Annotated in this window: 435 protein-coding genes, 2 tRNA genes, 9 pseudogenes and 1 riboswitch (2 of these 447 cut by a window edge); of the genes and pseudogenes, 270 read left to right on the plus strand and 176 right to left on the minus strand. The window is 70.0% G+C overall.

The window, feature by feature from the left end; all coding sequences use genetic code 11:
* Positions 1–355: the 5' portion of a TetR/AcrR family transcriptional regulator gene (locus ACYVF7_RS03590; protein ID WP_460334784.1), read on the minus strand. Its footprint begins 266 nt before the window's first position; the window shows 355 of its 621 coding nt (coding positions 1–355); it begins with the start codon at positions 353–355; the stop codon falls past the left edge of the window.
* A 61-nt stretch (positions 356–416) separates the two neighbouring features.
* Here ACYVF7_RS03590 and ACYVF7_RS03595 point away from each other — a divergent pair, with 61 nt between their 5' ends.
* Positions 417–1,904, plus strand: a complete 1,488-nt coding sequence (locus ACYVF7_RS03595; protein ID WP_460334787.1) for an FAD-dependent monooxygenase — start codon at positions 417–419, stop codon at positions 1,902–1,904.
* Positions 1,905–2,577: 673 nt separating this feature from the next.
* Here the strand turns inward: ACYVF7_RS03595 and ACYVF7_RS03600 are convergent.
* Positions 2,578–3,543 carry an acyl-ACP desaturase gene (locus tag ACYVF7_RS03600; protein ID WP_460334791.1) on the minus strand — a complete coding sequence of 322 codons (966 nt, stop codon included), beginning with the start codon at positions 3,541–3,543 and terminating at the stop codon, positions 2,578–2,580.
* A 193-nt stretch (positions 3,544–3,736) separates the two neighbouring features.
* Complete coding sequence (locus ACYVF7_RS03605; RefSeq protein WP_460334794.1) at positions 3,737–4,117, minus strand: STAS domain-containing protein; 381 nt, start codon at positions 4,115–4,117, stop codon at positions 3,737–3,739.
* 478 nt (positions 4,118–4,595) lie between these two features.
* Here ACYVF7_RS03605 and ACYVF7_RS03610 point away from each other — a divergent pair, with 478 nt between their 5' ends.
* A complete protein-coding gene (locus tag ACYVF7_RS03610; RefSeq protein ID WP_460334797.1) occupies positions 4,596–4,820 on the plus strand; it encodes a hypothetical protein in 225 nt (74 codons plus the stop codon).
* A gap of 109 nt (positions 4,821–4,929) precedes the next feature.
* Here ACYVF7_RS03610 and ACYVF7_RS03615 read toward each other — a convergent pair whose 3' ends face one another.
* The gene (locus ACYVF7_RS03615) at positions 4,930–5,646 is read right to left on the minus strand and encodes a hypothetical protein (protein WP_460334800.1); all 717 of its coding nucleotides are present in this window, start codon (positions 5,644–5,646) and stop codon (positions 4,930–4,932) included.
* Between the two features lie 142 nt (positions 5,647–5,788).
* On the opposite strand from ACYVF7_RS03615, the gene ACYVF7_RS03620 reads away from it, so the two are divergent.
* Positions 5,789–7,450 (plus strand): ABC-F family ATP-binding cassette domain-containing protein, encoded by a 1,662-nt coding sequence (locus ACYVF7_RS03620; protein WP_460334803.1) that lies wholly within the window; start codon positions 5,789–5,791, stop codon positions 7,448–7,450.
* A gap of 65 nt (positions 7,451–7,515) precedes the next feature.
* On the opposite strand, the gene ACYVF7_RS03625 is transcribed toward ACYVF7_RS03620, so the two are convergent.
* Positions 7,516–8,859, minus strand: a complete 1,344-nt coding sequence (locus tag ACYVF7_RS03625) for a UDP-N-acetylmuramoyl-tripeptide--D-alanyl-D-alanine ligase (protein ID WP_460334806.1) — start codon at positions 8,857–8,859, stop codon at positions 7,516–7,518.
* A gap of 430 nt (positions 8,860–9,289) precedes the next feature.
* On the opposite strand from ACYVF7_RS03625, the gene vanH reads away from it, so the two are divergent.
* From vanH to ACYVF7_RS03660, 7 genes and pseudogenes are all read left to right on the plus strand, one after another.
* Positions 9,290–10,252: a D-lactate dehydrogenase VanH gene (gene vanH / locus ACYVF7_RS03630; RefSeq protein WP_460357776.1), complete on the plus strand. Its 963-nt coding sequence runs from the start codon at positions 9,290–9,292 to the stop codon at positions 10,250–10,252.
* A complete protein-coding gene (vanA-Sc, locus tag ACYVF7_RS03635) occupies positions 10,245–11,285 on the plus strand; it encodes a D-alanine--(R)-lactate ligase VanA-Sc (RefSeq protein WP_460334809.1) in 1,041 nt (346 codons plus the stop codon). Before vanH ends, vanA-Sc begins: the two co-directional genes overlap by 8 nt.
* Positions 11,282–11,890, plus strand: a complete 609-nt coding sequence (gene vanX, locus ACYVF7_RS03640; protein ID WP_460334811.1) for a D-Ala-D-Ala dipeptidase VanX — start codon at positions 11,282–11,284, stop codon at positions 11,888–11,890. The genes vanA-Sc and vanX overlap by 4 nt, the downstream gene beginning before the upstream one ends.
* 61 nt (positions 11,891–11,951) lie before the next feature.
* Positions 11,952–12,245 carry a glycosyltransferase gene (locus ACYVF7_RS03645; protein ID WP_460334814.1) on the plus strand — a complete coding sequence of 98 codons (294 nt, stop codon included), beginning with the start codon at positions 11,952–11,954 and terminating at the stop codon, positions 12,243–12,245.
* Between the two features lie 229 nt (positions 12,246–12,474).
* Positions 12,475–14,457 (plus strand): hypothetical protein, encoded by a 1,983-nt coding sequence (locus ACYVF7_RS03650; protein ID WP_460334817.1) that lies wholly within the window; start codon positions 12,475–12,477, stop codon positions 14,455–14,457.
* Positions 14,458–14,619: 162 nt separating this feature from the next.
* A pseudogene (locus tag ACYVF7_RS03655) lies at positions 14,620–14,802 on the plus strand (MarR family transcriptional regulator); the annotation flags it as partial.
* A 94-nt stretch (positions 14,803–14,896) separates the two neighbouring features.
* Positions 14,897–15,829 (plus strand): ROK family protein, encoded by a 933-nt coding sequence (locus tag ACYVF7_RS03660; protein ID WP_460334820.1) that lies wholly within the window; start codon positions 14,897–14,899, stop codon positions 15,827–15,829.
* Here the strand turns inward: ACYVF7_RS03660 and ACYVF7_RS03665 are convergent.
* The 13 genes from ACYVF7_RS03665 to ACYVF7_RS03725 form a co-directional block, all read right to left on the minus strand.
* On the minus strand, positions 15,802–15,963 hold the full coding sequence (locus ACYVF7_RS03665; protein WP_460334823.1) for a hypothetical protein: 162 nt from the start codon (positions 15,961–15,963) through the stop codon (positions 15,802–15,804). The genes ACYVF7_RS03660 and ACYVF7_RS03665 overlap by 28 nt on opposite strands.
* Positions 15,944–17,116: an ROK family protein gene (locus ACYVF7_RS03670; RefSeq protein WP_460334826.1), complete on the minus strand. Its 1,173-nt coding sequence runs from the start codon at positions 17,114–17,116 to the stop codon at positions 15,944–15,946. Before ACYVF7_RS03670 ends, ACYVF7_RS03665 begins: the two co-directional genes overlap by 20 nt.
* Complete coding sequence (locus ACYVF7_RS03675; protein ID WP_460334829.1) at positions 17,100–18,050, minus strand: sugar kinase; 951 nt, start codon at positions 18,048–18,050, stop codon at positions 17,100–17,102. The genes ACYVF7_RS03670 and ACYVF7_RS03675 overlap by 17 nt, the downstream gene beginning before the upstream one ends.
* Positions 18,047–20,116, minus strand: coding sequence for an ABC transporter ATP-binding protein (locus ACYVF7_RS03680; protein ID WP_460334831.1), 2,070 nt, complete (start codon positions 20,114–20,116; stop codon positions 18,047–18,049). Before ACYVF7_RS03680 ends, ACYVF7_RS03675 begins: the two co-directional genes overlap by 4 nt.
* Complete coding sequence (locus ACYVF7_RS03685; RefSeq protein WP_460334834.1) at positions 20,113–20,865, minus strand: SDR family NAD(P)-dependent oxidoreductase; 753 nt, start codon at positions 20,863–20,865, stop codon at positions 20,113–20,115. Before ACYVF7_RS03685 ends, ACYVF7_RS03680 begins: the two co-directional genes overlap by 4 nt.
* Before the next feature lie 25 nt (positions 20,866–20,890).
* Positions 20,891–21,775, minus strand: a complete 885-nt coding sequence (locus tag ACYVF7_RS03690) for an SMP-30/gluconolactonase/LRE family protein (protein WP_460334837.1) — start codon at positions 21,773–21,775, stop codon at positions 20,891–20,893.
* Entirely contained in the window at positions 21,772–22,635 is an 864-nt protein-coding gene (locus ACYVF7_RS03695; protein ID WP_460334840.1) for an ABC transporter permease, read from the minus strand. The genes ACYVF7_RS03690 and ACYVF7_RS03695 overlap by 4 nt, the downstream gene beginning before the upstream one ends.
* An 8-nt stretch (positions 22,636–22,643) precedes the next feature.
* Positions 22,644–23,591: an ABC transporter permease gene (locus ACYVF7_RS03700; RefSeq protein WP_460334844.1), complete on the minus strand. Its 948-nt coding sequence runs from the start codon at positions 23,589–23,591 to the stop codon at positions 22,644–22,646.
* A 9-nt stretch (positions 23,592–23,600) separates the two neighbouring features.
* Positions 23,601–25,172: an ABC transporter substrate-binding protein gene (locus ACYVF7_RS03705; protein WP_460334847.1), complete on the minus strand. Its 1,572-nt coding sequence runs from the start codon at positions 25,170–25,172 to the stop codon at positions 23,601–23,603.
* Positions 25,173–25,183: 11 nt separating this feature from the next.
* Entirely contained in the window at positions 25,184–26,287 is a 1,104-nt protein-coding gene (locus tag ACYVF7_RS03710; protein ID WP_460357778.1) for a mandelate racemase/muconate lactonizing enzyme family protein, read from the minus strand.
* Between the two features lie 271 nt (positions 26,288–26,558).
* The gene (locus tag ACYVF7_RS03715; protein ID WP_460334850.1) at positions 26,559–27,827 is read right to left on the minus strand and encodes an MFS transporter; all 1,269 of its coding nucleotides are present in this window, start codon (positions 27,825–27,827) and stop codon (positions 26,559–26,561) included.
* 427 nt (positions 27,828–28,254) lie between these two features.
* On the minus strand, positions 28,255–28,515 hold the full coding sequence (locus tag ACYVF7_RS03720; RefSeq protein WP_460334852.1) for a hypothetical protein: 261 nt from the start codon (positions 28,513–28,515) through the stop codon (positions 28,255–28,257).
* Positions 28,467–28,832, minus strand: a complete 366-nt coding sequence (locus tag ACYVF7_RS03725; protein WP_460334855.1) for a YybH family protein — start codon at positions 28,830–28,832, stop codon at positions 28,467–28,469. The genes ACYVF7_RS03720 and ACYVF7_RS03725 overlap by 49 nt, the downstream gene beginning before the upstream one ends.
* Positions 28,833–28,910: 78 nt before the next feature.
* On the opposite strand from ACYVF7_RS03725, the gene ACYVF7_RS03730 reads away from it, so the two are divergent.
* The 5 genes from ACYVF7_RS03730 to ACYVF7_RS03750 all read left to right on the plus strand — a co-directional run bounded on the left by ACYVF7_RS03730 (position 28,911) and on the right by ACYVF7_RS03750 (position 33,022).
* Positions 28,911–29,525, plus strand: coding sequence for a TetR/AcrR family transcriptional regulator (locus ACYVF7_RS03730; RefSeq protein WP_460334858.1), 615 nt, complete (start codon positions 28,911–28,913; stop codon positions 29,523–29,525).
* A 691-nt stretch (positions 29,526–30,216) separates the two neighbouring features.
* Positions 30,217–30,930 carry an SDR family NAD(P)-dependent oxidoreductase gene (locus ACYVF7_RS03735; RefSeq protein ID WP_460334861.1) on the plus strand — a complete coding sequence of 238 codons (714 nt, stop codon included), beginning with the start codon at positions 30,217–30,219 and terminating at the stop codon, positions 30,928–30,930.
* A 112-nt stretch (positions 30,931–31,042) separates the two neighbouring features.
* On the plus strand, positions 31,043–31,603 hold the full coding sequence (locus ACYVF7_RS03740; RefSeq protein WP_460334863.1) for an NADPH-dependent FMN reductase: 561 nt from the start codon (positions 31,043–31,045) through the stop codon (positions 31,601–31,603).
* Positions 31,604–31,734: 131 nt separating this feature from the next.
* A complete protein-coding gene (locus ACYVF7_RS03745; protein WP_460334866.1) occupies positions 31,735–32,148 on the plus strand; it encodes a VOC family protein in 414 nt (137 codons plus the stop codon).
* A gap of 19 nt (positions 32,149–32,167) precedes the next feature.
* Complete coding sequence (locus ACYVF7_RS03750) at positions 32,168–33,022, plus strand: oxidoreductase (RefSeq protein WP_460334869.1); 855 nt, start codon at positions 32,168–32,170, stop codon at positions 33,020–33,022.
* Between the two features lie 164 nt (positions 33,023–33,186).
* On the opposite strand, the gene ACYVF7_RS03755 is transcribed toward ACYVF7_RS03750, so the two are convergent.
* The gene (locus ACYVF7_RS03755; protein ID WP_460334872.1) at positions 33,187–33,798 is read right to left on the minus strand and encodes a TetR/AcrR family transcriptional regulator; all 612 of its coding nucleotides are present in this window, start codon (positions 33,796–33,798) and stop codon (positions 33,187–33,189) included.
* Between the two features lie 152 nt (positions 33,799–33,950).
* On the opposite strand from ACYVF7_RS03755, the gene ACYVF7_RS03760 reads away from it, so the two are divergent.
* Entirely contained in the window at positions 33,951–34,523 is a 573-nt protein-coding gene (locus tag ACYVF7_RS03760; RefSeq protein ID WP_460334874.1) for an ester cyclase, read from the plus strand.
* Positions 34,524–34,587: 64 nt separating this feature from the next.
* On the opposite strand, the gene ACYVF7_RS03765 is transcribed toward ACYVF7_RS03760, so the two are convergent.
* Together ACYVF7_RS03765 and ACYVF7_RS03770 are read right to left on the minus strand one after the other, a co-directional pair.
* On the minus strand, positions 34,588–34,788 hold the full coding sequence (locus tag ACYVF7_RS03765; RefSeq protein WP_460334877.1) for a hypothetical protein: 201 nt from the start codon (positions 34,786–34,788) through the stop codon (positions 34,588–34,590).
* Positions 34,785–35,474, minus strand: coding sequence for a class I SAM-dependent methyltransferase (locus ACYVF7_RS03770; protein ID WP_460334880.1), 690 nt, complete (start codon positions 35,472–35,474; stop codon positions 34,785–34,787). The genes ACYVF7_RS03765 and ACYVF7_RS03770 overlap by 4 nt, the downstream gene beginning before the upstream one ends.
* Before the next feature lie 86 nt (positions 35,475–35,560).
* Between ACYVF7_RS03770 and ACYVF7_RS03775 the strand changes: the two genes are divergently transcribed.
* A complete protein-coding gene (locus ACYVF7_RS03775; protein WP_460334883.1) occupies positions 35,561–36,196 on the plus strand; it encodes a TetR/AcrR family transcriptional regulator in 636 nt (211 codons plus the stop codon).
* A gap of 221 nt (positions 36,197–36,417) precedes the next feature.
* Here ACYVF7_RS03775 and ACYVF7_RS03780 read toward each other — a convergent pair whose 3' ends face one another.
* Together ACYVF7_RS03780 and ACYVF7_RS03785 are read right to left on the minus strand one after the other, a co-directional pair.
* Positions 36,418–36,837, minus strand: a complete 420-nt coding sequence (locus tag ACYVF7_RS03780; RefSeq protein ID WP_460334885.1) for a hypothetical protein — start codon at positions 36,835–36,837, stop codon at positions 36,418–36,420.
* Between the two features lie 485 nt (positions 36,838–37,322).
* Positions 37,323–39,194 (minus strand): CocE/NonD family hydrolase, encoded by a 1,872-nt coding sequence (locus tag ACYVF7_RS03785; RefSeq protein ID WP_460334888.1) that lies wholly within the window; start codon positions 39,192–39,194, stop codon positions 37,323–37,325.
* A gap of 103 nt (positions 39,195–39,297) precedes the next feature.
* Here ACYVF7_RS03785 and ACYVF7_RS03790 point away from each other — a divergent pair, with 103 nt between their 5' ends.
* Positions 39,298–39,939 carry a TetR/AcrR family transcriptional regulator gene (locus ACYVF7_RS03790; protein WP_460334891.1) on the plus strand — a complete coding sequence of 214 codons (642 nt, stop codon included), beginning with the start codon at positions 39,298–39,300 and terminating at the stop codon, positions 39,937–39,939.
* A 191-nt stretch (positions 39,940–40,130) separates the two neighbouring features.
* The gene (locus ACYVF7_RS03795; protein WP_460334894.1) at positions 40,131–41,420 is read left to right on the plus strand and encodes a serine/threonine-protein kinase; all 1,290 of its coding nucleotides are present in this window, start codon (positions 40,131–40,133) and stop codon (positions 41,418–41,420) included.
* Here the strand turns inward: ACYVF7_RS03795 and ACYVF7_RS03800 are convergent.
* The 5 genes from ACYVF7_RS03800 to ACYVF7_RS03820 all read right to left on the minus strand — a co-directional run bounded on the left by ACYVF7_RS03800 (position 41,397) and on the right by ACYVF7_RS03820 (position 45,827).
* Positions 41,397–42,065 carry a nucleoside/nucleotide kinase family protein gene (locus ACYVF7_RS03800; RefSeq protein ID WP_460334897.1) on the minus strand — a complete coding sequence of 223 codons (669 nt, stop codon included), beginning with the start codon at positions 42,063–42,065 and terminating at the stop codon, positions 41,397–41,399. The genes ACYVF7_RS03795 and ACYVF7_RS03800 overlap by 24 nt on opposite strands.
* Positions 42,062–42,946, minus strand: a complete 885-nt coding sequence (locus ACYVF7_RS03805) for a sugar phosphate isomerase/epimerase family protein (RefSeq protein WP_460334900.1) — start codon at positions 42,944–42,946, stop codon at positions 42,062–42,064. Before ACYVF7_RS03805 ends, ACYVF7_RS03800 begins: the two co-directional genes overlap by 4 nt.
* A 37-nt stretch (positions 42,947–42,983) precedes the next feature.
* Positions 42,984–43,760, minus strand: coding sequence for an ATP-binding cassette domain-containing protein (locus tag ACYVF7_RS03810; protein WP_460334903.1), 777 nt, complete (start codon positions 43,758–43,760; stop codon positions 42,984–42,986).
* On the minus strand, positions 43,757–44,731 hold the full coding sequence (locus ACYVF7_RS03815; protein WP_460334906.1) for an ABC transporter permease: 975 nt from the start codon (positions 44,729–44,731) through the stop codon (positions 43,757–43,759). The genes ACYVF7_RS03810 and ACYVF7_RS03815 overlap by 4 nt, the downstream gene beginning before the upstream one ends.
* A gap of 67 nt (positions 44,732–44,798) precedes the next feature.
* Positions 44,799–45,827, minus strand: coding sequence for a sugar ABC transporter substrate-binding protein (locus ACYVF7_RS03820; protein WP_460334909.1), 1,029 nt, complete (start codon positions 45,825–45,827; stop codon positions 44,799–44,801).
* 382 nt (positions 45,828–46,209) lie between these two features.
* Between ACYVF7_RS03820 and ACYVF7_RS03825 the strand changes: the two genes are divergently transcribed.
* From ACYVF7_RS03825 to ACYVF7_RS03855, 7 genes and pseudogenes are all read left to right on the plus strand, one after another.
* Entirely contained in the window at positions 46,210–47,163 is a 954-nt protein-coding gene (locus ACYVF7_RS03825) for an ROK family protein (RefSeq protein ID WP_460334912.1), read from the plus strand.
* A gap of 194 nt (positions 47,164–47,357) precedes the next feature.
* A pseudogene (locus ACYVF7_RS03830) lies at positions 47,358–47,549 on the plus strand (DUF2637 domain-containing protein); the annotation flags it as partial.
* Between the two features lie 92 nt (positions 47,550–47,641).
* Positions 47,642–47,764, plus strand: coding sequence for a hypothetical protein (locus ACYVF7_RS03835; RefSeq protein ID WP_460358619.1), 123 nt, complete (start codon positions 47,642–47,644; stop codon positions 47,762–47,764).
* Positions 47,765–47,809: 45 nt separating this feature from the next.
* Positions 47,810–47,932 carry a hypothetical protein gene (locus ACYVF7_RS03840; RefSeq protein ID WP_460334915.1) on the plus strand — a complete coding sequence of 41 codons (123 nt, stop codon included), beginning with the start codon at positions 47,810–47,812 and terminating at the stop codon, positions 47,930–47,932.
* A 343-nt stretch (positions 47,933–48,275) separates the two neighbouring features.
* On the plus strand, positions 48,276–49,505 hold the full coding sequence (locus tag ACYVF7_RS03845) for an NAD(P)/FAD-dependent oxidoreductase (protein WP_460334918.1): 1,230 nt from the start codon (positions 48,276–48,278) through the stop codon (positions 49,503–49,505).
* Between the two features lie 15 nt (positions 49,506–49,520).
* Entirely contained in the window at positions 49,521–50,477 is a 957-nt protein-coding gene (locus ACYVF7_RS03850; protein WP_460334921.1) for a sigma-70 family RNA polymerase sigma factor, read from the plus strand.
* A 523-nt stretch (positions 50,478–51,000) separates the two neighbouring features.
* Positions 51,001–52,353 carry a hypothetical protein gene (locus tag ACYVF7_RS03855; RefSeq protein WP_460334924.1) on the plus strand — a complete coding sequence of 451 codons (1,353 nt, stop codon included), beginning with the start codon at positions 51,001–51,003 and terminating at the stop codon, positions 52,351–52,353.
* Between the two features lie 25 nt (positions 52,354–52,378).
* Here the strand turns inward: ACYVF7_RS03855 and ACYVF7_RS03860 are convergent, their stop codons facing one another.
* From ACYVF7_RS03860 to ACYVF7_RS03885, 6 genes are all read right to left on the minus strand, one after another.
* Entirely contained in the window at positions 52,379–53,362 is a 984-nt protein-coding gene (locus ACYVF7_RS03860) for an NAD-dependent epimerase/dehydratase family protein (RefSeq protein WP_460334927.1), read from the minus strand.
* Positions 53,363–53,553: 191 nt separating this feature from the next.
* Complete coding sequence (locus tag ACYVF7_RS03865) at positions 53,554–55,395, minus strand: glycoside hydrolase family 15 protein (protein WP_460334929.1); 1,842 nt, start codon at positions 55,393–55,395, stop codon at positions 53,554–53,556.
* Between the two features lie 12 nt (positions 55,396–55,407).
* On the minus strand, positions 55,408–56,037 hold the full coding sequence (locus tag ACYVF7_RS03870) for a hypothetical protein (RefSeq protein ID WP_460334932.1): 630 nt from the start codon (positions 56,035–56,037) through the stop codon (positions 55,408–55,410).
* Entirely contained in the window at positions 56,034–57,146 is a 1,113-nt protein-coding gene (locus ACYVF7_RS03875; RefSeq protein WP_460334935.1) for a molybdopterin-dependent oxidoreductase, read from the minus strand. The genes ACYVF7_RS03870 and ACYVF7_RS03875 overlap by 4 nt, the downstream gene beginning before the upstream one ends.
* A 327-nt stretch (positions 57,147–57,473) precedes the next feature.
* Entirely contained in the window at positions 57,474–58,148 is a 675-nt protein-coding gene (locus tag ACYVF7_RS03880; RefSeq protein WP_460334938.1) for a TIGR04282 family arsenosugar biosynthesis glycosyltransferase, read from the minus strand.
* Positions 58,145–58,795, minus strand: a complete 651-nt coding sequence (locus ACYVF7_RS03885) for a glycosyltransferase family 2 protein (protein WP_460334940.1) — start codon at positions 58,793–58,795, stop codon at positions 58,145–58,147. Before ACYVF7_RS03885 ends, ACYVF7_RS03880 begins: the two co-directional genes overlap by 4 nt.
* Before the next feature lie 28 nt (positions 58,796–58,823).
* Between ACYVF7_RS03885 and ACYVF7_RS03890 the strand changes: the two genes are divergently transcribed.
* The gene (locus ACYVF7_RS03890; RefSeq protein ID WP_460334943.1) at positions 58,824–58,973 is read left to right on the plus strand and encodes a hypothetical protein; all 150 of its coding nucleotides are present in this window, start codon (positions 58,824–58,826) and stop codon (positions 58,971–58,973) included.
* 278 nt (positions 58,974–59,251) lie between these two features.
* On the opposite strand, the gene ACYVF7_RS03895 is transcribed toward ACYVF7_RS03890, so the two are convergent.
* Entirely contained in the window at positions 59,252–60,253 is a 1,002-nt protein-coding gene (locus tag ACYVF7_RS03895; protein ID WP_460334946.1) for a winged helix-turn-helix domain-containing protein, read from the minus strand.
* Positions 60,254–60,311: 58 nt separating this feature from the next.
* On the opposite strand from ACYVF7_RS03895, the gene ACYVF7_RS03900 reads away from it, so the two are divergent.
* A complete protein-coding gene (locus ACYVF7_RS03900) occupies positions 60,312–61,505 on the plus strand; it encodes an MFS transporter (protein ID WP_460334949.1) in 1,194 nt (397 codons plus the stop codon).
* A 210-nt stretch (positions 61,506–61,715) separates the two neighbouring features.
* Here the strand turns inward: ACYVF7_RS03900 and ACYVF7_RS03905 are convergent, their stop codons facing one another.
* Positions 61,716–63,509 (minus strand): chloride channel protein, encoded by a 1,794-nt coding sequence (locus ACYVF7_RS03905; protein WP_460334952.1) that lies wholly within the window; start codon positions 63,507–63,509, stop codon positions 61,716–61,718.
* A gap of 64 nt (positions 63,510–63,573) precedes the next feature.
* Here ACYVF7_RS03905 and ACYVF7_RS03910 point away from each other — a divergent pair, with 64 nt between their 5' ends.
* From ACYVF7_RS03910 to ACYVF7_RS03970, 13 genes are all read left to right on the plus strand, one after another.
* A complete protein-coding gene (locus ACYVF7_RS03910; RefSeq protein WP_460334955.1) occupies positions 63,574–64,095 on the plus strand; it encodes a MarR family winged helix-turn-helix transcriptional regulator in 522 nt (173 codons plus the stop codon).
* Positions 64,096–64,158: 63 nt separating this feature from the next.
* Positions 64,159–64,836 carry a hypothetical protein gene (locus ACYVF7_RS03915; RefSeq protein WP_460334958.1) on the plus strand — a complete coding sequence of 226 codons (678 nt, stop codon included), beginning with the start codon at positions 64,159–64,161 and terminating at the stop codon, positions 64,834–64,836.
* Positions 64,837–64,984: 148 nt separating this feature from the next.
* On the plus strand, positions 64,985–65,680 hold the full coding sequence (locus ACYVF7_RS03920) for an SCO family protein (protein ID WP_460334960.1): 696 nt from the start codon (positions 64,985–64,987) through the stop codon (positions 65,678–65,680).
* A gap of 47 nt (positions 65,681–65,727) precedes the next feature.
* The gene (locus ACYVF7_RS03925) at positions 65,728–66,159 is read left to right on the plus strand and encodes a copper chaperone PCu(A)C (protein WP_460357780.1); all 432 of its coding nucleotides are present in this window, start codon (positions 65,728–65,730) and stop codon (positions 66,157–66,159) included.
* Between the two features lie 37 nt (positions 66,160–66,196).
* On the plus strand, positions 66,197–67,423 hold the full coding sequence (locus ACYVF7_RS03930) for a Dyp-type peroxidase (protein ID WP_460334963.1): 1,227 nt from the start codon (positions 66,197–66,199) through the stop codon (positions 67,421–67,423).
* Entirely contained in the window at positions 67,420–68,484 is a 1,065-nt protein-coding gene (locus ACYVF7_RS03935; protein WP_460334966.1) for a cytochrome c oxidase assembly protein, read from the plus strand. The genes ACYVF7_RS03930 and ACYVF7_RS03935 overlap by 4 nt, the downstream gene beginning before the upstream one ends.
* 191 nt (positions 68,485–68,675) lie before the next feature.
* A complete protein-coding gene (locus tag ACYVF7_RS03940) occupies positions 68,676–69,320 on the plus strand; it encodes a TetR/AcrR family transcriptional regulator (RefSeq protein ID WP_460334968.1) in 645 nt (214 codons plus the stop codon).
* The gene (locus ACYVF7_RS03945; protein ID WP_460334971.1) at positions 69,317–69,964 is read left to right on the plus strand and encodes an ABC transporter ATP-binding protein; all 648 of its coding nucleotides are present in this window, start codon (positions 69,317–69,319) and stop codon (positions 69,962–69,964) included. Before ACYVF7_RS03940 ends, ACYVF7_RS03945 begins: the two co-directional genes overlap by 4 nt.
* A complete protein-coding gene (locus ACYVF7_RS03950) occupies positions 69,951–70,772 on the plus strand; it encodes a hypothetical protein (protein WP_460334974.1) in 822 nt (273 codons plus the stop codon). Before ACYVF7_RS03945 ends, ACYVF7_RS03950 begins: the two co-directional genes overlap by 14 nt.
* Before the next feature lie 268 nt (positions 70,773–71,040).
* Positions 71,041–74,007 carry an ATP-binding protein gene (locus ACYVF7_RS03955; RefSeq protein ID WP_460357781.1) on the plus strand — a complete coding sequence of 989 codons (2,967 nt, stop codon included), beginning with the start codon at positions 71,041–71,043 and terminating at the stop codon, positions 74,005–74,007.
* A 127-nt stretch (positions 74,008–74,134) separates the two neighbouring features.
* Positions 74,135–74,785 carry a YHS domain protein gene (locus ACYVF7_RS03960; RefSeq protein ID WP_460334977.1) on the plus strand — a complete coding sequence of 217 codons (651 nt, stop codon included), beginning with the start codon at positions 74,135–74,137 and terminating at the stop codon, positions 74,783–74,785.
* Positions 74,782–75,615 carry a class I SAM-dependent methyltransferase gene (locus tag ACYVF7_RS03965; RefSeq protein WP_460334980.1) on the plus strand — a complete coding sequence of 278 codons (834 nt, stop codon included), beginning with the start codon at positions 74,782–74,784 and terminating at the stop codon, positions 75,613–75,615. The genes ACYVF7_RS03960 and ACYVF7_RS03965 overlap by 4 nt, the downstream gene beginning before the upstream one ends.
* Before the next feature lie 379 nt (positions 75,616–75,994).
* Complete coding sequence (locus tag ACYVF7_RS03970; protein WP_460334983.1) at positions 75,995–76,207, plus strand: hypothetical protein; 213 nt, start codon at positions 75,995–75,997, stop codon at positions 76,205–76,207.
* A 311-nt stretch (positions 76,208–76,518) separates the two neighbouring features.
* Here ACYVF7_RS03970 and ACYVF7_RS03975 read toward each other — a convergent pair whose 3' ends face one another.
* Positions 76,519–76,830: a hypothetical protein gene (locus ACYVF7_RS03975; RefSeq protein ID WP_460334986.1), complete on the minus strand. Its 312-nt coding sequence runs from the start codon at positions 76,828–76,830 to the stop codon at positions 76,519–76,521.
* 124 nt (positions 76,831–76,954) lie between these two features.
* On the opposite strand from ACYVF7_RS03975, the gene ACYVF7_RS03980 reads away from it, so the two are divergent.
* The 3 genes from ACYVF7_RS03980 to ACYVF7_RS03990 are packed head-to-tail and all read left to right on the plus strand — an operon-like array spanning position 76,955 to position 80,311.
* Positions 76,955–77,545, plus strand: a complete 591-nt coding sequence (locus ACYVF7_RS03980; protein WP_460334989.1) for a Chromate resistance protein ChrB — start codon at positions 76,955–76,957, stop codon at positions 77,543–77,545.
* Between the two features lie 28 nt (positions 77,546–77,573).
* Complete coding sequence (locus ACYVF7_RS03985; RefSeq protein ID WP_460334991.1) at positions 77,574–77,774, plus strand: hypothetical protein; 201 nt, start codon at positions 77,574–77,576, stop codon at positions 77,772–77,774.
* Positions 77,771–80,311 (plus strand): cation-translocating P-type ATPase, encoded by a 2,541-nt coding sequence (locus tag ACYVF7_RS03990; protein WP_460334994.1) that lies wholly within the window; start codon positions 77,771–77,773, stop codon positions 80,309–80,311. Before ACYVF7_RS03985 ends, ACYVF7_RS03990 begins: the two co-directional genes overlap by 4 nt.
* A gap of 402 nt (positions 80,312–80,713) precedes the next feature.
* Here the strand turns inward: ACYVF7_RS03990 and ACYVF7_RS03995 are convergent, their stop codons facing one another.
* Complete coding sequence (locus ACYVF7_RS03995; RefSeq protein ID WP_460334997.1) at positions 80,714–81,235, minus strand: hypothetical protein; 522 nt, start codon at positions 81,233–81,235, stop codon at positions 80,714–80,716.
* A 242-nt stretch (positions 81,236–81,477) separates the two neighbouring features.
* Between ACYVF7_RS03995 and ACYVF7_RS04000 the strand changes: the two genes are divergently transcribed.
* Together ACYVF7_RS04000 and ACYVF7_RS04005 are read left to right on the plus strand one after the other, a co-directional pair.
* Positions 81,478–82,224 carry a recombinase family protein gene (locus ACYVF7_RS04000; protein ID WP_460335000.1) on the plus strand — a complete coding sequence of 249 codons (747 nt, stop codon included), beginning with the start codon at positions 81,478–81,480 and terminating at the stop codon, positions 82,222–82,224.
* 243 nt (positions 82,225–82,467) lie between these two features.
* Positions 82,468–83,157 (plus strand): DUF2637 domain-containing protein, encoded by a 690-nt coding sequence (locus ACYVF7_RS04005; protein ID WP_460335003.1) that lies wholly within the window; start codon positions 82,468–82,470, stop codon positions 83,155–83,157.
* 250 nt (positions 83,158–83,407) lie between these two features.
* Here the strand turns inward: ACYVF7_RS04005 and ACYVF7_RS04010 are convergent, their stop codons facing one another.
* From ACYVF7_RS04010 to ACYVF7_RS04020, 3 genes are all read right to left on the minus strand, one after another.
* Complete coding sequence (locus tag ACYVF7_RS04010; protein ID WP_460335006.1) at positions 83,408–84,532, minus strand: N(5)-(carboxyethyl)ornithine synthase; 1,125 nt, start codon at positions 84,530–84,532, stop codon at positions 83,408–83,410.
* Between the two features lie 29 nt (positions 84,533–84,561).
* Positions 84,562–84,882: a hypothetical protein gene (locus tag ACYVF7_RS04015; protein WP_460335009.1), complete on the minus strand. Its 321-nt coding sequence runs from the start codon at positions 84,880–84,882 to the stop codon at positions 84,562–84,564.
* Between the two features lie 151 nt (positions 84,883–85,033).
* Entirely contained in the window at positions 85,034–85,681 is a 648-nt protein-coding gene (locus tag ACYVF7_RS04020; RefSeq protein ID WP_460335012.1) for a DUF5994 family protein, read from the minus strand.
* 512 nt (positions 85,682–86,193) lie between these two features.
* Here ACYVF7_RS04020 and ACYVF7_RS04025 point away from each other — a divergent pair.
* The 5 genes from ACYVF7_RS04025 to ACYVF7_RS04045 all read left to right on the plus strand — a co-directional run bounded on the left by ACYVF7_RS04025 (position 86,194) and on the right by ACYVF7_RS04045 (position 89,820).
* The gene (locus tag ACYVF7_RS04025) at positions 86,194–87,291 is read left to right on the plus strand and encodes a ferredoxin reductase (RefSeq protein WP_460335014.1); all 1,098 of its coding nucleotides are present in this window, start codon (positions 86,194–86,196) and stop codon (positions 87,289–87,291) included.
* A gap of 13 nt (positions 87,292–87,304) precedes the next feature.
* Positions 87,305–88,420: a fatty acid desaturase family protein gene (locus ACYVF7_RS04030; RefSeq protein ID WP_460335017.1), complete on the plus strand. Its 1,116-nt coding sequence runs from the start codon at positions 87,305–87,307 to the stop codon at positions 88,418–88,420.
* Positions 88,421–88,668: 248 nt separating this feature from the next.
* Entirely contained in the window at positions 88,669–88,929 is a 261-nt protein-coding gene (locus ACYVF7_RS04035; protein ID WP_460335020.1) for a hypothetical protein, read from the plus strand.
* 343 nt (positions 88,930–89,272) lie between these two features.
* The gene (locus ACYVF7_RS04040) at positions 89,273–89,401 is read left to right on the plus strand and encodes a hypothetical protein (RefSeq protein WP_460335023.1); all 129 of its coding nucleotides are present in this window, start codon (positions 89,273–89,275) and stop codon (positions 89,399–89,401) included.
* Entirely contained in the window at positions 89,398–89,820 is a 423-nt protein-coding gene (locus ACYVF7_RS04045; protein WP_460335026.1) for a copper chaperone PCu(A)C, read from the plus strand. The genes ACYVF7_RS04040 and ACYVF7_RS04045 overlap by 4 nt, the downstream gene beginning before the upstream one ends.
* Before the next feature lies 1 nt (position 89,821).
* Here the strand turns inward: ACYVF7_RS04045 and ACYVF7_RS04050 are convergent, their stop codons facing one another.
* Entirely contained in the window at positions 89,822–90,055 is a 234-nt protein-coding gene (locus ACYVF7_RS04050) for a hypothetical protein (protein ID WP_460335028.1), read from the minus strand.
* A gap of 139 nt (positions 90,056–90,194) precedes the next feature.
* Entirely contained in the window at positions 90,195–90,398 is a 204-nt protein-coding gene (locus ACYVF7_RS04055) for a cold-shock protein (RefSeq protein WP_460335031.1), read from the minus strand.
* 1,269 nt (positions 90,399–91,667) lie between these two features.
* Here ACYVF7_RS04055 and ACYVF7_RS04060 point away from each other — a divergent pair.
* Together ACYVF7_RS04060 and ACYVF7_RS04065 are read left to right on the plus strand one after the other, a co-directional pair.
* Positions 91,668–92,042, plus strand: coding sequence for an STAS domain-containing protein (locus ACYVF7_RS04060; RefSeq protein ID WP_460335034.1), 375 nt, complete (start codon positions 91,668–91,670; stop codon positions 92,040–92,042).
* Between the two features lie 186 nt (positions 92,043–92,228).
* Positions 92,229–93,188, plus strand: a complete 960-nt coding sequence (locus tag ACYVF7_RS04065; RefSeq protein WP_460335037.1) for an acyl-ACP desaturase — start codon at positions 92,229–92,231, stop codon at positions 93,186–93,188.
* A 3-nt stretch (positions 93,189–93,191) separates the two neighbouring features.
* Here ACYVF7_RS04065 and ACYVF7_RS04070 read toward each other — a convergent pair whose 3' ends face one another.
* The 4 genes from ACYVF7_RS04070 to ACYVF7_RS04085 all read right to left on the minus strand — a co-directional run bounded on the left by ACYVF7_RS04070 (position 93,192) and on the right by ACYVF7_RS04085 (position 96,303).
* The gene (locus tag ACYVF7_RS04070) at positions 93,192–93,503 is read right to left on the minus strand and encodes a hypothetical protein (RefSeq protein WP_460335040.1); all 312 of its coding nucleotides are present in this window, start codon (positions 93,501–93,503) and stop codon (positions 93,192–93,194) included.
* A 591-nt stretch (positions 93,504–94,094) separates the two neighbouring features.
* Positions 94,095–94,349, minus strand: a complete 255-nt coding sequence (locus tag ACYVF7_RS04075) for a hypothetical protein (RefSeq protein WP_460335042.1) — start codon at positions 94,347–94,349, stop codon at positions 94,095–94,097.
* Between the two features lie 89 nt (positions 94,350–94,438).
* Complete coding sequence (locus ACYVF7_RS04080; RefSeq protein ID WP_460335044.1) at positions 94,439–94,819, minus strand: STAS domain-containing protein; 381 nt, start codon at positions 94,817–94,819, stop codon at positions 94,439–94,441.
* Positions 94,820–95,232: 413 nt separating this feature from the next.
* Positions 95,233–96,303 (minus strand): fatty acid desaturase family protein, encoded by a 1,071-nt coding sequence (locus ACYVF7_RS04085; RefSeq protein ID WP_460335047.1) that lies wholly within the window; start codon positions 96,301–96,303, stop codon positions 95,233–95,235.
* A gap of 22 nt (positions 96,304–96,325) precedes the next feature.
* Between ACYVF7_RS04085 and ACYVF7_RS04090 the strand changes: the two genes are divergently transcribed.
* Both ACYVF7_RS04090 and ACYVF7_RS04095 read left to right on the plus strand, forming a co-directional pair.
* Positions 96,326–96,484: a hypothetical protein gene (locus tag ACYVF7_RS04090; RefSeq protein WP_460335050.1), complete on the plus strand. Its 159-nt coding sequence runs from the start codon at positions 96,326–96,328 to the stop codon at positions 96,482–96,484.
* A 232-nt stretch (positions 96,485–96,716) separates the two neighbouring features.
* Positions 96,717–96,920: a cold-shock protein gene (locus ACYVF7_RS04095; RefSeq protein WP_460335053.1), complete on the plus strand. Its 204-nt coding sequence runs from the start codon at positions 96,717–96,719 to the stop codon at positions 96,918–96,920.
* A 358-nt stretch (positions 96,921–97,278) separates the two neighbouring features.
* Here ACYVF7_RS04095 and ACYVF7_RS04100 read toward each other — a convergent pair whose 3' ends face one another.
* Both ACYVF7_RS04100 and ACYVF7_RS04105 read right to left on the minus strand, forming a co-directional pair.
* Positions 97,279–98,283, minus strand: coding sequence for an NADP-dependent oxidoreductase (locus ACYVF7_RS04100; protein ID WP_460335056.1), 1,005 nt, complete (start codon positions 98,281–98,283; stop codon positions 97,279–97,281).
* A 495-nt stretch (positions 98,284–98,778) separates the two neighbouring features.
* Positions 98,779–99,381, minus strand: coding sequence for a TetR/AcrR family transcriptional regulator (locus tag ACYVF7_RS04105; RefSeq protein ID WP_460335059.1), 603 nt, complete (start codon positions 99,379–99,381; stop codon positions 98,779–98,781).
* Between the two features lie 336 nt (positions 99,382–99,717).
* On the opposite strand from ACYVF7_RS04105, the gene ACYVF7_RS04110 reads away from it, so the two are divergent.
* A complete protein-coding gene (locus ACYVF7_RS04110) occupies positions 99,718–100,698 on the plus strand; it encodes an alpha/beta fold hydrolase (protein WP_460335062.1) in 981 nt (326 codons plus the stop codon).
* 261 nt (positions 100,699–100,959) lie between these two features.
* Entirely contained in the window at positions 100,960–101,937 is a 978-nt protein-coding gene (locus tag ACYVF7_RS04115; protein ID WP_460335065.1) for an alpha/beta fold hydrolase, read from the plus strand.
* A 50-nt stretch (positions 101,938–101,987) separates the two neighbouring features.
* Here ACYVF7_RS04115 and ACYVF7_RS04120 read toward each other — a convergent pair whose 3' ends face one another.
* The gene (locus tag ACYVF7_RS04120) at positions 101,988–102,557 is read right to left on the minus strand and encodes a TetR/AcrR family transcriptional regulator (protein ID WP_460335068.1); all 570 of its coding nucleotides are present in this window, start codon (positions 102,555–102,557) and stop codon (positions 101,988–101,990) included.
* A 312-nt stretch (positions 102,558–102,869) separates the two neighbouring features.
* On the opposite strand from ACYVF7_RS04120, the gene ACYVF7_RS04125 reads away from it, so the two are divergent.
* Complete coding sequence (locus tag ACYVF7_RS04125) at positions 102,870–103,370, plus strand: PaaI family thioesterase (protein ID WP_460335071.1); 501 nt, start codon at positions 102,870–102,872, stop codon at positions 103,368–103,370.
* Between the two features lie 48 nt (positions 103,371–103,418).
* Here ACYVF7_RS04125 and ACYVF7_RS04130 read toward each other — a convergent pair whose 3' ends face one another.
* The 6 genes from ACYVF7_RS04130 to ACYVF7_RS04155 all read right to left on the minus strand — a co-directional run bounded on the left by ACYVF7_RS04130 (position 103,419) and on the right by ACYVF7_RS04155 (position 112,812).
* Positions 103,419–105,308, minus strand: a complete 1,890-nt coding sequence (locus ACYVF7_RS04130; protein ID WP_460335074.1) for a propionyl-CoA synthetase — start codon at positions 105,306–105,308, stop codon at positions 103,419–103,421.
* A 91-nt stretch (positions 105,309–105,399) separates the two neighbouring features.
* Positions 105,400–106,311 carry an alpha/beta hydrolase gene (locus ACYVF7_RS04135; protein ID WP_460335077.1) on the minus strand — a complete coding sequence of 304 codons (912 nt, stop codon included), beginning with the start codon at positions 106,309–106,311 and terminating at the stop codon, positions 105,400–105,402.
* Positions 106,312–106,375: 64 nt separating this feature from the next.
* Positions 106,376–107,836, minus strand: a complete 1,461-nt coding sequence (locus ACYVF7_RS04140; RefSeq protein WP_460335079.1) for a DHA2 family efflux MFS transporter permease subunit — start codon at positions 107,834–107,836, stop codon at positions 106,376–106,378.
* A 127-nt stretch (positions 107,837–107,963) separates the two neighbouring features.
* Positions 107,964–108,848, minus strand: a complete 885-nt coding sequence (locus ACYVF7_RS04145) for an SDR family oxidoreductase (RefSeq protein WP_460335082.1) — start codon at positions 108,846–108,848, stop codon at positions 107,964–107,966.
* A 139-nt stretch (positions 108,849–108,987) separates the two neighbouring features.
* Positions 108,988–109,935 carry an NADP-dependent oxidoreductase gene (locus tag ACYVF7_RS04150; RefSeq protein WP_460335085.1) on the minus strand — a complete coding sequence of 316 codons (948 nt, stop codon included), beginning with the start codon at positions 109,933–109,935 and terminating at the stop codon, positions 108,988–108,990.
* Positions 109,936–110,475: 540 nt separating this feature from the next.
* Complete coding sequence (locus ACYVF7_RS04155) at positions 110,476–112,812, minus strand: ATP-binding protein (RefSeq protein ID WP_460335088.1); 2,337 nt, start codon at positions 112,810–112,812, stop codon at positions 110,476–110,478.
* A 638-nt stretch (positions 112,813–113,450) separates the two neighbouring features.
* Between ACYVF7_RS04155 and ACYVF7_RS04160 the strand changes: the two genes are divergently transcribed.
* Complete coding sequence (locus ACYVF7_RS04160) at positions 113,451–114,902, plus strand: recombinase family protein (protein ID WP_460335091.1); 1,452 nt, start codon at positions 113,451–113,453, stop codon at positions 114,900–114,902.
* A gap of 126 nt (positions 114,903–115,028) precedes the next feature.
* Here the strand turns inward: ACYVF7_RS04160 and ACYVF7_RS04165 are convergent.
* A tRNA-Leu gene (locus ACYVF7_RS04165) sits at positions 115,029–115,114 on the minus strand.
* A 222-nt stretch (positions 115,115–115,336) separates the two neighbouring features.
* On the opposite strand from ACYVF7_RS04165, the gene ACYVF7_RS04170 reads away from it, so the two are divergent.
* Positions 115,337–116,644: a M20/M25/M40 family metallo-hydrolase gene (locus tag ACYVF7_RS04170; RefSeq protein ID WP_460335094.1), complete on the plus strand. Its 1,308-nt coding sequence runs from the start codon at positions 115,337–115,339 to the stop codon at positions 116,642–116,644.
* Positions 116,645–117,693: 1,049 nt separating this feature from the next.
* Positions 117,694–119,505: a chaplin family protein gene (locus ACYVF7_RS04175; RefSeq protein WP_460335097.1), complete on the plus strand. Its 1,812-nt coding sequence runs from the start codon at positions 117,694–117,696 to the stop codon at positions 119,503–119,505.
* A 404-nt stretch (positions 119,506–119,909) separates the two neighbouring features.
* Here the strand turns inward: ACYVF7_RS04175 and ACYVF7_RS04180 are convergent, their stop codons facing one another.
* Positions 119,910–120,095, minus strand: coding sequence for a DUF5703 family protein (locus ACYVF7_RS04180; RefSeq protein ID WP_345428742.1), 186 nt, complete (start codon positions 120,093–120,095; stop codon positions 119,910–119,912).
* Between the two features lie 147 nt (positions 120,096–120,242).
* Here ACYVF7_RS04180 and topA point away from each other — a divergent pair, with 147 nt between their 5' ends.
* The 5 genes and pseudogenes from topA to ACYVF7_RS04205 all read left to right on the plus strand — a co-directional run bounded on the left by topA (position 120,243) and on the right by ACYVF7_RS04205 (position 128,356).
* The gene (gene topA / locus ACYVF7_RS04185) at positions 120,243–122,876 is read left to right on the plus strand and encodes a type I DNA topoisomerase (protein ID WP_460335100.1); all 2,634 of its coding nucleotides are present in this window, start codon (positions 120,243–120,245) and stop codon (positions 122,874–122,876) included.
* A gap of 26 nt (positions 122,877–122,902) precedes the next feature.
* Positions 122,903–123,835: pseudogene (locus tag ACYVF7_RS04190) on the plus strand (MFS transporter); the annotation flags it as partial.
* Between the two features lie 73 nt (positions 123,836–123,908).
* Positions 123,909–124,922 (plus strand): dTMP kinase, encoded by a 1,014-nt coding sequence (gene tmk, locus ACYVF7_RS04195; protein ID WP_460335103.1) that lies wholly within the window; start codon positions 123,909–123,911, stop codon positions 124,920–124,922.
* A 400-nt stretch (positions 124,923–125,322) separates the two neighbouring features.
* Positions 125,323–126,477 carry a DNA polymerase III subunit delta' gene (locus ACYVF7_RS04200; protein WP_460335106.1) on the plus strand — a complete coding sequence of 385 codons (1,155 nt, stop codon included), beginning with the start codon at positions 125,323–125,325 and terminating at the stop codon, positions 126,475–126,477.
* Between the two features lie 130 nt (positions 126,478–126,607).
* Positions 126,608–128,356, plus strand: a complete 1,749-nt coding sequence (locus tag ACYVF7_RS04205; RefSeq protein ID WP_460335109.1) for a S8 family peptidase — start codon at positions 126,608–126,610, stop codon at positions 128,354–128,356.
* A 51-nt stretch (positions 128,357–128,407) separates the two neighbouring features.
* Here the strand turns inward: ACYVF7_RS04205 and ACYVF7_RS04210 are convergent, their stop codons facing one another.
* A complete protein-coding gene (locus tag ACYVF7_RS04210; protein ID WP_460335112.1) occupies positions 128,408–129,148 on the minus strand; it encodes a glucose 1-dehydrogenase in 741 nt (246 codons plus the stop codon).
* Positions 129,149–129,225: 77 nt separating this feature from the next.
* Here ACYVF7_RS04210 and ACYVF7_RS04215 point away from each other — a divergent pair, with 77 nt between their 5' ends.
* From ACYVF7_RS04215 to ACYVF7_RS04225, 3 genes are read left to right on the plus strand one after another with little or no spacing between them, the layout of a single operon-like run.
* Positions 129,226–129,810: a TetR/AcrR family transcriptional regulator gene (locus ACYVF7_RS04215; RefSeq protein WP_460335115.1), complete on the plus strand. Its 585-nt coding sequence runs from the start codon at positions 129,226–129,228 to the stop codon at positions 129,808–129,810.
* Positions 129,811–129,869: 59 nt separating this feature from the next.
* Positions 129,870–130,349 (plus strand): low molecular weight protein-tyrosine-phosphatase, encoded by a 480-nt coding sequence (locus ACYVF7_RS04220; RefSeq protein WP_460335118.1) that lies wholly within the window; start codon positions 129,870–129,872, stop codon positions 130,347–130,349.
* 2 nt (positions 130,350–130,351) lie between these two features.
* Complete coding sequence (locus tag ACYVF7_RS04225; RefSeq protein WP_460335121.1) at positions 130,352–131,275, plus strand: fructosamine kinase family protein; 924 nt, start codon at positions 130,352–130,354, stop codon at positions 131,273–131,275.
* 4 nt (positions 131,276–131,279) lie between these two features.
* On the opposite strand, the gene ACYVF7_RS04230 is transcribed toward ACYVF7_RS04225, so the two are convergent.
* Positions 131,280–134,027, minus strand: coding sequence for a lectin (locus tag ACYVF7_RS04230; RefSeq protein ID WP_460335124.1), 2,748 nt, complete (start codon positions 134,025–134,027; stop codon positions 131,280–131,282).
* A gap of 179 nt (positions 134,028–134,206) precedes the next feature.
* Here ACYVF7_RS04230 and ACYVF7_RS04235 point away from each other — a divergent pair, with 179 nt between their 5' ends.
* The 3 genes from ACYVF7_RS04235 (at position 134,207) to ACYVF7_RS04245 (ending at position 136,765) form a co-directional block, all read left to right on the plus strand.
* Positions 134,207–135,040 carry a PSP1 domain-containing protein gene (locus ACYVF7_RS04235; RefSeq protein ID WP_460335127.1) on the plus strand — a complete coding sequence of 278 codons (834 nt, stop codon included), beginning with the start codon at positions 134,207–134,209 and terminating at the stop codon, positions 135,038–135,040.
* Positions 135,041–135,124: 84 nt separating this feature from the next.
* Positions 135,125–136,630: an alpha/beta hydrolase gene (locus ACYVF7_RS04240; RefSeq protein ID WP_460335130.1), complete on the plus strand. Its 1,506-nt coding sequence runs from the start codon at positions 135,125–135,127 to the stop codon at positions 136,628–136,630.
* Positions 136,631–136,692: 62 nt separating this feature from the next.
* A tRNA-Thr gene (locus ACYVF7_RS04245) sits at positions 136,693–136,765 on the plus strand.
* Between the two features lie 68 nt (positions 136,766–136,833).
* Here ACYVF7_RS04245 and ACYVF7_RS04250 read toward each other — a convergent pair.
* On the minus strand, positions 136,834–137,124 hold the full coding sequence (locus ACYVF7_RS04250; RefSeq protein ID WP_460335133.1) for a tyrosine-type recombinase/integrase: 291 nt from the start codon (positions 137,122–137,124) through the stop codon (positions 136,834–136,836).
* Positions 137,125–137,373: 249 nt separating this feature from the next.
* On the opposite strand from ACYVF7_RS04250, the gene ACYVF7_RS04255 reads away from it, so the two are divergent.
* The 5 genes from ACYVF7_RS04255 to ACYVF7_RS04275 all read left to right on the plus strand — a co-directional run bounded on the left by ACYVF7_RS04255 (position 137,374) and on the right by ACYVF7_RS04275 (position 144,686).
* Positions 137,374–138,681, plus strand: coding sequence for a serine/threonine-protein kinase (locus tag ACYVF7_RS04255; protein ID WP_460335136.1), 1,308 nt, complete (start codon positions 137,374–137,376; stop codon positions 138,679–138,681).
* A 331-nt stretch (positions 138,682–139,012) separates the two neighbouring features.
* Positions 139,013–140,659, plus strand: a complete 1,647-nt coding sequence (locus ACYVF7_RS04260) for a cellulase family glycosylhydrolase (RefSeq protein WP_460335139.1) — start codon at positions 139,013–139,015, stop codon at positions 140,657–140,659.
* A 177-nt stretch (positions 140,660–140,836) separates the two neighbouring features.
* Positions 140,837–141,385, plus strand: coding sequence for an SUKH-4 family immunity protein (locus ACYVF7_RS04265; protein ID WP_460335142.1), 549 nt, complete (start codon positions 140,837–140,839; stop codon positions 141,383–141,385).
* A gap of 426 nt (positions 141,386–141,811) precedes the next feature.
* Positions 141,812–142,234: a barstar family protein gene (locus ACYVF7_RS04270; RefSeq protein WP_460335145.1), complete on the plus strand. Its 423-nt coding sequence runs from the start codon at positions 141,812–141,814 to the stop codon at positions 142,232–142,234.
* A 742-nt stretch (positions 142,235–142,976) separates the two neighbouring features.
* Positions 142,977–144,686 carry an RICIN domain-containing protein gene (locus tag ACYVF7_RS04275; RefSeq protein WP_460335148.1) on the plus strand — a complete coding sequence of 570 codons (1,710 nt, stop codon included), beginning with the start codon at positions 142,977–142,979 and terminating at the stop codon, positions 144,684–144,686.
* Positions 144,687–144,759: 73 nt separating this feature from the next.
* Here the strand turns inward: ACYVF7_RS04275 and ACYVF7_RS04280 are convergent.
* Positions 144,760–145,640: pseudogene (locus ACYVF7_RS04280) on the minus strand (fructosamine kinase family protein).
* Between the two features lie 911 nt (positions 145,641–146,551).
* On the minus strand, positions 146,552–148,123 hold the full coding sequence (locus tag ACYVF7_RS04285) for a pentapeptide repeat-containing protein (protein ID WP_460335150.1): 1,572 nt from the start codon (positions 148,121–148,123) through the stop codon (positions 146,552–146,554).
* Positions 148,124–148,595: 472 nt separating this feature from the next.
* On the opposite strand from ACYVF7_RS04285, the gene ACYVF7_RS04290 reads away from it, so the two are divergent.
* From ACYVF7_RS04290 to ACYVF7_RS04305, 4 genes are all read left to right on the plus strand, one after another.
* Positions 148,596–149,030 (plus strand): DUF6196 family protein, encoded by a 435-nt coding sequence (locus ACYVF7_RS04290; RefSeq protein WP_460335153.1) that lies wholly within the window; start codon positions 148,596–148,598, stop codon positions 149,028–149,030.
* A gap of 294 nt (positions 149,031–149,324) precedes the next feature.
* Positions 149,325–149,537: a hypothetical protein gene (locus tag ACYVF7_RS04295; RefSeq protein ID WP_460335156.1), complete on the plus strand. Its 213-nt coding sequence runs from the start codon at positions 149,325–149,327 to the stop codon at positions 149,535–149,537.
* Between the two features lie 578 nt (positions 149,538–150,115).
* Positions 150,116–151,432 (plus strand): ferredoxin reductase family protein, encoded by a 1,317-nt coding sequence (locus ACYVF7_RS04300; RefSeq protein ID WP_460335159.1) that lies wholly within the window; start codon positions 150,116–150,118, stop codon positions 151,430–151,432.
* Positions 151,433–151,461: 29 nt separating this feature from the next.
* Positions 151,462–151,941, plus strand: coding sequence for an FMN-binding protein (locus tag ACYVF7_RS04305; RefSeq protein ID WP_460335162.1), 480 nt, complete (start codon positions 151,462–151,464; stop codon positions 151,939–151,941).
* Positions 151,942–152,244: 303 nt separating this feature from the next.
* On the opposite strand, the gene ACYVF7_RS04310 is transcribed toward ACYVF7_RS04305, so the two are convergent.
* Positions 152,245–152,670: a hypothetical protein gene (locus ACYVF7_RS04310; protein WP_460335165.1), complete on the minus strand. Its 426-nt coding sequence runs from the start codon at positions 152,668–152,670 to the stop codon at positions 152,245–152,247.
* A gap of 962 nt (positions 152,671–153,632) precedes the next feature.
* Between ACYVF7_RS04310 and ACYVF7_RS04315 the strand changes: the two genes are divergently transcribed.
* Together ACYVF7_RS04315 and ACYVF7_RS04320 are read left to right on the plus strand one after the other, a co-directional pair.
* Complete coding sequence (locus ACYVF7_RS04315; protein WP_460335168.1) at positions 153,633–153,788, plus strand: hypothetical protein; 156 nt, start codon at positions 153,633–153,635, stop codon at positions 153,786–153,788.
* Between the two features lie 676 nt (positions 153,789–154,464).
* On the plus strand, positions 154,465–156,690 hold the full coding sequence (locus ACYVF7_RS04320) for a DUF4132 domain-containing protein (protein ID WP_460335170.1): 2,226 nt from the start codon (positions 154,465–154,467) through the stop codon (positions 156,688–156,690).
* Positions 156,691–157,070: 380 nt separating this feature from the next.
* Here ACYVF7_RS04320 and ACYVF7_RS04325 read toward each other — a convergent pair whose 3' ends face one another.
* Positions 157,071–157,610 (minus strand): helix-turn-helix domain-containing protein, encoded by a 540-nt coding sequence (locus ACYVF7_RS04325; RefSeq protein ID WP_460335173.1) that lies wholly within the window; start codon positions 157,608–157,610, stop codon positions 157,071–157,073.
* Between the two features lie 63 nt (positions 157,611–157,673).
* On the opposite strand from ACYVF7_RS04325, the gene ACYVF7_RS04330 reads away from it, so the two are divergent.
* Positions 157,674–159,002, plus strand: coding sequence for an erythromycin esterase family protein (locus tag ACYVF7_RS04330; RefSeq protein WP_460335176.1), 1,329 nt, complete (start codon positions 157,674–157,676; stop codon positions 159,000–159,002).
* 265 nt (positions 159,003–159,267) lie between these two features.
* Here the strand turns inward: ACYVF7_RS04330 and ACYVF7_RS04335 are convergent, their stop codons facing one another.
* Positions 159,268–159,447: a hypothetical protein gene (locus ACYVF7_RS04335; RefSeq protein WP_460335179.1), complete on the minus strand. Its 180-nt coding sequence runs from the start codon at positions 159,445–159,447 to the stop codon at positions 159,268–159,270.
* Between the two features lie 72 nt (positions 159,448–159,519).
* Between ACYVF7_RS04335 and ACYVF7_RS04340 the strand changes: the two genes are divergently transcribed.
* Positions 159,520–160,998 carry a hypothetical protein gene (locus ACYVF7_RS04340; protein ID WP_460335182.1) on the plus strand — a complete coding sequence of 493 codons (1,479 nt, stop codon included), beginning with the start codon at positions 159,520–159,522 and terminating at the stop codon, positions 160,996–160,998.
* 113 nt (positions 160,999–161,111) lie between these two features.
* Here the strand turns inward: ACYVF7_RS04340 and ACYVF7_RS04345 are convergent, their stop codons facing one another.
* A complete protein-coding gene (locus ACYVF7_RS04345; protein ID WP_460357783.1) occupies positions 161,112–161,345 on the minus strand; it encodes a response regulator transcription factor in 234 nt (77 codons plus the stop codon).
* Complete coding sequence (locus tag ACYVF7_RS04350) at positions 161,291–163,756, minus strand: ATP-binding protein (RefSeq protein WP_460335185.1); 2,466 nt, start codon at positions 163,754–163,756, stop codon at positions 161,291–161,293. The genes ACYVF7_RS04345 and ACYVF7_RS04350 overlap by 55 nt, the downstream gene beginning before the upstream one ends.
* 140 nt (positions 163,757–163,896) lie before the next feature.
* Here ACYVF7_RS04350 and ACYVF7_RS04355 point away from each other — a divergent pair, with 140 nt between their 5' ends.
* A complete protein-coding gene (locus ACYVF7_RS04355) occupies positions 163,897–165,384 on the plus strand; it encodes a tectonin domain-containing protein (protein WP_460335188.1) in 1,488 nt (495 codons plus the stop codon).
* Between the two features lie 226 nt (positions 165,385–165,610).
* Here the strand turns inward: ACYVF7_RS04355 and ACYVF7_RS04360 are convergent, their stop codons facing one another.
* Positions 165,611–166,039, minus strand: a complete 429-nt coding sequence (locus ACYVF7_RS04360) for an MmcQ/YjbR family DNA-binding protein (RefSeq protein ID WP_460335190.1) — start codon at positions 166,037–166,039, stop codon at positions 165,611–165,613.
* A 301-nt stretch (positions 166,040–166,340) separates the two neighbouring features.
* On the opposite strand from ACYVF7_RS04360, the gene ACYVF7_RS04365 reads away from it, so the two are divergent.
* The 3 genes from ACYVF7_RS04365 to ACYVF7_RS04375 are packed head-to-tail and all read left to right on the plus strand — an operon-like array spanning position 166,341 to position 168,045.
* A complete protein-coding gene (locus ACYVF7_RS04365) occupies positions 166,341–166,703 on the plus strand; it encodes a hypothetical protein (protein WP_460335193.1) in 363 nt (120 codons plus the stop codon).
* Positions 166,646–167,611 (plus strand): barstar family protein, encoded by a 966-nt coding sequence (locus tag ACYVF7_RS04370; RefSeq protein ID WP_460335196.1) that lies wholly within the window; start codon positions 166,646–166,648, stop codon positions 167,609–167,611. Before ACYVF7_RS04365 ends, ACYVF7_RS04370 begins: the two co-directional genes overlap by 58 nt.
* Positions 167,612–167,646: 35 nt before the next feature.
* On the plus strand, positions 167,647–168,045 hold the full coding sequence (locus ACYVF7_RS04375) for a hypothetical protein (protein ID WP_460335199.1): 399 nt from the start codon (positions 167,647–167,649) through the stop codon (positions 168,043–168,045).
* Between the two features lie 89 nt (positions 168,046–168,134).
* Here ACYVF7_RS04375 and ACYVF7_RS04380 read toward each other — a convergent pair whose 3' ends face one another.
* Positions 168,135–168,437 carry a DUF1905 domain-containing protein gene (locus ACYVF7_RS04380; RefSeq protein ID WP_460335201.1) on the minus strand — a complete coding sequence of 101 codons (303 nt, stop codon included), beginning with the start codon at positions 168,435–168,437 and terminating at the stop codon, positions 168,135–168,137.
* Positions 168,438–168,593: 156 nt separating this feature from the next.
* Here ACYVF7_RS04380 and ACYVF7_RS04385 point away from each other — a divergent pair, with 156 nt between their 5' ends.
* Positions 168,594–169,112 (plus strand): HAD domain-containing protein, encoded by a 519-nt coding sequence (locus tag ACYVF7_RS04385; RefSeq protein WP_460335204.1) that lies wholly within the window; start codon positions 168,594–168,596, stop codon positions 169,110–169,112.
* A 65-nt stretch (positions 169,113–169,177) separates the two neighbouring features.
* On the opposite strand, the gene ACYVF7_RS04390 is transcribed toward ACYVF7_RS04385, so the two are convergent.
* Positions 169,178–169,654 carry a P-loop NTPase family protein gene (locus ACYVF7_RS04390; RefSeq protein WP_460335207.1) on the minus strand — a complete coding sequence of 159 codons (477 nt, stop codon included), beginning with the start codon at positions 169,652–169,654 and terminating at the stop codon, positions 169,178–169,180.
* A gap of 228 nt (positions 169,655–169,882) precedes the next feature.
* Between ACYVF7_RS04390 and ACYVF7_RS04395 the strand changes: the two genes are divergently transcribed.
* Positions 169,883–170,866: a LacI family DNA-binding transcriptional regulator gene (locus ACYVF7_RS04395; protein WP_460335211.1), complete on the plus strand. Its 984-nt coding sequence runs from the start codon at positions 169,883–169,885 to the stop codon at positions 170,864–170,866.
* Between the two features lie 75 nt (positions 170,867–170,941).
* Positions 170,942–172,351: a GntP family permease gene (locus tag ACYVF7_RS04400; RefSeq protein WP_460335214.1), complete on the plus strand. Its 1,410-nt coding sequence runs from the start codon at positions 170,942–170,944 to the stop codon at positions 172,349–172,351.
* Positions 172,352–172,461: 110 nt separating this feature from the next.
* On the opposite strand, the gene ACYVF7_RS04405 is transcribed toward ACYVF7_RS04400, so the two are convergent.
* The 7 genes from ACYVF7_RS04405 to ACYVF7_RS04435 all read right to left on the minus strand — a co-directional run bounded on the left by ACYVF7_RS04405 (position 172,462) and on the right by ACYVF7_RS04435 (position 182,094).
* Entirely contained in the window at positions 172,462–173,427 is a 966-nt protein-coding gene (locus tag ACYVF7_RS04405; protein WP_460335217.1) for a C40 family peptidase, read from the minus strand.
* 64 nt (positions 173,428–173,491) lie between these two features.
* Positions 173,492–173,630, minus strand: a riboswitch (cyclic di-AMP (ydaO/yuaA leader).
* Positions 173,631–174,216: 586 nt separating this feature from the next.
* A complete protein-coding gene (locus ACYVF7_RS04410; protein WP_460335220.1) occupies positions 174,217–177,048 on the minus strand; it encodes an FtsX-like permease family protein in 2,832 nt (943 codons plus the stop codon).
* Entirely contained in the window at positions 177,045–179,723 is a 2,679-nt protein-coding gene (locus tag ACYVF7_RS04415) for a permease (RefSeq protein ID WP_460335222.1), read from the minus strand. The genes ACYVF7_RS04410 and ACYVF7_RS04415 overlap by 4 nt, the downstream gene beginning before the upstream one ends.
* Positions 179,671–180,324 (minus strand): hypothetical protein, encoded by a 654-nt coding sequence (locus ACYVF7_RS04420; RefSeq protein ID WP_460335225.1) that lies wholly within the window; start codon positions 180,322–180,324, stop codon positions 179,671–179,673. The genes ACYVF7_RS04415 and ACYVF7_RS04420 overlap by 53 nt, the downstream gene beginning before the upstream one ends.
* A 16-nt stretch (positions 180,325–180,340) precedes the next feature.
* The gene (locus tag ACYVF7_RS04425) at positions 180,341–180,880 is read right to left on the minus strand and encodes an ABC transporter ATP-binding protein (protein ID WP_460357785.1); all 540 of its coding nucleotides are present in this window, start codon (positions 180,878–180,880) and stop codon (positions 180,341–180,343) included.
* On the minus strand, positions 180,849–181,091 hold the full coding sequence (locus ACYVF7_RS04430; protein ID WP_460335228.1) for an ATP-binding cassette domain-containing protein: 243 nt from the start codon (positions 181,089–181,091) through the stop codon (positions 180,849–180,851). The genes ACYVF7_RS04425 and ACYVF7_RS04430 overlap by 32 nt, the downstream gene beginning before the upstream one ends.
* Before the next feature lie 70 nt (positions 181,092–181,161).
* Positions 181,162–182,094, minus strand: a complete 933-nt coding sequence (locus ACYVF7_RS04435; RefSeq protein ID WP_460335231.1) for an ABC transporter ATP-binding protein — start codon at positions 182,092–182,094, stop codon at positions 181,162–181,164.
* Between the two features lie 97 nt (positions 182,095–182,191).
* On the opposite strand from ACYVF7_RS04435, the gene ACYVF7_RS04440 reads away from it, so the two are divergent.
* Complete coding sequence (locus tag ACYVF7_RS04440) at positions 182,192–182,371, plus strand: hypothetical protein (protein ID WP_460335234.1); 180 nt, start codon at positions 182,192–182,194, stop codon at positions 182,369–182,371.
* A gap of 331 nt (positions 182,372–182,702) precedes the next feature.
* On the opposite strand, the gene ACYVF7_RS04445 is transcribed toward ACYVF7_RS04440, so the two are convergent.
* Positions 182,703–183,041, minus strand: a complete 339-nt coding sequence (locus tag ACYVF7_RS04445) for a YchJ family protein (RefSeq protein ID WP_460335237.1) — start codon at positions 183,039–183,041, stop codon at positions 182,703–182,705.
* 176 nt (positions 183,042–183,217) lie between these two features.
* Here ACYVF7_RS04445 and cpt point away from each other — a divergent pair, with 176 nt between their 5' ends.
* Positions 183,218–183,751: a chloramphenicol phosphotransferase CPT gene (gene cpt / locus ACYVF7_RS04450; RefSeq protein WP_460335240.1), complete on the plus strand. Its 534-nt coding sequence runs from the start codon at positions 183,218–183,220 to the stop codon at positions 183,749–183,751.
* Between the two features lie 94 nt (positions 183,752–183,845).
* Here cpt and ACYVF7_RS04455 read toward each other — a convergent pair whose 3' ends face one another.
* Positions 183,846–184,940 carry a helix-turn-helix transcriptional regulator gene (locus tag ACYVF7_RS04455; RefSeq protein WP_460335243.1) on the minus strand — a complete coding sequence of 365 codons (1,095 nt, stop codon included), beginning with the start codon at positions 184,938–184,940 and terminating at the stop codon, positions 183,846–183,848.
* Positions 184,941–185,003: 63 nt separating this feature from the next.
* Between ACYVF7_RS04455 and ACYVF7_RS04460 the strand changes: the two genes are divergently transcribed.
* From ACYVF7_RS04460 to ACYVF7_RS04495, 8 genes are all read left to right on the plus strand, one after another.
* Positions 185,004–185,738, plus strand: coding sequence for an alpha/beta fold hydrolase (locus ACYVF7_RS04460; RefSeq protein ID WP_460335246.1), 735 nt, complete (start codon positions 185,004–185,006; stop codon positions 185,736–185,738).
* 229 nt (positions 185,739–185,967) lie between these two features.
* On the plus strand, positions 185,968–187,107 hold the full coding sequence (locus ACYVF7_RS04465; protein WP_460335249.1) for a sensor histidine kinase: 1,140 nt from the start codon (positions 185,968–185,970) through the stop codon (positions 187,105–187,107).
* Positions 187,104–187,775, plus strand: coding sequence for a response regulator (locus ACYVF7_RS04470; RefSeq protein WP_460335251.1), 672 nt, complete (start codon positions 187,104–187,106; stop codon positions 187,773–187,775). Before ACYVF7_RS04465 ends, ACYVF7_RS04470 begins: the two co-directional genes overlap by 4 nt.
* Before the next feature lie 110 nt (positions 187,776–187,885).
* Complete coding sequence (locus tag ACYVF7_RS04475) at positions 187,886–188,773, plus strand: DUF2306 domain-containing protein (protein WP_460335253.1); 888 nt, start codon at positions 187,886–187,888, stop codon at positions 188,771–188,773.
* A gap of 90 nt (positions 188,774–188,863) precedes the next feature.
* A complete protein-coding gene (locus tag ACYVF7_RS04480; RefSeq protein ID WP_460335256.1) occupies positions 188,864–189,841 on the plus strand; it encodes an NAD(P)-dependent alcohol dehydrogenase in 978 nt (325 codons plus the stop codon).
* A 187-nt stretch (positions 189,842–190,028) separates the two neighbouring features.
* Positions 190,029–190,712, plus strand: a complete 684-nt coding sequence (locus tag ACYVF7_RS04485; protein WP_460335259.1) for a RibD family protein — start codon at positions 190,029–190,031, stop codon at positions 190,710–190,712.
* 9 nt (positions 190,713–190,721) lie between these two features.
* Positions 190,722–191,213, plus strand: a complete 492-nt coding sequence (locus ACYVF7_RS04490; protein WP_460357787.1) for a cytidine/deoxycytidylate deaminase family protein — start codon at positions 190,722–190,724, stop codon at positions 191,211–191,213.
* Between the two features lie 54 nt (positions 191,214–191,267).
* Positions 191,268–191,555, plus strand: a complete 288-nt coding sequence (locus ACYVF7_RS04495) for a YiaA/YiaB family inner membrane protein (RefSeq protein WP_460335262.1) — start codon at positions 191,268–191,270, stop codon at positions 191,553–191,555.
* 11 nt (positions 191,556–191,566) lie between these two features.
* Here the strand turns inward: ACYVF7_RS04495 and ACYVF7_RS04500 are convergent, their stop codons facing one another.
* From ACYVF7_RS04500 to ACYVF7_RS04540, 9 genes are all read right to left on the minus strand, one after another.
* The gene (locus ACYVF7_RS04500) at positions 191,567–192,400 is read right to left on the minus strand and encodes an alpha/beta fold hydrolase (protein ID WP_460335265.1); all 834 of its coding nucleotides are present in this window, start codon (positions 192,398–192,400) and stop codon (positions 191,567–191,569) included.
* 128 nt (positions 192,401–192,528) lie between these two features.
* Complete coding sequence (locus tag ACYVF7_RS04505; protein ID WP_460335268.1) at positions 192,529–193,416, minus strand: hypothetical protein; 888 nt, start codon at positions 193,414–193,416, stop codon at positions 192,529–192,531.
* On the minus strand, positions 193,413–193,958 hold the full coding sequence (locus ACYVF7_RS04510) for an RNA polymerase sigma factor (protein ID WP_460335271.1): 546 nt from the start codon (positions 193,956–193,958) through the stop codon (positions 193,413–193,415). Before ACYVF7_RS04510 ends, ACYVF7_RS04505 begins: the two co-directional genes overlap by 4 nt.
* A 68-nt stretch (positions 193,959–194,026) precedes the next feature.
* Entirely contained in the window at positions 194,027–195,286 is a 1,260-nt protein-coding gene (locus tag ACYVF7_RS04515) for an RNA polymerase sigma factor (RefSeq protein ID WP_460335274.1), read from the minus strand.
* On the minus strand, positions 195,283–195,600 hold the full coding sequence (locus ACYVF7_RS04520; RefSeq protein ID WP_460335277.1) for a YciI family protein: 318 nt from the start codon (positions 195,598–195,600) through the stop codon (positions 195,283–195,285). Before ACYVF7_RS04520 ends, ACYVF7_RS04515 begins: the two co-directional genes overlap by 4 nt.
* A gap of 8 nt (positions 195,601–195,608) precedes the next feature.
* Entirely contained in the window at positions 195,609–195,764 is a 156-nt protein-coding gene (locus tag ACYVF7_RS04525) for a hypothetical protein (protein ID WP_460335280.1), read from the minus strand.
* 139 nt (positions 195,765–195,903) lie between these two features.
* Positions 195,904–197,829 carry a phosphatase PAP2 family protein gene (locus ACYVF7_RS04530; protein WP_460335283.1) on the minus strand — a complete coding sequence of 642 codons (1,926 nt, stop codon included), beginning with the start codon at positions 197,827–197,829 and terminating at the stop codon, positions 195,904–195,906.
* 221 nt (positions 197,830–198,050) lie between these two features.
* The gene (locus ACYVF7_RS04535) at positions 198,051–198,473 is read right to left on the minus strand and encodes a GNAT family N-acetyltransferase (protein WP_460335286.1); all 423 of its coding nucleotides are present in this window, start codon (positions 198,471–198,473) and stop codon (positions 198,051–198,053) included.
* 172 nt (positions 198,474–198,645) lie between these two features.
* Positions 198,646–200,748, minus strand: a complete 2,103-nt coding sequence (locus ACYVF7_RS04540) for a M6 family metalloprotease domain-containing protein (protein WP_460335289.1) — start codon at positions 200,746–200,748, stop codon at positions 198,646–198,648.
* 178 nt (positions 200,749–200,926) lie between these two features.
* On the opposite strand from ACYVF7_RS04540, the gene ACYVF7_RS04545 reads away from it, so the two are divergent.
* Together ACYVF7_RS04545 and ACYVF7_RS04550 are read left to right on the plus strand one after the other, a co-directional pair.
* Complete coding sequence (locus ACYVF7_RS04545) at positions 200,927–201,280, plus strand: winged helix-turn-helix transcriptional regulator (protein ID WP_460335292.1); 354 nt, start codon at positions 200,927–200,929, stop codon at positions 201,278–201,280.
* 68 nt (positions 201,281–201,348) lie between these two features.
* Entirely contained in the window at positions 201,349–202,014 is a 666-nt protein-coding gene (locus ACYVF7_RS04550) for an NADPH-dependent F420 reductase (protein WP_460335295.1), read from the plus strand.
* On the opposite strand, the gene ACYVF7_RS04555 is transcribed toward ACYVF7_RS04550, so the two are convergent.
* From ACYVF7_RS04555 to ACYVF7_RS04590, 8 genes are all read right to left on the minus strand, one after another.
* Positions 202,001–202,264: an MSMEG_6728 family protein gene (locus tag ACYVF7_RS04555; protein WP_460335298.1), complete on the minus strand. Its 264-nt coding sequence runs from the start codon at positions 202,262–202,264 to the stop codon at positions 202,001–202,003. The two genes, ACYVF7_RS04550 and ACYVF7_RS04555, sit on opposite strands and share 14 nt — an antisense overlap.
* 113 nt (positions 202,265–202,377) lie before the next feature.
* Complete coding sequence (locus tag ACYVF7_RS04560) at positions 202,378–203,358, minus strand: trypsin-like serine peptidase (protein ID WP_460335301.1); 981 nt, start codon at positions 203,356–203,358, stop codon at positions 202,378–202,380.
* A gap of 182 nt (positions 203,359–203,540) precedes the next feature.
* On the minus strand, positions 203,541–204,017 hold the full coding sequence (locus ACYVF7_RS04565; protein ID WP_460335304.1) for an HAD domain-containing protein: 477 nt from the start codon (positions 204,015–204,017) through the stop codon (positions 203,541–203,543).
* A gap of 157 nt (positions 204,018–204,174) precedes the next feature.
* Complete coding sequence (locus ACYVF7_RS04570; protein WP_460335307.1) at positions 204,175–204,978, minus strand: GH25 family lysozyme; 804 nt, start codon at positions 204,976–204,978, stop codon at positions 204,175–204,177.
* A gap of 175 nt (positions 204,979–205,153) precedes the next feature.
* The gene (locus ACYVF7_RS04575; RefSeq protein WP_460335309.1) at positions 205,154–206,815 is read right to left on the minus strand and encodes an alpha/beta hydrolase; all 1,662 of its coding nucleotides are present in this window, start codon (positions 206,813–206,815) and stop codon (positions 205,154–205,156) included.
* Between the two features lie 508 nt (positions 206,816–207,323).
* Positions 207,324–207,470, minus strand: a complete 147-nt coding sequence (locus ACYVF7_RS04580) for a hypothetical protein (protein WP_345428885.1) — start codon at positions 207,468–207,470, stop codon at positions 207,324–207,326.
* Positions 207,471–207,725: 255 nt separating this feature from the next.
* Complete coding sequence (locus ACYVF7_RS04585; protein WP_460335312.1) at positions 207,726–208,514, minus strand: aminotransferase class IV family protein; 789 nt, start codon at positions 208,512–208,514, stop codon at positions 207,726–207,728.
* 2 nt (positions 208,515–208,516) lie between these two features.
* Positions 208,517–208,657, minus strand: a complete 141-nt coding sequence (locus ACYVF7_RS04590; protein WP_460335315.1) for a hypothetical protein — start codon at positions 208,655–208,657, stop codon at positions 208,517–208,519.
* A gap of 53 nt (positions 208,658–208,710) precedes the next feature.
* Here ACYVF7_RS04590 and ACYVF7_RS04595 point away from each other — a divergent pair, with 53 nt between their 5' ends.
* Complete coding sequence (locus tag ACYVF7_RS04595) at positions 208,711–209,631, plus strand: hypothetical protein (RefSeq protein ID WP_460335318.1); 921 nt, start codon at positions 208,711–208,713, stop codon at positions 209,629–209,631.
* Between the two features lie 50 nt (positions 209,632–209,681).
* The gene (locus tag ACYVF7_RS04600) at positions 209,682–210,740 is read left to right on the plus strand and encodes a quinone-dependent dihydroorotate dehydrogenase (protein WP_460335321.1); all 1,059 of its coding nucleotides are present in this window, start codon (positions 209,682–209,684) and stop codon (positions 210,738–210,740) included.
* Between the two features lie 8 nt (positions 210,741–210,748).
* Here ACYVF7_RS04600 and ACYVF7_RS04605 read toward each other — a convergent pair whose 3' ends face one another.
* From ACYVF7_RS04605 to ACYVF7_RS04615, 3 genes are all read right to left on the minus strand, one after another.
* Complete coding sequence (locus tag ACYVF7_RS04605) at positions 210,749–211,132, minus strand: ACT domain-containing protein (RefSeq protein ID WP_460335324.1); 384 nt, start codon at positions 211,130–211,132, stop codon at positions 210,749–210,751.
* 206 nt (positions 211,133–211,338) lie between these two features.
* The gene (locus ACYVF7_RS04610; protein ID WP_460335327.1) at positions 211,339–213,837 is read right to left on the minus strand and encodes a VIT domain-containing protein; all 2,499 of its coding nucleotides are present in this window, start codon (positions 213,835–213,837) and stop codon (positions 211,339–211,341) included.
* Positions 213,834–214,778: a helix-turn-helix domain-containing protein gene (locus ACYVF7_RS04615; RefSeq protein ID WP_460335330.1), complete on the minus strand. Its 945-nt coding sequence runs from the start codon at positions 214,776–214,778 to the stop codon at positions 213,834–213,836. The genes ACYVF7_RS04610 and ACYVF7_RS04615 overlap by 4 nt, the downstream gene beginning before the upstream one ends.
* 138 nt (positions 214,779–214,916) lie before the next feature.
* Here ACYVF7_RS04615 and ACYVF7_RS04620 point away from each other — a divergent pair, with 138 nt between their 5' ends.
* From ACYVF7_RS04620 to ACYVF7_RS04640, 5 genes are all read left to right on the plus strand, one after another.
* Positions 214,917–215,645: a nuclease-related domain-containing protein gene (locus ACYVF7_RS04620; protein ID WP_460335333.1), complete on the plus strand. Its 729-nt coding sequence runs from the start codon at positions 214,917–214,919 to the stop codon at positions 215,643–215,645.
* A gap of 78 nt (positions 215,646–215,723) precedes the next feature.
* The gene (locus ACYVF7_RS04625; RefSeq protein ID WP_460335336.1) at positions 215,724–216,785 is read left to right on the plus strand and encodes a saccharopine dehydrogenase NADP-binding domain-containing protein; all 1,062 of its coding nucleotides are present in this window, start codon (positions 215,724–215,726) and stop codon (positions 216,783–216,785) included.
* A 207-nt stretch (positions 216,786–216,992) separates the two neighbouring features.
* Positions 216,993–218,240, plus strand: coding sequence for an RNA polymerase sigma factor (locus ACYVF7_RS04630; protein ID WP_460335339.1), 1,248 nt, complete (start codon positions 216,993–216,995; stop codon positions 218,238–218,240).
* Positions 218,241–218,790: 550 nt separating this feature from the next.
* On the plus strand, positions 218,791–219,501 hold the full coding sequence (locus tag ACYVF7_RS04635) for a hypothetical protein (RefSeq protein ID WP_460335342.1): 711 nt from the start codon (positions 218,791–218,793) through the stop codon (positions 219,499–219,501).
* 127 nt (positions 219,502–219,628) lie between these two features.
* Positions 219,629–220,939 carry a coiled-coil domain-containing protein gene (locus ACYVF7_RS04640; protein WP_460335345.1) on the plus strand — a complete coding sequence of 437 codons (1,311 nt, stop codon included), beginning with the start codon at positions 219,629–219,631 and terminating at the stop codon, positions 220,937–220,939.
* Here ACYVF7_RS04640 and ACYVF7_RS04645 read toward each other — a convergent pair.
* Positions 220,933–221,421: an inorganic diphosphatase gene (locus ACYVF7_RS04645; protein ID WP_460335348.1), complete on the minus strand. Its 489-nt coding sequence runs from the start codon at positions 221,419–221,421 to the stop codon at positions 220,933–220,935. The two genes, ACYVF7_RS04640 and ACYVF7_RS04645, sit on opposite strands and share 7 nt — an antisense overlap.
* Positions 221,422–221,527: 106 nt before the next feature.
* Here ACYVF7_RS04645 and dacB point away from each other — a divergent pair, with 106 nt between their 5' ends.
* Both dacB and ACYVF7_RS04655 read left to right on the plus strand, forming a co-directional pair.
* Positions 221,528–222,907 carry a D-alanyl-D-alanine carboxypeptidase/D-alanyl-D-alanine endopeptidase gene (gene dacB / locus ACYVF7_RS04650; RefSeq protein WP_460335351.1) on the plus strand — a complete coding sequence of 460 codons (1,380 nt, stop codon included), beginning with the start codon at positions 221,528–221,530 and terminating at the stop codon, positions 222,905–222,907.
* 197 nt (positions 222,908–223,104) lie between these two features.
* Positions 223,105–224,214: a zinc-dependent metalloprotease gene (locus ACYVF7_RS04655; protein ID WP_460357789.1), complete on the plus strand. Its 1,110-nt coding sequence runs from the start codon at positions 223,105–223,107 to the stop codon at positions 224,212–224,214.
* A 107-nt stretch (positions 224,215–224,321) separates the two neighbouring features.
* On the opposite strand, the gene ACYVF7_RS04660 is transcribed toward ACYVF7_RS04655, so the two are convergent.
* Entirely contained in the window at positions 224,322–224,879 is a 558-nt protein-coding gene (locus tag ACYVF7_RS04660; RefSeq protein WP_460335354.1) for a GNAT family N-acetyltransferase, read from the minus strand.
* Positions 224,880–224,949: 70 nt separating this feature from the next.
* On the opposite strand from ACYVF7_RS04660, the gene tilS reads away from it, so the two are divergent.
* The 11 genes from tilS to ACYVF7_RS04715 all read left to right on the plus strand — a co-directional run bounded on the left by tilS (position 224,950) and on the right by ACYVF7_RS04715 (position 234,688).
* Positions 224,950–226,146, plus strand: coding sequence for a tRNA lysidine(34) synthetase TilS (gene tilS, locus ACYVF7_RS04665; RefSeq protein ID WP_460335357.1), 1,197 nt, complete (start codon positions 224,950–224,952; stop codon positions 226,144–226,146).
* Between the two features lie 37 nt (positions 226,147–226,183).
* A complete protein-coding gene (hpt, locus tag ACYVF7_RS04670) occupies positions 226,184–226,756 on the plus strand; it encodes a hypoxanthine phosphoribosyltransferase (RefSeq protein WP_460335360.1) in 573 nt (190 codons plus the stop codon).
* A 193-nt stretch (positions 226,757–226,949) separates the two neighbouring features.
* The gene (gene ftsH / locus ACYVF7_RS04675; RefSeq protein ID WP_460335363.1) at positions 226,950–228,962 is read left to right on the plus strand and encodes an ATP-dependent zinc metalloprotease FtsH; all 2,013 of its coding nucleotides are present in this window, start codon (positions 226,950–226,952) and stop codon (positions 228,960–228,962) included.
* Positions 228,959–229,555 (plus strand): GTP cyclohydrolase I FolE, encoded by a 597-nt coding sequence (gene folE / locus ACYVF7_RS04680; protein ID WP_460335366.1) that lies wholly within the window; start codon positions 228,959–228,961, stop codon positions 229,553–229,555. Before ftsH ends, folE begins: the two co-directional genes overlap by 4 nt.
* 147 nt (positions 229,556–229,702) lie before the next feature.
* A complete protein-coding gene (locus ACYVF7_RS04685) occupies positions 229,703–231,463 on the plus strand; it encodes a phosphatidylglycerol lysyltransferase domain-containing protein (protein WP_460335369.1) in 1,761 nt (586 codons plus the stop codon).
* A 42-nt stretch (positions 231,464–231,505) separates the two neighbouring features.
* Positions 231,506–232,357 (plus strand): dihydropteroate synthase, encoded by an 852-nt coding sequence (folP, locus tag ACYVF7_RS04690; RefSeq protein ID WP_460335372.1) that lies wholly within the window; start codon positions 231,506–231,508, stop codon positions 232,355–232,357.
* Positions 232,354–232,788, plus strand: a complete 435-nt coding sequence (locus tag ACYVF7_RS04695) for a nuclear transport factor 2 family protein (protein WP_460335375.1) — start codon at positions 232,354–232,356, stop codon at positions 232,786–232,788. The genes folP and ACYVF7_RS04695 overlap by 4 nt, the downstream gene beginning before the upstream one ends.
* Before the next feature lie 145 nt (positions 232,789–232,933).
* Entirely contained in the window at positions 232,934–233,299 is a 366-nt protein-coding gene (gene folB / locus ACYVF7_RS04700) for a dihydroneopterin aldolase (RefSeq protein ID WP_460335378.1), read from the plus strand.
* Positions 233,296–233,817 (plus strand): 2-amino-4-hydroxy-6-hydroxymethyldihydropteridine diphosphokinase, encoded by a 522-nt coding sequence (gene folK, locus ACYVF7_RS04705; RefSeq protein ID WP_460335381.1) that lies wholly within the window; start codon positions 233,296–233,298, stop codon positions 233,815–233,817. The genes folB and folK overlap by 4 nt, the downstream gene beginning before the upstream one ends.
* Positions 233,814–234,287, plus strand: coding sequence for a DUF3180 domain-containing protein (locus ACYVF7_RS04710; RefSeq protein ID WP_460335384.1), 474 nt, complete (start codon positions 233,814–233,816; stop codon positions 234,285–234,287). The genes folK and ACYVF7_RS04710 overlap by 4 nt, the downstream gene beginning before the upstream one ends.
* Before the next feature lie 59 nt (positions 234,288–234,346).
* The gene (locus tag ACYVF7_RS04715; RefSeq protein ID WP_460335387.1) at positions 234,347–234,688 is read left to right on the plus strand and encodes an MmcQ/YjbR family DNA-binding protein; all 342 of its coding nucleotides are present in this window, start codon (positions 234,347–234,349) and stop codon (positions 234,686–234,688) included.
* Here ACYVF7_RS04715 and ACYVF7_RS04720 read toward each other — a convergent pair.
* Entirely contained in the window at positions 234,685–235,146 is a 462-nt protein-coding gene (locus tag ACYVF7_RS04720) for a MarR family winged helix-turn-helix transcriptional regulator (protein ID WP_460335390.1), read from the minus strand. The two genes, ACYVF7_RS04715 and ACYVF7_RS04720, sit on opposite strands and share 4 nt — an antisense overlap.
* 105 nt (positions 235,147–235,251) lie before the next feature.
* Between ACYVF7_RS04720 and ACYVF7_RS04725 the strand changes: the two genes are divergently transcribed.
* From ACYVF7_RS04725 to ACYVF7_RS04745, 5 genes are all read left to right on the plus strand, one after another.
* Complete coding sequence (locus tag ACYVF7_RS04725) at positions 235,252–235,539, plus strand: antibiotic biosynthesis monooxygenase (protein ID WP_460335393.1); 288 nt, start codon at positions 235,252–235,254, stop codon at positions 235,537–235,539.
* A gap of 104 nt (positions 235,540–235,643) precedes the next feature.
* Positions 235,644–236,114, plus strand: coding sequence for a MarR family winged helix-turn-helix transcriptional regulator (locus ACYVF7_RS04730; RefSeq protein WP_460335396.1), 471 nt, complete (start codon positions 235,644–235,646; stop codon positions 236,112–236,114).
* Between the two features lies 1 nt (position 236,115).
* The gene (locus tag ACYVF7_RS04735; RefSeq protein ID WP_460335399.1) at positions 236,116–236,970 is read left to right on the plus strand and encodes a haloalkane dehalogenase; all 855 of its coding nucleotides are present in this window, start codon (positions 236,116–236,118) and stop codon (positions 236,968–236,970) included.
* Positions 236,971–237,060: 90 nt separating this feature from the next.
* A complete protein-coding gene (locus tag ACYVF7_RS04740; protein ID WP_460335402.1) occupies positions 237,061–237,657 on the plus strand; it encodes a helix-turn-helix transcriptional regulator in 597 nt (198 codons plus the stop codon).
* The gene (locus ACYVF7_RS04745) at positions 237,654–238,625 is read left to right on the plus strand and encodes a hypothetical protein (protein ID WP_460335405.1); all 972 of its coding nucleotides are present in this window, start codon (positions 237,654–237,656) and stop codon (positions 238,623–238,625) included. The genes ACYVF7_RS04740 and ACYVF7_RS04745 overlap by 4 nt, the downstream gene beginning before the upstream one ends.
* On the opposite strand, the gene ACYVF7_RS04750 is transcribed toward ACYVF7_RS04745, so the two are convergent.
* Positions 238,603–239,265 (minus strand): TetR/AcrR family transcriptional regulator, encoded by a 663-nt coding sequence (locus tag ACYVF7_RS04750; RefSeq protein ID WP_460335408.1) that lies wholly within the window; start codon positions 239,263–239,265, stop codon positions 238,603–238,605. The genes ACYVF7_RS04745 and ACYVF7_RS04750 overlap by 23 nt on opposite strands.
* 84 nt (positions 239,266–239,349) lie before the next feature.
* On the opposite strand from ACYVF7_RS04750, the gene ACYVF7_RS04755 reads away from it, so the two are divergent.
* The 4 genes from ACYVF7_RS04755 (at position 239,350) to ACYVF7_RS04770 (ending at position 243,215) form a co-directional block, all read left to right on the plus strand.
* Positions 239,350–240,780 carry an MDR family MFS transporter gene (locus ACYVF7_RS04755; protein WP_460335410.1) on the plus strand — a complete coding sequence of 477 codons (1,431 nt, stop codon included), beginning with the start codon at positions 239,350–239,352 and terminating at the stop codon, positions 240,778–240,780.
* Between the two features lie 76 nt (positions 240,781–240,856).
* On the plus strand, positions 240,857–241,483 hold the full coding sequence (locus ACYVF7_RS04760; protein ID WP_460335413.1) for a DedA family protein: 627 nt from the start codon (positions 240,857–240,859) through the stop codon (positions 241,481–241,483).
* Complete coding sequence (locus ACYVF7_RS04765; RefSeq protein ID WP_460335415.1) at positions 241,480–242,580, plus strand: sensor histidine kinase; 1,101 nt, start codon at positions 241,480–241,482, stop codon at positions 242,578–242,580. The genes ACYVF7_RS04760 and ACYVF7_RS04765 overlap by 4 nt, the downstream gene beginning before the upstream one ends.
* Positions 242,571–243,215 (plus strand): response regulator transcription factor, encoded by a 645-nt coding sequence (locus ACYVF7_RS04770; RefSeq protein WP_460335417.1) that lies wholly within the window; start codon positions 242,571–242,573, stop codon positions 243,213–243,215. The genes ACYVF7_RS04765 and ACYVF7_RS04770 overlap by 10 nt, the downstream gene beginning before the upstream one ends.
* Positions 243,216–243,263: 48 nt before the next feature.
* Here the strand turns inward: ACYVF7_RS04770 and ACYVF7_RS04775 are convergent, their stop codons facing one another.
* Complete coding sequence (locus ACYVF7_RS04775; protein ID WP_460335420.1) at positions 243,264–244,436, minus strand: serine hydrolase domain-containing protein; 1,173 nt, start codon at positions 244,434–244,436, stop codon at positions 243,264–243,266.
* Between the two features lie 197 nt (positions 244,437–244,633).
* On the opposite strand from ACYVF7_RS04775, the gene ACYVF7_RS04780 reads away from it, so the two are divergent.
* Together ACYVF7_RS04780 and ACYVF7_RS04785 are read left to right on the plus strand one after the other, a co-directional pair.
* The gene (locus tag ACYVF7_RS04780) at positions 244,634–245,257 is read left to right on the plus strand and encodes a TetR/AcrR family transcriptional regulator (RefSeq protein WP_460335423.1); all 624 of its coding nucleotides are present in this window, start codon (positions 244,634–244,636) and stop codon (positions 245,255–245,257) included.
* A gap of 8 nt (positions 245,258–245,265) precedes the next feature.
* Positions 245,266–245,853, plus strand: coding sequence for an SRPBCC family protein (locus ACYVF7_RS04785; protein ID WP_460335426.1), 588 nt, complete (start codon positions 245,266–245,268; stop codon positions 245,851–245,853).
* A gap of 13 nt (positions 245,854–245,866) precedes the next feature.
* On the opposite strand, the gene ACYVF7_RS04790 is transcribed toward ACYVF7_RS04785, so the two are convergent.
* On the minus strand, positions 245,867–246,364 hold the full coding sequence (locus ACYVF7_RS04790) for an ATP-binding protein (protein ID WP_460335429.1): 498 nt from the start codon (positions 246,362–246,364) through the stop codon (positions 245,867–245,869).
* A gap of 166 nt (positions 246,365–246,530) precedes the next feature.
* On the opposite strand from ACYVF7_RS04790, the gene ACYVF7_RS04795 reads away from it, so the two are divergent.
* A complete protein-coding gene (locus ACYVF7_RS04795) occupies positions 246,531–247,373 on the plus strand; it encodes a helix-turn-helix domain-containing protein (RefSeq protein WP_460335432.1) in 843 nt (280 codons plus the stop codon).
* Between the two features lie 6 nt (positions 247,374–247,379).
* Entirely contained in the window at positions 247,380–247,475 is a 96-nt protein-coding gene (locus tag ACYVF7_RS04800; protein ID WP_460335435.1) for a DUF397 domain-containing protein, read from the plus strand.
* Positions 247,476–247,534: 59 nt separating this feature from the next.
* Here the strand turns inward: ACYVF7_RS04800 and ACYVF7_RS04805 are convergent, their stop codons facing one another.
* The 3 genes from ACYVF7_RS04805 to ACYVF7_RS04815 form a co-directional block, all read right to left on the minus strand.
* Complete coding sequence (locus tag ACYVF7_RS04805) at positions 247,535–248,095, minus strand: TetR family transcriptional regulator (RefSeq protein ID WP_460335438.1); 561 nt, start codon at positions 248,093–248,095, stop codon at positions 247,535–247,537.
* Between the two features lie 61 nt (positions 248,096–248,156).
* Positions 248,157–248,771, minus strand: coding sequence for an MBL fold metallo-hydrolase (locus ACYVF7_RS04810; protein WP_460335441.1), 615 nt, complete (start codon positions 248,769–248,771; stop codon positions 248,157–248,159).
* Positions 248,772–248,809: 38 nt separating this feature from the next.
* Complete coding sequence (locus ACYVF7_RS04815) at positions 248,810–249,109, minus strand: hypothetical protein (protein ID WP_460335444.1); 300 nt, start codon at positions 249,107–249,109, stop codon at positions 248,810–248,812.
* Positions 249,110–249,268: 159 nt separating this feature from the next.
* Here ACYVF7_RS04815 and ACYVF7_RS04820 point away from each other — a divergent pair, with 159 nt between their 5' ends.
* A complete protein-coding gene (locus tag ACYVF7_RS04820; protein WP_460335447.1) occupies positions 249,269–250,198 on the plus strand; it encodes an SDR family oxidoreductase in 930 nt (309 codons plus the stop codon).
* Between the two features lie 209 nt (positions 250,199–250,407).
* A complete protein-coding gene (locus ACYVF7_RS04825; protein ID WP_460335450.1) occupies positions 250,408–251,709 on the plus strand; it encodes a serine/threonine-protein kinase in 1,302 nt (433 codons plus the stop codon).
* Between the two features lie 20 nt (positions 251,710–251,729).
* Here ACYVF7_RS04825 and ACYVF7_RS04830 read toward each other — a convergent pair whose 3' ends face one another.
* Positions 251,730–252,608 (minus strand): LysR family transcriptional regulator, encoded by an 879-nt coding sequence (locus ACYVF7_RS04830; protein WP_460335453.1) that lies wholly within the window; start codon positions 252,606–252,608, stop codon positions 251,730–251,732.
* Between the two features lie 124 nt (positions 252,609–252,732).
* Here ACYVF7_RS04830 and ACYVF7_RS04835 point away from each other — a divergent pair, with 124 nt between their 5' ends.
* The gene (locus tag ACYVF7_RS04835; RefSeq protein ID WP_460335456.1) at positions 252,733–253,134 is read left to right on the plus strand and encodes a carboxymuconolactone decarboxylase family protein; all 402 of its coding nucleotides are present in this window, start codon (positions 252,733–252,735) and stop codon (positions 253,132–253,134) included.
* Between the two features lie 3 nt (positions 253,135–253,137).
* Here ACYVF7_RS04835 and ACYVF7_RS04840 read toward each other — a convergent pair whose 3' ends face one another.
* Positions 253,138–254,019 (minus strand): LysR family transcriptional regulator, encoded by an 882-nt coding sequence (locus ACYVF7_RS04840; protein WP_460335459.1) that lies wholly within the window; start codon positions 254,017–254,019, stop codon positions 253,138–253,140.
* A gap of 112 nt (positions 254,020–254,131) precedes the next feature.
* Here ACYVF7_RS04840 and ACYVF7_RS04845 point away from each other — a divergent pair, with 112 nt between their 5' ends.
* Positions 254,132–255,553, plus strand: a complete 1,422-nt coding sequence (locus tag ACYVF7_RS04845; RefSeq protein WP_460335462.1) for an MFS transporter — start codon at positions 254,132–254,134, stop codon at positions 255,551–255,553.
* A 92-nt stretch (positions 255,554–255,645) separates the two neighbouring features.
* On the plus strand, positions 255,646–257,133 hold the full coding sequence (locus ACYVF7_RS04850) for a hypothetical protein (protein ID WP_460335464.1): 1,488 nt from the start codon (positions 255,646–255,648) through the stop codon (positions 257,131–257,133).
* A gap of 74 nt (positions 257,134–257,207) precedes the next feature.
* Here ACYVF7_RS04850 and ACYVF7_RS04855 read toward each other — a convergent pair whose 3' ends face one another.
* Positions 257,208–258,071 carry a lysostaphin resistance A-like protein gene (locus ACYVF7_RS04855; RefSeq protein WP_460335467.1) on the minus strand — a complete coding sequence of 288 codons (864 nt, stop codon included), beginning with the start codon at positions 258,069–258,071 and terminating at the stop codon, positions 257,208–257,210.
* 123 nt (positions 258,072–258,194) lie between these two features.
* Positions 258,195–259,457, minus strand: coding sequence for an efflux RND transporter periplasmic adaptor subunit (locus ACYVF7_RS04860; protein WP_460335470.1), 1,263 nt, complete (start codon positions 259,455–259,457; stop codon positions 258,195–258,197).
* A 179-nt stretch (positions 259,458–259,636) separates the two neighbouring features.
* On the opposite strand from ACYVF7_RS04860, the gene ACYVF7_RS04865 reads away from it, so the two are divergent.
* The 7 genes from ACYVF7_RS04865 (at position 259,637) to ACYVF7_RS04895 (ending at position 265,031) form a co-directional block, all read left to right on the plus strand.
* The gene (locus ACYVF7_RS04865; protein ID WP_460335473.1) at positions 259,637–260,845 is read left to right on the plus strand and encodes an efflux RND transporter periplasmic adaptor subunit; all 1,209 of its coding nucleotides are present in this window, start codon (positions 259,637–259,639) and stop codon (positions 260,843–260,845) included.
* The gene (locus tag ACYVF7_RS04870) at positions 260,842–261,585 is read left to right on the plus strand and encodes an ABC transporter ATP-binding protein (protein WP_460335476.1); all 744 of its coding nucleotides are present in this window, start codon (positions 260,842–260,844) and stop codon (positions 261,583–261,585) included. Before ACYVF7_RS04865 ends, ACYVF7_RS04870 begins: the two co-directional genes overlap by 4 nt.
* Positions 261,582–262,844: an ABC transporter permease gene (locus tag ACYVF7_RS04875; RefSeq protein WP_460335479.1), complete on the plus strand. Its 1,263-nt coding sequence runs from the start codon at positions 261,582–261,584 to the stop codon at positions 262,842–262,844. Before ACYVF7_RS04870 ends, ACYVF7_RS04875 begins: the two co-directional genes overlap by 4 nt.
* A gap of 16 nt (positions 262,845–262,860) precedes the next feature.
* Positions 262,861–263,637, plus strand: a complete 777-nt coding sequence (locus ACYVF7_RS04880; protein ID WP_460335482.1) for a hypothetical protein — start codon at positions 262,861–262,863, stop codon at positions 263,635–263,637.
* Positions 263,638–263,672: 35 nt separating this feature from the next.
* Positions 263,673–264,119 carry a hypothetical protein gene (locus tag ACYVF7_RS04885; RefSeq protein ID WP_460335485.1) on the plus strand — a complete coding sequence of 149 codons (447 nt, stop codon included), beginning with the start codon at positions 263,673–263,675 and terminating at the stop codon, positions 264,117–264,119.
* A 223-nt stretch (positions 264,120–264,342) separates the two neighbouring features.
* Positions 264,343–264,717, plus strand: a complete 375-nt coding sequence (locus tag ACYVF7_RS04890) for a type II toxin-antitoxin system RelE/ParE family toxin (RefSeq protein WP_460335488.1) — start codon at positions 264,343–264,345, stop codon at positions 264,715–264,717.
* A gap of 86 nt (positions 264,718–264,803) precedes the next feature.
* Positions 264,804–265,031 (plus strand): helix-turn-helix domain-containing protein, encoded by a 228-nt coding sequence (locus tag ACYVF7_RS04895; protein WP_460335491.1) that lies wholly within the window; start codon positions 264,804–264,806, stop codon positions 265,029–265,031.
* Positions 265,032–265,074: 43 nt separating this feature from the next.
* Here the strand turns inward: ACYVF7_RS04895 and ACYVF7_RS04900 are convergent, their stop codons facing one another.
* Both ACYVF7_RS04900 and ACYVF7_RS04905 read right to left on the minus strand, forming a co-directional pair.
* Positions 265,075–266,529: a serine/threonine-protein kinase gene (locus ACYVF7_RS04900; RefSeq protein WP_460335494.1), complete on the minus strand. Its 1,455-nt coding sequence runs from the start codon at positions 266,527–266,529 to the stop codon at positions 265,075–265,077.
* Positions 266,530–266,647: 118 nt separating this feature from the next.
* A complete protein-coding gene (locus ACYVF7_RS04905) occupies positions 266,648–268,528 on the minus strand; it encodes an N-6 DNA methylase (RefSeq protein ID WP_460335497.1) in 1,881 nt (626 codons plus the stop codon).
* A gap of 170 nt (positions 268,529–268,698) precedes the next feature.
* On the opposite strand from ACYVF7_RS04905, the gene ACYVF7_RS04910 reads away from it, so the two are divergent.
* Entirely contained in the window at positions 268,699–269,184 is a 486-nt protein-coding gene (locus tag ACYVF7_RS04910) for a DUF4352 domain-containing protein (RefSeq protein ID WP_460335500.1), read from the plus strand.
* Positions 269,185–269,199: 15 nt separating this feature from the next.
* Here the strand turns inward: ACYVF7_RS04910 and ACYVF7_RS04915 are convergent, their stop codons facing one another.
* Positions 269,200–270,351 (minus strand): NADH-quinone oxidoreductase subunit D, encoded by a 1,152-nt coding sequence (locus ACYVF7_RS04915; protein ID WP_460335503.1) that lies wholly within the window; start codon positions 270,349–270,351, stop codon positions 269,200–269,202.
* A gap of 174 nt (positions 270,352–270,525) precedes the next feature.
* On the opposite strand from ACYVF7_RS04915, the gene ACYVF7_RS04920 reads away from it, so the two are divergent.
* The 3 genes from ACYVF7_RS04920 to ACYVF7_RS04930 all read left to right on the plus strand — a co-directional run bounded on the left by ACYVF7_RS04920 (position 270,526) and on the right by ACYVF7_RS04930 (position 273,822).
* Positions 270,526–271,191: a PH domain-containing protein gene (locus tag ACYVF7_RS04920; RefSeq protein WP_460335506.1), complete on the plus strand. Its 666-nt coding sequence runs from the start codon at positions 270,526–270,528 to the stop codon at positions 271,189–271,191.
* Positions 271,188–272,636, plus strand: coding sequence for a PH domain-containing protein (locus ACYVF7_RS04925; RefSeq protein ID WP_460335509.1), 1,449 nt, complete (start codon positions 271,188–271,190; stop codon positions 272,634–272,636). The genes ACYVF7_RS04920 and ACYVF7_RS04925 overlap by 4 nt, the downstream gene beginning before the upstream one ends.
* A 253-nt stretch (positions 272,637–272,889) precedes the next feature.
* The gene (locus ACYVF7_RS04930) at positions 272,890–273,822 is read left to right on the plus strand and encodes a cytochrome P450 (protein WP_460335512.1); all 933 of its coding nucleotides are present in this window, start codon (positions 272,890–272,892) and stop codon (positions 273,820–273,822) included.
* Positions 273,823–273,841: 19 nt separating this feature from the next.
* Here the strand turns inward: ACYVF7_RS04930 and ACYVF7_RS04935 are convergent, their stop codons facing one another.
* Positions 273,842–274,849 (minus strand): SAM-dependent methyltransferase, encoded by a 1,008-nt coding sequence (locus ACYVF7_RS04935; RefSeq protein ID WP_460335514.1) that lies wholly within the window; start codon positions 274,847–274,849, stop codon positions 273,842–273,844.
* A gap of 90 nt (positions 274,850–274,939) precedes the next feature.
* Here ACYVF7_RS04935 and ACYVF7_RS04940 point away from each other — a divergent pair, with 90 nt between their 5' ends.
* The 9 genes from ACYVF7_RS04940 to panD all read left to right on the plus strand — a co-directional run bounded on the left by ACYVF7_RS04940 (position 274,940) and on the right by panD (position 284,768).
* Positions 274,940–276,148 (plus strand): sensor histidine kinase, encoded by a 1,209-nt coding sequence (locus tag ACYVF7_RS04940; protein ID WP_460335517.1) that lies wholly within the window; start codon positions 274,940–274,942, stop codon positions 276,146–276,148.
* The gene (locus ACYVF7_RS04945; RefSeq protein ID WP_460335519.1) at positions 276,145–276,828 is read left to right on the plus strand and encodes a response regulator; all 684 of its coding nucleotides are present in this window, start codon (positions 276,145–276,147) and stop codon (positions 276,826–276,828) included. Before ACYVF7_RS04940 ends, ACYVF7_RS04945 begins: the two co-directional genes overlap by 4 nt.
* Before the next feature lie 140 nt (positions 276,829–276,968).
* Complete coding sequence (locus ACYVF7_RS04950; RefSeq protein ID WP_460357791.1) at positions 276,969–277,733, plus strand: ABC transporter ATP-binding protein; 765 nt, start codon at positions 276,969–276,971, stop codon at positions 277,731–277,733.
* A 1-nt stretch (position 277,734) separates the two neighbouring features.
* Positions 277,735–280,245, plus strand: coding sequence for an ABC transporter permease (locus ACYVF7_RS04955; protein ID WP_460335522.1), 2,511 nt, complete (start codon positions 277,735–277,737; stop codon positions 280,243–280,245).
* A 164-nt stretch (positions 280,246–280,409) separates the two neighbouring features.
* Positions 280,410–280,721, plus strand: coding sequence for a chaplin (locus ACYVF7_RS04960; RefSeq protein ID WP_460335526.1), 312 nt, complete (start codon positions 280,410–280,412; stop codon positions 280,719–280,721).
* 181 nt (positions 280,722–280,902) lie between these two features.
* Positions 280,903–281,820 carry a Rossmann-like and DUF2520 domain-containing protein gene (locus tag ACYVF7_RS04965; protein ID WP_460335529.1) on the plus strand — a complete coding sequence of 306 codons (918 nt, stop codon included), beginning with the start codon at positions 280,903–280,905 and terminating at the stop codon, positions 281,818–281,820.
* Positions 281,817–282,680 carry a pantoate--beta-alanine ligase gene (panC, locus tag ACYVF7_RS04970; RefSeq protein WP_460335532.1) on the plus strand — a complete coding sequence of 288 codons (864 nt, stop codon included), beginning with the start codon at positions 281,817–281,819 and terminating at the stop codon, positions 282,678–282,680. The genes ACYVF7_RS04965 and panC overlap by 4 nt, the downstream gene beginning before the upstream one ends.
* 126 nt (positions 282,681–282,806) lie before the next feature.
* Complete coding sequence (locus ACYVF7_RS04975) at positions 282,807–284,282, plus strand: MFS transporter (RefSeq protein WP_460335535.1); 1,476 nt, start codon at positions 282,807–282,809, stop codon at positions 284,280–284,282.
* A gap of 60 nt (positions 284,283–284,342) precedes the next feature.
* On the plus strand, positions 284,343–284,768 hold the full coding sequence (gene panD / locus ACYVF7_RS04980; RefSeq protein ID WP_460335538.1) for an aspartate 1-decarboxylase: 426 nt from the start codon (positions 284,343–284,345) through the stop codon (positions 284,766–284,768).
* Between the two features lie 104 nt (positions 284,769–284,872).
* Here the strand turns inward: panD and ACYVF7_RS04985 are convergent, their stop codons facing one another.
* Positions 284,873–285,790 carry a nuclear transport factor 2 family protein gene (locus ACYVF7_RS04985; RefSeq protein ID WP_460335541.1) on the minus strand — a complete coding sequence of 306 codons (918 nt, stop codon included), beginning with the start codon at positions 285,788–285,790 and terminating at the stop codon, positions 284,873–284,875.
* Positions 285,791–285,879: 89 nt separating this feature from the next.
* Here ACYVF7_RS04985 and ACYVF7_RS04990 point away from each other — a divergent pair, with 89 nt between their 5' ends.
* Positions 285,880–286,476: a TetR/AcrR family transcriptional regulator gene (locus ACYVF7_RS04990; protein ID WP_460335544.1), complete on the plus strand. Its 597-nt coding sequence runs from the start codon at positions 285,880–285,882 to the stop codon at positions 286,474–286,476.
* A 19-nt stretch (positions 286,477–286,495) separates the two neighbouring features.
* Here the strand turns inward: ACYVF7_RS04990 and ACYVF7_RS04995 are convergent, their stop codons facing one another.
* The 4 genes from ACYVF7_RS04995 to ACYVF7_RS05010 form a co-directional block, all read right to left on the minus strand.
* Positions 286,496–286,720: a hypothetical protein gene (locus tag ACYVF7_RS04995; RefSeq protein ID WP_460335547.1), complete on the minus strand. Its 225-nt coding sequence runs from the start codon at positions 286,718–286,720 to the stop codon at positions 286,496–286,498.
* A 69-nt stretch (positions 286,721–286,789) separates the two neighbouring features.
* Positions 286,790–287,941: a serine hydrolase domain-containing protein gene (locus ACYVF7_RS05000; RefSeq protein ID WP_460335550.1), complete on the minus strand. Its 1,152-nt coding sequence runs from the start codon at positions 287,939–287,941 to the stop codon at positions 286,790–286,792.
* Between the two features lie 10 nt (positions 287,942–287,951).
* Positions 287,952–289,466, minus strand: coding sequence for an alpha/beta hydrolase (locus ACYVF7_RS05005; RefSeq protein WP_460335553.1), 1,515 nt, complete (start codon positions 289,464–289,466; stop codon positions 287,952–287,954).
* Positions 289,457–289,999, minus strand: coding sequence for a hypothetical protein (locus ACYVF7_RS05010; protein ID WP_460335556.1), 543 nt, complete (start codon positions 289,997–289,999; stop codon positions 289,457–289,459). Before ACYVF7_RS05010 ends, ACYVF7_RS05005 begins: the two co-directional genes overlap by 10 nt.
* Between ACYVF7_RS05010 and ACYVF7_RS05015 the strand changes: the two genes are divergently transcribed.
* Positions 289,980–290,963, plus strand: coding sequence for a sensor histidine kinase (locus ACYVF7_RS05015; RefSeq protein WP_460335559.1), 984 nt, complete (start codon positions 289,980–289,982; stop codon positions 290,961–290,963). The genes ACYVF7_RS05010 and ACYVF7_RS05015 overlap by 20 nt on opposite strands.
* 231 nt (positions 290,964–291,194) lie before the next feature.
* On the opposite strand, the gene ACYVF7_RS05020 is transcribed toward ACYVF7_RS05015, so the two are convergent.
* Complete coding sequence (locus tag ACYVF7_RS05020) at positions 291,195–291,842, minus strand: response regulator (protein ID WP_460335562.1); 648 nt, start codon at positions 291,840–291,842, stop codon at positions 291,195–291,197.
* 109 nt (positions 291,843–291,951) lie between these two features.
* Between ACYVF7_RS05020 and ACYVF7_RS05025 the strand changes: the two are divergent.
* The 4 genes and pseudogenes from ACYVF7_RS05025 (at position 291,952) to ACYVF7_RS05040 (ending at position 297,509) form a co-directional block, all read left to right on the plus strand.
* Positions 291,952–294,476 (plus strand): annotated as a pseudogene (locus tag ACYVF7_RS05025) (L-aspartate oxidase).
* Positions 294,476–295,267, plus strand: coding sequence for a type III pantothenate kinase (locus ACYVF7_RS05030; RefSeq protein WP_460335564.1), 792 nt, complete (start codon positions 294,476–294,478; stop codon positions 295,265–295,267). The pseudogene ACYVF7_RS05025 and the gene ACYVF7_RS05030 overlap by 1 nt, the downstream one beginning before the upstream one ends.
* A gap of 85 nt (positions 295,268–295,352) precedes the next feature.
* Positions 295,353–296,840 carry a bifunctional lysylphosphatidylglycerol synthetase/lysine--tRNA ligase LysX gene (gene lysX / locus ACYVF7_RS05035; RefSeq protein ID WP_460335567.1) on the plus strand — a complete coding sequence of 496 codons (1,488 nt, stop codon included), beginning with the start codon at positions 295,353–295,355 and terminating at the stop codon, positions 296,838–296,840.
* A 210-nt stretch (positions 296,841–297,050) separates the two neighbouring features.
* A complete protein-coding gene (locus tag ACYVF7_RS05040) occupies positions 297,051–297,509 on the plus strand; it encodes a DoxX family protein (RefSeq protein WP_460335570.1) in 459 nt (152 codons plus the stop codon).
* Positions 297,510–297,528: 19 nt separating this feature from the next.
* Here the strand turns inward: ACYVF7_RS05040 and ACYVF7_RS05045 are convergent, their stop codons facing one another.
* Positions 297,529–298,098 carry a GNAT family N-acetyltransferase gene (locus ACYVF7_RS05045; protein WP_460335573.1) on the minus strand — a complete coding sequence of 190 codons (570 nt, stop codon included), beginning with the start codon at positions 298,096–298,098 and terminating at the stop codon, positions 297,529–297,531.
* 8 nt (positions 298,099–298,106) lie between these two features.
* Complete coding sequence (locus ACYVF7_RS05050) at positions 298,107–298,706, minus strand: DUF1266 domain-containing protein (RefSeq protein WP_460335576.1); 600 nt, start codon at positions 298,704–298,706, stop codon at positions 298,107–298,109.
* Between the two features lie 122 nt (positions 298,707–298,828).
* Between ACYVF7_RS05050 and ACYVF7_RS05055 the strand changes: the two genes are divergently transcribed.
* Positions 298,829–299,530 carry a hypothetical protein gene (locus tag ACYVF7_RS05055; protein WP_460335578.1) on the plus strand — a complete coding sequence of 234 codons (702 nt, stop codon included), beginning with the start codon at positions 298,829–298,831 and terminating at the stop codon, positions 299,528–299,530.
* Between the two features lie 74 nt (positions 299,531–299,604).
* Here the strand turns inward: ACYVF7_RS05055 and ACYVF7_RS05060 are convergent, their stop codons facing one another.
* Genes ACYVF7_RS05060 through ACYVF7_RS05080 form a run of 5 tightly spaced genes read right to left on the minus strand, consistent with a single transcriptional unit; the run spans position 299,605 to position 301,639 of the window.
* Positions 299,605–300,450, minus strand: a complete 846-nt coding sequence (locus tag ACYVF7_RS05060; RefSeq protein WP_460335581.1) for a helix-turn-helix domain-containing protein — start codon at positions 300,448–300,450, stop codon at positions 299,605–299,607.
* Positions 300,451–300,507: 57 nt separating this feature from the next.
* The gene (locus tag ACYVF7_RS05065) at positions 300,508–300,705 is read right to left on the minus strand and encodes a DUF397 domain-containing protein (RefSeq protein WP_460335584.1); all 198 of its coding nucleotides are present in this window, start codon (positions 300,703–300,705) and stop codon (positions 300,508–300,510) included.
* Entirely contained in the window at positions 300,696–300,788 is a 93-nt protein-coding gene (locus tag ACYVF7_RS05070) for a DUF397 domain-containing protein (RefSeq protein WP_460335587.1), read from the minus strand. The genes ACYVF7_RS05065 and ACYVF7_RS05070 overlap by 10 nt, the downstream gene beginning before the upstream one ends.
* A 1-nt stretch (position 300,789) precedes the next feature.
* Positions 300,790–301,380, minus strand: coding sequence for a DUF5753 domain-containing protein (locus ACYVF7_RS05075; protein ID WP_460335590.1), 591 nt, complete (start codon positions 301,378–301,380; stop codon positions 300,790–300,792).
* Entirely contained in the window at positions 301,346–301,639 is a 294-nt protein-coding gene (locus ACYVF7_RS05080; protein ID WP_460335593.1) for a helix-turn-helix transcriptional regulator, read from the minus strand. The genes ACYVF7_RS05075 and ACYVF7_RS05080 overlap by 35 nt, the downstream gene beginning before the upstream one ends.
* Positions 301,640–301,708: 69 nt before the next feature.
* On the opposite strand from ACYVF7_RS05080, the gene ACYVF7_RS05085 reads away from it, so the two are divergent.
* Positions 301,709–301,915 carry a hypothetical protein gene (locus ACYVF7_RS05085; RefSeq protein WP_460335596.1) on the plus strand — a complete coding sequence of 69 codons (207 nt, stop codon included), beginning with the start codon at positions 301,709–301,711 and terminating at the stop codon, positions 301,913–301,915.
* A gap of 46 nt (positions 301,916–301,961) precedes the next feature.
* On the opposite strand, the gene ACYVF7_RS05090 is transcribed toward ACYVF7_RS05085, so the two are convergent.
* A complete protein-coding gene (locus tag ACYVF7_RS05090) occupies positions 301,962–302,432 on the minus strand; it encodes a GNAT family N-acetyltransferase (RefSeq protein WP_460335599.1) in 471 nt (156 codons plus the stop codon).
* Positions 302,433–302,450: 18 nt separating this feature from the next.
* On the minus strand, positions 302,451–304,394 hold the full coding sequence (locus ACYVF7_RS05095; RefSeq protein WP_460335603.1) for a tetratricopeptide repeat protein: 1,944 nt from the start codon (positions 304,392–304,394) through the stop codon (positions 302,451–302,453).
* 365 nt (positions 304,395–304,759) lie between these two features.
* Here ACYVF7_RS05095 and ACYVF7_RS05100 point away from each other — a divergent pair, with 365 nt between their 5' ends.
* From ACYVF7_RS05100 to ACYVF7_RS05115, 4 genes are all read left to right on the plus strand, one after another.
* On the plus strand, positions 304,760–305,890 hold the full coding sequence (locus tag ACYVF7_RS05100) for a tetratricopeptide repeat protein (protein WP_460335605.1): 1,131 nt from the start codon (positions 304,760–304,762) through the stop codon (positions 305,888–305,890).
* 44 nt (positions 305,891–305,934) lie between these two features.
* The gene (locus ACYVF7_RS05105; protein ID WP_460335607.1) at positions 305,935–307,161 is read left to right on the plus strand and encodes an MFS transporter; all 1,227 of its coding nucleotides are present in this window, start codon (positions 305,935–305,937) and stop codon (positions 307,159–307,161) included.
* Between the two features lie 220 nt (positions 307,162–307,381).
* Positions 307,382–308,302, plus strand: a complete 921-nt coding sequence (rsgA, locus tag ACYVF7_RS05110; RefSeq protein ID WP_460335610.1) for a GTPase RsgA — start codon at positions 307,382–307,384, stop codon at positions 308,300–308,302.
* Between the two features lie 302 nt (positions 308,303–308,604).
* The gene (locus tag ACYVF7_RS05115) at positions 308,605–309,171 is read left to right on the plus strand and encodes a hypothetical protein (RefSeq protein WP_460335613.1); all 567 of its coding nucleotides are present in this window, start codon (positions 308,605–308,607) and stop codon (positions 309,169–309,171) included.
* Positions 309,172–309,337: 166 nt separating this feature from the next.
* Here the strand turns inward: ACYVF7_RS05115 and ACYVF7_RS05120 are convergent, their stop codons facing one another.
* Together ACYVF7_RS05120 and ACYVF7_RS05125 are read right to left on the minus strand one after the other, a co-directional pair.
* Positions 309,338–309,529: a DUF5999 family protein gene (locus tag ACYVF7_RS05120; RefSeq protein ID WP_460357792.1), complete on the minus strand. Its 192-nt coding sequence runs from the start codon at positions 309,527–309,529 to the stop codon at positions 309,338–309,340.
* 150 nt (positions 309,530–309,679) lie between these two features.
* Entirely contained in the window at positions 309,680–310,447 is a 768-nt protein-coding gene (locus tag ACYVF7_RS05125) for an IclR family transcriptional regulator (RefSeq protein ID WP_460335616.1), read from the minus strand.
* Between the two features lie 159 nt (positions 310,448–310,606).
* Between ACYVF7_RS05125 and ACYVF7_RS05130 the strand changes: the two genes are divergently transcribed.
* Positions 310,607–311,827 carry an ABC transporter ATP-binding protein gene (locus tag ACYVF7_RS05130; protein WP_460335619.1) on the plus strand — a complete coding sequence of 407 codons (1,221 nt, stop codon included), beginning with the start codon at positions 310,607–310,609 and terminating at the stop codon, positions 311,825–311,827.
* A 94-nt stretch (positions 311,828–311,921) separates the two neighbouring features.
* On the opposite strand, the gene ACYVF7_RS05135 is transcribed toward ACYVF7_RS05130, so the two are convergent.
* From ACYVF7_RS05135 to ACYVF7_RS05145, 3 genes are all read right to left on the minus strand, one after another.
* A complete protein-coding gene (locus tag ACYVF7_RS05135; protein WP_460335622.1) occupies positions 311,922–312,950 on the minus strand; it encodes a hypothetical protein in 1,029 nt (342 codons plus the stop codon).
* A complete protein-coding gene (locus tag ACYVF7_RS05140) occupies positions 312,947–313,288 on the minus strand; it encodes a PadR family transcriptional regulator (RefSeq protein ID WP_460335625.1) in 342 nt (113 codons plus the stop codon). Before ACYVF7_RS05140 ends, ACYVF7_RS05135 begins: the two co-directional genes overlap by 4 nt.
* A gap of 86 nt (positions 313,289–313,374) precedes the next feature.
* Positions 313,375–314,379 carry a LacI family DNA-binding transcriptional regulator gene (locus ACYVF7_RS05145; RefSeq protein ID WP_460335628.1) on the minus strand — a complete coding sequence of 335 codons (1,005 nt, stop codon included), beginning with the start codon at positions 314,377–314,379 and terminating at the stop codon, positions 313,375–313,377.
* 470 nt (positions 314,380–314,849) lie between these two features.
* Here ACYVF7_RS05145 and ACYVF7_RS05150 point away from each other — a divergent pair, with 470 nt between their 5' ends.
* The 4 genes from ACYVF7_RS05150 to ACYVF7_RS05165 are packed head-to-tail and all read left to right on the plus strand — an operon-like array spanning position 314,850 to position 316,809.
* Complete coding sequence (locus ACYVF7_RS05150; protein WP_345429029.1) at positions 314,850–315,080, plus strand: helix-turn-helix domain-containing protein; 231 nt, start codon at positions 314,850–314,852, stop codon at positions 315,078–315,080.
* Positions 315,081–315,125: 45 nt separating this feature from the next.
* The gene (locus tag ACYVF7_RS05155) at positions 315,126–315,641 is read left to right on the plus strand and encodes an amino-acid N-acetyltransferase (RefSeq protein WP_460335631.1); all 516 of its coding nucleotides are present in this window, start codon (positions 315,126–315,128) and stop codon (positions 315,639–315,641) included.
* On the plus strand, positions 315,638–316,222 hold the full coding sequence (locus ACYVF7_RS05160; protein ID WP_460335633.1) for an RDD family protein: 585 nt from the start codon (positions 315,638–315,640) through the stop codon (positions 316,220–316,222). Before ACYVF7_RS05155 ends, ACYVF7_RS05160 begins: the two co-directional genes overlap by 4 nt.
* Positions 316,219–316,809 (plus strand): RDD family protein, encoded by a 591-nt coding sequence (locus tag ACYVF7_RS05165; RefSeq protein ID WP_460335636.1) that lies wholly within the window; start codon positions 316,219–316,221, stop codon positions 316,807–316,809. The genes ACYVF7_RS05160 and ACYVF7_RS05165 overlap by 4 nt, the downstream gene beginning before the upstream one ends.
* Here ACYVF7_RS05165 and ACYVF7_RS05170 read toward each other — a convergent pair.
* Complete coding sequence (locus tag ACYVF7_RS05170; RefSeq protein ID WP_460357794.1) at positions 316,795–320,088, minus strand: UvrD-helicase domain-containing protein; 3,294 nt, start codon at positions 320,086–320,088, stop codon at positions 316,795–316,797. The two genes, ACYVF7_RS05165 and ACYVF7_RS05170, sit on opposite strands and share 15 nt — an antisense overlap.
* A gap of 524 nt (positions 320,089–320,612) precedes the next feature.
* On the opposite strand from ACYVF7_RS05170, the gene ACYVF7_RS05175 reads away from it, so the two are divergent.
* The 4 genes from ACYVF7_RS05175 to ACYVF7_RS05190 all read left to right on the plus strand — a co-directional run bounded on the left by ACYVF7_RS05175 (position 320,613) and on the right by ACYVF7_RS05190 (position 324,981).
* Positions 320,613–320,756 carry a hypothetical protein gene (locus ACYVF7_RS05175; protein WP_460335638.1) on the plus strand — a complete coding sequence of 48 codons (144 nt, stop codon included), beginning with the start codon at positions 320,613–320,615 and terminating at the stop codon, positions 320,754–320,756.
* Between the two features lie 146 nt (positions 320,757–320,902).
* Positions 320,903–321,223, plus strand: coding sequence for a histone-like nucleoid-structuring protein Lsr2 (locus ACYVF7_RS05180; RefSeq protein ID WP_252779361.1), 321 nt, complete (start codon positions 320,903–320,905; stop codon positions 321,221–321,223).
* A 243-nt stretch (positions 321,224–321,466) separates the two neighbouring features.
* Positions 321,467–323,974, plus strand: a complete 2,508-nt coding sequence (locus tag ACYVF7_RS05185) for an ATP-dependent Clp protease ATP-binding subunit (RefSeq protein WP_460335642.1) — start codon at positions 321,467–321,469, stop codon at positions 323,972–323,974.
* Positions 323,975–324,192: 218 nt separating this feature from the next.
* Entirely contained in the window at positions 324,193–324,981 is a 789-nt protein-coding gene (locus ACYVF7_RS05190; RefSeq protein WP_460335645.1) for an SAM-dependent methyltransferase, read from the plus strand.
* Between the two features lie 179 nt (positions 324,982–325,160).
* Here the strand turns inward: ACYVF7_RS05190 and ACYVF7_RS05195 are convergent, their stop codons facing one another.
* Complete coding sequence (locus ACYVF7_RS05195; RefSeq protein ID WP_460335648.1) at positions 325,161–325,865, minus strand: PadR family transcriptional regulator; 705 nt, start codon at positions 325,863–325,865, stop codon at positions 325,161–325,163.
* 76 nt (positions 325,866–325,941) lie between these two features.
* Here ACYVF7_RS05195 and ACYVF7_RS05200 point away from each other — a divergent pair, with 76 nt between their 5' ends.
* Both ACYVF7_RS05200 and ACYVF7_RS05205 read left to right on the plus strand, forming a co-directional pair.
* Positions 325,942–326,820 (plus strand): SDR family NAD(P)-dependent oxidoreductase, encoded by an 879-nt coding sequence (locus ACYVF7_RS05200; protein WP_460335651.1) that lies wholly within the window; start codon positions 325,942–325,944, stop codon positions 326,818–326,820.
* Between the two features lie 29 nt (positions 326,821–326,849).
* Complete coding sequence (locus tag ACYVF7_RS05205) at positions 326,850–327,689, plus strand: SDR family NAD(P)-dependent oxidoreductase (protein WP_460335654.1); 840 nt, start codon at positions 326,850–326,852, stop codon at positions 327,687–327,689.
* 56 nt (positions 327,690–327,745) lie between these two features.
* Here ACYVF7_RS05205 and ACYVF7_RS05210 read toward each other — a convergent pair whose 3' ends face one another.
* Positions 327,746–328,273, minus strand: coding sequence for a DinB family protein (locus ACYVF7_RS05210; RefSeq protein WP_460335657.1), 528 nt, complete (start codon positions 328,271–328,273; stop codon positions 327,746–327,748).
* A 19-nt stretch (positions 328,274–328,292) separates the two neighbouring features.
* Positions 328,293–329,168 carry an HhH-GPD family protein gene (locus ACYVF7_RS05215; RefSeq protein WP_460335660.1) on the minus strand — a complete coding sequence of 292 codons (876 nt, stop codon included), beginning with the start codon at positions 329,166–329,168 and terminating at the stop codon, positions 328,293–328,295.
* A gap of 65 nt (positions 329,169–329,233) precedes the next feature.
* Between ACYVF7_RS05215 and ACYVF7_RS05220 the strand changes: the two genes are divergently transcribed.
* A complete protein-coding gene (locus ACYVF7_RS05220) occupies positions 329,234–329,893 on the plus strand; it encodes a hypothetical protein (RefSeq protein ID WP_460335662.1) in 660 nt (219 codons plus the stop codon).
* Between the two features lie 4 nt (positions 329,894–329,897).
* On the opposite strand, the gene ACYVF7_RS05225 is transcribed toward ACYVF7_RS05220, so the two are convergent.
* Positions 329,898–330,461 carry a TetR/AcrR family transcriptional regulator gene (locus tag ACYVF7_RS05225; protein ID WP_460335665.1) on the minus strand — a complete coding sequence of 188 codons (564 nt, stop codon included), beginning with the start codon at positions 330,459–330,461 and terminating at the stop codon, positions 329,898–329,900.
* A gap of 94 nt (positions 330,462–330,555) precedes the next feature.
* On the opposite strand from ACYVF7_RS05225, the gene ACYVF7_RS05230 reads away from it, so the two are divergent.
* Positions 330,556–331,401 (plus strand): SDR family NAD(P)-dependent oxidoreductase, encoded by an 846-nt coding sequence (locus tag ACYVF7_RS05230; RefSeq protein WP_460335668.1) that lies wholly within the window; start codon positions 330,556–330,558, stop codon positions 331,399–331,401.
* 3 nt (positions 331,402–331,404) lie between these two features.
* Here the strand turns inward: ACYVF7_RS05230 and ACYVF7_RS05235 are convergent, their stop codons facing one another.
* Entirely contained in the window at positions 331,405–332,547 is a 1,143-nt protein-coding gene (locus ACYVF7_RS05235) for a serine hydrolase domain-containing protein (protein ID WP_460335671.1), read from the minus strand.
* A gap of 72 nt (positions 332,548–332,619) precedes the next feature.
* On the opposite strand from ACYVF7_RS05235, the gene ACYVF7_RS05240 reads away from it, so the two are divergent.
* The gene (locus ACYVF7_RS05240) at positions 332,620–333,273 is read left to right on the plus strand and encodes a TetR/AcrR family transcriptional regulator (protein ID WP_460335674.1); all 654 of its coding nucleotides are present in this window, start codon (positions 332,620–332,622) and stop codon (positions 333,271–333,273) included.
* 30 nt (positions 333,274–333,303) lie between these two features.
* On the opposite strand, the gene disA is transcribed toward ACYVF7_RS05240, so the two are convergent.
* Complete coding sequence (gene disA, locus ACYVF7_RS05245) at positions 333,304–334,383, minus strand: DNA integrity scanning diadenylate cyclase DisA (RefSeq protein ID WP_460335677.1); 1,080 nt, start codon at positions 334,381–334,383, stop codon at positions 333,304–333,306.
* Between the two features lie 93 nt (positions 334,384–334,476).
* Positions 334,477–335,877 (minus strand): DNA repair protein RadA, encoded by a 1,401-nt coding sequence (gene radA / locus ACYVF7_RS05250; RefSeq protein WP_460335680.1) that lies wholly within the window; start codon positions 335,875–335,877, stop codon positions 334,477–334,479.
* A 148-nt stretch (positions 335,878–336,025) separates the two neighbouring features.
* Here radA and ACYVF7_RS05255 point away from each other — a divergent pair, with 148 nt between their 5' ends.
* Positions 336,026–336,874 carry an SGNH/GDSL hydrolase family protein gene (locus tag ACYVF7_RS05255; RefSeq protein WP_460335683.1) on the plus strand — a complete coding sequence of 283 codons (849 nt, stop codon included), beginning with the start codon at positions 336,026–336,028 and terminating at the stop codon, positions 336,872–336,874.
* Between the two features lie 11 nt (positions 336,875–336,885).
* Here the strand turns inward: ACYVF7_RS05255 and ACYVF7_RS05260 are convergent, their stop codons facing one another.
* Positions 336,886–337,473 (minus strand): class I SAM-dependent methyltransferase, encoded by a 588-nt coding sequence (locus ACYVF7_RS05260; protein ID WP_460357796.1) that lies wholly within the window; start codon positions 337,471–337,473, stop codon positions 336,886–336,888.
* Between the two features lie 170 nt (positions 337,474–337,643).
* Between ACYVF7_RS05260 and ACYVF7_RS05265 the strand changes: the two genes are divergently transcribed.
* The 5 genes from ACYVF7_RS05265 to ACYVF7_RS05285 all read left to right on the plus strand — a co-directional run bounded on the left by ACYVF7_RS05265 (position 337,644) and on the right by ACYVF7_RS05285 (position 341,638).
* A complete protein-coding gene (locus tag ACYVF7_RS05265) occupies positions 337,644–338,501 on the plus strand; it encodes a sugar phosphate isomerase/epimerase family protein (protein ID WP_460335686.1) in 858 nt (285 codons plus the stop codon).
* Between the two features lie 19 nt (positions 338,502–338,520).
* Positions 338,521–339,105 (plus strand): TetR/AcrR family transcriptional regulator, encoded by a 585-nt coding sequence (locus tag ACYVF7_RS05270; protein ID WP_460335689.1) that lies wholly within the window; start codon positions 338,521–338,523, stop codon positions 339,103–339,105.
* Between the two features lie 57 nt (positions 339,106–339,162).
* Positions 339,163–339,885, plus strand: coding sequence for an ABC transporter ATP-binding protein (locus ACYVF7_RS05275; RefSeq protein WP_460335692.1), 723 nt, complete (start codon positions 339,163–339,165; stop codon positions 339,883–339,885).
* Positions 339,882–340,616 carry an ABC transporter permease gene (locus tag ACYVF7_RS05280; protein ID WP_460335695.1) on the plus strand — a complete coding sequence of 245 codons (735 nt, stop codon included), beginning with the start codon at positions 339,882–339,884 and terminating at the stop codon, positions 340,614–340,616. The genes ACYVF7_RS05275 and ACYVF7_RS05280 overlap by 4 nt, the downstream gene beginning before the upstream one ends.
* A gap of 95 nt (positions 340,617–340,711) precedes the next feature.
* Positions 340,712–341,638: a proline dehydrogenase family protein gene (locus tag ACYVF7_RS05285; protein ID WP_460335698.1), complete on the plus strand. Its 927-nt coding sequence runs from the start codon at positions 340,712–340,714 to the stop codon at positions 341,636–341,638.
* Positions 341,639–341,792: 154 nt separating this feature from the next.
* On the opposite strand, the gene ACYVF7_RS05290 is transcribed toward ACYVF7_RS05285, so the two are convergent.
* A complete protein-coding gene (locus tag ACYVF7_RS05290; protein WP_460335701.1) occupies positions 341,793–345,086 on the minus strand; it encodes a S8 family peptidase in 3,294 nt (1,097 codons plus the stop codon).
* Positions 345,087–345,242: 156 nt separating this feature from the next.
* Complete coding sequence (locus ACYVF7_RS05295; RefSeq protein WP_460335703.1) at positions 345,243–348,560, minus strand: S8 family serine peptidase; 3,318 nt, start codon at positions 348,558–348,560, stop codon at positions 345,243–345,245.
* 180 nt (positions 348,561–348,740) lie between these two features.
* Here ACYVF7_RS05295 and proC point away from each other — a divergent pair, with 180 nt between their 5' ends.
* Together proC and ACYVF7_RS05305 are read left to right on the plus strand one after the other, a co-directional pair.
* A complete protein-coding gene (proC, locus tag ACYVF7_RS05300) occupies positions 348,741–349,535 on the plus strand; it encodes a pyrroline-5-carboxylate reductase (RefSeq protein ID WP_460335706.1) in 795 nt (264 codons plus the stop codon).
* A 67-nt stretch (positions 349,536–349,602) separates the two neighbouring features.
* A complete protein-coding gene (locus ACYVF7_RS05305) occupies positions 349,603–350,001 on the plus strand; it encodes a hypothetical protein (RefSeq protein WP_460335709.1) in 399 nt (132 codons plus the stop codon).
* Here ACYVF7_RS05305 and ACYVF7_RS05310 read toward each other — a convergent pair.
* A complete protein-coding gene (locus ACYVF7_RS05310) occupies positions 349,991–350,890 on the minus strand; it encodes a DNA-3-methyladenine glycosylase family protein (RefSeq protein WP_460335712.1) in 900 nt (299 codons plus the stop codon). The two genes, ACYVF7_RS05305 and ACYVF7_RS05310, sit on opposite strands and share 11 nt — an antisense overlap.
* A 346-nt stretch (positions 350,891–351,236) precedes the next feature.
* On the opposite strand from ACYVF7_RS05310, the gene trpS reads away from it, so the two are divergent.
* The gene (gene trpS / locus ACYVF7_RS05315) at positions 351,237–352,217 is read left to right on the plus strand and encodes a tryptophan--tRNA ligase (protein WP_460335715.1); all 981 of its coding nucleotides are present in this window, start codon (positions 351,237–351,239) and stop codon (positions 352,215–352,217) included.
* A 116-nt stretch (positions 352,218–352,333) separates the two neighbouring features.
* Here trpS and ACYVF7_RS05320 read toward each other — a convergent pair whose 3' ends face one another.
* Positions 352,334–353,119 (minus strand): alpha/beta hydrolase, encoded by a 786-nt coding sequence (locus ACYVF7_RS05320; RefSeq protein ID WP_460335718.1) that lies wholly within the window; start codon positions 353,117–353,119, stop codon positions 352,334–352,336.
* Between the two features lie 346 nt (positions 353,120–353,465).
* Between ACYVF7_RS05320 and ACYVF7_RS05325 the strand changes: the two genes are divergently transcribed.
* Both ACYVF7_RS05325 and ACYVF7_RS05330 read left to right on the plus strand, forming a co-directional pair.
* Complete coding sequence (locus ACYVF7_RS05325) at positions 353,466–354,140, plus strand: FadR/GntR family transcriptional regulator (RefSeq protein ID WP_460335721.1); 675 nt, start codon at positions 353,466–353,468, stop codon at positions 354,138–354,140.
* A complete protein-coding gene (locus ACYVF7_RS05330; RefSeq protein ID WP_460335724.1) occupies positions 354,137–355,321 on the plus strand; it encodes a CynX/NimT family MFS transporter in 1,185 nt (394 codons plus the stop codon). Before ACYVF7_RS05325 ends, ACYVF7_RS05330 begins: the two co-directional genes overlap by 4 nt.
* On the opposite strand, the gene ACYVF7_RS05335 is transcribed toward ACYVF7_RS05330, so the two are convergent.
* From ACYVF7_RS05335 to ACYVF7_RS05345, 3 genes are read right to left on the minus strand one after another with little or no spacing between them, the layout of a single operon-like run.
* Positions 355,308–355,703 carry a CU044_5270 family protein gene (locus ACYVF7_RS05335; protein WP_460335727.1) on the minus strand — a complete coding sequence of 132 codons (396 nt, stop codon included), beginning with the start codon at positions 355,701–355,703 and terminating at the stop codon, positions 355,308–355,310. The genes ACYVF7_RS05330 and ACYVF7_RS05335 overlap by 14 nt on opposite strands.
* The gene (locus ACYVF7_RS05340) at positions 355,654–356,385 is read right to left on the minus strand and encodes a hypothetical protein (protein WP_460335730.1); all 732 of its coding nucleotides are present in this window, start codon (positions 356,383–356,385) and stop codon (positions 355,654–355,656) included. The genes ACYVF7_RS05335 and ACYVF7_RS05340 overlap by 50 nt, the downstream gene beginning before the upstream one ends.
* Positions 356,378–356,980, minus strand: a complete 603-nt coding sequence (locus ACYVF7_RS05345) for an RNA polymerase sigma factor (protein ID WP_460335733.1) — start codon at positions 356,978–356,980, stop codon at positions 356,378–356,380. The genes ACYVF7_RS05340 and ACYVF7_RS05345 overlap by 8 nt, the downstream gene beginning before the upstream one ends.
* Positions 356,981–357,154: 174 nt before the next feature.
* Between ACYVF7_RS05345 and ACYVF7_RS05350 the strand changes: the two genes are divergently transcribed.
* Both ACYVF7_RS05350 and ACYVF7_RS05355 read left to right on the plus strand, forming a co-directional pair.
* Positions 357,155–357,616 carry a zinc ribbon domain-containing protein gene (locus ACYVF7_RS05350; protein ID WP_460335736.1) on the plus strand — a complete coding sequence of 154 codons (462 nt, stop codon included), beginning with the start codon at positions 357,155–357,157 and terminating at the stop codon, positions 357,614–357,616.
* 77 nt (positions 357,617–357,693) lie between these two features.
* Positions 357,694–358,095 carry a hypothetical protein gene (locus ACYVF7_RS05355; protein ID WP_460335739.1) on the plus strand — a complete coding sequence of 134 codons (402 nt, stop codon included), beginning with the start codon at positions 357,694–357,696 and terminating at the stop codon, positions 358,093–358,095.
* Here the strand turns inward: ACYVF7_RS05355 and ACYVF7_RS05360 are convergent.
* Positions 358,033–358,371, minus strand: coding sequence for a DUF1272 domain-containing protein (locus ACYVF7_RS05360; RefSeq protein ID WP_460335742.1), 339 nt, complete (start codon positions 358,369–358,371; stop codon positions 358,033–358,035). The two genes, ACYVF7_RS05355 and ACYVF7_RS05360, sit on opposite strands and share 63 nt — an antisense overlap.
* On the opposite strand from ACYVF7_RS05360, the gene ACYVF7_RS05365 reads away from it, so the two are divergent.
* From ACYVF7_RS05365 to ACYVF7_RS05410, 10 genes are all read left to right on the plus strand, one after another.
* Positions 358,268–359,431, plus strand: coding sequence for an acetoin utilization protein AcuC (locus ACYVF7_RS05365; RefSeq protein ID WP_460335745.1), 1,164 nt, complete (start codon positions 358,268–358,270; stop codon positions 359,429–359,431). The genes ACYVF7_RS05360 and ACYVF7_RS05365 overlap by 104 nt on opposite strands.
* On the plus strand, positions 359,428–360,243 hold the full coding sequence (locus ACYVF7_RS05370) for a phosphatase (protein ID WP_460335748.1): 816 nt from the start codon (positions 359,428–359,430) through the stop codon (positions 360,241–360,243). The genes ACYVF7_RS05365 and ACYVF7_RS05370 overlap by 4 nt, the downstream gene beginning before the upstream one ends.
* A gap of 108 nt (positions 360,244–360,351) precedes the next feature.
* Positions 360,352–360,555 (plus strand): helix-turn-helix domain-containing protein, encoded by a 204-nt coding sequence (locus ACYVF7_RS05375; RefSeq protein WP_067466901.1) that lies wholly within the window; start codon positions 360,352–360,354, stop codon positions 360,553–360,555.
* Positions 360,556–360,687: 132 nt separating this feature from the next.
* Positions 360,688–360,786 (plus strand): 30S ribosomal protein bS22, encoded by a 99-nt coding sequence (locus ACYVF7_RS05380; protein WP_018654693.1) that lies wholly within the window; start codon positions 360,688–360,690, stop codon positions 360,784–360,786.
* Positions 360,787–360,911: 125 nt separating this feature from the next.
* Positions 360,912–361,874, plus strand: coding sequence for an NAD-dependent epimerase/dehydratase family protein (locus tag ACYVF7_RS05385; protein WP_460335754.1), 963 nt, complete (start codon positions 360,912–360,914; stop codon positions 361,872–361,874).
* A gap of 10 nt (positions 361,875–361,884) precedes the next feature.
* Positions 361,885–362,823 (plus strand): lysophospholipid acyltransferase family protein, encoded by a 939-nt coding sequence (locus ACYVF7_RS05390; protein ID WP_460335757.1) that lies wholly within the window; start codon positions 361,885–361,887, stop codon positions 362,821–362,823.
* A 114-nt stretch (positions 362,824–362,937) separates the two neighbouring features.
* Positions 362,938–363,495, plus strand: a complete 558-nt coding sequence (locus tag ACYVF7_RS05395) for an RNA polymerase sigma factor (RefSeq protein WP_460335760.1) — start codon at positions 362,938–362,940, stop codon at positions 363,493–363,495.
* Positions 363,488–364,390, plus strand: a complete 903-nt coding sequence (locus ACYVF7_RS05400) for a CU044_5270 family protein (RefSeq protein WP_460335763.1) — start codon at positions 363,488–363,490, stop codon at positions 364,388–364,390. The genes ACYVF7_RS05395 and ACYVF7_RS05400 overlap by 8 nt, the downstream gene beginning before the upstream one ends.
* A complete protein-coding gene (locus tag ACYVF7_RS05405) occupies positions 364,387–365,526 on the plus strand; it encodes a L,D-transpeptidase (RefSeq protein WP_460335767.1) in 1,140 nt (379 codons plus the stop codon). The genes ACYVF7_RS05400 and ACYVF7_RS05405 overlap by 4 nt, the downstream gene beginning before the upstream one ends.
* Before the next feature lie 45 nt (positions 365,527–365,571).
* Positions 365,572–366,543, plus strand: coding sequence for an aldo/keto reductase (locus ACYVF7_RS05410; RefSeq protein WP_460335770.1), 972 nt, complete (start codon positions 365,572–365,574; stop codon positions 366,541–366,543).
* 178 nt (positions 366,544–366,721) lie between these two features.
* Here ACYVF7_RS05410 and ACYVF7_RS05415 read toward each other — a convergent pair whose 3' ends face one another.
* Together ACYVF7_RS05415 and ACYVF7_RS05420 are read right to left on the minus strand one after the other, a co-directional pair.
* Positions 366,722–367,597 (minus strand): HAD family hydrolase, encoded by an 876-nt coding sequence (locus tag ACYVF7_RS05415; protein ID WP_460335773.1) that lies wholly within the window; start codon positions 367,595–367,597, stop codon positions 366,722–366,724.
* A gap of 64 nt (positions 367,598–367,661) precedes the next feature.
* Positions 367,662–368,288 (minus strand): sigma-70 family RNA polymerase sigma factor, encoded by a 627-nt coding sequence (locus ACYVF7_RS05420; RefSeq protein ID WP_460335776.1) that lies wholly within the window; start codon positions 368,286–368,288, stop codon positions 367,662–367,664.
* A gap of 189 nt (positions 368,289–368,477) precedes the next feature.
* On the opposite strand from ACYVF7_RS05420, the gene ACYVF7_RS05425 reads away from it, so the two are divergent.
* The 10 genes and pseudogenes from ACYVF7_RS05425 to ACYVF7_RS05470 all read left to right on the plus strand — a co-directional run bounded on the left by ACYVF7_RS05425 (position 368,478) and on the right by ACYVF7_RS05470 (position 379,688).
* A complete protein-coding gene (locus tag ACYVF7_RS05425; protein WP_460335779.1) occupies positions 368,478–370,139 on the plus strand; it encodes a putative quinol monooxygenase in 1,662 nt (553 codons plus the stop codon).
* On the plus strand, positions 370,132–370,377 hold the full coding sequence (locus ACYVF7_RS05430) for a glutaredoxin family protein (protein WP_460335782.1): 246 nt from the start codon (positions 370,132–370,134) through the stop codon (positions 370,375–370,377). Before ACYVF7_RS05425 ends, ACYVF7_RS05430 begins: the two co-directional genes overlap by 8 nt.
* Before the next feature lie 275 nt (positions 370,378–370,652).
* Positions 370,653–371,357 carry a redox-sensing transcriptional repressor Rex gene (locus tag ACYVF7_RS05435; RefSeq protein WP_460335784.1) on the plus strand — a complete coding sequence of 235 codons (705 nt, stop codon included), beginning with the start codon at positions 370,653–370,655 and terminating at the stop codon, positions 371,355–371,357.
* Between the two features lie 61 nt (positions 371,358–371,418).
* A complete protein-coding gene (locus ACYVF7_RS05440; RefSeq protein ID WP_460335787.1) occupies positions 371,419–372,828 on the plus strand; it encodes a glutamyl-tRNA reductase in 1,410 nt (469 codons plus the stop codon).
* Between the two features lie 7 nt (positions 372,829–372,835).
* On the plus strand, positions 372,836–373,747 hold the full coding sequence (gene hemC / locus ACYVF7_RS05445; protein WP_460335790.1) for a hydroxymethylbilane synthase: 912 nt from the start codon (positions 372,836–372,838) through the stop codon (positions 373,745–373,747).
* Positions 373,748–373,794: 47 nt separating this feature from the next.
* A complete protein-coding gene (locus ACYVF7_RS05450) occupies positions 373,795–375,351 on the plus strand; it encodes a bifunctional uroporphyrinogen-III C-methyltransferase/uroporphyrinogen-III synthase (RefSeq protein WP_460357798.1) in 1,557 nt (518 codons plus the stop codon).
* 21 nt (positions 375,352–375,372) lie between these two features.
* Positions 375,373–376,358, plus strand: a pseudogene (hemB, locus tag ACYVF7_RS05455) (porphobilinogen synthase).
* Between the two features lie 180 nt (positions 376,359–376,538).
* Complete coding sequence (locus tag ACYVF7_RS05460; RefSeq protein WP_460335793.1) at positions 376,539–377,204, plus strand: bifunctional DNA primase/polymerase; 666 nt, start codon at positions 376,539–376,541, stop codon at positions 377,202–377,204.
* A gap of 19 nt (positions 377,205–377,223) precedes the next feature.
* A complete protein-coding gene (gene hemL, locus ACYVF7_RS05465; protein WP_460335796.1) occupies positions 377,224–378,516 on the plus strand; it encodes a glutamate-1-semialdehyde 2,1-aminomutase in 1,293 nt (430 codons plus the stop codon).
* A gap of 482 nt (positions 378,517–378,998) precedes the next feature.
* Positions 378,999–379,688, plus strand: a complete 690-nt coding sequence (locus ACYVF7_RS05470; protein ID WP_460335799.1) for a hypothetical protein — start codon at positions 378,999–379,001, stop codon at positions 379,686–379,688.
* Positions 379,689–379,739: 51 nt separating this feature from the next.
* Here ACYVF7_RS05470 and ACYVF7_RS05475 read toward each other — a convergent pair whose 3' ends face one another.
* Both ACYVF7_RS05475 and ACYVF7_RS05480 read right to left on the minus strand, forming a co-directional pair.
* Positions 379,740–381,293, minus strand: coding sequence for an MFS transporter (locus tag ACYVF7_RS05475; protein WP_460335802.1), 1,554 nt, complete (start codon positions 381,291–381,293; stop codon positions 379,740–379,742).
* 191 nt (positions 381,294–381,484) lie between these two features.
* On the minus strand, positions 381,485–382,492 hold the full coding sequence (locus tag ACYVF7_RS05480; protein WP_460335805.1) for a LysR family transcriptional regulator: 1,008 nt from the start codon (positions 382,490–382,492) through the stop codon (positions 381,485–381,487).
* A gap of 63 nt (positions 382,493–382,555) precedes the next feature.
* Here ACYVF7_RS05480 and dnaE point away from each other — a divergent pair, with 63 nt between their 5' ends.
* Together dnaE and ACYVF7_RS05490 are read left to right on the plus strand one after the other, a co-directional pair.
* Positions 382,556–386,119 (plus strand): DNA polymerase III subunit alpha, encoded by a 3,564-nt coding sequence (gene dnaE, locus ACYVF7_RS05485; RefSeq protein ID WP_460335808.1) that lies wholly within the window; start codon positions 382,556–382,558, stop codon positions 386,117–386,119.
* Positions 386,116–386,448, plus strand: coding sequence for a DUF6300 family protein (locus tag ACYVF7_RS05490; RefSeq protein ID WP_460335811.1), 333 nt, complete (start codon positions 386,116–386,118; stop codon positions 386,446–386,448). The genes dnaE and ACYVF7_RS05490 overlap by 4 nt, the downstream gene beginning before the upstream one ends.
* 30 nt (positions 386,449–386,478) lie before the next feature.
* On the opposite strand, the gene ACYVF7_RS05495 is transcribed toward ACYVF7_RS05490, so the two are convergent.
* The 4 genes from ACYVF7_RS05495 to ACYVF7_RS05510 all read right to left on the minus strand — a co-directional run bounded on the left by ACYVF7_RS05495 (position 386,479) and on the right by ACYVF7_RS05510 (position 391,274).
* Complete coding sequence (locus ACYVF7_RS05495) at positions 386,479–388,497, minus strand: hypothetical protein (protein ID WP_460335814.1); 2,019 nt, start codon at positions 388,495–388,497, stop codon at positions 386,479–386,481.
* A gap of 76 nt (positions 388,498–388,573) precedes the next feature.
* The gene (locus ACYVF7_RS05500) at positions 388,574–389,497 is read right to left on the minus strand and encodes a TIGR03619 family F420-dependent LLM class oxidoreductase (RefSeq protein WP_460335817.1); all 924 of its coding nucleotides are present in this window, start codon (positions 389,495–389,497) and stop codon (positions 388,574–388,576) included.
* Positions 389,494–390,363 (minus strand): dihydrodipicolinate synthase family protein, encoded by an 870-nt coding sequence (locus ACYVF7_RS05505; protein WP_460335820.1) that lies wholly within the window; start codon positions 390,361–390,363, stop codon positions 389,494–389,496. Before ACYVF7_RS05505 ends, ACYVF7_RS05500 begins: the two co-directional genes overlap by 4 nt.
* Before the next feature lie 11 nt (positions 390,364–390,374).
* Entirely contained in the window at positions 390,375–391,274 is a 900-nt protein-coding gene (locus tag ACYVF7_RS05510; protein ID WP_460335823.1) for an EamA family transporter, read from the minus strand.
* A gap of 73 nt (positions 391,275–391,347) precedes the next feature.
* On the opposite strand from ACYVF7_RS05510, the gene ACYVF7_RS05515 reads away from it, so the two are divergent.
* Positions 391,348–392,277 carry a LysR family transcriptional regulator gene (locus tag ACYVF7_RS05515; protein ID WP_460335826.1) on the plus strand — a complete coding sequence of 310 codons (930 nt, stop codon included), beginning with the start codon at positions 391,348–391,350 and terminating at the stop codon, positions 392,275–392,277.
* A gap of 213 nt (positions 392,278–392,490) precedes the next feature.
* A complete protein-coding gene (locus ACYVF7_RS05520) occupies positions 392,491–393,336 on the plus strand; it encodes an NmrA family NAD(P)-binding protein (RefSeq protein ID WP_460335829.1) in 846 nt (281 codons plus the stop codon).
* A gap of 9 nt (positions 393,337–393,345) precedes the next feature.
* Here ACYVF7_RS05520 and ACYVF7_RS05525 read toward each other — a convergent pair whose 3' ends face one another.
* Positions 393,346–394,161, minus strand: coding sequence for an alpha/beta fold hydrolase (locus tag ACYVF7_RS05525; RefSeq protein ID WP_460335832.1), 816 nt, complete (start codon positions 394,159–394,161; stop codon positions 393,346–393,348).
* Between the two features lie 199 nt (positions 394,162–394,360).
* Here ACYVF7_RS05525 and ACYVF7_RS05530 point away from each other — a divergent pair, with 199 nt between their 5' ends.
* From ACYVF7_RS05530 to ACYVF7_RS05545, 4 genes are all read left to right on the plus strand, one after another.
* Positions 394,361–394,918 carry an RNA polymerase sigma factor gene (locus ACYVF7_RS05530; RefSeq protein ID WP_460335835.1) on the plus strand — a complete coding sequence of 186 codons (558 nt, stop codon included), beginning with the start codon at positions 394,361–394,363 and terminating at the stop codon, positions 394,916–394,918.
* A complete protein-coding gene (locus tag ACYVF7_RS05535; protein ID WP_460335838.1) occupies positions 394,915–396,051 on the plus strand; it encodes a CU044_5270 family protein in 1,137 nt (378 codons plus the stop codon). Before ACYVF7_RS05530 ends, ACYVF7_RS05535 begins: the two co-directional genes overlap by 4 nt.
* Before the next feature lie 159 nt (positions 396,052–396,210).
* Positions 396,211–397,143, plus strand: coding sequence for an ATP-binding cassette domain-containing protein (locus ACYVF7_RS05540; protein WP_460335841.1), 933 nt, complete (start codon positions 396,211–396,213; stop codon positions 397,141–397,143).
* A gap of 3 nt (positions 397,144–397,146) precedes the next feature.
* Complete coding sequence (locus tag ACYVF7_RS05545) at positions 397,147–397,947, plus strand: ABC transporter permease (RefSeq protein ID WP_460335844.1); 801 nt, start codon at positions 397,147–397,149, stop codon at positions 397,945–397,947.
* A 137-nt stretch (positions 397,948–398,084) separates the two neighbouring features.
* On the opposite strand, the gene ACYVF7_RS05550 is transcribed toward ACYVF7_RS05545, so the two are convergent.
* Positions 398,085–398,987 carry an alpha/beta fold hydrolase gene (locus tag ACYVF7_RS05550; protein ID WP_460335846.1) on the minus strand — a complete coding sequence of 301 codons (903 nt, stop codon included), beginning with the start codon at positions 398,985–398,987 and terminating at the stop codon, positions 398,085–398,087.
* A 64-nt stretch (positions 398,988–399,051) separates the two neighbouring features.
* Between ACYVF7_RS05550 and ACYVF7_RS05555 the strand changes: the two genes are divergently transcribed.
* From ACYVF7_RS05555 to ACYVF7_RS05575, 5 genes and pseudogenes are all read left to right on the plus strand, one after another.
* Positions 399,052–399,585 carry a helix-turn-helix domain-containing protein gene (locus tag ACYVF7_RS05555; protein WP_460335848.1) on the plus strand — a complete coding sequence of 178 codons (534 nt, stop codon included), beginning with the start codon at positions 399,052–399,054 and terminating at the stop codon, positions 399,583–399,585.
* A gap of 97 nt (positions 399,586–399,682) precedes the next feature.
* On the plus strand, positions 399,683–400,597 hold the full coding sequence (locus ACYVF7_RS05560) for an LLM class flavin-dependent oxidoreductase (protein ID WP_460335851.1): 915 nt from the start codon (positions 399,683–399,685) through the stop codon (positions 400,595–400,597).
* A gap of 91 nt (positions 400,598–400,688) precedes the next feature.
* A complete protein-coding gene (locus ACYVF7_RS05565) occupies positions 400,689–401,213 on the plus strand; it encodes a PadR family transcriptional regulator (RefSeq protein WP_460335854.1) in 525 nt (174 codons plus the stop codon).
* 26 nt (positions 401,214–401,239) lie between these two features.
* Positions 401,240–401,930: pseudogene (locus tag ACYVF7_RS05570) on the plus strand (ABC transporter ATP-binding protein).
* A gap of 29 nt (positions 401,931–401,959) precedes the next feature.
* Positions 401,960–404,371, plus strand: coding sequence for an ABC transporter permease (locus ACYVF7_RS05575; protein ID WP_460335857.1), 2,412 nt, complete (start codon positions 401,960–401,962; stop codon positions 404,369–404,371).
* Positions 404,372–404,494: 123 nt separating this feature from the next.
* Here ACYVF7_RS05575 and ACYVF7_RS05580 read toward each other — a convergent pair whose 3' ends face one another.
* The gene (locus ACYVF7_RS05580; protein ID WP_460335860.1) at positions 404,495–404,881 is read right to left on the minus strand and encodes an ATP-binding protein; all 387 of its coding nucleotides are present in this window, start codon (positions 404,879–404,881) and stop codon (positions 404,495–404,497) included.
* Here ACYVF7_RS05580 and ACYVF7_RS05585 point away from each other — a divergent pair.
* A complete protein-coding gene (locus ACYVF7_RS05585; RefSeq protein ID WP_460335863.1) occupies positions 404,868–405,800 on the plus strand; it encodes a helix-turn-helix domain-containing protein in 933 nt (310 codons plus the stop codon). The genes ACYVF7_RS05580 and ACYVF7_RS05585 overlap by 14 nt on opposite strands.
* Positions 405,797–405,910: a DUF397 domain-containing protein gene (locus ACYVF7_RS05590; protein ID WP_460335866.1), complete on the plus strand. Its 114-nt coding sequence runs from the start codon at positions 405,797–405,799 to the stop codon at positions 405,908–405,910. The genes ACYVF7_RS05585 and ACYVF7_RS05590 overlap by 4 nt, the downstream gene beginning before the upstream one ends.
* A 246-nt stretch (positions 405,911–406,156) precedes the next feature.
* Here ACYVF7_RS05590 and ACYVF7_RS05595 read toward each other — a convergent pair.
* The 4 genes and pseudogenes from ACYVF7_RS05595 to ACYVF7_RS05610 form a co-directional block, all read right to left on the minus strand.
* Positions 406,157–406,411, minus strand: a pseudogene (locus tag ACYVF7_RS05595) (MFS transporter); the annotation flags it as partial.
* Positions 406,412–407,181: 770 nt separating this feature from the next.
* Complete coding sequence (locus tag ACYVF7_RS05600) at positions 407,182–407,739, minus strand: hypothetical protein (RefSeq protein ID WP_460335869.1); 558 nt, start codon at positions 407,737–407,739, stop codon at positions 407,182–407,184.
* Between the two features lie 272 nt (positions 407,740–408,011).
* Positions 408,012–409,181, minus strand: coding sequence for a L,D-transpeptidase (locus ACYVF7_RS05605; RefSeq protein ID WP_460335871.1), 1,170 nt, complete (start codon positions 409,179–409,181; stop codon positions 408,012–408,014).
* Between the two features lie 130 nt (positions 409,182–409,311).
* The gene (locus ACYVF7_RS05610; protein WP_460335873.1) at positions 409,312–410,700 is read right to left on the minus strand and encodes an ATP-binding protein; all 1,389 of its coding nucleotides are present in this window, start codon (positions 410,698–410,700) and stop codon (positions 409,312–409,314) included.
* Between the two features lie 169 nt (positions 410,701–410,869).
* Here ACYVF7_RS05610 and ACYVF7_RS05615 point away from each other — a divergent pair, with 169 nt between their 5' ends.
* The 6 genes from ACYVF7_RS05615 to ACYVF7_RS05640 all read left to right on the plus strand — a co-directional run bounded on the left by ACYVF7_RS05615 (position 410,870) and on the right by ACYVF7_RS05640 (position 416,693).
* Entirely contained in the window at positions 410,870–411,502 is a 633-nt protein-coding gene (locus ACYVF7_RS05615) for a histidine phosphatase family protein (protein WP_460335876.1), read from the plus strand.
* A gap of 55 nt (positions 411,503–411,557) precedes the next feature.
* Positions 411,558–412,133 carry a TlpA family protein disulfide reductase gene (locus ACYVF7_RS05620; RefSeq protein WP_460335878.1) on the plus strand — a complete coding sequence of 192 codons (576 nt, stop codon included), beginning with the start codon at positions 411,558–411,560 and terminating at the stop codon, positions 412,131–412,133.
* Positions 412,130–412,861, plus strand: a complete 732-nt coding sequence (locus ACYVF7_RS05625; RefSeq protein ID WP_460335881.1) for a cytochrome c biogenesis CcdA family protein — start codon at positions 412,130–412,132, stop codon at positions 412,859–412,861. Before ACYVF7_RS05620 ends, ACYVF7_RS05625 begins: the two co-directional genes overlap by 4 nt.
* A 25-nt stretch (positions 412,862–412,886) precedes the next feature.
* Positions 412,887–414,473: a cytochrome c biogenesis protein ResB gene (resB, locus tag ACYVF7_RS05630; protein WP_460335884.1), complete on the plus strand. Its 1,587-nt coding sequence runs from the start codon at positions 412,887–412,889 to the stop codon at positions 414,471–414,473.
* A 5-nt stretch (positions 414,474–414,478) separates the two neighbouring features.
* On the plus strand, positions 414,479–415,435 hold the full coding sequence (gene ccsB / locus ACYVF7_RS05635; protein ID WP_460335887.1) for a c-type cytochrome biogenesis protein CcsB: 957 nt from the start codon (positions 414,479–414,481) through the stop codon (positions 415,433–415,435).
* A gap of 76 nt (positions 415,436–415,511) precedes the next feature.
* Positions 415,512–416,693: a L,D-transpeptidase gene (locus ACYVF7_RS05640; protein WP_460335890.1), complete on the plus strand. Its 1,182-nt coding sequence runs from the start codon at positions 415,512–415,514 to the stop codon at positions 416,691–416,693.
* Positions 416,694–416,752: 59 nt separating this feature from the next.
* Here ACYVF7_RS05640 and ACYVF7_RS05645 read toward each other — a convergent pair whose 3' ends face one another.
* On the minus strand, positions 416,753–417,097 hold the full coding sequence (locus ACYVF7_RS05645; RefSeq protein ID WP_460335893.1) for a PLD nuclease N-terminal domain-containing protein: 345 nt from the start codon (positions 417,095–417,097) through the stop codon (positions 416,753–416,755).
* Positions 417,098–417,272: 175 nt separating this feature from the next.
* Here ACYVF7_RS05645 and ACYVF7_RS05650 point away from each other — a divergent pair, with 175 nt between their 5' ends.
* On the plus strand, positions 417,273–418,217 hold the full coding sequence (locus ACYVF7_RS05650) for a hypothetical protein (RefSeq protein ID WP_460335895.1): 945 nt from the start codon (positions 417,273–417,275) through the stop codon (positions 418,215–418,217).
* A gap of 10 nt (positions 418,218–418,227) precedes the next feature.
* Entirely contained in the window at positions 418,228–418,491 is a 264-nt protein-coding gene (locus ACYVF7_RS05655; protein ID WP_460335898.1) for a hypothetical protein, read from the plus strand.
* Between the two features lie 31 nt (positions 418,492–418,522).
* On the opposite strand, the gene ACYVF7_RS05660 is transcribed toward ACYVF7_RS05655, so the two are convergent.
* Complete coding sequence (locus ACYVF7_RS05660) at positions 418,523–418,738, minus strand: BldC family transcriptional regulator (protein WP_252840677.1); 216 nt, start codon at positions 418,736–418,738, stop codon at positions 418,523–418,525.
* A 310-nt stretch (positions 418,739–419,048) separates the two neighbouring features.
* On the opposite strand from ACYVF7_RS05660, the gene ACYVF7_RS05665 reads away from it, so the two are divergent.
* Both ACYVF7_RS05665 and ACYVF7_RS05670 read left to right on the plus strand, forming a co-directional pair.
* On the plus strand, positions 419,049–420,245 hold the full coding sequence (locus ACYVF7_RS05665; RefSeq protein ID WP_460335900.1) for a threonine ammonia-lyase: 1,197 nt from the start codon (positions 419,049–419,051) through the stop codon (positions 420,243–420,245).
* Between the two features lie 18 nt (positions 420,246–420,263).
* Entirely contained in the window at positions 420,264–420,674 is a 411-nt protein-coding gene (locus ACYVF7_RS05670; protein WP_460335903.1) for a DUF4229 domain-containing protein, read from the plus strand.
* Between the two features lie 49 nt (positions 420,675–420,723).
* On the opposite strand, the gene ACYVF7_RS05675 is transcribed toward ACYVF7_RS05670, so the two are convergent.
* Positions 420,724–421,416: a demethylmenaquinone methyltransferase gene (locus tag ACYVF7_RS05675; protein ID WP_460335906.1), complete on the minus strand. Its 693-nt coding sequence runs from the start codon at positions 421,414–421,416 to the stop codon at positions 420,724–420,726.
* Positions 421,417–421,676: 260 nt separating this feature from the next.
* Here ACYVF7_RS05675 and ACYVF7_RS05680 point away from each other — a divergent pair, with 260 nt between their 5' ends.
* The 16 genes and pseudogenes from ACYVF7_RS05680 to ACYVF7_RS05755 all read left to right on the plus strand — a co-directional run bounded on the left by ACYVF7_RS05680 (position 421,677) and on the right by ACYVF7_RS05755 (position 439,537).
* Positions 421,677–422,957, plus strand: a complete 1,281-nt coding sequence (locus ACYVF7_RS05680; protein WP_460335909.1) for a geranylgeranyl reductase family protein — start codon at positions 421,677–421,679, stop codon at positions 422,955–422,957.
* A gap of 96 nt (positions 422,958–423,053) precedes the next feature.
* Positions 423,054–423,413 carry an NADH-quinone oxidoreductase subunit A gene (locus ACYVF7_RS05685; protein WP_252779618.1) on the plus strand — a complete coding sequence of 120 codons (360 nt, stop codon included), beginning with the start codon at positions 423,054–423,056 and terminating at the stop codon, positions 423,411–423,413.
* 2 nt (positions 423,414–423,415) lie between these two features.
* Positions 423,416–423,970: a NuoB/complex I 20 kDa subunit family protein gene (locus ACYVF7_RS05690; RefSeq protein WP_460335914.1), complete on the plus strand. Its 555-nt coding sequence runs from the start codon at positions 423,416–423,418 to the stop codon at positions 423,968–423,970.
* Positions 423,967–424,713, plus strand: coding sequence for an NADH-quinone oxidoreductase subunit C (locus ACYVF7_RS05695; protein WP_460335917.1), 747 nt, complete (start codon positions 423,967–423,969; stop codon positions 424,711–424,713). The genes ACYVF7_RS05690 and ACYVF7_RS05695 overlap by 4 nt, the downstream gene beginning before the upstream one ends.
* Positions 424,710–426,055 (plus strand): annotated as a pseudogene (locus ACYVF7_RS05700) (NADH-quinone oxidoreductase subunit D). The gene ACYVF7_RS05695 and the pseudogene ACYVF7_RS05700 overlap by 4 nt, the downstream one beginning before the upstream one ends.
* Positions 426,052–426,723, plus strand: coding sequence for an NADH-quinone oxidoreductase subunit NuoE (gene nuoE / locus ACYVF7_RS05705; protein WP_460335920.1), 672 nt, complete (start codon positions 426,052–426,054; stop codon positions 426,721–426,723). Before ACYVF7_RS05700 ends, nuoE begins: the two are co-directional and overlap by 4 nt.
* Complete coding sequence (gene nuoF / locus ACYVF7_RS05710; protein ID WP_460335923.1) at positions 426,720–428,018, plus strand: NADH-quinone oxidoreductase subunit NuoF; 1,299 nt, start codon at positions 426,720–426,722, stop codon at positions 428,016–428,018. The genes nuoE and nuoF overlap by 4 nt, the downstream gene beginning before the upstream one ends.
* Positions 428,015–430,456: an NADH-quinone oxidoreductase subunit G gene (locus ACYVF7_RS05715; protein WP_460335926.1), complete on the plus strand. Its 2,442-nt coding sequence runs from the start codon at positions 428,015–428,017 to the stop codon at positions 430,454–430,456. The genes nuoF and ACYVF7_RS05715 overlap by 4 nt, the downstream gene beginning before the upstream one ends.
* The gene (gene nuoH / locus ACYVF7_RS05720) at positions 430,453–431,799 is read left to right on the plus strand and encodes an NADH-quinone oxidoreductase subunit NuoH (protein ID WP_460335929.1); all 1,347 of its coding nucleotides are present in this window, start codon (positions 430,453–430,455) and stop codon (positions 431,797–431,799) included. Before ACYVF7_RS05715 ends, nuoH begins: the two co-directional genes overlap by 4 nt.
* Positions 431,792–432,319, plus strand: a complete 528-nt coding sequence (nuoI, locus tag ACYVF7_RS05725; RefSeq protein WP_460335932.1) for an NADH-quinone oxidoreductase subunit NuoI — start codon at positions 431,792–431,794, stop codon at positions 432,317–432,319. Before nuoH ends, nuoI begins: the two co-directional genes overlap by 8 nt.
* Positions 432,316–433,146 carry an NADH-quinone oxidoreductase subunit J gene (locus tag ACYVF7_RS05730; RefSeq protein WP_460335934.1) on the plus strand — a complete coding sequence of 277 codons (831 nt, stop codon included), beginning with the start codon at positions 432,316–432,318 and terminating at the stop codon, positions 433,144–433,146. The genes nuoI and ACYVF7_RS05730 overlap by 4 nt, the downstream gene beginning before the upstream one ends.
* Positions 433,143–433,439, plus strand: a complete 297-nt coding sequence (gene nuoK / locus ACYVF7_RS05735; protein WP_460335937.1) for an NADH-quinone oxidoreductase subunit NuoK — start codon at positions 433,143–433,145, stop codon at positions 433,437–433,439. Before ACYVF7_RS05730 ends, nuoK begins: the two co-directional genes overlap by 4 nt.
* Before the next feature lie 19 nt (positions 433,440–433,458).
* Positions 433,459–435,390, plus strand: coding sequence for an NADH-quinone oxidoreductase subunit L (nuoL, locus tag ACYVF7_RS05740; RefSeq protein ID WP_460357800.1), 1,932 nt, complete (start codon positions 433,459–433,461; stop codon positions 435,388–435,390).
* Between the two features lie 40 nt (positions 435,391–435,430).
* Positions 435,431–436,966, plus strand: coding sequence for an NADH-quinone oxidoreductase subunit M (locus ACYVF7_RS05745; RefSeq protein WP_460335944.1), 1,536 nt, complete (start codon positions 435,431–435,433; stop codon positions 436,964–436,966).
* Positions 436,963–438,525 (plus strand): NADH-quinone oxidoreductase subunit NuoN, encoded by a 1,563-nt coding sequence (gene nuoN / locus ACYVF7_RS05750; RefSeq protein ID WP_460335947.1) that lies wholly within the window; start codon positions 436,963–436,965, stop codon positions 438,523–438,525. The genes ACYVF7_RS05745 and nuoN overlap by 4 nt, the downstream gene beginning before the upstream one ends.
* Positions 438,526–438,541: 16 nt before the next feature.
* On the plus strand, positions 438,542–439,537 hold the full coding sequence (locus ACYVF7_RS05755; protein ID WP_460335951.1) for a polyprenyl synthetase family protein: 996 nt from the start codon (positions 438,542–438,544) through the stop codon (positions 439,535–439,537).
* Between the two features lie 22 nt (positions 439,538–439,559).
* Here ACYVF7_RS05755 and ACYVF7_RS05760 read toward each other — a convergent pair whose 3' ends face one another.
* The gene (locus ACYVF7_RS05760; RefSeq protein ID WP_460335954.1) at positions 439,560–440,132 is read right to left on the minus strand and encodes a hypothetical protein; all 573 of its coding nucleotides are present in this window, start codon (positions 440,130–440,132) and stop codon (positions 439,560–439,562) included.
* 271 nt (positions 440,133–440,403) lie between these two features.
* On the opposite strand from ACYVF7_RS05760, the gene ACYVF7_RS05765 reads away from it, so the two are divergent.
* The 3 genes from ACYVF7_RS05765 to ACYVF7_RS05775 all read left to right on the plus strand — a co-directional run bounded on the left by ACYVF7_RS05765 (position 440,404) and on the right by ACYVF7_RS05775 (position 443,361).
* Positions 440,404–441,222: a trypsin-like serine peptidase gene (locus tag ACYVF7_RS05765; RefSeq protein ID WP_460335957.1), complete on the plus strand. Its 819-nt coding sequence runs from the start codon at positions 440,404–440,406 to the stop codon at positions 441,220–441,222.
* Between the two features lie 125 nt (positions 441,223–441,347).
* Complete coding sequence (locus ACYVF7_RS05770; RefSeq protein WP_460335960.1) at positions 441,348–442,253, plus strand: trypsin-like serine peptidase; 906 nt, start codon at positions 441,348–441,350, stop codon at positions 442,251–442,253.
* Between the two features lie 223 nt (positions 442,254–442,476).
* A complete protein-coding gene (locus ACYVF7_RS05775) occupies positions 442,477–443,361 on the plus strand; it encodes a trypsin-like serine peptidase (RefSeq protein ID WP_460335963.1) in 885 nt (294 codons plus the stop codon).
* A 284-nt stretch (positions 443,362–443,645) separates the two neighbouring features.
* On the opposite strand, the gene ACYVF7_RS05780 is transcribed toward ACYVF7_RS05775, so the two are convergent.
* Positions 443,646–444,011 (minus strand): hypothetical protein, encoded by a 366-nt coding sequence (locus ACYVF7_RS05780; RefSeq protein ID WP_460335966.1) that lies wholly within the window; start codon positions 444,009–444,011, stop codon positions 443,646–443,648.
* Between the two features lie 15 nt (positions 444,012–444,026).
* Here ACYVF7_RS05780 and ACYVF7_RS05785 point away from each other — a divergent pair, with 15 nt between their 5' ends.
* Positions 444,027–444,620: a trypsin-like serine peptidase gene (locus tag ACYVF7_RS05785; RefSeq protein WP_460335969.1), complete on the plus strand. Its 594-nt coding sequence runs from the start codon at positions 444,027–444,029 to the stop codon at positions 444,618–444,620.
* A gap of 6 nt (positions 444,621–444,626) precedes the next feature.
* Here the strand turns inward: ACYVF7_RS05785 and rarD are convergent, their stop codons facing one another.
* Positions 444,627–445,532: an EamA family transporter RarD gene (gene rarD, locus ACYVF7_RS05790; RefSeq protein WP_460335972.1), complete on the minus strand. Its 906-nt coding sequence runs from the start codon at positions 445,530–445,532 to the stop codon at positions 444,627–444,629.
* A gap of 103 nt (positions 445,533–445,635) precedes the next feature.
* Between rarD and msrA the strand changes: the two genes are divergently transcribed.
* The 4 genes from msrA (at position 445,636) to ACYVF7_RS05810 (ending at position 448,478) form a co-directional block, all read left to right on the plus strand.
* Entirely contained in the window at positions 445,636–446,292 is a 657-nt protein-coding gene (gene msrA / locus ACYVF7_RS05795; protein WP_460335975.1) for a peptide-methionine (S)-S-oxide reductase MsrA, read from the plus strand.
* Positions 446,293–446,298: 6 nt separating this feature from the next.
* Positions 446,299–446,817 (plus strand): flavoprotein, encoded by a 519-nt coding sequence (locus tag ACYVF7_RS05800; RefSeq protein WP_460335978.1) that lies wholly within the window; start codon positions 446,299–446,301, stop codon positions 446,815–446,817.
* 20 nt (positions 446,818–446,837) lie between these two features.
* On the plus strand, positions 446,838–448,055 hold the full coding sequence (locus ACYVF7_RS05805; RefSeq protein ID WP_460335981.1) for a helix-turn-helix domain-containing protein: 1,218 nt from the start codon (positions 446,838–446,840) through the stop codon (positions 448,053–448,055).
* 75 nt (positions 448,056–448,130) lie between these two features.
* Positions 448,131–448,478 carry a hypothetical protein gene (locus ACYVF7_RS05810; protein ID WP_460335984.1) on the plus strand — a complete coding sequence of 116 codons (348 nt, stop codon included), beginning with the start codon at positions 448,131–448,133 and terminating at the stop codon, positions 448,476–448,478.
* 967 nt (positions 448,479–449,445) lie between these two features.
* Here ACYVF7_RS05810 and ACYVF7_RS05815 read toward each other — a convergent pair.
* Positions 449,446–449,879 carry the 3' portion of a replication initiator gene (locus ACYVF7_RS05815; protein WP_460335987.1) on the minus strand. Its footprint extends 1,000 nt past the window's final position, so the window shows 434 of its 1,434 coding nt (coding positions 1,001–1,434); its start codon lies off the right edge, out of view; the stop codon is at positions 449,446–449,448.

Here is a 449,879-nt window from a genome sequence, read left to right on the forward strand (position 1 = left end):
TGTCGAGCAGGATCGTGAGGGTCTTGTGCTGCCTGCGCTGCACCGTCCCGGTGCCTTCCGCGGTGACCCGGAGAATCTCTCGCGGGTCGTCGAGCGTGGCGATCCTCCGCAGGCTGTCGGAGCCGACCGTGTCGGCGGCGCTGTCCTCGGTCATCGCCAGGATCAGCGCGGACTTGCCGCCCACGCTCGTATAGACGGTGTTCACGGCGACGCCGGCCGCGGCCGCGACCTCGGCCACGCTGGTGCGCGTGTAGCCCTGCCTGGCGAACAGCTCCCGGGCCGCCTTGATGATCACCCGCCGGGTGTCCGCGGCATGCCGGCTCCGGATCTCGGACGTGTAGTGGCGAGGCGGCATGACGTGATTCTAACGAGCAGATATTCGTTGTAATGGTATTACTATGAATGTGAACGGCATCATGGAGAAAGCGTCCGCGCAGGTCATCGTCGTGGGCGCCGGGCCGGTCGGGCTCTGGCTCGCCGCCGAGCTCGCGCTGGCGGGCGTGTCCACACTGGTCCTCGAGCGCGACGAGCAGCGCAGCCCGCACTCGAAGGCGCTCGGACTGCATCCCCGTACGATCGAGGTGCTGGCGATGCGGGGCCTCGCGAAGCAGTTCGTCGCCGAGGGGGCTCCCGTGCCCAACTGGCATTTCGGCATGCTCGAGAGCCGGCTCGACTTCACCGGGCTCGACACCCCGTACCCCTTCATGCTCGCGTATCCGCAGGTACGCACCGAAGAGCTGCTCGAACGCCGCGCGAGGGACCTCGGCGTCCCCATCGTGCGCGGGCGATCCGTCACGGGTCTGACGCAGGACGATTCGTCGGTCACGGTGGAGGTGGCCGGCGCGGACGGGACCTCGACCCTCAGTGCCCGGTTCGTGGTCGGCTGCGACGGCGCCGGCAGCACGGTCCGCAAGGCCGCCGGCATCGACTTCCCCGGTACGGACAGCACGGCGTACGGCTTCATCGGCGAGGTCGTCCTGGACGACCCTCCCGCCACCGTGGTCAGCATGCACAACGCGGCGGGCGCGGTGATCGCGCTGCCGATCGGCGGGGGACGGTACCGGGTCACCGGCTTCGACCCGGAGAACCAGAACGCCGGTGATGAGCTCACCCTGGAGGCGCTGCGGGCCATCACGCGCCGGGTGACCGGCACCGACTACGGCATGCGCGATCCGAGCTGGCTCACCCGGTTCGGCAACGCCACACGCCACGCGGCGACCTACCGCGAGAACCGCGTGCTGCTCGCCGGAGACGCCGCGCACATGCACTGGCCGGCCGGCGGCGTCGGACTCAACGTCGGCGTGCAGGACGCGATGAACCTCGGCTGGAAGCTGGCCGCCGAGGTGCAGGGCCGCGCGAAGGCGGGCCTGCTCGAGAGCTACCACGACGAACGCCACCCGGTGGGCGAGGCGCTGGCCGAGCACACGCTGGCCCAGGGGGCGCTGATCACCGCGATCACACCGGACGGGCAGGCGCTGCGCTCCCTGCTCCGCGACCTGATCGCGTCCCACCCGGACCTTGAGCGCACCCTCGCCGAGAAGCTGGCCGCGCTCGACGTCACCTACCCGCCCGCCGATCCGGCGGCACACCCACTGGCCGGTACGAGAGCGCCCGCGGCCGAGCCGGATTCGACCATCTTCGGCGCCCTGCACGGCGGCCGGCCGGTGCTCCTGGACCTGTCCGGCGGCGACCGACTGGGCCGGGCGGTCGAGTCCGCGTCGGCCATGGGCATCGAGACGCATGCCGGCCCGCTCGCGGAAACCGCCGGTCCGGCCTGGTCTGGCGTCGGCGCGGCGATCATCCGGCCGGACGGATACGTGTGGCGGGCCGTGGACGCCGCCTCACCGAGCTTGGAGTCGGCGGTGATCCACAGCCTCGACAGCCTGGAGGCGACCTCCTTCTAAGAAGGACCGCGCAGGGCGTCCGGGTGGGTCGGGCCGGGTCATCGTCCGTCGCGCCGAGCCTGTCGATCGGCGATGGCCGCCACGACCTCGGTGACATGGCGGCGGCACACGGGATCGCGCGAGTGGCGTCCGCTGAACCACTGGGTGTCCACGACGAAATCCGCCGGGTCCCCGCACAGACACGTCTCCGAAGCATCGGATGGCAGAGGTTCGACCTGCGGCCGTTGAGTGGTCCGTTTCGCGCGGAAGCTCGCTGTTTCCGAATGGTCGGCCGACCCGGTCCGGCCCTCACCGGGGCGGGAGCCGCTGGGAACGGCCTGCGTGTTCGGCCGGTCGGGGATTCTGGGGGATTGAGCTTGGCGCGACCGGGCGTCGGACGTCCTGCCCATGTCCATGCCGCCGTCCGGTTGTTGTGGCGTCATGTTCGCCGGGCCCGTCCCGGCCGTGAAGGCCGAAGTAGTGAGCGACCGGGGCAATGCCGACCGGCTGTCGGCCCACATGGATACCTCGGTCATTTCGACCATATCCCAGGTCACGGGGATGTCGGCGGGCTCATGCGGGTGTTTCCGCAGGGTCGGTGTTTCCGCCGGACACCGGGCCTGTCGGCCCGGTGTCCGGCGGCTCGTGCGGCCCAGTCGCTCTGGGGCGGCGCATCCGGCGGTCACTGTGTCGATCAGCGCGACCGCTCATCGTCCGGCGCACCGGCCGTCCGCGCCCGGCGTTCGGCACGGCGTTCGGTGAATCGGGCCGCCGTCGTCTCCAGCCGTTCCATGAAGTCCGAGAGTTCCTGGCGGGCCTTCTCCCCGTCGGCGCCCAAGCCTTCGAGTTCGAAGACCCGCCATTGCCGCAGGACCGGGGACAGGACATCGTCGAGGTGGATGCGCGGGTCATAGATTCCGGCGTTGGCGATGGCGGCCGACTTGCGCAGGAAGCCGTCGATGGTGTGGCCGGGCATCTGGAAGTTCGTCACGACGTCGGTGACGGCGCGCATCGTCTCGTCGGGGGACAGCTCGAAGGCCGCGGCGAGCAGGTTGCGGTAGAAGAGCATGTGGAGGTTCTCGTCGGCGGCCACTCGCGCCAGCAGCCGCTCGCACACCGGGTCGCCCGAGGCCTTGCCGGTGTTGCGGTGAGAGATGCGCGTCGCCAGCTCCTGGAAGGAGACGTAGGCGAGGCCATGGAGCATCTTGTCGCCGTGGTCGGCCTGGTAACCGCTCTGCATGTGCTTCATGCGGGCCCGTTCGAGCGCGACCGGATCCACGGCCCGGGTGACGGTGAGGTAGTCGCGGATGACGATGCCGTGGCGATTCTCCTCGGCCGTCCAGCGCTCCACCCAGGTGCCCCACGCGCCGTCCCGGCCAAAGAGCGCGTGGATCTCGCGGTGGTAGCCCGGCAGATTGTCCTCGGTGAGGAGGTTGACGATCAGCGCCTCCCTCGCCGCGGGAGAGACCGTGGAATCCTCGGGTGACCATGGTTCACCGTCCAGCGGACCGTCGAAGTCACGGCCCCGGCTCCACGGCACGTACTGATGCGGGAACCATTCCTTCGCCGTGGACAGATGACGGTCGAGCTCGGCCGCGACGACCGGCTCGAGCTCGGTGAGCAGCTCGGACGTCGTCTTGGGTCCGGATGTGAACGGCACTTGATCCCCCCGAAGAAACATGACATGAACACTGCCGACCGATCGGCATCGATCATCTTCATACCTGAGACCGCCTCTGCCACGCGGCATCGGCACGAGCGAAGAGGCCTCGCTCGTCCAGAGGCCCGTGTCCGCGGCTCGCTGCCCGCCCGCCGGTAAGAGGCGGGTTCGCGCGGTCAGGCGTGAGCCAGGGTCACGCCGCGGCGCGGTGATTCGTACGCACGTGGCCGAGCTGGGCGTCGGCGAGGGTGGGGCGGACGACGAAGGCGCGGTCGAGGCCGGTGATGCGCAGCAACTTGCTCACGTTCGGACGGGGCGCGGCGAGGGTGACGGCGAGCCCGTGCAGCCGCGCGCGGCGCTGGGTGCCTACGAGCAGGGCCAGACCGGAGGCGTCGCAGAAGGATACGGCGGACAGGTCGATGATGACCGGCGTGGTGGTGTCCGCGAGGATAGTGAGGATCCGGGTGCGGAGTGCCGCGGTGGTCGCGATGTCGAGTTCTCCGCGTAGCGCGATGAGGGTATGGCCGGGTAGGCGGCGGCTCAAGAGCCCGGCGCGGGCGGTGGTGTGATGCATCGATAGGTCTCCGGTTCGAGATGACGCGGCCGAGCGCGGCCGCGGTGAGCATGGATGTCGAGGCGAGGTCGCTCGCCGACTGAGGACGGGCGTCCCAGCGGGTAGCGCGCCGACCGCGCTGGGAATGGCTAGATCACGGCGAACGGAGCCGACTCGGTCGATGGAGCACGGCACCTCCGCACTGTCGTTATGGAACGACACGCGGTGGCATAGGGCGTAATAGACCTGTCCTGGCCTGTGACTGAAGGCCGCGCTGGCGAGACGCCCGTGAGGCGCCGGCTCGACTGTCGACGCGGAAGCTCCTGGGTCACGATTTAGCATACTCCTCCGGTACCAGGCGACCATGACCCAGGGCCGGTCGCGCACAGCCCCGTCTGGTGTTCTGGGCGGTCGCCGCTCTCGTGCAGCCCGGTAGTTGGGGCCCAGTTGGGAGTTCGTACGGGCTTGATCGGCGAACATGGCGCATACTGGTTGTGTCATGAGACGCTCCCACGCCGCCACCCGGCGTCACTTGCCCACCAGTCCCTTCAAAGCCCCGGTCGCCGTGCCCGTTGAGGAGTTCGCCCTGCACGACAAGGTGAGCCATGACAGGTACGGCCTCGGTGTGGTCACCGGTGTCGAGGAAGGCATCGCCGTGATCGTGGATTTCGGCTCGCAGACAGAACGAATCCCGGCGCCCTACGCCAAGCTCGTCAAGCTCTGAGACGGCCGGCGCTACGAGCCGTGGCTCTGCGCCGACGCTTCTCCCGCCGCCGCGGGCATGCCCGCGGCGGCACCGTCACGCGTACCCGGTAGTCGTCCGTGGCGGCGGTTCAGTTCCCGCGGCGATAGGCCGTCATCGCGCTGTGGGCATGCCGCCAGGTGACGTGGTGGACGCTGGAACCGATCGGCGTCCATGCCCGGGCGAGAAGCCGAAAGAAGTCATCATCGGCACAGCGGCCGCCCGCACCTTGCCCGATGTAGATCACCAGGTCGCCGGTGTAGGCGTGGAGGGCATCGCTCGCCCACGGGTCGCCCTGAGATGGCCAGCACAGCAGCAGGGCCCGGTCGGGGTGGTGCCGGGCGGCGGTCGGGCCATCTCGCCGGACGGCGGCGTATTCGGTGCCGTCGGTGTAGGCGTTGGTGGAGGAACTCACGGGCTCGTACGCGATGGTGTCGATGCCGGCCTGTTCTGCCTGCCACGCCCAGTAGCCCGAGCCCGCACCGATCTCGACCAGGCCGCGACCGCCCAGGATCCGGGTGAGCCAGGCGATATCGCCAGGTGAGGGGATCGCCCACGAGTAGCGCTTGGTCAGCAGGTGATGCCCGACGGGAAGCCCGCGGGCGAAACCGTCGGGACAGATCCCCTGCCCGGCTTCGCGCACCGACGGCAGCTGCCGGACGATCTTCCAGTACGGGTTGTCGACACCGGCGGGGGTGACCTGGTCGTAGGCGCTGCCGGCGATCCGGAAGGCCGCCGCCTGGCCCGGGAGGCCGGATCGTTGCGCCCACCATTCGTGGATCTCGGCGAGCTCTGCTGACACGGTCACGCTGATCTCCTCGGCAGACTCTTCGGACGATATACACCCGACCGCGGGTGAAGGAACGACGATGTCCGTGAACGCGAGCCGCTTCTGACCCACCGTCGGCCGGGTTCGGCGACCGCTCGTCGGCGGATAGCGTTGGCGTTCTATGACAGCAACCCTTGTCGCGAAGGATCTCGCCGCCGGGCACGGTGACCGTGTCCTGTTCTCCGGGCTCGACCTGGTCGTCTCCACCGGAGAAGTCATCGGGCTGGTCGGGGTCAACGGCGCGGGGAAGTCCACCCTGCTGCGGACCCTTGGGGGGCTGCTTACCCCCGAGGGCGGTTCCGTGATGCTCAGCCCGTCGTCGGCGGTCGTCGGCTACCTGCCACAGGAGCCCGAGCGGCGCGATGGCGAGACGGTGATCGGCTTCCTCGCCCGGCGTACCGGGGTGGCACGGGCTCAGCGGGAGCTGGACGCCGCGACCGAGGGCCTCGTCGGTGGGCGTGAGGGGGCCGATGACGAATACGCCTCCGCCCTGGATCGATGGCTGGCGCTGGGAGGCGCCGATCTGGAGGACCGGGCCGGGGAGGTGGCCGCCGAGCTGGGGCTGGCGGCCGGCCTCGACCAGCGGATGACCTCGTTGTCCGGCGGGCAGGCGGCCCGCGCGGGGATGGCGTCGCTGCTGCTCAGCCGCTATGACATCTTTCTGCTCGACGAGCCCACCAACGACCTGGATCTGGACGGGCTGGAGCGGCTGGAGCGGTTCGTCACGAGCCTGCGGGCCGGCACGGTGCTGGTCAGCCACGACCGCGAGTTCCTGGACCGGACGGTCACCCGGGTGGTGGAGCTGGACCTGGCCCAGCAGCAGGTGAACGTCTACGGCGGCGGTTACGCCGCGTACCTGGCCGAGCGCGAGGTCGCCCGCGGGCACGCCCGCGCCGACTACGAGGAGTACGCGAGCAAGGTCGCCGCGCTGGAGCAGCGGGGCCGGACGCAACGGGACTGGGCCGCCAAGGGCGTCAGGAACGCCAGGAAGAAGGCCCGGGGCGCCAACGGAGGAGACAACGACAAGGTCGGCCGGAACTTCCGCGCCGACGCGAGTGAGAAGCAGGCCTCCAAGGTCCGCCAGACCGAGCGTGCGATCGAACGCCTCGACGTGGTCGAGGAGCCCCGCAAGGAGTGGGAGCTGCGGATGGAGATCGCCGTCGCGCCACGCTCCGGTGCCGTGGTGGCGACCCTGCGCTCCGCGGTGCTGCGGCTCGGAGACTTCACTCTGGGGCCCGTCGACCTGCAGATCGGCTGGGCCGAACGGGTCGCGATCACCGGTGCCAACGGGGCGGGCAAGTCGACGCTCCTGGCGGCGCTGCTGGGCCGGGCCGAACTCACCGAAGGCCACGCAGCGCTCGGCCCGGGCGTGGTCGTGGGCGAGGTCGACCAGGCGCGAGCGCTGTTCCTCGGCGAGAACGCCCTTCTGGACGCCTTCGGCGCGGCGGTTCCCGACTTGCCGCCGGCGGAGATCCGTACCCTGCTGGCGAAGTTCGGTCTGCGCGCCGCGCACGTGACCCGCCCCGCGGCGACGTTGTCCCCCGGTGAGCGCACCCGGGCAGCCCTGGCGTTGCTTCAGGCACGGGGCGTGAACCTGCTCGTCCTGGACGAGCCGACCAACCATCTCGACCTGGCGGCGATCGAACAGCTGGAGTCCGCGCTCGATTCCTACCCCGGCACCCTGCTGCTGGTGACCCACGACCGCCGGATGATCAACGCGGTGCACACCACCCGCCGTCTGCATGTCACCAACGGCCGGGTCGCCGAGATAGACCCGGGCTGAAACCAGAACAGGCCAGGGGTACGGGCGGCGAAGCCCCCTGCGCTCTTCTGACTCGCCCCGCCGAACTACGCGAGCGCGGCGGCGACCTCGTCGAGGTGCGCCCCGCGGGAGGCCTTGACGAGCACCACATCGCCGGCGGCGAGATGGCCGCGCAGCCAGTCGACGGCCGCGTCGTTGTCGGCCAGCGCCACCGCCCGCTCGCCCGCGCCGGCGGCGAGCGGCAGGGCGGCCTCGCCGACCGCGACCACCACGTCGGCCCGGGAGGCGGCGTACTCCCCGATGGCGCGGTGCTCGGCCTCGCTGTCGTCGCCGAGCTCGAGCATCTCGCCGAGGACGGCGATGCGGCGGCCGCCCTCGATCGCCGCCAGCGCGTCCAGGGCGGCGCGGGTCGAGTCGGGGTTGGCGTTGTAGGAGTCGTTGAGCAGTGTCGCGCCGCCGGCGAGGTCGCGCAGCTCCATGCGCCACTTCGACAGCGAGGCGGTGGCCAGCGCCGCCGCGGCCACGTCGAGGGGTACGCCGGCCGCCAGCCCCGCCGCCGCGGCGGCCGAAGCATTGAGCGCCTGGTGGGCGCCTACGAGCGGCAGCGCGACGGGAGCCGAGGCGTCGGCGGTCCGCAGCGTGAAGGACGGCCGGCCGAGCCGGTCCAGCGTCAGGTCGAGCACCCGCACGTCGGCGTGCTCGGCCCGGCCGAAGGTCAGCACCGGGCCGTCGGTGAGCGAGCGCATCGCGACCACGCGGGGGTCGTCGGCGTTGAGGACGGCGGTACCGGCGGGCGCCAGCCCACGCACCAGCTCGCCCTTGGCCTTGGCGATGGCCCCGCGCGACCCGAACTCGCCGATGTGGGCCTGGCCGACGTTGAGGACGACGGCGATGTCGGGCGCGACCAGGTCGGTGAGGTCGGCGATGTCGCCGATGCGGCGGGCTCCCATCTCGAGGACGAGGAATCGGGTGGCCGCGTCGGAGCGCAGCATGGTGAGCGGCACACCGAGCTCGTTGTTGAGCGAGCCGATCGTGGCGATCGTCGGCTCGGCGCTCGAGAGCACGGCCGCCAGCAGGTCCTTGGTGCCGGTCTTGCCCTGGGAGCCGGTCAGCCCGACGACGACCAGCCCGTCGCGCAGCCGGGCCACGACGTGGGTGGCGAGCGCCTGCAGTGCGGCCTGGGCGTCCTTGACGACGACGGTGGGCAACGGCGTGGGCCGGAAGCCGAGAACGGCCACCGCGCCGGCCCGGCCGGCCTGGTCGGCGTAGTCGTGTCCGTCGACGTGCTCCCCGGCGAAGGCGACGAAGAGGCCGCCCGGCTCGGCCTGTCGCCCGTCGAGCACGGCCGGCGCGGTCACTGTCACGGCGCCGTCGCCCTCGACCGTCCCGCCGACGACCGCGGCGATCTCGCCGAGGCTGAGCGGGATCATGCCCGGGCCGCGCGGGGGCCTGCACTGCGCGGCGACAGCCGGCCGACCGAGATGACGGCGAGCGGAAGCGGGCTGACGAGGTCGGCGGAGGCCGGTTCGCGGTAGCTCATGCTTCTAATCAAGGGAGCGTGATGTTGCCAGAACGTATCGGTTTTTCGATATGCCGGCGATATACGGTTCGCCGTCCCCATACGGTGGTCCCAGCCGTTCGGCGCGAGCCTCGTGCGATCGACCCGGACAACACGACAGCCTGGACGTCGGATCCCGCTTTTTACTGGTCAGTAACATATCGTCGAAATATCGAAAACCACATACGTTCTGGCAACAGCCCGCTCCCTTGACTGGGGGCATGTCCTACAGCGAACCAGCACGAACAGCGGCCCGCCGCACCCGGTCGCTGGCGCCGTCGTCCTCCTCGGTCGTCCCAGCAATGGGAATCACGATTTATGGATGCGAGCAGGACGAGGCCGTCTTGTTCCGAGAGCTGGCACCTCGCTTTGGCGTAACGCCGACCATCACAGAGGAAGCGGTATCCGAAGCCAATATTGAACTGGCATTCGGAAACCGATGCATCAGCGTTGGTCATAAGACTCAGGTCACGAACCCCACCCTTCTCGCACTCAGTCGAGCCGGCGTGGAGTATATCTCCACGAGAAGCATTGGATATAACCACATCAATGTGAAGTACGCGGAGAGCGTCGGCATCGCTGTTGGAAATGTCGCCTATTCGCCGGACAGTGTGGCCGACTACACACTGATGCTGATGTTGATGGTGGTGCGCAATGCGAAATCCATCATCCGTCGCGCTGATGCTCATGACTACAGACTGAGCGACGTACGCGGGCAGGAGCTGCGCGACCTGGTCATAGGGGTAGTTGGAACAGGGCGCATCGGCGCCGCGGTCATGGACAGGCTGCGAGGTTTTGGCTGCCGAATACTGGCCTACGACAATCGCCCCAAGGCGGCCGCCGCCGAGTACGTCCCGCTCGATGAATTGCTACAGGGGAGCGACATCGTAACGCTCCATACCCCGCTCAACGCGGACACGCACCATCTCCTCAATCGGCAACGCATCGCGCAGCTGAAGGACGGTGCGTTCATTATCAATACTGGACGCGGTCCACTTCTTGACACTGAGGCCCTTGTCTCGGCGTTGGAAAGCGGCAGATTGGGCGGCGCGGCGTTGGATGTCCTCGAAGGAGAGGAAGGAATATTCTACGCTGACTGCAGAAACAAGCTTATTGAGAGCGAATCGTTGTTGCGGCTACAGCGACTGCCGAATGTGCTCATCAGCCCGCACATCGCCTATTACACGGACCACGCCCTGAGCGACACCGTTGAAAACAGTCTCATCAACTGCTTGAACTTCGAAAGCGGGAAGCAGCATGGATAGGTTGAAGGTCGGAGTCATATTCGGGGGCTCTTCCGAAGAGCACCCCGTATCCCTCAAGTCCGCGCAAGAGGTCGCGAAGAACCTCGATACCGAAAAGTATGAACCGTTCTGGATCGGGATCACGAAGAGCGGTGCCTGGAAGCTCTGTGACGGCCCTGGCGCGGACTGGGAGAACGGCGGTTGCCGTCCGGCCGTGCTGTCACCGGACAGCAGCGTCCACGGACTGCTCGTCCTGGAGCAGGGACGATACGAAGTGATCAGTCTGGACCTCGTGTTGCCCGTTCTGCACGGCAAGTTCGGCGAGGACGGCGCGATCCAGGGTTTGCTGGAGTTCTCCGGCATCCCCTACGTCGGCTGCGATGTCCAAAGTTCCGCCCTGTGCATGGACAAGTCCCTTGCTTACATCGTCGCCAGAGCCGCGGGAATCGCCACGCCGAATTTCTGGGTCGTCGCGGCGAACGAGAATCTCGATCCCGACCGGCTTACCTACCCCGTCTTTGTCAAGCCGGCCCGTTCCGGGTCGTCGTTCGGCGTCAGCAAGGTATCGCGCAAAGAAGAACTGCCGAGTGCGGTCGAGACCGCAAGGCAGTACGACTCGAAGGTGTTGATCGAAGAAGCCGTCGTCGGCAGCGAGGTCGGATGCGCCATCTTGGGCAACGAGCTGGAGCTGGTCGCCGGCGAGGTAGATCGAATTGCTCTATCTCATGGCTTTTTCAGAATCCATCAGGAGAGTGCGCCTGAAAGCGGTTCCGAAAACTCAACACCGGTCGTGCCCGCCGATATTTCGGCAGAGTCGCGCTCGCTCGTCCAGGAGACGGCGAAGGCCATATATCGCGCTCTCGGATGCAGGGGGCTGTCGCGAGTGGACATGTTCCTGAAGGAAGACGGAACAGTGGTCCTCAACGAGGTCAATACCTTGCCCGGCATGACCTCATACAGCCGTTACCCGAGGATGATGGCGGCCGCGGGGTTGCCGCTTACCGAAGTGATCGACCGGGTCGTGTCGTTGGCGCTGACGGGGAAAGTCCGATGAAGGACGATTTCGTCTTCGTGGACGAGTCCGCACCTGGAATACGGTGGGATGCCAAGTACGCCACCTGGGACAACTTCACCGGCAAACCCGTGGACGGGTACGGGGCAAATCGAATTGTCGGCACGAGGGCTCTGTGTGCGGCCCTGAGGGCAGCGCAGGAAAAGGCCGCATCCCTCGGCTTCGGCCTGCTTCTTTGGGACGCATACCGCCCGCAACGCGCCGTAGACTGCTTTCTGCGCTGGTCAGAACAGCCGGAGGACGGCCGGACGAAGCTCCGGCACTACCCGAATATCGACAGACCCGAGATGTTCGAAAAGGGATATGTGGCCGCGAAGTCGGGTCACAGCCGGGGCAGCACGGTCGACCTGACGCTCTATCACCTGGCCACCGGTGAACTCGCTCCCATGGGCGGTGACCATGATCTGATGGATCCGATCTCGCATCACGGAGCACAAGGAATCACGCCGGTCGAAGCGAGAAACCGCCAACACCTCTGCTCCATCATGGAGGCCTGCGGTTTTAATCGGTACGACTGCGAGTGGTGGCACTACACACTGAGCGACGAACCCTATCCAGACACGTATTTTGATTTTCCCATCACATAGTCGACCCGGCCAAAGAAGTTGCCAGAGCGTTTTGAAAGTATCGATGGCAGGAGAGGTAGGCGTGACAGGACCGCGCGTCGGCCTGCCGGCCGCGTACGTCCCGCTGTCGCGGCGCGGCGGTGAGCAGCGGCTGAACGCCGAGCCGGTCGTCGCGGCCGGCGGGGCACTGCTCGTCGACGACGCCGACCTCGACCCGGCCTGGATCGAGACCACCCTGATCCCGCTGCTCACCGACCCGGCGCGGATCGCGGCGATGTCCGCCCACGCGTCGGCGGCCGGCGCACCTGACGCGGGCGTCGTCCTGGCCCGGCACGTGCTCACCACGGTCGCCGAGCGACGTACGTCCGCCTCATGAGGACCACGGCCGACCACGCGGGCCGGCATGAGCTGCTCGCCTGATCTCACATGCCTATTTGCTTCACACTGTGAAATTAATCCTCTAGGGTCGGGTCATCGGGGCCGGCTCCTGACCCACATCCGCTCAGCGGAGCCCACACGAGGAGAAGCGCATGTTCGGGCATCTCGCAATCAGTCCTCTCAGACGGCCAAGACGTCCGGAGCCACCGCGACGATCGAGGCCCCTGGTGACGGCGGCGCTCACGTCGGTGGTCACCGTGACCGTGCTCCTGCCGAACCAGGCCTCGGCGGAGCCGGGCGCTGGTGCCGGGGCGCCCGCGACGGCGACGAGGATCACCGTCTCCCAGGAGCGGTACGTGACGGCGGACGGCCGCCCGGTCGAGAACGTCCCCGCGGCGATCGTGGGCGCCAACCAGCGGTGGCCGGACGACGGCAAGGGGATCTGGAACTCCGCCGCCGGGCAGCCCGCGGACGGGATCGTCCGGCTGAGCAGGAAGACCGGCCTCGACATGCTCCGCTACCCCGGCGGAACCGTCGCGAACATGTTCGACTTCAAGGGGGCGATCGGCCCGCAGGACCAGCGGAAGTGCCAGACGTCGGGCGGCTTCGCGAACGGCCGATTCGCTCCGACGGACAGCCGGTTCGGTCCCGACGAGAACGAGAAGTACGTCCACTCCATCGGCGGCGAGACGATGATGATGGTGTCCGCCATCAACCAGTCCGCCGCCGACGCCGCCGACTTCGTCGAGTACATGAACGCTCCCGCCGACGGTAAGGCGACGAACCCGAACGGCGGCGTGGACTGGGGCGACGTACGCGCGCGTAACGGTCATCCCAAGCCCTACGGCATCCACTACTGGGAGTTCGGGAACGAGCCCTACCTCGTCGGCCAGCACTACTGGTGGTCGGGCGACGCGGCGACGCGTCTCCAGCAGTTCATCGACGGCGGCTGGCAGCGGCAGACCGCGAAGGACGCCGCCTACCAGGACAACGACGGCCTGTTCCTCGGCTGTGACCTGGCGACCCGCCGCCAGGGCACGGGTCAGCCGAACCAGGAGTACCGGGTCAGATTCGCTCCCATCGCCCTGCCCGGTGACGACAAGGGCGCCGCGGGAGTCGGCGACGGGCCGATCGCCGAGCCGGTGCTCCGCGTCGCGGGCAGCCCCTGGCAGCGGGTCGGAAGTCTCGCCGGGCAGGCACCCGACGCGCAGGTCTACACCGTCGACAAGGCCGACGGGATCGTCCACTTCGGCGACGGGACCCACGGAGCGGTCCCGCCCGCAGGAGCGTCCCTGTCGATCGAGTACACCAGCGGCGTCCACCAGGGCTACAGCGCTTTCCGTACGGCGATGAAGGCGGTCGACCCCTCGATCAAGGTCTGCTCGGGCTGGGGCCGCCCGGAGTTCGTCGAGGCGATGGGGTCGCGCCCGTACGACTGCCTGGGCACGCACTCCTACAGCACGCCGCCGGCGGACGGCACGCTCACGCGCTACGGCAACCTGCAGGTCGCGGCCGCGAATCGGGACGCCGACCTGCGTGACCTGCGCGATCGGATGGCGCATTACTTCCCTGACGTCGCCACCCGGCCGGACCTGCTCGTCACCGAGTACGGCACGCTCAACACGCCCGCGCCCGCCTACGAGGCACGGCTCGCTCACGTCCTGTACCTCGCCGCGCAGGTCGCCGGCCAGCTGGAGAACGACGTCAGGGCGTCGATCAACTCCAACACCGCCGGCCTTCCCCTGGCCGACGGGTCGCCGGATCCGCAGAATCTGTTCGGCAGCCCACCGGACTTCCTCATGACGGGCCGGGCCGACATGCTGGGGCTGTACGCCACGATGGCCGGTGGCGACGTCGTCACGAGCACCGTGACCGGCAATCCGGCCCTTACGGCGCCGGCGGGCACGTACGCCACGCTTCGCGTGGTGTCCACGTGCACCGGCGGCGTCATCCGGACCATGGTCGTCAACCGCGACGCCGAGCACGCCGTGCCGGCCGACATCGCGTCGCCCAGCGGGGACGGCCCGGTGAGCGTCTCGACGGTGAACGGCGCCTCGGTCGAGTCGTACAACGCCCCCGACCATCCGAACGACATCAGCGTGCGCACCTCACAGGAGAAGATCGGCGGTGGCGTAATGAGCCACGACTTCGAGCCGCACAGCGTGACGCTGCTGCGGTTCCCCGGGAGCGGGCGAAGCTGCGGTTCCTGAGCTCGTCCGGTTCCTGAGATCCGGACGGCCGGCACGTGCGCCGGCCGTCCGGACCGCCGTGTTCCAGGCCGCCACGGCCCGGCCCCGGGCGCACGTAGGATCAACCGAATCAGCCGCTGTCCGGCCGACGCAGGAAGGAGCCTCGTGACGACGCGAACGGCGGTGCAGGGTCGCCAGCTCGGTCAGCAGCTCGACAGCCTGCGGCGTAGTAACGCCTCCGCGGTCCTGTCCGAGATTCGTGCCCACGACGCGGTGTCGCGCTCGGAGATCGCATCCAACGTGGGCCTCAGCGCCGCCGCCATCACCAAGATCATCGTTGAGCTGGAGCGAGCCGGGTACATCGCGGAGACCCCGCAGACCGAGCCGGCGCAGGCGCGGGGGCGGGGCCGGGCCGCGCCGGCCCCTGACGCTCAACCTGGAGCGGCATCGATTCGTGGGCGTGCACGTCGGACTGCAGCGGGTCACCGCCGGGCTCGTCGACCTGGCCGGTCAGGTGGTCGCGCTGCGGTCCCGCAAGCACGGCAGCGCCGCGCCCCGGAGCGTGCTTTCGACCGCCACCCGGCTGGTGCGTGAGGTGGTCGAGCAGTCCGGCGTACGACGTGAGGACGTGGTGGGCTACGGCGCCTGCACGGGTGGCTGGGTGCCGCCCGAGTCCGGCGCCGTACGCGCCTTCGAGGGACTGGGCTGGCGTGACGTGGCCTTTTCGGAGGGGCTCCGGGTCGACGGCCTGCCGGTGCCCCGCGTGGAGTCCACCGTCCGGGCGCTGGCACTGGCCGAGGCCCGGCTCGCGGCGGCCGCCGGCGCGCAGAACGTTCTCTACGTCTTCGTCGGCAACGTCATCGGGTGCGCGCACGTGGTGCACGGGGACATCGCGCGTGGCCAGCACGACGCGGCGGGGCTCATCGACCACGTCAGCTCCGGTTCCCGGTCCGCCGTCCCGTGCACGTGTGGACGCCGTGACTGCCTGTGGGCGGTGGCCAGCGACGCCGCGCTCACGCTCGCGGCGCAGCAGCGCGGGCTGCTGCCGGGCGGCACGACCATCGACGACCTCGTCAAGATCTCCGAGAGCGCGGGGGCCGAGGGGCGCACGGCACGCCGGATGCTCGAACGGCGGGCCGCCCGCGTCGGTACGACCGTGGCCGCACTGATCGACGTCCACGACCCGGACCTCGCGATCATCGGCGGCGGCGACGTCGTCTCGTCCAAGGAGCGCTTCGAACAGGTCGTGTCGGCGGCCCGCGAACGGGTGGTCGGCGGGCGCGAGCCGACCCCCGTCCAGCCCGCGGTCCTGGTCGGGCCGTCGGGTCTCGTCCAGGGCGCGGCGACACCGGTGCTCGACGCCTTCTACGCCGATCCCCTCGCCTGGCCGTAGCCACCGCTACCCGCCTGCGGCCCGGCTCCGGTCAGATGAGTGGGCAGCATGCCGGCCGGGTCGGTGAAGAAGGCGTGCAGGACGAGGCTGGCCGATCCGCGTACGAGGGAGCCCTCACCCAGACCGGTCGGCACGATGCGGTCCGCCGCGTCCGGGCGGGTGAGCCGCGGCGGCGGCGGAGCGCAGGGCACCGAGGTGTTCCGGCGTCTGGAGCAGGCCGCCGCCGAGCACGAGGAGGTCCGGGTCGAGCAGGTCGAGGAGGGTGGCCGCGGCCACTCCGGCCAGTTCGGCGCGGGTCCGGAGGAGGTCGGCCGCCGCCGGATCGCCGGACCGCGACTTCTTCACCAGTGCCTCGAACGACCCGTGCGGGCGTACCAGACCGGCGCTGCGTGCCTTCGCGAGGACGGCGACGTCGCTGGCCAGCGCCGCGAGGCAGTCGCGACGGCCACAACGGCACCGCTCGCCAAGCGCGTCGGCGCCGAGCGACAGGTGGTCGATGGTGCCGGCCGCGGCGTCGTGGCCCTTCCTCAGCCGGCCGTCGATCATGAGCCCGGCGCCGACGATGTTGCCGATGAAGAGGAAGACCGAGGAACTCGTGTCGCGCGCGGCGCCGAGGTAGGTCTCGGCCAGCGCCAGGCCACGAACGCTGCTGTCCACCAGGACGGGATGGCCGGCCGGCGCGATCTCGGTCGCGAGCGGCACGTCTCTCCAGCCCAGCAGCGGGTGCTCGACGACGACCCCCCGGGCTGGGTCGACACGTCCGCCCGTCACGACACCGGTGCCGAGCACCCGGTCGGCTCCTCCGGCGGCCGCTTCCAGCTCGGTGCGCAGGTCCCGTGCTTCGGCGAGGATGCCGGAGCGGGTCGGCCGGCGGTGCGTGACGGCGTGCTCCACGACGACGTTGCCCGCGAGATCGAGCAGGCCGCCGGTGGTCCGGCGCAGTCCGATGTGCAGGCCGATGAAGCGGTGGTAGGAGGTGTCGAGCGCGACCGGTACTCGTGGCCGGCCGGTGTCTCCTCCCGAGACGGCGGCCAGTTCGCGGATCATGCGCATCCGGATCATGTATGCGGTGATCTTGGTGAGGCTGGTGGCGCTGAGCCCGGTCATCCGGGCGATCTCGGCGCGGGCGGACGCGCCGTGGTGAAGGAGCGCCTGGGCGACCTGCGCCGTGTTCCTGCGGCGGAGACTCTCAAGCCCGCCCACCGGGGCCGGATCGAGCCTGGGTGGGAGCCGGGGGACGACGGCGGGACCGTCGCCGGACGCGTCCAGGTCAGCGGAGGACATCATTCCCCCGATGCTGGCGGAGGTCGGCGCGGGTGGGCAGTCCCTCCCAGTCGCCGGGGCAGGCGACGTTGACGGCCGCGACGCTCGCCGCGGTCTCCAGCGCGTGCGCGGCCGGCCGGCCCGACGCGAGATCGGCGAGGAGACCCGCCGCGAACGCGTCACCCGCGCCCACCGGGTCGACGACGTCGGCCGGGCGCGGAGCGACGTCCCGGATCCGGCCGTCATCGCAGGCCACCGCGCCGTCGGCGCCGCGCTTGACGACGGCCAGCCTCGGGCCGAGCCTGCCCAGCAGGCGGGCGGCCTCGGCGGCGTCGGTCGAGGTTCCGTCGATCAGCAGAGCGGCCTCCTCGGTCGTGGCGAGCACGATGTCGGCACGCGCGACCATCTCGGCGAGGACGGGTCTCGCCTCGGCCGGTGGCCACAGCCTCGACCGGTGGTTCAGGTCGACGCACACCGTCGTGTCGGTGCGTTTCGCGAGGTCGAGAGCGTCGAATACCGCTTGCCGGGCGGTCGCGGACAGGGCGGGCGTGATGCCCGAGAGATGGAGGATCTTCGCGCCGGCGACGTCCTCCGGGCGTACGTGCTCGGGGGAGAGCCGCGAACCCGCGTTGCCTCGCCGGTAGTAGTTCACCCGGGAGACGCCCGCGCTGCGTCTCTCCTTGAGCAGCAGACCGGTCGGTACGTCGTCGACGACGGTGACTCCGTCCGTCTGGACGCCTTCGGCGCGCAGCACCCGCGTGATCAGGGCGCCGACCTCGTCGTCACCGACGACGCCGATCCACCGCGCGGACCCGCCGAGCCGGGCCACACCGATGGCGACGGTGCTCTCGGCCCCGGCCATGGACAGGCGCATCGGACCGCCGAGGCGCAGGGGACCGATGCGGTCGGCGTCCAGCAGGCCCATGGTCTCGCCGTACGTGAGGAGATCGACCGTCATGACACCGCTTCCACGAGACCACTTTGGCGCAGCTCGCCGGGGAAGTGGCAGGCGGCGTACCGGCCAGGGGCGACCTGCCGTAGGGGCGGTCGCTCGGTGGCGCAGATGGTGCGGTCGGGGTCGGTCAGCGGCCCGATCGGGCAGCGGCTGTGGAAACGGCACGCCGGGGGTGGGTCGATCGGGCTGGGCACGTCACCGCCGAGCACGATGCGCTCCCGTTGCCGCTCGTGGGCGGGATCCGGCTCCGGCACGGCGGAGAGCAGGCCGGCGGTGTACGGGTGCTGCGGGTCGGCGGTGATCTCCTCGGACGGGCCGGACTCCACGATCTGCCCGAGGTACATGACCATGATGCGGTGCGAGACGTAGCGGACGGTCGCCAGGTCGTGCCCGATGAACAGGTAGGACAGGCCGAGCCGTCGCTGCAGGTCCTGCAGCAGGCTGATGATCTGTGCCTGGAGGGAGACGTCGAGCGCGGAGACCGCTTCGTCGCAGACCAGCAGCCGAGGGTTCACCGCGAGCGCCCGCGCGATGACGACGCGCTGCCGCTGGCCGCCGGAGAACTCGTGCGGGTAGCGGGTGGCCGCCGTCGGGTCGAGACCCACGAGCTCCAGGAGTTCCGCGACGCGGCGCCGTGCCTGCTCTCCCTTGGCCAGGCCGTGCACGAGAAGGGGTTCTCGTACCGCGTCGCCGACCGTGAGGCGGGGGTTCAGCGAGGACATCGGATCCTGGAACACCAGTTGCGTCTGGCCGCGGTACCAGGCGAGGTCCGAGCCCCGCAGGACTCCGACGTCCCGGCCGTCGAACCGGATGGTGCCCGACGTGGCCGGGTGGATGCCGAGGAGCGCCTTGGCCACGCTCGACTTGCCGCAGCCGGACTCGCCGACCAGCCCTACCGTCTCGCCGGCGGCGATCGACAGACTGACGCCGTCGACGGCGCTGACGTACCGCGTGGTCCGGCGCAACGGCGAGGTGCGCCGCTTCACCGGGAAGGTCTTCACCAGCTCGGTCACCTCGAGCAGCGGGGTGTCCGGACCTGCCGTGTGCTCCCGCGGCGCGGGCACACCGGGCTTGACGGCCGGCGGCAGGTCGCCGTCCGGTCCGGCGACCCAGCACGCCCAGTCCCGGCCGGTGCCTTCGTCGGCGTACGTCGGCGGGTGCTCTTCGTGACAGCGTTCCGCGGCCACGTCACAGCGTGGCGCGTACGGGCATCCGGGTATCGGTGCGACCAGGTCCGGCGGGCGGCCCTCGATCGGCACGAGCGGCAGCCCCCGGGAGGCGGCGAGGCGTGGGGTCGCGGCCAGCAGGGCTCGGGTGTAGGGGTGGCGGGGGTGGGTGAAGAGCTCATCCACCGGCGCCTGCTCGACGACGCGCCCGCCGTACATCACCGCGACGCGTTGGCACGACCGGGCGACCACACCGAGGTTGTGCGTGATGAGCACGATCGCGGTCCCGAGGTCACGGCTGAGCTCGGCGAGGAGGTCGAGGATCTGCGCCTGGATCGTCACGTCGAGGGCCGTGGTGGGCTCGTCGGCGATGACGACCTCGGGGTCGTTGGCCAGGGCCATCGCGATCATGACGCGTTGCCGCATCCCGCCGGAGAAGGCGTGCGGGTAGTCGGCGAGCCGGGCGTCGGGGTCGGGGATGCCGACCCGTTTCATCAGGTCGACCGCGCGGTCGCGCGCCTGCGCGCCGGTGAACTTGCCGTGGCTGAGCATCGCCTCGACGAGCTGGGTGCGAATCTTCATCACGGGGTTCAGCGAGGACATCGGGTCCTGGAAGACCATGCTGATGCCGCCGCCGCGGACCTCGCGCATCTCCTTCTCGTCGAGTGCCAGCAGGTCGCGGCCCTGGTAGCGGATCTCGCCGGACTCGACGCGTCCGGGCGGGCGCACCATCCGGAGCAGGGACATGGCGGTCACCGACTTGCCCGATCCGGACTCGCCGACGAGGGCGAGCGTCTCACCGGCGCGGACGTCGAAGGAGACGCCGTTCACCGCCCGCACCAGTCCGCGTTCGGAGTCGAAGCACGTGACGAGGTCACGGACCTGGAGGACTGACTGGCTCATGGCCGATCTCCTTCCGGGAGTCGTGCGAGGACGCCTCCGTCCACGGGAAGGACGGCGCCGGTGACGAACGAGGCATCGGGACCGGCGAGGAAGGCCACACATCGGGCGACCTCCTCGGGGCGGCCGGGACGTTGCAGCGGCGCCCTGTCGACGGCCGCGGCGAGGCCGGCCGGATCGCGCCAGATGTGGGCGTTGCGCTCCACCGCGATGAATCCGGGGGCGACCGCGTTGACCCGGACGCCGAGGGGGCCCCACTCCACCGCGGCGTTCCGGGTGAAGGCGACCAGTGCCGCCTTCGCGGCCGCGTAGGCGCCGAACGTGGGCGCCCCGCGGAAGGCGTGTACGGACGCGACGTTGACGATCGCCCCCGGTCGTGAGTCCAGGGCCGCCACGAACCTGCGGCTCATCTCGACCGGGGCATTGAGCGACACGGCGAACGTACGGTCCCATCCCGCCGGGGTGCCGTCGAGCAGGGGAGCTCGTTCTTCGGCGAAGGCGCAGTTCACGAGCACGGCGAGGTCGCCGGGCGAGGAGTCCGCGGCGGCGAGGCACGCGTCCTGGACCGCCGGGTCGGTGACGTCGCCGACGACCGCGCGCCACGACCGGCCGTCGTCGGGTTCGGCGACTGCTCCGTCGATGTCGACGGCCACGACGTGGCCGCCCAGGGCGTGCAGATGCGTCGCTATGGCTCGTCCGATACCGCGGGCGGCGCCGGTGACGACACTCACGGTTCCCTGGTGGATCGGCATGTCAGATCCCTGGTGGGTCGGCATGTCAGAGCTCCATCCGCGAGGTGGGCAGGCCGCGTACGCCGGTGCCGAGCCGGAAGAGCGCACCGGCGCCCCGGGCGACCTCCCGCGGTCGTTCGGCCGGCGGGACGGGCCGTGATCCGGTGGTGATGAAGAGGTGCCGGAGGCCGGGGCCTCCGAACGCGCAGCTGGTCGGGAAGCGGGTGGGCAGCGCGACGTGTTCCTCGAGCGTTCCCGAGGGGTCGTAGCGGCGTACGGCCCCGCCGCCGGCGAGCGCCACCCACACTCCGCCGTCGGCGTCGACCGCGATTCCGTCGGGCATGCCGTCCTCGCCGGCGACGCGCAGGAACGGGTGTGCCGCGCCGATCGAACCGTCGGCCGGGTCGAACGGGTGGGCGTTCACCTCCTGGCGCAGGGAGTCGACGAAGTAGAGGGTGTCGCCGGACGGGCTCCAGGCCAGACCGTTCGCGAGCCGGACGTCGTCCAGGACCCGGACGGGGACGTCGCTCCCGGGATCGAGCCGCCACAGGCCGCCGGACCGGGCGGGGCGGTGGGGCATCGTCATGGTCCCGATCCAGAGGCGCCCGGCCGGGTCCACGGCCGCGTCGTTCGCCCGCATGCACGGGTCTTCGGGGATGTCGGCGAGGTGACGAGCGCCCTCGTCGGCCAGCTCGAGCACGCAGAGCCCGGCGGTGACGACGCGCGTGCCACGTGTGCTGAGCACCACCGAGGACAGGGGCGCGCCCAGATCGGTGGAGGTGGTCTCGCCCGCGAGGGAGGTGGCGTTCAGCAGGCCGCCCCAGATGTCGACCCAGAGCAGCCGGTGCGCGTCGTCGTCCCAGAGCGGGCCTTCCCCCAGCAGGGCGCCGGCACCGCTCAGGAGTTCCGGTGTGTGTTCGGTCGGGCTCATCGGCGTAGCAGTCCTCGGTTCAGTCCGTCCGCGATGAGGTTGAAGCCCAGCACCAGGGCGGTGACGACGATGATGGGGCCCAGCGCGTACCAGGGGTTCTGGTCGAGGAAGGTGACGCTGGTCCTCAGCAACGAGCCCAGCGACGGCGACAGTGGGCGGATGCCGATGCCCACGAAGCTCATCGCCCCCTCGATGAACACGGCCATCGACAGGCTGAGGGCGGCCTGGACGATGAGCGTGTCCAGCGCGTTGGGGAGGATGTGGCGCAGCAGCACGCGGGCGCGGCTCGCGCCGATCACCTCGGCCGCGACCACATAGTCACGTGACCGCTGCGCCTGGACCGCGGACCGGGTGAGCCGCCCGAAGAGCGGGACGTTGACGACGACGCAGGTGACGACGATGGCCGTCATTCCGGGGCCGATGGCGGTGGCCGACACCGCGACACCGAGGACGAGTGCGGTGAAGGCGAGCGTCACGTCGAAGACGCGCTGCACGATGGAGTCCACGATCCGGTGCAGTCCGCACAGCAGGCCGAGTGCGGTGCCCAGCAGCGCGCCGATCGGGACGGCGAGGCCGGCCACGACGACGTCCTGCCTGATGCCGAACAGAACGCGGGTGAGCACATCCCGGCCGAACTCGTCGGTGCCGAGAAGGTGCGAGGCGCTGACCCCGGCGAAGCTGTCACCGCTCTGCGCGTCGACGCCGTACGGTGCGATCCAGGGCGCGAGGACGCCGAGCGCGAAGAGTACGGCGACGATGGCGAGCCCCGCGGCGGTCTCGGGGAATCGCAGGGCCCGCGAGCAGCGGGAACGCTGCGGCCGTGAGGCGACCGTGGCGGCCGTGGGCGCCGCGGTGGGCATGGCGGTCATCATGCCTCCAGCCGGATGCGGGGGTCGATCGCCGCGTGGGCGAGGTCGGTGAGGGTCTGAACGACGATGAACACCGCGACGGTGAACAGGAGGAGGTCCTGGACCAGGACGTAGTCGCGGTCGAGGACCGAGCTGACCAGCAGGTCGCCGATGCCGTGCCAGCCGAAGATGGCCTCGACCACGATGGCGCCGCCGAGCAGCTGGCCGACCTGGATGCCCAGCACGGTGAGCACCGGCGGCAGGGCGTTCGGGACGACGTGGGCGCGGACCAGCCGGCGGGCGGTCAGGCCCTTGGCCACACCGGTGCGGATGTAGTCCTCGTCCATCACCTGCCGTACGGAGGCGGCCAGGAACCGGGCGAGTGTGGCCGCGGTCGGCAGCGCGAGGCACAGCGCCGGCATGAGGAGGTACTGCACCGCGATGTCGGGACTGTGCGCCAGCGGCATATAGCCGGTCGCCGGGAGCAGCCGGATCGTGACGGCGAACAGCAGCACCAGCAGGACACCGCTGACGTACGGCGGGAGCGCGAACGCCAGGGAGACGAGCGCGCCGACCGGCCGCGTGACGAACCCGCGCCGGCCGGTGCCGAGCACCACACCCGCGAGGCCGCCGAGCACGACGGCCAGGACCAGCGCGGCCACCGTCAGGGTGACGGTCTGCCCGAGCGCGGCCCCGATCGCGTGTGACGCCGGCTCTTTACGGATGTAGGAGGTGCCGAGGTTCCCGGTCAGCAGGCCCCGGGCCCACAGCGCGTACTGGAGGACGGGGCTCTTGTCGAGACCGAGGTCGTGCCGGACCGCTTCCCGGGTGGCGGCGGTGGAGTCGGGGCCCGCCAGGACGTCCGCGGCGTCGCCTGAGGCGAGCCGCGGGACGGCGAAGACGAGCATCGACGCCACGACCAGCACCAGGAGAGCGGACGGGACGCGCCTCAATGTGTACCTGAGCATTGGTCAGAATCACTTCGTCAGGTAGGCGTCGTCGAGGTCGAGGTAGTCGTACATGGAGTACCGCAGGCCTTTCAGCTTCGCGGAGATGGTGAAGGTGTGCGCGCTGACCACCAGGTCGCTGACGAACTGCTGGTCGAGCAGGAAGTCGTTGATCCGCGTGTAGGCGGCCTTGGCGGCGGTGTCGTCCGCCGGCGTCCACAGCTGTTTCGCGATGGCGCGGTATTCGTCGGAGTCGAAGTTGGAGGCGTTCTTGTCGGCATTGAACGGGAAGGCGCCTTTGACCAGCGTCGCGGGGCTGAGCTGGCCGAAGCCGTGCACGTTGACGAACAGGCCGGGCATGTCGCCGCTGCCGAGTTTGGAGAAGAAGTCGGGCGCCTGGAGAGGAACCAGTTGCGCCTGCAGCCCGGCCGCCTTGAGGTTGAACTGGACGATCTCGGCGATGGACTTGTTCGTCGCGAACCCGGAGTTGAAGGCGACCTTGACCGTCTTACCGGTGGCCCTGGCCTGGCCGATCAGTTGCTTGGCCTTGGCGAGGTTCTGGGAGTAGGTGTCGGCCTTCTGCTGGTCGAAGGCCGGTGAGGACGGTGACCATGGCAGGGAGCTGGTCCGGCCGATGCCGCCGAGGGCCTGCTTGAGGATGCGGTTCCGGTCGATCGCCCAGGCGATGCCCTGCCGGACACCGCGGTCGTCGAGCGGGGCCATCTTGACGTTCGAGGCCACGTAGTAGACGGCGTCGTTCGCGTCGGAGGCGATGACCTTGAAGCCGGGGTCGTTCTTGACCGCGGCGGTGTCGAGGGGCGCCAGGTCGAGGGCGAGCTGGGTCTGCCCCGAGCGGAGCGAGGACATCATCGACTGCGACTGGCTCTGCACGCTGATGTGCACGCCGTCCAGGTACGGGTGGCCCTTCTGCCAGTAACCGGCGTACCTCTTGAGGTCGACACCGGATCCGGGCGTGTACTTCACGACCTGGAACGGCCCGGTGCCGACGAACTTCTTGCCGGCGAGGAGGTCGTCGAACGTGTTCTTGTCGACGATCGGCATCACCTGGAACAGGTCGAACAGGTTCGACACGGGCTGCGCGAGCTGGAGCGTCACGGTGTGCGCGTCGTCGGCCTTCATTCCGGTGATGGCGGCGGCCACGTGCTTGAGCTGTGACGGGACGTTCTGACGCCTGATGGCCTTGAGGGTGAAGATGACGTCGTCGGCGGTGAACGGGCGGCCGGAGTGGAAGGTGACGCCGTCCCGCAGTTTCAGTGTGACGGTCTTCTTGTCGGGCGCGATCGTCCAGCTCGTGGCCAGCTCGGGCTGAGGCTGGAGGGAGTGATGGTCGTCGGTCGTCAGCGTGTTGAAGACCGTACGGATCATGCTGAAGTTCGGGTTGTTCTGGGACAGGAACGTCGAGGGCGCGATGTCGGCGCTCTGCACGATATTGAGGGTGCCGCCCTTCTGCGGCCCGGAGTCGCCCTGCGATGAGTCGACCGCCGACCGGCACCCCGAGAGGGCGAGCGCGCCGCAGGCGACGAGCGCGGTGATCGCGAGACCGGATCGGCCGTGGCGGCGGGGGATGAACTGCTTGGACATCGATGGCCCTCCTAGATGTTCGTGGACCACAGGACTCGACAGTGGGGATGGTTCGGTTGGAAGGTGACTCCGAGGCCGGGACGGTCGTTCAGGTGGAGCCGTCCGTCCACGACGTGTTCGAGCCCTCCGACGAGCTCGGACCGCCATGGTGTCTCGCCGAACTGGTACTCCAGCACGGTGGCGTTGGCGCATGCGGCGAAGACGTGGGCGCTGGCCGCGGTGGCGACCGGCCCTGAAGGGTTGTGCGGTGAGATGGCCACGTCCGGCGCGGAGCGAGCGATGCGCAACGCTCGCTCCAGCCCTCCGGCGTGCTTGACGTCGGGCATGAGGATGTCGATCAGGTGGTCGGTGACCGCGGCGCGGGCTTCCTCCAGATCGAACATGAGCTCACCACCGGCGAGCGGCACGTGCGTCGCGGCCCGAAGCTCACGGAGTTCCGGCACCGAGCCGATGCCGACGGCGTCCTCCAACCAGGCGATCCCGAGGTCTTCAAGGCCGGGGAGGAGCCGGTGCACCTCCTCGGCAGGGAGGCGCTCGTGGCAGTCGACCTTCAGCTCGACGTCATCACCGATGGCGGCCCGAATCGCCCGGAGCCGGCCCAGGCCGGTGGCCGCCAGCGGCTCACCTGGAACGCTGACGTCGAACGGCGCGCACTTGATCGAGGTGAATCCCGCGCCGACCGCGCGACGCGCCATCGCGGCGACGTCCTCCGGAGACCGCCCGCCCGGCATGCGGTTGATGTTCGCGTAGACCGGAATGGGGCCGGGATCCGAGCCGCCGAGCCACTTCCACACCGGCTCGCCGGCCGCCTGCGCGGCGTGGTCGACCATCAGCTGCTCAAGCCCGCCCATGAGCGTGGCGGCGACGAGCCTGCCGTCCGACGCCGTCCGCGACACCCGCTCCGCCAGGTCGGCGAGAACGGCCTGACGGTCGGAGACCAGGTCCCGGCCCGCGAGCCGGCGACATACCGCGGTCAGTTGTTCGAGCAGCCGTGCGCGGTCACCGGCGTCCGAGCACTCCCCGACCGCGACACGATCGCCGTGTCGCAGCACAAGGAAGTGCCATCGGCTCCTGGCGCTGACCTGCGCCTCGACGAGCTCCAGCGTACGCTGCATCCTCACGAGACCTCCCGATTTGCTAAACAGTAGAAACTAATAGTCGACGATGTCAACGGTCATCTCGATCGCCATGGGGGATGCCTCGCGACGCGGACCCGGCCGTACCCGTCGCCGTACGCGCGGCGTCGGCGCGTGTCCCGCAGGATCTCGGCGGCGCCTCTTCGCGCGACCTTCGGCGGTGAGCGGTGCCTTGACGACCTCGTCGGGGTACGCCGGCATGGACCGATGGCCGCCGGGCACGCTCAGCGGCGTGCGGCCGAAGGAATCCTTATGGAAAAGGCGGAACCTGATGGCCGTGTACGGAGCGCAGCACACCGAGGAGGCTCACCGTGCCCAGCAGCCCGGCACCGCAGATCACCATGTAGGGGGGAACCAAGGCGGCGACGGCACCGCCGATGGTCATGCCGAGGCCCTGGAGGGTCATGATCCCGGCACCCAGCAGGGACATCGCCTGGCCTCGTGTCCGTTCGGGTACCGCATGGACGAACCACCTGTCCATGCCGAGCGTGTACGCGGCGCACAGCCCGGTGAGCAGCATCAATCCGGTCGCGAGCGGCAGCGGCGGGTGGAGCCCGAACGCGGTCAGCGGCAGCAGCGATACGGCCGCGAGCGGAAGCGTAAGGCGCTCGCGGGCAGCGGGGCCGAGTAGGGTGCCGATCAGCGCCTCGCTCACCGCGGTGCCGGCGGGCATCGCGGCCAGGAACAGGCCGAAGCCGGCGGAGCCTGCCCCAGAGGCGTCGGCGAAGGGTGCGGCGACTCCTTCGGCCACCACGAAGAACATCGGCGGAACCCACCACATCAGCAGCAGCGCGCGGATGCGAGCGTCGCCGAGCAGCCGTCCGGCCGAGGCGATCGAATCACGTGTCATCGCGCCGCTTCCTGATATCCGGGCGGGCCGGTGACGGGTGCCCAGACGTAGCAGCAGGGCGGAGCCGAGGAACGTGAAGATGGTGACGCAGAGCGCGATGCGGGGCGGCACCCACGCGAGTGCCAGGCCGCCCAGCCCGTAGCCGATGACCTGGGAACCTTGCGAGACGATCCGTATCAGCGAGCGGCCCAGGACGTACCGGTCCCCCTGCAGGATGTCCGCGAGGCTCGCCGCTCGGGTGCCGGTGAACAGCGGTGAGATCATCGAGACGGCGAGACGGAGCAGGAACAGGACCGCGAACGGCGTCACTGGGATGGTCATCAGGGTGACACAGCCCGCCGACAGCAGGTCGCAGGCGATCAGCACACGGCGGGGCGGATACCGGTCGGCGATGCCGGACAGCATGATCCCGCTGAGCGCGTAGGGCAGGAAGCCGAGGGCGAAGACGAGGGCTGTCAACAACGCCGAGCCGGTCTGCCGGAAGACCAGGATGGCCAGCGAGACCTCGGCGAGGACGCTGCCCAGCACGGAAAGGACATGAGCGACGAAGATGGCCCGGAATTCCTTGACCGCGAACACAGCGCCGTATCCGGCCCTGGTGTTTTCGCCGCCCTGCGAGCCGGTGAGTGCCTTGTTCGATTCAGTAGGCGAAGAGGAATTCGCCGCCATGTGAGGGATGCTTCCTTTCTCGTGCCCCAAGGGACGGTGCGCTGCGCAGGTCGCGGCGGTGCATGAGGTCGTCCATGACGGATTCCTGCGTGATCAACGTGACCAGTGCTGGATCACAAGGGTCTGCTGGTCGCTCGGGCGGGTGATGGCGGATCAGCGGCGAATGGCTCATCGGCCGGCCCGGGGGTATCTGGGCATCGGAGTCCGCCCCCGGACCGGCATCGGATCTCAGGGCATGGTGACTGAGATCAATTTCTCAGGCACCCGCCTGGTCAGCGGGGGACCCAGTTCTTCGGGACCCAGTTCTGGGTGTCGGCCATGTCGTCTCACCCCCTACCTCCGCGCGGAGTCCTGACGAACACGAGACAACGGTGATCCGGTTCTTGTGACATCACGACCATGTGACGCGCGTCACTGATTGGCGGTGTCACGCAGCGGTGGGGGCGGCGTCTTGTCCGTGGCGCGGTCCGATGAGGCTCAGCGCGGTGTTGGCGGCCTGCGCCCCGAGCGGCCCGGCAGCGTAGCCGCTCATCCGCAGCGGTCGGCCCGACGGTGCGGCGGCGTCACCGGCCGCGACGACGCGGTTGTCGTCGACGCTGGTCGGCGTCTCGTCGGTGAGCAGCCGGCCGAGCCTGTTGCTCAGGACTCCGTCATGACGGGCGAGACGTGGTAGCTGTTGATCCGCCATGTCGTCCCTTCTCGTACCAGGACGAGCGACATGTACACGTGGGACTGCCAGCCCTTGGGATTCCGGATGATGACGTCGGCGAAGCCGCCGGCCACATCCTCGCCGAGGGTGTACGTGTGTAGAACCTTCCCCCTCGCCGTGCGATCGAGGGGGACGGCCTTGTAGTAGGCGCGCACGGCGTCGCGGCCGACGGTGGGCTCGGGTCCGAAGCCCTGGAAGAGGGCGTCGGCGGTGAACAGTTCGGCCATGGCGTCGGGGTCATGACCGTCGAAGGCGGCCGTCCAGCCGGCGAGCGCGGCGTGCATCGGGTGACTCATCGTGCGGCTTCCTTTCAAGCGCAATGTTGATAGATGGCCGGTCTAGTAACAGTAGACGACCGGTCGTATATTGCTCATATGGGACGGACCAGTGACGCCAGGCGGAAGATCCTCGACGCGGCACAGTCGCTCATTGAGCTGCGCGGCTACTCGGCGCCGGGGGTGGCCGAGATCTGCAAGACCGCGGGCGTGCCCAAGGGCAGCTTCTACTACTTCTTCGAGTCCAAGGAGGCCCTGGCCCTGGCCGTCCTCGACGAGCACTGGGCCGCCCAGCGGCGGGACTGGACGCGCGTGCTGACCGACGCGACGGTGGAACCCCTCCCGCGACTGCGCCGGCTGTTCGAGGAGACCGAGGCCGCGCAGCTCGCCGGCCAGCAGGACTGCGGTACCGTCTCGGGCTGCATCTTCGGCAATCTCAGTCTGGAGATCAGCAACCAGACCGAGGCGATCCGCGAACGCTTGCAACAGGTCTTCGACGCGCAGGTGGACATGGTCGAGGCGGTCATCGCCGAGGCGCTGGCCCGCGGCGAGCTCGGCGTGACCGACGTCCGTGAGGCCGCTCGCTCGGTCGTCGCCCAACTGGAGGGCCAGGTGCTGTTCGCCAAGCTCTACAACAACGCTCGGCTGCTGGGCACGCTGTGGACGAACTGCCTGGCGCTGCTCGATGCCCATGTGCGGGAAGCGCGGCGGTAGACGCCTGACGGTGTGCGAGAGAGCAGAGCGCACCGCGGAGAGTGGCTCTTCCCGAGGGTGCCCACGATCGGGGCGGAGATCGCGGGGTTGGGCAGCAGCCACGCGGGCGCGCCCTGCACCTTTGTGACGCCCCACCGCGACCGCGGCGGGGCGCATTGCGCGGTACGCCTTGGCCGCGATGACAACCTCACGCGGCGCGCGCCTTTCCTGAGAGCACACCCGAGGATCGCTTCGCCGGGTCCGCGGTCGGCACGACCCGCGCCCACTTTCTCCGGGTCCCCTCCGGAACCGTCGTGGTGATCTCCACCAGAAACTCTCGCATGATGCCGCTCCGACGCTGAGGTGCGCGGTCGCTTCGCGTGGGGACCGCCGTGTCAACATCGTCCGCCGGTTCCCTGAGCCGTGCCACGACCGATTTCCTCCCTGGTGAGAGCCCGGCGCTCTCACCGACGGCGGCCCACGCTCCTCGCAGTAGCCCCGGCCCTCCTCCTCCCGCGCCCCTCCATGCGTCCCCGCCACCGCACTGACCTGTACTGGGAGTCCTCTCCTAGCAAGTAGGAGGAAGCCGGTCCCGCCCGGATGCCCTCTGACCTTTGACTTCGCCAGGTCCAAGTGCATTTACTGCGAATAGTCGACCGACCGACTATGAACGGTCGGCGCGACGTCCTCCCGCATCTCGACGAAGGTCATCATGAACTCTCAGAACCAGAAGGTCGCAGTCATCACCGGTGCCTCGCAGGGCATCGGCGCCGGGCTGGTCGAGGCGTACCGCAAGCTCGGCCACGCCGTCGTCGCCACCTCCCGTACCATCGCCCCCGCCGGCGACGTGGACGTCGTGACCGTCCAGGGCGACATCGCCGACCCGGCCACCGCCGAGCGCGTCATCGCCACCGCCGTCGAACGCTTCGGACCTATCGACACCCTGGTCAACAACGCGGGAGTCTTCGTGGCCAAGCCCTTCACGGACTACACCCAGGACGACTACGCCACCGTGACCGGTGTGAACCTCGCCGGCTTCTTCTGGATCACCCAGCTGGCCGTCGAGCGGATGCTCGCCCAGGGCGGCGGTCACATCGTCAACATCACCACCAGCCTGGTCGATAGCGCCGACGCCCGCGTCCCCTCCGTGCTGGCCTCGCTGACCAAGGGCGGGCTGCAGTCCGCCACCAAGTCCCTCGCCATCGAGTACGCCACCCGCGGCATCCGCGCCAACGCCGTCTCCCCGGGCACCATCAAGACCCCCATGCACCCCGAGGAGGCCCACGAGTTCCTCGCCGCGCTGCACCCGGTCGGCCGGATGGGCGAGCAGAGCGACATCGTGGACGCGGTGATCTACCTGGAGAACGCCCCGTTCGTCACCGGCGAGATCCTCCACGTCGACGGCGGCATGAGCGCGGGTCACTGAAACCCGGTCCCTCCCCTTCGCCTGAACCGGGCGGCAGAACCCCGCCGCCCGAGCGTCGCCTGACGCCGCACGAATATCTCCGGGTCCTGGACCCGCGTCGAAAGGCTTTGGCATGACCAAGATCGGCATAATCCTCGGAAGCACGCGCCCCGGCCGCAACGGCGAGGCCGTGGCCCGCTGGGTCCACGACGTGGCCAAGCAGCGCAGTGACGCCGAGTTCGAGCTGATCGACCTGCTCGACTACCGGCTTCCGCACCTGGACGAGGCCGTTCCGCCGATGATGGCCCAGTACGCCCAGCCGCACACGCTGAACTGGGCCTCCACGGTCGCCTCGTACGACGGCTTCATCATGGTGACGCCGGAATACAACCACTCCACGACGGGGGCGCTGAAGAACGCCCTCGACTACCTCTTCGCGGAGTGGAACAACAAGGCCGTCGGCTTCGTCGGCTACGGCTCCCTCGGCGGCACCCGCGCGGTCGAGCACCTGCGTCTGATCGTCGGCGAGCTCCACATGGCCGACGTCCGCTCCCAGGTCGCCCTGTCCCTCGCCCACGACTTCGTGAACTACAGCGAGTTCAAGCCCAACGACGACCAGATCGACGCCCTGAACACCACGATCGACCAGGTCGTCGCCTGGGCCGACGCCCTCGCCCCGCTGCGCACGAAGTGACGACCGCGACAGCGCCTGCCCCACGACCGAATCGGCCCTGAGCCGGCCTCATCCCGGCGGCCCGGGACGCTCGGCGAGCGTCCCGGGTCGTCCGGGCACCACCCGTTCACGCTGAGAGGACGACAACGCACATGAGCAAGTTCCTCGGAATCGCCCACATCGCCATCGTGGTGCGCGACATGGCCACCAGTGTCGACTGGTACCGGCGCACGCTGGGGTTCCAGCCGGTCGGCGAAGTGATGCCCGGGCCGGTCGAGGCGGGGCATCCCCGGCAGGTCATGCGCCACGCCGACAGCGGGCTCGTCCTGGCCGTCCATGAGCCCCTGCGACGCAGCGGCGACATGTTCGACCCGTCCCGCACCGGGCTCGACCACTTCTCGCTCACCGTTCCCGACCGGGCCGCCCTGGACGGCTGGACCCGGCACCTGGACGCACTCGGGGTGTCCCGTTCACCGGTACGGGACACCGGTTATGCGGAATTCGTCTCCGTGCCCGATCCCGACGGCATCGCCTGGGAATTGTGGGCCACCAAACCGGAACACTGAGTGAATCAGGAGCCCGATTATGAGCAGGACTTTCCTCATCACCGGCGTCAGCAGCGGCCTGGGCCGGGCCTTCGCCCGGGAAGCGTTGCCCGCCGGAGACGTCGTCGTCGGCACGGTCCGCGATCCGGAGCAGGTCGACGCGTTCGAGGCGCTGGCCCCGGGACGGGCCGTCGCCAGGCTGCTGGACGTGACCGACGACGACGACGTCCTCACGGTGGTCGATGAGGTCGAGCGGACCGTCGGCCCGATCGACGTGCTGATCAGCAACGCCGGGTACGGCCTGGAGGGCACCGTCGAGGAGTCGAGCATGGACGACCTGCGCCGGCAGTTCGATGTCAACGTGTTCGGCAGCGTCGCCGTCATCAAGGCCGTCCTGCCCCGCATGCGGCAGCGGCGCCGCGGCCACATCGTCACGCTGTCCTCCATGGCGGGGCTGACAGCGCTGCCCGGTGTGGCCTTCTACGGCGCCGGCAAGTTCGCGATGGAGGGCATCGCCGCCTCGCTGGCGCAGGAAGTCGCCGGCTTCGGCATCCACGTGACGTCGCTGGCGCTCGGCTCCTTCCGCACGGACTGGGCCGGTCGTTCGATGGTCCGCGCTCCTCGTACGGTTCCGGACTACGACACCGTCTTCGGTCCGATCCGGGCCGCCCGCCAGGCCAAGGACGGCAGGCAGGCCGGCGACCCGGTACGCGCGGCGAAGGCGCTGCTCCGGGTCCTCGAAAGCGACAAGCCTCCGCTCCACCTCGTGCTCGGCAGTGATGCCGTGCGCCTGGTCGAGCAGGGACAGCGGCAACTGGCCGCTGACCTGGCCGCATGGTCCGAGCTGTCGGCCTCCACCGACTTCCCCACCGACGACGGACCGATAACCGACTGATGAGTGGCCGCCAGACGCCGACCTCTGGTCCGTGGGTGCCCAGGGTGGTGTTACGCATGCTGTTCTGCCTTCGCATCGGATCGGGGATCGGAGTGGTGCGCAGGCCGGCCTGCGCACCGGCCCGCAGTCCCGCCGAACGCGCGCTGGATGTCCCACGAGCGGTGTCAGTGGAGTGCGGCCAGGGCCGTGCGACAGAGGACGTCCTCGGCCCGGTCCCAGGTCCAGCCGTTCTCGACCACGAGGGTGCGCCAGCCGGTGGGTCCGAACCAGTGCCAGAGCAGGTCGGCCGTCTCCTTCACCGAGTACGTAGGGGACGGAGACAGCGTGTGCAGATGGCGGGCGGCCGTGCGCAGCGCGTCGCGGTAGTCCGCGGTGGCGCGCTCCCACAGGGCCTCGCCGTCCTCGTGGCCGGGCAGTGCCTTGCGGATCGCCTCGTGCACGGTGAACTGACCCTCGTTGCCCATCCGCGTGCCATGAGCCAACGCTCGCAGCACCGACTCCGGCGTCCGCTCCTCGAGCAGTGCCCGCATCGCCTGCTCGTAACCGGAGGCGCTCACTCCCTGGTCGACGATCCGGTTCAGGATGTCGCTCTTGCTCCCGACGCTCGCGAACACGGTCTTCGATGCGACACCCGCCGCCGCGGCGATGTCGGCGACGGTCACCCGCCCGTAGCCACGTTCGGCGAACAGCTCCGTGGCCTGACGCAGGATCAGCTCGCGTGTCCGTGCGGCGGACTGTTCGCGCAGCGGGGAGACGTAGGAGCGCTTGGCCGGCATGATCGCATTCTATCGCGATGAATTAATTAGGCGTGCTATAACCTCAATTAGCGTCGGCCGCGTCCGGATGCGGCCGACCATGCCGCCAGCGTCGCGCGGCCCACGTCTTCACCGCGACCGCGCAGCCGACGAGAGGCAGCCACACCATGGGAATGGACTCCACAGAACTCGCCCACGGACTCTTCCGGGTCCTCGAAGCAGGTGATCCAGCACTGGCCGCCGATGTGGTCCACGAGGACTTCCACAACCGCGAGGCGGTCGTGGCACCTCTGGCCTGCGCTCTGCCCGGCCCGGCCGGGGTCCTCGCCTCGGGCGCGTGGATGCGCTCCGCCTTCAGTGACCTGCGCTTCCCGGTCCTCAGAATCGCCCGCAACGACGACCAGGTCTGGGTACGGCTGCGCATGCGCGGCCGCCACACGGGTCCCTTCGTCCGCTACCGCGACGGCGCACTCGACCAGGCCGTACCCCCGACCGGGCGTGACATCGATTTCGAGCAGATCCATGTGCTCGGCCTCCGCGACGACAAGGTGGTGAGCCATGAAGCCGTACGCGACGACATCACCATGCTCGGCCAGCTCGGCGTCTTCCCTCCGGCCCCGCCCACGGCACTCCGTATGATCGCCTGGCGTGTGACCGGACGGGCTGTCCGCGCCGCCGCCCATGTGACCGCAGAGGCCGCCGAGGCGGCCGCACTGCTGAACGACAAACCGTCACAAGGCCACTGAACCGACCGCGAAATGTCGGCAGAGGGGGGCCTCCTCCGGTATCGACGGCGGCCGTCCGAGGCTCTCAGTCCGACGCTCTGGCGGACCGGCGTCGCCGCACCAGGTGACCGCCGATCAATCCGGCCGCGACGTGGGTGACCAAGAGTCCCCCGATCATTGCCAGCCCGAGGCGGCTGCTGATCCACAGGTGCACGCCCACGGAGAGCAGGAGAAGTGGTGCCAGGCTCCAGCGCAGCGTCCGGCCGGCGCGGTGGCGGGACGTCATCGGGCCCTCGGTCCGGTTCGGGCGGGTCGCTCGGACGGGTGCTCGCCGGGACGCGCAGCGCAGGTGTAGTGCAGTAGTGGCCACTGGTCGCCGTCGTCTTCAATGGTGAATCCCGCGCCGGCGATCAGGTCGGCGAACTCGCCGATCGGGTTGCGCGCCATCGCCGGCCCGGCGAGGGCACTGGTGACGTGGGTGGCGAGGCGGCCCTCGGGCGGGCGGAAGTCGGCGATCAGCAACCTGCCGCCTGGGCGCAGCACGCGGAACATCTCCGAGAACGCGGTCGCCCGCGCGGCGGCGGGTACGTGATGGACGGCGTAGGCGGAGGTCACGACGTCGAACGTGTCATCGTCGAAGGGTAGATCCTGAGCTTGGCCGAGTACGTAGGAACCGGGCGCGTGGCGACGGGCGTAGGCGATCATCGGCTCCGAGGCATCCAGTCCGGTCGCCTCCCCGACCGGGCCCACGCGGGCGGCCAGCGCGCGGGTCAGGGCCCCTGTGCCGCAACCCACGTCCAGCACCCGATCGCCGAGGCCGGCACCGGATCGGGCCGCCAGCCGCCCGTACAACCGGCGGCGCATCCCGCCGAATGCGATCGCCGTGGCCACCTCGTACGCGCGGGCGCGCTCGATGACGCCGCCCGCGTCGGGTCGCTCGTCGTGGCTGTGCAGGAATCGTCCGAGTCCCATGACACCCTCCCTACTTAGTCGTGACTAAGTAAGCCATCAACTTAGTCGCGACTAAGTAGGGAGGCAAGTGGCTCTAGGATGCGTATGTGAGCGATCTGCCCAACATGTCGCGCTCGGCATCTCGGACCCGCCTGAGCCCGCAGGAGCGGCGTGAGTCGATCCTGGCGGCGGCGATCGAGGTGTTCGCGCAGAATGGCTACCGGGCGGGAAAGGTTTCCCAGGTGGCGGAGCGGGTCGGAGTCAGCGAGCCGGTGATCTTCCAGAACTTCGGCTCCAAGGCGGCGCTGTTCGCGGCCGTGCTGGAACGCGCCACGGTCTTGATCGAAGCCGAGTTCGCGGGTCTGGCCGACAGACTGGGCTCGGTGGCGGATCTGCTGGCCGAGCTCCTGGCCCCCGGCCACCTCGAACTCCTGCACGCTCCTGGATCGCTGGGCGTGCTGTTCGCCGACGCGGCCGCCCTCACTGACGAGCCCGGCGTCGCCGACGCCGCCCGTCGCGCCGTGCAGACCGCTGCGGGCCTGCTCGCCGAGTTGCTGCGCCGCGGTCAGGCCGACGGCGACATCAGGCTCGACCTGGACCCCGAAATCGGCGCCTGGTGGGTGCTGTCCATGATGGCCGCCCGGCCGTTTCGGGCCGCCGTCGTCCCCGACCGGCGCGACCTGGAGGCGGGCCTGGCCGGCCTCACGATCCAGGCCCTCACAGTGCGGCACGGTCCGCGCTGAGGCCTGTCACACTTCCGGCCGCAGGACAGGGCGGCGTGGTGGTCGACCCTGTCATGGGATCGCGGGTCGGCGTGTACGAGCGCTGAAACGGGTCGTCGGGTCGACAGCGACGACGTGGACGCCGTTGGCGAGATCCGCGAAAGGCGGGTCCACACCGCTCAATCCAAAACCCAGCATTCGCATGCTACGAATATTCGAGCGGCACGGTTGTGTCGACCGGGTCAGGAGCGGGTCCTATCGGGCTGACGGGTTCGGACCGAGTGCATACCTTGTGAGGCCACCGACTCGCTCTTGGAGACCCTGACCCCATGGTCGCTCCACCACATGCCGAACGCGACGAGCGCGACGATGAAGCCGATGATGCCAAAAAGTACCCACAACCCGTTGCCGCCGCCGATCGAGCTGTTGTACGCGGCAATCATCGCGATGCCGAAAATCAGGCCGGGAACCGCGACGGCGAGCCGACGCAACCGCAGCTTCTGTATCTCCCCTGCGGAGGGGATGGTGACCAGCACGGTGGTGTTGCAGTTGCCGCAGTATACGCGAACGGTCGTGACGCCATCGGCCGGTCGGGGGCTGTTGATCGGGTAGGTCATGTAGTGGTAGGTCGTCGATCTGACCCGCTCGGTCTTGCCGAGCATGTGGGCCAGTCGAACCGCTGGAACGTTCTCAATCGGATGAAACATAATGAGACCTAATTCTATAGTCTATTCGGCCTGGGAAAGGTGCGGATGAATCATATGTCGCGCCAGCGTCGACCTGATCACGGAAGCATATTCATTGGCTGTGACCGTCACCTACCGTGCCCGGTCACGGCCTCCCTCGATTCAAGAGCCGGCGGCTGACCGAATGCAGCGGGGCGAAGCTCTCGTAATTGTCGTGAGGGCTGGCCGATGAATAGGCCCCGTGCTCACGCATGCAACGGCTCTACCGGTGTTCGTTACGGCTGGGGCGCATCGCAGAGGCTCATGAGTCCCTTGTTTTTCAGTGGCGGGTCAGCGGTCGGGCCCGGCTGTCGCGTCGGGTGGGCCGGGTGAAGCGAGCATCTGGGGCCTAGGTCGTCAACTCCGTGGCGAGGGTGATGAGTTCGAGCCAGATCCGACGAACAACGCCGGACCTTAAACGGCTACTTCCGCACCGGCATCGTCACCGACGACGGGTGATCGCCGCCGGTGTAGATCGTCATCGGCCCGAGCGTCTTGACGCCGCCGTCCAGTTGCGGCGACAGGTGAGGTACGTCGAAGCCCTCGACCGCCAGCCGCAGTCGGTGTCCGGGCCTGATGGCCGCGCCCGTCGGGAAGATCTCCACGTCCACGGGCGCGATCGTGCCCGGCGTCAGGTCCTTCTTCGTCGACTTCAGGAACGGGTGCCAGGGCTGGATCATCTTGCCGTCCAGGTAGCGTGACTTCTTCTCGTCCAGCGCCCGCTGGGAGATGCTCTCCCAGCCCCCGGTGATCCGGTGGACGCTGCCGTCGGGCGCGACGTCCTCGACCGCCAGCGACAGCATGCCGTCGCCGGTGCTGGTCGAGACGTACAGGTGGGCGTTGATCGGCCCCTGGAAGCGCAGCGTCTTCGTCGCAGGCGCGGAGTCGAAGGTGAGTCCGGTGGCATCGTTGAGCCGGTTGTCGGTCCAGCACGGCAGGTCTTTGAGCACCGCGCTCGCCAGGCCGCCGGTCCATTGGTCGGTCGAGCGCGTGCACAGGCCGCTGACCGGCAGCGGCTGGAGTGTGGACCTCCCCAAGGCCGCGGTTCCGGTGGTCAGGCCACCGGACTTGACCTCGGTGGTCGAGGACCCGGAGAGCTTGAAGGTCTTCGCGGACAGGTCGCTCGCGATCCACTTCTGCTTCCGTACCCATCGTCCAGTGCCCTGCTCGTAGTAGGTCACCGGCGCGATCTGGTCCAGGTCGGTGTCCTGCCCCTTGATCCAGTGGTCGAACCAGCGCAGCTCGAGCTGGGCCAGCGACCCGTAGCCGGCGGCGCCGAACTCCTTGCCCTTGCCCGACCCGGCCTGGAGGTGGTTCCACGGCCCATCGATGAACTTCACGGGTGTCCCGTTGCGCTGGATTCCCTCGAAGAGCAGGGGCTCGCCGCGCTGGAAGATGTCGTACTCACCGCCGATGATGAACGTCGGGACCTTCACCTTGTCGATGCGCGTGATCGGCTTGCGCTCCGCCCAGTACGGGCCGTCGTACGCCACATTCCCGCCCAACACTCCCGAAAGCACCTCCGGCAGGGTGCCGCCGACGCCGCCGGCGATGTGGTCGACCGCCATGGTCAGGGCCGACTTCGGCTCCTTGAGGCTGAACGCGGGGGGAATCGCGCCGGCCGCGGAGACGAGCATGAACCACTGCGGCAGGAAACCTGCGTCCATCTCCCCGCCCGCGGCGGCAACGTCGCGGTAGGGATCGGCTGCCGGCACCGTCGGGAAGATCGCCTTCAGCCCAGGCGGCTGCTGCTCGGCAGCGAAGAGCTGCTCGATGCCGAGGTAGGAGCCGCCCTGCATGCCCACCTTGCCGTCGCTCCATGACTGCCTGTGCGCCCAGGCCACGACCTCGCCGGCGTCCTTGTTCTCCCTCTCGCTGAACGCAGACCATCGGCCCTCGGAGCTGCCCGTGCCACGCGCGTCGACCCAGAGCTCCGCATAGCCACGGTCGACGAAGTAGTCAGCAGGGACGTTGGTGCCGAGGAGAGCGCCACTGTTGGTGCCGATCGGCAGCCGCTTGTTGTACGGCGTGACCGTCACCAGCACGGGCAGCTTCTGCTTCACGGCCTTGCCGTCGGCGGTCGCCGGGAGCGTGAGGTCACCCCGCAAGATCTTCCCGTCACTCATCCGGATCGCCAGGTCCTTGCGCGTCACGGTGTTGTGCCATTGCGCGGGTCGCGGCTTCCAGCTGTCGGTAAGCGGTGCCGAGGCCGATCGAGCGGGCGCCTCGGCAACGGACGCGAGCACCAGCGCAAGGACGGGCAGCAACATCAACGAGCGAGCGTTCAGCTTCATGGGTCCCCTGTGGGTACATTTACTACTGCTCCGTAGTAAATTGCTACGTGACGGTAGTAATTGTCAAGTGGCGGCCGTTCCAAAGGCCGCTACCCTGTCCGACGTGGCGGAGGCAGAGGTGGGCACGCGACGACAGCGACGCGCGTACGCACCGCGGATGCCCCTCGAGCAGCGCCGCCGGCAGCTGCTCGACGCGGCACTCGCGCTCATCGTCCGCGAGGGGTACGCCGGCCTCACCGTCGAGGCGATCGCCCAGGAGGCAGGGGTCACCAAGCCGGTCGTCTACGGCGCGTACGCCAATCTCTCACTCCTGCTCACCGCGCTCCTCGACCGGACCCAGAGTGATGCCGTCACCCAGCTCCTGGCCGCCTTCCCGCAGGATCCGCGTCGCCTCACCTCGAAGCACCTCGCAGGAGACATCGCCCGCACATGGGCACGGACCGTACGCGAGAACCCGCAGACATGGACGCCCGTCCTGGGTACCGGCGCGCAGACACCAGCGCCCGTCCTCGACCGGATCGAGCAGGGTCGCGAGGTCGTACGCAAAGCCCTCGCCGACTTCATCGGCGGGGGTCGCGACCTGGACGCCGCCACGGCCCGACATCACCTCTGGACGGCTCACGCCGTGGTCGCCGCCGCCGAGCACTTCGGACACCTGGTGCTGACCCGCCCCGACGCCATCACCGACGACGAACTCGCCGCGCTCTTCGACGATCTGGTCAACGGCCTTCTGCGCCGGACCTGAGCAGAAGACCGGGTAAGGTGCGCCGGGACTGTACGGTCAGAGCGACAGAACCGTTAACTGGACACGCCGCCGCAAAGACCTCAGCCTTGGACCTCGGGTGCGCCTGTGGGCGCGGAAACCGGGTTCGGTGACCTTGACCTGCGGCTCCATAGCTGGGGCATGGTCGGGTAGCGGGCATCATCGCTGTTTGCATGTTTCTGCTGGTCCGCCGGTACGGCGAGACGTCCTGGACCGCAGCGCTGCTCCCGGTCTCGGTCGATCTGCTCGAACGCGATGTCGCGGTGAAGGAGCTTCACCTGCCCGCCGGCGACGGCGCGGAGTCCGCCAACCGCCTGCGGCGGGTCATGCGAGAGGCGCGCACGATCGCGCGCGTCTCCCATCCCCACGTGGTGGAGATCCACGACCTGGTCGAGTACGAGCGCCGGCTGTGGATCGTCATGGAACTGGTCGACGGGCCATCGCTCGCACACCTGATCACGCTGTACGGGCCGATGTACCCCCAGCGTGCCGCCAGTCTGGGCCTTCAGTTGCTCGAGGCGCTGCAGGCCGTCCACGCCGCGGGCGCGCTGCACCGCGACGTCAAGCCCGCCAACGTGCTGGTACGCCCGGACGGCAGCGCCGTACTCACCGATTTCGGCATCGTAGCCCTGAACGGCGACGAATCGCTGACCGAGACCGGCGCGCTGATCGGCTCCGCCGACTACATGGCCCCGGAGCGGCTGACGGACGGGGCGGTGGGCCCGGCGAGCGACCTATGGTCGCTGGGAGTGACCCTGTGCGCCATGGTCAGCCGCGATTCGCCGTTCCGGCGCTCCGAGATGGCGGCGAGCCTCCACGCCGCGGTCTTCGGGGAACCGGCGATCCCGCCCCAGGCCGGGCCGTTGCGCGCGGTACTGAAGGCCCTGCTGCGCAAATCCCCCGACCAGCGTCCTTCCGCGACCGAGGTGGCGGTCGCGCTGCGACAGGTCGCCGACGGCCTGCTCGAGCCCGCCCCAGCAGGGCAGACGACCCTGACGGCCGGCACCGGCCTCCTTCCCCCGGTGGAGAACCGCAGGCGGAGACGGTGGCCGATGGTGACCTCAGCCCTGCTGCTGCCGGCCGTGGTCGTGGCCGCCGGCCTCTACGCCTCCAGAACACCCCCGTTCAGGGGACGGACGACCGTCTCCAAGACCACCGTGATCGATGCCGGCAGGACCTGGCAGCAGGCGGAGGTACCCGTCCGCAAAGGGGACGCGGTGATGGTGCGCTACGTCAGGGGAACGTGGACGGTGGACTACCGCGGCAACGTCACGTCCGGCCCTCAGGGGTACGGCAGCACGGACGACGCCTCCGTGACCTCTGTCGCGGCCTCCTGCAAGGTGAACGCCACGGCTCTTCGTGAACTGACACGGCCACATCATCACCGGACTGGAACAAGGATTGCTCCAGAGTGGCAGCAGGTTCGCTGCACCCGACGGTCACCGATCGTCGATCGAGCGTAGGAGCCGGGCGGGGATGACGAGGTCGGCGTGTTGGCGGGTTTCGGCGATGAGGTCGGCGTTGCGTTGGTCTGTGCCCGTCGCCCAGGCCACCGCCGCTTCGTGGTCCTTGCCGAAGCGTTCGTGGCGGGCGATGAGGCGGCGTAGGCGCTCGTCCGTGTCGAGGTCGCAGTACCAGACCTCGTCGAGTTGCTGCCGTACGCGCGCCCAGTGATCGTCGCCGAGCAGAAGGTAGTTCCCTTCAGTGACGATGAGCCGGGCGGCGCGCGGTATGGGGATACTGCCGGCGATCGGTTGCTCGATGTCGCGTTCGAACGCGGGCGCGTAGACCACTTCGTCCTCGTCCGCGCGCAGTCGGCGGAGCAGGGCGGCGTAGCCGGCGGCGTCGAAGGTGTCCGGGGCGCCTTTGCGGTCACGCCGCCCGAGGCGGTCGAGTTCGACGTCTGCGAGGTGGAAGCCGTCCATCGGCACGTGCGCCACCCACTGGCCCGGCTCCCCGCCGTCGGGGGGTGTCCGGCGCAACATCCTGACCACGTGCCGGGCGAAGGTCGTCTTGCCGGCTCCGGGCGGGCCGGTGACGCCCAGGACGACACGGTGCCCGCCTGTCATGAGCGAACGGGCGCGTGTCGTGAGCTCCTCCAGGGTCATCGCCGGTCCTGGCTTGCGGCTAGGTGGCCGGCGATGAACCCGCGGGCGTGTCGTGCCAGGTCCTCACCGTCCGACCAGAGGTTGCGCCAGATGGCCAGATCGTTGGACAGGCCGGCCATCACCACGGCGGAAGAGAAGGACTCGAATGTGATGGGACCTCGGTAGCCGATGTTGGCCAGGGCGTGGAAGAACGAGGTGAAGTCCAGGTGCCCGGAGCCGAGGTAGCCGCGATGGTTCTCGCCGATGTGCACGTAGCCGAGCCTGTCCCCGACCTCGTGTACGGGCCGGACCAGATCGTCCTCCTCGATGTTCATGTGGTACGTGTCGAGGTGGATGAGCACGTTGTCCTCGCCGATGTCGTCGGCGAGGACGAGCGCGTCGTGGGCGGTGTTGATGACGTTGGTCTCGTAGCGGTTGCAGATCTCGATGCCGAGGGTCATGTCGCGCCGGCGGGCTTCCTGCGCGAGCCGCCGCAGCACGGCCACGACGTTTCGGCGCCCCGCGTCGCTGAGCGGCCTGTCGTATTTGCCGAGCGCGCTGTAGAGCGCGCCGGTGAAGTGCGTGCCGCCGAGCCGGTCGGTGACGGCGAGGGAGTCCTGGAGTAGTTTCTCACCGCGTTCGACGACGGCGACGTCCTCGCTTGAGATGTCGGCGTCGAAGGCCAGGCCGCGGGAGCAGGCCACGCCCAGGCCCGCGGCCTTCAACTTCTCGCGCGCCGCTTCGACGTCGAGGTTCACCGAGTCGTGCAGGGAGAGCTCGAGCAGGTCGAAGCCCGTCGCCTTGGTCTTCTCGATCGCGTAGGTGAGCGATGAGGGTGAGGTGTCACCGACCCAGACGAGGGCGTGCACGCCGATCGGGTTTTCCGTGGTCTGCGCGGTCATAGGGGAATGGGTTCCTTCTGGTGGTGGCGGAACGGGATCAGTGGCTCTTGGCGCCGGTGATGAGGGCGACGATCTCCTCGCCCGTCGTGTCGGACGTGCGGCGGCCGCCGACACAGCGGCCGGCTCGCATCACCCATACCTGGTCGCTGAGCCGCATGACCTGCGCGAAGTCGTGGCTGATCAGCAGGATGGCATGTCCCTCGTCGCGGAGCCCGAGGATGAGCTCCTCCACCCGGGCGGTCTCCTGGACGCCGAGGGCGGCAGTGGGCTCGTCCATGATGACCAGCCGGGAGCTGAAGCCGGCCGCCCGGCAGATGGCCACCGCCTGGCGCTGACCGCCGGACAGCCGCCGGACGCGCGACCTCACCGCCGGGACGTTCACCGCCAGTGTGGACACCATCTCCTGCGCGCGGGCCTGCATGGCCCGGCGATCGAGGATCGCGATGGGACCCAGCCGCCGGACGAGCTCCCGGTTGAGGAACAGGTTCTGCCAGACGGTGAGGTCTTCGACGAGCGCGAGATTCTGGTGGACGGTCTCGATACCGGCCGTGCGCGCGTCCTCGGGGGACCGGAAGTCGGTCGGTCGGCCGTCGAGGAGCACGCGTCCGCCGTCGGGCCGGTGGATCCCGGAGACGCAGCGGACCAGGGTCGACTTGCCCGCGCCGTTGTCACCCACCAGGGCTGTGATCTCCCCTTTGCGCAGGGTGAGGGATGCCTCGACGAGGGCGTGGACGTTTCCGAAGGACAGCGAGATGTTCTCGCATTCGAGCAGGATGTCTCCGGCAGGGTCGGCCGGCTTCGGCTGAACAGTCATCGCTGGAACCTCGTCATGAGTGCGGCCAGCACCACGACGATGCCGACGGCGAGGGGCTGGTAGAACTGGGAGACCCCCAGCAGCGTGAGCCCGTTGACCAGCGCCGTCAGCAACAACGCACCGATGACCGGGCCGGTGATGGTGCCGCGTCCGCCGAAGAGGCTGACCCCGCCGAGCACGACCGCGGCGACCGAGTTGAGCAGGAAGGCGGTGTTGGCGGCCGGCTCGGCGGCTCCGACCCTGGCCACGAGCAGGATCGCACCCAGTCCGGCCAGGGTTCCTGAGATCGTGTAGACGGCGATCTTGATCCGCCGGGTGCTGATGCCCATGGCCGTGGCCGACTCCGGCGCACCGCCGGTCGCCAGCACATGCGTGCCGAAGCGGCTGTGAAAGAGCACCACGTGCGCGAGGACGGCGACGACGGCCGCGATGATGAACGACCACCCGAAGATCCCGACACCGCCGGTGGACAGGCGCAGCAGGAACGGATCCACGATGGTCACCGGCTTGCCGTTGGACAGGATCAGCGCGAGCCCGGAGGCCGCCGAGAGCGTCCCGAGCGTGACGATGAAGTCGGTGATCTTCCCCCGGGCGATGAGCGTTCCGTTGACCACGCCGAGCGCGGCCGAGGCGACGACGGCGACGACGGCGGACAGCGGCAGTCCCCAGCCACTCGTGTAGGCCTGGCCGAACACGACCGCGCCGAGGGTCATGGTGGAGGCGACCGACAGGTCGATGCCGGCGGTGCTGATCACGAACGTCTGACCGACCGCCAGGATGATCAGGATCGCGGCGGCCACGAGCATCGACTGGACGTTGCCGGTGCTCAGGAATGTGGAGTTGAGGCTCTGGAAGACGACTACCAGGACGACGAGTCCGATGAGGGCCGCCCATTCGGCCCAGAAGCCGATGTCCCGTAGTCGCCTGGACCAGGCGTCGCGGCCGGGCACCGCGAGCTGTACGTCTGCCATTTCCGTCCTTCTGGTCGCGACGGCGTCCCGGGGGTGTGATGCTCCCGTCCGGGACCGCGGGTCGCCGTTACTTGCCGAGTGCCTTGAACGGGTCGTCGTAGGAGCCGAACGGCTTGGGCGTGGCGGCCAGGGCCTTGTCGGCGTTGTCCTTGGTGACCAGTTCGACAGGGGCCTTGACATCCGTGGGCAGCGTCTTGCCCTTGGCGGCGGCCTGGCAGGCCTCGACGCCCATCAAGCCGATCGCGTATGGGTACTGCGCGACGGTGGCGTCGAGTGAACCGCTCTTGACCGCGTCGAGGGCGTCTTTGATGCCGTCGACACTGATGACCTTCACCTTGCCGGTCTTGCCGGCGTTGGCGATGGCCCGCGCCACACCGAGTCCCATGTCGTCGTTGGCGACGAAGAAGCCGGTCAGATTGGGATGAGCACGCAGGACGTTGGTCGCCGCCGTGAGCGCGGTCTGCCGATCCCAGTCCGCGGCGACAGTCTGGACGATCTTCAGTTTCGGGCCGATGCCCTGCCCGAACCCCGTGATCCGCGCGCCACTGGTGACGTCTCCGGCGATGCCGCCGATGACGGCGACGTCGCCCCCGGAGCCGACCAGCTTGGCCATCTGCTCGCCGGCCATCTTGCCGGCCTGGACGTTGTCGGTGCCGATGTACGTGGCCGGAGTCGCCTTCGCGGTCTTGGCCGCCTTGGCGTCGATCGGGCTGTCGATGTTGACGATCGTCTTCTTGAGCGCAGCGATCTTGGCGAGGCCCTGCACCAGGTTGGTGCCGGAGATCGGGTTGACGATGAAGCAGGAGTAGGGCTGGCCGGCGAGAGCATTGAGCTTCTCCGCCTGCCCCGTCGTGTCAGTGATCGCGTTCGCGGCCTGCACGGTCGTCGAGACCCCGCCCGCCCGGGCCTGCTCGTCGATCCCCTGCTTCATGGTCTGGAAGAACGGATTGTCCAGTCCTTTGATCACAGCGGCGACCTTCGCACCGCCGCCGGAGCCGCCCGAACCGCCGGAACCGCAGGCACCCAGCCCCAGTACACCGGCGGTCACCACGACCGTCACCGCCGTGATCCGGCCTGCCGTCTTCTGCACTCGCATCGGAGCGCTCCTTTCGCCTTCAGTGCGACGAACATACGGGCACTTCGGGATTCCGACAACCCCTGTTTCGTCTTTTAAAGTCGTAACATGCGATACTTTCGTCTCCAGTAGCACGCGGGTAAGGTGATCTTGTGGATAGGGGTAACGCCGCCGCCTTGCGAGCGGGGGTCAGTCACGGTGAGGTGTTCGGCCTGTTCCGTGATGTCCGCGACGGCCTGACCAAAGCCGACGTTATGCGCCACAGCGGACTGTCCCGGACAGCCGTCAACCAGCGTCTCGACAGCCTCCTCGCGGCGGGGCTACTGGTCCCGGCACCGGAGGAGGCCCGCACCCGAGGCCGGCCAGCCAGTTCGTCGTCAACCGCGACCGTGGTGTGCTCCTGGTGGCCGATGTCGGCGCGACCGGGCTGCGCGCCGCTCTGTGCGACCTCGGGGGCGCGGTCCGCGCAGAGCGGGCGGCCGACGCCGATGTGACAAGCGGTCCGGAGGCCATCCTCACTCTCGTGCACCGGCTGTTCACGGAGATGCTCGAGGAGACCCGGCAGGCCGAGGAGAACGTGCTCGGCGTGGGAATCGACGTTCCCGGCCCCGTGGACTTCGCCACCGGCCGGGTGGTCAGCCCGCCCATCATGACCGGCTGGGACCGTTATGACATCCCCGGATGGTTCACCCGTCGCTACGACTGCCCGGTCCTGGTCGACAAGGATGTCAACGCGATGGCCGTCGGCGAGCAGCGCCTGCGCTATCCCGACGTGGCGCACCTGCTCATGGTCAAGATCGGCACGGGGGTCGGCACCGGCCTCATCGCCGGCGGTCAGGTCCACCGGGGAGCGGACGGCGCTGCCGGCGATGTCGGTCATATCCAGGTGACCGTCGAGGACGTCGCCGAGCCGCCGATCTGCCGATGCGGCAACGCGGGCTGTGTGGAGGCCTATGCCGGGGGCTGGGCTCTCGTCCGTGATCTCCGGGACGCCGGGCGTGAGGTGACCACCGTCAACGACGCCGTACGGCTGATCCGCAGCGGCGATCTCGTCGCCGTACGGCTGGCCCGGCGCGCGGCGCGCATCCTCGGCGGCGCGATAGCCGACACCGTAAATCTCTTCAACCCGCGCGTCATCGCCATTGGTGGCCAGCTCGCCCACACCGATGAGCAACTGTTCGCCGGCATCCGCGAGGTGGTCTACCGGCGTTCACTCCCTCTGGCGACCCGCAACCTGCAGATCGTCCGCAGCGAGCTCGACCCCAACGCGGGCATCCTCGGTCTGGCAGAGCTCCTGGTGGACGGCATCTACGCGCCACAGCGCGTCCAAGAACTGGTGGAACGCGCGGCCGGGTGAACGCCCGGTCGCCCGAGAGATGCGCGCGGGTCGTGACCCGACAGGTGGGGAAGGCATGTGGGTGGCGGCCTGGCCGCGTACGTCAGCGTCCAGGAGCAGATGAGCGAAGCCGCAATTGCCACCCTCGTCGATCACAGCGTACGTCGTATGGCCCGGCCGACTCCTGTATTCGCCGTACCACCACGGTCAGTGTCGTGTCCCTTGCGCTGATCGCTGCCGTGGTCAGCTTCGGCCACATGCGCGAACTCACCGTCCGCCACGGTGAGGCAGCGCTGAACGCGACGCTGATCCCGCTCAGCGTCGATGGGATGGTCGGCGCCTCCTCGATGTCCGTACTGCTGGCCACCCGGACCGGTGTCAGCGTCCGGTGGCTGCCGTGGACGCTCCTCATTGTCGGGAGCCTGGCGAGAGGAGACACGGAGCCTGAACCGTCGCGGGCGAGTCTTTTCAGGAGGGTCTCAGGGACGACACCACGGAGGTGGCTGATCTGCGCAAGTGCTTGCAGCGGGAGGCGTGGCAGTGGGCCCTGGCCTACCGGGCGGAGAACGGCGAGCTGCCAGGAGGCGCGGCGATCGGGAATCCCGGCGAGCTTGCCGCGTAGATCGAATCGGGGGCGGCGGGTCGGCGCCGTGGTACCGACCACGAGGTGATCCTCGACCGGCGCATCGCGATCCGGCGGGCCATGGAGATGGCCAGGCCAGGTGACGTTGTGGTGCTGGCCGGCAAGGGACCCGAGCGGACCATGCTGCTGTCCGGACCCCCGCGGTAACCCAGTCTCGCTTCCGAGGCACAGGCGTGGTCGGCGATGGCGCGTACTGGTTGGCTGACGCGGGTCCGCACCACAACCCGGCGCTCGCCGCGTTGGGTGGGAGGCAGAGGCACGGGGGATTGCGCTCTTTGTAGATACCGGTGGTGTGACGTGAGGTGCCTGGTGGTTGCCAGGCTAAGAGGCTGACGGATTCCGTTTTAGTCGCGGGAGGTCCGTCCTCTTTAGTCGCGGGAGGTCCTCGCTCCTGTCGCTCTGTGACCCAAGCCACATGCAGTTTCTGTCAGCGATCGGGGCGCTGTTCCGCTCAAGTCACCGGGAGCAAGCGAACCGACAGGAGCATCGCATGAAGCACCGCATCGTCGTCCTCGGCGCCGGTTATGCCGGGGCCTATGTGGCCGGGAACCTGGCCCGCCGGCTGTCCCCGGCGGACATCGAGATCACCGTGGTCAACGCCGTGCCGGATTTCGTCCAGCGGCTGCGGCTGCACCAGTTGGCGGTCGGCCGGGAGATCGAGGCTCCGAAGCTCGCCGACGTCTTCGCGGGCACGGGGATACGGCTGCGCGTGGCCCGTGTCACCGCCGTCGACCCCGAGGGCCAGGTCGTCGCCGTGGCCGACGCCGACGGCGGCGGCGAGCTCGGCTACGACACGCTTTTGTACGCGCTCGGCAGCCACGGTGCCGACCACGCCGTCCCCGGCGCGGCCGAGCACGCCTTCGATGTGGCCGCCAGGCCCTCGGCGCTGCGTCTGCGCGAGCGCCTGGACAGCCTGGGCAGGCGGGGTGAGGGCGGGCGTGTGGTGGTCGTCGGCGACGGGTTGACCGGCATCGAGACCGCCACCGAGATCGCCGAATCCCGGCCCGGCCTGGCGGTGGCGCTGGTCGCCCGCGGCGAGTTGGGCGCCCGGCTCTCCGCCGGAGCCCGAAGCCACCTGTGCCGGGCCTGCGACCGGCTGGGCATCACCGTCCTGGAGCACACCAGCGTCGAAGCCGTCGAAGCGACGCGGGTGCTGTGCGCCGACGGCACCGCCCTGGCGTCCGACGCAACCGTGTGGACGGCCGGGTTCGCGGTCGACCCCATCGCCGCCGCCGGCGGGCTGGAGGTCACCGGGAACGGGCAGATCGTCGTCGATCGCACCATGCGGTCGGTCTCGCACCCGAACGTCTACGCCACCGGTGACAGCGCCTACGCCATCGGCGACAACGGCCGGCCGCTGCCGATGTCCTGCGCTTCGGCCGGATACACCGGCAGGCAGGCCGTCGAGGCGATCGTGGGACGCCTGACCGGGGGCAAGGCCCCACACACCAAGCTGCTCTACTACGGCAACCACATCAGTCTCGGGCGGCGGGACGGGATCGTGCAGATGGTCGACGACGAAGGGCGAGCAAAGCCGAAGTACGTGGGCGGCCGGAAGGCCGGGCGGATCAAGGCGGGCATCGTCAAGATGTCGCTGTGGGCCACCTCGCACCCGACCTTCGGCCTGCCCAAGCGCAAGCACCGCCTGGCCGCCGCGCCGGACGCGACCGCCGAGAAGGCGGTCGCGTACGCCGAGAAGGCTCGCGTAGCCGCCTCATAGGGTGGGGTGGTCCGCGTGGACAGCACCGCCACGGATCGCTTCGACACCAGCCGGTTCGAGGCCAGCCGGAACCGGCTGGCCTCGCTGGCGTACCGGTTGCTGGGCTCCGCCGCCGATGCCGAGGACGTCGTGCAGGATGCGTTCCTGCACTGGCAGGCCGCGGACCGGCAGCGGATCAAGGTGCCGGAAGCATGGTTGACCAAGGTCGTCACCAACCTGTGCCTCGACCGGCTCCGCTCGGCACAAGCCCGCCGCGAACGCACCGCTGGCGCCTGGCTGCCCGAACCGCTCCTCGACGGCGACCCGATGCTCGGCCCGGCCGACACTTTCGAGCAGCGCGAATCGGTCTCCCTGGCCGTGCTGACGCTCATGGAGCGCCTGTCGCCCCTCGAGCGGGCCGTCTACCTCCTGCGCGAAGCGTTCTCCTACAGCCACGCCGAGATCGCCGAGATCCTCGACATCACCGATTCCGCAAGCCAGCAGCATCTCCACCGGGCCCGGCGCCGCATCGCCGCCGCGCGCCGCCACGGGGGCGGCGAAGTCGACCCGGCATCCGCCCGCAGGGTCGTCGAGGAATTCCTCGCCGCCGCCTTCTCGGGCCGCACCGAGCGGCTGGTGGCGCTACTCACCGATGACGCGACCGCGATCTCCGACGGCGCCGGCCTGACCGAGAAGCTGCTGCGGTACGACACTCCGCAGCGCATCGCCGCCGTGGCACGGGCCGGCTTCACACCCACACCCGCGAAACGGCGATTCGCCGGCGGCACGCCCGCCATCCACTATGCGCTCGTCAACGGCGCCCCCGCCATCCTCTTCGTGATCGGCGACCAGGTCATCGGCGCCGTGACGTTCGACATCACCGGCGGCAAGATCGCAACCGTGCGCGGCATCGCCGCCCCCACCCGCCTCGCCCGCCTCACCGAAGCCTGGCGGCAGCACGAACCGGACACGCCGCTCATCACCCAGTGGTGACCTGACGCCGACGGCGGCCAGGCGCAACCGCCGCGCTGCGATGAACCGCTCCCGGGCTTGGGACGCCACCGGCCGCATGTGGAGGCGTGCAGCGGCTCGCTGCCGTCACGCGCTGAGAGCGCTCCGCCGGGAAGGCAATAGCCAACGAGTTCGGCCGCAGCGAACGCCGGGGGCGGCTTGTCGAGCAGTCTGGACCAGGCGGGCGACTTGGCGAAACCGCACCGTAGGCAGGCAAGACCGATGCCGCGCTTCGCCACAGTCGTCGCACGCTCGGTCCTCGAAATCAATCTTTACAGTGACGGCGTAGCCGAATATCTTGCCTGGTCACGCCTACGGTGAAGGGATGATCCGCTTTCGGCCGGTGAGGTCAGACGCCGACTCAAGGCACGACCGGTCTCAGCCCTGTTCGGAGTCGGGCGATGGGCCACCTTCACATACCGGTCAGAAGGCAGGAGCCCGCCAACTTCCAGGACGGTCACGCCACGTGCGGAATCGCGGATCGGTACGGCGGAAACCGGCTTGGGTGGTCTGGTTGCCTCTCGTCGGCTGGGCTGCGCTGATCATCGGCGCATTCGGGATAGGCGCACTCCTGCGCCGGGCCGGGGAGATGCCGGTGGATGCGTTCCCGCCGCTGCATGCCGAGGCTCGGTTACTGCTCCGTCCCTTGCTGCCCGCGGTGGCCCTTGGACTGGTCGGGGTCGCGGTCCTGCCGGTGACGGCGCGGCGGTTGCCGTGGCGGCCGCTGCTGGCGGTCGCGTGGCTGGGTTCGGTGGGCTGGGCGGTGGTGCTCCAGCTTCCCGATGGCATTTCCCGGCCGCTGACTACCCCGACGGAGTACCTCGCCGAGTTGCCTGCGATGGATGATGACCCCCTGGACTGGCTGCGCGGTTTCACCTCGGAGATGCAGGCGCTTCCCACTCACGTGAAGGGGCATCCGCCGCTGCCCATGCTGGTTCTGTGGACGATCCAGTGGATGGGGCTGGCCGGTCCGGGGTGGGCGGCCGCCTTTGTGATCGCGGTCGGGGGTTCGGCGGCGGCTGCCATCGCGGTCACCGTGCGGGTGATCGCCGGTGAGGACGTCGCGCGCCGGGCGGTGCCGTTCCTTGTGCTCTCGCCGGTCGCGCTGTGGATCGCCACCAGTATGGACGCCTTCTTTCTCGGGGTGGCGGCGTGGGCGGTGGCATTGGTCGCTGTCGCGGCCGCCGATTCGGGTTCGTCCCCGAACGGCATGGTCGGCCGGAGCGCGCGTATCGGGTCATCCAAGCGGGTGATGGCCGCGTTCGCGGGCGGGCTGCTGCTGGGGTCCCTGCCGTACCTGAGTTATGGCCTGCTGCCGATCTTCGCACTTCCGCTCGTGGTACTCGTTCTGACGCGATCGGCCTGGCCGGTTCTCATGGCGCTCGCGGCCGGGTTCCTGGTCGTTCCGGCCGCCTTTACCATCGCCGGGTTCTCCTGGTGGGATGGGGTGCTGGGAACACATGTCGCCTGGCTCATCTCTCATGGATCCAGGCGACCGTACGGGTACTTTCTCGTCGGCAACCTCGCTGTCTTGGCCCTTCTGATCGGCCCGGCGGGCGCGAAAGCGCTGCCGACCGCGCTGCGGCGCGCCGTCGGACCCGTGCTCACCACTCCACCTGGCGGGCGAGGACGCTCTGGCCCGGACGGACTCGGGTGGCTCGCTGCGGCCGCACTCGCGGGGGTGTTCGCGCTGGACTTGTCCGGCGTCACAACCGGTGAGGTCGAGCGCATCTGGATCCCGTATGCGGCGTGGGTCGTGACCGTGACGGCCGTCCACCGGCCACCGGCCCGTACGATGCTGCTCGCCCAGACGGCGACCGCCCTGGTGATCGAGGCCGTTGCGCGTTCGCCATGGTGATGCACACGTTGTTTCGCGGGACTGCTCAGGCGCGCCCGGCGAACTCGGCCATGCCGTCTTCGAAGCGGACCGAGGCGCGGAAGCCGAGTTCGGCGGCGGCCCGGTCGGGGGCGGCGACGATGTGCCGGACGTCGCCCAGCCGGTAGTCGCCGGTCACGACCGGATCAGGGCCGCCGTAGGCCTTGGCGAGGGCGGTCGCCATCTCGCCGACGGTGTGCGGCTCGCCGCTGGCGAGGTTGTAGGCGCGTAGTTCCCCCGAATCGGGCTCGGACTCCAGCGCCAGGACGTTGGCATGGGCGACGTCGCGGACGTGGACGAAGTCGCGCCGCTGGCCGCCGTCCTCGAACACGAGCGGCCGCTCGCCGTGTTCGAGGCTGGAGCGGAAGATCGCGGCGACGCCCGCGTACGGGGTGTCGCGCGGCATCCGCGGCCCGTACACGTTGTGGTAGCGCAGCGCCACGACGCTCCCGCCGGTCGCTCGCGCCCAGGACGCCGCGAGGTGCTCCTGAGCGAGTTTGGTGTCGGCGTAGGCGTTGCGAGGGTCCATCGGCGCGTCCTCGTCGACGGTGCCCGGGGTGAGGGGCGCGGCGCAGGTGGGGCAGTGCGGTTCGAAGCGGCCGGCGGCGAGGTCGGCGGCCGCCCGAGGGCGGGGCCGGACCCGGCCGTGGTCCGGGCAGTCGTAGGCGCCTTCGCCGTACACCACCATCGAGGAGGCCAGCACGAGGCGCCCGACCTCGGCGCGGGCCATCTCGGCGAGCAGCACGGCGGTGCCCACGACGTTGGCCGAGGCGTACGCCGGGAGGTCCGAGACGTCGACGCCGAGGCCGACCTTGGCCGCCTGATGGCAGACCGCGTCGACCCCGGCGAGCGCGCGCTCGACCGTGTCGGCGTCCCGGACGTCCTCGCCCGACCGCAGGTCGAGCGCGCGGACGTCGTCGCCCCGTGCGTGGAGGGCGTCGACGATGTGAGAGCCGATGAAGCCGGACGAGCCGGTGACGAGTACGCGCATGCCTGGCACGCTAACCAGATAGGGCTTCGCAGAGTTCGGCGGCGCGGCCGGCTGTACGCATCCTGTAAGAAGTTCAGCGTTCGATGGGTGGCTGCCGGCCATCGACATGGCGGGGACGACAGGTGAGACACGGCATGTGCTGCTCTCCCCGGCAGGCGGGTGCTGCGCGCACGGCCCAGAGGCGCTCCAGCTCAGGATGGTGGCTCGGCGTCAGAGCGTGCGCCCTGGCGGTCGCGGATAGCGCACGCGGCGTTGATCAGGCCGATGTGGCTGAACGCCTGGGGGAAGTTTCCGATGGGCTCGCCGGTGGCGGAGTCCGCCTCTTCGGCGAGCAGACCGACGTCGTTGGCATGGGAGACCGCGGTCTGGAACACCTCGTCGGCTCGTACGGACTGGCCGGTCAGGGCGAGGGCGTGGGCCAGCCAGAACGTGCAGAGCAGGAAGGCTCCTTCGCCGCCGGGGAGCCCGTCCGAGGTGGTGTACCGGCGTACGAGACCGCGGACGTCGGCCAGGTGTGTCGCGATGGCGTTCACGGTGGCACGGACACGCGGGTCATCGCCTGGCAGGAATCCGACCATGGGGATGGTCAATGCGGATGCGTCCAGGCTCGGGTCGCCGAAGGACTGGGTGAAAGCGCCGACGTCTGGGTTCCAGCCTTGTGTGAGGATCGCCGTGCGGATTTTGGCGCGGACCTGTTCCCAGTTGCCGACGCGGTCGGTTGCTCCGAGGGCGGGAGCGAGGGCGATGGCGCGGTCGAGGGCAACCCAGCACATGAGTTTGGAGTGCAGGAAGTGGCGGCTCGGTCCGCGGATCTCCCAGATGCCTTGATCGGGTTCCTGCCAGCGGTGGGCGGCCGTCTCGGCGGCGCCGAGCAGGAACGTTCGCGTGATCGGGTCGTATTGGCGGTGCGCCGTGTTGGAGTGGAGCTGGTGGGCGGCGTCGAGCAGTTCACCGTAGACGTCGAGCTGTCGCTGCCGCCATGCGTCGTTCCCGACGCGTACGGGGACACTGCCGCGCCAGCCGGTCAGATGCGGCAGCGGGCGTTCGCTGAGATCGCGTTCTCCGCCGACGCCGTACATGATCTGCAGATCGGAGGCGTGGTCGAGCCTGGTGGCCGCCGCGCGGGCGAGGAAGCCGAAGAACGCCGCTTCCTCCTTCTCACACGCCGCGCTGTCCAGGGCCTGCAAGGTGAGGCTGGCGTCGCGGACCCAGGTGTAGCGGTAGTCCCAGTTGCGTACTCCACCGGCCTCCTCCGGTAGCGACGTGGTGGCCGCGGCGACGATCGCCCCGGTGGGGGCGAAGGTCAGTGCGCGAAGCACCCGCCCGCTGTGGGCCACCTGGTCCTGCCAGGGCCCCTGGTAGCGGGCGTGTTGTCGGGACCAGGATCGCCAGCCTTCGATGGTGTCCTTGATCCGGCGGTGGATGAGCCGCTGGTTCCAGCACTCCGGTTCGGCCTCCCAAGCTGCGCCAGCGTGCAGCGCGAGGCCGAAGCGTTGCCCAGCCGTAAGGGTGACCATGGAATGCGCGGTGGCATCGTCGGTCTGCAACTCGGCGGGGATCGACAGAGTGAGAACGTGCGCTCCGCCACGGGCGATCAGGCCACCGCGCACCGGCTCCATCAGGGGGCGCACGAGACCGAACTCCGGGCGTGGCGCGTAGGTGACGGCGAGGGTGACAGCGCCTTCCACGCAGGTCGCTTCGCGGAGAAGGACACCCGGAGAGGACGCGCCGATCCCGTGCCCACGCTCGCGCCTGCCGAGAGCGAGTGCGTCGACGAGCACGGCCGTGCCGCCAGGGGTGCGGAAGGTGGTCTCCAGGACGAGCGTGCCCTCGATGTACCTGCGGGTGACCTCGGCCGGACCGGTGGGACGGATGGACCAGTGTCCGGCGTCGTCATCGAGCAGGCGGGCGAAGAGCGCCGGACTGTCGAACCGAGGGAAGCACAGCCAGTCGACCGAGCCGTCCGAGGCGACCAAGGCGGCCGAACGGCAGTCCCCCAACAACGCGTAATCGCTGATCGGCCGTGTGCTCACCAGGTGGCCCCCTTACTCCCGGTGGGGTCTTTCCGGCCGCCGTTTCGGACGCGGCCCGCGCTGTGCGGCCGCCGTGGACCGCAGGCGTACGGCGTAGGTGATGGCGGAGCCGGCGAACAGCAGGCCTGTGACCAGGAGCCACCGCCCCAGATAGGGGCTGAGACCCAGCCCGACCGCCTTCCGGTAGGTCTCTCCGGACTGCCGGAGGATGAGCGGGAACCAGACGAGCAGCAGGAGCGCCGACAGCCCGGCGGGCACGCGAACGTAGTTGATCCACGGCCGCCACCGGACGTGCGGGCCCGGTCGGCGCCGCCCCCACGGGCGTCGCTGTACGGCCACGTCGGCGAGCGCGTAGAGCGGGAAGAGCACGAGGTCGTGCACGATCGCCGCGCCGACGAACCAGATCACGAAGCCCACCCAGATCCCCGCGTCGGCGACCCGGCTCGCGGCGTAACCGGCCAGGGCGAAGCAGGCGAGCAGAGCGAGCAGATGCAGGGGGTCGGCGCCATAGTGCGCGGCGATCTGCTGATGGACGACGCCGAGCGGACGCCGAAGGTCGCCCCAGCGATGCGCGGTGATCCGCTGACGGGCGGTCGTGGCGATCCGTCGGCGGAGGCCCTGGGACGGCGGCTTGGTGCTCATGATGCTGCGGGCCGGAAGGTGAGCCGGGTGACCCACTTGGTATTGTGCACGCCCGGCGCGTTCGGAACGATGATCCGGGCGGGGAACCCGTGGTCGAGGGACAGGTCGGCGCCGTTGACGCGCAGCGCGAGCAGCGAGGCCTGGTCCGCGACCTGGCGGGCGCTGAGGGTCACGTGGCCGAAGACCCCTCCGCGTTCGAGGGACTCGACGAAAACCTCGTCTCTGCCGGGCGTGGCACCGGCCAGCCGGGCCAGGTCGGCCAGGCGCACACCGGTCCATGCCTGCTGGGTGGACCATCCCTCGACGCAGGCGATCGGCAGGTCGTAGGTGTGCAGGGGCATGGCGAGCAGATCGGGACGGGACAGGCGCAGGTGCTGCGGGCCGAGCAGTTCCAGCCGCCAGTCCGGTCCGGCCTCGCGGGCCGTGATCCCCTTGGCAGCCGCGGTCTTGTTCACCTGGAAGTCGTTGGGCCCCGTCCCGTATTCGCGTCCGTGCGGGGACAGCAACGCGGTACGCCGCAGCGGCCCGTCCATCGTTTGGCCGACCGACAGCCCGAACAGGGTCAGTGACGCGCCGCCCACGAAGCCGAGCAGTCCACGCCGCGAGACGGTCGGGTCCGCCGGGTTGACCGCGACCAGACCGTCGGGGTCGGGCGGCTCGGGACGGGTCTCCGCCAGACCGGTGCGCAGCTCCCGGCGGAAGCTGCGCGAACGCAGCGCGCTGATCATCCGTGGCAGCTTCAACGCGACATGGACGACGAACGCGCCGAGGAAGATCCACGCCCCGTACAGGTGCGCCGGATAGAAGAAGGGAAAGACGTAGAACAGCTGGATGTTGAGGATGCCGGTGACGAACTCGAACACCGCGCCACCGACCAGCAGCAGCAGGCTGAGCCGCTCCAGTGCCTGAGCCGGCGAACGCGCCGGAGGCCAGTCGAACAGTTTGGGGATGACCGACCACAGTTTGGCCAGCAACACGGGAACGAGCGTGATCCCGAGGATGACGTGGATCGCCTGGCTGAGCCGGTACAACCAGACGGGCCGGGTCGGCCAATCGAACAGGTAGAAGCCGAGCACGCCCTTGTGCGGCGTCAAGTCGTTGCCCGCCAACCGCGGATCGTAAGCGGCATAAGACAACAATCCAGTGATGGCGATCAAGGTGATGCCGACCAGCAGGACGACACCGAACACCGACGTCAGCCACGGACCGCGCACCGGGCTGCGCCAGAACTCGCGGCGGAACGGCCCGGGCAGTGGATGCGCGGTCAGCCACGCGATTCCCCGTCGGCCACCACCTCGCCGGCCCGGTCGATCAGCGGAGCGGGCCTCGTTCTGTGCGCCTCGCGGCGATGGTTGATCTGCCACGGCTCCCCCCGAAAGCCACTCTTCCTCCCATTCCCCACAACGTCGGGCCCGATTCCCCGTGTGAGGGGAGGGTCATGGTCCGGACCGCCGACGTGGCGAGGCGATGGCAGGAGCGAGGTCGCGTACGCAGGAAGCGAAACGGGTCCGCGGGGCAATACGCGCGACTGCGGCAGCGTCCGCGGCGGTGTCGACGTCGCGCAGCAGCGGAAGATCCGCCACCCGCAGGCCGACAGCGTACAGGCGCTCCCGCTGTACGGCACCGGTGACCGGAGTGGACATGGGCACGCCCCGCAGCAGGCCCGGGTCAGGCTCTCGTAATCCCAAGGCCCAAAAGCCACCGTCAGCCGCCGGACCGAACCACGCGTCCACCCCATCCCAGTCGACGGTGAGCAGAGCGGGCGTGACCTGCGGAGTGTCCATACCGATCAACAGCGCCGGCCCCGACACCTCCGCGAACGCCGCCGCCAGCCTCTCGTCCAGCCCTCCCGTCACCTGGGGGACGATCTCGAATCCGTCCGGGACCCACGCCCCGGGTCGGCCGTCCAGGACCAGGACCCGGCGGCAGGCGGGCGCGGCGAGCACCGCACGCAACGTGTCCGCCAACGCGGCCTCGGCGAGCGCGGCCGCCTGCTCGAACGAGTACGGAGGCACGAGCCGTGTCTTGACCCGCCCCGGCACCGGCCGCTTCGCGATGACCAGCAGAGTCGTCGCCGTACCGTCAGGTGAGAAAGCGCGACCGCCCTTCACCGGGTGAGCACCGCGCTCATGTCCTGGACCGCCTGGCGGAAGCCGCGGAACGTCCCGGTGACCTTCGAGCGGCCGATCCGCGGCAGGTAGTCGACCTCGACCTCACGCACCCGCCAGCCGGCATCCGCCGCACGCACCACCATCTCCAGCGCATAACCGCAACGCCGATCGACCAACTCCAACGCCAGGAGGTCCACACGCCGGGCAGCCCGCATCGGCCCGAGATCACGTACCCGGATGCCCGTGCGGCGCCGGATACGCCGTGCCAACTCCCGGTTGGCCAGCCGGCCCGGCAACGGCCAGACTCCATGCGCGACCGGCCGACGGCGCCCCAGCACCAGATCGGCCGAGCCGTCCAGGACCGGTCCGGTGACCCGCGAAAGCTGACGCGGATCCAGACTCGCATCGCAGTCACAGAAGCAGACCACCTCGGTGACAGCCGCCGAAACCCCCGCGTGACACGCCGCGCCGAACCCACGCAGCGGTTCCTCGACGACCACGGCGCCCAGCGACCGGGCCACCTCTCCCGACCCATCAACGGAGCCGTTGTCGACCACGATCGGGCGAAACCCCTCAGGGAACCGACCGAGCACCCACGGCAGGGCCGCGGCCTCATCCAGGCACGGCAGGATCACGTCAACGACCATCCTGGTCACGCTCAGTGATATTCCCCTGGTGTTCAGGGACCACACGATCCCGGTGTCGACGACGTACTTCGCCGACAACGTCGTGTGCGAGGCGCCGGCGGGGTGGATCGTGGGCGTCACGCAGGCCGTACGCGTCCGCCGGGCCCCGCCAGGACCGGCGCCTGCCGGTGAGCGATGAGTCCGAAGGCGGTGCCGACCCGCCCCGGGGACGGGGCCGCTTGTCGTGCCTGAAACCGGTGCGGGGCCGGCCGCTCGCTGGGAGAAGTCAGGTGATGGTGGAGTAGGAACAGCCTGCGGGCTCGTTCAGCGACGAGCTGCTGGTTTCTCATTCCCCGCCGAGAGAAATGGCGTCACGGCGGTCTCATTCACCGCCGGCGTCGCTAAAGGCCCACAGTGTGGTGATCAGGCTGGCTCGCTGATTGGTCGGCATGGACGAGACGATCGCAGGCTTCTGGATCAATCTTCCGTGCCCGCTGTGCCGTCTGCGCGACGTGCGGCCAGCAGGTCACCTGTCGGGGTGCGCCGGTAGACCACGCGTCGGCCGACTCGCGTGCCGGCGATCAGTTCTGCATCGCGCAGTACGGCCAGGTGACCACCGATGGTGCCGAGCGACTGGCCGAGCTGAGCGGCGAGTTCGCTGCTGGTCGCCGGGTGTTCGAGTTCTTGGAGGATCGCGGCGCGGCCCGTACCGATCAGTCGCCCCAGCGCGTCTTCGGGCCTCGTGCGCCGGGTCGCCGGGGCGGTTCCGCGGGCGGGGTAGACCAGGGCGTAGCGTGCGGGTGGTGCCGCGCACAGCCAGCTGCCGGTGGAGACGCTGATGGGCACGAAGAGCATCCCCTCCTCGCCGACGATGAGGTCCGGGCCCTGGTGGCTGGTGAAGCGGATCGCGTCGGTGCCGACCCAAGCGCTGCGGCGGGTCATCTGCTGCAGGGCGCGGGGCCAGCCGTAGGCGGCCAGCAGCCCCGCCCGGTACATCACGTCTCTCTCCAGGACCGCCCGGCGGCGGGGCCAGTCCGGGGACACATGGGCCCGCCATACCGACTGAAGCAGGTCGGCGACCCTGGCGGACCATCCGTGTCCGGACAGCCAGCTCAGGTCGTGCTGTTTCCAGCTGTGGGCGACGGACTTCTCCAGTCCGGCGCGGACCTCTTCGTCGGAGGCGCGGGCGAGCGTGGCCAGTTCGCCGGCGAGTCCGGTGCGCATGCCGTCCGTCGGCGGGATCGCGATGAACTCGGGGATCCATTTGGTCGAGCCGAGGAGGCCGACCAGGCCCTTGGCGAAAGAATCGGCATCGAGGGCGGCGCTCAGGGCATCGTGGTGCCGGGCGTGCCAGGCGGTCAGCCAAGGGTCGGAGCACGGCTTGCTCAACACGAGCATCGAGCCCATCGTCTCGGCCAGCGGAGACAGGGCGAACCGGGATCGGGACAGGGCCACCGGGCTTAGTCGTAGCAACGTCACCTTTCGCCTCCTGCCGAAACAATACAGATCGCCATGGCACGTCCCCACACTCGAGCCGGTGCGCTCACTCGTTCTGAAACAGGAAGATTTCCGCTGGTTCTTCGCCGGGCAGGCCATCTCCCTGCTCGGCAGTTCCATGGCCCCGGTCGCGCTGACCTTCGCGGTCCTGGCCGCCAGGACCGGCGATCTCGGTATTGTCCTCGCCACCCGAATGGTGCCGTTGCTGGCCTTCCTGCTGCTGGGCGGTGCCACGGCCGACCGCTTTCCGCGCCGGACAGTGCTACTGGCCGCCAACCTCGGCTCGGCCCTCACCCAAGGCGGTGTCGCCACTCTTCTGCTGACCGGCCACTACGCCCTACTGCCCGTGGCCGCGCTGGAATTCCTCAACGGCGCCCTCGCCGCGTTCACCACACCCGCGCTGCGCGGAGTCGTGCCCCTGCTGGTCGACAAGGCCCAGCTCCGGCAGGCGAACGCGCTGCTGGGTTCGGTCCGCAACGCGACGAAGATCCTCGGGCCGAGCCTGTCGGGCGTACTCGTCGTTGCGGCCGGCAGCGGCCCGGCCCTCGCCTTCGACGCGCTGACGTACGTCCTCGCGGCGGGATGCCTGACCCGCCTTCCCTCCACCGGCGCGATGCCCAAGGCAGGCTCGGCCACGCTACTAGCGGACATCCGTGATGGCTGGACCGAGTTCCGGCGCATCAGGTGGGTGTGGATGGGGACCGCTTCCTTCTGCGTGATCAACCTGGTTCAGACCGGCACCTGGCAGATCCTGGGACCGGCCCTCACCGAACAGCTCAGCGGTGAGGCGACCTGGGGATTCGTGCTCAGTGCCCGCGCTGTCGGACTGCTGGTGGCCAGCACACTGCTGTACCGGCTGACGGTCGTCCACCTGCTGAGGCTGGGCCAGGCGGCGGGCGCACTCGCAGCTCTGCCTCTGGTCGCACTCGGCGCGCGACTGGACACCCCATGGCTGGTCATGGCGGCCTTGATCGCTGGTCTTGGCATCTCCGTCACGGGTATCGCGTGGGAGACCTCGCTGCATGAGCACGTTCCCCGGCGCGTGCTGTCGCGTGTCGCGTCCTACAACGACCTGCTGTCCTACGTCACGATCCCCATCGGTCAGCTCAGCGTCGCTCCCTTCACCCACGCCTTCGGCGGCTTCCGGGTGGCTGCCACCGCCGGCATCGTCTCTGCCGTCGCAGCGGTAGCCCCCCTGACATCCGGCACGGTGCGCCGACTTCGAGCACACTGAGAGACGGCCCACCGGCAACTGCGGAATGCCCCAACCATGTCGCCCACACGCCTCTGGGCCCGGCCTGGCAGGACCAGGAGTGGCATCACGCCTGACCTGAAACCTGCTCGCCGCCGCATCGCCCTGTGTCCGGACGGTGCGGCGGCGCCCAGGTCACCCGCGTGCGCCGGCTGTCGCGGCTGGAGGCGCCTCGGCGCCACGCGACCGTAGTCAGGGGAGATCCGGTTTGGTCGTCGCCGGGTGGAGGGTCGACAGGACGGTCTGGTGGGTGATCCAGCCGACGAGGGTCGCTCTGGTGTCGTCGAGTACGGGCAGCCCCGTTCCCGGCGCCGCGATGAGGACGTGCAGCGCGTCGGCGAGGGGCAGATCGGCGGTGACCGGTGGCGGTAGTTCGGCGAGAGCGTCGATACTGCGCGGTGGCTGGTCGCTGTCGGTGAGGGCTTCGGCGGCCGCGCGTGCGGTGACCGTGCCCCGGTAGGTTCCGTCCGGCCCGGTGACCGGCAGGATCCCGTGGTCGGACAGGGCGAGCCGGTGGGCGGCCTCGGGTAGTGGCGTGTCTTGGGGGAGCGGGTCGGGGACCGGTTCCATGACCTCGCCGACAGGCCGGGCCGCGAGGGGATTCACCGAGCCGTGCTCGTCGAGATCGATGCCGCGTCGGCGGAGCTTGAGGGTGTAGATGGTGTCGCCCGACAGCACCTTGCTGATCAAGGTGGCCACGACGATGGCCAGCATGAGCGGCAGGATGATCGAGTATTCCCCGGTCAGTTCGAACATGATGATCACGGCGGTGATCGGGGCGCGCGCGGCGCCGGCGAACACCGCGCCCATGCCGACCAGGCCGTACGCTCCCGCGGGTCCCGCCAGCCCGGGCACGAGTTGATGGGCGATCAACCCGAAGGCGGTCCCGAACATCGCGCCCATGAACAAGCTGGGTGCGAACACGCCGCCCGAACCGCCGATCCCGATGGTCAGGCTGGTGGCGACGATCTTTCCGGCGAGTAGCAGGAGCAGGAAGCCGACGACGTACCGGCCGCCGATGGCGTTCTCCAGTACCGGGTAGCCGACTCCGTACATTTGCGGCAGGGCCAGGAGGAGCCCGCCCAGCAGAAGTCCGCCGAAGGCCGGGCGTAGCCACTCGGGCCAGCGCCATGCCCAGTCGCAGAGGTCCTCGATCAGGTACAGGATCCGGGTGAAGCCGACCCCCACGGCGCCGGCAGCCAGGCCGAGGAGCGCGTACAGCAGGTACTCGGCCGGGTGGTGTACGTGAAAGGCGGGGAGTTGGAGGAAGGCGGTGTTGCCGAGGGCCGCCCGGCCGACCACCGAAGCGGTGACGCCGGCCAGCACGACCGCGCCGAAGGACTCGGCGGTGAAGTCGCGCAGGATCAGTTCCATCGCGAAGAACACCCCGGCGAGCGGGGCGTTGAAGGTCGCCGCGATGCCGCCCGCTGCACCGCAGGCCACCAGCACCCGCAGCCGGTTCTCGGTGAGTCGCATCACCTGCCCGATGCTCGAGCCGAGCGCGGACCCGATCTGCACGATCGGCCCTTCTCGCCCGACCGAGCCGCCCGAACCGATGCACAGCGCCGACGCCAGGGACTTGACCACCGCGACCTGCGCGGGGATCCGTCCGCCGCGATGGGCGACCGCCAGCATCACCTCCGGCACCCCGTGTCCGCGTGCCTCGCGCGCGAACCGCTGGACCAACGGCCCGTACAACAGGCCGCCGACGACAGGGGCGAGGAGCAGGAACCACCAGCCCAGTGCGGGAACGTGCGGGTTGGCGACGCGTCCGGCCGCCGCGTAGTCGGCGTGTCCGGAGAACAGGCGCGTGAACGTCTGGATCAGCCAGCGGAAGACGATCGCGCCGAGACCCGCGCCCGCCCCTACGACGAGGGCCAGGGCGATCACGCCCCAGGAGGCTTCACGCAGAGCCGTCAGGGCAGCGGCGATCCCCCGTTGCGGGCGGATCGGGCTGTCAGGGGATGACCTGGGGAAAGATCGCATATGGGGCACTATTGCATTATGCAACAGCGAATCGGGTGGTCCGCCGCTCGGGTAGAACGGACGCATGGCGGAACGTGCGATCGAGTCGGTGGCATCTGAAGAGACACCCGAGCAGGACGTCGACGCGGTCACATCCACGGTGCTCACCGCGTCGCGCCTGCTCGTCGCGGTATCGGCGCGGTCGCTGGCGTCGGTCCAGGAACGCGTTACATTGCCGCAGTTCCGGCTGCTGGTGGTGCTCGCCAGGCACGAGGGGACCAAGCTCGTCACGCTCGCCACGCAACTCGCCGTCAACCCTTCGACCGCGATGCGAATGGTGGAACGGCTCATCGCCGCGGGGCTGGTCGATCGGAAGGTGAATCCGGCCAACCGTCGTGAGGTCCTCCTGCGACTGACCGAATCCGGGCGCCAGATCGTCGACGAGGTCACCGCCCGCCGCCGAGCGGAGATCGCCGCCATCGTCGCCGCCATGTCTCCCGAGCAGCGTTCCGCGCTGGTGACCGCACTGCGGGCCTTCACCGCCGCCGGCGGCGAACCCCCGGCGGGAGAACCTTCCCGGGACGCCATCCCGCTCGGCTGGGACTGAGACCACTGCGGCGCAGCCCGGGGAGGGGGACCATCTACTACGGCGTGTAGTTATGGTGAGGTGATGCGTCTTCCACCATGGTTCCGACTGATGCGCGCCGGGGCGTTCGCCGCGGTGTGCGTCGTGCTGTCCGCGGTGGCGCATGCCCTGATGAACCCACGCCCGCTACCGGAGTACGCCGGTTGGGTCGCGTACGCCGCGTTGACCGGTGTCGGGTACTGCCTCGCCGACCGTCGGCGATCGGCGTGGTGGCTCCTGCTCGCGGTGGAGGTCACGCAGGTGGGTCTCCACCTGTGGTTCAGCGCGGTCTCGGCTCCGGCTGCTGCCGGTGCCGGCTGGGACGCGGCGCGGATGCACCATTCCATGCCGGGGATGCGCCAGGTCGCCGCCGGGACCGTGGCCCGGTCCATGTCGCACTCGGGCATGTCCGGGTGGGGGATGCTGGTGGCGCACGCCGTCGCCGGGGCGCTGGTCGCGCTCTGGCTGGCGGCCGGTGAGCGAGCCGCCTGGCGGGCTCTCGCCGCGATGACACGGCTGTTCCTGACTCCGGCCCTACGGGTGTTCGCGCTGCTCCTCGGCGTCGAGATCGTCCAGCGGCCATGGAGGCCGGGTATCGATCGCGGCTTCGGCGACGACCCGGAGCCCCGGATCGGAGCGCTCCGTCACACCCTGATACGTAGAGGCCCGCCCGCGTACGCGTGTTGTGATCGTTTCCTTTTCGCCGCGGCCGCGGCGGGCTGACGCCGTCCTGAAGAGACGTCCCGGAGCGGGACGTCCGCAAAGCCGGTCGGGAGACCCACCGTCCTCGCCCGTGCCCACACGTGGGTGAGCGGCGTGCCGAGTCCGTTGCGCTCCGTGCTTCGAACTCGTATGCCTTGAGGACGCACCCATGCCCTTTTCTCGATCGCCGTTCCGTACCCACCGGGCGTCGCCCCTGTTCGCCGCGTCGCTGATGCTCGCCGCCGTGGCCACGGGGTGCGCCGGATCACCGCACGCCCAGTCGTCATCTCCGGTGCGGATCTCCGCACCGGCCTCCGATCTGCACGCCGCCACACTCGGCACGCCAATCCGTGAGCCCGACCTCACCCTGACGGGGAAGACCGGCCGGCCGGTCGACCTGCGCGAGGCCACCAAGGGCAAATTGACGCTGGTGTACTTCGGCTACACCCACTGCCCGGACGTGTGCCCGACCACGATGGCCGACCTCGCCGGCGCCCTCCGGCTGCTCACCCCGGCGCAGCGGGCCCGTATCGCCGTGGTGTTCATCAGCACGGACCCCTGGCGTGACACCCCGAAGGTCATCAAGTCTTGGCTCAGCTCCTTCGACTCCTCCTTCATTGGACTGACCGGCGACTACGCCAAGATCCAGACGGCCGCCAAGTCGGTGGGGATCGCCCTGGAACGCCCGTCACGGACGAGCGGGGACTACGAGGTCGGTCACGGTGCGGAGGTGCTGCCGTTCGGCACCGACCACCTCGCCCATGTCGTCTACACGGCGGGCGTGTCCTCCCGCGACTTCGCTGCGGACCTGCCGAAGCTGCTGGCTCGCATGCCGGCGGCGACCTCCAAGGGCGGTGGAGCATGACCGCGACCGCGAGATGGCACCGGACGGCCGGTGTCCCGGCCGCCGTGATGGCGGCGGTACTTTTGTCGACGACGGCCGTGAACGCGTGCTCAGCCGGCCCCGGCGGACCGCGGCTTCGTGTGTCCGGTGCGTACGTTCCTCGCCCGGCCTCGCCGGACGTGGCGGCCGCCTATTTCACCGTCGTGAATTCCGGCGATTCGGCGGATGAGCTGACCGGGGTCACGGCCGACGTCTCCGGCCAGGCGATGATGCACCAAAGCGCCGCCGGGACCATGCGGATGATCGAGCGGATCCCCGTCCCGGCGCACGGACGCCTGACCTTCGCGCCCGGCGGGTACCACGTCATGCTCGAACACCCGGTGCGGAGCCTGCGAGCGGGCGACCACGTCCGGCTCACGCTGCGCTTCCGCAGGTCCGCCGCGATGACCGTCGACGCCCCGGTGGAACCGATCGGCTACCGGCCGGAGACCTCAGGATGACCGGCATGGCACTCCGACCCCGCCGGGAGACGGACTCATGACCGCAGAAAGCCCGCGACCCACGGTGACCCGGCGCCGTCTGCTCGCGTTGACCACGCTGGCCGGGACCGCCGCTGCGGCCACCGGCGGGGCCGGAGCAGCCGCCGCGGCGGTGGTGGGGGAGTCCGCCCGGAACAAGGGCGAACGCCGGATCCCGTTCGACGGCGATCACCAGGCCGGGATCCTGGCCCCTTACGCGGCCCACGGCTGGTTCGCCGCCTTCGACGTCGAAACGGGCAGCGGTGCCCCGCAGGTCAGAGACCTGCTGCGGTCGTGGACCGACGCGGCACGGCGGCTGACCGACGGCAGGCCGCCGCCGATCGATGACGCGATGGCGACCGGCTACGGTCCGGCTTCGCTGACCGTCACGGTCGGATTCGGAGCCTCACTGCTCCACCGGCTCGGCGCGCCGGTGCCCGCCGCGCTCGCCCCCATCCCGCCCTTTCCCCGCGACGAGATCGACCAGGGGCGCAGCGGCGGGGACATCGGGGTGCTGTTCACCGCGGACGACGCGATCGTCGTCGCGCATGCCCTGCGGACCTTCACCCGACTGGCCCGGGGGGCCGCGCACGTCCGCTGGCAGATGAGCGGGTTCAGCACGAGCGACGGCGTGGTCACCGGGCGCGACGCCACCCCGCGCAATCTCATGGGCCAGTTCGACGGCACCGGCAACCCCCATCCGGGCGAGCCGGGGTTCGATCGGAGCGTTTTCGTGGGACCCGACGGTGACCCGGCGTGGATGCGCGGCGGCAGTTATCTGGTCTTCCGCCGCATCCGCATGCTGCTGGACGATTGGGACACGCTCTCCCGCCACCGCCAGGAGCAGATCGTCGGGCGGCGCAAGGACACCGGAGCGCCCTTGTCGGGCGGCACCGAGTTCACGCCGGTCGACCTGGACAAGCAGAACCCCGAAGGCAGCCTGGCCATCGGCCCCAGCGCCCACGTACGGCAGGCGTCCGCGCAGTCCAACGACGGCGCCGTCATCTTGCGCAAAGGTTTCTCCTATTACGACGGCCAGACCGCCGATGGGACACCGGACGCGGGGCTGCTGTTCATGGCGTTCCAGTCCGATCCCGCGAACGGATTCGTCCGCATCCAGCAGCGGCTCGCGCTCGCCGACGACCTCAGCCGCTTCATCCGGCACACCTCCAGCGCGCTGTTCGCGGTGCCGCGCGGCTGCGCGCCGGGCCGTTACCTCGGCCAGGACCTCATGGAGGCACTGTGACCCCGCATGACATGCATGACATGCTCGCGCCGCTCACCTGGACTCGGGCGCTGACCACCTGGCACTTCGCACCGATCACCGCCGTCCTCGTGGCCGTCGCGCTGGGCCTGTACATCGCCGCGGTGCTCCGAGCACGCGACGGCGGCGAACGGTGGCCCGTCGCTCGTACGACGGCGTTCTCGGCGGGCCTCGCCGTGATCGTTGTCGCTTTCATGGGCAGCCCCGCGGTGTACGGCGACGGGGGCCTGTTCTGGGTGCACATGATCCAGCACCTCATGCTGATCATGGTCGCGCCGTGGCTGCTGTGCGTCGGCCATCCACTCACCCTGCTGCGCGCCGCGACACACGGCCGCCGCCAGGACCGTGTCGAGGCGATCCGCCGGTCGAAGGGGGCGGCATTCCTCACCTCGCCGATCATCGGACTGACGGTCTACGCCGCGGTGCTGTTCGGCGTGCACCTGTCGTCGTTCATGGACGCCATGATGGGCTCGCCGGCCCTCATGGTCCTCGAGCACGCGCTGTACCTAGCCGGCGGATACCTGTACTTCTCCCAGCTGCTGACCCGTGACTCGCCGCCCCGGGAGCTGTCTTACCCGCTGCGCCTGTTCGCCCTGTTCATGGGGATGTCGGCCGACACCATCGTGGGCATCGTCCTCCTTCAGGCGACCGAGCCGCCGTTCCCGGCCTACGCCCGGATGCATCCCGCGTGGGGGCCGGGCCCGCTCGCCGACATCCACGGCGGCGGCGCCGTCATGTGGATCGGCGGCGACGGCCTGATGTTCGTCATGACGATCGTCGTCATGCTGCGCTGGCTGTTCGACCGATCGCCGGAGGCGGCGAAGGCCGGGAGGTTCTTCGAGTCCGTCCGGCAGGTCGCCCTGGCGGCCACCGGGCAGGAGACCGCTCCCGGCACGGATGACGCGGACCGGGAACGGCTGAGGGCGAGCGCGGACCTCGACGAGGACGACGCGGCGCTCCAGGCGTACAACACCCTCCTGGCCCGCCTCGACTCCCGGGGGCGCGATGCCCATCGGTCGGCGGGCCACCGGTCCGGGGAATGACGCAAAGCCGCCTCTGCCGATCCGGTCGGTCGGAGGCGGCCTCGGGCACCGACCGGCGCGTTTCTTGCCGACCACCGCTGTGGGACGACCACGCGGTCGCACTCATGACCAGCCCACAGTTCCACGTGCCGCGTGACGAGAACCGATCATTGCTCTGGACAATGATTGAACACACGTTTAGCATGCTGAACATGCGTTCAATGCCTGACGATCGGACCGCTCGGGCGATCATCCGCGACGAGGCGTTGCGGTTGTTCGCCGAGCGCGGGGCGGAGGCGGTGACGGTGCGCCAGATCGCCGCTGCCGCCGGAGTGTCGCCTGGTCTGGTCGTTCATCACTTCGGTTCCAAGGAAGGACTGCGCGAGGTGGTCGATCAGCACGTGGTGGAGATGTTCGACGCGATGCTCGGGGAGATGACCCGGCCGGGCGCCGCTGATATCTACGACCCGGCGGCGACCGGGTCGCTGGCGGAGATGATGCTGCGGCACCTGCCGTCCGACTCCCCGCTTCCGGCCTATCTGCGCAGGCTGTTGCTGGACGGAGGCGACGCGGGCGCACGGCTGTTCCGGCGCCTGTTCGACGTCGGCCAGGCGACGCTGGGTGCTCTGGCGGAGGCGGGGATGGCGGCGCCGGGGCGTGATCCGCAGGTGCGCGCCGCGTTCTTGATGGCCAACGACCTCGCCGTTCTGCTCCTGCGCGACCACCTCACCGAGGTCCTCGGCGTGGACCCGCTGTCGGAGGAGGGCGTGGCCCGCTGGGCCCGGGAGATGCTCGCCATCTACGCCACCGGACTGCTCGCCGATCCCGAAGACAACACCGGAGGCCGGACGGTATGACCACCACATCCGATATCGCGCTGGAAGCGCGGGACGTGCACAAGGCCTACGGCAAACATCAGGTCCTGCGCGGTGCCGACCTGACCGTACAGGCCGGGCAACTGATCGCTGTCGTCGGGGAGAACGGTGCCGGCAAGTCGACGCTGCTCAAGGCGCTCGCCGGCACGCTTCCGGTCGACAGCGGCCAGGTGCGGCTCACCGGAGCGCTCGGCTACTGCCCGCAGGATCCCGTGCTCAACGACAACCTCACCGTCGGCCAGCACCTGCGGTACTTCGCCGCCGCGTACCGCCTACCGGATCTGCGGCGGGCCGAGGAACTGCTCGACCGACTCGGCTACCGCCGATACCGCAAGGAAGTCGTCGGTGCGCTGTCCGGCGGCACCCGGCAGAAACTGAACCTCACCCTGGCCCTGCTCCACGATCCCGACGTACTGCTGCTCGACGAGCCCTATCAAGGCTTCGACTGGGAAACCTACCTGCGGTTCTGGGACCTGGTCACCGACCTGCGTACCCGAGGCAAGGCGGTCGTGATCATCACCCACCTGGTCTTCGAACAGGACCGATTCGACACTCTCGCCGACCTCATCGACGGACGCCTCACCCCCCGCTCACCGACCGCGAAGGACGGCCATGTCGACGCCTGATCTTCTGCTCCCGACCGGCTCGAGCGCGCCCCACCCGCCACCGGCGTTCGGGCAGTTCCCCACCGCACTACGGTTCGCCATCCGAAACCAGACCCGCAACCGCCTGGCCGCCCTCCTGCTGGTGGCGTTCGTCCCGGCCTGGTACCTGCTGATGCTCACGATGGCCGGGCACAAGCCCCTGAGCTTCCGGCTGTTCGCCACCGGCCGGGTCATCAACGTCGACGGAGGCCATCTCACACTGCTCAGCGCCGGACTGAACTCCCTCACGATGATCGTCGGATTCGCCGTCTTCGACGCCGTCCGCAAGGCCCTGACGTTCGACCGGCGGCTGGTGTTCGCCGGCTACCGGCAAAGCATCCTGATCGCCGCAAAGACGCTGGCCGTCGCTGTGATCGCTGTAGGCGTCGCGGGCTACACCGCCGCCGTCCTCGTCGCATTCTGGCGCCCCAGTCTGACCGGCTGGCCGGCGATCTTCGCCGGATACGCGGTCATCGCCCTTATCTACGGAGCCTTCGGACTTCTCCTTGGCGTCACGGTCAAAGGCGACCTGGAGGGGTTCTTCGTCATCATCATGGGCGGCCTGACCGACACCTTCCTGCAGAATCCCCTCGGCAACCCGCTCGCCAACAAACCCATCCTGCAATGGTTCCCCTCGTTCGGCCCCATGCAGTTCGCCGTCGGCGGGTCATTCGGCCACACGGCCCTCTGGGGCCATCTGGCGCTGGGACTGACATGGGCGGTCGGCTTCACCGCAGCCGGCCTTGTCATCTTTCGCATCAGGACCCGTACCCGACGGCATACCGGCTGACCTCGAAATCACGGTGGGCCGTCGCGCGGGTTCAAGAACCCGTGCTCCGCTCGCCGGGGTCGTACGCGTGGCCGGCTCACTTTGATACGAGCGCTGCTGATCTTCGGGCCATTTCTCGTGGCAGGGTGTTGGTATGCGGGTGTCGATGCTCGGGCCGTTAGAGGTGGCCGCCGGCCACGAGATGGTGGAGATCGGCGGCGGACGGCTGAGGGCGCTGTTGATCCGGCTCGCGGTGGGCGCCGGGCACCCGGTCACCGTGGACTCCTTGGTGGACGCGCTGTGGCCGGAGATGGCTCCAGTGAATCCGGCGGCGGCGTTGCAGTCGCTGGTGTGGCGGCTGCGACAGGCGCTTCCGAACGGGACGATCGTACGGTCTGGGAGCGGTTGGTATCTGCTCGACCTGCCTCCGGACGCGGTGGACGCCTGTCTGTTCGAGCGGCTGGCCGGCGAAGGCCACCGGGCGCTTCGGGCGGGCGAGACCGAACTGGCACGGCGGCGGCTGGGAGAGGCACTGGCGCTGTGGCGAGGCGAGCCGCTGATCGACGTGGCGGACGCGCCGTACGCGGTGGTGGCCGGTGTCCGGCTGCGAGAGCTGTGGTTGGTCGCGGTCGAGGATCGGGTGGAGGCCGATCTGGCGCAGGAGCCGGCGTCGTCCCTGGTGGCCGAGTTGACCGAGTTGACCGCGGTGTACCCATTGCGCGAGCGGCTGCACGCTCTGTTGATACGGGCGCTGGATGCCGGTGGTCGGCCTGCGGAGGCCTTGGCCGCGTACGAGAGTGTCCGGCGTCGGCTGGCCGACGAACTAGGTTCTGACCCCGGGACGGAGTTGCGGCAGGCGCACCTGGCCGTGTTGCGCGGTGACCGGCCAGAGAAAGGTCGGCCGAAGGGGAACCTGCGCGCGCAGCTGACGAGTTTCATCGGGCGCGCTGAGGAGCTGACACGGATTCACGCGCGGCTGCGAGAAGGCCGTCTGGTGACCCTGGTCGGCCCGGGAGGCGTGGGCAAGACGCGGTTGGCGACCGCGTTCGCGGAGGAGATCACCGATCGTGTTGACGGCGGGGTGTGGCTGGTGGAACTGGCGCCGGTGGCCGCCGCCGGCGACGTCACGCGGGCCGTGCTTGCCGCGTTGGGGCCACGTGAGGTCGGTATGCCGGATGCCTCGGCCGGGTCGCGTGATCCGATGCGCCGTCTGATCGAGGTGCTGGCGCACAGCGAGGCACTGCTTGTGCTGGACAACTGCGAGCATGTGGTCGAGGCCGCTGCGGGCCTGGTCGATGAGCTGCTCGCCCGGTGCCCGCGTCTGCGGGTGTTGGCCACCAGCCGTGAACCCCTCGGTGTCGCCGGCGAGCGGCTGTGCCCGGTGGCGCCGCTGCCGCTGCCGGGGTCGGGTGCCCCGGCGGCGGAGAGTCCGGCCGTGCGGCTGTTCGCCGACCGGGCGGTCGCGGTATGCCCAGACTTTGCGCTCACTGAGGATGTGGCGGTGGAAGTGGCCGGGGTGTGCCGGCGCTTGGACGGGCTTCCGCTGGCGATCGAGCTGGCCGCCGCCCGGTTGCGGGCCATGACGCTCCGGCAGCTCACCGCGCGTCTCGACGACCGCTTCACGGTGTTGACCGCAGGGGCGCGTTCGGCACCGGAGCGGCATCGGACCCTGCGGGCGGTGGTGGCCTGGAGCTGGGATCTGCTGACCGACACGGAGCGTGTGCAGGCGGCCCGGCTGGCGGTCTTCCCGTCCTCGTTCACCGCCGAGGCCGCCGGTGGTGTGGGGGTCGCGTGGGAGACGCTGGACACGCTGGTGGACAAGTCGCTGCTGCACCTGGTGGGCGAGCGGTACCGGATGCTGGCCACGATCCGTGAGTACGGCCTGGAACGGCTCACCGACAGCGGCCTGGCCGACTCGGTGCGCACCGCGCATGCGGCCTGCTTTCTCGAGCTTGCCGAGCGGGCGGCGCCGCACCTGCGCGGCGCCGGCCAGCTGCGCCGGCTCGACATTCTGGCGGCGGAGCAGGGCAACCTGCTCGCCGCCCTGAACTTCGCGGCCGATGTCGGGGATGCCGCCACGGCCAGGAGGTTGGGTGCCGCGCTCGGCCTGTTCTGGGCGATCCGGGACGGCCACGCCGAGGCCGCGGACCGGTTGCACACCGCGCTGACCGTCCGAGGGACGGCCCCGGCGGCGGCGAGCATTCAGGTGGCGGCGCAGTACCTGTTCCACGCGGTGCTCGCCGGGCGCGCACCGGACACGGGCGCGGTCACTTCAGCGACTGAAGCGGTTGCCGAGATCGCGGAGGGCGATGTCGGCGAACCGGCGGCGACGCTGACAGCGGCACTGCTGGCGCTGATCGACAATGACATCCGCGCCGGCATCGCCGCGATCGACCAGCGACAGCCGCCACTGGATCCCTGGCAACGGGGAATGCTCGTCCTTACCCGCGCGATGCTGACCGGCGCCGGTGGTGACATGGCGATGATGCGGCGGGACCTGGCGGCGGCAGCGGCGGCCTTCCGCGACGCTGGGGAACGCTGGGGGATGGCCACTTCGCTGACCTATCTCGGGCTCGCCGAGGGTATGGCCGACGACGTCCACGCGGCCGTCTCGGCGCTGGAGGAATCGATCATGCTGATCCGGGACCTGGGCGGTACCGATCACTTTCAGCGCACCTGGCTGGCCATGCTGCATGCCCAAATCGGACAGCCGGCGACGGCGCGCGCCGAACTGCTGGCGGTCCTCAACGAGGGCGTACCGAGCCTCGTCGCGGTGCAGGCCCGGCTTTTCCTGGCCGATCTGGCTCGGCTCCGCGGTGAGCTGGACGAGGCCGCGACTCACATCGACCTGGCCGGCGAACACGTGGAAGATGGTGGCTTCAACGACGCGTTGCTGCAGTTGAGCCAAGGACGGCTTGCCGTTGCTGATGGCGATCTCCATACCGCCGGGCTCCGCCTGCGGGAGGCGCTCACGCTGGCCTCCTCGATGCCGGACATGCCGATGACGGCGCAGGTCGCAGTGGGCGTGGCGGAACTCGCCCTGCGACGCGGAGCCACCAAGGACGCCGCCTACGTGCTCGGCGCGGCCCATGCGCTGCGCGGTGCCCCGGCCACGGGCAACCCCGACGTTCGCAGGCTGAGCCACGAGCTGCGAACCACACTCGACCCAGACGCATACCAGGCCGCCTACGACCGTGGACGGCGCCTCGGCCGCGACGACGCACTCGCCGCCATCGCCGGCCGACTGGTGCACTGACAGTCTCCCGGCGGTTGGCTGAGACCCGGTTGAGAGTCATCTGACAGACCACCGCGCCAGCGTGTGGCCTCAGCCCGTTCGACGCGCCCGACCAGCGTCGACCCGACCGCGCATGGAGGCTTCGAAGATGATGTTCCTTGAGTTGTTCGTCCCAAGCGGGACGTACAACGCCGCACAGCTGCGACGGCTTGCCGAGCGGCTTACCATGAAGCAGCTGCTGACCCACGTGGACGCCATCCGTGACGTGATCGGCGCCGGTGAGGCGTCCAGCGCCAACCCCGGAGTGCTGGACTTCCTGGAATCGATCAATCATGTCGTCGTACACGAGATCGGCACCTGGATCGTCGATGGGCGTCCGCTGGGTCCGGCCGAGCCACCGCGCTACGTGGCGCGCGTCTACGTGCCCGGCCCCTGGCGCAAGGCGATAAGCGCATTCCTCATAGCGAGCATCACCCGAGCGCTCTCGCAGACCGACCCCGACTCCGAGCGGTGCTACCGCGAGCCGTGCGTCGAGGTGCACGTCATCGGCGTATCGGAGGGCGGGTACGGGGTGTTCGGCCGAGTCGTCGGCGAATCAGCGCTCATCGAGATGATCAGCGACGCTAAAACCGACACCCCGCTCCCGGACGATCCCAATCTGCTCCTCGACCCGGTGTGCGGCATGGTCGCCAGCGACATGGTGGCCACCCTGGAACACGACGGTACGACCTACGGCTTCTGCAGTCCTGGCTGCCGCCGCCACTTCGCCGACAAGCTGACCGAGGACGTGTCCCAGTGACCTCCACCGCCCCGAACGCCGACCAGGCCGAGCAGTGGAACGGCGAGGACGCCGCCCACTGGGTCCACAACGCCGACCGCTACGACACGATGGCAGGCGGATTCACCGAGCGCCTGTTCGCCGCAGCCGCCATCACAGCAGATGACCGGATCCTCGACATCGGCTGCGGCACCGGCCAGACCACCCGTCTGGCCGCCCACCGCGCCGATCGTGGTCACGTGACCGGCATCGACATCTCAAAGCCGATGCTGGACCTCGCACGGAGTCGTGCGGCCGAGGAGAACCTGCCCAATGTGACCTTCGTCCTCGGCGACGCCCAGGTGCACCGGTTCCCCGTCGGGGCGTTCAACGTGGCCATCAGCCGGGCCGGCGTGATGTTCTTCGCCGATCCTGTCGCCGCGTTCGCCAACATCGGCCGCGCGCTCGAACCAGGCGGGCGCCTGGTGTTCGCCTGTCACGGCGCCCTCCAGCACAACCCCGTCTTCGAGGCGTTGCTGGACGCCGGCATCACCCCGAATCTGGCCGCCCAGGCCCCCGGCGTGGCCGCCTTCACCGACCCCGACCAGGTACGCGACATCCTGACCCTGGCAGGCTTCCAAAGCCAGATCGCCATACCGTTCGAGTTCGCCAGCATGATCCACGCGACCGCACCCGACGCCGCCGCATTTCTGCTCAACGGCAACCTGCGCGCCTTCGTCCGGGGCACCGGTGACGAGGCGCTGAGCCGGGCTCACGCCGCCATCGCGACCGCCCTCCGCCCCCTCGCCGACACCGACGGCGTGCGGCTGCCCGCCGCAGGGTGGCTGCACACCGCGATCCGGACCGCCTGACCGGCGCTGTTCGACCGCAATCCGGGAGCCTTGGGCGAGGGATAACGAATCTGCCCGGCCGCCGGGCTCTCATACGAACACTCAGCGTGACAGCGTGAGGCGACCCCGCGGCCGGAGTTCATGGCTGGCTCACAGTTCGAGGTGCCCGTCGGCCGCGCTGAAGGAGCGACGTGCGAGGAACAAACCCTATGAGGTCCACTGAATGACGGGCTATCCAAAAGAATCGCGGAAAAGGGACGATGGCTGACCGAAATGGCACAATGTTGATGTTTAGGTAATCGAAGTACAAGTCGGCCGCGTCGTGCGTGTGATTTATCGGTTTTCCACGTGGCTCCGGTGTTTGTCGGATGCTGGAAACCCGTTCAGTCTGATGGCGCCGTTGTTCGAGCATTACGGCGTGCAGTTGTGGACGCCGGCGGCCGGCGGCCGGATCGACTTTGACGCCGAAGACGACGAGCAACTGATGATCTCGTTGGGCACCCAGTCCAAACGGGAGATCACTCGGACTCGGATTCGGGTGACCACGGCGATGGCCATTCAGGTCCGCGAGCAGGGCCGGTATCTGGGCGCCGGGCGTGGAGGTGGGCCCTGACGAACCGGACAGCCGAGGGTGAACTACCGCCGGGGATGGCAATAGCCCGCGAGTTCGGGCGCAGTGAACGCTGGGGGCGGCTGGTCAAGCAGGCCGGACTCGCCGGACGACTGGACGAAACCGCGGCGTAGGCAAGCGCGTCAGTAACTCGACGGTTGGACCGGTTCAGTGCTGGCGAACATGCCCGCGGCGCCGCCGAGCGTGATGGTGATCCCGTCCACGGGCGGTGCGCCTACGGGCGCAGTGACAGGGGCGACATCCGGCTAAGTAACCGTCGGCTCCCCGATGGTTGGTATTCGGCCCGCCGGCAGTCACTTCACCACGGTCAAGACGATCAGTTCCTGGAGACTGACCTGTCCACCGGGCTTCTCCGACTGGTCGGTTACGACCCAGTGGGAGGGCATCGCCACGAATACGTGCCCTTGCGGGCTCAGCTTGATCCGGTCATCTGCGAACCCGAGCCGTTCCAGGTCATCCTTGGCGACGGCGCCGTTCTTGCCGACCAGGTTCGGCATCGTGACGTTGCCCGTCTTGGCCGGCCGGGCTTTTCCGATGCCCGCACACCCTGCCAGCACCGGCATAGCCGCCAGGATCAATGCCCCCGCGAGGACGCGCCTGTTCATTGGTTCCTCCCCGTTTCTGCCCGGTCGGGTCGATGATCTCATCTCCCCGTGGCGTAACGACTGTAAATGATCGAAGTAACGTATGTAACATCCTCGCATGGGCTCTGGTGTTGAGCAGGGGTGGTTGCTGGTCACCGTGAGCACCGCGGGCGCGTCGGCGTCGCTGCGGGTGCATGTGTGGCGGAAGCTGCGGGGACTGGGCGGGCTGTACCTGCAGCAGTCGGTGTGCCTGCTGCCGGACGTGCCGCCGGTGCGCCGTCAGGTGCTGCGGTTGCTGGATCGGGTGGACCGCGATGGCGGCACCGGCCGGCTGCTGCATATTCAGCTGACTGATCCCACCGAGCGGGGTGAGGTGATCGCCGCGTTCCAGGCCGCCCGGGATGAGGAGTACGACGAGGTGCTGGAGCGGCTGCCGGAGTTCTTCGCCGAACTGGAACGCGAGACCGCACGGGGGCGGGTTACCTATGCGGAGGTCGAGGAGAACGAAGCGGACCTGGCCCGGTATCGGGACTGGATGAAAAAGATCGCCGCCCGGGACTACTTCGAGGCCCCGCGCGGTGAAGTCGCCCGGGCAGAGTTGGCCCGCGCCGAGGCGGTGTTCGCGGCGTTCGAGGCCGCGGCGCTGGCCGCCGAGGAGCCGGCAACCGGATCGGCCGTGCCACCGGCCACGACCGGCGGATTGAAGCGGCTGCGGGCCGTGGAGGAGGACTCATGACCTTGCCATCTACTGCTCGGACGGGCGCGTGGATCGCGTGTATCTAGGGGTGCACTGGCCAGCCGACGTGCTCGGCTCGGGGCTGCTCGGTGCCGGATGGCTCGCCGCGCTCATCACCGCATCCACCGCCCGGCACGCCCTCAAGACCTTCACCGGCACGGCACGGGTCCCGGCGGGTGCGGTCAAACCGGGCAGGCCGTCTCCCGGCGGCCGGGCGGAGCCGCGATGAGGCAGCACCCCGCCACTCCGACCGCAACGGCCCGTACCGGCGCAGCGAGCGTCGCCTGGCATACGGTCGGCGCGCAGCGTGCGCTGGAGCTGCTGGAATCGGACCAGGCCGGTCTTTCTGAAGGTGAGGCCGCGCGGCGCCTAGCGGCCGACGGTCCGAACGCCCCGGCCCCGCCTGAGCGAGAAAGCTTCGTCGAGGAGGTGCTGGAGTCCTTCCGTGAGCCGCTGCAACTGCTGCTGATCGCCGTGGCGGTGCTGTCGGCGATCTTCGGTGAGCTGCGTGACGCCATCGCGATCGCGGTCATCATCGCCGCGGTGGCCGTCACCGAAACGCTCACCGAGCAGCGGGCGGGACGGGCGATCGCCGCGTTGAAGGACCTGGCCGCACCCACAGCGCGGGCCCGCCGGGACGGGATCGTGCGGCAGATCCCAGCCGCTGACCTGGTGACCGGTGATGTGATCCTCCTCGAGGCCGGTGATGTCGTTCCGGCTGATGCGCGCGTGCTGGCCGCGGCCGGGCTGCGCGCCGATGAATCGCACCTGACCGGGGAGGCCGCGCCGGTCGGTAAAGGCGCCGACCTCGTGCCGCCCGGTACCGATCTGGCCGAGCGCTCCAGCATGCTGTACGCCGGGACGGCGATCACCTCCGGCGAAGGCCTCGCCGTCGTCACCACGACCGGAACCGGCACTGAAGTCGGCCGGTTGGGGCTGCTGGTCGCTGGAGAGACCGAGCCGCCGACCCCGCTGCAACACGCACTGGGCCGCCTGGCCCGTACGGTGCTGTTCGCCGCGATCGCCGCCAGCGTGCTGGTGCCACTCGTCGGGCTGGCCGTCGGCCGCCCGTTCACCGAGATGGTGCTGGCCGGACTGACGCTGGCGTTCGCCACCATCCCCGAAGAACTCCCCATCCTCATCACCGTGCTGCTGGCCGTGGGCGGACGCGCCCTGGCGCGCCGCGGTGCCCTGCTGCGACGGCTACGCGCCGGGGAGACCTTGGGCGCGGTCAGCGTCGTCGTCACCGACAAGACCGGCACCCTCACCGCCAACCAGCTGCGGCTGGCGGACATCCGCGGAGACCGGGCCGAGGTTCTGACCGTCGCGCTGGCCGCCCAGCCACCCCACCTCGGAGACCAGACACGCGAACCGCTGGAGACCGAACTCGCCGCCGCCGCGGACGCCGAGGGCATCACCTTCACCGGGCAGCAGCTGCGGGCGTTCCCCTTCGATCCGGCCCGCAAGATCACTAGCCGCCTGCACCGCCTGCCCGACCAAACCCTGATGCTGGCCGCCGCCGGCGCACCTGAAACGATCCTGGGCCGCTGTGACCTGTCCCATGCTCGCCGCGACGCGATCGACGAGCAGGTAGCCGAGTTGACCGGCACGGGGTTGCGGGTCATCGCGCTGGCCCGCCGCCTCCTCGAGGCGGTCCCCGGCGGCCATGACGACGCCGAACACCAACTGGCCTTCGTCGGCCTGGCGGCCTTCACCGACCCGGTCCGCCCCGGCGTGCCCGAAGCCATCACCACGCTGCGCGGCGCAGGCGTGGCCACGATCATCATCAGCGGCGATCACCCCGACACGGTCACCGCCATCGCCGCCAAGGCCGGCCTCCCCTCCAGCCCGGTACTGATCGGCGGTGCCGCCTTGGCGGCGCTGGACGACGCCGCGCTCACCGCCCGGCTCACCGACGGAGCCCTCATCGCCCGCGCCACCCCCGCCGACAAGCTGCGTGTGGTCCATCTCCTGCAGGCCCACAGCGAAACGGTGGCGGTGACCGGCGACGGCGTCAATGACGCCCCCGCCTTGGCCGCCGCCGACGTCGGGATCGCGATGGGCCGACGCGGTTCGGACCTGGCTCGCCAGGCCGCCGACCTGGTCTTGACCGATGACGCCTACCCCACGGTCGCCGCTGCGGTCGCCAAAGGCCGCAACATAGGCTCTCAACTGCGCCGGGCCGTCGCGTTCTACCTCGGAGCCAAACTCGCCCTCGTGGCCACCATGCTCATCGGCCTGGCCGCGGGCCTGCCCCCGGTGTTCACCCCCGCCGCGATCGTGCTGCTGGAACTGTTCATGGACCTGGGAGCCTCCGTGGCGTTCGTCGCCGAACCCACAGCCCCCGGCGCCATGAAACGCCCACCCCGGCGCGTCGGCTTCCTCGACACCGCCACGATCGGCGCGCTGGCCACCACCGCCACCGCGCTCACCGCCGCAGTGCTACCCGCCTACCTGTTGCTGCATCACGACGTCGCCCACGCCCGCGCAGCCGCCGTCCTGGCCTGGCTGGCCGGGCACGCCCTCATCGCCTGGTGCCTGCGCGCCCAACCCGCCCTGTCCTGGCGACGCAACCCCGCCTTCCCTATCTGGGCGACCGCCGCGATCACCGTCGGCACGCTGGCCACCTGCACGGCCCTCGGCAACCCCCTGCACCTGACCGCACCACCCGCCACCACACTGATCATCGTGACCGGCTGCATCGGCGCTGCCGTGGCGATCGCCGCCGCGGGCCGCGGTCTGCTGCACATGGGAGCACGCCTATGAACCTGCCTTGCCCATCCCTCCACAGACGCCTGCGCACGTGAGCCACTGCGCCCGGGGGGGGGATCAGCAGAGCGCGCGACGGTGCTCACCGGCCTGAGGCCGCCTGATCACATGCCGGATCGTGGTGGCCTGCAGCTGCCTTGCTATCCCCTGGCCATTGAAAACCGCTTGGCTCTTGTTGCTGGTGTTGGGGCCGTTCCTGGCCCTTGCGTCGGTGTTCGACATCGCCTCCGACCATTCCTCGGGTTTGCCCCTCTGACCACCATCCGGCTTTCGCACTGGCACGATGGCCGATTGAGCGGTAGGGGGCCTGTATTCGAGCCAAGAACTTTCGGAAGATTCTGCGGCTAGATTGCAGCGCTAGCGTCAGCGCCGAGTTCTAGTCGACGGCCCCGCCGTCAGTTATTTAGGTCCGTAGATGGTCACGTCGTTCAGGCGCGCGGGGCGCTGTGCCAGTCGGGCGGATGTGGTGTCGGCCCTGATAAGGGAGATGATCAGATCCCTCTTGCCGGGCAGCGTTTTGTCGCGGGGGAGTTGCACTGTGCCGGTGGGGCCGCTGATGGGCAGGTCTAGGCCGTACGAGCCGGTGTTGCCCACTTGAACATGTAGGCGGTATCCGGCTGCGGCGTTGAATCGCGGCCCGCTGATCGCGTAGCCGATGGTGGTGGGCAGGCTGATGGTCTGGCGGGACCGCAACGTCGTGATGTGTACCACCACCACGGGGTGGGATGCCGAGGGGGTGGCCGAATTTGGTATGTGGGTGGGCATCGTGTTCGGCTCGGTTCGGACTCCGGCCGGCGTAGGGCTCTTCGGCAGCGTGTCTTGGCCGGACGACGCCCGGTACCCGGATGAGCAATCGGTGAGGACAAAGACGCTCGTGAGAAGGATGGCTGCGGACAGCGGAGACCGGCGGCGAATGCGCATGCTGTCCTCCTCGAGAAGTTCTTCACGTTGGGCCAAGCCACGCTGATCTTGTCAGTTCGGCGCGGGCGTCGCCCGGCATTCTGGGCTCCGGTACCTACAAATCGGCGTGATAGATCGGTCGCCGTCCTGCGTGAGCGAGCCGACCAGCCATGGCCTCCATGGGGAGGTGCTGTCCCGGCTGCGGGGATGGTGGATCAGGTTCTGGGGGGCATCAGTTGGCCTTGGGCGTTCAGGTGTTTTGCGTGGCCGAGCGGGTCGATGAGATCGATGGAGGAGCCGCGACCGGGCGGGGTGAAGGTCTGGATTGCGATGGTGGCGAGTCCGGGGGCGCTGACGGCGAGGTTGAAGGTCGCCGCATTCGATGCCTGGGGCTGGCGGGCCCACCGCCTGGAGCCGGCCCGGACACCGCCCCGATCGTGAAATGGATCTTCGTTCAGCGGCTGGCCGGGCACAGCGTGGCCCGGATCGCCCGGGCGCTGAACGATGTGGAGATCCCTTGTCCGTCGGCGGCCGATCCGGAGCGCAATGCCCACCGATCGGGGCGGGAGTGGACACAGACCACGGTGCGGAGCATTCTGGCCAACCCTCGTTACACGGGGCGGCAGGTGTGGAACCGCCAACCCACCGCCCATGATCTGATCGATCCGGCCAGCATCGGGCTCGGGTATCGGAAGGTGCAGCGGTGGAATCTGCCCGATGGCTGGGTGATTTCCGCCAGGCTTGCGCACCTGGCGCTGGTCAGTGAAGCCGACTTCGTCGCGGTCCAGAACATCCGCGCCCCGCACGGTAGCCCTGACCCGGCGCGCTGTTACCGGTCGGCGGGCCTGCTGCGGTGTGGGATCTGCCGGCGTCGCATGGAATCGTGCTGGTCGAGCACTCCAAAACAGACCCCGATGGGCCGAAGATCCTCTACATCCGCGAGGACCGCATCCTGGTCCACCAGTCAGCGGTGTACATCCGAAGCCCGAGGCAGTCGGCCAGCCGCGTGACTACAGGAGCGGCGGCGGGGGGTGCGGGGGGCGGAGCCCCCTGCCTCGGGGGTCCGGGGGTCGTCCCCCGGGCGAAATGACGAAGGGCCAGCAGGAAGGAAGCTCCGCTTCCGACCACACTGGCCCCAGGACCGAAGTGTCCGAGGCCGGACACGAACCAAATCCCCATCCATCGTCCTCCCGCTCGGGTCGATTCCGTTCGACGTGTCGTCGCTGGTCGAGCAGGCGGAGGACTGATCGGTCGTGGCGGAAACACAGTTCGGCCGTACGGATCGGGCGATCCGGGGGACGACGACTCTCAGCGTGATCGTGCTCGCCGTGATCGCGGCGATCGTCTCCTACAAGCACATGTATCTGCTGGTCAGGAGGTACGGAGAGACCTCATGGACCGCTGCCCTGCTCCCGATCTCGGTTGACGGGATGATCGTCGCCTCATCGATGTCCCTGCTTGTGGACTCCCGCCACGGCAGGCGCAGCGGCCTGCTTCCGTGGATGCTGCTCGCCATCGGCAGCGCCGCCAGTCTGGCCGCCAACGTCGCCGTCGCCGAGCCGTCGGCGGTCGGCCGGCTGATCGCCGGATGGCCAAGCTGTGCTCTCATCGGCTCCTATGAGCTGCTGATGCGGCAGATCAGGCACACCAGCACGCGGAATACGAAGATCGGAAGCATCGCCTCATGTATGCCTCATGCGAGGTTTGAGGAGGCTTATACGGGTTCTGAGAATCCTCGTACGTCTCCAGGCGCGCTGGCGGCATCTTCAGTCGAACCTCTTACCAGTCACGTGGTTGCCCCTGACGGCTCAGAGAAGTCTCATACGGACGGCGTTGTTGATCTCATAAGGCCTTGGGATGACGAAGCCAATCGGCCCCGGGGACGGCGTTCGTTGCCTCGAAGAGGAGGTCGAGGTGATTGGGGAATCCGGCGGCAGGCGTAGCAGTGGGCCGTGGCGAACCGCACGCCCGAGGGCGATCTTCCGCCGGGAAAAGCAATAGCCGGCGAGTTCGGGCGCAGTGAGCGCTGGGGGCGGCTGGTCAAGCAGGCCGGCCTCGCCGGGCGACTGGACGAAACCGCAGGGTGAGCTAGCCGGCCGCCTGAGCCGCGTGCTCCGCGCGGATGCGGGGCTGTTGCAGTAGCCGACGAAGATCAGGCTGGAGTCGGCGCTGGCAACTCTTAAGGTTGGACGCTTATTGCTCGCAGGACAGGTGTGGGTAGTGCGGTGAGCGGTGCTGGAAGGACAGGATGGCGGGGTTCTGGATGACACCGTCGCGGATTTCGATGGCCCGCCGGATGGTCTGGTCCGTGTCCCACGCCGATGGCCCGGCGAGCACGGTCCGCAGGTGTGGAAGCAGAGCCTCGCTGATCTCCCAACTGGCGGAGTCCCACAGCAGCGAAGGGCTGTGGTCGACTCCGTAGTAGCGGACGTTGTCGCCGACCGTGAACGTCGGCTCGGTGAACGAGGTGGGCCGCGCCCAGCTGAACCCCATCCCCTCATCGCACGACACGTCGACGATAAGGCTGCCTGAGGCGAAGGCGGCCAAGCCCTCATCGGTGACGAAGGTCAACGGCGCGTCGGGGTTTTGGAGGACGCAGTTGACAACGATGTCGTGTTCGGCCAGGAACGGGGCCAAGGGCACTCGGGCACCGTGGCGCAGCGCGTGGCTATGGCTCGGATCGCGGGGGTCGTGTTCGAAGCGTACGATGCGCGCGGAGTGGATCGGTGAGGCGACCGCGGTAACGCCACGGTTGGTGAGGATGTGCACGTAGTGCACGCCGTGTGCGTTGAGGGCGGTCACCGCGCCGCGGCCGGTCGCTCCGAAGCCGATGACGGCCGCCCGAAGCCGGCGGCCGTAGTCGCCGGTCGTCCCGATGAGCTGCAGGGCGTGCAGGACCGAGCAGTAGCCGGCCAGTTCGTTGTTCTTGTGGAAGACGTGCAGGCTGAATCCGCCGTCGGCGGTCCAGTGGTTCATCGCCTCGAAAGCGATCAGCGTCAGCCGCCGTTCGATGGCCAGTTGTGTGATCTTCGTGTTCTGCACGCAGTGCGGCCAGCCCCACAGGACCTGCCCTTCGCCCAGTTCCGCGACGTCTTGAGGCAGCGGCTTGGGCAGCAGGACGACGTCGCAGTCCGCGATGAGCTGGGCGCGGGTCCGCAGTCCGGCCACGTACGGCGCGAGCCGTACGTCCGGTATGCCGAAGCGCTCACCGTAACCGCGTTCGAGGTAGATGCGTTTCCGTAGGTCGGCGTCGATCCGTTCCAGATGCAGCGGGTGGATCGGTAGCCGATGCTCGTTCTCCTTGCGTGAGCGCGACATGACTCCGAGACTGAGCTGGTTCACGCGCGCTATCGCCGCTTTCCTCGCCGCGTGATCCGCCGCCACAAGGCCGGCCCGACCGTGAACGTACCCGCCATCGCGGCGGCCACCGCCTTGGGGTTCCGGTGTGCCCAGGCGGCTACCTTCGCGGTCAGTCGGCGGGTTCGCGTGGCGGCACCGCCGGCCACATGGCGCACCGGTGCCGGGACTGACTGCTGCGTCCGGGTCGCGATGTTGGTGGTGATGCCGGTGAGGTGCCGTGCTCTTTCCCGCAGGGCTTCGCCCGCCTCGGCGGCGCGCTCCCGAGCGCGGGGGCCGGTGCCGGTCTTGTCCTGCTGGGCGTCTGCCATGGCTTCGGCCTGAGACGTATCGGCTGTGCCGGTCTCCGCCGACGTGCCGTTGATATGGGAGTGGCCGGATCGTTTGGGAGTGATCGTGGTGTTCCCTTCTTCAATGCCATGCTCGCGGGGAGCGTCGCCGAGGTGTCCGTGGCCCAGCGGATCAGTTCTGGCCTCTTGCCAGGAGGTCCGGGGAGGGCGCGCCGTCGTCGAGCCAGCGGCTGATGTCACCCCGCTCGTCTCGCGGGGTGTTCGCGATCCCCATGAGGCGTACGTCTTCGGCGCCAGTGGAGCGAATTCCCCGGTCAAGTCGGCGATTCCCGTCGTCCGCGGACGCCTGGGGCGTGTTCGTCTCGATCTCGTTGTCGATGCCGGAGGCGGTGAGGATCTCTTCGGGTCTGCCGCTGTTCTTGCCGGTGGCCGCCATCGCCAGCGCGGATTTCGCGGCAGCCGTAGAGGCTTGAGGCGGTATGACCAGCAGCATGATGTGGTCTTGCGGCCCGCGCGTAGCGATGATCTTGTGGTCTGCATCAGCGAACCGTCCGACCCGCACCACGTGCCCACCGACCATAAGGCGGCGGGGGATCTCGTCCCAGTCGCGGGCGTCGATGCCGAGTCGCAGGATCACGCCGACCCGTGCGTTCAGCGATGAAACGAGGCTCGGAAGTTCCACGCTCGCATTTCGGGAACGCGGCCACCAGCCGCCGTCAAGGACTCCCAGGCGCCCCAGCGCCGGATCCAGGCTTAGCCGTGACGCCGGCGGGATGGGAGGAGGAACAACGTCTATTTGATCAGTAACGTGCGGTGCCATGACATCGGCCCCGTCCTCGGCCCCATGAGGGAGCCGGATTTTCGTACGCCTAGGACGACGTCAACTTGGCCGTTAGCGTGCGAAATGTCCTCAGCAATTTCATACTACATCAGAAAAATGGGCACGAACCGATGAGGCGCTTTCGGTTTCCCGACTTGGCCGTGGCGGACACGCGTCGGTCGGAATATTCAGGGCGACGGTGTTCCCGCGCCAAAATCACCGCAGGGGATGTTTGCCGGATCTGCGGGAATTTTAGCGCTCACCACCAGCGTCTGATTCGTTTGGCCTTGCTCGGCGGCTCTCGAGTCACGGTGCGCCCTCATCGCGCCATAGACAGTCGGCGGCATGTGCGGACTCTGTGCCGGGTACCACGGGAGCATGGGGGCCGGTCCGATCGACGGGTGGTGCTGTGCGGCTGATGCCCTGGCCGCAGGCACGGTCTGGAGCAGGGTTCCTTGAGCGTCCCGGGCTCCGCTGTCCGGTCGGCCGTCTTGCGGCGGCTCGAAGGCGCCGTGCGATGGCTGACCACGCCGTTGCTGCCAGATGACTATCTCGCGCTGGTGAACCCGCTCTGGTGCAGCCGGGAGCTGCGTGGCCGTATCGAGGCCATATGCCCGGAGACCGCGGACGCGGCGACGCTGGTGATCCGTCCCGGCCACAGCTGGATTCCGCACAGGCCGGGGCAGTGGGTTCGGATCGGGGTCGATATCGAAGGGGTGCGTCACTGGCGGACATATTCGCTGTCCAGTCCGCCGGGACGCCCCGGCGGGTGTATCACGATCACTGTCAAGACGGTCCCGGACGGGTTCGTCTCGCGCTACCTGGTACGGCAGGCAGCGCCTGGGATGATCGTTGACCTGGCCGGGCCCGGCGGCGAGTTCGTCCTGCCAGAACCGCCACCGCCGCGCCTGCTGTTCCTGACGGCCGGCAGCGGCATCACGCCGGTGCGTGCGATGCTGCACGACCTCCTGAGCGGAGCGCCCGCGAGAGGCGCTGCGGAACCCCGGGACGTCCCTGGAGTCCATGCGTCGCGCCGAGATTCCACGAGCTGCGCGTTGCCCGATGTGGTCTTGCTGCACTCGGCGCCCACGCCCAAAGACGCCATCTTCGGCGAGGAACTCCGGGCCTTGGCGGCGCGGTTCCCGAATCTGCGGCTGTACGAGCGGCACACGCGAAACCAGGGGCGCCTCCGGCCGGCCGACCTGCCCAAGCTGTGCCCGGACTGGACCGAACGTACCGCGTGGGTCTGCGGGCCGGCCGAGATGCTCGAAGAAGCCGAAGAGCACTGGGCCGGATCGGCTGATCGGCTGCATATCGAGCACTTTCGCCCGGCCAGGCCGAAGGCCGGGGGCCAGGGCGGGCGAGTCCGGTTCACCAAGAGTGGCCGGCAGACCGACGCCGACGGCACCACGCCGCTACTGATCGCAGGGGAGGACGCGGGTGTTCTCATGCCGAGCGGCTGCCGGATGGGGATCTGCCACAGCTGCGTAGGGCGGCTCGCCTCGGGGCAGGTACGTGACCTGCGCACCGGCCAGGTCCACGGCGAGGCGGGCGACCTTGTCCAGACGTGTGTGTCGGCCGCCGCCGGCCCAGTCGAGATCGAGCTTTGACAAAGGAGGATCAATGCCGACCACCGCCCTTCTCGACCCAGCTGACGTCGAAGAGTTCGGCCGTGAGCTGGACCGGATCCGCGACGAAGTCATCGCAAGCCTCGGGAACAAGGACGCACAGTACATCCGCCGTATCATCGCGACCCAGCGCAGGCTGGAGATCGCCGGCCGCGTCCTGTTGTTCGCATCCTGGCTGCCGCCCGCCTGGGTCGCCGGAACCGCGGCGCTAGCCACCGCGAAGATCCTGGAGAACATGGAGATCGGCCACAACGTCCTGCACGGGCAGTGGGACTGGATGCGCGACCCGAAGATCCACTCCACGACATGGGAGTGGGACACCGCGTCCCCGGCCGAGCAGTGGAAGCACTCTCACAACTTCGTCCACCACACCTGGACGAATGTGCTCGGCAAAGACCGCGACATCGGCTATTCGCTCCTGCGGGTCAGCCCGGAGCAACGCTGGCACCCGGTCTACCTCCTCCAGCCGACCTACAACCTGCTGCTCGCGCTGGTCTTCGAGTACGGCATCGCGCTGTATGACCTGGAGGTCGAACGCATACCCACCGGGGACAAGAGCCTGAAGGAAACCCTGACCCACCTGCGCGCCGTCGCAGGCAAAGTAGGGCGCCAGATCATCAAGGACTATCTGGCATTCCCGCTGCTGGCCGGCCCTGGCTTCCTGCCCGTCCTGGCCGGCAACCTCACCGCGAACCTGGCCCGCAACCTCTGGGCGCACACCATCATCTTCTGCGGCCACTTTCCCGAAGGAGCCGAGGTGTTCACCGAAGACCAGCTCGACGGCGAGACCCGCGGCGAGTGGTATGTCCGCCAGCTGCTCGGCTCCTGCAACATCGACGGAGGCAAGCTCCTCCACCTCATGAGCGGCAATCTGAGTCACCAGATCGAGCACCACCTCTTCCCCGACCTGCCGAGCAACCGGTACGCCCAGATCGCCCCACGAATCCGTGCCTTGTGCGAGCGATTCGGACTCCCGTACACCTCTGGTTCGCTGGCCCGGCAGACCGGCTCGGTCTACAAACGCATCCTGCGGCTGGCCCTCCCAGGACCGAAACACCACCGACCCGAACACACCGCACCGTCAGCCCCGGGTCTCCAGGTGGTCGCCTGAACCACGATGCGCAAACCCGCCGATGCCCGCCTTCGAATGACCCCGGTGCGGGAGGGGACAGAGGCCGGCCGGTCATGGGCGAGCAGCCTGGTCACACCTGTGATCCTGCTCCAACCGCTGCGAGTTGGACGGCCTTGTTCCTGAGACCGCGGACGAGGGCACACTTGAGAGTGTCGGGGTCCGCAGCGACGAAGCGCCAATGAGGGGGCCTGAGGTCCCCAGCGGGACCGCCCGGAAGGGGACTGGCCGTGCCTGAGAAGGTCGTACTGATCATGCGATTTCACCCGGTAGGCGGGGAAGACGTCTCCGTGATATGCGGGGATTTCAGCGGGGAAAACGAGGCGCTGGAAGCCGTCGCTCATGCCATCGACGAGCATCGCAGCCTGGTCTTGAACGAGGCGAGGTACGAACGCGAACCCGAAGAGAACGGCGTCGTCATCAACCTGGCCAACGTCGTGTCGATGCGGGTGTCGAAGACCGATGGCGCCGCGACGGGCCAGTACCTCTAACCACTCGGGACCCGCTGCTCGGCCGTACCGAGCGCCGCTCGCGGGGAACCTCCTGCACCGGAGGTGGTGAAGGCGGAGCTTACGGCAATGGTCGCGATCCGGTGACAATAGTTGGTTCAGGAGTCATTTTCTTCCCCTTCAGCAGAGCGAAGCTGTGCCTCTCTGCGTCAGCGCATCCACGCGGGCAGCACTCATAAGCGAACGCATAGCCTCGCTCGGCGGAGAGAGGTGCTCGCGGAAAGCCTCGTCATGCAAACTGATCACCCATCGAGGGGATAAGGCGCCGGGTGACTAGAACCCATAGTCGAGTTTTGAAATGCGTAGGTGGTGGACAGAATAACAAATGTCAGGAAATATTGCCTCGGCCGCGCTCGGGCGGCTCAACCCGATACTGGCCGCGGCCGCCATGTCCCTCAGCTCGCTCCTTGTCGCCGCCAACAGCCTGCGCCTGCTCCGCGGGAGGAGAACATGAGCACCGTACGAGCGACCGTCCTGGCGAGTGCGGTGACGCTGGCGCTGCTGGCCGCCTGGACCGTGACCGGCGAGGCCGGCCGTCCCGGGCAACTGTGGGTCTCCGAAGCCTGGGTGATGACGCCCACCGCAGCGCAGACCGGCGCCTACTTCACGATCGCCAACGCTGGCGACCAGGCCTACGAACTACTGGGCGTCAGTACGCCGGTCTCTTCATCGGCGATGCTCGCCCGCCACATGTACGCGGCGGGTGTCGGGCGGATGAGCATGCTCGACGGCTTGGTCGTCCCGGCCCACGGCGATGTGCGAATGACGCCCTTCACCACCAACGTCATGATCCGCCCGACTGAATCACTGTCCGTAGGGCGAACGGTGCCGTCGTTCGACGTCGCACCACTGGTCGAGATGGCGGATGACTGATTCAGAAGGTGAAACCTCTACCGCGTGCGGAAACGACGAGAGAGAAGTTGACGAGCAGCCGATGAGGCTCGTTGCTTCCCTGCTCGGCGACCAGAAGCCGCGCGACGGCTCCGTTCTGCATCCACGCTGCCACCTGGTCTTCGGAGGGCGGCTCGTCCTGGAGCAGCAGCCTCCAGTCCGTGGTCTGTCCCACAACCCGGAGATGAAGCTCGGCCGAGGGCTTCGAGTCACGCATCTCGGTCCCTGCTTTGGGCGATGAATCGAAACGATCGCTACGTACAGCCTATGACTCGTACACGGTGCAGGGCCGTCCACCAGGCGGCCGACGGGGCTCGCATCTCGGACGCGAGCCCCGCGACGGACTGCGGTGACGCTCAGACGGGAGCGATGTTCTCCGCTTGCGGGCCTCTCTCGCCCCGCGTGACGTCGAACTCCACCTTCTGGCCTTCCTGGAGCTCACGGAAGCCCTGGGCGGCGATGTTGGAGTAGTGGGCGAAGACGTCGGTGCCGCCGTCGTCCGGCTCGATAAAGCCGTAGCCCTTATCTGCGTTGAACCATTTAACGGTGCCTTTAGCCATGATCGTGTCCTTCTTTTGGGTGCTGTCGGAGCTCGTATCGCACGGAATCGGGCGTCGCCGAAATTGCCCCGACCGGATGAGTCCGGTCAAACAAAAATGCGCCTGGAGGTCAGAGTTGACAGGCGCACATAAGATCTATGGGAACCGCAACCGCACTACTTATGACGCTACCATATGGATCACGTTTGTTGTTTACGGCGGGTGAAAAATCGTTTCGGCCACAGACGGCATCGCTGTGCTGGATACGCGACAACTCTCCTGGACGCCACGAAGTCATCCCAGGCATGAAACGGGCGTTATGCGCGGTGTTGGATGGCACCACGATCTGCGTCGACCGTCCGGTTGGCGGTTATCTTCCGTCACGTCGGGCTTGTTCGCTGGTGATGGCGGCGACGACCTCCGCGACGTGGCGTTCGCACACCGGATCACGGGAGCGACGTCCGCTGAACCAGTTGGTCTCCACGACGAATGCGGCCGAGTCGCCACACAGACATTCGCCGGGGGCTTCGGGATCCACGGACTGAACAACTGGACGATAGGTGGTCCGGCCAGGGCGGGCCACCGAGGGGATCGCGCCTGCCTGACCTGCCGATGCCCGAGAGGACCTGACCGGTGATCCTCCAGCGTCGATCCGCCCGCTCGTCCGGTCACCGCTCTGAGATCGAGGGCTGAGCGACCAGCGACCGGGCTTCGCGCTCAGGTACGTGCCGCTGACCGGTGGTTGTGGCGGCATGCTCCGCGCCCCGTCCCGGCCACGACTGAAGACCGAAGTAATGATCGACCGGGGGGTACGCCTGTTCGGCCGCCGACGCGGGAAATCCTCGACCCCCTCGACTTTATCCCACGAGAGACATCCTGCGACGTGCCCAGCGTCTCGGAACGAGGCGATGGGACATCGATCCGCGGGATCGCCTTGATCGTGCGCCGGTGGGATATGGTCGGTGACAGCTGAGGAGTGTTCAACGCCGACAGTCGAGTCGATGTCACCCCGATGCCTCAACAACGTGGGCCGCTCACACGGGTCAAGACAGGGTCGGCGAGCATGACGCCTCACGCCACCGCAGGCTGTTCCGCCACGACGGTTCGGCCTCAGCGGTTCGGCCGCGGTGCCCGCAACCAAGAGAATCGACTCGCCCGCGATCCGGCTCTTTAGCCGTCATTCAGTCGAACCTCAGCACGACCACGCTCACTTCGGGCTCCCAACTAGGAGTCATTCACTTTTCGTGACGGCTGAGTCCGGCCATGTCACCTTGGATCGGAGATCCATCGATGTATGACGACACCGTACGCGTCAGGCTGGCAAGCCGCCGGCTGCCCGGCCATACCGTCATCGCGATACGTGGAGACCTCGACATCGCGACCACCGCGACCATCCGCGACGGCATCGTCACCATCGTGAAGGACACGACGACGCCACTGGTCATCGACCTGTCAGGCGTGTCCTTCTGCGACGCCTCCGGCCTGGCGATGCTCGTCGGCACACAACGTCGTGCGGGACTGCGGGGAGTCGCCCTCGCCGCGCCCTGCCCCATCGCACGCAAGCTGCTGCGCATCACCGGCCTGGACCGCGCCTTCGCCATCCATCCCACTCTCGCATCGGCGCAGGCGGGCTATGCGCACCTTGATCACATGGGCGTGGCATGATCGCTTGGCTCGGCCATTAGCCGCTCATGGCGGTAGAGCTTGCTCTGAACCACCGGGAGCATGTGGATGGCATCGGTCCGTAATGATCTCCATCGGGGTGGCGGCTCCGATCCGTACGTGAGGTCGTCTCCGGGGAACGGTGTCTCTGGTGCTGATCGGTTCACACATGAATTCGGGGGAGGGCCAGTGTCGTTCACGTCTAGGCCGAGAACAACGGCCGAGCTGCTGAGAGAGCTCGAGCCGGTCGTTGCGGCAGAGCTCGATCGTCACCTGTCCACGGCCAAGGAATGGTTCCCGCACCAGTACGTGCCGTGGAGCCAGGGCCGCGACTTCGACGGCCCGTTCAACGGTGAAGCATGGTCGCCCGAGGACACCAACATCTCGCCCGCGGCGAGAGAGGCACTGATCGTTAACCTCCTCACCGAGGACAACCTGCCCGGTTACCACCGGGAGATCGCGACCATCTTCGGCCGGGACGGCGCGTGGGGGACCTGGGTCGATCGCTGGACGGCCGAGGAGAACCGGCATGGCATCGTCATCCGTGACTACCTCACCGTCACCCGGGCCGTCGACCCGATCGCGCTCGAACGCGCGCGCATGCGGCACATGGAAGGCGGCTACCAGGCCGACCACGGCGACAAGATGCTCCACGGCCTCGCCTACGTCTCCTTCCAGGAGCTGGCGACGCGCATCTCCCACCGCAACACCGGACGGGCCTCAGGCGATCCGGCGTGCGAGCGCCTCCTGGCGCGGGTGGCCGCCGACGAGAACCTGCACATGATCTTCTACCGCAATCTGCTCGCGGCGGCCTTCGGACTGTCACCCGACGAGACGATGCGTGCCGTCACCGATGTCGTGACGAACTTCCAGATGCCCGGCCACACCATCGACGGATTCCTTCGCAAGTCGGTCGCCATCGCAGGCGCCGGCATCTACGACCTGCGGGTCCACCTCGATGACGTGCTGTCCCCGGTCCTGCGGAAGTGGCGGGTCTTCGACCTCGAAGGTCTGAACGCCGACGGGGACAAAGCCCGCCAGGAACTGTCCGAGTTCCTGGAAGGACTCGAGACGGCGGCGATCCGATTCACCGAACGCCGCGCCGAACGCCAGGCCCGGGCGACCACGGCGGACGCTGATAGGCGTTGATGCTCACCGCGACGGTGACGGAAGGAGGAGGTCGACCCGAGCGAGCGGCATATTCAGCGCGACGGACAGGGCACGCAGTTCATCGCGTTCCTCCGAGGTTATTCCGGGGCCGAGGCGGTTCAGGACCGTGATCAGCTGGTCAACGGCCTGTTCCCACCGACCGGTCGCTGCCGATCCGGTGATCTGCCGGAGCGTGGCGGTAGGAAGCCGGTCGGCGTATCGGCGGGGAAGGCCACGCATCACGTCCGCCAGCTCTCGGCGCTGTCCCGGCGTCTCCGGCGTGCTTTCGATCTGGTAGCGCCAACGTCGAGTCATCCGATCGCCGCCCTGGCGAACGAACCACGACACCACCGTCCGGACAGCCGACATGTGCTCCTCCGCGAGCCGTCAGGAGGGGCATCCGGCGGCCCGTCTCTTCCCACGCTATCCCGGAGTGTCCCGGCGAACGCCTGCTCCGCGACTCGGCGCGACCTTCCGCTGGGAAAGGCGATAGGCCGCGAGTGCGGCCACACCGCACTCGGTGGCCTACTGCCCGCCATCCGCGTCCCCAACCTCACGAGACAGAACAGCTAAGGAGAAGGAGGCGGCCTGGACGGCAGGCCCGCTACGTCATACAGGCGGCACAGCAGATCATCGGTGCGACCGGCCCACGGTGAACTCGAGCACCAACCCCAAGGCCGGCCCGATGACGACCCGATGACGACCCGATGAGTAGGCCGGCGATCAGCCCGGACACGACTCCGGCCGGCAGGAACACCGTCAGCCCGACGACCAGGCTCACGATCACCCCGGCGATCGGCCCGGCTGGCAGGCCGAGGAGGAGCCCGATGATCAGCCACGGCACAGCCGCACCTACATCCTTGGGTGGTGACCGGTCAGGCTTGCGCCGGCCGCTGGCCTGGCCGGTCAGAACTGGACGCCTCGATCCCCCCGTACCGCCGGAAGGAGGCGGGCGGCCACGACGAGGGAGAAGTTCACCAGCAACATGTGCGGCTCGTTGCTGCCCTGCTCGGCGACCCGTATCCGGGCCACCATCCCTTCTTGCATCCAGGACGCCACCTCGTCCTCGGTGGGCGGTTCGTCGACGAGAAGCAGCTTCCAGTCGGTCGTGTGACCGGCCACGCGAAGGTGGAGTTCGCCCCTTGGCTCACTGTCGCTCACGGTCGTCCCTCCCCGGCGTTCCTGATCACCCTCCCGCCGCGCCGCGCCGGCGCCGTCCGGCAGCCGTCGATCTCCTTCGCCACCGGGGTTCACGCGACGGCGGGGCCATGGGCGCCCACCCGGCCGGGCACGGCCTGGGCGAGGGTCGAGTGGATCGGAAAGACCCGGTCGAGGCCCGTGATGCGCAGCAGTTTGCGCACGTTGGGACGCGGTCCGGCCAGGGCGACAGCGCACCCGTGCGCGTCCGCCCGTCGTCGTACGGCGAGGAGCATCGTCAGTCCTGAGGCGTCGCAGAACGAGACGCGGGACAGGTCGATGATCACCGGCAGGGTCGTGTCGTCCAGGACGGCGGCGATCCGGTCGCATAGAACGGCGGTGGTCGCGATGTCCAGTTCGCCGGAGATCGTCAGGATGGTATGGCCGCGTGTCGTGCGGCCGAACAGGTCGGCTCGGGTGGTGTTGTGGTCCATCGGTGGTCTCCGAATCGAAGGCCGGGTGCGGCCGGACGGACCGGTCGGGCTCGAGTGAAAACTGTGGTGGATGTGTCGTCCGCGTGGTCAGGACGCGGGTCGCGCCGCGAGCCGAGCCCGGCAGGTAAGGGCGACATCGGGCCGTAGAGCCGAAACGATCGGTGAGGCGTGTCGCCCCTCGACGATCATCGCGTGGACGTGCTGCGGCGTCATGTTCGCCGACCTGTCTTGGCCTGCTGTTAAGAGGCCGAAGTAGTGAGGTGCCGGGGACGGTGCCAACTTGGTTGTGAGCGCACGAAGAGTCCTCGACTGACATCGACTCTACCCCACCGAGGTGGCCCTGTCCTCGCGAGCCCGCTGCGGAGCCTCGGAGGGCGGTCCTGTGAGACCGTACGGTGTCGGCCGGAGTCCGGTCATCCGGCGTCCGCCACACGGCGCAGGGGCGCGCCGACCGCGTGCAGGTGACGGAGAACCTGGCCATAGGACCCGAGAATGCCGCTCTCGTGGTAGGTCAGGCCGTGGTGCCCGCAGTGGGCACGGACGAGTTCTTGTGCCCGGCGGAGGCTGGGCCTGGGCATGCTGGGGAACAGGTGGTGCTCGATCTGGTAGTTCAGCCCGCCCAGGACGAAGTCGGCGAACCGGCCGCCTCGGATGTTCCGCGAGGTGAGGACCTGGCGACGTAGGTAGTCGAGCTTGTCGGCCTCGCGCACTGTCGGCATACCCTTGTGGTTCGGCGCGAACGTACATCCCATGTAGAAACCGAACACACACTGGTGGACGGCGACGAAGACCAGTGCCTGCAACGGGGTGAGCACGATCAGGAGGGCGGTGAGGTAACCGGTCAGGTGTACCCCCAGCAACAGCGCTTCCGCCGACTTGGACCTGGTTCTGCCCATGCCGTCACCGAACAGGGCCCGCACGCTCGCGATGTGGAGGTTGACTCCTTCGAGCAGGAGCATGGGGAAGAACAGGTACGCCTGGTGGCGAGCCAGCGTCCGGGCCGTCCACCCGCGCCGTGCCAGCACCTGACCGGCGGTGAAGGCGATCGCGCCGCTCGCGACGTCCGGATCCCGGTCCTCGTGGTTGGGATTGGCGTGATGACGGTTGTGCTTGGCCACCCACCAGCCGTAGCTCAGCCCGATCAGCAGGTTCCCGTGGAGCACCCCGATCAGGTCGTTGACGCGCCGCGAGCCGGCGATCTGGCGATGACCGGCGTCGTGCCCGACGAACGCGATTTGGGTGAAGACGATCCCGAGGTACGCGGCGACGAACATCTGCCACCACGAATGCCGCAGGAGCACGAACACCGCACCGGCGACCCCGAGCATCCCCAGGTTGATCGCGATCTTCATCGAGTAGTAGCCGGGCCGGCGTTCCAGCATCCCGGTCTGCCTGACCTGCTGGGCCAGTACGGCATAGTCGCTGCCGCGGGCGGCGTTCTCCTCGCCGTCGGCACTGGGCGATCGCAGGGCATTGAACGTCATCGACACTCCTTTGAGGATGCAGGTGCAGGACCGCAGTGCCATCACGCGCTGCTGCGACCATCCGCCGCCGAAGGCCGACCTCAACTCCGGGAGAACGAACACTCCGGAGGCCGGAGTCGGCGTGACACGTCGCCGGGCCTCGACCGCCGCCAACGAGGACAACGCGACACCACATCCCTGAGTTCCCCACCCGGATTCGCTCGATGCGGGAAAGAGCTTTGCCAAGAGCGAATACTCCGTGTGATAGCGTTTTTGGTAGTTGCAGTTGTGGTTCCTTAAATCTTGGTGCGCCTGCAGGCTCTGACCTACAGGCGCATTTTTGTTTTTGCCGGGCTTATCCCGGCTTGGGGTCATTGCAGCGACGGGAGCCCGTAAGGAACGAGCTCCCTTATCACCCCAGGAAGAAGAAGATCATGCCCACAGGCACCGTGAAGTGGTTCAACGCATCGAAGGGCTTTGGTTTCATCGAGCCCGACGACGGCGGCGCCGACGTTTTCGCCCACCAGTCGAACATCGCGACGCAGGGCTACCGCGAGCTCCAGGAGGGGCAGAAGGTCAAGTTCGATATCACACAGGGCCAGAAAGGCCCTCAGGCGGAGAACATCGTCCCCGCCTGATATCCATCCGCGAGCGACCGAGTCCGTACCCCGCAGGTACGGGCCCGGTCACTGCCGTGGACGCTCCTGATCGTCGGGAGTCTGGCGAGCCTGGCTGCCAATGTCGAGGTCGCCGAGCCCACGGTGGTCGGCAGGGTGATCGCCGCCTGGCCCTCGTTCGCCTTCGTCGGTGCCTATCACCTTCTCCAGGACCAGCTACGGATGCGCCTGTTGGATCCGGCCGGACAAGCCGACTCCGAGGCAGGAGATGCGGGGCCGGAACCTGTGGCGGGCGAGTCCCGAGGGCTCGTCCCAACTTCAGTCTGTAGCGGGTTATGGCGCTCGTGGAGGACCTTGATTGCCCGGCATGACGGTGCCCTCATGTCATCTTGACGACGACCTTGCCGGCCTTCGTGTGCCCTGCCTCGAGGTACTCCAGTGCTTCTCGAGCCGACTCGAACGGGAAGACGGTGTCGACGACGGGTCGGATTTTGCCGGCATCGATGAGAGGGGTGAGCTCGCGCAACTGGTCCCCGCTGGCCTTCATGAACAGGAAGGAGTACGTGACGTTGCGGCGCTGGGCGCGTCGTCGGGTCTGGAAACTCAGTGCGGACATCACCAGTCGGATGATCGGACTCGCTCCCAGTTCCCTGGCGAAAGCGGCGTCGGGAGGGCCCGCGACACTGACGACCTTTCCGCCGGGCTTGAGCACCTGTAGGGACTTCTTGAGCGTCTCGCCGCCGAGCGAGTCCAGGACGACGTCGTAGTCGTGCAGGACCGTCTCGAACGCCTGCTTCTTGTAGTCGACGACGACGTCCGCGCCCAGGTTCTTCACCAGGTCGATGTTGGCCGTGCTCGTGGTCGTGGCCACGCTCGCACCCAGATGCTTCGCCAACTGGATGGCGATGGTGCCCAGGCCGCCGGAGCCCGCATGGATGAGGACCTTCTGGCCCGGCTGAACGCGTGCCCGCTCGACCAGCACCTGCCACGCGGTCAGGGCGACCAGGGGAAGGGACGCGGCCTCCTCCATGGTCAGCGTGGCCGGCTTGATCGCCACGTCGTCCTGGTGCACCGCGATGAGTTCGGCGAACGTGCCGATTCGGTCCTTGTCGGGCCGCGCATAGACCTCATCGCCCACCGCGAATCGCGTAACGGCCGCACCCACTTCGACCACCACTCCGGCCAGGTCGTTGCCCAGGATGAATGGGACTCGGTAGGGCAGGATCGGCTTCATCTCCCCGTCCCGGATCATGCGGTCGAGCGGGTTGATGCTCGCGGCATGGATCCGGACCAGCACGTCGTCCGTACCCACCTCAGGGTCCGGCACGTCGCCGGCACGCACGCCGGCCTTGTCGCCGTAGCGTTCTACCGTGAAGGCCCTCATCGTCGTCTCCATATCTCGTCCGCAAGCGGACGGGGGGCTGTTCATCCCGGGCTTCCCCGGGTAGCGGGCACTGATTCGGCGGTACGCAATTTCTTGCGTAATGGGTGTTCATGGGAGGCAGGGCTCTTGGCCCTGGCTGTCGGCGGAGGGCTGAGTGCACTCGGTGAGCGCGTATGGGACGCGCCGGGTGCAGTGCCCGACGTTTACCTCCGCCGGTAGAACCTTCCGGGGCGGCCTGTCTCGCGTCATGGATGCCGACGCCAGCCGGTATGGCGTGCGCAGGCACAGGCCCATTAGATTACGTTCGTAATATTAAACGGCCGGTCGGCGGATCGCAAGTAGGCCTGTTCCGCTCAGGGGGCGTCGCACCCGTGGCAGACGCGGGACTGATCAGTGAGGCCCGGCCGTCGGCCGAGCTGTAGCCGTCGAAGCCTCGCGAAGTGCCCAGGCGTAATGGGTGACCTGCGGTGCGGACAGGCGCGTTCTGTAGGTGCGTCAGTTCGAGGTCCTGGCGTGCTCATGCTCGACGCCCAGCAGTGCGAGGGCGTTGTGGATGCCCTGCTCGAGGAGTTCATCGGCGAGTTGCCGGTCGGCGAGGGCTCGGGACAGCTGCAGCGTCCCGGCCATCATGGCGTAAGCGCTGAGCGTCTTGGTGCGGACCGAGAGCGGATCGCCGGGTGCCAGGCGGGCGGCGATGCCGTCGATGACCATCAGTACGCCGTCGGTGTAGGCCTGCTTGGTGGGGTCTGTGCAGCGCCCGATTTCGTCGAGCAGGGCGGCGGAGGGGCAGCCGTCGTCGGGGCTGTCGCGGTGCTGGGTGGACAGGTACCACCGCACGATCTGTTCGAGCCCAGCGCGACCGGGTGCCGCCTGTCCGACGACGTTCGCATTCTGCGCGTGCAACTGGTCGGCGACCGCTGTGGCGACGAGCTCGTCCTTGGATGTGAAGTGGGTGTAGAAGGCGCCGTTGGTCAGCCCCGCATCCTTCATGAGCGTCGAGACGCTCGAGCCGTCGATGCCGTCCCGCTTGAACCGGCGGCCGGCGGTCTCGATGATCCGCTTCTTGGTCGCCTGCTTGTGCTCTTTCCCGTACCGCACCACATGCTCCTTCGTCCGCCGGGAGAGCCGCTCGCCCTCGACCGACCCCCTGACCATATGATATTGCGAACATAATTCAATAATTCCAGGGTGCTGGCGACCGCTTGTCCGATGATGAGGTAGCCGTCGGCCCGGCCCCGCACCCACTTTCGCAGCGGGCCGTCTTGTTGTCGGCTCGGACTCTCTCCCGTGGCGTGTCACGGGCCTCCGTTCGTCCGGGGGCTCACTTGCGGTCCGCGGTCTCGGTACATAGTATTACGAACGTAATCCCATCGTCCCTTCGGAGGGCATCAGCCGCTCTGGCGCTCGACAGGGCGGCTGACAACGCCGGCGTCAGTGCATCAGGCGCTGGCGCGACAAGAACTCCGTCCCGCAGCCCAGCGCGTCTGCGACATCAACGTCTTCGGTGTCCTGCGCGAGCAGGCCCACGAGACCACACGCATCTGCCGACAGGAGAAGGACGTCATGAGTACGTATCTGGCAGACAAGGCCGAGGACCTCGCCGTCGAGGGTCCTTCCGCGCGGTTCACCTACCGGCGGATGGGTCCGCGGGGCGGCGTCCCGCTGGTCCTGCTGAACCGCTTTCGCGGGACCATCGACTGGTGGGACCCGGAGTTCCTGGACTACCTGGCCGCCGACCACGACGTGATCGTGTTCGACAACGTAGGCGTCGGCTACACCGACGGCGAACCGCGCGACTCCCTCGAAGGGTTCGCCGAGGGAGCCATCGAGTTCATCGAGGCACTCGGCCTCGCGCAGGCCGACCTGCTCGGCTGGTCCCTGGGCGGCATCGTGGCCCAGCGCGTGGCTCTGCGACGCCCCGAGCTGGTGCGCAAGCTCGTCGTGGCGGGGAGCGGTCCGGCCGGCTGGGTGCCCGGAGCTCCGGAGTTCAGTGAGAAGGTCCTGGGCATCATGGCCAAGCCCGATGCCGACCTGGAGGACATGCTGTACCTGTTCTACCCCGAGACGGAGGCGGCCCGCGCCTCTGGGCGCGAGCACTTCGGCCATGTCTCGACTCGGCTCGCCGCCGGCGGCCCCGCGGTCTCCGAGGAGGCGGCGCAGGGCATGCTCGCCGCGGCGGGCCAGCTCCTCGCGGCCCCCTTCGACGAGGTGCGGGCGGAACTGGAGGCCATCAAGCACCCCGTCCTCTACGCCAACGGCCTGAACGACGTGATGATCCCCGCCCACAACTCTTACGTCGCGGTGCAGCACCTCGACAACGCCACCCTTGTCCTCTACAGCGGCGCTGGCCACGCCTTCCTCTTTCAGTACGCCAGGGCTTTCGCCAAGCAGGTGGCCGACTTCCTCGCCGCCTGACCGCGCCGACCGCACCGCCGACCCCGAACGATGCAGTGGTGGCGGCCGGTGGCCCATCGGGGCCGGTGCCGCCTCGCGGTCGTGTGAGGCGGCGCCTGTCCCGATTGTCGAGCGTCACCACCACCCGGCCTGGCAGTCGGTGTGTTCGGCGGCTCATCTCGTTCGGCTCGCCCTTGTGCCCGCATAGAATTACGGTCATACTTTAATCGTCGACGTAATGCTGAGGGGCTCGACCGCACACGGTTTCGACTCCCACGGCCGTTGACCGCCGACTCCGCAGACTGCAGCCGCAGCCGGGACACAGGTAACCTCCGCGCCCTCCCCTGCATCAAGGAGGGCCGCGCGTTCGCAGAAACCCCCACGCCGAAGGGCACGACCATGAATGATTCACAAGAAGGCGACGTGGTGACGTCGTACAGGAACGCACCGACCCGCACCATCACCGCGGGGGGAGTCACCTTCGCCTACCGCGAGCTCGGTCCCAGGTCCGGCGTCCCGGTGGTCTTTCTCAACCACCTCGCCGGGGCTCTCGACAACTGGGATCCCCGGGTCGTCGACGGCATCGCCGCCAAGCGCCGGGTCATCACGTTCGACAACAGGGGCGTCGGCGCTTCCACCGGCTCGACGTCGCGCACCATCCAGGCGATGGCGAAGGATGCCGTCACCTTCATCCGGGCGCTCGGCCTCGAGCGCGTCGATCTCCATGGCTTCTCGATGGGCGGCATGATCGCACAGGTGATCGTGCAGGACGAACCACAACTCGTCCGCAAGCTGATCCTCTCGGGCACCGGTCCCGCGGGTGGCGAGGGCATCAAGGACGTGACCCGGTTGTCTCATCTCGACACGGTCCGAGGCCTGCTCACTCTTCAGGACCCGAAGCAGTTCCTCTTCTTCACCCGCACCGCCAACGGGCGTCGGGCAGGGAAGGAGTTCCTGGCCCGTCTGAAGGAGCGCACTCACGACCGGGACAAGGCGATCTCTCTCAAGTCGTACGGTGCCCAGCTCAAGGCCATTCACCGCTGGGGGCTGGAGCAGCCCCACGATCTCTCCGTCATCCACCAGCCTGTGCTCGTCGCAAACGGTGAGAGCGACCGGATGGTTCCGTCGAAGAACTCGGCCGACCTGGCGCGGCGTTTGCCGAACGGCGAGTTGGTGATCTACCCCGACGCCGGCCACGGCGGCATCTTCCAGTTCCACCAGCAGTTCGTGGAGACGGCTCTCAAGTTCCTCGAACGGTAGTAGGGCGGCCGCGGAGGCAGGCGGCCACCTGCCGCGGATCGACCGTAACGTCAGCGCATGAATGTGAGGGCGTTCTCAATTCCCTGTTCAAGGACCTCGTCGGCGAACTTCCGGTCGGAGAGGGCGCGGGACAGTTGCAACGTCCCCACCATCATGGTGAAGAGCCCGATGGCCTTACCGCGAGCGGACTGCGGATCCTCAGGTGCCAGGCGGGCGGCGATCTCTTCCACGATGTCCCGCGCGCCGTCGGTGTAGGCCTGCTTGGTCGCGTCGCCGCAGCGGCCGATCTCGTCGAGCAGGGCGGCGGAGGGGCATCCGACGCCGCGATCGTCCCGGTGCTCAGGTGACAGATAGTCGCGAACGAGGTCCTCGAGTCCCAGGCGGCCGGGCCGCAGAGTGCCGTACCTCGCGATCTGCGTGCGCAGTTCGTCGGCGACGACATTGGCGACGAGGTCGTCCTTGGAGGCGAAGTGAGCGTAGAAGGCTCCGTTGGTGAGCCCGGCATCCGACATCAGCGTGGAGACGCCCGAGCCGTCTATGCCGTCCTGCTTGAACCGATGGCCGGCCTTCTCGATGATCCGTTGCCGCGTCACCTGCTTGTGCTCCTTGGCGTAGCGCACCACAAGCTTCCTCCATTCGCTCCGTAGGCCATTGCCTCGCACCCAAAGCCTAATCTATGGTCTGATGCATATAATATTATGATCGACAGGCAATGGGGCGGGGTGAGGGCGGAGTGCTCCGCAGAGCACCCGACGACGCGGACCGGGGCGCCGCAGTCGGTGTGAACAACGTCCAGCACGGGTCCTTCGGGGCCGAGGGCGTACGTCTCGCCCCGCTGGCTCAGCGCCACGAGGACAGGCCACAGGTCCCAGCCCTTGCGGGTTAGCAGGGGCTAGCTTCACTTGAAAAGTCGGATGGGAAGGTGCTCGGCGGTGGGACGAACACGTACGTATAACTGGGAAGATCCCGCGATCCTGGCGGAAACAGCCGGACGCATGGCCGGTATCGACTTCCTGCGCGAGCTGCAGGCGGGGAAACTGCCGGGTCCGCCCATCAACTACACCATCGACTTCACCCTGGACGCGGTGGAGCCCGGCAGGGCGGTCTTCTCACTGACGCCGGGTGAGGAGCACTACAACCCGATCGGCAGCGTGCACGGCGGCATCTTCGCCACCCTGCTCGACTCGGCGGCGGGTTGCGCCGTCCAGTCCACCCTCCCGCAGGGCGTGGCGTACACCTCACTCGACCTGACGGTGAAGTTCCTGCGGCGGATCACCGTGGGCACGGGCACGGTGCGCGCCATCGGCACGGTCGTCAGCAGTGGCCGTCAAACCGCCCTCGCCCAGGCGCAGTTGGTCGACGCGACGGGCCGTCTGCTCGCTCACGCCACCAGTAGTTGCATGCTCTTCCCGGTGCCTTCCTCTCAAGGGTGACCCTCAACGCGCTCGCCCCCACCGTCGGCCAGGTCGTCAGTCAGCCGTTCACGGGGTGTGACCGGCGCGGCGGAGAACAGGGCGCAGGACCTCGATGACGCTGGGATCGTCCACCGTGGAGGGGATGGGTTCGTCGTGGCCGTCGGCGATGCCGCGCATCGTCTTGCGCAGGATCTTTCCCGAGCGGGTCTTGGGCAGGGCGGCCACAACCGTGACGTCCTTGAGGGAGGCGACGGCGCCGATGCGCTCGCGTACGAGCTGGACGAGTTCGGCCTCGACCTCGCTTGGTTCGCGGCTGATGCCGGCTTTCAGGACGACGAAGCCGCGCGGTACCTGCCCCTTCAGGGCGTCGGCGACGCCGATGACGGCGCATTCGGCGACGTCGGGATGGGCGGCCAGGGCCTCTTCCATGCTGCCGGTGGACAGGCGGTGTCCGGCGACGTTGATGACGTCGTCGGTGCGGCCCATGACGAAGACGTAGCCGTCGTCGTCGATGTGGCCGCTGTCGCCGGTGAGGTAGTAGCCGTCGAAGGCGGAGAGGTAGGAGGCGACGTAGCGGTCGTCGTCGTTCCAGAGGGTGGGGAGCGCGCCGGGTGGCAGTGGGAGTTTCACGACGATCGCGCCATCGACGCCCGTGGGCGCCAGCTCGCCCGATGCGTCGAGGACACGGACGTCCCAGCCCGGCAGCGGGCGAGTGGGGGACCCGGGCTTGAGGGGAGCGGCCTCGATGCCCACGGGGTTGGCGACGATGGGCCAGCCGGTCTCGGTCTGCCACCAGTGGTCGATCACCGGGACACCGAGGAGGGCACTCGCCCAGTGGTAGGTCTCAGGGTCGAGGCGCTCGCCGGCGAGGAAGAGGTAACGCAGACGGGAGAGGTCGTAGTCCGCGCTGAGGGCGCCCTTCGGGTCCTCCTTGCGGATGGCGCGGAAGGCGGTAGGTGCCGTGAACATGGTCTTGACACCGTACTCGGCGGCGACGCGCCAGAACTGGCCCGCGTCCGGGGTGCCGACCGGCTTGCCCTCGTACAGGACCGTCGTGGCGCCGACCAGCAGGGGCGCATAGACGATGTACGAGTGCCCGACGACCCAGCCGACGTCGGAGCCGGTGAACATCGTCTCGCCCGGGCCCACGTCGTAGACGGCCCCCATCGACCAGTGCAGGGCGACCGCGTAGCCGCCGCAGTCACGCACGACTCCCTTGGGTTTCCCGGTCGTTCCGGACGTGTAGAGGACGTACAGGGGATCGTTCGCGGGGACGGGAACGCAGTCGGCCGGCGATGCGGCGGCGACCAGGCCTGCCCAGTCGAGAGCGTCGGGCCCCAACACGGCCCGTTCCTGCGGGCGTTGCAGGATCACACTCTTTGCCGGCTTGTGGACCGCGAGTTCGATCGCCCGGTCGAGCAGCGGCTTGTACGCGATGACACGCTTGCCTTCGATGCCGCAGGAGGCGGAGACGACCACCTTGGGGGCGGCGTCGTCGAGGCGGAGGGCGAGTTCGTGCGGGGCGAACCCGCCGAAGACGACCGAGTGGACCGCGCCGATTCGTGCGCAGGCCAGCATCGCGACAGCGGTCTCGGGGACCATCGGCATGTAGATCACCACCCGGTCGCCTCGCCCTACGCCGAGCTGCGCGAGTGCACCGGCGAAGGCCGCCACCTCGTCCCTCATCTGCGCGTAGGTATAGGTGCGCCGCGCGCCGGTCACAGGTGAGTCGTAGACGAGCGCGGGCTGTTCGCCGCGGCCGGCTTCAACGTGCCGGTCGACCGCGTTGAAACAGACGTTGAGCCGCCCGTCGGGAAACCAGCGGTAGAAGGGTTTGCCCGAGGCGTCCAGGGCGCGTTGCGGAGTGACATCCCAGTCGATGCCCTCTGCCGCCTTCAGCCAGAAGCTCTCCGGGTCTTCGGTACTGGCGCGGAAGACTTCCTCGTACATTCCCATCGCGCACTCCTTTGTCGCGTCGGGGCCGGCCTGCGGCGGCGTACAGAGCGGTGTAGGACACGAATACCGCATGGCCGAGCCGTTCTTCCGCTCACGCGCCGAGATGGCGACGGAGCCACGCACCCATCTGCTGGATCGCGTGGTCCACCTCGGGTACGCGCCCCGCGCCCAGGACGAACGAATGCTGTCCCTCGGGCATCGGGTGGACCTCGGAGGTGACCTTGAAGTCCGCGAGTCGGCGGCCGAGCTGGGCGCCGTCGTCGGCGAGGGTCTCGTACTCGCCGTAGTGGACGCTCGTGGGCGGCAGGCCAGTCAGATCGGCGTTCACGAGGCTGATCCGAGGGTCGGCGAAGTCCAGGGTCGGATCCTGCAGCCAGGCTCCTCGGAAGAGTTCGAGCGTGCCCCTGCTGAGCATCTTGTCGGTTTCCTCGTTCTCGTCCACCGACGCGTTCTGGATGGTGAGGTCGGTCCACGGCGAGACGCTGACGATCGCGCCCGGGGTCGCCTCGCCCTTCGCGAGCAGCCGTAGCGGCAGCATGACCGCGAGGGTGCCGCCGATCGAGTGGCCCGTGCTGCCGATGTTCCGCGGCTCGTAGCCTTGCGAGAGCAGCCACCGGTAGGCCGTCTCGGCGTCGTCGAGCTGCGCCGGGTAGGGGTGTTCGGGCGCCAGGCGGAAGTCCACGACGAGGGAGCGGGCACCAGCCGCCTTCGCGATGTGGCCGGCGGCCTTGCGGTCCGAGTGCATCGAGGCGGTGACCGACCCGCCGAAGTGGAAGTGGAGAAGCGCTCGGTCGGGGTCGGCGCCCTCGGGGATGCACCAGATGCCGGGGACGCCGCCTGCGTCCACCTCGGCGTAGGTCACGCCTTCCGGCTCGGTCGAAGCCCGATGGTTCGTCTCGACGATGTCGCGGACGATGGCCAGGTCGAGGCCCGGTGTCGACGACTTCGCGCTCACGCTTTCGAGGAACTGCGCGAACTGCCGTGCCTCTGGGCTTACTCCCATGGTGATACTCCTTCGCAGGTCAGTGCCACGCCCGCTTCTCGTGCGCAGCCATGTCGATGTGTTGTCAGGACGCTAGATCGCGACCGGGGCGCCGGCCGGTGCCTCGCCCGCGGCAGGGCCGGGCAGCCGGGCCATCGGCCTTGCGTTGCCAGGGCATTAGGAACGCCAGGGCCGCCGCCAGGGCGACCGCACCCGCCCCGACCCAGAGCGCCGGGACCAGCCCGTCCACGAACAGCGAGGTGGACCCGTAGCCGCCCTGGGCGGAGAAGACCGCCGCCAGCGACGCGACGCCGATGGCGCCGCCGACCTCGCGGATCGCGTTGTTGGCGCCGGAGGCGATGCCCTGCTCCTCCGGGCGGACCGTGCTCATGACGAGGTTCGCGCTGGGGGCGAAGAACATACCCATGCCGATTCCGCAGACGATCAGCGCCGGCAGCAGAGCGGTGTACGACACCTGCGGCTCGATGGCCAGCGCCCAGAGCCCGAGGCCCACCGCGTTCAGGGCCATGCCCACCGTGACGACCGGACCGCCGCCGATGCGGTCGGACAGTGCCCCAGCCAGCGGCCCGGCGATCATGGGCATGGCGGTCCAGGGCAGCATCCGCACGCCGGCTTCCATCGGCGAGTAGCCGCCGACGGTCTGCAGGTACTGGCTGAACAGGAAGATCGCCCCGAACATCCCCAGGAACATCAGCAGGCTGGCGGCGTTGATGGCACTGAAAGAGCGGTGGCGGAAGATACGCATCGGCAGCATCGGGTGCTCAGCGCGCAGTTCGTAGCGGACGAAGCCGACGAGCAGGGCCGCACCGGCGAAGAAACCGCCCAGAACCGGGGTGCTGGTCCAGCCGTCGGCGTTGCCGCGCACCACGGCGTAGATGATGCCGAACAGACCGCCGCTGACCAGGGCAGTGCCGGCAAGGTCGAGGATCGGATTCGGGGCGCGGCTCTCGCTCAGCCGCAACAGGGCCAGCGGAATCAGCGCCAGGCCGAGCGGTACGTTCACCCAGAAGATCCACTGCCAGGAGAGATGTTCGGTGAGCGTGCCGCCGATGAGCGGTCCGGTGGCGACGGCGATGCCGCTGGCCGCGCCCCAGATCCCGAAGGCCACGCCGCGCCGTTCGGAGGGGACGGCCGCCGACAGCAGGGTGAGCGTCAGCGGCGTCACGATCGCTGCCCCGGCGCCCTGCGCCGCACGGGCGGCGATCAGTCCATCCATCCCGGGGGCGAGTGCGGCCGCGGCCGAGGCAGCGGTGAAGATCGCGAGCCCGATGACGAACAGTCTTCGTCGGCCGAAACGGTCGCCGAGGGAGGCGGCGAACATGAGCAGGACCGCGAAGGCGAGGGTGTAGGCGCTCACCGTCCATTCGAGGTCTTCGAGGCGGCCGCCGAGGTCCTCGCGGATGGAGGGAAGGGCGGTGGTGACGATCAGGTTGTCGAGCGCGGTGATGAATCCGGCCATGCCGGTGATGACCACGGCCCAGACGGCGCTGCCGTGCCTAGCCGGTTGCTCGCGGTGCTGTTTCATGACGTTCCCCTGGCAGACGTGCTCGGCGATTGATCAATGGATGTGGATGCCGGGGCGCGAGGGCGCGGCGTGCGATACCGGGGATCGGAATCCACGGGCTGGGTGCGGATTCCGGGGCGGCTGACCCTCAGGGGAGCTGTGGGTAGAGCACTGAGACGCCTGCGGCCAGCGCGGCCTGCGCCTGGCGGGAGGCGTTGTCAGCGAGGATCTCGTAGGCACCGGTGGCGATGCCGTCGACGGCGATCCGGGCGATGTCGGCGGGGTCGGACTTGGCAGCGTCGACTGCCCGGGTCATGTCGGTGTCCATGTAGCCGACGTGCAGTCCGGCCACCCGGATCCCCTGGTCGGCGAGCTGCAAGCGCAGGGCATTGGTGAGCGACCACTCCGCGGACTTGGCGGCGCAGTAGGCGCCGATCTCCGGGAAGCTGACCCAGGACAGGCCGGACAGGATGTTCAGGATCGCTCCGCCGCCGTTGGCCGCGATCTGGGGCGCGAAGCCGCGGACCACCGAAAGGGTGCCGAAGTAGTGGGTGTCCATCTCCAGCCGGATGTCGTCCAGGTCGGCTGCGAGCAGGTTGGCGCCGGTGGCTGACCCGGCGTTGTTGATCAGAACGGTCACGTCGCCTGTGGCCTGGGCGGCGGCCGCGACGGAGGCGGGGTCGGTGATGTCGAGCGCGATCGGTTTGGCACCCGGCAGGTCGACCTGGTCGGGGTTGCGGGCGCCGGCGTAGACGGTGGCGCCGCGGCTGAGCAGTTCGGCGGCGAGTGCCCGGCCGAAGCCACGGTTGGCTCCGGTGACAAGGGCGGTGCTGGTGGAGAGGTTCATGGAGAACTCCTGGTGAAGTAGCAAAGACGCGCTGATCGGATCGATCGCGCCGCCGGTGTTGCCGGTCGGCCGTAGGGGTAGGTGATCGGGCCGGGGCCGGATGGGAAGGGAGACCAGGCCGGTGGTGGCGCGGCCTGTCCACGAGAGCTGTCGGCCGAGTCGTCGTCCGTGAGGACTCACCGTCATCAAATTATGATCGTAATATTAAGTATGTGAGTTAGTGATCGCAAGCGCTCTGCGCGGAGAGGGGGAGGGGCGCGCGGCCAACGCGCGAGGGCCGGTCGTGCGCACGGCGGGCCGCTCGCTCAGTCTGCTGAAGGCAGGCTCAGAGCTTGACGATCATCTTTCCGACGTTCTCGCCCCGCATCATCGCGAGGAAGGCGTCCAGGGTTTTGTCGAGGCCGTCCCTCACAGTTTCGCGGTAGTGGAGCTTGCCCTCGGCGAGCCAGCCGCCGACCTCGCGGACGAAGTCCGGTTGGAGGTCCAGCTCTTCGCTGAACATGAACGACAGGATGTGCGAACGGGTCACGGACAGGTTCCACAGGTTGCGCGGTCCTACGACCTTCTCGTTGTTGTACTGGGAGACCATCCCGCTCAGCACGATCCGTGCGTGCAGCTTGAGCGCGCCGATTGCCGCCTCCAGGTGTTCGCCCCCGACGTTGTCGAAGAAGACGTCGATGCCGTCGGGTGCCGCCTGCGCCAGTTGCTCGGCGACCGGTCCGTTCTTGTAGTTGAACGCCGCGTCGAAGCCGTACTCCTCGACCAGCAGTTTGACCTTCTCGTCCGAGCCCGCGCTGCCGATCACCCGGCCGGCGCCCTGCAACTTCGCGATTTGGCCGGCCTGGCTACCGACTGCGCCGGCCGCACCGGAGACGAAGACCGTGTCGCCCTCCTTGACCTTCGCGAACCGGGTCAGTCCGATGTACGCGGTGAGGCCGGTGACGCCGAGCACACCCAAGTAGGTGGTGAGCGGCGCGAGCTGTGGGTCCACCTTCTGGGCGGTGGCCGCGTCGAGGACCGCGTAGTCGCGCCAGCCGAGGACGTGCAGCACATGGTCGCCGGGCGCGAAGCCCTCGGCGTTGGAGGCCAGGACACGGCCGACCGCGGGGCCATCCATCGGCTCGCCCACCTCGTACGGCTCGATGTAGGACTTCTTGTCGCTCATCCGGCCGCGCATGTACGGGTCGACCGAGAGGTACTCGTTGGCGACCAGGAGCTGCCCCGGGCCGGGCGTGGGGATCTCCACCTCGCGCAGCGAGAAGTCGGACGGCACCGCGGCCCTGCGGGCGGGTCTCCAGGTGCCATGCGTGTGCGGTGGTGGGCAGGGTCTGCTCGGGCATGTGGATCAAGTCCTTTCGATGAGAACCATGCAGAACGGACCTGGCGGTGAAGGGAACGCGCAGCGAGCAGACAGGCCTGTTCGATGGAGGCCCGAGAACGCTGCCAGTGTCGTCGTCACGGACGCCTGGACACATTAGATTATGGTCGTAATATTAAGCATGTGGCTCGGGAGATGGCAAGCGGATCCTTGAGGCGAGTGAGGGAGCGCGTTGCGCGGCGCGGGAAGTAGCGCAAGCGGGCTTCGAGATCGACGATGCGCCTGTCGAGGAAAAGCGGCCGGCATCTACCGGGCGCCACCGCCAGCGTCACGGGCGCGGACTACCTGATCGACGGTGGGCAGCTCAAGGCCGTCTGAGTGCGCCCGACGCCGCAGTACGGGTACGGGACGAACCGGTAATCGGCCCCGTCCACACCATCGAAACCGTCCACCACCGCAAGGTCACAAACCAGCGCCTGGCCGCCGTCGGCGCGTCTACGGTGTGTCCTTCTCCGGGGACTTCCGCGCGAGTATCCAGATGGCGACCTGTGCACGGGAGCTGACGCCAAGTTTGGTCATGATGTGCTCGACGTGGGTCTCGGCGGTGCGCGGGGCGATGACGAGGGTGGCGGCGATCTGCTTGTTGCTCATCCCTTGGGCGACCAGTTCAGCGACCTCCCGCTCTCGCGCGGTCAGCGGCGAGGACGCCGTCACGGCCGCCGGGATGTCCGGTCCGCCGTCTGCCTGAGCGCCGACTGCTTGGGCGATGGCCTGCCCCACTGTCAACTGGCGGCCTTGCCGCATCGCACGGGTGAATGCCTGCTCTCCCAGGCTGTTCTTCAAAGCCGTGACGCACTGATGATGACGGCGCGGGAGCAGTACAAAGGGGGTGATACCGGCGGAGCGGCCGATGGCCTCGGCGGCTCCCAGCATCTGGGCCGCGTCTTCGCGGTGGCCCTTGGCGGCGAGGGCCAAGGCCAGGACCTCGATCGCCGATGTCATGTTCTGCCGGTCGTTGAGAGCGTGGCCGACCAGCAGACTCTCCCGCGCCGCATGGATGGCGCGTTCGTCGTCGCCGTGATTCCACATGTGGAAAGCGAAGGATATGAGTGCCCAGGCGCGGCACCAGCTGTCGCCGGCGCGATGGGTGAGCGTGAGGGCGCGCTCGAACAGCTCCTTGGCCCGCGTCTCCTGGCCCAGGCAGCCGAGGACCGCTGCGAACACGGGCAGGGTGAGCACGACGCCGAATTCGTCGCCCACGGCGGTGTACTGTGCCACGGCCTGCTCCAGCAGAGGCGCCGCTTGTGCGTGGTCGTTCTGCCAGTGGGCACCGAACCCGCAGACCATGTGTATCTGGGCCGTCCAGGGCGGGTCGTCCAGCCGGTCGGCCAGTGCCCGGGCTTCGGCGATCAGCGGCCGGCCCGCCGCAAAGTCGCCAAGGAGGTACGCCAGCAAGGCGTCGGCGCATAGCGCTCGCCCGCGGGTGACGGTGGGCTCGGGGTTCGCGTGCAGCATCCGGTCCAGCCAGTGGCGGCCCTCGTTGTAGAACGCGTTGGCCAGCCAGTGCGGCCGGTGCAGGTCGGTGGCCATGCGCAGCCCGATCTCGGCCTGGCCGGGCTCGGTCAGGCAGAAGTCCATGGCGGCGCGCAGGTGGGCGTGTGCCAGCCGGAGCCGCGTGAACCAGGCCGCCTGCTCGGCCCCGTACCATTCCGCGGCCGCCTGCTCCGTCAGGTGGGCGTACCAGCCGCGGTGGCGGCGCAGGAGTGACCGCCGTTCGGGTTCGGTCAGGTGCATCTGGCCGAACTCGCGGATGGTCTCCAGCATGCGGTAGCGGACCTGGCCGGCGTGGTCCTCGCGCAGCAGTAGCGATTTGTCCAGCAGTGCGTCGATCAGGTCGATCACGTCTTCCTGCTCGATGCCGTCGCCGGCGCAGACGGCCTCCACGGCCTGGAGATCGACGTGCCCTGGGAAGATCGACATACGGCTCCACAGCGCCTGCTCGGCGGGTGACAGCAGCTGGAAGCTCCAGTCGATCAGGGCGTGCAACGTCTGGTGTCGTGGCACGGCAGCTCGATGTTCGCCGGTCAGCAGGCGGTAGCGCCGGTTGAGGCGCTCGGCGAGCCGGCCCACCGACAGGGTCCGTAGCTGCACTGCGGCCAGCTCGATCGCAAGCGGGATCCCGTCCAGCTCACGGCACAACCGGGCGACATCGCGCTGATTGTCCTCATCCACGCAGAAACCGGGCGTCACGGTGGTGGCGCGATCCACCAGCAGGGTGACCGCGTCGAACAACTGCAGCTCCCTGGGGGTCAGCGCTTGATCGGGTTCGGGAATGGGCAGCGGCGCGACACTCAGCTGTCGTTCTCCGGCGATCCCGAGCGACTGTCGGCTGGTGGCCAGGATGCGCAGCGTGGGGACCGCGCGCAGGAGATGCCCGGCGAGCCCCGCGCAGGCGTCCAGCAGGTGCTCGCAGTTGTCCAGCACCAATAGCGTCCGCTTGGAAACCAGGAAGTCGACCAGCGACTGAAGGGGGCCGGCCCCTGAGCGGTCGTCGCGCAGGCCGATGGTCGCGGCCACGGTCTGAAGGACGAGCGCAGGGTCGGTGAGGCTGGTCAGGTCCACCAGCCAGACCGCGTCATGGGCGCGGTGCTGCTGGGCGGCCGCTCGCCGGACCAGCCGGGTCTTACCGACACCACCTACCCCGGTCAAGGTCACCAACCGGGAGACGGATTGCAGCCGCCTGATCTCCGCCAGCTCCCGCTTGCGGCCCACGAAACTGGTCAGATCAGCCGGAAGATTGCCGACCTGCCGCGTGAGTGCGGGACCAGCCACGCTGTCACGCTAGGACAGGCAAAGTCGCTGGTCAACGGATGCGGACTTCGTTCGATGGGTCCTACTCAGAGGCGGACGGCGCTGGCCTTCACCTCGGTCTCTGCGATCAGGTCCAGCTCATGGAGGCGCCGCAGCGCCCGGTACACGATCGTCCGCGAAGCCACAACACCCGGCCGTGTTCACCAGCGGGCCGGGTCAGTGACGCGATCGCGAACCCATGCGTCGGTCCCTCACTGACTAGGCCCAGGATCAGCCACTTGGCCAGCGACAACGCCGGTACGCCAGACCTGCCCACGCCCCAACCCTAAATGCCGTCCGTCTCCCGGGCGGACCCGAAGAACTCCTCGGTCAGATTGCCGACGAGAACGACGCCGCGCTGGCCGCCCGAAGGGTCTCTGTGGTGGTCACGGGAAGACTCGGTCAGTGAATGCCTGGCCTGGTTACCAAGTGGCGGACATCGGCCCGCCGTATTTGTGGTGATAATAGCCGACTGAATGTTAAAGCGAATAAATATCATTATTTGTAAGCGTGAATTGATGGCAGGCTGTGGTTATTCCGTCGTTTGTCATATGTGGATCTGTGATGTGTTGGATGCTGGAACCGAGGTGCCATTCCGGCTGTAGCAGGAGAGGCGGGACATGCCGACTGTGCGGACTGTATCGCTGGAGGCGGGCCGGGATGCGGGTGGCGACACGCTTCTGGCCTGGGCTGAGCGCTCAGGAAATCGCCCGGCGGCGAAGCCGCGTGGGGACGAACTGCGTTTCGCCTTTTACGGGCGGGTATCGACAGAGGACCGCCAAGATCTAGCGACGTCGCGGGCGCGGCAGCGTGACCAGGCCGGCGCGCTGGTCGGTGGGCACGGCCGGATCGTGGCAGAGTTCTTCGATGTGGGCCAGAGCCGGGTGCTCCCGTGGGCACGGCGTCCCGAAGCTGCGGCATTGGTCGTGGCGATGGCTGATCCGGATCGCGCATTCGATGCGATCGTGGTGGGGGAGTACGAGCGGGCGTTTTACGGTAACCAATTCAGCCTGATGGCGCCGCTGTTCGAGCATTACGGCGTGCAACTGTGGATGCCGGAGGCTGGCGGCCGGATCGACTTTGCAGCCGAAGACCACGAGCAGCTCATGATCGGGCTGGGCATTCAGTCGAAGCGGGAGATCGCCCGGACACGGATCCGGGTTCGCGCGGCGATGGCCACTCAGGCCCGCGAGCAGGGCCGGTACCTGGGCGGCCGACCACCTTACGGCTACCGGCTGGTGGACGCCGGTCCGCATCCGAACCGTGCGCACGCTGCGTGGGGTCGGCGGGCGCACCGGCTGGAGACGGACTCGGAGACCGCCCCGATCGTGAAGTGGATCTTCGCTCAGCGGCTGGCCGGGCACAGCGTGGCCCGGATCGCCCGGGCGCTGAACGACGTGGAGATCCCTTGTCCGTCGGCGGCCGATCCGGAGCGCAACGCCCACCGCTCGGGTCGGGAGTGGACGCACACCACGGTGCGGAGCATCCTGGCCAATCCTCGCTACACGGGGCGGCAGGTATGGAACCGCCAACCCACCGAACATGACCTGCTCGATCCAGCCAACACGGGGTTGGGGTATCGGCAGGTGCAGCGGTGGAACCTGCCCGATGGCTGGGTGATCTCCACCCGGCCCGCGCATCCGGCGCTGGTCAGCGAAGCCGACTTCGTCGCGGTCCAGAACATTCGTGCTCCGCGAGGTAGCCCTGATCCGGATCGCTGTTATCAGTTGGCGGGGCTGCTGCGGTGTGGGATCTGCGGACGTCGCATGGAATCGTGCTGGTCGAGCAACCGGGCGGCCTACCGCTGCCGGCACGGCCACACCAGCGCCTCCAAAGCAGACCCTGACCGGCCGAAGAACCTCTACATCCGGGAGGACCGCATCCTCGCCCACCTGCCAGCGCTCTACATCCTCATTGTCGGACCGGATCCCGCGCTCAGGCCGCCCGGCACCGCCGACGTCATCGGCCACCTGCAGGCGAAGAAGATCATGTTGACCTACGACCCCGAAACCCGCAGCTTGCGGACAAACGCCCGGGAGGAGGTGAAGATCACCGTCGACCACGCACATTGACGCCTGAACCGCCGCAAGGCACACCAGCGAGGGCCAGGCGGTATCCGAGCTCGGTGCCCAGCCGAAGGCCGGGCACGCGATGGCGCTCCGTCATGTCCGGAAACAGCCGGACATGTACAAACTGTGTGTCCGAGGGGGGACTTGAACCCCCATGCCCCGTAAAGGGCACTAGCACCTCAAGCTAGCGCGTCTGCCTATTCCGCCACCCGGACGTGGTGACCTTCGCGGGCTTCCCGCGTCGGCTGCCACAGATTAGCAAATCCCCGGTGATGCCGCGAAGTCGGTTTCGCTCGAGGGTGGGGTCGCCGAGGAGGGAGGGGCCTGAGGGAGGATGGTGCCGCCGGAACAACCTGGGCGAATCGAGCCGGACGCCGGTGATCGGCCGCTCCGCGGCGGCCAGGTCCGGTTCGGCGCCACGCACGCGAGGAGGCAATGTGAGCAATCCTTCGGCGGAGGATGAGGTCGTCCAGCTGTGCAGCGACCTGATCCGCATCGATACCTCGAATCCGGGGGACCACAGCGGGCCGGGGGAGCGGGTGGCGGCGGAGTACGTCGCGGAGAAGCTCGCCGAGGTCGGCCTGGAGCCGAAGATCTACGAGTCGCATGCGAAGCGGTCGAGTGTCGTCGTACGGATCGAGGGGACCGACCCGCAGCGGGACGCCTTGTTGATCCATGGGCATCTCGACGTCGTTCCGGCGCGTAAGGAGGACTGGACCCGCGATCCGTTCGGCGGGGAGGTCGCCGACGGCTGCGTGTGGGGGCGTGGCGCGGTCGACATGAAGGACATGGACGCGATGGTCCTCGCGGTGATCCGGGAGCGGCTGCGTCAGGGCCGGCGGCCGGAGCGCGACGTCGTGCTGGCCTTCCTCGCGGACGAGGAGGCGGGCGGTAAGTGGGGTGCGCACTGGCTGGTCGACAACCATCCGGAGCTGTTCGAGGGGTGCACGGAGGCGATCGGGGAGGTCGGCGGGTTCAGTTTGACGCTGCCGAACGACGAGCGCCTGTACCTGATCGAGACCGCGGAGAAGGGCCTGGCCTGGATGCGGCTGATCGCGGATGGTACGGCCGGGCACGGGTCGATGGTGCATCCGGACAACGCGGTCACGGCGCTGGCGGCGGCGGTCGCGCGGCTCGGCGCGCACGACTTCCCCGTACGGCTGACGAAGACGGTGCGCGCCTTCCTGGAAGAGGTGTGCGACGCGACGGGCGTCGAATTCGACTCGGACGACATCGAGAAGACGGTCCGCGATCTCGGGCCGTTGTCGCGAATGATCGGGGCGACCATCAGAAATACCCTGAATCCGTCTGTTCTGGACGCAGGTTACAAGACCAACGTAATTCCGCAGAGCGCCACCGCTCAGGTGGACGGGCGATTCCTGCCGGGTCACGAGGAGGAGTTCTTCGCGACCGTCGACGAACTGCTCGGCGAACACGTCCGCCGAGAGTTCGTCCACCACGACATCGCGGTGGAGACGGAGTTCGACGGGCCGCTGGTCGCGGCCATGGCGGCGGCGCTGAAGGCGCACGACCCGCAGGCCAGGCCGGTGCCGTACTGCCTGTCGGGCGGGACGGACGCGAAGTCGTTCGCCACGCTCGGCATCCGCTGCTTCGGTTTCGCGCCATTGAAACTGCCGAAGGATATGGATTTTTCCGGAATGTTCCACGGCATCGACGAGCGCGTTCCCGTCGACGGTCTCCGCTTCGGCGTAAACGTCCTCGACCATTTTCTTGATCACGCCTGAAAAACGGCTCCGATTGTCGATTCAATGCTCTCCGTGGTGATAGCGTGACTCACCGTACGGAACGCCTTTGCGTTCCGCACGGTGGGTCGATGCCAAGGAGGGCGCGCGGTGTCCAGGTGGTCATGGTCACGGAGGTCCGCCTCCGTCGCATGCCGCCTGCGCAGTGTCCTCGCGCGGTCGGTCACCCGGCGCCTGCTCGCCATGGTGGGCGTCGCCGTCGCCGGCTGGCTTCTCGGGGGCGCCGGGCAGGCGCACGCCGACACCGTTCCGGGAGCACGCCTTCCCCATGCGGCCGCGCCCGCGGCCGGACATGTCACCGCGGCCTCGCGTGACGTGCCGCCGCTGCGCACCGCCGCACCGGCCGTGCGCTTTTCCCGGACGGCCCTGCGGCATCCACACCCACCGCTGATTCCCGCTTCGCCGTCACAGGCGGCGGGCGGACTGGCCGGAGCCCTCCGGCCCGGCACATCGAAGATCGCGGCGGATCCTTCTTGGGCACCGCGGCAGTCCGGTCACGGCCAGCGCGCCGCGACCGGGAATTCCGGTCACGGCACCCGCGCCACGGCCGGGCGTTCCGGCCATGGCCACCGTGCCGCGGCCGGGAGCGGACCGGTGTCCAGCACCGGTCCGTTCGCCGTAACGGGGGCGTCCAAGAAGGCGTCCGCCGTTCACAAGACCCGTTCCCGGGGTTCCGCGCCGGCCGTGCCACGGATGCCACGACCCCTGCCGCGCCGGGCACAGGCGCTTCCACCGTCCGTCGGTGACGGCCTCACCCAGCAGGCGGGGCTTTGGCGCGCCCCCGGGTTCGGGGCGGCCTCGGGCCGCCCACGGTCGTCCGTCCTCCTGGTGGGGGCGGTTCCTCCGGCCGTCCGCACCGCTGCGGACGAGCCTTCCTTTTCGCCTGACTAGTTCCTCCCATCACCGGCCCGGCCCCCGCCGGGTCGAGGCGTGCCCGCATTCCCGCGGCCACGCCGTGAATCCCCCCATGCGAGACGTCCTCCGAACTCACGAGAGACGTTCTCCGATCTCTGTAATGAAGGAGCTTCACCATGCCTACGTGGGCGAAGAGCACCGCGCGTGCCACCCTGCTCACCGCGAGCTTCGTCGCGCTCGGTGCCGGTCCGGCCCTCGCCGACGTCACCGACGGCACCGGCAGCGTGCTCGGCGGCAACCAGATCAAGGCGCCCGTCTCGGCGCCCGTCGACGTCAGCGGAAATGCCATCGCGGTCGCCGGCCGGTCGGTCGCCGGCTCGACCGGCGGAGCGTCCGTACGCCGCGGCGACCCCGGCGGCGGACAGTCGACCTCAGGACGCCACAGCATCGGCGGCGGCAACCAGGTCGACGCACCCGTCAGCGCGCCCGTGAACGCCTGCGGCAACGCCGTCGCCGTCTTCGGCCGATCCGCGGCCGGCTGCGAGGGCGGCGCCTCCGTCTCCGGCGGTCACGGCGGACGCACGACCGGCGGGCACACGACCGGAAAGGGCTCCGTGCTCGGCGGAAACCAGGTCAACGCCCCCATCAGCGCGCCGGTCAACATCTGCGGCAACTCGGCGGCCGTGCTCGGCGCGGCGGTCGCCGGCTGCGAGGGCGGCGCGGCGGTCCGGCCCGGCGGCCACGGCCACGGCACCCCGGGATCGACCTCCGGACGGCACAGCGTCGGCGGCGGCAACCAGGTCAACGTTCCGATCAAGGCCCCCGTCAACGTGTGCGGCAACGCCGTCGGCCACGCGGTCGCCGGGTGCGAGGGCGGCGCGGCGGTCACCAGCCCCGGGACCACCGGCGCCGGCCGTACGAACGGGCGGCACAGCGTCCTCGGCGGCAACCAGATCACCACCCCGGTGACCGCGCCGATCAACGTGTGCGGCAACGCCGCCGCGATCCTCGGCGACGCGGCCGCCGGCTGCGAGGGCGTCATCCCGCCCGTGCGCGGTGGCTCCGGAGCCGGCGGCCGTACGAACGGCCGGCACAGCGTCGGGGGCGGCAACCAGGTGACCGCCCCGGTGACCGCGCCGATCAACGTCTGCGGCAACGCCGCCGCCGTCATCGGCCACGCGGTCGCCGGCTGCGCCGGGGGTGCCGGAGGTGCCGGAGGTGCCGGAGGCGACCACTGCGGCTCCGCGCACCACTCCTTCCACACGATGCTGAGCGAGCTTCCGCAGCTGCCGGGCACGTCGCCGCGTACGGGAGCGGTGGCGGCGAACCCGGCGGCGATGCCGGCGTTCCCCCGGCTGCGGTTCCAGCCGATCCGGCAGCTGAGCACGCCCGTCGCCGGGGCGATCCCCAGCACGCCCAAGCCGCCCGTCGCGGTCCCGGTCCCCCCGGCCGGGACCGCGACGGGGAGCGCTCCCGTTCCGTCTCTTTCGGCCCCAGGGCACACCTCGGCCGCGGGGAACACCTCCGCCCCGGCCGGGCAGAGCGCCTCCGTCCCGGCGGACCGCCTGGGCGGCCTCGCGGGCGGGATCGCCGGTGCCCTGCCGGATCTGCCGAAGCCGGTCCGGGTCGGCGCTCCGATGAACAGCCGGCCGACTGCGGCCGGCACGACGAAGACCGGCTCTCCCGTCGGCTCCGTCGTCAGCGGGACCGGCGTCGCCGACGCGGTCCCCGGGGCCCGGGCGCTGCCCGATCTGCCGAGCGTCCCGGTCACCCGGCCGGTTCCGCAGGCGGGGGCGGCGCTGCCCGTCCCGGGCAGGTTCCGTCTGCGGCCGGTGGGACAGGTGGAGCGGATCCCCTCGATGCGGACGGTGGCGGTGCAGGAGCCGGCTCAGGCGGAGCGGGGAGCGCTGGCCGCCCTCGCGCTGGCCGGGCTGCTCGCCGCGTCGTCCGGCGCGGTCTCGATGGTCCGCCGCTTCCGCGGACGCTGAGGGCGACCCGGCCTCAGCCGTCGTGTCGTCGGCCGCTGAGGGCGATCCGGCCTCAGTCGTCGTGTCGTTGGCCGCTGAGGGCGACCCGGCCGCAGCAGCCGCTTCCGCGCGGACGGTGAGGCCCGGTCACGACCACTGAGGCCCGGTCGGCCATGATTGCGGGGAGGGCGCGCTCCCCGAAGGAACGGCCGACCGTGATCTCGAGCACTCCTTTGCCTGGCCCGGAGACCCCGAGCCAGGCAAAGTTCATCACCGACCAGATAAGCCTCATGACAGGGCGTAGCAAAACCTTGTGTCGGACCAGGCAAAGCCCTAAGAAAGGGAAAGTTCACGCCAAGCCGTGCCTTGCGCTCACGTGCAGGGCACATTGCTGTAGCGTCGAAGGGGCCGAGAACTGGCGGCCCCTACATGGTGCGCGTCGCGCGGATGACCTTGCGTCGGAGCTGGATTCGCCGGCGTCCGTCCGGGTACACCCGCACCCGGACGAGTTCCCACCCGCCGTGTTCGGCGTGCTCGACCATCACTTGCCTGGCGGCATCCCGTGTCGTGCCGCGCGGCAGGTGTAGTACTAGGTAGGAGTACTCCAGCATTGGCCTTATTCTGCTCCGTCTAGGGGTCCTCACGGGGAGCGTGTGATCCTCTTCCGCGGAACCGGTCAACCGCGTCGCACGTTGACCGGCTTCGGGGTGGCACTTGATGACTCCCGCCGCAGTCGAGATTTGTGAGGTTCAAGCACCGTGCCCGACAGCAACGGCACCACGAGGTCCAACGGCAACCGCCTGGTGATCGTCGAGTCGCCTGCCAAGGCCAAGACGATCGCGGGGTATCTCGGCCGTGGCTACGTCGTGGAGTCCAGTATCGGCCACATCCGTGATCTTCCGGAGAAAGCGGCCGATATTCCGGCGAAGTACAAGGGCGAATCATGGGCCCGGCTCGGTGTGAACGTCGATCACGACTTCGAGCCACTGTACGTCGTGAACGCGGACAAGAAACAGCAGGTCGCCAAGCTCAAGAAGCTGTTGCAGGACGCCGACGAGCTCTTTCTCGCGACGGATGAGGACCGCGAGGGCGAGGCGATCGCCTGGCACCTGCGCGAGGTCCTGAAGCCGAAGGTGCCCGTGCACCGCATGGTGTTCAACGAGATCACCCGGGACGCCATCCGCGCCGCCGCGCAGAACCCTCGCGACCTGAACATCAAGCTCGTCGACGCGCAGGAGACCCGGCGCATCCTCGACCGCCTGTACGGCTACGAGGTCAGCCCGGTCCTGTGGAAGAAGGTCATGCCGAAGCTGTCGGCGGGCCGGGTGCAGAGCGTCGCGACCCGCCTCGTCGTCGAGCGGGAGCGCGAGCGCATCGCGTTCGTCCCGGCGCACTACTGGGACCTGTCGGCGACGTTCGACACCGGCAAGCCGGAAGAGCCCTCCTCCTTTGCCGCCACCCTCGTCTCGCTGGACGGCAAGCGAGTCGCCCAGGGCCGCGACTTCACCGCCCAGGGCACGCTGAAGACGCAGGACGTCCTGCACCTGGACGAGGCCGCCGCACGGGGCCTGGCCGAGCGCCTGCGCGACCGGCCGTACGCCGTCTCGTCGGTGGAGCGCAAGCCGTACCGCCGCAGCCCGTACGCCCCGTTCCGTACGACGACGCTGCAGCAGGAGGCCAGCCGCAAGCTGGGCTACTCGGCGAAGTACACGATGCAGGTCGCGCAGCGGCTGTACGAGAACGGCTTCATCACCTATATGCGTACCGACAGCATCACGCTGTCGGAGACGGCGATCAACGCCGCGCGCAACCAGGCGCGCGGGCTGTACGGCGCCGACTACGTCCCGGACAAGCCGCGCGTCTACCAGAGCAAGGTGAAGAACGCTCAGGAGGCGCACGAGGCGATCCGCCCGGCCGGCGACAGCTTCCGTACGCCGGGCGAGACCGGGCTGTCCGGCGACCAGTTCAAGCTGTACGAGCTGATCTGGAAGCGCACCGTGGCCAGCCAGATGAAGGACGCCACCGGGCAGTCGGTGTCCGTCCGCGTCGGTGGCGAGTCGACCACCGGCGAGCGGGCCGAGTTCGGCGCCTCCGGCAAGATCATCACCTTCTACGGCTTCCTCAAGGCGTACGTCGAGGGCGCGGACGACCCGTCGTCGGACCGCGACGACCAGGAGCGCCGCCTGCCGCAGCTGGACGAGGACGACCCGCTCACCGCGACGGAGCTGGGCGCCGACGGCCACTCGACGCGGCCGCCGGCCCGCTACACCGAGGCCAGCCTGGTCAAGGAGCTGGAGGACCGGGAGATCGGCCGGCCGTCCACGTACGCCAGCATCATCGGGACGATCCTCGACCGCGGCTACGTGTTCAAGAAGGGCACCGCGCTGGTGCCGTCGTACCGGGCGTTCGCCGTGGTCAACCTGTTGGAGAAGCATTTCGGCCACCTCGTCGACTACGACTTCACCGCGCACATGGAGGACGGCCTCGACGAGATCGCGCGCGGCGAGGCCGAGCGGGTGCGGTGGCTGGAGCGCTTCTACTTCGGCGAGGACGGCGAGGGACTGAAGCAGCTGGTCAGCGACCTCGGCGAGATCGACGCCAAGGAGATCAGCTCGTTCCCGATCCCGGACAGCGACATCATGATCCGGGTCGGGCGCTACGGGCCGTACCTCGACCGGGACGGCGAGCGGGTCAACATCCCCGACGACACGGTGCCGGACGAGCTGACCAAGGAGAAGGCCGAGGAGCTGTTCGCGCAGCCGAACGGCGACCGCGAGCTGGGCATCGACCCCGGGACCAAGCACCCGATCGTGGCCAAGAAGGGCCGGTTCGGGCCGTACGTCACCGAGATCCTCCCGGACGACGCTCCGAAGAGCGCCAAGCCGCGTACGGCATCGCTGTTCGCGTCGATGGCGCTGGACACCGTGACGCTCGAGGACGCCCTGAAGCTGCTGTCGCTGCCGCGCACCCTGGGGGAGATCGACGGCGAGCCGGTCACCGCGCAGAACGGCCGGTTCGGCCCGTACCTCAAGAAGGGCACGGACAGCCGGTCGCTGCAGAGCGAGGACCAGCTGTTCACGGCCACCATCGAGGAGGCCAAGGAGATCTTCGCCCAGCCCAAGCAGCGCGGACGCGGCCGGGCGGCCGCGGCGCCGCCGCTGCGCGAGCTCGGGGAGGACCCGGCCAGCAAGACTAAGATCGTCATCAAAGAGGGACGTTTCGGCCCGTACGTCACCGACGGCGAGACCAACGCCAGCCTGCGAAAAGGCGACGAAGTCGAGTCGATCACCATGCAGCGGGCGCTCGAGCTCCTCGCCGAGCGCCGCGAGAAGGTGGCCGCGGGTGGCGGTAAGAAGCCGGCCCGGCGGCGTACGGCGAAGTCGCGCTCCTGACGCTCTGAGGTGGATACGCTGACACAATGACCAGAACGGGCAGCTCTCCCGGCGTGCTGTCGATCAAGCCGTTTCGTCGGCTCTGGATCGCGCTTTCGTTGTCCAGCTTCGGCGATTGGCTGAGCATCCTCGCGTTGACCGCGCTGGCCGGCTCGCTCACGAAGGGCTCCGCCGAGAACTACGCGATCGGCGGCGTCCTCGTCGTCAAACTGCTTCCGGCGCTGGTTTTCGGACCGCTCGCCGGGGCGGTCGCCGACCGCTTCGACCGCCGCACCACGATGGTGATCGCGGACATCCTGCGGTTCAGCCTGTTCCTGTCGATCCCGCTCGTGGGCCGCCTCGACTGGCTGTACGGCGCGACCTTCCTCGTCGAGGTCGTGACGCTGTTCTGGATCCCGGCCAAGGAGGCCTCGGTCCCGAACCTCGTGCCGAAGGACCGGCTGGAGAAGGCCAACCAGATCAGCCTGATCTCGACGTACGGCTCCGCGCCTGTGGCGGCGGGGACGTTCTCGGTGCTGGCCCTGATCTCGGGCGTGGTGTTCGCGAACCAGCGCCAGCAGGCCAACCTCGCGCTGTACATCAACGCGGTGACGTTCCTGGTCTCCGCGATCACGATCTTCTCGCTGCGCGAGATCCCCCGGCAGAGCGGCAAGGTCTCGGTTCCGTCGATCCTCAAGCAGATCATCGCGGGCTGGCGGTTCGTCGGCTCGACGCCGATGGTGCGCGGCCTGACCGTCGGGATCGTCGGCGCGTTCGCGGCGGGCGGCGCGGTGATCGGCATCGCGAAGGTCTACGTCAAGGCCCTCGGCGGGGGCGACGCCGCGTACGGTGTCGTCTTCGGCATGGTGTTCGTCGGCATGGCGATCGGGATGTTCCTGGCGCCCCGCATCCTGAAGGACTTCAGCCGACGCCGCCTGTTCGGCCTGGCGATCATCGGGGCGGGCATCGCCCTCGCACTGATCGCGATCATCCAGAACCTCGTCATCGTCGCCCTGCTGACGGCCCTGCTGGGGGCCGGCGGGCATCGCCTGGGTGGTCGGCTACACGCTCGTCGGCCTGGAGGTCGAGGACAGCGTGCGCGGCCGCACCTGGGCGTTCCTGCAGTCGCTCGTCAGGGTCGTGCTGCTGCTCACGGTCGCCGCCGTGCCGTTCATCGCGGGCGCCGTCGGCGACCACCTCCTGAAGTACGGCAAGAGTGGCGTCTACCACTTCGGCGGCCCCAACGCCGTCCTGCTGCTCGGCGCGCTGGTCGCCGTCATCGTGGGCCTGCTCGCCTATCGGCAGATGGACGACCGCAAGGGCATCCCGCTGTCCCGCGACCTGATGGCGGCGCTGCGCGGCGAGGTGTACACCCCCGAGGAGCCCGGCAGCGGCGAGCGTGGGGTGTTCCTCGCGTTCGAGGGCGGCGAGGGCGCCGGGAAGACCACCCAGGCGCGTCTCCTCGCGATCTGGCTCCGCGACCAGGGCTTCGACGTCGTGACGACCCGCGAGCCCGGCTCGTCGAAGATGGGCATGCGGCTGCGCGCGATCCTCCTCGACAAGGAGACCACCGGCCTGTCCCCCCGCGCCGAGACGATGCTGTACGCCGCCGACCGGGCCCAGCACGTCGCCGAGGTCATCCGCCCGGCGTTGCAGCGCGGCGCGATCGTCGTCACCGACCGGTACGTCGACTCGTCCCTGGCCTACCAGGGCGCCGGCCGCGAGCTGAAGGTCAAGGAGATCGCCGAGGTGAACCGCTGGGCCACCGGCGGCCTCACCCCCGACCTGACGATCATCCTGGACGTGCCGTCCGAGGTCGGGCTGAGCCGGTTCGCCTCCCCGGCCGACCGGATCGAGTCCGAGCCGCAGGAGTTCCACGAGCGGGTACGCCGCGGGTTCCGCGCTCTCGCCGAGGCCGAGCCGCACCGGTACCTCGTGATCGACGGCACCCAGCCGCAGCAGGAGATCAGCCGGCAGATCCACGATCGGGTCCGCGCCATCCTGCCCGACCCCGTGCCCGCCACCGCCGAGGCCGTCACGAGCACGATGCCGATCATCAGCGACTGATCAGAGAGGAACGGCCCCTGGATGGTCCAGGGGCCGCTCCGGCCGGGCCTCACACGTTGTAGACCCTGGTCCGCTCCTCGTAGCACCGGCCCCGCGACGTACGCTCCGCCGGCCGTTGGCGCCGAGGGCTCCGGCGGCCGGCGGCAGCCGTTGGCATCGAGTCCTCCTCGTGACCCGGGTCCCGCGACGTGCGCTTCGGCGGCCGGCGGCAGCCGTTGGCATCGAGTCCTCCTCGTGACCCGGGTCCCGCGACGTGCGCTTCGGCGGCCGGCGGCAGCCGTTGGCATCGAGTCCTCCTCGTGACCCGGGTCCCGCGACGTGCGCTTCGGCGGCCCCCGGCAGCCGTTAGCATCGAGTACGCCCGCGGGTCGGCAGGCCAGGGCTTGGAGGAGATCGACGCGTGACGGTGTACGACGATCTGGTCGGGCAGGGGCCCGTCATCGAGCAGCTGCAGGCCGCCGCTGCCGCCGGGGCGCAGGTCCTGGCCGGCGAGGGCGGCGGCGGGATGACGCACGCCTGGCTGTTCACCGGGCCGCCCGGGTCGGGCCGCTCGACCGCCGCCCGCGCCTTCGCCGCCGCGCTGCTGTGTCCCGACCAGGGCTGCGGGCACTGCGCGTCCTGTCACCAGGTGCTGTCCGGCACCCACGCCGACGTCGAGGTCGTCCGCCCGGCCGGTCTGTCGTACGGCGTGCGGGAGACCCGTGAGCTGGTGCTGCGGGCCGCCTCGTCGCCGACCGGCGGGAGGTGGCGGATCGTGCTGTTCGAGGACGCCGACCGGTCCACCGAGCAGGCGGCGAACGCCCTGCTCAAGGCCATCGAAGAGCCCCCGGCCCGTACGGTCTGGCTGCTGTGCGCGCCGTCGCCGGACGACCTGGTCGTCACGATCCGGTCCCGCTGCCGCCTCGTGACGCTGCGGACGCCACCCGCGCACGCGGTCGCCGACGTGCTCGTACGCCGGGACGGGATCGACCCGGACGTCGCATCCGCCGCCGCGCGGGCCGCGCAGGGGCACGTGGGGCGGGCGAAGCGCCTGGCGACCGACGAGCAGGCACGCCGGCGGCGCGCCGAGGTGCTGGCCGTCCCGTCCCGGCTGACCGGCGTCGGTCCCGCCGTCGGCGCCGCCGAGGCCCTCGTGAAGGCCGCGGAGGCCGAGGCCAAGGAGCTGGGCGCGGAGAAGGACGCGGAGGAGACCGCCGCGCTGCGCCAGGCGTTGGGCGAGAGCGCCAAGGGCCGCATGCCGCGCGGCACCGCAGGCGCCCTCAAGGAGCTGGAGGACCGGCAGAAGTCCCGGACGACCCGCATGAAGCGCGACGCCCTCGACCGCGCCCTGCTCGACCTGGCCTCCTACTATCGGGACCTGCTGGTCGTGCAGCTCGGCGCCGGCGTCGAGCTGGTCAACACCGACCGTTCCCGGGAGCTGCGCTCGGCCGGGGGTACCCCGGAGGCCACGCTCCACCGCCTGGAGGCGATCATGGAGTGCCGGGAGCGCCTGGAAGCCAACGTCAACCCGCTGCTCGCGGTCGAGGCCATGGCGATGGCCCTGCGCACCGGCTGATCTCCCTCTGGCCATTACCGGCCACAGGTCTCATACGTCGCAACACTGGACGAAGCACGCACTCAACCGTTCTGATGCCTCCATTGCCGGTTCTTTACCGGCGCTCGGTTGACATATCTGGAGGTGTGCAGTGCGGCGCGCCATCATTCTCGTCGCCTGTGCCGCCGTCACGGCGGCGCTCGCGGCACCCGCGCACGCGGGGCCCACGGCGACGACCTCGGCCGACGGAACGGCCGCGGAGTACGTCGTGCTCTACAAGGACGGCGTCTCCCTCGAGCAGGCGCACGCGGCGATCCGAGCCGCGGGCGGCACGATCGTCCGGGAGAACACGGACGTCGGCCTGGCCACCGTCCGCTCGACGCGCGCCGCGTTCGGCGCCGACGCCCGGCGGCAGCCCGCGGTCGAGGGGGTCGCGCGCGACCGTGCCGTCGGCGAGGCGCCCAAGGTGACGCACCGGGCGGCCGACAAGAACATCGCGGTCGAGAAGGAAGGCCGCGACGGCGGGAGCAGCGCCACCAAGGAAGGCCGCGACGGCGGGAGCCGCGCCGCCACCGCGAAGGCGAAGGGCGATCCGCTGGCCGGCAGCCAGTGGGACATGCAAAAGATCCACGCGACCGCCGACGGGTCGTACCGGGTGGAGCCCGGCGACCGCGGGGTGCGCGTCGGGGTCATCGACACCGGCATCGACGGGAACCACCCCGACATCCGGGCGAACTTCGACCGCGGGCTCAGCCGCAACTTCACCAAGGACATCCCGGTCGACGCCAACGGCACCGAGGTCGACGGCCCCTGCGAGCACCCCTCCTGCGTCGACCCGGTCGACGAGGACGACAACGAGCACGGCACGCACGTCGCCTCGACGATCGCCTCCCCGCTCAACGGGCTCGGCATGGCGGGCGTGGCGCCGAAGGTCACCCTCGTCAACATCCGGGCCGGGCAGGACTCGGGGTACTTCTTCCTGCAGCCGGTGGTGGACGCGCTCACGTACGCGGGGGACGCCGGGATCGACGTCGTCAACATGAGCTTCTACACGGACCCGTGGCTGTTCAACTGCGCGGACAACCCAGCCGACTCGCCGGAGTACCAGGCCGAGCAGCGCACGGTGATCGCGGCCTCCGAGCGGGCGCTGGCCTACGCCCACCGGCACGGCGTCACGCTGGTGTCGGCGGCGGGCAACGGCGCCACCGACTACACCAAGACGATCGTCGACGACTCCAGCCCGGACTACGCGGCCACGCCCGGCGAGGCGCCGTACAGCCGGACGATCCCGCCGAGCTGCGTCTCCGAGCCCAGCGAGGGCCAGAACGTCATCTCGGTCTCCTCGGTCGGCATCAGCGGCCGGAAGGCGTACTACTCCGACTACGGCAACGGGTACGTGGACGTCGCCGCGCCCGGCGGTGACGTGTACGACACCGCCGACGGCAAGCGCGACGTGACGAAGGGCATCCTCGCGGCCTACCCGGAGTCGCTGGCCCGGGCGCGCGGCGAGCTGAACGCCGACGGCACGCCGAACGTCCCGTACGTCGTCCGCGACTGCAAGGGCACGACCTGCGGCTACTACCAGTACCTGCAGGGCACCTCGATGGCCTCCCCGCACGCCGCCGGGGTCGCGGCGCTCATCGTCAGCCGGTACGGGCACCGCGACCCGAGGCACGGCGGCCTGACCCTGTCCCCGGACGTGGTCCAGCGGATCATGCAGGGAACGGCCACGCGGCAGCCCTGCCCGTCGCCGAGCGCCTTCACCTACACCCGGTACGTCCTGCAGTCGGACGGCACGTACCAGAAGGTGACCGCCACCCACACGTGTGAGGGTTCGACCCGTCACAACGGCTTCTTCGGCAGCGGCGTCGTCGACGCCCTGCACGCCGTCGGCCGCTGACGCACTAGCCACGGCCCGCCCGCGAACCGCGGGCGGGCCGTGTCGCGCGAATCACAGGTCGGAGCCGCCGGTGACGTCGATCCAGTCGCCGGTGACCCAGCGCGCGTCGTCGGAGGCGACGAACGCGACGACGTCGGCCACGTCCTCCGGCCGGCCGACCCGTCCGAGCGCGGCCCGGGCGGCGGCGGCCGCCGCGGCCTCCGGATCGCGCAGCCAGGAGGCGTTGACGTCGGTGTCGATGATGCCGGGCGCCACCGTGTTGACGGTGATGCCGCGCGGGCCGAGCTGCTGCGCCAGGGTGCGGGTGAAGGTTTCCAGCGCGCCCTTGGTCATCGCGTAGGTGATGATCTCCGGCATCGCGATCCGGGTGACGCCGGAGGAGATGTTGACGATCCTGCCGCCGTCGCGGAGCCGGGGCAGGGCCCGCTGGATGATGAAGAACGGCGCGCGAGCGTTCACCGCGAAGATCCGGTCGAACTCCTCCGGCGTGGTGTTCTCGAAGTCGCTCGACGTCGCGATGGCCGCGTTGTTCACCAGGATGTCGAGGCCGTCGAACTCCTCGTCCAGCCGGGCGAACAGCGTGTCCACCGCGTCCGGCGCGCTCAGCTCCGCGCGGACGGTGAACGCCCGGTCCTCCCCGATCGCCGCCACCGTCTCCTTGGCCGCCGCCTCGTTGCCGCCGTAGTGCACCGCGACGCGCGCACCGTCGGCGGCCAGGCGTTCGGCGATCGCCCTGCCGATGCCCCGGCTCGCCCCGGTCACCAGGGCCGTACGGCCGCTCAGGTCGCCCATCACTCACTCCTTTTATGTAGTGATCGATACAAATAAGGACTGTAGCGTGGTTTTTTAGCGATCGCTACACTTGAGTCATGGCGAAGGGACGACCGCGGACGTTCGACCGCGACGAGGCGCTGGACCGGGCGACCATGGAGTTCTGGCGGCACGGCTACGAGGCCACCTCGATCGCCGGGCTCACTGGGGCGATGGGCATCAACCCGCCGAGCCTGTACGCCGCGTTCGGCGACAAGCGCCGGTTGTTCACCGAGGTCGTCGAGCGCTACCAGCGGTCGTACGGGGCGTTCGCGGCGCGCGCCCTGGACGAGGAGCCGACCGCCCGCGCGGCGATCGAGCGCGTCCTGCGCGAGGCCGCGGCCGAGTACACCGATCCGGCCCACCCGTGGGGCTGCCTGATCATCTGCGCGGCGGTCAACTGCGGGTCCCCGGACGTCGAGGCGGAGCTGCGCGGCCAGCGGGAGGCGAGCCAGGCGGTGATCCGCGGCCGGATCGCCGCCGACGTCGATGCCGGCCGCCTCCCCGCCGGTACGGATCCCGACGCGCTGGCCACCTTCTACGCGGCCACGATCCAGGGCATGTCCACCCAGGCCCGCGACGGCGCGCCCCGCGAGCGACTGGAGGCCGTCGCCGACCTGGCCATGCGCGCCTGGCCTTCCTGACAGCCCGGCATCCACAGGCTGTGGATGCCGGACCGTCGTGCGCTGATTAGTCTTGCCGCATGCCGTACCGCGTCACGTTCGTCTGCACGGGCAACATCTGCCGCTCCCCGATGGCCGAGCACATCTTCCGCCGGCACGTCCAAGATGAGGCCCTCGACGTGGAGGTGGACAGCTCCGGCACCGGGCGCTGGCACATCGGTGACCCCGCCGACCACCGCACCGTCGCGACCCTGCGCCGCGCCGGATACACCTCCTCGCACCGGGCGCGCCAGTTCGAGCCGGCCTGGTTCGACCACTACGACCTGATCATCGCGCTGGACGAGGGTCACCAGCGCGACCTGCGCCGCCTGGCCCCCGGCCAGGAGGCCGCGGGCAAGGTCCGCCTGCTGCGCGAGTTCGACCCGGACGCTCGCGACCTCGACGTCGCCGACCCGTACTACAGCCGCGACTCGGCCTTCGAGGAGGTCCGCGAGCAGATCGAGGCGGCCGTGCCGGGCCTGCTCGGCCACGTCCGCGAAGAGCTCAAGAACGCCGACTGACCGTGGAACGGCTGCTCGGCACACCCGTCGCGGACGTCGCCGACCTCGGCACGAGCCACGAGTGGTCGCTACGCCGGGTCACCCTCGCCGACGGGCGCAGGGTCTTCGTCAAGGAGTCCCGGCGCAGGATCGACGGCCTCTTCGCGGCCGAGGCGGCCGGACTGCGCTGGCTGCGCGACGGCTGGCGCCAAGCGGTCGGCGCGGAGACACCGGGGGCGCCGGAGGAGAAGTCCCGGGAGAAGTCGCCCGGCGGGGAGACGCCCGAGGCGAAGGCGTCCGGACCCGTTCCGGAGGTGCTCGCCGTCGATGACACGACGCTCGTCCTGCCGTGGATCGAGAGCGGGTCGCCGACGCCGGAGGCGGCCGAGCGGTTCGGCCGGGAGCTGGCCGTCCTGCACGGCGCGGGCGCGGAGGCGTACGGCGCGCCGTGGCGTGGCTACATCGCCTCCCTGCCGCTGGACAACGCCCGGGGCTCGTCGTGGCCGGAGTGGTACGCCGAGCGCCGCGTCCTGCCGTACGTCCGGATGGCGGTCGACCGCGGAGCCCTGTCAGCGGGTGACGCGGCACGGCTCGAGCGCGCCGCCGAGCGCATCCCCGACGCCGCCGGACCCGAGGAGCCGCCCGCCCGGATCCACGGAGACCTGTGGTCCGGCAACCTGCTGTGGGGCCGCGACCGGGCGTGGCTGATCGACCCGGCGGCGCACGCCGGACATCGGGAGACCGACCTGGCCATGCTGGCGCTGTTCGGCGCGCCCCAGCTGGAGCGGATCCTCGCCGCGTACGACGAGACGGCGCCGCTCGCGGACGGCTGGCGGGCGCGGGTGCCGCTGCATCAGCTGCACCCGCTGCTCGTCCACGTCGTCCTGTTCGGCTCGTCCTATCGCGGCCAGACCCTGGCCGCGGCCCGGTCCGTACTCACTTTCTGATCGGTCACCCCGGCAGCGTCCAGCGGCGGCCGTCGCTGCCGTCGCAGGGGGCGAGCTGGAGCTGGGTCGCGTCGGCCGGTTGCGGGGTGGCGAGGCACTTGCCGGAGCGCTGCTCGACGAGGGTCTTCGCCGACGCGTCGTACGTCCACCGCTGGCCGCCGCCCGTACCGCCGCACTCCCAGAGCCGTACGTTCGCGCCGTCCGCCGTGCCGTCGGCGTCCAGGCACAGGCCGAAGGAGGTGAGCGTCCCGTCGTCGTGCACGGTCCACTTCTGGGCGTTCGTGCCGTTGCAGACGTACAGCTGGACGGGGTTGCCGTTCGCGGCCCGGCTCGACCGGACGTCGACGCACTTCCCGGCGATCGCCGAGGTGATCGGCCCGGTGCGGGTCGGTGGCGCGGCGGCGCCCGCGTACGAGGGAGGCGCCGACGACGCTGCTGTCGCCCAGGACGTGTTCGCCGTGGTGCCGAGGTCCAGGTGGAGCGTGCCGCCGTCCAGGACCGCGGACGGCCGCAGGTAGGCGTTGTTCCAGGAGTGGCCGTTCCAGGTGGCGCTCTGGACATATGGTGCGTTCGGCGCGGCCTTCGGCGCGTCGATCGTGAGCGTACGGCCGGTGCTGAGCCTGATCACGACCTTGGTGAACTCCGGGCTGCCAAGCGCCAGGTCGGCGGTGCCAGGGGTCTCGGGGTAGGCGCCGATCGCGGACCAGACGTACCAGGCGCTCATCGTGCCGAGATCGTCGTTGCCGACGCCCCAGCCGGTGGGGGAGTCCGGCCACAGCTTGTTCTCCACGTCGCGGATGATCTCCTGGGCGCGCCAGGGCCGGCCGACGTAGTCGTACTCCCACGGCAGCTCGATGCTCGGCTCGTTGCCGAGGTTCGCGTGGTCGCCGCCGCTGCCGTCGTACGCGGCGAGCACGTGGTCGAGGTAGGCGATCATCGCGGCGTTCCCGCCCTTGGCGTCCGCGAGGCCGCGCACGTTGAACGGGACCATGCCGGTGTACTGCCAGGACGTTCCCTCGGTCATGTTGCTCTTGGACGCGGGGTCGAACCCGGTCGTCCACGAGCCGCTGGCGGTACGGGGCTGCATGAAGCCGCTCGTGGTGTTGAGGAGGTTCTTCCAGTTCTGGGCACGGGTGACGAACCTCGTCTTCGTGGCCTTGTCGCCGAGCGCGCCGGCGAACGCGCCGATGGCGAAGTCGGCGGTGTTGTACTCCAGGGTCGTCGAGACCGAGCCGTTGTAGTTGCAGCAGCCGTACACGCCGTTGCTCGGCGTGTACCCGATGCTCTGGAGGTAGTTCAGCCCAGGCCGGATCTTGCTGGCGACCGTCGCCCCCCGGACCATCGCGTTCTTCGCCGCGGCCGTGTCGAAGCGCCGGCCGCCGAACGCGTACAGGTCGGCGATGATCGGATCGATGGGATCACCGATCATCGTGTACGTCTCGCCGTTGGCCTGGGACCACTTCGGCAGCTGGCCGCTCTGCGCGTAGTCGTTCACCGCCGACTGGGCGATGTCGCTCGCCTGCTCCGGCGCGATCATGCCGAGGAGCTGCGCCTGCGCGCGGTAGATGTCCCAGCCCGAGTAGTTGGCGTACTGGGCGTGACCGCGGGCGACCCGGTGCACGGCGTTGTCGAAGCCCATGTAGTGGCCGTCGGCGTCGCTCATGACGTTCGGGTGCAGGAGCGCGTGGTAGAGCGCGGTGTAGAAGACGTGCCGCTGCGCGAGCGTGCCGCCGGCCACGCGGATGCGGCCGAGCGCGGAGTTCCAGGCCGTACGGGCGGCGGCCCGTACGTGCTCGAAACTCGGCGTGCGGACCTCGGCGTCCCGGTTGGCCTGGGCCTCGGCGTCGGAGGTGAACGACAGGCCGACCCGGGCGGTCACCACCGGGTTCTTGGTCGTGTCGAACGTCAGGTACGCGCCGTTCGGGTCGGTCAGCGGCGCGGCCTGCGGCCGCTGCGGACCGTGCGGACGCGGGCTGTTCGGCGCGTCGCCCTCCTCGGCCGGGGCGGCCTGCGACGTCACCCGCCTGGTCGAGGCGGCGGTGAGGGTCTTCGCGCCCGGCCGCAGCGTCGCGGCCTGCCACGTGCCGGCCGCGAACGGGCGGTCGAAGGTGACGGCGAAGTGGACGGTGTAGCGGTTGCCCTGGCCGCAGAAGTTCCCGCTGGTGACCGACCCGACGACGGCCCGGTCACCGACCACCTTCCAGGTGTCGGCGAAGGTGCCGTTCTGGCTGCCGGTCAGTTTGAACAGCAGGTTCGCCTGGGTGGTGGCCGGAAAGGCGAACCGGCCGATCCCGCCGCGGGTCGTCGTGGTCAGGTCCGTCCGGACGCCGTTGCCCAGCTTGACCGAGTAGGAGCCGGGCGAGACCGACTCGTCCTTGTGCGAGAAGGACGCGCTCGCCGAGCCGGCGTCGGTGACGGCGCCGACGGTCGGCATGATCGGGACGTCGCCGTACGCCTTGCAGCCCGGCCCGGCCATGTGGGTGAGGCTGAAGCCTGTGATCGTCGAGCTGGTGTAGGAGTAACCGCCGCCGTACGGGCGCGGGTTCGTGTCGGGACTCCACTGCACCATTCCGAACGGGACGTCGGCGCCGGGGAAGTCGTTGGCCGCGTTCGTGGTGCCGAGCAGGGGGTTGACCAGCGAGGCCGGGTTCGTGACGAGCGACGCGGCCTCCGCTCGTACGGGGGTCAGCAGCGCACTCAGGACGGTGACGGTCGACAGAAGAACGGGGGCAATGGGGCGGGGGAGGGCCATGTGGGTTGTCCTTCGGATGAGGCGGCCGATGACAACGTTGTCTGATCACGTCTACGCTCCGTGAGCGGCACCGTCAATGAATCTGTCAGGACCCGGCCATCCGTGTGATGTCACTCACGTCGGAGTCATACCGGTTGCGCGTAGTCTGACGGCCAGGTTCAACCCCCTCGGCGGACGGAGTGAGTCATGGGCATGATGATGGCCGTCAGCTTCACGCGGTACGGACGTCTCTACTACCTGGACCCAGGGCCGTACTCCCCGAAGGTCGGCGACAAGGTGCTCGTGCCGACCGAGGCCGGCTGGAGGTCGCCGAGTGCATCTGGGCGCCGCAGTACGTCTCCGAGGACGTCGAGCTGCCGGTCTGCGCGGGCATCGCCGGCGAGGAGCACCTCGCCCGGGACGAGGCCAACCGGCGACGGCGCGCGGAGGCGCGGTCCATCGCCAAGCGGCTCATCCGCAAGCACGAGCTCCCCATGAAGGTCATCGGCGTCGACTACCTCGACCGCGACAACACCTACAAGATCTACTTCTCCGCGCCGCACCGCGTCGACTTCCGCGCCCTCGTCCGCGACCTCGCCCGCGCCATGAAGGCGCGCGTCGAGCTCCGCCAGGTCGGCCCCCGCGACGAGGCACGTCTGCAGGGCGGCATCGGCCCGTGCGGCCGCGACCTGTGCTGCGCGACCTTCCTCAAGGACTTCGAGCCGGTGTCGGTCCGGATGGCCAAGGAGCAGGACCTCCCCGTCAACCCGCTGCGCATCGCCGGCGCCTGCGGGCGGCTGATGTGCTGCCTGAAGTACGAGCACCCCTTGTACGTCGAGGCGCACAACCGCATGCCGCGGCTCGGCGCTCGAGTGCAGACCGAAAAGGGCCAGGGACAGGTCGTGGGCCGAAACGTCCCTTCCGACACGGTTACGGTCCGGCTCGACGACGGCGGCCGCTGTGCCTGCCCGTCCGCATCCGTATGCTCTCCTCGCAAACAGCACGACCGTCACTATGGTGACACTCTCGGATGACTCGCCGGTACGCTGAGTAGCGAAAAACGGGCCACGCCCGCGTAGGCTGCGAGCGAACCCAACGGCGACGAGAACGGCAACGGCGTGAACAAGTTCCGTACGGTCTCCGTGCTGGCGGCGGCCGCGATCGTGGTGACAGCCTGCACGGACGCCCCGAAGTCCACCGCGTCGGCCCCGTCCCCCAGCGGCACCGCGAACGTGTACGCCCAGCGGATCTCCTGGCGCGACTGCGGCAACGGGTTCCAATGCGGCACGCTGCAGGTCCCGTTCGACTACGCCCACCCGACCGGCCGCTTCATCACCCTTCCGGTGATCCGCCTGCCCGCCGAAGGCGGCCAGCGCAAGGGCTCGCTCGTGCTCAACCCCGGCGGCCCCGGCGGCTCAGGCGTGGAGTTCGCCCGCGGCTCGGCCCGGCAGTTCGGCGCCGACCTGCGAAGAAACTTCGACATCGTCGGCTTCGACCCGCGCGGCGTCGGCCAGAGCCGCCCCACCGTCCGCTGCCTCACCGGCAAGCAGCTCGACAAGTTCTTCCAGACCGACACCTCCCCCGACGACCCCACCGAGGTCAACGCCCTGGTCGACGTCAGCAAGATGTGGGCCGATGAGTGCAAGAACCACATCCCCAACCTGCTGCCGTACGTCGGCACGGCCAACGCCGCCCACGACATGGACATCCTCCGCGCCGCCCTAGGCGACCAGGGCCTCACCTACTACGGCGCCTCGTACGGCACCTACCTCGGCGCCTACTACGCCGAGGAGTTCCCCAAGCACGTCCGCGCCCTCGTCCTCGACGGCGCCATCGACCCCAAGCTGTCCGCCGACGACATCAACATCGAACAGGCCAAGGGCTTCGACACCGCCACCAAGGCCTTCGCCGCCGACTGCGTCAAGACCCGCGACTGCCCACTCGGCACCGGCAACACCAAGGCCGCGCTGAACCGGCTGTCCCAGCTGTTCGCCCAGACCGACAAGAAACCCCTCCGCAACGGCCTGAACGACGGCAGGATCGTCGACGAGTCCCTCGTCGAACTCGGCGTCGCCGCCGCCCTCTACAACAAGCAGACCTGGCCCGTCTTGAAACTCGCCCTCAAGAGCGCCATCGACAACAACGACGGCACCACCCTCCTCCGACTCGGCGACCTCCTCGTCGAACGCAACAAGGACGGCACCTACTCCAACCAGAGTGAGGCCAACATGGCCGTCAACTGCGTCGACAAGCCCTACGAGCGCGACCTGGGCGCCTGGAAGAACCAGGCCGACCGCGCAAAGAAGGCCGCCCCGCTCTTCGGCCAGTTCGTGGTCTGGGGCACCCTCCCGTGCGGCTACTGGCCCGTCCAGGACGGCACCAAGCCCAAGGCCTTCGCCGCCGAAGGCGCCAAGCCCATCCTGGTCGTCGGCACCACCCGCGACCCCGCCACCCCGTACAAGTGGGCCCAGGGCCTGGCATCGCAGCTGAAGTCGGGCGTCCTGCTCAGCCTCGACGGCGACGGCCACACCGCCTACCTCCAGGGCAACCCCTGCATCACCACCGCGGTCGACCGCTACCTGATCACCGGTGCGCCGCCGAGGAAGGGCACCATGTGCCACTGATATGGGTGCGCGAGGAGTGCTGAGAACCCGGTAGACTCACTGCGTCACACCTCGTGTGGCAGGCCGCCTTAGCTCAGTCGGCAGAGCGATTCACTCGTAATGAATAGGTCGTCGGTTCGATTCCGACAGGCGGCTCCCAGGTCAAAGCCCCCTTCCGATCATGGAAGGGGGCTTCTTGCTAACGCCTTTGCTAACAGCGGCTCCTATGCCGCCTTGATGGCCTTGGCGAACACGTCGGCGGCGGCCGTCTCGGCCGAGCGGACCACGTGCGCGTAGACCCGAAGCGTGATCGCCGGGTCGGCATGGCCGAGGCGGGCCGCGACGACGTGGACGGGGACGCCCGCCAGGAGGAGCGTCGTCGCGTGGATGTGCCGAAGGTCGTGCAGCCGCGCATACGGGAGCGGTTCGGCCGGCGGCCGCCCGGCCCTCGGGCCGGGCGTGCGGCCTCTTCGGGCCGACCCGTCCCGAGACCGGACGACCGCCCCACCCGACACGGACCACCGCTGAAGCCGCAGGAACGGCCGCCAACGGATCCGTCGCTCTCTCGCGCAGCGCAAGATCCCAGCATCGATGCGTCAAGACCCAGCCGCCATGCGGTCGACAGGTCCCACCGCCCGACGCGGTGAGCTCAAGCCGGACATCGGCAAGTTCGCCACCTGAGGTCAGGCTTCTTATAGACATTCGTGTGTATTCGTCGTTGGGATGTCCTCGTCTGCGCTCATCAGCAACGTTATGTTTGGCCTATGGGCGGCTTGAACGGGCAGTTGCTGGCGGGTCGGTACCAGCTCGTGGAAAAGATCGGACAGGGCGGGATGGGGGCGGTCTGGCGAGCGTTCGACACCGGCTTGGACCGCGAGGTCGCCGTCAAAGAACTGCGGCTCCCCGAGTGGATCGACGAGCATGAGCGTCCCCGCTGGCACGCCCGGATGGGGCGTGAAGCGCGCGCCGCCGCCCGGTTGAAGCACCCGGGAATCGTGACCGTGTACGACCGGGTAGTAGGTGAGGACGGCCGCCCATGGATCGTGATGGAACTCATCCACGGCACATCCTTGGCCGATGAGCTGAAGCGGCACGGCCGGTTGCCGGTGCGGCGTGTGGCCACCATCGGTCTGCGGATGCTGGAAGCGGTGTCGGTCGCCCATGCACACGGCATCATCCACCGCGACATCAAACCCGCCAACGTGCTCCTTGAAGGCGACCGGGTCGTGTTGACCGACTTCGGCATCGCCGCGCTGGAGGGTGATGTCACCCTTACCCGGACCGGTGCGATCTTGGGCACGCCGGCCTTCATGTCACCCGAGCAGGTTGACGGCAGACCCGTCCCCCAGTCCGACCTATGGTCGTTGGGTGCGACTCTGTACGCCGCTGTCGAAGGCCACCCGCCATTCACCGGCCCCACAGCTGGCGCGGTCTTTGCGGCCATCGCCACCCAAGACCCCATTCCGCCCGCCTACGCCGGTCGCCTCGCTCCCGTGCTGAGCGGTCTTCTCCGCAAGACTCCAACCGAACGGCTCACCACCGAAGAAACCCGCGACCTCCTCACCCTGCTCGCCCGTCCGCGATCGCTCGAACAGGAAGAGTCCGAGCACGGCCGGAGTCAGTCTGGCGACACTGGTACCAAGCGCGATCCCCGAACCGGGCTGCGCGCCCACTCCACCGGTATGAAGGCAGACCAGGAAATCCGCAGCGCTGGTGTCCGCATCTCCCCGGATGCTCAGAAGCTCGCGGCTGAATTCGGTGTGGACCTGGATTCCATCAAGGGCACCGGCGCCGACGGCTCGATCCGTAAGCAGGACATTATCGTTGCCGTTAAGAAAAAGCATGGAGCCTACGCGACCGCCGCAGCCCGCGAGTTCGCGATCGACCACGGTGTCGACCTGGCCAAAGTCAAAGGCACTGGCGCTGACGGACTCATCCTCGTGCAGGATGCCATGGGCGGAGCGCCTGTTGACGGTGATTCGGTAGTGCTGGGCGTCGTCCTGGTGTTCGGAGTGATTTTCTTGATCGTGGCCGCCTTCGCCTTGGCCCGCTATGTAGTGAACCATTACTAGCGCAAAGACAAATGCCCCTCCGGGGGCGCCTCGTGGCCTCACGGATGATCACGGCACCCAGCACGGGATGCGGGACGACGGTGTCTCTGAACGCTGTCCGCGTTGAAGCGTCCAATGACCCCTCGCGTCACCTCTCCACCTGTCCGCTTACCTCGCCTGGCCCGGCGTCCGGATTGGAGTGAGCTCCGCCGCCGTACTGAAAGCTTTCATTTGTCGCCGCAGGTCACCGGGCTGGACGCGGGCTCGTCGTTGACGGCATCCGCTCGAAAATCGAACAATGACGCCGCTCCTGCCCACGGTGATGAGAGTCCGGGCTGCGAAGGGATTCCCCATGGACGTCGCACGTCGCTCCCGTTGGCGGCTTCCCAGCAGGAACAGGCGGGGCCGACCGCGCAGTAGGCGTGGTCGGGGCGCGCTCGCCGCGGCCGCCTCGGTCTTGACGGCCGCGGCCGCCGCGCTCGTGGCCGTCACCGCCTCCGCGTCCCCGGCCGCGGCGGCGGGTACCGGCGCCGGCTATCTACACACCAGCGGCAACAAGATCGTCGACAGTACCGGGGCGACCGTACGGCTGACCGGCCTTAACTGGTTCGGCATGGAGACCGACAACCACACCTTCCATGGGCTGTGGGCCGGCCGGAACGCCACCTGGCGGATGCAGATCGACCACATGGCGCAACTCGGCTTCAACACGATCCGGGTGCCGTTCACCGGCGACTCGCTGCGCTCCGGGGCGCAGGCGACCAGCATCAACTCCGACAGCAATCCGGACCTGCTCGGGCTGAGCCCGCTGCAGATCCTCGACAAGGTCGTCGACTACGCCGGGCAGAAGGGAATGCGCATCATCCTCGACCGGCACCGCCCGTCGGCGGCCGGCCAGACCGCCCTGTGGTACACCTCGAGCGTCTCCGAGGCCAGCGAGATCTCCGACTGGCAGATGCTGGCCCAGCACTACGCGAACAACCCGACCGTCATTGGCGCCGATCTGTTCAACGAGCCACACGCCGAGGGCACCGAACCGAACGGCACCGGCGCCTGTTGGGGCTGCGGCGACACCGCCCGCGACTGGCGACTGGCCGCGCAACGCATCGGCAACGCGGTGCTCCAGACCAACTCCAACTGGCTGATCTTTGTCGAGGGAGTCAGCTGCCCATCAGGTGGTACGCCGAACCAGTGGGACAACGTCCCCGACGACCCGATGGAATGCGACTGGTGGGGCGGCAACCTCGCAGCCGCGGCCCAGTACCCGGTACAGCTGAGCGTGGCGAACCGGCTCGTGTACTCGGCGCACGACTACGGCATCTCGGTCTACGATCGGCAGCCGTGGTTCAAGGACGCGAACTTCCCGAACAACCTGCCGGACGTCTGGGACCACTTCTGGGGATACCTGTTCAAGAACAACACCGCGCCGATCCTGGTCGGCGAGTTCGGCAGCACGCTGGCCAACCCGCTGGACACGCAGTGGATGACCAAGCTGATGAGCTATATGGGCTCGGGTACGAACGGCATGTCGTTCACGTACTGGTCGTGGAACCCCGACTCCGGAGACACCGGCGGCATCGTCCAGGACGACTGGGTCACGGTGAACCAGAACAAGATGGACATCATCGGGCCGTCCCTGATCCCGCCGGTGGGCAGTACGCCGACCACCACCCCGCCCGGCACGTCGAGCCCGCCGGCCGGGGTCTCGTGCGCAACGACCTACGCCCTGACCAACACGTGGCAGGGCGGCTTCCAGGCGGCGCTGACGGTCACCAACTCCGGCACGTCGGCCTGGAACATTTGGACTGTCAACTGGACCATGCCGTCCGGCGTGACCCTCGGCAGCGGGTGGAACGCGACCGTCACCGCGAACGCCACCACGTGGACGGCCAAGGCACCGAGTCAATCGCCCACCCTCGCACCCAACGCGTCAATGACGATCGGCTTCACGGCCAACGGCCCGTCCAGCCCAGGAGCGACGAACATCCAATGCTTGTAAGCCGACGAGCCGCCTGGACAGGCCATGGCCAGAAGACCGAACGCACTCATCTGCCGCCGACCGCGCGAAGCGGTGCCGATCCTGAGCCGTACTCACGCCTGCCGATGGGCGAGCATTCCGGGCTGGTCTGGTGCCGGCTAGGGCGGCCGTTCTAACCGCCGGCTGGTCTCGTGGAGCGTGGCGGCGAACGATCTTGGGAGCCCCCTCGGCCTCAAGGCGCTTGAGGCGTGGGCCGGCGTGGGACCGGTCGTACGTGCCGCTGCGTCGGATGTGGCCGCGTGGCGGCTCCCCGAGCAGCAAAAAGCGGCGCTGGTCTCCTGCGGAGTGCCTCTGCTGGAAGATGTCGTTGACATGGTGTCGTTCAGGGCGGAGTCGATGATGTACCGGCTCGCGGGCCGTGGCCCCAACCGGCTTCAGCCGGGTTGGGCATACGCTGCCGTGCCGGAGACCGGGTGCGTGCTGGAGCAGGAGACATCGAGCGGCAGTACCAGGTTCGTCAACTCCTCGATCAACCACTGGCTGTGTTCGCTGCATCTGGTCAGCACCTGGCTGGCGGGCTCGACGGCGATCCACTGGGACGAGGACGACGCGACAGAAGAGACGGCACTCGCCGAACTCGCCGGCCTGTTGAAGCAGATCACGCGTCTCGACCCGCCCGCATACGGCAACGTCGGCGATCACCTGACTCACTTTTGGCCCGCGGTCCTCGATCGGTGGCTGTACTGACTCTCCCGCGGAGGGGTATACCCGGCTGTCGTGAAAGATCGAGCGCCGTGCGAGTCCGCATACGCTTCTGAGCGTGATCGAAATCGGCTCGAGGGCACGCAAACTGCCAGCGCCCCCGTCAGTAATCTGGGAGTCGCTTGTAGAGCCTCATCGGCAGGGAACGCGGCCATGGCTAAACCTGCTCTCCGATGAAGTAGAGCCGAGGGTCTTGGATGCCGAAAAGCCCAACCGGGTCGTATGGTCATCGCTTTGGCCAAGTAGACCCAACGACCAGGTGCACTTCGAGTTGACGGCCGTGGGCGGCGAGACCTCGCTGAAGTTCACCCTGGTCACTCCCGATGAAGCTCCTGATCAGAGCAAGACCGGACACCTTCGGCGGCGACTCAACCACCTGCTCTTCGCCGACCTTCGGTTCTCTTACGGTCAGTGACTGCACGCCACAGACGCCCGGATCTGCCGCGATGGGCCCGCTATGACCGGACGCTGCGGCACGAGTGGGCCGGCGTGGCATTGGCCCATCATCGCTCCGATGTTCCGGACCGGCCGGCAGGGATTGTGTTCAACCTCGACGGCCGCTTCGTCACCGACATCGAGGGCTTCTACTGCGCCGTAGGGGAGGCGATCAACGGCCCGGGTGGCTACTTCGGCTGGAACCTTGACGCCCTCGATGACTGCCTTGGTGGAGGGTGGGGTGCTCGGGTGCGGTTCCGACTGGTCTGGCACGACTCGGCGGTGGCCGGTGAACACCTCGTCCCCGGCTACGACCGGCATCGGTACGCGCCGGCGGTCACTCTCGACTCTCTCCTGCAGATGTTCGCCGAACACGGCGTCGAGGTCGAACTGCGCTGAGCGCCTCGCCTCACAACGCTTCGGCCCGCACATGCGCTTGACCCCGCGCAACAATGCCCAGCACGTTGTCTTCGTTCCGAGCCGCCACGTTGCCAGCGATCATGCTGTGATTGGCCGGCCTCCAAAGGCCGGCGGAAAAGGTTCAGTGAGTGTGACTCTGGTTCTCGTGGTCGCTAGGTCGCGCTCCGGCGCGCACAGCCCTTTGCTTCCGCCTATCCTCCAGCTCATAGCGTCGCCGTTTCCGTACGTTGGCCAAGTGGCGGCAAAATGAAACGAGCGTGAAAGATCCTTGACGTCCTCGACGGCTGAGCCTAGGTTTCCGACAGAAAATGCGGATTGACCAGACTTCTGGAGAGCTGAACCGTCGTCGACCTCATAAGGAACTGATTCGAGGATTTCCATGTTCCGCCCGGCTCGGTCCATAGGCGCCGGTTGTCTCGGGTCCAGCGGCTCCGTTGAGCCACAGGCCGCCGCTCCTGGCCGTCGCGGGGATCGCCGGCACCGAGACTGTTCGCACCCGTCATCCTGCCGATCAGCGCAATGCCCTGGCCGCCGTCTCCCTCTTCGTGGGGCCTGGTCGGACTCCGTCTTCGCCGAAGGACTGAATCCCATGCCTCTTCCGCTCACGGCACGCCGCGCGCGGCCCCTTCGATCGTGATCACTTACGCGCCGTCCGAATCCCGATTATCGACCGTAACTCATGGCTCCACCCCGAGTCTTTCACTCATCGAGAGAGCCCACAGTGAACACAACCAGGACCAGAGGCGGAAAAGCCGCCGCCCTACTCACCTCGCTGGCACTCGCCGCAGTCGGTACCGCCTTCGTCTCCACTCCCGCGCACGCCGCCACCACCCTCGTTGTCAACGCGAACCAGGTCCTGCGTCCGGTGACGCATGTGGCCACCGGCTCGCTGTACGGCCTGGCGAACGCCACGACGCCGGCTGACAGCCTGGTCCGCCCGATCAAGCCGAACACGTTCGTGCAAAAGCCACAGGGCGGTAAACAGCAACCCACGGGTGACATCCTGACCGTGGCGCCGGAAGCGGCCCAGGCGGGTGCGAAGGTCGTGGACCGGCTCTCCGACATCTATGCCGGCTGGCCGTACCAGTTCAGCTGGAACAACTGGTTCACCCTCGTGGACCAACAGATCGCTCAGGTCAAGGCGTCCGGGATCACGAACCTGGCCGCGTACGCGCTGTGGAACGAGGCCGACGGCACCTGGTCGTCTTCCAACGGCACCTTCGAAGACTTCTGGACCCGGACCTACCGTGAAGTGCGGTCCAAGGACGCGACGACCCCGATCCAGGGCCCGAGCTTCTCGGACAACATCAGCGACATGCAGAACTTTCTGAAGAACGCGGTCGCGACCAATACCGTCCCCGACATCCTGGCCTGGCATGAGCTGTCGAACTCCGCCAAGATCGCCGGCGACGTCGCCAACGTCACCACCATCGAGAAGAACCTCGGAATCAGCCCTCGCCCGATCGCCATCGAGGAGTACGCCGCCCCCTCCGAGGTCGGCATCCCCGGCCCCCTCGTCAGTTACATCGCCAAGTTCGAGCGGTTGGGTGTCCACGACGCCGAACTCGCGTTCTGGAACCAGTCCGGCGCGCTCGGCGACCTGCTCACCGGCCAGGGCGGCTCGCCCAACGGCGCCTACTGGCTCTACAAGTGGTACGCCGACATGGACGGCCAGATGGTCGTCACCGCCCCGCCCGCACAAACCGGAATCGACGGCGCCGCGGCGCTGGACAGCGCCGGCGACCAACTCAGCGTCATCGTCGGTCACGGCTCCGGGGACTGCGCCGTCACCATCAACGGACTCGGCGCCTTCGGAAGCACCGCCCATGTGAAGGTCGAGTACACGCCCTCACCCGGGCGCACGGTGGCGGTCTCGGGGCCCACCACGCTGGCCGAGTCGAACTACGCCGTGACCAATGGCTCCATCACCGTGCCCATCTCGGGGATGAACGCCAACTACGGGTACCACCTGGTGGTCACTCCGGGCAGCGGGGGACCGTCCTCGCTGGCGGGCTCCTATCAGATCAAGAACGTGAACAGCGGCTTGGCCCTGGACACCCAGAACGCCGGCACCGCCCAGGGGACTCTGGTCGACCAGGCCGCTCCCTCGTCCAACACCACTCAGACCTGGACTCTCGTCGACGCCGGCTCCGGTCTCTATAAGATCGCCAACAAGGCCAGCGGGCTGTTCCTCGGTATCACCAACATGAGCAAGAGCGACGGTGGAACCGCTCTGATCTGGAGCGACAACGGCACCGCCGACCACCTGTGGCAGGTCACCGCCGACGGGAACGGCCACTACAAGATCATCAACCACAACAGCGGCCTACTGCTCGGCGTCACGGGCATGAGCACCGCTCCCGGTGCCCAGGTCATCCAGTGGGACGACAACGGCACCGCAGATCATCTCTGGACCCTCACAGCCCGCTAGATGACAGCGGTATGACTGAGGGTGATCTAGCGAATGCTGTGAGGCAAGCCGCGATCAACCGTCGGGCCTCTGGTCATGTTCGCGTCCGGAACGGGGCCAGGGTGGCACGGACCTGGGCGCCGGCGCCCCAGTCGTCGTCGAACTGGGCCAGCACGGCGAGGTGCTGTCGCAGCTGGACAATCGGCATGCGGGCCCGCCAGTCGTCATCAAGGGAGGTCAGCTCTGCATAGACCTCGAAGAACCGTTGCGCCTCGGGCGGGGGCGAGGTGGACCACACGTGGGCGAGGTCGACCTCGGCCCACATGTAGGAAACGGCCGGGTCGATCAGCGCGGGCCGCCGTCCGGGGTGGCCAGGAGGTTCTGCGCCCACAGATCGCCGTGCGTCAGGCATGCCGGCCGGTCCGGCAGCAGGTCGGGCAGCCGGTGACACAGCCGCTCCAGCGCCGCCCGGTCTCCGGCGTCGAGTGCCGTATCGACGCGGGGCTGCCCGAGCCACCGAAGCAGCCGATGCTGTGCGAAGAACGCAAAGCCGTCGTCATGCCACGTATTGATCTGCCGGCGGCGGCCCAGCCAGTTGTCGCGGTGCCATCCGAAGCGAGGGTGGGTCGTGCTCATGTGCAGGTGGGCGAGCGCGTGCGCGAACTGTTCCCAGAAGGTCTCACTGCGCGGCCTCGGCTGCAGTAGCGACAACACGAGCAGTTCTCGGTCCGCCAGGATCACCTCGGGTGTCGCCACGCCGCCGAGCTCGCGCAGGACGGCCAGCCCTTCGGCCTCCGCGACGAAGATGTCGTCGGCCGGCGCGTCGGCGAAGGTCTTGACGAACACCGGCGGCGCATCCCTGCGGGTCGCTACGCCCGCGAGCGCCGCGAGCCCACCCGTCGCCGGCTCCACTGTGACGACATCGCGCATCCCGGCCCGGAACAGGCACTCGAGCAGAAACGCCACCGAGCGCATAACGAAGGGCTCCTCCTGTCCGGGGTGTTGTTCGCCAGATCTTATGTGAACGGCATTGACCACCTGCCGAGAATCGACCTGCGATCGAAGGTCGGACGACACAACATGCCGCGATGAGTGTTCTCGCCGTCCGTCCGGCCGTATCGCTCCGGCGACGTGCCGAAAGCGGCCGATTGATCGATGGGTGCGGCGTGATGGGCCCTGACGGTGGCAGTGCCGTGACTTGCTCGCAGGCACGGCTGTATGAATAGGCCTCAGGCGTCATACGACGATGACGTGCCGCGGAGATTGGACAACCTACCTGCGTAAGACTATGTGGCTCACTGAGCGTAGAGCCGTCTCAAACGTGGTCTCATTCAGAGGTGCGTTCGCCGGGATCCGTACCTGTCCGCCGAGGTACGCCATCTATCGCCTGAGCCGGTCGGACGCACCTCGGCGGACGTTGGTGAACTACTCGTACCGGAACGCGTAATGAATAGGTCGTCGGTTCGATCCCGACAGGCGGCTCCCTCGTTGACCTGGGCGTCTCTCCCTCGGAGAGGCGCCCAGGGTCGTTCCGGTTCATTTTTGGTCTCATTCCCCGCCGACGAGCGCGCGGCCCGCACGGGAGCTGGAACGCCTCCGCCCTGCTGGGGCGTGCGTCAGGGCCGCGCCGCGAGCGTCGCCAGGTCCCCTGTTCCGGTCGCGCTCGGCATCCATGCGGGTCGCCTACACGGTCGCGGTGCTGGCGATGACGGTGCTCCCCGCGGAGCTGGCTGGCGATGGCGGTGGCCGGCCCGCTTGCCAGATTCTTCGGCGCCATCGGCGTAGTGATCCGCTGACCACGCTTTCATGCCGCTGACCTCGCGTGCCTGGTCTTTCCCGGCCGGTGCGCTCATGCCGATGAGAAGACGTAGCCAGATGAGTTGCCATCAGGACCGAGGGGCAAGCCTTGCCGGGGCCTTACCGACGGCCGGCTCCACCTGCCATCCCGGAGGCCACACGTGTTGGTCACCGGGACTGTCGGCCGTGGCATCGGTTAGGTCCGGGTTCCAGGCGAAGGTGGCCTCCTGAAACCAGGCCGTGCCGATGAAGCCGACGCGAGGATACAAGGTATGTCCGACGAACATCGATTTGTCGAACCAGGCGGTTCCGCCGAATCTGGCATCGCTGAAGTTCGCCTCAGTGGCGAATCGTGCCTTACCGAACCCCGCATCCTGATCGAACTGTACGTCCTCGAAGCCGACAGGGCCGATGAACTCCGCACGGCCAAAAGCTGCGTTTCCACAAAACCTTGACCCGTCGAAACGGGAATCGCCTTTGAAGACCACATCTTCGAACCGAACGTCCGACCTAAAGATGCCGCGATGAAATCTGACGTTCGCATCGAACCTTGCGCCCTTGAAACCGACTGTCTTTCCGAACGTGACTCCGGTGAAGCCTGCGGTGCCCGCGAAGTAAGCCTCATCGAATCGGGCGTCACCACCGAACATTGCCCCGCCGAAACCAGCCTGCCCGCCGAACCGAGCCCGGCTGAACCCCGCAGCCTGCGCGAACTGTGCACCATCAAACCGAGCGATCCCGCCAAAAGTGGCCCCACTGAACCCCGCGTCTCCGCTGAATTGAGCCCCGCCGAATCCCGCGTCCTCATGAAAAAGTGCCCCGCCAAACCTGGCGGCGTCCCTGAACTCGACACCATGAAACCGGGCCTCGCCAATGAACTCAGCACCACTGAACCCAGCGATACCGGTGAACCGGGCGTTGCGGAAGTCGGCGCGATGGGGCCGGCAGCGCGTGAAGTCGAAATCCACGAGATGGGCGCCGGTGAGGTCGATTAGCGTTCTCGCCCAATAGACGTCTTCCTCTGATGGCTCGGTGACCGTGAGATGACGAAACAGCAGACGTTGCGCGCCCAACCGTGCCTGCAACTCCTGCCTGGCCTGGACGTCGCCATCTAGACCGTCGGCGGAACGGGATGGTTCGAACGGCATACGGAGGTAGGCGCAGACAACGTCGATGACCGTCTGGCGGTGCTGCGGGTGGTCCTGCGCCAAGCGTTCCAAAGAGTACAGACCGCCGAGGCGTACGGCTGCCTTGTCGTGACCCAACTGCTCGACCGCCTGGCAATACAGGTCGGTCACCCGTCGCTCGGTCGCATCGTGCGCGTTGTCCCGGGCGACCTGCTCGGCATGAGCCTGAATTCGTTCAGCCCGCTCTCCTGCGGCTTCCTCGACACGCTGCCGCCGGTAGGCGGTGACCAGCGCCACCAGAGCACCCACTCCAGCCACCAGGCCAAGGACTATCTTGATCAGTTCCAGCTGGGCAGTGGTGTCCAGTGGCTGTGGCGGTGTCTTGCGCGGAGCGCCGAGCAGCCAGGACACCAGGAACCAGGCCGCGATAAGGAGGACGGCCGCAGTTCCGAACGCAACCGCGAGGGCGAGACGAATCGACCACATGCCCAACCCGCGATGGCTTTCGCGCGAGTACCTCTTGGCGTCGCCCACGACCAGATGCTAGCGAGCGAACGCCAGAAAGCCAGAGTGATGGCTCTGATCCGGGCGTCTCGGCCCATTCCACTCGAACGTCCGAGCGTCGAACCTTCGGAGAGACCACCGGCCCACTCAGAGAACCAACTAACCGACCAGGTCGGCGTTCACTGGTGCGGCGTTCAGATCGCCGCCCGACTGAAGCGCCCTGCCGCAGGCGTCGGAAACGTTTCAGACCCTGGCAACTCGCGCCCGAGCTCAAGAACCGTCTCGCTGCAGGCGAAGCCGAGATCGCCGCTGGCTGAGGTCCCGGCGTCACCCAAGGCGAACATTCCACCGACTCGGAATAGGCACGGCCAGGACGGAAATCAACGAGCCGGCGACGGCGTTGTGGTGTTCGTCAACATGCCGAGGCGTCGCGCCCGGCACGAGGCGACTCCCGATGATCCCCAGAGCGGGATCCCTGCCGCATGAATCAGGAGACTTCGTCATGGTCAGTGTCAGCGTGGAGACTCCGCAGCAGACAGAAGAACGTCTACACCGTGTGATTTCCCTCGCCGACTTCGTCGTCCACGACGGTGTCTGGTGCTTTGAAGAGTCCCCCGCAGACCGGCCACCGTCGCTCACCAGCGAGACACTGGCAGTGGTCCGAGACAACGAAAGCTGGAGCCGCCTGGTCCCGCTCAACCAAGAGAACCAGGACGTCGAACAATTCGGGATCTTCTCCTTCCACTTCCCAGCCGAACTGGACAACAGCGGCTTCGTCGGCTGGCTGGCCACCTATCTGAAGACTGAGCTGGGCACCGGCGTATTCGTCATCTGCGGCAGTAACCGTGCCCGCGGCGGCATCTACGACTACTGGGGCTGCCCCATCAACTTGCTGGACGAAGCCATCGCGATCATCAAAGCGCTGCGCACCAGCTGACCTGGCTCTGAGTTGAGCTCATCACGGACCGCGACCACCTCAACCAACACCAGGGCCCTGCTACGGCCGCGGCAGCGAACAAAGGGACCTACTCCGGACGCGCCACGAACAGGGGTGTCCTGCGCGTTCGCACAACGCTCGATTCCATCCCGCGCACCCTCGTGCCGTACCTCGTCAGCGCGCTGATCACGCTGACCGTCAAGGTCGGCCTGGACCTGCATCCCGACATGACGCAGATCGCCACGCTCGTCATCTCGGTGCGTACTACTGGATCGCGTGGCTCGTCGAGCAGTCATGAAGGGCCACGTTGGGAGCGTCACCGGATCCCTGGTTCCGGTCGCGCTCGGCATCTATGCGGTCGCCCTCGTGACGGCGGTGCTGGCGATGGCGGTGCTCTCCGCAGGACAGGCCGGCGACAGCGGTGGCCGGCCCGCTCGCGGGATTCCTCGCGCCATCGGCGCGGTAATCCGCCGACCATGCCCTCTGCCGCTGACCTCGCGTTTCTGATCTTTCCCGGCCAGTGCGCTCATGCCACTGCGGGAGCGGGCGGCCGCGGTCGGCGGTCCGCCGGCGGGATCGCGCTCGTCATACGGCCGTCGCGACCTGCGGGGCCGGGTTGGAGAACGGTAAGCGGACCGTGCTTGAAAACGTACGGACAGGCATCCTTCGGCGCGTCCCGGTTGACCGAAAGGCGGACTCCAGGCGATCTGAACGGTTTGTGAAGATTTTCCTGGGCGTGCGCTCGTATCTGGTTTGCAACAGTGAACTTGCGTCCGCCTCCCCGGAAACCCTGATCATGCTTTGGCTCGTATCGGCGGGCGTGCCCTCCAGTCGCCGAATGCCGGGAATCTCGATCGGCCGGTGGATGTCGCGGGGCCACGGCGGCGGCGCCGCAGAGGCCGGGCTGGTCGGCGGTGGCGCGCCGGGCGAGCGTGAGCAGGCATGGCTGGGGAGACCGGTATCGATCGTTGGAGGTGTTGGTGTCGGCAACGCGTGCTGCGGGACGACAGGCGGATCCGTACCCTCCGGTGGCGACGACGCCCATGGGTGGGCTGCTTCCCAGACCCGGGCATGTGTGGGAACGGATGCTTCTCCTGGTCATGGTCGCCGGGGTAGGAGCAGTGCTCGCGGTCTGGTGGCAGGACACGACGGCGGGTTCGCTGCACGGCACCGGTGACTATGTCACCGCGGCTGGGCGTATCGCGGGGATGCTCGGTGCCTACCTGCTGCTGGTGCTGGTGGCGTTGATGGCCCGCGTTCCCTTGCTGGACAACCGGGTCGGCTCCGATGTGGCAGCCCGCTACCATCGGGCACTCGGCGAATATACGGTGATTCTGCTGGTCGCCCATGCCGTCCTACTGGTGGTCGGCTACGGGATGCAGTCGGGTACCGGTCTGGTCTCGGAAACCGTCACGGTGGAGGTCTCCTACCCGGACGTGCTGATGGCCACGGCAGCGCTCGGCCTGCTGGTCATGGTCGGGGTCCTCTCGGCGCGGATGGTTCGCCGCAGACTCTCCTACGAGACCTGGCATTTCTTCCACTTGTACGTCTATCTGGCGATGGCGCTGGCATTCGCCCACGAGTTCGCGAACGGCGCCGACTTCTCCAATTCCGTACGTAACCGGGCCATCTGGTCGGCTGCTCACATCGCGGTCCTCGCCGCCGTGCTGGTGTTCCGTCTCATCCTGCCGATGTGGCGGTCGGTCAGGCACTCGCTGCGCGTCGCGGAAGTCGTGGCCGAAGGGCCCGGCGTCATCTCCATCTACCTGACCGGTCGCCGCCTGAATCGGCTCGGCGCCGAGCCCGGGCAGTTCCTGCGGTGGCGGTTTCTGTCTCGCGGGCTGTGGTGGGAGTCCCATCCGTACTCCCTGTCGGCACCACCGACCGACCGTACGATGCGCATCACCGTCAAGAATCTAGGAGACGGCAGCGGGCGGCTCGGCCAGTTGCGTCGCGGTACCCGGGTGTGGATCGAGGGGCCGTACGGAGCATTCACCGCGGGCCGCGGCGCCGTACGTTTCGGCAGGCGACGCCCGAGCCTGCTGATCGCGGGTGGCGTGGGGATCACGCCGATCCGCGCGCTGTACGAGACCTTGCCGGGGTTCGGAGCGGATGTGATCCTGCTGTACCGCGCGATGCGGCAGGAGGATCTGGTCTTCTGGCCGGAACTGCAGGCCATTGCGCGCAACCGCCGTTTCGGTCTCTATCCGGTCGTGGGCGGGAACACGGTGCGGGGCCGGGATCCGCTCGATGCCAAGGCGCTGCTCAAGATCGTGCCGGACGCCGCCCGGCGCGATGTCTACCTGTGCGGGCCTCCGGGTCTGGTCAAGGCCACGACCGAGCAACTCAAGCGCGCGGGGGTGCCCCGGCGCCGGATCCACGTCGAAGCCTTCGACCTGTGAGCTCAGCAGAAAGGTGAAGGGAAATCCGCATGATCAAGGTAGCCGTCTCGCTGGTGTCCACGGCCGTCGGCCTGGTGCTGTTGCTGTCGTTCAAGTCGCATACGGCGGGCACGCCGAAGTCCGCGCTCGCCGGCGCGGGGCCGGGCTCCACGCCCGCGCCGACGGCCAGTCCGGGCGGCCATGACGGCACATCCCCATCCCCTTCGAAGCGGCCGAAACGCCCTGCGGGAAAGAGCGGCACCTTCACCGGCGATCCGATCGACACGCCGTACGGCACGATGCAGGTGGCAGCGGTTATCGCGAACAGCAAGCTCACCAGTGTCACGGTGCTGCGGCACACCGACGTGGGCGGCCGCAGCGCGCAGATCGACGCCGCTGCGCTCCCGGTCCTGAAGTCTGAGGCGATGTCCGCGCACAGCGCGAACATCGACGCCGTGTCCGGTGCCACCTACACGTCGCGGGGATATGCCAAGTCCTTGCAGTCGGCGTTGGACAAGGCAGGTATCTGACTGGCTGGCGCACCACGATCGCCGGATCATGGGACGGTTAAGTCCATCGACGGCACCGCGACACGGATCCGGAACTGTTCGCGGCAATGTCGGAGGCGGCACTGAGTGGCTCGCCGGCGCTGGCAGCACAGCTACAGTCTCGCCGCCTATGCGGGCCAGGCCGTCACAGTGAAGTTCACTGGAACCGAGGGATCGCAGCTGCAGACTTCGTTCGTCCTCGACGACACCGCGCTGAACGTCTCCTGACCCGCCTCCGGTCGTCCGTGTGTGTATCCGCGCGTGCGTCCCGGCCTCACAACGCGGTCAGGTACCGGTTGCCGGATCGGGACGCGAAGACCACGAATCGGGTCCCCCCGGGAAGATGGGACCTGTTGGGTAAAGCCGGTAGTTGCCGGTGAATACGAGCGTCTGGCCGGAGAAGGGCGCGAGGTTCTGCGCACCCCGCACAGTAGACGACTGACCGGTGTCCGTGTTCGCGCCGAACGCCCAGATCGCGTTCGTGTGCACCGTCATCGTCTGCCGGGTCGGGTCGGTTGGCGCAACGTCGTCTCTGACCTGCCCATTGAAATCCGATATGCCCACGTTCTGATAGGACACCGACCCCGATAGCGGCACGAACAGACGCTGGAAGTTCTGGACCCTCGGCCCGGCTAACTTGGTTTTTTGCGATTGACGGCGATTGCTGGGGGTGCCCCGATTAAAGCTGTGTGGCGCCGCGCAACCGATCATGAACTCAGCCTAAATCTTCGCCAAACCTACGCTTGATCGGGACGGGCATCGGATTTCGGGGTAATCAGCGAAAGGACGATGTAGGTGGGCGATCGGCCTGCTGTCGCTCATGCACAAAGGAGGTCATATGAGACCCAAGGTAATAGCCCTAGCGTTCGCGGTACTGGCGACCACGACCACCGGAATCACAGCACCCGCTGTAGCGTCGACAAAGCCTGATCCGCATACTGCGCCGCCCCCAGTGAATCCACCGCCGCGGCCTGGTCCGAATGCTGCGCCGTCCCCGGTGAATCCACCGCCAGCGTCGACAAAGTCTGGTCCGAATGCTGCGCCGTCCCCAGTGAATACACTGCCGCCACCGCGCAGGCGCGTCATTAGGCGCGTCGTTACCACCTCCGACGATGACGGATCACGCGACAGGGAGGACGAAACCCTCTCACCTGGTGTACGCGAGGTAGACGAGGATGTGCTGCCCCCTCTTCCGGGGCGGCGCCCGCGCACGCGTCAGGAGCGGATTCAGGAATCTCTACGCGTCAGCGCCGGGTTCCTGACAACCCCCGAGGTAGTCAGGGAAATCCGGACGGTGCTGAGACAGGAACGCGAGGAGGAACTGACTAGGGAAACACTTCGACTGTTCGCTGCCCCGGCTCTGGAAGCTGCGCGGGCTCGGGAGGCTGCGCGTCGCGCGAGGCTCATTCGGGAGGTCAACCGTTCCTTTGGTATCTTCGACTCCGAGGAGTAGGCCTTATCGACGGCGCCGGGGCGAGTGCGGGCCCGACCGACGGGAGTGAACCTTAACGCGGGCCAGGACTGCGGTAAACGGGGGACTGGCGGCGACCTAGACCGCTACTGCAGCTGCTGAACCAGATCATCAGCGGCCACGCCAGACGATAACGCCGACTAGGTTCCGCAGATCTAGGGAACACCGCCGATCCCGGGGCACATTCTGGGCACATGACACCGTGATCAAGCGCGAAACAGCGAGAAGCGCCGAGATGCTCAACCCGCAGGTCAAAGGCATGATCGGCGCTTCACTGCTGGTCGGCGACCCTACCGAAGCAGTTCACCAACATCTGCAAAGTCAGCACCGCCAACAGACTGCGCGACCAACTGAGTGACGATCGAGACGTAAAACCACGGACTCTGACGGACGACCAGAGACCATCTGCCCAAGTGGAGCCGAGGACGGGCCGTGGTCGGTGCTTGCTCGATCTTCCCTCGTAATGAATAGGTCGTCGGTTCGATTCCGGCAGGCGGCTCGTCTGTGACGTGGGCGTCTCTCCCTCGGAGAGGCGCCCTTCGTCGTCCCTGGTCTCATTCGCCGTGAAGAGCGCGTGTCCGATGCGCTGGGCAGCGTCGTTGGACGAGGGGCGAGGTGACGTGCGTGTAGCCGCGCGTGACGCGGATATCGGAGTGGCCCATCAACTCCTGGACCATGCTGCCACGTCGTCCGCTGGAGCTGGAACCACACCCGCGCCTCGGCGCGATGGCAATCGTCGCCGCACCTTGATCAGGTCTGCAACGAGAGGACAGCGTGGCCGCACTGCAGACACTTCCCGGTTAAGAACCCCACCTACAGGGGCGCGGTCGGAGTATGGCGGGAAGACCCCGCGGTGCGGCGTTATCGGTGACGGCGGGCCGGCCATGCTGGGCGAGGGCGTCGGTCGGCCAGGAACAGCTCCGGCGACCGGAACGAAACGGCGGGGGCGCGAGTCAGTGATGATGAATGGATCTTTGGCGGGCGCGGCGCGTGCGCCGAGGTCCTCCCCCCGATCTCGTCAGAAACCTGGAGCGATGCCGGAACTGAAGGATGCCCCCGCCAGCGCCCTGCCCGACCTGCTCGTGGATCCGCCGTGGGAGCGGGATCCCAAGGGCAGGGAGCCGGTCGTCCTTACGGGGCTGAAGGCGCCGAAGGAACCGACCATCGTCGCGTGGGCGCCGGGCGAGCGGGAGGAGTGGCTGAACGCACCGTACGGGAAGTATGGCTGGGAGCGTCTTCCGGACGACACCGACTGGGAGCGGGTGGCCGACGACTTCGCCACCGAGAGGGTGCGGTCGGAGCCGGAGCGGCGGCTTCACGCCTTGGCCATCGGCCTGTTCGCGCAGGCGCCTTTGGAACTCGGTGCGAAGCTGCTGGCAGACGAGCGCTACTGGGACGTCCTCACCGGGTACCCGATGTCCACCGGATTGATGGCGGCCGTGGCGCGCCATGAGATGGCGGCGTACCCGATGGCGCTGTACGAGGCGAAGAACAAGCGGGCCTTCTACGCGCTGGATCCGTTCCTGGACGCGGACGTCGCCCAGGTGATGATCAAGCATTGGGGCGTCTATCCGAATGGCGACCAGGCGACGTCCTGGTTCGAGAAGCACGGGCCGGCCGCGGTGCGGCTGACCGTGCCGGACGCCCTCCGCAAGCCCGGTCCAAAACGGGCGAAGGCCGAGGAGGCCCTGCGGCTGGTCGCCGAGCGGCATGGGCACGACGCGGTCGTGGAGGCCGCCCGCCACTACGGTGAGGAGGCCGTGGCGGCGATCGCTGCGCTGAAGACCGACCCGCTGGACCTGTACCCGGACCCGCTCCCTCCCGTTCCCTCGGGTTTCGCTCCCGAGCGGCTGCCGCGGATCCTGCTGCACGGACGCGAGTTCGCCCTGCCCGCGGCCGCGACCCGGCGCGTCATCACGATGGTGTCCATTTCGACACCGTCGGAGCCGTACGCGGGCCTTACGCAGGTCGTCGAGGCGTGTGACCCGGACTCGCTCGCCGAGTTCGCCTGGGCGCTGTACCAGGTGGACGATTCCAACAAGTGGGCGTCTCCCGGTGTCCAGTGGGCACTGATCAACCTGGCCAATGACGAGGTCGCCGATCTTCTCGCCCCCAGCGTCGCCCGCTGGTCGAAGGCGTATGTCTGGGACCGCGGCGGAACTTCTGCTTTGAAGGTGTTCAGCAGGCTCGGCACGGATTCGGCGCTGCGACACCTACATCGGCTCTCACAGAAGGCGCAGGACGCCAAGCGGATACGGCCCTGGGCGGAGGGAGCCCTCAACCGCATTGCCAAAGAGCGCGGGTTGACGCCCGAGCAACTCGCCGATCGGCTCGTCCCCGACCTCGGGTTGGACGCCGAGGGCAGCATGACCCTGGACTACGGCCACCGGCGTTTCGTGGTCGGGTTCGACGAGGAGCTCAAACCGTACGTGACGGACGAGGATGGCAAGCGCCGCAAGACGCTGCCCAAGCCCGGCGTCAAAGACGACCAGACGCCGGCAGCCGCCTCGTACAAGCGCTTCGGCGATCTCAAGAAGGAGGTCAGGACCACCGCCGCCGAGCAGATCAAGCGGCTGGAGCAGGCGATGGTGTCGGGCCGCGGCTGGACGGCCGGGGAGTTCCGGTCCCTGTTCGTCGAGCATCCGCTGCTGTGGCACATCGTCCGCCGCCTGGTGTGGAGCGCCGAGGTGGACGGGGCCGTCACCACGTTCCGAATCGCCGAGGACCGCACGTTCGCCGACGTCGGCGACGACGAGTTCACGCTTCCGGAGTCGGCCCGGGTGGTGCTGCCGCATCCGCTGCGGCTCGGCGGCGAGGAGGCGGGCGCCTGGCGGCAGGTGTTCGCCGACTACGAGATCCTTCAGCCGTTTCCGCAGCTCGAACGGGCCGTGCACGCGCTGACGGAGGAGGAGCGCGAGATCGGGAACCTCACCCGGTTCGACGGGCTGACCGTGCACTTCGGCCGCATCCTCGGCATGACGGGACGCGGCTGGGAGCTCGGTGAGAAGGAGACCGGCGGCTTCCGGCGCCAGATCAGTTTCATGACGCCGGACGAGCGGCATCTGATGGTGCAGATCGAGCCCGGCATCCGCGTCATCGCGCCCGAGGAGTACGCCGAGCAGGAGATCACCCGCGTGTGGCTGTTCACCGGCCGCTTCTCCGGCACCCGGCTCCCCCTCGGCGATCTTGACCCGGTGGTCGCCTCGGAGATCCTCGCGGAGTTCGTCCGTCTGGCCGAGGGCGCCGCACCCGCCAAGTGAACGGTCGCGGCGCGCGGAGTCGCGAGGACGGGTGTCAGGGCCGCGCCATGAGCGGTCGCCGGGTCTCTGTTCCGGCCGTACTCGCGTCCATGCGGTCGCCGTCGTGGCGGCGATGTCGGCGTCGGCGGTGCTCCTGCCGGGCCGACCGCGGTGGCCGGCCCGCTCGCCGGAATCCTCCACGCCCCGGCGTAGTGATCCGCCGACCGCTCTCATGCTCGCCCTGGGCGTGCGCTCTTGCCGACGGGAGTGTGCGGCGGATGGCGGCGGCCACCGGGTGTGTTCGGGCTTCATATGGGCCCGTCGGCCGGGGCTGGGCCGTGGGGCAGGCACTGGGTGTCACTGTGGGTCGGGCTCAGGGGCGGCGGTCGTCTGGTGGTCGGTCATGGGGTGGGTGACTCGTCGATCGGGAATTGGATCAGGCTCATCAGGCGGGGGCTGCGGCCGGGTTCCGGCCGGTTGTGCGTCCGGGCCGCGACGATGGCGCGGAACTCGCCGATCATCTCGGTGAGCTCGTCCTGGCTGAGCCAGAGGATGCCCTGTCGGTAGCCCACCAGGTCGGCGTGCGGGTCGGCGCCGGGACGGTCGAGGTAGGCGTTGAACTCCGCGTGCAGGGCGGCCATGGCCGCGGCGAACCCGTGGCGGTGGTCGTCCAGCGACATCGAGGCGCCCGCCTCCGCGTCGATCATTGCCCGGTCCCGACGCAGGCGGTAGCGGCGTTCCACCGCGCCGCGTACCCGCTGTTCGTCGGCGACCTCCAGCACTCCTCCGTCGGCGAGCAGGCCGACATGTCGGTACACGGTGGTCTTCGGGACCTCCGGCAGGCTCGCACACAGATCGGCGGTGGAGCGTACACGCCCGCCGGACAGCGCGTAGACGATGCGCAGTCGTACCGGGTGCAGGAGCAGATCTAGCGTGTCCATCGCCGAATTATCCCATAGTTGGTACCATTCCCAATATTGGGAACGTTCGAGGGAGGCGTACGAATGACCGAGGGCACCTCCACGGCGACGGCCGGGCTGAGCGGCCAGGCGGTGATGCCGCTGCGCACGCTCGATCCGTCCGGACCGCTGGACGATCTGGAGTGGCTGGACGAGGCGATCGGCGACGCGCGGGTGGTGGCGATCGGGGAGAGCGCGCACTACAACGGCGAGACCTACCGGCTCCGCCACCGCCTGCTGCGCTACCTGGTCGAGCGGCACGGGTTCGGTGCGTACGCGATGGAGTCGGGATTCGCCGAAGGATGGCGGACCGACGCGTGGGTACGGGGCGGTGAGGACGATCTCGGCCAGGTCCTGGCGAACGGCATGACCTCGCTGATGGGACTGTGGACCCAGATGCGCGCCCACCTGGAGTGGATGCGGCACCACAACCGGACCGCCGCACGGCAGGTCGGCTTCTACGGCGCCGATCTGTCCGGCTCCAACGCGTCTCTGCTGCCGAGCCTGGACGCCGTCATCGCCTACCTGGCGCAGGCCGATCCCGAGTACCAGGTGGATCCGGGCATCCGGGAGACGGCGGCCGTCTTCGCCGCGTCATCGGCGTTCTCCATCCCCACGGCCGTCGGCGCCTACGCACAACTCGCGGCCCAGACCAAGGACGCGCTGACCGCGGGCCTGGCCGAACTGACCGTGCGCATGACCGGACGCCGCCTCGAGTACACCCGGCGGACCACGGCCGGCGCGTACGAACGCGCACTGCGCTCGCTGCACCTCACGATCACCATCGACGCGCTCGTCCGCGCGATGGCCCGCGGCGACCGGCCGACGGTGATGTTCGACCGCGGCGCCGCGATCGCGGACAACCTCGAGTGGATCCTGCGCCGCGAAGACCGAATCGTACTGGCCGCCCACAACGGCCACATCCAGCGCCGGCCCTGGCTCGTGCCCGGGATACCGGAGGCGGCGACACCTGCGGGCATGCACCTGGCCGACCGGCTCGGCGAGGACTACCTCGTCATCGGTACGACCACGGGAACCGGCCAGACTCTCAACACCGAGGCCGACTTCTACACCGGCACGCTCTTCACGCGGATGGGGGCGCCGGAGCCAGGCACTCTCGACTCGCTCATGGCCGCCAGCCACGACGGGCCCTTCGCGACCGACCTCCGGCGGCTGTCACCGGCTGACGCCGACGCCGTCCGCGCCGCCGCCCGGCAACGTTTCGGCGCCTTCCACGTCGACCTGAACCCACTCGACGCCTACGACCTCATCGTCCACCTCCCCGACGTCACGGCGGCCGAACCCGACCCGGCCGCCCTCGCCTGCTCCCCCGACGACGTACGAGAGACGTTCTCGCGCTGGAACCCGCGGTGACACCCAGGTCGACATCCGGAATCACGAACACCCTCTTCTGCCGCGAAGCCCGGGTCCGTTCTGCGTGCGGTCGACCTGGACGGCCGGTTGCGCTGGAGCCGGTCCGCCGGTCCGCCGGTCCGTCGGTCCGCCGGTCCGCCGGTCCGTCGGTGCGCTGGGCGGTCGGATGCGCGTCGCGCCGGACGGTGGTGTCTGGGACGTCGGTTAGCCAAGGTCGCAGGGTACGCGCGCTCCACTGAGAGCCGCGCCGCAGACGCGTTGTTCGTCATCCTTGAGCAGCGGCCTGCTCGGTGACGCAGCCGACGACCGGCTGTCCGGTCACGCCGCCGACGGGCTCGCGGTCGGTGGGTGGCGCGCGAAGACTGATCACGGCGCGGACGAGCGCTATAGGCGGCATCTCCAACGTCGTCAACACTGAACAGATCTCGACATCAACGGTTGTCATCGCGTACGTGGACCGTACGCGCCGTTGAACTGACACTGAGAACGTCTCATCTCCGCCAGAGAGGCGTGTCGAATGCTCGAGCCCCCTGCCATCCGACTTCGTACGACCAGGACACGTCTGCCAGGCGTGATCGCCGCACTCGTCGTCGCCGCCTTCACCTTCGCTGCCGTCACGCTGGTGACCATCGCGAACTCTCACTCGGCAGCGGCGGCGACGAAGCACCGCGTGCTGTTCGACGACAGCAAGGCGGAGACTGCGGGCAACGCCGATTGGATCATCAGCACGAGCATCCCCGACCCGACGAAGCAGAACGCCTCGCCGACAGTGGAGACGGACTGGACCGGCGCTATCTCGGCCTGGGGTGTGGCCTTGCAGAAGACCGGCAACTACACCCTCGACACCCTCGCCCCGGGCAAGACCATCACCTATGGCGACTCCTCGAACCCCCAGGACTTGTCGAACTTCGACGAGTTCGTGCTGCCCGAGCCCAACGTCCTGCTCAGTACGGCCGAGAAGACGGCGGTGATGACGTTCGTCAAGAACGGCGGCGGGCTGTTCCTGATCTCCGACCACACCGGCAGCGACCGCAACAACGACGGCGCCGACTCACCGAAGATCATTAACGATCTGATGACCAACAACACGGTCGACAGTACGGACCCATTCGGATTCAGCGTCGATCTGCTCAACATCGCCAGCGGCTACCCGACCGCCATCACTGACAGCACCGACCCGGTCCTGCACGGGCCGTACGGAACCGTGACCGCGGGTGCCCTCTACAACGGCACCACCGTGACCCTGCACCCGGCCGACAACGCAGGCGCCAAAGGCCTGCTCTACTTGACCACCGCGACGCCGGGCGGGACCACCGGGGCCTTTTTCGCCACCAGCACCTTCGGCAACGGCCGGGTCGCTTTCTGGGGTGACAGTTCCGACATCGACGATGGCACCGGCCAGTCCGGCAACACCCTGTACAACGGCTGGAACGACGCCAAGGCGACCGACGCGCAGCTCGGTCTGAACGCCACCGAGTGGCTCGCCGGCTCCGGCGGCACCACCACGCCGCCCCCCTCATGCACCGCGGCGCAACTGCTCACCAACCCTGGTTTCGAGTCCGGCGCCGGCGTCGGCTGGACGGCCACGTCGGGCGTCATCAACACCTCCTCCAGCGAGCCGCCCCGTACCGGCTCCTATAACGCCTGGCTCAACGGATACGGAACGGCCAACACCGACACGCTCTCCCAGACCGTGACCGTGCCGGCGGCCTGCTCGACCGCCTCACTCAGCTTCTGGCTGCACATCGACACAGCCGAGACGTCCACCTCGACCGCCTACGACACCCTGAAGGTCCAGGTGCTGAGCAGCTCGGGCACCGTTCTGTCGACCCTGGCGACCTTCTCCAATCTCAACGCCGCCACCGGCTACCAGCAGCACAGCTACAGCCTCGCCGCCTATGCGGGCCAGGCCGTCACAGTGAAGTTCACTGGAACCGAGGGATCGCAGCTGCAGACTTCGTTCGTCCTCGACGACACCGCGCTGAACGTCTCCTGACCCGCCTCCAGTGGTCCGTACCCGCGTCCCGGCGGCAGGCCGGCCGGGACGCGGTGGACCGCACCTTTCTCCCCGTCGAGGCAACGCCCCTCGGCCTGTCTCCTCGGCCCTGGTCACGTGGCCGGTGCCGCCAGGGCGGCCGCCAGACCGGCCCGGTCGGTGATCTGGAGTTTGCGGTAGATCCGGGTCAGGTGTGTTTCGATGGTCTTGCCGGTGACGAACAGCGCCTGAGCGATCTGCCGGTTGGTGTGGCCGGCCGCCGCCAGGTCGGCGACTCGCTGCTCGGTCGGCGTCAGCGCGGCGCGGCCGGTGATGGCGGCCCGCCGCGGCCGGGCGCCATTGGCCAGGAGTTCACCGCCGGCCTGTTCGGCGAGCGGTCGGCAGCCGAGCTCGTCGGCGTAGGCGAGTCCCCGTCGGAGCGGTTCACGCGCCGCCTCCCGCCGGCCCGGCGTAGTGCGGCACCCAGCGACACCAGCGCGCGGGCGTGCTCGAGCCGGGCCGGCGAGCGCTCCAGCACCTCTGTTGCCCGGGCCAGTAGCGGCACGGCTTCCCCGGCCGGTGCCACGAGACCGGCAACGTGCAGCGCGCCGCCCAGTGCCCGGGACGGCCCCAGCTCCGTGGCCCGGGTGACACCCGAGGCGGCCAGTGAACGGGCCTCGGCCAAGTCCCCGGCGGCTTGCGCGGCCAGTGCGGCGAGTGGCCGCCACGCGACCAACCCGGGGTGATCGACGCCGAAGCCGTCGCGCAACAGTTCCCCGGCGGCCAGGGCGGCGGTTCCGGCGGCCTCCGGTGAGCCGCCGTGCAGCAGGAGCCGGGCTCGGGCGGCGAGGCAGAGCGCCTGCTCCATGCTGTCGTGCGGAGCCTGTTCGAGGAGTTCTCCGGCCTCGGCGGCCGCCGAGGCGTTCCCGAGGTCGAGGGCGATGTTCACCGCCAGTTCGCCGATCCAGCCGACGGCACCCGGCCATCCGGCCGCGCCCACCGTACGGGCCTGGTCGAGGTCGGCCCACGCGTCGGAGAGCGACCCGCGCAGGTGGCGGCAGAGCGCCCGGTGGAAGCTGGCGTTGGCATAAGCGATGACCGCGCCTCGCTCGCGGGCGGCGGTGAGGGCCCGGTCGGCGACCTCCTCGGCGGCCGCCAGGTCGTCGGTGAGGGCGAGCGCGTGGACCAGCAGACCGGCGAGGGCCCCGTGTTCGTCGGCCAACGGCCGCGGGTCGGCCACGAGCACGCGGGCGTGCCGAGCCGCGTCGCCGGACTCGCCGCGCAGCGCATGGTGCAGGGCCACGTGCGTGCGCAGTCCGGGATGCTCGGGCGAGGCGATGGCCGCGATCCACTTCCCGACCTCGGCCGTACGGCCGGGCCGGAACACAACGGAGTCCAGGTGCCGGACCAGCAGGTCCTGCCATTCGACGCTCCCGGACTCCAACAGCCGCAGTGCCGTGCCGCTGTGCGCGGCCGCACCCGTGTGGTCGCCCCGAGCCAGGTGAATCTGTGCGAGGACCTCGTGCGCGCGGGCCTGTTCGACCGGCCCGGCGGCCAGCTCCAGCGCGTCGGCCGCCGCCCGTTCGGCCGACCGGTCGCCGACCCGGAACAGGACGGCTGCCAGGTCGGTGAGCAGAGCCGCCCGGTCCGGCTGCGGCGGCGGCTCGTCGAGTGCACGGCGGAGCAGCCGTACGGCCGACCGGGTATCGCCGCGCCGCGCCGCTCGGGTGGCGGCGGTCACCAGCGGCGGCACCGTCCGCGCCTCGCCGAGCGGTTCGGTGAGCAGCAGGTGCGCGGCCACGGCGTCCGGCGACTCACCGTCGCCCACCAGCAGGTCGGCGGCGGCTCGGTGGGCCCGCGCCCGCGCGAACCTGGGCAGGCCGGAGTGGATCGCGCTGCCGATCAGCGGATGCACGAAGGCCAGCGGCGCGCCGGGCCGCAGCAGGTGGGCGGCGGCGAGCAGGTCGGCCGCCCTCTCGGCGGCGGCCAGGTCGAGCCGGGCGAGCGTCGCCGCGCGGGGGAACGGTACGTCGTCGCCGAGCACGGCGACCGCCTCGGCCAGCCGGCGCGTCTCGGCGGGGAGCCGGGTGAGCCGAGCCAGCACCGAGCGCAGCACGGCGTCGGGGACGACCCCGGTGATGTCGGCCGGTGTACCGTCGTCGAGCGAGCGCAGCAGCTCGATCAGCAGGAAGGCGTTGCCGCCGCTCATCCGGGTACAGGCCGCCACAAAGTCCGGAGCGGCGCCGGGCACGGCGTCCGTCACCAGGCGCTCGACGGCCGCCGCGCTGAGCGGCCGGGCCGGGATCCGCTCGACCCCCGGGAGCGTGAGCAGCCGGTCGAGCCACGGATCATGCTCGCCGCCCGCCCGGCAGGCGAGCACGAGCGCCACCGGAAGCTCGTCCACGTGCTCGGCCAGATGGCACAGGAACTGCAGCGAGCCGGCGTCCGACCAATGAATGTCGTCCACCGTGAGCAGCAGTGGTCCGACCGCCTCCACCTGCCAGTAGAGCCGCCGGGCGAGTACGTCGGCCGGCCCGGCCTCGACCGGCCCGAGCAGCGCGCTCGCCACGCCGAAGCCGATGTCGCGTTCGAACTCGTGTCCGCGGGCGTGCGGGCCGGTCAGGCCGTACGTCGGTCCGGCGTCGCGAATGGCGGCCAGCAGTGTGGTCTTGCCGGCGCCCGGCGGGCCGGTGACGACCGCCGTACCACCGCTGCCCGAGGCCGCCCGCCGTAACAGAGCGTGCAGGACCGCCAGTTCGCGGTCCCGCTCCAGCAACATCGATTGCGAGGCTAATCCTGGATAGGCCAAATGTCAGGGGGGTCACCCTGACGCCGCCGGGGCGGTCGCGGGGGAAGGCTGGGCGGGACGTTCATTCCCCGGGGGCATTCACGGGGGCATTCACGGGAGGCATGACAGACATGAGCGATCCGTTCCCCGGCGACCCGGTGACTCAGGGGCAGTGGAAGACGGTCACCGGCAAACTGATCTGGCTCGGTGGCGACCGGGTCCTGGAGTGGGATCCTGACAACGGCCACTACCGGGTGTGGCGCTACGACGCCACCTCGACCGGCGACCCGCTGCCCGGCGACCCGCTGTGCGAGGGTACGTGGAACACCATCCGCGGCTACCACGACCTGGTCTACCTGGGGGGAGATCGGGTGCTGGACTGGGAGACCGCCGGGTACCTCTCGACGCCGTACCGGATCTGGCACTTCGATCGGAACGTGCGTGGCGGCGACCCGTTCCCCGGCGACCCTGTAGTGCAGGGGGCCTGGCCGACCTCCAAGCTGCGTTACACGCCGCTGATCTACCTGGGCGGCGACCGCGTCATGTATTTCGATGCCGCAAGCGGCTACTACGTGGTCTACCGCTATGACCGGACGGTCACCGGCAGCGGGGACCCGTTCGTGGGCCCGATCACCTCGGGCACGTGGCAGACCATCGTCGCCAATCACACGCTGACCTCGCTGGACGGCAACCGGGTCCTGGAGACCTACGAGGAGACCCTGCACGGCGGCGACCAGTACCGGCTCTGGCGGTTCGACCCGGAGGCCACGCAGGACCCGCTCCCCGGCGCCCCGATCGCCGCCGGCACGTGGAACACCGTGTACCCGCCGCTGGCCTACATCGGCGGGAACCGCGTCCTGCAGTCCGACACCTACGGCAAGCTGCCGCCGAACAATTACAAGATCTGGAGGTACTCCCGCGACTCGCTGCTGGTCCCCGGCCGGTCGGAGTCCTGGCAGATCGAGGCGGGCACCGACGACAGCGTGTGGGCGGTGGGCGACGCGGGCCACCTCTACCGCTGGAACGGCGCCAAGTGGGTCGAGCCGACGTCCTACGCACGCGCCGTGCAGGTCACGGTCGGCGACTGCGACCACATCTGGCACCTCAACTCCCTCGGCCAGATCTGGCACTACCTCGGCGAAAGCTGGCAGCAGGACACCCAGATCGCGGCACTCAGCATCGCGGCCGCCGCAGACTTCACCGTCTGGGCGATCCTCTTCGACGGCCGGGTCATGCGCCGCGACGGCACGGTGGGCGCCACCTGGTCGGAGCCGACCCCGTACGCCCGCGGTGTGCAGATCGCCGTCGGTAACAAGGATCTGGTGTGGCACCGCAACAGCCTCGGCGAGATCTGGTCGTGGACCGGCTCCGGCTGGACGCAGATCCCGGGAACGGCCCTGGACATCTCCCTCGGCGCGGACGGCACCGCGTGCCGGGTCAGCCCCGACAACCGGCTGTACCGCTGGATCGGCGGGCAGTGGCTGGAGATGCCGACCGACGGGCGGGCCGCCCAGGTGTCGGTCGGCGGAGCCGGCAACATCTGGTACGTCAGCCTCGACAACCACATCTTTTCCTGGGACGGTACGGAATTCGGCCAGCGGGCCACGCTGCCCGTGTAGCCCGGTGGGGGGCGGGGTCCGCCCTGCCCCCTCGGCCGAGCCGGGCGGCCTGCCGATGCGTATGCGCATTCGGCCGGAGGCACGCACCATCGAGGTCGGGGATGAACATCGTGTTGGTGCCGCTGCATCCGGCGGAGGTCGGGCTCAAGGTGTCGCGGGGCACGGATGCGCTACGCCGGGGTCCGGCAGTCTCTGGGCGCGGCCTGCGGGTCCCCGCCGGCTCCGCTCATCCTGGATTCGGCGTGGGCGAATCGGCTGCGGCGTCGAGGTCGCCGACGAGCGTGTCCGGCGTACGCATGCGCCAGGCGTCGGTGATGAGTTCTTCCAGGCGGTCGAGGTCCACTTTTTCCAGCCACAGCATGACCAGCGGCAGCCCGTCGTAGGCGGGCGTGGTGAAGAAGCGTTCCGGCTCGCCGAGCAGCAGCGCCTGCTTCTCCGCCTCGTCGCCGACGTACAGTACGGCGATGTCGGTCCGGATGACACGCGGCTTACCCGCTCTGCGCTCGGGAAAGGACCAGACGAACCCTTTGCCGGCGACCCGGAAATCGAAGCCGTCGCTGTCGATCTCGACCACGTGAGGTAGCGCGAGCGCCAACCGTCGCACGTCATCGTCGTCAGCCATCGTGGTCGCTCCCGGACACCGCCTTCTGCACATGTGCAGGCTATCGGCCCAGACACCGCGAACGGGGGCCGAGTCGGGTGGACCTGTCGCAGCCGGACGGCTTCAAGGTACTCGTCGTCGTGATCCACGCTCTGGTCTCGCATCCTCGATGTCGCCCGGAATCCCCAGCGTGGCATCAAACGGGTGAGCTGGCATCGCTGGCCCGCCTCCGACGCCGACACCTGACCGGTTCCGCAGGCGATGCCGTGCGGCTAAGAGGTACGCCGTCTGCGGGCCGCCGTGACGAACTGAGTGGTGCGCGAGGCGAGTTCTTGGTCGCCGATACGGTTGGGAGGTGACGACCGACCGCCCGGGCCGGGCCGACGAGCCGTGGCAGCGGCGGTGGGCGTGGAATCGGCGGGTTTCGCCGCGTTGGCTGCTCGTCGGACAAACCGGCACGCCGCAGTTCCCCGACGACGAGGCCTTGGCGTTGTGCGCCGACATTGACGGGCTGTTCATCGATCTGCCGCCACGGCCGCGGGAACGCTTCACCCTCCTCGGCTGTATGCGGGACGGCGCGCTCGCCTCGCTCCTCGACAGCGTGACCACCGGGACCGCCTGCCCGAGCGAGCGTGGCTGGGCAACCTTTGGGTATCGGCGATGCCCGACGACCCGGCGGCGCGGCGCGGCTGGATCGGCGAGGAACTGCTCGATGTGACCGTGCTGGACCACCGGCCGTCAGAGATCTCGCCGGGGCGTGTCGACATCGAGTTGGAGGGCCTGGTCGGTGTGTACGACCGAACGGACGGCGTCGATCGTCCTGATGACGTCACCGGATTCGTGCTGAGCGGTCCGGACGACACGCGGTGCGGTGTCTGCGTCGACGTCACCGGCGTCTTTCGGGAACCGACGGAGCCGCCGGTGCCGCACGTCGTCCTGGTCGGCTGCCGGACCGAGCCGTCGCTGCCGGCCGCGATCGCCGCGGTACAACAGGCGACGAAGGCCGGCCTGCGCCGCCGCCGGGTGTCCGCGCAGGTGGGAGCCGTCGCCGCCGACGGTTCGGTGGTTCCGCTGGTCAATGGCATTGTGTCCGGGACGCTCGTGTCGAGCGTGCCGTCCGCGCTCGGCGCCGGCCTCCTCGACGTCACCATCGCCAGTGACGCACGTGAACCGTACCCGGCGGGGACACGCGGCATTCTGGACCTGTGGTTCACCGGTCGACCCACCGAACCCAACCTGTGGGCCCGCTATGACCGGACGCTGCGGCACGAGTGGGCCGGCGTGGCACTGGCCCATCATCGCTCCGATGCCCCGGACCGGCCGGCAGGGACCGTGTTCAACCTCGACGGCCGCTTCGTCACCGACATCGGGGGCTTCTACTGCGCCGTCGGGGAGGCGATCAACGGCCCGGGCGGCTACTTCGGCTGGAACCTTGACGCCCTCGATGACTGCCTTGGTGGAAGGTGGGGTGCTCGGGCGCCGTTCCGACTGGTCTGGCACGACTCGGCGGTGGCCGGTGAACACCTCGTCCCCGGCTACGACCGGCATCGGTACGCGCCGGCGGTCACTCTCGACTCTCTCCTGCAGATGTTCGCCGAACACGGCGTCGAGGTCGAACTGCGCTGAGCGCCTCACACACGGCTCATCCGTATCGTGTCCGTATGCCGGGTGATGACAGTGTCATTGGGGACGATCCGCTCGCCAACGGAATGGCCCTATCCTTGCGGCTGCGGCGCGACTTCACCGTGACCGATGCCGGTCGTCTCCTAACGGTCGCGCGCCGGATCTACCGCGAACTCAATCCGGACGCGAGCGCCGCCGAAGCCTCCGAGACGGTGACCAGCGCCGCAGACGCGCTGTTCGTCATCCTTGAGCATGTCGGTCTGCTCGGCGACGCAGTCGACAGCCGACTTTCCGATCACGCTGCCGACGGGCTGGCAGCCGGTGGGTGGGGCGCGCGGATCGTGATCGACGAACCGGCTCCCTTGTCGCCGGGACCTCGGAGTAACTGTCTTCGTGGTGACGTCTTCGCGCTTCCGCCCAGCGACAACGAAGACTGATCGTGGCACAGACGAGCGAATTTCTGCAGCACTTCCCACCGTACTCAGCTGCCGCTGATCGGGCGCTGGCCATGGTTTGTCGCCCGGTGTCAAAAGTCGATGAGCTCGACCTTTACGGTCGTGATGTCGCCTGCGTCGAGGCCTTCGGCTGTGCGGACGGTGCGTTTGATGGGCAGCACGTAGCTGCCACGCGCGCTGTCGGGGAAGATCGAGGTCTTCCAGGTGCTCGTGCCGACCGTGACCCGCACCCGCAGCGAACCGAAGCCGCGACGGGCGCCGCCGGCCAGGTCACGGATCTCCTCCGAAGCCTCGGTGGGCAGGCTCACGAAGGTCCACGTGTCGGAGCGCCGGGCATCCCATATCCATAGCTCGGCTTCGAAATCGACGACCACCCGTTCATCATGACGCCGGGGTCCGACAGTACCTGTGGGCGGTGGTGCGCGTACCAAGCGCTACGCGTCACCGACGACGAGCACCGGCCGCAACCGACGGCGTCGCTGCCGGGTCGAGCCGACGCCCGTGGGTCAAGCCGGTGATAGCTTCGTCCGGTGATCTTCGGCACCGCCGACCGCCCGGTGGTCTTCCTCGACGTAGACGGCCCGCTGATCACCTTCAGCGCCCGGCCGGCCGGTCGCCGGTCCCCCTCGGACGGCACTGCGGCCGACCAGCCCGATGGGTGCGGCAATCCGCTGCTGCACCGACTCGATCCCGATGACGGACGCAGGCTGCTGGCGCTGGGCTGCGACCTGGTCTGGGCGACAACGTGGATGGCGGAGGCGAATGAGGTCATCTCGCCACGGCTCGGACTCCCAGAACTACCCGTCGTCGACTGGCCCGACTCGGACGACGAGCCGCCGCACGGCCTGCACTGGAAGACGATCTACCTCACCCGGTGGGCGGCCGGACGCCCGTTCATCTGGCTCGACGATGAGATGACCGACGCCGACCGGCGGTGGGTGGCGGAACACCACGCGGGCAGAGCGCTACTGCACCGAATCGACCCGCATGTCGGCCTCACCGAGTCGGACTTCTCGCTGATTCGCCAGTGGCTCGCCGAACGACGGTGATCAGTTCCCCCACATGCCGCGATGAATGTTCCTCAGCATCCGGTCGGCCGGATCGCTTCGGGGAGTCAGGCGGCCGTCTGCCGGAGCTGCGCGACAAAGCGTCGGACCATACGGGGGCTGCGCAGCACGTGGACCTCGGCGTCCGGAGCGGCAGCGGTGATCGCTTGCATCACGGCCGGGAGACTGCGGCGTCGATAGGCCCAGATCCAGCGCCAGTAGTCGCCGCGTTCGCGGCCTTGGCGTATCGTCCGCCACGCGCACCGCAGGAAGGCGAAATCGAGCACGATGACGGTGTCGGCGGCCCGGAGGCGGATCTGCGGGTCACTGTCGTAGGGACCGAGGTCACCGTCGAGGATCCAGACGTCACGCTGGACCAGTCGCCGTTGACATTCCGCCCACCGGGCCGGGTCCGTTGCGACCAGCCCAGGCTGCCAGAACAGCGCATCCAGCTCGACCACGGGCAGACCGGTCACCTCGCCGAGTTGTCGGGCCAAGACGGATTTGCCGGCGCCGCCGCGCCCGAGGATCACCACCCGCCGCATGCCCTCATCATGCCTGGAGCCGGCCCAACATCGCCGATCAGACCGAACGCGACGACGAGTCGCACGAAGCACGATCACTTGTACGCAGCCGTGTCCTGGCACATGTGACCCGCAGCGGCCCCGCGTCGACACCGACGGCGGCGTACGGCTGGGCGTGTTGGGGTAGCGTGCCGTGGAAACGGCTCCGGAACCGGTTTCGGAGCCTCGGAGTCCTGGAAGGGACGGCCGATGAGGCGAGTGACGCTTGCCGACGTGGCCCGGGCTGCGGGAGTCGCGAAGGCGACCGCCTCGCGCGCGCTGTCCGCGGACCATCCGGAAGTCGGCGAGGCGACGCGGGCGCGGATCCAGGAGATCGCCAACGAGCTGGGCTACCAGCCGAGCCGGGTCGCGCAGGCGCTGCGCACTGGCCGCTTCCGGTTGATCGTGCTGCAGGTGTCGCCGGCCGATTCAGGCTGGGCGGGGGTGCTGTCCGGAGCGATGGCCGAGGCGGAACGCCATGGTTACCAGGTGCTCGTACGGCCGGTCGGGCCGGACGGCTCGATGCCGCCACAGGACCCGGCGGAGCTGCCCATCGATGGCACGATCCTGGTCGGCCCGGTGCGGACGCCGTCGTTCGGGGACCGGCCGGTGATCGTGGTCGACGAGGACCTCGTCGACCCGGAGGCGACGATCGTTCGAACGGCCAACTGGAGCGCCGGCCACCAGGCCGGCCGCTACCTGATGCGGCAGGAGCGTACGTCGGTCGTCGTGCTCCTCCCGCACAACGCGGCCAGCGGCGCTCGCGCCCGTGCGGCCGGCTGCCAGTCCGCCTTCGCCGAAGCCGGGCTCAAGCTCTCCTCCGACCGGATCCTGGAGGTCGGGGCGGACGCCGACGTGGCGGCCGACCCGGGCCTGCGCTTCGACGCGCTCTTCAGCTGCTCCGACGACCTCACCCTGGCCGCGCTCGGCTCGCTGCGCCGGGCGGGCAGGCGAATCCCGGAGGACGTGGCGGTGGTCTGCTTCGGCGACGAGCGCACCGCCCGGCTGGCCGAGCCGTCGCTCGCCGCGGTCCCGCGCCCGCTGCCGGAACTGGGCGCGCGGGCGGTCCAGCTGCTGGTGCGCGCGATCGAGGGCGCCCCGGAGCCGCCCGAGGTCCACGAACTGCCGGTGCGCCTGCTGCCAGGCGTCGCCGACGATCGCTCTGCGTACGAGCCCGCCGACGTCCGACCTTGACCTTCGCCCTCCGCGTCCGCCACACTTCCGGAACTATTCCGGAACCGGTTCCGGAGGTATCGAGGAGGTCCTGCGGTGGCAACGTCGACGCCGGGGCTGATAGCCGTACTCATCGTTTCGGTCGCCCTGCTCGTAGTGCTGATCAACTCGCGGCTCAGGCTGAATCCCTTCATCGCCCTGCTGGTGGTGTCCATCGGGGTCGGGCTGGCGGGCGGCGAACCCGTCGCCAAGATCGCCGATTCGATCGAGAAGGGTGCGGGCGACGTCCTCGGCAACGTCGGCATCACGCTCGCTCTCGGCGCCATGCTCGGCCGCCTGCTGGCCGACTCCAGCGCCACGGAAGTGATCGCCGCGGCGGTGGTGCGCCGGTCGACGCCGCGTTCAGTGCCGTGGCTGATGAGCGCCGCGGCGTTCGTCATCGGCATCCCGATGTTCTTCGAGGTCGGCCTCATCGTGCTGCTGCCACTGGTGTTCAGCGTGGCGGACCGGATGCGCAGGCAAGGACACGCGCGCTACTCGCCGTACACCATGCTCGTGATCCCCACCATCGCCGTGCTCGCCACCCTGCACGGCATGGTCCCGCCCCACCCGGGACCGCTGGCCGCCGTCGCCGGACTGCACGCGGACCTGGGCAAGACGATCCTGCTCGGCCTGGTGTGTGCCGTGCCCACCGTCATTCTGGCCGGCCCCGTCTTCGCGACCTGGATGGCCCCGCGGATCGACGTCTACCCCGACCAGGCCCTGGTCGACCAGTTCGTACGGCGGCGCGCGGAGGACGACCCCGCCGTACGCGGCGACGACTCCGGAACAGCGCGGCGGCCGGTACCGATCGCCTGGGCGGTCACCTGCATCCTCGTCCCGGTGGCATTGATGCTGCTGCGCACCATCGCGGAGATCGCCCTGCCCGACGGAAGCCAACTGCGCAGCGCGACGCTCTTGGTGGGTGCGCCCGTCATCGCGATGCTGATCGGCTTCCTCGTCGCGCTGCTCGCGTTGGGACTGGCCCAAGGCAGGTCAGGGGAAGCGGTGCGGCAGTCCGTCACGGAGAGCCTCAAGGCGGTGGTCGGCATCCTGCTGATCATCGGCGGGGGCGGTGCCTTCAACCAGGTACTGGAGGACACGGGTATCAGCCACGCCATCGCCTCGGCCGCCGGCGGAGCGCACATCAGCGTCGTGCTGCTGGGGTGGCTGCTCGCGCTACTGCTCTCCGCCTCCACCGGATCGGCGACGGTGGGGATCGTCTCCTCGACCGGCATCGTCGCGCCGCTGGTGACCGCGTCCGGCAGCTGGCACACCTCGCTGGTCGTCATCGCGATCGGCGCGGGCTCGATCGGCCTCAACTACGTCAACCACGCCGGATTCTGGCTGGTCAAGGAGTCCTTCGGGATGGACATGGGCAAGGCCACGAAAGTCCACACCACCACCCAGACGCTGGTCAGCATCATGGGCCTGGGGATGACCCTCCTGCTCTCCGCGTTCCTCTAGCGACCGTATGCCCCATGTTGTCAGCCGGCCGGGGAAGGCGTCGAACCGGTCCAGGAGGTACGACGCCTTCCCCACGGTCCAGCGAACATGCCGGGCGACGGGCCCTTCGATCACGGGCGGCCGGCGCCGACGTAGTTCGCGGTCCAGTAGCTGTTGGACATGCTGGCGTACTGCACGTCGGTGCCGGTGTGCGGGGCGTGGATGAATCTGCCGCCGCCGACGTAAATGCCTTCGTGTCCGAGGCCGTCGAAGAAGACCAGGTCACCGGGCTGTAGATCGGACTTGGCCACGTGGCGGATGGCGTTGTACTGGTCGGGGACGACGCGGGGAAGGCTGACGCCGGCGTAACGCCAGGCCATCATCGTCAGCCCGGAGCAGTCATAGCCCGTCGGGCCTGTACCGCCGAAGATATAAGGCTTGCCCAGCTGAGACATGGCGTAATTCACCGCCTTGCCGGCTGAGCCCGATGCGGAGCTGGAGGGGCTGCTGCCGCCACTGCTCTTGCCACTGCTGTTGCCGCTCGTGCTCTTGGTGCTTCCGCTGGAGCTGGTGACCTTGGTCAACAGCGCCTTCTGCTTGGCGATCGCCTTTTCGGCGGCGGCTTTCTGGCTCTTGAGCGTGGACGTGGTCGTGGTGACGGTCTGCAGTGCCGCCTTGGCTTCTTGCTGATCACGCTGGAGGCGCTGGGTCGATGCCAGCAAGGCGTTCATCTCTTGGCTGCGGCTGTTGGAGAGCTCGATGAAGGACGACATGTTCTGCAGGGTCGCTTCGGGGTCCTTGGAAGCGAGAACGGCGGTGTTGCCAAGGCTGCCGTTCTTGTAGGCGGCGACGGCCATCTGCGCCACCCGGACGCGGAGGTTCTGATAGTTGGGCTTTTCGGTGGCGATCTGATTGTTGATCGCTGAAAGCCGCTTCTTCGCCGCGTCCAGTTGTGTCTTGGCCTTGTCGTACTGGTTGGCGAGCTTGTCCACCTGGCTGTTGAGCTTGTCCAGCTTGTTCTTTGTCGCGGCCGCTGACGGCTTGGTGGCCGCGTATGCGCTGCTTGCGGGAAGAAGGAGGGCGGCGCTTGCCGCCAAGGCCATAATTCCTCTCAGGCGACCAGAACGGGTGAGTCGCGAATATGAAAATGCCACGCGTACGAACTCCTCTCCTCACGCCTACCGGGTTAGCTGTCGGGTTCGGGCGGGAGATGCCCTACCGAGCGCCGGGCGCTGCGGATTCACCCCAGGTACCTGGGTCCCCGGTTCCCCGCACTGCGGGGATTCGGCTGACGGTCGTGCTCTGTTGTGAAGCATGGGACGGTCGAGTCTTACGGAGCGTAGGGCATCAATGTGGATGAAACCACCGAAACGGGACTTATCACACGCTGTGTGTACTGTCCGTTACCGACCGCAGATAATGTGCCCTGTTCTGGTACGCAGTTCCCGACGCTGAGTGACTGTCCTCGAGTCTCATTCGGCGAGAACAGCGGCCGATGCCCTTCGCGGCGTCATGGCCGGCGGCGAGACGAAGCGGTCTGGCGGCACCTACGTCGAGATCGCGGTGCCCAGCACCAGGCGGCCGAGTCGGCGGGGTTCGCCCGACTCGCCGAATACCAGCGGCGAGGTGTCGTCCACGTCTACGCGGTGACCCGCCTCGAAGGACCGGTCCCGCCGGCGTGCGGTCCGGCCGGCCGCGCCTGCGGCGCCGGCTGGGGCACACGCGCTCGGCCGACCACGGTGTCGCCACGCGCCGCCGATCCTCAGCCGGGTCGCCCACCGGCTGGCTGCTAGGGCGTGTCTGACAGATCCGCTGTCCGGCTGCGCGGCGCCCAGACGGCGCTCGCTACGAACGGGATCTGTCGGACACGCCCTCGGGGCCGGCGGCTATCCCTCGCCCGCGCGGAGGACCTCGCTCAATCGGCGGCGGCGTCGTAGCGCCGACTCGACGGGTACCGCCACGGCGACCGCCGCCGGCAACGCGACGGTCACCAGACCGAGCCACCACCACGGCAGCATCAGGGCCGGGTCGCCGGCCTGCCCGGTGAGCGACCGCAGGGTGAGCGGGCCGAACGTCAGGCGCGCGAGCAGTATCCCGAGCAGCGGGCCGCCCACGGCGGCGACCAGGACCGGCGGCAGCAACTCGCCCGCGGCGACCCAGCGGGCGTCCCGTGGCCGCAGGCCGAGGGTCCGCAGCCGGGTCAGGGTCTGCCACCGTTCCGGGGCGCTCGCGGCCGTGCCGAGGGCGAGGCCGAGCAGTCCCAGGGTCAGCAGGGTCGCGGCCGAGGTCCACGTCAGCCGCAGCAGCCCGGAGGTCAGCGGCGCCTTACGGCGTGCGCGCAGCACGTCCGCGCGGACTACGGCGTCTGCGGCGACGGCGCTCGCGGTGACCGCTCGCGCCGCTCCGGGGCCGGTCGCCCACACCGTGTTCGGGACGGCCGGCATTCCGGCGGCGGAGACGGCCGCGGCGTCCACGAGGACGACGTCATCGGCGTCACCGACGGCGGGCGCCGTACCGACGGCGGTGAGCCGGATGGCCGGGGCACCGTCCCGGAGCAGTTCTAGCCGCATGCCGCGCCGCAGGCTGCCATCGCTCGAGCGCACCAGCGCGGGGACGTCGCCGTGTCCGGTCGCCCTGAGCCGGGTGAGCGCCGGCGCGTGTGGCAGCGGAGTGGAGGCCAGCATCCGCCGGTACGCGGAGGTGTCCACGATCACCAGGCGCGGGGCGACGACGACCGAGTCGGCGACGATGCTCGCCCTGTCGGTCACCTGCGCGGTGACGGCCTGCCGGACTCCCGGCGCGGCGGCGATGCGCCGGGCGAGCGCGGGTGTGGAGGCTGCGGCGGCGGGGGCGACGTCGAGGCGGGCGTCGGCGCCGACGGTGCGCCACGCGCCGTCCGCCAGGCCCCGGTCGGCGGTGGCGTCGAGGGTGAGCGCGAACGACGCCAGCGCGGCGGAGGTCACCAGGACCAGCAGCGGCAGTACGCGCGCGGACGTCACGGCCGCCCGCGCGGTGCCGAACACCGCCAGTGGACGATGGGAGCGCAGTGCCCGCTTCAGCGCCAGGCGCGTCCCGGCGGGCAGCAGCCGCCGCAGGACGAGCGCGCCGGCGAGAACGCCGAGGGCCGGCGCGCTCGCGGGCAGCGTCACGCCACCGCCCGCCCCGGACGCGTCGCCGGAGGAGCGGATCCCGCGCTGGTGCAGCGCGACGAAGGCGGCGACCGCGGCGATCAGGACCGCGGCCTCGACGGTGGCGCGGCGCAGCCGGCCGGTACGGTGGGCCCAGCGGCGCGCCGACCGGTTGGCGGGGACACGGCGATCGCGGGTGGCACGGGCGGCGGCGAGCGTACCGAACGCCGGTCCGGCGGCGGCAGCGGCGAGGACCACGGGGACCGCCCACGCCCAGGAGGCGCCCGGCGCGACCGTACGGGCCAGCGCGAGCCCGGCCACGGCGGCGGACAGCGCCACCGCGGCGGACTCGAGCAGCAGCTCGGCGCCGAGGTCGGGCAGGGTCGCCCCTCGTTGCCGGGCGGCGGCGAGCGCCGTGGCGCGGCGGCCGACCAACAGGTCGGCGGAGAGCAGCAGGACCAGGATCGCGGCGGCCAGGACGCCGGTGAGCAGCACGGACGCCTGCGCGGACGCGGCGCTGACCTGAGCGCGGACGTTCCGCAGTACGGCGTCGAGCTGCGTGTCCCACTGCAGGGCGTCGTCGAGGGTGCCCGAAGAGCCGGAAGCCGCCTTGAGGGCGACCGCCCTCCCGGCGATCGCCTGGGCGGAGTCCCAGGTGAGCGCGCGCGGGTCGGGGGTGAACCCGACGGTGCGCTCCAACTGGTCCTGGTCGAAGGCGAGGCGGGCGTCGGGCAGGGAGTCGCGTGACAGCAGGCCGGCGAGCCGGGTGGTGCCCACGCCGTCCTCACCGGAGACGGGGTGCAGCAGCCACGGTGTCGGCCGCCAGGTGGGATCGGTGCTGTCCGTCGCCCGGAAGATGCCACTGACCTGGACGTTCTTGACGCGCTTCCGGTCGTCCTCGAGCGGGATGCGAGCACCGGGACGTACGTGGAGAGCGGCGGCGTTCGCTTCCGACAGACCGACCTGTACCGGCCAGGGCGGCCCGCTGTACGGGATCTCGGCGTGGCCGTCCACCGCGGAGGCGGCGGCCCGGGGCGGACCGCCCGCGATCCAGGTCACGCCTGGCCGGCCGTCAGTGGCCAGGTAGGTGAGCTGGAAGGTGCGCAGCACGCTGCCGTCGGTGATGCTGAGGGTGGTACTCGTGACGGTGGCGACGGGCGGACGCAGCGCGGCGCGCAGGGAGCCGAGCGCGTCCTTGGCCCTGTCGCGGAAGTCATCGACGTCCTCGGCGAGGTGGGGAAGGCGGACGCGATCGCCGTTAGGCCCGTCGTCGCTCTCCCAACGGGCGTGGACCAAGACATCGGCGTCGTGGCCGGCGTTGCGAACCGCGTCCTGAACGGCGTCGTCGGCGGTGGCGCGCAGCAGTGGCGGCACGGCGCCGGCGAGCACGGTGACGACCGCGACGACGGCGGCGGCCAGGAGCAGCGGCCCGGCGTCGGCGAGGGCGCGGCCGCGGATGCTGGGCCAGTGGAGTGCGGGCGGCCGTAGGCGACCGGGCGATCGCTGGTCAGGCGGCTGTCGGCGGCCGGGTGGCCGGAGCCTCGGCGACCATCGGCGGTCATGCGGCCGGCGGGTCGTTCGCCTGCTCATGATGTCACCCGCAGGTGTGTGGCGTCGGCGCGGCGGGCACGCACGGTGACGATGGCGGTCACCGCTAGCGTGCACCCGACCAGCAACAGGGTGAGCAGGGCGGCCTCCGCAACCCATGGCCAGCTGGGCAGGGCGGCCGGGACGGGTGTGGCACCGGTGTCGGACCGGACGAGCAGGGGTGCGACGATGCGGGCGGCGAGCGCGCCGACGGCCGCACCTGTCGCGAGCAGGGGCAGCAGGATGCCGACGTGCTGGCCGAGAAGTACGGTACGGATCCCGCGCCGGGGCATCCCCAGGCCCGCCAGCCGTGCCACCTCGTGGGCGCGTACCTGCAGGTCGCAGGTCACATGCAGGACGATGCCGACGAGCAGCAGCAGGGCCGCGGCGGGGACGAGCAGCCGGAGCGCGGCCGGTAGCCCGGCGCGCAGCGGGGCGCTGGTGAGGCGGGTGGTCTCGGCGGCGCGCGTGGTGACGGCACCGAGGTGCAGGGCGGTGGCGCGTACGCCGGCGGCCTGGGTGGGGTGGCCGACCCACCAGGCGTCGACGGGACAGTCCAGGGTGCCGTCCACGACGAGGGCACGGGAGAGCGCGTCCAGGTCGGCCAGGACGGCGGCGGCGCCGGGGGCGGACGGGACGGTGGGCAGCACCTCGGCGACGCTGACCGGGACGGGCGTCGTACCGACGGTGAGGCTGAGCCGGGAACCGGGCCTGGCATGGGCCTCGTCGGCGAAGCGGGCGGAGACGGCGACGGGTATCGCTCCAGGGGCGGGGAAGGCGGTGGCGACGAGGTCTCGGGCGGCGTTCGGGGGGCCCGTGAGCGAGACGGTCGTCGTCATCCTCAGCTCGGTGCCCGTGGGGGTGCCGGCGAGGGTGACGGACGGATCGCCGAGCTGCGCGGGGGAGGGCGCGGCGGACGTGGCGGTCCAGGGCGACCCGGACGCCGATACGGGGGTTCCTGGCACTGCGAGCGTGACGGCGACCTGGTGGTCAGCGGCGTCGGCCGGGGATCCAGCGCCGTCCGAGGATTCGGCGTCGGCGTTCCCCGGTGAGTTCTCGTCGGCCGCGAACGGGAGGGACACCGCGACCAACCGCAGGCCTTCGGCCGTCGCGCACGCAGGTAGCGGGTACGCCTTACCGTCGAGCGGGACGGGCGGGCCGGTGCAGAGGGTCCGCAGGCCCGTGACGTCCTGCAGCAGCAACCGGGGGGTCACGGTGAGGGGGGTCCCGCCGGTCGCCGTTCCGGTCAGGGTGAGCGCGACGCCGGCCGGGACCGCGACGCCGGTGACGCGGGTCCGCGGCGCGAGGGCGGCGCCGACGTTCCTCCAGTTTCGGCCATCGTTCAGCCGGCCGCGCAGCAGGGCCTCGGCGCGGGTGGTGTCGACGGCGACCAGCCGGGGCACGTCGCCGGCGTTGCCGAGCCACTGTCCGACCGCGACGCCACGGTCGGTGGCCGGGCTCACCGTTCCTCCGGTGGCCGCGCCGACGGCCGTCCCCTGCCCGGTGATCGGCGGGGCGGTGAGGGTGAGAGCGAGGTCGGTGCCGACGGAGAGGTCGGCCTGATCGTGCTGCGAGCGTTGCCACGTGGCGTCGAAGGCGATCCCGAATGTGCCGGCCGCGCAGGCCAGGCCGATCAGCAGGCCCGCGGCGACCGCCTGCGGTCGGCGGGCGGCTTCGAACGTGGCCAGCGGGAACACCAGCCCGCGGGCTCGGCGCGCCAGCCGATCGGCGCCGTGCAGCGCCGGCAGCACCAGGCGAAGCGCCAGCGCGGCGCCCGCGGCGAGGAGCAGCGCGGGAGCGAGCATGCGGACGGCGTCGGTACGAGAGTCGGCGCCGGTGGGCTGAGCGCGCAGCTGCCACCAGGCGGCAGCGGCGAACGCCACGAGCAACAGGTCGGCGCCGGAGCGGGCGAGCAGCTCGCGTCGGTGCCGACGTTCACTGAACGCGGGGACGGGCCGTACGGCGAAGGCGACGAGCACCGCCGCGAGCGCCAGCGCGCCTCCGGCGACGGCGAGTACCTGGGCGCCGGTCACGCTCGGATGGGCGGCGAGCCCGGCACCCGCCAGCGGCGGCAGGTGGGTCAGGCCGACATGCAGGGCGGATGACGCGGGGATCGAGAGCGCGGCGGCGAGGACGGCGAGTGCGCCGGCCTCGACCGTCGCGGCAGCGGCGGTCTGGCCACGGTCGGCACCCAGGTCGGACAGCAGGGCGGTCTCGTCGGCGCGCGCGCCGGCGGTGAGGCGGCCGGCCAGGGCGAGGGCGGTCGCGGTCAGGACGCCGGCGAGGACGGCGACGGCGAGCACGGTGGCGGCGGTGACCCGCAGCTGGTCGTGGGCAGCCCGCAGGGTGAGCGGCAGCCGGGAGGTGACGCGTTCGATCTGTACCCGGTCACCGAGAGCGCGCGCCAGTCGGCGGTCGGCGTCGAGCGTGGCGGCGGCGACGGCGTCGAGGTCGCGGCGGGTGGGACCGGACAGGTCGGGATGGGCGGTGATCTCCAGCCGGTCGAGGGTGGAGCCGACGGCGAGCAGGTCGGCGAGGTCGACGATGAACGGCCCGTACGCGTGGACCGGCCCGATGGAGCGGCCGTCGTGGTAAGCGAGGTCGTAGCCGGCGGCGGCGAGAGGGTCACGGTCCCAGCCGGTGCCGGGCCGCGGGCGTACGAAGCCGACGACGGTCACGTCGACCGCCGGACCGGGGCCGCCGACCCGGCCCGGCGACACCGGCCCGGCGGTGCCGGGGTCGCCCGGCCAGTTGCGCGCCGAGGTGGACGCGGCTGCCGAGGGTGAGGCCGAGCAGCCGCGCGGTCGGCTCCAGGACGACGGCCTCCAGCGGCGCCGAGGGGTGCGCGGCATCGGCCGCGGCACGCGGCCAGCGTCCGGCGGTCAACTGGGCGTGGGCCGCCGGATCCTCCATGCCCGACAGGTAGGCCTGAGCCGGGACGCCGCCTCTCCCGGCCCGTGGCCTCGGCAGCGACCGCATCACGGAGGACGCCCGCGCGGCCGTCGTCGCGGCGAACGGAGCCAGCGCCGAGGCCAGCACACGGCGAGTGTCGTCGGCGACGGATCGCGCGTCCGCGCCCCGTACGGTGACGGTGTAGGCGGTGACGTCGACATCGTCGGGGGCGACACGGGACGCGGCGACCTCCAACGCCCGGTCGGCGGTACGGGTGACGAGCAGGGCGTAGGTGCCCAGCAAAGTGGAGCCGACCATGACGACCGTCAGGAGGGCGGCCAGCAGCGGCCACTGCGCGCGGGCGCGGCGAACGAGCAGCCTCAGCACGGGCCGCTCCGAAGGATCACGAGGCTCCCTGTCCGTCAACTTGCCCTGCGACCTGCCCGTCCGGCTGCGCCTCGAACTGCTCGTCGAGCCGCCCGTCGTTGATCCGGATCACCCGGTCCGCCAGCGCGATCATCACCGGGTCGTGCGTGGACACCAGTGCTGTGACGCCCTCGGACTCCACGACTCCGCGCAGCAGCGCCATCACCGACAGGCCGGTCTCGGCGTCCAACTGCCCGGTCGGCTCGTCGGCGATCAACAGCCGAGGTGACGCGGCCAAGGCCCGGGCAATGGCCACCCGCTGCTGCTGGCCGCCGGACAGCTCGCCCGGACGCTGCTGGGCGTGGTCGGCCAGGCCCACGAGCTCCAGCAGCAGCTCGACACGGCGCTCACGTTCCTGCGTGGGGACGCGGGCCAGCCGCAACGGGGCGCCGACGTTCTCCGCGGCGGTCAGCACCGGGATCAGCCCGAAGGTCTGGAAGACGTAAGCGACCTTCTCCCGCCGCAGCCGGGACAGGCCGTCCTCGTCAAGGACGGTGACGTCGGTTCCGTCGACCAGAACGGTGCCGGCGTCTCGGGCGGTCCAGCCCGCCGATGACGTTGAGCAGGGTGGTCTTGCCGGAGCCGGATCGGCCCACGAGGACGACCATGGTCCCGGCGGCGACGTCGAACGACACGTCCCGCAGGGCGTGCACGGCGGCCGGCCCGGCCCCGAAGCGCCGGTGAACGCCGCGCACGGTGACCAGCGGGCCGCCCGGACCGGCGTTCATACGAGTTCCCTGCTCAGTCCGCGGAGCGCCGCACGACACCGCCTTCGCCCGTCGCGCATCTCTGGCCCGCTCACTGGTGCCCGTCGAGGTCGGGGCGGATCGCGACGTGGTCGGCCTCCAGCGCCAGCCGGACCCGTCTGGTCAGTGCCAGCGCCTCGCGGTAGTCGCGCGGCACCTGGACCCTTCCGGCACGGTCCATCACGGCGTACTCCTCGGCGATCATGTGCGTGCCGCCGTCGTCGTTGGTGGCGGTGCGGCGCAGCACCTCGCTGCTGGTACGCCCGTCGCGGATCGCCACAGTCCGCTCGACCTGGCCGCTGACCTCGGGGTCGTGGGTCACGACGACGATGGTGACGCCGAGCTGCCGGTTGACGTTCCGCAATGTTCCGAAGACCTCGGCGGAGGTGGCGGTGTCCAGCTCGCCGGTCGGTTCGTCGGCAAGCAGGACGCGGGGCTCGTTGGCGAGGGCCACCGCGATCGCGACACGCATTTGCTGCCCGCCGGACAGCTGTGCGGGACGCCGGTCGGCGCAGTCGGCGACGCGGAGCGCGTCCAGCAACTCGGTGGTACGGGCGCGGCGGGTACGGGCCGGTGTGCGGGCCATCGTCATCGGCAGGTCGATCATCTGGCGCGCGGTCAGGTAGGGCACGAGGTTGCCGGCCGTCTGCTGCCGGACGAATCCGACGGTGTGCCGCCGATAGTGCACGCGGTCGGCACGGGACATCGACAGCAGGTTCCACCGGTCGACGCGCGCCCGCCCGGCGGTGGGGGCATCGATCCCGGCGAGGATGGACAGCAACGTCGACTTGCCCGACCCGGACGCCCCGACGACGGCGACCATCTCGCCGCTGTCCACGACCAGGTCCAGCCCCTGCAGCGCTTGCACCTCGACCGACCCGGACTGGTAGATCCGCACCAGGCTCTCGCAGACGATCAGCGCGTCCCGCCCGAACTCCGGTGCTCGCTGAGGCGGCTGAGGCAAGGACAGCGGCGTGCTGGACATGCCCCTCCTCCGGCCCAGGCATCATGCTGATCTTGGGCCAGACTCTATCGGCCATCTCGGGGCATTACCGCCCCGGCTTCCGGCCGGAGTCGGTCGAGTGAATGCAGCGGCTTATCCGGCTGAGAAGCGTTCTCAGCCGGGCACGGTCGGCGGCATCGGCAAAGGCAACAAGATCGACTACGACAAGTTCCAGACCTACACCCTGCGTCGCCGCGACGGGCGATGGGAGTGCGTCGCGTTCCAGGTTTTGACTCACATTTCGTGGCGGTCGCGGTAACGGTCGCCCAGGCCCCGGGCAAGGCTGCATGTGTTCCCGAAGGCCTTTGCTCTGCTTACGCCGAGTAGGCGGTGGACCGTGCCAGATGTGTACTCAGGGTAAGCAGAGCAAAGGGCCGTGGGAGGCGGGGCGGTGAGCGGACGGGTTCGCCTGGTCCGGAGCCGTTCACTCACGAAAATCGAGCCAGAACCGCGTTCCAGAACACCGAGATGAGCCGTCGCGCCAAGCGCACCTACAGCGCCTGACGACCACACCGCGGATCGGCCGCCCGCGCGAGGCGAGGCCGGGAACGGAGGCCGTGGCCGCCGCCCCGTATTCCGGCACGGACGTCCTATCGTCCCCGGGCGGGCGCGACCCGTGGCAGGGAGGGGAGGGGGCCGACGTACGACCAGGCGCCGTCCTCAAGGACGAAGCGGCTGTGTTCTTCCATCAGCCCTGGGCGGTTCCGCTGGATGTAGTGGGCGCGGAAGTGGACGGTTCCGTCGGTGTCGAGGTAGCTTCCGCCGGCCGTTCGGAGGACTTCGAGGCGTTGCCAGCGCAGGGACTCGTCGAAGTCGATGTGCGGTGGCCGCGTCGACGGGTGCCACGTGCGCAGGAGGTAGCTCTCGTCACCCACGCAGAAGGCGCTGAACCGCGAGCGCATGAGCCGTTCCGCGGTCGGGGGCTTCATGTCTCCGCGGTGAAAACGCCCGCAACAGTCGTCGTACGGTGCGGGCAGCCCGCAGAAGCATCGTGCACCCGGATCGGTCATGTTCTCATTGTGTCGCCGCGCGGCCATCACCGCGATCGTGGCAGCAGGGCGGCCCTGCCGGAATACGTCGCGGGCAGGGCCTCTACTGTGGCGCGGTGACGACTCAGGTGATCGTGTTGAACGGCGGATCCAGCTCGGGTAAGTCCGGGATCGCCAGGTGCCTGCAGGCGGTGCTGCCGGATCCGTGGCTCGCCGTCAGCGTCGACACGCTGGTCGAGGCGATGCCCGCGTCCATGCGGACGTCGGAGACCGGGATCGAGTTCGCCGCGGATGGCGGGGTGAGCGTCGGGTCGGAGTTCCGGGAGTTGGAAGCGGCGTGGATGGCGGGGATCGCCGCGATGGCCCGTGCCGGTGCCCGGGTCATCGTCGATGACGTCTTCCTCGGTGGAGCGGAGTCCCAGCAGCGGTGGCAGAAGGCTCTCGACGGACTGGACGTGCTGTGGGTCGGCGTCAGGTGCGAGAGCGCGGTCGCCGCGGGCCGCGAGATCGCCCGCGGGGATCGGGCCCGGGGAATGGCCGCGTCGCAGGCGGAGGCGGCCCATCGGGGCGTGCTCTACGACCTGGAGGTGGACACCACCCGTACCGAGTCCCTGGAGTGTGCGCGGACCATCGCCGCTCAGACCGGGTGATCGGCGGCTCGGTCGCCCGGCGCCGGTGGCGGTGCGTCCGGGTCGATCCGGAGCGGCCGGTCGGGAGCGAACGAGATCACCTCCGCGGCGCCGTCTAGGGCGGGGGCGACCCTGCTTCCTCGTCGGCGCAGGCGGCGAGCCGGCGGGCCAGGGCGTGGACGTGGTCGCGCAGGGCGTCCGGAGACTCGATCACGAACGGGTGGCCCAGCCAGGCGAGCGCCGTTGCGACCCAGTCCAGCCGCTCGGCCCGCAGCCGGACCCGTACCCAAGGCTCCGGCGGATCGTGGACCGCCTCCGTGGCAGGATCCGGCGCCGGGTCCGTGGAGGCGGCCCGTGGCTTGGATGACTCTTGTGGAGCCTCCGTGGCGGGATCCGGCGCCGGGTCGGCCGGGAGCTCCCGCACGGTGGCGAGACCGGCCGGGAGCCGGGATCGGACCTGCTCGGCCGTGCCCTGAACCCGTACCGACACCTCATGCAGGTAGGGCACCTCGGCGAGCCCGGACAGCACCCGCGCGGTCGGGTCGAACCCTTCCGGTACCTCGAACGACCCCGGCAGCACCGTCGCGGTCTCGATCCGGTCCAGCCGGAACGTACGCACCTCGCCGCGGTCCGAGTCGGCCCCGGTCACATACCAGCGCCCGGAGTGGAGGACGATCCCGTACGGGTGCACGGTGCGCTCGCTGCGCCGCCCGTTCCAGGCCTGGTAACCGAGGGCGACCGGCCGGCGGTGCCGCGCGGCCTCCGCGAGCATCAGCAGCACGCCCGTCTCCGGGGTGGCCACGCGCCGGGCCGGAGCGGTGAACTCGGTGGTGGCCAGCAGCGCCTCCAGCCGGCGGCCGAGCGCCTCGGGCAGCACCCGGCGCACCTTGGCGGCGGCGCTCTCCATCGCCGCGACGGACGTGGTCACCAGCCCGGCGCGCCTGCCCGCGACCAGGCCGAGCAGCACTGCCAGGGCCTCCTCGTCGGTGAGCATCAACGGAGGCATGCGGTACCCGGGGGCGAGTCGGTAGCCGCCGTACCGGCCGCGTACCGACCGGACCGGGACCTCCAGGTCGATGAGGTGGTCGACGTAGCGCCGTACGGTGCGCTCGTCCACGCCGAGCCGGTCGGCCAGGTCGGCGACGGTACGGGTGCCGCCGGCCTGGAGGATCTCCAGGAGGGCGAGCACGCGAGCGGTCGGTCGGGTCATGTACACAAGTTTGCCGCGAATACCGGGCGGATCCTGTCCTGTATCCGGCCTAGCGTCGCGCTCATGACGACTTACGTACTCATCCCCGGGTTCTGGCTCGGCGCGTGGGCCTGGCGTCCGGTGACGGCGGAGCTGCGCGGCCGCGGGCACGACGTCCACCCGCTCAGCCTGACCGGGATGGGCGAGCGGACGCACCTGGCCCGGCCCGACACCGACCTGGAGACGCACGTCACCGACGTGCTCAACCTGATCCGTTACGAGGACCTGCACGACGTGGTGCTGGTCGGCCACAGCTACGCCGGTGCGGCCGTGATCCCGAGCGTGGCGGACCGGATGCCGGACCGGATCGCCCGGCTGGTGTTCATCGACAGTGGACCGCTGCCGGACGGGATGTCCCAGGGGGAGTTCACCCCGCCGGAGGACCAGGCCCGCAACGCGGAGCTGGTACGCACGGTGGGCGACGGCTGGCGCCTACCGCCCCCACCGTGGCCGCAGCTCGCCGCCGGTGCGTCCGCGCTGCCCGACGACACGCTCGAACGGCTGACGCGGCTGTCGGCGCCGCAGCCATGGGCCACCATCACCACGCCGGTCCGGCTGACCGGGGCCTGGGAGAAGCTGCCGCGACTGCACGTGCTGTGCAGCTTCGGGGTGGAGCAGATCCGGGCGAACGCCGCCACCGTTCCCGCCTTCCGGCACATGGCGGACGAAGGCTGGGATCACCGGGAGCTGTTCGGCTGGCACTGGCCGATGTTCGACCGGCCCGGCGAGCTGGCGGCGATCCTGCACGAAGCGGGCTGACCGGCGGCGCCCATGGGGTCCCCAACCGCCTGGGGGTGTCCTCGCGCTTGCCTCCTACGAGGTCTGGCGCGCGAGGACACCCTCGGCTCCAGGCGGAAGGACCAGGCTGTTGGCGCCCAGGTCGGTCCCCATGGCCGTACGGCGACGTGGCGTCGTCACCGAGAGCGCTTGCCGAATGAGGTCAACGACGGCACCTGGCGTACGGCGCGGTCCTTCGTACCATGGTGTCGTGCTCGCCCTCCTCCGCTCGGTGTGGCAGGAGCCCCGACCCCCCGACCCGCCGACGCGCGTGTGGAGGGACTGGGCGCTCGTCGGGGTGCTCGTGCCCGCCGCGGTGCTCGAAGGCATTTTCCGGCCGGATGTTCCGTGGCGGGTGCTCTCGCTGATCCTCACCGTCGGGCTGGTGCCCACGCTGCTGTGGCGCCGGACCCGACCGCTGCTGATGGTGGCGATCGCCTTCGGCGCCTGCGGCCTTGCCCCGTTGCTCACGACCGGAGACCCGCCAGGGCTGAACACCCAGGTGTACATGGTGCTCTTCCCGTACGCGCTGTTCCGGTGGGGGTCCGGACGTGAGGCCGTGGCCGGGTCGGCGATCATCACGGTCAAGGTGGTCGTCTCGCTGATCTCCGGCGACATGAGCCCTGGCTCCACGGTGGCCGCATTCGCCATCCTGTTCGCCGCGATGGCGCTGGGCGGAGCGTTCCGGTATCGGGCCGGCGCGCGGATGCGCGCGCTCGACCAGGTCAAACTGCTCGAACGCGAACGCATGGCCCGCGACCTCCACGACACCGTCGCGCATCACGTCTCGGCGATCGCGATCCGCGCACAGGCGGGTCTGGCGACCTCGCCATCGGACCCGGACGCCGCGACCGACGCGCTTCGCCTGATCGAGAGCGAAGCGTCGCGCACCCTTACCGAGATGCGCACCATCGTCCGCGCTCTTCGCCGCGACCAGCCGGTGGAGCTGGCGCCCAGCCCGCACATCGCCGATCTCCAGCGACTCGCGAGCCGGACGAGCACCGGTCCGTCCGTGAAGGTGGAGATCAACGGTGACCTCGGCGATCTCCCGCCGTCGGTCGCCGCGGCCATCTACCGCCTGGCCCAGGAGTCGGTCACCAACGCCCGGCGCCACGCCCGGCACGCGACCCGTATCGAGGTCCACGTCGCCGCCGACGACCTGTCGGTGCGCCTGCGGGTGAACGATGACGGCGACACCAGCCTCATGCGCCCGGCCACGTCGCCGGGATACGGGCTCATCGGCATGAGCGAACGGGCCGGCCTCCTCGGCGGCACCTGCGAGGCCGGGCCGGATCCCGAGCGAGGTTGGACCGTGACCGCCGTACTGCCTCGTGCCGGGTGGGCGAGATGAGCATCCGGGTGATCGTCGCTGACGACCAGGAGATCGTCCGTACCGGGCTCAGGATGATCCTGAACGCGCAGCCGGGCATCGACGTCGTCGGCGAGGCGGCCGACGGACGGCGAGCCGTCGAACTCGCCCAGCGCGAACGCCCGGACGTGTGCCTGTTCGACATCCGCATGCCGGGCATGGACGGCATCGAAGCCACCCGCGTCCTCGCCGGCCCGGCGGTCGAGGCCCCTCTCGCCGTCGTCGTGATCACCACCTTCGACCTCGACGAATACGTCTACGCCGCGCTCAAGGCCGGCGCCCGGGGATTCCTGCTCAAAGACGCGGGCCCCGAACTGCTCGCCCAGGCCGTCCACGCCGCCGCCGACGGCGAGGCGCTCATCGCCCCGAGCATCACCGCACGCCTCCTGCAGGCCTTCGCCGACGCCGCACCCGCGCCGGCGACGCTCCAGCCCATCGACGCGCTCACGGACCGGGAAGAGCAGATCCTCGCCGCCGTGGCCCGGGGCCGGACCAACAGCGAGATCGCCCGCGAGCTCCACATCACGCTCAGCACGGTCAAGACGCACATCACCAGCCTGATGATCAAGCTCGGTGTCCGGAACCGCGTCGACATCGCCATCTGGGCGTACGAGACCAAGCGCGTCGGCAACCGGTTCGGGACGCGCTGACACCGGAGGCCCCTCGGCCGAAAGTACGGTCCTTCGGTCGGATGATCGGCCGACTGGGCTCAGGCCCTTCTATCGATGAATCGCACCGCGTTCGCGGTCACGATCGAGTCATGACCGGCGAGACCTCCGCCCCCGTCACCGCGACGCGGGCCGGCCGCCGCCGATCGGACCCCAGAAGGGACCTCGCCGTGACCCCCTCCGCCAAGGTAAAGCGCCCGGTCTCCGCCAGGACGGACCGGCTCGTGGCCGCAGGGCTGCTCCTGCTCACCGTCGTTCCGGTGTCCGCCGGCATGGCCCGCCTGGCCGAGCTGCTCGGCGGTGCGGTCGTCACGCCCGGGAACGCCCGGTTCTTCGCGTCGCCCGTACCCGTGACCGTGCACATCATCAGTGTCACGCTGTACAGCGTTCTGGGCGCCTTCCAGTTCCTCCCGGGACTCCGCCGCCGGAACCCCCGCCGACACCGCGTCGTCGGGCGGCTCCTGGTGCCGTCCGGACTCGCCGCAGCGCTTTCGGGCCTGTGGATGACCGTGTTCTACCCTCGTCCCGCCACCACAGGCGATCTCCTCAGCGGCCTCCGGCTCGTATTCGGCTCGGCCATGATCGTCTCCATCGTCCTCGGCTTCGCCGCGATCCGGCGGCGGGACATCGCCCGGCATCGCGCCTGGATGATCCGCGGGTACGCGATCGGGCTCGGCGCGGGCACTCAGGTGTTCACCCAGGGGTCCTGGATCCTGCTGGTCGGGCCGCTCGGCAAGCCCAGCAGTGCGCTGACCATGGGCGCGGGCTGGCTGATCAATCTCGCCTTCGCCGAATGGCTCATCCGCAGGCACCGCCCGAGCCGATCGGTCGCATCACCCGCAGGCGGCGCATCGAGCCGTTCGGTCGCGTCATCCGGAGGTGGCCGCCCGAGCCGTTCGGTCGCGTCATCCGGAGGCGGCCGCCCGAGCCGTTCCGTGCCTCCTCCACGCACCCCGTCGCCGCCGTACGCGGATGCGTGAGCGGTGCCGGCACCGGACGGCCGACCGCCGGCCCGTCACGCGGATGCGGCGGCTGCGACCACCACTCCATGCGAGCTTTGAGGAGACCAGATGAAGGCGATCGTCCAGGAACGGTTCGGCTCCCCGGACGTCCTGCGGCTGGCGGACATCGACCCACCTGAGATCGGGCCGGACGACGTGCTGGTCCAGGTGCACGCGGCCGCGCTCAACCCGTACGACTGGCACCTGCTCCGCGGCGACCCCCGCATCGCGCGGCTCATGGGGGGAGTGGGGCTGCTCAGGCCGAAGGCACCGGTGGCCGGGATCGACGCGGCGGGACTGGTGGAGGCGGTCGGCGCGAACGTACGCGGGCTGCGGCCCGGCGACGAGGTGCTCGGCTTCTGCCCGGGTTCGTTCGCCGAGTACGCGCGGACCACGGCGGACAAGGTGGTGCCGAAGCCGGCCGAGCTGACCTTCGAGCAGGCGGCGGCGGTCCCGATGGCGGCCACGACCGCCCTGCGCGCCGTACGGGACGCCGGCGAGGTACGGGCCGGGCACCGGGTGCTCGTCAACGGCGCCGCGGGCGGTGTCGGCACGTACGCCGTCCAGATCGCGGCGGCGCTGGGCGCGGACGTCACGGGCGTGTGCGGTACGGCCAACGTCGAGCTCGTGCGCTCCATCGGCGCCGCGCACGTCATCGACTACACGCGTGCGGACTTCGCCGACGGACGCGTGCGCTACGACGTGATCCTCGACAACGTGGGCAACCGGCCGCTGAACCGGGTGCGCGCGGCGCTGGCCCCGAAGGGGATCCTCGTGCTCAACGCCGGAGGCTCACCCGGCCGCGTGGTCGGGGCGGTCGGCGCCATGCTCCGCGCCGCCGTCGTCAACGGCTTCGTCCGGGAGCGGCTCCGGCCGCTCATGACCCGCCAGAGCCGGGACGACCTGCTCGCCGTCACCCGGCTCATCCAGGACGGGAAGCTGACGCCGATCCTCGGCCGGACCTACCAGCTGGTCGACACCGCCGAAGCCCTGCGCCACGTCGAGCAGGGGCACGCACGCGGCAAGCTCGTCGTCACCGTTCGGTGAGCGCCGGCGACGAACGCCTCCGCCTGACGTGCCTTGAGTCGGCCGGATAACCTGGCCGTCGTGTTGCTGATCGGGGACTGGGATGCGCGTTGAGATCGTCGTGTTCGATGAGATCGACGTCTTCGGCCCGTTCGAGGTCCTGTCCAGCGCCGGCTTCGACGTGCGTTCCTAAGAAGGCGTAGCGGAAATGACCACGCGACCGTACGTGCTGCTCAGTGTGGCCGCGTCCATCGACGGTTACATCGACGACGCCGGTCCCGACCGCCTGGTGCTGTCGAACGAGGCCGACCTCGACCGCGTCGACCAGGTACGCGCCGAGTCCGACGCCATCCTCATCGGCGCCACCACCCTGCGGCGGGACAACCCCAAGCTGCTGGTGAACTCCACCGAGCGGCGCGACGAGCGTGAGGCACGCGGCCTGCCGCCGTACCCGTTGAAGGTCACCGTCACCCGCAGCGGTGACCTCGACCGGGACCTGAAGTTCTGGCATCACGGCGGCGGCAAGCTCGTGTACTGCCCGGACTCGGCCGTTCCCGGGCTGCGGGAACGGCTGGGGGACCTCGCCGACGTCGCGGGTCTCGGCTCCGGTCTCGACTTCGAGGCCATGCTCGACGACCTCGGTCGGCGGGGCGTCGAACGGCTCATGGTCGAAGGCGGCGGGACGATTCACACGCAGTTCCTCACCGCCGGCCTGGCCGATGAGATCCACCTCGCCATCGCGCCGTTCTTCCTCGGCGACCCCGCCGCCCCGCGGTTCGTCAATCCAGGGGACTTCCCCAACGGGCCCGGGGACCGGATGAGGCTCGCGGAGGCGCGCACGATCGGGGACATAGCATTTCTGCGCTACCTCCCCAAGGAGAAGGTCGAGTAGTTGCCTCTCGTGCCCCCCAGCCGTTCGGAAGACTACGGATGGCTGTCCCTCGCCATCGGCCTGGCCAAGCAGTGCCCACCCAGTGACACCGCGTTCTCGGTCGGGTGCGTGATCGTGGGCGGGCAGGGAAGCGAGATCTCTCAGGGCTTCTCGCGGGAGCGACCGCACTTCCACGCCGAAGAGTCCGCCCTGAGCAAGATCGCGCCCGACGACGAGCGCCTGCCCGGCGCCACGCTCTACAGTTCCCTCGAACCCTGCACCCGGCGCAGCTCCAGGCCCCGTACGTGCGCTGAGCTGATCATCGCCTCCGGGATCAGGCGCGTGGTCATCGCCTGGCGCGAACCACCGGTCTTCGTCGCCGACGCCCACGGGGCCGATGCCCTGCGGGCCGCCGGGATCACGATCGTGGAGGTGCCCGACCTGGCCGAGGCGGCAGCGGCGGCGAACGCCCACCTCCTCGACCCGGACGCCAACGCGGGGGCACGGTTCCGAGCGGTGTGAGAGTTGAGTACTACTGCTCATGTGGGCAAGGCCGGATCGGCCGACGATGTGGACATGAGCACACCGGTCAGGCCGAGTACCACGGCCGCGTTCATGGTTCAGGCGGCCATCTCCTTCGGGGTGTCATTGGCGGCCTGTGCGATCGGCATCGCCTACCTGCCGGTCGGTGGCTGGATCAGGGCGTTCCTCGGGCTCGCGCTGCTGTACGCGGTGACCTCCACGTTCACGCTGGCCAAGTGCGTGCGGGACCGTCAGGAGACGGCAACGATCACCGGGCGCGTGGACCAGGCCCGGTTGGACCGGCTGCTGGCCGAGCACGACCCGTTCAACGCCACCCCCTGATCCGTGCGCGATCAGGCGCCGAGGAATCGCTCCACGGCCGCGGTGAACTCCTTCGGTGCGGTGACCCAGGGGAAGTGGGCTCCGGGCACGGAAGTGCTCCGCGCGTCGGGGAAGAGCGCGGCGTACGCGGCGGCATGGTCGGCGGTCGGGGCCAGGTCGTCCTCCCCGGCGATGACCAGGACGGGCGCCGGTAGTCCCTTGACGGCGGTACGGGTGGCGTCCGGGTCGAGCGTGCCCTTGCCGTAGAACCCCTGGGCGGCGGCCTGTACGGGCGGGAATGACCGGTCGTGCGCCTCGGCGGCGTCGTTCCAGGGGCTGTAGAGGAAGGGGCGGGTGGCCCGGCGGGTCTCGTCCCGCTCGTCGCCGGCGTCCCAGGCGTCGAGCGCGGCGCGGGCGGTCGCGTACCACGGCTCCGCCGATCGGCGCTCGACCGCGGCGAACCACTCCTCGTCGGTCGGGTCGAGGCCGACGGCGCGCGAGCTCGGTGTCACCAGGACGAGCCGGCGGATCCGGCGCGGGTGGCGTGCCGCGTAGAGGACGGCCAGGTCGGCGCCTGCGGAATGGCCGAGCAGGTCCATCGTCTCCAGCCCGAGATGCTCCCGCAGCGCCTCGACGTCGGCGACGAGCCGGTCGACCCCGTACGTGTCCGGGTCCTCCGGCACCGCCGAGTCACCGGTCCCACGGCCGTCCAGGATGATCAACCGCCGGGTGGCCGCGAGGCCGCCGAGGTCGCCCACGTATCCCGACGGCCGACCGGGACCTCCCGCGAGGCATACGAGCGGCTCGCCCTGGCCCGCGAGCCGGTAGGCCAGGACGGTGCCGTCATGGGACGAGAAGGTCAGCATGCGCCCAAGACGACCACAGAGGCAGTGACGGCGGCAATCCGGTATCTCCCGGCCAGGGCGATCTCTCGAGCACGGTGTCCCCGGCGGGCGCGGTGCTCGTTCACCACTCGCCAGGGACGGCGGGCTCGCTACCAGGGGAGGCTGCTCCGCCTTGGATCAGGGGCCGGGTCGTTCTTCGCCGGGGAGACCAGGAGGGTGACCGAGTCGGAGCTGCGGATCCACGCGCCCGTGACACGCCGGTCGCCGCGGGGGCGCCAGGCGGGCGGCGGTTCGTAGGAGCTCCCCGAGCCGTCCTTCTTGAACTCCCCGATGAGATACGCGGCCGTCATCTTCCGCTTGTGCAGCAGCGCCAGTGCCTCGTCGATCGTATGTCCGGTCAGGTGCAGGCTCGGCGGGTTGTCGCCCACGCCGGAACGCTGGTCGTAGTACACCTCCCCGGGACGGGCGGCCCGGCCGATGAAGATCATCGTCTTGTCCTCGCGTGTTGCCTTGCCGCGTAGTTCGACGGTCAGCGGGCATGCGGTGCCCTTGCGGTGCGGGCAGTCCAGCATGGTTCCGATCTGATTCGCGGTCGTCTGGAAGCCGATGATCTCGCGTACGTGCCGGGAGGAGACCGGGACGATCGACAGCGCCACGTTCAGGCCCAGCTTGGCGAACGCCTCGTGGAACTCTCGCTGGTCGGCGTAGATGTTCTTGATGTGCACCCGGTAGGTGTCGTTCGTGCGCTCGATGTCCATGGCCGCGTTCGCGTAGCTGCGCAGCGGCGCGGGACCGCCGGCGTCCAGCGCGACGACGGCGACACCGGCCGCCGCGGTGGCCGCAGCCGCGCCGATCGCGAGCCGTCCGTAGCGGCGGCGCGTGCGGGTGCCGGTCCGGCTAACCCCCGTACTGGTCCGGCTCTCCGCCGTGACGGCGGTCAGGAGGGCCTGAGCGCCCGGTGTGGCCGGCCCGGGGACCTGGTCGTCGCGGACGCCGGCCAGTCCTGTCACCAGCTCATCGATCCTGGAAGTGGTCACGGTCGGCTCCCTTGGAACGTGGGGTCGGCGGTCCGAACGGCCTGCGCCTGGTCGACGCCGGCGGCTCGCAGGGCGCGGGCGAAGCGCTTCCGGGCGCGGTGCAGGCGGATGCTCACGGCGTTGCGCGAGCACTCGAGGACTTTGGCGATCTCGGCAATGCCGAGACCTTCCCAGGCGACCAGGGCGAGCAGTTCCCGGTCGCGGTCCGGCAGGGCGCGGAACACCTCCGCGACGGGGGTGTCGTCCGGAGTGTCCGAGGCCGTGGCCGGCAGGACGGCCAGCTCGTCACGGAGCACCGCCGTCTTGATCGCGTGTCTTCGCTCGCCGCGGCGATGGTTGGCGAGCACCCGTCGCGCCGTCCCGTACAGCCAGAGGCGGGCCTCGTCGCCGCGCGGCAGGTCGTCCGCCCGGCGCCAGGCGATGGCGAACGTCTCGGCCACCACGTCGGCGGCGTCGTCGGGGGAATGACAGCGCCGCAGGGCGTAGCCGAGCAGAGGTCGGTAGTTCCGCTCGTAGACGGTGGCGAACTCGTCTTTGTCCAATGGGGACTCGTCCTCCTCGGACGGTGTTCGGTCGGCACCCCCACATGTCCGACCCCGCCGGATTTCTTTCACCTGTCGCCGACGGCAGCCCCCGGGTCCGTCATCTCGGCGAGGCGGCGGGTCAGGTAGCGCCGTTCCGCCTCGGTCGCCGCAAGGGCGAGCGCGTCACGGTAGGCGTCGGCGGCCTCGCCGAGGCGCCCGAGGCGGCGGAGCAGGTCGGCGCGCGTCGCGGGCAGCAGGCGATAACCGGCCGCGTCGCCCGACGCCTCCAGGGATTCCACGATCTTCAGGCCCGCCGCCGGGCCGTCGGCCATCGCCACCGCGACCGCCCGGTTCAGGCGTACGACCGCGGAGGGGACGATCCGTACCAGTTCCCCGTACAGGGCGGCGATCTGCGCCCAGTCGGTGTCGGCCGCGTCGGCCGCCGTGGCGTGGCAGGCCGAGATGGCGGCCTGGATCTGGAACGGCCCGGGCCGGCCTCGCCGCAGGGCCCTCTCCAGGAGGGCTACCCCGTCGCCGATCTCACCGCGATCCCAGCGCGTGCGGTCCTGGTCCTCCAGGGTCACCAGCGCGCCGGTGTCGTCGACGCGGGCGGCGCGGCGGGCGTGGTGGAGGAGCATGAGCGCGAGCAGGCCATGGGCCTCGGGTTCGTCCGGCATCAGCCGTACGAGGAGGCGGCCGAGCCGGATGGCCTCGGCGCACAGGTCGTGCCGCACGAGGTCCGCGCCCGCGCTCGCCGCGTACCCCTCGTTGAACAGCAGGTAGAGGACGGCGAGGACCCCTCCCGTTCGCTCGGGCAGCAGGTGGGCCGGTGGCACGCGGTAGGGGATGCCGGCGTTCCGGATCTTCTGCTTCGCCCGGACCAGGCGCTTGGCCATCGTCTGCTCGGGGACCAGGAACGCCCGGGCGATCTCGGCGGTGGTCAGACCGGCCAGCGTCCGCAGGGTGAGGGCCACCCTCGCATCGAGGGCCAAGGCGGGGTGGCAGCAGGTGAAGATCAGCCGCAGCCGGTCGTCGCGCACGCCGCTCTCGTCGACGGCGTCATCGCCCGGCCGAACCGCCGCCGCGACCTGCCGGAGCTTGGCGGCCTCGGTCGATCGCCGGCGGAGCCGGTCCACGGCGCGGTTGCGCGCCGCCGTGGTGAGCCAGGCGCCGGGGCGGCGCGGGAGGCCGTCGCGCGGCCAGCGTTCCAGCGCGAGCGCGAAGGCCTCCTGCGTGCATTCCTCGGCGAGGTCCCAGTCACCGGTCGCCCGGATCAGGGTGGCGACGACGCTTGCCCGCTCCTCATGGAACGCGGCGGCGATCGCCGCCTCGACCTCGGGCGTCATTCCTCCCACAGCGGCCTGAGCTCGATCGACCCGAACCGTGCGACCGGGTGCTTGGACGCGATCTCGATCGCCTCGTCGAGGTCCGCGCACTCGATGATGTCGAAGCCTCCGACCTGCTCCTTCGTCTCCGCGAACGGTCCGTCGGACAGCAGCACCTCATCACCGCTGGCCCGAACGGTCGTGGCGTCACTCACCGGCCGCAGCCGCGATCCCTGCAGGCGTACGCCGCGGCGTTCCATCTCGGTGACCCACGCCGTGGGATCGGCCTCCTCCGGGCTCACCTCGAGGGTCTCGTCGCCGCAGATCAACATCATGTACCGCATCATGCCTCCCAGTTGGTCGCGCGCCGGACGAGCGCCCTGATGACGGAGATCCTCCCGCGCCGCTTCGCCGGGGCGACGGGCGCGTCCGGCAGGGCGGACCGCACCGATCGGGTGGCGTACGCCTGCATCACGAGCGAGCTGAGCGGATCGGTCATGTCGATTCTCCTGTCCCGCGCCCCGGGCGGGGCGCCTCCGGATTCGTCCGACAGCACCACGACGAACGGGAGGACCCGGGATGGACAGGGACCGTCGACTTCTTTCCGCACCGGTTCTGCGCGGCAGACGGGCCGGCCCCTACCGTGTGGAGAGCCGTACGGAGACGCCGTGTCGCGTGTAGATCGGCTCCGCGCGCACGCCGGGAACGTCGACCGTGACGGCCGCGAACCGGCCGTCGAGGACGCGGGCCCGCAGAACCGGGAGCGCGGCGCCGTACGGTGGCCGGGCCGCCGGGTCCAGGGTGAGCCTGAGGGTGCCGCCGTCGAGGCGGGCCCGGCCCTCGACGTCCAGCGCCGCCCGGCGGTGACGGTCCAGTGTCACCTCGAGCGCCCCTCCGGCACTCTGGGCGAACGTCCCTCGGACGTGAAGCGGAGCAGCGGGCGCCACCCGGAGTGTCCCGCCGCGGAGCCGTACGTCGCCGGAGCCGAGGGCGGTCGTGGACGCGGCGACGAGCGTTCCGGCGTCGACGGCCGTTCCGCCGGTGTAGCGGTTGCGGCCGGTGAGCGTGAGCGCGCCGGTGCCGAGCTTGACCAGGCCACCGGGGCCGTCGATGTCGTTGCGCCAGCTGTCGGCGGCGGCGAGGCCGCCGTCGGCCGCGGTGAGCGTCACCCGTACGTCCGATTCGAAGCGGCCATAGCCGTCCGCCGCGGCGAACAGGTCGAGCCGTCCCCATTCCTCGTACCCGTCCAGCAGCGGATACCCGGCGGGCAGCGCGGTGGAGCGGAGGACGGCACGGCGCTGCTCGGCGGTCAGGTACGGCTGGCGCGTCTCCAGCAGGACCTCGGCGCCCTTCGGCACGGTCAGCGGGACGTCCCGCCCCCGCCTCCGCAGGACGTAGGTCGAGCGCCGGGTCACCTGGGCCGCGTTCGCGGCACGGTCGGCGTACGGGTCGGTGCCCGGGCCGGCGGAGTGCGCGAAGGCGAAGAGGGTGTCGGCGGTGCTGCCGGTGCGAGCCTGGAAGTACGCGGCGGCCTGCGCCCGCGCGGCGGCCTTGAGGGACGCGTTGGCCGGGTCGTACAGCGTGGCCGCGGCGAGCGCGGTGGCCAGGACGCGGCCGCCGATGACGTCCACGGTGGAGTGCATGCCGGCCACGATCCGGGTGTCCGAGAGGTACGAGGCGTGCGCCACGAGCTCCTGGAACCGCTCCGGAACGGCGTACGCGAGGGCGAGCGCGGCGAGGTAGAAGGCGTTGGTGTGGCCGCTCGGGAAGCCTCCGTCACTCGTCGGCGTCGTCGAGCGCTGCCGGAGGAGCTGCGGGGCCACGACGACGTCCGACTCATAGACGGGGAAGCCCAGCGCGTCCACCTTGCCGGTGTCCACGACCGTGCTGCCCTCGGTCATCCGCCACGGACGCGGATACTGGTAGGCGAACTTGCTCGGGTTCCCGGAGGCGTACGGCCCGCGCAGCGTGTTCACGAGCTGGACGACGCGGCCGAGGTCGGAGTCGGGCGAGCCCGCGCCGATGGCCGACCCGGCCGGGGCACCGGGCGGGACGCCGTCGTCGACGAGACCGTCGGGGGTGCCGTCCGGAGCGGAGACGACGCTGGTGACGGCCTTGGCCCCCGCGTAGTAGTACGGCGCGAGCGGACCGAGCCCGGCGATGACCCCGTAGCTCTGGTGCTGCCGGTCGTGAATGAAGGCGTCCTTCGCCTCCTCTTCCGTACGGGCGCGCGTGATCGCGGCGCAGTAGCGCATGTTGGCGCGCAGCGTCTCGCGGTCGAGGACGGTCCCGGTGTTCCAGGCGTCGCCGGTACGCCACAGGCCGGCGAAGCCGCCCAGGGCGCGTACGGCGGCGTTGCCCGCGGCGGTCAGGTCCGCCATGGTGTTCGTGGTGTAGGCGTCGACGAACGCGGTGGACGACGGGCCGGCGGCAGTGACCGCGCCGGCGCGCCGCGGGTCGACGAGCAGATCGAGGGCGGTCGGCGCGGTCAGGAGGGCGGCCGAGGCGCCGAGAGAGGTGCGCAGAAAACGCCGTCGATCCACGGGGGTCGCAGGAGACGTCACGTTCGTCCTTTGAGCAGGCCACGCGGCAGGTGGCTTTGAGCAGTGAGGCGGGGAGCTGCTCAGAGCGGTCCCCGGCGCAGCATCGGGTACGGCGGCGACCGAGCGGCGAACGGCGGATGTGCGAGATGTGAACGCCGCACCTCACGGCCTGCGTCTACGGCCGGCCGTCGCGCCGGGTCCACCATGCTGACGCCGTCGGGCGAGTCCGGGGCACGCTGCGGTCAGGGGAGGCGCTTGACCCAGCGGCTCCATTCCGGCTGGGGGTGATAGCCGGCGGCGGTCCAGGCGGGGGCGGCCAGGTCGTTGTCGTCCAGCACCATCGCGTCGGCGCGGAAGGCACCGAACTCCCGCATCCGCTGCTCGGCGAAGCCGATCAGGGCGCGAGCGATGCCCTTGCGGCGGTGGTCCGGATGCACGGCGAGACGGTAGAGATGCGCCCGCCAGCCGTCCCAGCCGGCGATCAGAGTGCCGACGAGCTCGCCGTCGAGCTCCGCGAGCAGCACGGCCTCCGGGTCGCGCGCGACCAGCGCGTGATAGGCCGCGACCGAATCGTGCCGGTCGGTCCCCTCGGCGGCCGACTTCCAGAAGGCCAGGACCGCCTCCGCCTCATCGGCCCGCCCGTACCGGATCTTGACGTCGTTCACGCCACGAACGTATCGGCAGCCAGAGACCCAGCGGCGCCCGACCGTCCGGCGCCGACCGTCCCGCGCCAACCCTTCCGCGCTGGCCGTTCCGCACAGGCCGTTCCGCGCCGGCCGCTCAGGGGGCGCGGTCGTTCCGCCGGAGGGAGCGCCCTCCGGCGGAACGACCGCTCGGTCAGCCGGCGACCGTGCAGGTGGTGGTCGCCTTCTTGGCCGGGTCGCTCTCGGAAGTCGCGGTCAGCCGGACCTGACCAGTGTGGGACCCGCCCGTGGCGCGCTTGGCGTACACCTCCACCGCCGTGCGCTGTCCCGCCTTCGCCGTGGCGAGGGCGTTGGGGAGCCAGGCCGTCCAGCCCTTGCCCACCGTGGTCGCGGACAGGCGGTAGACGTCGGAGTCGCCGTACGGGGAGGTTCCGGCCGTGCCGGTGTTGAGCAGCGGCAGCGTGCAGCGGGCCCATCCGCGTTGCGGGGTGGAGGCGCCGACGCCCGGCGACAGCCGTACGCCCCGGCGCTGCGTCCCGGCGCCGTCCAGCGACCGGATCGCGACCGTGTACGACAGGATGCCGGTCTTGTCGCGTTTGATGTCGAGCACGTAGAAGTGCAGCCGGTTGGCCTGGTCGACGTACTCGTACTCGCTGCCCGAGCCGGTGCCCGCGTGGAACAGGGCGTCCGACAGCTGCCGGTAGTCGCCGATCGTCATCTTCTGCGGGGTGCCGTTCGGCAGGACGAAGTCGACCTTGTCGATGTCCTGCGGGTGGGCGTCGATGGTCCAGATGAACGGGGCGTCGTCGCGGTTCTTGGTCTTGGCGAGCAGCACGCCGCTGTCCGGGGTGAACGAGTCGAAGCCCATGCGGTCGACGACCTCGACGGTGTAGTTGTCGTAGCCGCCGCCGTCGCAGAGCGGGTCCTTCGAGACGTCGCAGGCCGGGTCGTGGTCGCCGCCGTTCATCGCCAGGTTGATCCCGGAGAGTTCGCCGGACGCGGGCTGCGTCTCACGGGCCTTCACCTTCGCCACCACGACGCCCGACCCGGTGATGCCGTCGCGGGACAGGTTCAGGACGTTCGACGGGTCGACGATGCCGAGCTTCATCTTGTTGCGCAGCATGTGCTGGGCGCCCATCGAGCTGCCGGCCGTACCGGGAACCAGCCAGCGGCTGTGCGGGCCGCCGGGGCCGTTGAACGTCCCCCGGCTCAGCATCTCCCACGGTCCGGAGTAGTCGCGGCGCGCGGGGACCGAGTACGGGTTGTTGTAGTTGTCGCCGATCCCCAGGATGTGGCTGAACTCGTGGGCGTAGGTGCTCATGCCGGAGCTCTCGGCCTGGATGGAGCTTCCGCTGGCGGCGTTCGGCCAGATGTTGGCGGAGGCCTGCCAGGACGTCCAGTCGACGTAGCGGGTCTTGTTCCAGTTCGGCAGCGCGGGGTCCGGCGGCCCCCAGTCGTCGGTGACGTCCTCCCGGGTGTTGAACTTCATCTGCCCGAACTCCTGCCAGGTGGACGACTCGTCCTGCCCGGCGCTGAGGAAGAACACGAAGTCGTACTGCGACGCGACCTGCTCGCCGACGTCCGCGATCCACGCCGCCCGCGCGTCCTTGCGGAAGTCGCGACCGCAGGTGTCGCCCGCCGGACAGCCCTGGCCGCCCTGCATGCTCGACTCGACGCCGTACTCATGGCTCTTGGCGGGCATCCGGTACGCCCCGAACGCCTTCAGGTCGATGCCGTACCGCCCGCCGGAGTCCTCCATCCAGTACTCATGGATGGTGTGACCGCGGTTGAGCGTCCCGGGCTTGTTGAGGAAGTCCTGGTAGAACTGCGGCACCTGGTCCCGCGGCACGTCGCCGGCCGAGGTCGGGTTGCCGTAGATGGTGGAGTTCTTCGGCTGGGAGACGATGAACGACTGGTTCGGGTAGTCGACCAGGACGAGCGCGCCCTTGAAGTTCTTGATCGAGCCCTTGCGGGCCGGGTCGTTCCAGTGGGTGTTCGGGATCGCCTTGTAGTCGTCCCAGGTCATCGTGTCCGGCAGCTCGTAGTTCTGCGGGTCGATCGGCCGGGGCGCGTTCTGGGCGTACGTCCGCAGCGGCTGCGCCCGCTGCCAGGGCTGGGTCTGCGGCCAGTGCCGCATCTGCCAGGGATTCGGGGTCGGCTTCGGCGGTTTCGCGACCGCGGCGGAGGCGGGCGTGCCGGACAGCAGCAGCACCGCCGTCGAGAGCAGCGCGCACGCGGCGAACACTCTCCGAGGCCGCTTCGTACGCATGCCGGCGAACCGGGCGGGATCACCCATGACATCTCCTCTTTCGGGGAGGGGGCCACGTCACCGTCCGCTCCGTGGGATCCGGGTGTCAGGAGCGGACCGGAAAGTTGATCATCTCCCGTGGCCCCGGTCCGCGCCAGAGACAAAGCGGACGGTGGCGAGGTCCGGCCAATCCCGCCCGCGCGGGAGACCGGCGTACGATCCGGTCGTGGTCGCCTATGACGTCTTCCTGGCCGACTGCCCGGCCCGGACCACGCTGGAGCTGATCTCCGACACCTGGTCGGTGGTGGTCGTGGTCGCGCTCGGCCGGGGCCCCGCCCGCTACTCCGAGCTGCGCGAGAAGGTCGGCGGCATCAGCAAGAAGATGCTCACGCAGACGCTTCGCCGGCTCGGCGAGAACGGTCTCGTCGAGCGCCGTACCCTCGCCACCGCCCCGCCCGGCACGGAGTACCGCCTCACCGACCTCGGCCGCAGCCTCCTCGAGCCCCTCGCCGCGCTGTCCCGCTGGGCCGAGGACAACACCGGCGCACTGCTCGACGCCCGTGCCGAGCGCTCCGCATAGGGAACTCCGGGGTTCCCCACGGCTTCCTACCGTTCCACGCAGTACCTCGACGCGACAGGAGGACTGTGATGAGGATCGGTGTGCTCGGAGCAGGGATGATGACCGAGGCGCTGGTGCCCGGATGGGTACGCGCCGGACACGAGGTCCTGATCGGCGGCCGTACGCCCGGCAGGACCGAGGACCTCGCCCGGCGCGTCGGCGCCAAGGCGGGAACCCTCCGGGAGGCCGCCGAGTTCGGCGACGCCGTACTGCTCGCCGTGCGCCTCGCAGGACTGGAGGAGACGCTCCGGGCGGCGGGCGGACCGGAGGGCGCGCTGGCCGGAAAGACGGTCATCGACTGCGGCAACGCGGTCGACGTCTCGGACTTCTCGCAGGTCACGTTCGCCGGCGGGACGTCGATGGCCGAGGAGGCGGCCCGCCTCGCGCCGGGTGCGCACGTCGTCAAGGCGTTCAACCAGGCGCACGCCGACGTGTGGCGGATGCGGCCGGCGGCCTTCGACGGCCGTCCGTTCGCCGTGCCGTTCGCCGGTCACGAGGCGGGCAAGACCGTGGCCCGCGAACTGATCACCGATCTCGGCGCGGAGCCACTGGACGCGGGCGACCTGACCCAGACCCGCCACCTGGAGGCCATGGCGATCGTCGTGATCCGCCTGCTGTTCTCGGGCTACGACCCGCTGTCGGTCTTCGCGTTCACCGGCCCGGGCCGTACCAGCGAGGCGGTCACCTCCCGCTAACAGCGGCCAGACGTAGGGCAGGTCGTCCGGGACGCCCGGGAAGTACCGGTCGTATCTCCAGCCCGTACCGCGTCAACGCCTCCTCGTATCCCGCCCACATCCGGACCGCCGGGTGATGCCGCCAGCCGTACCCGGGGACCGTCAGCCCGCGCAGCACCTGCAGCGCCTCGACCCGCTGCTTGCCCAGCCGCCGAGGATCGAGGACCCGCGCCGTGGCGGCGAAGTCGGCGTAGGGCAGGAAGGTCTGCATCGCGCTCCCGGAGCGTGCTCTCGACCGGGGTGGGAAACCGGTCGTCCCGGTTTCCTACCCGCGGGAGCCGGCGGCCGCTCGTCGGCCGCCGGCTCTGGAGCGGTGGGACGCGATCAGCCCAGGCTGTCGGCCTTGTTCTTCAGCGTCTGGATGTCGTGGTCGAAGTAGGCGCTGTACGACCGACCGCCGGGCGGCCCACCTTTCTGGTAGCCGCCGATCACGCCGATGACGTCACCGCGCTTTTTCTTCCCGTCGTAGTGCGTGAGCCAGGGACTGCCGCTCGTGCCGTTCCCGAAGCCGCTTCCCCGCAGGTTTCCGCTGTCGTGATAGGTGCAGTCGAAGTACATCTGGAACGTCTTGTACTTGTGTGTGTGCGTGTAGCAGTAGACGGGGCTGTCGTTGTAGGCCTCCGCCTTCACCGGATGTCCGGCGATCATTACCGGCACGTTGCTGTACGCCTGGTTGATGAGCAGCCTGTTGGCGCCGACGACGTTCTCGATCCACTTGCCTCGCGAGTTGGTCGGATTGCCGAGACCGCCCTTGTTGGTGGAGGCGAACCCGAAGTCGAGGTCGGGGTCCTCCTTCGACATCCAGCGGCTGTCCACGACGATGTGGCGGAAGGTGAACATGCCATACGGCCGCGAGCCGTTGTGGTACTTGGGGACGAACACGACGTACCGCGCCTGTCCGGTGCTCTTGTGGTAGAGGCAGTGCGCCGCCGTGAGGATCACGTTCCGCTTGGCGCTGTGCACCACGCTCGCCGTGCACGTGTGATCACCGTTGCCCGTCTTCTGGAAGATGGCGCCGATCACGGGGCTGCCTTCCCAAGAGCAGGTGACGTTCCAGTCGTCGCACTTGGCCTGGGCCGACACGGTCGGGGCCTGGGCCGTTCCGCCGGTCCGGTCCGCATCGAGCGCAGTGGCCGCGGCCATGCGCGCCGGGGTCCAGTACGCTGCCGCCGCCGCGGCCTCCTTCGCGGGCACGTCGAGGACCACGGCGTGCCCGCCACCGGCCTTCGTCTTGGCCTCTGCCTGTCCTCCGATGGCCAGGAGCGGCATCACGGCCAGCGCACTCCAGATGATGATTCTCTTCACGAAATACTTCCCCGCTCGCTCGAAATGATCAGCGAACAGATCCTTTGACAGCGGAAGGAATCGCACCAGAGACCGACGGATCAATAAGAGGCGGGCACGACTGGGCCCGCAGACCTACCGCGGCACCCGCCGACGCCTTACGCCATGGCTTCCCACGGCCGGTCGATGATCTCCGAGTCAGGTCAGCGGTTCGCCCGGGGCCAGGCGAGGAGCCGGTCAACGTGGTGCCGGGTGAGGCCGTGGCGAGGGTCGACGCGAACCAGCAGGATGCCCCGGTACGGCCATGCCTGACGCTTGATCCGTGCCGGGATGACGTCGTCGACCCAGGCGAACGGGCGTCCGTCGGCGTGCCGAAGGAGGGGCGCCCACTTGGCCATCTCGAAGAGTTCGAGGATGGGGAATCCCGGATCGTCCCGCCGCCGTCGGTATGCCGAGAATTCGACGACAGGCAGCTCCGGAAGACCGAGCAGTGGGGCGACGTACTCGTTGGCGCGGTGCTCCCACGTGCTCGCCCAGACCAGGTCGTAGCGGTCGGCGAGCTCTCTCAGCCAGGCCCCGTGCTCCTCGGAGAGGCGCACGGTGAGCACGCCGATCGTGTGCGCGGTGAAGCCGTCGCCGTTCGCGGGGTCCGTGGGGTTCAGCACCCCGTCGATGTCCACGTACAACAGCGGCTTGGCCGCCGGCGCTGCCAGGCCGCGGCACCCCGCCGATGCCCCACGCCACCCGCAAGTGATCCACCACCCCCGTACGGGTTTATCGCTTCTCCGGGCGTCGCGGCTCAGTGTGCCGCCCGGCACCGGCAGGAGGGCCGTGTGGTCAGTCGGCGAGCAGTTTCCGGTAGACGGTGGCCGACTTGACGTAGTCCTCGTCGCCGTAGGCGCCCTTCTCGGTCCACTGCCAGATCGTGTACGAGCTCCACGCCGAGGGGACCGGGACCTTGCCTGCGGTGGCCTTGTGATCGTTGACCCAGAGCCGGTCCGTGGCGGAGAACGCCTTCGCGTTGCCCGTGCAGTCGATCCACCAGTCCTTGAAGGTGTTGATGACCGCGCGACGGCCCGTACGGGCGTGGTACTCCTTCAGAAAGGCGCTGATCCAGGCGACCATCTTCGCGTGGCTCAGGCCGTAGCACTTGTCCTTGCCGTACGGGTTCTTCTCGATGTCGAGGACCCCGGGCAGGGTGTGCCCGTCGGCCTTGCCTCCGCCGCCGTGCGCGAGGAAGTAGTCGGCCTGCCGCTTGCCGCTCGCGGTGTTCGGCGTGGCGAAGTGGTACGCGCCGTGGGCCAGTCCGGCGTTGCGGGCGCCGGCGTACTGCGCCGCGAAGGTGGAGCTGACGTATCGCACTCCCTCCGTCGCCTTGACGTAGGCGAACCGGTTGCCCCGTGCCCTGACGGTCGACCAGTTGATCTTCTTCTGGTAGGCGCTGACGTCGATGCCGGGGATGAGGCCCTTCGGCCGGGAGTCCGGGCGTACGGTGCTGTCCTGGGGCTGGACGGCCGGACCGGCGGTGCTCTGGCTCGCGTCGGCCGCACGAGGCGACGTCGAGGAGCAGCCGGTCAGCGTGCCGCAGGCCAGGCTCGTGGCCGCGGCGACGGTCAGGGAGGCGAGAGCGGTCTTCCGCACGGATGAGGCTCCTTGGACAGTGATCTTGGCCCGGGGACCTTATCGCCCGCTTCGAGGTAGAACGTGATCTTTGCCGAGGCGTGACCTTTAGATGCGCTACGGACCAGGAGCACGAGACCGCACCGGGAACGCGAAAAGGGGCCCTCGAATCGAGGGCCCCTTCTCGTACCGCGTGTTACTTGATGACCTCGCGCTGGGCCGAGGCCGAGTGCTTGGTGGTGGCGGTGGCGGTCGGCGGGGTCGGGTCACCGAGCTGCGAGACGTGCACGGTGTCCTGCTTCGGCAGCGTGCCGTTCAGGAAGTAGGCGTCGAAGTAGGAGTCGACGCCGCCCGGACGCAGGTCGCCGCGGTGCACGATGCAGTGCGTACGGTCGCCGTCCTGCACGACCAGGTGCGAGCCCTTGAGGACCTTGTGCAGCTCCAGCGCGCCCGCGTACGGGGTGGCCGCGTCGGCGGTGGCCTGGAACATCAGGATGTTCTTCGGCAGGTCCTTGGTGTGGCCGACCTTGACCGGCGTGCCCGGCTTGGCGTTCCAGTACAGGCACGGCGCGTTGAACCAGACGTTGCCCCAGGTCTCGAACGGCGCGGTCCGGTTGACGCGCACGGCGTCGCGCTGCCACTTGTTCCAGTTCAGCGGCCACTGGGTGTCGGTGCACTGGACGGCGTTGTACACGGCGAACTCGTTGTCGTCGCTGCCGCCCGTGGTCTGGACGCCGAAGGTGCCGACGAACGTCTTGACGTCGTTCGTCTTGTAGGCGGCGAGCGCGTGGGCGTAGGAGTTCCACACGGCCTGGCTACGCCGGTACCCGGCGGTCTGGATGCCGTCGACGAGCTCGTCGGGGCCGACCGCGGAGACCGCGCCGCTGGAGTCCTTGAAGGTCACGGCCTTCTTGGCCAGCGAGGCCTCGAGCCCGTAGAAGAACTTGTGGACCTCCGCCTGGGTCTTCCCCAGGTGGTACACGTTGTCGTACTTGGCGATCCAGCCGAAGTAGTACTCGATGTTCTTGTCGAACGCGTAGTCCTGGTCGAGCTGGGCGTCGTACCAGACGCCCTTCGGGTTGACGTTGCCGTCGAGGACCATGCGGCCGACGCGCTTCGGGAAGACCGTCGCGTACACCTGACCGAGGTAGGTGCCGTACGAGGCGCCGTAGTAGTCGAGCTTCTTGTGCCCGAGCGCCTTACGGATCGTGTCCATGTCACGAACCGAGTCGATGGTCTTGATGTGGTCGAGCAGGTCCAGCTTGGAACCCTTGCCGAACTTCTGGAAGCACGCCTGCGCGTAGGCCTTCGACTTTTTCAGCCAGGCCGCGTCGTCGGCCTTGCCGCCGGTGCCGTACTCCGGCCGCGGGGCGTTGCTGTAGTTCTCGTCGCAGGTGAGCTTCGGCGTGCTGAACCCGATGCCGCGCGGGTCGAAGCCGATGACGTTGTACGCCTTCTGCATCGCGGCGGAGTTCTGGGCGTACACGCGGGGGCCGAACAGCGCGCCTTCGCCGCCCGGGCCGCCCGGGTTGACCAGGATGTCGCCTTTGGCGGCGCCCGAGCCCTGGTGCGGCGTACGGGTGACCTCAAGGGTGATCTTCTGGCCGTTCGGGTGGGCGTAGTCCAGCGGCGCCTGAAGCTCGGCGCACTGGATGATCTTGGAGACCTGGACCGGGCCCAGGCCGTCGTACGCCTTGGCTCCGGCGACGATGTCCGCCGAGCAGGCGTGCCAACTGAGGCTCGCCGGGCGGAACGCGTCGGACGTGTCCGTGGCCGCGGACGCGCTTGTGGCGCCGGCAAGGCCCAGTCCGGTCATACCGAGACCGGCCGTCGCGGCAACGACGACAAGCTTCTTCACGAGACCCCTTTCAGGCCGGACCCCGACAGGCCCGGCAGTGTCTGAACAAGGGGAGATTGTCGTTCCGGACAATCCGCGACATAAGGCCCGATGTAAGAAGTTTGCCAAAATGTGACGCATAACGGCAGATGTACACAGCGTACGCGGTCGGCGGCGTAAAGGAGTGGCGGATGCGGCCGGCGGGTGATCTGCGGGGTGGCGTGTCGCCAGGGGAGGTCGCGTCGGCCCGGGATGTCACGGCACGCCGCGTGTCATGGGCCGGGAGTTACGGGGCGGGTGTCGTGGCAGGGGTCACTTTTCGGCCGGCGCGTCGTGGCCGGAGCGGCGTTCTCGTCATCGCGGGGGATGGGCGGGTGGTGTCGGCGTGGGGGTCGCGTTTCCGGTTTCGTGTGCGCGCCCGCCGGGCAGTCGACTCAATTCGCTTGAAGGTCTTCCTCCCCGCATTTCGAGGAGGAAGACCGTGAAGTGCGGTGTATCGGGCAGCGGAATGGCGTCCGGTGCCCTGCGGTCACCAGGTGATCAGTGGGAGTCGCTCGGTGGCGATGAACAGCCACGTGACCACGACCACCAGGGTGACCAGGCGGAAGGTGTGGCCCCACGTACGCAGCGCGAGCCGCACCGTCCTCCCTACTTCCTGGGCGGTGGTTGACTTCATGGGTCCCCCCTAAAAGTAGAAAAGACGCCCATTCGGGCGTCCCATGACCAGCCTGAAAATGGTAGTGGCGGTGGTGTTCTGGGGTATTTCCGCTAATGCCTCCTGGCGACGGATCTGGTCTCTGTACTGTCGGTGATCTTGCCGGAACGTGTCAAGCCGCACACGGTAAAGAATCGTCCTGTTCGGGTAACCGTACAGAATTCCCTTTTCGGGACAGTCGCCGAAAAGCGGAATAGCGCATTTCCCGAGGGGGCCTTAGATCAGATCCCAGGGAACCGACTCGTACGCCTCGGTGAGCGTCTTGACGAGTCCGGGGTCGACCGGGAGCGTCAGGTCGTCGACCCGGCCGACCGGCGCGACTCCGCCGGAATTGCCGACGAACGCCATGTCGAACGAGGCCAGGTCGGCCACCCGGACCGTGCGCCGCCGCGAGGGGATGCCGCGCTCGGCCAGCGTCCGCTCCAGCAACTGCATCGTGATCCCCTCCAGCAGAGGGGCGTCCGGCCAGACGACCGACGCGCCGTCGAAGAATCCGATGTTGGCGATCGCCGTCTCGGAGATGACGCCGTCGGGCCCGGTCAGCAGCGCGTCGTCGAACCCCGCCCGCCCGGCCGCCATCCCGAAGTGGATCTGCCCGAACGCCCCGACGTGCTTGATGTGCGCGACCGGCCGCTGGTAGCCCACCGTCCGCAGGCCCTGCGGGGCGGCGGGCATGCCGCCCGGCGGGCGGACGATCACCATCATCGAGACGCCGCCCACGCCCCACGGCTGGAACACCGTGAGCCGGATGGTCGCGTCATGGATGTCGTCTCCGAGCGCGTGGCGGATGCGCTCGCGGACCAACTCCCCGTCCAGGCCGGAGCCGAACAGCTCGCGGTTGGCCGCGTCCAGCCGCGCGAGGTGGAGCTCCAGACCCCGGGTGCGCCGGCCGCGGACCTGCATGACGGTGAGGTGGCCGTAGTTCACCGCCGCGAGGTGCCACAGGCCGTCGGCGGTCGGCGGGGCGCCGTCGATCTCGAGGCGGAGAGGAGCCGGAGGTGCCATGATCACAACATAGCGAGCCCGGCGGCGTCCTCCTCGTCCAGCCCGATGCCGAAGACGCCGTCCAGGGCCTTGGCCACCTCGCCGGGCTCGAGCTGCCGCGTCTCCTCCGACTCCGATCCGGGCCCCCTGTTGGAACCTTCCAAACGACCCGGGAGTCGTACAGGCTTACCCCCGCAGGAACACGAACAGGACCTCCATGACGTTCCCCGTCCACGACCTTGTCGGTGAGACGCTGCTGCGCGCCCTCGCGGAGCGCGGTCTCCAGGCGACGCTGCCCGAGCCCACGACCCTCGAGGTCGTCCTGCCGGACGACCGCTGTTTCACGCAGGACATCACCGAGTGGCGCCGGGACGCCGACCGCGGCGGCCCGGGCGCGGTGCCGCAACTCGCCGCGGAGTTCGCCGACCAGGCCGCGACGGTGCTCGGCCGGTACGCCGCGCAGCCACCCACCGGAGGGATGCCGCCGGCCGCGAACCTCCGGCTGCGGATCTACACCGACGATGCCCTCGCCGACATGCGGGACGGCGTGGTGACGCGTCCGCTCGCGCCCGGCCTGCTGGAGACCGTCGTCGTCGACCACCCCGACATGATGGTGGTCCTGAGCCGCCACGACCTCGGTGACACGGACGAGAACCAGGTCTTCGCCGCGGCCCTGGCCAACTCCATCGGCACCGAAGCCCACTACGTGCAGACCGACGACGTGCAGGGCGTTCCGGTGACGCACATCGGCGGCACGCACCGGTACGTCGGCGCGCACGTCCACGTGCTCCGGCGCCACGTCGAGCAGGCCCCGTACGGAGTGCTGGTCTCCTTCCCCGTCCCCGAGTACGTGGTCATGCACGTGATCGGGGACACGCACCTCTTCAGCGCGATGGAGGTCATGCAGGCCCTCTCGCGCCACCAGTTCGAGGCGGGCGAGAAGGCGATCAGCCCGCAGGTCTACTGGTGGCGGCCCGGCTCGTACGAGCGGCTGTCCGAAGAAGAGGCCCTGGCCGGTGGCGAGGTGCCCGACCTGCGCCCGGTGGGCCTCGAGTTCGACCACGAGGAGAAGAGCGTCACCGCCCTGACCGCCGGCACCGGCGAACTCGTCGAACTGTGGATGCGCGACCAGGCCTGAGGGCGGGTTGACCGACGCGGCGGCGCGGGACGCTGAGAGAATCGCGTCCGATGTATGGACTCGTGTTCTCGCTGATCCTGCGCCGCCTTCCGGCGGAGACCGTCCACCGGATGAGCTTCGCGGGGCTGCGCCTGCTCGGCGTGGTCCCCGGGGCGCTGCCGTTGCTACGCCGTGCCCTCGGCCCCCGCGACCCGGCGCTTCGGGTCCGCGCGCTCGGCCTGGAGTTCCCCGGGCCGCTCGGGCTCGCCGCCGGGTTCGACAAGGAGGCCGAGGCGTACGAGGCGCTGGGCGCGTTCGGCTTCGGCTTCGTCGAGATCGGTACGGTCACGGCCCGCCCGCAGCCCGGCAACCCGAAGCCGCGGCTGTTCCGCCTCGTACGCGACCGGGCGATCGTCAACCGGATGGGCTTCAACAACCACGGCGCGCGGGCGGCCGCCGCCCGCCTCCGCCGCCACCGGAACGTCATCGTCGGCGTCAACATCGGAAAGACCAAGGTGGTCCCGGAGGCCGAGGCCGTCGCGGACTACGTCGAGAGCACTGAGGCGCTCGCGGCGCTCGCCGACTACCTCGTCGTCAACGTCAGCTCCCCGAACACCCCTGGCCTGCGCAACCTCCAGGCGGTGGAGCACCTACGGCCGCTGCTCACCGCCGTACGGGAGGCCGCCGACCGGGTGTCCGACCGCAGGGTGCCGCTGCTCGTGAAGATCGCCCCGGATCTCGCCGACGCCGACGTCGACGCGGTCGCCGACCTGGCGCTCGAACTGGGCCTCGACGGCATCATCGCGACCAACACCACGATCTCCCGCGATGGCCTGGCCACCGACCCGGCCGAGGTCGAGGCGGCGGGCGCGGGCGGCCTGTCCGGGGCACCGCTCAAGCGGCGCTCGCTGGAGGTGCTCGAACGGCTCCGGGACCGGGCGGGCGACCGCCTCGTGCTGATCTCCGTCGGCGGGATCGAGACCGCCGACGACGCCTGGCAGCGGCTCCGCGCCGGGGCCACGCTTGTCCAGGCGTACACGGGCCTGATCTACGGCGGCCCGCTGTGGCCCCGCGCGATCAACCGCGGCCTCGCCCGCCGCCTCCGCAGCGCGGACGCGGCCGGCCGCTGACTCACCGCCTAATAGTCGACCGCCGTACGCGCGTTGGTCAGGTCATCGGTCGCGATCACGACCTTCACCCCGCCGAAGGTGGTGTAGACGAGATCCACGTTAACGTTCGCGTCGGCGAGGCGCCTGGCCAGCTCCCCGAGCGCGCCGGGCCGGTCCTCGATGTCGACGACGAGGACCTCACGCTCGTCGGCGACCCCGATGGTGGCGGCTTCGAGAGCCTTGTGGCACCTGGCCGCGTCGTCGTCGTCGACGAGCACGTGAATGACGCCCTTACCTTCGCCGGTGAACGCGGCGAGACCGTGAATGTTCACGTCGGCCTCGCCGGTGATCTCTCCCAGCCGGGCCAGCTCGCCCGGCCGGTCCTCGAGGATGACCGTCAAATCTCTCGGCATGGCATCACATCTTTCCCACTTAACGCGGGAACATTCCCGTCGCCTGCCGCACGCGCGTTGGTCAGGTCATCGGTCGCGCAGCAGGCCTTCCTCGATGTGGGCGTGCAGGGTGGTGTAGGCGTCGGCATGCAAGTCGCTGATCGGCCTTCCGCCGAGGATTCTCGGGGTTCTTCTGACCCCGAGAATCCTCGGCGATCACGGCGGCCTCAGCGCGGGCGACGGTGCCAGAACGGCCTGCGTTCGGACCCGGCCGTTCCGTCCGTGCCCTCGGCTTGGCCCGCATCGCTTGTCTCGTCCGCGTAGGCCGCGAGCTCGCGGAGCGTGCGGTCCCACAGCTCCTTCAGGTCCCGGCCGCGGGGGCCCGCCGGGTCGTCGCAGGTCCGGAGAGCGGCGACGAGGTCGGTGAGCGCGCCTGGGACGAGTACCTCAAGGCGGCTGCCCAGGTCGGCGAGGATCTGGCGGCGTTCGAGCTCCGAGGCCGGCCGAGCCGCGCGCAGCCGCCGCAGCTCCTCGGCGACCTGAGCGCGGGCGTCCACGGCGGACGCCGTCGTGCTCTCCCGCATGGGCATGCGCGCTCGGGCCGGGGCGAAGCCCCGCGTCGGCCCGCTGGGCGCGGCGCCGGGGACCGGGCCGCCCGGCGGTGGCGGCGCGGCGGCCGGCATCGGCGCGCCGCCGTACACGCCTGGTGCCGCCGGCGCTCCGCCACCGGGGGCGGCGGGTCCGCCGTAGCCGGGTCCTCCGTACCCGCCCGGGGCGGCCGGTGGGGCTCCGTAGCCGCCCGGCGCGGGCGGGGCGCTGCGGGAGCTCGCCGCGAAGGGAGCGGACACCGGTGTCGCCGCCTCCCAGCCGGACGGCTGCTCGACGGGCTGGATCACCTTGTGCGCCGGCGCCCCGTCGGCCGCGACGCGGGTGTCGACGGCGACGAACGCGGTGAACCGGCACAGCACGCCATACCGCAGGGACGTGTCGACGATCCGCCCGATCGCTCGTTCCGGGTCGCCGTCGCCCGCGACATAGCGGTCCTCCAGCTCCCGCAGGTGGGCGCGGGCCCAGATGGCGGTGGCCGCCGGGTCGTCGGTCGTCACCGGCTCCAGGCGCTGCTCCCAGGGCGAACCGTCGGCGGCGACACCGCGCAGCGTGACGGGCCCGGGAGCGGCACACTGGCCGCGAACGACCAGGGGCACGCCGGGGAACATGTCCCCCGGCCGAGCCGGCGCAAGCGTGCCCGGGACCACTGAGGCCATGTTCAGGGACACACCGGTCACCGCGGGCGAGGCGATCCGCCGGTGGACATGATCCATGACCTCGTCCAGCCGGTCCTCCGACTCGACCAGCTCACACCGGCCGGCGCCCGCGACGGCCAGACGCCCCAGGAAGCCGGCGTTGACCGCCCGGTCGATGCCGATCGTGTGGACGCGGAGCCCGTTCAGGGACAGCCGTCCGAGGATCTGGTCCTCGTTGCCCACCTGGCCGTCGGTGACCAGGACGATGATCCGGTCGCGGCCGGCGCCACCGGTGACCTGGTCGCCGCCGGTGCCACTGGTGACCCGGTCGCGGTCGGTGTCGCCGGACAGCAGGGCCACCGCCTCTTCCAGCGGTCGCAGGATCTCTGTCCCGCCGCGTGCGTCGAGCCGGGCCAGGTGCTCGACGGCGCGGTACCGGTTGCGGTCCGTCGCGGCGGAGAGACCGCCGGGAAGCGCCCGCTCGATCTCGTGGTCGAAGGACAGCACGGCGAACCGGTCGCCGCCGCTCTCTCCACTGCGCAGCGTGTCGACGATGCGGGCGGCGGCGCGGCGCGCGGCCACCATCTTCCAGCCCATCATGCTGCCGGAGCGGTCGAGCAGGATGACGACGTCGCGGGGGCGCGGCGCGGCCGGACCGGGCGGCGGCAGCACGGTCACGGTGAACGTCTCACCGGACACCGCGCACGAGGCCCCCGCGTCGTACCGCAGCCGCAGGACGAAGTCCCGGTCGAGCCGCTCGCCCGGCTCCAGCCGGAAGGTGCGGCCGTCCGTCGTCACGGTGTGCAGGCTCGACCGTACGCTGTCGAGGGGCAGCCCGGCCGGGTCGACGTCGACCGCCAGGGTGAGCCGCACCGGGTTCGGGAAGCCGGGCAGCAGCACGGGCGGGCTGATGCGGGACGCGTCGGGCACGGCGTCGGTGTCGGGTCCCGTGCCCGCGCCGACGGACGGGCCGTCGAGGGGCGTGCCGGGGATGTAGCGCGGCGCGACGACGAGGGGGAACCGCAGCGTCGCCTCACCATCCTCGTACGGCAGGGGCTGGCTCAAGATGAGGCGTACGGTCACGCGCTCGCCGGGCAGGATGTTGCCGACGCTCATGGTGAACACGTCGGGCCGGTCCTCCTCTGCCAGCGCCGCCCGCTGCCCGGCCGCCAGCGCGGCCTCGTAGTCCTCCCGAGCCTGCCCGCGCTCCTTCAGCACGCCCTCGACGACGCGGTCGGCGGCCTCCATGCGCATTCCGGTGACGGCGGCGCGGTCGGGCAGCGGGAAGACGTACGTCGCCTCCAACGGGACGTCGAACGGGTTCTGGAACCCCTGCGTCATCGTGATGCGGGCGGACAGGCCGGTGACCGCCGCCTGGACGTCGACCGAGTCGAGGGGCAGGTTGCCGCGCTCGGTGCGCAGAGCGCCCAGCCCGGCCTCCGGAATGGACGCCACCTTGCCGGGCAGCGTTTCGATCTTCATAGGAGGCCCCTTTCGGAGAGGAGGTCGAGCAGGGGAGCAGCGGCGGCCACGATGGCCGTGGCATCGTCGACGGACGGGGACGAGTCGAGGAGCAGCGTCACACCGGGGGCCAGCCGGACACCCCGGACCAGGGCCCCCGACGCACCGGCGGCACCCCGTGCAGCGGCGACGGCGCCCCCGGTGTCCGACGCGTCGGCGGCGTCGGCGGCACCTCGTGCAGTCGCGAGGGCGCCGCGGGTGTCACTGGCTCCGGTTGCGCCGACCTTGTCGTCGGTCTCCGACGCGTCGGCGGCATCGGCAGCACCTCGTCCAGCGGCGACGGTGCGCTCGGCCCAGAACCGGCGGGCGGCGCGTCCCGGCGCGGGCCCGCCGCCGAGGCTCTCAGGCAGGCGTCCACCGGTGACCCCTTCCGGCCCGGCTCCGCCGGCTGCGGGCTCCGGCGCAGGCCCGCCGGTGCGGCTCTCCGGTCGGCTTCCACCGGGGACCCGTTCCGGCCCGGCTTTGCCGGTGGCGGGTTCCGGTGCGGCTTCATCAGGAGTCGGCGCACCGGGTGCCGACGGCCGTTCGCCGGGTGCCGGGGCCGGAGCGGCGGCCGTCTCGGCCGGGCTCGCTGTCGGGAGGTCGAGGGGGTCGAGCCGGGCGACCCGCTGGAGCGTGGCGTCCGTGGCGCCGGTGAGCTCGGCCTGGATGTCGGCGAGGGAGCGGCCTTCGGCCTGGCGGCGCTTGATGGCCACGAGTTGCAGCAGGTGGCGCGGACCGTACACGGCGATCCGGCCGCGTCGGCTCAGTGGTGGATCGACCAGGCCGATCGTCACGTACCACCGAATCGTGCGCTCGCCCGGCAGGTCCCGGACGCGGCCGCTTGGCGGTGCCGAACGTCCGTCGGACAGGACGGAGGCGGCCTTGGTCGTGAGCTCGGCGAGCGTCCATGGTCCGTCCATGTCTCAACGATGACACTGTAACTATTACACTGTCAATGTCGTACGGGTCGGCACTTCGTCAAGCCGTCTGAACAGGCCGTTCAAGTGCCTTGATCGGCCGCGATCTCGACAGCACTCTTTCCGATGAGGAGGAGTGCCGTGTCCGGACGTGCGTCCATGGCCGGCGCGTCGGCGCAGGCCAGGTACCGGTCCCTGCGGGCGGAACAGCGACAGGAGCGGGCCGTCGCCCGGCTCGTGATCTCCGGTGTCGCCGGGTCCATGGCCGCCGGGCTGTTCGGCTGGCTGCCCGGGGCGGCGGTCGGCCTGGCGCTGCTGTTCGGGCAGACCTTCTACTTCCGCGTCCGGCCCGGCAGGGTGACGAACTGGCGGCGCGGCGCCGCGGCGGAGCGACGGACGGGACGGCGCCTGTCCCGGCTCGATCCGGCGTACTACCACGTGCTGCACGACCGGGCGCTCCCCGGCGGCCTCCGGGGCAACCTCGATCATCTGGTCGTCGGCCACACGGGCGTGTACGCGATCTCCTCGCGGCGATGGCCGCCGCTGACCCGCCTGCGGCGTGACGACGGCCGCCTGTGGGCCGGGCGCCGCCCCCTGGCCCGCCTGACCGTCCGGGCCTGCCGGGTCGCGAACGCGGTCGCGGACCGCATCGCCGCCGAGACGGGCCAGGACGTCGAGGTGTCCCCGATGATCGCCGTGCACGGCGGCCGGCTGTCGCGCGCCGGGATCCTGTTCGACGGCGTGCTGCTGCACCGGGCCGAGCGCGTGAACCGGCTCATCGAACGGCAACCGGTGCTCTACACCACCGCCGAGGTCGCGGCGATCGCCGCCGCGGCGGAACGCGTCCTTCCGCCGATGATCGACATATGACGAAAAACCAGCACGCTTCGTGACTGATTAGTACGCTCAGCGCGACAGTTGAAGATTTTTCGCAGCCGGGGTGATCGTATGGAAGGTCGCATCGTGGTCTTCGGCGCGACCGGCTACACCGGCATGCGGACCGCGCGCGCCCTGGCCGACCAAGGCGCCAGGCCGGTCCTCGCCGGGCGGAACGCCGAGGCCCTCGCCGCGCTGGCCGACGAACTGGGCGGGCTGGAGACGGCGTACGCGGACGCCGCCGAGCCGCGGACCGTCCGCGCCCTCGTCGAGCGGGACGACGTGCTCGTGACCACGGTCGGTCCCTTCCTCCGGTACGGGCACGCGGCCCTCGAGGCGGCCGTCGACGCGGGAGCGCACTACCTGGACACGGCGGGGGAGTCGCTGTTCGTCCGGGAGGTCTTCGAGGGGTACGGCGTGAAGGCGAGCTCCGCCCTGCTCCCCTCCTTCGGCTACGACTACGTGCCCGGCAACCTGGCCGGGGCCCTCGCCCTCGACCGCGTCGGTGAGGACGCCGTACGGGTCGACGTCGGCTACTTCGTCGGCGGCGGTTCCCTCGTACGCGGGCTGTCCGGCGGGACCCTCGACTCGACCCCCGGCCTGCTCGCCACCCGGATGTACACCTACCAGGACGGCGTCGTGGACGAACGGCGGTCGCGGGTGCGGAACTTCGAGATGGCCGGCCGGTCGCGGATGGGCGTGTCCATCGGGGCGTCGGAGCACTTCACGCTGCCGGCGTCCCATCCCGGGCTGCGCGAGGTCAACGTCTACCTCGGCTGGTTCGGCGCGGCGACGCACGTCGCCGCCCGGCTGCCGCGCGGCCGCGCCACGGCGGCCGTGATCCGCGTGTGCGGGGGCGGCCTGGCGCGTCTGGCCCGCCGCCGGGCCGGCAAGGGCACGCTGACGTCACGGATCGTCGCGGCCGCCTACGACGCGGACGGCGCTCTGCTGACCGAGATCCACCTGTCCGGCGGCGATCCGTACGATTTCACGGCCGGGATCCTCGCCTGGGGCGCCCGCCAGGCCGCCTGTGGAATGACGGAAACAGGGGCGCTTGGGCCGGTTGCGGCTTTTGGTCTGTCCGAGCTGGAGGCGGGCTGCGCCACGGCCGGAATAGCACGCGTCACCGGCTGAGGTCTTGAGGGTGCGCTCGTCCGGACGACCTGCGCGAAGGTGGCGTCCGACCCCCTTCCCGGCCAATAGCGGTAAACGGTGAAAAAGGGTCATTTTCCGCCTATCGAAGCCTCTAATGGAGATCATTTATTCGCGGTCACTAATTATCTACGCAAGGCTCGCGGGAAATAGTTGAATGCGAAGCGGAAAAGGCTTTACCTTCGCGCCATGGAAGACCGCCTACTGGTCGGTGGCCTGCGGTCGGGTGATCCCGGCGCGATCGGCGCGGTGTACGACGCGTACGCCGACCGCCTCTACGACTACTGCTGGTTCCAGCTGCGCAACCGCGAGGCGGCACGGCTCGCGCTCCGCGACGCGCTGCTCGGCGCGCAGGCGCACATCGGCGAGCTGCGAGCGCCCGAGCGGTTCGGGCCCTGGCTGTACGCCCTGGCGCGGATCGAGTGCCGTCACAGACGGCCTCCGGGCGCGCTCCACCCCGACATCGCCATCGCCCGCCATGACCAGGACGACGTCGACCTGCGCGTGATCGCGTGGCAGGCTCTCACCGCCCTGCCGGCGCTCAGCCAGGAGCTCCTCGACCTCCGGCACCGCCACACCCTGAAACCGGGCGACATCGCCGGTGTCGTCGGGCTCCCCGCCCGGGAGGTCACCGACCTTCTCGGCCAGGCGAGTGCCCTGCTGGAGGCGGCCGTCATCGCGGAGATCCTCGCCCACGAGGATCCCTTCGAGTGCGACGGCCGGGCCGCGATCCTGCGCCAGCGGCGCGGCGAGCTCGGCGACGACCTGCGCGAGGCCCTGGTCTGCCACGGGATGGAGTGCGATGTCTGCGCCGCCCACCTCCCGCGTACGATCTCGACCGCCAAGGTCTGCGCCCTGCTGCCGCACACCGCGCCACCCGACGCGCTGCGGCAGGAGGTCACCGGCTGCTTCACCGACCCGCGGCTGGCCGGCTACCTGCTGTTCGCCGCGGCCCGGCTGCGCGCGTTCGGAGCCCGTGGCTTCCCCCAGCAGCCGGGGGCCGGGAGCCTGCGCGGGTCCGCCCGCGATCCGCGCTGGCCGCGCGGGCTGATCGCGGTGACGGGCGCGGTGTTCACCACGGTCGCCGCCGTGACGGTGAGCCAGTGGCTCGGGCAGGACACCCACCACACCCACGCGGTCGGCGGCGGAGTGCCCGCGCCTCACGCCCGCGTGCCCAGCCCCGGCCCCGTCGAGCCGCCGGCGGTCGGGCGGCCGGTGTCGGCGACGTTCCCGCTCGGCCCCCGGGCCACGGCCGGGCCGGCCAGCCCGCTGGGCGGCGGCCGGCCGAAGGCTCTCGCGCGGCCCCCGGCGACGGACGGCTCGACGTCACGCCCGGCCGGCTCACCCTCGGGCCCGGCGGCAGCGGCACCATCACCCTCCGCGCGGTCGGCGGCCCGGTCCGGTGGCAGGCCACGATGGCGGGAGCGATCGTCATGAGCCCCACGGGCGGAGCGCTCGCTCCCGGCGAGACGGCCACGATCTCCGTTCGGGCCCCAGACAACGGCCCCGGCGAAGCGATGATCGTCATCTGGCCGTCGGGGGCACGCGTGGCGGTCACCTGGAGCGGCCCGCCGTCCCGCCCCTCGGAGCCCTCTCCACCGCCCACCACCACGCCGCCGACGTCCCCGCCGCCGTCCACTCCGCCACCCACCACCCAGCCGCCGCCCACCACGCAGCCGCCGCCGTCCGGAGAGCCGCCGGCGCCCCCCTCCGGTGCCAGACCGACATCCCATCCCACCCCGCCCGACCAACGTCCGGCCCCTGAGCGACATCCGGTCCCGGAGCAATCTGCCGTCTCCGGAGAACGCCCGGTCCCCGAGCAGTCTCCCGTCTCCGGGCGACGTCCGGTCCCTGCGCAATCTCCGGTCTCTGAGCAGCGTCCGGCCCCAGAGCGACCCTCAGTCCCCGAGCGCCGATCCGAGCCGGCACCGCATTCGGGTCCTCCCACCGACGTGGCACCCGCCGATCGACCGCGAGCAGAGGCCACGTGAACGCGCCCCGGCCGCGGGAAGCCCCCGCCATCGGGCGTGGAGAGGACGTCAAGTCGGCCTACACCGTGCGGGTCGGCGACGTACGCGGCGATCTCATCGCCCCGTTTGCGGTCTCTCCCCACCTCGTCGACGTCGTGGAGCGGATCCAGCGGGCCCCGTGGCCGCAGTGGCTGGAGCCAGGCGTCCGGATGCGCCGCGAGGTGGCCGAGCTCTGCCGGCTGCAGGCCGCGCGCGGTCTGACGGTGCTGGCCTGGCTCGCGGAGGGCGACGCCCCGGCCGACATCGACTGGCTGCTGCAGACCCAGCGGCTGACCGGGCGCCGGCAGGAACGGATGTACGACGCCGCCGAGCGGCTCGCCGACCCGGTGCGCGAGCTCGTCGTCGCGAACTGGACCTGGGCGATGTCCAACCCGCACGGCGGCCGGGTGACCGCGCCGTTCTTCGCCAGCCGCGCCTACCCCGACGACGGGTACGCCGCGGCGCACGCCACCGTGACCCTGCTTCAACTCTGGGACCGCGTGCCCGAGGTACGCCAGGCGCTCGCCGTGGCATGGGCCGCGACGCGCACTCCCGCCGACTGGTGCAAGGCGGCGGAGCTGCGGGCCGGCCACGGCGCCGAGGTCCCGATCTTCACCTATCCCCGGGGCCCGGTACCCCCGAAGTCGGCCGTACGGCCGTGGATCAGCCGCCTTCTGAGGTGCGTCTGACCCTTCCCGAGACCGGCGGGATGGCGTGCTCCTGAGGTTCGGTTGGCTGTGACTGGTGTTTCTCTTGTGACGCCTGGGGCTACCTGAGTGACAGATCACTCGTGATGGCCGGCCCGAAGGGGGCACCTTGTCAGCTGCGATCCGGCGTGGGCGTCGGCTCGGCGCCATGGGGTTCACGACGCTCGCGATCGCCGGCCTGTCGGCCGGCCCGGTCGGCGCCCGGCCGTACGCCGGTCCGCGGTCCGGCATGGCCGGTGCCAGGCTCGGCACGGACACCGGTCCGAGCGCGCGCGACGTCGCGCGAAGCCACGAACAGGTCCGGGACGAGGCCACGCGCGTGGGGCGGATCGGCGCCGCCCTCGCCCAGGCCGACGGCCGGCTCGACGACCTCGCCGCCGAGGCGGAACTGGCCGTCGAACGCTACAACGGCGAACGCGCCAGGCTCGCCGAGGCCGAGGCGGCGTACGAGGCGGCGGCGCAGCGGACCGCGGACGCGCGCCGCCGGTTCGCCGATGTCCGGGGCGCCGTGGCGGCCCTGGCGGCGAGCGCCTATCAGAGCGGCGGCGGCCTGCTGTCCGGTGCCGCCGTGCTGGGCGGGCCGGGGGGCCCCGCCGGCTTCCTGGAGCGGGCGACGACGATGCAGGTGCTCGCCGGCCGCCGGCGTGCCCTCCTGCAACGGGAGGCCGCCGCCAAGACCGTCGCGGACGTCTTCGAACGGCAGGCGCGGGACGCCCTCGCGGCCCGGCAGGGGGCGACCCAGGGGGCCGCCGAGGCCCAGCAGGCGGCGGTCGCGGCGGTGGCGCGGCAGCAGGAGGCCGTGAAACGGATCCAGCAGCAGAAGGCCGCTCTCGTCGCCGAGCTCAACGCGGCCCGGTCACACGCCGCCGCGCTCGAACAGGCCCGCGCCGCCGCGCTGGAGCGGGCCCGTACCCAGCGGACCGTCTCCACTCACCAGGTGGTCCCGACCGGCGCCCGGCTCGGCGCCGGTGCCAAGACGCTCGTCCGCGGCCTCGCGCGGGGCTCGGACCTGGGCTCCGTCGCCGCGTCCGCCGCGTTGAAATGGCTCGGCACGCCGTACTCGTGGGGTGGTGGCAACGAGGGCGGGCCGACCCGGGGCATCGCGCAGGGGGCGGGGACTGTGGGGTTCGACTGCTCCGGCCTGGTGACGTACGCCTGGGCGCGGGCGGGGGTCCGGCTCATCCACTACGCCACCTCGCAGTACAACGCCGGACCGCACCCGTCGAAGAGCGAGTTGCGCCCGGGCGACCTGGTCTTCTTCGCGCATGACCCCGCCGACCCGGGCACGATCCATCACGTCGGGATCTACATCGGCAACGGCCAGATGGTGGAGGCGCCGTTCACCGGGGCACGGGTACGGATCTCTCCGGCGTTCCGCGCGGATTACGCCGGAGCCACCCGTCCCGCTGCCGTTCAGTGACCGTGCTGGGCCGCCCGCTTGAGCGAACGCTCGATCTCGGCCTCGGCCTCCGTACGGCCGGTCCAGCTCGCGCCCTCGACGGACTTGCCGGGCTCGAGGTCCTTGTAGACCTCGAAGAAGTGCTGAATCTCCAGGCGATCGAACTCGGGCACGTGGTGGATGTCCCGCAGGTGTTCCGAGCGCGGGTCCGTGGCGGGCACGCACAGCACCTTGTCGTCGCCGCCGGCCTCGTCGGTCATCCGGAACATCCCGATCGTGCGGCACCGGATCAGGCAGCCGGGGAATGTCGGCTCCTGCAGCAGGACCAGCGCGTCGAGAGGGTCGCCGTCCTCGCCCAGCGTGTTGTCGATGAACCCGTAATCGGCGGGATACTGAGTGGAGGTGAACAACATCCGGTCTAGCCGGATTCGGCCGGTCTCGTGGTCCATCTCGTACTTGTTGCGCTGACCCTTAGGAATCTCGATAGTTACGTCGAATTCCACAATGTCCTCCGCTCCCCGGGGCGGGCCGAGGTTGTTCTGGTTGGATGTTGGCTCGTACAAGCATGTCGCACGTCATGAGTGCACGGCGATCGGGGAGGGGCGTCACGTGCCGAGGCCTGAGCGCGTCGTGGCCATGCTCACACTGGCGCTCCTGAACGTTTTCCTCGTCGCCGCAGCGCTCGCAGTGGTCAAGCTCACACCAGACCGTTCCCTGGCGGTACGCCCGCCAACCGTCGCGGACCGGGCGCTCGTGACCGCGGCGGCACCGGCGCTGGGCCCCACGGCCGCGACCGCGCCGCTGCCGGCGGCGGGCGACCTCACGTCGCGACTGGACGGGCTGATGCGCGCGGCCGGGATGGGATCGAACCTGACCGGCACCGTGATCGACGTGGCCACCGGCCGCGCGCTGTACGCGAGCAATGCCGACAAGCCCGCCGTTCCCGCCTCGACCACCAAGCTGACCACCTCGACGGCGGTCCTCGCGGCGGTCGGGCCCGACCACCGGATCACCACCAAGGCCGTGAAGGGCGGCGGCGGCGTCATCCTCGTCGGCGGCGGCGACCCCACCCTGACCCGTACGGCGGCCAAGAACGCCTATCCCCGGCCGGCCTCGCTCGCCGACCTGGCCAAGCAGACCGCCGCCGCGCTGAAGACGGCCGGCACCCGGCGCGTCCGGGTGGACTACGACCTGTCGCTCTTCCCGGGCTCGCAGATGGGGCCCGGCTGGAAGTCCAACTACGTCTCCGAAGGCGACGTCTCCCCGGTGTCCGCGCTCGAGGTGGACGAGGGCCGGGTCGCCCCCTCGGCGCACCAGCGCGTCGCGAACGCGCCCCGCATCGCCGTCGACGCGTTCGTGAAGCTGTTGAAGAAGCAGGGGGTCTCCGCGACGGTCGGCACGTCCACCACCGCTCCCCAGGGCGCCCAGCAGCTCGGCGCCGTGCAGTCGCCGCCGATCTCGGCGCTGGTGGAGGAGCTGCTGACCCGCAGCGACAACGACATCGCCGAGGCGATGGCCCGGCAGGTGGCCCTCGCCCGCCACCGGCCGGCGTCGTTCGCCGGGGGAGCGACGGCCGTACACGAGGCGCTGGGGCGGCTGGGCCTCGGCACAGGAGCGGACACCGTCGACGGCAGCGGCCTGTCCGCCCACAACCGGATCACCCCGAACGCCCTGGCCAGGATCCTGGTGGCCGCCGCCTCGCCCGCCCACCCGGAGCTGGCCTCGGTGATGTCCGGGATGCCGATCGGCGGCTTCTCCGGCACCCTCGCGAACCGCTACCGCAGCGGCCCGTCCGCCACCGGAATGGGACTCGTGCGCGGCAAGACCGGCACACTCGACGGCGTCAACACCCTCGCCGGAGTGGCCTACGACGCCGACGGGCGGCTCCTCTCGTTCGCCTTCATGGCCAACAACGTCACGAACGTGACCGCCGCGCTGGCCGCGCTCGACCGCTTGGCGGGCAGCCTCACGACATGCGGCTGCCACTGACCTCCGCGATCGTTCCGGCAGGCGGCCGGCCGACCCCGGCGCGGCTTTCCGGGCGTCGACCGTCCCCGACCTCCGCGAACGCTCCGGGAGTCGTCGGTGCCCCTTCACGCGTTGGGCGGATAGTGGGTATGCCCCGGGAAAGAGCGGGGACGTACGGTAGAGGTGCCCGGCCGGAGAGGTTTGTGATGCCAGCATCCATGATCGACTGGAACGTCGCCGTACAGACGGGGACCCGTCTCGTCCGCTCGGGACCCCAGGTGACCCCCACCGAAGCCCGCCAGGTCGTCGTCGAGCTCAGAGAGCTGTCGAAGATCGCGCAGGGCCATGTGCGGGAGTTCACCGGGATGGACGGCGGGCTCGACCCGTCACCGGCCAAGGTCGTCGACCGGCCGGGGTGGATCAAGGCGAACGTCGACGGCTTCCGCGTCGTCCTCGAACCCCTGATGGAACAGCTTCAGGAGCGCCGGGGCGGCGGGATGCTCGGCGGTTTGGGCGGAGCCGCCGGCGGCGCGGTCGTCCAGGCGGTGGGCTCGCGGGTGACCGGCGCCCAGGTGGGGGCGATCCTCGCGTACATGGCCAGCCGGGTGCTCGGCCAGTACGAGCTGTTCCTGCCGCCGGACCCGACCGGCCGCGCGCCGACGGGGCGGCTGACGCTCGTCGCGCCCAACATCGTCAGCGCCGAGCAGGAGCTCGACGTCGACGCCCATGACTTCCGGCTGTGGGTGTGCCTGCACGAGGAGACGCACCGGGCGCAGTTCGCCTCGGTGTCGTGGCTGCGCGCCTACGTCCAGGACCAGATGACGGCGTTCCTGCTGGCCGCCGACCTCGACCCGGGCGCGTTGCTCGAGCGGCTGCGTGACGTGGGCGAGGCGGTCGCGGACGCGGTGCGCGGCGGCGAGGGCAACCTCATCGACGCCATCCAGACACCGGAGCAACGCGAGATCCTCGACCGCCTGACCGCCGTGATGACCCTCGCTGAGGGGCACGGCGACTACGTGATGGACGCCGTCGGCCCCGAGGTGGTGCCCAGCGTCGCGGAGATCCGCGCCAGGTTCCAGCACCGCCGCGAGGGCGGGTCCGGGGTGGATCGGACCATCCGGCGGCTGCTCGGCCTGGACCTGAAGATGAAGCAGTACGCCGAGGGCTCCCGGTTCGTCAGGCAGGTCATCGACCAGGTCGGCATGGACAGCTTCAACCGCGTCTGGACCTCGCCGAACACCCTGCCGACCCACCTGGAGATCCAGGACCCCGCGCTGTGGGTCGGCCGGGTCATCGGCAAGCCGGAGCTGCCGCCCGTCGGCGAGTGACCGGCGGACAGGCCTGAACCCGACCGGGGCGGCACCGCATCCGCGCGATCGCCGGCGGCGGTGCCGTGCCCGGACGCGTCGCCGCTCACCTGGGGTGGCGCCGGACTTCAGCGCGCTCGCCACTCCTCTTCGAGCATCGCGTAGACGACCTCGTCCGCCCATTCGCCCTTGAGGGTCCGGGCGTGTCTCAGGTGGGCTTCGCGGCGCATGCCGAGGCGTTCCAGGACTCGCGCGGACGCGGTGTTGCGCCCATTGAGACGCCCGACGATGCGGTGGAGTCCGAGCTCCTCGAATCCGAGCCGAAGCATCACCTGGGCCGCCTCCGTGGCGTACCCCTTACCGCCGTGATCGGGATGAAAGATGTAGCCGATCTCGCCCTGCCGGTGCTCCCGGCTGGTCCAGAAGAGCACGACGTCGCCGATCACTTTGCCGGTATCCGGCAGCACCACCGCCAGAGCCAGGCTGTCATCCTCATCGTCCAGCGTCGTGGACCGGAGGCGCTCCCGCAACGACTGCCGCACCTGGTCACGGTCGCGAGCATCGAACAAGAGGTAGCGCGTCACCTCAGGCCGGGACTGGATGTCGTACAGGTCATCGAAATCGCTCTCGGCGAAGGGCCGGATGATCAGCCGGTCCGACCTGAGCGGGTAAACGGGTTTGAGCATCCCCAAGATCATATTGACGATCGGTGCGGGGGCCGCACCTCCGCCGGTCGCCGCCCTGGAGAATGGGGGCGTGGGACCTGATCCGGCGGTCGCGGCGGTACGCCTGGCGGTCCGCCGTACCCTCCGCGAGATCGAGCCGGGCGACCTGGTGCTCGTCGCGTGCAGCGGCGGCGCCGACTCGCTCGCGCTGGCCGGTGCGCTGGCCTTCGAGGCGGCCAGATCCGGCCATCGAGCCGGCGGGATCACCGTCGACCACGGCCTGCAGGAAGGCTCGGCCGAGCGCGCCGCCGACGTCGTACGGACGATGGCGGGGCTCGGTCTCGACCCGGTCGAGGCCGTCCGCGTCGTCGTCGGGGAGTCCGGCGGCCCCGAGGCGGCCGCCCGCGAGGCGCGGTACGCCGCGCTCGCCGACGCCGCCGCACGCCACCGCGCCACCGCCGTGCTGCTCGGGCACACGCTGGACGACCAGGCCGAGACCGTACTGCTCGGCCTGGCACGCGGCTCGGGCGCGCGGTCCCTCGCCGGGATGGCGAAGGCGGCGGGCCGCTACCGCCGTCCGCTGCTCGACCTCGACCGCGACCTGATCCGCCGGGCCTGCCTGGCGATGGGCCTGGCGCCGTGGGACGACCCGCACAACGGCGACCCGGCCTTCGCCCGGGCGCGGATCCGCCGGGACGTGCTGCCGGTGCTGGAGAAAGAGCTCGGGCCGGGGGTGGCGGCCGCGCTGGCCCGTACGGCGCGGATGCTGCGCGACGACGCCGACGCCCTCGACGCCTGGGCCGAGCGAGCACTCCAGGAGGCCGTCGCACCGGCCGACCAGCCCGTTCCCGCAACGGATTCGCCGGTGACGGACGGGCCCCCGACGGGCTCGCCCGGGTCGGGCCCGCCGGCTGAGGAGCCGTCGACGACGGGTCCGGTCGCGGAGGACGGTCGGAGCTCGCCGCACCTCGACGCGCCGGCCGGGCCACCCGACGCACCCGGCCTGGGGGACGGACCGAGTGCGTTGCGGATCGACGTCTTGAGCGGGCTGCCGCGTGCCGTACGGACCCGCGTTCTGCGGCGTGCGGCGATCGCCGCGGGCAGTCCGCCGGGCACCCTGGCGGCCGTCCACGTCGACGCCGTGGACGCCCTCGTCACGGCGTGGCGGGGGCAGTCTCACGTGGACCTACCCGGGCACGTCCGGGCGTGGCGCAGGTATGAAAAGCTGCTCTTCGGGCCGTCCGAAACAAGCCAGGCGATCCGGACTGTTCGGGCGGGCAGGGAGTGACGCGGCCGGTGGCCGCATGATCGCGAAAGGCTCTGCGGTGGACGAAACGGACATGCGAGCAGATCTGGAGAAGGTGCTCATTCCGGAGGAGGAGCTCCAGAAGAAGATCCGGGAGCTCGCCGCCCAGATCGACGCCGACTACGCAGGCCGGGAGATCCTGCTCGTCGGGGTGCTGAAGGGCGCGGTCATGGTCATGGCGGACCTGGCCCGCGCGCTGCACGCGCCGATCTCCATGGACTGGATGGCCGTCTCCTCGTACGGCTCGGGCACGCAGTCCTCCGGCGTGGTGCGCATCCTCAAGGACCTGGACGCGGACATCATGGACCGGCACGTCCTGATCGTCGAGGACATCATCGACTCCGGGCTCACCCTCCACTGGCTGATGAGCAACCTCGAGTCGCGCGGCCCGGCCTCACTGGAGGTGTGCACGCTGCTGCGCAAGCCGGAGGCCGCCAAGATCGAGGTCGACGTGAAGTACGTCGGATTCGACATCCCCAACGAGTTCGTGATCGGTTACGGCCTCGACTACTCCGAGAGGTATCGCAACCTTCCGTTCGTGGGAACACTTGCGCCACACGTCTACGGTGGAAGTGGGGAACAAGAGGGTTAGCTTAGTACGTTGCACGTTGCGAAGTAGGGCACCCGGTCGTCGTGCTGCGGCCTTCCGTGAGACCGGTGTACCTTCGGTACCCCGGCTGTTATGCGGGGAGCCACACTCGGGAAGGCCGCCTCGACGCCTTACGCGGCGAGGTCTTGAAGAAGCTGGTCAGGAGGGACGGGCCCCATCGCGGGGCACCGCATAAATGGATCTGAAGCGCTACTTTCGCGGGCCGTTGCTATGGATTCTGGCCTTCGGGGCGCTGGTGCTCCTCGTCATGTACGGGATCAATCCCGGCGGCTCGTACGAGAAGGCCGACACCTCGAGGGTCGTCCAGGCCATCCAGAACAACGAGGTGACCTCCGCCCAGATCATCGACAAGGATCAGCGGATCGAGGTCAAGCTCAAGAACGGCAAGCAGCTGCAGGCCTCGTGGGTCAGCGGCCAGGGCAACGACCTGGCCAAGCTGCTGCAGAGCAAGGCCGATGCCGGCAACCTGAAGAGCTACAACACCTCGGTGCCGAAGCAGAACGTCTTCTTGAGCCTGCTGTTCAGCTTCCTGCCGATCGTGGTCGTCGTGCTGATCTTCTTGTTCATCATGAACCAGATGCAGGGCGGCGGCTCGCGGGTGATGAACTTCGGCAAGTCGCGGGCCAAGCTGGTCACCAAGGACACCCCCAAGACGACCTTCGCGGACGTCGCCGGAGCTGACGAGGCGATCGAGGAGCTGCAGGAGATCAAGGAGTTCCTGCAGAACCCGGCCAAGTTCCAGGCCATCGGAGCGAAGATCCCCAAGGGCGTGCTGCTGTACGGCTCGCCCGGTACGGGTAAGACGCTGCTGGCCCGCGCGGTCGCGGGCGAGGCGGGCGTGCCGTTCTACTCGATCTCCGGTTCGGACTTCGTCGAGATGTTCGTCGGTGTCGGCGCCTCGCGAGTCCGCGACCTGTTCGAGCAGGCCAAGGCGAACGCCCCGTCGATCATCTTCGTCGACGAGATCGACGCGGTCGGCCGGCACCGTGGTGCGGGCCTCGGCGGCGGTCACGACGAGCGCGAGCAGACGCTGAACCAGCTGCTCGTCGAGATGGACGGCTTCGATGTCAAGGGCGGCGTCATCCTGATCGCCGCGACGAACCGGCCGGACATCCTCGACCCGGCGCTGCTGCGTCCGGGCCGTTTCGACCGCCAGATCGTCATCGACCGGCCCGACCTCGAGGGCCGGAAGGGCATCCTGCGGGTGCACGGTCGCGGCAAGCCGTTCGCGCCGGACGTCGAGCTGGACACGATCGCGCGCCGGACGCCGGGCTTCACCGGCGCCGACCTCGCCAACGTGATCAACGAGGCGGCGCTGCTGACGGCACGTCAGGACCGCAAGCAGATCGACATGAACACCCTCGAGGAGTCGATCGACCGGGTCATGGCGGGGCCGGAGCGCAAGAGCCGGGTCATGTCCGACCAGGAGAAGAAGACGATCGCCTACCACGAGGGCGGTCACGCGCTCGTGGCGCACGCGCTGCCGAACGCCGACCCCGTGCACAAGATCACGATCTTGTCGCGCGGCCAGGCGCTGGGCTACACGATGACGCTGCCGATGGAGGACAAGTTCCTCGCCAGCCGTTCGGAGATGCTCGACCAGCTCGCCATGCTGCTCGGCGGCCGTACGGCCGAGGAGCTGGTGTTCCACGAGCCGACGACCGGCGCGGCCAACGACATCGAGAAGGCCACGTCGATCGCCCGCAAGATGATCACCGAGTACGGCATGTCCGAGCGCCTCGGCGCGCGGAAGTTCGGTGAGGGCAACGGCGAGCCGTTCCTCGGCCGGGAGATGTCGCACAGCCGTGACTACTCCGAGGAGATCGCCTCGGCGATCGACGACGAGGTCCGCCGCCTGATCGAGTCGGCGCACGACATCGCGTGGGAGATCCTCGTCGAGTACCGCGACGTGCTCGACGACCTCGTCCTCCACCTCATGGACAAGGAGACCCTCTCCAAGAACCAGGTGCTGGAGATCTTCGCGCCGATTCAGAAGCGGCCGGCGAACCCGTCGTACAGCGGCTATGGCAAGCGGCTGCCGTCCGACCGCCCGCCGGTGCTGACGCCGAAGGAGCTGGCGCTGCTCGGCCCGAAGGACGTCCAGGACCTCACCCAGGGCAATGGCAGCGGCGCGTCCCGTCCGGCGCTCGGCGAGCCGCAGGACACCGATTCCGAAGGCAAGGCGTGAGCGAAGAGCTCGTACCTCACGGACCGCCGATCGACCACGCGCGGGTCGAGAAGGCGGTCCGTGAGATCCTGATCGCGGTCGGGGAGGACCCCGACCGCGACGGGCTGCTCGACACCCCGGCGCGGGTCGCCCGCGCGTACGCCGAGCAGTTCGCCGGGCTGCGGCAGCGGCCCGAGGACGTGCTCAACACGGTGTTCGACGCCGACCACGATGAGATGGTGCTCGTCAAGGACATCGAGGTGTACAGCACCTGCGAGCACCACCTCGTGCCGTTCCACGGCGTCGCGCACGTCGGCTACACGCCGAACGAACGCGGGCAGATCACCGGACTGTCCAAGCTCGCCCGGCTCGTCGACGTGTACGCCCGGCGCCCCCAGGTGCAGGAGCGGATGACGTCGCAGATCGCCGACGCGCTCATGGACGTCCTGAAGCCGCGCGGCGTGATCGTCGTCATCGAGGCCGAGCACCTGTGCATGACCATGCGCGGGGTGCGCAAGCCGGGCGCGAAGACGGTGACCTCCGCGGTGCGCGGCGACTTCCGCGACTCGGCCAGCACCCGCGCCGAGGCGATGAGCCTGATCCTGGGCCGCTGACATCTGTCCGCGCAGTGACGGCTTACTGACTTAGCGGGCCGTGCGCGAACTCTCAGCGTCGACCGATCGTCAAACCCCTCTAGGAACCGATGTCGGTGTTGCCGGCACGCCGGGGAAGACCCGGTCGACGACGCTGTGGGGACGCTGATGGAGGACACGAAGCACGACGCGCAGCGCCGTGCCGAGCCGGGCGATCGCACCGGAGCACTGGACCGCCGCACCCGGCGGCGCTGGGTTCCGGCCACCGCCGGATGGCTGTCGTTCCTGATCGGCCTCCACGACGTCATCGGCGCCCTGCTACCCGAGTGGCACCGCCGGATGGTGCGCCTCGACGAGTACGTCCCCGGCTCGCTGAACAACGCGGCCCGCACGGCCACGCTCGTCGCCGGGCTGCTCCTGCTCCTGCTGTCCCACGGCCTGCGCCGCCGCAAGCGCCGCGCGTGGCGCGCGGTCGTCGGCCTGCTCGCCTTCACGATCGTCTCCCACGCCGTCAAGGACTTCGCGCTGTCGGCCATCGTCGCCGCCGTGATCTTCGGGGCGCTGATCTACTTCCGCGACGAGTTCTACGCCACCGGCGACCCGCGGACCCGGTGGCGGGCCCTGTGGGTCGGGTCGTTCCTCGCCGCGGCCAGCGTCGGGGTCGGTCTGCTGTTCATCGCCCTGAACCACCACGGGCTCGTCCGCGACTACTCCCTCGCCGAGCGCCTGCGGCACGTGATCGGCGGCCTGTTCGGCGCGTCCGGGCCGGTGACGTTCGTCTCCGACCGCCGGAACGACCTGTTCAGCCTGATACTGGGCAGTCTCGGCCTGTTCACCGCCGGGACGACGATCTTCCTGTTCCTGCGGCCGGCCGAGCCCGCCCCGTCGCTGTCCGCCGCGGACGAGGACCGGATCCGGGACCTGCTCGCCCGCCAGGGCACCCGCGACTCGCTCGGCTACTTCTCCCTCCGCCGGGACAAGAGCGTCATCTGGTCCCCGACCGGGAAGGCGTGCGTCACCTACCGCGTGGTGTCCGGCGTGATGCTGGCCGGGGGCGACCCGATCGGCGACCCGGAGGCGTGGCCCGGCGCCATCGAGGCGTTCCTGGAGGAGGCGGCCCGGCACGCCTGGGCACCCGCGGTGATGGGCTGCAGCGAGCTGGCCGCGGAGGTCTGGTGCCGTGACACGGGCCTGTCGGCGCTCGAGCTTGGCGACGAGGCGGTCGTCGACGTCGCGGAGTTCTCCCTCGAGGGCCGGACGATGCGCAACGTTCGCCAGATGGTCAACCGGGTGGCCCGCCAGGGGTACACCGCCGAGGTCCGCCGCGAGAAGGACTTCGCGCCCGACGAGCTCAAGGCGCTGTGGGACCAGGCCGACGCGTGGCGCGGCACCGACACCGAGCGCGGGTTCTCGATGGCGCTGGGCCGCGTGGGCGAGCCCGGCGACGAGGAGTGCGTGGTCGCCACCGCCGTCAACGACGGCGAGCTGCACGCGATCCTGCACTTCGTCCCCTGGGGCACCGACGGCCTGTCCCTCGACCTCATGCGCCGCGACCGCGCCGCCCAGCCCGGTCTCAACGACTTCCTCATCGTCGAGGCGATCAAGGCGGCCACCGACCTGGGCGTCAAGCGGGTCTCGCTGAACTTCGCCGTCTTCCGCGCGGCGCTGGCCCGCGGCGAGCGGATCGGCGCCGGACCCGTCCTCAAGGCCTGGCGCGGCCTGCTGATCTTCCTGTCGCGCTGGTTCCAGATCGAGTCGCTGTACAAGTTCAACGCGAAGTTCCAGCCGGTGTGGCAGCCGAGGTTCTTCGTCTATCCGGGCCCGGGCGACGCGCCTCGTATCGCCCTGGCCGCGCTGGAGGCGGAGGCGTTCATCGTCTGGCCGCGCCTGCGCATCCCCGGCCTCAAACGCCCTTCCAAGCGCACCTGACCCGACAGTACGGCCCGCGCGGCGAGCCCATAGGCTGAGCGCATGACCATGAGCGTCGCCGGCCTGCCCGACCCAGGGCGCTGTCTCGTCATGGGCGTCGTCAATGTCACGCCCGATTCCTTCTCCGACGGTGGCGCCTGGTTCGACCACGACGCCGCGATCAGGCGGGGCCTCGACCTCGTCGCCGAGGGCGCCGACATCGTCGACGTCGGAGGCGAGTCGACCCGCCCAGGCGCCCAGCGGGTCTCGCTGGGCGAGGAGCTTCGCCGCGTGATCCCGGTGATCGAGGCGCTCTCCGCCGAGGGCGTGCCGGTCAGCGTCGACACGATGCGAGCGGAGGTCGCCGAGGCCGCCATCGCCGCCGGGGCCCGGCTGGTCAACGACGTCAGCGGCGGGCTCGCCGACCCCGCCATGCCCCGGGTGGTGGCCAAGGCCGCCGTCCCGTACGTGGTGATGCACTGGCGTGGGCACAGCCATGACATGGACAAGCGCGCGGTGTACGCCGACGTGGTGCGCGAGGTACGCGACGAGCTGCGGGCCCGCATCGAGGCGGTCATCGACGAGGGCGTCGACCCGTCCCTGGTGATCGTCGATCCGGGCCTCGGCTTCGCCAAGCGGCCCGAGGACAACCACAACTGGACTCTCCTGGCCCACCTCGATGCCCTGCGGGCCCTGGGCCATCCCGTCCTCGTGGCCGCGTCCCGCAAACGGTTCCTGGGCCGGCTGCTCGCCGCCTCCGACGGCACGCCACGCCCGTTCGCCGAGTCCGACGACGCGACCGTGGCGATCACGGCGCTGGCCGCCGCCGCGGGGGCCTGGTGCGTACGCGTGCACGACGTCCGTCCCAACGCCGACGCCGTACGCGTCGCGGCGGCATGGGGAGCCGCCCGGTGACCGAGCTGGACGTACGCGAGGTCGAGGTGGTGCACGCGGAGTTCTACGCCGCCTTCGAGTCGGCCGACCTCGACCGGATGGGGGCGGTCTGGGCCGACGGCTCGTACGCCGACGACGTGGTGTGCGTGCACCCGGGCTGGCCGCTGATCCGCGGTCGCAGCGCGGTCCTCCGCTCCTGGGCGCTGATCATGGCGAACACCCCGTACATCCAGTTCGTGCTCACCGACACCCAGATCAGGGTCTCCGGCGACCAGGCCGTCGTCAGCTGTGCGGAGAACATCATCACCGCCGCGGAGGAGACCGAGATCGGCCTCACGTCCGGGGGAAGCGTCGTGACCACCAACGTGTTCGTACGTACGGAGACCGGGTGGCGGCTGTGGCTCCACCACGGCTCGCCCGTGCTGGGCAGGGAAGAAGAAGTGGCCGAGTGAGCGAGGAACGCGTGGCGACCAGCACCGAGCGGCGAGCCGCCGAGCGAGTGAGGCCGGGGGTGGGCCCCGACAGGGGGCTGGAGACCAGCACGTGGTCGGTGAGGGACGAGCCGGCCGCGGAGCGAGTGAGAAGGCGAGCGCGGCAGTGAGCACAGATCGGATCGTGCTGCGGGGCCTGCGGGCATGGGGCCGGCACGGCGTGCTGCCCGCCGAGCGGGAGCTCGGCCAAGAATTCATCATCGACGTCGCTCTGGGCCTTGACATCCGCCCCGCCGCGGCCGGAGATGATCTATTGCGTACCGTCGACTACGGCGCACTGGCCGACCGGCTGGTGTCCGTGGTCGAAGGCGAACCCGTCAACCTGATCGAGACGCTGGCCGAGCGCTTGGCGGCCCGCTGCCTCGACGTGGCACAGGTGGAGAGCGTGGAGATCACCGTGCACAAGCCGAACGCCCCCGTGCCGCACCCGTTCACCGACGTGGCCGTGACGATCCACCGGAGCCGCTCATGACGACTACCGAGCAGAAGCGCCGGACCGTGCTGTCGCTGGGCAGCAACCTCGGCGACCGCCTCGACAACCTGCAGGAGGGGATAGACGCGCTCTTCGACGCGCCCGGCCTCGACTTCGTCGCGATCTCCCCGGTCTATGAGACCAAACCGGTCGGGGGTCCGGAGCAGGACGACTTCCTCAACGTGGTGATCGTGGCCGACAGCAGCGTCGCGCCGCAGTCGCTGCTCGAGCGCGTGCTGAACATCGAGGAGTCGATGGACCGTGTGCGCGTGGTCCGCTGGGGGCCGCGCACACTCGACATCGACATCGTCACCGTGAACGACGTGACGTCGGACGCCCCGGAGCTGATCCTGCCGCACCCGCGCGCCCACGAGCGGGCGTTCGTGCTGGTCCCGTGGGCGGACGTCGACCCGGACGCCTCGCTGCCGGGCCGCGGCCGGATCGCGGACCTGCTGCCCTCGGTCGCGGACCAGGAGCTCCGGCGCCGTGACGACCTGACCCTGCAGCCGCCCGCGTGAAGCCAACACGGATCACGGTCCTGGCCGCCGTACTGATCGGCGTCGCCGTCGTGGTGTGGGCGTTGGTGCGCTTCTGGTACACCTCGCTGCCGCTGCTGCCCTGGACGATGGTGCCGTCGCTGCTGCTGCTCGCCTTGGGCGAGCTGTACACCGCCTTCTTCACCCGCGCCCGGATCCAGCACAAGCCCGGCACCAAGCCGATCGAGCCGCTGGTCGCCGCGCGCCTGGCGGCCCTCGGGAAGGCGAGCTCGCACGCGGCGGCCGTGCTGGTCGGCGGCTTCGCCGGCATGGCCGTCTACCTGGTCTCGTCGCTGGACAAGCCGACGCCCCGGCGTGACTTCTTCGTCAGCGGCGGGACGGCCCTGGCCGGTATCGCGCTCATCGGCGCGGCGCTGTTCCTGGAGTACGCCTGCCGGGTCCCGAAGGGCCCGGAGGACGAGGACGACCGCAAGCACGCTTCGCGCACCTGAATGTCGGTGCCGGCTGCGATCCTGGGAGGGCGCAGCGACCGGTGAGACAGGAGGCGCGGATGTCGTCCGCAGAGGAGTTCCGCGGGTTCGCGCTCGCGCTGCCCGAGGCCGAGGAGCGGGAGACCTGGGGCCGGGCGACGTTCCGGGTCCGCGACAAGATCTTCGCGATGCTGTCGGAGGACGGCGCGTCGGCGAGCGTGAAGGCCACCAAGGACGAGCAGACGGCCCTGCTCGCCGAGGACCCGGAGATCTTCTCCTTCCCGGCGTACGTCGGGCGGCACGGCTGGATCGGCGTCGACGTGGCGCGGATCGACGGTGAGCACCTCCGCGAGCTCCTCATCGACGCGTGGCGGCTGACCGCGCCGAAACGCCTGGTGAAGAGCCACGAGGCGGATCGTTAGTCCCACGTCCTCCACGCGCTCTGGCCTTCAGCGACCTCCCGGAAGATCCGTTTGAACCGGGCGAAGGCCTCCGCGCCGACGTCCTGGGCGTGGCGCTCCTCGATGCCGGCGAGGATCGCGTCGGAGCGGGTCATCTGGTCGAGGCCGCGCGGAGTCGGAACGATCAGCTTCGCGCGCCGGTCGGCCGGATCGGGGCGGCGCTCGACGTAGCCGAGCGCCTCCAGTTCGTCGATGACCTTGCCGACGACCTGCTTGTGCTGGCCGGAGCGGCGGGCCAGGTCGGTGGCGCGGCTGCCCTCCGGGTCCAGGTAGGCCAGGACCGCTCCGTGCTGGGGCCGCAGGTCCGGATGCCCGTGCCGGGCGAGGGTGTCGAACAGCTCCTCCTGGACGGCGAACAGCAGCCGGCTGGTGAGAACGCCCAGGTCCGGGTCGTGTCGCTTGCGTTCACTCCGTCGCATGGCCACTCCCACAACTAGTCACCCATATAGATAGTCACTGACATTGACTATCTATATGGGTGACTATAACGTCATCGGCGTACGAACGCGATCGAGGAGGCAGTGATGGCGACGACGGTGGAGCTGACCCGGTTCAAGGTCGCACCCGACAGGACCGAGGCGCTGCTGGCGGCCCGGCCGGGAATGCTGGCCGACTTCCGCGCCGACCGCGAGGGATTCCTGGACGCCCGGCTGGTCGCCCTGCCGGGCGGCGAGTGGCTCGATGTCGTGGAGTGGCGCTCGTCCGCCGACTTCGCGGCCTCGCGCGCCAAGGGCGCGAACCTGCCGGGCATCGCGGCGTTCTTCGCCGCGATCGACGAACTGGTCGGCAGCGAGGAAGGCGTCCTGGCCTGACGGGCCGGACGAGCCAGGGTGGAGCACGCCTCGCGGCAGCGGTCCTGCGAGCGGGCGATCCAAAATAGTAGCCATGGCTACTGTAGCCATGTACAGTAACTGACATGGCTAAGGCACCGAAGGGGCCGACGCCGGGCTACCTGGTCTGGCGGCTGGCGAACAAATGGCGCGTCGCGGTGGACCGCGGGCTCGCGCCGCTCGGGCTCACCCACGCCCAGTACGTGATGCTGTCGTCACTGTTCGGGCTGGAGTACGCCGGGTCGCGGCCCAGCCAGCGCGAGCTGGCCGACCACACCGGCCTGGAGCCGCTGTACGTCTCGAAGCTCGCCCGCTCGCTGGAGGCGGACGGCCTCATCGCGCGCGCCCGCGACCTCGCCGACACCCGGACGGTCCGCCTCACGCTCACTGAGAAGGGCCGCGACACCGTCCGCCCGGCGATCGAGCGGGTCCAGGAGCTGCTGGACCAGCTCCTGGCCCCGCTCGGCGGGCAGGACGACGCGCGGACCGCGGCGTTCGTCCGCGACCTGACGGCCCTCCTCGACGTCCCCCTCGATCGCTCGCGAAAGGACTCCTGACATGCCAGAGATCAACGTGCTCGACTCGACCATCCACTACGAGGACTCCGGCGAGGGGCCGACCTTCGTCTTCCTCCACGGCAACCCGGCCTCGTCCCATGTGTGGCGGAACGTCCTGCCCGGCGTCAGCGCCGCGCTGCTCGCCCCCGACCTCATCGGGATGGGCCGCTCCGGCAAGCCCGACATCTCCTACGACTTCGCCGACCACGCCCGCTACCTCGACGCCTGGTTCGACGCCCTCGGTCTGGAGCAGGTCGTTCTGGTGGGCCACGACTGGGGCGGGGCGCTCGCCTTCGACTGGGCGGCCCGCCACCCCGACCGGGTCCTCGGCCTGGCGTTCTTCGAGAGCATCGTCAAGCCGATGGCCTGGGAGGAGCTGTCGCCGCAGGCGCGCAAGCGCTCCGAGACCATCCGGACGCCTGGGGCCGGCGAGGAGATGGTCCTGGAGCAGAACCTCTTCGTCCGCTCGGCGTTCACCGGCGGCGTGCTCACCCCGCTGATCGACGAGGAGCTGCAGACGTACCTCGCCCCGTACCCGACCCCGGAGAGCCGCCGCCCGCTCCTCGCCTGGGCGCGCCAGATGCCGCTCGGCGGCGATCCGGCCGAGCTGGTCGCCCGCATCGAGGCGTACGACGCGTGGCTGGCGAAGAGCCCGGACGTGCCGAAGCTCCTCATGACCTTCGAGGGCTCGCCCACGCTGCTCATCGGCGAGGAGATGACCGCCTGGTGCCAGGCGAACATCGCCGCCCTGGAGACCGTCTCCTGCGGCAAGGCCGGCCACCACGCCGCCGAGGACCGCCCGGAGGAGATCGCGACCGCCGTGTCCGAATGGGCGGATCGCCACGGGCTGCGCTGAGTCGTGTCCCGTCCGCGGCGGATCGGCGGATCGCCGAGGACGGGGAACGGCGATTGAGTTATAGTCGGTTTCTGATATCAGGAGGCGACTATGCCACGGAGTGCCGACAACCCGCTGGGGCTGGCGGTGATGGGGCTGCTGATGGAGCGGCCCATGCACCCGTACGAGATGGCGTCCGTGCTGCGCGAGCGAGGCAAGGACGCCAGTGTCCGGATCAACCGGGGATCGCTGTACGACGTGGTGGGCGCCCTCGAGCGCGAAGGCTGGATCACGCCGCAGGAGCGCGTCCAGGAGGGGAACCGGCCGGCCCGGACGGTTTACGCGCTCACCGAGACGGGGCGCGCCGTCTTCGTCGAGCGGCTCGACGAGCAGATCCGCAACCCGCGACGGGAGTTCCCCGTCTTCCTCACCGCCGTCGCCTACCTCGGGGCGCTCGGTCCGGACGGGGCCCGCGCCGCGCTGGGTGAGCGCGCCGACCGGCTCCGGGGCGCCATCGCCGACGACGAACGGGCCCTGGACGACGCGCTGCGGTCGGGGGAGGTGCCGCGCCTGTTCGTGATCGAGGCCGACTACGCGCTGCACATGGCGCGCAGCGAGCTGGCCTGGGTCGAGGCCACCGCCGAGCAGATCGCCACCGGAGCCCTGCCGTGGCCCGAGCACCATGACGACGAAGGAGAACGACGATGAGCGACGGCCTGCTCTTCGGGATCTACCCCGGGGGAGCGACGGGCGACGACACAGGCGGCCTGGCCACCGGCCCGAAGGATGACCCCGAGCGGATCCGGACCGCCCTCGACCGGCTGCGGCCCGACGGCCGCCCGTTCCTGGTCCGGGGGTACATCGCGTTCGTCGACGCCGACGACACCCGCGAGGTGACCCAGAGCCCGGAACGCGTCGAGCGGTACGCCGGAGGCGGGCTGGTCCTGGACCTGGTCGCCCAGTACCAGTCCCGTAGCGGGGACGTGGCCGGATACGCCGGCTTCGTCCGCGACCTGGTCCGCCGTCATGGGCACCGGACCGCGACGCTGCAGGTCACCGAGGAGCCCAACATGACCGGAAACCCGACGCTCGACGGGTACTACCCGCGCGTGCGGGAGGCCCTCGTCGAAGGGGTGGTCGCCGCCGCCGACGAGGCCCGGCGGCAGGGCCTCGACCACCTCCGGGTCGGCTTCAACACGACCCCTCTGTTCGGGCCGGGCGCCGACTTCATCGCCTCGGTGACGGACCTGGGCGGCGAGGAGTTCGTCGACGCCCTCGGCTATGTGGGCCTGGACTTCTTCCCCGACGTCTTCCAGCCCGTACCTCTGGACCGACTGCACGACGCCGTCATCGGCCTGCTCGGAATGCATCGCGCCGAGCGCCTCGCGCCCGCCGGCATCGCCCCCGAGGTGCCGCTGCACATCACCGAGAACGGCTGGCCCACCGGCCCGGACCGGTCACCCGAGCGGCAGGCCGAGGTCCTGGAGACCATCGTCCGGGCGATCGCCGCGTGCCGGGCCACGGTCGGGGTCGGCGCGTACACGCACTTCACCCTGCGCGACGCCGACAGCGGCGGCCCGGGGATGTTCCACCGCTTCGGTCTCCTGACCGACGACTACGAGCCGAAGCCGGCCTTCGCCACGTACCGGGACCTCATCGCGCGGTTCGGCGCGTAGATCCGGCATCACTGATCCGGCAGGCGCGGATGATCAGATCCGTGGTCTCCCGGGCGATCTGCTTGATCTGGGCATCGGTGATCTGCTCGGCGCCGCGCAGTGAGCGTACCTGTCCCTCGGCGCCGAGCAGCATCGCGAACTGGCGCGCGGTCCGGCCGGGATCGGGCACGCTCAGCTCTCCCCGGCGGTCACGTTCGGCCAGGTAGGCGGCGATCACCTTGGTCGGCGCCGCGCCGTCGTCGCGCCACGATCGCAGCAGTTCGGGGTGGTGCGGGAGCTCCGCGATCGTCAGCCGGTGCAGCGCCGCGTGATCGGGTGCCGTGATCGCGCGCAGTAGGTGTTCGGCCACGACCTCCAGGACGGCTCTGGGGTCACCGGTGTCGGTGAGGAGTGCCGCCACGTCTTCCAGCGTGACGCCGGTCGCGTTGCGCGCCTCTTCGACGACGGCTTGGAACAGCCGCTGCTTGTTGCCGAAGTGGCCGTACACGGTCTGCTTTCCCACGCCCGCCGCGGCCGCGATCGCGTCGACGCTCGCCCGCGCGTAGCCCTCGCGCAGGAACACCTCGGTCGCGGCGCGAAGGATCGCCCGGTGCTTGGCCGGCGAACGGCGGTCACCTGAGGAGACAGCGGTTCGATCCATGGCCTCAGCATACCGGTTGCCTAGACGGAACCGTTCCGTCTAATTTGAAACGGAACTGAACCGTCTAGTCTTGTTGGAGGTCTCATGAGTCGCCCTTCGCTCCGAGCCGAGGAGCGCACGGCACCCCAGAACCCGAGGACGGACCGGCTGGATCCCGCCCTGGTCAGGCTCGCGCTCGTCCTCATGCTCGGGGCGGTCGCGGCCGGGCTGGACATGACGATCGTCACCGTCGCGATCGGCACCCTGGGCCGGCACTTCCACGCGTCGGTCGCGACGATCCAGTGGGTCAGTACCGGCTACCTGCTGGCCCTGTCCATGGTCATCCCGCTCACCGGCTGGTCGGTCGAACGCTTCGGCGCCCGGCGCATGTGGCTCGTGTCGCTCGCGCTCTTCCTGGGCGGCTCCATGCTGTGCGGCGGCGCATGGTCGATCGGCAGCCTGATCGTCTTCCGCGTCCTGCAGGGCGTGGGCGGCGGGATGCTGCTGCCCCTGGTCCGTACGATCCTCGCCCAGGCCGCCGGTCGCGAGCGGATGGGGCGTGCCATGACGTTCGTGGTCGTGCCCGGCAGCGTCGCCCCCGCGCTCGGTCCCGTCCTCGGCGGCCTGCTGGTCGACGATCTGAACTGGCGCTGGGCGTTCTTCGTCAACGTGCCGATCTGCCTGCTCGCCCTCGCGCTGGCCTGGCGGGTGGTGCCGCGCGGCGAACGGCAGAGCGCCGACCGGCTGGACGTGCTCGGCCTGGCACTGCTGTCCGTCGGACTGGCGGCGGTCGTGTACGGGTTGTCCGAGGCCGGAAACCGGGGCGGTTTTACCGGCGGCCCGGTCGTCGGCGCTCTCGCGGCCGGCGTCACCCTGCTGGCGGCCTACGCCGTCCACGCGCTGCGCACCCGGATCACACCGATCATCGACGTACGGCTGTTCCGGGTCCGGTCCTTCAGCGCCGCCTCGGTGCTGGGGTCGCTGCTGGGCGCGTCGCTGTTCGGCGCGATGTTCCTCGTCCCGTTGTACTACCAGGACGTCCGTGGCACCGGCGTGCTCGAGGCGGGGCTCCTGCTCGCGCCGCGCGCGGTGGGCTCGGCGGTGGCGATGTTCTTCGTCGGCAGGCTGGTCGACCGCACCGGCGCGGAACGCGCCGTCACGCTGGCCGGCATGGCCCTGGCCGTCGCCGGCGTCGTCCCGTTCGCGCTGGCCGGTCCACAGACCAGCAGATGGCTCCTCGGCGTCGCGCTGTTCGTCGGGGGCCTCGGGATCGGGACGGTGCTCCTGACCGCGATGACCGCCACGTACCGTGGCCTGTCCGCGTCCCAGATGGCCCCGGCCACCAGCGCCAGCAGGATCATGCAGCAGATCGGCGGCTCGTTCGGGACCGTGCTGCTCGCCCTGGTCCTGCAGCACCAGAGCACCACGCACACCGCGTCCGCCGCGTTCCGCCAGACCTTCGGGTGGTCGCTCGCCCTGACCACGCTCGCCCTCATCCCGGCCTTCCTGCTTCCCCGGGGCGGCGGCAATCGCTGAGGTTGCGGTTTTCCGCAGGTCGACTCGGCGGCCGACCGCATTACGGAGCGGGTCGGTGATTTCTAGCGTCAAGGACATGATCGAAACGAGTACCCCGGCGGGCGGGATCGCCGGATGGGCCGCCCACGTCATGGAGTCCCTCGGCGCACCCGGAGCGGGCCTGGCCAACGCGGTGGACACGGTGTTCCCCTTCGTCCCGAGCGAGCTGATCCTGCCGCTCGCCGGATTCACGGCAGGGCAGGGGCGGATGAGCCTGGCCGCCACGATCTTCTGGGCCACGGTCGGGTCGATCGTCGGCTCGCTGGTCGTGTACGCCGCCGGCGCGCTGCTCGGCCGCGACCGTACGCGCGCGCTCGTCGAGCGGATCCCGCTCGTGAAGGCGCACGAGATCGACCGGGCGGAGGCGTGGTTCGCGCGGCACGGGGCCAAGGCCGTGTTCTTCGCCCGGATGGTCCCGGTGCTGCGAAGTCTGATCTCGGTCCCGGCGGGGATCGAGCGGATGCCGGTGGTGACGTTCACGGTGTTCACGGCGCTGGGCAGCCTGATCTGGAACACCGCCTTCGTCCTGGCCGGATACTGGCTGGGTGACAACTGGGTGCTCGTCGAGAGGTACGGCGGGCTGGTCTCGAAGGCGGTGGTGATCGTGGCGCTGGCCGCCCTCGCGTGCGTCATCGTGGCCCGGGTGACCCGGTCGCGGGCATGAAGGTGGGGTGGGCGGGCATCCGGCTGCTCGCCGTGACCGTGCTCGGCGCGGTCACGGCAGTGGCCGACCTCGTCTTCGTCCTCGCCGCCGCGCCCCTGCTCCCGCTGCGCTCGTCGCGATTCGTCACCGCCGGGGCCCGATGGCTGACCGGAGTGGAGCGCCGTCGGCTCGGGCTGGAGGACGTCGGAGAGTACGGCGACCGGCGGGCGCTCGCGTACCTCGCGGTCCGCTGGCCCGTTGGCCTGCTGGGCGGCGGTGCGCTGTTCCTGCTGGCGTACGGGGCGGTCACCGCGACCGGCGCCGTGGCGGACTGGCTCTCCGGCGGACGGCCCGACGGGATGGCGCCGTCCGTACCGATCGTCGCGTACCTCACCGCCGTCGGCGTCATGCTGCTCTTCCTCGATCTCGCCGGGCTGGCGGCGGTCGTCTCACTGGAACGCCGCCTCGGCCGCCGCCTCCTCGGACCGGACGACCGGGAGCTCATGCGCCGCCGGATCGCCGAGCTCGCCGCCAGCCGCGCCGGCATCGTCGAGGCCGTCGACGCCGAACGCCGGCGCATCGAGCGCGACCTGCACGACGGCCTCCAACAGCGCCTCGTCGCCCTGGCCATGCTCCTCGGCCGGGCCCGCCGGAACGGCTCGGACGACCTGTACCGGCAGGCCCACGACGAGGCACAGCGGGCCGTGGAGGAGCTACGCGAGGTGGCGTGGCGCGTCTACCCGGCCGCGCTGGACGAGCTGGGCCTGGCCGAGGCCCTCGCCACCGTCGCCGAGCGCTCGCCCGTGCCCGTACGGCTCCGCTGTGAGCTGCCCGTACGGCCCGCGCCGCAGGTCGAGACGGCGGCGTACTTCACCGTACGGGAGGCCGTCACGAACGCCGCCAAGCACGCCGGCGCCACCCTGGTCGACGTGTCGGTCACCACGCCCGACACCATGGTGATCGTGCGGATCACCGATGACGGGACGGGCGGCGCGGACTCGGGCGGGAGCGGGCTGACCGGCCTGGCCCGCCGGATCGCCGCGCTCGACGGGCGGCTCACGGTCACCAGCCCGCCCGGCGGGCCGACCGTCGTCGAGGCGGTGCTGCCGTGCGCGTGATCCTGGCCGAGGACTCCACCCTGCTGCGTGAGGGCCTCGTACGGCTGTTGGCCGAGGAGGGACACGAGGTCGTCGCCGCGACCGCCGACGCGGACGCGCTGCTCGCCGCGGTCGACGCCGACCCGCCGGACGTCACCGTCGTCGACGTACGGATGCCGCCGACCCACACGGACGAGGGGCTGCGGGCGGCACTCGAGATCCGGCGGAGGCATCCCGGCGTCGGTGTGCTCGTGCTGTCGCAGTACGTCGAGAAGCGCTACGCGACCGAGCTGCTGTCCTCCGACACCCAGGGCGTCGGCTACCTGCTCAAGGACCGGGTCGCCCAGGTGCAGGAGTTCCTGGACGCGCTGGAACGGGTGGGCGCGGGCGGCGCGGCGTTCGACCCCGAGGTGGTCCGGCAGCTCCTCGCCCGCACGACGCACGTCGACCCGCTGAGCCACCTCACCGCCCGCGAGCGCGACGTGCTGTCGCACATGGCCCAGGGCCACACGAACGCGTCGATCGCCGCACAGCTTCACATCTCGCAGAGCGCCGTCGAGAAGCACATCAACGCGATCTTCGACAAGCTCCGCCTGTCCGGCGACGGCGGCTACAGCCGCCGCGTCCTGGCCGTCCTCCGCTACCTGGGGTCCTAGCCGTCGCCGCTTCCTGCGCTCTATGAGCAGCGACCGCCGAGGATCATCTCACGGTCCGGAGAAGCCCGGGGCGAAAGTCGCGGCGGCGATCTTCGTGATGTACGGCGACTCCGAGCCGTCCTTGTTGCCGGTCGCGTTGAGCGAGTAGACGAGGACGCGCCGCAGGTCGCGGGTGGCGAACACCCCGCTCGTGTAACCCGGCCGGGCGCCGGTCTTCCCCCAGACCGTGACGCCGTTCGGCAGCGTGGTCCGCGTCAGGCCGACGCTGAAGCAGGCCCGTCCGGCGTACGGGCCGACGTTGCAGTTGTGGCCGTCGGCGTACTTCACGTCGGGAACGGTGAACATCGCCTTCAGCTCCGCAGGGGGCACGACCCGGCCGCCGAAGAGCGCGCGGATGAGACGGGTCAGGTCGCCGGCGCTGGAGATGATGCCGCCTTCGGCCCACGGGTACGGGCTCTGCTCCGAGACGTCGTGCAGCGTGGTCACACCCCCGTCGGTCACCGCGACGTAGCCGTGGGCGTGCGGCCCGGGCAGCCGCGGGTCGTGCCGGTCCAGGACGTACGTGTCGCGCAGCCGCAGCGGCTCGATGATCCGCCGCCGCACCTCCTCGGCGTACGTCCGTCCCGTGACGCGCTCGATGAGCAGGCCGGCGACGAAATAGTTCGTTCCGTTGTACTGCTGCTCGGTGCCCGGCGCGAAGTCCAGCGGGTGGGTCACGGCGTTCGCGATGAGTTCCTGCGGCGTCCAGCTGTCGAAGCGGTGCTCGACGAACCATCGCGCGTCGCCCGAGTCGATATCGGTGCCGGGCAGGCCGCTGGTGTGGTTCAGGACCTGGCGCACGGTGATCGTCGGATACGACGCGGGCAGGAGGCCGGGGAGGTAGTGCTGGACGGACTGGTCGAGGTCGATGTGGTGTTCGGCGACGAGTTGGAGAACGACCGCCGCGGTGAAGATCTTTGAGGCGCTGCCGATGCGGAACGTCCCGTTCGCGGGCACGGGTTCGCCCGTGGCGACGTCGCCGGTGCCGGACGTTCCGCTCCACCGCCCGGCGGGGCCGCTGACCCGGACCAGGGCGCCGGTGACGGTCGGGCTCGGCAGACCGGAGATCGCCTTCTGCAGGGCCGCAGGGTCGAGGGCCGGCAGCGTATCGGCCGATGCCCCCGGCCCGAAGGCCGTCGTGAGCGTGAGCATCGCGCCGGTGATGAACAGGTGTCTCTTCATGGGCTCCATGCTTCGGCCCAGGAGCGCCCGGCGGATCGCCGAGCCGGCCCATCTTCCGCCTCGCCCGTGCGACCGAGGCGAACGCCGCATCTCCCTCACGCGGCCGAGGCGTGGTCGGGGATTTCGCTACGGCCGTTGCGTAAATGGTCGAGTGGGTCGTACGCTATTTACGAAACGACCATAGCGAAAGGGCTCGAATGGAGACCGCACCCCGGCGGGGCCGGCCGCGCAGCCGGGACGCCGACGCCCGCATCGTGGACACGGCCCTGGAGCTGCTGCTCGACCGCGGATACGACCGCTTCGCGGTGGAGGAGGTGGCCGCGAAGGCCGGAGTCGCCAAGACCACGATCTACCGGCGCTGGCCCACCAAGGACCATCTGATCGTCGCCGTGGTGGCGCGAGTGATGGACCAGGTGCCCGTGGCCTACAGCGGCGACGTCCGCGCCGACCTGACGCGATACCTCGGCGAGATCGTGGGCGGGCTCGACCGGATGCGGCGGGTCGGCCGGACCGCGACCGCGGGAGAGGCGTCGGCGGGCCTGGTCGCGGAGATAGCCGCGGCGGCGGCGCGTCACGCCGACGTCGGCGCGACCGTCCAGGAGATGTTCGCCCGGCGCAACGCCCTCGTGCTCACCCTGCTCCAGACCGCCAAGGAGGCCGGTGAGCTGCGCCCCGACGCCGAGCCGGAGGTCGTCTTCGACCAGCTCGCCGGAGCCCTGTACTACCGGCTGCTGGTCACCGGCCAACCCATCGACACCGCCTACGTCCACCGTCTCGTCAGCAGCACGCTGACCGGCGCCGCACCTTCCCCCGGGGAGTAGGAGAAACGATGACTCACGCCCAACTGCCCACGCGCGTCGACGAGACCAAGACGCCGTCCGCCGCCTCTCCCCGGCGACGGCGCCGGCTGCTCGCGGTGCTGTCCGGCCTGATCGTCGTGCTGGCCGGATACACGCTGTGGACCAACGTCCGCCCGGTGACGCTGACGGCCTCGACGGAGATCGAGGCGACGCCGGACCAGGTCTGGCGGGTGCTGACGGACTTCGCCGCCTACCCGCAGTGGAATCCGTTCATGACCTCGGCGCGGGTGACCTCCGCCGGCGGCGTCCTCACGAAGGGCGCCCGTATGCGCATCCACCTGCACGACGCCGGCGGCGACATGACCTTCACCCCCGAGGTGCTGACCGCCGCCTCCGGTCGTGAGCTGCGCTGGCTCGGAAAGGTCGACCCGGGATGGATCGCGGACGGCGAGCACCGGTTCCTCATCGAGCAGCTCGGCCCGCACCGCGTCCGCCTGACCCAGAGCGAGCGCTTCACCGGCGTCGCCGTCCCCTTCATCGAGGGCCAGTTGAAGTCGAACACGCTCCCGCAGTTCCGCGCCATGAACAAGACCCTCGCCCAGCGGGCGACCGGTTGAGCGGCTCGGCGAATCACCGCGTCAGTACGCTCAGCTCCGCCGCCGTCAACTCCACCCCCGGCGACGGGACGACGACGTGGACGGTCTTGCCGCCGGCGTCGTACGTCGTCCAGCGCGCAGCCGAGAGCGTGTCGATGATCCCTAACCCCCAGCCGTTGTTCGGTACCGCCTGCGGATCGATCGGCCGGGGGTCGGGGTCGGTGACGGACAGGCGCATCCACCGGGCGGTCGCCAGGACCCCGATCCGTACCGGTCGTTCCGGATGCGTCCAGGCGGGAACCAGTCCGTCGTCGACGAGCCTCCGGGCGGCGCGCAGGGCGTTCGTCACCAGCTCACTGGTGACCAGGCCGATCGCGTCGCGGTCCGCGCCGTGCTCCACCGCGACGGCCTCGGCGAACCGCCGGGCGATCGGCGCGGAGGCGTCATGGACATGGAGCGCGAGCCAGTCCGGCCGCCCGAGCGGGCCGGCGGGCGCGGTCGCGTCTGCGGGGGCCGTGGGGTCGAGTGTCATGTGATCAACCCAGGGGTGTGCGGTCAGGGGGACCCGACCGGGGTGCGAGGTGTCTGCTGTGGTCATAGTGAAGTGACGTCATCATTGATCACAAGCTGTAGCTGTAGATTCACGGAAAGTTGCTAAACGCCTGACGTGACCTCATCGGGCGAGGCAGACTCTCGCCATGGCTCCCCGACACAGTCTCTCTGTCCGTGCTCGCCGACTCGCGACCGAGCTGAGGGCGCTTCGAGAGGACAGCGGTCTGAGTGTTGAGCAGGCCGCCGCGCAGCTCGGCTGGTCCTACAGCAAGCTCAACCGGTTCGAGAACGGCCGCGCCATACCGTCACCGAAGACGGTCGCCCACATCCTCGACCTGTACGGCCTGCCCGACGGCAAACGCGACAGCCTGATCAGGCTCGCCCGCGACGCCGGCGAACGCGGCTGGTGGGAGGACCTCGGCGTCTTCACCGGTTCGTATGTCGGGCTTGAGGATGCTGCCTCCGCCATCCGTTCGTGGCAGCCCCTGCTCATTCCTGGCCTGCTCCAGACTGAGGACTACGCTCGCGCGGTTATCCAGCCCGGACACCCACACCTCGGTCCCAATGACATCGAGAAGCGGGTGAAAGCGCGCATCGCACGGCAGACGCTGCTGAGTCGGCCCGATGCGCCGGAGTTTCATGCGATCGTCGGAGAGCCGGCACTGCGGTATGAGGTCGGAGGTGCGGCCGTCATGCAGGAACAACTCCGAAAGATGGATGCCATCGCCCGGAAGCGGCCGAACGTCACGATCCAGGTCTTGCCGTTCAACGTCGGGGCGAGCATCGGCCTCGAAGGCTCATTCACGCACTTCGAGTTCCCCGACGCCATCGATCCGGCTGTGTCCTGTATCGAGGACATCTCTGGCGAGAAGTACATAGAAAGTGCGGAAGGCAATCGGCGGCTTAGGCTGGCGTATGACCGCATCCGTGATGCGGCGCTTACCCCCGAGGAGTCGGCGGCACTGATCGTCGACATGGCCAAGGAGTAGCCGCCTATGTCCCACCCCCTCGACTGGCGTAAGAGCACCCGAAGTGGCAGTCAGAACGACTGTGTGGAAGTCGCCGCCCTCGACCGCGACTCGGCCGAGTAGCCGCGGATCCAGCGATGCCCCCGGCGCGATCGATCGTCGGGGGCATCTGCCGTCGCTGATCATTTTCCTGCGGTTACGGCTTTGAGCTCGTCGAATGACTCTCGGATGAGTTGTGGCAGGTCTTTCTCGTCGGTCTCGTCGACCCAGTGCTCGAACGCGACCTTGAAGGCGGCGATGCCCGCCTCGGCGGTCAGTTGTGCGGCCAGGTCGGTGACGCCTCGCCGGCGCAACGCGTCGGCGAGCGCCGCGGCGAGGGACGCCAGTTTGGCCAGCTCGCGTTCTCGTAGCTCCGGGTTCGCGACGATGACGGTGTGACGCTTCCGGGCGCGTTCGTGATAGATCACGGCGCCGGCGGCTTCCAGAGCCGCGGCCACCGCGTCGATCGGCGTCGCGGAATCGGGTGTCTCGACGACGGTGCGTACGAGTAGGTCCTCCAACTCGCCTGAGGCCGCGAACAGGACCTCGCGTTTGTCGGCGAAGTACCGGAAGAACGTGCGCTCCGTGAGTCCCGCGCGCTTGGCGATCTCCGCCACTGTGGTCTGCTCGAACCCACGCTCGCCGTAGAGCTCCAGCGCCGCCTTCTCGAGTCGGCCGCGCGCGTTCGGCTCCCATCGCCCCATGTCCTGATCGTAGCTTGATGACAGCAGCTGACATTGTGTGCGGGCTGCTGTCGGCGGGCGCCTAGAGATCGACTGAATCGCCCACCGGTATGCGGGCGTAGTCGGTCTCGTCCTCGAGCCACTCGTCGAAGTACTCCAGACCGATCTTGCTGAGCTGGATGTCGTGGATTGGGAACGCCCGGGCCGGCCGGACGCCGCGGACGAAGGTGATGGCCTCGCCGATCTTCACCCAGGGACCGGACGCCGGGACCAGCAGGGTGTCGACCTCGTCGGTGGGGACGAAGAAGGAGTCTCCCGGGTGGTAGAGGCCGTCCACGATGAACCCGAGGTTCGGGCAGCCGGGCAGTCCGTCGATGACCTCGGCGTGTACGCCGCCCACGGCCTTCACCGTGAAGCCGGCGGCGGTGAAGGTCTCGCCCGCGGCAACCGCGACCGCTCCTTCGCCGAGCTCGGCAGCCAGCGCCGCATGGGTATGGACGGTCAGCGTGGGGTTGCCCGCCCGGGCGGCCTTGAGCGCCTCGACGTCGATGTGGTCGGGGTGCTCGTGGGAGACGAGCACGTCCGTGGCTCCGGACAGCGCCGCCTCCGCGTCGGAGAAGGTGCCCGGGTCGATCACCAGCACCCGATCGCCATCCTGGAGGCGCACACAGGCGTGCCCGAAATTCGTCAATTCCACCGGATCACCGTATCGGCCGATCCGAGAAGGGCCGCTGCCTAGTCGGGGAGGCGGCGGAGGATCTGTTCGAGAAGGTCGTTACGGCGGCGTGTCGCGCTCCACGAGAAGCAGGCGAGACCGGAGAAGAACGCGACACCGGCCAGGACTGCCGCGACCACGCCTCGCAGGAAGGCGGTCACCTGGATGACCTGTGGCGGCGAGAAGTCCCGGCGGAGCGGTACGGCCACGATGGGGTCGTTGTCGATGGCCGCGAACACCTGCACCACCGCCACGCCGGCCAGTAAAGCCGCTCCGGCCATGAGAGCCCAGCCCGCGATGACCCAATGTTTGGACGTCATGCGGTGATCATCCTCTCGCCGGATCACGGATAAGAAGCACGAGGCCGGATCCGGACTCATGGCAGGCTGATGACAGGGACTGACATGCTCGGCTATTCTGATGACAGGAACTGACATCGCGCTGTCTTCGCGACGGCCGACGTACCTGGAGGTCTTCTCATGCGCGTTTTCGTCACCGGCGCGTCCGGCTGGATCGGCACCGCCGTGGTTCCCGAGCTCATCGCCGCCGGTCATCGGGTCATCGGGCTGGCACGTTCGGACGACTCGGCCGCCGCCCTCACGACGGCCGGGGCAGAGGTGCGTCGCGGCACCCTCGACGATCTCGACGTCCTGCGGAGCGCGGCCGCCGAGTCGGACGGCGTGATCCACCTCGCTTTCAAACACGACATCGCCTTCTCGGGGGACTTCCAGGGCGCCGCCGACGCGGATCGTCGCGCCGTCGAGACGATCGGCGAGGCGCTGGCGGGTTCCGACCGGCCGTTCGTCATCGCCTCTGGGCTGCTCGGGCTCGCGCCGGGGCAGGTGGCGACCGAACGGGACGGGCGTGATCCCGACTCGTCCGTGGCACATCTGGGCGGTGGCCCGCAGACGCGGTACGGCACGGCGCATCTGACGCTCGCCCTCGCCTCCCGCGGCGTCCGCTCGTCCGTACTGCGTCTCCCCCCGACCGTGCACGGCGAAGGAGACAACGGCTTCATGACGGCCCTGGTCGGAATCGCCCGGGACAAGGGCGTCGCCGGTTACATCGGTGACGGGTCCCAGCGCTGGCCCGCCGTCCATCGGAGCGATGCCGCACGCCTGTTCCGTCTGGCGTTGGAGGACGCCCCGGCGGGGTCGGTGCTGCACGCGGTCGCCGACGAGGGCGTGCCGATCCGCGCGATCGCCGAAGTGATCGGCCGGCATCTCGACGTTCCGATGGTCGCCGTCTCTCCCGAGGACGCGGGCGGGCACTTCATCTGGCTCGCCGGCTTCGTCGGGCTCGACAGTCCGGCGTCGAGCGCGCTGACCCGCGAGCTATTGGGATGGCAGCCGACCGGTCCCGGGCTCCTCGACGACCTGGACAAGGGTCACTACTTTCACACCGCGTAGCCGCTGATGGGCCCTGGCCGCCCGAGGCTGCCAGGGCCCATCGCCGGCCTCGGATCGCACTCACACTCAGCCGCCTGTCGGCCCGGCACTGGACAGATGACCGAGACGGCTGACGTGCATTGTGATCGATCTGTTACCAGGGTCTCCGAACGATTTTTGACGACGCTGAGTCGTATCACCCTGACAGAAACGATCTTCAGAGAGCCCACGTGGAGAACTCCGTAGTGCAGCGGATCGGCCGATATCGCCTGGTGACAATCCTCGGCAAGGGAGGAATGGGCGTCGTCTACCGGGCGACCGACCAGGACGGCCACGACTTCGCGCTGAAGCTGCTGAAGCCCGAGCTGGCCGAGGACGCCGCCTTCCGCAGACGGCTTGCCCGCGAGGTCGACACCATGCGCCGGGTGCGAAGTCCGCACATCGCGGAGGTGGTCGACGCGGACGTGGCGGCAGAAAGCCCGTACATCGTGACCCGCTTCATCGACGGCCAGCCGCTCGACGCCGTCGTCCAGGCGGTCGGGCCCCTGCACAGCGACCTGCTGGTGCGGCTGTCGGCGGGCCTGGCCGAAGCGCTCATCGCGATCCACGAGGCGGGGATCATCCACCGCGACGTCAAGCCGAGCAACGTCATGCTCGTCGACGGCGCCCCCATCCTGATCGACTTCGGTATCGCGCACGCGGCCGACGCCACTCGCCTCACCCAGACCGGCATGTTCATCGGCACGCCAGGCTTCCTGGGGCCAGAGGTCATCGACGGCAAACCGCCCGGCCCGGCGGTGGACATCTATGGCTGGGGTGCGACGGTGGCGTTCGCGGCGACCGGCCGGCCACCGTTCGGCACGGGATCGCTGCAGGCCGTGCTCGCCCGCGCGGTCTCCGGCGAACCCGACATCGTCGGCGTGCCGCCGCACCTGGAGCCCCAGGTCAAAGCGGCTCTCTCCCGTGATCCGCAGGACCGCCCGTCGGCGGCGCAGATCGCGAGCTGGGCGCGCCGGGTGCACAGCGATCCGCCGGTACCTCCCACCGTGCTCGCTCTGGCCGGCCAGGACGGCCCAGCGGCACAGACGACCGTCGCCGCGGACTCCGGCGCCCCGGATCGCCGCTCCTCGGCGGACCGGCCGGTGCCCGAGTCGAGCCGATCGCCGTCGACGGACCCGAAACCGGCGACCCGCCGGTCATCGAGGAAGCGACGTCGCTCCTCCCCGGCACATCGCTCACCAGCGGACGCCGAGCGCACGGAAGCGGCCGGAGCCCCACCGGTGCCGGTCGAGTCGACAGTGGTCGAACAGCGGGAAACGGCGTCGCCGCGTAGGCGGGCCAGGCTCCGTGCATCGCCGTTCTGGTACTCCAGCAAGGCCGCGTGGGCCCAGCTGATCGCCGTTCTCGTCGGGGCGGCGTCCTGGGCCTTCTGGACACTTACTCCGTCGTCCGATGATTACGAGTCGATCTCCGGTCCAGTCAGCTTCGTGCACATTCTGTGGTTCAAGATCGGCTGGCTGTTCGGCGGCTGAGACGACCGCGATCAGGTCGATCAGGCGAGGTCGGCGAGGACCTCGCGGAAGCGTTCGACGAGGGGGTTCGTGTCGTCCGCCCGCCAGACGAGGTAGAGGGTGGTCGTGGTGTCGGCCAGCGGCCGGGCCGCCACGCCGACCCGGCGCAGCGCGCGGTGGGAGTCGGCCATCACCGCGCCGCCGAACCCGGCCGCGACCAGGGCCAGTAGCGTCTGCGCGCTCCGGCCCTCCGCGCCGATCTTCGGCACGACGCCGGCGTGGTGGCAGAGCGCGATGATCTCGTCGTACGAGCGGGATGAGACGTCTCGTGGCCAGATGACCAGCGGGATCTGCCCCAGCGTCGACAGCGGTGCCGGCTCGGGCGAGTGGGCGAGCGGATGCCCGGCGGGCATGAACAGCGTGAGCGGCTCACGCCACCAGGCCCGCGTGGCCAGCCGGGCGTCCCGCATGGGCAGCCGCTGGACCGCGATGTCGAAGCGCCCGTCCAGCACGCCGGTCGACATCTCCGCGTCGTTGAAGCTCTCCGCCAGGCGCAGGTCGACGCGGGGGAGCTCCCGGCGGATCCGCCCGAGCGCCCCGCCGAGCGGCCCGTTGATCCCCGAGCCGGCGAAGGTCACGGTCAGCCGCCCGGTCAGTCCCTGCGCCGCCAGCCGTACGTCTTCGAGCGCGCCTTCCGCCTCCGCCAGGACGACGGTCGCCCGCCGTACGAGGGCCTGCCCGGCAGCGGTCGGCGTCAGGCCCCGGCCCTCGCGGGAGAACAGCTCGACGCCCAGCCGTCGTTCGAGCTCACGGAGCTGCCGGCTCAACGTCGGCTGGGTCAGGTGCAGCCGGCGGGCCGCCCCGCTGACGCTTCCCTCCTCGGCGATCGCGACCACGTAGCCGAGCAGTCTCAGATCCATCCATACCTCCAAGGCATGGGAAGCATAGCCATCGATGCCCTCCGCGCGCATTCGGTCGTCGTCCAGGCCACGCTTGAGACATCGCACCGGACGAGCCGATGCGAGCGAAATCTGGGAGAGACGGATGACCCGCGAAGAGCGTTACGAGCACGGCATGAAGGTCCTGGAGCAGGTGGACGGCGAGGCGGGTCAGCGGATCGTGAACTCCCTCGCCGACACCTCGCCCGAGCTGGGGCACCAGGTGGTCGCGTGGGCGTTCGGCGACATGTACGCCCGCCCCGAGCTGCCGCCCCGCGACCGGCAGCTGGTCACCCTGGGCGTGCTGGCCGCGCTCGGCGGCTGTGAGATCGAGCTGGAGGTGCACATCAACGCGGCGCTCAACGTCGGCCTCGCGCCCACCGAGATCGCCGAGGCGCTGCTGCACTCGGCCGTCTACTGCGGCATGCCGAGGTCCATCAACGCGACGCTCGTCGCCAAGAAGGTCTTCGCCGAACGAGGCCTGCTGCCGATCACGAACGTGGCGTGATCCTCAGGCGGTCGCCGCACGCATCGACGCCGCGGCGGTCAGCAGGCCCGCGGCGAGTGGACGCTCGTTCGGGTGGGGCAGGGCGAGTGCGACAGGTAGGCGTACCTGCCGGGTGGGTTCGACGAAGGCGACCGCCGCCGAGTCTTTTCGGATGCCGCCGGAGGGGAGCAGCGTCCAGCAGTCTCCGGCCGCGACGGGCCCGGCCAGAACGTCTTGGACATTGACGACAACGGGGCCAGGGCGGGGAACGAAGCCGGCCGCTCTGCAGGCATCGGTGATCAGGTCGAAGCCTCCGGGGTCCTCCTCACGCGGGGACCGGGCGAGGGGCAGGTCGGCGAGGGCGGCGAGATCGGCGGCGGTCGCCGCCCGCCCCGCCGGGACGGCGAGCAGCAGCGGCTCGTCCCAGAGGTGATGGACGACGACGCCGTCGGTGCTCGGCGGAGCGGTGACAAACGCGGCGTCGAGGTCGCCGGCGAGGATCGCGGCGAGTTTGCCCGGGGTGGACGACGTGGTCGTCAGGTGGATCGTGACGCCCGGATGAGCACCGCGGAACTCGGTGAGGATCTCCTCGATGCGCCTGCCGAGCCCGTGACTGCCGCCGACGCGCAGGACGCCGGCGGTGCCGGCGGCCAGGTCGGCGGCCGCTCTCGCCGCGCGGTCGATGGCCTGGAGCGCGCGACGGGCGTGAGGGAGAAACGCCTCGCCGTCGGCGGTGAGCCTGATCGTCCGGCGTGAGCGGTCGAACAGGGTGAGCCCGAGTTCGCGTTCGAGGCCGGCGATCTGTTTGCTCACGGCGGGCTGGACGATGTGCAGCCGCTCCGCCGCCCTGCCGAAGTGGCCGATCTCGGCGACGACCACGAAGTAGCGAAGTTGCCGAACCTCCACGACACGCTCCCACCGATTCCTTTCGGTGATTGTTCCACGGCGAGGTTGCTCATTGATGGGCACTCGCCCCGACCGGTCGACTGGGGCCGATGTCGCGTGTGGAGGAGGGGCGTTGCCTCGATCGGAGTTCATGCCGGGAACGGACCCGGGGCGGTGGCGGGCGTTCGCGGTCTGCCTGGCGGCCGGGGCCATGACGCTACTCGATGTCAGCATCGTCAACGTCGCGTTGCCGTCCATGCAGGAGGGGCTGCGGGTCTCGTCGGAGGCGCTGTCCTGGGCGGTCGCGGGCTACACGCTGACCTTCGGGCTGACCCTCGTGCCCGCGGGCCGCCTCGGCGACACCTTCGGCCGCCGGCGCATGTTCCTGGTCGCCCTGGCCGTCTTCACCGCCGTGAGCGTGCTGTGCGGGCTGTCGGTCTCCGGCACGTGGCTGGTCTGCGCGCGGCTGGCGCAAGGCGTCGCGGGCGGGATGCTGACACCCCAGGTGGTCGGGCTGATGCAGCAGCTCTTCACGGGGCGCGAGCGCGGCATGGCCGCCGGGCTGTACGGCGCGATGGTCGCGGCGGCCACCGCGATCGGTCCCCTGGCCGGAGGCCTGCTGATCCAGGCGGCCGGCTCGGCGAACGGCTGGCGCTGGGTGTTCTTCGTGAACCTGCCGATCGGCCTGCCGGCGTTCGTCCTCGGGACCCGGCTGCTGCCCCGCGACCCCGCGCGTGCCCGTACGGGCCGGCTCGATCTGGTCGGTGTGGCGCTGCTCGGAGGCGGAATCACCGCCGTCATCCTGCCGCTGGTCATGGCCGAGCACCGGCAGGGATCGGCTCCGTGGTCCCTGCTGGGCCTCGGTGCCGTCCTCCTGGCGTGCTTCGTCGCCTGGGAGCGGCATTACCGGTCGAAAGGCCGGCCGCTCGTCGACCTCGAACTGCTGCGTCGGCGGCCGTACGCGATCGGCTCGCTCGTCGGAGTGCTCTATTTCGCCGGGTACACCGGCGTTCTGTTCATCCTGTCGCTGTACTTCCAACAGGGCCTGGGATATTCGGCGCTGGCCGCCGGAGCGGCGGGCACACCGTTCTCCATCGGCTCTTCGATCAGCGCGGCGCTCGGCGGCCGTGCGGCGCATCGCTTCGGCCGCCTCCTCGTGGTCACCGGCGCGCTCACCGTGGTCCTCGCGCTCGGGGTCATCGCGCTCCTGGTCCGGTACCACCACGACGGCCGGATGTGGCTGCTCCTGCTCGGGCCGCTCCTGGCCGCCGGTGGGGGCAGCGGGTTGGTGATCGGACCGAACCTGACACTCGCCCTGCGGGATGTTCCACCGGCGGAGGGCGGCACCGCGGCGGCGGTCCTGCAGACCGGGCAGCGGATCGGGTCCGCGTTCGGCCTGGCGATTGCCGGGTCGGTGTTCCTGGGCACGCTCACGGCGTCCCGCGGAGACTTTCCCGTGTCCGCCGGCCGAGGTCTCTTCGGCGCCGCCGCCCTGGTGGGCGCGGCGCTGCTGGTCGCGGTCACCGACCTGCTGATCCCGGACGGCGACCGATGACGCCATGACCGATGGCCTGGTGTGGCCAAGCCGCTTGCGCGCACTGCCTGAAATGTAAGGTTTGTGATCTTGATCCTGCGCGGAGGATGGTCATGGGATTCCGGAGATCTGTGCTCATCACCGGGCTCGGCGGGGCGCTCGTCCTCGCCTCGTTGCCCGCGCCCGCGTCGGCCACGACCTGGCGATACCTCACGATCAAGGGGCTGAGCCGGGCCGGGAAGGTGCCCTGGATCACGGCGCAGATCTACGATCCGGTCGCCCAGAAGTCCTGGCCCGTCATGGGGCGCGACAACGCCGTGGCGAAACTCCCGGACAAGCGGACGTACGAGATCTACGCGACCCTCGCCCGGGCCGAGCCGAACGAAGCGCCCGAGAACACCGTCGTCCTCACGACCTTCAAGCTGTCCAAGGGCCACGACCACGTCACGGTGAGCGCCAAGAGCGGCAAGCCGATCGACGTCACCGTCGGGGACCCGTCCGTCCAGGGCCGGATCCGGGTCCACGTACGGCACGGGGCCATGGACTTCACCACCGACGACGTCCCCGGGCGGCTGTACGCCGTGCCCGTCAAACGATCCGGGGTGACGTTCAGCCAGGGCAGCACGTGGACCGGCTCCGGCGTGCTCTACCGGCTCGGCACCTCCTACTCCGGCGGCGTCCCGGCGGGCGTGACCCAGCACGTCACGAAGGCGGACCTCGCGTCCGTGAAGGTCACCTACCGGTCGTTCGGCGACGGCATGAAGGTGAACCCGCGCTGCCGGGGCACCATCTGGGGCGGCGACGACGAGATGTGGCTGGACGCGCCCGCCACCGTGACCGAGTACGTCCAGCCGGGCGCGGCCTGCAAGCGGGAGCTCTGGTACGAGTCGTCGTCCCACCCGCTGTTCGGCAACGTGACGGTCGGCACCCGCACGTACGCCAAGGGCGAGGCGCCCGCGGAGACGTGGAACGCCGCGGTGTTCGCGCCCGCCGCGCCCGGCGGCTACCGGACCGGGGACACGCTGCACTACACGCCGGTCAACCTGCTGTCCGACGCCCCCGGCAACTGGGGCTTCGACCAGTTCACGATCGCCAACGTGAAACTGCGGACCGGCACGAAGACGCTCGGGCTCGACGCGTACGAGCCGGACGTCACGCTGGGGAAGAAGACGGCGACCTACCGCCTCGACGTGACGGCCACCCGCGACGGCGCCGAGGCGACGCTGTCGGACCGTGTCCAGGTGAGCTGGCTGTTCACGTCCGCGCGGACGGCGAAGAAGACGACGCTGCCACTGACCACGGTACGGTTCGCCCCACGCGGCCTCGACGACCGGAACGCCGCCGCGCCCGGCTCCACCACCGAGGTCCCGGTCCGCGTCGTCACCAACCCCGGTGCGACGGCGCACGCGGTCACCACGCTGAAGGTCGAGGCGTCCACTGACGGGGCCAAGACCTGGCAGACCCTCCCCGTCGCGAACGGCGTCGTCTCGGTCACGAACCCGGCCCAGGCGAGGTACGTCGCGCTGCGGGCGACCGTGGTCGACAACGCCGGGAACCAGGTGACCGAGACCGTCTCGCGCGCCTACCGCGTGGTCGGCTGACCGGTGCACTCGTCGACCCAGTGCAGGATCTCGTACTGGGCCATCGTGAGCCCGCCGTCCTCCCGGAGCCGCTGTCACAGCCGCTCGATGAGCAGCGGGACGAAGACCAGGTTGGTGACGACGTGGATGAAGACGATCACCCAGAAGTTCCGGTAGCGGGCCCATAGGTAACCCTGCATCAGGCCGAACATGCCCTGGACGGCGACGATCGAGGTCAGACCCAGCAGAGGGTCGTCGTCTTCGATACGGGAGGAGTGCATCAGCGCGAACAGCAGGGAGGAGGCCATGATCGCCGGCCACCTGCCGTACAGCGCCTCCAGCCTTGTCTGCAGCCAGCCACGGTAGAACACCTCTTCCAGGACGCTCGCGGTCAGCAACGTGATCAGTGAGCCGATCACCAAGGTGACCGGATCGGCCAGGTTTTGGGTCAGCGGGACCGCGAGCGGGCCGACGTGGGCGAGCAAGAACCACGCCAGGACTGCGGGCAGCGGAGCGAGCCAGGCCACCGGAGCCGGGACGGCCTTGGCCTTGGGGCCGCCCCGTCTGATCACTCGGAGGGCCACCAGCGGAATGACCAGCAGGAACAGCACTTTGACCAGCGGGTACAGACCGCCCTGCGTCAGCGGAGCGACCAACGCTTGTAGTGCGGCCACCATGACCAAGAGCCAGGACTCCCGGTGCAGCCGGGGTCTGGGTAGGTCCGCCAACGGCGTCGGCACCTTCCGCACGGGTGAGATCAGGCGGGCCAGGGCGATGGCGGTGAGCGGTGGCAGGACCGCCGTCCAGAGAGAGGACGAGGCCGCGCCAGGGTCGGACGATTGGGTGATCTCGGTGTTACCGGTGCTCAATCGCCAGGCATAGGCGAGCGCGAACACCGCCACGCCCGCGTACGTCATCAGCGATGCGGGCAGTCTCCGAGCGGCATTGGTGAGGACCATGACCATCATGGTCGGGCTGACAGGGGTCCCGACCGCTCCTCCGAGAGCATGATCGTGCCGTCGATCGTTCGGACCACCTGGACTTATTGACGAGGCGGGCGCCCCACGTCGAGGTGAGGCCGGTCAGCCGGAGGTCACCACCCGCTCGCCCTTCGACAGGCCCGACTTGACCTCGACGTACGTGTCGCCGCGGACGCCGACCGTGACCGTACGGGTGACGGTCCGGTCGCCCTGGCGCACCCGGACGGTGGAGGTGCCGTTCGCCCCGGTCCGTACGGCCGAGGACGGGACGTAGAGCACGTCCGCCGCGGACGCCGTGGTCACCGACACGGTCCCGGATTGGCCGATCAGCACCTTCGACGGCACGTCGTCGAACGCGATCATCACCCCGTACTTGACGAGCCGGTCGCTGGTCGTGGCGTTCGCGTCGATGTGCGTGACCGACCCGGCGTACGTCTTCGCGCTGTCCGTGCTGAGGGTGATCTTCGCTTCCTGGCCGATGCGAATGTGCGCCACGTCGTTCTGGGAGAACGTCGCCTTCAGCTGCAGCTCGTTCAGATCCCCGATGGTGACGAACGTGGACGAGGCCGACGCCGTGTCGCCGGTCTGGCCGTTCACGGCGAGAATGGTGCCGTCGATCGGCGCCTTGATGACCGTTCCGGCGAGGGCGCGTTCCGCCTGGGTCAGGGTGTTCTTGGCCTGGATGACCCGCGCCTCGAGTTGCGCCGTCGACGTGGTTCCGCCCGGCGATCCCGATTTCCCGGTGGCGGGCGATTTCGAGGTGCCGGGATTCCGCGTACTGCTCGGCCGGCTCGACGGCCTTTTCGTCGTGCTCGGCTTCGCCGACGGCGTCGGCGTGGGCGTCGCGCTCGCCGTCGGCCGATAGGCCGCCAGGGCGACCGCCCCGCTCTCCGTCGCCGCGGCGCCCGCGCTTCCGGCGCCGAAACTCGTCGCGCTCCCGGTCGCCGCGGTGCCTGCGGTGCCTGCGGTGCCTGCGCTCGTGCCGCTCCCGGTCGCCCCCGTTCCTGCGGCGCCCGCGCTCGTCCCGCCGGTCCCGGTCGCGGTGGCCGACTCGGCGGCGGTCAGTGCCGCGCGGGCGGCGGTCACGTCTTCCAGGGCCTTCGTCTGGTCGATCCGTGCCAGGCGGGCACCCTCCTTCACCTTGGCGCCGACCTTGACGTACACCTTCTTCACCGTTCCGGATGTGCTGAACGCGAGGTCGCGGCTGTCGGCGCTCGCGACGTTGCCCGCCGCGCCCGCCGTGGCGGTCACCTCACCCTCGGCCACCGTGGCGTAGGTCGCGGCCGCCCCGCTCCGGCCGCCCGTGCCGAGGACGACGGCCGTCACCGTGCCGACCACCACGACGCCGAATATGCCGGTCGCCATCTGGGTACGTTTACGCCGGAAATTCGGCGCGGACACCCGAAATCTCATGGCGCGCCATGATGACGAGCCCAGATGATGGAAGTCTGGGCCGAAAATGAGAGTTTCCTTGAAGCGCACTCTCATCGTTTTCTTATCTTCGGATTAGGGGAATTCAACCTCGCGCCGCCAGCTTGTGCGGGGTGAAACGTCTACTCAGGCGCAGATCCCTCGTGGTCAACGGCGCGCTCGGCGTGCTTCTGGTCACCGGCATCGGCGTCGGATATCTCTCGCTGACCGGCGGAGACGACTCGGCGGGGGCGTCCGCCCTCACCCGTACGACGCGGGTCGTGCGCGGCACCGTGGTCTCGTCGGTGTCGGCCTCGGGATCGGTGGACAGCGCCCGGAGCCGGTCGCTGTCCTTCACCACCTCCGGCACCGTCGCCAAGATCTATGTCCAGGCCGGCGACAAGGTCTCCAAGGGCGAGCTGCTCGCCCTCCTCGACACGACCTCGGCCGAGGAGAACCTCAAGTCCGCCAAGGCGAACCTCAGCGCCGCCGAGGACGGCGACACCTCCAGCGCCTCGGGCTACTCGTCGTACGTCTCGGCGAAGAACGCCTACAACCAGGCCGTCCGTGCCCTCGCAGGCACCGAGCTGCGCGCGCCCTTCTCCGGGACGGTCGCCACCCTGAACGGCACGGTCGGCGGCTCTTCCAACGGCTCCGGCTCGTCTTCCTCCAGCTCGCAGAGCTCCGGGTCCGGCTCGTCGGGCGGCCCGTCCGGTGGCGGCAGTGGCGGCTCGTCGTCCTCCTCCACGAGCAGCTCGTCGAGCAGTTCCTCCGGGAGCGGCTTCATCGAGCTGGCCGACCCGAAGAAGCTCAAGGTCACCGGGGAGTTCACGGAGGCGGACGCGATCAAGTTGAAGGCCGGTCAGCGCGCCACCGTCTCCTTCGACGCGCTCAGCGGCGTGACCGCCACCGGCAAGGTGACCCAGATCGACATGTCGCCGACGACCAGCAACAACGTCGTGCAGTACGGCGCCACCGTCACCCTCACGAAGATCCCGGGCTCCGTACGGATCGGCCAGACCGCGACCGTGCAGGTCACCACGGCCACGGCGCAGAACGTCCTGTACGTCCCGACGGCGGCCGTCCGGTCCGTCGGCGGGCAGAGCACGGTCACCGTCCTCCAGAACGGCAAGCCGGTGATCAAGCCCGTCCAGACCGGCGTCAAGGGAACCCAGGGGACCGAGATCAAGTCCGGGCTGGGCGAAGGCGACCAGGTCCAGATCACGACGACGACCACCAGTACGAGCGGCTCGAGCGGCTTCGGCCGGGCCGGTGGCGGCGGCCTGGGCGGCGGCATCGGCGGCGGCGCGCCGGGCGGCGGTCCCGGGGGAGGACGGCCGTGACGCCCTGTCTCCCGGTCCTCGACGTCCGGGCGCTGACCAAGGTGTACGGCCACGGCGACACCGCCGTGCACGCCCTGCGCGGCGTGTCCCTCCGCGTGGAGCGCGGCGACTACGTCGCGATCATGGGGGCGTCCGGGTCCGGCAAGTCGACGCTGATGAACATCCTCGGCTGTCTCGACGTACCGACCGGCGGCCGTTACCTCCTCGACGGCACCGACGTCGGCGCGCTCGACGAACGCCGGCTGTCCATCCTGCGCAACCGCCGGATCGGGTTCATCTTCCAGTCGTTCAACCTGATCCCGCGGATGTCCGCGCTCGCCAACGTCGAGCTGCCCCTGGCCTACGGCGGTGTACGGCCCGCGGACCGGAGGCAGCGGGCCCTCGCCGCCCTGGACCAGGTCGGCCTCGCCGACCGTGTCGGCCACGAGCCGAACGAGCTGTCCGGCGGCCAGCAGCAGCGCGTCGCCGTCGCCCGCGCCCTCGTCACCGCGCCAGCGCTCCTGCTCGCCGACGAACCCACCGGCAACCTCGACACCCGCTCCACCGCCGACGTTCTCGGCATCCTCGACCAGCTCAGCCTCTCCGGCCGCACCATCGTGCTGATCACCCATGAGGACGAGGTCGCGGCCCGCGCCAAGCGCGTGATCCGGCTGGTCGACGGCGAGATCATCGAGGACCGCCGGCAGAGCAGAGTGGAAGGGCCGCCACCCGCAGCGTCGCTCGTGGAGGGCGTGCGGTGAGCGCCTGGGAGATCCTGCGGTTCGCCCTGCGCGGCCTGACCGCCAACAAGCTGCGCAGCGGGCTGACCATGCTCGGCATCCTGATCGGCGTCGGCGCCGTGATCATGCTGGTGGCGGTCGGGAACGGCTCCTCCGAGCAGATCAAGAACAACATCTCCCGGCTCGGCGCCAACTCCCTCACCGTCATGAAGTCGACGTCCGGCGGCGGCGCGGGCGGCTTCGGAGGCTTCGGCGGCATGCGGAGCCGCCAGCAGACCAACGGCCCGCGCACCCAGGCCCGCGACCTCACCGTCGACGACGCCAAGGCCCTGGTCGACCCGGTCAACGCCCCTTCCGTCAAGAGCGCCTCCCCGGTCACGACGTCCTCGTCCGTGACGACCACGTACGAGGGAACCAGCCACTCGATCAGCCAGTTCGTCGGGACGTACCCCGCCTACTTCGCCGCCGCGAACAAGGAGATCGCCCGGGGAGCGGCGTTCACGGACGACGACGTGACGAGCGGCCGGAAGGTCCTGGTGATCGGCCAGACGGTGGCCGAGGACCTGTTCGGCACCGTCGACCCGCTGAACAAGCAGGTCAACGTGGGAGGCACGCCGTTCACGGTCGTCGGCGTGCTCAAGGAGTCCGGCTCCTCCGGCATGCAGGACGCCGACGACGTCGCGATCGGCCCGCTCACCGCCGTCCAGCAGAACATCACCGGCTTCGGATCCCTGAGCTCCATCGTCGTGGAGGCCAAGAACTCCAAGGTCACCGACCAGGCCCAGAGCGAGATCACCGACATCCTGAACCAGCGACACGAGATCTCCGGATCCAACAGCGCCGACTTCCAGATCCTGAACCAGGCGAGCCTGCAGTCGGCGGTCAGCGCCTCCAGCCGGACGTTCACCGTGCTGCTCGGCGCCGTCGCGGCCATCAGCCTGCTGGTCGGCGGCATCGGCATCACCAACATCATGCTGGTGACCGTCACCGAGCGGACCCGCGAGATCGGCATCCGCAAGGCCATCGGGGCACCGAAGGGCGCGATCCTCGGCCAGTTCATCGCGGAGGCGACCGTGCTCAGCCTCCTCGGCGGCGTACTCGGAGTCCTGGTCGGCGTCGTCGGCAGCCTGTTCAAGGTCGTCGGCGTCCAGCCGGTGATCGTGCCGTCCTCGATCGCTCTCGCGCTGGGGGTATCGGTCGCGATCGGACTGTTCTTCGGCAGCTACCCGGCCAACCGCGCGGCGAAGCTGCGCCCGATCGAGGCCCTGCGCCATGAGTGACCCGAAGGAGAACCCCGTGAGCGGTCGCAGAACGTGGACGCCGTACGAGCATGCGGACGGGCCTCGGTCGTCATACGAGCCGGCGGATGCGTACGACGGGGCAGATGCGTCTCCGGCACCGTACGACGGATCGGACGCGTCCCGGGCGCCGTACGACGGGCCGGAGTCGCCCCCGGCCTCCGTGACTCGGGACGACATCCTCGCCGGCTCGCCGTTCGACGGCGACCTGGAGGCCGAACTCGGCAAGGTCCCGAAACGCCGGCGGCTCCCGGGCCTGACCGCCTACCTCGGCGCGGGCGCGCTGCTGGCGGCCGGGTTCGGCATCGGTGCCCAGGCCGACCGGCACTTCGGCCACCAGGCGACGACCACCGCCCAGGGCACCCGCGCGACGCCGGGCGGCGGCATGCCGGGCGGCGGGATGCCCGGCGTGGGCGGCGGCCGGGCGGGCGCGAACGGGACGTCCGGAGGCCGGGCCGGGACCTCCGGAGCTGCCGGAGCCGGTTCGGCCACCACCGGTTCGGCTACCACGGGCTCGGCTACCACGGGCTCGGCAACCACCGGCTCGGCAACCACCGGCACGGTCCAGAAGGTCGACGGCAAGACGATCTACGTCAAGACCGCGAACGGCGTCGTGCGCGTCAAGGTCACGGGCACGACCAGCCTCCGTGTGCTGCGCACCGGCCCGGCCTCCGCCCTCAAGACCGGCACCACCGTCGTCGTCCAAGGCACCCAGGCCACGGACGGCACCCTCACCGCCACATCCGTCACCCAGAACACGCCGGCCGGCGGCTGACGGTCCGGCGCAGCCCGATTCAAAAGGAGAAGAACATGATCACCAAGCAGACGACGATCCGACTGTTGGGCGGCACGGCCGTCGCCGGAACCCTCCTGCTCAGCGCCGCCTGTGGCGGCAGCAGCGACAAGGCCTCGGCGCAGACCGGCGGGCAGGCCGCCCAGGGCGGCCGCCCGAACTCCAGCGCCATGGCCGCTTACCGCCAGTGCATGGAGAAACAGGGCGTGAAGATGCCCAGCCGCGGCCCCGGCGGGCCTGGCGGCCAGGGCGGCCCGAGCGGCAGACCGACCGGCAGGCCGTCAGGCATGCCCACCAGCAGACCGACGGGAAAGCCGTCGGGCCGACCGAGCGGCATGCCGACCATGTCCGCGGCCCAGCAGAAGGCCGCGAAGGCCTGCGCCTCACTCCGCCCAGCGCCGGCCCCGGCGGTCCGGGCGGCGCCGGCGGTCAGGGCGCGAACCAGGGCGGATCCTGACCATTAGGCGCGCAGAATCAGCGCAAACCGTACTTGGTAACCGCGCTGAGCCGTGCCACCAGCATCGCAGTCCGCTGGTGGCACGGCCGTAGGTGGCCCGTTCTCAGCGGTCACCGGTTATCGCGACTGTAACTAAAAGTAGCTTCTTAATTGCTATGAGTATCGATCGAAGCCGGGGAGGGCTGGCGTTCATGTTTAGAGATAGCTAAAGTCGGAGAGGATGCGAGCGGATGGTCTGGGACATCTACCTCACGGATGAGGTGCTCAAGTGGCTGGATGATCTCGAAGGGATCGATCCGCGGTCCTACGAGTTAGTAGTCGCGGCGATCAGTCAGCTCGAGGAGAATGGCCCGGCTCTCGGCCGCCCGCTCGTCGACCGGATCCAAGGATCGAGGCTCCACGACCTGAAGGAGTTGAGGCCTGGCTCGGCGACATCGAGCGAGTTGCGCGTGTTGTTCGTGTTCGACCCTTGGAGATCGGCGATCTTGCTGATCGCCGGTGATAAGGCGGGCAGGTGGTCGCGATGGTACGCGGAGAACATCCCGCTGGCCGAGCGACTTTATGACCGATACCTCGGAGAACGGAAGAGAGAGGGGCGGGGCTGATGGATGGCGTGACGCGGTGGAGAGACACTAGGCACGGCAAGGCCGCCGCCGAGTCCGAGCGGATCGCTGCGCTCGGGGAGCAACTGATGGCCGAAGTGCGAGGCCACCAACTCGCCGAGGCCCGCAAGCGCCGTGGCATGACGCAGGCGCAAGTCGCCGAGATCATGGGCGTCTCGCCTGGCCGCGTGAGCCAGATCGAGAACGGACGCGTGACCGATGTAGGAACCGAGGTGCTCACCCGCTACGTCGAGGCGTTGGGCGGGACGCTGAAGATCGTGGCGAACTTCGGTGATGAATGGCTCGTGGTCGCGTGAGGTCCTGACCGCACCTCAAGCCGGCGAGCCGGGCTGATTGCGGTCAGTAGGTCGGCTGGCGTCCGGGATGCGCGGACATTGACGGGTGTTTCGGACCGGAGGCGTCCAATTGTGCGCGCAGGCGCAGGCGGCCCGGGTTGACGCCGGCGGCGTGCATGATGCCGCCGAGGAACAGGACCACCCAGAACAGCGCCGCGGGCGTCGAGGTCTGTCCATTCTTGTCGGTGGTCGTCAGGACGAGGACGCCGCCCGCCGCGGTCAGGACGACGTACACCACGGCGGCGATCAGCCACGGGCGATGCCGGTGCCGGATCCCGACGTACAGGAATGAGACCCAGGTGAGGAAGCCGAACGCCAGGGCCGGCGTCATCCACAGGCTGTGCAGGATCTTCCAGCCGACGCTGCGCTTCGACGTCGCCGCCTCGGGACTCGGCGGGTGAGCCGTTGCGTGATGGCCGACCGTCGGGCCCGGCATGTACATCGGATCCGGGGTGTGCGCGGAGCCCGGCGTGGGCATCGGGTGCGGGCCCCACGGCGATGCGGGACTCGGCTGAGGCGATGGCGATGGCGATGACCCATCGGCCCCGGCGAGACGTGCCAGCACACGGGCATGGAGGTGCATCCCGGTCGGCACGGGTCCCGCCGGGTTGACGTCACCCAGCGGATACGCGCCCTCGACGAACATCAGAAGTCGCTCGTAAACCTCGCGGGCGTCCTGTGGGCGTTGTCGCGGCTCCTTGGCGAGCAGCCGGCGCACCAGCTCCTCGAACGGGCGCGGAACGTCGGCGCGATGCAGCGGCGACGGCTCCTCCTCCAGGTGCATGTAGCCGACGGCGTGCGGTGAGGTCGCCGTGAACACCGGCTGCCCGGCGAGCATCTCGTACAGGACGCAGCCCAGAGCGTAGAGATCGGTGCGCGGGGTGGCGCGCTCGTTGCGCAACTGCTCGGGCGCCATGTACGCGGGCGTGCCCACGACCTCGCCGGTGCTGGTGATCCGGACGACCCCGGCGGCGTCCAGGATCGTCGCCACCCCGAAGTCCAGGACCTTGACCGTGCCGTCCCTGGTCAGCATCAGGTTCTGCGGCTTGATGTCGCGGTGCACCAGCGAGCGTTCGTGCGCGATCGCCAGCACCGAGCAGACCTGCGCCGCGATCGCCGCCGCCCACGGCACCGGCAGCGGTCCCTGCTCGGCGACCAGATCGGCGACCGTGCAGCCGTCGACCAGTTCCATCACCAGGAACAGGCCGTCCTCGGCCGAGCCCGCGTCGTGCACCGCGGGCACCCCGGGATGCAGCAGGCCCGCGGTGAGTGTCGCCTCCCGCGCGAAGCGGCGAACCAGCTCCCGTGGATCCGACCGTCGCGCGATCACCTCGTTGGTGAGCAGCTTGACCGCGACCCGTCGTTCCAGCTGCCGGTCGACCGCCTCCCACACCTGGCCCATGCCGCCCCGGCCGAGCGGGGCTGTCAACTGGTATCGCCCGCCGAGCAGCTGCGTCATTGGCACCCCTTCCGTATGGACGGGGATCAGTCTGACGTAGTCCGCAGCTCGGCGGGATCGAGAAGCGAACGCCGGCCGCAGGCGGTCCGTATCAGCCTCCGGTCGCAGGCGGCCCGTATCAGTCTCCGGTCGCCCGCAGATCGCCCTCTGCGATGCCGTCCGCGAGCAGCCGGGCCATCGCCTCGCCGAGCAGGGCGCTACTGCGCGCCGCGGACACGAACGCCTCCAGGCGCTGGAACGCCTCCCCGTACCGGCGCTGCTCGTCCAGCGGCAGACGCGGCACGCTCGCGCGGCGGACGTCCACCCGACCGCTCGTCGACGGCAGCGCCGACGACCGTACGTTCGCGGTGCTGTGCAGGACACCCGCGAGGAAGTACGGGTCGAGCACCTGGGGATCGACCCTGATCAGTGACAGTTGCGGGCCGAGCAGCGCGCCGCCGCGTTGTACCACCCGCGCCGCGAACCGGCGAGAGACGACCGTCACCACGATGTCCCCGCCACGCGTGACCATCGAGTCGGCCTCGCTGCTCGTGGGCACGACCACGCCGGTCGGCTCGCGCCCCTGGACCACGTCTTCGGCGGTGAGCAGTGGTCTCCCCGCTTCCACCCCGCTCGTCTCGCCGCGCGCCGCTGCCTGGTGGACGGTCAGCGCGCCGATGCGGGCCAGCTCCGTGACGGTCGTGACGGTCAGCTCCTGGACGTCGTTCACCGGCTCCACCTCGGGCATCAGCCCCGACAGCTTGCCGAGTAGCGCTGCCAGCCGTTCGCGCGTCTGGAAGAACTGTTCGGCCGGCTGCCCTGCGGACGCGGACAGATACCGGGCGGGGGTGACGTCGACCTCCTCGCCCAGCAGATCGATGATCGGCACGGATCGGCTCACCCCGGGCCGATTCACATCCCGGCCCGCCTGGAAGTCCCGCCAGATCCGGACGATCTCCGCGTCGTCCGCGCCGTCCACCATCAGCAGACCGACCGGCCGATCACCCGTCGGCTTGCGCAGCAGCCACAGATAGTGGCCGCCAGAAAGCGCGATCACCGCCTGAAGCGCGCCGCGACGCAGCAACTGGGTGCGCATGCGCCGCCCCGAACGGCGTCCCGCCGCCGCAGGCGGCATGAGCATGATGGCCAGCCCGCCGGGGTTGAGGTGCGCGAGCGCGTGCTGGGCCCACGCCAGCTCCGACTCCATCCGGGGCGGCAGCCCGTACTCCCAACGTGGGTCGGCGGTCAGCTCCTCGTAACCCCAATGCCGCTCGTTGAACGGTGGGTCGCACACCACCGAGTCCACGGCGACGCCGGTGAACGCGTCGCGCCGCAGCGAGTCCCCGCTGCGGATCTCGGCATGCACGGAACGCAGGGCCAGCCGTGTCTCCGCCAGCCCGGCCAGCGACCCGTCCCGCTCCTGCCCGTAAAGCCGCCGAGGTGCCCTTTCGTGCGCGGCCAGCAGCAGTGCGCCGGTCCCGCACGCCGGATCCAGCACCGACCGCGTGCCTGGATCGAGCAGCTCGGCCACCAGCCCGGCGACCTGAGGCGACGTCAGGGTCGGCCGTGGCAACTGGATCTCCAGGTAGCGCTCGACCAGGAACTCGAACGCCTCGGCGGCACCCCACGCGCCGGCCAGCTCCTCCACGGCCCGCAGAAGCGGCACCATTCCCTGGTCGATCTCCAGCTGCTTCGCGGCCGTCCGGTCGCTCAGCCCTTCGATCCGTGTGCCGCCACGCTGGAACGCGCCCACCTTCCGGATGGCCGTGCCCAGCTCCAGTTCGCCACTGGCCTCACGGAGGAGCTGCCACGCCCGTTCCTCCAACGGGACGTCGCCGATCTTGCCTTGCTCGCGTAGCCACACCTCGACCTGGACCAGCGAGAACACCGGACTGGCCGGGGTGCCGCCCGTCGGCTTCGGAAAGTCGGGATAACGGCGCCGCCAGTTGCTCACCGCGGCCCGGCTCACCCGCGCCACCCGGGCGATGTCCGACGTGGTCACGGTGGTGTCGTCTCGCACAACATCCCTCCTCACCGATGGCCTCCGAAGGTTACAGCCGGGTCTCGTGTCTGTCGACACAATCAAAGCGGTTGTGATTCGAGTTAACAGATGCTCTACTTGGCAACCAGTCACACAAGAGTCTGGTTTGTGACACCGGATTGCCCAGATGTGTTCACGGAGGTTCTGTCATGTCGTCCATCCCCCGAACGGGCTCGCTGCTCGCCGCCGTCGCACTGACCGGCACCGTGCTTCTGGCCGGATGCGGCACCGCCAAGAAAGATGAGGCCACGTCCACCGCGCCGCCCACGAGCGCAGGTCAGAAGCAGCAGAAGGCGGCCAAGCCCGTCCCGGTCAAGCTGACCGCCAAACGCGCCGTTCCGAAGAAGAACGCCCTGGCCGACGGCGCCCTCAGCTGCGTCAAGGTGACCGTCACCAACCAGTCGGCGAAAAAGGTCGAGGTGAACCCGCTGTACTTCTCGATCACCGACACCGGGGGCACCAAGCACGACGCCTCCGACGCGCTCGGCGAGTACGAGGGCGCGATCGACACGACGACGATCACGCAGGGCGAGAAGGCCACCGGGTTCGTGTGCGGCAAAGGCAAGTTCCGGGCCAAGACGATCGCGATGACCGACCCGCTGTTCACCAAGGCCGTCCGCGCCGAGGTCGGCTGACCTCGAGCCTGAGGGCTACTTGTCGATGTCGCCGACGACGAAGAACATCGAGCCCAGGATGGCGATCATGTCGGCGACGAGGTGGCCGGGGAGCATCTCGCGGAGCACCTGGATGTTGTTGAACGACGCCGACCGGAGCTTCAGCCGCCACGGGGTCTTCTCGCCGTGGGAGACGAGGTAGTAGCCGTTGATGCCGAGAGGGTTCTCCGTCCAGGCGTACGTGTGGCCCTCCGGCACCTTGAGCACCTTCGGCAGCCGTACGTTGATCGGCCCGGGCGGCAGCGCCTTGAGCCTGGCGCAGGCGTCGGCGAGGTCGAGGGAGGCGTGCACCTGGTCGAGCAGGCACTCGAACCGCGCCAGGCAGTCGCCCTCGGTGCGGGTGACGACGCGCAGGACGTCCCGCAGCTCCCCGTAGGCGAGGTACGGCTCGTCGCGCCGCAGGTCGAAGTCGACTCCGGACGCCCGGGCGATCGGGCCCGACACGCCGTACTGCTCGATCTGCTCGCGGGTCAGCACGCCGACGCCGCGCGTGCGGGCCCGGAAGATCTCGTTGCCGCTGATGAGCCGGTCCAGGTCGCCGATGCCGCGGCGTACGGCCTCGACGGAGTCGGTGACCCGGCCGAGCCAGCCGGCGGGCAGCTCCTCCTTCAGTCCCCCCACCCGGTTGAACATGTAGTGCATCCGGCCACCGGAGATCTCCTCCATGACACGCTGCAGCTGCTCGCGTTCCCGGAACGAGTAGAAGATCGGGGTGATCGCGCCGACCTCGAGGGGGTAGGAGCCGAGGAACATCAGGTGGTTGAGCACGCGGTTCAGCTCGGCCAGGAGCGTACGCGCCCACACCGCGCGGACCGGCACCTCCATGCCGAGCATCCGCTCGACCGCGAGGACCACGCCGAGCTCGCTGGCGAACGCCGACAGCCAGTCGTGCCGGTTGGCCAGCACGATGATCTGCCGGTAGTCGCGCACCTCGAACAGTTTCTCCGCGCCCCGGTGCATGTACCCGATGATCGGCTCGGCGGCGGCGATCCGCTCGCCGTCCAGCGTGATCCGCAATCGGAGCACGCCGTGCGTCGACGGGTGCTGCGGTCCGATGTTGAGCGTCATGTCCTCGGTGGCGAGGTCCTTGGTCCCCGCCCCTACGCCCACGATCCGCTCGGTGCTCACTGCCGCGCTCGCCTTCTCACTCGCTCCGCGGCCGGCTCGCCGCACTCGCCAGCTCTCGTGCCCATCAGCTCGCTGCGCTCGCGGGTCACCGACCACTCCACTCGCTCCGATCACCCATCGTGCCATGCGAGGTCTCGCGGAACGTGGCCCGGTTGGGGTTGACTTGGGAGCGACATGAATGCAGGCGATCAGTACCCCAATCAGCGCGAGGGACACGACATGCCGCCGGGCAGTCCGAGCATCCTGCCACCCGGCGCGTCCGCCGCGCCGCAGCAAGGGCTCCCCTTGCCACCGCCGCCCGCCCCAGCCGGCCCGCCGGGGCCCTCTCCGGTGCCGATCGGCGCCCGAGCGGAGCAGGCGTTCGACCCACCGGGCGGCATGACGTGGGCGCGGGTGTCGCCGCGGCTGACCTGGCATCGGCGCATCGCCGTGCTGCTGTGGGCGCTGCCGGTCACGATCGTCGGGGCCTTCGTGATGTCCCGGACGAGCGGCCTCGCCGGCGGGCTCGTCTGGCTCGCGCTGGTCCTGGTCGCCTGCGCGATGGGCTGGATCGTCGCCGAGCTGAGCTACCGGTCCTGGGGCTTCGCCGAGCGCGCCGACGACCTCCTGGTCACCCACGGCTTCTTCGTCCGCCACCTCGTGGTCGTGCCGTACGGGCGCATGCAGTACGTCGACGTGACCGCCGGGCTGCTCGAACAGTGGCTGGGCGTGGCGACCGTACGCCTGCACACCGCGGCCGCGGCCACCGACGCGCGCATCCCCGGCCTGCCCGCCCGTGACGCCGCGGTCCTGCGGGACCGGCTCGCGCAGAAGGGCGAATCGAGGTCGATCGGGCTTTGAACGGTCCCTACGGTCCAGGCCGGCCGCCGTACGGTCCGTCCCACATCCCGCGCCCGCAGTTCGGGCCGCCGATGTACGGGCCACCGCCGCCCGGATACGGTCCGCCGTACGGGCCGCCGCCCCGGCCGCCGGTGCACTTCTCCCAGGGCGTGCACCGGCTGCACATGGCCACCGTGGTGATCAACGCGGTCGGGGTCGTCGTCATCGCCTTCGTGCTCGGCGGCTACTCGCTGCTGGTCACCCAGACCACCAGCGGCATCGCGCTGGTCCTCACGCCCGCCGTGATCGCCCGCTTCCTGGTCGTGATGCTGCCGGTCAGCGCCATCGCGGCGGCCGTCGGCTTCTGGACGTGGTGGTCGCTGAAGTTCTGGATCGCCGGGGACGACCTGGTGGTCGAGACCGGCATCCTGCGCCGCCGCAACCGCCGGGTCCCGCTGTCGCACATCCAGGCCGTCGACGTCGTACGGCCGCTGGTGTCCCGCCTGTTCGGGCTGGCCGAGGTGCGGGTCGAGCTGGCCGGCGGCGACCAGGCCGAGACGAAGTTCCGCTACCTCGGGCGGGCGATGGCCGAGCAACTGCGGGCCGAGCTGCTGGCGCGGGCCGCCGGACTGCCCGGCCACACGCCCGAAGCGCCCGAACGCCCGTACTGGCGGGTCGGGTTCGGCGCGCTCCTCGGGTCGCAGCTGATGAAGCTGCCCGTCATCGGGGCCCTGCTGCTCTTCGTGGGGCTGCTGGTGTTCGGCGTCGTCTTCGGCGAGCTGGGCGTGCTGGCCGCCGCGCTGCCGGTGCTGCTCGGCCTGGCCCGCGGTGTGATCGCCCCGCTGGTGATGCACACCAACTTCAAGGCCGCCCTGTCGCCGGACGGCCTGCGGCTGCGGTACGGGCTGATGGAGACCCGGATGCAGACCGTGCCACCCGGCCGGGTGCAGGCCGTACGGGTCGTGGAGCCGTTGCTGTGGCGGGGGAGCGGCTGGGCGCGCATCGACGTCACCGTCGCCGGTTATGTCGGAGAACGCCAGGCGCTGTCATCGGTGCTGCTGCCGGTCGCGCCCCGGCACATCGCCATCCAGATGGTCGGCCTGGTCTTCCCGGGCACGAACCCCGAGGCCGTGCCGCTGCTGCCCGCGCGCCGGTCGTGGCTGGCGCCGTTCGGCGCGGGCGAGGCCGGCACCGACGACCGCCTCTTCGTCACCCGCCGGGGCCGCGTCTGCCGGCGGCTCGACGTGATCGCGCACGCGCGGGCGCAGAGCGTCCGCCTCACCGCCGGTCCGCTGCAGCGGCTGTTCGGGATCGGCACCGTCCACATCGACGCGCCTCCCGGACCGGTGCAGGTCGCCGCGGAGAATCGCGAGCTCGGCGAGGCGCGCGCGATCGTCGAGTCGGCCGCCGGCCGGGCGGACCGGGCCCGCGCCGCCGACGTCTCTACCGACAGGTGGGCCAGATGATCGATTATGCGCCCGGGGCGCCGGGGTTCGTGGCCGACCCGTACCCCGTGTTCGAGCGGCTGCGCCGTGAGTCGCCGGTGTTCTTCCACGAGCCGTCGGACCAGTGGGTCATCACCCGGTACGCCGACGTCAACGCGCTGCTGCGGGACCGGCGACTCGGCCGGACGTACCTCCACGTCGCTACGCACGAGGAGTTCGGGCGGCCGGCCCGGCGGAGTTCCTCGCGCCCTTCTGGGACCTCAACAACGCGGGCATGCTCGACATGGAGCCGCCGGACCACACCCGGCTGCGGCGGCTGGTGTCGAAGGCGTTCACCCCGCGCATGGTCGAGGACCTGCGGCCCCGGATCCGGGCGCTCGCCGAGGGCCTCGTGCGCGGCCTCGTCGAGCGTGGCGGCGGCGACCTGGTCGCCGAGATCGCCGAGCCGCTGCCGGTGACCGTGATCGCCGAGATGCTCGGCGTCCCCGAGGGCGACCGGCACCTGCTGCGGCCCTGGTCGGCGGACATCTGCGGGATGTACCAGCTCAATCCGTCGGAGGAGATCCAGCACGCGGCGGTGCGCGCCTCGATCGAGTTCTCCGACTACCTGCGCGACCTGTCCCGCGCCCGCCGGACGGACCCGGGCGACGACCTCGTCAGCGCCCTGTGCCAGGTCGACGGGCTCACCGAGGGCGAGCTGATCGGCACGTGCGTGCTGCTGCTCAACGCCGGCCACGAGGCGACCGTGAACGCCACGGGCAACTCCTGGTGGGCGCTGTTCCGCAACCCGGGCGAGCTGGAGCGACTGCGCGCCGACCACGGCCTGATCGGCACGGCCGTGGAGGAGCTGCTGCGGTACGACACGCCGCTGCCGCTGTTCGAACGCTGGGTCCTCGAGGACATCGAGGTCGGCGGCGTGCCCATCCCGCGCGGCGCCGAGGTCGCCCTGCAGTTCGCGTCGGCCTGCCGGGACCCCGAGGTGTTCGCCGACCCGGACGCGCTCGACCTGTCCCGTACGCCCAATCCGCACCTCGCGTTCAGCGCGGGCATCCACTTCTGCCTCGGTGCGCCGCTGGCCCGGGTGGAGCTGGCCGAGTCGTTCCGCGCGATCCTCGACCTCGCTCCGAAGCTGAGCCTCGCCGCGGAGCCGGAGTGGAAACCGGGCTTCGTCCTGCGCGGCCTACGGGCCCTTCACGTCGAGATCTAAGCCGCCTCCTGCGCGCCCCTCAGGCCGAGGTCCGAGCCGGTTCCAGGACCGTGGGCACGTCGATGCCGACGGTCTGTACCAGCCAGCCGAAGCTGCCGAGGCCTGCCGCGTCGATGAGCTCGGCGTCCTCGCCGGCGGCGCGCAGCGCCTGGATGTAGCCGCGCGGGTCGGAGCGGGCCAGTTCGAGCGGGGGACGCTCGCCGCGCAGGCCGAGGGCCCGCAGTGCCGCGCGCTGGGTGGTCAGCGTCGTGGCGGTCGCCCCGGCGTGCCGTCCCGCCTCGGCGCAGGCGTCCAGGGCGACGTGCGCGGTGATGTCGCAGGAGCCGTCGGGGATCGGAGCGACGCAGCGGCCGTCGCGGTAGCCGGTCAGCGTGCCGTACGGCGGGCGGTGGTCCCGCTCGTGCGCGTAGTCGATGGCCAGGGCCAGCCCGCCGCGAAGCCGTTCGAGGACGGACGCCCACGCGGCGCACCGGTGCCGGCCGATCTCCGCGCGGTCGCCGGGCTCGCGCAGCGGCCACCAGCGTTCGAGCCACTCGGCGTCCTCCGCGGCGGGCGCGGGGCCCGGCAGCTCGGCGCCGCTCCGCGGGTCGACGACCACGAGGCGGGGACCGTCGCCGGTCAGCTCGACGACGTCGAGGGGGACGTTGTCGAGCCACTCGTTGGCGATGACCAGCCCGGTGATCTGCTCGGGGAGGGCGGATCGCCACTCGATCGAGGAGTTCAGCCCGTCCGGGCGCGGGGCGACCTCGACGGCGACCGGGCGCAGCCGTCCGGCCAGGTCCGCGACGGGCAGGATCTCGGTGAGGAGCTCGCCGCACCCGGCCCCCACGTCGATGAGGTCGAACCGGGGCGGATGCCCGAGCGCGGCGTCGACCTCGACGATCAGCCGCGCCACGGCGAGCGCGAACCGGTGTGAGGCGTGCACCGAGGTCCGGAAGTGCGCGGCGGGCCGCTCGCCCCGCGTGTAGAAGCCCTCGGGCCCGTACAGCGCCCGCTCCATCGCCGTTCGCCACCCGACCTGACTCACGCCTTGACCGTACCGCGTGCGCCTCGCGGCGGAGACCGTGTCAGACCTTCGGCTGACGCGGTTCCCGATGGCCGAACGTACGCTGATGCGGTGTTCGTGCGTCTTTTCCGCTGGCTTCGGCGGCATCCCCGGCTCGTCGATCTGCTGTGGGCGTTGCCGGTCACCGGCACCTCGCTGAGCGTCGTCGAGACGTTCACCAACCCGCACATCGCCGGCCAGCGTCGCATCGCCTGGTACGCCTACCTGGCCCTCGTCGCGGCCATGTGCGTCCCGATGATCTGGCGCCGCCGGTGGCCGCGTGCGGTGTTCGCGTTCATCGCCTGCGCCGCGTTCGTGCAGTGGGCGCTCGACCTCCAGGTCGCGCCGGTGGACCTCAACCTGTTCGTCATGCTGTACCTGATCGCGGCCGAGTACGCGTTCGTCTGGTCGATCGCGGTGGCCGCCGTCGTCGAGCTCGGCGCGGTGCTCGCCGTGTGGCGCTGGTGGGTGGACCAGAACGCCGGCGACAAGTGGAGCACGCTGATCCCCTTCACGATCTTCGTCGGGGCGATCTGGGTGTGGGGGCTCTACGTCAGCACGCGGCGCAAGTACACCGCCGAGCTGGAGGAGCGCGCGAAGCGTCTGGAACGCGAACGGGACGCGCACATGCAGGTCGCGGCGGCGGGTGAGCGGGCGCGGATCGCCCGGGAGATGCACGACGTGATCGCGCACAGCGTCAGCGTCATGGTGGTCCAGGCCGACGGCGCGTCGTACATGGTGGACATGGACCCGGCCCGCGCGAGACGGGCGATGGAGACGATCGGGACGACCGGGCGGCAGGCGCTCACCGAGATGCGGCGCATGCTCGGCGTGCTCCGCGAGAACGACGACGCCGGCCCGTACGCGCCGCAGCCCGGCGTCGAGCAGCTGACCGAGCTGGTCGGCCAGATCCGCTCGGCGGGGCTCCCGGTCGACCTCACGGTCGAGGGGGTGCCCGCGGAGCTGCCCACCGCGCTGCAACTGACGGTCTACCGGATCGTGCAGGAGGCGCTGACGAACACCCGCAAGCACGCCGGACCCGCGGCCACCGCGGAGGTGAACCTCCACTACGGTGATGACGCGGTGGAGATCCGCATCCGCGACGACGGCCGGGGTGCCAGCGCCCCCTCCGACGGGCGCGGGCACGGCCTGGTCGGCATGAGCGAGCGGGCCGCCCTCTACGGAGGGTCGGTGCGCACCGGGCCGCGGACCGGCGGCGGATACGAGGTCTTCGCCCACCTTCCGGTGACCAAGCCCCGAGCGGAGACGAGTGCGGCATGACGGACGAGGCGACGCCGATCCGGGTGATGCTCGTCGACGACCAGGAGCTCGTGCGCGCCGGGTTCCGCATGGTGCTCGACGCGCAGCAGGACCTGGAGGTCGCCGGTGAGGCCGGCGACGGCGAGCAGGCCCTGCGCGTCCTCCGGCACACCACGGCGGACGTGGTGCTCATGGACGTGCGCATGCCGCGCATGGACGGCATCGAGGCCACCCGGCGGATCTGCGCGCTGCCGGACGCCCCGAAGGTGATCATCCTGACCACGTTCGACCTGGACGAGTACGCCTTCGCGGCGCTGAAGGCCGGGGCGGCCGGATTCCTGCTCAAGGACGCCGGGCCCACCCAGCTGATCGAGGCCATCCACGCCGTGTGCAGCGGCGACGCGGTCGTCGCGCCCAGCACCACGCGCCGCCTGATCGACCGCTTCGTGCCGCACCTGCCGGCCGAGGAGCCGGCGCCGGACGGCAGGCTCGACACGCTGACCGCCCGCGAACGCGAGGTGCTCCACCTCGTGGCCAAGGGCCTGTCCAACGGCGAGATCGCGAGCCGTCTCTACGTCTCCGAGGCGACCGTCAAGACCCATGTCGGGCGGATCCTCATGAAGCTGGAGCTGCGCGACCGAGTCCAGGCGGTCGTGTTCGCGTACGAGACCGGCCTGGTCCACAGCGGCACGTCCGACTGAGCAGCCCTGCGGTGTGACACCGCCGTACGACCCAGGTCTGACATACGGCGGACACGTCACCGAGAAAGCTGACGAGACGCTGTCCTGAGGTCCGATGGCGGATCCGCCGCCGAAATCTAGCTTCGTTCACGACATTCCGTATCAACGAGGAGTCAGTCGTGACAAGCACCGTCGTAGGCGCGCCACCCGCCGTCCTGGCCGAGAACGTGGTCAAGGAGTACGGCTCCGGAGAGGCCGCCGTCCGCGCCCTGCACGGGGTGAGCGTGGGGTTCGCCCGCGGCGCCTTCACCGCGATCATGGGTCCGTCCGGGTCCGGAAAGTCCACCCTCATGCACTGCCTGGCCGGCCTGGACACCGTGAACCAGGGCACGATCCGCATCGGCGACGTGGAGGTCACCCGGCTGTCGGACAAGCAGCTCACGCTGCTCCGCCGCGACCGGGTCGGCTTCATCTTCCAGGCGTTCAACCTGCTGCCCACGCTGACCGCCGAGCAGAACATCCTGCTCCCGCTCGAGCTGTCGGGCCGTACACCGGACCGCCGGTGGTTCGACCAGGTCGTCGACACCGTCGGGCTGCGACCGCGCCTGAGCCACCGGCCCAGCGAACTGTCCGGCGGCCAGCAGCAGCGGGTGGCGTGCGCGCGGGCGCTCGTCAGCCGGCCCGAGGTGATCTTCGCGGACGAGCCGACGGGGAACCTCGATTCCAAGTCCGGGGCCGAGGTCCTGTCGTTCCTGCGCTCCTCGGTGCGGGAGATGGGCCAGACGATCGTCATGGTCACCCACGACCCGGTGGCGGCCTCGTACGCCGACCGCGTGGTGTTCCTGCGGGACGGGCGGATCACCTCCGAGCTGTACGGCCCGACCCCGGACAGCGTCCTCGACGCGCTGAAGCGGCTGGAGTCCTGAGATGCTGAAGACGACACTGGCCGGGCTCCGCTCGCACCTGCTGCGCCTCATGCTCACCGCCCTCGCCATCACGCTCGGCGTGGGCTTCGTCGCGGGCACCTTCGTGCTCACCGACACGATGAAGGCCGGGTTCGACCGGCAGTTCACCGCCTCTGCCGACAAGGTCTCGGTGGCCGTCCTCGCAGGCGAGGACAAGAAGGTCTCGGAGACGACGCTGCGCGCGATCCGCGCCGTACAGGGCGTCCAGGACGCCCAGGGGCAGGTACGCGGCGACGCCCCGCTCCTCGGCAAGAACGGCCGGGTGTACGGCGACACGCCGACGGTGGGCATGTCGATGGCCACCGGGGCGCTGGCCCGCTACACGATCGAGAAGGGCCGCGCTCCGGCCGGCCCGGCCGAGGCCGTCCTGGAGAAGACGGTGGCCGGGCACACGGGCTACCACGTCGGCGACACGATCCGGGTGCTGGACAAGAAGAGCGTTCCGCACACGTTCACGGTGACCGGACTGGTCGACGTGGGCGTCGACCAGGAGATCGGCTTCCGCGGCGCCGTCGGCTTCACCGAACCGGTCGCCGCCGAGATGACCGGCGAGCGCGGTTACGTCGAGGTCGACGTCAAGGCCGCCCCCGGCGTCTCCGCCGAGGGACTGCGCACCGCCGTCGCCCAGGCGGCCGGATCGTCGTTCACCACGGTGACGAGCCACGGGCTCGCCAAGCGGCTCGCCGCCAGATCCGGCCTGGACGTCAACCAGATCGCGACGTTCTTCCTGGCCTTCGCGATCGTCGCGCTGTTCGTGGCCGCCCTCGTCATCTACAACACCTTCAACATCCTCATCGCCCAGCGGACGCGGGAGATGGCGCTGCTCCGCTGCGTCGGCGCGACCAGGGGCCAGGTCTTCCGGGGCGTCCTGATCGAGTCGGCGGTCGTCGGCCTGCTGGCCTCGGTCCTCGGCGTGATCGTCGGAATCGGGCTCGGGTACGGCGCGGCCCTCGTCTTCAACTCCGGGACCGGCATGCCGGGCGGCTCGCTGGTCGTCTCGGCCACCCCGTTCCTCGTCGGCGTCCCGGTGGGCCTCGCCGTGACCGTGCTGTCGGCCCTGATGCCGGCCCGCGCGGCGACGCGCGTGCCGCCGGTCGCCGCGCTCCGTACCCAGTCGGAGGGGCCGGTGCGGGGACGGGCCGGAATCATCCGCATCATCGTCGGCGCGCTGCTCACCGCGGCCGGAACCGGGGTGGCCGCCCTCGCGCTGACCACCAAACCGGGGCAGGGCCCCTTCCTCATGGTCCTGGTGGCGGGCGCACTGGTCTTCCTGGGCGTCGTCGCGCTCAGTCCGCTGCTCGTACGGGCGCTGAGCGGGATCGTCGGGGGGCTGCCCGCGCGGATCTTCGGGGTGCCCGGCCGCCTCGCCCTGGCGAACTCCCGGCGCAATCCCAAGCGCGCGGCGGTCACCACGGTGGCGCTGACGGTGGGCGTCACGCTGATGACGATGTTCTCGGTGGCGCTGGCGTCCGTACGGTCGACGGCGGACCACAGCCTCGCCCACCAGTACCCGGTCGACTACCAGCTGAGCGCGCAGACGAGCACGCGGGCGAGCGAGGACCGGCCGATCCCCGCCGGCGCCGTCGCGCGGCTGCGCGCCCAGCCGGACTTCTCGGCCGTCATCGAGGTCCACACGGCGTCCGCCAAGGTGAACGGGCAGGACGGGGATGTCGGGTCGATGACCCAGCGCTATCTCGGCCGTGATCTCAAGCCGACGGTCGCCTCCGGCTCGCTGGCCGACCTGCGACCGGGCGCCGTGGTGCTGCACCAGAACCAGGCGAGCGGGCTCGGCGCGCGGGTCGGCGGGACGGTGTCCCTGCAGACCCGCCAGGGCACCGCGACGCTGCGCGTGGTCGCGATCGTGTCGGGCGAGTCCATCCTCCCGGACGTCCTGCTCGACGAGACGGACTTCACGCGGTCGTTCGGCGCGAAGGGCCCGGACCGGGTCTTCCTGATCGCGAAGAAGGGGGTGTCGGCGACCACCTCGCGCGCGGCCGTCGACACGGCGCTCAAGGACTACCCGATCGTGCGGGTGGCCTCCGCGGCCGACATCAAGAATCAGCTGTCGGACGCCCTGGACCAGGTGTTCCTGATCGTCGCGGCCCTCCTCGCCCTGGCGATCGTCATCTCGCTGATCGGCATCGCGAACACCCTGACCCTGTCGGTGGTGGAGCGGACCCGGGAGTCGGCGCTGCTGCGGGCGCTGGGCCTGACCCGCAGGGGGCTGCGCCGGATGCTGTCGCTGGAGGCCCTGATCATCTCGGTGATCGGCGCGCTCATCGGCGTGGTGCTCGGCGCGGCGCTCGGCTGGGTCGCGATCTCCGCCGCCATCGACAACGCGGTGCTCGGTCTGCCGATCGGCCGGATCGTCCTGTTCCTCGTCCTGGCGGCCGTCGCCGGCGTGGTCGCGGCGATCATGCCCGGAAGGCGGGCCGCGCGGACGTCGATCGTCGAGTCGCTGGCCGCCGATTAGAGGCGGTCAATATCGACAGACGGCAACAATGCAGTCACTTATTGTAACGATGCGATTACGCCCAGGTAGATCCGCTTACTGTTACCTAGGAGTATCTGGATAACTACCGTACGTACCGGCCGCCCTCCGGGGCGGCTGTGAACCGAAGTACGGGAGGAACTCAGGTGCTCAAGAAACTCTCCGCGGCCGGGGTGGCCGCAGCCGCTGTCACCGGCGCGCTGCTGTTCGCCGCCCCCGCCAACGCCGGGATCATCGGCACGAGCGGCGAGGGAGGCGTCCTGTCCGGCAACCAGGTCATCGCGCCGATCACGGCCCCGATCAACGTGTGCGGCAACGCCATCTCCGTCATCGGCATCGCCGGTGCCGGCTGCAAGGGCGGCGCCTCGGTCGGCGGCGGCTCCGGCTACCACCGCCCGCCCTGCCACCACCACCGGCCGCCGTGCCACCGCCCCCACCGCCCGTGGTCGTCGTCCTGACCCGGTAGCGCCGAGCAAGCGTGCTCCGGCCCGCCCGCAGTGCCACCGGGCGGGCCGGTGCGCTTTGTCGATTCCGGCCGAAGGTAGTCTGTGGCGGCACCGTCCGGTACCCGCAAAGGACTGGAACGACTATGAGCGAGCAAACCCGGCCCCTCTCCACGCCTCCGCGGACGGAGGCCGGATGACCGTCTCCAACGACCGGCCGGGACGGCTGGCCGTCGGCGTGGTCGGCGTCGGCCGCGTCGGTTCGGCCCTCGGCCACGCACTCACCATCGCCGGTCACACGGTCGTGGCCGCCGCCGGCGTCTCCGACGCCTCACGCGAACGCGCGCAGGCGCGGCTCCCCGGCGTTCCGCTCCTCCCCGTCCAGGACGTCGTCGCCGCCGCCGACCTGGTCCTCCTCGCCGTTCCCGACGACGCGCTCCCGCCGCTGATCGCCGGGCTGATCGCCACCGACGTCAAGGTCGAGGGCAAGCTGCTGGCGCACACCAGCGGCCGGTACGGCGTCCGCGTCCTCGATCCCGCCACGCGCGTCGGCGCCCTCCCGCTCGCCCTCCACCCGGTGATGACCTTCACCGGGCGGCCCGACGACGTCGATCGGCTGGCCGGCATCTGCTTCGGCGTGACCTCGCCCGAGCCGCTGCGCCCCGTCGCCGAGGCCCTCGTCGTCGAGATGGGCGGCGAACCCGTCTGGATCCCCGAGGACCGGCGCGCGCTCTACCACGCGGCACTCGCCGGCGGCGCGAACCACCTCGTCACGCTCGTGGCCGAGTCGATGGACCTGCTGACGCGGGCGGGCGTCGAGGAGCCCGGCCGGATGCTCGGGCCGCTGCTCGGCGCCTCGCTCGACAACGCCCTGCGGCTCGGCGTGCGAGGCCTGACCGGGCCCGTGGTCCGCGGCGACGCCGGCACGGTCGCCGAGCACGTCACCGAACTCGCCCGCGTCTCGCCCGAGGCGCTGGGCGCCTACGTCGCGCTGGCCCGGCTCACCGCCGACCGCGCGCTGGCCGCCGGGCTGCTCCGAGCGGAGGACGCCGAGCGCCTGCTCGACGCCCTCGCGGGCGGCCGTGGAGAAGACACCGAGGGGAACCGGCCATGACACCCGTCATCGCTCGCTCGCGCGAGGAACTCTCCGCCGCCCGGACCTCCCTGCACGGGACCGTGGCGCTCGTGCCGACCATGGGAGCGCTGCACGAGGGCCACCGGTCGCTGCTGCGCCGGGCCCGCGAGGTCGCCGACGTCGTCGCGGTGAGCATCTTCGTCAACCCGCTGCAGTTCGGGCCGAACGAGGACCTCGACCGGTACCCCCGGACGCTCCCCGACGACATCGAGACGTGCGCCGCGGAGGGCGTCGATCTGATCTTCGCACCCACGGTCGACGTCATCTACCCGCCCACCGCGCTCGGCACGCGGGTCACGGTCGACTCCGGCCAGATGGGCACGATCGTGGAGGGCGCCTGCCGCCCGGGCCACTTCGACGGCGTGCTCACCGTCGTCCTCAAACTGTTCAACCTCGTCCGCCCCGACGCCGCCGTCTTCGGCGAGAAGGACGCCCAGCAGCTCGCGATGATCCGCCGGATGGTCGCCGACCTGAACGTCCCCGTCCGCATCGTCGGCGCCCCGACCGTACGCGAGGAGGACGGGCTCGCGCTCTCCAGCCGCAACCGCTACCTGTCCCCGGCCGAGCGCCTCACCGCCGTGTCGCTGTCCATGGCCCTGCGCGCGGGCGCCGACGCGGTCGACGACGGCCCCGCCAAGGTCGTACGCGCGGCGCGGACCGTGCTCGACGGGGCGATCGCTAGCGACCCGCCGCTCGAACTCGACTATCTCGTGCTCGTCGACCCGGAGACGTTCCACGAGGTCGACGACGCCCACACCGGTCCCGCCGTCCTCGCCGTCGCCGGCCGGGTCGGCGCCACCCACCTGATCGACAACGTCCCGCTTCACTTCGCGGAGTGACGTGAGACCGGTGAGGCGGTCCAGGGACTGATCCATCGGCGGCGGTGCAACCCGCCTCCGCCCGCCGGTGTTCCTCTAGCTGTCGGCTCCATCACGGACACGAGAGCGACAGACGAGAGGAAGGCGATGACCGAGCTCAACTCCCTCACCGCGGCGCGGGACAGGCCCGTGGCGGACCGGATGACCTCCCGGCAGCGGCTGATCCTGATTCTCCTGCTCGGCGCCCAGTTCATGCTCGCGGTCGACTTCTCGGTGCTCAACATCGCGGTGCCGGCCATCGGCGCCGACCTCGGTTTCAAGCAGAGCACCCTGCCGTGGATCGTCACCGGTTTCATGCTGCCCGCAGCGGGTTTCACCCTGCTGTTCGGGCGCATCGCCGACCTGTTCGGCCGGCGCAACCTCTTCCTGGCGGGCATGGTCCTGCTCGGCGGCGCATCGCTGGTCGGCGGCCTCGCGCAGTCGCCCGCCATGCTCCTGGCCGGACGCGCCGGGCAGGGGCTCGCCACCGCGATGGCCACACCTGCGGCGATGTCGCTGCTCACCACCTCCTTCCCCGAAGGACCGCTCCGGCAGCGTGCGCTCGGGCTCAACGGCACCCTGCTGACGGGCGGTTTCGCGCTGGGCTCGGTGCTCGGCGGCGCGCTGACCGAGTTGCTGAGCTGGCGCTGGGCCTTTTTGATCAACCTGCCGGTCGTCATGCTCATCCTGCTCTTCGCCCCGCGGGTCCTGCGCGACACCGGCGAGCGGACCCGCACCCGGCTCGACCTTCCCGGCGCGGTCACGGTGACCGGCGGCCTGGTGAGCCTGGTCTACGGGATCTCCGCGACCGAGCGGGACGGCTGGGCCGACCCCGTCGTCATCGGTTGCCTGGTGCTCGCCGCCCTGCTGCTGATCGCCTTCTGGTTCATCGAGCTGCGCAGCTCCAACCCGCTGGCGCCCGTCGGCGTACTCAAGCGGCCCTCCGTCCGGTGGGGAAACTTCGCCGGGTTCATCGTCATCGGCATGCCCAGCGCGGTCGTCTTCCAGATGACGCTCTACCTGCAGGACGTGCTCGGCTACAAGCCGCTCGCCGCGGGCCTGGCGTTCGGAGGGTCCAGCATCGCGGCCATCGTCGGCGGGCTCATCGCCTCGCGGGTGATCGGCGCCATCGGCGGCAAGCGGACACTCGTCACCGCCCTGACGATCCAGGGGCTGGGCCTCCTCGGGCTCCTGACCGTGGACCAGGGCGACACCGGCATCTACATCGTGCTCGCCGCGGTCGCGGTCGCGTTCTTCGGGCACGCCATGGGCCTCGTCTCCTACACGGTCATCGCCACCTCCGGACTGCCCGACGAAGAGCAGGGCCTGGCCACCGGGCTGAGCACGATGAGCCAGCAGATCGCCCTGACCCTCGGCACCCCGATACTGGCCGCCGTCGCGGCCCTCGGCGCCGGTACGGCCGCCGGGGGCGAGGCACGTGTCGCCGACACCCTCGACGGCATGCGTCTGGCGGTGCTCGTGGGCGCCGTGGCGAGCCTCGCCGTCGCGGCGCTCGTGGCCGCCCTCTTCCGCCCGCCGGCCGCGGCCCGGAACGATGAGCCGGCCGACGGCCTTGTAGGGTGAGCGGATCGCCCTTGACTTGCAGAAATCGCAGGCAGGGAGCCTAGGCCCGGGAGTGCCGCGATGTTCCGCACGATGTTCAAGTCCAAGATCCACCGTGCCACGGTGACGCAGGCCGACCTGCACTACGTCGGCTCGCTGACGATCGACGAGGACCTCATGGAGGCGGCCGACCTGCTGCCCGGCGAGCAGGTCCAGATCGTCGACATCGACAACGGCGCCCGCCTGGAGACGTACGTCATCACCGGCCCCCGAGGCAGCGGCGTCATCGGCATCAACGGCGCCGCCGCGCACCTGGTCCACCCCGGCGACCTGGTGATCATCATCAGCTACGGCACGATGACCGACGAGGAGGCCCGCTCGTTCCAGCCGCGCGTCGTCCACGTCGACCGCGACAACCGCATCATCGACCTGGGCACCGACCCGGCCGAACCGGTCCCGGGCACGACGACCGTCCGCGGCGACGCCGTGGAGGACGTCCCCGCCTGACGCGTGCGCGAACCGGTCGAGCGCGCCGTCCCACTGGGGGATCGGCTGCTCACGGCGAGGGCGGTCACGCCTCCCGTACCGCGTCGCTCACTGAAGAGGGCGCTTCAGTGCCGCACGGGCTCGGCTCCTCGTCCCGGCAGACGCCCGGCGGCGACGGTCGCGGCGAGGACGTCCAGGTAGTCGCGCTGGTGGACGATGCGGCCGTCGCGGACCGTGAGCACGAGGAGGTTCGCGATCGAGCACGGCAGACCGCTCGCCGTCGCCGTGCCGACGATGGCGTGCTCGGCGACGATGACCTCCGGGTCGGTGGTCTCGTGCACGACGACGTCCCGGAATTCCTCGATCCGCACCGCCCGCCCGAAGGTCGCGCGCAGGTGCGCGCGGATCCCCTCCCGGCCGTGCAGAGAGCGCGGGAAGCCGGGCGCGGTGAACGGGAACTCCAGGACCGCGTCGTCCGCGTACAGGTCGGCGTAGTCGTCGGGCGACCCGTCGAGCACCGCCCGCCGTATGCGGTCGTAGACCGCTGCCGGCTCGGACGCCGCTCGCGGTGCGGAGCCGTTCCCGGGGGACGGCGGGACCGGGTCGCCGGCGACGCCGGCGAGGAGGGCGTCCGCCGTGCCGAGGGCCTCGGCGATGGCGAGGACGTTCTGATACTCGCGCCACAGCAGGACGCGGCCGTCGCGGACCCGCAGGACGAGAACGAACGGGGCGGAGGCGGAGCGGCCGGTGGTCGTGACCGTGCCGGCCATCGTGTACTCCACGACGATGACCTCCGGGTCGGTGGTCTCGTGGACGACGACGTCGCGGAACTCCTCGAACCGTACGGGCAGCGCCGCGCGGCTCGCCTCGGTGTGGGCGGCGAACTCCGCGCCGCCGTGGAAGCGCCGGGGCCTGCCCGGGAGCGCACAGGGAAGCTCGATCGTGATGTCGTCCGAGCGGTCGGTCCAGACTCCCCATTCGCCTGCGAGGACTCTGCCCCGGAAGCGTTCGAAGACCTGCAGGGGGCCGGTGGATGTGGGCATGCGAATACCTCCATTCGCTCAACGCCTGTTGAGACTCAACGAGCGTAGAGCGAAATCGGATATCCGGTCAACGCCTGTAGAGTCAGGTCGTGGAAGACGCGAGCCAGCCGATGACGCGGGCCGAGCGGAGGCGGCGCACGGAGGCGCGGATCCTCGCCGCCGCCCGCGAGCGATTCGCCGAGGTCGGCTACGACCGCACGACGATCCGGGCGGTCGCGGCGGCGGCCGGCGTGGACCCCGCCCTGGTGATGCAGTACTTCGGCGACAAGAAGGAGCTGTTCCGCCGGGCCGTCGAGGTGCCACCCGACGAGGAGTTGCCCGGCGACCCCGCGAAGCTCACCGAACTGCTGCTGTCCATCGTCGGCGTGAAGCTGGGCGAGCTGCCGCAGACCTCGTTGCCGCTGCTGCGCTCGACGTTCACCCATCCGGAGGCGACCGAGCGGATGCGGGACGCCATGACCCGGCAGGTCGAGCAGGCGAGCGCAGCAATGCCGGGCGAGGAGGCCGAGCTGCGGGCGGCGTTGATCCTGGCCATCCTGTTCGGCGTGTCCACCGGGCGGAACCTCATCGGGCTCGGCCCGCTCCGCGACGCGTCATCGGAGCAGATCACGCGCCTGCTGCGCCCCTGCTTCGAGGCGCTGACCGGAACGCCCGGCCGCGATCCTCAGGGCCGCTCCGAGGCCTGATCCGCTCGTCCGGCGGCGTTCAGCGGTGGGCGTTGCGCGGGTGGTTCTTCGCAGTGCGCTCGTTGCCGCGCCGGTAGTTGCCGGTCCAGCGCGCCATGACCTCCTGCGGGTCGCCCAGCTCGACCTCGCTCAGGAACGCCGCCGCGCGATCGCCGCGCACGGTCGTCGCCGCGCGTCGTCGGTGCTCGATGAGCACCGAGCCGTCCGCGCGGACCGTGTAGTCGAATCCCTCCGGAGCGGCCATACCCGGCATCGTGGCATCCCAGGCGTTTGCGAACCACCGAATTTCGCGCGGCGGGACGGAGCGCCACCCTCAGGGCCGGTCCGAGTCGTCGCAGAGCGCGTCGTTCACCGCGGCCAGCGCGTGGTCGAACTGCGGGCGCGTGGTCGGTGACCGGTTCAGCATGACGGTGACCTGGCGTCCGTCGCGGGTGGCTCCTTCGCGGGTCTGGAATCCGGGTCCGTCTCCGCCGTGTGCCCAGTAGTCACCGCCGCAGCTCAGCGGTGCGTTGATCAGGCCGAGGCCGTAGCGGGCGCTGGGGAAGAGTTCATCGGCGGGGACCGTCCTGGTCATCTGGATCATCAGGCGAGGCGGGAGCAGGTCGCCGCGGAGCAGCACGGCGAAGAACCGGTTGAGGTCGTCCGCGGTGGAGATCATTTCGCCGCCTGCCCAGACCATGGTCTGGCCGACCTCGGTGGCGTCGACCAGCCGGCCGCTGTCGTCGACCGTGGTGTAGCCCCTCGGATGCGGTCCGCGGATGCCCAGCCTCGTACCGGGGAAGTAGGTATGCCGCAAGCGCAGCGGCCGCAGGACACGGTCGGTGATCTCGGCCGCGTACGGGCGTCCGGTGACCTTCTCGATAAGCAGGCCGGCCACGATGTAGTTCGTGGTGGCGTAGGAGAACGCGGTGCCTGGTTCGGCGACGGGCCGGTGGGCCAGCGCCATCGCGATCAGCTGCCGTGGCGTGAAGCGGTCGAACCGATGGCGGAAGAACTGCCCGGGAGCGAACATCGGCAGATCGTCCGCGTAGTCGGCGAGGCCGCTGGTGTGCTGCAAGAGCTGGCGCACCGTGATCCGGCGGCCGTCGTTACCGTTGCCACGGACCAGGCCGGGAAGGTAGCGCTCGATCGGGGCGTCCAGCGTGACCCGGTGCTCGGCGACCAGCTGCAGCACGACCGTGGCGACGAAGGTCTTAGTGTTGCTGTAGATCCGGAACTCGCTGTCCGGGCGCATCGCGGCGCGGCTCCCCAGATCAGCGACACCGCTGGTCACGGTGGCGCGTCCGGACGCGTCACGGACCTCGGCGAGCGCTCCGGGAACGCCTTCGGCGGTCAGGCGGTTCAGGTCGCGCCGCAAAGCGGAATGGTCGTGTGCCGGCGTGGTGGCCGCGCCTGCCTGCGGCGCGGCGATGATCGCGAGTCCGGCGGAGACGGCGCACACCGCGGTAAGGCGTGAGTGGAACATGACGGCCTCTTCAGGAAGCGGGGGCGACGGGGCAGTAGATGTCGTGTGCGGGGAACCGGCCGTCTTCCAGGTAGGCGGTGCCGGCGTTGTTCGCGCAGGTGTTGGGCTTGAGCAGGTAGGCGCCGTGGCCGCTCTGGTCCACGGTGACCAGCCGGGCGCGTCGGCCGAACGCCGTACGCAGGTCCTTGGCGCCCACGTACGGCGTGGCGGGGTCGCGAACATCGTTGATGATCAAGACGTTCGCCGGGCCGTTCCGGTCGATCTGGACCCGCTCGTCCACGGGGTAAGGCCAGAAGGCACACGGCCAGATGCCGGCGCCTGCGCCGACGGACAGCGGGTACCGGCGTGCGTCGGTTCGCACGTCACGTCGATACGTGTCGACGTCGCGAGGCCAGTTCGCGTCGCCGCACATCACACCGAGCTTCGCCGCGGAGTTGTTGTCCGTCGGGTCCCGCCACCACAGTTGCATCGACTCGCCGGCCTTTCCGGCCGCGAGCGCGTCGCGTCGCTCGGCGGCGCGGCCGAGCGAGGCGAGTTCCGGGAAAGCGGAGTCGTCGTACAACCCGACGAAGGTGGCCATGCGGAACTGGTCGCCGGTCAGCACGCCCTTCGGCGTACGCAGCGGTTCCCGGTCCAGGCGGGCTGCCAACTTCACGTAGCCGTCCCGCACCTGGCGCGGGGTACGGCCGAGCTGGTAGTCGGAGTTGTGCGCGACTGCGAAACGGGCGAAGTCGTCGAACGTGTCGGCCACACCCTGCCCCAGCGAGGCCCGCCATTCACCGCGCCAGGCCAGCGACGGCCCGATCACGCTGTCGACCAGCACGCGGTCGGCGTGCTGCGGAAACATCGACGCGTACGCGGAGCCCAGGTAGCTGCCGTACGAGTAGCCGAGATAGTTGAGCTTCTCCTCGCCGAGCGCCCGCCGGAGCAGGTCGACGTCCCGCGCCACGTACGCGGTGCCCATGTGGGCGATGAGCGCACCGCCGTACCGCCGGCACTGGGCCGCCACCCGCTTGGCCCGCGCCACGGTCGCCGAGACGCCCCCCGTGCCCGGCCAAGGGATCTGGGCGTGTTGCTGTTCCTGGTTCAGGTGGCAGGTCACCGGGGTGCTGCGCCCGAAACCACGCTGGTCGAAGCTGACGACGTCGTAGCGGTCACGCAGGCTCTGCGGGGTGAACCGATCGAAAGTGGAGGCGTCGCTCAGGTGAGCGGCCGGGCCGCCTTCGTTGATCACCAGTACGCCCCGTCGCTTGGCCGGGGCGTTGCTGCGCACCCGCGAGACGGCGATCTCGATCGTGGGGCTGCCTGGGTGGTGGTAGTCCAGCGGCACCCGAAGCGTGCCGCACTCGGCACGGGAGGTGCCGACCGGAAATGGGCACGAGCCCCAGGTGATGTGGGGAGCCGGCGCGGCGGTGGCCGAGAGAGTCGCCGCCGTCACGATTCCGGCCACAGCGGCCATGACGGACAGGGCCGCCAGGGGCCTGCGGAAGATCTCGCGGGCCGGTGAGGATTTGGTCAGATACACGATCTCTCCAGCGAATTCGTCGATACTCGGATCGCGACGTAGGAATGGTCCCGACGCGGCCGGTATCGGCACCATCTGCCGTTCGGCAGATTTCGCGGATCGGTGCACCTGGTACGTTCTGGCGGCGTGATCGATCGGGCCCGTGCGGCGCTGCGGATGATCGTCTGCTCGGGGATCTTGGCCGGTACCGTGACCGGAGCGCTGGCGTCGACGCCGAGGGTGGGCCCGCTCATCACCGGGGCGGCGGTGGTGAGCGTCGCGGTGGCCGTACTGCCGGTCCTGAGGCTCCCCGGCAGGGATCGGGTGACGCCACCGGCGGTGGTCGTCGCCGGCATGGTGTCCCTGACGGTGACCGCGACGTATCGGGGCCTGACGAGCAACGCCGCGGCCGGATGGATCCTGCTGGAGACCCTCGGGCTGCTCGCGGTGCTCGTTCCGGCGATCCGGCGACCACCGGCGCGTACGGCCTGCGCGCTGGCGGCCTTGCTCGTGGCGGCGGTCACCCTGCTGCCGTTGCGGATCGGCCTGCACATCGATCCGCCTGCCGGACCGGGCCAGACGGCGGGGCTGTGCATGTTGTGGGCGCTGATGGCCGCCGCCATCGTCGGGCTCGCCTGCTATCTGCGCTCACTGGACGGCCGGCGTCGGGCCGCGGTCATCGGCGAGCGCCGGACGCAGCGACTGAACCTCGCCAGGGATCTGCACGACTTCGCCGCGCATGACATGACCGGGGTCGTGGTACTGGCTCAGGCGGCGCAGGCGCTGGCCGAAAACGACCCGCGCCGGGCCTGTGAGCTGCTGCCGGAGATCGAGGCCATCGGCCTGCAGGCGCTGGCGGCGATGGACCGGACTGTCCAGATCTTCGGCGATCAGGGCGACGCCACGTCGGCGGAGGACTCACCGATGCCGGGTGGCTCCGGCGACCTGCGTGACCTGCGTGACCTGCCTACGCTATCGGAGCGGTTCGCGCGTACCGGGAAGGCGGCGGTTCGTCTGGACCTCGGCCCGGACGTCTCGGCCGACCTGCCGGCCGAGGTGGGCGCCGTCGGCTACCGAGTGGTCGTCGAGGCGCTCACCAATGTTCGCCGGCATGCCGCCACGGCCACCGAGGTCCACATCTCGGTCACCAGGACGGGCCGGGCCGCGGACGGGGAAATTCGGATCATGGTCACCGACGACGCGCATTCCGCCGAATCCGCTCCCGGACTTGCCGGTCGTGACCGCCGCCACGGTGGCTTCGGGCTGGCCGGTTTGACCGAGCGAGTCGAAGCGCTGGGTGGCGAACTCTCCGCCGGTCCGGGCCACCTGAGGGGATGGTGTGTCACCGCGGTGATTCCGCTGGCGGTTCGCTCGGCTGCCGGCGCCGTGCGGCGCGAATCTGCCGAACGGCAGATACCGGCGAAGACCCGTCGTCACCATGATCGACGCCATGCGGAAAACCATCAGGGGGTACGCGGCGGTGGTGGCGGCGCACGGATCACCGAAGAAGGCCGATGACGTCATGCAGATGCAGATCCTTCAGCTGACGAAGACCCACCGGAACGGCAGGCGCGCCGTGGCGGACTTCACGTTGAACCTGTCGCCCGGTGTGCTCGGGCGTCCGCTGCCGCCTCCTCGCGGACCGGCGGCCCACCGCGGAGGCGGTGCCAACGGCCCCCGAACTCGACGAAGTCCGGCGATCCCGGCGCTGAGCGAACCGGTCCCAAGCTCACTCGAGTCCGGAGGAGGTCATCGAGGCCGTTTCAGTCCCGATTCCCACGCCCACGCCGCGATCCCGACCCGGTTCCGCACGTTGAGCTTGGCCTGGATGTTCGCCAGATGAGTCTTGACCGTCCCCGGCGAGATGAACAACTCGGCGCCGATGCCGGCGTTGGTCATCCCGTCGGCCACCAGCGTGGCGATCTCTTCCTCGCGCGGCGACAGGAGATCCGAAGGCGTACGCCCGGTCCGCCGGGGAACGGCCAGGTGGCGAAGCAACCGCGTCGTGACCTGCGGACTGATCAGCGAGTCACCCGCCACGGCCGCCCGCACCGCTTCCGTGAGGAGCGCCGGGCCGGATCGTTTCAGCAGGAACCCGCACGCGCCGTCCCGCAACGCGGTGTGCACGTACTCATCGAGGTCGAAGGTGGTGACGACGACGATGCGAACCTCCGGCGCCTCGTCGGACAACCGGCGCGTCAGCTCGAGCCCGTCCATCACCGGCATCCGGATGTCCGCCAGAAGGACATCCGGCCGGTGCTCGAGGACCTGCTCGAGCGCGCTGCGCCCGTCCGCCGCCTCCGCGACCACCTCCATGTCCGGCTGCGTCGCCAGAAGGATGCGAAATCCCCTGCGCACGCTTTCCTGATCATCCGCCAGCACGATCCGGATCGTCACGTCCGTGATCATTTCACCCGCCGTGCGGCGGATGGACCCGGCGGAATAGGACATTGGGGGCGAGGGGTTATAGTCAATCTGACGAGAACTCGCCTCCGAAGGAGGGTCCATGATCCCTCGACGCCTCACCGCTCCCGATCCAGGCTGGACCACCGACGCCGACATCGTCGTGATCGGCTCCGGCATCGCCGGACTCGTGACGGCGTTGCGGGCCCGTACGGCAGGACGAGTGCTGCTCGTCACCAAGGCGCTGCTCGACGACGGGTCCACCCGATGGGCGCAGGGAGGCATCGCGGCGGCCATTCACCCGGACGACTCCCCGGAGGAGCACCTCCAGGACACGCTCACCGCCGGGGTCGGCCTGTGCGACCCCGAGGCCGTACGCGTGCTCGTGACCGAGGGCCCGGACGCGGTGCGGCGGCTGATGGAGCTCGGCGCCGAGTTCGACCGGAACGACGACGGGGGCATCGCGCTGGCCCGCGAGGGCGGGCACCTCAAGCGCCGCATCGCCCACGCGGGCGGGGATGCCACCGGCGCGGAGATCAGCCGTGCGCTGCTGGCCGCCGCCAAGGACCAGGGCATCGAGGTGATCGAACACGCCCTCGTGCTCGACCTGCTGATGGAGGGAGGCCGAGCCGCCGGCGTGACGCTGCACGTCATGGGGGAGGGGCGCCGCGACGGCGTTGGAGCGGTCCATGCACGCGCGGTGATCCTCGCGACCGGCGGGCTCGGCCAGGTCTACCAGGCCACCACCAACCCGGAGGTGTCCACCGGCGACGGCGTCGCGCTCGCGCTGCGTGCCGGAGCCGCCGTCGCGGACCTGGAGTTCGTGCAGTTCCATCCCACCCCGCTGTGGCTGGGACCGGGCGCGAAGGGCCGGCAGCCGCTGATCTCCGAGGCCGTCCGGGGCGAGGGCGCGTTCCTCATCGACGAGCGAGGGGACCGGTTCATGGTCGGGCGACATCCCCTGGCGGACCTCGCCCCGCGTGACGTCGTCGCCAAGGGGATCATGACGATGATCAGGGAGACCGGCACCGAGTGCGCGTACCTCGACGGTCGGAACCTCGGTCCCCGCATCTGGGCGACGCGTTTCCCGACGATCCTCGCGGTGTGCGAGGAGCACGGCATCGACCCGGTGACCGAGCCGATCCCGGTCCTCCCCTCCGCCCACTTCTCCAGCGGCGGCGTCCGTACGGATCTGTGGGGCCGCACGTCCGTGCCGGGCCTGTACGCCTGCGGTGAGGCGGCCTGCACCGGCGTGCACGGCGCGAACCGGCTCGCGTCCAACTCCCTCCTCGAGGGTCTCGTCTACGGGCAGCGGATCGCCGAGGCGCTGCCCGGTGACCTCGCCGACGCCGCCGAGACGCCCGCGGCGGCCCCCGGCGACCTCCCGGAGGCGCGGCTGCTCGACCCGAGCGTGCACGCCGAGGTGCAGCGCATCATGACGACGGACGCGGGCGTACTGCGGAACGGTCCAGGGCTGGAGCGGGCCGCCGAACAGCTCGCCGCCCTCGCGGACCGGACGACCGACAAGCCGTGCACCGAGGCGTGGGAGGCGACCAACCTGCACACCGTCGCCTCCCTGATCGTCGCGGCGGCACGGCGCCGGGAGGAGACCCGGGGCAGCCACTGGCGGGAGGACTTCCCCGACGCCGACGAGACCTGGCGGGGCCACCTGGTGTCGACCCTCGCCGACGACGGAACCCTCACCACGAGCTACGACCCCCAGGAGCTCTCATGAACGCCGAACTCGAGACGAAGCTTCGCGCCGCCGGACTGGATCCACAGGCTGTGGACGGCCTCGTCCGTACGGCCCTGGCCGAGGACGGCGGGAAGGACGTCACCAGCGAGCCGATCTTCGGGTACACCGCGACGGGCCGCGCCGACATGGTGGCCCGGCAGCCCGGCGTCGTCGTCGGGCTCCCCGTCGCCGAACTCGTCTTCGCCTCGGTCACCGCGGTCGACTACTTCCTGGAGATCGGCGGCGATCTCAAGGTCATGACTCGCGTCGCAGACGGCTCCCGGGTCGCCCCCGGAGACGTCCTCCTCACCGTCGAGGGCCCGCTCGTGCCGCTGCTGCGCGCCGAGCGCACCGCGCTGAACTTCCTCACCCACCTGTCCGGCGTCGCCACCCTCACCCGGCAGTGGGCGGACGCGATCGCGCACACCGACGCCCGGGTCCGGGACACCCGCAAGACACTGCCGGGGCTGCGGGCGCTGCAGAAGTACGCCGTGCGCTGCGGCGGCGGCGTGAACCACCGCATGTCCCTCGCGGACGCGGCCCTGATCAAGGACAACCACGTGGCGGCCGCCGGGTCGGTGACCGCCGCGTTCACCGCCGTGACCGCTCCGGGCCTGCACGTCCAGGTCGAATGCGACACCCTCGACCAGGTACGCGAGGCGCTGGCCGCCGGGGCGCGAGCCATCCTGCTGGACAACATGAGCGTCGCCGAGATGACCGAGGCCGTACGCCTGACCGCGGGCCGGGCCGAGCTGGAGGCCAGCGGCGGGCTCACTTTGGACGGGGCCCGCGCTGTGGCCGAGACCGGAGTCGACTACCTTGCCGTGGGAGCGCTTACTCACTCGGCGAAGGCGCTCGACATCGGCCTTGACCTCACGACAGCGGGGACCTGATGCTGCTCACGATCGACGTCGGCAACACCCACACGGTGCTGGGCCTCTTCGAAGGGGAGGAGGTCATCGAGCACTGGCGGATCAACACCGATTCGCGGCGCACCGCCGACGAGATCGCCGTGGTCCTGCAGGGCCTCGTCCAGCAGAGTCCGCTGCTGGCCGACACCGACATCAGCGGCATCGCCCTGTGCTCCACGGTCCCCTCCGTCCTGCACGAGATGCGGGAGATGTGCCGCCGCTACTACGGCGACGTCACCGCCGTCATCGTCGAGCCCGGCGTCAAGACCGGCGTACCGATCCGGATGGACAACCCCAAGGAGGTCGGCTCCGACCGGATCATCAACGCGCTGGCCGCGAACCACATGCACGGCGGCCCCGCGATCGTCGTCGACTTCGGCACCGCGACGACGTTCGACGCCGTCTCGGCCAAGGGCGAGTACGTCGGCGGCGCCATCGCCCCCGGCATCGAGATCTCCGTCGACGCGCTGTCCGCCCGCGGCGCCCAGCTGCACAAGGTGGAGCTCGTACGGCCCCGCAGCGTCATCGGCAAGAACACGGTCGAGGCGCTGCAGTCGGGCATCATCTACGGCTTCGCCGGCCAGGTCGACGGCGTGGTGCGCCGCATGGCGGAGGAGCTGGCCGACGACCCGGAGCAGGTGACCGTCGTCGCGACCGGCGGCCTGGCCCCGCTCGTCGTCGACGAGGCCCGCAGCATCGACGTGTACGAGCCGTGGCTCACGCTCATCGGCCTGCGTCTCGTCTACGAGCGCAACATCGGCGTCTCCGCCTGAACGCCGGTCCGGCGGCCGGGTCGGGTGCACGGGAGACCGGTCCGGCGGCCGAGGTGGGTGTCCCGGACCGGTAGCCTTCTTAGCCGTGAGCGAGTCGTACGACGATCTTCCGGAGCAGATGCGGGTCCGCCGCGAGAAGGTGGACCGGTTGCGCGCGAACGGCGTGGACCCCTATCCCCTCGGGTTCCCGCGCACCGCGACCATCGCGGAGGTCCGCGCGAAATACCCCGACCTGGAGCCGGGCGCGTCGACCGGGGAGAAGGTCGGCGTCACCGGCCGCGTCATCCTCGCCCGCAACACCGGCAAGCTCTGCTTCGCCACGATCCGCGACGGCAGCGGCGACATCCAGGTCATGCTCTCCCTCGCCAACGTCGGCGAGGAGGCCCTCGAGTCCTGGAAGCGCGATATCGACCTCGGCGACCACGTCGGCGTCGAGGGCGAGGTCATCACGTCGCGGCGCGGCGAGCTGTCCATCATGGCCGACCGGTTCGCGCTGACGTCCAAGTCCCTGCGCCCGCTCCCGGAGAAGCACGCCGGCCTGACCGACCCGGAGCAGCGCGTACGTCTCCGGTACGTCGACCTGATCGTCAACGACGAGGCGCGGCGGATGGCCCGGCTGCGCAGCGACACCGTCCGGGCGATCCGCGAGTACCTCACCGGCCGCGAGTACCTCGAGGTCGAGACGCCGATGCTGCAGCCGATCCACGGCGGCGCGACGGCACGCCCGTTCGTCACGCACATCAACGCGTACGACATGGACCTCTACCTGCGGATCGCGATCGAGCTGTACCTCAAGCGGCTCGTCGTCGGCGGCATCGAGAAGGTCTTCGAGATCAACCGCAACTTCCGCAACGAGGGCGCGGACTCCACGCACAACCCCGAGTTCACGATGCTCGAGGCGTACGAGGCGTACGGCGACTACGACACGATCGCCACCCTCACCCGCGAGCTGTACCAGGCCGCGGTGGTCGCCGCGCTCGGCACGACCGTCGTCGTCCACAAGGGCGAGGAGATCGACCTCGCCGGCGACGAGTGGCCGCAGGTCACCCTGTACGGCTCGGTGTCCGACGCGGTCGGCGAGGAGATCACCACCGAGACGCCGATCGAGGACGTCCGGAAGATCTGCGAGCAGCGCGGCCTGGAGTTCGACCCCAAGTGGGGGCAGGGCAAGCTCGTCCAGGAGCTGTTCGAGGCGCTGGTCGAGCACACCCTCGTCCAGCCGACCTTCGTCCGCGACTACCCCCTCGAGACCTCGCCGCTCGCCCGCACCCACCGCGACAACCCGCTGCTCACCGAGAAGTGGGACCTGATCGGCTTCGGTACCGAACTGGGCACGGGTTACTCCGAGCTGATCGACCCGGTCGAGCAGCGCCGGCGGCTGACCGAGCAGTCGCTGCTGGCCGCGGGCGGCGACCCGGAGGCCATGCAGCTCGACGAGGACTTCCTGCGGGCCCTGGAGTACGCCATGCCCCCCACGGGCGGCGTCGGCATCGGCATCGACCGCATGATCATGGCCTTCACCGGCAAGAACATCCGCGAAACGATCCTCTTCCCGCTCGTCAAGCCGGAGTGACCACCGCGAGCCCCGGCGGTTCGCTCCGCCGGGGCTCGACCCGTCCGCGAGGCGACACGTTCACCATCCTTTCAGGATGGAGCACCTGACAGTCGAGATAGCCGCTGGTCAGCGCGACCTCGATATTGGCAATCATGATGACTTATTGACAATTTTATTGTCAGAGCACATCCTGACCGCGCGATCGGACGTCAACCGGAGGGTGCTCTCATGAACATAGATCGACTCGGCGGCCCGGTGCTGTCCCTGTTCCGCATCGTGGTCGGCCTGCTGTTCGCCTTCCACGGCATGGCCTCGCTGTTCGGCGTCTTCGGCGGAAGCCACGGGAGCGGCGGTCACTCCATTCCGGTCGGCACCTGGCCCGGCTGGTACGCCGCCCTCATCCAGCTGATTTGCGGCGCCCTCGTCCTCATCGGCCTGCTGACCCGCCCCGCCGCGGTCCTCGCGTCCGGCTCGATGGCGTACGCCTACTTCACCGTCCACGTGGAGAAGGGGATCATCCCGCTGCAGAACGGCGGCGAGCCGGCCGCGATGTTCTGCTGGGCGTTCCTCCTGATCGCCGTCTTCGGCCCCGGCGTCTGGGCCGTCGACTCGCTGGTGAGCCGCTCCCGTGCCGCGGTCACCGCCCGCACCACCGACCCCCGCCCCGAAACGGCCACGACGGCATAGGCGCCGTTCACCTCAGCGATCACCAGACGGCTCCCTCCCGCCAATCGCAGACGAGCTCGCCGGACAGGTCCAGCGGCGCCGCCAGCGTAAGGACGTGGACGGAGCCGTCCTCATCTTCGGTACGTTCGACGCCGGTCGGCGCGAGCACCGAGGTCGGTCCCTGCCACGGCGTCCAGCCGCGCGCCTGGTAGAAGGGCACGGCCTCGTCGGAGGCGCCGAGCGCCCCCAGCTCGTACGCGCCCCGCAGGATCCGTTCGAGCGGATCCATCAGAGCCGCGGCGTATCCCCGGCGACGCCGGTCGGCCCGCACCCCGACGGCTTCCACGTAGCCGGTACGCAGCGCCCGCCCGCCGTGCAGCACCCGCCGCTGGACCAGGGCCGCGTGCCCGACCAACTCGGTGTCCTCCCACGCCAGGACGTGCATCCCGCCCAGAGCGTGATCCCAGTCCTGATCGTCGAAATCACCCTCGAAGACATCGTCGAGGAGGGTTCGCACCGTCTTGAGGGCGGCGGTGTCCAGTTCCCCGGTGTGCGCCGTACGTATCTCGATCACGGCGCCATCCTCGCCATGAACCCCCGACGCCGACAACCGCCACCCTAGGATGTGTGCCGGTCAGGCTCGCCGATCGCCTGCCAGGGCACCGTGTTCCACGGGCTGTCCGGTGCTTCGAGGAGGCTCCGGATGTGCTTGTCCGACACCTCCTGCGGCGCCGGGAAGTCCTCGTCCGGTGTGCCGCGCAGCATGCCCATCCAGACGATCCGGCCGAGAAGGTAGTCGTCCGCGTACTCCTTCCACGACCCGTACGCCGCCGCGGTCGGCCGCACGACGTTCCACAGCAGCCGCCAGGCCTCGCCCTCATCCATGTGGCCGGCGGCGAACGCGTTCCGGACGACGTCCACGTACAGCGCCACATCCCAGGCCAGCGGCGACAGCCCGAACCGCTCCGCGATCTGCGCGCGGTAGCCGCGCTCGGCCAGGCCGTTCAGCGACTCGAGGACGTCGCCCTGCGAGGAGATCTCCCAGTTCTCGGTCAGCCACCGCCGGGCGCGCTTGTCGTCGATCCGCTTGAACGGATACAGCGTCGTCCGCGACGCCTCGGACCCTCTATTGACCGGAGCGCACAGCGACACGATCCACAGCTGGTGCATCGTCAACGGAACCGGATACTTCTCCTCGACCTTCGGCCCTCGCAACATAACCGTGCACCTTACGACAAACGACACGCCGCCCGGGGCCGGCTGCCGCTCCAGACGGTCAGGACCTCGCCGGTCCCCGGCCGAAGCCATCGGGCGTCGCGGAGTGAAGTACAGTCTCCGGAATGCCGGATTATCCAGAAACCGATTCGCGGATTCCATCCGTCGATATTCCCGACATCTTGTATGACACCTTCGACTATCCGGCTCATCGTGTAGTGGGCTCGTCCGCTGAGGCCTTCGACTGGGTCGGTCGCTCGTCGCTGCCGGAGGAGGACAAGGCCGCGCTAGGCGTCTTCGTCGAGAGGTTCCCCGGAGCCGCGTTCTACCGTGACGACGTGGTGCTCCTCGACCACCTGGAGCAGCGCAACGCGGTGAAACTGCCGCCCTGGCTGCGGGAGATCCGGCAGGTGCTGTCCGGACTGGGGCCGGATGTCGACGTCCGTTTTGACGACTTCGATGAACTGGCCAGCCCCCGTGCGGATAATACCGATGACGACGATGGCTTCATCGACTTGTGGTACGGGGATAGATTCCTCGGTTATCTGCAAGGGGAGGACCGAGACCTGTTGATGATCGGGGCCAGGTGCTACCCGATCCTTGGCGCCACGACAGGTGTGAACTACCTGCTCGCTGCCGACCTCAACGATCCCGAGAATCGACACATCGTCGACCTGTGCGATGAAGACGTTATGGACAACCTCTATGACGGCAGACCAGGCACAGGATCGGTCTACCCCGCATTCGAGTCGTACGTGAGCATGCTTTCGCACATCATCGAGTTCCGTACGACGGACGGCACGGTGATCCGCGCTCGGGGCCTTTGACCGTCAGCATGACACTTACCGAGCACGTTCCGGGAGGCGCCGGGCGGCATGTCGGCGCGCGTCAAGGGCGGGCATCAGGCGCGGCCGGGGTTTCCTCGCATGCGATCGAGGACTCGCCGGGCATAGCCGTCGGCGGCCTGGATCTCGGGGAGCGGTACGAGCGGTAGCCGGACCCTCGTCAGCATCGGAACCTTGCGGCGGATGGAGATCGCATGCAGGCAGTTCGTAGGCAGTTCCTCGATCTCGGTCCATAGGGTGGGCTCCAGCTCATCCACCAGCCGCAGCCGGAACTCCCCGTGGGTACATCGGTAGCACATCGGAGTCCTACCGTGCTCGGCGCCGGCACCCGCTCGACCACGGCCGTCGGCCGCCTCTTTCTGTTCTTCCTCGGCCTTCCGAGGATCGAGCGGCACGCGGCCGCCCCACTGGAGCCAATACATATTCCAGCGGGAGGCGCGCATCTCGTCGAGGAGGTCCGTCAGCTGGTCGAGCGTGTCACCGTCACGCGTCACCACCATCTCGAAGGCGGTGACCGGCACCGGGGCCGCCTGGAGCGCCGCCGCCATCAGCCCGTCAGCGATGTACGGGGTCTCGGCGAACCAGGAGACGAATGACGTGAACTCGATCTTCCAGTCGGCGATCCGCTCTTTCAACGGCAGCCGAGCCGCCTCGGCGATGGCGGCATCGATCGCCTCCCACATCGGCTGGGCCTCCAGATGCAGATCCAGCTCCATCGCCGCGAGAATCCGATCGGCGAGAGGAAGGGTCAGCTTCCGGGTGCCGCGTTCGATGGCGCTGATGCTCGACACGCTCACCCCGGACCGCCCGGCGAGCGCCTGCAGCGTGAGTCGTCGAGACACTCGGGCATTCTTGATCAGCGTCCCAAGCCGTTGATTGCTGTCATCGGACATGGGCGCCATCGTGCACCCGGCCTGGCCGCCGCATCCATCCACCGTTCACAGTCTGTGGAAAACCCGTTACGCCACATGCACGTGCAGCGGCCCACGGAGGCAGCCATGTCGTTCCAGGGCTTCTCGTAAGACGCGAAAACTCTCGCCTGAGTAGAACGCACTGGAAGCGATGGTGCCCCCCCGGACGGAGACTTCCACACAGTTCGACTCACCTTGCGTGCTATAGGTGCTCTTGCGCCACCGTCCGATTGTGATCACGGGCATTCGTGTCGATCAGTACAAACTGTCACCTCAACGCACTGTGATTCGCCTTGGGTACTGTAGGTGCTCCGACGCCACTCGGACATGTCATACCTCCTCCAGATACGCTTGGATCATCTCCTTTGATAGGTCCGGGGGCAACGCTAAGGTGGCGATCTGTTCAAAGGCCTGCTGCGCGCGGAAGACTTCGGCAGGAGTGTCGATGATCTGCCCTTCGGGCCAGGCGTCGGCGTAGGCGACGTCCGGTTCGTCAGGTAGCCGCATGATGGTGATCGGACCGACCATCGCGTCGTGGTTCCCCGCGGAAAACGGGAGTACCTGTATGGTCACGTTCGGGCGAGCCTCGCACAGTGAGGCAAGTTGCTCTCGCATGACCCCGTAGTCGCCGATCCGTCGGCATAGGACGGCTTCGTCGATGACGACGTGCAGAGCCGGCGGATTTTCGCGATCAAGGATCCGTTGACGCTCCATGCGCATTCGGACCACGCGGTCTAGCTCCTCCGGCGCGATTGCTCTTCCGGGCACCTGGTTGATGGCACGGGCATACGCGGGTGTCTGGAGGAGGCCGGGGACGACCCGCCCATCGAAGAGTCGGACCGAAAGCGCTCGCTGTTCGAGATCGACGAAGTCGCCGAAGCGACTGCTATCGTCCTGGGCCTTCTTGGCGAGTTCGGTCATGACGCCGGGGAGGTTGAAGAGGGCGTCGGCGTGTTCGCCAAAGCCTGGCCGGGGGTTTGCGGCGGCCCTGCTCGACGGAGGCGACCGTCCACACCGACCATGGGACGCGGTCGGCGAGCTGGTCGCGGTGCCAGCCCAGGCGTTCGCGGTGGCGGCGTAGTTCGGTGCCGAAGTAGGAGACGAAGCCGGAGGAGTTCGCCATTGGTACGGGCTCCTTGTACACGCGGGGGGAGAGCTCAGGGGTACGAGCTGTACTCATTCCGCAGAGTAATCAGCTGGTGACAGCATCGTCAGGCAGATGGACAAGTCCGATCACAGGAGGTCACCCATGCTGATGAAGGTCGAGGGCGTGTACGTGTCCACGTGCGCCCACGTCCCCGAGGACACGCCGCTGCGGGTCGTCCGGCACGCGGACGAGGAAATCGTCTCCGTACGGTTCGGCGAGGACGAACTGCTCGTCGTCGAACTCGACGACGGCATGGTCCCCACGCTCATCGAGGCACTGCAGACCCCGTACGAGCCCAGGAAGTCCTGACCGCGCTCACCGAAAGGGCGGGGCCGCCGCCCCGCCCCCGAGATCATCAGGTGCTCTGCCTGATGTCCGCCTGGAGCAAGCGCGGCGATGACGTGAAGCCGTGGCGGGAGTAGGCCGAGATCGCCTCGTCGCTCGAGTGGACGGTCACGCGTTCGAGTCCGAGGTCGCGTCCGAGTGCCAGGACCGCGTCGATCAACCGGCCTCCCAGGCCTCCGTTGCGCTCCTCGGGCAGCATGTACACGCATTGCACGTCACCCGAGGCCCGCTCGAATGCACGGGGGTGGGGGACGCGCTGCACGATCACCAGCCATGCCATGCCGATGACCACGTCGCCGCGGGCCACGACCAGGCACCGGTGGGATGACCGGTTCTCTTCCGCCCAGGTCACGAAGCGGGGGACGAATTCGTCGAGTGGGGTGCCGGACGCGCCGTAGAGCTCTTCCACCCACCGCCACCGCAGTTCAGCGACAACCTTGAGATCCTCAGGCCGGGCAGCACGAATCGCGATGTCGGTCATCTGATCATTCTGGCGCTTTCAATCAATGGACTCGAGCTCGGTCCGCAGCTGGACGATGTCCGGATCGTCCGGAGCGAGCGTCAGCGCGTGTGCGATGTCGGCGCGCGCTTCGGCGAGTTGTCCGGCGGATCGGTGTGCGACGGCGCGGTTGTACAGCAGTGCCGCGTCTTCGCCGGCGGCCAGGGCCCGCGTCAGGTCCCGTACCGCGGTTGCCGGGTCGCCGTGTGCCTCGGCCAACGCCGCCCGACCGGCGAGTGCCGCGACGAGTTCGGGTTCCGTGGCGAGCGCCGTGTCGAAGTCGCGACGAGCCTGTTCATCGTCGCCGGCGGCGGTCGCCAGCTGACCGCGTACACAGATCAGGTGCGGGTTGCCGTGATCCACGGAGAGGCCGGTCCGGATGTCGTCCGCCGCGCCGTCATCGTCTCCGATCATGGCTCGCAGTCCGGCCCGGTTCACATACGCGTCGACGTATCCGGGGTCGAGGTCGAGAACCCGGCCTAGATCGCGCAATGCTCGACAGGAATCATCGCGTGCCTGATGGAGGACGGCGCGGTTGAAGTGCATCTCGGGGAAGGGTGGGCCGAGCCGGATCGCGGTGTCGTACGCGGCCAGTGCCGCTTCGTCCTGTCCGGCCGCGAGCAGCAGATTGGCGCGGTCGAAGTGGTATTCGGCGTAGTCCGGGTCGACGGCGAGCAGCGCGTCGTACGCGCGCAGGGCCTCCGCGGTGTCGCCGAGCATGGCCAGCAGGCGCGCCCGGTTGGACAGCAGGGTGCACCGGTCGAGCAGATGCCGGTCCGGCGGCAGTTCGCGATCCATTCGCCGGATGCCCTCGTCGACGAGTCGCAGCGCCCCGGCAGGGTTCCCCAGCCGGAGTTCGATCAGGGCTTTTCCGTTCTGATAAAAGATCTCGTAGAACGCTCGGTCCTGCGGGTCGGGGAGCAGTGACGCGATGGCGATCGCGGCGTTGATCGAGGCCATCGCCCGGATGTAGTCGTGCCGTTCCGGGGCGTGGTGGCGGGTGTAGAGCATCGCGATCTCATAGGCGGCGACGCGGTGCACGGCAGGGTCGGCGGAGGCCGCGCATGCCTCGCCGTAGAGCGCCTCGCTCTCATCGCCCTGGCCCAGCAGTGCCAGGGACAGCGCCATCTGCCGGGTGAACCGCCACCAGCTGCCGACCCCGGGCTCGGTTCGTGCCCGCCCGCGCCGGCCGAGGTCGACGCATGCCTCGTGGAAGCCCAGGGCGAAACAGTGATCCTGCGCGGCGGCGAGCGCGGTGACGGCGGCGTCGGGGTCAGTGCCGAGTTCGCGGTGGTACGGGATGGCGCCGAGACGCCAGGACCAGTCTCCGGTGAGGAGTTCGTCCGCGCGAGCGTCGTGCAGCCGCGCTCGCTCGCTCGCCTCGAGTCGTTCGTAGGCCCGGAGCGCCCGCGGGTCGTCGCATGTGCCGTCGGCGGCCACGAAGCGTGCGGCGAGGTCGGCCGAATCGTCGAGCGGGGCGGTGTCGGTGTTCGCCTCGATGGCCTCGGCGTGAGGCCAGCCCTCGATCGACGTCCTGGTGCACAGGACCAGGGACAGGAGCGACGGGTCGAATCGCCGCAGGAGTATCGCGATCAGCTCGTGGTCCGTCGCGTCGGCCCGGTCGACGTTCTTCAGGACCAGCGCGGCGGATTCCGTGTTCAGCCGGCTGAGGTACTCGTGAAGGAAGTCGGTGATTCCGTGGGCGATCCGCGCCGTACGGAGGCGAGAGTGGACGCGGGTGCGTTCCGCGTCCGGGATTTGATGGAACAGGGTCTCCCGCCCGATCGGAACCGTGGCGCGAAGTTCCGGTGCGACGGTGCGGATCTCCAGGTCGTACCGCTCGACCAGGTCCGGTGCGATGGTGAGGGCCGTGGGAATGACCGCCCTGATGATCGCGCCGCCCGCGGTGTAGGGGCCGCGGCGGGCGGCATGCGCGTCGATCACCGGCGTCAGGAGTTCCGGTAGGCCCAAGGAATCGATGAATTTTTCTCGATCCCGACTCGGGGGCGTGATTATGACGCGATGACGAGGCGGCACCTCGAGCTCCATCTACGGTATCGATGTCTGGCGACTGCCGGGCCGGCTCGGCAGTCGCCGATGCTTTTCACGCGATTACGGGCCGCCATGTGCCGAGGCCGCCTTGCTGGCCAATTGCTTTATAGCTGGCTTGTGTACGGCTATTTTCTTCATGTGTAGCGTCCCTCCCTTCGGGTGAAACAATGGATTGGGCTCTGGATCACTCAACACCGCAGGTTGCGGACTGTCAAGTGGTTGACTCGGCCTCGGTGATGCCGGATAGCATGCCGTGCATGCCAGCGGACGATGTGCGTGATCTGCTTGCCCAGGCTGCTTCGCGGCGGCATGCCGGTGACTATGGAGGAGCGGAGAAGATCATCGTCCGCGCGTTAGTCGCCTCCCGTGAATTAGCGCATCAGAGATACGAGGCCGACGCGCTGACCGAGCTCGGCGTCGTGCAGTCGATGACCGGGGCCGTGTCGAAAGCGCTGTTCAACCTGGATCGCGCTCTCGCCATATATCGACGTCTCGAAAGCGATTCCGAAGAAGCCAGAGTCCTTTGCATGATCGGTCAGGCGAAACATCTCGCCGGTGATTATGCGTCCGCATTCCCGTACTTCGCTCAATCTCTCGATGTCTGCCTCGCGAACAACGACCGGTCCGGTGAGGCCACCGCCAGGATCTATCTCGGGATCGCGCACTACCGGACCGGCGAATACGCCGCCGCGTCGGCGAGCCATGAGCGGGCTCTCGACCTGTGCCGTGACCTCGGCAACAGGCTGAGCGAAGCCAACGCACTGCATTTCGACGGGGTCGTCCGGCTCGTGACCGGAGACCTCGCCAAGGCCGAACAGCGGCTCGCGGGCTCCTTGGACATCTATCGCGAGCTGGAGAACGGGCTCGGACAGGCCAACGCTCTGGTGAACCTCGGCGTAGTGCGCTACCTGTCGGATGACCTTCCGGGGGCGACCGCCCACATCCTCGATTCTCTTCGGCGGTCGCGGGCCATTCCATACCCGGTCGGTGAGGCCGACTGCCTTCGTGAGCTGGGCGTCGTCCAGCACCTGTCGGGGGACGACCCGGCCGCGACGGAGAGCCTTGCGCAGGCGGTCGACATCTTCCAGGCCGTCGGTGACCGGGTCGGGCATGCCGAGGCACTCAACCGCCTCGGGACCGTACTGTGCTCCGCGGGCCGCCCCGGCGACGCCCGCGGCCGATTCTCCGCCGCACTCGAGCTGAGCCGCGCGACGGGTTGCCGATTGGAAGAAGGACGCGCCACCGAGGGAATCGGCCACTGCCTGGCCCAGGCCGGAGACACGGAAGCGGCCCTCGATCATCTGAACCGGGCGCTCGCCATCTTCGTCCGTATCGGGGTTCCCGACGTCCGCCGCGTCCTGGCGGACCTCCCGCGGCTCGCTCGGTGATCCGTGCGGCCAGGACACGGAAGGTCGAAGCCGGGCGAGCGGGAGTGACGCGAGCCGACTCCTTGTGGCGTCACCGGGACTTCATGCTGCTGTGGGGCGGCCAGACGATAAACATGACGGGCACGCAGGTCAGCCAGCTGGCGGTCCCGTTGGTCGCGCTGTCCGTGCTGGACGCGTCGGCGTTCGAGGTGAGCCTGCTGTCGGCCATGGGGTTCCTGCCGTACGTGCTGGCCGGGCTGCCCGCGGGCGCGCTGGTCGACCGGTTCCGGCGCCGGCCGTTGATGGTGTGGTGCAGCCTGTTCCAAGGGCTGGTCCTCGGTTCCGTCCCGGTCGCGATCGTGTTCGGCGCCCTCACGCTGTGGCAGTTGAGCGTGGTCGCGTTCGTCGTCGCCGCGCTCGCCGCCCTCTTCGATCCCGCGTACCAGAGTTATCTGCCGTCGCTGTTGCCCGCGCGGCAACTCGTCGACGGCAACGGGAAGCTGGGCGCCTCCTACGCGTTCGCGACGGTGGTCGGGCAGAGTACGGCCGGCTGGCTCGTCGCGGCGCTGGGAGCCGCCGGGACGATCGGGGTCGACGCGGTCTCCTCACTGATGAGCGCGGTGTCCCTGAAACTGATCGCCGCCCGGGAGCCGTCTCCGGAACGGCGTGGCACCCGGATGCGGGCGGAGATCGGCGAAGGTCTCCGCTACGTGTTCCGCGACCGGCTGATGCGACCCGTCGTCCTGGCGAACACGATGGTCTCGGCGGGGATCGGCGCCTCGTGGTCCCTGTGGGTGCTGTACGTCGTCCGCGACCTGCACTGGCCGATGGTCGTCGCCGGCCTGTGCCAGGGGGTCGCCGCCGTCGGCGGCGTGCTCGGCGGGCTGTGCACCGAACCGCTCGCCAGACGGCTCGGCCTGCCGCTGCTGATGCTGGTCACCACGCCGATGTACGTGCTGGACCTGGTGCCGACCGTGCTCGTCGGGCCGGGTCTGACCGGTCAGATCGTGGTCACCGTCGGATACTTCGTGGCCCTGGCCGGCGAATTCGCCTACGTCAACGCCAACCTCAGCTACCGCCAGCTCATCTGCCCGCCGGACCTGCTCGGCCGGATGAACGCCACGACACGATGGCTGTCATGGGGCATCCGGCCGCTGTTCACGCTGATCTTCGGCCTGATCGCCACCTGGATCGGGGTACGGGCCGCGCTCGGCATCGCGGCCGGCCTCTTCGCGCTCCCGTTCGCCGTCCTCATCGCCTCACCGCTGCGCGGGCGCGGTGCGCGACCGTAATTCGGATGCTCGGGAGACGCGGTGGGTGTTACGTTCGGCGCGACAGCGTAGGCGAGCGAGAGACCACAGGGGAGTGGGGTTCATGACGGTCGCGGTGCGAGCCGCCGTGTGCGGCATTCGGTCCGTCTTCACCGTCGGGGTCCTCGGCTGACCTTCTCTCCACGGCGACCCGCTGTCCCGCGGGCGCATGCCAGGACCCCGCTTCACCAAGGGGTTCTCGTTGTCTTCCCATTCTTCTGAGTTCTTTCCTGACCTGTCCGCGTACGGCTGGGACGAGGAGCGCGAGCGGTCGTTCGCCTCGTACCGGGCCAAAGGACTCGTGCCCGCGCGGATCGTCGGCGTCGACCGGGGACGGTGCGACGTCGTCACCGAGAACGGCCCGCTCCAGGCCGGCACGTCGCTGGTGCGGTCGCCCGACCCGGTCGCGCTGCCGTGCACCGGCGACTGGGCGGCCGTACGGCCGGGCCGCGACCCGCAGATCACGGATCTGCTGCCGCGACGCGGGGTCATCGTCCGCGCCGCGGTGTCGCGGTCCTCGCACGGTCAGGCCCTGGCCGCGAACGTCGACGTCGCCGCGGTGGTGGTCTCCGCCGCCGCGGAGATCAAGCCCGGCCGCGTGGAGCGGCTGCTCACCCTGGCCTGGGAGAGCGGCGCGACGCCGGTGATCGTGCTGACGAAGGTCGACGAGTCGCCCGATCTTCCATCGCTCGTGGCCGAGACGCGGCAGGCGGCACCCGGCGTGGAGGTCGTCGCGACCAGCGCCGTCACCGGCGAGGGCATCGAGGCGCTCCAGGCCGTGCTCACCGGCACCGTGGTGCTGCTCGGCCCGTCCGGGGCCGGCAAGTCCACGCTGGGCAACGCGCTGCTCGGGACGGCGATCCTGGAGACCGGCGCCGTACGCGCGCAGGACGGCAAGGGCCGGACACGACGGTGCGCCGCCAGTTGGTCCCGCTGCCGAACGGCGCCGTGCTCATCGACACTCCGGGCTTGCGCGGCGTCGGCGTGTACGACGCGGAGGAGGGGCTGCGGCGGACGTTCGCCGACGTCGAGGAGTTCGCTCAGGAGTGCCGCTTCGCCGACTGCGGCCATGAGTCCGAGCCCGGTTGTGCGGTCCTGGCCGCGGTCGCCGACGGCGCGCTGAGCCGGCGGCGGCTGGACAGCTACCGCAAGCTGGAGCGGGAGAACGCCTGGGCGGCCTCCCGTACGGACGCGCGACTGCGCAAGGAGCGCGTGGACCGCCAGAAGGCCATCACCCGGTCCCTGCGCGAGACCTACGCCGCCCGCGACCGGCGACGCTGAGCGGTCCATCGGCTCGGCCGGGCTCCCGTGTGGTCATCTCCCCCGCGAGGGGGAGGGGCCTCACCGTCGCGAGGGGTCCGGCCGGGCGCGCCGCGCGTGATCGTTGAGAGGTCAGCGCAGCCCGGATATGGAGGTCCGATCGCCGTGGTCGCCCCGCCCGTCTCGATCACCACCGTCGACATCGTACGTCCCGAACCCGCTCCGGCTCGGCGAAGGGCCGAGGTGCCCCGCTGGGCGGTCATCGCAGCGTGGGCGACGGTGCTGTGCACGGTCCCGTCGTCGATCTGGCGGCTCGCGCTCGGCGCCGGCGTCGACGTCGGCTTCACCGGCCGGCTCGGGCACATGTACACGGGGACCGCGATCCTGGCGTACGTGCTGTTCCTGTCGGTGACCTCGCAGGCCGCGGCGTTCCTCACCCTCGGGTTGGTACGGCCGTGGGGTGAGGTCGTGCCGGGATGGGTGCCGTGGCTGGGCGGGCGTCGCATCCCGCCCCTCGTGGCGATCGTGCCGGCGTCGGTCGGCGCCATCGCGGTGACGGGGCTCTGCGCGGCGGTCACCTTCACGTCGCACGGTCCGCTGGACAATCCCGACTTCCCGCAGGGTACGGCCGGTGTGATCATGGACGTCTGCTACGCGCCGCTGCTGGCGTGGGGGCCGCTCGTGGCGGTATTGACGATCGCGTACGCCCGTCGCCGCGCGCGGAAGGGCTGAGACGTGAACGCCGGGGTCGACACGGTGGGCATGTCGACCCCGGCGTCCAACCGGGGGACCGGGGGTCTTTGGGGGTCCCGGGGGGGTGGGGCGGCCCGGCTAGGGCCTCGTACGGCCGACTCCGGCCGGTTTTCCTCTGATCCGCAGGCGAGGAAGGTCGTTGGCTTCAGGCGGCGTGAGCGAGCTCCCGGTGAACGGGGACGCTACGACCGTCGGGGAGCAGCTCGCCGGTGTCGTCGAAGACGATGACGCCGTTGCAGAGCAGTCCCCACCCCTGCTCGGGGTGGTAAGAGACGAGGCGGGCCGCGTCGTGATCGGGAGCGTCCGCCGTCGGGCACTTCGGCTGGTGCTGGCACATCGCGGATCCTCCCCTTTCTTCGCTGGGCATGTAGTCGTTCTCATCCATCAGCATGCCGTGCGATCTGCGCCAGCGAAGTGGGAAAAATACCCGGACGACTACCTGAACCGCGTACGTAGGTATACGTATGCGGGTAGCCGGAAGGCCCGCTCAGGGGTGGATCAGATGGTACGCGGCGTACTCGATGCGTTCGCGGGCCTGAAGGAGAAGCGCGGAGATCTCGCGTTCGCGGGCGTCATCGAGGCGGATGGCGGGGACCGACACGCTGATCGCGTCGCGGGCCGGGCGCTGGAGTCGCAGGGCGACCCCGAAGCAGCAGACCCCGGGGGTGTTCTCCTCGCGGTCGACGGCGTGGCCGCGTTCGCGGACGCGCCTGAGCTCGGCGCGCAGCTCGTCCTGATCGATGAGCGTGTGCTCGGTCTGGCGCTCGAGGGGGTCGCGCAGCACGGGGTCCGGGCGGTCGGCAAGCAGGGCCTTGCCCAGCGAGGTGCTGTGCGCGGGCACGCGCCGGCCGACGCGGATGACGGGCCGCAGGTTGTGCCGCGACGGCCGGGAGGACAGGTAGACGACGTCGTAGTCGTCGAGGCGGCCGAAGTGCACGGTCTCGCCGGTGGCCTCCGCGAGCCAGTCGAGGACCTCGTGGGCCATGCCGACGACGGGATCGCCGTCGATGTAGGACGCGCCGACGAGCAGCGCGCGCATGCCGATGCGGTACAGCGTGCCCGTGGGGTCGGTCTCCACCCAGCCGAGCTGGACGAGGGTGCGCAGCAGGGCGTACAGGCTGCTCTTCGGGTAGCCGAGCTCCTGCTGGATCTCGGTCAGGCTGTACATCCCGCCCTGGCGGGCGAAGAAGTCGAGCAGCGCGACGGTCCGCGTCGCGGACTTGACGCCCGGCGCGGCTCGCTCGGTCGCGTCCATACAACCCCTCCAGAGCAGCCGGCCTGCGCTCAACGCGCGGCCCGGCGACCACGCCGGAGCCAGGAGACAGCTTAGTCTCGTTCAAGCCTTGTTCATATATGCGAACACTGGTTATGGTTGTGGACACTTTTAGCGGTCGAGTACCCGGAGGATTCCCCTATGGCCAAGATCGTCCTGAGCCATGTGGTTAAGGCCTACACGAACGAAGTCAAGGCGGTGGACGACCTCAACCTTGAGATCCAGGACGGGGAGTTCATGGTCCTCGTCGGCCCGTCCGGGTGCGGCAAGTCGACCGCGCTGCGGATGATCGCCGGCCTGGAGGACATCACCGGCGGTGAGATCTCGATCGGCGAGCGGGTGGTCAACAACCTGGCCCCCAAGGACCGCGACATCGCGATGGTCTTCCAGAACTACGCGCTGTACCCGCACATGACGGTCGAGCAGAACCTCGCGTTCGGCCTCCAGCTGCGCGGCACGCCGAAGCCGGAGATCAAGAAGCGGGTCAACGAGGCCGCCAAGATGCTCGGCCTCGACCAGTTCCTCAAGCGCAAGCCGGCCGCCCTCTCCGGTGGTCAGCGGCAGCGTGTCGCGATGGGCCGCGCGATCGTCCGTGAGCCGCAGGCGTTCCTGATGGACGAGCCGCTGTCGAACCTCGACGCCAAGCTCCGCGTGTCGATGCGCGCCTCCCTCAACCAGCTGCACGATCGTCTCGGCGTCACCACGGTGTACGTCACGCACGACCAGATCGAGGCCATGACCCTCGGCGACCGGGTCTGCGTGCTCCGCGAGGGCAAGCTCCAGCAGGTCGACACCCCGCAGAACCTCTTCGACAACCCGGTCAACCTGTTCGTCGCCGGGTTCATCGGCTCCCCGGCGATGAACTTCGTGACCGCCGAGCTGGTCCGCGACGACGGCGCCCACGTCGTCTTCGCGGGCAACAAGCTCCCCGTCCCGGCCTCGGTGCTGGAGGACCGTCCCGGCCTCGAGGACTACTTCGGCAAGGAGATCATCCTGGGCGTCCGGCCGTCCGACTTCGAGGACGCCGGGCACAACGGCAGCGACTGGCCGACCATCCAGGCGCACGCGGACGTCACCGAGGAGCTCGGCAGCGAGATCAACGTGATCTTCACGATCGACGCCCCGCCGGTCGAGCACAAGGACACCGCCGACCTCGCCCACGACGCCGACGAGGACGACGCCGCGATCCCGCTGGCCGACAACAAGGCGCTGTGGACCGCCCGCGTCAACGCCCGCTCGCACGTGCGTCCCGGGCAGGACATCAAGCTGTCGGTCGACACCAGCCGCCTGCACTTCTTCGACGTCGGCACCGGCCTGGCCATCGGCCACCCCGAGGCCGCCACCGTCGCCGCCACGGCCTGACGCCGCGGCATCTGATCACCGGGGGTCGCCACGCCACGTGCGTGGCGACCCCCGGGAGGTCGGTCGGGGTCGGTTGGTCGGGAGAGACACGCGCTCATATGGGTCGGCCGAGCCTTTCGCGCGGTGCTGGTTCGGCGCGCCGGAGCGTACGGACGGAGACGCGCGCGAGCAGGCCGGCGATCAGCAGCAGCGCCGCCGCCTGCCCGTACCCGACAGGGACGGCGTACGGCTCGGTGCCGCCGTAGTCGGTGGCCGTGATCATCTGCACGCCGGAGATCAGCGCCGCGTAGAGCGCGACGGCCGACGAACGGTGGGCGAGGTCATGGCCGGCCGCCGCGCGACCGCGGACCAGGCAGACAGCGCCGGCGGCGAGCGCGATCCAGCCGCACACGCCGTCCGGAATCAGGGTCAGCGCGAGGCTAGATGGCAGCCAGAGCGCGGCGAAGACGGCCACCGCGCCGACCGGAAGAGCCGCGAGCCCGCCGATCGGGCGGACGGCCGGCGCGTCCCGGTGGAACGCCACCGCCACCGCCACCACGGGCAGCAGGAGCGGGACGACCATCAGAACGGCCTCCCATGGCGTCCACGGCTCTGTGGCCAGCCGAAGCAGCGGCGGAACGGCGGCCGCCAGCGCCAGGACCCGCGCCGTACGCCGCCGACCCCGCACGAGCGCGACGTAGGCCGGCACGCAGAGCAGGTACGTCAGGCTCCACGCGACGTTCCAGACGAGGCCCACCTCCCCGGCGTGCCCGTACGCCGCCCGCACCGAGCCGCGTGCCTCGTCGGATCCGAAGAAGACTACGGTCAGCAGGCCCAGCACCTCGGCACCGGCCAGGACGGCCTGGGCGAGGAGGCCGAGAGCCCCGAACAACCGGACGGTCTGCCCCAAGGAGAAAAGGCGCGGGGCCGCGCCCGGTCCGCCGAGCCAGGAGCGCACCGCGAGCCGCACGACGCTGACCGTCTCGGCGAGGTCCGGTCGGCCGAGCCCCTCTTCCTCCGCGTCGCCGACACCCTCGGCGAATACCGCGACCATCTCCTCCTCCCGCGCCGCCCGGTAGGACGGCGGCAGGATCCGCAGCAGCGCGCGGTACCTCTGGACGATCAGGCTCTCGTCCCGGCTCATGCCGTGCCCTCCGACGCGCGGCGCGCCCGCAGGCGTGCGGTCGCCGCCCGTACGTGGACCGACAGGCGCGCGGCCTCGGCCGCGAGGGCCTCCGCGCCGGGATCGGTCAGCCGGTAGTACCGCCGCAGCCGGCCCTGGTGGACCTCTTCGCGGTCGAGTTCGACCCGCCCGTCGGCTGTCAGGCGGTCCAGCACTCCGTACAAGGTGCCGATTCGCAGTCGCATCCGGCCCTCGGACAGCCGCTCGACCTCGCCCACGATGCCGTAACCGTGCCGGGGCTCATCGACCAGTGCCGTCAGGACCAGGAACGCCTGTTCGGTCAGCGCTCGTTCTGTCATGGAGCCAACATATATCGGCGCACAGGATATCGTGCAAGGCATGCGTGAATGCCGGGCGGTGGCGATTCACGCGTCCGGGTGGTCTGTCAGGCGGACTCGCGGACGATGAGCTCGGGGGACAGGACGACCTGCCGGTGCTCGTGCTGCTCCGGGTCGCCGGTCTCCGCGAGCGCGAGCTCGGTCGCGGTCCGGCCGAGCTGCTCGCGCGGCTGGCCTACGGTCGTCATCGGCACGACGGCCGTCGCGGCGAGGTCGATGTCGTCGTAGCCGACGACGCTGATCTCCGTGGGCACCTTCACGCCCGCCCGTACGAGCTCGTTGATCAGTCCGATCGCGAGCAGGTCGTTGCCGCAGAAGACCCCGGTGGGCAGGGGGTCCAGCTCGAGCAGCCGCCGGGCCGCCGCCCGCCCGGCAGAGGCCGTCATCTCCGGCTGTTCGAGCGTCGTCAGGGCGTGCTCGTCCAGCCCCGCGCCCCGGGCCGCGTGTACGGCGCCCGCGTGGCGCTCACGGACCTGTCCGATCGACAGCGGGCCGGTGACGAACACGAGCCGGCGGTGGCGCCGGCCCAGCAGGTGACGGGCCGCCAGCGCTCCGCCCGCGCGGTGGTCGACCGCCACCGAGCAGACGCCGGCGGTGGTCCGGTCGAGCAGCACGACGGCGAGCCCGCGCCCGTGCAGTTCGGCGACGCGACCCGCACCGAGATCCAGCGGGCTGATCAGCAGACCGGAGACGTTCTGCTCCTCCAGGAAGTCCAGGCAGCGCTGTTCCTTCAGGGGAGAGCCCTCGCTGGTGCACCACAGGGCGTCGAACCCCTCGGCGTTCATCACCGCCTCGGCGGCCCGGCCGACATCGCTGAAGTACGGGTTGGCCATGCTCGGGACGACCACTCCCAGAACGTGGCTCTGCCCCTGCCGGAGCTGTCGCGCGGTCTCGTTGCGAACGAAGCCGAGCTCGCCAATGGCGGCCAGAACGCGTTCCCGGGTTGCTTCGGCCACCAGATTTGGCCGATTTAGGACATTCGAAACCGTGCCCACCGAGACTCCTGCATGTATCGCCACATCTCGGATACTGACGCGCGTCAACGCTTCCACCTTCCCGGTGAGTGCGGTTTTCGCAGGTCGACAAGGGTGAACAACTGTGGCCGATGTGTTACGTAGCGGAACGGATATGAGCGCCTACGCGTCGTAACATGCGAACCCTTGACGCCCCGCAGACGGCCGCTTAGCGTTCCGGAGCGGAGCGTAGCTTGAAACGATTCACGATCTTTGCCGGATCGCTGCGCGAAAAGGATGGGGGCGAGGGCGCACACATGACCCCACCCGGCCACGCCGAATTCGGTCCCGGCATCAACGCCGGGACGTTTCCTCATGCCACCGACTTGGCATCCGAGGCGACGTTCCCGCTCAACTCTCCAACGTATGAATCGTTACCCGGAGTTCCCGCGTCGCGCATCCTCATGCGGACGGGCGGCCAACTCCGGTCAAGCGCGCTCCGGCCTACCCGTGCCCATGCGGCGGTCGCCGCATCCCCGCAGCCATCACCCGGGACGAGGGAGGACGGAGTGGAACAGGCCACACTCACACGCCGTGGCACCGACGATCCGCGTCTGAGCGAGGATGAGCTCCGCTTGCTCGCGCAGATCGCCACAGGTGTCACTGCAGATGTGGCGGCGCGGAGACTCGAGCTCAGCGCGCGCACCTTGCGGAGGAGGCTGCGATCGATCTGTGACCGCCTCGATGTGAGTACCCCTATCGAGGCCGTCGTGTGGGCGGCACGGAGGCAGCTCATCTGATCGGTGACAAGGGCATCCCGGCGTTCCGGCTAGTGTCCCCTGTTTGTGGAGATAGCGATCCGCCGTGCCCGCGTGACCGACGTCCGGGCGATCCGGCGGCTGATCGACCTGTACTCCGGGCCGGGCCGGCTGCTGGAGAAGCCCACCGTCACCCTCTACGAGGACGTCCAGGAGTTCTGGGTCGCGGAGGACCGGGAGAGCGGCGACGTCGTGGGCTGTGGGGCGTTGCACGTCATGTGGGAGGATCTCGCCGAGGTTCGTTCGGTTGCCGTCGATCCGTCCCGCCACGGGCGTGGGGTGGGGCACCGGATCGTCGCGCGGCTCCTGGAGACCGCGCGCGAGCTCGGTGTACGCCGCGTGTTCTGCCTGACGTTCGAGGTGGACTTCTTCGCCCGGCACGGGTTCCAGGCGCTCAAGGGCGCTCCGGTCTCACCGGAGGTGTACGAGGAGCTGTTGCGCAGCTACGACGACGGCGTCGCGGAGTTCCTCGACCTCGAGCGGGTCAAGCCGAACACCCTGGGCAACACCCGGATGCTGCTGCACCTGGAAGGAAGTGAATGAGCGAGCCATATCCGCCGTACGGCCGGTCGGCGGAGCACTCGGCGCACTCGGCGGGGTACGCGGAGCACGGGTCGTACGGCGAGCAGGCGCCGCAGGCGGAGCTGATCCTCGCTCCGATCGCCCGGCGGGCCGGCGCCCGGCTGATCGACGCGGGGCTGCTCGGGGTCGTGGGGTTCGCCCTCATCCTGCCGTTCATGATCGCGGCGATGGGCCTGGGCGAGCCCGCCAACCACGTCAAGGACGGCGGCGGCATCTGGTCGGGCACGGCCATCGTCGGCTGGATCCTCGTCCTGGGGATCCTGCCGTTCGCGTACGAGGCCGTGCAGCTCGCGCTGTGGGGGCAGACGCTCGGCAAGCGGGTGCTGCGCCTGCGGGTGCTCACCGAGACCGGCGAGCCGCTGACGCCTGCCCGCGCGGCGGCCCGGGCGGCGGTCAACAACGTCGTGTACCTCTTCGGCTGCGGCGTCGGCACGGTGATGGCGTACCTCTGGGCGATCTGGGACCAGCCTCTGCACCAAGGGCTGCACGACCGGCTGGCGGCCACCGTCGTGGTCGACGACCGAGAGTTCGCGGACGAGTGACCGAGGAGGCCGTCGACGCGGTGGCCGAGCCGTCGCAGCGTCTGGTCGCCCGCATCATCGACACCCTGATCGTCGGCGTGCCCATCGCAACGGCCGCGACCGAGATCTTCCCCCGCGAGACCGCGCAGACCGTCGTGGCGCCGATCGCCTTCGCCGTGACCTTCTTCCTCTACGAGGCGGTGCAGCTCGCCGTCTGGGGGCGCACGGTCGGCAAGCGTCTCACCGGACTGCGGGTGATCTCCGTGACGGGGGAGCGGCCGACCGTCGTACAGGCGCTCATCCGCGCGGCGATCTACGCGCTGCCGCCCGCCGCGCGCCCCGTCCCGGTCCTCAACGTCCTCGCCGCGATCTTCTGGCTCGCCGAGAACGGCCTGCAGTTCGAGGGCTCGTACCGCCAGGCGCTCCACGACCGCGCGGCCGGCACCCTCGTCATCGACATCCGGCCACGCGCTCTGGACGAACCCGCCCCCGCCGACGAGCCCACCGCCGACGAGGCCGGTCCTGCGGATGAGCCGGGTTTCGTGGACGAGGCGGGTTTGGCGGCGGAGCCGGGGCTCGTGGACGAGCCGCGCTCAGATCAGCCGTAGCTGACGGTCGCGGGGACGGCGGCGGGCGGCCTCCGGGCGGGTCACCAGCTCGGCCGGGATCGAGCGCAGGAACGGCGACGGCTCCCGGCGCCGCGTGGACGACAGGTACAGGTGCGTCTGCGCCCGCGTCATGCCGACGAAGAACAGCCGGCGCTCCTCCGTCTCGTCGCTGTCCGGCATCCGCAGCGGCAGCAGGCCGTCCTCACAGCCGATGACGAACACGACGGGGAACTCCAGGCCCTTGGACGCGTGCAGCGTCAGCAGGGCGATGCGGTCGGCGCGCGGGTCGTACGCGTCGACCTCGGCGCCGAGCGCCAGCTCGCCGAGGAACGCCTCCAGGTCGTCGCCGCAGCGGACGGCGAGCGGCGTCAGCAGCTCGGCCGCGGACCGCAGCACGGCCTCGTCGTGGATCTCGAGGAGCGCGCCGACGGCGGCGCGGAGCCGGTCGCGCAGCGGCCCGCCGTGGTGGCGCAGCTCGTGCGCGAGCTCCCGCACGCCCGGACGCTTGAGGAGCCGGTCGTGCGAGCGCTTCTGGTACGGCATGCCGGCGCGGGTGAGGGCCTCCATCACCGGCTCGGACTGCGCGTCGGTCCGGTACAGCACCGCGATGTCGGAGAAGTCGAGATGGTCGGCGTGGTGGCCGTCGGAACGCCCGGAGTCCATCGAGTGGAAGGACGACCCGCCCAGCAGCCGGTCGATCGTGCCCGTCACATAGTCGGCCTCCGCCTGGGCGTCCGCCGTCTCGTGCACCTGGATGAGCCGGTCGCCGGAGCGCTGCGGGACGAGCGTCCGGCCGGGTACGAGGCTGGTGGCGGCGATCGCGCGTACGGCCCCGTCGACGATCGCGGGCGCGGAACGGTAGTTGCGGGTGAGCTGCACGGTCGTCGCGCCGGTGAAGTCGTTCTGAAAACGCAGGAAGAAGCCGACATCCGCGCCCCGGAAGGAGTAGATCGCCTGGTCCGGGTCGCCGATCGCGGTGAGCCCGCCGTCGGGCCGCGTCAGCAGCCGCAGCAGGGCGTACTGCGTCTCGTCGACGTCCTGGTACTCGTCGACGCTGATCCACGGCCAGCGGCCCCGGTACGCCTCCGCCAGCTCCGGCTCCTCTTCCATTAGGCGCACCGGGAGGCGGAGCAGGTCGGTGAAGTCGGCCAGGCCGCGCTCGCGCAGCCGCTTCTCGAAGGCGCTGCGGGCCTCGGACTCCTCCGGACCGACGCCCGGCCCGTCGAACCCGGCGAGCAGGCGCCGTGCCTCCTTGTCCGTGCCGGTCATCTCCCGGGCGACGTCGAGCCGGTCGGTCTCGTCGGCGATGCGGAAGCCGTCGGGGAGCCCGGCCCGCTCGTGCTGCTCGCGCAGGATCAGCGCGCCGAGGCCGTGGAAGGTCGTCACGGTGAGCCGGGCGGCGCGACCGGGCAGGAGCGCGTCGAGGCGCTCGCGCATCTCCTCGGCCGCCCGCCGCGTGAACGTGATCGCCAGGCAGTGCTCCGGCGGGACGCCACGCTCGCCGACGAGGTGGGCGATCCGGTGCGTGAGCGTGCGGGTCTTCCCGGTGCCCGGCCCGGCGATGATCAGCAGCGGCCCGCCGGGATGCGCGGCCGCCACGCGCTGATCGGGGTCGAGCCCGTCCAGCACGGACCTCCCAGGTCCGTCGTCCGGCGCCGATTCCCCGGAGCGGCTGCCCGGTGCCGATTCCCCGTCGAGCCCGCCCCGTACGGATTCCTCGCGGCGGCTCTCGTCCGGCGTGGGCCCTTCGGCGGCATCGCCTTGCTCGGCGGCCTCGACGGCCTCCAGGATGTCCTGTTGCCCCTCGATAGGTGCTTCGTCCGGCACGGCCTCGTCGGGCGTTTCTGCGGCCTCTGACGGCTCCGGAGCGGTGCTCTGGGACGAAGGAGGACGGTCGTCGGCGCCGGGCACGTCGAACAGGCCCGGCTCCCGTACGGCCGTCGCGGGCGCGGCGGGGGTCTCGGGAAGGTCGAAGAGGCCCGAGTCGTCGGGCGCGCCGAGGAGGCCGACGGCGCGCTTGCCCTCCCGGCGGAGCTCGCCGGGCTCGAAGAGCCGGATCACGCCGTACTCGCCGTCGTACCCGGCGTCGCGGACGACCTCCCCACGGCGCAGCCGGGCGATGGCCTCGGCCAGGAGCTCGCCGCCCGCCCGGCGTACGTCGTCCAGGGGCACCTCGTCGAGGATCGCGAGCTCCGGACCCAGCGCCGACACGAGTTCGGCGATATGCCCCAGTACGGACTTGGAGCGCGGCCCGACGCCGCGGATCTCGCTGACGATCTCCGGCAGCGGGATGAGGTTGCGAAAGTCCGCCGCGCTCTCGGGCCGCCGTCCCTCCGGGTGGTCGGCGAGCTCGTCGACGCGGTACAGCACGCCGACGGTCAGCGGCCGGCCGCAGGAGGGGCAGCGCCCGTCCTGCGCCTTGGTCTCCTCGGGCTCGAGCCGTACGCCGCATTTGCGGTGCCCGTCGAGGTGGTACTTGCCCTCCTCGGGGAAGAACTCGACGCTCCCGGCGTACCCGTCGCCGGTCTCCAGGGCGGCGCGCAGGGCGTAGTAGTCCATGTCGGTGTCGAAGGCCGACGCCTCGCGGGCGAGCGCGGGCGGGGAATGCGCGTCCGAGTTGCTCACGAGGCGGTACCGGTCCAGCGATTCGACCCGCCAGTTCATGAGGGGGTCGGAAGAAAGGCCCGTCTCGACGGCGAAGATGTGGTCGGCCAGATCGTCGTAGCAGTCGGCGACGGCGTCGAACCCGGATTTGGACCCCAGGACGGAGAACCACGGCGTCCACACGTGCGCGGGGATGAGGTACGACCCCGGGTCGCTCTGCAGTGTGATCTCGAGGAGATGCCGCGAGTCGAGGCCGAGGATGGGCCGCCCGTCGGAGGTGACGTTCCCGATCCTGGCCAGCGCGGCGGTGATGCGCTCGGCCGCTTCGAACGAGGGGGCATAAAGAAGGTGATGTACCTTCCGTGTGCGTTCACCCTTTTTGTAGATCGTGGAGATCTCGACGGAGAGCAGAAAGCGCACCGGAGCCCGGCACGCGGGCGGTAGTGTGCGAGCGACCCGTCGCTCGAGCTCGGGCCGCAGCCGGAACAGGCCCGGTTCAGCGGGAACGAGGTTCTGCCGCAGCTCCTCCATCCACGCCGGATGCGTGAAATCCCCGGTGCCCACGACCGATACGCCTTTGCGCCCGGCCCACCAGGCCAAGTGTTCAAGGTCACAGTCCTTGCTGCAGGCGCGGGAGTACTTCGAATGGATATGAAGGTCCGCGTAGAACATCACGTCGTCGCCCGTCGTCTCGATCGTCCGACCCAACCCCATTGGATCCTGCCATGCTCGGAGACTTATGATCGCCGGATCGCGGGGGTGGCCGGATTCGCGGAGCCCCTTCGCCACAGGGGATCCCGGACTCCACGGCCGGGCGGCACAGCACATTCCGCTGCCGTGCTGGGGCTTAAGCGCCGGTTCGACACGGTTATTCGCCATGCCGGGAGCATCGCGAAAACGGAGACACGGCCGGGTTTAGCGCCTCGGCCTCATCGCCGCAGCTCCGTCGCCCACACCCCAGGACGCTGCGGGAACACCGGTAGTGGGCTCGTTCGTTGACGATGGTGCTCGCGATGGAGCCGCCGAATCCCAGTGCTCCCGCAGGCCCCGATGTTCGCCGGGTGCCCGGTCCGGAAAGGGGCGGGTGTCCCCACCGCGACGTGCTGCGCGACAATTTCACCATGAGGATGCACGCCGATGACCACTGAGTCTGGGCGAGCGTCCCGTTAAACCCGACCGGAACGGAAGGCGTGGGTTGGATGTGGAAGGACCTGGCAGCGCTCGTACCGCCTCTCACCGTGGCCGCCGCGTTCTTGGCAGGCGTGTTCTGGGTGGTGCGACGAGAGATGGGCGGTAAGCGCCGCCGCGAACGCACCCCGGAGAACCGCCGGAGCGGCCAGTAACCCCAGGGATCCGGAGCGATTGCTGTGGATAACGCTGCGTAACGGGCGTGCTAAACTCGGATCTGTGGTTCGAATTGTCATCGACCACTGTGGCGGTATATCTTTGGCAACCGAATGCAGTTTGCTCCGGTGAAAGGTCAGTCTCCATGGCAGAGCAGATCATTAAGCGCCTCATCGACGACCTCGATGGTGGCGAGGCGGAGGAGACGGTTCCGTTCTCCATCGACGGTGTCTCCTATGAGATCGATCTCAGCAGCGACAACGCAAAGAAGCTGCGCGATTCTCTGTCGCCGTTCGTGGAGCACGCGCGGAGGGCCGGCGTTGGACGCCGCCGCCGCAGCCGTGCCGCCTCGAGCCGCGAGCGCAGCGCGGACATCCGTGCGTGGGCGAAGGCACGTGGCATCAAGGTCAACGAGCGTGGCCGTATCCCCGCGACTGTCGTCGAGGAGTACGAGCGCGCGCACTGACTCGCGGAAGAGACAACGCAGACCGGCCCGTTGCCCGACATTTATCGGCAGCGGGCCGTTCGCTTGCGGCGTACGGGGAACATCCAGGGCCCGCGCGGTAGTTGGATGAGGATGAACAGCCCTAGCCCGGGGAATCTCTTCTGGTACGGCGCCGAGGCAGTGACCGCGGGGCGGGGCTAGCATGCGGAAGGACAGGGTCGGACATCCCGGCTACTGCCCAACCGCTCTGTGAGGAGCGACGAGATGTTCGAGAGGTTTACGGACCGCGCGCGGCGGGTTGTCGTCCTGGCTCAGGAAGAGGCCAGGATGCTCAATCACAACTACATCGGCACCGAGCACATCCTCTTGGGCCTCATCCACGAGGGGGAGGGTGTTGCCGCGAAGGCTCTGGAGAGTCTGGGTATCAGCCTTGAGGCCGTCCGCCAGCAGGTCGAGGAGATTATCGGCCAGGGGCAGCAGGCTCCTTCGGGGCACATCCCGTTCACTCCGCGGGCGAAGAAGGTCCTTGAGCTGTCGTTGCGGGAGGCGCTGCAGCTCGGCCACAACTACATCGGGACCGAGCACATCCTGCTGGGCCTGATCCGCGAGGGTGAGGGTGTGGCGGCCCAGGTCCTGGTGAAGCTCGGGGCCGACCTGAACCGCGTCCGCCAGCAGGTGATCCAGCTGCTGCACGGGTATCAGGGCAAGGAGCCGGCGTCGTCGGGTGGGCCGTCGGAGGCCGCGCCGTCGACTTCGCTGGTGCTGGATCAGTTCGGCCGGAACCTGACCCAGGCCGCGCGTGAGGGCAAGCTCGATCCGGTGATCGGGCGGGAGAAGGAGATCGAGCGGGTCATGCAGGTGCTGTCCCGCCGTACCAAGAACAACCCGGTGCTGATCGGTGAGCCGGGCGTGGGTAAGACCGCGGTCGTGGAGGGCCTGTCCCAGAAGATCGTCAAGGGTGAGGTCCCTGAGACGCTGAAGGACAAGCAGCTTTACACGCTGGATCTGGGGGCGCTGGTCGCCGGTTCGCGTTACCGCGGTGATTTCGAGGAGCGCTTGAAGAAGGTGCTCAAGGAGATCCGCACGCGCGGTGACATCATTCTGTTCATCGATGAGCTGCACACGCTCGTCGGCGCGGGCGCCGCGGAGGGCGCGATCGATGCCGCGAGCATCCTGAAGCCGATGCTGGCCCGGGGTGAGTTGCAGACGATCGGCGCGACGACGCTGGATGAGTACCGCAAGTACCTGGAGAAGGACGCCGCGCTGGAGCGGCGGTTCCAGCCGATCCAGGTGGCCGAGCCGTCGCTGAGCCACACGATCGAGATCCTCAAGGGCCTGCGGGACCGTTACGAGGCGCACCACCGCGTGTCGATCACCGACAGCGCGCTCGTGGCCGCCGCGCAGCTCGCCGACCGCTACATCAGCGACCGGTTCCTGCCCGACAAGGCGATCGACCTGATCGACGAGGCCGGTTCGCGGATGCGGATCCGCCGGATGACCGCGCCGCCGGATCTGCGTGAGTACGACGAGAAGATCGCTGATGTGCGGCGGGAGAAGGAGTCCGCGATCGACGCGCAGGACTTCGAGAAGGCCGCCGCGCTGCGGGATAAGGAGAAGCAGCTTCTCCAGGCCAAGGCGCAGCGGGAGAAGGAGTGGAAGGCCGGTGACATGGACGTCGTGGCCGAGGTCACCGAGGAGCTCATCGCCGAGGTTCTGGCGACGGCGACCGGCATCCCGGTGTTCAAGCTCACCGAGGAGGAGTCCGCGCGGCTGCTGCGGATGGAGGATGAGCTGCACAAGCGGGTCATCGGCCAGAACGACGCGATCAAGGCGCTGTCGCAGTCGATCCGGCGTACTCGCGCGGGTCTGAAGGACCCCAAGCGCCCGGGCGGTTCGTTCATCTTCGCCGGCCCGTCGGGTGTGGGTAAGACGGAGCTGTCCAAGACGCTGGCGGAGTTCTTGTTCGGTGATGAGGACGCGCTGATCCAGCTCGACATGTCCGAGTTCATGGAGAAGCACACGGTCTCGCGGCTGTTCGGGTCCCCGCCTGGATATGTCGGGTATGAGGAGGGCGGCCAGCTGACCGAGAAGGTCCGCCGTAAGCCGTTCTCCGTCGTGTTGTTCGACGAGATCGAGAAGGCCCACCCGGACATCTTCAACTCGCTGTTGCAGATCCTGGAGGACGGTCGCCTGACCGACGCTCAGGGCCGGGTCGTGGACTTCAAGAACACCGTCGTGATCATGACGACGAACCTCGGCACCCGCGACATCTCCAAGGGCCTGTCCGTCGGTTTCGCCCGGGAGAACGACGAGCAGGGCTCGTATGACCGGATGAAGTCGAAGGTCAACGAAGAGCTCAAGCAGCACTTCCGGCCGGAGTTCCTCAACCGTGTCGATGACACCGTGGTCTTCCACCAGCTCACGCCGAAGGAGATCATCCAGATCGTCGATCTGATGATCGCCAAGGTGGACGAGCGGCTGAAGGACCGCGACATGGGTATCGAGCTTCGCCAGGAGGCCAAGGACCTGCTGGCCGAGCGCGGGTATGACCCGGTGCTGGGCGCGCGTCCGCTGCGCCGCACGATCCAGCGGGAGATCGAGGACGCTCTGTCGGAGAAGATCCTCTACAACGAGCTGCGCGCCGGTGAGATCGTCATCGTCGGGGTCGAGGGCAGTGGCGAGACGGCGAAGTTCACCTTCACCGGCGAACCCAAGCCCGGCTCCGTCCCCGACTCCCCGCCCCCCGCGGCCGAGTCGATCAACCACCCGTAACCGGTACGACGTCAGAGGCCCCGCGCTCCGTTCGGAGTGCGGGGCCTTTGCGTATCCCGTTATGTCTGGTTTCTATGCTTTTTGCTTTTGACTGATCGCGTCTTCTTCGACGGGCATCGAGTAAGATCATTTACTCCTGGATGCCGTACGGGAAGGTCGTACGTGGGCGAGGCGGCGAGCGGGATGAGCGCGGGCAACGGCTCGACGGAGCGGTCCAAGTGACGGATCTGCGTACCGATATCGCGCATTCGGCGCGAATCTACGACTACATGCTGGGCGGCAAGGACAATTTCGCGGCGGACCGCGCGGCGGCGGCCGAGATCGTGAAGCACCTGCCCACGCTGCAGGTCTCCATGCGGGCCAACCGCGACTTCATGCTCCGCATGACCCGTTACCTGGTGCGCGAGATGGGCATCCGGCAGTTCCTCGACGTCGGCACCGGCCTGCCGACCTCGCCGAACCTGCACGAGGCAGCCCAGGAGATCGCGCCGGAGACGCGGGTGGTCTACGTCGACAACGACCCGATCGTGCTCGCGCACGCCCGGGCGCTGCTCACCAGTTCGCCGGAGGGCAGGACCGCCTACATCGACGCCGACCTGCGCGACAGCAAGACGATCTTCGAGTCGGCCCAGCTCCACGAGACCCTGGACCTGAACCGGCCCGTCGCCCTCACACTCATCGCGCTCCTGCAGTTCTTCATCGACGAGGACGAGGCCCAAGAAGCCGTGCGGGCCCTGGTGGAGCCGCTCGCGCCGGGCAGCGTGCTGGCGATCTCGGTGGTGCCCGACGCCGAGCGAGAGAGCCCGCTGGCCGACGGGGTGGCCGCGTACCGTTCCCAGGGGATTCCGATGAAGATGCGCACCAAGGCCGAGACGGAGCGCTTCTTCGACGGCCTGGACCTCGTCGAGCCGGGCGTCACCAAGGTCACCGAGTGGCGTCCCGACGGGCCGGCCGATCCGGACGATCCCGCCCCGCACATGTACGGCGGCATTGCGATCAAGCGCTGACCGGTCGGGCGGGGTCTCGGCCTGCCAGAGGCTCTCGGGTCGCGGTGGGCTCGGCAGGCGGATAAACCTCGACCTCCGCATAGTGGCCTGATGCCTTCTTCAGCTTGATATCGCTCGTCACCAGTGGGCAGTCGAGCGCCTCGGCGAGCGCGACATAGCATGCGTCGTACGCAGTGAAGTTACCGCGTAGGCCCCTCGCCCCGCTCCTCGCGGACCACGGCCACGATGTCCTCTCCGCGTGCGCCGCCCGAGCGCTGCCTCGCTCGCTCGAACACCTCTGCGGCGGGTGCGGCCGGAGGGTGGGCGTCGTCTTCGGCGGCCGGTACGGCCGGAGGGACGGTCTGCGCCCACTCTGCCCAGTCGGCCAGCGCCTGGTAGATCCGGACGGCCGCCTCGACGGCCACCCGCATGGAGCGGGTCTGGGGGGCCGTCCCGAAGTCGCCGCGGTCCTTGGCCGCCGCGTACCCGCGCGCCATGTCGGCGACCTGGGAGAAGAACTCCTGTTCGCGGCGTAGGTGCGCCTGGAGGTCGTCGGTCTCCATGAGCCAGAAGAAGAACGACCGGAGCACCGACTCGGTGCGGAGGGTGTGGTCGACCTCCTCCTCGGTCAGCCAGCGGCGAATCTCGGCTCGCCCGGCATCGGTGATCCGGTAGGCCTTCCGGCCGCGCGGGCCGTGGCTGTCGACCTCGATCATCCCGGCGTCGGCGAGCCGGGACAGCTCGGAGTAGATCTTCGGGTGCTGGGCCGGCCATACCGGGCCCAGGTGCTCCTCGAAGCGCCGGGCCAGGTCATAGCCGCTGGCGGGCCCTTCGGCGAGCAGTCCGAGCAGCCCATGCCGCAGCGACACTCCGTCACCGTCCTCCCTCGAGATCCGTCCGTCCATCTTGACATGTCCTCCGGTACGCCTGATGATCGTCGTGTCCCAAGGTACATGTCCCAAAGTACATGTGAGGTCGATCATGAGTCAGGCCATCGGGAACGGGCGTGCGGTCTTCATCACCGGAGCCGCCGGCGGCATCGGCACCGCGACGACGCGCGCCCTCGCCGAGCGCGGATATCGCGTCTACGCCGGCGTGCGCGGCGACGCACCCCACCTCGCCGAGATCCGCGGCGTCGAACGGATCCACGTCGACGTCACCGACCCGAAGAGCGTCGCTGGGGCCGCCGCGGAGGTCGCCCGGCTCCAGGGTGGGCAGGGACTCCATGCCGTCGTGAACAACGCAGGGATCATCATCCAGGGCCCGCTGGAGCTGGTGCCGGCCGAGGACCTGCGCCGCCAGTTCGAGATCAACGTCTTCGGGCCCGCCGAGGTCATCCGGGCGTTCGCGCCACTGCTCCGCGAAGGCCGCGGCCGCCTGATCAACATCAGTGCCCCGACGTCGCGGCTCGCGCTGCCGTTCGCCGCCCCGATCTCGGCGAGCAAGGCGGCGCTCGACGCGCTGTCCGACGCCGTACGGATCGAACTCGGGGCGCAGGGCGTCGCGGTCGTCACGGTCGTCCCCGGAGCGGTGGAGACGCCGATCTTCGCGAAGGCGGAGGCGGCGGCCGCGTCGGCCCTCGCGGACGCCGATCCGGCGCGCCTGGCGCTCTACCGGTCACGGATCGAGGCCATGGGCGCCGCCATGGCGAAGATGCGGCCGTCCAAGCCGGAGACGGTCGCGGGCACCATCGTCAAGGCCGTCGAGGCGGCCCGGCCGAAGGCACGGTACCTGGCGAACTCCGATGTCCGCCCGGCCCTGCTCGTGTCCCGGCTGCCGGTGCGGCTCCGCGACCGGGCGGTCGTCGGCATCCTCGGCCTGCGCAAGGCCGAGGCGGCCGGCCCCGCGCTCGGATCCTGACCGGCCAGGAACTCTGAGAGGAAGAAGAGATGACGGACATCGCCCTCGTCACGGGCGCCACCGCCGGCCTCGGCCGGGCGGTCGCCACGGCTCTCGCCGAGCGCGGGACGCACGTCCTCGTGCACGGCAGGGACGCCGAGCGCGCCGCCGCCGTCGTGGACCGGATCGAGAAGGCCGGCGGGACCGCGCAGGCCTACCTCGCCGATCTCTCCTCACTCGCCCAGGCCCGCGACCTGGCCGACCGGGTGAGCGCCGACCACGGCGCGCTGCGGCTGCTGGTCAACAACGCCGGTGTCGGAGCCGGGCGCCCGCCCTATCGCAGGCGGCGGCTGAGCGCGGACGGCCACGAGCTGCGCTTCGCCGTGAACTACCTGGCCCCGGTGCTGCTCGCCCGGCGGCTCGCACCGGCCCTCCGCGCGGGGGCGCCCACCCGGATCGTCAACGTCGGTTCCGTCGGGCAGGCCCCGATCGACTTCGCCGACCTCCGGATGGACGCCCACTACAGCGGCACCCAGGCGTACTTCCGCAGCAAGTTCGCGCTCGCCGCCTTCAGCTTCGACCTCGCGGACGAACTGGCCGACGACGGCGTCACCGTCAACTGCCTGCATCCGGCGTCGTTCATGAATACCCACATGGTCCGGGAGGCGATGGTCCCGCCCATGTCGACCGTCGGCACGGGCGTGAAGGCCGTGATGAACCTGGCGGTCGGCTCGGCCGGCGGGGTCACGGGCCGCTACTTCGACGGCACCGGCGAGGCCAGGGCGCACGAGGGGACGTACGACCCGGCGGTCCGCTCCCGGTTGCGTACGGTCACCGCCGAGCTGCTGGCGCCCTTCCTGGCGGACGACGGCCGGGCCGCCGCCGGGTAGCCGCGCCCAGGGCGACCGCCTCGGCGCCGGGAGGCCCGGACGAGGACACCGTCCGATCAGTGGCCGGTGGCGCCGTCGATGCGCTCGCGGAGCAGGTCGGCGTGGCCGTTGTGGCGGGCGTACTCCTGGATCATGACCGAGTAGACCCACCGGAGGCTCATCTCAACCTCGCGGCGCGGATCGAGGAACCTCTCGTCGAGGGAGTGCCCCGACATGACCCGGCGGACGAGCTCGATCTCGCACAGGTACGTGGCGAAGTCCGCCTCCGCGTCGGCGGTCTCGACGTCGAACTCCGCGTTCAGGTCGTCGTCGGTGACGTACAGGAAGCCGGGCCGCTCCCCGGCGAACCGGTACCGGAACCAGTCGCGCTCCACCTCGGCCATGTGGCGGACGAGGCCGAGCAGCGACAGGTTCGACGGCTCGACGCAGCGCCGCCTGAGCTGCTCGGCGGTCAGCCCGGCGCACTTCCCCAGCAGCGTCCGCCGGTGGTGGTCGAGCCAGGCCTCGGCGCTCGTGCGCTCATCGCCGGTCAACGCCTCGTAGGGAACGGGATCGCGGTCGATCTCCGGTGCGGTCCAGGTCATGTCTCACCAGCTCCACGGGTCAGCGGGGAAGGGCGAAGCGGCCGTCGTCGAGGGGGTCGATCAGGCCGTCCTCGATGAGCGACGAGAGGGCGCGCTCACGCTGCCGTACGTCGTCCCAGGCGTCGTCGAGCGCGGCACGCTCCACCGGGCCGCTGGCGTGCCGGAGAACGGCGAGGAGACGGCCTCGGCACTGACGGTCCGTCCCGGCGTACGTCTGGCCCTTGCGCGCCGGGCCGTCGTACGCGGGCTTGCCGGCCAGCCGCCAGGCGCAGGAGGCGATGACCGGGCAGTCGGCGCAGCGCGGAGTCCGGGCGGTGCACACGAGCGCCCCCAGCTCCATCACGGCCACGCCCCAGGTCGCGGCCGTCTCGGCATCCTCGGGCAGCAGCGACTCGGCGAGGCTCACCTCGGCGGCGGTCTGTGTCTTCGGCGGGTACTCCACGCCGGTGATCACCCGGGCCAGCACCCGGCGCACGTTGGTGTCCAGGACGGCGTGCCGCTGCCGGTACGCGAAGCTCGCCACCGCCGCGGCGGTGTACGCGCCGACGCCGGGCAGCGCGCGCAGGTCGTCATGCGCTGACGGCACCTGCCCGTCGTGGCGTTCGACGATCGCGCGGGCGCTCGCGTGGAGGTTCAGCGCGCGCCGGGGGTAGCCGAGCCGTCCCCAGGCGCGCACGGCCTCGCCGGGCGGCTCGGCGGCCAGCGCGGCGGGCGTCGGCCACCGGGTCAGCCACGCCTCGTACGCGGGCAGCACCCGTGACACCGGGGTCTGCTGCAGCATGATCTCGCTGACCAGGACCGCCCACGGGGAGGCGTCCGGGCGACGCCAGGGCAGGTCCCGGGCGTGCTCGGCATACCAGCTGAGAATGGGTTCGGCGTAGGTAGGTCGGTGCATGGTGATTCGATCCTGACACGGCGGGTCGCGGTACCGTGCATTGATCGAAAAAGGATACTGAGCGTATGGACTCCGACACGCAACGGGACCAGGGGGAGGCGGACGCCTACTGGCGCCGCCGGGTCTACGTTCTGGCCGGGGGGATCACCGCCATCGGTCTGATGGCGTGGGCCTGCTCGGGTCCCGACCCCAAGAAGCCGACGTCGCAGGCGCGCAACGCCGCGGCCACGATGAGCCCGCTGCCGGCCGCCGTGACTCCGGCGACGACCTCGACGACCTCGGCGTCTCCGGCGGCGACCGTCACGGTCACGGTCACGCCCACGGCCGCGATCGCAGGGAAACCGCGCAGCGGGGATCGCTGTGCCGACGCGGACGTGGTCGTCGCGCTCACGCCGACCAAGGACGTCTACAAGAGCGGAGAGCACCCGCACTTCCGGCTCAGCGTGGTGAACACCGGGCGCCGGGCCTGCACGTTCGACGTCGGACCGAAGGCACTCCGGCTCCGGATCACCTCGGGCGCGGACCCGGTCTGGTCGTCCGACCGGTGCGCGGAGGGCCCGGCGTCCGACATCCGGCTCCTCCGGCGCGGCGTCCCGTACATCACGGACGTCGACTGGAACCGTACGCGCTGCGGCGGCGACTCCCGCGCGCTGCCGGGGACGTACGTCGTCACGGCCAAGGGCCGGGGGATCCGCACGGACGGCCAGGTCTTCCGCCTCCGCTGAGAGCTCAGGGTGCGAGGGCGGTGACCATGCGGGCGACGAGCGCGCGCGTCTCCTCGAAGGTCGCCTCGCTCAGGGCCGGGGAGCCGATGAGCGAGCGCATCACGCCGAGACCGAGCAGCAGCGCGCCCACGAGTTCGGCGCGCAGGCCGGCGTCCAGGCCGCCCATCCGTTCCGCGAAGTCCTGGAGATAGTCCGCGCAGATCCGCTCGCGCAGCTGGTCGCGGATGGCCGTGCGGCCGGAGGAGCGCAGCATCACCAGCAGCGGGTGCTCACCGTCGAACTGCTCCCAGTCGGCGAAGACGACGTCGTGGAGCAGGGCATCGGTGATCTGCGCGAGCGGACGGTCGCCGTCGCCAAGGCCGGCCGGGACCTCGACGTTCACCGCCTCGCCGTAGAGCCGGTCCTTGGAACCGAAGTAGCGGAAGACCAGCGCCGGGTCCACGCCGACGTCACTCGCGATGTCGCGTACGCCCGTGCCGTCGTAGCCGTGCTGGGCGAAGCGCAGGCGGGCGGCTTCGAGCAGCGCCGCGCGGGTGGCCGCCTTGTCGCGGCGCTTGGGCTGGGTCATGAAGTCAGCATAAGTCATCAGTCGTTGACTTGATGTCGAGCCTCGCCTAGCATCCGTTGTCATCAATCGATGACTTATGGCGGAAGGGCGAGGCATGCGCACATACGTGATCACCGGCGGTACGGACGGGATGGGCCGGGGGCTGGGGCTGCACTTCCTCCGGCGCGGAGACCGGGTGATCGCGGTGGCGAGCGGGGAGACCAAGGGCCGGGCCTTCCTCGCCGAGGCGGACCGGCTCGGCGCCGCGGACCGGGCCGTCTACGTACGGGCGGACCTCAGCACCGTGGCGGGCATGCGCAAGGTCGTTGACGAGGTGGCGGGAGTCGCCGACGCGGTGGACGGGCTGGTCTTCGGGGCGCAGCGGTTCCGCCCCGAACGCGAGGAGACCGAGGACGGGCTCGAGTTCACCTTCGCGCTCGCCTACCTGAGCCGCTTCGCGATCGGCCACGGCCTGCTGGGGCACCTCGAACGCGCCGAGGCGGGCGTCATCATGAACATCGCCGGGCCCGGCGGAATACCAGGCAAGATCAACTGGGACGACCTTCAGTTTCGCGAAGGGTACAAGGGGATGCGGGCGGCGATGCAGGCCTCCCGCTGCAACGATCTGCTCGGAGCCGGCTTCGCCGCCCGGTATCCGGACGCCCGGACCCGCTATGTCCTCTACAACCCCGGCTTCGTGGCCACCGCCATGGCCGACCCGCTGCCGCAGCCCCAGCGGGCCGTCACCAAGACGCTCGCCCGGTTCTTCGCGACGCCGGTCGCCAAGGCGATCGTGCCGATCGCCGGACTGCTCGACGATCCGCCCGCGGACGCCGTCACGGCGTTCAAGCGCGGCCGGCCGCTCCCGCTCACCGGGACGGACTTCGACCCTGCCGCCGCCGACCGGCTCCACCAGGTGACGACGGACCTGCTGGCCCGGGTGGCCGCACCCCGCGGGTGACGGTCATCGGGTTTCCGGCGGGGTGTCGCCGTACATCGCCGCCCGGTAGAGGGCCGCGAGCGCGTCGTCGATGGGATGAGGCTGCGGCCTGCCCGAGGTGTCGAGCCTGTTCCACCTCTGCAGGTTCACCGCGATGGACATCTGCCGCCTGCCGTCGGCGCGGGTCATGGTCAGCGCTCCGGCACCCCAGACCGTGCCGCCATGGCCCCAGAAGGTGCCCTGACCGGGAGCCGCCATCGGGTACAGGCCGAGGCCGTAGTCGATCGTCTTGCCCTCTTGGGAGATGACCGGGACGGTGCGTTGCATCTGCGCCAGCGACGATCGGCTGACGATCTGCCCGGCGAGCAGCATGCCGAAGAAGCGGTTGAGGTCCGCGACGGTCGAGATGAGCGAGGCCGCCGGCCCCACGAATGACATGTCGTAGACGCTGTAGTCGCGCGGCGGGTCGATCATGCCGAGCCACGCCTCGTACATCCGCGAGTGCGGCCCGTTGACGTACGGTTCGGCGGGGAGTTCGGTGTCCCGGAGCCCGGCAAGCTCGATGACGTTCTGGGTGATGCACTTGTCGGCCGTGGTGCCGGTCACCTGTTCCAGGAGTTCGCCGAGGAGCAGGTAGTTGGTGTTGGAGTACACCCCCGGAGTGCCGCCCGGGGTGCCGACGGCGGGTGCGGCGACCCCCATCTCGATCAGTTCGGTGGGGTGGAACTGCGTGAGCCGGTTGTCGTCCAGGCTCTGGGGCCTGGTGTCCGCGACGACGGGGAACGCCTTGAGCGAGGGGTAGGCGTACGGCAGGTACTCGGCGAGTCCGCTGGTGTGGTTGATCAGCATTCGGACCGTGATCGCGTCTCCGCGCTCTCCGGGAACCAGCTTCGGCAGGTAGCGGCCGATCGGCGTGTCGAGACCGATCTGGCCGCCGTCGACCTGCTGCAGCACCGCGGCGGCGGTGAAGGTCTTGGTGATGCTGCCGACGCGGTGCCGCATGTCGGCGGTGACGGGACGCCCGGTGGCGACATCGGCGACCCCGGCGGCGCCGCGCCAGACCTGGTCGCCGTCGCGCACCTCGGCGAACAGGCCCGGCATCCCGGCACGGTGGACATTCTCGATGGCGGCGTTCAGCTCTGCGGGATCCAGTGGGTTCTGCGACATGTCCCTAGTATGCACGCACCGCGTGCAACGGCAAGTGCATTGGCTAGGCTGAGTCCGGACGAGAGGAGCGAGATGGCAGGTCGAAGGCGTTGGTCGACCGAGGAGATCCTGGACACGGCGGAGGAGCTGCTGCGCACGAGCGACGCCGAGTCGTTCAGCGTGCGCAAGCTCGCCGCAGTGCTCGGGACCGATTCCTCCAGCCTCTACCGGCACTTCCGCAACAAGACCGAGCTCCTGCGCGCGGTCGCCGACCGGATCCTCATGGCCGCCATGGACGGTTACCGCCCCGAAGGCGACTGGAAACACCGCATCACCGCCGTGGCCCTGCGCGTGAGGGAGGCCTTCGGCCGGCAACCCCAGCTCGCCGCGATCTGGGGACGCTACGCGTCAAGCGGCACGGGTTCCCGGCTGGTCATGGAGGAGGTGCTGCAGGCCCTGCGAGCGTCGGGCCTGCCCGACGAGGAGATCCCGGCGCGCTACCACCGGCTCGTGATCCTCATCGCCGCGTTGATCGCCTCCGAGGCCGGGGTCAGCACCCTCACCCCCGAAGAGTACGAACAGGGCATGGAGCTGTTCCGCGTCGCCGTACTGGGCGCCGACCCCGAACGCTTCCCCGCCCTGGCCCACTTCGCCCGCGAGGTCCGCCCTCTCGGGGCGGACCGCCGCGTCGCGTTCGAAGAGATCCTCGCCACCCAGCTGACCCAGATCAAGGCCGGCATCCCCTGACGCGTCCCCTTCGGGAGAAAAGGCGCAGGCTCAGACGTAGCGCTCGAGGATCGAGGACTCGGCCAGGCGGGACAGGCCCTCGCGGACGCTGCGGGCCCGGGACTCGCCGACGCCGCCGACCGACTGCAGGTCGTCGATGCTGGCGGCGAGGAGCTTCTGCAGGCCGCCGAAGTGCTCGACGAGGCGCTCGACCAGCAGGCTCGGCAGGCGGGGGACCTTGGCGAGCAGGCGGTAGCCCTTGGGGCTGACCGGCGTGTCGAGCGGGTCGTTGCCGCCGAAGTCGAGGACCTCGGCCACGGTGGCCAGGTCGAGGAGCTCGTTGGCCGAGAGCTGGTTGAGCGCGTCGAGGACCTCCGCGACCGAACGGGCGTGGTCCTCCGGCTGATAGTCGCGGACGATCAGCTCCCGGTCGACGTCGACGCCGGAGACCAGCTCGTCGAGCTGGAGGGACAGCAGCCGCCCGTCGGTGCCGAGCTCGACGACGTAGCCGTTGATCTCGTCGGCGATGCGGCGGACCATCTCCAGGCGCTGCACGACCGCGCTGACGTCGCGGGCGGTGACGAGGTCCTCGATCTCGAGCGCCGACAGCGTGCCCGACACCTCGTCGAGCCGGAGCTTGTAGCGCTCCAGCGTGGCGAGGGCCTGGTTGGCGCGGGACAGGATCGCGGCGGAGTCCTCCAGGACGTAACGCTGGCCGTCGAGGTAGAGCGCGATGATCCGCATCGACTGGCTGACCGACAGCACCGCGTAACCCGTCTGGCGGGCGACCCGCTCGGCGGTGCGGTGCCGGGTGCCGGACTCCTCGGTCGGGATCGTCGGATCCGGCATGAGGTGCACGCCGGCGCGCACGATGCGGGTGCAGTTGGCGTCGATGACGATGGCGCCGTCCATCTTGGCGAGCTCGCGCAGCCGGGTGGAGGAGAACTCCACGTCGAGCTCGAACCCGCCCGTGCACAGCCCGGCGACGACGCGGTCGTACCCCATCACGATGAGCGCGCCGGTGTGGCCGCGAAGAATGCGTTCCAGCCCGTCACGGAGCTGCGTCCCAGGAGCGATGCCGGCAAGGGTTGCGCGGCGTCGCTCGTCTTTGCCCTTGTCTTGTGCTGGCACGTGACCCCCGGAGGTCGCTGGACGGCGGTCAGTTTATCGGTGAACGCGGAAGGCCGACCCCGCTCCCCTCGCTCGATCGTGGCGCGCCCGGCCTCAGGCGTCCGCGTTCGCGACGGCGAACGCGATGCCGAGCGCCGTCCACACGTCATCCACTTCTGCCACTTGCATACCCTCATCCGTCACGATCGTGCCACTGGTGCGGCCCTTCGTGGGATCGAGCGACCCGCCCGGGACGATGGCGCGCCGGTAGCCGAGCCGGGCCGCCTCGGACAGCCGCCGCTTGGCCGCCTGTACGCCGCGGACCTCGCCGGCCAGCCCGACCTCGCCGAAGGCGACCAGGTCGGAGGGGAGCGTCGCGTCGTTGGCCGCCCCGGTGACGGCGAGCGCCACGGCCAGGTCGACGGACGGCTCGCTGAGCCGCACACCGCCCACCGTCGCGGCGTACACGTCGCGATCGTGCAGCTTGACGCGGCACCGGCGCTGCAGCACGGCGAGCATCATCGCGACCCGGGCGGAGTCGAGCCCGGAGGTCATGCGCCGGGGGTTGGCGAGCGGCGACGGGGCGACCAGCGACTGCACCTCCGCCACCAGCGGCCGCCGGCCCTCCAGCGTGACGGTCACGCAGGTGCCCGGGGCGGGCTTCTCCTGGCGGGTCAGGAACAGGCCGCTGGGGTCGGCGAGCCCGATGATCCCCATCTCCGACAGGTCGAAGCAGCCCAGCTCGTCGGTCGGTCCGTAGCGGTTCTTCACCGCGCGGATCATGCGCAGCCGGCTGTGCCGGTCGCCTTCGAAGTAGAGCACGACGTCGACGAGGTGCTCCAGGACGCGGGGGCCGGCGATCGAGCCGTCCTTGGTCACGTGGCCCACGAGGACCGTGGTGATGCCGCGCTCCTTGGAGACCCGGATCAGGTTGGCGGCCACCTCACGGACCTGGCTGACGCCGCCGGCGGCGCCGTCGACCTCCGCCGAGCCGATCGTCTGGATCGAGTCCACGACCACCAGCTCGGGCTGCACCGAGTCGATCTGCCCGAGGACGGCGGCTAGGTCGGTCTCGGCGGCGAGGTAGAGGCGGTCGGCGATCGAACCGATCCGGTCGGCCCGCAGCCGGACCTGCTCGGCCGACTCCTCGCCCGTGACGTACAGCGCGGTGCCGCGGCCGGCGTGCAGGGCCGCGACCTCCAGCAGCAGGGTGGACTTGCCGATGCCGGGCTCGCCGGCCAGCAGCAGCACCGCGCCCGGAACCAGGCCGCCGCCGAGCACGCGGTCCAGCTCGTCCAGCCCGGTGGCGGCGGTCTGCGCGGCCTGCACGTCGACCTCGCCGATCGGCCGGGCCGGCGCGGTCACCGGACCGGGCGTCACGACCCGTGCGGGCTTGGCCGCGCCCGCCACGTCGACCGTGCCCCACGCCTGGCACTCCCCGCAGCGCCCGACCCACTTGGACGTCTGCCAGCCGCACTCGGCGCAGCGGTACGCCTGCTTCACGCTCTTCGCCATGCCGCGACTGTACGGCCCGCCGACGACAAATGAGAGTGACCTTGATGACCGAGGGTGACATAGTAATCACCGGCCGACTCCGGACAGGGAGGTTGACGGATCCTGTCCATCGGGCCTTACTGGCGGCCAGAGGGCAGGGGAGGGTGCGATGCGCAGGTGGATGGCGCTCGTGGCGATGGTTCCGGCGCTCGTCATGGGCGGCCCGGCGCGGGCGGCCACCGGCCGTTATGTCGCGCTCGGCGACTCCTTCACCGCGGGGCCCCTCATCCCGCACCGGCACGGCACGCCGATCGCCTGCCTGCGCTCCGACCACAACTACCCGTCCCTGGTGGCGCGGCTGCTCGAGCCGGTCGCGTTCACCGACGTGAGCTGCAGCGCCGCCACGACCGAGGACATGACCCGGCCCCAGCCCGTCCTGTTCGGGCACAACATCCCCCAGCTCGACGCGGTGACCCGGGACACCACGCTGGTGACGATCGGCATCGGCGGCAACGACATCGGCTACAGCCGCATCGTCCTCGCCTGCGCGACGCTCAGCCTCACCGCGCCCCACGGCATGCCCTGCACGCGGTACTACGGCGCCACCCTCGACGAGCGGATCGCCGCCACCGCGCCGAAGATCGCGGCGCTCCTGCAGGCCGTGCACGCCCGCGCGCCACGCGCCCGCGTCCTGCTCGTCGGCTATCCCCGCATGCTGCCCGCCCGTAAGGGCTGCTGGCCGAACGTGCCCACGGCCGACGGCGACGTCCCGTTCCTCGACGCGTTCGAGCGGCACCTCAACACCATGCTCGCCGAGCAGGCCCGGCTCGGCGGCGCGGGCTTCGTCGACGCCTACACCAGCGACCGGCGGCACGACATGTGCGCCGCCGACCGGTGGGTCGAGGGCGTCTTCGTCACCAACCCGGCCGCTCCCGTCCACCCGAACGCCAAGGGCATGCAGGCCGTCGCCGACCGGGTCATCGCCGTGCTGGGCGCGTCCCGCGTAGCCGCCGACTGAGCGGGTAGTTGTCAGAAGTGCCGCCACCACAGGTTGACGGCATAGTCGACCTCACTGCCCTCGACCTCGCCGAGGAACTCCTCGGCGAGCTCGGCCGGAAACTCGATCTTGAGTACGGCCTCGAGGTCCGCGCGGTCGTCGAAGCGCCAGCGAATGTCCAGCGGCGTACGGGAGAACCCATGCCGAGACCAGAACCGCTCGACCGTGTCCGGGTCGTAGGACGGCAGCCAGCGCCGGAACCACGTCCCGAAGGTCGACCGCGTGGCGTCGTTGTCGATGATGAACGCCGCGCCGCCGCGCCGGACGACCCGGCCGAGCTCCGCCAGTCCCGGTTCGCAGCCCGGCCCGAAGAAGTACGCCCAGCGGGCGTGGACCACGTCCACCGACTTGTCGGGAACGGGCAGCGCCTGGGCCGCGCCGACGCGCACGGCGACGTTGGCGACCTCGGCCACCCGGCGGCGGGCCACACCGGCCAGGCCCGCATGCGGTTCGACGCCCACGACCTTGGCGGCGGTCCGCGCGAACGCGGGCAGATGGAAGCCGGTGCCGCAGCCCACGTCGAGCACGACCGCGCCGTCCCAGGGCCGGATCTCCCGCATGGCCCGCTCGATCCGGGCGTCCGGGTCGGCCGCGCGGTTCTCGAGTTCGTAGACCTGCGGACTGTTCCAGATGTTGGGGCTCGCTATGGCTCCGGCGGCGATCACGCCTCCACGGTAGACGCCGGGACGGCGGGCCGGACCAGGCGATGGAACGCATAGGCTTGCCGATTGTGGAAGAAGTCCTCCAGGTCCCCGACGCGCCCATTGTGCTGTCCTCGGCGTCGGTCTACCCGGAGAAGACGCCGGCCGCGTTCGACCTCGCCGCGCGCCTCGGGTACGACGGCATCGAAATCATGGTCACCGCCGATCCGGCGAGCCAGGACATCGACGTGCTGCGCAGACTCTCCGACTATCACCAGATCCCCATCACGTCGATCCACGCCCCCTGCCTTCTGCTGACCCAGCGCGTCTGGGGCCGTGAGCCCTGGGGCAAGCTGGTGCGCTCCAAGGACGCCGCCGAGAAGCTCGGCGCCAAGGTCGTCGTGGTCCATCCCCCGTTCCGCTGGCAGCGGGAGTACGCCCGCGAGTTCGAAGAGGGGCTCGCTCGCATGCAGGAGGAGACGGACGTCGTCTTCGCGGTGGAGAACATGTTCCCCGTACGCGCGCGGACGGCCGAGGTCGGGATGTACTCCCCGCACTGGAACCCCGTCGACCTGCCGTATCCCAATGTCACGGTCGACCTCTCACACGCCGCCGTGTCCGGCTCGGACCCCATCGAGATGGCGGACGCCCTCGGCGACCGGCTCGCGCACATCCACCTCGCGGACGGCATCGGCATCGTCAACCGCGACGAGCACCTGGTCCCCGGCCGGGGCAACCAGCCGTGCGCCGAGATGCTGGAGCGCCTGGCCGCCCAGCGCTACGCCGGCCAGGTCGTCGTCGAGATCAACACACGCCGCGCCGTCGACCGCGACCAGCGCGCCGACGACCTCGCCGAGTCACTGGCGTTCGCCCGTCTCCACCTGGCCGCGGCCGCCCACGTCGGCTCCTGGCAGGTGAACTCCGAGGGCGAGGTCTCCCCGTCATGACCCCGTCCGGGCCCCGCGGATGACGGCGCCGACGCGTCGCCCGGGGCGCCGGCCGGGTCCCACCTCGTCGCGTGAGGACATCCTGGCGGCCGCGCGGGTGCTGTTCGGTGAGCGCGGCTACGACAAGGCCTCCATCCGGGCGATCGCCCGCGAGGCCGGCGTGGATCCGGCGCTGGTCCACCACTTCTTCGGCGCCAAGGAGCAGCTCTTCGCGGCCGCGATGCGGTTCCCGGTCGAGCCGGGCATGTTCCTCGGACACGTGCTGGCGGGCCCGCGTTCCGAGCTCGGTGAGCGGCTGGCCCGGACGTTCCTGGGGCTCTGGTCGGATCCGGGGCTCAGGCCGCAGTTCATCGGGATCCTGCGGTCGGCGGCCACCAACGAGCAGGGGGCCGCGCTGCTGCGGGAGTTCGTCACCGGCACGCTCTTGGTCCGGGTCGCCGATGCCCTGGAGACGCCCAGGCTGAACATCACCGCCGCCGCGGCCCAGATGGTCGGCATCGTGATGCTGAAGTACGTCCTGGAGATCGAGCCGCTGGCGTCCGCGACCGAGGACGACCTGGTGGCGTTGCTCGCGCCGACCCTGCAGCGCTACCTCGCCGACTGAGCAGTCCCATCCATCCGGAACCTTGACGGCGCCAAGCCGCGCGCCTAAATTCAACACATGATGAATTCTGCCGTCGAGGTCCGGGACCTCCGTGTCGCCCGAGGCGGGCGGACGGTCCTGCACGACCTGACCTTCGCGGTGCCGCGCGGCTCCGTCGTCGGGCTGCTCGGGCCGAGCGGCTGCGGCAAGACCACGCTCATGCGCGCCGTCGTCGGCGTGCAGGTCGTCCAGAGCGGCACCGTTACCGTCCTCGGCCACCCGGCCGGCCACCGCGAGCTGCGCCGCCGCGTCGGATACGCCACCCAGAACCCGGCCGTCTACGCCGACCTGACCGTCCGGGAGAACCTCCGGTACTTCGCCGCCGTGCTCGGCGCCGGCCGGGGCGACGTCGACCGGGTCGTCGAGGAGGTCGGCCTGGGCGGCGCCCGCGACCAGGTCGCCGCGAGCCTGTCCGGCGGGCAGCTGCACCGCGCGAGCCTCGCCGTCGCGCTCCTGGGCCGGCCGGAGCTGCTGGTCTTCGACGAGCCCACCGTCGGGCTGGACCCGGTGCTGCGCGGCGAGCTGTGGGAGCTGTTCCACGAGCTGGCCGGCCGGGGCGCGACGCTGCTCGTCTCCAGCCACGTCATGGACGAGGCCGCCCGGTGCGAGCGGCTGATCCTCATGCGCGAGGGGCGGATCCTCGCCGACGACACCCCCGACGCCCTGCGCGAGCGCACCGGCGCCGACGACCTCGAACAGGCGTTCCTCAAGATCATCGAACGGGAGAAGGTGGCGTCGTGAACCCGGCCATCACGCTCGCGACGGCGCGGCGCCTCCTGAGCCAGCTCCGCCACGACCATCGCACGCTCGGCCTGATCGTCGGCCTGCCGACGCTGCTGATGATTCTGCTGCGCTACGTCCTCGACCGGCCGGAGGCGTTCGACCGGTTCGGGCCGATGCTCCTGGCCGTCTTCCCCTTCACCGTGATGTTCATCGTGACGAGCATCGCCACCCTGCGGGAGCGGACCGGCGGCACGCTGGAGCGGTTGATGACGACGCCGCTCGGCCGGCTCGACCTGCTCCTCGGGTACGCGATCGCCTTCGGCCTCACCGCCCTCGTCCAGGTCGGGGTCGTCTCCACGGTCGCGCTCACCTGGCTCGGCCTCGATCTGCGCGGCTCGGTGTGGACGTTGCTCGCGCTGACCCTGCTCGCCGCGCTGCTCGGCGTGGCGCTCGGGCTGTTGGCCAGCGCGTTCGCGCGCACGGAGTTCCAGGCGGTGCAGTTCATGCCGGCCTTCGTGCTCCCGCAACTCCTGCTGGCCGGGCTGTTCGTGCCCCGCGAGGAGATGGCCACGGCACTGCGCTGGGCGGCCGACGTGATGCCGCTGGCCTACCTCGTCGAGGCGATGCGGGAGCTGACCGGCCACACGGGGCTCACCGGGACGCTCGTCCGCGACATGACGGTCATCGCCGGCTGCACCATCCTCGCCCTGCTGCTGGGTGCGGCCACCCTCCCTCGCCGCACCCCCTGATCCGCGCCGCCGGTGCCCCCATGATCCCGGTGACCGCGCTGACATAGCCTGATGGGCGATCGGGACAGTGTGGTCCCTTGGGTGAAGGGGGAAGCTTGCTCCGTCAGGCTCTCTTGGCCGCCTCACGCAGCGGCGGCGTACGCCGGATCGTCGAGACCGCGCCGTACACCAGAAGCGTCGTCCGCAGGTTCGTCGCGGGGGAGACCGCGGCCGACGCCCTCGCCATCACCGACGGGCTCATCTCCGACGGGCTGATGGTCACCATCGATCATCTCGGCGAGGACACCGTCGAGGCCGTCCAGGCCAAGACGATCACCGCCGACTACGAACGACTCCTCGCGCGGATCGCCGAGTCCGGGTACGGCTCCCGCGCGGAGGTGTCGGTCAAGCTCACCGCGCTCGGACAGCTGCTCCAGGACGGTGAGCGGACGGCCCTGGAGAACGCCCGGCGCATCTGCTCGGCCGCCCGGAACGCCCGTACGACTGTGACCCTCGACATGGAGGAGCACACCACGGTCGACTCCACCCTGCGCATCCTGACGGAGCTGCGCCAGGACTTCCCCGACACCGGGGCGGTCATCCAGGCGTACCTCCGCCGCGCCGAGGAGTACTGCGCCGACCTCGCGTATGAGGGATCGCGGGTCCGGCTGTGCAAGGGCGCCTACAACGCGCCCGACTCGGCGGCGTTCACCGGCAAGGACGCCGTCGACAAGTCCTACGTCCGGTGCATGCGGGTCCTGATGGCCGGCCGCGGGTACCCGATGATGGCCACACACGACCCACGGCTCATCGAGATCGCCGGGGCCCTCGCGGTGCTCAATGACCGCACGCACGACAGCTTCGAATACCAGATGCTGTACGGCATCCGCCCGAACGAGCAGCGCCGGCTGACCGAACTCGGCGGGCAGGTGCGGGTCTACATCCCGTACGGCGCGGAGTGGTACGGCTACCTTATGCGGCGGCTGGCGGAGCGGCCCGCCAACGTCGGCTTCTTCCTGCGGTCGCTCGCCTCGAAGTCCTGACGGACGCGAGAGGCGGACCGGCCCCGGCTCAGGGGACAACGCGCACGGGAGGTGCGAGCCGGGGCGGTCCGCCGGACCCGGGCCCGAAGGCCCGGGCTCAGGACATACATGTCCCGATCTTTATTGCCCTTTCAGGCCGATCCCGTTCCCGCGATCAGCCGCCGGTGTAGGCGCGGACGACGGTCTGGTCGATCTTTCCGCCGCCGTTGTCGGTGGCCTGGACGCGCAGGGACACCGCCTGTCCCTTTCCGGCCTTGGGGAGTTTGGCGGTGTACTTCCCGTTGGTTCCCGTGACAGTGGCGGCCTGCCAGGTCTTGCCGTCGTCGAGGGAGGTCCACAGCTTCAGGCCGGTGGCCTTGGCAGCGGCGGCCCCCTTGACGCGGGCGACCGTGAAGGTCGCGGTGTCCCCGCTGGGACGGTTGAGCAGGTCCAGCGGCAGGGCGTAGTCCACGGTCAGCAGCGGCACCCGCTCCTCACCGGGCTTGGACCGGAACGTCCACGTCGTCGAGGTCTTCGACGACACGGGGAGCACCTTGGAAGCGTCCACGTCGTAGACGAGCCGGTAGGTGCCCGCCGCGGACGGCACACTGAAGTCGCCGTGCGAGTGCGTGGTGGATCCGGCGAGCTTCGCGCCGGCGTACAGCTTCATGGTGCGGGAGCTGACCTTGTACCAGTCCTCGTCGTCGGTCAGGCAGTCGAAGCCGTCCGGCAGGTTCTGCAGGTCGACCAGCTCGACGTGGATGTTCCCGCGGGCACGCGTGCTCGCGCCGGGGGCGCAGAAACTGGCCGTGGTCCCCGTCGCGGAGTACGGACCCGGCCGGAACGGCTGACGGACCCACGCGCTGGTGTAGGTCTTCCCGGCGGTGTACTGCCGGATCGGGACCTGCGTGACCCAGCTCGTCTCGCCGAGATCCGGCGGGAAGGCCTCGTCGAGCCACCGCACGCCCCCGACACCGGTGACGTAGTCGGTCCGCGTCGACCCGGCGGGGACCTGGCTCGATGCCTCGTTCACCAGGAAACCACCGGGGGAGACGCCGTACCGCTTCTCGCCGTCGGTCTTGGACGTGTCGCCGTTCAGGGCGCCGAACCGCTCGTTCACCCGCGCGAGGTCCTTCGCGGCGGCCGTGTAGTTCACCTCGGCCGGAACCTTGGTGCCGAGGTCCTGGAGAAGGTCGTAGACGGTCTTGCCCCCGTCGGTCAGCCGCGCGAAGGCGTACGCGCGGAGAGAGCCGGTCCGGACGCCGTCGACCGGCGTGCTGTAGACCGTCGGGGACCCGTCGAAGGCGATGACGCCGGTTCCCCAGACGGAGTCTCCGATATGGCGCTCGACCTGGAGTCCTTCGATGCCGCTCGGGTCGATCTTCGCGCCGGGGGCCGAGATCTGTACCGGCCGGGCCTTCGAGGCGTCCAGGGACAGCGTCGTGTCACCGTTCACGGTCAACTCGGCGTCTCCGGCGAACGCGGACCGTGTCTTGCCCTTCGTCGTGTCGTCCACCGTGCCGAGGACGGCGTAGTGACCGGCCGGGACCGTGAGCCGCGCGACGCCGTCGGTGGGGATCTCTACGCCGCCGTTGTAGAGATTCGAGTCGTCGAGGTTCACGACCCCGACGTTGCCGCCGAGCGCACCGTCGGGGGTGCCCGGGATGGGGGTGGCCTTCAGCGTCAGCGTGTGGGTCTCCGGCTCGGCGACCACGCCGACCGGGACCCGCAGCGCCACCCCGGTGGCCGTCGCTGTGACCGCGCCGCTGTAGCCCCCTGCCGTCGTCAGGTTGTGCGGGTCGAGCGTCAGCGTCACGGAGGCGGAGCCCCCGGCCGGGACGCTCACCGTCGCGGGCAGGCCGAGGCCCTTGACGGCCTTGCCGGTGGGGGAGGCCAGCCGGGCCGCGAGCTTGAGCGTGATGGCGGTGGACCCGGTGTTCGTCCAGCTCAGCCGCTGGGTGAGTGCCGTGGTCGACCCGTGCGGGACGGATCCGAACGCGACCGTCGGCTGGTCGCCGACCACGGTCGCCCGCGAGGCGGCGCCGATGTCGAGGCGGCCGCCGCCGACCTGGTAGACGGTGCCCGACGCCTGGTGCGCCGTGGTGACCAGCGCGGCCTTGAGCTGCGCCGGAGTCCAGGACGGGTGCTTCTGGAGGAGATCGGCGGCCGCTCCCGCGACGTGCGGCGTCGCCATGGAGGTGCCACTGGCCGAGGTGTACCGCGCGTCGATGACGTGCCCCATCGCGGTGCCCTTGGCGCGGGCGGCGACGATGTCCACGCCCGGCGCGGAGATCTCCGGTTTCATCATCGGGCCGCCGCGGCTGGAGAAGTCGGCGACCTTGTCGGCGCCGTCCACGGCTCCCACGGTCAGCGCGGACGGGGCGACGCCGGGCGACTCGATGCTGGCCGGGGTCGGGCCGTCGTTGCCGGCGGCGACCACGAACAGCGTCTTGTTCTTGGCGGTGAGAGTCTCGACGGCCTTGGCCGTCGGGTCGTTCGCCGGGTCGTCGGTGAAGCCACCCAGGCTCATGCTGACGATCCGCGCCTTGCCGGACGCCCACTCCATCCCGGCGATGACGTCGGAGTCCCGGCCGCCGCCGTCGTCGCCGAGCACCTTGCCGATCAGCAGGTTCGCGTCGGGGGCGACGCCCTTGCGCTCACCGTTCGCGGCCGCTCCGGTGCCCGCGATGGTCGCGGCGACGTGGGTGCCGTGCCCGAACCGGTCGACGGTGTCCTTGGCCTGGCTGAAGTTCTTCTGCTCGGCGATGCGGCCCTTGAGGTCGGGGTGGGTGGCGTCGATCCCGGTGTCGAGCACGGCGACCTTGACGCCCTTGCCGGTGGCGCCGGCCTTCCAGGCGGTGGGGGCGCCGATCTGGGCGAGGTTGTGGTCGAGCGCCTGGGCGTGGACCTTGCGGTCCAGCCAGACGCGCGTGACGTCTCCGGCCAGTGCGCTGCGCGCGAGCGCCGGTCCGTCGCCCTTGGGCTGGCGCACCGCGGTCGCGCCGATGCTGCTCAGGCTGCGGCGGCCGGCAGCGAGTGCCCGTACGCCGGCTCCGCCCCGCACGATGAGCGGGAGCGTGGTGGTCGCGGCGTCGTCGTCGCCATCGTCGATGAGGGCGGTGACGTCGAAGAGCGCCGGGTCGTACACCTTGCCGATCTTCGAGACGACGTCCTGCGGAATCACCCGGACGGTGCCGTCCGGCCGGATGTCCTTGACGAACGGCACCTTCTCGCGGCCGGTTCCCGGTTTCACGGAGACCAGCGGCGGGCCGTTCCTGACGGTGCGTACCTCGACGATGTCCCCGGTGACCAGCGTCACCTTCCAGGTCCGGCCGGCGGGAAGCCTCGGCTCCGCCGCCTTGGCGGACGTCGTGGTACGGGCGGCGGGCGCGGCGTGTGCGACGGCCGGAACCCCGGCGACCGCGGCACCGGCGAGGGTGATCGCCACGCCCGCTCTGAGTCTTCTCATTCGGCGACTCGATTCTCTTGGACAACACCGGTCACAGAGAATTGGTCGCAGGAGTCAGAATCTTTCCAATGAATTCGTGACGTGTCTGGACGGACGCTCCCGGTGATCTCTGGCGGTCGCCGGCGCAGTAGACGCGGCGACCGCCAGAGAAGCGGCTCAGCCGCCGGTGTAGGCGCGGATGATGGTCTGGTCGATCTTGCCGCCCCCGTTGTCGGTGGCCTGGACGCGCAGGGACACGCCCTGGTCCTTGCCGGCCTTGGGGAGCGTGCCGGTGTACTTGCCGTTTCCGGCGTAGGTGACGGTGGCGGGCTGCCAGGTCGTGCCGTCGTCGAGGGAGGTCCACAGCTTCAGGCCGGTGGCCTTGGCGGCGGCCGATCCCTTGACCCGGGCGACGGTGAAGGTAGCGGTGTCGCCGTCGGGGTGGTTGAGCAGGTCCAGCGGCAGGGCGTAGTCCACCGTCAGCAGCGGCACCCGCGTCTCGCCCGGCTTCGACCGGAACGTCCACGTCGTCGACGTCTTCCCCGACACCGGCAGCACCTTGGACGCGTCCAGGTCGTAGACGAGCTGGTAGGTGCCTGCCGTGGCCGGCACGGTGAAGTCGCCGTAGTAGTGCGTGGTCGTACCGGCGAGCGTCCCATTCGCGTACAGCTTCATCGTGCGCGTGCTGACGCCGTCCATGTCCCCCTGTACGCAGTCGAATCCGTCGATTCGGTCCTGCAGGTCGACGAGCTCGACGTGGATGTTCCCGCGCGCCCGTGTGGTCGGACCCGGGACGCACACGCTGGGGGTGACCCCGGTCGCGGAGTACGGGCCGGGCCGGATCGGCTGCCGGGCCCAGTCATCGGCGTACGACGAACCGGCGGAGTAGTGCCGGAGCGGCACCTGGGGGGCCCAGGAGTCGAGACCGGCGTTGTTCGGGGGCGCGGCCTCCTCCAGCCAGCCGATTCCCGTTTCGGCGCTGACATAGTCGGTACGGGCCGAGCCGGCGGCCACGTTCCCCGAGACCTCGGTGGTCAGGGCGCCCGCCGGGGTGACTCCGTAGCGCTTCTGCCAGACCGGCTTGGTCGTGTCGCCGCCGAGTGCGTGGAAGCGCTCGTCGACGCGGGCCAGGTCCTTCGGGTCCGCGGTGTAGTCGATCTTTTCGGGGACCCCGGAACCGATGCCGTGCAGGAGGTCGTACACGGTCTTGCCGTCGTCGCTCGACACCCGGGCGCCGACGTAGACCTGCAACGTCCCGGTCTGCGGGCTTTCAATCGGGTTGGTGTAGACGTTCGGAGAGATCGAGCTGTTAAGGGTGAGGATGTCGAAACCCCAGATGCCGTCGGGGGTGCCGCGTTCGGCGTGAACGAGCACGTCGGTCGCGTTCGACGCGCCGGGGGCGGCGATCTTCACCGGCTCGGCCTTCGAGGCGTCGAGCGCCACCGTGGTGTCCCGGTCGACGTTCACCTCGGCGGTGCCCACGAGCGCGGTGCGGTAAGCATTGGTCTTTCGATCCACGTACGAGTCGACGTTGCCGAGCACGGCGTAGCGGCCGGCCGCGACCTGCACGGTGGCGACACCCGACGCGTCGAAATCCGGAACCTGGCTGAAGTGGTTCGGGTCGTCGAGGTTGAGCACCCCCACGTACGCGGACCAGTCACCGTCGGCCGTTCCCGGGAAGGGTGTCGCCTTGAGGGTCAGGGTGTGGGTCTCCGGCTCGGCATAGGCCCCGACCGGGGTGTGGAGGGCGATGCCGCCGGCCTGCGCGGTGACCGTGCCGCTGTAGTAGCCGGCGGTCGTGAGACGGCCCGGGTTCAGGGTGAGCGTCGCGGAGGCGGTTCCGCCTGCCGGGACGGTCACCGAGGCGGGCACCTGGGCGGCACCGGAATCGCGGCCGGCGTGATCGGCGAGCGTGGCCGCCAGCCGTAGCTCGACCGGGGATGTGCCGGTGTTGGTCCAGCTGAGCTTCTTCGTGACGGCTTCGGTGGAGCCGTGGGCGATGTGACCGAACGCCACGCCGGAGTCGTCGGCGGTGACGGTGGCCGAGGTCGCGGCGGCGACGTCGAGCCGTCCGGCGCCGACCTGGTAGACGGTGCCCGGGACGGCGTGCGCGGTGGAGGTCAGTGCGGCCTTCAGCCGCGCGGACGTCCAGTCGGGGTGCTTCTGCAGCAGGTCGGCGGCCGCTCCGGCGACGTGCGGGGTGGCCATCGAGGTGCCGCTGGCGGCGGTGTACGTCGCGTCCACCGGGCTGCCCATCGTGGTGCCCGCCGCGCGGGCGGCCACGATGTCCACGCCGGGCGCGGCGATGTCGGGCTTCAGGAGAACGCCGCCGCGGCTGGAGAAGGAGGCGAGCGTGTCCTTCCCGTCCACGGCGCCGACGGTCAGCGCGGACGGCGCGATTCCGGGCGAGCCGATCGTGTTGTCGCCGTAGTCGCCGTCGTTGCCGGCCGCGACCACGAACAGCGTGCCGTACTGGGCGGTGAGGTCGTCGGCGGCCTTGGCCACCGGATCGCTGTCCGGATCGGGGGTGTCGTCGACCGAGCTTCCCAGGCTCATGCTGACGATCTTGGCCTTGGAAGCGCCCCACTCCATTCCCTTGATGACGTCCGACTCATAGCCCTGACCATCGTCGCCCAGGACCTTGCCGACCAGCAGCTGGGAATCGGGCGCGACGCCCTTGCGCTCGCCGTTCGCGGCGGCTCCGGTACCGGCGATCGTGGCGGCGACGTGGGTACCGTGCCCGAAGCGGTCGACGGTGTCGGTGCTGCCGGTGGCGAAGTTCTCCTGCTCGGCGATCTGGCCTTTCAGATCCGGGTGGGTGGCGTCGACGCCGGTGTCCAGGACGGCGACCTTGACGCCCTTCCCGGTCGCACCCGCCTTCCAGGCGGCCGGAGCGCCGATCTGGTCCAGGTTGCGGTCCAGCTTGCTGACCTTGACCTTGCGGTCCAGCCAGATGTGCTGGACGCCGGAGGCGAGCTTCCCGGAGGCGGTCAGCGCGGCCGGGCGCCTGCCCTTCGCCTGGCGTACGGCGGTCGCGTGGACGGCCTTCAGGTTACGACCCTCGCCATCGCCGCCCTGCACGATCAGCGGGAGGGTCGAACGAGAGGCGTCGTCGTTCCCCTCCTTGATCAACGTGGTGATGTTGAACAGCGCGGGATCGATCTTCTTGCCGATGAGCCGCCCGACGTCGGCCGGGATGACGCGGATCGTTCCGTCCGGCCGGATGTCCCGGACGAACGGCACGTTCGTCCGGCCCTTCCCCGGCTGGACGGACACCATCGGGAGGCGGTTCTTGACCGTATGGACCTGGACGGTGTCCCCGGTCAGCAGGGTCACCTTCCACGATCGGTCTGCGGGAAGCCTGGACGCGACCGTCTTCGCGGCGGCCGGGGACTTGGCGGCGGGGGTGGCGGGTGCGGCGTTCGCGGCGGCCGGGATTCCGGCGGCCGCCACGGCGGCGAGCGTGATCGTCACGCTCGCTCTCGGTCTTCTCATTCAGCGACTCGATTCCTCGGGGATCACACCTGTCGCAAGGGATTCACCCGAGGGCGTCGCATTCTTTCCGGATCTTGCCGGTTCTTTCGCTCCGTCGCGGAGTCCTCGCACCGCGTGTCCCCGCTCCGCCGAGTGCGGCGGCGCGCTCGGTACGCTTCTGGGAGACAGGAGGCTGCAAAGATGATCGCGATTCTCGGTGCCGGCAAGATGGGCGAGGCACTGCTGTCCGGGGTGCTCCGGGCCGGACGCAAGCCGTCCGAGCTGCTGGTCACGACGCGGCGGGAGGAGCGCGGGGCGCTGCTGCGCGAGAGCTACGGCGTCCAGGTCGTCACCAACGCCGAGGCCGCGGCGACCGCCGACACCCTCGTGCTGGCCGTCAAGCCGCAGGACATGGGCACGCTGCTCGCCGAGCTGAAGGACCACGTCCCGGCCGGGCGGCTGGTCATCTCCCTGGCGGCGGGCATCCCGACCGCGTTCATCGAGGAGCGGCTGCCAGAGGACGTCGCCGTCGTGCGCGTCATGTCCAACACGCCCGTCCACGTCGACGAGGCGATGAGCGTGATCTCCGCCGGCACGCACGCGGGCGAGGAGCACCTCAAGCTGACCGAGGAGCTGCTCACACCGGTCGGCAAGGTGCTGCGCATCCCCGAGTCACTGCAGGACGCCGCGACCGCGCTGTCCGGCAGCGGCCCCGCGTACTTCTACTACCTCGTCGAGGCGATGGTCGACGCGGGCATCCTGCTCGGCATGCCGCGCGCCGCCGCGCTCGAGATGGTGATCCAGTCGGCGGTGGGCGCGGCGATCATGCTGCGCGACTCCGGCGACCACCCGGTCATGCTGCGCGAGGCGGTCACCTCGCCCGCCGGGACGACGATCTCGGCCATCCGCGAGCTGGAACGCCACGGCGTCCGCGCCGCCGTCATCGAGGCGATCGAGGCCGCCCGCGACCGCGGCCGCGAGCTCGGCGCCGGCTGACCAGCGAGATCGGGACTTTTTACGCCGGGAATTGAACCGATCGGCCCCCGGGAACGGTGAATCAGGTATGGGCCTGATAATTCGCCTGCTCGTCGTCGCAGGACTCGCGGTCGACGCGATCGTTCACATCCACCTGGCCGGGGACATGGGATCCCGGGGCAGCGGCCTCACCGAGGGCACGCTGTTCTGGGTCCAGGGGGTCGTCGCCGCACTCGTCGCCGTCCTGGTGCTCATCCGCGCGACCCGCCTCACGTACGGGATCGCCTTCCTCGTCGCGGCCAGCGCGCTCGGCGCCGTGCTCCTTTATCGGTACGTCGACGTGGGGTCGCTCGGACCACTGCCGAACATGTACGAGCCGGTCTGGTACACCGAGAAGGTCGTCACGACGGCCGCGGAGGCCGTGGCGGCCGTCGCGGCGGCCCTCGGCCTCTGGCACGTCTCCGTACGGGAGCGCGTCAGCGGGTGATGCGGCGGCCCCGGGCGATCTCGGCCGTTTCCAGTTCGCGCCGGGCGCGCAGCAGCAGCCCCACCCACGACCGGTAGGGCCGCCAGGCCTCGGCGATCGCCGCGAGCCGCGCCGGGCTGGGGTCGTGCAGGCCGTACTCGTGCGCCATCTCGTCGTGGAGCCGGCGCTCCGAGGCGGGGAACACGTCGGGGTGCCCCGCGCCTCGGATGAGGATGAGCTCGGCGGAGAACAGCCCGATGCCGGGGACCCGCTGCAGCTCGACGAGGGCCTGGGCGGTCTCCATGGCCCGCAGCCGGCCGGCGTCGAGGTCGCCGTCGAGCGCGGCGCGGGCGATGCCGTGCAGCCGCTCGATCTTGACCGGCGGCAGCCCGGGCACGTCGGTCACGGTCAGCAGCCGCTCCGGCCCGGGGAAGCTCACGAGTCCGCCGACCCGGTCGCCGAGGCGCTCGGCCATGCGCTGCTTGATCGCGGCCGCCTGCACGATGCGGATGCGGTGCCCGATCACGCTCCAGCAGGCCGCCTCGTACGGCGAGTGGAACAGCACCGGCCGCAGCCCCGGATGCTCCTGCCGCAGCCGGGCGACGTGCGGGTCGTCGATCGCGGCGAAGCCGGTGCCGTCGACGTCGAGCGACAGGATGCGCCGGGCGTGCTCGGCGGCCGGGGCCAGGTCGTCGGGGTGCGCGTCGATCTCGGCGAGCACCGTGTCACCCTCCTGGCGGAGACGCACGCCCACGGGCCGCCACGACGGCGCGGCGGGGAAGGCCAGCGCGAGGGTGCCGCGGTGCCGTCCCGCGTCCGGCCGCCCGGCCGGCGTGAACCCCTCGAGGAACTGGATGCTCGCCGCCAGGTCGAACGGCCCTTGAACCGGCAGCGCGACTGTTTCCGTCATGCCGCGATGATCCCGCTGAGGTCGGACATTTTTCGCGGGCTCAACCGGCCCACGTGACGTGATGGACGATTACCACGCCGAGGTCGTCCCACGATTGCGCGCTCGTCGTCAGGTTGAAGGGTCCGAAGCGGCAAGGACGACATTCCTCGCTCATGCCTCGATGGCTGCACCGGCGTCCGGTGCTCCGGCGCGCTACACTGACCCCATGCGAGGACCGCTCAGCAACAACAGCAGCTGGTGGGCCGCCTGACGGCGGCCGATCCGACCTCGCGATCCATCCAACGGCCGCCGCCTCGGCGGCCGTTTCGCATGCGCCGGCGAGGCGGCTCTTCCCAGGGGAGTCACCGTGACCCGCGTCCTCAGCCTCTTCACCCCGTCCGGTCGCCCGACCCTCGGCAACCTGCTCGGCGCGCTGCGCCCGTCCGCACAGCGCCTAGGCCCGGACGCGTCCCGTACGGACCACGTGTACGGCATCTCCGACCTGCACGCCCTCACGACCCCGCATGACCCGGCGCTGCTGAACGAGCGGTCCCTGGAGCTGGCCGGACTGGCGATCGCCGCCGGGATCGACCCGGCGCGGTGCGTGTTCTTCCGGCAGAGCGCCGTCCCCGCGCACACCGAGCTGGCGTACCTCATGGAGAGCACCGCGTATTACGGCGAGATGCACCGGATGATCCAGTTCAAGGAGAAATCCGCGCGTCAGGAGGCCGTTCGCCTGTCGCTGCTCACCTATCCGACGCTGATGGCCGCGGACATCCTGCTCTACCAGGCGACCGACGTGCCGGTCGGCGCGGACCAGTCCCAGCACGTCGAGCTGACACGGGACCTGGCCGAGCGCTTCAACCGGCAGTACGGCCAGGTGTTCGCACTGCCGCGCGCGGTGCATCCGGCCGCGGCGGCCCGCGTCATGGACCTGGCCGATCCGTCGCGAAAGATGAGCAAGTCGGTCGAGGCCCCGGGAACGATCTACCTGCTCGACCCGGTCGACGTCGTACGGCGCAAGGTCATGCGGGCGGTCACCGACTCCGGCTCCGAGGTGACGTACGACCCGGAGGGCAAGCCCGGGGTGTCCAACCTGCTGAGCATCCTGTCCGCGTGCACGGACGTGCCGGTCGAGGAGCTGTCGTACGACTCGTACGGCGCGCTGAAGCGGGACACCGCGGACGCGGTGGTCGCGCTGCTCGAGCCGCTGCAGAAGGGGTACGCCGCCATCGTCGATGACCGTACGGGACTGGAGGCGGTGCTCCGTGCCGGGGCCGAGCAGGCCCGCGCCCTGGCCGAGCCGACGATCGCGGCGGCGAGGAGCGCCATCGGGCTGACCGCCTGAAGGGCGCCCGCCGCCCGGTCGCCAGGCGGGGAGGCGGCCGGACGGCGGACGGCGCGGGAGGCGGTCGCATGAGGGCGGCGGTCACGCGAGGGTGCGGCCGCGGGTGGGTGGTTGCGTCAGGCGGCTTCGGGGACCGAGCCGTGGTCGACGTGGCGGCGGATGAAGCCGGCGGCCTCCCGCATCGCGGCGTCGGCCTCCGGGAGCAGCCGGTTGAACATCTGGAAGACGTGCATCTGCCCGGGCCACACCTGCAGCTCGTAGTCGGCTCCGGCCTCGGCCAGCACCTCGGCGAACCGTTCCGCCTCGTCACGCAGCACCTCGATGCCGCCGACCTGGATGAGAAACGGCGGGAGGCCGGCGCTCGCGCAGTTGAGCAGGGACAGCCGCGGATCGCTCCAATCCCCGGATCCCACGTACAGCCGGCCGAATCGCGTCGCGACGGCCGGGACGATGAAGGGATCTTTGCGCAGCATCGGCGAGGTCATCGCCAGCTCGCCGGTCAGGTCGATCCAGGGGGAGAAGAGCACGACGCCGCCCGGCGCGGGCAGGTCCGTGCGGCAGGCCTCGCCGGTCAGGGCGGCCGCGAGATGCCCGCCTGAGGAGTCCCCCACGACGGTGATCCGCTCCGGGGGGAGGCCGCGCGCCAGCAGCAGCCGGTACGCGTCCAGCGCGTCCTCGAACGCCGCCGGGAACGGGTGCTCGGGCGCCTGCCGGTAGCGCGGCGCGAGCACGGGCATGCCCGTCTCCATCGCGAGCCGCGTGGTGATCACCCGGTGGGTGCGCGGGGAGCAGATCGCGTACGCCCCGCCGTGCAGGTAGAGGATCACGCCGTTCCGCGCATCGGCGCCGGGCGGGCGGAGCCACTCACCGCGGACCGCGCGCCGGATCTGGGGGATCTCCACGCACGGGTCGCTGAACGGCTCGACGCTGACGCGCGGGTCGGCTCGCAGGCAGTGGGAGCCCGCGCCCAGGAGGGTGCGCCACAGCCGGACGCCGCGGCCCGCCTTTGACGCGGCCGGAGAAAGGACGGATCCCCAGCCGGATGGCCGCGGCGAGAGCGCGGCTCTGCGAGCTGGGGACCCTTGCGAACGGGGGAAGTTCGGCGTCTTCGACAGTGGCCATCGCAACCGCCTCCCGGGCCAGAAGTCACCTACTTAGTTAGATGCCCCACAAGTTCGCTTCTTCACGTCACAAATGTGTAGAGTCGGACATCAGACGTCTGACATCTGGCAGGAGAGAGGTTCCGGCGTGTCGCTACAGCCGGTGCAACGCGGGTCGGCGGTCGAGGCCGTGCTCGACCAGATGCACGAACAGGTCGCCTCCGGCGCGTGGGCGGTCGGCGACCGGATCCCCGGCGAGCACGAGCTCTGCGCCGTGCTGGGGGTGAGCCGGCCCGCCGTCCGCGAGGCGATCCGTGCCCTCAGCCACGTCGGCGTGCTGGAGGTGCGCAGGGGTGACGGCACGTACGTGCGCAGCGCCGCCGACCCTCGTCCGCTGCTGCGGCGGGTCGAGCGGGCGTCGCTGCGCGACGTCTTCGAGGTCCAGTTCGCGTACGACGTCCAGGCGGCCAAGCTCGCGGCGGTGCGCCGCACCGAGGACGACCTGCGGCGTCTCGAGGAGCTCCTGCGCGACCGCGACGCCGCCGAGGACCCGGCCGTCTTCGGCGAGGCCGACTCCCGGTTCCACCTGGGCGTCGTCGAGGCGGCCGGCAACCCGCTGCTGGCCGAGGCGTTCCGGTTCTTCCGGCACCGGCTGCGCGAGTCGCTGAGCGCGCTCCGCGAGGACCGCGACCTGCCCGAGGCCGGTCCGGCCGCGCACCACGCCGTGCTGGAGGCGATCGCCGCGGGCGACGCCGAGGCGGCCGGCCGCGCGGCGGCCCGCGTCGTCGAACCGACCCTTCGCGCGCTGGAGGAAGTTCTGTGAGGCGTTACGCCGGGATCGCGCTGATCGTCCTTGTCGCGCTGAACTTGCGCCCGGCGATCGTCGCCGTCGGCCCGCTGCTCAGCCAGATCCAGGGCGACCTGCACCTGTCGAGTACGGCGGCGGGCGCGCTGACCACGCTGCCGCTGGTGTTCTTCGGCTCGTTCGGGCTGGTCCTTCCCCTGCTGCGACGCTCGCCGCGTGGGGAGCCCCTGCTGGTCGGCAGCATGCTCCTGCTCGTCGTCGCGCTGCTGGTGCGCGTGCTGCCCTCGCAGGTCGCGCTGTTCGGCGGGGCGCTCCTGGCCGGGATCGCGATCAGCGTCGGCAACATCGCCGTCCCGGCGATCATCAAGCGGGACCACCCGCAGAAGATCACGGCGGTCACGGCGATCTACACGATCGCGGTGACCTGTGGCGCGGCCGTCTCCTCGGCCGTGGCGGTGCCGGTCGAGCACGCCGCCGGGTCGACCTGGCGGCTGCCCCTCGCGCTGCTGGCCATCCCGGCGGCCGTGGCCGGGCTCGCCTGGCTGCCCCGCGCCCGGACCGCCGCCGCGGCGGTGCCGCCCGCCGCCGGGTCGCCGCAGGTCTGGCGCTCCGGGCTGGCCTGGCAGGTCACCGCGTTCATGGGGATCCAGTCGCTGGGGGCGTACGTCGTCTCCGGCTGGCTGCCGACCCTCTGCCAGGACCGCGGGCTGAGCGAGACCGCGGCCGGGTACGCCCTCGGCGTCACCAGCCTCCTGCAGGCCGTGGGCGCGCTGGCCGTGCCGGTGATCGAACGCCGGCTGCGCGACCAGCGGCCCCTCGTCCTGCTGACCGTCGGGCTGGGCATCGTCGGCTTCGCCGGCACCGCCTGGGCGCCGATCGGCTCGGTCTGGCTGTGGATCATCGTGCTCGGGCTGGGACAGGGAATGGGGTTCGCCACCGCCCTGTCGTTCATCGGCCTGCGCGCCCCCGACGCGCACGTCGCCGCCCAGCTGTCCGGGATGGCGCAGGGCGTCGGCTACGTGATCGCCGCCCTCGGCCCGCTCGCCATCGGCGCTCTGCACGACGCCACCCACGGTTGGACCGTTCCGTCCATCGTGATGCTGCTCGTGATGCTGGCCCTGGTGGCGCCCGGCCTCGGCGCCGGCCGTACCCGCACGATCGGCGCCGAGCCCGAGCCTGTCCTCGTCAGCCGCCGTTGACCTTCGGCGCGCTGTCGGCGATCCGGACGCTCAGCTGAGCGGTCGACTCCGTGACCGTCCCGACCGGTGCCTGCGCCTTCTTGGCGTCCACGACCACGGTCCGCTGACCGAGGAACGTGTAGGTCCGGCGGTCGAAGATGTACTCCGTCCGCTCGCCCAGCGCCGGCTCGACCCTGGCGACCGCCACGCCCGTACGGCCGGCGGCGTCTTCGGCCGACCCGACGGCCTCCGCCCCGGGAATGGTCGCGGCGGCCCGGAACAACGCCGCGCGCTGGGCGGCCGGCATGTACGCCTCCGTGAGCATCCCGCCGACGCGCGACCACGCCTCCAGGTCACCGTCGGCGGTCCCTGGCGTCAGACCCGTGTACAGGTGGGCCCGCATGCCCTTCGGGTCGGCGGGCAGCCGGGCTCAGGTACGCGTAGTCGGTCCGCAGGTACTCGGCTCGGTAGTCGAAGTCGCCCGCCCGCATCGGACCCGTCGTCCCGACCTCCTGCCGGGACTCGGGCGAGAGCGGCCAGTTCCCGTACTGCTTGGGCTGCAGGCCCTTCTCCTCCAGGACGCCGCCGGTGGACCGGCCGGACACGGGCAGCCAGATCGTCCGCCTGGCGCGCCTGAGGTAGCGGGAGTGACCGTGTTCCCTCGAATTCGACTCGGTGCCCTCCATGATCTGCGATTCGAAGACCAGGAACTGGCCGGGCCTCGGGTGCAGTTCACGCTGCCGGCTCGCCGCGTCGGCGGCGTGGCCGAGGGTCTGGACGACCGCGACCGGTACGGCCTGTGGCAGGTACGACGATCCCGGGCCGCGCGAATGCACCCCGGTGAGCGCGATACCGGCGACGGACGCGGCGGCCAGCCCGGTGGCGACACCGGCCACGAGAACGGGCCGGGTGCGGCCCCCGCCGACCGGGCGCATCAGGCGTCCCAGGACACCCGAGCCCCGCAGCCGCTCGGACCCCGGCGCGGCGATCTCGGCGAGCAGCCGCCGTTCCTCGCCCCGCAGCTCCGCCGGGGTGGGCGTCGGAATCTCCGACCCCATGAGGTTGAGCTGGGTCATCTCATCCACGATTGAGCTCCTCGCTGACAGAAGTGGGGTTGACGCCGCCGAGTTCCGCGCGCAGCTTCTTCCGGGCCCGGTTCACGCGGGAGCGCACCGTTCCGATCGGCACTCCGAGGGCCTGCGCCGCCTCCTGGTAACCGAGGTCGCCCCACGTCACCAGCAGCAGGGCGTTCCGGTGACCGGCGGGCAGTCTCCGCAGGGCGGCCGCCAGGCTCTTGCGCACGGCCACCGCGCTCACCCGCTCGTCCGCGCGATCCGTGAACGGTTCGGCGGCCGAATCGACCCCGGTCCGTTCGAGGGCACGCAGCCGCCGTACCTCGGTGCGCTGGTGCCGCCCGATCCGGTGCGTCGCGATGCCGTACAGCCACGGCCGCGCGCTCGGGCAGGTCAGGTCGTACCGCTCCCGCTGCCGGAACGCCGTCAAGAACGTCTCGGCCACCACGTCCTCCGCGGCGTCGGGACCCAGCCTCCGCGTGACGTACCGCTTGATCTCAGGGGCGTGCCGGCGGAACACCTCGGCGAACACTTCGGGCTCTCGCCGGGACCGCTCGATCACGGTGGCGTCATCGGCCTCCGTGGCGGTCCGGCTCATCTCGCTCATACTCCGGCCTCTCGGCGTCGGTCAGGACACCTTCTGTAGCCCGCTCGGACCGTCCCGGTTCCCGATCCGGGCAAGATCGCGTCATCCGTACCGCCCGAACCGGCGGGAACCGTTCGCCGACCGCTTGGCAACAAGTGCACGAGCGGGTGGACGGGTCGGTTCGCCGTTGAATTCGTGGAGTTGCGCACTGATATCGGTGCGCACTTGCGCGATCGGGTACGGCTCAGGCGGCACCAGCGGGCCACGCTCTCCTCCTGGCCGTTCCACCAGCTGGGCACCTTCCTCCAGTACAAGGCGTTGCGGGCCGGGGTGCCGTTCGTGGAAGTGGACCCGGCCTACACCTCCCAGGCATGTCCGGTGCCCTGGTGCGGGCACACCAAGCGGGCCAACCGGCCCGACCGGGATACCTTCCGTTGTCGTCGGTGTGGGTTCGCTGGCCCCGCCGACGTCATCGCCGCCATGAACATCCGGAAACGGGCGTGCGTGGTGTGGGCATTCGTCAGCATGCCCGTCCCTGACCCTGACTCCAGGGGGAGGGGAGATGCGACCCCGGCGCGACGGCCAGCCGTGACGGGGAGCGCGACAAGGTGTGAACGCCCGAGCCGCAAGCCCGGCCGTTCACGGCCAAGAAGCTGACCGACAGTTTCGACTACCTGGTCTCGCTCCGCACACGGACCCGATACGACCGGTCGGCTACGGCCTGCTTGATCCGGATGTCCGCGGTCCCCGAGATCGGCGGCGCGGAGCCGCCGGTCGTCCGCGCCTACGCGGGCGGCGGGGCGACCGGTGGGGTCGCCGAGCCCTGGGCCGGATGGCTCCGCGCCTACCAGGACCACGTCTTCCTGCGCGGCACCGTGCTCGCCGCGATCCTCGCCGCCGGTCTCTGCGGCGTGGTCCGCCGGAGGCGGGACGGGGCGCTGCCCTGGACGGTGGCCGCGTGCCTCCTCGTGGTGCCGCTCCTCACCACCGACTTCGACTACCGCTATGTGTTCCCGGCCGTGCCGTTCGCCTGCGTCACGGCGTCCCTGGCCATGGTCCGGCGGGCGAACGGCTCAGATCCGGGTGGGCCGGCGGACCAGTTCGCCGGCGCAGTTGGGGCATTTGTGGGCGAGTAGCCGGGTGCAGGACCCGCAGTACGAGCACTCGTAACTGCAGATGTAGGCCAGGCCGTTCTGATCAAGGGTTGCGGCGCAGCGCTCACACGCGCCGCGCATCTCGAGCGCCATGATCGCGCAGCGTACCGCTAGCGTTATGGACGAGCGGAGCGATCCCATTGATAGGGGAGGCATGCCGGTGAGTACCTCGTTTCGGGTCTTCTGGGACGACCGGCTCGTGTCGTACGACTTCGGGGCCGAGCACCCGCTGAACCCGGTCCGTGTCGAGCTGACCATGGCGCTCGCCCGCGACCTCGGCGTGTTCGACGCGCCCGGCGTGTCGGTCGAGGGGTTCGAGCCGGCCGACGACGCGCTGCTGACGCTCGTCCACGACCCGGCCTACATCGAGGCCGTACGGGCGGAGCGGCTCGATGTCGCGCGCGGGCTCGGGCTGGCCGACAACCCGGTCTTCTCCGGCATGCACGACGCGTCGGCGCTGGTGGCCGGGGCGTCCGTGGCGGCCGCGCGGGCGGTGTGGACCGGCGAGGCCGAGCACGCCGCCAACATCGCCGGCGGACTGCACCATGCCATGCACGGCGCGGCGTCCGGATTCTGCGTGTACAACGACCCGGCCATCGCCATCGCCTGGCTACTGGAGCAGGGCGCCGAGAAGGTCGCGTACGTGGACGTCGACGTCCACCACGGCGACGGCGTCCAGGCGGCCTTCTACGACGACCCGCGGGTGCTCACGATCAGCCTGCACGAGACGCCGCGCACGCTCTTCCCCGGCACCGGAACGCCCCAGGAGACCGGCGCGAAGGGCACGGCGGTCAACGTCGCCCTGCCGCCGGGCGCCGGCGACCGGCACTGGCTGCGCGCCTTCGACGCCGTCGTCCCGCCGCTGCTGCGGGAGTTCGCCCCGGAGATCCTGGTCACCCAGCAGGGCTGCGACAGCCACGAGCTCGATCCGCTGGCCCACCTGACGCTGAGCGTCGACGGGCAGCGCGCCGCGTACCAGGCCCTGCACCGGCTGGCCCACGAGACGGCCGGCGGGCGGTGGATGCTGACGGGCGGCGGCGGTTACGAGCTCGTCCACGTCGTCCCGCGCGCCTGGACCCACCTGCTGGCCGAGGCGTCGGGGCGGCCGATCACGCCCGACACGCCGACCCCGGAGCCATGGCGCGAGTTCGTCCGCGCCCGCACCGGGCGGCAGGCGCCCGAACGCATGACCGATGGAGCCGACACGGAGGTGCGAACGTGGGAGAGCGGGTACGACCCGGCGGATCCGGTGGACCGAGCGGTGATGGCGACGCGGCAGGCGGTGTTCCCGGAGCACGGCCTGGACCCGATGACGTGAGTCTCGCGGACCGGCCGGTGCCGACCCGTGACGAGTTGCGGGAGCACCTGGTCCGCACGCTCATCGCGGGGCCGGTCGCCACGCCGCGTCAGGGCAACCTCCTGCACTACCGGCGGATGGCGGCGCGCAAGCCGTACTACCTGTTCGGTCTCGAACTGGAGAACGACTGGACGTTCGATGAGATCTTCGCGCTGATGGTGAAGAAGTGCGGGATCGATCCGGACCCGTCGCATCTGTACGGGGACGACACGATCGACCCGGACCTCACCATCGACGCCCTGGACGCCATGGCCGGGCGGCTCAGGGAGGCGGCGGAGCGCCGGGAGACGGTGCTGCTGGCCACCGGGCATCCGGCGGGGCTGCTGCCGGTGTACCTCGCGGTGGGCCGGGCGCTGCGGGCGCATGGCTGCCGGGTCCTGACGCCCGCGGCGGGCTGGGCGTACGACGTGGAGACGCCGCGCGGGACGGAGCGGCGGCAGATCCGCTACATCGAGGGCGTCGCGGCGCTGAGCGGCGGCGCGTCGCTGCACCATACGCATGATCCGCACCCGATGCGCGCGATTTTGGGAGAACTTTCCGAGGCCGCCGGGCCCTGGCCGGATCTGGCCATCGCGGACCACGGATGGGCCGGGGCGGCCTGCCAGGCGGGCATCGACACGGTCGGCTTCGCCGACTGTAATGATCCCGCCCTGTTCGCGGGGGAGGCGGAGGGGAAGGTGCACACTGTGGTACCGCTGGACGACAACGTGCTCCCGCATCACTACACGCCGCTCACTGTGTATCTTTTGACACATTCGAGCCCGATTGATTGAACTCCCCTCTTGCGACTCGCGATTCACGATTTACGCTGGAGGAAAGTACACGGCCGTGATCAAAGTCACCCAAAGGTCTGACGCGCGGCGTGTGGAAGAGGGCGTCCGATGAGCTCAGGCGAGCGACCTCTGAGCGAGGTCAGGTTTCTGACTGTGGCCGAGGTGGCGTCGGTGATGCGGGTGTCCAAGATGACCGTATACCGCCTCGTTCACTCGGGAGAACTACCGGCGATTCGCGTGGGACGATCGTTCCGCGTACCAGAACAGGCTGTCCACGACTATCTGCGGGACGCATACATCGAAGCGGGCTGACGCTCTGCCGTCGCGGCATGGCGGCGGCCCGCGACCGATCGGCGTCGAGGCGGCGGTACCCTTGGGCACCGGGCTCTGTGCCCGCCAAGGGTGCTGTCGCCCGTCTCCTGCTGATCACTGAGTGAGGGTTCCGTGGGCTCTGTCATCAAGAAGCGTCGTAAGCGCATGGCCAAGAAGAAGCACCGTAAGCTGCTGAAGAAGACGCGCATCCAGCGTCGCAACAAGAAGTAACGCAGCCGTCCACGGATGGGGGGACACCGGTGCCTACGACGCGTCCCTCCGCGAGCGCAGCGTCAGGCCCCGGCGCGAGCCGGGTGGTCCTGGTCACGGGCGTGTCCCGGTGGCTGGGAGCACGGGTGGCCGACGCACTGCAGGCCGAGCCGAGCATCGAGCGGGTCATCGGTGTCGACACCGTGCCGCCCGCGGCGCCTCTCGGGCGCACCGAGTTCGTCCGGGTCGACATCCGCACGCCGAGCATCGCCAAGGTCATAGATTCGGCGCGGGTGGACACGGTCGTGCACCTCAACCTGGTGACCATGACCGCCGCCGCGCGGATGACGACCAAGGAAGTCAACGTCATCGGCACGATGCAGCTGCTGGCCGCCTGCCAGCGGTCGGCGGCCATGCGCAAGATCGTGGTGCGCTCGTCCGCGGCGGTGTACGGCTCGTCGCCTCGCGACCCGGCCGTGTTCACCGAGCGGGACGAGCCGGTGGCCCCGCCGACGCACGGCTACGCCAAGGACGCCGTCGAGGTCGAGGGGTACGTCCGCGGCCTGGCCCGGCGCCGCTCCGACCTGACGGTCTCCGTGCTGCGCTTCGCGAACTTCCTCGGTCCCAACGTCGACAATCCACTCAGCCGCTACTTCCACATGCCGGTGGTGGCGACGGTGTTCGGCTACGACCCGCGCCTGCAGTTCATCCACGAGGACGACGGGGTCGAGATCCTGCGCCGGATGGCCGTGGAGGACCATCCCGGTTGCTTCAACGCGGCCGGCGACGGTGTCGTGCTGCTCTCCCAGGCTCTGCGCCGGGCCGGGCGGACCATGATGCCGCTCCCGGCGCCCGCCGTGCAGACGCTCGGCGACGTCGGCCGCCGGTTCGGCGGGCTGAAGGGTTTCTCGCCCGAGATGCTGCGCTGGCTGACGTACGGTCGGGTGATCGACACGACCCGGCTGACGAACGAGCTCTCCTGGCGGCCCAAGTACAGCTCCGAAGAGGCCTTCGCGGATTTCGCCGATTCGCAGGGGCTCGGCCGCAGCCTCCCGACGGAAATCTTTGACCTGGTCACCGGCGGGGTAGGGGGCCTCAACAGGAGGTGACCGCAATCTGATGTCCGAGGAAGCGAGAGCGGAGATGCGCCACGAGGCCGAGGTGATCCCGCTCCACGGCGACAAAGGTGCCGACCAGCACCGCGCCACCGAGTCGCCCGGAGAGCTCGAGCAGAAGATCGCGGGGGCGCTCCGGTTCGTGCGTCACCGGCTGAGCGGCGACTACCAGGTCGACGAGTTCGGCTTCGACCCGGAGCTGAACGACCGCATGCTGATGCCGCTGGCCCGGCAGCTGTACGAGCGGTGGTTCCGCGCCGAGATGCTCGGGCTGGAGAACGTCCCCGACGAGGGTCCCGCCCTGGTCGTCGGCAACCACTCCGGCACGCTGCCGCTGGACGGCGTCATGCTGCAGGTCGGGCTGCACGACCACCACCCGGCAAAGCGCAACCTGCGCCTCCTCGGCGCCGACCTCGTCTACCAGATCCCGGTGCTGGCCCACCTGGCCCGCAAGAGCGGGCACACGCTGGCCTGCCAGGCCGACGCCGCGCGCCTGCTGGCGAAGCGCGAGCTGGTCGGGGTGTTCCCCGAAGGCTTCAAGGGCGTCGGCAAGCCGTACAGCCAGCGGTACAAGCTTCAGCGGTTCGGCCGGGGCGGATTCGTCGCCACCGCGCTGCGCGCCCAGGTGCCGATCATCCCCGCCGCGATCGTCGGCGCGGAGGAGATCTACCCGAAGATCGCCGACCTGCGGCCGATCGCCCGGCTCTTCGGCCTCCCGTACTTCCCGATCACGCCGACCTGGCCGATGTTCGGGCCGCTCGGCCTGATGCCGCTGCCCTCGAAGTGGATCATCGCGTTCGGCGAGCCGATCATGACGGACGAGTACGACCCCGAGCAGGCCGACGACCACATGACCGTGCTCAACCTGACCGACCAGGTCCGCGAGACGATCCAGAACATGCTGTACGACCTGCTCCGCCGCCGCGCCTCGATCTTCTTCTGACCGGCGGCCGGCGGGACCGGCGCGAAAAAACTCGGAACAAAGATCATCTGTTCGGGCAATCAATACCGTACGCCCGCCTGAGCAGAAGAGTTCCATGAGAAACACGAGTCGCCGGTGATCGCGGCGGTGTCCGACGACGCCGAAGTGATCAGTGCCTCCGCCACTGACCCTGAGCGGTTCACCGAGCTTTTTCACCGGTACGCCCCCGAGATCCACCGCTACATCGCGAGCCGGCTCGGCCCGGACGCGGCCGACGACCTGATGGCCGAGACGTTCCTGCAGGCCTTCCGGCAGCGCGACCGGTACGACGCGGCGCGCGCGGGAGTGCGTCCCTGGCTGTACGGGATCGCCACCAAGCTGATCAGCCGGCAGCGCCGGTCCGAGCTGCGGTTCTACAAGGCCATCGCGCGCACCGGCGTCGACCCGGCCGTCGAGTCGCCCATGGATCGGGCGACCGACCGGCTGTCCGCCGAGGGCATGCGCGGCGATCTCGCGGCGGCGCTGACCCGGCTCAACCAGGGCGAGCGGGACGTGCTCGTCCTGGTCGCCGCCGGCGGCCTCGGATACGAGGAGATCGCGCAGGCCCTGGGCGTGGCGGTGGGGACCGTCTCCTCTCGCCTCAACCGGGCCAGGGCGAAGATGCGAGCGGCGCTGGAGGCCCACAGTGGATGAGCTGGAGACCCTCGAGCGCAGGTACGACCGCATCGGCCCGCCCCGGCAGGAGGCCCTGGACGCCGCCGAGGCGCGCCTGCGCGACGCCGTACGGGCGGAGCGCCGGCCTGTCCGGCGAGGGCGCAGAATCGCGCTGCGGTTCGCCGCCGCGGCGATGGGCACCGCCGCGATCGCGACGGCCCTGACGTGGAGCCAGGACGAGGACCCCGCACGTCGGCCGGTCGCCAAAGCGGCGGAGCTGGCCAGGCAGGCCGAGACCCGCTCGCGGAGCGAACCGGTCGTCACCGTACGGCCGCACCAGTGGTCGTACGTGAAGACGATGATGCGCGACCGAGACGGCGAACGGCCGGTGACCGAGTCCTGGATCCGCATGGACGGGAAGCGGGCGCCGGGGGTCCATCGGCTTCCCGCCCCGAGCGCGATGGTGCTGGCGGAACTGCCGGATCGACCGGACGCGGCCCTCGCGCGGCTCTACACGGAGGTCGACCGGCTCAAGAAGCTGCCTCCCGATCGGGACCGCGCGACCGTGTACGAGTCCGGGATCGCCAACGCGCCGCGCGACCGGGCGGTGTTCCGCTTGGCGGAGCTGCTGCTTCAGGACTACTACGTGCCGCCACGCGTCCAGGCCACGCTGTACGGAGCGCTGTCCCGGGTTCCGGGCGTCGGCGTGCTGCCGGACGCGATGGACGCGGCCGACCGCCACGGCGTCGCCCTGTCCGTCGTCGCAGGCGCGCTACGGACCGAGCTCATCCTCGACCGCCGCACCTACCGCTACCTCGGTACCCGCGACGTCTTCATCGGTGACGGCACGGCCCGGCCTACGAGGCCCAGAACCCTTTTCTGGACGGCGCAGCTGTCGGCCGCGCTCGTCGAACGATCCGGAGACCGTACGTGAAGATCCTTCGTCTGACCGTGATCGCCGCACTCGTCCTGGCGGCCGGCTGCTCGACCAGTGACGCCGGAACGAACGGCCGGGACGGCACCGGCGCCCCGGACGCCACCGTGCGGATCAGCGCCGCCGGCGGCAAGGTCCGCCCGGACCAAGGCGTCACGGTCACCGTGTCCGGCGGCACGCTCACCTCCGTCACCGGCGTCTCCGGGCAGTTCACCGCCGACCGCACCTCCTGGAAGACGACCTGGACCTTGAAACCGGGCGCCTCGTACACGGTGACGGCGACGGCCCGGAATCCCAAGGGCAAGGTCACCGCGGTGACGAGGACCTTCCGTACGGCCCGGCCGCCGCACACGCTGGGCATCGCGAGCGTCACGCCGGCCGCGGGCGAGAAGGTCGGCGTCGGGATGCCGATCATCGTCGACTTCACCGGCCCGGTCGCGAACCGCGCCAACGTCGAGAAGGCACTCGAGGTCAGGGCCGCCAAGGGTGATGAGGGGGCGTGGAGCTGGGTGTCGGACCGGCGGGTCGTCTACCGCACCCACAAGTACTGGCACCCACACCAGGCGATCGGCTTCACCGCCCACCTGGCGGGCGTACGCGCGGCCAAGGACACGTACGGCGTGCGTGACGTCACGCGCTCCTTCACCGTCGGGGCCTCGAACGTCACCGTGGCGAACGCGAAGACCCACTACATGACCGTGAACCACGACGGCACGGTGAAGAAGTTCAAGATCAGTGCTGGTAAGGGCGACAGGCCGGACACCATCACGACCAACGGAATCCACCTCACCAGGGAGAAGGAGCGGGTCACCACGATGACGGCGACCTGCCAGGGGCAGCCGGGTTGCGACAACTACAAGGAGGAGGTCCACCTGGCGGTGCGGATCACGTGGGGCGGCGAGTACGTGCACCAGAGCGTCAACCAGTACTACTACCTCGGCAGGCAGAACGCCAGCCACGGGTGCGTCCGCACCACCCCCGAAGGCGCCCGCTACTTCTTCGACATCTCTCAGCTCGGTGACATCGTCGATGTCACCGGGACAACGCGGAGATTCGCCGACGAGCCGTACGCCGAGGACTGGAAGTTCTGGACGCGGTCGTGGACGCGATGGCTGGCCGGCAGCGCGTTGCGCTGACCGCGGTTTGACTTAGAGCGCACTCTAAGGGGCAGTCTGGTCGCCATGGAGAAGAGAAGACTGGGCACGCAGGGACTCGAAGTGTCGGCGCTCGGCCTGGGCTGCATGGGCATGACCTGGGCGTACGGTCAGGGCGACGACGACGAGTCCATCGCCACGATCCACCGGGCGCTGGAGCTCGGCTGTGACTTCTTCGACACGGCCGAGATCTACGGCCCCTGGACCAACGAGGAGCTCGTGGGCCGGGCGCTCCGGGGCCGCCGCGACGAGGCGATCATCGCCACGAAGTTCGGCTGGGACATCGGCGAGGACCGCGAGCGCCGCGGTCTGAACAGCCGCCCCGAGCACATCAAGCAGGTGCTCGAGCAGCAGCTGCGGCGTCTCGGCACCGACCACGTCGACCTGCTCTACCAGCACCGCGTCGACCCGGAGGTGCCGATCGAGGACGTCGCCGGCGCCGTCGGCGAGCTGGTCCAGGAGGGCAAGGTCCGCTTCTTCGGCCTGTCCGAGGCGGGTGCGGAGACGATCCGCCGGGCCCACGCCGCGTTCCCCGTGTCGGCCCTGCAGTCGGAGTACTCGCTGTGGGAGCGGGCCCTGGACGACGAGATCCTGCCGGCCGTCCGGGAGCTCGGCATCGGCCTCGTGCCGTACTCGCCGCTCGGCCGCGGCTTCCTGACCGGCGAGGTGCGCCGGGCCGAGGAGTACGGGGAGGACGACTACCGTCGCAACGACCCGCGCTTCCAGGGCGCCAACTACGACGCCAACGTCAAGGCCGCCGAGGCCGTCCGGGAGATGGCCGCGAGCAAGGGCGTGACGGCGGCGCAGCTGGCCCTGGCCTGGCTGCTGCACCAGGGACAGGACGTCGCGCCGATCCCCGGCACCAAGCGGCGTGCGAGGCTCGAGGAGAACCTCGCCGCGGCCGAGATCAAGCTCAGCGAGGCGGAGCTGAAGGAGCTGGAGCTGCCCGTCGCCGGCGCCCGCTACCCGGAACAGATGATGCGCCTCAGCGGCCGCTGAGCGGACGCGTCAGGCCCGTCGGGAGGCGCTTCCGGGCGTTCCCCCGGCGGGCCTCCCCGTCTGCTGGCGGGCCTTCAGATGTCGGGGTAGGCCCGCCCTGGGCGCCGTCGGCGGGTGAGTCTCACGGCGGCCGGCCGTCGGCGATCGCGCCGCCTTGGATCAGCGATCGAGGCCCGGCTCAGCGGTCGCGGTAGTGGCGGCGGAGGGCGACCCCGGCGGCGACGCCGCCCGCGAGGGCGCCCGCTCCGGCGGCGACCGGCAGCGCGGCCATGGTGGCCCGGCGGCCGGTGCGGAAGTCGTGGACCGGCCAGTCGTGCTCGCGGGCGTGCTCGCGGAGTTCGGCGTCGGGGTTGACGGCGTGGGGGTGGCCGACCGCCGTCAGCATCGGCAGGTCGTTGAAGGAGTCGCTGTACGCCGAGCAGCGCGCCAGGTCGAGGCCCTCGCGCTTGGCGAGCGCCCGGACGGCGCCGGCCTTGGCGGGGCCGTGCAGGAGGTGACCGACCAGCCGCCCGGTGTAGACGCCGTCCTCGGTCTCGGCGACGGTGCCGAGGGCGCCGGTCAGGCCGAGCCGGTGGGAGATGATCCGGGCGAGCTCGACCGGCGTGGCCGTGACGAGCCAGACCTGCTGGCCGGCGTCCAGGTGCTTGAGGGCGAGGGCGCGCGTGCCGTGCCAGATCCGGTCGGCCATCTTCTCGTCGTAGATCTCCTCGCAGAGGCTGACGAGCTCGCTCACGCTGCGCCCGGCGACGAACGCCAGGGCGGCCTCGCGTGCGGTGCTGATGTGCTCGGCGTTCTCCGAGCCGCGCACCCGGAACGACGCCTGGCCCAGCGCGAACAGCGCCAGGTCGCGGAAGGTGAACAGCTTGCGGGCGGCGAGGCCGCGCGCGAAGTGGTAGATGGACGCGCCTCGGATCAACGTGTTGTCGACGTCGAAGAACGCCGCGGCGCCGGAGTCGAGCACCGGAGGAGGCACATCGACCTCTGCTGCCGCTGCCGCCGCCTCACCTGCCAGTTCGGCGTCGTCGGCATCGTCACTCCATGGCCACAACCGCATGAGTCGAGGGTAACCACTTTCGATCAGCCGTAATCGACAAGGATCGCCAGTCATCGGTGTCGCTTCAGTGAACATCGGGCGGGACGGCCCGGGCGAGGGAGCGCACGGCGCGGTGCTGGAGCGCCTTGATCGCGCCGCTGTTCTTGCCCATGACGACGGCGGTCTCGGCGACCGACAGGCCGTGCAGGAATCGCAGGACGACGCACTCCCGCTGTTCCGACCCCAGGGCACGGACCGCCGAGAGCAGCGCCCGGTAGGTGAAGGCGTCGAGGACGGCGCGTTCGGGCCCCTCCTCCCAGCGGTCCCCCGTGTCGGGCTCCGCCGTGCAGATCTCCAGCCGGTACCGGCTGGACTTGAAGTGGTCCAGGACGAGGTTGCGGGCGATGGTGACGAGCCAGGCGCCGAAGTCCTTGCCCTGCCAGGTGAACACGCTCATCCGGCGCAGCGCCCGCAGGAACGTCTCGCTGGTGAGGTCCTCGGCGAGAGGGTGGGCGCCGACGCGGTAGTAGACGTAGCGGTAGACGAGGTCGACGTAGCGGTCGTAGAGGGCGGCGAAGGCGTCCGATTCGCCGGCTCGGGCCCGGAGCACGAGTTCGCGCAGCTCGTCCTGGTCGACGGCGGGCTTCGGAATGACCGTGCCGACAACCGCCTCGGGGGACGCCAGAGGGGGATCGAGGGTAAGGCTGCGCATCCAGTACTCCTCGGGGCTGAGCGGCCACCGGATGTGTCGCACATGCTAGATACCCGTGAGTAACGTTGGCAATGGCGACCGATGATGAATCGGCTTCTATATGCACTCATGCAGCGCATAGCGATTTCCTAGGGCGGACCGGGCGATCCGTTACCTGTCCACTCCTGTGATCGGGCAACATGGGGGGCGATGGTCAACGTCGCGGTGGCACTTCTGGCGACCCTCGCCGCCCTCGGGTGTGCGGGGCTGCTCGCCATGCGTGCGTTCCCCGAACGGCGGATCTACCTCTTCGCCTGGACGGGCACGCTCGCCGCCCTCGGCCTCGCGCTGGGCGCGATGACCGCCGGGTACGCGACCGGCTTCTCGCCCGCACTGCTGCGGTTCGTCGAGCTGTTCGGCGGGCTGCTGGCACCGTTCAGCCTGGCGCTCGGCGTCGTCGAGCTGGTGGCCCGCACGGTGCAGGCGCGTTTCGCGGCGCGGCTCATCGCCGGCTCGTACGTCGTCGTGGCCGTGGTCATCATCCTGCTCGACCCCATCATCGGCACCTTCGGCAAGAGCCTGCCGAAGGTCCCCGGCCACTATTCGTCGCTGCCCAAGCTCATCCTCGACGGGGGCCACGTCTTCGCGGTCGTGTCGCTCGTCTCCTGCGTCGCGGTCACCGCGATGCGCGGCAACAAACGCGATCGCGCCGCCACCGAGATCATGATCACCGTGGCCATGGTCGCGTTCGCGGGCGTGCTCGTGGTCACCGCGACGCGCGGGTTCCTGCCCGGACCGCTGGCGCCGCTCGCGCTCGGCGGCGCCGTCGCCCTGATCTGGTTCGGGACCGCCCGAGTGCTGCCGCAGCAGGCCCACGACGACGAAGAAGACGAACAAGAAGCGGAGCCGTACGACGAGATGGCGAACTACGCAGGGCAGCCTCCCCAGGGGCGGCAGCCGCTTCCTCCTCAGGGCACTCCTTCGCAGGGCCTGCCGGCGGGCGGGCAGTACTCCGGCCAGCCGTCGTTCGCGCCGGCGCCCGGCATGTCGGGGCCGATGCCGTTCCCGCTCGGGCAGTACGGCCGGATCACCATGTACACCTTGATCGACGGGCGCCAGGACGCGTTCGACCGGCTGGCCGCCGAGGTCACCCGCGCGGTGATCGAGCGTGAGCCGGGCACCCTGGTCTACGCCTGCCACGCGGTCGACAACGCCCCGCTGCAGCGGATCTTCTACCAGCTCTTCCACGACGCCGCCGCCGTGGAGAACCACACGCGGCAGCCGCACGTACAGCGGTTCGCATCCGAGGTGCGGGCCCACGTCGCGGGCACGAACGTCATCGAGCTGACCGCCACCGCCGCCAAGGTCTCGCTGCCTCCCGACGACCAGCGCCCGCCGCAGAACGGCCACCGTCCGCCGCAGAACGGCCAGGCGCAGAACGGCCACCGTCCGCCCCGCGAGGCCGCCCGCCCGGCCTATGAGCCTCCGCGCCAGGCCCAGCAGCCGCCCCGGCCGCAGTACTCCACTCAGGACACGCCCAGGCCGCAGTACACGACCGGAGAGTCACCCCGGCCGCAGTATTCGACCGGAGAGACGCCTAGGCCGCAGTACACGACCGGGGAGTCACCCAGGCCCCAGTACACGACCGGGGAGTCACCGAGGCCGCCGTACTCGACCGGTGAGTCGCCCAGGCCGCAGTACCCGGCCCAGCGTCCGACCCATGACCCGAATCGCCTGCCCCACGACATGACCGGCCCGCGTCCGGTTCCCCACGACACGACCGGTCCGCGCCCGGCGCCGCCGCGGCCGAACGGGCACCAGTCCCCGCCGTCGCACCCGGGGAACCCGTCCGTACGCTGGCCTCATGGCTGACACGTCCCGCGTCCTGCTGCTCGGAAAGCCGGGTTGCCACCTGTGCGACGACGCGCGCGAAGTGATCACGCGCGTCTGCGGTGACCTCGGCGTCGGGTGGGAGGAGCGCGACATCACCGCCTCCGAGGAGGACACGCGGCTCTACTGGGACCAGATCCCGGTCACGTTCGTCGACGGCGTGCAGCACGACTTCTGGCGGGTCGACGAGAGCCGCCTGCGCGCCGCCCTGGGCTCCTGACCGCCGGCCTTTACCGCAGGTGCCGGTGAGGTGTCGATGTCTGCTTGGTCACATCCTCTGAGGCGGGGAGAAGTGGCCGCCGCGCCGGAGAGACGCCGCTGAGCTGCGCGCCGACAGGGTTTCCGAGGTCGTCCGGCGGTCCGGAGGCCGCCGAACGGCGTACGGCCCGACTTTGTGCGTGTGTTCACAAAGGCTTAACCTGAGAAAAGTCCAGGCGACCGGGCCGACGGGCGACTCAGGACCGGCCGCGTCGTCGAGTCCCGAAGAGCAGGCTTGTGACCCGTCGATCCACCCTCGGTGCGCGAAACCGGGGCATCCCAGAGGCGACCGTGGCCAGGCTTCCGGTCTACCTCCGCGCCTTGCATACGCTCGGCGAGCGTGGCGTCGTCACCGTCTCGTCGGAGGAGCTCGCCGCCGCCGCGGGGGTCAATTCGGCCAAGCTCCGCAAGGACCTGTCCCACCTCGGGTCGTACGGCACCCGGGGTGTCGGCTATGAGGTGCAGTACCTCGTCTACCAGATCTCCCGCGAGCTGGGCCTCACGCAGGACTGGTCGGTGGCCATCGTCGGCCTCGGTAACCTCGGCCGCGCCCTCGCGGGGTACGGCGGATTCGCCTCCCGCGGGTTCCGGATGGCCGCGCTGCTGGACGCCGATCCCACGATCGTGGGGGAGCCCATCAACGGCCTGACCGTCGAGCACATCGACAAGCTCGAGCGGGTGATCACCGACTGCGGGATCTCGATCGCGGTCCTGGCGGTGCCCGCGGCGGCAGCTCAGGCGGTCTGTGATCGGGTGGTCACGAGCGGGGTCACGAGCATCCTGAACTTCGCCCCTGTTGTCCTGACTGTGCCAGATGGCGTCGATGTGCGTAAGGTCGACCTGTCGATCGAGCTTCAAATCCTCGCGTTCCACGAGCAGCGGAAGGCCGGAGGCCCCGCCGGAGTGGAACAGGAGTACCTCGAGGCGGTGGATGGCCAATGATCCCAGCGACGCGCCCGCGTGCGCGCTGGTCAGGGGCGACAGGTGAGGGACGGGAGCACCAGTGAGCATTCTCGTGGTCGGGCTGAGTCACCGCAGCGCCCCCATCGCGCTGCTGGAACGCACCGTGGTCACCGGCGAGCGGCTCGTCAAGCTGCTGCACGACGTGCACGGCGCTCCGAATGTCGGCGGCGTCGTGGTCGTCTCGTCGTGCAACCGCATCGAGGTGTACGCCGACGTCGACAAGTTCCACGCGGGTGTCTCGGCCATCTCCGAGCTGCTCTCCCAGCATTCGGAGGTGCCGCTGGACGAGCTGTCCCGGCACCTGTACGTCCACTATGAGGAGCGCGCGGTCCAGCACGTCTTCTCGGTGGCCTGCGGCCTGGACTCGATGGTCGTCGGCGAGGGCCAGATCGCCGGTCAGCTCCGCACCGCCCTCAAGCTCGCCCAGAAGTACGGCACCGTCGACCGGTCGCTGAACGAGGCGATCCAGCAGGCGCTGCGCGTCGGCAAGCGGGCGCGGAACGAGACCGGCATCGACCGGGCGGGCGCGTCCCTCGTCAGCGTGGGGCTGAGCCGGGCGGGCTCGCTCAGGGGGCGGCGTGCCCTCGTGGTGGGTGCCGGTTCGATGAGCTCCCTGGCGGTCGCGACGCTCGCCCGGGAAGACGTCGGCGAGATCGTCATCGCCAACCGGACCTATGAGCGCGGCGTCCGCCTGGCCGAGGCGACCGAAGCGCCGGCGCGGGCGATCCGGCTCACGGACCTGCGGGAGGCGATGGCCGAGGCGGACATCGTCGTTTCCTGCACGGGCGCCACGGGCCTCGTGATCACCCCGGACATGCTCCAGGGACCGGTGTTCCTCCTCGATCTCGCCCTGCCGCACGACGTCGACCGGGCGGTCCGCGACCTGCCCGGCGTCACCCTCGTGGGCCTGGACGACCTCAGCGAGGCCGACGACGCGCCGGCCGAGGCCGACACCGACGCCGTCCGGCGGATCGTGTGCGAAGAGGTCAAGGCCTTCCAGCTCGGCCTCGTGGCGGCGACGGTCGCCCCGACGGTGGTCGCGCTGCGCAGCAAGGCGGCGGACGTGGTCGAGGCCGAGCTCGGCCGGCTCGGCGGCCGGCTGCCCGAACTGGACGACCGGGCGCGGGCGGAGATCGCCCAGACCGTACGCCGCGTCGTGGACAAACTGCTCCACGCCCCGACCGTACGCGTGAAAGAGTTGGCGGGCTCCCCGGGCGGCGACACGTACGCCGACGCGCTGCGCGAACTCTTCGATCTCGATCCCAAGGCCCCGGAGGCGGTCATCCGGGCAGAGGACGTCCCGAGCGAACGCTCCGCAGCGAGCGGAGTGGCCGGGCGAGGTACGAACCCGGCCGCGGAGCGAGTGAGGAGCGCTGAGCGAGGCATGGGCGCTGAGCGGAGTGGCGGGTTGAGGCACGAGCCCGGCCGCCGAGCGAGTGAGGAACGCTGAGCGAGGCATGAGCACGACACTGAAACTCGGGACCCGGCGCAGCCTGATGGCGATGACGCAGTCCGGGCTGGTCGCCGGCGACCTGACCTCCCGTACCGGCCGAGCCGTCGAACTCGTCGGCGTGACCACCGAAGGCGACGTCTCGAAGGCGCAGCTGGCCCAGATCGGCGGCACGGGCGTGTTCGTCAACGGGCTGCGCGAGCGGCTCCTCTCCGGTGAGATCGACTTCGCGGTGCACTCGCTGAAGGACCTGCCCACCGGCCCGGCCGAGGGAATCACGATCGCGGCGGTACCGCCGCGCGACGATCCGCGGGACGCCCTGTGCGGGCCGGCCAAGCTGGCCGACCTGAGGCGTGGCGCCAGGATCGGCACCGGGTCGCCGCGCCGGATGGCGCAGCTGCGCGCGATCCGCCCCGACCTCGACGTCGTGCCGATCCGCGGCAACGCCGACACGCGGCTGCGGAAGGTCACCGACGGCGAGGTGGACGCGGTCGTGCTGGCGTTCGCGGGGCTGACCCGGATCGACCGGCTGGAAGAGGTCTCGGAGATCTTCGAGCCGGACCAGATGCTGCCCGCGCCGGGTCAGGGCGCCCTCGCCGTGGAGTGCCGGGCCGACCGCGCCGATCTCATCGAGCTTCTCGCCACCCTCGACGACGCCCCGACCAGGGCCGCGGTCACCGCCGAGCGGGCCCTTCTGGCCACGCTCGAGGCGGGCTGCTCGGCTCCCGTGGGCGCATACGCTGCGTGGTATGACGAAATCGTGCATCTGACCGGTGTCGTTGTCGGGTATGACGGTGAACGGCAGATTCGGTTGTCCGAAAGCGGTTCCCCTGACGATTCCGAGCGCCTGGGACGCGATCTCGCGCTCCGGATGCTCGCGGAGGGGGCCGACCAGTTGATGGGGGAGCGCACATCTTGAGCCCCGCGAGCAAGAAGGCCGTGAACGACGAGGGCGAGGCCCCCGCGATGTCCGGCGCGACGGCGTCCGGCGAGCGGCAGGGCAGAGTGGCCTTCGTCGGCGTCGGCCCGGGCGATCCGGAACTCCTGACGCTTCGTGCGGTCAGAATCCTCGGCGCGGCCGACGCCATCGTGGTCCATGAGACGATGGCGCCGCTGTTCAGCGCGCACTTCAACCCGGACGCCGAGGTGATCGGCCCGGCAGGGGCCAGCCTCGTGAGCCTGGCCCGTTCGGGCAAGGTCGTCGCCCGGGTGCTCGGCGGCGACCCCGGCCTGAGCTGCGCCCTCACCGAAGAGGCCAAGGTCTGCGCCAGGTCCAAGGTCCCTTTTGAGATCGTCCCGGGCGTCTCGTCGGTCACCGGCGTCCCCGGGTACGCCGGCATCCCGCTGATCGACGGCAAGCACCGTGACGCCGTGGTCGTCGACGCCCAGGAGGGCGGCGTCGACTGGAGCGCCCACGCCGGTGCGGCGACCCTCGTGATCCTCGGCGCGGAGAACACCATGGGCGAGATCGCCAAGGGCCTCATGGTCGCCGGGCGGTCCGACACGACGCCGGTGGCGGTCACCTCGATGGGCACGACGACCGAGCAGTACACCATCGACTCCACCCTCGCGAAGGTCGCCTCCGACACCAAGCACCTGGAGTCGCCCGCGCTGCTCGTCGTCGGCGACATCGTCCGCTGGCGCGAGAAGCTGTCGTGGTTCGAGACCAAGCCGCTGTTCGGCTGGCGGGTCCTCGTGCCCCGGACGAAGGAGCAGGCGGCCTCGCTGTCCGACCAGCTCCGCTCGTACGGCGCCGTTCCCGACGAGGTGCCCACCATCTCGGTGGAGCCTCCGCGCACGCCCCAGCAGATGGAGCGTGCCATCAAGGGCCTGGTGACCGGCCGCTACGAGTGGGTCATCTTCACCTCCACGAACGCCGTACGCGCCGTGCGCGAGCGGTTCGAGCAGTACGGCCTGGACGCCCGCGCCTTCGCCGGCCTGAAGGTCGCGGCCGTCGGCGAGCAGACCGCCGCCGCGCTCGTGGAGTTCGGCGTCAAGCCCGACCTCACCCCGAAGGACCAGCAGTCCTCCGAGGGCCTCCTGGAGGTCTGGCCGCCGTACGACAAGGACCTGGACCCGATCAACCGGGTGCTGCTGCCGCGCGCCGACATCGCCACCGAGACGCTCGTCGCCGGGCTAACCGACCTCGGCTGGGAGTGCGACGACGTCACCGCCTACCGGACCGTACGCGCCGCTCCGCCGCCCGCGCCGATCCGCGAGGCGATCAAGGGCGGTGGATTCGACGCGGTGCTGTTCACCTCGTCCTCGACCGTACGGAACCTCATCGGCATCGCCGGCAAGCCGCACAACGTCACCGTGATCGCCTGCATCGGGCCGCAGACCGCGCACACCGCCGAGGAGTACGGACTGCGCGTCGACGTCATGGCGGACAAACCGTCGGTCAGTGCCCTCGCCGAGGCGCTGGCGGAGTACGGTGCCAAGCGGCGGGCTGCTCAGGTCGAGGCCGGCGACCCGCTCCGCAAGCCGAGTGAGATGCGCCGCGGCGCGCGCCGGCGCAAGTAATCGCCCTGAAAGAAGGTCACCGTGACCGCGCAGTTCCCTGTCGTACGCCCCCGCCGGCTCGTCGCACCCCGGCTCTGCGGCGTCTCGTCGCCGAGACGCACCTGCACCCGAGCGACCTGGTGCTGCCGCTCTTCGTGAAGGAGGGCATCGCCGAGCCGCAGCCGATCGCGTCGATGCCGGGCGTCGTGCAGCACACCAGGGAGTCCCTGCGCAAGGCCGCGCACGAGGCGGTGGAGGCCGGCGTCGGCGGGCTGATCCTGTTCGGCATCCCCGCGGTCAAGGACGGCCGCGGCTCGGCCGCCGACGACCCGGCCGGCATCGTGCAGAAGGCGCTGCGCGACCTGAGCGGCGACCTCGGCGACTCCACAGTGATCACGGCCGACCTGTGTCTCGACGAGTACACCGACCACGGGCACTGCGGCATCCTCACGCCCTCCGGTGAGATCGACAACGACGCCACCCTGGAGCGCTACGCCTCCGTCGCCGTCGCCCAGGCCGCAGCCGGTGTCGACGTCGTCGCCCCGAGCGGCATGATGGACGGCCAGGTCGCCGCGATCCGTACCGCCCTCGACGAGGGCGGCTACGGCAACGTCGCGATCATGGCGTACGCCGTGAAGTACGCCTCGGCGTTCTACGGGCCGTTCCGCGACGCCGCCGAGTGCGCGCCGCAGTTCGGCGACCGGTCGGCGTACCAGCAGGACCCGCCCAACGCCGAGGAGTCGATCCGGGAGGTCCTCCTCGACCTGGACGAGGGCGCCGACGTCGTCATGGTGAAACCGGCGCTGACCTACCTCGACGTCATCCGCCGCGTGCGCGACGCGGTCCACGTCCCGGTCGCCGCGTACCAGGTCAGCGGCGAGTACTCCATGGTCGAGGCGGCCGCCGCCCAGGGCTGGATCGACCGTGACCGAGCGATCATGGAGACGCTCGTCTCGATCCGCCGCGCGGGCGCCGACATCATCCTCACCTACTGGGCCACCGAGGTCGCACGCTCCCTGCGCGCCTGATCGGGCGCCTCACTCGCTTCCCGGCCGGGTCGTACCTGACCCGGCCGCTCCGCTCACCGCGGCGGGTTCACTCCGTGACCCGCCCGGTGGCGGGTCACGGCTTCGCCGCTTTTCGGGGGTTCCCGCAACCCGCGAGACACCGGCGCGCCATCATCGGAAGAGGAGCGGAGGGGGAGCAGGATGCTGGATGTATCAGCGAAGCGAACGAACCGATCGGCCGGCCGCCGCAAGACGGGCGAGTCGGCCCGACGCGAGCGCATGGCCACCGCGGTCCAGGAGTACGCCGCCCTGGGCTGGCCCTGTTATCCGGGTGAACATACCGGCGACGACACCCGAGCGTGTTCCTGCGACCGGATCGGCTGCCCGTCGCCGGCGGCCCATCCTCGGTCGCAGGTGTGGCAGCGGCAGGCCACGGTCGACACCGACACGCTGGCGCGCTGGTGGGTGACGGACCCGGACGCCAACATCGTGCTGCCGACGGGCCGGGTCTTCGACGTCTTCGACGTACCGGCCAAGGCGGGGCGGACGGCGCTCGACCAGATGGAGCGGGAGGGCGTCCCGGTGGGGCCGGTCGCCGCCCACGGTGACGAGCGTTATCTCTTCTTCGTCGCCACGCGCGGCGCGCCCGTCGACGAGGACGAGTGGTGGCCCTCTCACCTCGACACCGTCCCCGAGACCATCGAGGACAGCCCGGGAATGCGCTGGCACTGCCGCGACAGCTACGTCCTCGCGCCGCCGTCGGCGCTGCCGTTCGACCGTACGGTGACCTGGGTCAGGGAGCCGTACGACGCGCCGCTGCCGGACCCGGTGCGGCTACTGGAGATCCTGGCCGACGCCTGCGAATGACGTCTGGGAGACTCGTGGGGTGACTTCCACGAATCGTTCCGAAGCACTGTTCGACCGGGCGGGTGCGGTCATACCGGGCGGAGTCAACTCTCCGGTGCGCGCCTTCGGGGCCGTGGGCGGCACCCCGCGGTTCATCGCCTCGGCCCGCGGCCCGTACCTCGTCGACGCCGACGGCAACGAGTACGTCGACCTGATCTGCTCGTGGGGCCCGATGATCCTCGGCCACGGGCACCCGGAGGTCGTCGAGGCGGTCCGGCGGGCCGCCGAGCACGGCACCTCGTACGGCGCGCCCACCGAGGGCGAGGTCCTGCTGGCCGAGGAGATGGTCGCCCGCACGCCGATCGACAAGGTCCGCCTGGTCAACTCGGGCACCGAGGCGACGATGTCGGCGATCCGCCTGGCGCGCGGCTTCACCGAGCGCTCGAAGATCGTGAAGTTCGCCGGGTGCTACCACGGCCACGCCGACGGGCTGCTGGCCGCGGCCGGGTCGGGGGTCGCGACGTTCGGCCTGCCCGACTCGCCGGGCGTCACCGGCGCGGCCACCGCCGACACGATCGTGCTCCGCTACAACGACATCGCCGCCGTCGAGGAGACGTTCGGGGAGCACGGCCACGAGATCGCCTGCGTCATCACCGAGGCGTGCCCGGCCAACATGGGCATCGTCCCGCCGACCGAGGACTTCAACGCCGCCCTCAAGCGCATCTGCGAGCGGTACGGCGCCCTCCTCATCATCGACGAGGTGCTGACGGGCTTCCGCGTCTCCCGCGCCGGCTGGTACGGCCTGGAGGGCGTCCAGGGCGACCTGTACACCTTCGGCAAGGTCATGGGCGGCGGCCTGCCCGCGGCGGCGTTCGGCGGACGCGCCGAGATCATGGACCGCCTCGCCCCGGCCGGCCCCGTCTACCAGGCGGGCACCCTGTCCGGAAACCCCCTGGCCACCGCCGCCGGCCTGGCCACCCTCCGCGCCGCCACCGACGAGGTGTACGCCCGCATCGACCACGCCGCAAGGGTCGTCGCCGAGGCCGCGACGGAGGCCCTGACCAAGGAGGGCGTGCCACACCGCCTGCAGACGGCGGGCAACCTCTTCTCGATCTTCTTCACCGACGAGGCGGTCCTGGACTTCGAGCACGCCCAGCGGCAGAACACCCGCCGCTACGCCGCGTTCTTCCACACGGCCCTGGACCACGGCGTCTACCTGCCCCCGTCGGCGTACGAGGCCTGGTTCCTCTCGGCCGCCCACGACACCGCGGCCCTGGACCGCATCACCGACGCCCTCCCCCACGCCGCCCGCGCCGCCGCCGAAGCCGCCTGAACGCCGACTCAGAAGAGTCCGAGGTGGGGGAGCAGTTTCTCAACGGCCGAGATGATCCGCTCGGCGTCAGCGAGAGCCTCCCTCACCTCGTCGTACGTGGCTGAGTCATAGGGGGATGCGCTGTTGAGCGCGGTCGACGGCGTCGTAGACGTCGCTCCTTGCCGCCGCCGGCCGAGTACGAGGACATCGATGTCGTTCGGCGGTGGCCCCGGTTCGCCGTGATAGCGAGCGGCCCACGACCCGTAGATGACAACGGCGTCCGCTCCGTCGACGTCGGCGAATTCGTCTGTGATGACTAGGCGGGAGCCACCGTCATGAGGAGCAATCGGGTCAACTCGGGCAGTCGTGTGTCCACGGTGTGGGCAGTGAGTCTGTCGAAGGCCGGGGCGGCTAATTGATCTTGGGGGTAGTGTCTCGCCTATCTCTCGCGGCCGTGTCCCGGGGAGCTCATGGACGCGACTTACGCCGGACAAGGAGCACCGATGGGTTCTGACACTTCTCGCCGTTCTCTGTTGCGTCTGCTGACCGCCGGTGGCGCGGTGGCGGCCGTACCGCTCGCTGCGGGATGTGACGGCAGGTCGAGGAACGTCGTCGGCGCTTCGGCGCACGACGGCGAGTCGGCCGTGGGCGCCGACACCGTAATGATCATCCGCCATGGAGAGAAGCCGCCGTCGAAGGGCGCTCCGTTCGGCGTCACCGAGGACGGCCAGCAGAACGACGGGTCGCTCACCGTACGCGGGTGGCAGCGGGCAGGGGCGCTGGTGGACCTCTTCGCTCCCCAGAAAGGGAGCCTCCGCGCCGGGCTGGTGCGGCCTGCCACCATCTACGCGGCCCAGCCGAACGGCGACAAGGGCCTGCGTCACAGCGAGACGATAACGCCGCTGGCAGCCAGGCTCGGACTGCAGCCGAAGCTCTCCTACGGCAAGGGTGACGAGGCCGCGCTCGGTAAGAAGCTCGCCTCCGCTCACGGGAACGTCCTGGTCTGCTGGGAGCACAGCGCGATCCCGGACATCGTCGCCGCCATGGGAGCGGTTCATCCCAAGCCGCCCGCCAAGTGGGCCGGCAAACGCTTCGACGTGGTCTGGGTGTTCACCCGGGATGGCAAGGGCTGGCGGTTCAGCCAGGTTCCCCAGCTGGTGCTCCCCGGCGATGTGAATTCCCCGATCGCCTGAGCGCGGATCCCGTGCGATCGGCCGGAGGCCGGACGCACGGGACTCTCGCCTCTATCGACGGATCATCTCGAGGTCGGGCGTCTGCTCGGCGGGGGCGGTGTCCTGGGCGGGGGCCGAGACCGGGACGTCGCGGAGGACGACGAGGGTGATCAGGGCCGCGGTCGCCAGGACGATGCCGCCGGACAGGCCGGTGACGTTCAGGCCGTGGGTGAAGGCGGTCTTGGCGGCCTCCAGGAGGGCCAGGCCGCCGTGGCCGGGGACGTGGGCGGCGCTGCCGAGGGTGTCGCGGGCCGCCCGCAGTGTCTCGGCGGGGATCCCGGTCACCCGTACGCCGGCCATCTGGTGGTGGTAGACGGCGGTGCCGATCGAGCCGAGGATCGCGAAGCCGAGCGCCCCGCCCAACTCGCTGCCGGTCTCGGAGACGGCCGAGGCGGCGCCCGCCTGCTCGGCGGGGGCGGCGGCCAGGATCATGTCGGCGGTCAGTGAGGTGGCCACGAGCATGCCGGCGGCGAGCAGCCCGGCGCCGGTCAGGATGACGGCCAGGTTCTGGTGGACGTGGACCTGGGTGGTCACGGCCAGCCCGCAGGCCGACACCAGCAGCCCGGCGGTGATGACGAAGGCGGGGCGGACCTTCTTGGCGGCGATCCCGGCGATCGTCATCGCGACCATGATGAACGGCATGACCGCCAGCGACCACAGTGCGGCCTTGAACGGGCTCATGTCGTGGACGACCTGCAGGTACTGCATGGTGTAGAAGCTGAAGCCGAGCATTGCGAAGTTGGTCACCGCGTTGACGCTCACCGACGCGCTGTAGGTCCGGTGCCGGAACAGCCGCAGGTCGATCAGCGGGTGGGCGATCGTCCGCTGGCGGTGCCAGAAGACGACCCCGACGGCGAGACCCGCGGCGATCGAGAGCACCGGGACCAGCGCGTAGCCGTCCACGGCGAGCTCCTTGATGCCGTAGATGACCGGTAGCACGGCGCCCAGCGACAGCAGCGAGCCGAGCAGGTCGAACCGGCCGGCGGCGGGGTTGCGGAACTCCGGCAGCAGTGCCGGGCCCAGCAGCAGGAGCAGCGCCATCGCGGGCAGGTTGAGCAGGAACGCCGAGCCCCACCAGAAGTGGTCCATCAGCAGACCGCCGATGATCGGCCCGACGGTGACCCCGCCGGTCATGGCGCCGGTCCACACCGCGATCGCGGTCTTGCGCTGGCCCGAGTCGTGGAACATGTTGCGGATCAGCGCCAGCGTCGAGGGCATCAACGTCGCGCCCGCCAGCCCCAGCACCGCGCGAGCGCCGATGAGCATCCCGGCGCTGGTGGAGTACGCGGCGGCGACCGACGCCGCGCTGAAGGCCACGGCGCCGATGAGCAACAGCCGGCGCCGGCCGATGCGGTCGCCCAGCGCACCCATGGTGATCAGCATGCCGGCGAGCACGAAGCCGTACATGTCCATGATCCACAGCAGCTGGGTGCCGGATGGCTTGAGGTCGGCGCTGATGAACGGCATCCCGAACAGCAGCACACTCACGTCCATCGAGACGATCAGGCACGGCAGCACCAGTACCGCCAGCCCGACCCATTCCTTCGTGCCCGCCTTGACGTTCACGTCCCTGTCCTTTCCCTGCGAGGGATCGATGAGAGACACCTTCGCCGGGGCCGCTCACCGTCCGCTCACCGTTCGCTGACCGCGACGGTGCGCGCCTGGTCAGGCCGCCGTAGGGGTGTCCGTGATCAGCGTGGACGGAGCGCTTCGGGCGAACAACGACGAGTTCGGCAACGCACTGTTGACCGTCCGCTTCACGATCGGGCCGGGGCGGTGAAGCGGGACCGGTCGGGAGCCGGGATCCACTGGCGCTGCGGGTCGAAAGGCCGGTAGCGCCCCGTGACGTGGGAGACCAGGGAGCGCAGCACCGGGTGGCGGTTACGGCCGTGCCACAGCAGCGACCACGGGTACGCGGGAGTGGGCGCGGTGAGCGGGATCTGGACCACGTCGGGGCGCCAGGGGAGCCGTGTCCGGTCCCCGTTGAAGGTGGCCAGGTCGTCCGATCCGACGCGTTCCACCAGGTGCTCGTGGCCGAAGAGGGGGCGGCCGGACGTGTCGAACTTTACGGCGAAGTCGTCGCCGAGGGAGCGGTAGAACTCCGCCCATTCGGTGTCAGGCCGGGCGATCCCCGGCATCCAGATCGTCGTGCCCGCCAGTTCGGACATCTTCACCTCGCGCCGGTCGGCGAGCGGGTGCCCACGGCCGACCAGGAGGTGGAGCGGTTCGAGGTAGGCGGGTGTGCACTCGATGTCCTCGCCGAGGTCCCCGGTGGCTCGGGCGAAGAAGGCGTCGATCGATCCGCGGGCCAGTTCGGGCAGTGCCTCGGTGAATCCGTTCGAGGTCACGATCTCCAGGTCGACCTCGTCGACGGCCTCGTGGAACCCGCGGACGATGTCGATCGACGCCACCCATTTACGGTGCACGTCGATGCGCAGGGCCCGGCGCCGGTCGCGCAGCAGCATGACGGCCTGGTCGGCGAGGGCGATGAGCGCACGCGCGTTCGTGAGGAACGTCGCGCCGTCCTCGGTCACCTCGGTTCCACCGTGCGAGCGGTGGAAGAGCACCGTACCGAGATCGGCTTCGAGCCGTGCGACGCGCTTGGAGACCGCCTGCTGGCTCAGGCCGAGGCGGACGGCCGCCTCGCTGAAGGAGCGCTCCTCGGCGACGGCGACGAAGGCGCGGACGGCCGCGAGGTGCAGGTCCGGCTCACCTCGGTGCACAACCGATGGCTGTCGCGGATCGGCGTGTCGGTTGTTGGACACCCCACGCTCCCTTTCGGTCGAATGACGGACGCCGCTGAGACGTACAACCTAAGGGAGTGACCGGTGGGTTCGTTCGTCCACCTGCATGTACATACGGAGTACTCGATGCTCGACGGCGCCGCGAAGGTGGGGCGCCTCATGGGAGAGGCCGACCGGCTGGGGATGCCCGCCGTCGCGATGAGCGACCACGGCAACGTGTACGGCGCGTACGAGTTCTATCATTCGGCGAACAAGGCGGGCGTCAAGCCGATCATCGGCATCGAGGCGTACGTCGCCCCGGCGTCGCGGTTCCACAAGCAGTCGGTGTTCTGGTCCGACAACCTCTCGCTGCGCAAGTCGAACGACGACACCGGCGAGGGCGGCGACGTCGCGGGCCGCGGCCTGTACACCCACATGACCATGTGGGCCACCGACGCCGAGGGCCTGCGGAACCTGTTCCGTCTCCAGTCGCGTGCCTGGCTCGAAGGCCACGTCCAGAAGTACCCGCGGATGGACGACGAACTGCTCGCCGAGCACGGCAGGGGCATCATCGCCACGACCGGCTGCCCGTCGGGCGCGGTGCAGACCCGGATCCGTCTCGGCCAGTACGACAAGGCGGTCGAGGCCGCCGCGACGTACCGGGACATCTTCGGCAAGGACCACTACTTCCTGGAGCTGATGGACCACGGCCTCGCGATCGAGCGGCGAGTCCGCGACGACCTGATGCGGCTCGGCCGCGAACTCGGCCTGCCGCCGCTGGCCACCAACGACTCCCACTACGTGACCGAGGACCAGGCCGCCGCGCACGACGCCCTCCTGTGCATCGGCACCGGCAAGCAGCTCGCCGACCAGAACCGCTTCCGCTTCTCCGGGTCCGGCTACTACCTCAAGACCGCCGAGGAGATGCGCTCCCTGTGGGACGGCGAGGTCCCCGGCGCCTGCGACAACACCCTCCTGATCGCCGAGCGCGTCGGCGACTACGGCGACGTCTTCGCCCACCGCGACCTGATGCCGAAGTTCCCCGTGCCGGAGGGACAGACCGAGTCGTCCTGGCTGCGGAAGGAGACCCTGGCCGGCGCGCGGCGCCGCTACCAGGGCGACCCGCCCCAGGAGGTCCTGGACCGCATCGACTACGAGCTGTCCGTGATCGACGACATGGGCTTCCCCGGCTACTTCCTCGTCGTCGCCGACATCTGCCGGTACGCCCGCGAGAACCGCATCGGCCTCGGACCCGGCCGAGGATCGGCGACCGGGTCGATGGTCGCCTACTGCACCGAGATCACCGAGCTCGACCCGATCGAGCACAAACTGATCTTCGAACGGTTCCTCAACCCCGAGCGCGTCACCATGCCGGACGTCGACCTCGACTTCGACGACCGCCGCCGCGACGAGATGATCGACTACGTCACCCGCAAGTACGGCGACGACCGGGTCTGCCAGATCGTCACCTTCGGCACCATCAAGGCCAAGGCCGCCGTCAAGGACGCCTGCCGGGTCCTCGGCTACCCGTACGCGCTCGGCGACCGCATCACCAAGGCGTTCCCCGCCGCCGCCGGCGGCAAGGAGATCCCGCTGTCGGCGATCCACGACGCGAACCACCCGCGTCACGGGGAGGCCGCCGAGCTGCGCAAGATGTACGAGGAGGAGCCGGACGTCAAGCGGGTCGTCGACACCGCCGTCGGCGTCGAGGGCCTGACCCGCGGCACCGGCATCCACGCCGCCGGCGTGATCCTGTCGTCCGATCCGCTGATCGACGTGCTTCCCCTGGTGAAACCGAAACAGGACGGTCCGGTCATCACCGGCTTCCCCTTCACGCAGGCCGAGGACATGGGCCTGCTGAAGATGGACTTCCTCGGCCTGCGCAACCTCACCGTCATCAACGACGCCATCGCCAACGTCAAGGCCAACAAGGGCGTCGAGATCGACATCCGCGACGTGCCCCTGGACGACAGGACGACGTACGAGCTGCTGGCGCGGGGCGACACGCTCGGGGTGTTCCAGCTCGACAGCGGCGGCATGCGGATCCTGCTGCGGCTGATGCAGCCGACGGTGTTCACCGACATCGCCGCGGTCAACGCCCTGTACCGGCCGGGCCCGATGGAGATGAACGCCCACACCAACTACGCGCTCCGCAAGACCGGCCGGCAGGAGGTCGAGCCGATCCACCCGGAGCTGAAGGAGGCGCTCGAACCGATCCTGGGCGACACCTACCACCTGGTGGTCTTCCAGGAGCAGGTCATGGCGATCGCCCGGGAGCTGGCCGGATACTCCCTCGGCGGCGCGGACCTGCTGCGCCGCGCGATGGGCAAGAAGAAGAAGGAGGTGCTGGACCAGCAGTGGGAGACGTTCTCGGCGGGCATGGCCGGCAACGGCTTCTCCGCGGAGGCGACCAAGGCCGTCTGGGACGTCCTCGTCCCCTTCTCCGGGTACGGGTTCAACAAGTCCCACACCGCCGGGTACGGCATCGTCTCCTACTGGACCGCGTACCTGAAGGCGAACCACCCGGCCGAGTACCTCGCCGCGCTGCTCACCTCGGTCGGTGACGACAAGGACAAGATGGCGGTCTACCTGTCGGACTGCCGGCGTCTCGGCATCAAGGTCCTGCCTCCCGACGTCAACGAGTCCGTGCTGAACTTCGCCGCCGTCGGGACGGACATCCGCTTCGGGCTCGGCGCGATCCGCAACGTCGGCGCGGGCGTCGTCGACGCGATCGTCGCGACCCGGAAGGAGCAGAGCGCCTACACCGGCTTCAACGACTTCCTGACCAAGGTCCCCGCGAGCGTCTGCAACAAGCGCGTCATCGAGTCCCTCGCCAAGGCCGGCGCGTTCGACGGTCTCGGCCACCACCGCAAGGCCCTGGTCATGGTCCACGAGCAGGCCATCGACTCGATCATCGACGTCAAACGCAACGAGGCCCGCGGCCAGGACTCCCTCTTCGGGGGCGTCGACGAACCCGAGGACGACCCCGGAGGAGCGTTCTCCATCGCCATCCCAGACGGCGAGTGGGACAAGAGCACCCTGCTCACGTTCGAACGCGAGATGCTCGGCCTGTACGTCTCCTCACACCCCCTCGACGGCGCCGAGCGGGTCCTGGAGGCCGCCCGCGACAGCACGCTCGCCGGGCTGCTGTCCTCCGGCCGTACGGACGGGTTCGTGCGGGTCGCCGGGATCATCTCCGGCCTGCAGCGCAAGGTCACCAAGCAGGGCAGCCCCTGGGCGATCGTCACCCTCGAGGACCACGACGCGTCCGTGGAGTGCCTGATCTTCCCCAAGAGCCACACCCTCTACGGCGAGGCGCTGGCCGAGGACCGGGTCGTCTCGATCCGTGGCCGGATCAACGTCCGGGACGAGACCCTGAGCGTCTACGGCGAGGAGGTCACCGTCCTCGACGTCTCTCAGGTGAGCGACGGAGAGCCGCCCGTGGTGATCTCTCTCCCGGAGGCCCGGGTGTCGGCCGACCTGGTCCGGGAGCTGAAGCGCATCCTGGACTCCCATCCCGGCCGCGCTCCCGTGCACCTGAGACTGCAGCCGCGGCGCCCGGGCACGAAGGGGCTGCTGATCGACCTCGACCGATTCCGCGTCCAGCCGGAGCCGTCGTTCTTCGGGGACATCAAGTCCCTCCTCGGCGCGAACGCGGTCGGCGCATGACCGCCGAGCCCGCGCGCAATCCGCTCCCGATGTCCCGGGCCTGCCCGCGGTGCGCCGGGGACATCCTCGCCGCACTGCGGGTTCCCCACGGCTGGCGGACCGAACAGGGCACCGAGGTCAGCGGCACGACGGAGATCCTGCTGTGCGCCCGCTGCGATGCCGACGATCCGATCGCCGCCTTCTTCGCCGTCCATCAGGTCGTGACCGACCAGACCGTGGACGTCCTCGCCCGCCTCATCCGGCGGTGGGCCGAGAACGCCAGGCCGCCCCGGCTCGACCAGGCGGCCCTCGACGCCGAGGTCGACGCCTGGTACCGCGGCGACCTGTGACCACGGTCCGGAGTGGTCTCGCCTGCCGCCTCAGTACCGCTGGACGCCGAGAACGTCGGCGAGGGTGTGGCGCAGCGGCCAATCCTCGGCAACGGCGTGATCGTAGGCCTCGCGCGCGTCGGCGGCGAACCTCGTGGCACCCCAGCGCAGCGGCCAGGAGTAACGGGAGCCGACCGTCCAGGCCGCCTTGGCGTCCACCTCGGACTCCCTGCCGGCCTGCGCGATGACCAGGTCCTCGCGGTCGAAGGCGACCGCGAGGGTCTGCTCGTCGAGCGGGAAGGTCGGGTTGATGTGGTGGTAGCCACCGTGGTCCGTGCCATCGCGTTCGAGCGGCCTGCGACCGGTCGCGGTGGCGTGAAAGGCGACCTCGCCGACGGCCGTCCCGTCCGGGCGGGTGAAACGGACCGTCTCCGGCCCGATGAGGACGATGACGTCGCCCGCGCCCCACAGCACGCCGCAGGCGTCCTCGGGGGCGTCGAGCACGGCCAGCCGCTCCGGCTCGCCCGCCAGCGACCAGACCTCGGCCCCGTCGGCGGTGCGGACGACGCCTCGGGTCCCGTCGGGCGACCAGGCGAAGCCGAGGACGTCGGGCATCTTCGAGCAGCGAGCGCGTGGCCCGGCGGGCATGCCGCGCCTTCGCTCCTCGCCCATGTCGACCAGGTGCACGGCCTCGCCGTAGGCGAGCGCCGCGACCCGTTCGCCGTCGGGCGACCAGACGAGGCCTTCGGCGGCGATTTCGTGACGGGCGAGGACCTCGCCGGTCACCGCGTCGGCGATGACGATGCCATCGCGTCCGGTGCAGGCGACGTACCGCCCGCACGGGCTGAACTCGACGGGGACCTCGGTGGCCCAGTGGTCGGCGCGACCGCCGTGCCCCCGAATCCAGGCGACGCGGCCGTCGGCGGTGGCGACGGCGAAGACGAAGTCGGCGCTCACGAAGCGCAGGAAGCGGCCGTCGGGCGACCAGCCGGGGCACCATTCGACGTAGAAGGTGGATTCGCTGTTGAACCGCGGGCCGAGGGCCTCGGCGACATGCCCGGGGGCGTCCTCGGCGAGGGTGGTGAAGTCGCCGCCGTAGGGCCGCTTCCTCGTGCCGTAGCCGGGATCCCACATCACGTCGCCGCGTTCGACGTTGGCGATCGCACCCCACACGACGCCGTCGGTGCGGACGTTCACCCATACGCTGTGCCCGTCCGGGCTGAAGCCGAACTGGGGTGGGCGGGAGGCGCCGTCGGTGACGGCCGCGCTCGCGATCGGGTAGGCATAGTCGTCGAAGGGATCCCAGACGCCGATGACGTTGGTGTTGTACGCGGCGGCGAGGCGGGTCGAGTCGGCCGACCAGCGCAGAGCACCCCGGTAGTCGTCCCAGCCGACGCCGCCGAGGATGGCGTTGGAGTTGCGCATTCCGTTGACCGACCGGCCGGTGGCGACTTCGAAGATCTGGAGGGTGCCGCCGTGGCGGTAGGAACGTTCCCAGTCGCTGCTGGGCGAGCCCTGGCCGGGGATCTCCATTCCGCTGCCGACGGCGAGCCAGCGGCCGCAGGGGCTCAACGCGGCGGAGCGGACGTCCCCGACGTGAACGTAGGGGTGGTGGAGGCGGGCGGCGTCCTTCGCCCCGGTGATCCGCGCGGTGGCGAGCCGGTGTGCTTCGGTGATCCCTTGCGACGCCTCGATCTCGGCGAGCCGCGTGCGCAACCCGGGCAGGTCGCGGTCGGGGGTGAACGCCGTCCAGTCGGCGGCCTCCAGGATCGCGCGCAGCTTGTCGGCGTCGGCCTCGGCGATCGCGGCGGGGTCCGCGAACACGGCCGGAGGCTCGGCGGGCCGGTCGTCGGGCAGCAGGTGGCGGAACGCGGCCTCGGTCAGGACCGGGACGCCGATGACCTTGCCGTACTGGAGGCCGGAATCGCGGCTGCGGAAGACCAGGTCGACGTTTTGCGACGGGGTCTTCTGGACGATGGCACCCAGCGCCTCGGCGTGCGCCGTCGCCTCGTCCCGGGACAGGCCGTGGAATCTGCCACTGAAAACGATCTTCTTACCCGTGATGTCCATGCGCGGCGATGGTAGTGACCGACTGCGACAGACCGAGCGGTCGGTTCTCAGCCCCGATCGCCGGTCCCGTCACCGCTCAGGCGCTCGGGGCGAGGGCCTCGACGATCTCGTCGGCGCGGGCGGTGGCGGAGGCGGGTTCGAGGTCGGGGGCGCCGACGAGCGGGTCCCAGTTGAGGTCGTAGAACAGTTCGGTGACGCCCTGTTCGCCGAGCCAGGCCGCGTCCTCGCGGATCTGCTCGTACGACCCGGACAGGCGCAGGCGCTCGCCGGACTCGTCGCGGGCCTCCTCGCCCGCCCGTACGGCGCCGCGGACGACGACGCGCACCGCGTCGGGGTCCTTGCCCGCCTCCTCGGCGGCGCGCCGGACGACCGCGATCTGCTCGTGGATGCGGGACAGGTCGGTGGCGCTGCGGCTGAGCCAGCCGTCCGCGATCCGGCCGGCGCGCTTCAGCGCGGCCTCCGCGACGCCGCCGAGCAGCACGGGCGGGTGCGGATGCTGCGCGGGCTTGGGCGCCTGCCGGCTCGCCGGGATCGTATGGAACTCCCCGTCGAACGAGCTGACCTCGTCCTCCCACAGGGTGCGCAGCGCGGCGACGAACTCCTCGGCCCGCCTGCCGCGCCGCTCCGGTGACGTGCCGCTGGCGACGAACTCCTCACGCTGCCAGCCGGCGCCCAGCCCGAGGTCGAGCCGGCCGCCGGAGAGCACGTCGAGTGAGGCGGTCTCCTTGGCGAGGTACACCGGGGTGACGAACGGGAAGTTGATCAGCGAGACGCCGAGCCGGATGCGGGACGTGCGGGCGGCGGCGTACGCCAGCGTGATGAGTGGGTCGAGCACGCTGCGGTAGACCGGCGCCAGCGCCTCCTTGTCGGCCGGGGTGAGAAGGCGGTGGAACGTCCACAGCGACGCGTACCCGAGGTCCTCCGCCTTCTCGGCGAAGTGACCGACGTTCCGTGGGGTGGCCCATGCCCCCGACACCGGGGCGCCGAATCCGATCCTCATGCCCCCAATGGTCGCAGCCGGTCGAGCGCGGCGGTCACCGAGGCGGCGGCCGGTGGCCGCAGCGGCGACCGTACGGTGGCGTCGGCGATCAGCCCCTGCTCGGCGAGCACCGCCTTGATCACGCTGGGGGAGGGCTCGGCGAACAGCGCGTTCACCAGGGGGAGCAGGGCGTTGTGCAGGTCACGCGCGCGGGCGGCGTCCCCGTCCCGTACGGCGTCGGCCATGGCGGCGAACGCGGCCGGGGCGACGTTCGCCGAAGCCGTGATCCCGCCCGCCGCGCCGAGTTGCAGGAGCGGGTAGAGGAACGCGTCGTCGCCGCCGAGCACGCCGTGCCCTTCGGCCAGCAGGGTGAGGGTGTCCGCGTCGATCGCTCCGGCGCAGTGCTTGATCCCGGCGACGTACCCGGTGGTGAGCAGCTTGAGGAGCGTCTCCGGGCGCAGCGTCTTCCCGGTGCGGTACGGGATGTTGTAGACGAGCAGCGGCACGCCGGCCGCCGCACCGATCGCCGCGAAGTGGTCGAGGACGCCTTCGTCGGTGGGGCGCACGTAGTACGGCACGACGGTGAGCAGCAGGTCCGCGGCGACCCCGCGGTCCACCGCCTGCCGGATCGACTCGTCGGTGCCGCTCGTGCCCGCCCCGACGGTCAGCGGCGTGCCGTACGCGTCGCTGATCCTCCGGCAGGTCGTGATCACCGTCCGGCGCTCGTCGGTGGTGAGCAGCGAGCCCTCGCCCGTGGTGGCGAGGACGACCAGTCCCGCGGCGCCTTCGGTGAGGACGTGGTGGGCCAGGCGTTCGAGTGAGGGGACGTCGAGGGTCCCGTCGGATCCGAACGGCGTGACGAGGGGGACGTGGATTCCGTGCGGCATGGGGCCTTCCTTCAGCGGGTCGGGGCGAGGACGGCGTCGGGCGTGGCCACGGACGGCGTACGGCGGCGGAGGCTGCTGAGGGCGACACCGCCGACGATGAGGCAGGCCGCGACGACGTCGGTGACCGTGATGTCCTCGCCGAGGACGAGCGCCGCCGAGGACATGCCGAACAGCGGCACGAGGAGCGAGTAGATCGCGACCTGGCCGGCGTCGTACCGGCGCAGCAGCCAGCCCCAGAGGCCGAACCCGACCAGCGTCGACAGGTAGGCGATGTAGACGAGCGCGCCCAGGCCGCCCGCGCCGATGTGCGTCAGCGCGTGCAGGTCCGCGCGCGGCCCCTCGAAGATCAGGGACAGGGCGAGCAGCGGCAGCGGCGGCACGAGGCTGACCCAGACCATGAACGCGAACATGTCCGGCGGCTGCGCCTTCCGCATCCCGATGTTGGCCAGCCCCCACATGCCCGCCGCGACGACGCAGAGCACGAACGCGAGCACGGGTCCGCCCTGGCCCAGCGAGACGGCGATCACCACGATGCCGGTGAACGCCACGAGCATGCCCGCGATCTGGGCGCGTCGCATCCGCTCGCCCAGCGTCAACACGGCGAAGGCCGCGGTGAACAACGCCTGGGTCTGCAGGACGAGCGACGCCAGCCCGGCCGGCATGCCCATGTGCATGCCGATGAACAGCAGGCCGAACTGCCCCACGCCGAGCGGCAGGCCGATGAGCGCCATCCGTCGCCAGGGGATCGTCGGCCGGCGGACGAACAGGACGGCGGGGAACGCCGCCGCGACGAAGCGCAGTGCGGCGAACAGCAGCGGCGGCAGGGCGCCGAGTCCGACGTGGATGACGACGAAATTGATCCCCCAGATCGCGGCGATCATCACCGCGATGGCGACGTGGCGAGGTCTCATGTCCCCGATCGTCCGGTGCACGATGCTTTAGGACAAGCGAATATTCCTTAAGCCTTCCGTGTAGCATGACTACATGCTGGATCTGGAGCGGCTGCGCGCCCTCAACGCCGTGGCCACGTACGGTTCCGTCAGTGCCGCCGCCGAGGTGCTGCACGTCACGACGTCCGCCGTCTCCCAGCAGGTCGCGAAGCTGGAGCGCGAGACCGGGCAGAAGCTCCTGGAGCGCAACGGCCGGGGCGTCCGCCTCACCGACGCCGCCGCCCTGCTCGCCGCGCACGCCGAGCGCATTCTCGCCATGGTCGAGGCGGCCGAGTCCGACCTGGAGGCACACCGCGGGGCCGTCGTCGGGGAGCTGTCGGTCGCGGCGTTCCCCACCGCCGCGCGCGGCCTGATGCCGCCCGCGCTGGCCCTCCTCGCCACGGAGCACCCCCGCCTGACCGTCTCCCTCCGCGAACAGGAGCCGCACTCGGCCGTGCCCCTCATCGCACGCGGCGAGATCGACCTCGGCATCGTGCAGGACTGGTTCAACGTGCCGCTCGCGATCCCGGACGGCCTGGTCAAGGCGCCCCTCCTCGACGACGTCGCGGACCTGGCCCTGCCCGCCGGCCACCCGCTCGCCGGCCGCCACGTCATCGACCTGCACGACATGCGCGGCGAGGCGTGGATCGCCCAGTCGGCCGGCGCGATCTGCCGCGACTGGCTCGAGCACACCCTCCGCTCCGCCGGTCTCGAGCCGAGGATCAACCACACCGCCGACGAGTACGCGACCCAGCTCGCCCTCGTCGCCGCCGGTCTGGGCACCGCCGTCCTGCCGCGCCTGGGGCGCTGCGACGTGCCGCCGGGCGTCCGCATCGTCGCCGTACGCCCCGCGCTGACCCGCCACATCTACGGCATATGGCGCGCCGAGGCGGCCCGCCGCCCCGCCATCCGCACGGCCGTCGCCGCCCTCCGCACCGCCGCCGGCGCGGGGAATCTCGAAATCGCCGCCGGAATCGCCGGGTAATACCCGGCTGAGCAGGTAAGAAGCGCTGCGGAAATCCCCTTTCCCGCCTTCGGTCGTCGCCGCGTTCCCGCAGGTCAGCGCCGAATGTGAACAGCATGTTCGCGTTTGCCCCGCCCGAATCCGCCGGTGAGGATGAGAGCACCGCGAACCCGGCCCCGGAAAGGGCCTTGTTTCGCCGTGCCCACATTCCGCCGCGGATTCCAGGGGAACGCCATGCCGATACTTGTCACCGGAGCGACCGGCACCGTCGGGAGCAGCCTCGTCCGTCAACTCGTGGCCGCGGGCCACGAGGTACGGGCCGTGACGCGGGACCCCGGCTCCCGCGCGGCCGCCGCCCTGCCCGCGCGGGCCGAGGTGGTCGCCGGCGACTTCGGCCGGCCCGAGACCCTCGTCCCCGCCCTGCGCGGGGTCGACCGGATGCACCTCGTCGCCATCGGCGAGTCGCTGACCACCGGCCGACGGATCCTCGACCTGGCCGCGGAGGCCGGCGTACGGCGGATCGTCCATCTCGGCCACAACGACCCCAGCCGCGACGACGACGACCCCATCGAGTCGGACCATCGCGCCCTGCACAAGGCCATCGAGAGCTCCGGCCTGGAATGGACGCACATCTTCCCGGGCGAGTTCATGGCCAACACCCGGGAGTGGGCCGGGTCGATCCGGACGGAGAGCGCCGTCCGGGCGCCGTTCGGCGACTGGACCAGCGCGATGGTCCACGAGGCCGACATCGCCGCGGTCGCCATGGCCGCCCTGCTCGACGAGGGTCACGCGGGGAAGACCTACGTCCCGACCGGCCCGGAGCCCGTACGACGCCGCGACGCCGTACGGCTGATCGGCGAGGCCGTCGGCCGGGAGGTCCGCTTCGTCGAGCTCACCCCCGACGAGGCCCGCGAACACTGGAAGGACCGGTACCCGGAGCAGGTCATCGAATGGTTCCTGGAGATGGGCCGGTACCTCGACGGCAACGCCTGGGTCTCGCCCACGGTCGAGGAGGTCACCGGCCGCCCCGGCCGCACGTTCGCCCAGTGGGCGACCGACCACGCCGCCGACTTCCGCTGATGCGGGGCGTCAGCCTTTGATGAAGTCGAGCAGGTCGGCGTTGAGCTCGTCCTGGTGGCTGGCGAAGATGCCGTGTCCGGCGGTGAGGTACTCCTTGTACACCGCGCCGGGGATGAGCTCGGCGGTGCGGCGGCCGGTCACGTCCACCGGTGCCGAGAAGTCCGCGGCGCCGTGGACGACCAGCGTGGGGATGGTGATGTTCCGCAGTCCCGCGCGGTGGTCGGTGTGGAACAACGCGTGCTGGAACTTCAGCACTGCCCACGGCGAGGTGGCCTCGCACTCCCGGATCATCCAGTCGATGAGGGCCGGGGACACGGCCGGGCCGAGGTGGGTGGCGAAGAAGACCTGCGCCTGGTCGGACAGCCACTTCGGCCGGTCGGTACGGATCTTGGCGGACATGGCGTCGAAAAGGGCCTCCGGGATGCCGGCCGGATTGTCGTCGGTCAGCTTCAGGAAGGGCAGCATCGCGGAGATGAACACCGCGCGGTCGACGCGCTCCTCGCCGTGGCGGGCGAGGTAGCGGGCCACCTCGGCGCCGCCCAGCGAGTGGCCGACGAGGACGACGTCCCGCAGGTCGAGGTGCTCGATCAGCGCGGCCAGGTCGTCGGCGGTGGTGTCCAGGTCGTATCCGCCGGAAGGGCGGTCTGACCGCCCGTGGCCACGGCGGTCCAGGGCGATGCACCGGTAACCCCGCTCGGCGAAGAAGGGGATCTGGTACTCCCACATGTCGGTGCTGAGCATGCAGCTGGCGACGAAGACGATCGGCCGGCCCTGCCCGTAGTCCTCGTACGCCAGGCGGGTCCCGTCGGCGGTCTCGAAGAACATCGGTGACTCCCTCTCGTGGATCTCACGTTCCCTGACGTCGTGAAGCGTCCCAGCGGAGAGGGAGCCGGGTCGATTACGTCCCAGGTAACGACCGTGCCTACCGCCTGATCCGATTTTCTCCGGAATGATCGGTAAACGCCGGACGGGCCGTCGGAAGTACTGGTGAAAGGTCACCGACTCAACGAAGGGCGGGGATTCCATGGCGGACTCCGAGGATTCCCGGAGACGCTTCACCGAGCTCTACGACGAGCACTACCGGCGCGTGCTCGCCTACGTGATCACCCGCACCGAGCCGCACATGGCCGAGGACATCGTCAGCGAGACGTTCGTCGTCGCGTGGCGCCGCCTGGACCACATCCGCGACCCGGCGCTGCCCTGGCTCATCGGCGTGGCCCGCAACCTGCTGCTCAAACAACGGGAGAGCGGCTACCGAAGACGCGCGCTGGCCGACCGGGTCGCCGCGATGACCACCGATGACGACCTCGTCGCGTGGGACGTCGCGGACCACGTCGTCGAGCGGGACAGTGCCCTGGCGGCCATCGCCGGGATGTCCGAGAACGACCTCGAGGTGCTCTCGCTCGTCATGTGGCACGGCCTCGCCCCGCGCGATGCCGCCAAGGTCGTCGGCTGCTCGACCGCGGCGTTCTTCGTCCGCCTGCACCGTGCCCGCCGCCGCCTCGCCAAGGCGATCGAGAACGCCGCCGCAGGGGCCCGCAACCCTGCCTCTCGCCGCGTCGCCGACAAGGCGTCCCGATGAACCCTGGAGTCCAGATGAACGACAACGCCGAGGACATGTTCCGCACGCTCAAGCCCGCGGGTCTGGACACCGTGGTCGCCGAGACGCACGCCCGCCGCCGCGAACAGGACCTCGCCAAGGCGTGGGACGGCGGCGGATCCGACGGAGCCGTTTCCGCGCCCCCCGTACGACGCCGGGTGCCGCGCGTGCTGGTGGCCGGTCTGGCGGCCGGCGCGGTCGCCGCCGCCGCGGCGGGCGTCATCGTGGCCACCGACGGTTCGCGAGGCGCCGGAGGAGCCCGACCGGCCCCATCGGGGACCGTACGGATCATGGATGCGCGCGCCGTGCTCCTGGCCAGCGCCGACAGCGCCGCCAAGGCGCCCGCGACCACCGGGACCTACTGGTACACCCGCGTGCGCGAAACCTCACTGGTCAGGACGTTCGGCGAGATGAAGCCCGGGCGCGGACTGCCCACCCCGCTCCTGACCGCGTACGTGAGCACGACGCGGGACGGCTGGCACGGCCGCGATCGCAACAGCCGGGTGATGGTCGGCATCGATCCCAAGATCACCTTCCCTACTCCGGCCGATGAGGCCAAGTGGAAGCGGATGAGTCTCCGGGAGAGGCGGCGGTGGGGTCTGGACATGACCGTGAAGCCGCGCGTGACCGACCTTGTCTTCTCGAGTAGCTCCCTTACCGACCGGGACAAGACGACCGGCGCGTTGCTGAAGCTCCCTACCGACCCGGCGGCCCTCGAACGGGTGCTGCGCACCTGGTACCAGCACGAGAAGCAAGAAGCGGAGCAGCGCCGCGATGAGCTGACAGATGACACGTTCGCCAAATACCTGTTCAGCGAGGCGTCGGAACTGCTGGCCGGGCCGCTGACGCCGGGCGCGAAGGCCGCGGTGTACCGGCTGCTCGCCAAGCAGCCGGGCATCCAATACGTCGGCACTGCCACCGACCCGGCCGGCCGCAAGGGCGCCGTGCTGACCAAGAGGCCTGATGACCCTGATGACACATTCGGCATCCGCCTGATCATCGATCCGAAGACGGGCCGGCTCCTCGCCCACGAGTCCCATAACCGCAAGACGCTCATCCGGACCGTGACGTACGAGTCGATGGGCTGGGTGACCAGCCTGGGCGCCCGTCCGTGAACCGTCCGAACCGCGCCCTGGGTGACCTCGGGGGAGGCCCAGGTCGCGTGGCCGGACCGACCTGACGAAGGTCAGGGGCCCGTGGTGCCGATCGTGCGGTGTGGCGCCGGTCCGCCGAACCCTAGGTTCGCAGTCATCGACAGCGACCGGGGAGAGGCGATGATCACCCTTCGTGGGCTGACCAAGCGGTACGGCGAGACGACGGCGGTGCGGGACCTGTCTCTGGACGTCCTGCCGGGCAGGGTCACCGGGTTCCTGGGCCCGAACGGAGCAGGCAAGTCCACCACCATGCGGATGGTCCTCGGGCTGGACCGGCCGACCGGGGGCGAGGCCCTCATCTGCGGGCGGCCGTACGCCACGCTGCGGAACCCGCTGCGGAGGGTCGGCGCGCTGCTCGACGCCAAGGCCGTGCACCCCGCGCGAAGCGCCCGCGCGCACCTGCTGGCGATGGCGCGCAGCAACGGCATCCCGGCCCGCCGGGTGGGCGAGGTCATCGAGACCGTCGGCCTCACGTCGGTGGCGCGCAGGCGGGTGGGGACGTTCTCGCTGGGCATGAGCCAGCGGCTCGGGATCGCGGGCGCGCTGCTCGGCGACCCGGAGGTGCTCCTGTTCGACGAGCCGGTGAACGGCCTGGACCCCGACGGGGTCCGGTGGGTACGGGAGCTGGCGCGGTCGCTGGCGGGCGAGGGCCGCACGGTCCTGGTCTCCAGCCACCTGATGAGCGAGATGCAGCTGACCGCCGACCAGCTGATCGTGATCGGAAAGGGCCGGCTGCTGGCCGACTCACCGATCGCCGAGGTGCTCGGCGGCAGCTCGCGCAGCCGGGTCGTCGTCCGCAGCCCCGAGCCGGAACGGCTGAGCGCACTGGCCGACGCGCTCGCCGCGGACCGGTCGGCGGTGGAGCGGATCTCCGGCCACGAACTCGCCGTCCGCGACGGCTCCGTCGAACGGGTGGGCGACCTCGCTCACCGGCTGGCGGTTCCGCTGCACGGGCTGGAGGTGCGGACGGCGTCGCTCGAGCAGGCGTACATGGAGCTGACCGCCGACAGCGTCGAGTACGGGACGGCGGCGGCGCTGGAAGGGCGGGTCTGAGCGATGGCGGTCACGACGACGGCCCACCGGGCTTCCCGTACGCGAGACGGCGGGCTGCGGGGCGCGATCACGGCGGAGTGGACGAAGCTGTGGTCGGTCCGCTCCACCTGGTGGTGCCTGCTGAGCGCGGCGGTGGTGACGGCGGCGGTCTGCGCGCAGCTCGCCGTCTCGCACGTCTACGACAACACGCACACCGACCGCGTTCACCCTGGCGTGACCTCCGCCGGTGCGCTGGCGATCTCGGCGATGAGCCTGGTCCAGGTCGTGGTCATCGCGCCCGCGATGCTGATGATCACGTCGGAGTACTCCACCGGCCTGATCCGTTCGACGCTGCTCTGGACCCCGGTACGACACCGGATGCTGCTGGCCAAGGCGACCGTGCTCGCACCCGTGATGTTCGCGATCGGGACCGTCCTTGGGCTGCTGGGCGCCGGGGTGGCCCACCCGATGCTGGGGAGGTGGGGGACGTTCCCGGTGACGGGGGTGGTCGCCGACGCGCTGAGCGTCGGTGTGTACGTCGCCGTCGTCGGGGTGTTCACACTGGGAGTCGGCGCGGTGCTCCGCAGCGCGGTCGGCACCCTGACCTCCGTCTTCCTGGTCCTCATGGTGGTGCCGAACCTGCTCGGGGTCGCCGGCGGCGCGGGGCAGAAGGTCGCCGACGCCCTGCCGAGCATCGCGGGGCACCACTTCATGCGAGGGGACGCGGATCCGTACGGCCCGGCGGCGGGTCTGGCCGTAGCCGGCGCGTGGGCGGTCGCCGCGCTGCTGGCCGGCGCATGGATCCTGCACCGGCGCGACGCCTGACACGGTGGCTCGGGACGGCCGGTTCGCCGCGCTTCGCCGGTCGGGACGGCCGGTTCGCCGCGCTTCGCCGGTCGGGACGGTCGGCGCACCGCGTTTCGCCGGGGTCGGGACGCGCGCTCCGCCGAGGCCCGGGACGGTCAGCTCTTCGCGGCGCGGAGGAGATCGGCGATGGCGCCGAGCACGGCGTCGGAGCGCTCCTCGTGCATCCAGCCGTGCCCGGCGTCGTCGAGGACGCGATGCTCGCCGTGGGGGACCGAGGCGACCAGCTCCGCGTGGATCGTGCGCTTCATCTCGTTGATCTCGCGCAGGAGGTCCCCAGGCCATAGGTGGGCCTGCGTTGGGTCGTGGCCCATGGCGGTGAGCACGATCAGGGGGACGTCGGGCAGGGCGGGCGCGTGTCGCAGCTCGTCGGCGACCTCGGTGTAGAGGTTCTTGTCCTCGTTCCACGCGGTGCGCCACGCGGTGAGGTGGTGCTCGACGAGCGCGTCTCGTACGGAGTCGGGCCAGGCCGCGAAGTGCCGGGCCAGTGGCTCGCGGGAGCGCTGGATCTGCTCCTCGGTCGGCTCCGGCAGGTCCTGGCTCTTCATCTTCTCCAGCATCTCCGGCACCTGCTTCGGCGCGCGGACGAGGAAGTCCTCATGCGTCGGGTCCAGCAGGAGCAGCCCGGCCACCTCGCCGGGGAACCGCTGCGCGTAGTGGCGTGCGTAGGCGCCGCCGAGCGAGTGGCCGACCAGGACGTACGGGGCGGGGACCTCGGCGGCGGGCAGCAGGGCGTGGAGTTCGTCGGTGACGGCGGCGGCCGTACGGGGCAGGTCGGCCGGATCGCTCCAGCCGGTGCCCGCCCGGTCGTAGAGCACGCTCGTGGTCAGCTCGGCGACGCGGTCGTGCGTGTTGACGTAGTCCAGGCCGACGAGACCGGCTCCGGGCAGGAAGATCACGGCCGGTCCGCCGGTACCGGAGCGGTGCAGCATCAGCCGCCGGTCGCCGACGTCGTACAGGCGGCCCATCGGGGGCCGGGTCTCCGGTGTCACGCGGGTCACGGACAACTCCTTCGTTCATCATTCTCAACTTTGCGAACGGTATCAGACGTGAGATCGTAGGGCCATGGACACCGTGGACCTGCTCCTCCACCCGGTACGGCTCCGCGTCGTGCACGCGATGTCCGGCGGGCGGACGCTCACCACCGCCCAGCTGTGCGAGCTGCTGCCCGACGTCTCGAAGGCCACCGTCTACCGGCACGTCGGCCTGCTGGCCGAGGGAGGCCTCCTCGAGGTCGACGGCGAGCAGCGGGTGCGCGGCGCCGTCGAACGCCGGTACCGGCTGCGCCGGGAGCGCGCGGTCATCGACGCCGAGACGGCCGCGTCCACGTCACGGGAGGACCATCGCCGCGTGTTCGCGGTGGCCATGGCCGCCCTGCTGGCCGAGTTCAACGCCTACCTCGACCGCGACGACGCCGACCCGGCCGCCGACCTCGTCGGCTACCGGCAGCACGCCATCTGGCTCAGCCCCGAGGAGCGCGCCGAGATGATCGGCGAGTTGCGCGACGTGATCGTCTCCCGGATGCGGAACGAGCCCTCGCCGGACCGCGTCCGCCACCTCCTCAGCCCGATCCTCTTCCCCGCCGAGAGCCCGGGCTGACCCGGCGGCCCAGGCCGCGTCGAGAGGCTGTCGACCTGCGCCTTCCTCCGTACGGGGGCGGCCGGACCGGCCGGGACCGCCGGAGTAGTGTCGGAGGGTGCGCTTCGCGATCTCCATCCCACAGTCCTTCGGTGACGGCGAGTTCGAACCCGGTGCGTTCCGGGACTACCTGACGCGAGCGGAGCAGGCCGGCTTCGACAGCGCGTGGACCCAGGAACAGGTCCTCGGCTCGGCGCCCCGCTTCAGCCCGATCGAGACCATGACGTACGCGGCCGCCTGCACCGAACGCCTCCGGCTCGGCTGCTCGGTGTTCGTCAGCACCCTCCACAACCCGCTGCACCTGGCCAAGAGCCTCAGTACGCTCGACCAGCTGAGCCGGGGCCGGCTGGAGGTCGGCGTCGGCATGGGCGGGCGGGGGAGGGACTTCGCGGCGTTCGGCATCGACCCGGACGGCCTCGTCACCCGCTTCACCGAGGGCGTCCGGCTCATGAAGGCCTGCTGGACCGACCAGAAGATCACCTTCGATGGGCGGTTCTGGCAGCTCGACGGCGCCGCCATGGAGCCGAAACCGGTCCAGAAGCCGCACCCGCCGCTGTGGTTCGGCGGCAGCCACCCCAACGCGCTGCGCCGCGCGGTCCGGTACGGCGACGGCTTCTTCGGCGCCGGCTCCCAGACGACCGAGAGCTTCGCCGAACAGGTCCGCGTCGTACGCGACGCCCTCGCGGAGGCGGGCCGTCAGGACTTCCGCATCGCCAAGCGCGTCTACGTGGCGGTCGACGACGACGCCGGCCGTGCCCGCAAGCGCGTCACCGACGCCCTGAACCACCTGTACGGCCGGTCGGGCGGCGAGGAGCTGACCCCCGTCGCCGTGTACGGCCCGCCGGAGGAGTGCGTCCACGGGCTCCGCCAGGTCGCCGACGCGGGTGCCGAGATGATCCTCTTCACCCCGCTCTTCGACGACGCCGACCAACTGGAGCGCCTCGCCGCCGAGGTCATGCCCCACCTGCCCTGAGCCGGGGCTCGCTCGGTCACTCTCGGTCACGGTTTACGTTCGATGCGGTTATCTATACACCGCGACTATAGACGGTGTTTATAGTGAGGGCATGTCAGTCGCACAGACCTTGCTCGGCCTACTGGAGTCGGGCCCGCGGTACGGCTATGACCTCAAGCGCGCGTACGACGAACGGTTCGGGCGCGACCGTCCCGTGCACTACGGGCAGGTGTACTCCACCCTGGCCCGGCTGCTGAAGAACGGGCTCGTCGAAGTGGAGAGCGTCGAGCCCGGCGGCGGGCCGGAGCGCAAGTGCTATGCCATCACCGACGCCGGCGTCACCGATGTCGAACGCTGGCTCGGCCGGCCGGAGAAGCCCGAGCCGTATCTCCAGAGCACCCTGTACACGAAGGTGGTGCTCGCCCTGCTGACCGGCCGTCCCGCCACCGAGCTCCTCGACGCCCAGCGGGCGGAGCACCTTCGCCTCATGCGCGAACTCACCCGCCGCAAGATGGACGGCGACCTCGCCGACAAGCTCATCTGCGACCACGCCCTCTTCCACCTCGAAGCGGACCTGCGCTGGCTGGAGATGACCGCCACACGGCTCGACGAGCTGACCCTGGACGTGCGCCGATGAGCCACACGATCTCCTCCGAGGCGCCGATGACCGGCCACCGTTCCGGCGCGCCGCCGCTGCTGTACGGCGTCGACCTGCACAAGGCGTTCGGCCCGAGCAAGGCGCTGGACGGTGCCTCGCTGCACCTCCGCGCCGGCGAGGTGGTGGCCGTGATGGGCCCGTCCGGGTCCGGAAAGTCGACGCTGATGCACTGCCTGGCCGGGCATCCTGCGGCCGGACTCCGGGCGCGTCGTCTACCGCGACGACGACCTGACCACCATGTCCGACGCGCGCCGCAGCGCGCTGCGCCGCACCGAGTTCGGGTTCATCTTCCAGTTCGGGCAGCTCGTACCCGAGCTGTCCTGCCTGGAGAACGTCGCGCTGGCGCTGCGGCTCGGCGGTGCCCGGCAGCGGGCGGCCGAGGCGCGGGCCACCGAGTGGCTGGAGCACCTGGAGGTGGCCGACGTCGCCGCGAAGCGGCCCGGGGAGATCTCCGGCGGGCAGGGCCAGCGGGTCGCGGTGGCCCGCGCGCTGGTCACCGGCCCCAGCGTGGTGTTCGCGGACGAGCCGACCGGCGCGCTGGACTCCTGGAACGGCGAGAAGGTGATGGGCCTGCTCACCGCCGTCGCCCGGCGCACCGCCACCGCCGTACTGCTGGTGACCCACGACGCGCGGGTCGCCGCCTACTCGGACCGCGAGGTCGTCGTACGGGACGGCCGGACCCGGGAGCCGATGTGAGCGGGCCGGAGGGGGAACGTGGAGCAGGCATGAGCGGGCCGGACGGGGGACGTGGAGCCGACGTGAGCGGGCCGGGCCGGGGACGGCCGGACACGGGAGCCGGGCCGGACCGGGGCGTGCCACCGGCCGGTTCGCGATCGGCGGCGAGCGGCCCGTACGCCCGGTGGCCTCGTGACCTCGCGATCGGTGTCCGGCTGGCGTTCGCCGGCGGGCGTTCCGGGTGGGTCAGAATCGCGATGATCTCGGTCGGCGTCGGGCTCGGCGTGGCGATGCTCCTGGTCGCGGCCTCGATGCCGACGATGCTTCAGGAGCGTCACGAGCGGACCTCGGCGCGCGACTACATGATGGGCGTGCGGTCGCCCCGTTCGGACCGCTCGCTTCTCATCGGCGCCGCGGACACGGAGTTCCGCGACAAGCCGATCAGGGGCCGGGTGCTCCGGCCCGAGGGGTCCCGCGCGCCGCTCCCGCCAGGCGTGACGGCGTTTCCGCGGCCGGGCGAGATGGTGGTGTCACCGGCACTGGCCGACCTGCTGTCCGCACGCGAGGGCGCGCTGCTGCGGCCGCGGCTGAACTACCGCATCACCGGCACCATCGGCCCTCGGGGTCTTGAGGGAGCGCGGGAGTACGCGTTCTACCTCGGCGGCGACCGGCTCACCGAACGGTCCGACCGCGTCGCGCGGGTCACGTCCTTCGGCTATCACTCCCCGAGTGAAAGCCTCGGACCGGTACTGCTGCTCCTCGTGGTCATCGCCTTCGTGGTGCTGCTGCTGCCGATCGCGGTGTTCATCGGTACGGCCATGCGCTTCGGCGGCGAATCCCGCGACCGCCGGCTGGCCGCGCTGCGCCTGATCGGCGCGGACCAGCGCATGGCTCGGCGCTTCGCGGCGGCCGAGGCGATGGTCGCGGCCGTGTTCGGGCTGGCGGTCGGTGTGCTCGTGTTCTTGGTCGTACGGGTGTTCGTCGAGCGGATCACGATGTTCGGCATCAGCTTCTTCACCGCCGACGTCCGGCCGGCCCTGGTGCCGGCGGCGCTGATCGCGCTGGCCGTACCCATCTCGGCCGTCTTCGTCGCCCTGATCTCCCTCCGGAAGGTCATGATCGAGCCACTCGGCGTGGTCCGCCGCGCGGCCCGTACCCGGCGCCGACTCTGGTGGCGTGCGGCCGTACCGGTCATCGGCCTGGCCCTGCTGTATCCGCTCCTCGGCGCAGGGAGAGGTTTCAACCAGTACCAGGTCGCCGGTGGCGTGGCGTTGCTGCTCATCGGCATCGCGGCACTGCTGCCGTGGGCCGTCGAGGCCGTGGTCGGCCGCCTCGGCGGCGGCCGGCCGTCCTGGCAGCTCGCGGTGCGCCGGCTTCAGCTGGACAGCGGGACGTCCGTACGTGCCGTCAGCGGCATCGTGGTCGCCGTGGCGGGCGCGATCGCCTTGCAGACGATCTTCGCTGCGGCGAGCGGCGACTCTGTGAAGAGGACCGGCCAGGACCCGTCGCGCGCGCAGGCCGAGGTGAACTTCAGCAGGGCGGTCGACGGCACGCCCGCCGAGGTCGCGGCGCGGTTGGGCTCCGCACCCGGCGTCCGCGGGGTCATCGCCGAGGCGACCGTCGCCATGAGGGCCCAGAAGAGCCCGTCGGAATTCCCACTGACCTTGGCCGACTGTCCCGCCCTCCGGGAGCTGCTCCGGATCGACCGATGCACCGACGGCGACGTGTTCTTCACCGCTCCGCAGGAGCCGGGCACCCCGCGCCCGGGCACCACCGTCCGGATCGGCTCGGGCGAGGGCGCCGGCGCGACCCGGGGCCCGTCCTGGCGGATCCCCGCGTCGGCGCACCCGGCCGGGCCGCGAACGGATCCGCGCGGCACGACCCAGACAGGCGTCTTCGCCACGGTCTCCGCCGTCGACCGTCGAATCCTCCAGCAGGCACGGATCGAAACGCTCGTGCGGGTGGACGACAGGAACAAGGACGCCCTGGAGCACGTGCGCAATGCCGTCCAGACCATCGATCCGATGGCCGACGTCATGGTGCTGAGCACCACCCGGGCCGATGGTCGGTTCACCGCGATTCGCCGCGGCCTGTTCATCGGCGTGGTCGCCGCCCTGTTGGTGATCGGGGCGAGTCTGCTGGTGACCAGCCTGGAACAGCTGCGACAACGACGTCGGCTCCTGGCGATGCTGGTCGCCTTCGGCACCCCGCGCTCGGTCCTGAGCCGGTCGGTGCTGTGGCAGACGGCCGTGCCGATGCTGCTCGGCCTGGTGCTGGCGATTCCAGCCGGGGCCGGTCTGGGCGCGCTGCTCCTGCAGATCGTCAACGAGCCCGTCAGCGTCAACTGGACCGTCGTCGCCGGCATCTCTGGCGTCGCCGGCGGCGTCGTGCTCCTGGTGACGGCACTCACCCTCCCGGCACTACGGCGCCTGATGGACCCCGAGGGCCTGCGGACCGAGTGATCCCCAGATCCGGCCGATCGGCATCGTACGGGCCACGGCGAGCATCGGTCCCTCATTCCACGCTCGCCGTGGCCCTCGCCGCGCGCTCGGCTTCGGGGGAAGACCCGGTCGCGCGGAGCCTCGTCATCCGCCGCAGCGGGCCCAGATCGTCTTGCCGTCGTTCTCCGCCCGCCAGCCCCAATCCGTGGCGAACGCCTGCACGATGAACAGCCCGCGACCGCCCTCCTCGTCCGGGTCCGCGTCGTGCAGCACCGGCTCGCCGTCGCCGTAATCCCGCACCTCGACCAGTACGGTCCGCTCGCCCGGCCGGCTGATCGTTAGCTCGAAGACGGCGCCGAGGCGGGCGGCGTTCGACACCAACTCGGTCGTGACCAGGTGCACGTCGTCCAGGAGCTCCGGCAGCGCCCAGTCCTGCAGCCGCCGCTCGACCGCCAGCCTGGCCACCTTGGCGGAGCCCGGATGCGGTCCCAGCTTGAGGGAGTACGAGTCGGCGATCATGACCCTGCCCATCGTGTCGATCGCGAGATTTTCGAATCGCGTCTCACTCTGTTGTCATATGACTACTCTCGGCAATGGAAGGGGTTCGACAATCCCCGACAGCTTCGGCCTGGAGGGCGACATGGCATATCGGCGCGAGGTGGACCCGACCGCTTCGGTGGCGGCGCTCTACGCCTACAAGCTCCGGAAGTATCGCGACGCCAACGGCTGGACGCAGGATTCCCTGGCCGACCGCGTCGGCTGCACCGGCGACCTCATCTCAAAGATCGAAACCGCGAAGCGCTCCGCCACGACGGCGATGTCGGAGGACTTCGACCGGCTTTTCGCCCTCGACGGCTATTTCAGCGAACTCCAACCCCACGCCGCCCGGGAACTCGCTCTCGGCTGGTTCCGCCCGTTCCTGGATGCGGAGGGCGCGGCGACATCAATGCATATCTTCGAGCCGATGCTGGTCACCGGCCTGCTCCAGAACGAGGACTACGCCCGCGCGGTCCTGAGCGCGGGCAACCACCCCGACAAGGCCGAGCAACTGGTCGCCACCCGCATGGACCGCCAGCAGATCCTTCGCCGCGACGAGCCCCCATGGATCGTCCTCCTGCTGGCGGAATACGCCATCCGCCGCAAGATCGGCGGCCCGGAAGTGATGCGCGCCCAACTCCAACGCCTCCTAGACGAGATGAAGGAGCCGAACGTCACCATCCAGATCCTTCCGGAGGACGCGCCGGTCTACCTCTCGATGCCGTTCACAATCATGGGATTCGACGGTGGGCCGGACGTGGCCTATGCGGCGACAGGCGAACTCCCAGGTGGTATCACGAAGGAGAATCGGTATGTCGGGTGGCTCAAAGCCCGCTTCGACCTGGTCAGGGCGGCGGCATTGCCTGCTGCGGCGTCCGAAGAGCTCATCCGCTCCATTCTGGAGGGCACGTGAATGTGGAAGAACTGCCGGCGGTCCAGTGGTGTCGAAGCACGCGAAGTGACGAGCAGGGCGGCCAGTGCGTCGAGGTCGCCGTCGTCGAGGGAGTCCGCGTCACCGCGTGACGGACTCAACGGATTCATGCCTGTCGTGTGACTTGATCTCTGGGGCGCGGCCGTTGCCGGGCGGGCTCCTCCATGAGAGTTCGGGCTGGGTGGTGGAGCACTGCGTCGGACCGCTCGGCGTCGGCACCCTAGTGGTCGTTCCGCTCCGTCACGTCGTGCATGTGGCCGATCTGAACGAGGCCGAGACCGCGGCGCTCGGCCCGCTGTTGCAGCGGACGGCGGCAACAGGTCCGCGCTGACGAGCAGCCCGCCGATCACCAGGCCGGCGACCGAGCCGAGCGACAGCACCACGCCGTACGCGGACAGCGCCTTCGCGCGCGCCGGGCCGGTGAATCGCGTCTGGATGAGACTCATGATCTGCGGCACCATGACCGCCGCACCCGCGCCCTGGAGGAACCGGCACGCGATCAGCACCCCGGTCCCCGGCGCGACGCCGCAGGCGAACGACGTCGCCGTGAACACGACGACGCCGAGAAGGTACATCCGCCGCCGGCCGTACAGGGCGTCCTATCCATCGTCGCCTCCCCCGCCTCGGCGTCTGGTCCTGTGTCGATGCGATACCCGGTGCCGGGCACCATGGCGATCAGCACACGCATATCCGAAGCCTAAACAGCACGGCATATCGCCGACGTATGCAAACCGGACACCCCTCCCGGTACGGTGACCGTGATCTCCTCCGCCTCCACCACACCTGCGAAATACCGCATGAGAGGGGAGGATGGACATTACCTAAAGGTGGAATTGCTGGGTCCCTAGGTGGTACCCATTCGTGTAATTGATCGACACCGGCTGTGCAGAATAATCGAAGAACCGACCTGAGGAGGGATGTACATGGTTCATAAAGTAGCTGCCGGAGTGGCCGGCGCTCTATTCTGCGCAACCGCATTCGTAGCGGCGCCCGCTGGTGCGGCAACTGGTCAGCCGTGGACCGCTCAATACCGTACGGCCACGGCGGGCGGTGAGTGGTCCGTCACAGCCAGCCCTGTCATCACTAAGGTGACGGTTACCGGGAACCTGTCCAACACGGGTTCCGGATGCTACCTTGTGCGCCTCACGGTATACCAGGATCTGGTCTCTAAGTATTACTACTCGGCGCAGCAATGCGGTCCTGGGACGGTCCCCGTGAACATCGAAAGTTTTTCAGGGTTTCCCTTCTGGGGAGCAAGCGTGGCGACATGTGCCGCGAATAAGCAGGACTGCGGTCAGGAGTTTGCGCTGCTCCCCGACTGACCGGGCCCCGACCGGCTTTTGCCCTCGACGGGTTTTGCCGCTCAGGATTCGGGCCAGATGCGGCGTCTGGCGGGGACGGCCATCAGGTCGCCAACGACGAATTCCTGTCGCGGACCCTGCCAGGCGTACGGCATGAACACCGCGAGCGCGCAGCCCGCCTGGTGCTCGACCTCCATGGCGACGGCGTCGACGGTCCCCGGCGGGGGCTCGGAGGCGCCGTTCCGCCAGTCGGTGGACCTGCGGATCTGCACGTTGACGGGGGTCGTGTCGCCCGGCGACGGCTCCTTCATGCGCACGTAGTAGGTGAGCGTGGCGCAGCGCAGCTCGGCGGCGCGCGTGCGGTAGTCGTCGGCGAGGTGGTGCAGCGTGGCGGCGGTGGCCGTCTCGTCGTACGCGTAGTCGACCTCGTACTGCGCGGCCGTCCGGAGCACCCCGTCGGCGTCCATGACCAGCCCGAACGGATAGAGCATCCGGCCGCCCGGCTCTGGACGGAGGTTGTTCTCGGCGCCTTCGAGAACGGCCGCGAGGCAGGCGTCCATATCCCCTCGGGCCCGGCGGGGCACGGAACCGTCCATGAGCATGAGGGTCAGCGTCTGCATGGGGTGGGGATACGTGGGTGCGATTTCGCCTGCGGCTCGCCAGGAGGACACGGCCAGAGATCCTACCGACCGTGATGCGCCCGATACGACGGCTTGTCGGAAGCGTGTCTGATGAGTAAGGGTAAGCACCGTTCTCGCCCCTCATGTAGCTGATCGCGGTGCCGGTACGACGTGCGTGCGTCGTCGCGGTCTACATGGACGAACCCAACATCGTGAAGCGCGTCTCGTTCACGATGTGCTGATCACAGGACCGATGACCGCTCTCCGGCCGATCAGCGCTGGAGGTCACCGTTCTTCACCCAGCTGCTCCAGGAGTACTCCCAGAACTTCCAGTCGGTGTCGTACGGCTCGTCGACGAACTTCTTGTCCGTGCCGGTGACGTCGACGACGTCGCCGCGCTGCGCGATGCCGTAGAAGTACCGCGCGCCGGTCGGTGAGGTGCGGACGCAGCCGTGGCTGGCGTTGCGGACGCCGAGGGCGTCGTACTCCTCGCCGGCCTGGTGGACGTACTCGCCGCCGTCCGAGATCCGGACCGCCAGGTGGATGACCTCCTTGTAGTACTCCGGGTCACCGGGCTTGTGCCCCGGCGAGACCATCGTCACCGGATCCTCCTTCTCCTTGGTCAGGTGGATGCCGCTGGTGGTGGTGTACTCCGGTGTGGTGGCCTTGCCCATGCTGATCGGGAAGTTCTTCACGACGCCGTCGTGGGTCACCTTCATGTGGTGCGTCTTACCGTTCGCCACGGTGATGTTCGACGCGCCTATGGAGAAGCGCTTGGTCACATCGGTCGTGCCGTACACGCCCTTGGCGGCACGTACGCCGGCCAGGTGTGCGGTGAAGACGACCTTCTGATGCGGCTGCCAGTACTGGTGGGTGCGGTAGACGACCTGCCGGTCCGACATCCAGTGCCAGGCACCCTCGTCCGCCTTGTCCGACTTCACCTCAAGGGCCTGCTTCACCTGGTCCTTGTTGGCGACCGGGCCGTCGAACGTCACGATGATCGGCATTCCGACGCCGACCTTCTCTCCGGCCTGCGGGGTGACGTCGGAGATGGCGATCTTGTGGTCCGCCGGGGAGGTGCGGAACCGGCTCATGACCGCGGTCTCGTGGCCCTTGGAGTTCTTGGCCGTGACCTTCACCTGGTACCAGACGCCCGGCTTCAGGGTCCAGGTGGTCTTCCACGACTTGTGGTCGGCGGCGAACCCGCCCGGTGCTGTCGCGCCGTCCTGCCGCACGTCCACCTGCTCCAGCTGTCCGCCGGAGACCGCGACCGCGACGCCCTGGTCAGGCCGGACGGTCCGCGTGCCGTCCGCCGGCGTGATCTTGATGGTGGCGTCCGCCGCGACCGGTGTCGCCTTCGAACCCCCGCCGGAGCAGGCCGTCATCGTGGCGGCGGTCGCGGCCGCGAGGGCCAGACCGGCGAGCAGCCGCCGATTCCTCATGTCGATCTTCACTCTCTATAAGACGCGGATAAGTCGAAGATGTTCGCGGGGATGTCTTCAAGCATCTCGGAGACAGGACCGAACGCCGGCATTCCCCACGGCGTGTCCACGGAAGGCTGGAGCCGGGCGGTCACTCACCGGGAGCGAAGATGTCCTCGGCGGTGATGGTCAGAGTGTCCGGATCCGCGTTGATGATCTCTTCGCGGCCGCAGACGGCGTACCGCAGGTCGTCCACGGCGTCCGTCAACGCGAGGGCCTTCGTCCGGAGCTTCGCCGTGATGCGTCTGGCGTCGACACGACGGCCCCATTTCGACTCGCCGACCAGCACGGGGACGCGGGTACGGTCCGGTTCGGCCAGAGCCACGGCGTCGATCTGATCCTGACCGTCCTTCTTCCACCACGGGCCGATGGCCACGACACTCTCCCCGAGATCACCTCGGGCCGCCAGCCGCCACAGGTGCTCTCGGAACGCCTCTTCATAGGCCGGGCCCATGTGCTCGTCGAGTCTCTTGATGAGGGCGGGCACGACGTTGTCACCGTGTCCGCGCTCGATCTCACTGCGGTATCGCAAGAGTGGGCCGAGGTAGAACGCGAGGAAGTTGTCGGCGATGCGATAGATGCGGCGTCGGGAGCGCTGGGGATCGTCGGTCACCGGGATGACCCGTTCGATGAGGCGGGCTTCCAAAAGCCGCTCCAGCACACGGCTGGGATCGGCGCCGATGGCGTCCTCGATCTCATGGTGACGCGTCTTCCCCGCCGCGATCGCGTACAGAGTCGCCGCCGAATGGTCGGCGCCGACCTCCGTCAGCATGATCAGCCTGCCCTCGGTGAGCAGGGGGCTGCCCGGCCGGCAGGCCAGCCGGGCGATGTTGTCCGTCACCGACATCTCCTGTCGCCACCAGGTGAGGTACAACGGCATGCCGCCGACGATGCCGAAGACGCGGGCCCGATCGACGGGCGACAGGCCGGGCAGCATCGATGCCGCATCGTGGGGCCGGAAAGGGTGGACGGGCAAGGCCAGGTTGAACCGCCCGTACAGGGGCGCCCGAGTCTGCTGGATCGACCACATCGTCCGGACCGCCGAGCCGCAGATCAGTAGCCGGAGCCGCGTCCTGCCCATCGTGCGGTCGAGAAAGGCCCGAAGGATCCCCGGAAGGGCCGGAGACGTCGCGATGAGCTCCGGGAACTCGTCGAGCACCAGGAGGATGGGCTCCTCCTGGGCGGCGCGGGCGAGGTGGTCGAGAAGATCCTCCCAATCTCGGTACGGCGTGGCGTCGAGATCGCGGATGTCGATCGGAAGGACGGTCGCCGCCTGCCGGGAGATCGCCGCGAGCTCCGCTTCGGCCGGCTCCCCGACGCCCGTATGAAATACGACGCGGGGCAGGTCCTCGGCGAAGCGCTGGATGAGCGCTGTCTTGCCGACCCTTCGTCGTCCCCATACCAGGGCCGGGCGCTCGGGGCTGTGCGCCCACCAGTCCCGCAGCAGGGCCAGCTCCTGCTCTCGCCCGACGAACGCCATCTGGACCCCCGGCTGAAATAGGTTACCTGCATCGAATGCTACCTGCATCGCATGCAGGTAGCAGTAAATGCAGGTGACATCGCATGCAGGTAATGTCGTGGTCTCGGGTCGGCCACTCGTTGGTGGGGTCGGCGGTGCCGCTCTTGCGGGCCGGTAGTGTGGGGGCGCTATGAAGACGATCGTTCATCTGCTGCGCCACGGTGAGGTGCACAACCCCGAGGGTGTCCTGTACGGGCGGCTGCCGGGCTACCACCTCAGCGACGACGGCCGGCTGATGGCGAAGGCGGCGGCCAAGTGGTTCGACGGGCGTGACATCACCGTGCTCGTGTCCTCTCCGATGGAGCGCGCCCAGGAGACCGCCGAGCCGATCGCCGAGACGCTCGGGCTCGAGGCGGGCACCGACGACCGGCTGATCGAGGCTGGCAACCACTTCGAGGGCCACACGTTCGGTGTGGGCGACGGGTCGCTGCGGCGGCCGGAGCACTGGCCGTTCCTCTGGAACCCGTTCCGTCCCTCCTGGGGCGAGCCGTACGCGGAGATCGCCCGGCGGATGCTGGCGGCCATGGCCGACGCGCGCGACGCCGCGCGCGGGCACGAGGCGGTGTGCGTGAGCCACCAGCTGCCGATCTGGGTGACGCGGCGGAAGGTCGAGGGCCGCCGGATGTGGCACCACCCGGCGCGCCGTCAGTGCGGGCTGGCCAGCGTGACCAGCTTCACGTACGACGACGACCGCATCGTCAAGGTCGACTACGCGGAGCCGGCGGGGGACCTTTCCCGCCGCCCCAGTGTGCCCGGCGCCTGAGCCCTCCTGCACAATAGAAGCGAGTACTACAGCCTGTAGTAGTAGGAGTGTGCCCGTGACCCCCCGTGCCCTGACCCTTCCGGCGGTCATTCTGCTCGGCGCCGGCGCGCTCGCCGGATGCGCGGGCACCGGCTCGGGACAGAACGGCACCGGCTCCGACTCGCGGTACGTCGCCGGTGACAACTCCAGCCAGATCCTCAAGACCCGCAAGGCCGCGCCGCAGGTGAAGGGCACCACGCTCGACGGCAAGCCCTTCGACCTCGCGCAGTTCGGCGGCAAGGTCGTCGTCGTCAACTTCTGGGCCTCCTGGTGCGCGCCGTGCCGCGCCGAGGCGCCGACGATGGAGCAGATCTACGAGAAGACCAAGGGCTCGGGCGTCCAGTTCGTCGGCGTGGACATCAAGGACGGCAAGGACAACGCCCAGGCCTTCATCCGCAGCTTCAAGATCACGTACCCGAGCCTGTACGACCAGGCCGGGCAGATCGCGCTCGCCTTCCGCGACATCCCGCCGAACGCCGTGCCCTCCACGCTGATCATCGACCGGCACGGCAAGGTGGCGGTCCGCGTGATCGGCAGCGTGCCCTACTCCCGCCTCCAGGACCTCGTCACCAAGGTCGCCGCCGAGAAATGAGCACCATCACCAGCGGTTCGCTCGTCATGGCGTTCCCGGTCGCGGCTGCGGCCGGGCTGGTGTCGTTCCTGTCGCCGTGCGTGCTGCCGCTCGTGCCGGGTTACCTGTCGTACGTCACGGGCATGAGCGGCGCGGACCTCGCGGAGCGGAAGCGCGGGCGGCTGCTGCTCGGGGTGGGGCTGTTCGTCCTCGGGTTCACGGTCGTGTTCGTCAGCGCAGGGCTGGCGTTCGGCGGGTTCGGCTCGCTGCTGCAACGGCACGCCGAGGTGATCACGAAGGTGCTGGGCGCGGTCACGATCGTGCTCGGCCTGGCGTTCATGGGCTTCATCCCCGGGCTGCAGCGGACGGTCAAGTCCAGCCGGCTGCCCGCCGCCGGGATCGCCGGGGCGCCGTTCCTGGGCGCGCTGTTCGGTCTGGGCTGGACGCCGTGCATCGGCCCGACCCTGGCGGCCGTGCAGGCGATGGCCTACACCGAGGCGAGCGCGGCGCGCGGCGCGCTGCTGTCCTTCGCCTACTGCCTGGGCCTGGGCGTGCCGTTCCTGCTCACGGCCGTCGCGTACCGTAGGGCACTGGGCGCGTTCGGCTGGGTGAAGCGCCACTATCAGGCCGTGACGCGGATCGGCGGTGGCCTGCTCGTCGCGATCGGGGTGCTCCTGGTGACCGGGCTGTGGAGCGACCTGACGGTCCAACTGCAGGGCTGGGTGTCCGGCTTCAAGACGGTGATCTGATGTTGTTCGACAAGGGGGCCCGCCCGTGAGCGTCGACGCTCCGGAGACCCAGGCAGCGCCGCAGGCGCCGAAGGACCGTCCGGCGGGCATCGGCCTGCTCGGCTGGCTGCGGTGGGGCTGGCGGCAGCTGACCTCCATGCGCACGGCGCTGGTGCTGCTGTTCCTCGTCGCGCTCGGCACCGTGCCCGGGTCGTTCCTTCCGCAGCGCGGGTCCGCGCCGGAGGACGTCACGACCTTCATCAGCAACCACAAGACGCTCGCGCCGTGGCTGGACAAGCTGTCGCTGTTCGACGTGTTCTCCGCGCCGTGGTTCGCGGCGATCTACATCCTGCTGTTCGTGTCCCTGGCCGGCTGCGTGCTGCCGCGGACCAAGCACCACTACGCGCAGCTGCGGGCCCGCCCGCCGAAGGCCCCGCGCAACCTCGGCCGGCTGCCGGAGGCCGCGTCGTACGAGACGGACGTCGCACCGGAGACCGTCCTCGCCGAGGCGCGGACGATCCTCAAGGAGCGGCGGTTCCGCGTCGACGCGTACGACGACGCGGTCGCCGCCGAGAAGGGCTACCTCCGGGAGACCGGCAACCTGGTCTTCCACCTCGCCCTGCTCGTGCTGCTGTTCGCGGTCGGCTCCGGGGCGGCGCTCGGCTACAAGGGCAACGTCCTGGTGACCGAGGGCGAGGGCTTCTCCAACACGCTCACCTCGTACGACGCGTTCAAGGGCGGCCGCAGCTTCAACTCCTCGACGCTGCCGCCGTTCACGGTCTGGGTCGATTCCTTCAAGGCCGGCTACCTCATGAGCGGCCCCAACCGGGGGCAGCCGACCAGCTTCGCGGCGAAGATCCGGTACAAGAACGGCCCGAAGTCCAAGGCCAAGCCGTACGACCTGCAGGTCAACCACCCGCTCAACGTGGACGGCGCCCGCGTCTACCTCCTGGGCCACGGCTACGCGCCGCGCTTCACCGTCCGCGACGGCAAGGGGCAGGTCGCCTTCCAGGGGGCGGTGCCGTTCCTGCCGACCAACGAGGCGACGTACGCCTCCGAGGGCGTCATCAAGGTGCCCGACGCTCAGCCCGATCAGCTCGGCTTCATCGGGCTGTTCTGGCCCACCGCCGCGCCGAACCAGCAGGGCAAGGTCGTGTCGGCCTTCCCCGCCGCGTGGAACCCGCAGGTGGCGCTGTTCGCCTTCAAGGGCGACCTCGGCCTGTCCAACGGCGCGCCGCAGTCGGTCTACCGGCTCGACACGAAGAACCTCAAGCCCATCCTCATGGGGAACAAGGTCAAGCCGCTGGCCACCGGCCAGACGCTGCAGCTGCCGAACGGCGCCGGATCGGTCACCTTCGACGGCTACAAGCAGTACGTCACCCTCGCGGTCAACCACGACCCTGGACGCGTCCCCGCGCTCGCCGCCGGCATCGTCGCGATCATGGGCATCGTCGCCTCGTTCCTCGTGCGCCGCCGCAGGGTGTGGGTGCGTGCGAAGGCCGCCGAGGGCGGGCGTACCGTGGTCGACGTCGGAGGACTCACGCTCGGCGGCGCCACCCCGGACTTCGACGCGATCGTCGAGCGGCTGAAGAAGGCCGCGCCCGAAGAACCCCCGAACACAGACGAGGAGTGACGACCGTGGTCGACACCCATCTGGCGAACCTGAGCAACCAGCTGATGCTCGGCGCGGTGCTGCTCTACGTCGTCGCGATGGTCGGATACGCCGCCGACATCGCGTTCGGGCGGCGGCGCGCCATGGCCGCGGCGCCGAGCGAGGCGAAGGTCCTCGTCGGCGCCGGCGGACCCGACACTGAGGCCGTCACGGACGTCGAGGAGACCGACGAGGACGAGGGCCGCCGGATCGAGTGGGGCCGGTTCGCCCTCCTCATCAACGTGCTCGCCTGGGGCGTCCACGGCGCCGAGATCGTCACCCGCGGCATGGCGGCCGACCGTGTGCCCTGGGGCAACATGTACGAGTTCATGTCCGCGATCACCTTCGCGGCCGTGACCGTCTACCTGGTGATGCTCTGGCGCTACAAGATCAACTGGCTGGGCCCGTTCCTCATGGTCGCCGTCGTCATCGCGCTCGGCATCGCCACGATCTGGCTGTACGACGACCCGGGCCCGCTCCGTCCGGCGCTGCACTCGTACTGGATCGCCATCCACGTCACCGCCGCCGTGACGGCCACGGGCGTCTTCACCGTCGCCGGCGTCGCCACGATCCTCTACCTCGTCAAGGCCCGCGAGAAGGCTTTCAAGCCGGGCGGCATCATGGATCGGGTCCCGGACGCCGAGACCCTCGACCGCATCTCGTACCGGACCATGATGTTCGGCTTCCCGATCTGGACGTTCGCCATCATCGCCGGCGCGATCTGGGCGGACTCCGCGTGGGGCCGCTACTGGGGCTGGGACCCCAAGGAGACCTGGTCGTTCATCACCTGGGTGGTGTACGCCGGGTACCTCCACGCCCGCGCCACCGCGGGCTGGCGCGGCCGCAAGGCGGCCGTCATCTCGCTGATCGCCTTCGGGTGTCTCCTTTTCAACTTTTTCGGAATCAACTACCTCGTCCACGGGTTGCACTCCTACGCTGGCTGATTAATTAAGCCCCACTGGCAACTTTTTACGTTCGATGTGCGTCAGATGGGTCGTGGGTGAATCTGGGAGGACACGGGTGGTTAACAGGCGGTCGACCGTCGGCATGGTGGTGATGGCGGCCCTGCTCGCCGGCGCGTCCGCGTGTTCGGGCAACAGCGAGGCCGGGACGAACGGCAACGGTGGAACGAAGGCCCCCGACGCCCAGGTGCGCGTCACTCCGGCCAACGGCACCGGTTCCGTGCGCCCCGACCAGGGCGTCTCGGTCGCGTCCTCGGGCGGCAAGCTCGAGCAGGTGACGGTGGCTCAGGGCGGCAAGGCCGTGCCGGGCGACTTCACCCCCGACCACACGCAGTGGAAGACCAAGTGGACGCTCGCGCCCGGCGCTTCGTACACCGTGAACGTCACGGCCAAGAACGCCAAGGGCAAGACGACCACGACCACCAGCAAGTTCCAGACGCAGAAGGCCACGGATACCTTCAAGATCACTGACATCACGCCGCAGCCCGGCGAGAAGGTCGGCGTGGGGATGCCGATCATCGTGACGTTCGACAAGCCGATCGCCAACAAGGCGAACGTCGAGCGGGCCCTCGAGGTCAAGTCGGACAAGGGCGACACCGGCGCCTGGCACTGGATGTCGAGCCAGCAGGTCGTCTTCCGCACCGAGAAGTTCTGGGGCGCGCACCAGAACGTCAACTTCACCGCCCACCTGGCCGGCGTGCGCGGCCTCAAGGGCGTGTACGGCACGAAGGACCAGTCGCGGTCCTTCAAGATCGGCGTGTCGAACGTCACCGTCGCCAACGCCAAGACCCACTACATGACGGTCAACCACGACGGCGTCGTCAAGAAGTTCCCGATCAGCACGGGCATGGGGACGACGACGGAGTACACCACGACCAGCGGTCTGCACATCACGCAGGAGAAGTCCGAGAGCGTGACGATGGAGTCGCCGAACCGGAAGAAGGGCGACCCGGGCTACTACAAGGAGGTCGTCAACCTCGCGGTCCGGATCACCAACAAGGGTGAGTACGTCCACCAGAGCGTCGGGGAGTACGACGCGCTCGGCCACCGCAACGCCAGCCACGGCTGCGTCCGCACCTCGCCGACCGGCGCCAAGTACTTCTACGGCATCTCCCAGCGCGGCGACATCGTGAACGTCACCGGCACCGACCGGAAGCTGTCCAACGAGGTCGACTCCAACGGCTGGGTGTTCTGGGCCCTGTCCTGGGACAAGTGGGTGAAGGGCAGCGCCCTGCACTGACCCGCCGAGAACGTCTCTCCGACCCCGGCCGCCGTCACCGGCGCCGGGGTTCGGTGTTTTTAATCCTCGCCGCGGAGGCGGCGGTCGAGCTGACGCAGGAACTCCGGATCGTCGTCCGGGCCGAGCGGACCGCGCTCGGCGGCGGCCTCCTCCCGGCCCTCGCCGCCCGCCGAGGTGAGGAAGTCCGGCGGCCACGCGGTGACGCCGGCGGTGACGAATCGGCGGCGCCGACCGAACAGGAGCCAGGCGATCGCACCGAGTTCGAAGCCGAGAAGCACGATGAGGAACCACGCGAACTTCGGCAGGTGCCGGGTTTCGCTCTCATCGGTCGACAGGACCTCGAACAGACAGAACAGCCAGACGCCGAGTGCGACCAGGACGAGCACGACGGCAAGGACGAGCATGGTCGCAGGGTAACCCGCCGACCTGAATGCCACCGAAGGGATGGCCGCAACGGGCCGCGGCTCGGCACCGCCAGGACGGCGTCGAGGTGACCACAGTGGGCCGTCGCCTGGGTGGGGATGACGTGTCCCCGAGGGCTGGCTTACGCTTCCGCCTAGCCGAGCGAGGGGACGTCTCATGCGTTACCGGGTGAACCGTCGCCAGCAGCTCGACGCACCCGCCGACGCCCGGACCGGGCGTCATCGCCGGAGCAAGGACTCCGCCGGCGACGCCGATCGGCCCGGCCGGCCCCGCCGCCTGCAGCCGAGGGACGCGCTCGGCCGGTTCCGTAAGCTCCGCCCCGACGAGGAGCGGCGCCTCACGGAGCGGAGTGACGGCGCGGCGATCGGGCCGGTGGACACCCCGGTCCCCGAGCGACCGGACGAACTCCGCTACACCTGGCGGGACTTCGAGCTCGACGAGGAGCTGCCCCGCGCCGCGCCCCATCGGCCGGACGCGCCCGACGTACGGGACGGACGGCGGCACTGCGGAGCCCTGGAGGACATTCTGTACCGCCAGTGGTATCCCGACGCCGATCCGGTGTCTCCGGACGTCGTCCGGGCCGTCGACAGCCTCGCCGAACTGCCCGATCTGCTCAAGGACAAGCTGGCCGAAGGCCTCAGCGGGATCTACGTCGGCTCCGGAGGCGTCCCGGACCTCGACGACATGGACTACCTCCGAGGCGAGCCGCTTCCGTCGGGCAAGGGCACCTGGGACATCTGCGCCGGGGCGTACGGCGATCGCACGATCGTGGTCGGCGACCGTCCGTCACCTACGCCGGACGTGATGCTTCATGAGATCGGTCATGCCCTCGATGACATCGATGGCACGATGACCGAAGACGGCGGTCGACAATGGCAGTCCGACACCCCGGAGTTCCGTGCACTGTACGCCCAATGTCTTCCACACTTGGAGAGTGAGTTTCACCGGCAGGCGGAAGATCTCGGTCGCCACGAGTTCTTCGCGGACGCCTTCGCCGCGATCGCGTCGCGGCAACGGCCCGCGCTTGTCGACATGCTCGGCGGGGATACCCGTACGGCGCTGAATGTGATGCTTTTCTTCAACCGCAAATACGGGATTTAGGTGATCTGCGATGTACGTGATCAGACTCCCCGGCGGTAACCTGCGGGTGCCCGCGAGCGTGTTGGCGCGTGGCCGACAGACGCACGGTGGCGCGGGGAGCGTGATCGGACAGGCCTACGTGGAGATCGGCCCGGAGGATCCCGACTACCAGCGGCTTCTCGCCCAGTCGATCTCGGAAGAGGAGATGGCGGAAAAACGCCGCCGGTGGCGCGAGGACGATGAGGCGCTGCGCGCCGAATTCGAGGAGTTCAAGGCCCGACAGCCAGAGGAGTGACGGCGAGTCGCGGTCGCCGTCGGTCGCGCGTCTAGCGGCTCAGTTCGCTGCGTACGGAGGCCTCGACCGGCTCCTCGCCCCTCAGTAGGGCGTGCACCTCGGATTCCCGGAAACGGCGGTGGCCTCCCGGGGTCCGGATGCTGCTGATCCGGCCTGCCGCAGCCCATCGCGTGACAGTTTTCGGGTCGACCCGGAACAGGGCGGCGACCTCACCCGGGGTCAGCAGGCGCTCGCTCGTACTCTCCACGTTTTCTCTCCCCCTTTGTCCCGCTCTCGTCGCGGGTGGACTGTTTCTCAGTCTGCCGTGTCAAGACCGATTTCTCCCTTGTTTTCGGAAAAGATCACGCTACGTAGTTTTGTGACATGCAGTAATGACTACACGTGACCGACCAGTTTCGAACTCCGTGGCGCGCGGTCGCTTCGCTACCCGGCAGACGGCCAGATGGCACCGGTCGTACGGTGAGATGACGACAGCCCGACGGTGAGATGATCACCGCTCCGGGGTGAGACGGCGACCGGCGCGCGGCGACCCGTTCACTCCCCGTAGGGTGATCGATATGCCCGATCTTGTGACTTTGGAGGAGATCGAGGACGCCGCTCGGCGGCTGTCCGGCGTCGCCATCCGCACCCCCTTGGTACCGCTTCGCGGTACGGCGCCCTCCGCTCCTCTCCTGCTGAAGGCCGAGTCGCTGCAGCCGGTCGGCTCCTTCAAGCTCCGCGGCGCGTACGCCGCGATCAGCGCGCTGCCCGAGGAGGAGCGGAAGAGCGGCGTCATCGCGCACTCCAGCGGCAACCACGCGCAGGCCGTCGCGTACGCCGCGCACGTCCTCGGCATCCCGGCCGTCCTCGTGGTCCCGAACACGACACCGGCCGTGAAGGTCGACGCCTGCCGCCTGCTCGGTGCGGAGATCGTCTTCGTCGAGCCGACCATCGAGGCCCGCGTCGAGATGGCCGACCGCCTGGCCGCCGCCCACGGGTACGCGCTCATCCCGCCGTTCGACGACCGCAGGATCATCGCGGGTCAGGGCACGATCGGCCTGGAGATCCTCGACGACGAACCCGAGGTGGACGCGGTCTTCGTGCCCATCAGCGGCGGGGGACTGATCTCCGGCATCGCCGCGGCGATCAAGGCGAAGCGGCCCGAGACCAAGGTCATCGGCGTGGAGCCGGAGCTGGCCGCCGACGCGAAGGCGTCCTTCCTCGCCGGCCAGCGGATCGGCTGGCCGGCCGCCGAGACCGGCCGTACGATCGCCGACGCCCTGCGCGTCGAGCGCATCGGCGAACTGCCGTTCGAGCACATCCGCGCGTACGTCGACGACATCATCACCGTCGGCGAGGACGCGATCCGGGACGCGATGCGGCTGCTCGCCCGTCGCGCGGGCCTGGTCGCCGAGCCGGGCGGGGCGGTCACGACCGCCGGGCACCTCGCCTCGACCGCCTCCCGCGGCCGCCACCACGCGGGCCGCCCGCAGCGCCACGTCGCCGTCGTCTCCGGCGCCAACGTCGACCCGACGCTGTACGCGGAGATCCTCGCGGAGGAGCCGCCGGCACCGAGTGACGTCTCATCCGGGGACCGGCGACGCGCACTGACGCGGATCCGGGAGAGCGGCTCGGGACGACGTGAGCCCGGGCTGGTGGCCGGGGTTCCGGGAGACGGGCGCCTCGGGCCGGCGCGGATCTGGAGGCCGGTGGCCAGCGGTGATGCGGGTCCGGGGCCCGGCGAGCCGGGCCCCGGGCGGACCTTCGGAGGGTAGGGATACCCTCAGAGGGTCATGCGTTCCGTATTCCTTTACACCCTTGCCCGGTTCGTGCTGTTCGGCGCGACCGCCGGAGTGCTGTTCCTCGTCGGCGCGCGTGGCTTCCTGCTGCTCGCGCTGGCGGTCCTGATCAGCGGCATCGTCAGCTTCGTCCTGCTGTCCCGGCAGCGCGACGCGATCTCGACCTCCGTGACCCGGCGCGCCGCCCGGATGCGGGAGAACCTCGCCGAAGGCGCCGCCCGCGAGGACGCCGACGACGAGGAGGACTCCGCGTCGTCCGTTCAGCAGGCGGGCCGCGCGGACGACGACCCGGAGCCCGCGGCCCTGGCCGAGCCGCCCCTCGCCGAGCGGCGTGCGGACGGCGACCCGGAGCCGGTCGTCGGCAGCCGGAAGCCCGCGGCGAACGGCCCGGACGCCGCTTCTTAAGCCCGCTTCTCCGCGCAAGCCCGCTTCCCGCACAAGGGCGGCGGGTTCCTCAGCGGACGGCGTGGTGGAGGGCGACGGCGCCGAAGGTGAGGTTGCGCCAGCGCACCGAGGTCCAGCCGGCCTCCTGGATGAGCCGGGCGAATGCCGCCTGGTCGTGCCAGGCCGCCGTCGACTCCGCCAGGTAGTGGTAGGAGTCCGGGTTCGAGCTGACCTTGGCCATCAGCGGCAGGCCGACCTTCAGGTGCAGGCCGTGCATGGTCCGGATCACCGGGTTCGGCGGCCGGCTGACCTCACAGACGACCAGTCGCCCGCCCGGCCTCGTCACCCGGCGCATCTCCGCGAGTGCGTGGACGGTGTCGTTGACGTTACGAATCCCGAACGAGATGGTCACGGCGTCGAACGACGAATCGGCGAACGGCAGCCGCAGCGCGTCTCCGGCGACGAACCGCAGGCCCGCCGAGCCGTTGCGGCGCACGCCCTCCTGCAGCATGCCGAGGGAGAAGTCGCAGGCGATGGTGTGCGCGCCCGCCTGCGCGAACGGAACCGAGGAGGTGCCGGTGCCGGCCGCCAGGTCGAGGACCCGCTCACCAGGCCGTACGTCCAGGGCCTTGACGACCTCGCGGCGCCACACCCGGTCCAGCCCGCCGGTCATCAGGTCGTTGAGCAGGTCGTATCGCGCGGCGGTGCGGTCGAACATCGCCGCCACCTCGGCCGGTCGCTTATCCAGGGATGCCCGCGTCATGAACGGTAAGCGTACGCAAGCCCTCGGTTAACGCCGCATGCGGGAGGGCGCGTACGATCGGGCCGCGCGCGTGGTTCCCCTGGAATGTCACGCAAGGTTTACACTCACGGTGTAAGCCGCTTGTGAAGTGCTTCACAAAAGAACAAGAGAGCAGACGCACCCCGGGTCGCACCCGGCTCCACGCAGCCCCGTACGATCCGTCGCGGCATCGCCCCCGACCCGGGGCGGCACAACCGAAACCGTGCACCCGAAGGATTCTCGTGACCGAGCCAGTGTCCATACCGCAGCAGGACTCCGCGACCGAGGCCGACGTCATCGTCGTCGGTGCCGGCCCGGCGGGTTCGACGACGGCATACCACCTGGCGCAGACGGGCCTGAACGTCCTCCTGCTGGAGAAGACGACGTTCCCGCGCGAGAAGGTGTGCGGTGACGGCCTGACCCCGCGCGCGGTCAAACAGCTGATCAAGATGGGCGTCGACCTCGACGCGCCCGGCTGGATCCGGAACAAGGGCCTGCGGATCATCGGCGGCGGCACCCGTCTGGAGCTGCCCTGGCCCGATCTGGCGAGCTACCCCGACTACGGCCTGGTCCGTACGCGCATGGACTTCGACCAGATTCTCGTCGAGCGCGCCATCGCCGCCGGGGTCAAGCTCCGCATGAACACCAACGTGACCGGCCCGGTCCTCGACGACCGCACCGGCCGGATCACCGGCGTCGTCGCCAAGACCGACGACGGCGAGGTCACGTTCAAGGCGCCGCTCGTCGTCGCCGCCGACGGCAACTCCACCCGGCTCTCGCTCGCCATGGGGCTGCGCAAGCGCGACGACCGGCCGATCGGCGTGGCGGTCCGGCGCTACTACACGAGCCCGCGCCACGACGACGACTACCTCGAGTCCTGGCTGGAACTGTGGGACGGCGACCGGCTGCTGCCCGGCTACGGCTGGATCTTCGGCGTCGGCGACGGCACCTCCAACGTCGGTCTCGGCCTGCTCAACACGAGCGAGGCGTTCAAGAACGTCGACTACCGCGCCCTGCTGAAGAGCTGGCTCGCCGGAATGCCGCAGGAGTGGGGCTACCAGGAGGACAACGCCACCGGCCCGGTGCGCGGCGCCGCCCTGCCGATGGGCTTCAACCGGACGCCGCACTACACGCGCGGCCTCGTGCTGGTCGGCGACGCGGGCGGCATGATCAACCCGTTCAACGGCGAAGGCATCGCGTACGCGATGGAGTCCGGGGAGATGGCGGCCGAGATCATCGCCCAGGCGCTGGGCCGGCCCACCGCCGCGCAGCGTGAGCGTGCCCTGCACGACTACCCGCGCGTGCTGAAGGAGACCTATGGCGGCTACTACACGATCGGGCGGATCTTCGTGAAGGCGATCGGTGATCCGCGCATCATGAAGTTCGCGACACGCCACGGCCTGCCGCACCCGACGCTGATGCGGTTCACGCTGAAGCTGCTCGCCAACCTCACGGATCCGCGGGGCGGCGACGCGATGGACCGGGTCATCAACGCGATGTCGAAGATGGCGCCGGCGGCGTGAGACCCCGAGAGAAGAAGTGATGATCGCGTTGCCTAGGATTTTCACAGCGCCGGAGGCGTGTTCGCAGGCACTCACCGAGAGGGGGGTGTAGGGATCTTGAACCTCTACGTTCCTATTGTCGTACTGGGCGCACTCGCGCTGCTGTTCGCCGTCGGCTCGGTGATCATGGGGTCCTTCACGGGGCCCAAGCGCTGGAACCGCGCCCGGCTCGAGGCGTACGAATGCGGTATCGAACCGACGCCGCAGCCGGTCGGCGGCGGTCGCTTCCCGGTGAAGTACTACCTGACGGCGATGCTGTTCATCGTCTTCGACATTGAGATCATCTTCCTCTACCCCTGGGCGGTCGCGTTCGACCACATGGGGCTGTTCGGTCTCGTCGAAATGGTGCTCTTCATCGTCACCGTCCTCATCGCGTACGCCTACGTGTGGCGTCGCGGTGGTCTGGAGTGGGACTGACAATGGGTCTTGAAGAGAAACTCCCCGCTGGTGTGCTGCTGACCACGGTCGAGCAGGTCATCGGGCTGGCGCGGAAGAGCTCGGTGTGGCCGGCGACGTTCGGCCTCGCCTGTTGCGCCATCGAGATGATGGCGACGGGCGACCCGCGCCACGACTTCTCCCGATGGGGCATGGAGCGCGCCTCGGGCTCGCCGCGACAGGCCGACCTGATGATCGTCGCCGGTCGGGTGAGCCAGAAGATGGCCCCCGTGCTCCGGCAGATCTACGACCAGATGGCCTCGCCGAAGTGGGTCATCGCGATGGGCGTGTGCGCCTCCTCCGGCGGCATGTTCAACAACTACGCGATCGTCCAGGGCGTCGACCACATCGTGCCGGTCGACATCTACCTGCCCGGCTGCCCGCCGCGCCCGGAGATGCTGCTCGACGCGATCCTCAAGCTGCACGACAAGATCCAGAACACCAAGATGGGCGTGCACCGCAAGCGGGAGATCGAGGAGCTCGAGAAGGCCAAGCTCCGCCAGCTGCCCCTCCTGGACCAGCCCGAGGTGGTGTCGTGACCAGCCAGCATCCCGAGCAGCAGGCCGAGCAGGCCGCCGACCAGCTGCCCGCGCACGCCGAGGAAGACCGGCGGGAGCAGCCGGTCGCCCGCATGGGCATGTTCGGCGCGAAGACCACCGGTGACACCTCGGGATACGGCAAGCTCGTCGTCCGGCAGGCACCGAAGGTCTCCAGCCCGCGCCCGTACGGCGGTCCCCGCACGACCGGCGCCGAGGGCGAGTTCGACGAGATCGCGAACGAGCTCGAGCGGGCCTACCCCGAGTTCGGCGAGGCGATCGAGCGGGTCGTCGTGGACCGGGGCGAGCTGACGCTCGTCATCCGCCGCGAGCACCTGGCCGCGGTCGCCCAGACCCTGCGCGACGACCCGAAGCTGCGCTTCGAGCTGTGCACCGGCGTCTCCGGCGTGCACTACCCGGCCGAGACCGGCGCGGAGCTGCACGCGGTCTACCCGCTGCTGTCGATGACCCACAACCGGCGCGTCCGGCTGGAGGTCACCTGCCCCGACACCGACCCGCACGTCCCCTCGCTCGTCGCGGTCTACCCGACCAACGACTGGCACGAGCGCGAGACGTACGACTTTTTCGGGATCGTCTTCGACGGCCACCCGGCGCTGACGCGGATCATGATGCCGGACGACTGGCAGGGCCACCCGCAGCGCAAGGACTACCCCCTCGGCGGCATCCCCGTCGAGTACCGCGGGGCGAAGGTGCCCCCGCCCGACGAGAGGAGGTCGTACGTATGACCGCCACCGACTACGACGCGTACGGCACCGGTGAGGCGACCGAGGGCACCGTCTACAACGTGGGCGGCCAGGACTGGGACCAGATCGTCGACGCCGCGGCGTCCGGCGACGAGGACCGCATGGTCGTCAACATGGGTCCCCAGCACCCGTCGACGCACGGCGTGCTCCGGCTCATCCTGACGCTCGACGGCGAGACGGTCGACGAGGCCCGGCTGGGCATCGGCTACCTCCACACCGGCATCGAGAAGAACATGGAGTACCGGACGTGGACCCAGGGGACCACGTTCTGCACCCGCATGGACTACCTCGCGCCGCTGTTCAACGAGGCGTCGTACTGCCTCGCGGTGGAGAAGCTGCTCGGCGTCACCGACGACGTCCCGGAGCGGGCGCAGGTCATCCGGGTGATGATGATGGAGGTCAACCGGATCTCCTCGCACCTGGTCGCGATCGCGACGTTCGGCCTGGAGCTCGGCGCCACCACCGTCATGCTCAACGGGTTCATCGAGCGCGAGTACGCCCTCGACATCTTCGAGATGGTCGCGGGCCTGCGGATGAACATGGCCTACATCCGGCCGGGCGGCGTCGCGCAGGACCTCCCGCCGGGCGCGATCGACAAGATCGGTGACTTCGTCAAGCGGGAGAAGCAGCGGCTCAAGCAGCTGCGCAAGCTCCTCGACGCGAACCCGGTGTTCGTGGCGCGGACGAAGGACATCGCCTATCTCGACCTGACCGGCTGCATGGCGCTGGGCATCACTGGCCCGGTCCTGCGCGCCGCGGGCCTGCCGTGGGACCTGCGCAAGACCCAGCCGTACTGCGGTTACGAGACGTACGAGTTCGACGTGCCGACGGTGCAGACCTGCGACGTGTACGGCCGCTACCTCGTCCGCATGGCGGAGATGGAAGAGTCCCTGAAGATCATCGAGCAGTGCCTCGACCGGCTGAGCTCCGGCTCCGCCAAGTCGGGCCCGGTGATGATCGAGGACAAGAAGATCGGCTGGCCGGCGCAGCTCGCGCTGGGGCCCGACGGCATGGGCAACTCGCCGAACCACATCGCGCACATCATGGGCCAGTCCATGGAGGCCCTCATCCACCACTTCAAGCTGGTGACCGAGGGATTCCGCGTCCGGCCGGCCAGGTGTACGCCGCGGTGGAGTCGCCGCGCGGCGAGCTCGGCTGTCACGCGGTCAGCGACGGCGGCACCCGCCCGTACCGGGTGCACTTCCGCGACCCGTCGTTCACCAACCTGCAGGCGGCCCCGGCGATGTCCGAGGGCGGCCAGGTCGCCGACATCATCGCGGCGGTCGCGAGTATCGACCCGGTCATGGGGGGAGTCGACCGATGAGTTTCGAGCCAGAGATGCTGGAGCGGCTCGAACGGGACGCGAAAGAGATCATCGCCCGCTACCCGAAGCCGCGGTCGGCGCTGCTGCCGATGCTGCACCTGGTGCAGTCCGAGGTCGGCTACGTCAGCGAGGACGGCATTCAGTTCTGCGCCGACATGCTGGGCATCACGCCCGCGCAGGTCACCGGCGTCGCGACCTTCTACACGCAGTACAAGCGGGAGCCGGTCGGCGACTACCACGTCGGCGTGTGCATCAACACGCTGTGCGCGGTCATGGGCGGCGACCAGATCTGGGAGGAGCTGTCCGAGCACGTCGGCGTCGGTCACGACGAGGCGACCGAGGACGGCAAGGTCAGCCTCGAGCGGATCGAGTGCAACGCCGCCTGCGACTTCGCCCCTGTGGTGATGGTCAACTGGGAGTTCTTCGACGACATGACGCCGGAGAAGGCCAAGCAGCTCGTCGACGACCTGCGCGCCGGCAAGGCGGTCGCCCCGACCCGCGGCCCGGGCTCGGTGTGCAGCTGGAAGCAGGCGTCGCGGGTGCTCGCGGGCTTCAACGACGGCCGCGCCGGAGAGGGCGTGCAGGCCGGTCCGGAGTCGCTGGTCGGCCTGGAGCTGGCCAAGCGCAACGGCTGGACCGCTCCTGAGCCCGAGCAGGAGACCAAATGACCACTCTGACCCCGATCCTGACGAAGACCTGGGACCAGGCCGACTCGTTCACCCTGCGCGGGTACGAGAACGCCGGCGGCTACCAGGCGTTCCGCACGGCCCTGAGCACGAACCCGGACGACCTCATCCAGGCGGTGAAGGACTCCGGCCTGCGCGGCCGTGGCGGCGCGGGCTTCCCGACCGGCCTGAAGTGGGGCTTCATCCCGCAGGGCGACGGCAAGCCGCACTACCTCGTCGTCAACGCGGACGAGTCCGAGCCGGGCACGTGCAAGGACATCCCGCTGATGATGGCCAACCCACACGTGCTGATCGAGGGCATCATCATCAGCTCGTTCGCGATCCGCGCGAACCACGCCTTCATCTACGTGCGCGGTGAGGTCCTGCACGTCATCCGCCGCCTGCAGCAGGCGGTCGCGGACGCGTACGAGGCGGGTTACCTCGGTAAGGACATCCTCGGCTCCGGCTTCGACCTGGAGCTTGTCGTCCACTCCGGCGCCGGCGCGTACATCTGCGGCGAGGAGACGGCGCTGCTCGACTCCCTCGAGGGATACCGCGGCCAACCCCGGCTCAAGCCTCCCTTCCCGGCGGTGGCCGGCCTGTACGGCGGCCCCACCGTCATCAACAACGTCGAGTCGATCGCCAGCGTTCCCGGCATCGTCGCGAACGGCGCCGACTGGTTCGCCGCGATGGGCACCGAGAAGTCCAAGGGCTTCGGCATCTTCAGCCTGTCCGGCCACGTGACCCGGCCGGGCCAGTACGAGGCGCCGTTGGGCATCACGCTCCGCGAGCTGCTCGACATGGCGGGCGGCATCCGGAACGGCCACCGGCTGAAGTTCTGGACGCCGGGCGGCTCCTCCACGCCGCTCTTCACCGACGAGCACCTCGACGTGCCGCTGGACTTCGAGTCGGTCGGCGCGGCGGGTTCCATGCTCGGCACCCGGGCGCTGCAGCTCTTCGACGAGACGACCTGCGTCGTCCGGGCGGTGCTGCGCTGGAGCGAGTTCTACGCGCACGAGTCGTGCGGTAAGTGCACGCCGTGCCGCGAGGGCACGTACTGGTACAAGCAGATGCTCAAGCGCCTGGAGAAGGGCGAGGGCAGCGAGAAGGACCTCGACACCCTCCTCGACCTGTCGGACAACATCCTGGGCCGGTCGTTCTGCGCGCTCGGCGACGGCGCGACCAGCCCGGTGACCTCGTCCATCCAGTACTTCCGCGACGAGTACATCCAGCACTTCGAACAGGGCGGCTGTCCCTTCGACCGGGCCGCCTCGACCGCGTGGGCAGGTGGAAAGTGACCGTCACCGACAGCACCGGGGTCGAGAAGCGCGAGGACCTGATCTCCGTCACGATCGACGGCTTCGAGATCAGTGTTCCGAAGGGCACGCTGATCATCCGGGCCGCCGAGCTGCTCGGCATCCAGATCCCGCGGTTCTGTGACCACCCGCTGCTCGACCCCGTCGGCGCCTGCCGCCAGTGCCTGGTGGAGATCCCGGACGCCGGCAACGGGCGGCCGATGCCCAAGCCGCAGGCGTCCTGCACCACCACGGTCATGCCGGGGATGGTGATCCAGACCCAGCTGACCTCGCCGGTGGCGGACAAGGCCCAGCACGGTGTGATGGAGCTGCTGCTCATCAACCACCCGCTGGACTGCCCGATCTGCGACAAGGGCGGCGAGTGCCCGCTGCAGAACCAGGCGATGTCCAACGGCCGCGGCGAGTCCCGGTTCGTCGAGACGAAGCGGACGTTCCCGAAGCCGGTCGCGCTGTCCTCGCAGGTGCTGCTTGACCGCGAGCGGTGCATCCAGTGCGCCCGCTGCACCCGGTTCGCCGACCAGATCGCGGGCGACGCGTTCATCGACCTGCTCGAGCGCGGCGCCAAGGAGCAGGTCGGCGCCGCGACCGACGAGCCGTTCCAGTCGTACTTCTCCGGCAACACGGTGCAGATCTGCCCGGTCGGCGCGCTGACCGGCGCGGCGTACCGCTTCCGCTCCCGCCCGTTCGACCTGGTGTCGACGCCGAGCGTCTGCGAGCACTGCGCCTCCGGCTGCGCCCAGCGCACCGACCACCGGCGCGGCAAGGTGACGCGCCGGCTGGCCGGTGACGACCCGCAGGTCAACGAGGAGTGGAACTGCGACAAGGGCCGGTGGGCGTTCACGTACGCCACCCAGCCCGACCGCCTGACCCACCCGCTGATCCGCAACGAGGACGGCGTGCTGGAGCCGGCGTCCTGGCCGGAGGCGCTGAGCGTCGCGGCCGAGGGCCTGGCCCGCGCCCGGGGCAAGGCGGCCGTGCTGACCGGCGGCCGCGTCACGCTCGAGGACGCCTACGCGTACAGCAAGTTCGCCCGCATCGCGCTCGGCACGAACGACATCGACTTCCGCGCCCGCGCGCATTCGGGCGAGGAGGCCGAGTTCCTGGCCGCGACCGTCGCGGGCCGGCCGATCACGGTGTCCTACGCCGATCTGGAGCAGGCCCCGGCGGTGCTGCTCGCCGGCTTCGAGCCGGAGGAGGAGTCGCCGATCGTCTTCCTGCGGCTCCGCAAGGCGGCCCGCAAGCACGGTCTGAAGGTCTACTCCGTCGCGCCGTTCGCCACGCGCGGCCTGCGCAAGATGTCCGGCACGCTGCTGAAGACGGTGCCGGGCGGCGAGGCCGAGACCCTGGGCGACCTGATCACCGGGACGGCCCGGGACGACGCGGGCAAGGCCGCGGCCGAGCTGCTCAAGGCCGAGGGCGCGATCGTGCTCATCGGCGAGCGGCTCGCGTCGGTGCCCGGCGCGCTGTCGGCCGCCGGCCGCCTGGCCACGGCCACCGGCGCCCGCCTGGCGTGGATCCCGCGCCGGGCCGGTGAGCGCGGCGCCGTCGAGGCCGGCGCGCTGCCGACCCTGCTGCCGATCGGCCGCCCGGTCACCGACGCCGCCGCGCGCGGCGAGGTCGCCCGGGCCTGGACCGTGAGCGCGCTGCCGGAGACGCCGGGCCGCGACACCGAGGGCATCCTCGCCGCCGCGCGGGACGGGGAGATCGACGCGCTGCTCGTCGGCGGCGTCGACCCGCACGACCTGCCGGACCCGGCCGCCGCGCTGGAGGCGCTGGAGACCACCCCGTTCATCGTCAGCCTCGAGCAGCGGGTCAGCGCGGTCACCGACCGCGCCGACGTGGTGCTGCCGGTGGCGACGGTGACGCAGAAGGCCGGGACGTTCGTCAACTGGGAGGGCCGCGGCCGCCAGTTCGACGTCGTGCTCAAGACTCCCGGCGTCATGTCGGACCTGAAGGTGCTGGCCGCCATCGCCGACCAGCTCGACGTCCACCTGGGCCTGCCGGACTCGGCGGCGGCCCGCCGCGAGCTGGCCGCGCTCGGCGCGTTCCGCGGCGACCGGCCGAGCCTGCCGAGCGTGCCCGCCGCCGTTCCCGCGGACCCGGGCAAGGGCGAGGCGCTGCTGGCGACCTGGCGGATGCTGCTCGACGCGGGCCGGATGCAGGACGGCGAGCCGTACCTCGCGGGCACCGCGAAGGTGCCGGTCGCCCGCGTGAGCGTGGCGACGGCCGAGGAGATCGGAGTGGACGGGAAGGTCACCGTGGCCACGGCGCACGGCGAGATCACCCTTCCGCTGGAGATCGTCGACATGCCGGATCGCGTGGTCTGGCTCCCCGAGAACTCCCCGGGCTGCGCGGTCCACCGGGACCTGGGCGTTTCGGCCGGGGCGGTCGTGAAGATCCAGAACGGGAGCGTCGCATGAACGCCACCCACGTCCTCGCCGAGGGCGCCACGCTGAACAGCTTCGGGCACGACCCGTGGTGGATTATCGGGCTCAAGGCGCTGGTGGTCTTCGTGTTCCTGCTGCTGACGGTGCTGATCACCGTCTGGGCGGAGCGCCGGATCATCGGCCGGATGCAGCTGCGGCCCGGCCCGAACCGCGCCGGCCCCTTCGGCATCCTGCAGGCGCTGTTCGACGGCATCAAGGGCGCGCTGAAGGAGGACATCGTCCCGCGCGGCGTGGACAAGGTGGTGTTCTTCCTCGCGCCGATCCTCGCCGCCGCGCCCGCGATGGTGTCGTTCTCGATCATCCCGTGGGGCGGGGTCGTCTCGATCGGCGGGCACAAGACGCCGCTGCAGCTGGCCGACCTGCCGGTCGCGGTGCTGCTGCCGCTGGCGATGGCCTCGATCGGCGTGTACGGCTTCGTGCTCGCCGGCTGGTCGTCGATGTCGCCGTACGCCCTGCTGGGCGGGTTGCGCTCCAGCGCCCAGGTGATCTCGTACGAGATCGCGATGGGCCTGTCGTTCGTGGCGGTGTTCCTGTTCGCCGGGTCGCTGTCCACCTCGGAGATCGTCGCCGCGCAGGCGCACGGCAGCGCGTTCAAGATCGCCGGGATGACGTTCCACACGCCGTCCTGGTACGCGGTCCTGCTGTTGCCGTCGTTCGTGATCTACATCTTCACGATGATGGGGGAGTCGGGACGTATCCCGTTCGACCTGCCCGAGGGCGAGGGCGAGCTGGTCGCCGGCTACCACACCGAGTACTCGTCGCTGAAGTTCATGATGTTCTACCTCGCCGAGTACGTGAACATGACGACGCTGTCGGCGCTGTGCGTGACGCTCTTCCTCGGCGGCTACCGCGCCCCGTGGCCGATCACCTGGTTCTGGTCCGGCGCCAACGCCGGCTGGTGGCCGATCCTGTGGTTCCTGGTCAAGATCTGGATGTTCACCTTCTTCTTCATCTGGCTGCGCGCCGCCCTGCCGCGGGTCCGCTACGACCAGCTGATGAAGCTCGGCTGGAAGGTCCTCATCCCGGTCTCGCTCGGCTGGATCCTCTTCGTGTCGGCGGTGCGGGCCCTGCGCAACGAGAAGCACGACGTCGGGCCGATCATGCTGATCGCCGCTCTGGTCGCCGTGCTCCTGCTGCTCGGCTCGTTCGTCTGGGAACGGACGTCGGCGGGCGAGGCGCAGCCGGAGGAGGCCGAGGCCGGGGCCGACGGCGATCCGATGGCGGGCGGGTTCCCGGTGCCGCCGCTCGACGCGCCGCACTACCACGGCGTCGGCAACGCCCGTGCGTCCAACTCTGCGGAGGCCACCCGTGCTTGATTTCCTGAACCCGATCAAGGGGTTCGGCGTCGCTTTCCACCAGATGCTCAGCAAGACCGAGGTGGTGGAGTACCCCGAGGTCAAGAAGCCCACGGCGCCGCGCTTCCACGGCCGTCACCAGCTGAACCGCTGGCCCGACGGCCTGGAGAAGTGCGTCGGCTGCGAGCTGTGCGCGTGGGCGTGCCCGGCGGACGCGATCTACGTCGAGGGTGCCGACAACACCGAGGAGGAGCGGTTCTCCCCGGGTGAGCGTTACGGCCGCACCTACCAGATCAACTACCTGCGGTGCATCCTCTGCGGGCTGTGCATCGAGGCGTGCCCGACGCGGGCGCTCACGATGACCAACGAGTACGAGCTCGCCGACGACAGCCGCGAGAGCCTCATCTACACCAAGGAGATGCTGCTCGCGCCGCTGACCGAGGCCATGGAGGCTCCGCCGCACGAGATGCGTCTCGGCGAGACCGAGGAGGACTACTACCTCCTCGGCGCCAAGAGCGATTCCAAGGACGGTGCCAAATGACCGGGGTTGCGGCCGCGGGCGCGCACCAGACGGGCGAGAGCGCGATCTTCTGGATCCTCGCGGTCGTCTCGGTCGGGGCGGCCCTCGGCATGATCCTCACGCGTAAGGCCGTGCACTCGGCACTGATGCTGGCGGCGGTGATGTTCTCGCTCGCGGTGCTGTACGCCGTGAACGAGGCGCCGTTCCTGGCATTCGTGCAGGTGATCGTCTACACCGGCGCGGTGCTGATGCTCTTCCTGTTCGTCGTCATGATCATCGGTGTCAGCTCGACCGACTCGCTGATCGAGACGATCAAGGGTCAGCGCGTCGCCGCCGCGATCGTGGGCATCGCCTTCGCCGTCCTGCTGTTCGTCGGGTTCGGCCACGCGGCGCTGCCGAAGTCGGCCGGCCTGAAGGACGCCAACGCGGGCGGCGGCAACGTCATGGGCCTGGCGCGGCTGATCTTCACCAAGTACGTCTTCGCGTTCGAGGTGACCAGCGCCCTGCTGATCACCGCGGCGCTGGGCGCGATGGTGCTCGCCCACCGCGAGCGGCTCCGCCCGAAGCCGACGCAGAAGCAGCTGTCGAAGGAGCGGATCAAGAGCGACCGCGTCTCGCCGCTGCCGCCGCCCGGCACGTACGCCCGGCACAACGCCGTCGACATGCCGGCCCTGCTGCCGGACGGCAGCATCTCCGAGCTCTCGGTCAGCCCGGTCATCGCCCGGCGCCGTACCGGTGAGCACGAGGACCTGCACGGCGCGTCGCCCGAGGCGGTCGTCCGGCAGGAGACCAAGACGGTCAAGGCCGTGATCGCCAAGCCGGTCGAGGTCGAGGAGGAAGAACAGTGACGGGCCACTACTTGGTTCTGTCCGCCATCCTGTTCACGATCGGCGGGATCGGCGTGCTGATCCGCCGCAACGCCATCGTGGTCTTCATGTGCGTCGAGCTCATGCTCAACGCCACCAACCTGGCGTTCGTGGCCTTCGCCCGCATGCACGGCAGCCTCGACGGGCAGATCATCGCGTTCTTCGTGATGGTCGTCGCCGCGGCCGAGGTCGTCGTCGGACTGGCGATCATCATGACGATCTTCCGGAGCAGGAAGTCCTCGTCGGTCGACGACGCCAACCTGCTGAAGTACTGAGGACATCTCGATGACCACGATGAACGCTGTTCTTGCCGCCGCGGGGCCGGAACTCCACCCCCAGGCGGCCGAGGGCGTCCAGTCCGCCGCCTGGCTGCTGATCGCCCTGCCGCTGGCCGGCGCGGCGATCCTGCTGCTGAGCGGGCGCCGCACCGACAAGTGGGGCCACCTGCTGGGCACCGCGATGTCCCTCGGGGCCTTCGTCGTCGGTGTCCTCGCGTTCGTGCAGATGCTGGGCCAGGGGGCCGAGGGGCGCAGTCGGTTCGTGCACCTCTTCGAGTACATCCCGGCCGGCTCCCTGAAGATCAATATGAACCTGCTGATCGACCCACTGTCGATCAGCTTCGTGCTGTTGATCACAGGCGTCGGCTCGCTGATCCACATCTATTCGATCGGCTACATGAGCCACGACCCGGACCGGCGGCGGTTCTTCGCCTACCTGAACCTGTTCGTGGCGGCGATGCTGCTGCTCGTGCTCGCCGACAACTACGTCGGCCTGTACATCGGCTGGGAGGGCGTCGGTCTCGCCTCGTACCTGCTGATCGGGTTCTGGCAGCACAAGCCGAGCGCGGCGACGGCGGCCAAGAAGGCGTTCATCGTCAACCGGGTCGGCGACTTCGGCCTCTCGGTCGGGATCATGGTGATGTTCGCGACGTTCGGCTCGCTGAGCTACCAGGACGTCTTCGGCCACGCCTCGCAGGCGTCGCAGGGCACCATCACCGCGATCGGCCTGCTGCTCCTGCTCGGCGCCTGCGGTAAGTCCGCCCAGCTGCCGCTGCAGTCCTGGCTGCTGGACGCCATGGAGGGCCCGACCCCGGTGTCGGCGCTCATCCACGCGGCGACCATGGTCACCGCGGGCGTCTACCTGATCGTCCGCTCCCACGCGATCTTCGAGCTGTCGGCGGACGCGCGGCTGCTCGTCACGATCGTCGGCGTCGCCACACTGCTCGCCGGTGCGCTCATCGGTTGCGCCAAGGACGACATCAAGAAGGCCCTCGCCGGCTCGACGATGTCGCAGATCGGCTACATGGTGCTGGCCGCCGGCCTCGGCCCGGCCGGCTACGTCTTCGCGATCGCGCACCTCATCGCGCACGGCTTCTTCAAGGCCGGCCTGTTCCTCGGTGCCGGCTCGGTCATGCACGCGATGAACGACGACGTCGACATGCGCAAGTACGGCGGCCTGCGGAAGGTCATGCCGATCACGTTCGCGACGTTCGGCCTCGGCTACCTCGCCATCATCGGCTTCCCCGGCCTGTCCGGCTGGTGGACCAAGGACGGCATCATCGACGCCGCCTTCGAGAAGGGCGGCACGTCCGGTCAGATCCTCGGCTGGCTCGCGCTGCTCGGCGCCGGCATCACCGCGTACTACATGTCCCGCGTGATGTTCATGACGTTCTTCGGCGAGCCGCGCTGGGACGAGGACGTGCACCCGCACGAGTCGCCGAAGGTCATGACGATCCCGCTGATCTTCCTCGCCATCGGCTCGATCGCGGGCGGCGCCTTCCTCATCGCCGGCGACCGGTTCGCGAAGTTCCTCGCACCGGTCGTGGGCGAGCCCGAGGCGGCGCACAAGCTGATCACGCCGTACACGATCGTCGTGTTCGCGCTCATGGTGGTCGGCATCGGCATCGCGTACCTGCAGTACCTGCGACGCCCGGTCCCGCGCACCGCCCCGGCGGGCAACCCCGCCGTCACCTTCGCCCGCAAGGACCTGTACGGCGACGCGCTCAACGAGTCGCTGTTCATGCGGCCCGGCCAGTGGCTGACCCGCCTCACCGTCTACTTCGACAACCGCGGCGTCGACGGCATCGTCAACGGCCTCGCCGCGCTCATCGGAGGGACGTCCGGGAGGGTGCGGCGCGTGCAGACCGGCTTCGTCCGCTCGTACGCACTGTCCATGTTCGTCGGCGCTGCCCTCGTGGTCGGTGCCCTGTTCCTGGTGAGGATCTAGTGGTCGCCACGACTTCCCTGCCGCACCGGAAGGTCGCCTCATGCTGACTGCCCTCATCGCGATACCCGCCATCGGGGCGCTGCTGGTCGCACTGCTGCCGAAGGGCCGTGACCTGCTGGCCAAGCAGGTCGCGCTCGTCGTCACGCTCGTCGTGGCGGTGCTGTCCATCGTCATGGCGGTGCAGTTCAAGACGGACGGCGCGCGCTTCCAGTTCACCGAGAAGTACTGGTGGATCAAGCAGTTCGGTGTGCACTACGCGGTCGGCGTCGACGGCGTCGCGCTCGTGCTGGTCCTGCTGTCGACGATCCTCGTGCCGCTCGTCGTGCTGGCCTCCTGGAACGACGCGGAGCGCTCGGGCGGCGTAGACGCCCCGCCGAAGCGGTCGGTGAAGACCTACTTCGCGCTGCTGCTCACCCTCGAGGCGATGATGATCGGCGTCTTCGCGGCGACCGACATCTTCCTCTTCTACGTCTTCTTCGAGGCGATGCTGATCCCGGTGTACTTCATCATCGGGTCCTACGGCGGGCCGCAGCGCTCGTACGCCGCGGTCAAGTTCCTGCTGTACTCGCTGTTCGGCGGCCTGCTGATGCTCGCCGCCGTCATCGGCCTGTACGTCGTGTCGGCCAACGCCGGCCACGGCACGTTCCTGTTCACGGAACTGCGGAACCTCCACATCGAGCCGACCACCGCCAAGTGGCTGTTCCTCGGCTTCTTCATCGCCTTCGCGATCAAGGCGCCGCTGGTGCCGTTCCACACCTGGCTGCCGGACGCCGCGGGCCAGGCGCCCGCCGGCGCCGCCGTGCTGCTCGTCGGCGTGCTCGACAAGGTCGGCACGTACGGGATGCTGCGGTTCTGCCTGGAGCTGTTCCCGGGCGCGGCCAAGTGGTTCACGCCGGTCGTGCTGACCCTGTCGGTGATCGGCATCGTGTACGGCGCGGTCCTCGCGATCGGCCAGGTCGACATCAAGCGCCTGATCGCCTACACGTCGATCTCCCACTTCGGCTTCATCACGCTGGGCATCTTCGCGATGACCACGCAGGGCCAGAGTGGCGCGACGCTGTACATGGTCAACCACGGGTTCTCGACCGGCGCGCTGTTCCTGCTCGCCGGGTTCATGATCTCCCGTCGCGGGTCGGCGCGGATCGACGCGTACGGCGGCGTGCAGAAGGTCGCGCCGCTGCTGGCCGGGACCTTCCTCGTCGCGGGTCTGTCCGGCCTGTCGCTGCCGGGTCTGTCGAGCTTCGTCTCGGAGTTCCTGGTCCTGGTCGGCACGTTCACCCGCTACAAGGTGCCCGCGGTCATCGCGACGGTCGGCATCATCCTGGCCGCCGTCTACATCCTGTGGATGTACCAGCGGACGATGAACGGCCCGACCGCCGAGGCGGTCAAGGGCATGAGCGACCTGTCCAAGCGCGAGCTGATCGTCGTCGCGCCGATCATCGCGATCATCGTCGCGCTCGGCTTCTACCCGAAGCCGGTGCTGGACGTCATCAACCCGTCGGTGAAGCAGACCCTGGTCCAGGTCCACCAGCAGGACCCGAAGCCGACGATCGCCGAGAAGGGAAGCCACCAGTGACACCCGTGGTACTCGCGGCCGGGGATATTCCAGCTCCCCACCTCGAATACGGGCGGCTCGCCCCGATCCTGATCGTGCTCGGGGCGGCGGCCGTCGGCGTGCTCGTCGAGGCCCTCGCGCCCCGCGCCCAGCGGTACGGGCTGCAGGTCCTGGTCGCGTCGGTCGGCCTGGTCGCGGCGTTCGCCTGGACGATCGCGCTCGGCCTCGGCGACCAGCCGCACCACGTCGCCGCGATGGGCGCGATCGGCGTCGACGGGCCGACCCTGTTCATCCAGGGCACGATCCTCGTCCTCGCCATCATGTCGTTGCTGCTGATCGCCGAGCGGACGCACGAGGCCAGCCCGTTCACGGCGCAGGCCTCCACGGTGCCCGGCAGCCCCGAGGAGCGGGAGAGCCTCGTCGCGGGCCTCGTGCAGACCGAGGTCTTCCCGCTGGTGATGTTCGCCGTCAGCGGCATGCTGATCTTCCCGGCGTCGAACGACCTGCTGACGATGTTCGTGGCCCTGGAGGTCATGTCGCTGCCGCTGTACCTGCTGTGCGGCCTCGCGCGGCGCCGCCGTCTCCTGTCGCAGGAGGCCGCGGTGAAGTACTTCCTGCTCGGCGCGTTCTCCTCGGCGTTCTTCCTCTACGGCACCGCGCTGCTGTACGGCTTCGCCGGCTCGGTCCGGCTGTCGGACATCGCCGCCGCGATCAGCAAGCAGAGCGGCACCGAGCCGCTGCTGCTCGCGGGCGTCGCGCTGCTCTCGGTCGGCCTGCTGTTCAAGATGGGCGCCGCGCCGTTCCAGGCGTGGAAGCCGGACGTGTACCAGGGCGCCCCGACGGCGATCACCGCGCTGATGGCCTCCTGCACCGTGGTCGCCGCGGTCGGTGCCGTCCTGCGGGTGTTCTACGTCGGCCTGGAGACGCTGCGCTGGGACTGGCGGCCGATGATGTGGGCCATCGCCATCCTCACCATGCTGGTCGGCGCGGTCGTCGCGATCACGCAGACCGACGTGAAGCGGATGCTCGCCTACTCCTCGATCGCGCACGGCGGCTTCCTGCTGACGGGCGTCGTCGCGACCAACAAGGCGGGCCTGTCCAGCACGCTGTTCTACCTGGCCGCGTACGGCTTCACGACCGTCGGCGCCTTCGCCGTCATCACGATGGTCCGGGACGCCGGCGGCGAGGCCGGGCACCTGTCCCGCTGGGCGGGGCTCGGCAAGCGCCAGCCGCTCATCGCGGGGACGTTCGCGTTCTTCCTGCTCGCGTTCGCCGGTATCCCGCTGACCAGTGGGTTCACCGGTAAGTTCGCGGTGTTCCAGGCCGCGGTCGCCGGCGGCGCGCTGCCGCTCGTGATCGTCGGTGTGATCTCCTCCGCGATCGCCGCGTTCTTCTACGTCCGGGTGATCGTGCTGATGTTCTTCAGCGACCCGGCGGCGGACGGGCCCACCGTGGCGTTCAGCCCGACGACCGCGGCTGCTGTCGGAGTTGGGGCGTTCGTTACTCTGGTCCTCGGTGTGGTTCCCGGCCCTGCGCTGCACCTGGCGCAGTCGGCCGCAAACCAGTTGTTCGTTCGCTGACCCCTGGGGAGAGTCTGTGAGTAGTGCCCTTCTGGGCCTTCCGGCCGTCGATGACATACTCGCAGCGAATGTCCAGGGGCGACTGACAGACGTCGAGGAGGCGCTGCGGGACACCGTGAAGAGCGACTACGCGCTCATCACGGATGCCTCGCGGCACCTCGCCGACGCGGGCGGCAAGCGGTTCCGGCCGATGCTGGTGCTCCTCGCCGCCCAGTTCGGCGACCCGTCCGCACCCGGGGTCATCCCGGTGGCGGTCGTGGTCGAGCTGACCCACCTGGCGACGCTCTACCACGACGACGTGATGGACGAGGCGGTGATGCGCCGGGGTCAGGTGTCGGCCAACTCCCGGTGGAACAACACCATCGCCATCCTCACCGGCGACTTCCTCTTTGCCCGCGCCTCCGACCTGCTGGCCGATCTCGGGCCGGAGGCCGTGCGCATCCAGGCGCGCACCTTCGCCCGGCTGGTCCAGGGCCAGATCCAGGAGACCGCCGGCCCGGCCGAGGGCGCCGACCCGCTCGAGCACTACATCGAGGTGGTGGCGGGCAAGACCGGCTCGCTGATCGCCGCGTCGGCGCACCTGGGCTCGCTCCTGGCCGGCGCCGCTCCGGAGGTCGTCACGACGCTGACGTCGGCCTGCGAGAAGATCGGGGTCGCGTTCCAGCTGTCCGACGACATCCTCGACATCGCCTCGGAGTCGGAGGAGTCGGGCAAGACCCCCGGCACCGACCTGCGCGAGGGCATCCGCACGCTGCCGGTGCTGCACGTCCTGCGCTCGGCGGCGGACGAGGACACCCGCCTGCGCGAGCTGTTGTCCGCCGACCTCACCGACGACGCCGCGCACGCCGAGGCGCTCGCTCTGCTGCGCGCGCACCCGGCGATGGACTACGCCCGCGCCGACCTGCGCCGGTGGGTCGACGAGGCCCGTGCGGAGCTGCTGACCCTCCCCGACGTGCCCGCGCGGGCGGCGTTCCTCGCTCTCTGCGACTTCGTCCTGACGCGTACCAGCTAGTCACGCCGGCGGCGGGCGAGAGTCAGTCGCGCCGGCGGCGGGCGAGCAGGATCCCCGCGCCGCCGAAGACCAGCACGGCCATGACCCCGCCGATGGCCAGGAACGGCATGTTGGAGCTCTTCTTGCTCGACGCGGCGGGGCTGGCGTTGAGCGTGGCCGTGGACGACGTGGGGTGCGGCGACGCATGGCCGGGGGTCGCCTGCGACGTGACGGGCTTGTGGGTCTGCTTGCCGGGCGTCTCGGGCCTGCTGCCGGCCTTGGCGACGACGACGATCTGACCGCGGACCGTACGGCCGTTGCCGCACGACGCGGTGATGGCGTACGTGCCGGGACGCAGGTCCTTCTTGAGCCGCGGGTCGCCGTCACCGGTGTCCGCCTTGCCGTAGAGCGTCACGTCGCGGGTGAACGCCTCCGACTTCGCGATGTGCGGCGTCGGGCCGACGCTGCAGTCGGGAACGGAGATGTGGATCCGCTGCCCCGCATGCGGCGTGTTCGGTGTCACATCGATGCCCTGCGCGGCGGCGGGCGCGGCGCCCAGACCGGTCGCCACGACGGCCGCAACGGTGGCCGTGACGGCCTTACGCGCTGGTCGCACTGCTTCCTCCTCCGAGCCTCGCGGGCTCTCACCCCCGCTGTGCGGGTGGCGTCAGGTCAACCCCGGAACATGCAAGTTACTGCATATCTTGATCAAGCGCCGAGAGGTTAGGGCTACGCTATTGATTCGCTTTGCTGGTGTTAACGGTTGTCAATAGACGGGGTAGCTGGTGCGGTCGACGAGGATCCTCCCGATTGTCCTGATTCCGGCGACGTTGGTCACTCTTGCGGGACCGGCGCTCGCCGGACCCGCCAATGAGGACGGTACTCCGGTGACCGTCCAGGCGGACGATCCGTACGGTCTTGCCGACCCGGCCACGTTGGCGTTCTGGACCGTCAAGCGCATGGCGGCGGCGACGCCGCTCGACGGCCGGCCGACGCAGGCCCTGCCGACCGGCAAGATGGGCATCGCGTCCAGCACGCCGACCGCGCACACGTGGACCGGCAGCCCGGTGGTCGGCGCGCTGTTCCTGAGCAACGGCAGCGGCAGCCACTACTGCACCGCCAGCGTCGTCAGCACGCCCAAGAAGAGCCTCATCCTCACCGCCGGGCACTGCCTCTACGGCACCAAGGGCTGGGCCAAGAACATCGTCTTCGTGCCGCGCTACAGCGCGGGCAGCCGCCCGTACGGCGCCTGGACCATCAAGTACATGTACGTCGACTCGCGCTGGAAGAAGAACCGCGACCCGGACCTCGACTTCGGCTTCGCGGTGGTCGGCACGCGCAACGGCAGCAAGATCGCGGACGTCGTCGGCGCGAACCGGCTCGTGATCAACCAGGGCTACACCAACCGGGTCCGCGTCATCGGCTACCCGATGAAGAAGTACGCCTCCGTCGACAAGCCGATCTACTGCACGGTGACCACCCACAAGGCCTTCAAGTACCAGATCAAGTTCGACTGCAACGGCTTCTACGGCGGTACCAGCGGCAGTCCTTGGCTGAAGAATTACAACACCACCACCCGGCGCGGCGACGTGATGGGCGTGATCGGCGGCTACCAGGAGGGCGGCAAGTACGACTGGCGCTCCTACAGCTCGGTCTTCGACAAGGACATCAACCACCTCTTCACCACCGCCAAGAACCGCGGCTAGAGCGCGCGCCCGGCTGCGCGAGCTCGGCCCGGTCCGCGACACGGCCGCCGAAAACCCGGCGGCGGCGCGGCGATGATGCGATAGTTCGTTATCGTGTACGCCTGCGCACGGAGGGTGAGTCACCGGTGAAGACCAGACGACTGTGCTGCGCCGTCCTGACCGGCCTGGTGTCGCTCACTCCCACCTCGCAGGCCTGGGCCGCCGGAAGGCACGGCTCCCGCCCCGTCGCCTTCGTCGACCCCGCCGTCGGCGCGCGCAGCGCCGGCTACTGGACGGCGGCCCTCATGGCGTCGGCGACCCCTCTCGACCCGCGGGACGTGCGCCTGGCGCAGCGGGCCGGGCCGCCGGCGGTGGTTCCTTCGGCCGTCCCCACGGGCGGCAGCCGCGTCGTCGGAGCGCTCTTCTTCGGCAGCGGCAGTGGCCGGCACTACTGCACCGCCAGCGTCGTCGACTCTCCCAAGAGGAACCTCCTCATCACGGCGGCCCACTGCCTGTACAACCCGAGCAGCCACACGTGGAACAACCACATCGTCTTCGTCCCGAAGTACAGCCAGGGCCGCCGTCCGTACGGCACCTGGCCGGTCTGGCTGATGGTGGCGGACCAGCGCTGGCTCGACCACGGCGACCAGGACGCCGACGTCGGGTTCGCCGCCGTACAGGTGATGGACGGCCGGCGCATCGCCGACGTCGTCGGGGCGAACGAGATGCTCGTGAACACGGGCTACTCCAACCGCGTCACCGTCATCGGCTACCCGTCGAGGGCCAACTACCCGAGCGACCGGCCGATCCGCTGCACCGGCCACTCGTACCGGCAGGACGACCGCCAGCTCCGCTTCGACTGCGGCGGCTTCACCGGCGGCACCAGCGGCAGCCCGTGGATCGCCGAGTACGACGACCAGGCGCAGCGCGGCTACGTGATCGGTGTGATCGGCGGCTATCAGCGCGGCGGCGAGTACGACTGGCGGTCGTACAGCCCGCTGTTCGACGACGACATCGGCCGTCTCGCCGTCACCGCGAACAACCAGGCCTGAGCGCCAGGAGGCGGCCTCGCGCGCGCTCGCGGCCCGTGCCGCGCGTGCGTCCGCATGTGGCCGCGCGCGGCTACGGTGGCCTTTCTGACCTGCGGATACGCCGAATCGGTCGCCCGGGGCGAACGGTGTAAAAGTAATGATCACCTAAAGTCGTCAGGTTTCGCCTAAATGATCATGGAATAGTGCGGCGTCGCACTATTTTCGATCATGAAAGCAGGGCCTGGTGAAGATCAGACCAATGCTCCAGGGCGCGCTCCTGACCGCGTCGGTGTTCTCCCTCGCGGTGCCGGCCGCCGCGGCCGACACCGACACCGTACGGGCGGTGACCCACGATCAGGACACCGCACAGACCGCCGCATACTGGACCGTCTCCCGGATGGCGTCCGCCACCGCGGAGGGGACCAAGTCATCGGGGAAGACCCCGGATCTGCCCGGAACGAAGAACCCGACGCAGAGCCATGCCAACAAGGTCGTCGGCGCGGTTTTCTACCACAACGGCAGCGGCGACCACTACTGCACCGGCAGCGTCATCCACACGGAGGGCAGGAACGCCGTCCTCACGGCCGGGCACTGCCTCTACGACGTGCACAAGCACCGCTACTTCAGCAACATCGCCTTCGTGCCGGGCTACAACACCTCCCGGCCGAGGCCGTACGGTACCTGGCCCGTTCGCAGGATGTACCTGGACGGGCGCTGGACCGGCCACGGCGACCCCGACCTCGACTTCGGCTTCGTCTCGGTCGGCACGGTGGGGGGACGCCACATCGAGAACGTGGTCGGGGCCAACAAGTTCCGCGCGACTCAGGGCTTCCACAAGTGGGTCACGGTCATCGGTTACCCGCAGAAGAAGTACTACCACGCCGACCGGCCGATCCAGTGCTCCAACTGGACGTTCAAGCACTCGACGTTCCAGCAGGGCTTCGACTGCAATGGCTACTACGACGGCACCAGCGGCAGCCCGTGGATCATCAACTACAACCCCCACACGCAGAGCGGGTACGTCATCGGCGCGCTCGGCGGTTACCAGGCGGGTGGTGCCACCCCCTCGCGGTCCTACAGCGCCGTCTTCGACAGCGACGCCGCCAGCCTCCTCACCAAGGTGAACTGACTCAGGCCGCCTCGGCAACGGGCTCCGGCCGGACCACCGCGCGCCGCTTGGAGCGGGCGGTGCGGAACCCGTCCACGCTGAGGATCACCAGAGCCGCCTAGGTCGGCAGTAGCTTGACCCGCCGGCACGGCCAACGACCGGGCCGGACCTCGCCCTTGGGGGCGTCCGCATCCGGCCAGGATGCGGCGCGATGCCGATCTACTGACCAGCGGGAAATGCCCCATGTCGGGCGAACGAAACGGAGGACCGGGCGATCTGATCACCCGAAACCATGGCATGATGCCTTAATGATCATGAAATAGTGCGGCGTCGAACTGTTTCCGATCATGAAAGTGCAGGAGCCTGGTGAAGATCAGACGAATGCTCCAAGGCGCGCTGCTGACGGCGTCGCTCCTCTCGATGGCGGCACCGCCAGCGATGGCCGCCGGGGACGGCAGCGCGGTGCACCCGGTGAGCCACGTCGAGAAGAACACCTCACAGATCACCAAGTACTGGACTCCGGCGCGAATGGCGACCGCCTCGCCGGTGACCAGCCGGGACGACAAGACGCTTCTGCCGGCCGGCCCCCGCCCGGCACGCCGTCCGCAACGTACAGCAGCGGCAGCAAGGTCATCGGCGCGCTCTTCTTCAACAACGGCAGCGGCGGCCACTACTGCACCGCCAGCGTGATCAACGCGTCGCAGCAGAACCTGCTCCTGACCGCGGCGCACTGCCTGTACGACCCGGACAAGCACCGTTGGAACAGCAACGTCGCGTTCGTCCCCGGCTACAGTGCGGGGCACCGGCCGCACGGCGTCTGGCCCATCTGGATGATGGCGGTCGACAAGCGCTGGACCGGCAACACCGACCAGGACCTCGACTTCGGCTTCGCCGCCGTCAACGGCCGCATCGCCCACACCCTCGGCTACAACACGATCTGGATCAACGAGGGATTCCATCGATGGGTGACGATCATCGGCTACCCGTCGCGGGCCCACAACCACAATCCGCCGGACAAGCCGATCCAGTGCACCAACTACACGTTCAAGCAGGCGAAGTACCAGCAGGGCTTCGATTGCAAGGGCTTCTATAACGGCACGAGCGGCAGCCCGTGGATGTTGAGTTACGACAGCCGCAGGCAGACCGGGTACGTGATCGGCGCGCTCGGCGGTTACCAGCGAGGCGGCGCGTACGACTGGCGGTCCTACAGCGCCGTCTTCGACAACGACATTCTCAAGCTCAGGAAATACGCCAACGACTGCCAGCCCTCGCACTGCTGAGGGCCGTCAGGCCGCCTCGGCAACGGGCTCCGGCCGGACCACCGCGCGCCGCTTGGAGCGGGCGGTGCGGAGCCCGTCCACGCTGAGGATCACCAGGGATGCCCATACCAGCAGGAACCCGACCCACCGGCTCGCCGGCATCGCCTCGTGCTGGACCAGCAGCCCGATCAGGAACTGCAGCACGGGTGTCAGGTACTGCAGCATGCCGATCATGGTGAGCGGCACTCGCGTCGCCGCGGTGTTGAAGAGCATCAGCGGGATCGCCGTCACCACACCGGCGCCGACGAGCAGGGCGACATGCCCGGCCCCGTGCCCGGTGAACGTCTGATGCGGCGCGAACAGCGTGTACCCCAGGGCGGGCAGGAACAGCACCCCCGTCTCCACCGTCAGGCTCTCCGCCGATCCCGTGGCCGCGAACTTCTTGACCAGGCCGTACGTGCCGAAACTGCAGGCCAGCAGCAGCGCGATCCACGGCGGCCGGCCGTAGTCCGCGGCGAGGACCGCGACGGCGACCACGCTGATCCCGACCGCCGCCCACTGCCAGGAGCGCAGCCGTTCCCGGAAGATCAGGACGCCGAGCAGCACGCTGACCAGCGGGTTGATGAAGTAGCCGAGGGCCGCCTCGATTGTGTGCCCGTTGTTGACCGCGTAGATGTAAATGCCCCAGTTGACGGTGATGATCATCGCGGCGAGGGCCAGCAGCGCGATCCGCCGTGGCCGCATGGTCTTGAGCCAGGCCCAGTTCCGGCGCACGGTGAGGATCACCAGCACGGCGGCCAGCGACCACATCATGCGGTGGACGAGGATCTCGATCGGCCCGGCCGGCTTGAGCAGCGGCCAGTAGAGGGGGAACAAGCCCCACACGGTGTACGCCGCGATGCCGGACAGAATGCCACGACGGGTATCAGCCACGGATAAATGGTAGCAAGCCGTAATCAGCGTAAACACTGAACGGTACTGTCAAGCAATGCTTCACGGATGACGTCTCGTTTGCGCCGGGGGATAACCTGCAAGGGTGTTCGGATTCGCGAAGACGAAGATGATCAGCCCCGACGAGGCCCTGCCCGGACGGGACACTCCCATGCCGGTGGCCGAGCGGCACACGGTGCTCGGCACCCCACTCGCCCCGCCCTACCCGCCCGGCACCGCGATCGCCGAGTTCGGCGAAGGCTGCTTCTGGGGCGTCGAGCGCGCCTTCTGGAAGATCCCCGGCGTCGTGTCCACCTCCGTCGGTTACGCGGGCGGCTACACCAAGAACCCCACGTACGAAGAGGTATGCTCCGGCCAGACCGGCCACGCCGAGGTCGTCCGCGTCGTCTACGACCCGGCCAAGATCTCCTACGAGCAGCTGCTGAAGGCCTTCTGGGAGGGCCACGACCCGACCCAGGGCATGCGCCAGGGCAACGACGTCGGCACGCAGTACCGCTCGATCATCTTCTACCGCGACGCCGCCGAGCGCGACGCCGCCCTGGCCTCCCGCGACGCCTACCAGAAGGTCCTGACCGGGAGCGGCTACGGCGAGATCACCACCGAGATCGTCCCCGCTGGCGAGTTCTACTTCGCCGAGGACTACCACCAGCAGTATCTTTCAAGCGATAAAAACCCCAACGGCTACTGCGGCGTGGGCGGCACCGGTGTTAGTTGCCCGGTGGGCGTGGCACGCGCCGAGTAGTAGGGCGTGACCTCGGGCGGGGTCCTCTACATCGTGGTGTGTGCCGCTCCGGCGGCCTCCGGCGTTGAGGACCTGGTGCTCCTTGCGCAGGCGGCGGGATGGCGTGTCCATGTGATCGCCACTCCGCTGGGCCTGCGCTTCATCGATGCCGACCGGCTCGCCTCGTTGACCGGTGAGCCGGTGCGGAGCGAGTGGCGCATGCCGGGAGAGCCTAAGGCGCTGCCTCCGGCCGATGCGGCGATCGTCGCTCCGGCGACCTTCAACACGATCAACAAGTGGGCGACCGGCATCACCGACACGTTCGCCGTCGGTGTGCTGTGTGAGCTGGCGGGATTCGGTGTCCCGATCGTGGCGGTTCCGCTGCTCAAGGATGCGCTCGCCCGGCATGTGACGTTCGGTCCCAACCTCGACGCGTTGCGTTCGATGGGCGTGCGGGTGCTGTTCGATCCGTCTGCGCCGCCGGATGCCCGTATGCCACCCTGGGGGCAGATCCTCACAGAGCTTGACGCACTTCGGGCACCGTAGCCCCTGGCGAAAGGCACAGCGTGGACGCTCGCGCCGAGATCGGTCGTCGGATCGCCCGCCAGAGGCGGCGGCGAGGATTGAGCCAGGCCGTGCTGGCCCAACTCGTCGGGCGCTCCGAGAGTTGGCTGAGCCAGGTGGAGCGGGGCCTCCGATCGATCGATAGTCACTCGGTGCTTCTCCAACTCGCTGAGATCCTCGGCGTGGACATCAATCAGCTCACGCCAAGCGAGACGGGTACGGAGACGGTGAAGTACGAGCCGGTCGCGGGCATCCGCGACGCTATGACGCGATACGGAGCGCTGCCCGGAGTGATCAACTCGCGGGCGAAGGTCTATCGTCGGCCGAGCCTGCGGTGGCTGAGTCACGAAGTCCGCCGGATCAACAGCCTGTATCAGGCGGCCCGCTACGACGATGCTGGACGGCTGCTGCCAGGTCTGATCGAGACGGTAGAGGAGTCGCGTCTGTCGTGTGCCGCTGCGGAGCGCCGGGCGGCTGACACCTTGCGAGCGCTCGTGTACCACTCGGTGACGATGACACTGAACCGAGTCGGTGAGCCGGAACTCGCCTGGGCGGCGGCGGACCGCTCGATCGCGGCGGCAGAGTCGGCGGAGCGTCCACTCCTGGCTGCCGTGAGCGCGTATCGGCTCGGGTACGTCCTGATCGGCCTCAAGCGTGCGGGGCAGGCGGAACATCTCTTGCTCGGTTCCGCCGATGCCCTCGCGGCTTCGAGCCGACGCGCCAAGCCTCCTGCGCTGTCCGTTCGCGGGGGCCTGCATCTGGCGGCGGCTACGGCGGCGGCAGCACGCTTCGACAGGGCAAGCACTGACCGGCATCTCCGGACGGCGCGAAGGATCGCGGAACAGGTCGGCGACGACCGTAACGACTTCTGGTCCGCGTTCGGACCGACCAACGTCGTCATTCACGAGGTGTCGGCCGCCGTCGCGTTCGGAGACGCCAAGCTCGCGCTCTCACGTGGCGAACCGTTGGACGTCCGGCAGTTGGGACCTGGTCTTCGTGGGCGGCGGGCTCAGGTGCTGCTCGACCTCGCGCGCGCCTACGGTCAGCAGCGCAAGGACGCAGCCGCGGTGCACACCCTGCTCAAGGCCGAGCAGATCTCACCGGAACTGATCCGGTACGACCCACGCACGAACGCGCTACTCACCGAACTTGTCCGGCGCGAACACCGTGTCAGCACCCCAGAGCTGAGAGGACTCGCGCGCCGGGCTGGCGTCGTCTGACCCGCACTAGATTGCGGCTTCTTTGCCCTTACCGCAGTGCGGGCCAGCTCGGTCCGGCGGCGAAATCCTCGGGCCATGGCAGCCCAAGAATCATCGCAGTCGATCCCCGAAGTACTCAGCCCCACGCAGGAAGAGCACGCGCGGGAGATGCGCCTCCTGGCTGATCTGGTGCGGGAACTGGTCGGCTTCGGGTTCCAGGTCGGGATGAGTGACGCGGGTCCGGCTGTGTTCATCCGCTCGGCCACGGGGCGGCTTGTCGTAGTGATCGCGGTGAGCGGTGACTACTTCGAGTGGAAGTCGGGGGATGACAGTCACCTGGTGACAGACCCGGCTGGTGCGGCTGCTGCCATTGCCGCGCATGTCTGGACACGGGCGGGTGAGGCATGGGCGGCACGGCGGACGGTTCCGGGTGAGTCGTCATGAGTTTCGGGTCCCCCGATCCGACGACGGTGGCGATCTTGACGTACCGCTTTCCGGGGGTGTCCCTGTGGTTCGGGGAAACGACCGGGTCGTGGTGGGCGCTGGTGCGGGTGTCGCGGGGCTGGCGACTCGTGGAAGCGGCGGACGTGGAGGAGCTGACGCGGGCGATCATTCAGGCGGAGTCCTGGCCGCGCCCATCTGCCGTCCGGGGCGATTTGGAAACAACGCGGTGGGATTGCCCGGTGGTCGGGCGAGTGCCGCGATAGACGGAGGGGCGGGCGGGATCTTTGGCCGGTGTCCTGCCTTGGGGTGGGAGACCGGGGGCACCTAAGCTCGCTGGCGATCTCGGGCATGCTTGCCTGCCCGCGTCTTCCCGAGTCGTGCCCCCGGTCTTAGGGACCCGCCCCAAGGGAGGTGGGTAAAGATCCCGTCCGTCCCGGCCCACAGGACCGCAGTGGACAGGACCGGAATCGATGGTGAGCGGTGCGGCCGGCGGAATGCCGTAGGCACCCGAAGGGCGAAGTTCGGCCGGCGGCACTGCGCCCCTGGACCGCAAAGCTGGCGGCGGTGCGGTGTGACGGTGACGTGCAGGCTCCGCGCGTGCGGTCATGCGAACGGCGGGCGGTCCGCCGCTCGGCTCGGGCGCGAACGGCCCCCAAGGCCGCACGCGCAAGCCCGAAGCCGAGGAGCGGACCGGGCGGCGGCGGGAGCGCCGCCGCCCGCCCCGGATCTGCTGAACGATCCTGACCTGTCCGACTCGGAACGCCTGCCATGCTTGCGGCTCGGTAGGCGCTGATGTCGCTCAGGCGGCCCGTGCCCTTCATGGTCTGCGCGCCAGCCGACCGGCGTCGGCCTCGCCGGAGCGGAGTCCGAACGGAGCCGTAGGCGAGGTGCCGAGTTGGCGGCGCGTGCGGCCCGGCAGGGCCGCCTTGACCCTGTAGAGAAAATCCTCGCCGATTCGACGCTTGGGCTAGCTGGCCTTCTGATCGTGGTCACGCTCTGTGGCTTGACGGCGGATACTGCGGGCGGCCTGGATGCGCTCCCTGGCCTGCTCCGCCCAGAAGTGCTCCCCGTGAAGCAGGCCGCTTCCGGCGTACCTCCAATTCGAGATGGTGACGGCGGGCCGGTCATCGCACTGCGCCTGTTCGTCCCGTTCGCTGGCCTCGGCCGCGCGGTGATCGGCTCGGGCCTGCCGTAGCCGCGTGAGAGTGGTCGAGTAGCGGCGGGACTTGGTGGAGAAGTGTCCTCCATAGCCGAGCATGTGCGCCCATTGGCGTAGCCGTAGATCCTGGTACTCGGGCAGTTCGGCCAGAGTGAAGCAGGTCCAGATCATCCGGCGGACGTGCTCATCGACCTTGAGTGCGTTGATCTGGTTCGCGTAGCGGATCGGCCGGTCAACGGTGC

The organism is Actinoallomurus acanthiterrae, assembly GCF_054775715.1.

Coding starts and splice junctions, on each gene's coding strand:
- ACYVF7_RS04485 (WP_460335259.1), top strand. CDS start 190,029: ATGACCACGCGACCGTACGTGCTGCTCAGTGTGGCCGCGTCCATCGAC.
- ACYVF7_RS05075 (WP_460335590.1), bottom strand. CDS start 301,380: ATGACCGAACTCGCCAAGAAGGCCCAGGACGATAGCAGTCGCTTCGGC.
- ACYVF7_RS05450 (WP_460357798.1), top strand. CDS start 373,795: ATGTCCGGCGCGACGGCGTCCGGCGAGCGGCAGGGCAGAGTGGCCTTC.
- ACYVF7_RS04145 (WP_460335082.1), bottom strand. CDS start 108,848: ATGACGGTGAGTCCTCACGGACGACGACTCGGCCGACAGCTCTCGTGG.
- ACYVF7_RS03680 (WP_460334831.1), bottom strand. CDS start 20,116: ATGAGCCAGTCAGTCCTCCAGGTCCGTGACCTCGTCACGTGCTTCGAC.
- ACYVF7_RS04340 (WP_460335182.1), top strand. CDS start 159,520: ATGCTCGAGCCCCCTGCCATCCGACTTCGTACGACCAGGACACGTCTG.
- ACYVF7_RS05375 (WP_067466901.1), top strand. CDS start 360,352: ATGAGCTCAGGCGAGCGACCTCTGAGCGAGGTCAGGTTTCTGACTGTG.
- ACYVF7_RS03700 (WP_460334844.1), bottom strand. CDS start 23,591: ATGCTCAGGTACACATTGAGGCGCGTCCCGTCCGCTCTCCTGGTGCTG.
- ACYVF7_RS04585 (WP_460335312.1), bottom strand. CDS start 208,514: ATGGCACCTCCGGCTCCTCTCCGCCTCGAGATCGACGGCGCCCCGCCG.
- ACYVF7_RS05125 (WP_460335616.1), bottom strand. CDS start 310,447: ATGGACGCGACCGAGCGAGCCGCGCCGGGCGTCAAGTCCGCGACGCGG.
- ACYVF7_RS05525 (WP_460335832.1), bottom strand. CDS start 394,161: ATGTTCTTCGAGACCGCCGACGGGACCCGCCTGGCGTACGAGGACTAC.
- ACYVF7_RS05495 (WP_460335814.1), bottom strand. CDS start 388,497: ATGGACATCACGGGTAAGAAGATCGTTTTCAGTGGCAGATTCCACGGC.
- ACYVF7_RS04480 (WP_460335256.1), top strand. CDS start 188,864: ATGAAGGCGATCGTCCAGGAACGGTTCGGCTCCCCGGACGTCCTGCGG.
- ACYVF7_RS03620 (WP_460334803.1), top strand. CDS start 5,789: ATGACAGCAACCCTTGTCGCGAAGGATCTCGCCGCCGGGCACGGTGAC.
- ACYVF7_RS04055 (WP_460335031.1), bottom strand. CDS start 90,398: ATGGCTAAAGGCACCGTTAAATGGTTCAACGCAGATAAGGGCTACGGC.
- ACYVF7_RS04745 (WP_460335405.1), top strand. CDS start 237,654: ATGAGCGACGGCCTGCTCTTCGGGATCTACCCCGGGGGAGCGACGGGC.
- ACYVF7_RS05270 (WP_460335689.1), top strand. CDS start 338,521: ATGACGGCGCCGACGCGTCGCCCGGGGCGCCGGCCGGGTCCCACCTCG.
- ACYVF7_RS04760 (WP_460335413.1), top strand. CDS start 240,857: ATGATCGAAACGAGTACCCCGGCGGGCGGGATCGCCGGATGGGCCGCC.
- ACYVF7_RS04780 (WP_460335423.1), top strand. CDS start 244,634: ATGGAGACCGCACCCCGGCGGGGCCGGCCGCGCAGCCGGGACGCCGAC.
- panD (WP_460335538.1), top strand. CDS start 284,343: ATGTTCCGCACGATGTTCAAGTCCAAGATCCACCGTGCCACGGTGACG.
- ACYVF7_RS03675 (WP_460334829.1), bottom strand. CDS start 18,050: ATGACGGTCGATCTCCTCACGTACGGCGAGACCATGGGCCTGCTGGAC.
- ACYVF7_RS05255 (WP_460335683.1), top strand. CDS start 336,026: ATGCGCAGGTGGATGGCGCTCGTGGCGATGGTTCCGGCGCTCGTCATG.
- ACYVF7_RS04765 (WP_460335415.1), top strand. CDS start 241,480: ATGAAGGTGGGGTGGGCGGGCATCCGGCTGCTCGCCGTGACCGTGCTC.
- ACYVF7_RS04475 (WP_460335253.1), top strand. CDS start 187,886: ATGACCGGCGAGACCTCCGCCCCCGTCACCGCGACGCGGGCCGGCCGC.
- ACYVF7_RS05260 (WP_460357796.1), bottom strand. CDS start 337,473: ATGCGGGAGATCCGGCCCTGGGACGGCGCGGTCGTGCTCGACGTGGGC.
- vanX (WP_460334811.1), top strand. CDS start 11,282: ATGAAGGACGATTTCGTCTTCGTGGACGAGTCCGCACCTGGAATACGG.
- ACYVF7_RS05220 (WP_460335662.1), top strand. CDS start 329,234: ATGGACTCCGACACGCAACGGGACCAGGGGGAGGCGGACGCCTACTGG.
- ACYVF7_RS04945 (WP_460335519.1), top strand. CDS start 276,145: ATGACGGACGAGGCGACGCCGATCCGGGTGATGCTCGTCGACGACCAG.
- ACYVF7_RS05130 (WP_460335619.1), top strand. CDS start 310,607: ATGGCCAAGATCGTCCTGAGCCATGTGGTTAAGGCCTACACGAACGAA.
- ACYVF7_RS04790 (WP_460335429.1), bottom strand. CDS start 246,364: ATGACACTCGACCCCACGGCCCCCGCAGACGCGACCGCGCCCGCCGGC.
- ACYVF7_RS04715 (WP_460335387.1), top strand. CDS start 234,347: ATGTCGTCCGCAGAGGAGTTCCGCGGGTTCGCGCTCGCGCTGCCCGAG.
- ACYVF7_RS04290 (WP_460335153.1), top strand. CDS start 148,596: ATGGTCAGTGTCAGCGTGGAGACTCCGCAGCAGACAGAAGAACGTCTA.
- ACYVF7_RS04655 (WP_460357789.1), top strand. CDS start 223,105: ATGATCGACTGGAACGTCGCCGTACAGACGGGGACCCGTCTCGTCCGC.
- ACYVF7_RS05585 (WP_460335863.1), top strand. CDS start 404,868: ATGACCCTGCCCATCGTGTCGATCGCGAGATTTTCGAATCGCGTCTCA.
- ACYVF7_RS04100 (WP_460335056.1), bottom strand. CDS start 98,283: ATGAGGGCCTTCACGGTAGAACGCTACGGCGACAAGGCCGGCGTGCGT.
- ACYVF7_RS05080 (WP_460335593.1), bottom strand. CDS start 301,639: ATGAGTACAGCTCGTACCCCTGAGCTCTCCCCCCGCGTGTACAAGGAG.
- ACYVF7_RS04995 (WP_460335547.1), bottom strand. CDS start 286,720: ATGGCCGCTCCGGAGGGATTCGACTACACGGTCCGCGCGGACGGCTCG.
- ACYVF7_RS04600 (WP_460335321.1), top strand. CDS start 209,682: ATGTATGGACTCGTGTTCTCGCTGATCCTGCGCCGCCTTCCGGCGGAG.
- ACYVF7_RS04215 (WP_460335115.1), top strand. CDS start 129,226: ATGGCGAAGGGACGACCGCGGACGTTCGACCGCGACGAGGCGCTGGAC.
- ACYVF7_RS04180 (WP_345428742.1), bottom strand. CDS start 120,095: ATGCTGGAGTACTCCTACCTAGTACTACACCTGCCGCGCGGCACGACA.
- ACYVF7_RS04830 (WP_460335453.1), bottom strand. CDS start 252,608: ATGGATCTGAGACTGCTCGGCTACGTGGTCGCGATCGCCGAGGAGGGA.
- ACYVF7_RS04045 (WP_460335026.1), top strand. CDS start 89,398: ATGAGCACCGTACGAGCGACCGTCCTGGCGAGTGCGGTGACGCTGGCG.
- ACYVF7_RS05040 (WP_460335570.1), top strand. CDS start 297,051: ATGAACATAGATCGACTCGGCGGCCCGGTGCTGTCCCTGTTCCGCATC.
- ACYVF7_RS05410 (WP_460335770.1), top strand. CDS start 365,572: ATGGAGAAGAGAAGACTGGGCACGCAGGGACTCGAAGTGTCGGCGCTC.
- ACYVF7_RS04605 (WP_460335324.1), bottom strand. CDS start 211,132: ATGCCGAGAGATTTGACGGTCATCCTCGAGGACCGGCCGGGCGAGCTG.
- ACYVF7_RS03690 (WP_460334837.1), bottom strand. CDS start 21,775: ATGAGCCCGACCGAACACACACCGGAACTCCTGAGCGGTGCCGGCGCC.
- ACYVF7_RS04390 (WP_460335207.1), bottom strand. CDS start 169,654: ATGCGGCGGGTGGTGATCCTCGGGCGCGGCGGCGCCGGCAAATCCGTC.
- ACYVF7_RS04580 (WP_345428885.1), bottom strand. CDS start 207,470: ATGAAGTCAACCACCGCCCAGGAAGTAGGGAGGACGGTGCGGCTCGCG.
- ACYVF7_RS04815 (WP_460335444.1), bottom strand. CDS start 249,109: ATGACGTCCAAACATTGGGTCATCGCGGGCTGGGCTCTCATGGCCGGA.
- ACYVF7_RS05810 (WP_460335984.1), top strand. CDS start 448,131: ATGGCAGCCCAAGAATCATCGCAGTCGATCCCCGAAGTACTCAGCCCC.
- hemC (WP_460335790.1), top strand. CDS start 372,836: ATGAGCACGACACTGAAACTCGGGACCCGGCGCAGCCTGATGGCGATG.
- ACYVF7_RS04800 (WP_460335435.1), top strand. CDS start 247,380: ATGTCCCACCCCCTCGACTGGCGTAAGAGCACCCGAAGTGGCAGTCAG.
- ACYVF7_RS05655 (WP_460335898.1), top strand. CDS start 418,228: ATGTACGTGATCAGACTCCCCGGCGGTAACCTGCGGGTGCCCGCGAGC.
- nuoF (WP_460335923.1), top strand. CDS start 426,720: ATGACCACTCTGACCCCGATCCTGACGAAGACCTGGGACCAGGCCGAC.
- ACYVF7_RS04030 (WP_460335017.1), top strand. CDS start 87,305: ATGCCGACCACCGCCCTTCTCGACCCAGCTGACGTCGAAGAGTTCGGC.
- ACYVF7_RS03905 (WP_460334952.1), bottom strand. CDS start 63,509: ATGCGATCTTTCCCCAGGTCATCCCCTGACAGCCCGATCCGCCCGCAA.
- ACYVF7_RS03860 (WP_460334927.1), bottom strand. CDS start 53,362: ATGCGCGTACTCGTCACCGGCTCGTCCGGCTTCATCGGCTCTCACATC.
- ACYVF7_RS04785 (WP_460335426.1), top strand. CDS start 245,266: ATGACTCACGCCCAACTGCCCACGCGCGTCGACGAGACCAAGACGCCG.
- ACYVF7_RS03715 (WP_460334850.1), bottom strand. CDS start 27,827: ATGGCGGCGAATTCCTCTTCGCCTACTGAATCGAACAAGGCACTCACC.
- ACYVF7_RS04370 (WP_460335196.1), top strand. CDS start 166,646: ATGCCCGACGACCCGGCGGCGCGGCGCGGCTGGATCGGCGAGGAACTG.
- ACYVF7_RS04015 (WP_460335009.1), bottom strand. CDS start 84,882: ATGGCAGACGCCCAGCAGGACAAGACCGGCACCGGCCCCCGCGCTCGG.
- ACYVF7_RS04755 (WP_460335410.1), top strand. CDS start 239,350: ATGAGTCGCCCTTCGCTCCGAGCCGAGGAGCGCACGGCACCCCAGAAC.
- ACYVF7_RS04455 (WP_460335243.1), bottom strand. CDS start 184,940: ATGACCCGACCGACCGCTCGCGTGCTCGCCCTCCTGGAGATCCTCCAG.
- ACYVF7_RS05085 (WP_460335596.1), top strand. CDS start 301,709: ATGCTGATGAAGGTCGAGGGCGTGTACGTGTCCACGTGCGCCCACGTC.
- ACYVF7_RS05140 (WP_460335625.1), bottom strand. CDS start 313,288: ATGACAGAACGAGCGCTGACCGAACAGGCGTTCCTGGTCCTGACGGCA.
- ACYVF7_RS04910 (WP_460335500.1), top strand. CDS start 268,699: ATGTCGTCCATCCCCCGAACGGGCTCGCTGCTCGCCGCCGTCGCACTG.
- ACYVF7_RS05290 (WP_460335701.1), bottom strand. CDS start 345,086: ATGAGAAGACTCAGAGCGGGCGTGGCGATCACCCTCGCCGGTGCCGCG.
- ACYVF7_RS03810 (WP_460334903.1), bottom strand. CDS start 43,760: ATGACTGTTCAGCCGAAGCCGGCCGACCCTGCCGGAGACATCCTGCTC.
- ACYVF7_RS04220 (WP_460335118.1), top strand. CDS start 129,870: ATGCCGTACCGCGTCACGTTCGTCTGCACGGGCAACATCTGCCGCTCC.
- ACYVF7_RS05520 (WP_460335829.1), top strand. CDS start 392,491: ATGCCGATACTTGTCACCGGAGCGACCGGCACCGTCGGGAGCAGCCTC.
- ACYVF7_RS04295 (WP_460335156.1), top strand. CDS start 149,325: ATGAAGGGCCACGTTGGGAGCGTCACCGGATCCCTGGTTCCGGTCGCG.
- ACYVF7_RS04955 (WP_460335522.1), top strand. CDS start 277,735: ATGCTGAAGACGACACTGGCCGGGCTCCGCTCGCACCTGCTGCGCCTC.
- ACYVF7_RS05545 (WP_460335844.1), top strand. CDS start 397,147: ATGGCGGTCACGACGACGGCCCACCGGGCTTCCCGTACGCGAGACGGC.
- ACYVF7_RS04740 (WP_460335402.1), top strand. CDS start 237,061: ATGCCACGGAGTGCCGACAACCCGCTGGGGCTGGCGGTGATGGGGCTG.
- ACYVF7_RS04395 (WP_460335211.1), top strand. CDS start 169,883: ATGAGGCGAGTGACGCTTGCCGACGTGGCCCGGGCTGCGGGAGTCGCG.
- ftsH (WP_460335363.1), top strand. CDS start 226,950: ATGGATCTGAAGCGCTACTTTCGCGGGCCGTTGCTATGGATTCTGGCC.
- ACYVF7_RS03870 (WP_460334932.1), bottom strand. CDS start 56,037: ATGAGCACCAAGCCGCCGTCCCAGGGCCTCCGCCGACGGATCGCCACG.
- ACYVF7_RS05460 (WP_460335793.1), top strand. CDS start 376,539: ATGCTGGATGTATCAGCGAAGCGAACGAACCGATCGGCCGGCCGCCGC.
- ACYVF7_RS05540 (WP_460335841.1), top strand. CDS start 396,211: ATGATCACCCTTCGTGGGCTGACCAAGCGGTACGGCGAGACGACGGCG.
- ACYVF7_RS04095 (WP_460335053.1), top strand. CDS start 96,717: ATGCCCACAGGCACCGTGAAGTGGTTCAACGCATCGAAGGGCTTTGGT.
- ACYVF7_RS04920 (WP_460335506.1), top strand. CDS start 270,526: ATGAATGCAGGCGATCAGTACCCCAATCAGCGCGAGGGACACGACATG.
- ACYVF7_RS03925 (WP_460357780.1), top strand. CDS start 65,728: ATGGCGGCGGTACTTTTGTCGACGACGGCCGTGAACGCGTGCTCAGCC.
- ACYVF7_RS03735 (WP_460334861.1), top strand. CDS start 30,217: ATGAACTCTCAGAACCAGAAGGTCGCAGTCATCACCGGTGCCTCGCAG.
- ACYVF7_RS05180 (WP_252779361.1), top strand. CDS start 320,903: ATGGCAGAGCAGATCATTAAGCGCCTCATCGACGACCTCGATGGTGGC.
- ACYVF7_RS03720 (WP_460334852.1), bottom strand. CDS start 28,515: ATGGCGGATCAACAGCTACCACGTCTCGCCCGTCATGACGGAGTCCTG.
- ACYVF7_RS04210 (WP_460335112.1), bottom strand. CDS start 129,148: ATGGGCGACCTGAGCGGCCGTACGGCCCTGGTGACCGGGGCGAGCCGG.
- ACYVF7_RS05675 (WP_460335906.1), bottom strand. CDS start 421,416: ATGACGCGGGCATCCCTGGATAAGCGACCGGCCGAGGTGGCGGCGATG.
- ACYVF7_RS05185 (WP_460335642.1), top strand. CDS start 321,467: ATGTTCGAGAGGTTTACGGACCGCGCGCGGCGGGTTGTCGTCCTGGCT.
- ACYVF7_RS04360 (WP_460335190.1), bottom strand. CDS start 166,039: ATGTGCAGAAGGCGGTGTCCGGGAGCGACCACGATGGCTGACGACGAT.
- ACYVF7_RS03960 (WP_460334977.1), top strand. CDS start 74,135: ATGATGTTCCTTGAGTTGTTCGTCCCAAGCGGGACGTACAACGCCGCA.
- ACYVF7_RS03995 (WP_460334997.1), bottom strand. CDS start 81,235: ATGCGCATTCGCCGCCGGTCTCCGCTGTCCGCAGCCATCCTTCTCACG.
- ACYVF7_RS03730 (WP_460334858.1), top strand. CDS start 28,911: ATGGGACGGACCAGTGACGCCAGGCGGAAGATCCTCGACGCGGCACAG.
- ACYVF7_RS04435 (WP_460335231.1), bottom strand. CDS start 182,094: ATGTCCAGCACGCCGCTGTCCTTGCCTCAGCCGCCTCAGCGAGCACCG.
- ACYVF7_RS05225 (WP_460335665.1), bottom strand. CDS start 330,461: ATGACCCAGCCCAAGCGCCGCGACAAGGCGGCCACCCGCGCGGCGCTG.
- ACYVF7_RS05120 (WP_460357792.1), bottom strand. CDS start 309,529: ATGTGCCAGCACCAGCCGAAGTGCCCGACGGCGGACGCTCCCGATCAC.
- ACYVF7_RS04330 (WP_460335176.1), top strand. CDS start 157,674: ATGACCGAGGGCACCTCCACGGCGACGGCCGGGCTGAGCGGCCAGGCG.
- ACYVF7_RS05555 (WP_460335848.1), top strand. CDS start 399,052: ATGGACACCGTGGACCTGCTCCTCCACCCGGTACGGCTCCGCGTCGTG.
- ACYVF7_RS05580 (WP_460335860.1), bottom strand. CDS start 404,881: ATGGGCAGGGTCATGATCGCCGACTCGTACTCCCTCAAGCTGGGACCG.
- ACYVF7_RS04730 (WP_460335396.1), top strand. CDS start 235,644: ATGGCTAAGGCACCGAAGGGGCCGACGCCGGGCTACCTGGTCTGGCGG.
- ACYVF7_RS05195 (WP_460335648.1), bottom strand. CDS start 325,865: ATGGACGGACGGATCTCGAGGGAGGACGGTGACGGAGTGTCGCTGCGG.
- ACYVF7_RS04985 (WP_460335541.1), bottom strand. CDS start 285,790: ATGCCCACATCCACCGGCCCCCTGCAGGTCTTCGAACGCTTCCGGGGC.
- ACYVF7_RS03760 (WP_460334874.1), top strand. CDS start 33,951: ATGGACTCCACAGAACTCGCCCACGGACTCTTCCGGGTCCTCGAAGCA.
- proC (WP_460335706.1), top strand. CDS start 348,741: ATGATCGCGATTCTCGGTGCCGGCAAGATGGGCGAGGCACTGCTGTCC.
- ACYVF7_RS04325 (WP_460335173.1), bottom strand. CDS start 157,610: ATGGACACGCTAGATCTGCTCCTGCACCCGGTACGACTGCGCATCGTC.
- ACYVF7_RS05490 (WP_460335811.1), top strand. CDS start 386,116: ATGACCGCCGAGCCCGCGCGCAATCCGCTCCCGATGTCCCGGGCCTGC.
- radA (WP_460335680.1), bottom strand. CDS start 335,877: ATGGCGAAGAGCGTGAAGCAGGCGTACCGCTGCGCCGAGTGCGGCTGG.
- ACYVF7_RS04070 (WP_460335040.1), bottom strand. CDS start 93,503: ATGACTCGACGTTGGCGCTACCAGATCGAAAGCACGCCGGAGACGCCG.
- ACYVF7_RS03885 (WP_460334940.1), bottom strand. CDS start 58,795: ATGGTCGTTGACGTGATCCTGCCGTGCCTGGATGAGGCCGCGGCCCTG.
- ACYVF7_RS05060 (WP_460335581.1), bottom strand. CDS start 300,450: ATGGCGCCCATGTCCGATGACAGCAATCAACGGCTTGGGACGCTGATC.
- ACYVF7_RS03785 (WP_460334888.1), bottom strand. CDS start 39,194: ATGAAGCTGAACGCTCGCTCGTTGATGTTGCTGCCCGTCCTTGCGCTG.
- ACYVF7_RS03670 (WP_460334826.1), bottom strand. CDS start 17,116: ATGATGTCCTCCGCTGACCTGGACGCGTCCGGCGACGGTCCCGCCGTC.
- ACYVF7_RS04900 (WP_460335494.1), bottom strand. CDS start 266,529: ATGACGCAGCTGCTCGGCGGGCGATACCAGTTGACAGCCCCGCTCGGC.
- ACYVF7_RS05505 (WP_460335820.1), bottom strand. CDS start 390,363: ATGCCGCACGGAATCCACGTCCCCCTCGTCACGCCGTTCGGATCCGAC.
- ACYVF7_RS03595 (WP_460334787.1), top strand. CDS start 417: ATGGAGAAAGCGTCCGCGCAGGTCATCGTCGTGGGCGCCGGGCCGGTC.
- ACYVF7_RS03685 (WP_460334834.1), bottom strand. CDS start 20,865: ATGCCGATCCACCAGGGAACCGTGAGTGTCGTCACCGGCGCCGCCCGC.
- ACYVF7_RS05535 (WP_460335838.1), top strand. CDS start 394,915: ATGAACCCTGGAGTCCAGATGAACGACAACGCCGAGGACATGTTCCGC.
- ACYVF7_RS03805 (WP_460334900.1), bottom strand. CDS start 42,946: ATGACCGCGCAGACCACGGAAAACCCGATCGGCGTGCACGCCCTCGTC.
- ACYVF7_RS05530 (WP_460335835.1), top strand. CDS start 394,361: ATGGCGGACTCCGAGGATTCCCGGAGACGCTTCACCGAGCTCTACGAC.
- ACYVF7_RS04720 (WP_460335390.1), bottom strand. CDS start 235,146: ATGCGACGGAGTGAACGCAAGCGACACGACCCGGACCTGGGCGTTCTC.
- ACYVF7_RS05730 (WP_460335934.1), top strand. CDS start 432,316: ATGACCGGGGTTGCGGCCGCGGGCGCGCACCAGACGGGCGAGAGCGCG.
- ACYVF7_RS03695 (WP_460334840.1), bottom strand. CDS start 22,635: ATGCCCACCGCGGCGCCCACGGCCGCCACGGTCGCCTCACGGCCGCAG.
- ACYVF7_RS03625 (WP_460334806.1), bottom strand. CDS start 8,859: ATGATCCCGCTCAGCCTCGGCGAGATCGCCGCGGTCGTCGGCGGGACG.
- ACYVF7_RS04520 (WP_460335277.1), bottom strand. CDS start 195,600: ATGATGTTGATCTGCGGCGACGAGACCCTCGAGGTGAGCCCGGAGGAG.
- ACYVF7_RS04750 (WP_460335408.1), bottom strand. CDS start 239,265: ATGGATCGAACCGCTGTCTCCTCAGGTGACCGCCGTTCGCCGGCCAAG.
- ACYVF7_RS04410 (WP_460335220.1), bottom strand. CDS start 177,048: ATGAGCAGGCGAACGACCCGCCGGCCGCATGACCGCCGATGGTCGCCG.
- ACYVF7_RS05665 (WP_460335900.1), top strand. CDS start 419,049: ATGCCCGATCTTGTGACTTTGGAGGAGATCGAGGACGCCGCTCGGCGG.
- ACYVF7_RS04130 (WP_460335074.1), bottom strand. CDS start 105,308: ATGGGAATGTACGAGGAAGTCTTCCGCGCCAGTACCGAAGACCCGGAG.
- ACYVF7_RS04735 (WP_460335399.1), top strand. CDS start 236,116: ATGCCAGAGATCAACGTGCTCGACTCGACCATCCACTACGAGGACTCC.
- ACYVF7_RS03975 (WP_460334986.1), bottom strand. CDS start 76,830: ATGAACAGGCGCGTCCTCGCGGGGGCATTGATCCTGGCGGCTATGCCG.
- ACYVF7_RS04855 (WP_460335467.1), bottom strand. CDS start 258,071: ATGGTCCTCACCAATGCCGCTCGGAGACTGCCCGCATCGCTGATGACG.
- ACYVF7_RS04965 (WP_460335529.1), top strand. CDS start 280,903: ATGACCGTCTCCAACGACCGGCCGGGACGGCTGGCCGTCGGCGTGGTC.
- ACYVF7_RS04820 (WP_460335447.1), top strand. CDS start 249,269: ATGCGCGTTTTCGTCACCGGCGCGTCCGGCTGGATCGGCACCGCCGTG.
- ACYVF7_RS05510 (WP_460335823.1), bottom strand. CDS start 391,274: ATGAGACCTCGCCACGTCGCCATCGCGGTGATGATCGCCGCGATCTGG.
- ACYVF7_RS04595 (WP_460335318.1), top strand. CDS start 208,711: ATGACGTTCCCCGTCCACGACCTTGTCGGTGAGACGCTGCTGCGCGCC.
- ACYVF7_RS05205 (WP_460335654.1), top strand. CDS start 326,850: ATGACGGACATCGCCCTCGTCACGGGCGCCACCGCCGGCCTCGGCCGG.
- ACYVF7_RS05500 (WP_460335817.1), bottom strand. CDS start 389,497: ATGAGGATCGGATTCGGCGCCCCGGTGTCGGGGGCATGGGCCACCCCA.
- ACYVF7_RS05430 (WP_460335782.1), top strand. CDS start 370,132: ATGGCTGACACGTCCCGCGTCCTGCTGCTCGGAAAGCCGGGTTGCCAC.
- ACYVF7_RS03910 (WP_460334955.1), top strand. CDS start 63,574: ATGGCGGAACGTGCGATCGAGTCGGTGGCATCTGAAGAGACACCCGAG.
- ACYVF7_RS04050 (WP_460335028.1), bottom strand. CDS start 90,055: ATGCGTGACTCGAAGCCCTCGGCCGAGCTTCATCTCCGGGTTGTGGGA.
- ACYVF7_RS05230 (WP_460335668.1), top strand. CDS start 330,556: ATGCGCACATACGTGATCACCGGCGGTACGGACGGGATGGGCCGGGGG.
- ACYVF7_RS03945 (WP_460334971.1), top strand. CDS start 69,317: ATGACCACCACATCCGATATCGCGCTGGAAGCGCGGGACGTGCACAAG.
- ACYVF7_RS04860 (WP_460335470.1), bottom strand. CDS start 259,457: ATGGCGACCGGCATATTCGGCGTCGTGGTGGTCGGCACGGTGACGGCC.
- ACYVF7_RS05160 (WP_460335633.1), top strand. CDS start 315,638: ATGAGCGAGCCATATCCGCCGTACGGCCGGTCGGCGGAGCACTCGGCG.
- ACYVF7_RS05390 (WP_460335757.1), top strand. CDS start 361,885: ATGTCCGAGGAAGCGAGAGCGGAGATGCGCCACGAGGCCGAGGTGATC.
- ACYVF7_RS04805 (WP_460335438.1), bottom strand. CDS start 248,095: ATGGGGCGATGGGAGCCGAACGCGCGCGGCCGACTCGAGAAGGCGGCG.
- ACYVF7_RS03950 (WP_460334974.1), top strand. CDS start 69,951: ATGTCGACGCCTGATCTTCTGCTCCCGACCGGCTCGAGCGCGCCCCAC.
- ACYVF7_RS05565 (WP_460335854.1), top strand. CDS start 400,689: ATGTCAGTCGCACAGACCTTGCTCGGCCTACTGGAGTCGGGCCCGCGG.
- ACYVF7_RS04890 (WP_460335488.1), top strand. CDS start 264,343: ATGGTCTGGGACATCTACCTCACGGATGAGGTGCTCAAGTGGCTGGAT.
- ACYVF7_RS05515 (WP_460335826.1), top strand. CDS start 391,348: ATGCTGGATCTGGAGCGGCTGCGCGCCCTCAACGCCGTGGCCACGTAC.
- ACYVF7_RS03765 (WP_460334877.1), bottom strand. CDS start 34,788: ATGACGTCCCGCCACCGCGCCGGCCGGACGCTGCGCTGGAGCCTGGCA.
- ACYVF7_RS04310 (WP_460335165.1), bottom strand. CDS start 152,670: ATGATCGGTTGCGCGGCGCCACACAGCTTTAATCGGGGCACCCCCAGC.
- ACYVF7_RS05135 (WP_460335622.1), bottom strand. CDS start 312,950: ATGAGCCGGGACGAGAGCCTGATCGTCCAGAGGTACCGCGCGCTGCTG.
- ACYVF7_RS05305 (WP_460335709.1), top strand. CDS start 349,603: ATGGGCCTGATAATTCGCCTGCTCGTCGTCGCAGGACTCGCGGTCGAC.
- ACYVF7_RS04895 (WP_460335491.1), top strand. CDS start 264,804: ATGGCCGAAGTGCGAGGCCACCAACTCGCCGAGGCCCGCAAGCGCCGT.
- ACYVF7_RS05070 (WP_460335587.1), bottom strand. CDS start 300,788: ATGTCCGAGTGGCGTCGGAGCACCTACAGTACCCAAGGCGAATCACAG.
- vanA-Sc (WP_460334809.1), top strand. CDS start 10,245: ATGGATAGGTTGAAGGTCGGAGTCATATTCGGGGGCTCTTCCGAAGAG.
- nuoE (WP_460335920.1), top strand. CDS start 426,052: ATGAGTTTCGAGCCAGAGATGCTGGAGCGGCTCGAACGGGACGCGAAA.
- ACYVF7_RS05030 (WP_460335564.1), top strand. CDS start 294,476: ATGCTGCTCACGATCGACGTCGGCAACACCCACACGGTGCTGGGCCTC.
- ACYVF7_RS05175 (WP_460335638.1), top strand. CDS start 320,613: ATGTGGAAGGACCTGGCAGCGCTCGTACCGCCTCTCACCGTGGCCGCC.
- ACYVF7_RS05365 (WP_460335745.1), top strand. CDS start 358,268: ATGCCGGTGAGTACCTCGTTTCGGGTCTTCTGGGACGACCGGCTCGTG.
- ACYVF7_RS04140 (WP_460335079.1), bottom strand. CDS start 107,836: ATGAAACAGCACCGCGAGCAACCGGCTAGGCACGGCAGCGCCGTCTGG.
- ACYVF7_RS05415 (WP_460335773.1), bottom strand. CDS start 367,597: ATGCGGTTGTGGCCATGGAGTGACGATGCCGACGACGCCGAACTGGCA.
- ACYVF7_RS04335 (WP_460335179.1), bottom strand. CDS start 159,447: ATGACAACCGTTGATGTCGAGATCTGTTCAGTGTTGACGACGTTGGAG.
- ACYVF7_RS03780 (WP_460334885.1), bottom strand. CDS start 36,837: ATGCTCGGCAAGACCGAGCGGGTCAGATCGACGACCTACCACTACATG.
- ACYVF7_RS05575 (WP_460335857.1), top strand. CDS start 401,960: ATGAGCGGGCCGGACGGGGGACGTGGAGCCGACGTGAGCGGGCCGGGC.
- ACYVF7_RS04320 (WP_460335170.1), top strand. CDS start 154,465: ATGCCGGAACTGAAGGATGCCCCCGCCAGCGCCCTGCCCGACCTGCTC.
- ACYVF7_RS04175 (WP_460335097.1), top strand. CDS start 117,694: ATGCCTACGTGGGCGAAGAGCACCGCGCGTGCCACCCTGCTCACCGCG.
- ACYVF7_RS05065 (WP_460335584.1), bottom strand. CDS start 300,705: ATGCCCGTGATCACAATCGGACGGTGGCGCAAGAGCACCTATAGCACG.
- ACYVF7_RS04470 (WP_460335251.1), top strand. CDS start 187,104: ATGAGCATCCGGGTGATCGTCGCTGACGACCAGGAGATCGTCCGTACC.
- ACYVF7_RS03795 (WP_460334894.1), top strand. CDS start 40,131: ATGTTTCTGCTGGTCCGCCGGTACGGCGAGACGTCCTGGACCGCAGCG.
- ACYVF7_RS05645 (WP_460335893.1), bottom strand. CDS start 417,097: ATGCTCGTCCTTGCCGTCGTGCTCGTCCTGGTCGCACTCGGCGTCTGG.
- ACYVF7_RS03725 (WP_460334855.1), bottom strand. CDS start 28,832: ATGAGTCACCCGATGCACGCCGCGCTCGCCGGCTGGACGGCCGCCTTC.
- ACYVF7_RS03940 (WP_460334968.1), top strand. CDS start 68,676: ATGCGTTCAATGCCTGACGATCGGACCGCTCGGGCGATCATCCGCGAC.
- ACYVF7_RS05670 (WP_460335903.1), top strand. CDS start 420,264: ATGCGTTCCGTATTCCTTTACACCCTTGCCCGGTTCGTGCTGTTCGGC.
- ACYVF7_RS05615 (WP_460335876.1), top strand. CDS start 410,870: ATGAAGACGATCGTTCATCTGCTGCGCCACGGTGAGGTGCACAACCCC.
- ACYVF7_RS03750 (WP_460334869.1), top strand. CDS start 32,168: ATGAGCAGGACTTTCCTCATCACCGGCGTCAGCAGCGGCCTGGGCCGG.
- ACYVF7_RS04430 (WP_460335228.1), bottom strand. CDS start 181,091: ATGAACGCCGGTCCGGGCGGCCCGCTGGTCACCGTGCGCGGCGTTCAC.
- ACYVF7_RS05010 (WP_460335556.1), bottom strand. CDS start 289,999: ATGTGCAGGCCGATCCGCAACGGCAGCAGGGTGACCGCCGCCACGAGC.
- ACYVF7_RS03845 (WP_460334918.1), top strand. CDS start 48,276: ATGAAGCACCGCATCGTCGTCCTCGGCGCCGGTTATGCCGGGGCCTAT.
- ACYVF7_RS05355 (WP_460335739.1), top strand. CDS start 357,694: ATGTCCGCGGTCCCCGAGATCGGCGGCGCGGAGCCGCCGGTCGTCCGC.
- ACYVF7_RS04685 (WP_460335369.1), top strand. CDS start 229,703: ATGGAGGACACGAAGCACGACGCGCAGCGCCGTGCCGAGCCGGGCGAT.
- ACYVF7_RS04625 (WP_460335336.1), top strand. CDS start 215,724: ATGGAAGGTCGCATCGTGGTCTTCGGCGCGACCGGCTACACCGGCATG.
- folK (WP_460335381.1), top strand. CDS start 233,296: ATGACGACTACCGAGCAGAAGCGCCGGACCGTGCTGTCGCTGGGCAGC.
- ACYVF7_RS03815 (WP_460334906.1), bottom strand. CDS start 44,731: ATGGCAGACGTACAGCTCGCGGTGCCCGGCCGCGACGCCTGGTCCAGG.
- ACYVF7_RS03605 (WP_460334794.1), bottom strand. CDS start 4,117: ATGCATCACACCACCGCCCGCGCCGGGCTCTTGAGCCGCCGCCTACCC.
- ACYVF7_RS04630 (WP_460335339.1), top strand. CDS start 216,993: ATGGAAGACCGCCTACTGGTCGGTGGCCTGCGGTCGGGTGATCCCGGC.
- ACYVF7_RS05200 (WP_460335651.1), top strand. CDS start 325,942: ATGAGTCAGGCCATCGGGAACGGGCGTGCGGTCTTCATCACCGGAGCC.
- ACYVF7_RS04255 (WP_460335136.1), top strand. CDS start 137,374: ATGGGCGGCTTGAACGGGCAGTTGCTGGCGGGTCGGTACCAGCTCGTG.
- panC (WP_460335532.1), top strand. CDS start 281,817: ATGACACCCGTCATCGCTCGCTCGCGCGAGGAACTCTCCGCCGCCCGG.
- ACYVF7_RS04300 (WP_460335159.1), top strand. CDS start 150,116: ATGCTTCTCCTGGTCATGGTCGCCGGGGTAGGAGCAGTGCTCGCGGTC.
- ACYVF7_RS04615 (WP_460335330.1), bottom strand. CDS start 214,778: ATGGACGGACCATGGACGCTCGCCGAGCTCACGACCAAGGCCGCCTCC.
- ACYVF7_RS04500 (WP_460335265.1), bottom strand. CDS start 192,400: ATGCTGACCTTCTCGTCCCATGACGGCACCGTCCTGGCCTACCGGCTC.
- ACYVF7_RS04775 (WP_460335420.1), bottom strand. CDS start 244,436: ATGAAGAGACACCTGTTCATCACCGGCGCGATGCTCACGCTCACGACG.
- ACYVF7_RS04375 (WP_460335199.1), top strand. CDS start 167,647: ATGCCGGGTGATGACAGTGTCATTGGGGACGATCCGCTCGCCAACGGA.
- ACYVF7_RS03705 (WP_460334847.1), bottom strand. CDS start 25,172: ATGTCCAAGCAGTTCATCCCCCGCCGCCACGGCCGATCCGGTCTCGCG.
- ACYVF7_RS04010 (WP_460335006.1), bottom strand. CDS start 84,532: ATGTCGCGCTCACGCAAGGAGAACGAGCATCGGCTACCGATCCACCCG.
- ACYVF7_RS05360 (WP_460335742.1), bottom strand. CDS start 358,371: ATGGTCAGCTCGACACGGACCGGGTTCAGCGGGTGCTCGGCCCCGAAG.
- ACYVF7_RS03745 (WP_460334866.1), top strand. CDS start 31,735: ATGAGCAAGTTCCTCGGAATCGCCCACATCGCCATCGTGGTGCGCGAC.
- ACYVF7_RS04305 (WP_460335162.1), top strand. CDS start 151,462: ATGATCAAGGTAGCCGTCTCGCTGGTGTCCACGGCCGTCGGCCTGGTG.
- ACYVF7_RS05235 (WP_460335671.1), bottom strand. CDS start 332,547: ATGTCGCAGAACCCACTGGATCCCGCAGAGCTGAACGCCGCCATCGAG.
- ACYVF7_RS05345 (WP_460335733.1), bottom strand. CDS start 356,980: ATGAGCGAGATGAGCCGGACCGCCACGGAGGCCGATGACGCCACCGTG.
- ACYVF7_RS04930 (WP_460335512.1), top strand. CDS start 272,890: ATGCTCGACATGGAGCCGCCGGACCACACCCGGCTGCGGCGGCTGGTG.
- ACYVF7_RS05000 (WP_460335550.1), bottom strand. CDS start 287,941: ATGTTCCACTCACGCCTTACCGCGGTGTGCGCCGTCTCCGCCGGACTC.
- ACYVF7_RS04885 (WP_460335485.1), top strand. CDS start 263,673: ATGATCACCAAGCAGACGACGATCCGACTGTTGGGCGGCACGGCCGTC.
- ACYVF7_RS05425 (WP_460335779.1), top strand. CDS start 368,478: ATGGTCAACGTCGCGGTGGCACTTCTGGCGACCCTCGCCGCCCTCGGG.
- ACYVF7_RS04550 (WP_460335295.1), top strand. CDS start 201,349: ATGAGGATCGGTGTGCTCGGAGCAGGGATGATGACCGAGGCGCTGGTG.
- ACYVF7_RS05610 (WP_460335873.1), bottom strand. CDS start 410,700: ATGGCGTTCGTCGGGCGAGAGCAGGAGCTGGCCCTGCTGCGGGACTGG.
- ACYVF7_RS04660 (WP_460335354.1), bottom strand. CDS start 224,879: ATGCTCAAACCCGTTTACCCGCTCAGGTCGGACCGGCTGATCATCCGG.
- ACYVF7_RS05310 (WP_460335712.1), bottom strand. CDS start 350,890: ATGACGGAAACAGTCGCGCTGCCGGTTCAAGGGCCGTTCGACCTGGCG.
- ACYVF7_RS04850 (WP_460335464.1), top strand. CDS start 255,646: ATGGGATTCCGGAGATCTGTGCTCATCACCGGGCTCGGCGGGGCGCTC.
- ACYVF7_RS04975 (WP_460335535.1), top strand. CDS start 282,807: ATGACCGAGCTCAACTCCCTCACCGCGGCGCGGGACAGGCCCGTGGCG.
- ACYVF7_RS05090 (WP_460335599.1), bottom strand. CDS start 302,432: ATGACCGACATCGCGATTCGTGCTGCCCGGCCTGAGGATCTCAAGGTT.
- ACYVF7_RS05295 (WP_460335703.1), bottom strand. CDS start 348,560: ATGAGAAGACCGAGAGCGAGCGTGACGATCACGCTCGCCGCCGTGGCG.
- ACYVF7_RS03990 (WP_460334994.1), top strand. CDS start 77,771: ATGAGGCAGCACCCCGCCACTCCGACCGCAACGGCCCGTACCGGCGCA.
- ACYVF7_RS05650 (WP_460335895.1), top strand. CDS start 417,273: ATGCGTTACCGGGTGAACCGTCGCCAGCAGCTCGACGCACCCGCCGAC.
- ACYVF7_RS03800 (WP_460334897.1), bottom strand. CDS start 42,065: ATGACCCTGGAGGAGCTCACGACACGCGCCCGTTCGCTCATGACAGGC.
- ACYVF7_RS05470 (WP_460335799.1), top strand. CDS start 378,999: ATGGGTTCTGACACTTCTCGCCGTTCTCTGTTGCGTCTGCTGACCGCC.
- ACYVF7_RS05420 (WP_460335776.1), bottom strand. CDS start 368,288: ATGCGCAGCCTTACCCTCGATCCCCCTCTGGCGTCCCCCGAGGCGGTT.
- ACYVF7_RS04230 (WP_460335124.1), bottom strand. CDS start 134,027: ATGGCCCTCCCCCGCCCCATTGCCCCCGTTCTTCTGTCGACCGTCACC.
- ACYVF7_RS05215 (WP_460335660.1), bottom strand. CDS start 329,168: ATGCACCGACCTACCTACGCCGAACCCATTCTCAGCTGGTATGCCGAG.
- ACYVF7_RS04080 (WP_460335044.1), bottom strand. CDS start 94,819: ATGGACCACAACACCACCCGAGCCGACCTGTTCGGCCGCACGACACGC.
- ACYVF7_RS05275 (WP_460335692.1), top strand. CDS start 339,163: ATGATGAATTCTGCCGTCGAGGTCCGGGACCTCCGTGTCGCCCGAGGC.
- ACYVF7_RS03710 (WP_460357778.1), bottom strand. CDS start 26,287: ATGCAGCGTACGCTGGAGCTCGTCGAGGCGCAGGTCAGCGCCAGGAGC.
- ACYVF7_RS04060 (WP_460335034.1), top strand. CDS start 91,668: ATGTATGACGACACCGTACGCGTCAGGCTGGCAAGCCGCCGGCTGCCC.
- ACYVF7_RS04525 (WP_460335280.1), bottom strand. CDS start 195,764: ATGACCGATCCGCTCAGCTCGCTCGTGATGCAGGCGTACGCCACCCGA.
- ACYVF7_RS04160 (WP_460335091.1), top strand. CDS start 113,451: ATGCCGACTGTGCGGACTGTATCGCTGGAGGCGGGCCGGGATGCGGGT.
- ACYVF7_RS05600 (WP_460335869.1), bottom strand. CDS start 407,739: ATGCAGACGCTGACCCTCATGCTCATGGACGGTTCCGTGCCCCGCCGG.
- ACYVF7_RS04835 (WP_460335456.1), top strand. CDS start 252,733: ATGACCCGCGAAGAGCGTTACGAGCACGGCATGAAGGTCCTGGAGCAG.
- ACYVF7_RS05625 (WP_460335881.1), top strand. CDS start 412,130: ATGAGCACCATCACCAGCGGTTCGCTCGTCATGGCGTTCCCGGTCGCG.
- ACYVF7_RS04445 (WP_460335237.1), bottom strand. CDS start 183,041: ATGAAGCCCCCGACCGCGGAACGGCTCATGCGCTCGCGGTTCAGCGCC.
- ACYVF7_RS04020 (WP_460335012.1), bottom strand. CDS start 85,681: ATGGCACCGCACGTTACTGATCAAATAGACGTTGTTCCTCCTCCCATC.
- nuoL (WP_460357800.1), top strand. CDS start 433,459: ATGAACGCTGTTCTTGCCGCCGCGGGGCCGGAACTCCACCCCCAGGCG.
- ACYVF7_RS04515 (WP_460335274.1), bottom strand. CDS start 195,286: ATGACGCCCGAGGTCGAGGCGGCGATCGCCGCCGCGTTCCATGAGGAG.
- ACYVF7_RS04135 (WP_460335077.1), bottom strand. CDS start 106,311: ATGGGAGTAAGCCCAGAGGCACGGCAGTTCGCGCAGTTCCTCGAAAGC.
- folP (WP_460335372.1), top strand. CDS start 231,506: ATGACCATGAGCGTCGCCGGCCTGCCCGACCCAGGGCGCTGTCTCGTC.
- ACYVF7_RS04495 (WP_460335262.1), top strand. CDS start 191,268: ATGAGCACACCGGTCAGGCCGAGTACCACGGCCGCGTTCATGGTTCAG.
- ACYVF7_RS03920 (WP_460334960.1), top strand. CDS start 64,985: ATGCCCTTTTCTCGATCGCCGTTCCGTACCCACCGGGCGTCGCCCCTG.
- ACYVF7_RS04540 (WP_460335289.1), bottom strand. CDS start 200,748: ATGGGTGATCCCGCCCGGTTCGCCGGCATGCGTACGAAGCGGCCTCGG.
- ACYVF7_RS03770 (WP_460334880.1), bottom strand. CDS start 35,474: ATGGGACTCGGACGATTCCTGCACAGCCACGACGAGCGACCCGACGCG.
- ACYVF7_RS05100 (WP_460335605.1), top strand. CDS start 304,760: ATGCCAGCGGACGATGTGCGTGATCTGCTTGCCCAGGCTGCTTCGCGG.
- ACYVF7_RS05605 (WP_460335871.1), bottom strand. CDS start 409,181: ATGAGGAATCGGCGGCTGCTCGCCGGTCTGGCCCTCGCGGCCGCGACC.
- ACYVF7_RS04460 (WP_460335246.1), top strand. CDS start 185,004: ATGACGACTTACGTACTCATCCCCGGGTTCTGGCTCGGCGCGTGGGCC.
- ACYVF7_RS04795 (WP_460335432.1), top strand. CDS start 246,531: ATGGCTCCCCGACACAGTCTCTCTGTCCGTGCTCGCCGACTCGCGACC.
- ACYVF7_RS03930 (WP_460334963.1), top strand. CDS start 66,197: ATGACCGCAGAAAGCCCGCGACCCACGGTGACCCGGCGCCGTCTGCTC.
- ACYVF7_RS04555 (WP_460335298.1), bottom strand. CDS start 202,264: ATGCAGACCTTCCTGCCCTACGCCGACTTCGCCGCCACGGCGCGGGTC.
- ACYVF7_RS03740 (WP_460334863.1), top strand. CDS start 31,043: ATGACCAAGATCGGCATAATCCTCGGAAGCACGCGCCCCGGCCGCAAC.
- vanH (WP_460357776.1), top strand. CDS start 9,290: ATGGGAATCACGATTTATGGATGCGAGCAGGACGAGGCCGTCTTGTTC.
- ACYVF7_RS04040 (WP_460335023.1), top strand. CDS start 89,273: ATGTCAGGAAATATTGCCTCGGCCGCGCTCGGGCGGCTCAACCCGATA.
- ACYVF7_RS03755 (WP_460334872.1), bottom strand. CDS start 33,798: ATGCCGGCCAAGCGCTCCTACGTCTCCCCGCTGCGCGAACAGTCCGCC.
- ACYVF7_RS04355 (WP_460335188.1), top strand. CDS start 163,897: ATGAGCGATCCGTTCCCCGGCGACCCGGTGACTCAGGGGCAGTGGAAG.
- ACYVF7_RS04610 (WP_460335327.1), bottom strand. CDS start 213,837: ATGAAGATCGAAACGCTGCCCGGCAAGGTGGCGTCCATTCCGGAGGCC.
- ACYVF7_RS04085 (WP_460335047.1), bottom strand. CDS start 96,303: ATGACGTTCAATGCCCTGCGATCGCCCAGTGCCGACGGCGAGGAGAAC.
- ACYVF7_RS05335 (WP_460335727.1), bottom strand. CDS start 355,703: ATGCGGGCCCACCTGTACACGGGTCTGACGCCAGGGACCGCCGACGGT.
- ACYVF7_RS05055 (WP_460335578.1), top strand. CDS start 298,829: ATGCCGGATTATCCAGAAACCGATTCGCGGATTCCATCCGTCGATATT.
- ACYVF7_RS04725 (WP_460335393.1), top strand. CDS start 235,252: ATGGCGACGACGGTGGAGCTGACCCGGTTCAAGGTCGCACCCGACAGG.
- ACYVF7_RS05210 (WP_460335657.1), bottom strand. CDS start 328,273: ATGACCTGGACCGCACCGGAGATCGACCGCGATCCCGTTCCCTACGAG.
- ACYVF7_RS05240 (WP_460335674.1), top strand. CDS start 332,620: ATGGCAGGTCGAAGGCGTTGGTCGACCGAGGAGATCCTGGACACGGCG.
- ACYVF7_RS05050 (WP_460335576.1), bottom strand. CDS start 298,706: ATGTTGCGAGGGCCGAAGGTCGAGGAGAAGTATCCGGTTCCGTTGACG.
- nuoH (WP_460335929.1), top strand. CDS start 430,453: ATGAACGCCACCCACGTCCTCGCCGAGGGCGCCACGCTGAACAGCTTC.
- ACYVF7_RS04260 (WP_460335139.1), top strand. CDS start 139,013: ATGGACGTCGCACGTCGCTCCCGTTGGCGGCTTCCCAGCAGGAACAGG.
- ACYVF7_RS05745 (WP_460335944.1), top strand. CDS start 435,431: ATGCTGACTGCCCTCATCGCGATACCCGCCATCGGGGCGCTGCTGGTC.
- ACYVF7_RS03915 (WP_460334958.1), top strand. CDS start 64,159: ATGCGTCTTCCACCATGGTTCCGACTGATGCGCGCCGGGGCGTTCGCC.
- ACYVF7_RS03820 (WP_460334909.1), bottom strand. CDS start 45,827: ATGCGAGTGCAGAAGACGGCAGGCCGGATCACGGCGGTGACGGTCGTG.
- ACYVF7_RS04350 (WP_460335185.1), bottom strand. CDS start 163,756: ATGTTGCTGGAGCGGGACCGCGAACTGGCGGTCCTGCACGCTCTGTTA.
- ACYVF7_RS05690 (WP_460335914.1), top strand. CDS start 423,416: ATGGGTCTTGAAGAGAAACTCCCCGCTGGTGTGCTGCTGACCACGGTC.
- ACYVF7_RS03610 (WP_460334797.1), top strand. CDS start 4,596: ATGAGACGCTCCCACGCCGCCACCCGGCGTCACTTGCCCACCAGTCCC.